This is a genomic window from Streptomyces sp. NPDC002276, assembly GCF_053891435.1.
The window spans coordinates 230686-692058 of sequence record NZ_JBSFCQ010000003.1 but is presented as its reverse complement, the minus strand read 5'-3'; the positions used below and the strand labels follow the sequence as shown (position 1 = coordinate 692058).

Genomic DNA, 461373 nt, shown 5'->3' with positions numbered 1-461373 from the left:
ACTCGGCGACGGATTAGCATTACCTTTCAGTTTTTAGATTGGCTAGATCGACGAGGTCGTCTCTTTGAGGAGGTCAGCCAGGAAGGCGTCGACCGCTGGCTCGCAGAAGGTTCGACTATGCAATATCAGGTTCGATACTTTATTGGTTGGGCTGTGAGTCGGCATTTGATTGATCCGGTATTCGTGCCATGCCGCACGCAAGCGAATCCTGAAGTTGTCCTTGACGAGTATGACCACATCCGGCAGATTCACCGATGCGTAAATGATGGTGAAATTCCGCTGGATGTTCGGGTGGCCGGAGCGTTGGTTCTTGTCTTCGGGGCCACTCTCGCTCGGATTGTTTGCTTGACTGTCGGTGACCTAATTCATGAGGATGGGGAGAGCTACGTTTCTCTCGGTAGGAAGCCGCTGCTCCTACCTCCACAGCTTGCGTGCCTTGCGATGGAACTCGCTGACTCTCCCCGGAGCTTGTCGGTCATTGGGGCGGCAGCGGGGGCATCGCATTGGCTGTTCCCGGGAAGAAGGGCTGGCATGCATCTTGCCGCTGGAACCCTTGCTCAGAGGCTGAGGAGATTCGGAATCATGCCCCCGGGCGCTCGTAACGCTGCTCGAATGTCTCTCGCGACTGACCTGCCGGCACCTGTGATTGCCGAACTCTTCGGCATGCATATCAACACGGCAGTTCGGTGGGTTCGCTTCGCAAAGCGTGACTGGGGAGGGTACGTGGCGGCTCGTGCAGAGGATTCGGAGAGCCCGCGGCACTTCCACGCTGGACGACCTGCGGTTCAAGATCAGGAGCGAGCTCCACGAGAAGGCCCGGGCCTCCGGTGAGACGCTCGACAGCGAGAAACTGCTGCGACGGCAGCTTGTGAAGACCAAGGAGTTCCGGGGCCATGCTCTTGAGGAGCCCGAGCAGCTCAAGGCTGACCACGAGGCACTGGTCGGCCCACTGCAACAGGTCGTCCTGGAGAACCGCCAGCGCCGGCTTCATCTGACCGAGTGGCCGAACAACCTCCACGTCCTGCCAAGGCAGCAGAGGCCACCAGCAAGGTGAGGGCACCGGGAGACAAACGATGAGGGACTGTCAGTAGGGGGCGTTACCCTCAGATCTAGCTCAAATGAGGACCCCGGCGGCGTCGAGGTCGACGGGCACACCGGGGTCACTCCTGATTGGCGTCTGGAACATACCTCGAACACAACACCGAAGGCACCCAGTGTCACGCTGTTGTGATCATTGCCTCTCGACACGGCACGCCGGGACTCCTCCCAGGAAAGCGAGGAAGGACCCCCAGGCAAAGTGCAACTCGTCAGAGCTCACATCACCGACTACCGGTCCGTCGAGGACTCCGACATATTTGATGTCGAGAAGGACGTCACCTGCCTTGTCGGCAAGAACGAGTCGGGCAAGACGACCCTTCTCCAGGCGCTCTTCCGGGTCAACCCCGTGGAGTCCGCCTCCTTCGACGAGGTGGTCGACTTCCCCGCCCGCAAGACCCGCGACCGTAAGCGGCTCCCGGTCGGCAAGAAGATCCCCGTGGTCCGGGCGACCTTCCGCTTCGACGACACCGAGATGAAGGCCATCGAGGAGGAGCTCGGCTCGAAGGCTATGAGGAGCCCCGAGTTCGAGGTCGTCATCGGCTACCGGGACAACTCCAAGACCTTCAACTTCTCCTACAACGAGGCCGCGGTCGTCGACCACCTGCGCTCCGCCCTGGACCTCCCGGCCGCGGCCGGGAGGTCCATCGGCGGCGCAAAGACCATCACGGACCTCCTCGACGCCCTCGACGGGCTGGAAGAGCCGCCGTCCGGTGCGACCGAGCTGGCTGATCGCATCCGCGCCTGGCGCAACAGCAGCCTCGGGTGTTACCTGATCGACCAGCACGCCAAGCCGTTCATGCCGAAGTTCGTCTACTTCGCGGACTACGACACGATGCCGGGCAAGGTCGCGCTGCCCGACCTGATCCGGCGCCGAGCGTCGGGAGAGATCCCCCGCGGCCAGCGGGCGCTGCTGAGCTTGCTGGACATCGCCGGGGTCTCACCGGAGGAGTTCCAGGACTCCGACCAGCACGAACGGCTGATCCGTGAGCTGGAGAACTCGGGCAACGTCATCTCGGACGAGGTCTTCGAGTATTGGTCCCAGAACACCGAGCTGGAAGTACGCCTGGAGGTTCTGTCTCCCGAGCCGGGGGCCCAGCCGCCCCTCGATGAGGGACCGATCCTTCAGATCCGGGTCTTCAACCGTCGGCACCGCGCGTCGGTGCCCTTCGACGACCGGTCCCGCGGGTTCGTCTGGTTCTTCAGCTTCCTTGCGTACTTCAACGAGGTGGAGGCGGCGGGCACCACGAACCTGATCCTCCTCCTGGACGAGCCGGGCCTGTCCCTCCACGGCCGCGCCCAGGAAGACCTGCTCCGGCTGATCGACGACCGCTTGGCTCCCAAGCATCAGGTCCTCTACACCACCCACTCGCCGTTCATGGTCGACCCCGACCACCTCCAGAGGGTCCGGACAGTCGTCGATATGGAGCGCGGCGGCGCTAAGGTCTCCTCGGAGATCTTCAAAGCCGACGAGGACACCGCCTTCCCGCTGCTGACCGCGATGGGCGTCGAGATGACCCAGACCTTGTTCGTGGGCGAGCACACCTTGCTCCTCGAAGGCCCCAGCGACCTGATCTACCTCGACGTCCTCACGGACATCGCCGAGACGAACGGCTCCATTGGACTCGACCCGCGCTGGGTCAAGACTCCCATCGGTGGCTCCGGGAAGCTGTCCACCTTCGTGACCCTCCTGGGCGCGAACAAGCTGAACGTCGCTGTTCTCGTCGACTCCAGCACCAAAGACGTCGGGGCTGTTCAGCGCCTCCGGGACAACAACCAGCTCGCCAGGAACGGGCTCGTCGAGATCAGTGAGTTCACTGGCACGGCCGACGCAGACGTCGAGGACCTGTTCGACAGGGACTTCTACATCGAACTCGTCAACCGCGCCTACGCCTCCGAGCTCACCAAGCCGATCAGCGCCTCCGAGCTCAACGCCAAGGACCCTCGCGTCGTCCGGCAGATCGAGGCGGTGTTCAAGAAGCGGAAGATCGCCACACGCTTCAACCACTACAAGCCGGCCGCGGTTCTGCTCGGCGAGCAGGTGTCACTCGTTCCTCAGATCAGCAACACCACCATCGCCCGCGCCGACCAGCTGTTCACTCGGCTCAACTCCTTGTTGCCGCGTCGCTGACCGACGGCGCGTTTACATGCTGCTGGCCGATTCCGTGGCTCTGGGACTCGGGCTGAGGGCCTTCCAGAGCGATGGGTCGGAAGCTGGGGAATAGCGCACGTCAGGAATAAGTGCTCTCCACCAGTATCAAGGCAACTGCCTGAAGTGAGTTGGCCGTTCAGGGCGGTGGAGCCGGATTCTCGGCTCCACCGCCTTCGGCACGCATCGGATTGACGCGTTAATGGCTTGTTGTCACCTCGGCCGCCGTGCCATGCTCTCGGCCATGATCAAGAGAATCGAGTCCACCGTCTCCCGGTGAGCGAGACGACCGGGACAGCACTGCCCGGATCACCGACGACCCTGTACGAGCACGCGCTCCGGCTGCATCGACTGGCCCCGGAGAAGCCGCTTCCACGCGACGGGGAACCCTATCCGGACGACGGGTCGCATCGTGGTCGACGACACCCCGAGGCACCTGAGGACCGGCACTCGGTCGGCAAGGACGCGGCGCTCGTCCTGGACGCGCATTTCGCCCGCTCCTCCGCCCGGCCCGCCGAATTGGCCGATGCCTTCCACCACGTCCACATCCCGATTCACCAGAACGAGCACATCGCCGCCGCGGCCGAACGGGCGGACAGCGAACGCGCTCGCCGAACAGGCCGCTGGCTGGTCCGCCACGGGACCGATCGATGCTCGGTCACCGTCGGGCTCGCCCTGCTCGCCGCCGTGGGAACCGCCGACGACATCCCGCTGATCCAGACGATCGGGCTGCTCTCCGACCACTTCGGGCCGCTGGCGGCACACGCCTTCGAGACTCGGTTCGGAGGCGTCGAGGCCCTTCTCTGGCTCGCCGAGCGAGTCACCGGCTGGGGACGCGTCTACGTCGTCGAAGCGCTCTGTAGGCTCGACGACCCGACCGCCCGACCCTGGCTGCTCCGCCGAGCCTGCGACGGCGACTTCCTCAACGGATACTTCGCCGGCCGGGTCGCGACAGTCACCAGGCTCCATGAAGAGATCGCCGACCTCGGCACCGACACCGAGATGGTCGATCACATCGGTCGGCTGCTCCATCAGATGAGCGACTGCGAGGGGATGGGAATCACCCTCGCTCACTACCCTCACTCGGCAGCGGTTCTGGAAGCTCATGCCCGCCATGCCGGTTCGCCCGCCCCGACCGTCCGGCGCTACTTCAGCATCGCGTTGCTCGCCCAGCACCTGACGACGAAGCCTCCCGAGGCCTCGGGGTGCACCGCCGCGCAGCGGGAGGCACTTCGGACGGCCTACCTGGAGGTGCTCGACCGCGAGGCGTGGACCCGGATCGCACGCGCCGGATTCGCCGCGGACGACCGCCGGATGCGATGGCTCGCCGACCACAGGGCGCCCGAGTTGAGGCTGCGCGCGTTCCCGGACCGAGAGCCTGGCGCCGAGGAATGACAGGCGTCAGGAATCCGGTTTCCCAGCAGAACGATCAGCAGTTAATCTCCCTCAGCGCGCATAGCGTGCGCACAGGGGAGGGTGGGGGACATGGCCGACGATTTCGTCGAGCCCGAAAAGGGTATGCGGGCGGGGGCCCAGGCAGTCGCGGCGGTAGTGGTGGTCGGCGGCGTCGTGGGTGGTATGTGGGGACTCGGGGGAGTCCTGCCGAAGACGACACAGGACACCAAGCCGGCAGTCTGCTCGGCGAGTACGGACAACACCCTGCCGGCGAAGTACGTCTCGCCGAAGGCGCTCTGCACCGCGCTGAACCGCGCTGACCTTCCGGTGCTCCTGGGGACCCCGGACGAACACGCGCAGTCCGCCTCGGGCAGCGCGGGCTGGATGACGCTGGCCGGCGGCACCAAGATCGCCAGCCCTGAGGCGGACGTCGACCTGAGGACCTACTCCGTAAGGCTGTCGGCGTCCTACGACGACATTCCCGTAGCCCAGGCGGCCCGCTATGTGGACTCCACCTCGCAGGTGAAGAAGGTGCTGGGGCATCCGGCCGTCCTCTACTCGGACCGGACGGTAGCCATCAGCTTCAGCCTCGGCGGCGGTGACGCCAGTACGGGCCCCGGGGGCATCGCCCGCAGCCTGCTGGTCTCCACGAGCGCCAAGGACGGCGGCGACTCCTTCGAGATATCCATCTGGCGCCAGGACGACGTGCCGCCCGACGACGAGGCGCTGTTCCGCATCGCCGAGGCGGTGCTGCCGACGGTCCCGGGCTGGACCGCCGGCTGACACCTTGCCCGGGGCAGGGCTCAGGACTGCCGAGCCCTGCCCATCGTCCTGATGAAGGTCGCCGGGTCGTCGTCGAAGCCCTGGATGCCGGGATGGAAGTCCCAGCTTCCGGACTCGTCCCGGGTGAACTCCCCGACCGTCACCGCCGTCGCCCCGAGGACGTCACCGAAGTCCTCCTCGGTGAGGACGGTGTACCCCTCGCGGATCCGTAGCTTCGGGTTGAGGACGTTGACGAACGTGCGGTGGGCGACCCGCTGCTGGATGACGACACCGACCACCACGCGCGCGTACCGGTCGGCGAGCCTGTCGAGCTCCAGCGTCATGACCTCGTCCCAGCCGAAGCCCTTGCCGTCCTTGCTGTCCCGGTTGAGATAGATGGTGCCGTCGGGGGACCGGCTGTCGAAGTACACCGCGTACGCGGGAGTGCCGTAGAGATCACCCGCCACATACGTGGTGGCAACGATGTCCAGATCGACAGGCGGTTGCCCGGTGGGACTCGGATCCCACTGGAGCCCGACTTCCGCCTTGCGGATCCCCTTGTTGAGGCCGTTCACCACAGTTCCCCTTCCCCGTGCACCTCGATCGCGCGCCCCAACTGCCGGGCGATCAGCGTTCGTTGTCCATCGTGCCACGCGCGCGGGGGCGTATGCGCGGACGATCTCCGCCGGAGCGTGACCGGCGCCACGCTCAGTGGCCTTACGATGGCGCGGTGCTGGTCAAGTGGATTCGCTGCACCGTGATGGACCGCCGCGGCTTCGAGCGCGGGCAGCGAAAGTGGGCGGGGCTTCTGGGGGAGCCGGGATTTCGGGGACAGGGGGGAGGCTGGAGCAGAGCGCGGCCAGGAGTGGCACACATTTTCGCGTTCTGGGAAAGCCGTGCCTTCTACGACTCCTTCATGGCCCGATCCCACGACCGGCTGGCGTCGACCCAGATGGGCACCTTCAAGGACGCGCAGGTCAAGCTGTTCGACCATCGCTTCGATGTGAAGACCGGCTTCGAACCGCGCTTCACCGACGCCGACCTGGTGCGGGTGGCCCTGTGCCGGGTCCATGAGGAGCGCGCCGAGCACTTCACGCTGATGCAGGAGAAGGTGTGGAACCCGGCGATGGCCGGTTCGCCCGGCATGCTCCGAGGGATGTTCGGCGAGGCCCCGGGACACGAGTTCATGGTGCTCTCGATGTGGCACTCGCCCGCCGAACACGGCAAATATCGCACCGAGCGAGTGGAACGGCTCGCCCTGAGGGCCCAGATCGAGGCGGACGTCGCGTCCCTCACGGGGGACATCGTGCAACTGGAACCGGGCTGGACGGTTTGAATTCCGGACTGACGGGGCCGCCGTCACCGACGTCCCGGTGTGTGAATCGTGCGCCCCTATGTGGCCCATCGGGCACAATTCGTGTGACCTACGCCGTATGGAGCCCGTACGAGTGCTCGATATGCCACCACTGGATCTAGGGTTTTGGCATGGCACGACCACGGCGCATCGTCCTTGTCCGGCACGGCGAGTCAACGGGCAATGTTGATGACACCGTGTACGAGCGTGAACCCGACCATGCCCTGGCGCTGACCGACCAGGGATGGCGCCAGGCCGAGGAGACCGGCAAGCGGCTGCGGGAGGTGTTCGGCCGCGAGCGCATCAGCGTGTACGTCTCCCCGTACCGCCGCACCCACGAGACCTTCCGGGCCTTCCACCTCGACCCCGACCTCGTACGCGTACGCGAGGAGCCCCGGCTCCGTGAGCAGGACTGGGGGAACTGGCAGGACCGGGACGACGTACGCCTCCAGAAGGCCTACCGGGACGCCTACGGACACTTCTTCTACCGCTTCGCCCAGGGCGAGTCCGGCGCCGACGTCTACGACCGGGTCGGCGGCTTCCTGGAGAGCCTGTACCGCAGCTTCGAGGCCCCGGACCACCCGCCCAACGTGCTCCTCGTGACGCACGGGCTGGCGATGCGACTCTTCTGCATGCGCTGGTTCCACTGGACGGTCGCCGAGTTCGAGTCGCTGTCCAATCCGGGGAACGCCGAGATGCGGATGCTCGTTCTGGGAGACGACGGCCGGTACGCGCTGGACCGGCCGTTCGACAGCTGGCGGGACCCGGAGCCGTACGGGATCAGTGGGTAGGGTGACGGACCGATGACTGCCGACTCCTCTGCCCATCCTTCCGACCCTTCCGGCTTTTCTGATTCTCCTGACTCTCCCGGCGGGCGCCTGGGCCGCGCCTTGGCCAGCCTGCACGGGCTCGCCGTGGGGGACGCACTGGGCTCCCAGTTCTTCGTCCCCGTGAACTACCCGCTCCTCAAGCGCCGCGAGCTGCCCCCGGCGCCCTGGCAGTGGACGGACGACACGGAGATGGCCTGCTCCGTGGTCGCGGTCCTCGCCGCCCACCACCGCGTCGACCAGGACGCCCTGGCCCACTCCTTCGCCGAGCACCACGACTTCGACCGCGGCTACGGCCCCGCCGTCAACCGGTTGCTGCGCCTGGTCCGCGAAGGCGGCGACTGGCGTGAACTGTCCGCCGCCCTCTTCAACGGGCAGGGTTCATGGGGCAACGGCGCGGCGATGCGAATCGCACCCCTGGGCGCCTGGTACGCGGACGACCCCGAGCAGGCGACCCACCAGGCCGAGATCTCGGCCTACCCCACGCATCAGCACCGTGAGGGTGTCGTCGGCGCCATGGCCGTCGCCGCGGCAGCCGCACTGGCCGCCGCCCCCGGTGGCCCGCCCAGCGCCGAGGCGCTCCTCGACGGCGTCATCGCCCTCGTCCCCAAGAGCGCGGTCGGTACGGGACTGCGGCGCGCCCGCGACATGCTCGACTACGCCGATGCCGGTACCGTCGCCGCGGTACTGGGCTGCGGGCGTCGTACGACAGCGCACGACACGGTCCCCTTCGCGCTCTGGTCGGCCGCTCGTGGCCTCGGCGACTACGCGCAGGCGTTCTGGACCACCGCGCAGGTCGGCGGGGACGTGGACACCACTTGCGCCATCGTGGGCGGCGTGATCGCCGGCGGGAAGGCCGGGACGCCACCCGCCGAGTGGGTGGAGCGGACGGAGGCGCTGCCGGGCTGGGCGCCGAAGGCCGTCTGACGCTTCCGTCTTCCTTCCTTCCTTCCTTCCTTCCTGCCTGCCTGCCTGCCTGCTTCCTGCCTGGCCGCGCCAACCGCGTGCGGTGGGAACTCTCTGTGCTTGCAGGGAACTCTGCGTGACCGCCTGGCCGTTGTCCTGGCAGCTGCTGTGTGACACATGGGTCCACACAGGACAGACAGGGCACGGGAGTTGTGGGGGTGGTCATGAGGTTTTCGCCGATGTTGAGGCCGGTGCTGTTGCCGTTCGGTCGGGCCCGGGCGGGGCCCGACCGGTCAGCCGATCCCCGGACCTGCCGTGCCCGCAAGGGCGTCGAGGTCGCTCTTGCGAACCCTGATCACCAACCAGGCGGTGATCAGGGCGAGTACGGCCATCGCGGCGGCCGGAATGAAGGCCGTCGAGATGCCGTGCGCGAGCACCTCGTGCCCCCAAGTCGCGGGAAGCTGGTGCGACTTGGCGAACTCCTGCTTCTGCTCCGCCGATCCATCGGCCAGGAACTTCGGCAGCTGCTTCTTCGCCTCGTCCCTGCTGGCCGAGCCGAACACCGTGGTCAGGATGGACAGACCGAGCGAACCGCCCACCTGTTGCATGGCGTTCAGCAACGCGGACGCGGCGCCCGCCTCGTGCGGGGCGACACCGGAGACGGCGGTGATCGTCAGGGTCACGAAGTTCAGGCCCATCCCGAAGCCGAACACCAGCATGGGGCCGAGCACTCCGTCGACGTACGAACTGTCCGAGCTGATGAGGGTCTGCCAGGCCAGCCCGATCACCGCGAGGGCCGAGCCGACGAGCATGAACGGCCGTGGTCCGAACCGCGGCAGGAACTGCTGGGACAGTCCCGCGCCGGCCGCGATCACGACCGTCACCGGCAGGAAGGCCAGACCTGCCCGGATCGGGCTGTACCCCAGCACGTTCTGCACGAAGAGCACGATGTAGAAGAACATGCCGAACATCGCGGCGGCCAGGCTCAGCATGATCACGTATGTGCCCGAGCGGTTGCGGTCGGCGAACATCCTGAGCGGGGTGATCGGTTCCTTGGCCCGGGTTTCGATGATCACGAAGGCCACCAGCAGGACGACCGCCGCCGCGAAGGACCCGATGGTCAGGCTGTCGCGCCACCCCTTGTCCGCCGCGCGGATGAAGCCGTAGACGAGGGACGCCATGCCCGCCGTCGAGGTCAGCGCGCCCGCGATGTCGAACCGGCCGGTGTGCCGTTCGGAGTCGCTGATGTACAGGGGTGTGAGTACGGCGATCAGCAGACCGATCGGCACGTTGACGAAGAGCACCCAGCGCCAGTCGAGCCACTCGGTGAGCATGCCGCCCGCGAGCAGGCCGATCGCGCCGCCGCCCGCCGAGACCGCGGCGAAGACTCCGAACGCCCTGTTGCGTTCCGGGCCTTCGGGGAACGTGGTGGTGATGAGTGCCAGCGAGGTGGGCGACGCGATCGCGCCACCCACGCCCTGGAGGACGCGTGCGGCCAGCAACTGCCATGGTTCCTGGGCGAGTCCGCCGAGCAGCGACGCGAAGGTGAAGAGCAGGATGCCGGTGATGAACACCCGGCGCCGGCCGAGGATGTCGCCCGCCCGGCCGCCGAGAAGCAACAGGCCGCCGAAGGTGAGGGTGTAGGCGCTGACGACCCATGTGAGGTCGGTGGTGCTGAAACTGAGTGCGGCTTGAATGTGCGGGAGAGCGATGTTCACAATCGTCGCGTCGAGTACCACCATGAGTTGGCAGGCCGCGATGACCGCGAGCGCGATGCCGGGATGTCCCTCCCGGCGGGCCGCTCCTGGTTTTGGTTTCTGGGTCAACTGAGAGGTTGTCACTATGGGTCCCCCACAAGTGAGTTAGTGAACGCCCGCGTTCACTGCCGCGTCAACGGTAGTGAGTCCCCGACAGTGAACGCAAGCGTTCACTTAACTCGCCCGCGCATGACGCGTCCCCCGTCGCTGCCGCGCGATGTGTCCCCGATCCCCGGAATCCCCCATTCCACTGCTCGTTGGAGAGACTCAGATGGTTACTTCGGGCTGGACGGCCGCCCCCGCTCGGGCGGCCTCCCTCCGCCGTCGCGGCGCCGTGCTCGAACGCGCGATCCTGGACGCCGCACTGGAACAACTCAGTACGGTCGGATGGAACGCCCTCACGATGGAAGGCGTCGCCGCCGGTGCCCAGACGGGCAAGGCCGCGGTCTACCGCCGTTGGTCCTCGAAGGAAGACCTCGTCGCGGACGCGTTGCAGGCTGGACTGCCGCGTCTGGAAGAACTGCCCGACCTCGGCGATGTGCGCGCGGATCTGCTGGCGCTGTGCACGCGGGCGCGCGACGCGATGTTCTCGCGCCCCGGATCCGCCCTGCGTGCGGTGATTCACGAATGCGACATGGCGCAGGCGGAGCGCTTCCACGGCGTGATCGTCGAAGGGGTCGTGGAACCGACCCTCCGACTGATCCGCGACGCTGTCGACCGCGGAATCGAGCGAGGTCAGGTTCGCCCCGACGCGTCCAACAGCTATGTCTTCGACGCCATCCCGGCGATGATGATGTACAGATCAAAGGTGTGCGGCAGTGAATGGAACGACCAGGAAATCGAGGAAATGCTCGACCAGTTGATGCTTCCGCTGCTCCGGCCGAGCGGTGCGTGAAGCCGGACCGGGACGGTCTTGAGGGCGATCGGGGAAGCCGGGGTGTCGCAGCGGGTCCCGGGCGGCGTACCCTGAGGTCGCCATGCCGTACGAACCACCTACTCACACCGTCGAGCGCTCACTTCGCGCCACGACCGGAGCCAAGGTCATCGCAGGCGTCGACGAGGTGGGGCGCGGCGCGTGGGCCGGCCCCGTCACTGTCTGCGCGGCGGTCACCGGACTGCGCCGACCCCCCGAAGGCCTCACCGACTCCAAGCTCATCGCGGTCAAGCGGCGTACCCGACTCGCCGAAGAACTCCGCGAGTGGGTCACGGCGTACGCCCTGGGGCACGCCTCCCCGGAGGAGATCGACGACCTGGGGATGACGGCCGCGCTGCGGCTCGCCGCGGTGCGTGCCCTTGAGGCCTTGCCGGTTCGCCCGGACGCGGTCATCCTCGACGGGAAGCACGATTACCTCGGGGCCCCTTGGCGGGTTCGTACGGTGATCAAGGGCGACCAGTCGTGCGTGGCGGTGGCCGCCGCTTCGGTGATCGCCAAGGTTCAGCGCGACAAAATGATGGCCGAACTGGGCATCGACCATGCAGACTTCGCTTTTGCGGCCAACGCCGGGTATCCGTCGCCCGTGCACAAAGCCGCACTGGAGGAGCGGGGCCCCACCCCGTACCACCGGTTGTCGTGGGCGTATCTTGATGCGCTGCCCCAGTGGCGGCACCTCAAGAAGGCCCGCAGCTGGGCGGAGGGAAACGTTCCGGAGATCGAGGGGCAGCTCGGCTTCGACTTCTGACCGTTCCGCTCGCACTGATGTGCCACCCGCCGACGCGATCCGCGCCAACGTTTGATAAAAATCAGCTCATGCCTCTCATTCCCGAGGAGCCTCAGATTCACGAGAGTGCCCAGGGTCCCCGCGCCACTCCGGCCAGTGGCCGCGTCGCGCCGACCCCCCGTCCCGTACCCGGCCCCCGCCCCGCGGCGCCGTCGCGTCCCGGTCGCCCCGGCCCTCTGCGGCCCACGGCGCCGGTGCAACGCACGCCGCGTGACGTGGCCGCTGTAAAGCCCGGACCCTCGGGTCCGGCTGCCCCCGCCGCCTCCGACACCGCTGTGGCGACCCCGCAGATCCAGCTCGTCCCGGCCTCGGCCGAGGGCGCGCTGGACGCCGCCGAGGAAGCCGTCGACCTGCTTCTGGAGTCGGGCCGTACCCCTGGTGACGTGCTGGTGATCACCACCGGCGAACCGCACCCGTGGGCCGCCCATGAACTGTCCTTCGGTGAAACGTCCTACTGGGCGCAGCACGACGCGCGCGACGACGTCTTCTACGCGGACGCCGCCGTCGTGGGCCGGGCGGCGTCCCGACCCGTCGTCGTGGTCGCGGTCAACGGAGGTCCCGACACCGTTGCCGCCACCACACTGCCTCTGGCCCTCGGCCGGGCCGGCACCCTGCTGATCGTCTGCGGCGACCCGCAGCAGATCAACTCGGTGCTGGGCGCGGGCGTCTGAGAGCCGTCTCCGGAACGTTCGGAGGGCTCTCAGAGGCCGACGGCGACCCACTCGGGCGCCGTCGCGGCGGTCTGTGCACGGTGAGCGCTTTGCCGTGCCCGGAAGCCCGGGCACGGTCCATGAAGGGTGCCTTCCGCAGGGGTTCCGTCCCGTGCGGGATGAACCGGCCCGTGCGTGATGAACCGGCCAGGAGTCCCTGTCCGGGGGCACCGGGGGCGGCCCGGCGCCGTACGGGCTCGCCGTGGCGGTCTCGTACAGCCGTACGGTCCGGGCGCGGAGCCCGGACCGGTGTTTCAGCGGGCCGCGGCGCGGCGCAGTACTTCCGAGGCGGCGCCGCCGCCGGTGCGGGGCAGCAGGGGCGCTACCTCGGACATGGCGAAAGGTTCCGGCGTCGAGTCCGCGCTGGGGCGTCGGCCGCCACGCCCCTCGCCGAGCACCTGCCAGCCGTCACGGGTCAGCGTGATGTACGCCCCGCAGCGCAGCCCGTGCAGTGTGCAGGCGTCACGCAGCCCCCACATCCACGCCCCGTCCTCCTCCGTCCAACGCGCGTCGCCCTCACGGCAGTAGAGCAGCACGGCGGTGCGCACCGGGGTGCGGCGGCGCAGGTCGTGCGGGATGACGCGGCGGAGCTGCGCGAGCAGCGCGTTGCGGAACATCCAGCCGTCGGCCGGGGCCGACCGGCGGACGAACGAGGCGCTCGCGAGCAGCCGTTCGTCCGGGTCGAGGACAGCCACGATCGCGGTCGCCGGTCTCGGGCGGTGCCGGGAGTGCAGCCCGCTGACGACCTCACGGGGATTGCGCAGCAGGGGGATTCCGGCGGCGGCCCACTCGGAGGGTTCGAGCATACGGGCCAGAGGGTTGGCGGAAGCGGCGGACAGGTCGGCTGACGTCGACGTGGATGCCGCGGAGGACGGAGCGAATCCGAAGGTCACGGTCCTCCCTTCGGCTACGCGCCCACACTGCGGGCGAGGTCGGATTCGGGGGAGCGCACACCGCAGCAGAGCCCTACCGGATCACGGACGAACCGTGCGGGGAGCGGACTCCAATTCTTGCTGTCGAACTGGGATGCGGCAACGAGCAAATGGGGCCACAGCCCCTTATCTGATGGTCTGTGGCTTATATCCCTACCCAATGCGTCGTCCGACGACGCCTGGGACGATCGAGCACGACACTTTCGTACGCCATTGAGGTGCGGAAGGTCTAGAGGGAGCAGGTCGGCCCCGGTGCGCGGGGCGCCCGGGACGGGCGGTCAGGACGGCCGGAAGCGCCTCTTCCCCACGGCGGGGGATTGGGCCGTTGTCAGTGGCGTGAGGTTGCATGGGGGCATGAGCAACCAGGAGCTGCGTGCCGAAGCCGACGCCATCCTCGCCGAGCTGGTCGGTGATCCGAGTGGCACGGCGCGGCTGCGCGAGGACCAGTGGCAGGCGGTGGCCGCCCTCGTGGAGGAGCGCCGGCGCGCGCTGGTCGTGCAGCGCACCGGCTGGGGCAAGTCGGCGGTGTACTTCGTCGCCACCGCCCTGCTGCGCCGACGCGGCTCCGGGCCTACGGTGATCATCTCGCCGCTGCTGGCCCTGATGCGCAACCAGGTCGAGTCGGCGGCACGGGCCGGCATCCGGGCGCACACGATCAACTCGGCCAACCCGGAGGAGTGGGACAGCATCTACGGAGAGGTCGAAAAGGGCGAGACCGACGTCCTCCTCGTCAGCCCGGAGCGGCTCAACTCCGTGGATTTCCGCGACCAGGTGCTGCCCAGACTCGCGGCTACGACCGGCCTCCTGGTGGTCGACGAGGCCCACTGCATCTCCGACTGGGGACACGACTTCCGCCCGGACTACCGCCGGTTGCGGGCGATGCTGGCCGAACTGCCCACCGGCGTACCGGTACTGGCCACCACGGCGACCGCCAACGCGCGCGTGACCGCCGACGTGGCCGAGCAGTTGGGCACCGGCGCCGGTGAGGCCCTGGTGCTGCGCGGCCCGCTGGAGCGGGAGAGCCTGCGGCTCGGTGTGGTCCAACTCCCGGACGCGGCACACCGCCTGGCCTGGCTCGCCGAGCACCTCGACGAGTTGGCGGGCTCGGGAATCATCTACACGCTCACCGTGGCCGCCGCCGAGGAAGCCACCGCCTTCCTGCGGCAGCGCGGCTTCAAGGTGGCCTCGTACACCGGGAAGACGGAGAACGCCGACCGGTTGCAGGCCGAGATCGACCTCCAGGAGAACCGGGTCAAGGCACTGGTCGCCACATCGGCCCTGGGCATGGGCTACGACAAGCCGGACCTGGGCTTCGTGGTCCACCTCGGTTCGCCCTCCTCGCCGATCGCCTACTACCAGCAGGTGGGCCGTGCGGGGCGCGGTGTGGCCCACGCCGATGTGCTCCTCCTGCCGGGCAGGGAGGACGAGGCGATCTGGCGCTACTTCGCCGATACGGCCTTCCCGCCCGAGACCCAGGTCCGCCAGACCCTCTCGGCGCTCGCCGACGCGGGACGGCCGCTGTCCGTACCGGCCCTGGAGACGGCGGTGGATCTCCGGCGCAGCCGCCTGGAGACGATGCTGAAGGTCCTGGACGTCGACGGAGCGGTCAAGCGCGTGAAGGGCGGCTGGGCGGCCACGGGAGCCGACTGGGTGTACGACGCCGAGCGGTACGCCTGGGTGGCCAAGCAGCGCGCGGCCGAGCAGCAGGCCATGCGCGACTACGTGAGTACGGCCCAGTGCCGGATGGAGTTCCTGCGCCAACAACTCGACGACGAAGGGGCGGTGCCCTGCGGCCGTTGCGACAACTGCGCGGGCGCCTGGATCGACTCCTCCGTCTCGACGGAGACGCTGACAGGGGCGACGAAGGAACTGGACCGCCCGGGCACGGAGATCGAGCCGCGCCGGATGTGGCCGACCGGGATGGCCGCGCTGGGCGTCGACCTCAAGGGGCGCATCCCGGCGAAGGACCAGTGCTCCACGGGACGTGCCCTGGGGCGGCTCTCGGACATCGGCTGGGGCAACCGGCTGCGCCCTCTGCTGGCCGAGAACGCACCGGACGGCCCGGTCCCCGACGACGTCCTGAAGGCCGCGGTGGCGGTCCTCGCCGACTGGGCGCGGTCTCCGGGTGGTTGGGCACCGAACGTCACCGACGCCTCCGCCCGTCCCGTGGGAATCGTGGCCGTATCGTCCCTGGCCCGTCCGCAACTGGTCGGTTCCCTCGCCCAGGGCATCGCGACCATCGGCCGCCTCCCGCTCCTGGGCACCCTGACGCACACCGGCCCGGACGGTACACACGCGGCCCGCCGCAGCAACTCCGCCCAACGCCTCAGGGCCCTGTCCGACGCCTTCGACGTCTCCGAGGAACTGGCCGCCGCCCTGGCCGCCCATCCCGGCCCCGTCCTGCTCGTGGACGACTACACCGACTCGGGCTGGACCCTGGCGGTCGCCGCCCGCCTGCTCCGCCGTGCAGGGAGTGAACAGGTCCTCCCGCTGGTCCTCGCTGCGGCGGGCTGAGCTTCCGTACTGGGATCCGCGCTACCGGGCGGCCGAGCGTGCGATTCCGGTTCGCATGTCCCGCTCGCACAGGCCGACTTGGCCGCCCCGATCCCCACATGACGTGCCCCTGACCGGACTTATCCACAGGCTCAAGCGGGATGGGGAGATTCGCGAGATCGTCAACGCATGACGAATCACAGCGAAACGACCGGATCCGCCGAAAACGGCGACATCGAGCCCACCGCGTACGACCGCCACGGCGCCGACCACCAAGTCACCCTGCGCACCCCGGCCGAACTCGCCGACGCCCTGCCCTACCTCCTCGGGTACCGCCCCGAGGACAGCATCGTCCTCGTCGCCCTGCACGATCGCGGCGGCCGGGGCCGCTTCGGCGGCCGAGCGCGGCTCGGCATTCCCGCCGGCGCGGACGACTGGGCGTCCGTGGCACGGCAGTTGGCCCACGGCCTGGTGACCGGCAGCGAGCGCAGGGGCACCAGGCCCGAGCAGATGATCGCCTACGTCTGCCAGGAACCGGCACCCGGCGAGACGGGGCGCCAGGTCATGGAGCGGCTACGTCCGCTGGTGCAGAACCTGCGCACCGAGTGCGGCCGGCTCGACGTGACGGTCATCGAGGCGCTCTGCATCTCGGACGGCCGCTTCTGGTCCTACTGCTGCCCGATCGAGGGGTGTTGCCCGGTCGACGGGTCCCCGATGGGCCTGCCCGGCACCTCCGTGCTGGCCGCCGCGGCGACCTACGCGGGGCTCCAAGTGCGCGGCACACTGCGCGAGTTGCGCAGCAGGCTGCTGCCGTGGGAGACGGCCGCCGCGCTGGAGCAGGAAGCCGCCCTGGACGCCGCCGGTTCGGCCCTGGTACCCCGCATTCTCGACGACGCCTACCGCGCGGACGTGGCGTACGAGACGCTGGACCTCGCCCGGTTGATCCTCGACCGGTTCGCCGCGGCACCACCCGTGTCCGGCGCACTCCACTCGGACCTGCGCGACGACGCACTGCTCGCCCACGACGAAGCGGCCACACTGATCCTCGGCCTTCAGGACCGCTCGACCCGCGACCGCGCGGCCGAATGGATGGAAGGCGACGAGGCGGTTCCGGCCCTGCGCCTCTGGCGCGCGCTGGCCCGCCGCTGCGTCGGGCCCTACGGCGAACACGCCGCGGCTCCGCTCACCCTCGCGGGCTGGGTCGCCTGGTCGACCGGCGACGACCTGGAGGCCCGGGAGGCGCTGGCCATGGCCCTGGGCGCCGACTCCGACTACCTGTTCGCCCGCCTCCTGCACCAGGCCTGCAACGAGGGCCTGGACCCCGAGTCGATCCGCCGCTGCCTGCGCGCGGAACGGAAGGACCGTGCGGGGGCGGAGGCCGGTGGGGTGGGCGACGCGGAGGTCGCCGACGGTTCCGTACCGCAGGGTGCGAGCGGTCCCGGCGACGCCCTGGCACCGGCATCGCCCACGGCTTCCCGTCGTCGGCGCCGTACGCGTACCGCCGACGGAGCCGAGGGCCGTCCGCGTTCCGCGGAACCGGACGGCTCCCGTCCTCGCACACCGGCGCAGGGCACCGCACGCCCCGGCGGCACACGGGCACGCACCTCCGGGAGGAGCGGTTCGCGGCGTCATGACACCTGCGCGGAGCGGCCCGTGCGGGGGAGCAACGGCATTGAGGGGGACGGATGATCAAGGGTCGGGGGAGCGGTGGTCAGCCACGTCGGTCAGGCGGACGGTTCGGTGTCTTCGGTGTCTTCGGTGTCTTCGGTCTGTTCGGAGTCGTGGTCCGCCGGGTCGTCGAGTTCGGGGCGATGACCCCACACACGGTGAGTGTCGGCGGCGGCCGAGGCCGTGGAACCGGTGCCGCGCGTCTGCCTTCTCCGCTCCGCCGCCATTCGGTCGGCTTCCCGGGCCGCGGGCGTGACCAGGAGGAGTCCGGCTCCGTTCACCTGAGTGGCGGAACGCCTGATCGGGTCGTGTCGCCGTACAGCCCTTGTCCTCTCGGGACTCTCCATCCGGCGCCGAACACGTCCGAGGCGCACAGAGCGCAGAAGAAGCCGCCCATGCATCAGCCGACGCCGCCCTCCGACGCCGACGACAGCCCTGACTCCGGTGCCCCCGCGCCACTCTCGGACCAGGACCGGCGCCTCGCTTCCCTCACCGGCCAAGGCGGACGCTCGTCGCAGCCGTCGCAGCCGTCGCAGCGGCCGGTGGAGGGCTCGGAGCCCGGTCGCATCCGCCGTCCACCACCACCCCCCTCCCGGTCTCCGTCCCCGCTCCGGTCTTCGTCCCTCTCCCCGCCGCAGAGCCCCGTGCCGCGCACGCCTCGCCCGACGCCACGCCGTTCCGTCGAACTGCCGCCCACCCACAACACGCTGATCTGCGTCGCCCTCCCGGGGCTCGCCGTATCCACCGAGCAGGGCCAGTTGAACGGCCGGGGCCTGGAGGGGTTCTACCGCGCGGGCCGGCGAGTGCTCTCCCGCTGTCAGCTGCGGGTGGCCGGACGTGAACCGCTGGCGGTGCAGGCCAGGATGACAGCGGCAGACCGCGCGCGTTTCGTGGGGACCGTACGGGTGGCCCCCGACTGCGGCCCGGACCCCGACCTCGTGGTCGAGCGGACCCGGCACGCCGACGGTACGGAGCGCATCACTCTGCGCAGCGTGTCCTGGCGCCCGCTGCGCCTGCCGGTCGAGGTGGCGCTCGGCACCGACCTGGCGGACCTCGGCGCGATCGCCGCGGGCAGCGCGGGACCCGAACTGCCCGCCAGCGTGCACGACTCCGGGCTGCGCTGGTCCGGTGCCACCGGGAACTCGACGGTCACCGCCGACCCGCCACCCTCCGACGCGCTGGCCTCCGCAGGACTACTGCGCTGGGAGTTCGAACTGCCACCGGGCGGTACGGCGAGTGTGGAACTGCGAGTACGGCCGGACGGCGCGGGACCGGTCCGGGCCGTGGGCCACGGGGCCACCAGCCCACTGGCCTCCGCACGGGCGGCCGGTGACGACCCGAGAGCCCAGGCCCTTCTGCGAACCAGTGTCGAGGATCTCCAGGCACTGCTGCTGCGCGACCCGGCACATCCCGCCGACACACATCTCGCCGCCGGTGCGCCCTGGCGGTGCGGTCTGGCCCCTGCGGAGTCGCTCACGGCGGCCCGTATGACGCTGCCCCTCGGTACACGGCTCGCCGCGGGCACGCTGAGGACCCTGGCCCGGACCCAACTCCCGCGCCCAGGAGCACAGTTCGGAATGATCCCGGGACCGCGCCGCGATGCCGGCGCTCATCTACCGCCGGGCTGCACGGGCACGGAGGCGACCCTGCTCTTCCCGGCGCTGCTCGCGGAGGCCCGCCGCTGGGGGCTCCCGGAGCAGGAGACACAGGAGTTGTTGCCGGCCGCCGAGCGCTGTCTGACCTGGCTGCGGACCACCGTGGGCGACGGTACCTATCTGCGTGACCCACACCCCGGCGGACCCGTCCGCTGCGAGACACAGGCCCACGCTCACCGTGCAGCGGTGCTCGGTGCCGATCTGCTGGACGCGTTCGGCAGACCCGGCGGTACGGAACTCCGGCAATGGGCCCAGGAGTTGCGCACCGCATTCCGCGCGGACTTCTGGATCGAAGACCTGGGCGGCGGTCGCCCGGCGGCGGCCCGGCTTCCGGACGGACGCCTCGTGCCGCACTTCGGCGCGACCGCGGCCCATCTCCTCGATACCGGACTGCTGGGCGGCGGCGAGTACGCACCCGGCCTGCTCGACAAGGCGCGGGCCGAACAACTCGCCCGACTGCTCGGAAGCCCGGCGATGGACTCGGGCTGGGGGTTGCGCGGACTGGGCGCGAAGGAACCGGGATTCAGCCCGTTCGGCCACCGGAGCGGCGCCGTGCGGGTGCAGGAGACGGCGATCGCCGTCGCGGGCCTGGCCGCCGGCGGCTACGAGAAGGAGGCCATCTCACTGTTGCGGGGCGTGCTCGCGGCGGCCGAGGCGTTCGGACACCGGCTCCCCGAGATGTACGCGGGGGAGCAGCGGGCGGAGGGGAGCGCTCCCGTTCCTCACCCGGCGGCCTGCCGTCCGGCGGCCACGGCAGCCGCCGCCGGAGTACTGCTGCTGACCACCCTCGCGGGCATCCGCCCCGACGCCCCCGCCCGGACGGTCACCCTCCGCCCGGTCCGCAGCGCGCCCCTGGGCGAACTCGGCCTGACGGGACTGCGGATCGCGGGCGCCCCCTTCTCCGTACGGGTCGGTCGACTCGGTGTCGCCATGGTCGAGGAGGCGGCCGAAGGACTGCAATTGGGGGCGTGACCTCGTACGAGTCCCGGTCGGCCGACGGCCGGAAACGGAGGATCAACCACGTATCGCACCGAAGTGGATCAGTCACGGCGGTACCGACGAAGGGAGTGTTTATCGTCAGGCAGACGACTATGATCGCCGCATGTCCTACGACCCGTCAGCGTATCCGCCCTTCGCCGTCACCGTGGACCTGGTCGTGCTGACCGTGCGCCGCCATGCTCTGTGCGGGCTGGCGGTACGCAGGGGCGAGCCGCCCTTTCAGGGGCGCTGGGCGCTACCCGGCGGTTTCGTGCGGGCCGACGAGGATCTGGCCCAGGCCGCCGCCCGCGAACTGGCCGAGGAGACGGGACTGCGCGCCCACGACCCGGCGGTCCCCGTCCAGGACAACGGAGCGCACCTGGAGCAGCTCGCGACCTACGGCGACCCCAAGCGCGACCCGCGGATGCGCGTCGTCAGCGTCGCCCACCTCGCACTCGCCCCCGACCTGCCCGCCCCCCGCGCGGGCGGCGATGCCAGCAACGCGCGCTGGGCGCCCGTCGAGGAGTTGCTGCAACAGGGCGGGTTCGGGCGCGACGGCGATCCGGTGGCGCCGCTCGCCTTCGATCACGCGCAGATCCTGTCCGACGGGGTGGAGCGCGCCCGCTCGAAGATCGAGTACTCGTCCCTGGCCACGGCGTTCTGCCCCACCGAATTCACCGTCGGTGAACTGCGCCGCGTCTACGAGGCGGTGTGGGGGGTGGCGCTCGACCCGCGCAACTTCCACCGCAAGGTGACCGGCACTCCCGGTTTCCTCGTCCCGACCGGCGGCACGACGACCCGTCAGGGAGGGCGCCCGGCGCAGCTGTTCCGGGCCGGCGGGGCCACGCTGCTCAACCCGCCGATGCTGCGCCCCGAGGTGTGACGCGGTAGCACCTCGCCCGGGGCGTTCAAGCGTTGCGGTGCGGGCCGTTCGGTGCCCGAAAAAACGGACATAGCGCGCTATCTTGCTGTGGGTGATCCAGGCCTTCGGACTGACCAGCAACGCCCGCAAGGAGCATCCCCCCGCCATCGACGACGTCTCCTTCGAGGCCCGTGCGGGCAGTGTCACCGCACTCCTCGGAGCACCTGGCGCGGGGAAGACGACCGCGCTCAGGCTCATGCTAGAGCTGCAACAGGGGCGTGGAATCAGCTACTTCAGGGGCCGCCCCCTGCATCGCATCGCCCACCCGTCGCGCGAGGTCGGCGTGCTCCTGGGCGACGTGCCGGGACATCCGGCCCGCTCGGTCCGCGGCCACCTGCGGATGCTGTGCGCCGCGGCGGGTGTTCCGGCCCGGCGGGCCGACGAGGTCCTCGAAGTGGTCGGCCTCGTCAGCCTGCGCGACGAACGTCTCGGCAGCCTCGCCCGCGGCATGGACCGCCGCCTGGGCCTCGCCTGCGCCCTGTTGTCCGACCCGCACACGCTGGTGCTGGACGAACCCGCGGACGCGCTCTCCGCCCGCGAGAGCCGCTGGCTGTACGGCATGCTGCGCGCGCACGCCGCCCAGGGCGGCACGGTCCTGTTCAGCACGGCCGAACCCAAGGAGGCCGCCCGCAGCGCCGACCGGGTCGTCACCCTCGAACAGGGCAGACTCGTCGCCGACCAGGAGGCGGGAGACTTCGCCCGCACCCGGCTGCGCCCCCGCGTCGCCGTCCGCACCCCGCACGCCGCCCGCCTCGCCGCCCTCCTCACCAAGGAGGCCCGCACCGCCCACCGCTCGGTCGAGGTCGTACGGGAGGACGGCAACCGCCTTTCCGTGTACGGCAGTACGTGCGCCGACGTCGGCGAGACGGCGTTCCGGCACGACATCCTCGTACACCAACTCGCCGACGAGATCGGCGACATGGGGCCCGGAGCCGGAACGTCCCTCCAGGGCGAGCCGGAAACCGGAGGCGAGCCGCGCGTGCCCGCCCCCTCGGGGGAGCGCTCGGAGGTCGCCGAAGAACCGGAACCTGTCGCACAACCCCACCCGCCGTACGAGACTCAGGCAACTGTCGTCAGTCCCCTGCGGGACACCGCCGTTGACCCCGAGGCTCAGCCGACCACCACAAGCCCCCCTGCGACACGCAGTCCGCGCGCACCCAGTCCCGTCCCCTCCCGGTTGGTGCCTCTCATCGACCCCGAAGAGGCGACCGGCACCCTTCCCCGCGCGCGTGCCTCGCGCCCTTCGCGAGCCGCCACCCTCGACACCCTGTCCCCGCTGCCGCCCCCCATCTCCGTCCGCTCCGCCCCCAGTCCGCTGCGTCCGCTCCGCTACGAGCTGCGCCGGGCCACTGGCATCGGCACCGGGTTCCTGACCGGGGCCGCCGTACTCGTCGTGTCCGCTCTCACCGCACTGCTGTTGGCCCGCATCGGGCACACCCCGCAGGGGCGCCTGCTGGCCGCCTGGCCACGGGAACTGCCGCTGCCGCCCGCGGCGCTCGGCGCGGGACTGCTCGGGGCGTTCGCCTTCGGCGACGAGTTCCGGCACCCTGCCCTGGCGGCGGACCGCGGCACCGTGCCCCGGCGGATGGGGCTGCTCCTCGCGAAGCTCCTCGTCTCCGCGGCCACCGCGCTGCTGCTGGGCTTCCTCACGGTGGGCTGCGACGCCGAAGTGCTCTATCTCGTATACGGACGGGAGCTCGCGCAGGTTCCCGCCGACTGGCTTTCGACGAGCGCGAGTTGGGTCGGCCTCGTCGTCGGGTGCGCCTGGGCCGGAGTGCTGGCCGCGGGCATCTTCCGGTCCACCACGGCCGGGCTCGCCGCGGTGGTCGCCGTACCGATTCTCGTCGTACCCCTCGTGCACAAGGCGCTGGAGGGGACCGCCGTGCGGGCCGCGGCAGGCTTTCCCCTTCGGTTGCGGAAGGTGTTCCTGCTGCAGTGGCCCTTCGGGGGTGAGCGGTATCTGTCCGCTGCGGCGCGCGGGGTCGTCCAACCCGTGGGCGGGGCACTGGCGTTGTCGCTGACCGCGCTGCTCTGCGCGTATCTGCTCACGACCCTGCGTAGCAGGGTCCGATGACGACCGTGCGCACCCTTCGGGTCCCGCTCTGCGCACAACTCCCCGGAGAAAGCCCATTTCTTTCCGATAAGGCGTCAATTGCGACGGGGTGAGCGATCACCCTTTCGTGTGCTTTTCACCAAAGACCTCAAGGGAGTTGGAGCCAGCGCCGACAAAGGATCCGTGAGTACCCTTGCGCACACCATGATGACCGCCGCCCGCTCCGCAGACTCCGGTCTCGCCGGCCCGGGCGAACTCGACCGCTACCCCTATACCGAGGCGCCCGTCACCGAGCGCCTCGGAGCCCCTTCCTGGGACGGTTCCGACCCCGAGCTGGGCCGCGTGGGCCGTCGTGCCACAGGCAGCCGCGGACGCGGACTGCACGGCCAACTCGTCCAGCAGCTGGGCCAGATGATCGTTTCCGGCGACCTGGGCGCCGACCGCCCGCTGGTGCCCGAGGAGATCGGCCAGCGTTTCGAGGTCTCCCGCACCGTCGTCCGTGAGTCGCTGCGCGTCCTGGAGGCCAAGGGCCTGGTCAGCGCCCGCCCGAACGTCGGCACGCGCGTGCGTCCCGTCAGTGACTGGAACCTCCTCGACCCGGACATCATCGAGTGGCGCGCCTTCGGCCCGCAGCGCGACAACCAGCGCCGCGAGCTGAGCGAGCTGCGCTGGACGATCGAGCCGCTCGCCGCGCGCCTCGCCGCCGGGCACGGGCGCGAGGATGTCCAGCAGCGCCTCTCCGACATGGTCGAGATCATGGGGCACGCCATGGCGCAGGGCGACGCCCTGACCTTCTCCCGCGCGGACGCCGAGTTCCACTCGCTGCTCATCCAGGTCGCGGGCAACCGCATGCTGGAGCACCTTTCCGGGATCGTCTCCTCGGCCCTCCAGGTCTCCGGCGGCCCGGTCACGGGCTGTGACCGCCCGACCGAGGCGTCCCTGGCGCACCACGCCCGGATCGTCGACGCCCTCGCCGCGGGCGACGGTGCGGCGGCCGAGGCGGCCATGCGGCAGCTGCTCATCGTGCACCCCGAGGTGGAGCGCGTGGTGCCCGCCCCGCGCGAACACTGACGCGCGCGTGCTGGTCGGCGCGGCCGAGGTGCGCCGCGCTCCCGTGGCGAAGCCCGACCCGGTCGCCGTCTCCCGCCGGACCCCGCAGGATCCTCCAGGGAACCGGCGGGGTCCGGCGGTGCGACGGGGGCCGTATCTCCTTGAGTTCTCCTTGAGAAGTGCCTCTCCCGGCCCTGGGTGACCTCCTCTGCCCGTGTCTGACCGTTTTTGAACGCTTACGGGGTGTGACTCGGGCCACGCAGATTGGGCGTAACGCTCGCGGGAACTGCGCGATGACCTAAGAGGTGACAGCCGCGGAAGGGAATACGGACGCCGTTCAAGGCGCTGTGATTCTTCCCGGCCCCAGCCCGCGCCGTCGGCCCATCCCCAAGTCGGCGGTCGTCGGCTCCTGTCCGTACCGGACGGGGCCGGAAGCCGTTTTCCATCGTTCCGAGAGGTTGTTCGTGTCGGCCAGCACATCCCGTACGCTCCCGCCGGAGATCGCCGAGTCCGTCTCTGTCATGGCGCTCATCGAGCGGGGAAAGGCTGAGGGGCAGATCGCCGGCGATGACGTGCGTCGGGCCTTCGAAGCTGACCAGATTCCGGCCACTCAGTGGAAGAACGTACTGCGCAGCCTCAATCAGATCCTTGAGGAAGAGGGTGTGACGCTGATGGTCAGTGCCGCGGAGCCCAAGCGCACCCGAAAGAGCGTCGCAGCGAAGAGTCCGGCCAAGCGCACCGCCACCAAGACGGTCGCCGCGAAGACGGTGACCGCCAAGAAGGCCACCGCCACCGCGACTCCGGCGGCGCCCCTCGCCGACGCTCCCGCCGAGGACGACGCCCAGCGGGCCGCTGCCAAGAAGGCGGCGCCCGCCAAGAAGGCGGTCGCCAAGAAGGTCGCCGCCAAGAAGACGACTGCCGCGGCGGCCAAGAAGACCAGCGCCAAGAAGGACGACGCCGAGCTCGTCGACGACGAGGCAGCCGAGGAGACCCCCGGCAAGACCGGGGACGAGCCCGAGGGCGCCGAGAGCGCCGGCTTCGTACTCTCCGACGAGGACGAGGACGACGCGCCCGCGCAGCAGGTCGCCGCTGCCGGTGCCACCGCCGACCCAGTCAAGGACTACCTCAAGCAGATCGGCAAGGTCCCCCTCCTCAACGCCGAGCAGGAGGTCGAGCTCGCCAAGCGCATTGAGGCAGGTCTGTTCGCCGAGGACAAGCTGGCCAACGCGGACAAGCTCGCCCCCAAGCTCAAGCGCGAGCTGGAGATCATCGCCGAGGACGGCCGCCGCGCCAAGAACCACCTCCTGGAGGCCAACCTCCGTCTGGTGGTCTCCCTGGCCAAGCGCTACACCGGCCGCGGCATGCTCTTCCTGGACCTCATCCAGGAGGGCAACCTCGGTCTCATCCGCGCGGTCGAGAAGTTCGACTACACCAAGGGCTACAAGTTCTCCACGTACGCCACCTGGTGGATCCGTCAGGCGATCACCCGCGCGATGGCCGACCAGGCCCGCACCATCCGTATCCCGGTGCACATGGTCGAGGTCATCAACAAGCTCGCGCGCGTGCAGCGCCAGATGCTCCAGGACCTGGGCCGCGAGCCCACCCCGGAGGAGCTGGCCAAGGAACTCGACATGACCCCGGAGAAGGTCATCGAGGTCCAGAAGTACGGCCGCGAGCCCATCTCCCTGCACACCCCCCTGGGCGAGGACGGCGACAGCGAGTTCGGTGACCTCATCGAGGACTCCGAGGCCGTCGTCCCGGCCGACGCGGTCAGCTTCACGCTCCTCCAGGAGCAGCTGCACTCCGTCCTGGACACCCTGTCCGAGCGCGAGGCCGGTGTGGTCTCGATGCGCTTCGGTCTCACCGACGGTCAGCCGAAGACACTCGACGAGATCGGCAAGGTGTACGGGGTCACCCGTGAGCGCATCCGCCAGATCGAGTCCAAGACCATGTCGAAGCTGCGCCACCCGTCGCGTTCGCAGGTGCTCCGCGACTACCTCGACTAGGCCGTAGTCGTACGACACGGAAGGCCCGGTCTCCCCTCGGGGAGCCGGGCCTTCGTGCTGGGCCGCGGGTGCGCCGCGCGGCACGCTGGATCACTCTGGGTCTCCGATGACCATCCCAGAGTGAGGAACGTGCATGCGTCGTCCCTTTGCCCGGGCGCTGACCCGGCCGCTGCTCCTGGCGGCTGCCGCGTCCGCCATACCGCTGGTCTCCGCGGCCCCTGTGGCCGCCGACAGCATCGTCGTCGGCGGGTTCCCGGTCGATGTCTCCGAGAGCCCGTGGACGGTGGCGCTGTCCAGTCGTGACCGGTTCGGGGGTACCCGGGCGGGGCAGTTCTGCGGAGGCGTCGCCGTGAGCCGGACCACCGTGCTGACCGCGGCCCACTGCATGGGCGACGACGTCCTCGGTGCGCCGCCGAACCGCGCGGGCGACCTCAAGGTCCTCGCGGGCCGTACGGACCTGCTCTCGGGCAGCGGCCAGGCGATCGCCGTACGGGACGTGTGGGTCAACCCGGCCTACGACACCACCAGCAATGCCGGCGACTTCGCCGTGCTCACCCTCGCCGAACCGCTGCCCCAGAGCTCGGTCGTCGGGATGGCGGCGGCGGGTGACAGCGCCTACCGGCCGGGCACGGCCGCCACGGTCTACGGCTGGGGCGATCTCAGCGGCGGCGGCGACTACGCGGGCAGCCTGCACGCCGCGCGCGTGCACGTGCTGCCCGACGCCCGCTGCGAGGAGGCGTACCCGGGCGGTGCCGACGGCACCTACCTCCCCGGGTCCATGCTGTGCGCCGGAGAGCCTCAGGGAGGCCGTGACGCCTGTCAGGGGGACAGCGGGGGGCCGTTGGTCGCGCAGGGCCGGCTGATCGGGCTGGTGTCCTGGGGGAGCGGGTGCGGGCGGGCCGGGAGCCCCGGCGTCTACACACGGGTGTCCGACGTCCTGCGGACACTCGGCCGCCACCGCGGCGCACCGGGGCCGCACAAGGGCGTCTGACGGCCCCTGAGGGGCCTCCGCGGATACGAGGACGGGCGGCCCCGCTCCTGTGGTTCAGGAGCGGGGCCGCCCGTCGCCGGCCTGTGCCGGTGCTGGCTCGTCGTGGACGCGAAGTGTCAGCGCTCTTCTTCAGGAGTGCTTGCTGCGGGAGCGGCGGTCAGTCGCTCCGACTCGTCCTGTATCTCAGCGGCGATCTTCTTGAGTTCCGGCTCGAACTTGCGGCCGTGGTGGGCGCAGAAGAGCAGTTCTCCGCCGCTGAGCAGGACGACGCGCAGGTATGCCTGGGCGCCGCAGCGGTCGCAGCGATCGGCGGCCGTCAGCGGGCTCGCGGGGGTCAGAACAGTAGTCACGTCGCCTCTTCTCTAGCTCGACGAGCTGTCGTACCAGGGTCAACATCCAACCAGCCCGAAAACGTTCCCGCTCTGGGCTTTTCCTCGAAAAATTCTTCCGGGGCTGCTGTCTGCTGCCGGTTGGCGGCGAATGTGCCGTATTGCGTGTCTATGTGTCTGTACGGGTTCGCGCTGTGGGTCAGGGGTCTGTCCTCCCGGCTGGGTTGCCGGTTGTTCATGAGGACGTGCCCGGAGCCTAAATGGTTCATGCCCCGAAGGGAACGTGATATGTACTTCACTCCATCGAGGGATCGAACAGGTATACGACCCTGGACTAGTGTGAGGAGGAGACGAGGGTGGCGTTACAACGGCTCTACCAGGCCTCGGTACCCTCTGAGCGGCAACCGAAGCCGAGCCCTTACCCAAAAGGGCCTCATCTGAAATTCAGCGAGGAGCGAACCGCGTGACCGCCGAAACGTCCGTGCCGTCGACAGCGCTGCTGGCAGGAGCAGACCGGGACGGTTCCAACTACACCGCGCGGCACCTGCTCGTCCTTGAGGGGCTAGAGGCCGTACGCAAGCGCCCGGGCATGTACATCGGGTCGACCGACAGCCGTGGCCTGATGCACTGCCTGTGGGAGATCATCGACAACTCCGTGGACGAGGCCCTGGGGGGCTACTGCGACCACATCGAGGTGATCCTGCACGACGACGCCTCGGTGGAGGTCCGGGACAACGGCCGGGGCATCCCGGTCGACGTCGAGCCCAAGACCGGCCTCTCCGGTGTCGAGGTCGTCATGACCAAGCTGCACGCCGGCGGCAAGTTCGGCGGCGGCTCGTACGCCGCCTCCGGTGGTCTGCACGGCGTGGGCGCCTCCGTGGTGAACGCGCTGTCCGCGCGGCTCGACGTCGAGGTGGACCGCAATAGCAGCGTCCACGCCATCAGCTTCCGGCGCGGTGTGCCCGGCTCCTTCGCCACCGCCGGTCCCGACGGGGCCTTCGAGCCCGGTGGCATGCGCAAGACCAAGCGGATCCCCAAGACCCGCACCGGCACGCGCGTGCGCTACTGGGCCGATCGCCAGATCTTCCTCAAGGACGCCAAGCTCTCCCTGGAGAACCTGCACCAGCGGGCCCGCCAGACCGCGTTCCTGGTGCCCGGGCTGACCATCGTCGTCCGCGACGAGTACGGCCTCGGCGAGGGCGGCAGCAAGGGCGAGGAGTCCTTCCGCTTCGACGGCGGCATCAGCGAGTTCTGCGAGTACCTGGCGAGCGACAAGCCGGTCTGCGACGTCCTCCGCCTGTCGGGTCAGGGCATCTTCAAGGAGACGGTGCCCGTCCTGGACGACCACGGCCAGATGACACCCACCGAGGTCACCCGCGAACTCGGCGTCGACATCGCGCTGCGCTGGGGAACCGGCTACGACACGAACCTCAAGTCGTTCGTCAACATCATCGCGACCCCCAAGGGCGGCACCCACGTCGCCGGCTTCGAGCAGGCCATCGTCAAGACGATGAACGAGGTGGCGCGGGCCAAGAAGCTGCTGCGCGTCGCCGAGGACGACGTCGTCAAGGACGACGCCCTGGAGGGCCTCACCGCGGTCGTCACCGTCCGGCTCGCCGAACCCCAGTTCGAGGGCCAGACCAAGGAGGTGCTCGGTACGTCGGCGGCCCGCCGCATCGTCACCAACGTGGTCACCAAGGAGTTCAAGGACTTCCTGACCTCGACGAAGCGCGACGCGGCGGCCCAGGCCCGCGTGGTCATGGAGAAGGCCGTCGCCGCGGCCCGTACGCGTATCGCGGCCCGGCAGCACAAGGACGCTCAGCGCCGCAAGACGGCCCTGGAGACCTCCTCGCTGCCCGCCAAGCTCGCCGACTGCCGCAGCGACGACGTCGAGCGCAGCGAGCTGTTCATCGTCGAGGGAGACTCCGCGCTCGGTACCGCCAAGCTCGCCCGGAACTCCGAGTTCCAGGCGCTGCTGCCGATCCGAGGCAAGATCCTCAACGTCCAGAAGTCGTCGGTCACCGACATGCTGAAGAACGTCGAGTGCGGCGCCATCATCCAGGTCATAGGAGCGGGATCGGGCCGAACCTTCGACCTCGACGCGGCCCGCTACGGCAAGATCATCATGATGACCGACGCCGATGTGGACGGCTCCCACATCCGCTGTCTGCTCCTGACCCTGTTCCAGCGCTACATGCGGCCCATGGTCGAGGCCGGCCGGGTGTTCGCCGCGGTGCCGCCGCTGCATCGCGTCGAGCTCGTCCAGCCCAAGAAGGGCCAGGACAAGTACGTCTACACGTACTCGGACCGCGAGCTGCGCGAAAAGCTCCTGGAGTTCCAGAGCAAGGGCGTCCGGTACAAGGACTCCATCCAGCGCTACAAGGGTCTCGGTGAGATGGACGCCGACCAGCTGGCCGAGACGACGATGGACCCCCGCCACCGCACCCTGCGCCGGATCAACCTCTCCGACCTGGACGCGGCCGAGCAGGTCTTCGATCTGCTGATGGGCAACGACGTGGCACCGCGCAAGGAGTTCATCTCCAGCTCGGCCGCGACACTGGACCGGTCGCGGATCGACGCGTGACCGCAGACGTCTGACGGCGGACGTCTGATCGCAGACGCGTAGCCGCTGACGCGTGACCGACGGCGCCGGGCATCGGCTCCGGTCCCGCTCCGCGCCCGTTCCGGGCCCGGAACCGAGGCACCGGCCGATGCCCGGCGCCGTCGGTCCGCTCCACCCGTGGGTGGAGGTCGGCGCGGTCGCCGGATCCACCCACGATCCACCCTGGCGCCGATCTGCCGACCGACGGATTTCCGTAGCTTCGAAGACGTCGGTAGCGCTCGCCGCCGACATCCCCTTCCGCTCACGGAGGCTCTGATGTCCGGGCTCGTCAACGCGTTGGTGATCGTGGCCGTCGCCGCCCTGGTGATCGTGCGACAGTTCAGCGCTCGCCAGATCGGCACCGACCGGCGCTGGTGGCTCCTCCCCGCGATCCTCGCCGTCGTCGCCCTCCGCGAGCCCGACGTACTCGACGCGCACCACCACACCGAGTCGGCCCTCCTGCTCGGCGTCGAACTGCTCGTCGCGCTGGCCACCGGAGCAGGCTGGGCCTGGACCACACGCCTGTGGACCGAGACGGACGGTTCCGTGTGGAGCAAGAGCACCAAGGCGAGCGGGGGCGTCTGGATCGTCGGCATAGCCCTGCGAGTCGGCCTCATCGCCCTGGGCGCGCTGATCGGCGTGCACCCGAACACCTCCGCCGCCCTCATGCTCGGTCTCGCGGCGACGCTGCTGGTCCGCGCCGGCGTCATGACCTGGCGGGCCCAGTCCTTCACCGGGACGGCCGGATCCGCCCCGGCGTACGGTTCGGGCATGGCGCAGCCCGCCCGGAAGGAGCGCGCGTGACGGAGAACGCGTGGACGCGCTGGCCCTCGCGGGAGGCGCTGAGCCGAGCGGGAGTCTCACGGCCCCGGCGCCTGCTCGCCTGGGCCGTCCGGCTGCTGGTGATCGGCGTGCTCCTGTGGGGCGCCTACACCGGCCACCACCCCCACGGTTGGGCCCTCGCCGGCGGCATCGCCGGAATCCTCGTGACCGCAGCCCTCGCCTGGGGCTTCTGGCGCACCACCCTCGCCCACAGACTCTGGCCGTCGCTGGCACTCATCGCCGCGCTCCTCGGGATCGCCATAGCGGGACAGGCGGCCGACTTCACGGTCCCGGCCCTCGTCGTCTGGTGCGGCTGCGCGGTCAGCTCGCTGGAGCGGCTGCCCATCGCGGTCGCCCTGCCCGTGACATCGGTCTCCCTCGCGATCTTCGCCGCGGTCAACAACGACGTATGGCTGACCACTGCGGTCACGACGGCCGGACTGGGCCTCGCCGGCTACACACTCCGCCTCGACGCCGAGGCCCGGGGCAACGCCCAGCGACTGCTCACCCAGGAACGCATGGCCCGCGCGGCCGAGGCGGAGACCGCCGCGCTGGCGGAGCGGGCTCGCATAGCCCGGGAGATCCACGACGTGCTGGCCCACAGCCTGTCCGCCCAACTCGTGCACCTGGAAGCGGCCCGGCTGCTGATCGAGCGGGGCGCCGACCGGGAGACGATTCTCGAACGGGTCGTGGCGGCCCGGGGCATGGCCCGCGAAGGCCTCGCCGAGACCCGGCAGGCCCTGTCCGCGCTGCGCGGCGAGATGACCCCGCTGGAGGACTTCCTGACGGAGATCGTCGCTACGACCGCCGGTGCGGAGGTCACCGTTACGGGTGACCGGCGGCAGCTCTCGGCCGAGGCCTCGCAGGCCGTGCGCAGGGTCGCCCAGGAGGCTCTGACGAACGTCCGCAAGCATGCCCCGGGCGCCAAGGTGCGGCTTCGGCTGGAGTACGGCGAGCACGAAGTGCGGTTGGACGTACGAGACTCGGGCGGTTCGCCCGGTGAACTGACCGGTGCGGGAGGTGGGTACGGTCTGCTGGGCATGCGGGAACGCGCCGAGTTGCTGGGCGGTTCGCTGCGGGCCGAGCCGGAGGAGGAGGGATTCGTGGTGACGCTGAAGGTGCCCGCATGACGGAGGACGCCGCGAGGAAGCCCGCGCGGGTCGTGGTCGCGGACGACCAGACCGTCGTACGGGAAGGCATCGTCATGCTGCTGGGACTGCTGCCCGGGATCGAGGTCGTCGGCGCCGCGGCCGACGGGGACGAGGCCGTGCAACTCGTCGCCGAACTCGCCCCGGACGTGGTCCTGATGGACCTGCGCATGCCCCGCTGCGACGGTGTCGAGGCGACCCGGCGGATCCGTGCCGAGCATCCCGGAACGCAGGTCGTGGTGCTCACGACCTTCGCGGACGACGCCTCACTCTTCCCGGCGCTGCGCGCGGGGGCACGCGGCTACCTCACCAAGGACGCGGGCGGCGACGAGATCGTACGGGCCGTGGAGAGCGTACTCTCCGGGGACGCGGGCCTGTCGCCGAGCATCCAACGGCGGCTGCTGGAACGCCTGTCGGACCCCGAGCCGCAGCCGTCACCGGGTCCCGCCGAGCCGCCGGACGGGCTCACCGCGCGAGAGGCCGAGGTACTGGTGCTGATCGCCGAGGGCCTGACCAACCAGGAGATCGCCCGCACACTGCATGTCTCCACGGCGACCGTGAAGACCCACATCAACAACCTGTTCGCCAAGACGGGACTCAAGGACCGTGCGCAGGCGGTGCGTTACGCCTACGGGAAGGGACTGGTGCGGCCACCAGCGGGTTGAGTCACCTGATGGGGTGAAGACCCCGGAGAAGAAGAGTCGGGGATCTTCCCGTTCTGTCCATCCTTGGGCATGCAGTCAAGCAACGGTCGTCCCCGCGGTGGTGCGAGTGGTCACGAGGGGCCGGCCGAGAACCACGAAGGTCATGACCCGACCCCCGCCGAGGCATCCGGAAAGGTGAGGTACCACGACCCGTGGTACGACGCACTCGCGTCCGGCTGGGGCGAGTTGGATGGTACGGGGGTACCCACCTCCGAGGTGCCGGCCGCACGCAGGGAGGGCGAGGAACCGGCGCTGCGGGCCGGGGACGTGTATCTCGAAGTGCAGCGCAGTGCGGCCTTCCAGGAGGTGCGCAGCCGGTATCTGAGGTTCGTGGTGCCGGGCATGATCGTCTTCTTCGCCTGGTATGTGGCGTACGTGGTGGCCGCGACGACCGCGCCCGGACTGATGGCCCGGCCCGTGGCGGGCGCCGTGAACGTGGGGATGGTCGCGGGGCTCGGGCAGTTCGTCACCACGTTCCTGCTGACCTGGGCGTACGCCCGCCACGCGCGGCTGCGCAGGGACCGGGCCGCGCTCGAACTCCGGTGGGACACCCAGGAACTGACGCGTGGTGTACGAGGCGGTGTTTTGTGACCGGCAATCATCAGACGCTGGCGTTGCTGCTGTTCAGCGGGTTCGTCGCCGTCACCCTGGGGATCACGACCTGGGTGAGTCGCAACCGGCACGGTTCGGCGGAGGAGTTCTACGCGGGCGGTCGGCTCTTCTCCCCGATGGAGAATGGTTTTGCCATCGCGGGTGACTACATGTCGGCCGCCTCCTTCCTCGGCGTCACCGGGCTGATCGCGCTGTACGGCTACGACGGCATGCTCTACGTGGTGGGGTTCTTCGTCGCCTGGCTCGTGGTGCTGTTCCTGGTCGCCGAACTGGTGCGCAACTGCGGGCGGTTCACGCTCGCCGACGTGATCGCCGCGCGGATGAACGAGCGGCCCGTGCGGATCGCGGCGGGAACTTCCTCGGTCACCGTGTCCGTTCTGTATCTGGTGGCACAGATGGTGGGCGCGGGCAGCCTGGTGTCGCTGCTGCTGGGCGGGACCAGCCCGGCCGCGCGGGCGTGGACCGTCATCGGCGTCGGCGCGCTCATGGTGATCTATGTGTCGTTGGGAGGGATGCGGGCCACCACCTGGATCCAGATCGTCAAGGCGGTCCTGCTGCTGTGCAGCACCGTCGCGCTGACGGTGCTGGTGCTACTGCGCTTCCATGGAAACGTCGACCAGTTGCTGCTCAGCGCGGCCGACCGCAGCGGTCACGGCCTGGCGTTCCTGGCGCCGGGGCTCAAGTACGGCGGGGACTGGACCGCGCGGTTCGACTTCATCAGCCTCGGCCTGGCGCTCGTGCTGGGGACGGCCGGACTGCCGCACATCCTGTCCCGCTTCTACACCGTGCCGACCGCGCGGGCCGCTCGTCGTTCGGTGATCTGGTCGATCGGGCTCGTCGGCGGCTTCTACCTGATGATGATCGTGCTCGGCTTCGCCGCGGCCGCCGTCGTCGGACCGGAGGCCCTCAAGAAGTCGAACGCGGCGGGGAACACCGCCGTCCCGCTGTTGGCGCTGGACCTGGGCGGCGGCGCCAACTCCACAGGCGGCACAGTCCTGTTCGCGATCGTCGCCGCCGTGGCCTTCGCCACCATCCTCGCGGTGGTGGCCGGGATCACGCTGGCCTCCTCGGCTTCCGTGGCCCACGACCTCTACGCGTCGCTGCGACGCAGACGCGCCAAGCCGTACAGCGAGGTCGCGGTGGCGCGGACGGCGGCCGTCGGCATCGGTGTGATCGCGATCGCGCTGGGCCTGCTCGCCAGGGATCTCAACGTCGCCTTCCTGGTGGGCCTCGCCTTCGCCGTCGCCGCCTCCGCGAACCTCCCGGTGCTGCTCTACTCCCTCTTCTGGCGCGGCTTCACCACACGCGGCGCCGTCTGGGCCGTATACGGCGGGCTGATCCCCGCGCTGGCGCTCGTCCTGCTCTCGCCGGTCGTGTCGGGCAGCCCCGAATCACTGTTCCCGGGCATCGACTTCCAGTTCTTCCCGCTCCAGAACCCCGGCCTCGTCTCGATCCCGCTGGGCTTCCTGGCCGGCTGGCTCGGCACGGTCACCTCGCCGGAGGTCCCGGACGAGGCCAAACACGCGGAGACCGAGGTACGGGCACTGACGGGGGCGGGGGCCGTGTAGCCGGGGCGCCCGTCGCCGTCGTACGGACGCGGCTGCCGACCCCACGCCGCTACGGCGCCACCCAGGCGTAGCGGTGTTCGGGGCGGCCCGTGTCGCCGTACTTGAGGGAGAGGCGGAGGCGGCCGGCCTGTTCCAGGTGGCGGAGGTAGCGCTGCGCCGTGGAGCGGCTCAGGCCGGTTTCGGCGGCGACCTCGTGGGCCGAGAGCGGATGGCCGGCGCGGTGCAGCACGCCGCAGATCAGGTCGGTGGTCGGTTCCGACTGGCCGCTCGGCAGGCCGGGGGAGGCCGGTGCGGTGGTCGTGCGCAGGGCGCCGAAGATGCGGTCGACCTGCTCCTGGCCGGCGATCCCGCGCCCGCCGACGCGGTCGACGGTGCGGCGCAGGGCGGCGTACGAGTCCAGGCGGGTGCGCAGAGCGGCGAAGGTGAACGGCTTGACCAGGTAGTGCAGGGCGCCCAGGCGCATCGCCCGCTGCACGGTGGTCACATCACTGGCCGCCGTGATCATGATGACGTCGGTCGTGTGGCCCTGTTGCCGCATGCGGTGGACGAGTTCGAGACCCGTCTGGTCGGGCAGGTAGTGGTCGAGCAGCACCAGGTCGATGGTCCCGCGTTCCACGGTGGCCAGCGCCTGCGCAGCGCTGTGTGCGCGGGCGGCGACCCGGAAACCGGGAACCTTTCCCACGTACTTGGCGTTGATCTCGGCGACGCGGAAGTCGTCGTCCACGACCATGACGTCAATCATTGGGCCTCTTTCCTCAAGGCCAGGCGAGCGTTAAGCCCGTGTTTCGGCTCCGCAGTTGTAGCGCGAGCAAAACGAGCACAACAGGCTCTTGCGAGCAAAAGAACGGCTTGCGCCCAGAAGACTCCTGTTGTGGTCCGGGCCACATCTACGGTCCCGGCCATGAGCGCAGACACCAGCCCCGCCATCGAGCTGCGGGGCGCGAGCAAGACCTTCAGGACCCCGTCGGGGGGTCTGCACACGGCCGTACGGGGGCTTGATCTCACCGTAGGGCGTGGCGAGTTCGTGGCGGTCGTCGGCCCCACGGGCTGCGGCAAGTCGACCACGCTGACCCTCGTCAGCGGGCTGGAAGAGCCCTCCGAGGGCGATGTGCTGGTGGCCGGGGAGCCCGTCTCCGGCGTCGGCGACAAGGTCGGTTTCGTCTTCCAGCAGGACGCCACCTTCCCCTGGCGCACGGTCCTCTCCAACGTCATGGCGGGCCCGCGCTTCCGGGGCGTACCGAAGGCGGAGGCCAGGGCGAAGGCGCGTGAGTGGCTGGCCCGGGTCGGGCTCTCCGCCTTCGAGGACCGCTATCCGCACCAGCTCTCCGGCGGTATGCGCAAGCGGGTCGCGCTCGCCGCGACCTTCGTCAACGACCCCGAGATCCTGCTGATGGACGAGCCGTTCTCGGCGCTCGACGTGCAGACCAGGGCGCTGATGTCGGACGAGCTCCTGGAGCTGTGGGAGGGCACCGGCGCCTCTGTCGTCTTCGTCACCCACGACCTGGAGGAGTCCATCGCGCTGGCCGACAGGGTCGTCGTGATGACCGCCGGGCCGGCCACCGTGAAGCAGGTCTTCGACATCGACCTGCCGCGGCCCCGCAAGGTCGAATCGGTGCGCCTGGAGCCGCGGTTCATCGAGATCTACCGCGAGATCTGGGAGTCCCTCGGCGAAGAGGTCCGCATCACGCGCGAGAGGGGTGCGGCCAATGTCGCCTGAGGTCATGCCCGAGGACCGGGTCGTGCCGACCGCGGTCGAGCCCGGCGGCAAGACGGACCGCGCCCATTCACGCGCGCGTGCCGCCCGTAAACGCAAGCTCGGTGTCGGGGCGGCGAGAGCGCTGCTCCTGGTCGCCGTTCTCGGTCTGTGGGAGGTGCTCGCCCGGGCCAAGGTCATCGATCCGTTCAACTTCTCGATGCCGTCGAAGATCTGGGACCAGATCTACACCTGGGTGATGCACGGGACCGCGCTCGGCTCCCTGGGGGAGCAGATCTGGTTCACGCTCCAGGAGGCGTTGCTGGGCTGGATCATCGGTGTCATCGCCGGTGTGGTGTTCGGTATCGCTCTGGGGCGGATCACCTTGCTCGCCGACATCCTTGGTCCATACATCAAGGTGCTCAACTCCATACCCAGGATCGTCCTCGCCCCGATCTTCGTGATCTGGTTCGGGCTCGGACCGGCCTCCAAGGTCGCGTCGGCTGTCGTGCTTGTCTTCTTCCCGGTGTTCTTCAACGCCTTCCAGGGCGCCCGCGAGGTCGACCGCAACCTGGTCGCCAACGCCCGCATCCTCGGCGCCAGCGACCGCAGGGTGACCCTCCAGGTGGTCATCCCGTCCGCGACCTCCTGGATCTTCACCAGCCTCCACGTCAGCTTCGGCTTCGCCCTCATCGGCGCCATCGTCGGCGAGTACATCGGCGCGACCAAGGGCATCGGCCTGCTCGTCGCGCAGTCCCAGGGCACCTTCAACGCGGCCGGTGTGTACGCCGCGATGGTGATCCTCGCGGTCGTCGCCCTCGTCGCCGAGGGGCTGCTCACCTTCGCCGAGAACCGCATCTTCCGCTGGAAGCCGTCGGGCTCCGACAGCTGAACTGCCCCTCCCGGGGCCCCTGTTGAAGCGCCCCCTTCCCTCCCCGCAACACACCCTCACAAGGACGTGAACCGCCATGCGCAAGACCGCCAGATACGCCGCCCTGGCCGCCTCGGGCCTGCTCGCCCTCTCCACGCTCACCGCCTGCGCCAACGACGCGGCCAGCACCGCCTCCTCCGGCTCCGGCGCCAAGGGCGACGGCAAGGGCGAGAAGGTCAAGATCATGGTCGGGGGCCTGGACAAGGTCATCTACCTGCCCGCGATGCTCACCCAGAGGCTCGGCTACTTCGACGCCGAGGGCCTCGACGTCGAACTGCTGAGCGAACCGGCCGGCGTCCAGGCCGAGACCGCGCTCGTCTCCGGCCAGGTCCAGGGAGCCGTCGGCTTCTACGACCACACGCTCGACCTCCAGGTCAAGGGAAAGTCGGTCGAGTCCGTGGTGCAGTTCTCGCAGGCGCCCGGCGAGGTGGAGGTCGTGTCCACCAAGGCGGCCGGGAAGGTCAAGTCGGCCAAGGACTTCAAGGGCAAGAAACTCGGAGTGACGGGCCTCGGCTCCTCCACCGACTTCCTCACCAAGTACCTCGCCGTCAAGAACGGCGTCAATGTCAGCGAGTTCACCCCGGTCGCCGTGGGCGCGGGACCGACCTTCGTCGCCGCGCTCCAACAGGGCTCCATCGACGCGGGCATGACGACCGACCCGACCGTCGCGACGATCCTCGACAAGAAGGCCGGCACGATCCTCGTCGACATGCGGACGCCCGAGGGATCGCAGGCGGCGCTCGGTGGGCCGTACCCGTCGTCAAGTCTGTACATGCAGACGGACTGGGTGAACAGCCACAAGTCAACTGTGCAGAAGATGGTCAATGCATTTGTCAAGACGCTCAAGTGGATGTCCACCCACAGCGCCACCGAGATCGCCGACAAGATGCCCGCCGACTACTCCCAGGGCAACAAGACCCTCTACGCCACCGCGATCAAGAGCACGCTGCCGATGTTCACCAAGGACGGCGTGATGCCGGCCAACGGTCCGGAGACCGTAGAGAAGGTCCTCAAGGCGTTCAACCCCACCATCAAGAACGCCGACGTCGACCTCGACAAGACGTACACGACCGAGTTCGTGAAGAACGCGACCGACTGACCGGCCGCGCCCTCAGACGCGGGTCGCCCACACGTAACGGTGTTCCGGGCGGCCCGCGTCGCCGTATTTGAGCGTCAGCCTGGCCCGTCCGGTGCGTTCCAGGAGCTTCAGATAGCGCTGGGCGGTCTGCCGGCTCACCCCGGTGCGGTCGGCGATCTCCTGGGCGGACAGGGGGCCTTCGGCGTTCATCAGGGACTGGCGCACGAGTTCCGCGGTGGTGGGGGAGTGCCCTTTCGGCAGCCCGGGCTCCGACGGCGTGGACAGGGCGCCGAAGATACGGTCCACCTCGGCCTGTTCGGCCTCGCCACCGCCGTCGAGGGTGCGGCGCAGTTCCGCGTACGCCTCCAGCTTGGCCCGCAGACCCGCGAAGGCGAACGGCTTCACCAGGTACTGCAACGCGCCCTGCCGCATCGCCGCCTGTACGGTCGTCACGTCCCGGGCCGCCGTCACCATGATCACGTCGGTCTGGTGGCCGCGTCGGCGCATCTCCTGAACGACCGCGAGCCCCGTGTCGTCGGGCAGATAGTGGTCCAGCAGCACCAGGTCGAGGCGGGGCAGCGTCTCCAACTGGCGCAGTGCGTCGGCCGCGTTGTGGGCCTCGCCGGCCACGCGGAAGCCGGGCACCTTCTCGACGTAGGCGGCGTTGACCTGTGCGACCCGGGTGTCGTCGTCGACGACCAGGACCTCGATCATCGGGAGTCCTCCTCGGTGACGGTCTCCCCGGGGACGGTGAGAGCCGGTTCCAGGTCCGGTTCGGCCAGCGCCTCGGGCAGCACGACCACGAACTCCGCGCCCCCGCCGAACGCCTCCGTCACCACCGCGCTGCCGCCCTGCCGTTCGGCGAGCCGACGCACCAGGGAGAGGCCGATTCCGCGTTTGCCGTGGGCCGGGGGTTTCTTCGTGGACCACCCCTCCGTGAAGATCAACTCCCGTTGTTCCACCGGGATTCCGGGCCCCGTGTCCCGCACCCGGAGCACCGCCGTCCGCCCTTCCGTCCGCAATTCGACCTCCACGCGCGCGTGCGGTGTGCCTCCTACGGCGTCGAGCGCGTTGTCCACCAGGTTGCCGACCACCGTGACCAGCCCGCGCGGGTCGATCAGGCGGTCGGGCAGCCAGGTCCGGTCGGAGATCCACAGGGCGACGGCCCGCTCGGCCGCGACGGTCGCTTTGCCCACCAACAGGGCGGCGAGCAGGGGGTCCTGGATTTTCTCGGTGACCTGTTCGGCGGTGGCCCGGTGATCGCCGACCACCTCCCCTACGAAGTCCACGGCGTCGTCGTACATCTCCAGTTCGAGCAGCCCCAGGAGGGTGTGCATCCGGTTGGCGTGCTCGTGGTCCTGGGCGCGCAGGGCGTCGATCAGGCCGTGCGTCGAGTCCAACTCCCGCCCGAGCTGCTCCAGTTCGGTGCGGTCGCGCAGGGTGGCGACGGCGCCCCCGTCGTCGGTGGGCATCCGGTTGGTGACCAGGACCCGCTGGCCCCGGACGGCGAGCAGGTCGGTGCCGGTGACCCGGCCGGCCAGGACGTCGGTCGTACGGCCCTCGCCGAGCGCCTCGTCCAGGGACCGGCCGACCGCCTCGTCACCGATGCCCAGCAGCCGCCGCGCCTCGTCGTTCAGGAGCCGTATGCGGCCCGTACGGTCCAGGGCGACGACGCCCTCCCGGATGCCGTGCAGCATCGCCTCGCGCTCCGAGAGCAGCGCCGAGATGTCCGAGAAGGCAAGATCCCGGGTCTGCCGCTGGACCCTCCGGGAGATCAGCCAGGCCGCCAGCGCGCCGACGGCGAGAGCGCCCCCGGCGTACGCCAGCAGCCCGGGGATCGCGCCGATCAACTGTGCGCGCACGCCGTCGTACTTGATGCCCACGGAGACGGCTCCGATGATCGTGCCGTCGGCGTCGCGCATGGGCACCTTGCCGCGGGCCGAGCGGCCCAGGGTGCCCTTGTCGATCTCCTTGACCTCCTGACCGGCCAGCGGCTGACCGGGAGAGGTCGAGACGAACCGGCCGATCTCGCTCGGAGTCGTGTGCGACCAGCGCACGCCCCGCCAGTCCATCACCACCACGTACTCGGCCTTGGTGGCCTTCCGGATCCGCTCCGCCTCCTTCTGCACGGGCCCGTCCGCGCGCGGAGGGGTGTTCTGGAGGTCCTTGATGATCTGCGGCTGCTGCGCGGTGGTCTCGGCGATGGCCAGGGCGCGGTTCATCGCCTCCTGGTCCAGCTGCTTGCTCAGCGGTGCGAGGAACAGCCCGGTCGCCAGGACCGCGACTCCCGCGGCGATCGCCAGCTGCATCAGCAGCACCTGCGAGAACGCCCGCCGCGGCAGCCCGAGGCGACGGCGGCGTGCGAGAGGGGTGGGGCTCATACCCACGAAGGTACGTGCCGGGACAGGGCCCGCCCCAGGGGTGTGGTGCGGATCTCTTGACCAATCCTTGGGGAAAGCGGCCTACAGGAGAGGACGATTTCGCCAGGAAGCGGGTCAGATGCCGGGCGAGTCAGCCCGCCAGGGCCGTCGTCAGCTCACGCACCGCCACCACGTCCATCCGCGCCGGCGCACCGAGGACCGACGCCCCGCAGCTTTCCGGCCGGGGCGGCAGCGAGGCACCCTGGGCGACGATCACGCGCCAGTGGCGTCCGTCCCTGTGCGCGACCGTCACCTCCCAGCGGGGTGCGCCGCCGTCCGTCCGTACGACGTTCAGCGCGTCCGTCGCGTACTCGCGCGTCGCCGTCCGCACGGCCAGCTCCGCCGCCTGTCCAGGCCGCTCCCAGGCCGAACCACCCCGGCAGCCCTCGACGACCACGCGGCCCTCCTGGACCCCCTGGAGGATCTCCTTGACGGTGTGGGCCCCGACGCGCCCGTACGCGTAGCCGTACGGCAGGACGAGCACCGTGGGCGAGAAGCGATGGCCGCCCAGATGGGTGACCTCCCAGGCGCCCTCGACCCCAGAGGCGGCGAGTTCGGCGGCCAGCGGACGGCCCAGGAGCGCGCAGCAGCGGTCGCGCTTGCCGTTGGTGCAGACGAGCGCGAGCGGATCACCGGTGTGGGCCCGCCCGCCGAGCGCCGAGCCGAACGAGTGCGGGTCACCCGCACCGAGGGCCGCGAAGTCGAGGCCGAGCAGCTGCCGCGGGTCGGTCGTCGTGGCGCTCCGCAGCCACGCGTTTCCGGGAACGGTGTGGGCCGCGTACACCTGGCGTACCCGTGAGGACGCCGGGTCGGCGTGCCGCCCGGGACGCCGGATGAGCGCGATCCGTACGCCCGTGTCCGCGGCCGCCGTTTCCAGGGCACGCCCGAGCGCGGGGTCCAGGTGGCTCGAAGTGAGCGCTTTGGCACCCCAAGGACCGGGCTGTTCCAGCAGCAGCCACGTCGTCGCCGTGGCCGCGGTTCCGGAAATGGGCTCGTCGAGGTCCCGAGAGACGGTCGCGCACGTACTCACAGAGGTGAGCCTAACCTGACTTGGCCCGGGGCGACTTCCGGCCGCGCTCGTGTCCTACTCCGGTAGTGGTTGAGGCGGTTTCGGGCCGACGTAGTGACCGCTGGGCCGCATCCGCAGCGGGCGCTCGCCGTACTCCTCCAGGGCGTGCGCGATCCAGCCCGCGGTCCGGGCGACCGCGAAGATCGTCTCGCCCGCCGTGGAGGGCATCCCGGAGGAGACGGTGAGGACGGCGAGCGCCAGGTCGACATTGGCGTGCAGCGGGGTATGGCGGGCCGTGGTGGCGACGATGTCACGGGCCGCGGCGAGGGCGGGCCCGGCGTCGGGAACGTCCTTCAGGAGGGCGAACAGGGCACGCGCGCGTGGGTCCTCGCCCGGGTAGAGCCGGTGGCCGAGTCCGGGGATACGGCGGCCCGCCCGCAGTTCGTCGGCGACCACGGGGGCGGCGCTGCCCTGGTCGAGGACGTCGAGCAGCATCCGGTGCGCCAGACCGCTGGCCGCTCCGTGCAGGGGGCCTTCGAGGACGCCCAGGCCGGAGGAGACGGCCGCGTAGGCGTGCGCGCGGGCCGAGGCGGCGACCCGCACCGCGAGGGTGGACGCGGCCAGGTCGTGGTCGACGAGCAGGCCAAGTGCCGTGTCCAGGACGCGCAGTGACGCCTCGTCAGCGGACTGTCCGCTCAGCCGCGCCCACAGGCGGTGGGCGAGCGGACCCTCGTCGCGATGGGCGCGCCGCATCGGCGGCAGGGCGGCGACGAGGGTGGGGATGAGGGTGCGTGCCGTGCCGAGCACGGCGTCCTCGGACAGGTCGAAGCGCAGCGGGTCCGCGGTCGCCGCCGCGATGGCCGCGACCCGCAACCGGTCGGTGGGGCCCGCGTGTTCGGGCAGCGCGTCGACGGCGCGGCGGGCGACGGCGACGCTCGCCCTGGGCGCGGTGAACGTGATCCCAGGACGCAACTCGCCGGTCCACAGCCACTCGGCGATCTCTTCGTAGGAGTGGCGCGCGGCCAGCCGGGTCGCGTCGACGCCCCTGAAAAAGTACCGGTCCTTCTCGATGAGCGTGATCCGGGTCCGTACGGACAACTCGCCCCCTGAACCCGAACTCCCGCTGCTCTCCCGCCTGTTGCGCAGGGCGAGCGCCTCCACCTCCTTGGCGTCGAAGGTGCTGCCCCGGCCGCCGGGCTCGCGTCTGCTGCCCAGCTGTCCGCGACTCACGTACGCGTACACGGTCTCGGGCTTCACGCCGAGCAGCTCGGCGGTCTCCTTGGTGCTCAGCCGTCGCTCGGGGTGACCGGGAGCGGGTTCTTGATCGCGCATGGAGGTCACCGTATCCACTTCTCATTACATTGATTCAATCAATATTGACAGAGATTGAGTCAACCATGGACATTGAAATCAAGTCCAGGGAGGAAACATGTCCATCAACAGGGCCGCTGCCACTCGTATCGAGGTTCCGCGAGGACTCGCGGGCGTCGTCGTCACCGACACCCGAATCGGTGACGTCCGGGGGACCGAGGGCTTCTACCACTACCGCCATTACTCCGCCGTCGAGCTCGCGCGGACCCGCGGCTTCGAGGACGTCTGGCATCTCCTGGCCAACGGCGAACTGCCGGACGCCGAACAGAGCGCCGCCTTCGCCGCCGAGACCGCGGCGCTGCGCAGGCTGCCCGACGAGGTGCGGGCCGCACTGCCCGCCGTGGCGGCGGCGAGCGGAACGTCCGGGCCGCTGTCCGGCATGCGTACGGCGCTGTCGCTGCTCGGTGCCGCGAAGGGCTTCCAGCCGGTGTACGACATCGACGCCGACGCGCGGCGCGCGGACGCCCTCGTGGCCTCCGCCGCCGTACCGACGCTGCTGACCGCGTTGTACCGGCTGGGCCGGGGTCTCGACCCCGTGGAGCCGCGTGAGGACCTCTCCTACGCGGCCAACTACCTCTACATGTTGACGGGTTCGGAGCCGGACAAGCAGCAGGCGAGGGCGATCGAGCAATACTTGATCTCAACCATTGACCACGGATTCAATGCGTCAACCTTCACCGCGCGGGTCATCGCGTCGACCGGGGCCGATGTGGCGGCCTGCCTGGTCGGAGCCGTGGGGGCGCTCTCGGGCCCGCTGCACGGCGGTGCGCCCAGTCGCGCCCTGGACACCCTGGACGCGATCGGCACCCCGGACCGTATCGACCCCTGGATCCGTGAACGCGTCCTCGCCGGCGACCGCATCATGGGCTTCGGCCACGCGATCTACCGCACGGAGGACCCGCGCTCCCGGATGCTGCGCGAGGTCGCCCAGCAGTTCGGCGGACCTCGGGTCGAGTTCGCGGTCGAGGTCGAACGCCAGGTGGAGGCGATCCTCGCCGAACTCAAGCCGGGCCGCGAACTCCACACGAACGTCGAGTTCTACGCGGGGCTGGTGATGGAACTCTGCGGTCTGCCACGGGAGATGTTCACGCCCACGTTCGCTGCCGCGCGGGTGGTGGGGTGGGGCGCGAACGTGGTGGAGCAGGCGGAGGACTCGAAGATCATCCGGCCGGTGGCACGGTACGTGGGGCTGGAGGCGCCGGTGGCAGTGCCGTCACTGGGGTGACAGAGCCTCACGGGGCGGGCGGTGGAGGCGCGCCAGGCCGGTGTGCCTCCTGGATCGTCGCCTCGAAGATCCGGTACAGCCGCCCCTCGTCGCTGTCCGGCGGCAGTACTTCCTTCGCGCCGCGCGACGCCTCCCAGTAGCGCGCGAACGCGGGGCTTCGTGCCGGCGAACGATCCGTGCGATCAACTCCTCCTCGCTGATGCCTCCCCGCTTGAAGACCAGCAAGTAGTGACTGAAGGCCAGATTGGTGAACAGGTTCTGCCGGAGTCTCCGCGGGGACTCACCGGGAAAGTCGTTTCAGACCTCGGCCGGGGCGGGATCGTCCATCGCCATCTGCGTCAGTTGCACGTGAAGGCCGCGCAGGTCGACTTCCGCGCTCCGGCGCAACTGCTCGCGGGAGGCCTCACCCCGCCGAAGCAGCCGCTCACCACGACGGAGACGGCGCCGACCAGGACGGCACCGCTGAGCGTGAGGGCGCCCCACGCGCCTCCCCCGAGTCTGCGGAGTTCTTCCCGGGGCCCACCGGAGGAAACGGCACCGCAAGCCGCGGCATGACGAATGCCCCCACCGGATCTCCGGTGGGGGCATTCGCCGGTCAGCTGTCGGGAATCTGGGGCCTGGCGCGGATCGGGGTCCCGCGGTCGACGACCACGACGATCTCCGACGGGGTCGGTCTCCGCATCTCCGGATGGTCCCTTCGGATCTCCGCGGTCCGCTCTGTGCCGATCACCGCGTAGTGGCCGTCACGAAGTTCGAAGACGTCAGGACAGTTCGCGCCGCACGTGCTGCCCCGAGCCTGCGGCGGCACGCCGATGCGTCGACTTATGCGGAGGTGCGGGTCGGACCATCGGCAGGCGGTCTTGCGGCCGAGGTGGACGGTCATCCTGCTTCCCTTCGGTTGGTGTCGAGTCAACAGGGAACGATGGGAAGGGAATCGCAGGCGATCACGCCTCCGGGATGTCGCCCTTGGCCTTGACGAGTGTGTCCCGGGTGATGACGACGATTCGTTCATAGGGGGCTCGCGATGCGTCGGCGGGGAGCTGACTGTCGAGCTTGTCCGTCTCGTCCCTGCCGATCACCGCGAAGTTTCCGTCGGCCAATTCGAAGATGTCAGGGCAGTTGCCCCCGCCCCCGCTCCCTCGGGCGCTGGGAGGTACACCGATCCGACGGATGATCTGACTCACTGTTGGTTCCTTCTGGTCTCACGTCTGAAGAGTCTGCGCACAACGACTGCGGGGTGAAGGCGGTGCCCTGTGGGGTGCGCGCGTCATCCGGCGGCGTGAGCGACGTCTTGTGGAGTCGTTCAACGCGATCGAGCGTGAGTCAACCCCAGCGACGTCTGGGACAACTGGGGACTTGATCCGTTCGTTATGGCCCGAGGGTGTGATTCGCGGGCGAGCGCCGTCCGGAAAGCCAGTGCTCCTCAGTCGCCGGGCGGATCCCCCACGACCCACCAGTCGTCGTTGTCGGCCTCTTCCAGCTGTCGCAGAAGTTCGTCGACCATCCGTCCGAGTTCGGCCTCGTCGGAGCCCTCGGCGAGGGTCGCTCGCTGTCCTTGAGTCGCGTTCCAGTACTCCCTGACCACGGGATTCTGCACAAGGCCACGAACGAAGCCGAAGAACTCGTCACGGCTGATGTTCCCGATGCGGTAGGAGAGCAGCAGGTTGGTGTACAGCGCGTTGGCGAAGAGGTATTGACGCCGTTTCTGCTGGGACGTCGGCACTTCGAAGATGTCCAGCACCTCGGCCAGTTCCGGGCTGTCTATCGCCTTGCTCAGCAGTTCCCAGTGCAGACGCTGCTGGGTGGCGAGATTGGCGTTGCGATGGCCGTTGGCGACCTGTTCCTCCAGCCGGTCGAGGCGGGTGCGCAGTGCGCGGAGCGTGCGGTGTTGCGCGGCCAGGACGGTGACAGCTCCTGTCACCAGGCCGAGGCCGGCTGCCAGAGGTGTCGCGAACCCCCGCATGCCGCGCTTCCGTGTGGCCATGTCAACCCCCGAATCAGGCGGCCGTCCGCCGGTTCGTCGGGTGCGGGTTGATGAAGACGGGGACCGGCGAGCGATGGGCGGCGCTTGCCGTCTCCCAGAGTGCCGAGCGGCTCTGATCGGCAGGGAGGCGGAGAGGAGGCGCACGGAGGGAAGCGAGGGTCGCACGAACCGGCGCCTTCTCCAACGTGTGCCCCGCGAGGAGTGCTAACAATCGTTCACTCCGCGGCGATTCCTCCGGCTCGTATCCTGGGGCGGCATTCAACCTCCGTACGTGCGCCCGACCGCGATCCGGTGCACGCGTCGGCGTGAAAGAGGTCGCACGTTGAGCCCGCAGAACCCGAGCGCACACCCGAGCCCGAGCGAGAGCGGGGCGCCGGTTCCAAGTCCCCCGCAGATCCCCGTCGTCGTACTCGCCGGATTCCTCGGCTCCGGCAAGACCACCCTGCTCAACCACCTCCTGCACCGCAGCGGAGGCAGCCGTATCGGCGCCATCGTCAACGACTTCGGGGCGATCGAGATCGACGCGCTGGCCGTGGCCGGGGCTCTCGGCGACTCGACCGTCTCGCTCGGCAACGGGTGCCTGTGCTGTGCCGTCGACGCCAGTGAACTCGACGTCTACCTGGAGCGGCTCGCCCGCCCCGCCACCGGCATCGACGTCATCGTCATCGAGGCCAGCGGACTCGCCGAACCGGAGGAACTGGTGCGCATGCTGCTCGCCAGCGAACACCCGGGGATCGTCTACGGCGGACTCGTCGAGGTCGTCGACGCCGCCGAGTTCGACGACACGCGCACGAAGCACCCCGAGATCGACAGGCATCTCTCCCTCGCCGACCTGGTCGTCGTCAACAAGCTCGACCGCGCGGTCGACGCCCCGCGCGTCCTCGGACTCGTCCGCTCCCTCACCGACCGGGCCGCCGTGGTACCCGCCACCTACGGCCGTGTCGACCCGGAGTTCCTCTTCGACTGCAGGCCCAGCGAGGAGCGCGTCGGGCAGCTGACCTTCGACGACCTGCACGAGCACACCGCCGACGAGCACGGGCACGCGGACCATCTGCACAGCGCCTACGACAGCCTCTCCTTCGCCTCCGACGTGCCCATGGACCCACGCGCGCTGATGACGTTCCTGGACAGCAGGCCCGAGGGGCTCTACCGCATCAAGGGGTACGTCGACTTCGGCGCCCACGATCCCCGCAACCGGTACGCCGTGCACGCCGTAGGACGGTTCCTGCGGTTCTATCCCGAGCCCTGGGCGAACGGGGACGCCCGGCTGACGCAGCTCGTGCTGATCGGCAGCGGTCTCGAACCAACCGCGCTCGGCAAGGAGTTGGAGGCGTGCAAGGACGGCGACGCCCCACACGCCGACGAGCACGGCATGTGGGGCGTCCTGCGCTACGTACAAGAACCGGACCAGGAACCGGAGTTCGAGCCGGAGCCGCAAGCCTGACGGGGCTACACCGGGCCCGCGACCACCGACACCGTCTTCGGCAGGGACACGCCCGAGCCGTCGCGGCGCGGGTCCATCTCCGGGAGTTCGGCCGGGGTGCCGTCCCGCTGGGCGGCCTTCGCCGGTACGGCGCCCGCCCAGGCCAGGGACAGACAGTCCTCGCCCCTCAGGAAGCGCTGGCAGCGGACGCCGCCGGTGGCACGGCCCTTGCGGGGGTACTGGTCGAACGGGGTCAGCTTGGCCGTCGTCTGGACCGAGTCGTCCAGGGTGCCGCGTGAGCCCGCGATCGTGAACACTGCGGCGTCCACGGCGGGGTCGACGGCGGTGAAGGAGATGACCTTCGCGCCCTCGGTGAGTTTGATGCCCGCCATGCCGCCGGCCGGGCGGCCCTGGGGACGCACCTGGGAGGCCTGATAGCGCAGGAGTTGGGCGTCGTCCGTGATGAAGACGAGGTCCTCCTCCCCGGTGCGCAGCTCGATCGCGCCGACGATCCGGTCGCCGTCCTTGAGCGCGATGACCTCCAACTCCTCCTTGTTCGTGGGGTAGTCGGGGACCACGCGCTTGACGACACCCTGCTCCGTGCCGATGGCCAGACCCGGGGAGGACTCGTCGAGGGTCGTCAGGCAGATGACCGTCTCGCCCTCCTCCAGGGAGACGAACTCGGTGACCGCCGCGCCGCCGGAGAGATTCGGCGCGGACGCCGTCTCCGGGAGCTGCGGGAGGTCGACGACGTTGATGCGCAGCAGCCGGCCGGCCGAGGTGACCGCGCCCAACTCGCCGCGGGCGGTGGCCGGGACCGCCGAGACGATCACGTCGTGCTTGACGCGCCGGGCCTCGGTGTCCTCCGGGAAGGGCTCGCCGTTCGCCGTACGGGCCAGCAGGCCCGTCGAGGAGAGCAGCACCCGGCACGGGTCGTCGGCGACCTGGAGCGGCACGGTGGCGGCGGGGGCGCCCGCCGACTCCAGCAGGACCGTACGCCGGTCGGTGCCGAACTTCTTGGCCACCGCGGCCAGTTCGGTCGAGACCAGCTTGCGCAACTCGGTGTCCGAGTCCAGGATGCGCGTCAGCTCGGCGATCTCCGCGCTGAGGCGCTCCATCTCCGACTCCAGCTCGATCCGGTCGAACCGGGTGAGGCGGCGCAGCGGTGTGTCCAGGATGTACTGCGTCTGGATGTCCGACAGCGAGAAGCGCTCCATCAGGCTCTGCTTCGCCTGTGCGGAGTTGTCGCTGGAGCGGATGATCCGGATGACCTCGTCGATGTCGACGAGCGCGGTGAGCAGGCCCTCCACGAGGTGGAGGCGGTCGCGCCGCTTGGTGCGGCGGAACTCGCTGCGTCGCCGTACGACGTTGAACCGGTGGTCGAGATAGACCTCCAGGAGTTCCTTGAGGCCCAGCGTGAGGGGCTGGCCGTCGACCAGGGCGACGTTGTTGATGCCGAAGGACTCCTCCATCGGCGTCAGCTTGAAGAGCTGCTCCAGGACCGCTTCCGGGACGAAGCCGTTCTTGATCTCGATGACCAGGCGCAGGCCGTGCGCGCGGTCGGTGAGGTCCTTGACGTCGGCGATGCCTTGCAGCTTCTTCGCGCCGACCAGGTCCTTGATCTTGGCGATCACCTTCTCCGGGCCGACGGTGAAGGGCAGTTCGGTGACGACCAGGCCCTTGCGGCGCGGCGTGACGTCGTCCACCGTCACCGTGGCGCGGATCTTGAAGGTGCCGCGGCCCGTCTCGTACGCGTCCCGGATGCCGCTGAGGCCGACGATCCGGCCGCCCGTGGGCAGGTCGGGGCCCGGGACATGGCGCATCAGGGTGTCGAGGTCCGCGTTCGGATAGCGGATCAAGTGGCGGGCCGCCGCGATGACTTCGCCCAGGTTGTGCGGCGGCATGTTGGTGGCCATGCCGACGGCGATGCCCGACGAGCCGTTCACCAGCAGGTTCGGGAAGGCGGCGGGCAGGGCCACCGGCTCCCGCTCCTGGCCGTCGTAGTTCGGGGCGAAGTCGACCGTGTCCTCGTCGATCGACTCGGTCATCAGGTTCGCGGCCTCGGACGGCCGGCACTCGGTGTACCGCATGGCGGCGGGCGGGTCGTCGTTGCCCAGCGAGCCGAAGTTGCCGTGGCCGTCGGCCAGGGGGACGCGCATGGAGAAGGGCTGCGCCATGCGCACCAGGGCGTCGTAGATCGACGCGTCGCCGTGCGGGTGCAGCTTGCCCATGACGTCGCCGACGACACGCGCGCACTTCACATAGCCGCGGTCGGGGCGCAGGCCCATCTCGTCCATCTGGTAGACGATCCGTCGGTGGACCGGCTTCAGGCCGTCCCGGGCGTCCGGCAGGGCGCGGGAGTAGATGACCGAGTACGCGTACTCAAGGTAGGAGCCCTGCATCTCGTCGACGACGTCGATGTCGAGGATCCGCTCCTCGAACGAGTCGTCGGGCGGCGGGGTCTTCGTGCTGCGGCGGGCCATCGCTGCCGGCTCCTCTTTTCTGGTCGCTCGCCTGGGGGTCGCTCCCCTTCGGCTCACTCTTGCTGAAGCGTGAACGGGGTCTTGACGTGAACCATTGTGGACCGCGGCACTGACAACGCGGACCAGGACCCGGCGTTGGCCGCTCGGCTCCGTCACCGACGGCTGCCGCGTGGGTCCACGTGTGCGACTGCCCGCAGGCTACGCGATCTCGCTCTCGGCGTACGTCCGCCGGGAACTTCGCCGACCGTCCGCACGCTTGCATACAGTGGCGGGACGAGCAGGATTTCTGCGGTTCCAGCCAGATAATCCGCGATCGAAGGGACGTACATGCCCATGGGTCACACGGCCACCGCCGAGGCAGGGTCCGGCGGTCTGACAGCGACCGAACACCGTTTGGCCAACGGTCTGCGCGTGGTGCTCTCCGAGGACCACCTGACCCCGGTCGCGGCGGTGTGCCTCTGGTACGACGTCGGTTCCCGCCACGAGGTCAAGGGGCGTACCGGCCTGGCTCACCTCTTCGAGCACCTGATGTTCCAGGGCTCCGGACAGGTGAAGGGCAACGGCCACTTCGAACTGGTGCAGGGCGCGGGCGGTTCGCTCAACGGCACCACCAGTTTCGAGCGCACCAACTACTTCGAGACCATGCCCACCCACCAGTTGGAGCTCGCCCTCTGGCTCGAAGCCGACCGCATGGGCTCCCTGTTGGCCGCTCTTGACGAAGAGTCCATGGAGAACCAGCGGGACGTCGTCAAGAACGAACGCCGCCAGCGCTACGACAACGTGCCCTACGGGACAGCGTTCGAGAAGCTGACCGCCCTCGCCTACCCGGAGGGCCACCCCTACCACCACACGCCCATCGGCTCGATGGCGGACCTGGACGCGGCCACCCTGGAGGACGCGCGCGCGTTCTTCCGCACCTACTACGCGCCCAACAACGCGGTCCTGTCCGTGGTCGGCGACATCGACCCCGAGCAGACGCTCGCCTGGATCGAGAAGTACTTCGGGTCCATCGCCTCGCACGACGGCAAGCCCGCACCCCGTGACGGCGCACTGCCCGACACGATGGGCGCCGAGCTGCGCGAGATCGTCGAGGAAGAGGTCCCGGCGCGCGCCCTGATGTGCGCCTACCGGCTCCCGGAGGACGGCACGCGCGCGTCCGACGCGGCCGACCTCGCCCTCACCATCCTCGGCGGCGGCGAGTCCTCGCTCCTCTACAACCGCCTCGTACGACGCGACCGTACGGCCGTCGCGGCCGGCTTCGGGCTGCTGCGGCTGGCCGGAGCGCCCTCCCTGGGATGGCTGGACGTCAAGACGTCCGGTGACGTCGAGGTGCCCGTCATCGAGGCCGCCATCGACGAGGAGCTCGCCCGGTTCGCCGCGGAGGGCCCCACGGCCGAGGAAATGGAGCGCGCCCAGGCCCAGTTGGAGCGCGAGTGGCTGGACCGGCTGGGCACGGTCGCGGGCCGCGCGGACGAACTGTGCCGCTACGCCGTCCTGTTCGGCGACCCGCAGCTCGCCCTGACCGCCGTACAGCGCGTCCTGGACGTGACGGCGGAGGAGGTCCAGGAGGTCGCCAAGGCGCGACTGCGGCCCGACAACCGCGCGGTGCTCGTCTACGAGCCGATCGCGGACGAGGACGCCGACGAAGCAGCGGCCGAGGCCGGCGACGAGAACGAGGAGGCGGCCAAGTGACCGAGCTCGCCACGATGGAGTTCCACCCGCAGCCCCAGGCCGGCGAGGCCAGGCCGTGGGCCTTCCCGGCGCCCGAGCGTGGCACGCTCGGCAACGGCCTGACCGTCCTGCGCTGCCACCGCCCCGGCCAGCAGGTTGTCGCCGTCGAGGTGCTCCTCGACGCGCCCCTGGAGGCCGAACCGGCAGGCCTGGACGGCGTCGCCACGATCACCGCGCGGGCCTTCTCCGAAGGCACCGACAAGCACTCAGCGGAGGAGTTCGCCGCCGAGCTGGAGCGCTCCGGCGCCACCCTCGACGCGCACGCCGACCACCCGGGGCTGCGCCTGAGCCTGGAGGTCCCCGCCTCGCGCCTGGCCAAGGGCCTCGGCCTGCTGTCGGACGCCCTCAGGGCGCCCGCCTTCGCGGACAGCGAGGTCGAGCGGCTGGTCCGCAACCGCCTCGACGAGATCCCGCACGAGACGGCCAACCCGTCCCGCCGCGCGGCCAAGGAGCTCTCCAAGGAGCTGTTCCCGGCGAGCTCGCGCATGTCGCGCCCCCGCCAGGGCACCGAGGAGACGGTCCAGAAGATCGACTCCACGGCCGTACGCGCCTTCTACGACCGGCATGTCCGCCCCGCGACCGCCACCGCCGTGGTCGTCGGCGACCTCACCGGCATCGACCTGGACGCGCTGCTCGCCGACACCCTGGGCTCGTGGACCGGTTCCACCGCGCAGCCGCGCCCCGTGCCGCCGGTGACCGCCGACGACACCGGGCGGGTCGTGATCGTGCACCGGCCCGGCGCCGTCCAGACGCAGCTGCTCATCGGCCGCGTCGGAGCCGACCGGCACGACCGCGTGTGGCCCGCGCAGGTGCTCGGCACGTACTGCCTCGGCGGCACCCTCACCTCCCGCCTGGACCGCGTCCTGCGCGAGGAGAAGGGCTACACCTACGGTGTGCGCGCGTTCGGCCAGGTGCTGCGTTCGGCACCCGACGGCACGGGCGTGTCGATGCTCGCGATCAGCGGCTCCGTGGACACCCCGAACACGGGTCCCGCACTCGACGACCTGTGGACGGTGCTCCGCAAGCTCGCCGAGGGCGGACTCACCGACGCCGAGCGGGACATCGCCGTACAGAACCTCGTCGGCGTGGCGCCGCTCAAGTACGAGACCGCGGCGGCCGTGGCGAGCACGCTGGCCGACCAGGTCGAGCAGCACCTGCCCGACGACTACCAGGCGACGCTGTACCGGCAGCTCGCCGCGACCGGCACCGTGGAGGCGACCGCGGCGGTCGTGAACGCCTTCCCGGTGGACCGTCTGGTGACGATCCTCGTCGGCGACGCGGAGCAGATCAAGGAGCCCGTCGAGGCCCTCGGCATCGGCGAAGTGACCGTCGTTCCGGCGGAGTAGACGCGACAGCGGCACGCGCGCGTGGGGGAGCCCTGGTGACGGAAGCGCCACCAGGGCTCCCTATTGTCCGAATTGGGGGAGAGGTTGCCTGTCTGCCCTGTGGCGTGCGCTACAAAAACCGTGATCCGTTTGGGGATTGAAAGTGGCCCCCCTTAGCGTCGGTCCGGCTGTCCGTCAGGCACCGCGCCGCACTCGCGGCACCGGACAGTCATCGCCGAGTCCCCGTACGGCGCGAGCCAGGGGAGCCGGGGACCCACATGAGTCCCTGGGGTGAATCGGACGCCCGCGCGTGTGGCGGGAGTCCGTAGGAGACCTTCCTGCTCCGAACCCGTCAGCTAACCCGGTAGGCGAGAAGGAAGGAAAGGACCAGCCACTTCATGGCGTTCACCCGCGCCACCGGGAAGCACCGTCGCCCGAGCCGGACCCACCGCACCACCGTTCGCGCCGCGAGTGTCGCCGCGTTCGCCGCCACCGGAGTCGTCGGCACCCTGGCGAGCGCCCCCGCGTTCGCCGCCGAGCCCGCCCCCGAGCAGACCGGCCTCACCCCGGTCGTCGCCATGGGCGATGCCGTGGCCGAGAAGATCGACGCCCAGGCCGTCGCCCAGCGGCAGGCCGCCGCCGAGACGCTCGCCGAGGAGACCGCCCGCGCCAAGGCCGCCGCCCAGGCCGAGGCGGCCCGTGAGGCCCAGGCGCGCGCCGCCCGCGAGGCCGAGCGCAAGCGGCTCAACACCTTCGTCGCGCCGGTCGCCAACTCCTATGTGTCCACCGGCTACAAGACCGGCGGCTCCCTGTGGTCCTCCGGCGCCCACACGGGCATCGACTTCCACGCCTCGACCGGCACCAGCGTCCACGCGGTGGGCTCCGGCACCGTCGTCGAGGCCGGCTGGGGCGGCTCGTACGGCAACGAGGTCGTGATCAAGATGGCCGACGGCATGTACACCATGTACGGCCACCTGTCGTCCATCGGTGTCTCGGTCGGCCAGCAGGTCACCCCGGGCCAGCAGATCGGCCTCTCCGGGGCGACCGGCAACGTCACCGGACCGCACCTCCACTTCGAGGCCCGTACGACCGCCGAGTACGGCTCCGACGTCGACCCCGTCGCCTACCTCCGCAAGCACGGCGTCAACGTCTGACGACGCACCACCGCACTTCCTGGAGCCCCGGCCGTCCGCCGGGGCTTTCGGCGTTTCCGGACCCCTCCTGTCCAAAAAATATCCATGGATTCCGGTCCGCCATCGGAAATTCCCGCTGATTGCAATAGAGTCACGGAACACACGTCAATCGTCGACGTTTCACGGGGATTAAGGCGGAGGTCGGACATGCGTATTCCGGCGCACTCGGTATGCACGGCGATCCGGGACGACATCGTCGCCGGTGTCTACGAGCGCGGCGGCCGGCTCACGGAGGAACTCCTCGCGCGCCGGTACGGCGTCTCGCGCGTGCCCGTGCGCGAGGCCCTGCGCACGCTGGAGGCGGAGGGGTTCGTGGTGACCCGGCGGCACGCGGGCGCGTGCGTCGCGGAACCGACCGAGCAGGAGGCCGCCGACCTGCTGGAGATGCGGATGCTGCTGGAGCCGCTCGGCGCCTCGCGGGCCGCCCAGCGGCGCACCGAGGCCCACCTCAAGGTGCTGCGAGGCCTCGTCCGGCTGGGCCAGGAGCGCGCCAGGAGGGGCAACAGCGAGGATCTGCGCTCCCTGGGCAGCTGGTTCCACGAGACGCTGGCCCAGGCCTCCGGGAGCCCCGCGCTGACCTCGATGCTGACCCAGCTGCGGCACAAGATCGCCTGGATGTACGCGGTGGAGGCACCGGCCAACCCCGTGGAGTCCTGGGCGGAGCACGGGGCCATCGTGGACGCCGTGGCGCGCGGCGACGGCGAGCGCGCGCGGGCGATCACGGCCCTGCACACCGAGCGCGCGGGCACCGCGCACCGGCTGCGCTTTCCCGGCGGCGCGAACGGCACGGACCGTGTGAGGACTTCGCAACCTCCCGTAAACATGTCGGGTCTCCGGCATTAACACGGGCGCCGTATACAAAGAGGGGATAATTCGCGGGGGATTATTTCTGCTGCCCGCAAGTGGAATTGCGAAGGGCTCGCCCGGTAATTCGGGCGAGCCCTTCGAGGTTGCGGCACATCGGTTTTGCGGCGAAATCACCGCAACCATCAATTGCGGGTAACTCAGACGGTCTCGGGGAGTTCCTCAAGACCCTCCGCGACCAGCTTCGCCAGCCGGTCGAGGGCCGCGTCCGCGCCCTCGGCGTCCGACGCGAGGACGATCTCCTCGCCGCCCTGGGCGCCCAGGCCCAGGACCGCGAGCATGGAGGCCGCGTTGACGGGGTTGCCGTCGGCCTTGGCGATCGTCACGGGGATACCTGCGGCCGTGGTGGCCCGGACGAAGATGGAGGCGGGGCGGGCGTGAAGGCCCTCCGCCCAGCCGACGTTGACGCGGCGCTCAGCCATGTGATGCTGCCCTTCAGAGTCTCAGGGTTGTCTAGACCAGTTTCCCACACGTGAAGCGAGCCCGGAGCGGCCCCGCGGACCGTCCGGAGAGGGGTGTCGGACCGCGGCCTCGGCCCCACTTCCCTCGCTGCTTTCACCCACAGACTGCCTCGCGCCGTTGTCGGACGCGAGCCGTACGCTGGGCCCCATGCAGCAGACCTCGTCGGACCGGCACGAGTACCCCGCCCACTGGGAAGCCGACGTGGTGCTGCGCGACGGCGGTACCGCGCGCGTCAGGCCCATCACCGTCGACGACGCCGATCGCCTGGTCAGCTTCTACGAGCAGGTCTCCGACGAGTCGAAGTACTACCGCTTCTTCGCGCCGTATCCTCGCCTGTCCGCCAAGGACGTCCACCGCTTCACGCACCACGACTTTGTGGACCGGGTGGGACTCGCGGCCACCGTCGGCGGCGAGTTCATCGCCACCGTACGCTATGACCGCATTAGTGCCGACGGGCGTCCCGCGTCCGCCCCCGCCGACGAGGCCGAGGTCGCCTTCCTGGTGCAGGACGCGCACCAGGGCAGAGGTGTCGCCTCCGCCCTCCTGGAGCACATCGCTGCTGTCGCCCGCGAGCGCGGCATCCGCCGGTTCGCCGCCGAGGTGCTGCCCGCCAACAACAAGATGATCAAGGTGTTCACGGACGCCGGCTACACCCAGAAGCGCAGCTTCGAGGACGGCGTCGTACGCCTGGAGTTTGACCTCGAACCCACGGACCGGTCCCTCGCCGTGCAGCGCGCGCGGGAGCAGCGCGCCGAAGCACGGTCCGTACGACGGCTGTTGGTGCCCGGCTCGGTCGCCGTCGTCGGCGTCGGCCGCACCCCCGGAGGGGTGGGCCGCAGCGTTCTCGGCAACATCAGGGACGCCGGTTTCACCGGCGACCTGTACGCCGTCAACAAGGCCTTCCCCGAAGGGCAGAAGGAACTCGACGGGGTACCGGCCCACCGCTCGGTGCGCGACATCGAAGGCCCCGTGGACCTCGCGGTCGTCGCCGTCCCCGTCGAACACGTCCCCCAGGTCGTCACCGAGTGCGGCGAACACGGGGTGCAGGGGCTCGTCGTGGTCACCGCCGGCTATGCCGAGAGTGGCCCCGAGGGACGCGAGCGCCAGCGCGAACTCGTCCGGCACGCGCGCACGTACGGCATGCGGATCATCGGGCCGAACGCCTTCGGGGTCATCAACACCGCCGCCGACGTACGGCTGAACGCGTCCCTCGCCCCCGAGATGCCCCGCCCCGGACGCATCGGACTGTTCGCCCAGTCCGGCGCCATCGGCATCGCCCTGCTGTCCCGGCTGCACCGACGCGGCGGCGGCGTCACCGGAGTCACCGGCGTCTCCACCTTCGTGTCGTCCGGCAACCGCGCGGACGTGTCCGGAAACGACGTCCTCCAGTACTGGTACGACGATCCCGACACCGACGTCGCCCTCATGTACCTGGAGTCCATCGGCAACCCCCGCAAGTTCACCCGCCTCGCCCGGCGCACCGCTGCGGCGAAGCCCCTGGTCGTGGTTCAGGGCGCCGGATCCGCCCCCCAGGGGCACGCCGTACGCGCGACACGTCTGCCGCACGCGACGGTGTCCGCGCTGCTGCGACAGGCCGGCGTGATCCGCGTCCAGACCATCACCGAACTCGTCGACACCGGGCTGCTGCTCGCGCGCCAGCCGCTGCCCGGCGGGGCACGGGTGGCGATCCTCGGGAACTCCGAGTCACTGGGACTGCTGACGTACGACGCGTGCCTCTCCGAGGGGCTGCGGCCGACGCCGCCGGTGGATCTGACGACGGCGGCGACGGCGACGGACTTCCACCGGGCGCTGTCCGGAGCGCTGGCCGACGACTCCTGCGACGCGGTGGTCGTGACCGCGATACCCGCCGTGGGGGAGGGCCCGGCGGAGGACGCGGCACTGGCAGAGGCCCTGCGGTCGGCGGCGGAGACCGTCCCCGGGAAGCCCGTGCTGGTGGTGCACGTGGAGCTCGGGGGGCTCGCGGCGGCGCTGTCGGCCGCGACCAGTACGGCACCGCGGGCCGTTTCGAAGCGGGAGGACTCGCAGCGCTCCGAGGAGCGACCGCCCAGCGCGGTGCAGGCCCCCGAAGGCGTCGGACTCATCCCCGCCTACCCCGCCGCCGAACGCGCGGTCCGCGCCCTCGCCGAAGCCGTGAAGTACGCCCAGTGGCGGCGCGAGGCCGTCGACCCCGGCCGGGTGCCCGAGTACGAGGACATCGACGAGAAGGGGGCCGCCGAACTGATCGGCGGGCTCCTCGCGCGCGGACAGGGCCTCACGCTCGGCGTCGACGAGACCTGCGAACTGCTCGGCATGTACGGGATCGACGTGCACCGCGCGCTGCCCGCGCCCACCCCCGATGCCGCCGCCGAGGCCGCCCGCACCCTCGGCTACCCGGTCGCCCTCAAGGCCACCGCCCCGCACCTGCGCCACCGCGCCGACCTGGGCGGCGTACGCCTGGATCTCGCGGACGAGGACCAACTGCGGCGGGCGTACGCCGAGTTGGGCGAGCTGTTCGGCAGGCCGGAGGAGCTGCGGCCGGTGGTGCAGCGGATGGCACCGCGCGGGGTCGACACCGTCGTACGGGCCGTCATCGATCCGGCGGCGGGCGCCGTGCTGTCGTTCGGGCTCGCCGGAGCCGCGTCGCAGCTGCTCGGGGACACCGCGCACCGGCTGGTTCCGGTCACGGACCGGGAGGCCGCTTCGCTGATCCGGTCGATCCGGACGGCACCCCTCCTGTTCGGCTGGCGCGGCTCGACGCCCGTCGACACGCCTGCCCTGGAGGAGTTGCTGCTACGGGTGTCGCGGCTGGTCGACGACCATCCCGAGGTGGTCGCGGTCAACCTGGAGCCGGTCGTCGTCGCGGCGCACGGACTGAGCGTGCTCGGCGCCTCCGTGCGCCTGGCCCCGCCGCCGGTCCGCGACGACCTCGGCCCGAGGACGCTTCCGGTGTACTGACGGACCTCCCCGCGCGCGGGGAGCCGCTTCCGGGTGCTGGTCCCGGGTACTGAGACGGCTGTGACAAGACCGTGCTCGGCGGTGCCTCGCAGTCAGTGGGCCACCGTAGGATGGACGTCATGGCCAAGACCAGTACGACGACCCAGGGGCTGCGTGCGGCGATCGAGCGCAGCGGCTACTACCCGGCCCTCGTGGCCGAGGCGGTGGAGGCCGCCGTGGGCGGCGAGCCGATCCGGTCGTTCCTGGTCCACCAGGAGACCACGTTCGACCAGAACGAGGTGCGCCGGCATGTGACCGTGCTCGTCCTCACCGGCAACCGCTTCATCGTCAGCCACACCGACGAGCAGGCCGCCGACAGCACCTCCCCGACGCCGTACGCCACGACGTCCACGGAGTCTGTGAAGATCGGCCGGATCTCGTCGGTGGTGCTCAGCCGCGTGGTGGCCAACCCGGAGTCGTACAAGCCGGGCACACCGCCCCGCGAGGTCGTGCTGACCATCGGCTGGGGTGCCGTCTCCCGGATCGACCTGGAGCCGGCCGCCTGCGGCGACCCCAACTGCGAGGCCGACCACGGCTACACGGGCAACTCGACGGCGGACGACCTGAGCCTGCGCGTCAGCGAGGCCGGGGACGGACCCGAGACGGTGCAGCAGACCCTCGCCTTCGCACAGGCGCTGTCCGAGGCGACCGCGGACGTTCCGCGATAATGGCGCAGCCCGCAACCTGGGACCACCCCGAACCCCTCGCCGTAGCCTCCGCGCCCGTCCCCGAGTACGGCTCCGGCTCCCTCGCCGACCTGCTGCCCACGCTGGCCGCCGGCATGGGCGTGCCCGGTACGACCGCGGCGATCCCGGAACTGACCCCGGCCGACCGCAACTGTGTCTTCCTGGTCGACGGCCTCGGCTGGGAGCAGATCAAGGACCACGCCGACGAGGCGCCGTACCTGCACGCGCTTCTCGGCAGCTCGCGCGGCGGCACGGGGCGCCCGCTGACCGCCGGTTACCCGGCGACTACCGCGACCTCGCTGGCCTCCGTCGGCACCGGCCTGCCGCCCGGCGCGCACGGCCTGCCCGGCTACACCGTGCGCAATCCGGCCACCGGCGAACTGATGAACCAGCTGCGCTGGCAGCCGTGGACCTCGCCGAAGCCCTGGCAGCCGTACCCCACGATCTTCCAACTCGCCCAGGACGCGGGCGTGCACGCCGCCCAGGTGTCGTCCCCCACCTTCCAGAACACCCCGCTGACGAAGGTCGCGCTCAGTGGCGGAACGTTCCTCGGGCGGTTGACCGGCGAGGAGCGCATGGACCTCGCGGCCGAGCAACTGGCCGCCGGGGACCGCTCCTTGGTGTACACGTACTACGCCGAACTCGACGGCGCGGGCCACCGCCACGGCGTCGCCTCCGACACCTGGCGCGGTCAACTCATGTACGTCGACCGGCTCGTCCAGCGCCTCGCCGAGCAACTGCCGCCGCGCAGCACGCTGTACGTCACCGCCGACCACGGCATGATCGACGTGCCCTTCGACGAGGAGCACCGCATCGACTTCGACGCGGACTGGGAGTTGCGCGCCGGAGTCGCCCTCCTCGGCGGCGAGGGCCGCGCCCGCCACGTCTACGCGGTACGGGGCGCCGAGAACGACGTACTGACCTGCTGGCGCGAGGTGCTCGGCGAACAGTTCTGGGTGGCGTCGCGGGGCGAGGCGATCGCGGCGGGCTGGTTCGGCCCGACGATCGACGAGCGTGTCCACGACCGCCTCGGCGACGTGATCGTGGCGGCCCGGGACGACGTCCTGGTCATCGCGTCCGAGCGGGAACCGAAGGAGTCGGCGATGGTCGGCAACCACGGTTCCATGACCCCTGCCGAACAGCTGGTCCCCCTGCTCGAAGTACGCTCCTGAAGCCCCACCGTCCTCCTGTTTGCCGAAAGGTGCTCAACTCCCCATGCCCGAGCTGGTGTTCTTCTCCGGAACGATGGACTGCGGGAAGTCGACCCTGGCGCTCCAGATCGAGCACAACCGCTCGGCGCGCGGCCTGGCAGGAGTGATCTTCACGCGCGACGACCGCGCGGGCGAGGGAAAGCTTTCCTCACGCCTCGGCCTGGTCACCGACGCGGTGGAGGTCGAGGACGAGCAGGACCTGTACGCGTATCTCGTCGACCACCTCTCCCAGGGCGGTCGCGCGGACTACGTCATCGCCGACGAGGCACAGTTCCTGGCGCCCGTACAGATCGACCAACTCGCGCGCGTGGTCGACGACCTGGGCCTCGACGTGTACGCCTTCGGTATCACGACCGACTTCCGCTCCAAGCTCTTCCCCGGCTCCCAGCGCCTGGTCGAACTCGCCGACCGCGTCGAGGTCCTCCAGGTCGAGGCCCTCTGCTGGTGCGGCGCCCGCGCCACCCACAACGCCCGCACGATAGGCGGCGAGATGGTCGTCGAGGGCGCCCAGGTCGTCGTCGGCGACGTCAACCAGGCGGACGCGATCGGCTACGAGGTCCTGTGCCGCCGCCACCACCGCCGCCGCATGACGTCGGCCACGGCGCGGGCGGCGGCGCTCTCCCCGGACGTACTCCCTATGACGTCGGCCTAGGGCTCACCTCTGGGCTGCCCTCGAAGGGCTAGTGCGGCCCCTGGATCACCGAGAACATCGCGCCCTCGGGGTCGGCGACCGTGGCCACGCGGCCGTGGGGGCTGTCGTGAGGTGGTTCGAGGGTGTGGCCGCCGAGGTCGGTGACGCGGCGCAGGGCCTCGTCCGTGTCGGCGACCTCGAAGTACGTCATCCAGTGCGGGCCCCGGTCACGGGGCAGGGCGGTGCCGATGCCGTGGATGCCGGCGACCGGGGTGCCGTCCAGGTGCAGGGTGACGTAGTCGAGGTCGGCGGAGTCGACCGGCACCTCCTCGTAGCCGAAGACCGCCTCGTAGAACTTGGCGACGCTCGCGGTCTCGAAGGTCAGCAGCTCGTTCCAGGCGGGTGTGCCGGGGACGCCCGTGATGGACGTACCGAGGTGTTCCGCGACCTGCCAGATGCCGAACACCGCCCCCGACGGGTCGGAGCCGATGGCCAGACGGCCGGCCTCGGCCGCGTCCAGGGGGCCCACCCCTACCGTGCCGCCGCACATCCGTACCGTCTCGGCCGTCTGGTCCACGTCGTCCGAGGCGAGATACGGCGTCCAGGCGATGGGCAGATGCCGGTCCGGCGGCAGTTGGCCGATGCCCGCCACCTCCTGCCCGTCGAGCAGGGCCCGCGCGTAGGGGCCGAGCTGATGGGGACCGGGTTGGAATTCCCAACCGAACAGCTCTCCGTAGAACTCCTGAGTCGTGGTCATGCCGTGCACCATCAGACTCACCCAGCAGGGTGTGCCCTGCGTACGCCGAGTGTGCGTGTCGCCGTTCAGGCCGGCCGACCCCCGTGCCTCGGTCATCGTCACCTTCTCCTCGGCCCCTCGCGGTGGCCGTGTCTTCCGCACTGCGGATCCGCGTGCCGCAGCCGCGGCACGCCCCGAGCCGATGCTCGCACCCCCGGTGGCGCCGCGCGCCCCGGCCGCGCCGCCGACGGGCGGCTCACGTACGGAGGATGCCCGGTCTGTGGCTCCTCGTCCGTTTCCGGTTGATTGCCGTGGGGTGTCCATCGGTTGTACACCATGTGCTCGATCCAGTACGCCTCGTGATCGAGACTGCCCGGCGGGCACAGTAGTCGGACCCGGCCGTGTCGGCCACCCCTTGCGCGAGGATGGTGGCCATGAACGCCATCATCTCCGCATCCGAACTGGCGAGCGATCTGGCCGGGACGAACCCGCCGGTCCTCCTCGACATCCGCTGGCAGCTCAGCGTCGCCAAGGCCGCAGGTGAACCGCCCTTCGACGGACGCGCCGAGTACACGGCCGGGCACATCCCGGGCGCCGTCTACGTAGACCTCGACCAGGAACTGGCCTCCGCCCCCGGAGCCCGCGGTCGACACCCCCTCCCCGACACCGCGCGCTTCGGCGCCGCGATGCGCCGAGCGGGTGTATCGGCCCACCGCGCGGTCGTCGTGTACGACGGCGGCCAGGGCTGGGCGGCGGCCCGCGCGTGGTGGCTGCTGCGCTGGTCGGGTCACCCGGACGTGCGGGTCCTCGACGGCGGCCTTCCCTCTTGGGAGGGTCCTTTGGAGACCGATACGCCGACGCCGGCCGAGGGCGACTTCACGCCGGAGCCGGGGGCCGTGCAACTCCTGGACGCGGATGGTGCCGCCGCACTGGCCCGCAGCGGGGTCCTGTTCGACGCCCGCGCGGGGGAGCGTTACCGGGGTGAGGTGGAACCGATCGACCGGGTCGGCGGCCACATCCCGGGCGCCGTGTCCGCCCCGACCAACGAGAACGTCGGCACCGACGGCCGCTTCCTCCCGGCGGAGGAACTGGCCGCCCGCTTCAAGTCGTTGGGTGCCACGGAGGGGACGGGCGTCGGCGTGTACTGCGGCTCCGGCGTCTCGGGCGCCCACGAGGTGCTGGCCCTGGCGGTGGCGGGTATTCCGGCCGGCCTGTACGTCGGCTCCTGGTCGGAGTGGTCCGCGGACCCGGAGCGACCGGTCGCCGTCGGCCCCGACCCGCAGTAGCGGCCGTAGAGCGACGAAGAGGGCCCGCGCCGAAACCGGCGCGGGCCCTTCCCGTCGTAGCCGAACTCCCTTACGGGGAACTGCTCGTAGGGCTGACTACTCCTGCTTCTTCCTTCGGGTGCCGAAGACGATCTCGTCCCAGCTCGGGACGGCCGCTCTGCGACCGGGACGGACGCCGTCCGCCTCGGCCTGGCGGTCGGTGGAGCCGATGAGCCGGTCGCGGTGGGCACCGACGGAGCGGGGCATGAGCACGTCCGCGTAGGCCGAACCGGCCGAGGCCGCGGGCGCCGGGGGCTCCTCCGCCTCCGGTTCCTCGACGGGCTCCTCCGGGGTCTCCGAGGGACGCTCGGGGACCACCATGTCGCCGCGGAAGCTCGGTACCGCCTCCAGGAGGCTGGTCAGCGAGTCGCGCTCGCTCTCCTCGGCCACCACCTCGGGCGACGGCAGCGCGGGACGCTCCGGGCGCTCCAGGGCGCGGTCCAGCGGGCGGTCGCGGGGCAGCCGGGCGATCCGTGGGACGAACGGGAAGCTGGGCTCGGGGGTGGCGGAGAGGTCGTCGGACTCGCCGATCAGCGAGCGTGCCTCGTCGTCGACGGCCTGGACGAGCCGCCGGGGCGGGTCGTACGTCCAGCTCGCCGAGTGCGGTTCGCCCGCGACCCGGTAGACCAGCAGGACCTCCCAGGTGCCGTCGTCGCGGCGCCAGGAATCCCACTGGACGGTGTCCTTCTCGGCACCGCGCAGCGTCAGCCGTTCCTGGACGGCCTCGCCGAGCTGGGGTCCGGCGTTCTCACCGGGGCGGCGGACAGGGGTCTTCCGCGCACGCTCGGCCATGAAGGCACGCTCGGCGAGTACGGGACCCTCGAAGCGGCGCACCCGGTCGACGGGGATGCCGGCGAGTTGCGCGACCTCCTCCGCGGAGGCGCCGGCACGTATACGTGCCTGGATGTCTCGGGGGCGGAGATGACTCTCCACCTCGATCTCGATCTGGCCGAGGCGGGGACGGTCGCCGCGTACGGCGGCGCGCAGACGCTCATCAATCGGAAGCGTGTACTCCGTGCTGTCCGCAGCCTTCAACACCAGCCGTGTGCCGTCGTTAGAGACGGCCACGACACGCAGTTCGGGCATGGGGACCTCCCGGGTGGTGCCTGCCGACGTCACGTGCGTCGCTGCTTCCGCTAGTCGAGTGTGGCCTGCCCGGGTGCAGCCTGCCACAACCTTGCCGAGTTGCCCGGCGTGTCGGGCACGGGCCCGAACTCGCCGTTATGGCACGGTTACCTATTCGCAACGCTAAGTGACCAACTACGTCACCCTGTGCAACTGGCCCCTTTGGGGCGGTCCAAAAGGCCGCGGACGCCCTGGCAGGAGACCGCACCCAGGGCTCGCAACAGTACTCCATTTGGACCACGTGCGTGGATTGGCACGCTGCCCAACTTCTTGTGGGGGGCGGGACTTGGCGGTCCGGGGCGGGGTTCGCGCGATCTTGAAAGTGGCGTACTTCACGTAATAGCCGGAATCGGAACTACCGGTTTCGGTCGTAAGTCCCTTTGTCGTATGGGCAGTTGATCAGATGCGGGAAAGTAGGACTGGGCCTGGAATGCGTACAAGGCCCGATGTCGGCAGGGAGCGGACCGATCTGAGCGTTCCTCACGTCGTCGTCCCCGAAGTCCGGTGACAGCGGTGGGGAACCGGGTCCGTCCGATTCCCCGTCCGGCTCCCCTGCCCGGCTCCCCGAACGGCCCGTCGGTCGCGCGGAGGCACCATCCGGCGGCAACGGCGGTGCTACGGCGCCCGGTCCGACGCCGACGCCGAGCGCTTCGGGGGACGGTGCTACGCCGCCCCCCGGCCGAGCGCGTCGGCTACTGACCCAGCACCCTCCGCAAGTAGTCGTTCTGGAACCGCCGATCAGGATCCAGCCGGTCCCGCAGCGCCGTGAACTCGCCGAAGCGCGGATAGACCCCGGCGAAGTACTCGGCGTCCCGGGTGTGCACCTTGCCCCAGTGCGGCCGGCCCTCGTGCGCGGTGAGGATGCGCTCGGCCGCGGTGAAGTACGCCTGGTACGGAGTGCCCTTGTACATGTGCACTGCTATGTAGGCGCTGTCCCGGCCGGAGGCGGTGGACAGGGCGATGTCGTCCGCCGGCGCGGTGCGGACCTCGACCGGGTAGCTGACCCTGAAGTCGGAACGGTCGACCATCGCCTTGAGTTCCCGCAGCGTGTCCACCAGGGCCGCGCGCGGGACGGCGTACTCCATCTCGACGAACCGCACCCGGCGGGGCGAGGTGTACACCTTGTAGGGGATGTCCGTGTAAGTCCGTGTGGACCAGGCCCGGGTGGAGATCTGTGCGATGGTCGGGATGCTCGCGGGCGCCGCGCGGCCGACCCAGTTGGCCACCTGCCAGAGGCCGTTGGAGACGAACTCGTCCTCGATCCAGCCGGCCACCTTGCCCACCGGCTGCTCCGGGCCCGCGCTGCGGTTGTTGCGCTTGGTGTTGGTGCTCGCGGTGTGCGGGAACCAGTAGAACTCGAAGTGCTCGTTCTCGGCCCAGAGTTCGTCGAAGCGTCCGGTGACCTCGTCGAAGGTCATCGGCTCCTCGCGGGCCGTGAGCAGGAAGACTGGCTCCACGGCGAAGGTGATCGCGGTGACGACACCCAGGGCGCCGAGGCCGATCCGGGCCGCCGCGAAGACGTCCGGGTTCTCCTTCGCGGAGCAGGTGAGCACCGAGCCGTCCGCCGTCACCAGCTCAAGTCCCCTGATCTGGGCGGCTATGGAGGCCGACTCGCGTCCGGTGCCGTGGGTGCCGGTGCTGGTCGCCCCGGAAACCGTCTGCTCCATGATGTCGCCCATGTTCGTGAGCGACAGACCCTCGCGCGCGAGAGCCATGTTGAGTCTCTTGAGCGGGGTGCCCGCCTCGACCGTGACCGTCAATGCATCGCGATCAATGTTGCGGATGCCGGTCAACAGTTGAGGACGGATCAACACACCGTCCGTGGCGGCGATCGACGTGAAGGAGTGCCCACTGCCGACGGCCTTCACCGTCAGACCGTCCTCACCGGCCCTGCGGATGGCCGCGGCCAGTTCCTCGACGGAGGCGGGCGTGACCTCCCGCGCGGGCCGGGACGCGACCGTCCCGCCCCAGTTACGCCACGTGCCGTTCTTCGCGCTCGCTGTGGTGCCCAACAACGGTGCCTCCCCGACCCGGTGCCGGTCTGCTGAGCCGGCGGTACCCGAGGAAACCCACCGCGACCGCGACGGCTCCGGCGACCACCGGAACCCCGTACCCGGCCCGCGCGCCGGCTGCGTCGATCACCCAGCCGGCGACGGAGGAGCCGAGCGCGATCCCGACCGCCAGGCCGGTGCTCACCCAGGTCATGCCTTCGGTGAGCTTCGCGCGAGGTACGTGCTCTTCTATGAGGGACATCGTCGTGATCATCGTGGGTGCGATGGACAGTCCCGCAAGGAACAGCGCCACGGCCAGAAGCGGCAAGTTTCCGACCAGTAGGAGGGGGATCATACTCACGGCCATCGTGCATATGCCCAGCAGCCACCGACGTTCCGGCGCTCCCCGGAAGCGCAGCAGCCCGAACACGACTCCGGCCACACAGGACCCCGCCGCGTAGAGGGCGAGCACCACGCTGGCGCCGCCCTTGTGACCCCGCTCGTCGGCGAACGCCACGGTGACCACGTCGACCGCCCCGAAGATCGCCCCGGTCGCCACGAAGGTGGCCACCAGGACCTGGAGACCGGCCGCCCGCAGCGCCGATCCGCCGCCCTCGGCACCCTTCACGCGCGGGTGCGGAGCGGGCTCGGTGGCGCGCTGAGCCGTCAGCCAGAAGACACCGACCGCCAGGAAGCAGGCGGCCAGCAGGGGACCCGCCTCGGGGAACCACACCGTGGACAGTCCGATCGAGATGATCGGCCCGAAGATGAAGCACATCTCGTCCACCACGGACTCGAAGGAGTACGCGGTGTGCAGCTGCGGGGTGCCCCGGTAGACGGCCGCCCAGCGCGCGCGGACCATCGCGCCAAGACTCGGCACCGAGCCGATACCGGCGGCGCACACGAACAGCATCCAGTCCGGCCACCCGAAGCGGGCGGCCAGCAGCAGTCCGGCCGCCGCGGCCAGCGCGACGAGCGTCGCCGGACGCAGCACCCGCTGCTGCCCGTACTGGTCGACCCAGCGCGAGATCCGCGGCCCGATCGCGGCGGCGGCCAGCGCGATGGTGGCCGACAGCGCGCCCGCGAGCCCGTAGCGCCCGTTGATCTGGGAGATCATCGTGACCACGCCGATGCCCATCATCGACAGGGGCATCCGCCCGAGGAACCCCGCGGCGGAGAAGCCCTTGGAGCCGGGGGCGGCGAACAGGGCGCGATAGGGGCTGGGCACGGGTGACTCCGGTCGAAAGGGCGCGGTGGCGGCTCGGCGGTGCGGGGTGGCGATGTGATGACGGCTCAGTAAGGTGCGAATGCGGCTGATACAGCTTACGAGCAGGTGGGGCCCGTTGCACCCGCCCGTGCTGCTCGCCCGTGCCGCGCCCGATGCACCCGACCCTGATGGCCCCGACGCGCCCGTCCGCGCCGCCCCGGCGCACCTTCCCGGAAGCCCCGGGTTCGCGGCCCGGTACCCCTCCGTTTCCCGGCTGTCAGTGGCGGGTGGCAGGATCGGAGACATGCCAGACGTGCTCGATGCGACTCCCTACGACGCCCTGCTCCTGCTCTCGTTCGGCGGCCCCGAGGGCCCGGACGAGGTGGTTCCGTTCCTGGAGAACGTGACGCGCGGGCGAGGCATCCCCAAGGAACGCCTCAAGGAAGTGGGCCGGCACTACTTCCTGTTCGGCGGGATCAGCCCCATCAACGACCAGAACCGCGCCCTCCTGGACGCCCTCCGCAAGGACTTCGCGGACCACGGTCTCGACCTGCCGGTCTACTGGGGCAACCGCAACTGGGCCCCGTACCTGACGGACACCCTGCGCGAGATGGCCGCCGCCGGCCGCCGCCGCATCCTCGTCCTGGCCACCAGCGCCTACGCCTCCTACTCGGGCTGCCGCCAGTACCGGGAGAACCTCGCCGACTCCCTGGCCACGCTCCAGGAGGAGGGCCTCGACCTCCCGAAGGTCGACAAGCTGCGCCACTACTTCAACCACCCCGGCTTCCTGGAACCGATGATCGACGGGGTGCTCGAATCCCTCGCCGACCTCCCCGAGGACGTCCGGGACGGCGCCCACCTCGCCTTCTCGACCCACTCCATCCCGACCGCCGCCGCCGACACCTCCGGCCCGGCCGAGGCCCACGGAGACGGCGGGGCTTACGTCGAGGAACACCTGGACGTGGCCCGGCTGATCGCCGACGCCGTCCGCGAACGCACCGGGATCGACCACCCCTGGCGGCTCGTCTACCAGTCCCGCTCCGGAGCCCCGCACATCCCCTGGCTGGAGCCCGACATCTGCGACCACCTGGAGGAGCGCCACAAGGCCGGCGTCCCCGCCGTCGTCATGGCACCCATCGGCTTCGTCTCCGACCACATGGAGGTCCTCTACGACCTCGACACGGAGGCCACGGCCAAGGCCGAGGAACTCGGCCTGCCCGTACGCCGGTCCGCCACCGTGGGCGCCGACCCGCGCTTCGCCGCCGCCGTCCGCGAACTCGTCCTGGAACGCGCCGCCGTCGAGAGCGGCCGGCAGGTCACGCCCTGCGCCCTGGGCGCCCTCGGCGCCGGCCACAACCTCTGTCCGGTGGGCTGCTGCCCGGCCCGCGCCCCGCGTCCCGCCGCCGCAGGCGCCGACAGCCCCTACGTATGAGGAGCGCCGTGACCGACCCCCTGCACCAGGAACTGCTGGCACTCGCCCAGGAGGCCGCCCACAAGGCCGGCGCGCTGCTACGGGACGGCCGCCCGGCCGACCTCGCGGTCGCCGCCACCAAATCCAGTCCCATCGACGTCGTCACCGAGATGGACATCGCTGCCGAGAAGCTGATCACCGACCTGATCTCCGAACAGCGGCCCGACGACGGGTTCCTGGGCGAGGAGGGCGCCTCCGTCACCGGCACGAGCGGCGTCCGCTGGGTCATCGACCCGCTCGACGGCACGGTCAACTACCTCTACGGGCTGCCCACTTGGTCCGTCTCCATCGCCGCCGAGCTGAACGGCGACACCGTCGCCGGGGTCGTCGCGGTCCCGATGCGCGGCGAGACGTTCCACGCGGTGCTCGGCGGCGGGGCGTGGGCCACGGGCGCGTGGGAGGGCGAACGCAGGCTCGCGTGCAGGCCCGCGCCGCCCCTGGAACAGGCGTTGGTGTCGACCGGCTTCAACTACGTCACCGAGGTCCGTGTCCATCAGGCCGATGTGGCACAGAAGTTGATCCCGCTGCTGCGGGACATCCGCCGGGGCGGCTCGGCGGCCGTGGATCTGTGCGATGTGGCCGCGGGGCGACTGGACGGCTTCTACGAGCGGGGGTTGAACCCGTGGGACCTCGGTGCGGGGGACCTGATCGCCCGTGAGGCGGGCGCCATGAGCGGTGGACGGCCCGGAGAGCGACCGGGGCGGGATCTGGCTGTCGTGGGGAGTCCGGGAGTCTTCGAACCCCTCCAGCGCCTCCTGGAGGACTTCGGCGCCTGGCACGACTGACGCTCACAAGACCAACGGCGAAAGCAGAAGCCAACGGCGCGGGCCCACCCACTCTCACTGTCCCCACGCGCCGGCCGAGAGGGAGCCGTAGGGGCGCGCCGGTGTCGAGAGCCCCAGCGCGCGGAGGCCCGAAGGGCTGAGCACGGTGGGGCTCTCGACACCGGCTTGAGGCGCCCCGAAGGCGACCGAACCAAAAGAGGTGCGCGAAAAGCAGCAGGGCCCCGGCGCTGGATTCGCCGGGGTCCTGCTTTTCTGCTGTTTGCGCTGATCAGACGCTTGTCGCGCTGACCTCCACACCGTGGTCGGCGGCCAGGCGGCGCAGGTCGTCGAGCTCGGCCTGTTCCACCTCGACGAGGAAGTCGTCGCCTTCGTCGCGAGCCCGCGTCAGGTCGGTCTCGGTCGCCCTTATGCGCTGCAGAAGTCCTGCGGTGAATGCGTCCATGCTGCGCCCCCTCGTCCTGGGTCGTGGGTCGGGTGGCACGGGGGTGTGCCGTTCGGAAGGGGCGATCACGTCTGCGGATGCGAGTGCCCAGCGCTGCCCTGGCTGGGCGGCGACGGTGCCGGACACCCACGCCCGCTCTGCGGAAGCGTTGGACGTACCACAAGGTGGCTTGCCACATGCAGAGCGTGATCGCGGGGTGTAAATCCGTCCTCCCCGCGCTCCCTTCGGTGGAAACCTCAACCCATCGAGAAAATCCCGCATTCCCGGGCCTCATACCTGACCTTCATCTCGCGCCCGGCCGCCTTACAGCCGACTTATGGCCGAAAAGGGCAGGATGGAGGTCACACAGCCACGAAGACCCTGCCCGCGTGCGCCGAGACGCGCTACGCGGGTGGACAGAGGAAGGACAAGCGACGTGCGCGTACTCGTCGTCGAGGACGAGCAGCTGCTCGCCGATGCGGTGGCCACCGGACTGCGCCGGGAGGCCATGGCCGTCGACGTCGTGTACGACGGTGCGGCCGCCCTGGAGCGCATCGGCGTCAACGACTATGACGTGGTCGTCCTCGACCGCGACCTCCCGCTCGTGCACGGGGACGACGTCTGCCGCAAGATCGTCGAGCTCGGCATGCCCACCCGCGTGCTGATGCTCACGGCGTCCGGCGACGTCAGCGACCGCGTCGAGGGCCTGGAGATCGGCGCCGACGACTATCTGCCCAAGCCCTTCGCGTTCAGCGAGCTGACGGCACGCGTGCGTGCCCTCGGCCGACGGACGAGCGTGCCGCTGCCGCCCGTCCTGGAGCGCGCCGGCATCAAGCTCGACCCGAACCGCCGCGAGGTGTTCCGCGACGGCAAGGAAGTCCAGCTGGCGCCCAAGGAGTTCGCCGTCCTGGAGGTGCTGCTGCGCAGCGAGGGCGCCGTCGTCTCCGCGGAACAGCTCCTGGAGAAGGCGTGGGACGAGAACACGGACCCGTTCACCAACGTCGTGCGGGTGACGGTCATGACGCTGCGCCGCAAGCTCGGCGAGCCCCCGGTCATCGTCACCGTGCCCGGCTCCGGCTACCGGATCTGAGTCCACCGTGGCGACGACCCCCGCGCCTCCCCAGGCGCCCCCGAAGCCCACGTGGGACCCCAGAAGGCCCGAACCGCCGTTCCCCTGGCTGCGCCCCACCATCCGCATAAGGCTCACGCTGCTGTACGGCGGGATGTTCCTGATCGCCGGGATACTGCTGCTGTCGATCATCTACCTGCTCGCCGCGCACGCGCTGAACGTGGGCAGTGAGCTGCCCTTCAAGGTCATCTCCGGCTCGGTCGGCAGCGGCACCTGCAACTTCCCGTCCGAGCCGTCGGCGACCACGCTCAACAACGCGATGAACCAGTGCGTCAACGAACAGCGCCAGCACGCGCTGGACGACCTGCTCAGCCGCTCCCTGCTGACCCTGCTCGGTCTCGCGATCATCGCCTTCGCCTTCGGGTACGCGATGGCGGGCCGGGTGCTGTCCCCGCTGGGCCGGATCACCCGGACCGCCCGCGCGGTGGCCGGCTCGGACCTGTCCCGCCGGATCGAGCTGGACGGCCCGGACGACGAGCTCAAGGAACTCGCGGACACCTTCGACGAGATGCTGGACCGGTTGCAGCGGGCCTTCACCGCCCAGCAGCGTTTCGTGGGGAACGCCTCGCACGAGCTGCGCACCCCGCTGGCGATCAACCGCACGCTCCTGGAAGTGCACCTGTCGGACCCCGGGGCCCCTGTCGAGCTGCAACAGCTCGGCAAGACGCTGCTCGCCACCAACGAGCGCAGCGAGCAGCTCGTCGAAGGCCTGCTGCTGCTGGCCCGCAGCGACAACCAGATCGTCGAGCGCAAGCCCGTGGACCTCGCGGAGGTCGCCGAGCAGGCCGTCGACCAGGTGCACGGGGAGGCGAGCGCGAAGAACGTGGTCATCCGGGGCGAGCGCAAGCCCGTCGTCGTCCAGGGCAATGGCGTCCTGCTGGAGCGGATCGCCCTGAACCTCGTGCAGAACGCGGTGCGGTACAACGTGCCGGAGGACGGCTGGGTCGAGGTCACCACCGAGGTCCAGCACGGTCATGCGGTGCTGATCGTCTCGAACACGGGTCCGGTGGTCCCGGCGTACGAGGTCGACAACCTCTTCGAGCCCTTCAGACGGCTGCGTACGGAGCGAACGGGCAGCGACAAGGGTGTGGGCCTGGGTCTGTCGATCGCGCGCTCTGTGGCGCGGGCGCACGGTGGCCATATCTCGGCCCAGCCTCGCGAGGGGGGTGGGCTCGTGATGCGAGTCACCCTGCCCATCTGAGATCATGTCGCCGACACACGAGGATGTTCGCTTTGCGCGGAATTTTCTGGCCGCATCTCCGGCACTCTTGTGTGTGATCGATCACAAGCACGATTTTCGGGGCATCTACTCTCCGTGATCATGCACCCTGTCGGAAAGCCGGGAAAATCCGGGTTTTCAGGGGTCTTGATCACGGGAAGTACACGGTGAGGTGCCTTTGAAGAGCGGCATGAGGACCGTGTACGGTCCCCTTCGCCATCCAAGCCGATCACTCTTGAGGGGTCCGGTTGGGTGTCGATTGAGTAACAGACCTTGATGTGAGGCAAAATCTCCGCCTCAGGTCGGGCACAAGTCCGGCCTCTCACGCGTTACGTGCGCTGGAGACACCGCAGACACCCAGAGGGGGAGAGCGCGACATGGCAACGGATTACGACACCCCACGCAAGACCGACGACGACGTCGACTCGGACAGCCTTGAAGAGCTCAAGGCGCGTAGGAACGACAAGTCGACTTCCGCAGTGGACGTCGACGAATTCGAGGCGGCCGAGGGCCTCGAACTGCCCGGAGCGGACCTCTCGAACGAAGAGCTGGCCGTCCGGGTGCTGCCCAAGCAGCAGGACGAGTTCACTTGCATGAGCTGCTTCCTGGTGCACCACCGCAGCCAGCTGGCCCGCGAGAAGAACGGCCAGCCGATCTGCCGCGACTGCGACTGAGGAGGGGTCGGCCGTGACTGGCTCGACCCCACCCTGGAAGCGCCGCTCCCGCCCGTCGGGAGCGGACGAAGGGCCGACAGACGGTCCTCATGGCGCGCGTGACGACGAGCGGGGCTCATCCGAACAGGGATCAGCCTCGCTCGAACCGGCGGCCGACCGGGCTGACCTCCTGGTGCCCGCCGACGTTCCCGCAGCCGCCCCCGTCGCCAAACGACGGGTGGCGGTGATCCGGGACAAGGCCAAGGAAGGCGTCCGTAAGGGCGGCAGCCGGGCCAGGGCCGGTCTGGCGTACCTCGCCGACCGAATCATCGACATCGCCCCGAGGATCCCCGTACGGGACCTTGAGGCGCTTCGGCGGCAGTTCCCGGGTCTCGGCCCCGAGCAGCTCGCCGACAAGCTGGTGGCGGGCGCGGCGAACGCGACGTCGACCGTCGGCGCCGGAATCGGTGCCGCGGCGATGCTGCCCGTGCCACCCGCCATGCCCACCGAACTGGCCGCCGAGATCACCGGTGTCGCCGCGATCGAGCTGAAGTTGATCGCCGAGCTGTACGAGGTCTACGGCGTCCGTCCGCCCGGCGACCTGAGACAGCGCAGCACCGCGTATCTGAACTCCTGGTCCGGGGAGCGCGGTATCGACGTGACCAAGCCGTCGACCATGAGCGCCGCGCTGAACGGCCACATGAAGCGCGAACTGCGCCAGCAGATCATGAAACGCATGGTCCGCGACCTGCCGAACCTGATGCCCTTCATGGTCGGCGCCGCCGTCGGAGCGGTCATGAACCGCCGGGACACCAAGAAGCTCGCCGAACGCATCCGCAAGGACCTGCGCAAGGCCCAGGTGCCCTGGGACGCGCTGCCCGAACTCCCGCCCCTGGAGACCCCGCCGGACCCGCTCAGAATGGGCGAGATCCCCAAGGAACTCGGCCGCTAGAGGACCGGAGGGGGCTGGTCCTAGACGGCTGCCGCCCGTGCCGCCTTCAGAGCCTCCGCCAGCCGCTCCGGCTCACGCGTCGACAGGTACAGGTACGGTGTCGGGTCGGCCGGGTCGGTGACCTCCACGCGCAGTGCCGTGGGGATGTAGGAGCGCAGCAGCAGGAAGGCACGGGTGTCGGCCTTGTAGGTGCGCCAGGCGCGGGCCTCCTCCGGGTCCAGGATCTCCGCCTCGCCCAGGGCCGTCACCGGGATCTTCGCCTCGCCGGCGATCAGCGAGTCGCCCACGATCCGGATGCGGAGCGAGCCGTAGGAGCTGGCCATGACCGCGGCGAACGCGGTGCCGCCGACCAGGCCGCCGAGCAGCGGCAGGGTGCCGAAGGGCAGCAGGATCAGGGCGAAGGAGACGCCGACCAGGAACGAGATGAACCACCACGAACGGGGGGCGGTGAGGCGCTCGTCGTAGGGGGAGGCGGAAAGCTGCATGAAGCCAAGCTTGGCACGGTGTCCGGAACCTACCGACGCGCGGGTAAGGTCTGCGGCTGTGAGTGGTACTTCTCCAGCTCTTAAGCCTCCGTCCGACGCCGTGAAACCGGTGCGGCACCCTGACGCGCCCGCGCCCGGTGAGTTGCTGGGTGCCCACTACGAACAGTGTTTCGGGTGTGGCGGCGACCAGCCGCACGGGCTGCATCTGGCGGCGCGGGCCGGCGAGGGCGTGACCATCACCGCCGAGTTCACCGTGCGGGCCGCCCACCAGGGCGCCCCGGGCCTCGCGCACGGCGGAGTGCTCGCCAGCGCGCTGGACGAGACCCTCGGCTCGCTGAACTGGCTGCTGCGGACGATCGCGGTGACCGGCCGCCTGGAGACCGACTTCGTGCGGCCGGTGCCCGTGGACACCGTGCTGTACCTGGAGGCCGAGGTGACGGCGGTGGCCGGGCGGAAGATCTACTCGACCGCCACCGGACGCATCGGCGCCCCCGACGGGCCGGTCGCCGTCCGCGCGGACGCGCTTTTCATCGAGGTGAAGGTCGACCACTTCATCGACAACGGCCGCCCGCAGGAGATCCGGGCCGCCATGGACGACCCGGACCAGGTCCGGCGTACCCGTGCCTTCGAGGTGAACCCGTGAGCAGTGGCCGTAGTCCCCTGGACGTACTGATCCGGCGCGTCGACCCCGACGTACCGCTTCCGTCGTACGAGCACCCCGGTGACGCGGGCGCCGATCTGCGGACCACCGAGAGCCGGGAACTGAAGCCGGGTGAACGGGCCGTACTGCCCACGGGGGTGTCTGTCGCGCTCCCGGAGGGGTACGCGGCCTTCGTGCACCCTCGTTCGGGGCTCGCCGCCCGCTGCGGTGTCGCCCTAGTGAATGCCCCGGGGACGGTTGATGCCGGGTACCGTGGGGAGATCAAGGTGATCGTGGTGAATCTCGACCCGTACGAGTCGGTACGGTTCGAGCGCTTCGACCGGATCGCCCAGCTGGTCGTCCAGCAGGTCGAGAGGGTCCGCTTCCAGGAGGTCGCGGAACTTCCCGATTCGGCGCGGGCCGAGGGGGGCTTCGGGTCCACCGGCGGTCACGCCGCCGTGGGCGCCACCACGGGTGGGAATCGATACGCTTCGGTCGTATCCGACCGGGAAGGACAGTGACGTGTTCGGACGTCGCAAGAAGGGCACTGCCGCCGAGGACGCGGCGAGCGAGGCCGAGCAGGTCGTCGACGACGTCGACACTGAGGCGGACGCGGTGGAGCGCGTGAGGCTCGAACCGGAGCCCCGCCCCGACGGACCCTGGGACGACTCGGAGGTCGGCGATCCCGCCGAGGGCCGGGTGGACCTGGGCGGTCTGTTCGTGCCGGGAGTCGACGGCATGGAGTTGCGGGTGGAGGTCGCGGGTGACGCGATCGTCGCCGCCACCGTGGTCCTCAAGGACAGCGCCATCCAGTTGCAGGCCTTCGCCGCCCCCAAGCGCGAGGGCATCTGGGGCGAGGTCCGCGAGGAGATCGCCAGCGGCATCACCCAGCAGGGCGGCATCGTCGACGAGGTCGAGGGGCCGCTGGGCTGGGAGCTGCGCGCGCAGGTTCCGGTGCAGTTGCCGGACGGCACGGGCGGTTTCCAGGTGGTGCGGTTCGTCGGTGTGGACGGTTCGCGCTGGTTCCTGCGCGGGGTGATCTCCGGGCAGGGCGCGGTGCAGCCGCAGGCGGCCGGTCTGCTGGAGCAGATCTTCCGGGACACCGTCGTCGTGCGCGGCGAGGGCCCGATGGCGCCCCGCGACCCGATCGTCCTGAAGCTGCCGAACGACGCCCAGATGGTTCCCGAGGGCGTCCAGCAGGAGGAGGCGGGTTCCCGCTTCTCCGGCGGCATGGGCCAGTTGCAGCGCGGACCGGAGATCACCGAGGTCCGCTAGCAGGTCAGCAGGAACAGACAGACACGAAAGGGTCGTACCCCTCCCGGGGGTGCGGCCCTTCGTCGTGCGCGCACTCTTGACGGCGTATTGGTCTGTACCTATGGTCTCGGCTCAACGCCCAGGTTCATCAGGGTGCTCTTTGTTCACATACAAGAACGGAGTCACCGTGCGCCGCGCTGCCCTGCTCTCCGTCGTCACCGCGCTGGTCCTGGGCTTCTTCGCCCAGCCCGGCGCCACCGTCACCGCCCAGGCCGCCCCCACCACCTTCGTCCATCCCGGAGTCGACGTCTCCAGGAGCCAACTGGACTTCGCCCGCACCGAGGCCCTCGCCGACGCCCAGCCCTGGAAGGGCGCCTACGACCAGATGATGGCCAGCTCCTACGCCAGCCTCAGCCGGACCCCGAAGCCCAGAGCCGTCGTCGAGTGCGGCTCGTACTCCAACCCCAACTACGGCTGCACCGACGAACGCGAGGACGCGATAGCGGCCTACACCGACGCGCTCGCCTGGTACATCACCAAGGACGCGCGCTACGCCCAGAAGTCCATCGAGATCATGGACGCCTGGTCGGCCACGATCACCAGCCACACCAACAGCAACGCGCCCCTCCAGACCGGCTGGGCCGGAGCCTCCTGGCCCAAGGCCGCCGAGATCATCAAGTACACGTACACCGGGACATGGACCAACTCGGCCCGCTTCTCGACCATGCTCCGCAACGTCTACCTCCCCGAGATCATCAACGGCTCCAATTCCAACGGGAACTGGGAGTTGACGATGATGGACGCCGCGATCGGCATCGCCGTCTTCCTTGAGGACAGGACGTCGTACGACAAGGCCATGGCGCTCTTCCGGACGCGGACGGCCGCGTACATCTACCTGGCCTCGGACGGCAGCGTGCCGAAGACCGTGCCGAGCCAGAACCTCGACACCACGGCGAAGATCGTCAGTTACTGGCAGGGCCAGTCGACCTTCGTCACCGGGCTCACCCAGGAGACCTGCCGCGACTTCACGCACACCGGGTACGGCCTCTCCTCGATCTCGCACGTCGCCGAGACCAGCCGGATCCAGGGCACCGACCTCTACGGCACCGACGTGGGCGAGCGGCTGCGGCAGGCGCTCGGGTTCCAGGCCAAGTACCAGCTGGGGACGGCCGTGCCGAGCTGGCTGTGCGGCGGGTCGCTGACCCTCGGGCTCGGGCCCGTCACCGAGGTCGGCTACAACGCCCTGCACAACCGCCTGGGCATCGCCATGACCAACACCCAGACGCTCACGCTCAACAACCGCCCGGCCGGTACCAACAACCTCTTCGTGGCCTGGGAGACCCTCACCCACGGCGACAACCCCAACTGAGCACCGCCACGCCCTGATGTCCGTACGGGTGCCATACGGGTGCCGTACGGGCATCAGGGATGTGTCAAAGACGTCCCGGACCAGGCTCGCCACTCCTTTTGTCGGACTTATTGGCCGTAAAGTCGACGCTGCGTACACGGGTGTGACGGGAAGACAATGGGGCCATGGGACGCGGCAAGCTTCGGATCTACCTCGGTGCGGCACCGGGCGTCGGCAAGACGTACGCCATGCTGTCCGAGGCCCACCGCAGGGTGGAGCGGGGCACCGACTGCGTGGTCGCCTTCGTGGAGCACCACGGCCGGGCCCGCACCGAGGTGATGCTGCACGGCCTGGAGCAGGTCCCGCGCGCGGAGCTGGCCTACCGGGGCACCGTCTTCACCGAGATGGACGTCGACGCCGTACTGCGCCGGGCCCCCGCCGTCGCCCTGGTGGACGAACTCGCCCACACCAACATCCCGGGCTCCCGCAACACCAAGCGCTGGCAGGACATCGAGGAACTCCTCGCCGCCGGCATCGACGTGGTGTCGACCGTCAACATCCAGCACCTGGAGTCCCTCGGCGACGTCGTCGAGTCGATCACCGGAGTGCGCCAGCAGGAGACCGTGCCGGACGAGGTCGTCCGCCGGGCCGACCAGATCGAGCTGGTCGACATGTCGCCACAGGCGCTGCGGCGACGGATGGCCCACGGCAACATCTACAAACCGGACAAGGTCGACGCGGCCCTCTCGAACTACTTCCGCCCCGGAAACCTCACCGCCCTGCGCGAGTTGGCCCTCCTGTGGGTGGCCGACCGGGTGGACGAATACCTCCAGGAGTACCGCAGCGAACACCAGGTCTCGGCGATCTGGGGCTCGCGCGAGCGGATCGTCGTAGGGCTGACCGGCGGTCCCGAAGGGCGGACGCTGATCCGGCGGGCCGCGCGGCTCGCCGAGAAGGGGGCCGGCGGGGAGGTGCTCGCCGTCTACATCTCCCGCAGCGACGGCCTGACATCGGCCTCCCCGAAGGAACTGGCCCAACAGCGCACCCTGATCGAGGATCTCGGCGGCACCTTCCACCACGTAGTGGGCGACGACATCCCGGCCGCGCTGCTCGACTTCGCGCGCGGGGTGAACGCCACCCAGATCGTCCTCGGCTCCTCGCGCCGCAAGACCTGGCAGTACGTCTTCGGGCCCGGCGTCGGCACCACGGTCGCCCGCGAGTCCGGTCCCGACCTGGACGTCCACATCGTCACCCACGAAGAGGTCGCCAAGGGGCGCGGACTGCCGGTGGCCCGGGGCGCGCGACTCGGCCGGGCCCGGATCGTCTCGGGCTGGCTCGTCGGTGTCGTCGGACCGGTGGGCCTCGCGCTCCTGCTGAACGCGATCCACCTCGGGCTCGCCAACGACATGCTGCTGTTCCTGTCCCTGACCGTCGCGGCGGCGCTGCTCGGCGGACTGCTGCCGGCACTGGTCTCGGCGGCCCTCGGGTCGTTCCTGCTGAACTACTACTACACGCCCCCGCTGCACCGGCTGACCATCGCGGACCCCAAGAACATCGTCGCCATCGCGATCTTCGTCGGCGTCGCCGTGTCCGTGGCCTCCGTCGTCGACCTCGCCGCGCGGCGCACCGAGCAGGCCGCCAGGCTGCGCGCCGAGTCCGAGATCCTGTCCTTCCTCGCGGGCAGCGTGCTGCGCGGCGAGACCAGCCTCGAAGCGCTCCTGGAGCGGGTCCGGGAGACCTTCGGCATGGAGTCGGTGGCACTGCTGGAGCGCAAGAGCGACGTCGACCCCTGGACCTGCGCGGGCCGGGTCGGCGTCGGGGTGCCGCTTGAGCGGCCCGAGGACGGCGATGTGGACATGCCGGTCGGCGACCACATGGCCCTCGCGCTGACCGGCCGCGTACTGCCCGCCTCCGACCGCCGGGTGCTGGCCGCCTTCGCCGCCCAGGCCGCCGTCGTACTGGACCGCAGACGCCTCCGCGAGGAGGCCGACCAGGCCCGGGCCCTCGCCGAGGGCAACCGCATCCGTACGGCCCTCCTGGCGGCCGTGAGCCACGATCTGCGGACGCCCCTCGCCGGCATCAAGGCGGCCGTTTCGAGTCTGCGCACCGACGACGTGGCCTGGTCCGAGGAGGACCGGGCCGAACTGCTGGAGGGCATCGAGGCGGGCGCCGACCGGCTCGACCACCTCGTGGGCAACCTCCTCGACATGTCCCGCCTCCAGACCGGCACGGTGACCCCGATCGTCCGGGAGATCGACCTCGACGAGGTGGTGCCCATGGCGCTGGTCGGGGTCCCCGAGGGCAGCGCGGAACTCGACATCCCGGAGACGCTGCCCATGGTCGCCGTCGACCCCGGGCTGCTGGAGCGGGCGGTGGCCAACCTGGTCGAGAACGCGGTCAAGTACAGCCCGTCCGACCGACCCGTCCTGGTGTCCGCCAGCGCCATCGCGGACCGCGTGGAGGTCCGGGTGGTCGACCGCGGCCCCGGAGTCCCGGACGAGGCCAAGGACCGCATCTTCGAGCCCTTCCAGCGCTACGGCGACGCCCCGCGCGGTGCCGGAGTCGGGCTCGGCCTCGCCGTGGCGCGTGGCTTCACCGAGGCCATGAACGGCACCCTGAACGCCGAGGACACACCCGGCGGCGGCCTCACCATGGTCCTCACGCTCCGCGCGGCGAAACCATTGGAGCTCGCGCCGGAGGACAGTGCCGTAGAAGACGGGCATGACGTGAAAGACGTACAACCGGAAAGGCAGGTCTCATGACCAGGGTCCTCGTGGTCGAGGATGAGCCGCAGATCGTGCGGGCCCTCGTGATCAACCTCAAGGCGCGGAAGTACGAGGTCGACGCGGCGGCCGACGGGAAGACCGCGCTCGATCTCGCCGCCTCCCGCCACCCCGACGTGGTCGTCCTCGACCTGGGGCTGCCCGACATGGACGGCGTCGAGGTGATCAAGGGGCTGCGGGGCTGGACCCGGGTGCCGATCCTGGTGCTGTCCGCCCGGCACTCCTCCGACGAGAAGGTCGAGGCACTGGACGCGGGCGCCGACGACTACGTCACCAAGCCCTTCGGCATGGACGAACTGCTGGCCCGGCTGCGGGCCGCCGTGCGCCGGGCCGAGCCCACCGGGGGCGGCGAGGACGACGTCCTGGTCGAGACCGAGGAGTTCACCGTCGACCTGGCCGCCAAGAAGGTCCAGCGCGACGGCCGGGACGTACGGCTGACCCCCACGGAGTGGCATCTGCTGGAGGTGCTGGTGCGCAACACCGGGCGGCTGGTCAGCCAGAAACAGCTGTTGCAGGAGGTGTGGGGGCCGTCCTACGGGACCGAGACGAACTACCTCCGCGTCTACATGGCACAGCTTCGGCGCAAGCTGGAGACGGACCCCGCGCACCCGAAGCACTTCATCACGGAGCCCGGGATGGGCTACCGGTTCGAGCGCTGACGACGTGGGTACGTCGCTGTCGGTGGACCCCGGTACGCTTCAGATATGAGCGCTGTCTCCCGTTCCGAAAAGCCGGCCGGCCGGTTCCGGCGCATGCTCGACCGGCTGTCCTCCTCGCAGGAGGACCTGGAGTCCGAGGAGCTGCGTGAGGACACCGAGACCGAGGGCTGTGTCCGGATCGGCGACTGCCACGACCGACAGATCGTGACGGTTACTGGTACCTTGCGCACGGTCACGCTGCGCCCGCGGGCCGGAGTCCCGGCCCTGGAGGCCGAGTTGTTCGACGGCTCCGCCGCCCTGGACGTGGTGTGGCTCGGCAGGCGTTCCATCGTGGGCATAGAACCGGGACGCAAGCTGATCGCGTCCGGCCGGATCTCCATGAGCAGAGGCCGCCGGGTGCTCTTCAACCCGAAATACGAACTGAGACCCCTCGGACGGGAGTAGCCGGTGACGTCGCTCGACAAGCCGACCACAGAGACCGTGGACGCCGAAGACACCGAGCAGGACGTCCGGGCGGTGACCGAGGCGGCCCTCTTCGAGGCGTTCGGCGGGCTCCGCGGCATGATCGAAACGGTCCTGCCCGGCCTCCTCTTCGTCACCATCTTCACGATCAACAAGGACCTGCACTGGTCGGCGATCGCCGCCCTCGCCGTGTCCCTGGTGCTGGTCGTGGTCCGCCTGGTGACGCGCGACACCGTCAAGCACGCCTTCAGCGGTGTCTTCGGCGTCGCCTTCGGTGTCGTCTTCGCGATGATGACCGGCAACGCGAAGAACTTCTACCTCCCCGGCATGCTCTACACGCTGGGCCTGGCGCTGGCCTACATCATCACGACCCTCGCGGGCGTCCCCCTGATCGGCCTGATCCTCGGCCCGGTCTTCAAGGAGAACCTCTCCTGGCGCACCCGCAACCCCGGCCGCAAGACGGCCTACGCCAAGGCCAGTTGGGCCTGGGGCCTGATCCTGCTCGCCAAGTGCGCGATCCTGTTCCCCCTCTACTGGTGGGCCAACACGGCTCAACTCGGCTGGGTCCTGGTCGCGTTGAAGATCCCGCCCTTCCTGCTGGCCGTCTGGCTGACGTGGGTCTTCCTCGCGAAGGCACCCGCCCCCATCGACGTGTTCGCGGAGATGGAGGCGGAGGAACAGGCCGAGAAGGAACGCAAGGCGGCGGCCGAGGCCTCGGGCGAGGACCAGGACGTCACGTCGGGACGGCACCGTCGCGACGCGTAGCGTGCGCTTCTTTGGCTACGACGATCTACGCCGATCCACGACGAGGAGGGGCGCCCTGAGATCTCAGGGCGCCCCTCCTCGTCGTAGACGACTGCCGGACTAGCTCGCCGCGTCGTCCCGGCGTACCGACAACAAGTCCTCCAACTGCTCCTCGCGCGCCTGGGCCGCCACGAACAGCAGTTCGTCGCCCGCCTCCAGGGAGTCCTCGCGGGTCGGGGTCAGGACGCGGGTACCTCGGATGATCGTGACCAGGGAGGTGTCCTCGGGCCATTCCACGTCGCCGACCTGGGTGCCCGCGAGGGCGGACTCCTCGGGGAGGGTCAGTTCGACGAGGTTCGCGTCGCCGTGGCTGAAGCGGAGGAGGCGGACCAGGTCGCCGACGCTCACCGCCTCCTCGACCAGGGCGGACATCAGACGGGGCGTCGAAACGGCCACATCCACACCCCAGGACTCGTTGAAGAGCCACTCGTTCTTGGGGTTGTTGACACGGGCGACGACGCGCGGGACGCCGTACTCCGTCTTGGCGAGAAGGGAGACGACGAGGTTGACCTTGTCGTCGCCGGTCGCGGCGATCACCACGTTGCAGCGCTGGAGCGCCGCCTCGTCCAGGGACGTGATCTCGCAGGCGTCGGCCAGCAGCCACTCCGCCTGCGGGACCCGCTCGACCGAGATCGCGGTCGGGGCCTTGTCGATGAGAAGGATCTCGTGACCGTTCTCCAGCAGCTCACCGGCGATCGAACGTCCGACCGCTCCGGCTCCGGCAATGGCGACCCTCATCAGTGACCGCCCTCCTCTTCGGGACCCTTGGCGAACGCCGCCTCGACCTTGTCGACCTCGTCCGTGCGCATCATCACGTGCACGAGGTCGCCCTCCTGCAACACGGTCTGCGAAGAGGGCAGCATCGCCTCGCCGAGACGGGTGAGGAACGCCACGCGGACGCCCGTCTCCTCCTGCAACCTGCTGATCTTGTGCCCGACCCAGGCGGCCGAGGCGTGCACCTCGGCGAGCTGGACGCCGCCGGTGGGGTCCCGCCACAGCGGCTCCGCGCCCGAGGGCAGCAGCCGGCGCAGCATCTGGTCGGCGGTCCAGCGGACCGTGGCGACGGTGGGGATGCCCAGGCGCTGGTAGACCTCGGCACGGCGGGGGTCGTAGATACGGGCCGCGACGTTCTCGACGCCGAACATCTCGCGGGCCACCCGCGCGGAGATGATGTTCGAGTTGTCACCGCTGGAGACGGCCGCGAACGCGCCCGCCTCCTCGATGCCCGCTTCGCGCAGCGTGTCCTGGTCGAAGCCGACCCCGGTGACCCGGCGACCGCCGAATCCCGGGCCCAGCCGACGGAAGGCGGTGGGGTCCTGGTCGATCACGGCGACCGTGTGCCCCTGTTGCTCCAGGGTCTGGGCGAGAGCGGAACCCACTCTGCCGCAGCCCATGATGACGATGTGCACGACCGTCCTTCCGGTGTCCTGAAATCAATGCTCAGCCCCATCAGGGTCTCAGACCGAGGCCAAAGTACACACGTCCGGCCCTTCCGGGGCACCCCTGTGCGTCAGCGGCGCCCGATGCTGCGCACACTGGCCAGGGTGAGGATTCCGAGGCCGACCAGGGCGGCGACGGCGCCGATCAGCTCTGCGGTCGAGGGCATGGAACCTCCAGGGGGCGGGCGGGAGCGGGGTTTTGTCATATAGACACGGAGTCGCCACTCCCGACGGAATCCGCAACTCCACTCGTCACCGATTTCACCCGTGAGGCAGATGAGAGGCAGATGACATGGCTCAGGCAGGTGGCGAGTAGAGGATCGCCTGTTCGAAGGCCTACGATCCTCTGTTGTGTCCAAACTGACCGACGTGCCCAAGCGCATCCTCATCGGGCGCGCACTGCGCAGCGACCGGTTGGGCGAAACGCTCCTGCCGAAGCGCATCGCACTCCCCGTCTTCGCTTCCGACCCGCTGTCCTCCGTCGCGTACGCGCCCGGCGAGGTGCTGCTGGTCCTCTCCATCGCGGGCGTGTCGGCCTACCACTTCAGCCCCTGGATCGCGCTCGCGGTCGTGGTGCTGATGTTCACCGTGGTCGCCTCCTACCGGCAGAACGTCCACGCCTACCCCAGCGGCGGCGGCGACTACGAGGTGGCCACCACCAACCTCGGCCCCAAGGCCGGCCTCACCGTCGCCAGCGCCCTGCTGGTCGACTACGTCCTCACCGTCGCCGTCTCGATCGCCTCCGGCATCGAGAACCTCGGCTCGGCGATCCCGTTCGTGGTCGAGCACAAGGTGATCTGCGCGGTCGCCGTAGTGGTGCTGTTGACCCTGATGAACCTGCGCGGGGTCAAGGAGTCCGGCTCGCTGTTCGCGATCCCGACCTACGTCTTCGTCGCGGGCGTCTTCGTCATGATCGCGTGGGGCGCCTTCCGCGGACTGGTCCTCGGCGACACCATGCGCGCGCCGACCGCGAGTTACCACATCAAGGCCGAGCACCAGGGCCTCGCGGGTTTCGCGCTCGTCTTCCTGATGCTGCGCGCCTTCTCCTCCGGCTGCGCGGCCCTCACCGGCGTCGAGGCGATCTCCAACGGCGTCCCGGCCTTCCGCAAGCCCAAGTCGAAGAACGCGGCGACCACCCTCGCCGCGATGGGCATCCTGGCCGTGACGATGTTCTGCGGGATCATCGCCCTCGCCATGACGACCAAGGTCCGCATGGCCGAGAACCCCGCCACCGACCTCCTCCACAACGGCGTCGCGATCGGCTCGGGCTATGTCCAGAACCCGGTGATCTCCCAGGTCGCCGAGGCGGTGTTCGGCAAGGGCAGCTTCCTGTTCGTGGTCCTAGCCGCGGCCACCGCGCTGGTCCTGTTCCTGGCCGCCAACACGGCGTACAACGGCTTCCCCCTCCTCGGCTCGATCCTCGCCCAGGACCGCTACCTCCCACGCCAGCTGCACACCCGCGGCGACCGCCTGGCCTTCTCCAACGGCATCGTGCTGCTCGCCGGCACCGCCACCCTGCTGATCGCGATCTACGGCGCCGACTCGACCCGCCTGATCCAGCTGTACATCGTGGGCGTGTTCGTCTCCTTCACCCTCAGCCAGACCGGCATGGTCCGGCACTGGAACCGCCACCTCGCCACCGAGAAGGACCCCGCCAAGCGCCGCCACATGGTCCGCTCGCGCGCGATCAACACGTTCGGCGCGTTCTTCACGGGTCTCGTCCTGGTCGTCGTCCTGGTCACGAAGTTCACGCACGGCGCCTGGGTGGCGCTGCTCGGCATGTGCATCTTCTACGCCACGATGACCGCGATCCGTAAGCACTACGACCGGGTCGCCGAGGAGATCGCGGCCCCCGAGGGCCCCAGCGACGACAGCCTCCGCCCGTCCCGTGTCCACTCGGTCGTCCTGATCTCCAAGATCCACCGCCCGGCGCTACGGGCCCTGGCCTACGCCAAGTTGATGCGCTCGGACACCCTGGAGGCGCTCAGCGTCAACGTGGACCCGGCCGAGACCAAGGCGCTGCGCGAGGAGTGGGAGCGGCGCGGGATCGACGTACCGCTGAAGGTCCTCGACTCTCCGTACCGCGAGATCACCCGCCCGATCATCGAGTACGTGAAGGGCCTGCGGAAGGAGTCGCCGCGGGACGCCGTCTCCGTGATCATCCCCGAGTACGTCGTCGGCCATTGGTACGAGCACCTGCTGCACAACCAGAGCGCGCTCCGCCTGAAGGGCCGGCTGCTGTTCACGCCGGGCGTGATGGTGACGTCGGTGCCGTACCAGCTGGAGTCCTCGGAGGCGGCGAAGAACCGCGCGCGCAAGCGGCAGGAGTGGAGCGCGCCGGGTGCGGTGCGGCGAGGTCCCGCGGAGGAGCGGCACAGCGAGTCGACGAAGTCGAAGCTCTAGCCGGGACGGCTTTGTGGTGAGCGGTCGGGCAGGGCCCACGTAGACTGGTGGGCTGTTGTCCGGCCGTTCCCCCTTTGACGTTGTGGAGTCACCCCGCCATGCAGGCAGAACCGAAGAAATCGCTGGTGGGGGAGGAGTACGAGGTCGAGGTGGGCCCCGTCGCCCATGGCGGGCACTGCATCGCCCGTACGGACGAGGGCCAGGTGCTGTTCGTCCGGCACACGCTGCCCGGTGAGCGAGTGGTCGCCCGGGTCACCGACGGCGAGGAGGGCGCGCGGTTCCTGCGCGCCGACGCCGTGACGATCCTGGAGGAGTCCAAGGACCGCGTCGAGGCGCCCTGTCCCTACGCGGGCCCTGGCCGCTGCGGCGGCTGCGACTGGCAGCACGCCAAGCCCGGCGCCCAGCGCCGCCTCAAGGGCGAGGTCATCGCCGAGCAGTTGCAGCGGCTCGCGGGGCTCACGCCCGAGGAGGCCGGCTGGGACGGCACGGTGATGCCGGCCGAGGGCGACAAGCTGCCCGCGGGGCAGGTCCCGCAGTGGCGCACGCGCGTGCAGTACGCGGTGGACGTCGACGGCAACGCCGGTCTGCGCAAGCACCGTTCGCACGAGGTCGAGCCCGTCGAGCACTGCATGATCGCGGCGCCGGGCATCAGCGAACTGGGCATCGAGGAGCGCGACTGGTCCGGCATGGCATCGGTCGACGCGATCGCGGCGACGGGCTCCCAGGACCGCATGGTGATCCTGGAGCCCCGCCCTGGAGCCCGCCTCCCCCTGGTCGAACTCGAACGCCCCGTCTCCGTCATGCGCGTCGAGGAGCACGACGGAGGCATCCACCGCGTCCACGGCCGCGCGTTCGTCCGCGAGCGGGCCGACGGCCGTACGTACCGCGTCGGCAGCGGCGGCTTCTGGCAGGTCCACCCGATGGCCGCGGACACCCTCGTCAAGGCCGTCATGCAGGGCCTGCTGCCGCGCAAGGGCGACATGGCGCTCGACCTGTACTGCGGCGTAGGCCTTTTCGCCGGTGCGTTGGCCGACCGCCTCGGCGACAAGGGCGCGGTCCTCGGCATCGAGTCCGGCAAGCGGGCCGTCGAGGACGCGCGGCACAACCTCGCCGGGTTCGAACGGGTACGGATCGAACAGGGCAAGGTCGAGAGCGTGCTCCCGAAGACGGGGATCAGCGAGGTCGACCTGATCGTCCTCGACCCGCCGCGCTCCGGGGCCGGCAAGAAGACGGTGGAGCACTTGTCGTCACTGGGGGCGCGGAAGATCGCGTACGTGGCGTGCGATCCGGCGGCGCTGGCTCGGGACCTGGGGTACTTCCGGGACGGGGGGTATCGGGTGCGGACTTTGCGGGCGTTCGATCTGTTTCCGATGACTCATCATGTGGAGTGTGTGGCTGTGTTGGAGCCGGTGGCGAAGAGCTCCTGACCGACAAGGCCGGGTGAGGCTTCGTCCGCCGCGTCGGGTGGCACAGGCTGGGTCCCTGGCATGATGCGCGGTCATGGGGACGAGAGACGACAGCGACGAGGCGTACGTCATTGACCTGTGCAACGAAGTGCTGGGGGAGACCGCGCAGACGCAGCACAAGTTCGACTGGCTTCAGGGAGATGTCGGTACGGCGGGCCGACGGGTCAAACTACCCGTCGATGCCTACTGGCCGGAGCATCAACTGGTGGTCGAGTACAGAGAGCTGCAGCATGACCGGCCTGTGCCGCATTTCGACAAGCCGGACAGGCTGACGGTCAGCGGTGTCCATCGAGGTGCGCAGCGGGCCCTGTACGACGCGCGACGTGACGTTGAGATCCCCGCGCACGGGCTCCGGCTGCTGGTCGTCCGCCCCGCCGACCTCGACGCGGACAGCCGTGGGCGTCTGCGCCGAAACGCGGAGGCCGACATCGCCGTATTGAGGAGGATCCTTGCGCGTGGCAGTGACGAGGACCGGGTCACGGATGCCTTCCGGGCCTGGCTGCTGACCGAAGGCTGGACACCGGTGACTCCGGCAGACCGTTGGACGGACATCGAAGCGGTACGCCAGAGTGAGCGTCTGGTCGGCGAAGTCAAGGGACGAACCAGTGAGAAGGGTGTCGACGTCGACATCGCCTATGGCCAGCTCCTGCGCCGTATGACCGGTGACCAACCGGACACGCGATACGCGCTGGTTCTCCCCACCGCGTCGGTCAAGGCCGCCGAGCGCGTTCCGCTGCACATACGACGACTACTGCGCGTCGACCTCTACGAGGTGACTGACGACAATCACGTGCGACGACTACATTCCGTGTAGCCGTTGCCTCTTGCGGCGACTCTCAGGTCACCGCCTCAGTGGAGAAGCGCTTCGGCTCCAGGAGCGCAGCGCGTGCACCGTCGAAGTCGGCGAGTCTCATCGACAACGTGGCCACGGCCAGCCGTTGTGGAAGCGCTGCCGAGAACTTGAGTCCACGTACTGCTCGGCGGTCGACGTCAGGGAGGACAAGCGCCGGGTCGGCCTGGACGGCGTCGATCGCGCTGCGCCACATGCTTGGGTTCAGATCCTCCCGTAGACGCAAGTAGCAGTCCGTCGGCCGCTGTACCGGGTCGGCGATCGACGCCAGCGTTGCGGACAGCGTCGCGTTGGCGCGGTATCCCGCCCACGTCCACCAGCGCACGTCGTTACCTTGCCGAGCCACCAGCGTTCCACCGGGGTGAACCACATGTGGCGCATCCTCATCGCGCCATTCCTGGAGGCAGACTTCGGCACGCCGGGTGAGCGAGACAGGAGGGTCTGCGCCCAGGAGGACATCCCGCATGGCGCGCGTCAGCGCATACGACAGGCCGGCGATTGTTCCTCCCGACCACTTGGCGACTCCGCCGCTCTCGACCGGTTCGACGAAGACACGTTTCCGGCCCCAGTCGATGAACGTCACTTGCCAGTTGCGGCCGGCCAGCAACAGTCGCCGTGGGCCCGGGCGTTCTTCGGTGAGCACGGAGGGATCCATCCGGCCGATCTCGGTACGTCCTGACAGCACGGTGAACTGAGGTGGCGCGGTGAAGGAGGCGGTCAGCTCGATGAAGTGCCGTCGCCCGAAACGGTGTTCGGCCTCAGGCCCGATGAACAGCATGCCGCCGTCGGTGTCCAGGAAACCCTGCTCGGTCAGGTGACGCAGGATGGGAGCGGCCGAACGGTCGAAGGGAGCGAGGCCGTTCCATTGGTCGGGCCAGAGCTGGTCGCCCAGCTTGTGTTCCTGGAGTGTGGTGGCGAGCAACTGCTGGGCGACGAGATGGCGCGGCTCGGGTGGCGGGACGACCGGTTCGACCCAGCCGCGGCTCCAGAGGAGAAGGAGACCGGCAGCCTGCAGCAGGGAGTCCTTGCGGGTGGCCAGGAACAGACAGTTTCGGGTGCTCCCCGCACGGCGCCCGGTGCGGCCGATGCGCTGGAGGAACGAGGCTACGGAGCCAGGTGAGTCGATTTGGACGACGCGGTCCAGGTCGCCGACATCGATGCCCAGTTCCAGGGTGGAGGTGGCGACGATGACGCAGTCGCGCGCCTCGGCGAAAGCCTGCTCGGACCGGGCCCGTTCGTCCGCCGAGAGCGAAGCGTGGGACAGGAACACCGTGACATCGCGCGCTCGGAGCGCGGCGCCCAGTTCCTCGACCTGTCGGCGGGAGTCACAGAACACCAGTCGTTTCTCGCCCTTGTGTAGGACTGAGAGAACCTTGGCCGCGTTGGAAAGGGAACCCACGTAGTCGAGTTCGATGTCGCCCGGAGGCGGCCCGGCCATGCCACTCCCGGTGCCCCCGTCGGACGCGTGGCTTGTGACGTCCGGGGCGACGACCCGTCCCGGACGTCGGCCGGCTCCTGACCCTTGCAGCCAGGCGAGCAGTTCCTTCGGATTCCCGACCGTCGCCGACAGTCCGATCCGCTGGATCGGACGCCCCGCGACCCGTTGCAGACGTTCGAGCACCGCCAGCAGGTGCCAGCCGCGGTCGTCGCCGGCGAACGCATGCACCTCGTCCACGACGACGACCCGGATCCCGCCCAGTAGGTGCGCGTGGTCGGTTTTCACCCCGATCAGCATCGCCTCCAGCGACTCGGGCGTCGTCAGGAGGATGTCGGGTCTCTCGGTACGGATGCGCTGGCGCTGGGACTCCTTCGTGTCCCCGTGCCACAGGGCCGCGCTGCGTCCGAGCCACTGCGCGTACGCGTCGACCCGGGTGACCAGGTTGTTGAGGAGCGCCTTGAGCGGGCAGAGGTAGAGGACCGAAGTGCCAGTCCAGCCTTGGGCGGACATGGCAGAGAGCACCGGCAGGCAGGCGGCCTCGGTCTTGCCGCCGGCCGTGGGCGCGAGCAGCACGGCGTCTTCACCGTCCATCACCGGATCGATCGAGGCCCGTTGCAGGGGCCGCAGGTCCGGCCAGCCCAGCGTGTTGACCACGTGATGCAGGATGACGGGGTCGAGCCGTTCGACGGGGTCCGCGGCCGATGTCATCACAACTCCAGGTCGATGTCGTCGGCTGCCGACGACGCGGCCAAGTTCCGCTCGACGTCGGTAAGTTCGCTGCTGCCCACCGTGAGCCGGTAGTGCTGCCGTGGGTCGAAATCCGGGAACTGGTCGATTCGGTCGAGGACGTCGCCGACCAGTTTCTTGAGGAAGAGCCGGGGTGCGACGCCCACTTTGCCGCCGAGGGCTCCGCCCACCGCGCGGGCGAGATCGGAGATGTAGGTGTCGTCCGCCAACGCTTTGATCCGGTCGGGAGAGTCCGCCCCGGACGCGTAGAGATCGCGAATGGTCACCCCGAGGCCGGTCAGCGACTCCAGGGTGAACCCCGACAGGCGCAACTGGACGGCGCGTGGGTTGTCGAATCGGGGATCGGTCGTGAAGTCCGTGGCGATCCGCTGGGCGAGCGGTGGGAGCCGCTGCACACCCTGTTGACCGTCGTAGAAGGCGGGTGTGCCGGTGATGACCAGATACAGGCCGGGGAACCGCCCGGAGTGGACTTCGTCGATCAGTTGCCGCAGCGAGTTGAGCGCCTTGTCGCGGGCGTCCGACCGCACTCTCTGCAGAGTCTCCACCTCGTCCAGCACGACGAACAGCCCCCGGTGGCCGGAGTCCCGCAGAACGGTGAGCAGCCCTTGCAGGAAGCCCAGTGCGCCGAAGTGGTCAAGGTCGCCGCGCACTCCTGCCGACCGGCGGGCCGCCGCCGCTACGTGGGGCTGCCCGCCGAGCCAGGCGAGGACGGCCGCCGCCGTCGACTCGTCGCCCTCGGCGAGCGCGGACCGGTATCCGCGCAGCGCGGCAGCGAAGGACGGGGCGTGCCGGGACACCTCGGTCAGCCGGGCGGTCAACAACTCCTCGACCGCGCCGCCCAGATCGTCCTCGTCCGCTCCCGCGGCGAGGGCGTCCTCCTCCAGGGCGTAGAACCAGGCGTCCACGACAGGACGGAGTGCGCTCGGCGGGAAGCTCGGGGTGGACAGTCGCTCGGTGAGGCGCCGGTAGACGGTCTCCAGCTTGTGCAGCGGGGTCTCCGTCTCCGAGATCTGGATCTCGGAGACAGCGAAGTTGCGTTGCTTGGCGCGCTCCCCGAGCCAGCGGGTGAAGAACGTCTTGCCGGAACCGTACTCACCCCGAACGGCCTTGAAGACCGAGGCACCGGAGGCGACCGCGTCGAGTTCCGCGTCCAGCGCGGACTCGAAACGGCCGAGGCCGGTGGCCAGGAGATCCAGGCCGCTCTCGGGCACCGCACCGCGTCGGAGCGCGTCGAGGGCGGTGCGCCGCCGGGCGGCGGAGACGGGAGAAGGGCGAGGGCCGGTCACCCGCTCATTGTCCCATCCGCGCTGCCCGGCTGACCGTGCTCAGAGATCACCTGCGACGGAGACTGCCGTATCCGAGGTTGCTCGTGAGGAAGGTGACGAAGTCGCTGCTCTTCGCGGTCTTGTCGGGCCCAGACCGGCTCTCTCGCTGGAATGCGTTGAATTGCTCCTGGAGCGACGTCCACAGCGATTCGAGGCGCGTGGACGTCGGGAAGACGCCCTCCCGGGCAGCGTTGTTCAGGGTTTCCGGCTTGCTGAACACACGGCCCACGAGGTCCACGGCGCCGAGCATGGCGAGATGGAAGCGGAGGTTGGTGTGCAGGGAACGGACGGCGGGATCCGATACCGACTGCAGATACTCGTCTACCTGGCGTTGCACTCTGGCCAGCCACAGGTAGACAGGGAGTTCCGTCTTCTCGGAGAAGACGCGGCGGTAGTCCGAGTCCGATTTCAGCAGGCTCGACGGGCGGGCGCGCGCGTAGTCGGGTTGTCCCAGAGCCATGGCCATCACGGACTGTGCGAGCAGCGGGATGCTGACGATACGGTTGGTCGACTTGCCCTGGTTCCGGTAGAAGTTCTTGCGCCGGTCGTAGAACCAGTCGTGTTCGAGGAAGTACGACTCGATCTGCCGCTGGATGTCGTCCGTGGCCCGGAGTGAGGCGACCGGCACGCTGGTCTGCCGGTTGGTGGCGCGGATGACGGAGTCACGGGCCGCCTGATCCACGGTGACGAGAATGCGCACCTGTACGAGCCGGTCGAAGACGGCGTCGGTGGGATCGGCGGCATAGAGGTCGTGGAGTGTCTCGTGGAGCGTGTACGACGTCTGGAGACCGTTGACGATCTGCACGTCGGAGAGGCTGAGTCGTTTTCCGACCGAGGTCGCCTGCGAGCACACGATGGTGATGCCGTTGTTGAGCCACCAGAATTCGGGTGCTTCCGGGTTCTGGAGAGATGCTGTGATCTCCCGGTTCACCTCGACGTTTCCCTGGTAGTCACGGACGTTCCAGTCGAAGATGTGGGACTTGATCGCCCCGGTCTCGTCGCTGAGGAAGTCGATGTACTCGCCCAGCGAGACGAGGGCGATATGGCTCGTCCCGTGCGTGATGCTCTCCCGGTAGGGAAGCTCCAGGGTGTACGAGGGGAGGGTGCTGGCCCGCTTCCAGAGTTCCGCGGGGCCCAGGAACTCGACCTCGCCGGTGGAGACGGCGAAGGCGTTGGAGAACTGTGCCTCCAGGATCTTGGCCTTCGCCTGGACCTTGGGATGCACTTCGCTCGCGTCGCCGCGCGTCACGTACGAGAACTTGATCAGGACGGTCGGATGACGGCTGAGGAGCCGCAGCAGCGCTGTCCTGAACAATCTGAAGCGGACGAGCAGGTCTTCCGTGTAGAGGATCCCGACGGTGGCCTCGTCGACCTCCATGTCCAGGAGGTTCGTGCAGGTGGACGCCACCTTGTCGAGGGCCACCTCGGAAAAGCCGGGGCTCGTCTTGGCCTGGACGAGCCAGAGCGTCAGCTGGGTCCCCTGCTCCACGTTCGAGACGGCCGAGGTCTGCTGAAGGATCTCGCTGTCCTCGTGCAGGAGCCGACCACCGAGGAAGACGTACACCCCGTCGATGCCACCGTCGTTCGCCCCGCCGATCACACCGGCTTCGATCTCCTCCTCCGAGAGACCGAAGCCGTGCAGCGCGTGTTCGCTCGCAAACCTCTCGAAGGCCGCGTCGAACGAGAGGGGGACGGCGCGGGCGTTGCGACGCTCCTCGATCATCTGGTTGATTAACACACGGTCGTTGGCGCTCATGGCTCCCGGCTCATCGGTGGGCGACAGAACTGATGGAACGTCAGGTCAGGTCGAACTGCATGCGGAGCAGGGAGAGATCGAGGCGGACGGTCCGACCGTCCGGCAGGGTCTCCAGGACCTGCACTCCGTCGTAGTTGAGCAGTTGGCGCAGGATGGCCGCGAACCCGTCGGCCCGGGTGGTCGGGTAGGACACGCGCTGGGCGAGGGCCGTCACCGGGAGGGTGCCTCCGGCGTCGAGCAGGGCCCGGATGGCTCCTTCCACCTTGTCCATGGGCGGTTTGCGTGCGAGCAGCCCGATCTGCCCCTGGAACGCCTCCGAGGCGAAGAGGCCCGAGACGAGGGTGTCGTCGGGGTCGACGACGGTGGCCGTCACCAGCGTCTCCGCGTTGTCGGACGCTGGGACGACGGCGACATCGAACAACGAGTCGTGCGTACGCGCGAGTTGGACCTGGACCTTCGTCGGCTTCTGCCGCGCCGGCCGCTTCGCGGTGGACGCCGGGGCGGGTTGGACGCTGGCGGTGTACGACGCGGGCTCCTCCAACAGCCACCAGGTTGGTCGCGGATCCCCCAACTCCCGCCAGGCCGGAGGAGGGGGAGCCCCGAACGGCAGGAGAGCCAGGACCGGAATCGTGAACTCGGCGAGGGACGCCCCGCCGTGGTAGCCGGCCTTGCGAGCCGTGTACCGGGAGTCGGCGTCCCACAGGGCTACGATCGAGCCTCCCGGCTGCGGCGCGACCACCCGGGTGCCGCGCAGCGCGACCTCGGCGGGGCCCGTCTTGCCGTCCGGGGCGCGGTGCCGGGCGGACAGCGGTGAGCCGGTGTCCACCTTCAGCCCGTGCCGGTCGACGACATGCCCGTGGTCGCTCGTGATGACCACGGCCATCCCCTGCGAGGCGGCGAGCCTCAGCAGATCCGGCAGGCCCGGGATGTGCACGGCCCGCCAGGCCCCGTCACCCAGCTTCTGTTCCTTCGCGAGCCGGTCGTCGATCGCGTTGAGGACGACCGCGACATGCGTACGGCCGTCCATGAGCGCCTCGGTGAGCACGGGCCCGAACGTGTCGCCCGCGCTGTCGGCCCGCAGGTCGTCCTTGTGGAACACGGCTGCAGGCGCCCCGGCCCAGAGCGGGAGGGCGGGGAACAGTTGTGTCTCGTCGTTCTGCGATCCCTGCGTCAGCCTGCCCGCGAACAGTGAAGTACGGGACACGGCGGTGAGGGTGGGCAGAGCCGCGGCCATGGCACGGCGTCGCGGACGTTTCCCCTCCTCGGTCACCGGATCGAACTCGGCCCAGGAAGCGCGCAGTTCCTCACCCAGCTCGGTGGCGATGGCCGCGCTCATACCGTCCAGGACGATCAGCAGCACGCGCCGGTCGGTGCCTCGCACCACCGGTTTCACCACCCGCTCCAGGAATGTCTCCACCGTCAACATCCCGCCGGGATCGGTGCCTGCCGCGGTCCATGTAGCCAGAACGCCGACAAAGTCGCGGTCGATCGCGTGCCGGCGTTCCCGTACGCGCTCGGCCAGCGCATCGTAGGCGGCCTTCAGCCGGTCGTCGGGGTCCCCTCCGGCCTCGATGTGTTCCAGGGCCCGGTCGACCCACGCGGTCTCGTCGACATGGCGCTTTATGGCCGCACCGACATGGGACGCCTCCGTCGTCGGCTCGGTGGCCAACCACTGGACGAGCCGCTGCGCCATGCGGGTCCGCTCGATCCGCGACTGGATCTCCGTTCCTTGTGCGCGCCGGTGTTCGCTCAAGGAACGGACGGCGATGTCGAGCGGTCCGGGCTCACCAGCTGCGAGGGCGGTCCCGACAGCGGCGAACCTGGCGTCGAGGCCGGCCGGCAGGAGGGGGCTGTTCCTCGCGGCGGCTTCCGCGCCGAACTGACGGACCAGCGCCGAGGCACGCTCCAGCACCGTGTCGCCGGCCCGGCGGGCCTCGCGGGCTTCTTCCGGGCCTGCGACACCGGCCCTGGCGGCTGCGGCGAGAAGCGTGCCGACGTAGTCCTCCGAGGCCCGGCCGAAAGCGGCAGCCATGGCGTCGAGTTGCTCACCCCGCGCCGGGGGGCGCTCCCCGAACCAGCGCTCCGCGCGACCGCGTGCCGTGTAGACGGTCGCGTCCGGTTCGGCATGGCACCACAGCGCGGCGCAGACGAGCCCGAAGGCCACCGCGTCCGGTCCGTGCTCGGCCTCGACGAGGGCCAGGAGCGCCCGCCCCGCGAGTCCGGCCCGGTCGTCCTCACCGAGGAACTCCGCCAGGCCGCCGCGTTCGGGGCCACGCAGTGCCAGGAAGCGCTCCGGCCGACCCGGGAGCAGGGACCAGCCGAGCAGCGCATGGGTGTCCAGCCTGTCGGCGGACGTGGTGTGGTCCTGCCGGGCCGACTCGTCCTCGTAACTGCCCAGCCTCAGGCGGCGCAGCGCGAGCGCGGACAGGGCCGTGCCGCGAGACAGGATGCCGCCCCCCAGCCGGGGCCAGCCACCTCTCGGCGGTGCCGCGTCCAGCAGGGCTTCCGCGGCCCATTTGTCGTCCCTGAGCCGCTGGTCGACCTGGTGCGCGCCGAACGCGTCACGCACCACGTCCCAACTGTCCACCGTGTCGATGCGCTTCTTGTGGGCGCGGGCCAGGATGGCGGGGTCGAGTTCGTTCTGTTCGCGGTCGGTCAGGACGACAAGCAGGGTCGGGCCGGTCGCCGTGCCCGACAGGTGGCCGAGCAGCAGTTCGTGCACGGCGAGCGGGGAGGGCGCCGCGGCGATCCGGGCCGACAGCCCGTCGCCCCAGGCGTATTCGGCGGGTCCGTCCCACCGCGGCGACGAGCGCAGCAGCACGGCCCGCCGCTGGTCCTGGCCCGCGAGCGCGTCGGCCAGCGAACTCTGGGTCGACAGGTACTGGGTGATCGTCGCGAGGTTCAGCCGTACCGCCACCGTGCTGGTCGTCGCCGTGCTCATCCTTCGACGACCTGCCAGGTGAACGCGACCTGAGCACCGGGTTCGCGGGCCGCCAACTCGGCGATCTCCGCCTGCAGTTCGGCCACTGCCCTGGACGCGGTCGTCCGTCCGCCGCCGGAGCGTCTCACCCGCCCCGGGGTGGACGGGCCCGGGCTCGGTGTCTGATCGGGCACGGCCGGATGACTCGTCGCCGTGTCGAGCGGTACGTCACTGGGCCCCGGGGCTGGGGCCGGGGGAGCGGGCGGCGGAGTCGGCGTCGCACGGTTGCGCTTCAGCAGCGCCAGCACCTCGCGCTGCGTGCGAACCAGCGCCTCCTTCAGGTCGTTGGTCCGCTGGTCGCTCTGCGCGGCGTTGCGCAGGGACTCCAACAGCGCCTCGCCCTCGGGTCCCTCTGAGGTGGCCAGGTCGAGGGTGGTCCACGACGTCGAATCCAGCGCCTGCGCCACCGTGCGGGCCTGCTTGACCGAGGTCCCGAACCGGTCCGCGCCGACCTCCCCGAAGTCGAAGGCGGCCAGAGCCTCGACGGTCTTCCGGGCTCCGGCGGCACCCTGACCGGCGGAGCGTGTGAGTTCCTGGAGCAGTTCTACTGCCCGCCGCGCGAGGGCGAGGCGCCCGCCCTCGGCGGTCTCGTCGAGGTGGAGGAAGCCGACGTGCCGCTCCAGTTGGGTCACCAACTCGCGGGCAGCCTCCAGGTGGGCGCCTGCCTGCTGGGCGATCTGCCGGGCGAGCTGGTTGACCATACGGCCACGCCGCAGCGTGGGGGCCGGCTCGCCGAACACCGCCGTGAACCGCTGGCGGGCAGTCGACCAGTCCTCCTCGGACGGCAGCGGCTGGCTGCGCAGCGCGTCATGGTCCTTGATCTCGTTCAGGGCGGGCGCCGGGTCGAGGGGGGTACCCGCGCGCACCCACACCCGGTCGTCCATCTCGGCGAACGAGGCCACGACGAGCCGGGCGAGGAAACCGGGCAGGCCGCGAGGTGTCGGCCGGTCCGTCCAGTCGGTGAGGGTGATCAGGCTGAGGTCGCCGGTCACGCCCTGCCCGCTGGCGAGCTGCCGGAAGTGGTCCGTCCAGTACTGCGACAGCTCGAAGTAGGCCTCCTTCTGCTGTCCCAGCCGTAGCGGAGTGGCTACCCGGCGCATCAGATTCCGGTCGGGGGCGGGGACTTCGGCGCGCCCGTCGCGGGCCTCGGCGGCGGCCCGTACGTGTGTGAAGACCTTTCGGGCGTCGGCAGGCTTTACGACCGTGCCGGTGTTGTCGGGGTCGAGGTTCGGGTGGTCCGGGTACTGGCTCGCGAGCAACTTGTCGGCGATGTGCCGGATACCGTCCCGCATCGATTGGCCGATGGACAGGATCAACCCCTCGACCTCGCGCAGCGACTCCAGATGGTCGCCGAAGCCCAGCTCCACATCGGTGGCCTTCTTGTCCGCGAGGCCGTATGCCTGCTTGAAGGCCGCCTTCACGTTCTTGAGCAGTGACTCCCGCTGGGTCTCCAGAAGTCCCTTGGCGCGGGCCCGGTTGTCGGGGCTCAGATGGCCCGCGTACTGGCCGTCGAACCGCTGGCTGTCGGAGAGCGCCTTGTCGATGACGACGAGGCGGCGGAAGTCGGCGTACCGCTGGCTGGAGAGGTGGGTCGGCAGCCACGCGACGCTGCGGGACGGCTCGCCCTGCCGTTCACGCAGCCGCTGCATCCGGTTGGCGTCCTCGCGCGGCCCCCACTCGCTCTCGTCGAAGGGGAGGTCGATCACGATCCGCCAGTGCCCGTCCTGCTGGGGCATGAGGTCGTGGTCCGGCAGCGCGTCCTCGTCGGCGACATTGCCGAACACCACCTCGACGCTGCGGTCGGTGCCGCGCCACGCGAAGTGCAGCTCGTTGATCAACTGCGACTGGTCGATGCCGAGTTCCTCGACGAGGAGCCGTTTGGCGAGGGCCTCGCGGTTGCCCGGGTTGTCGTTGACGTTGGCGTTGGCGATCACCGAGTCGACGTCGACACCGGACAGTTCGAGCCGGACACCAGGGTTGGCCTCGGTGCCGGTCTCCTTGATCTCGGGGAAGCGGCCCGCCCACTCGGCGACCTTGTTCTTCAGGATGCCGTACTCGCGGCCGGGGATCGGGGCGACCACCGACCCGTAGTTGAGGGCGGACAGGCGGCGGATGGTCAGGTCGGACAGAGCGGGGACGCTCGGGGCTAGCGCCGACAACAGCAGCGTGCCGACGATCCGGTTGTCACCGACGAACTGCCTGATCCGGGCGCGCAGTTCGGGGTCGGTGACGCTGTCGGGCCGGTGGGCGTACTGCTCGATGTTCTCCTCCGTCACGTTGTGCGTGAGCAGGAGGTAAGGCCGCAGCTTGGTCCGGTACAACTTGTCGGCGGCTTCGAAGACCACCTTCAGGCTGTCGGTGAACGGCTTGTCGCCGCCCGCCGTGATCAGTGGGTACAAGTCGCCGACCGGGATCAGGTCACCCAGCCGCAGCTCGGCGCGGTGGGCGGCGAGCAACTGCCCCATCAGCTTCATACCGGTTCGGTTGCGCTGGAGCGCCGACGACACGTGGACGAGGGTGTCCATGAACGCCGGCGAGAAGGGGTACGTCAGCCGGAAGCTCTCCTCGTCGGCGCCGATGCCGTCGGCGCCACGGTCGGAGCCCAGGAGCGTGTCCCATACCTCCTGACGGATCCTGCGGGTCTTCTCGAACTCGGCGTCGACGAGTGCGGCGGACGCGTCGTCCTTGGGCTTGAGGAGGCGGGCGTGGGCGACCTGGGGGAGGTTGCGGTCCTCCAACGTGATCTTGTCGAACCGGCCCGAGGCCAGGTTGAGCGTGTCCTGGATGGACGCCTCGGCCGCACCCGACACCTCCTCGCCGACCAGCTCGCGCAGGTCGCGCTGACGGGCGATGAACGAGATCACCGGGACGGCCCGACGGGCGTCGCCGCCCTCCACGAAGTTGGTGATCTTGCCGGCTTCCTTGGCCACGAACTTCTGGTCGTGGATGAGGGTCGCGAGCCAGAGGATCAGCTCGTCCATGAACAGGATCAGCCCGTCGTAGCCAAGCGACTTGGCGTGCTCGGCGATCACGGACAGACCGGCGTCCAGCGAGACGAACCCGTGCTCGTCCTCGGCAGCGTTCTTCGCGAAGCCCGGCAGCAGGTGCGTGCTCGCGTCCTGCACCAGCCGCGCCCGCAGCTCGGCCGGCGTCGACGGGCTGACCAGGTTGAGTGCCTGGCCGCCCTCGTGGACCTCCTCGGCGGCGAGGGCCGTGTCGAGCAGCTCAGGTGTCCAGCCGAACGCCTCGCCCCACTCGTCCTCCTCGCCGTCCGAGCCGTCGCCGTCCGCCGAGGTGAGGCCGCCGATCACCGCCTGGTCGCCCATGCGGGACCGCATCGCCCGGATGTCGTCGAACAGCGCGTCCGTCCGGTACACCTGTGGCGTCGGAGCCTCCGGGTGCAGCTTCTTGACATGACTGACGTACCCGCCGAGGACCCGCTGCTCCAGGGCCTTCGCCCCGAGCATGTGGTACGGCACCAGCAGGAATCGCTTCCCCTCCGTGCCGAGCCACTCGTGCTTGGTGAGCACCGGGTCGAGGTCCGTCCGCGCGCGGGCCGCCGGGGCCCCGCTGAGCAGGGCGTGCAGCACCGCCATGAAGTGCGACTTACCGGAACCGAACGACCCGTGCAGGTAGGACGCCTTCGAGGTGTGCCCGTCGAGCGCGGACCGGATCAGCCCGAGCGCCTCGTCGAAGTTCTCCAACAGCCGTTCCGTGACCACGTAGTCCCGCAGCGCGCGCTCCGCACCTTCGGGAGTCGTGGCCTCCGAAAGCTGGAGGACGAAGTCCGAGGTGGAGATGGACTCCTTGATGTCGATGACATCGCGGAGGAGGGGCGGCTGCTGGGCCATGAACAATCACTCTCCGACGGGCGGCTGCGCGGGCTCATCCGATCGTATGGCGTACCACTGACAACGGATAACCACTTTTCGCACACGCGCGACTACACGAGGACGGGCGCCTCCACGCCGGTCGCCGGATGCACGAGCGAGCGCAGCTTGTCGCGCGTCTCCGGATCCGTCGAGTAGATGATCGTGCCGACCATGCCCCGCGTCAGCAGCACCTTGTATGTGTTGCGGATCAGCTGGTCGATCTCACTGTCCGGCGTCGCCTTCGTGAAGATCGGATCCTTCGAAGCCGTACGGTCCACGACCCACCGATCCGTACGCCACACCAGGTCGGGCCCGATGATCACGCCTGACCAGTCGTATTCGAAGCCCTGCGCGGTGTAGACGCAGCCGACCTGCCCGAAACCATCCGGGTCGGTGGCCCACAGGGGCGCGGGCGGAGCACCGAGTACGGACCGCTCGCCGTACACGTTCCAGGGCCGCGCCCACTGCCCGATGACGACGTCGGCGGGCAGCTCGGTCATGTCCGGGGTGACCTTGGTGGTCCACTTCCAGCAGTAGCCGGCCGACATCCGCGCGCCGTAACCGTCCGCCCGGCGCGCGACGAGGAAGTCCTCCAGCTCCTGCGGGCTCTCGGCGGTCCGCAAGTCCAACTTGCCGTCAGGCTCCCACGGGTTGGGCGTGCCGCCCTCCAGCCCGAGCAGGTCGACGACCCACTTCTCGTAGGCGTCACTGCCGCCGCACCGGAACTGCCCGTCCAGTTCGATGACCGTGCATTCGAGTCCCTGCGCGGCAGCGGCCCGCTTGATCTCAGCCTTCGTCCCCATCTCGCCGGGTCGCACCACCTGGTGCTGGTCGAGCAGGAACACCGGCACCCGGGCCGCGTCGATCAACTCCGCCACCTGCGGTCGGCCTGTGCGCAGTTCAGCCTTGGTGTAGCGATTGGCGGAGGTCTTGCGCAGGCGGTGGGCCTCGTCGCAGATCAGTACGTCGAGGTCGTTGGGCTCGGCGGCCATGAAGCTGTTGAAGTACATGAACAGCTTCTGCACAGCGGGCTTCCGGGCCCCGGCGACCTTGCGCATGGTCTTGGTGAACGACGCGGACCCGGTGGCGTGCAGAGCGGTCACGCCCTGCCGGTACAACTCACCGAGCAGCGACAGCGCGACCACGCTCTTGCCGGAACCGGGCCCGCCGGTCACGATGACAACCTGCTTGTGGTTGGACCGCTTCGCCTTGCGTACGGCGGACATGACGTGCTCGTAGGCGACCCGCTGTTCGGCGAGGAGGATGAACTGCTCGCGGTCGCGGATTTCGGCCGCAGCGACGGCCATCAGTTGCTTCGACGGCCGGATCTTGCCGGCGAGCAGCATGTCCGCCGCCTCCGCGCCGGGCTTCGCGGCGAGCCGTGAACGCAGGAAGTCCAGGAAGGCGCCGCGCTGTTCACCGGTGTACATCCGGCCGTGCTGGTCCTCCTTCACGCTCCGCAGACCCGCGATGCGGGATTCGGCGGCGTTGTGCAGGAACGCCACTCCGGCGAGGGCCTTCGGCATCCGTTCCAGGGCGCCGTTGAACGACAGCAGGTATTCGCAGTAGCCCCGGACCTGCTCGATCGGGTTGAGCACGGCGTCCGGGTACGCGTCGATGCGGCACAGCAGCGGCTCGTCCTCCTCCGGGTAGGCCGCGCTCCACTGCTTCAACTCGACGATGACGTACGACGGTTCGCCCGTGGTCGGGTGTACGCCCGCGAGTACGGCGTCGGCGCGCTTGCTGGTGAGCGGCAGGCTGTACTCGATGAGAACCTCGACGTCACCGAGCCCGGCGTCCATGAGGGCGTTGACGAGAGCCGGGAGGCTGCGTTCCCAGGACCTGATCTCCGACTGCCCGGCGCTCCTGCCGTGCAGGTGACGGAAGTTCTCGGTCAGATGCAGCGCCAGTGACCCTTCGAGGATACGGGTGGCCACGGACGCCGCGGACTCACGGAACAGCAAGGAAATGCCCCCAGGCAGCACGAAGAAGACTCGTGCGGGTGGGGGCATGTCCTTCGGTGTCCGCCGCGCGCCGCGGGGGCGGGGCGGATTAGGAAGCCCGTCGGGCCGCTGAGATTGGTTCTCGACATCCTAGGTGAGGGCGTTGATCACGGGGAGGCGATTAGTGCGGAGTCGGCCATGACGGGGTGGTGGGTGGGTGTCGGGGCGGTGCGGCTTCGGATGGGTCGGATGTGGAGTGGTGCCGTCATCTCGGCTGCCTGCTGCGGGAGTTGACGTCGGCGACGAGGTCGCTCAGCAACTCGGCCTGGGTGAGGGGGCGGAGGTCGGTTCCGCTGATTCCGAGACCCGGTTGTGCTGGGTGAATTACCCTGCGTAGTCCGGCTGTTACGAGAATGCGGCCGGAAGTGGGCAGCCGAGTTGTGGGCGGGGCGGTGGTTCCCCGTCGCGCTCAGGTGGTTCCACACGTTCCACCTCGCTCACGTGCATGTCCCGGAGGAAGTGGTATGCCGCAACGACGCGTCATCACCGGCCGCAGCCAGGAACCCCGTCAACGGTTCGCCGAGGAGTTGCGGAGGCTACGGGCTGCGAGCGGGCTGAGCTTGCGGGCGCTCGGTGAACGGCTGGGCTGGGACGCGTCGTTGTTCGGCAAGATGGAGAACGGCGAGACGCTCGGCAGCTCGGAGGTCGTTCAGGCCCTCGACACGCACTACGAGACGCCGGGGTTGTTGCTGGCGTTGTGGGAGTTGGCCGTCGGGGACCATACGCAGTTCCGCGAGCGGTACCGGCGGTACATGGCGTTGGAGGCGGAGGCGGTGAGCTTGTGGCACTTCGCAGTGAGCGTGCTGCCGGGGTTGTTGCAGACGCCGGGGTACGCGCGGGAGATGCTGACGGTGGGCGGGCTTGAGGGGAAGGAGCTTGAGCAGCAGGTCGAGGCGCGGATGGGGAGGCGGGAGTTGTTGGAGGGGAAGGGTGCGCCGCCGTTTCGGACGATCCTGTCCGAGGCAGTGTTGCGGACGCCCTTGAGGGATGTGGGGGAGTGGCGAGGGCAGTTGGAGTACGTGGTGGCCGTCGCGGAGCGTCCTAATGTGACGATGCAGGTGCTTCCCCTGAGCGCCGGGCTGCATGGCTTGATGAACGCCACCGTGATGTTCCTGCGGCTGGCGAACGGAAGTACGGTGGCTTACACGGAGAACGGCTACGAAGGCGATCTCATTGAGGAGAACGCTCCGGTTGAGCGTTTGCAGCGTGGGTACGATGCGATGCGCGATCTGGCGTTGTCTCCGGCTGACTCGTGGAAGTTCGTCTTGGCCACGTTGGAGGAAGTGCTGTGCGACCCATTGACCTGAGTGCCGCAGCTTGGCGCAAGAGCAGCTACAGCAATCAGGACGGAGGCGAGTGCGTCGAGGTTTCTGACGGCTTTGCTGCCGTTGTTCCGGTACGGGACAGCAAGGTTTCCCACGGGCCAGTGCTCATGTTCCCTGCTGGCGGGTGGACGTCCTTCGTTTCGGCAATCAGGAACGCGCAGTTGAGCGACTGATCAGGCAAGGCAACGGCCCCGCGATCTGTCCCGATCGCGGGGCCGTTGGCGTTACCGGCGGACTACTTCTTGGTGGTACGGCGTCCTCTGGTCGCGGCGGCCGGGCGCCAGTCGCGCAGGTCATCGTCGGTGAGGCCGTGCTTGCCCTGTTCCATCTGCCGGTCGCCCTCAAAGAACTTGGCGGGGGTGGGGGCGAAGAGCGGATCGGGCTCGTTGTGCCACTGGTTCAGCCAGGGCTGGAGTTCCAGCAGCCCGGCGAGGAGCGGGGTGACCTCTTCGGTGGTCAGGCCCTCGTGAGTGGCGATGTACGTGTCGAGCGCGATCGCCTGCTCACGGTGGTCCCAGCCGGCCCAGCCGTAGAGGTCGGGGGTGGGGACGTTGGTCCGCGCGTACGAGATGAACCGCTCCTTCGGCACGTCCAGCTTGCCGCGCGCTCGCCAGTACGAGCTGCGCAGGAAGTCGGCCGAGGTGTACTTCGGCGGCATGGGGATGGAGTCCCGGATCTTCCGCTTGGCCGGCTCGTCCGGAGCGGCGTCCTCCTGCCGCTGGAGGTCCCAGACGTTCTCCCAGTCGGCGCGCTTCTTGAGGGCAGCGGGCTTGTAGCGCAGGGCGGGGAGGAAGGGCACGTGCTCGTCGGTCATCAACTCGGCGACTACGGTGGGTAGTTCCTTGTGGGGTGCGTAGATCTTGGCTACGGAGACGAAGTCCTCGTCGCGGGAGAGGTTGTCGGTGAGGCGGGAGAGGGTGACGAGGGCGGGCATTCCGTTCTCGTCGAACCAGTGGGCACGGTCCTCGATCCGGTCGAGCAGCCAGCTCCGGAGTGCGTTCTCCTGGAGCGAGTCCCATCCTTCGGTGGCCCATCGCCGTTTGTATTCGGGTCGCTCGATCATGCCGATGGCGCGGGACGACTCGATGGCCTCGATGCGCCTCTGGACGACCTCGCGGTAGGCACCGGGCCAGTGGGCCGGGATCTCGGTGATGGGTGTGGACCCGTGCCGCTTGAACCACTCGTCACTGGCTTCGCCTGCGGCGACCCGACGTGCGAGCACGATCTCGAAGGCGCGCTCGCCAAGAGAGAGTTCGGGGATTTCGGGCGAGGTGGGGTCTTCGGAGGTGCGCAAGTCTTCGGGGTGCAGACCGTACAGCGAGTAGACCTGCCAGTCCAGTTCCTCCTGAAGCGCGATCATGCGGGCGCGGATGGAATGCAAAGTAGCGCGAGTATTGTTCAGGAAAGGAATGGCGGGGATGGTTTGACTTGCAAAAGCAGAGAGACTGGAGTCCGAGATTTGGTGAGTGAGACTGTCCAGAGTGATGGCGATAGAAGTTGGATAACTGGAGGGCAACGGAAAGTCCTGGAGTTTCGTGCCAGTGAACTCGTAAAATTGTTCCCAGAGCTCGGTCTTAATCCCAGACTGATGTCCCTCAGTTCCCTTGCTGTGGCTCACCATCTTGAGCCAGAATCCGGCTGTTGAGCTATTGAGCAGCCCGAGAAGCTGCAAGTGCTCCTCTTCGCTTGCCTCCCGGTGCAACTTGATCACAGGTGCGGTGCGAGTGCAGGCTGCTCTGTCCCGGTCGAGGCAGAAATGATTATGCGTTGCTACAAAGGAAAAATTGATCGACCATGTGTGGGCCTGGAGGTCCTTGGGGAGTTGATGCCATTCCCACCATGGGCGGTGATCGGTGAAGTACGTTCCGCCTGAAAAGGTTGCTCGACCTCCCAGTTCCGTCCGACAGGGCCAAATCCAGGAGGCGAGGCGTGGGAAGGCGCTCAGGTCTCGTAGATTCCGCTCGGCATCGTAAGGGTGGAAAATGTAGTCACCGTTGCTGTATGTAAAGTCTCGGACTTCGTCCCCGACAATTAGCCGCTTGGTGTATTCTTGCTCGGCGCGGACGCGCCGGAACGTTTCCCGAGGTGCTGTCATTGCATCATCTGCAGCCGGGATCCCGTAAAAGCCGATGCGCGATGCGTCACGCCTTAGGGTGGCTTTCTTAGATTCGTTGATTCGCTCAAGCATCTCAAGGCCGCCATCAGTCAAGACCCACGGCTGCTTGCCGAAGTAGCGTTCCCGTCTCAGGTCCCCCACCGAGACCCACTGACTGGCGGATCCGGGGTCATCGATCTGCTTCACGAGCGCGTTCCACACAAGTCCATCCTCGCCATTCTCTGGCACGGCAGGCTCACCTTGCACGCTACGCACCGTTCGAATTGATGTCGATCGTTGCGTTCCTCCGCGCCGCCTCCCGATTAGGATTACCGTAGGAGTTCCATGCCCCGGAACGTATGCTCCGGAAGTATCAATGACCTCGGTCAGCTCCACCTCATGCCCAAAGTACGTCTCAATCAGTCGTGTGCCGAACTCGCGCTTCATGAAGGAGTTGGCCGTAATCTGCCCGACCATCCCGTACCCAAGCCCGCTCTCTGCGTCCCCCGTCTTCGCTAGCTCGAAGAAACGCTGAGCAAACGGCACCGAAAGTGCATATTTTCCCGCACACGCGTCGTATAGTACCCGGTAGAGTTCGTTTAGCTTCTTATCTTTCACTGTGATGTACGGAGGGTTCCCCACCACCACGTGATACCGACCCGGCTTCAGGATCTCCGGGTACTCGTGGACATCCTCGGTCTCATATTTGAATTCGGTCAGCTCATCCACTCCCTCCTCCCCCAATTGATCGAACAGGTTTCCCTGTTTATGGCGGTGCTTGATCAGTGAGTCGCCCACCGCCAGGTGAATGGGCCACTCATAAAAAGCCGCTTCCCTCAGCGTGTGCACGCCACTGGCTGCCATAGCCGCGACGAGCAACCGGAACCGTGCAATAGCCACTGCGAATGGGTTCAAGTCCACTCCGTGGACTGAGTCCAGTGCCGCCCGCACCCTCGCGTGTCGGTCACCGCCGGGCTGGCCGTTCGCCCGGAGTCGCACCAATCGCCGGAAGGCGCCCAGCACGAAGTGTCCCGACCCGCATGTAGGGTCGATCATCTTTAGGCCTTCGTACCCGAACTCCCGCACTACCGGATCCATAGTCCGGTCGAGGATGAACTCCTCTACGAACTCTGGAGTCTGAAGCAGTGCATATGTCTTCCGAGCCGCCTCGCTCAGGTTCTGGTACAGGTCGCCCAGGAATCGTGTATCCCATCCGCGCGTCCCGTCGCCGTCCTCCTCCAGCGGGTCCGGGTCCGTGAAGTCGTGGACGAGAACGCCCCCCTCATCCCGCCCCCGCCAGAAGTCCACCAACTCCCGCGCACCGTCATGCGACAGCGGGATCTGGAACAACGGGTTGTGCCGCCGGTCAAACAGCAACCGCCCCGCCTGCCCCGCCCCCAGTTCCTCGAACGCCTGCTCAAGCCAACCTCGGTACGTTGGGTCGTCCGACCGCGCGACGTATTCCTCGAACCGAGCCAGTGCCAAGTCACGTCGATCGCCTTCCGGTGCCGTCAAGTACGGCTCCGGAATCAGCCCGTTGTCCTCGCAGAACCGTACGAACACAGTCCCCAGCACCCACGCCACCGCGACCTGCGTGACCCGCTCGTCCAGCCAGGAGTTCCAAGTGGACGCCGTACGGCCCAACTTGCGCGCGCGGTCGTACTCGGCGCGTAGCTTCTCGCCCTCGGCCACCACCTTGACCTGCTTGCCGAGGTCGGTCTCGACCGCCTTGACCTGGTGCTTCAGGTCTTCCAACAGGGCTTTGCGGTCGATCACTTGTCGTCTCCCTCGTTACCGTTCGCGTTCACATTCACGCCCACGACACTCACGTCCGTCACACCGGACAGGTAGTCCTTCTTCACCCACGAGTCCGGCAGGTCTATCCATTCGCCCAGGCCGGCCTGGTAGGCGACTGCCGTGTGGCCCAGCTTCGGTTCACGCCCCGGGTCCGCCTGCGGTACCAGCAGCCACAGTCCCCGCCCGCCCTGGCGAGCCGCCTCCGCGAGCCGGTCGAGGACGCCCATGCCGTCGTAGCGAGCGAACACGGTCACCTCGGTCAGCAGAACCGGGCCCGAACCGGTCCCTGGGGCGAGCAGTTCCCGTACCTGCGGCTCCACCGTGCCCCAGGCGGTCCGTGCGTATTCGGTGAACTTCAACGCGCCCCGCGAGCCCGGCTCCGCCACGTCCGCCTTCAGCAGCGTCTCCCATGTCGGCTTCGTGCCCGGAGGGACCAGGGCGTGCATCGACTCCAGGAAGAGTTCGGTCACGGACACCGTCTGCGCGCCGATGCGGTGGCCCGACAGCCTCCGTACCGCCTCGACCGTCCGATCGTGATGCACCGTCAGGACCCGGTAGCCGTCCCGCCGGGCCGAAGCCAGAAGCCGTTCGTCCGCGCGGACTCCGCTCGCCACGAACGGGTCGTCGGAGTAGCGGGTCGCCGCGCCGGCCTCCGTCGACTGACGCCAGTTCCCGCCCGTCAGATAGGTGGACGCGCTGTCCATCCGCGTCGGCAGATAGCGGAGCGTCCGCGTGTCCTCGCGCGTCGACAGAGTCAGATCGAAGCCCGCATCGCGCAGCGCCTTGGTCAGCGGGCCGCCGGTCGGGAGGCCGTGTGCGTTCGCGCCTCGGGCGTTCCTGATGACCAGCTCGGGGAAGCGTGCCCGTACCCGCTCGTGGACGTCCTCGCCGGTCAGGCCCGGCTGCCGCGCCTCCGGTACGCCCGGAATCAGCCGCACCAGGCCGGCCTGGGTGAGGCGTAGGGCCCGTACCAGGGGCAGGTTGCGCGGGTAGATCTCCAGGCGGGGTGTGGCCGCCGCGTTGACGGATGCAGCGGCGGCCAGTTCGACCAGGCGCCGTTCGTCCCAGTCCACGACGCCGGGCGGAGGGGTGAGCGCGCCCAGCTCGCTCAGGACCGTCGTGGCCGTCGGGAGGCTTTCGAGACGGGTCAGGCGGTCTGCCGTCTTGCCCAGTCGGGTGGCGTAGTCCAGCAGACCCGGAGCCGTCGGGGTGTCCGGGGCGTCGACCTCCCGTACGTCCAGCGCGAGCAGGCCCGCCGCCAGCACGTCCTCTGTTGCCTTGCGGTTGGCCTGGTGCTGGAACTCCGCCTCCTCCGGCTGGAGTTGCTCGACCTCCACGACCGCTCGTACCGCCGCCAGAGCCAGCGCGCGCCGCTGTTCGCGTCCCGCCAGTTGCGTACCGCGTCGTACGGCTAGGGCGTCGGCGATCTCCACTGCCGAGGCGACCCGGCCGAGGCCCACCAGCAGGCCCACGATCTCGTCCCGCAGTGCCTGGACCGCAGGATGCTTCTTCCAGCGCTTGCGCTCCTCCTTCAGCATCTGCGGGATGCGCCCGGCCGACAGGCCGAGGGCTTCGGCCACGTCCTTCTGTTTGGGCCAGACTCCGATACCGGGCAGCTCACCGTGCTCGTCCGGGAGGCGCAGCAACAGCCGTACCATCTCGACCTTGTTGTTGTTCGAGCGGTTGTTGTTCAGCTCCGGGACGAAGAGCGTGGCGAGCAGGTCGAGGCTCAGCGAGCGCAGTGCGGACTCGCTCAGGCCCGCCGCTCCCTCGCCCACGGCCAGGGCTCCGGCGACCGCAGACTCGGTGGCGGTGAGCTGGGCCAGTTCCTCCTTCGCCTCCGCTCGGCCCTTCGGGGTGAGCGGGGAGAGCGGTGCCTCGCGCAGCAACTTGCCCCACTGGCGTTGGCGGCGCTGCACTTCGGTGCGCGTCTTGGTGCCGAGACCCGGGGCGTTGAGGAGCTTGCTGCGGCTGTAGTCGAGGAGGCCGCCGACGGTGGTGATCTCAAGGCCGTAGAGGAAGGACTCGGCGGCCGGGGTGAGGCCGGCGGCCGACAGGTGCGTCTCGCGGGTGACCGCCGCCGCCAGGCGTTCGCGCTGCTCGTCGGCGGTGAGCGGTTCGGCGTCCGCGATCGTCGCCGCGCGCTCACCTGCGACGGCCTCCTGCGGGGCCGGCTCGGGGTGGCGGGAGCGGTGGCTAGACGGCACCGTCTGCGAGGCGTCGAGGAAGATCTTCCTCCAGGCGTCCCGCATCGGCTTCAGCTCGGGGAAGCGCTTCGCCGCGTCCCGGTGCAGGGCCTTGCGGAAGAAGGCGACCAGACCGTCCCGTACGGCCGGTTCGAAGGCGTCGGCCTGGACGGTCGGGTACGGGAACTCCTTCGGGTCCGTCATCCGGGGCGGGACCGAACCGTCGCCCCACCTGGGCAGCTCGCGCGAGGCCATCTGGTGCAGGGTGACGGCGATGGCGTACCGCTCGGCGTGCGAGTCGTACGCGGTGCGGGTCAGGGTGCCGATGAACGGGTCCAAGTAGCCGTCGGTGCCTGCCTCGTAGTCCTTCGCCGAGTAGCCGGCCAGAGAGAAGTCGATGAGGACCAGCTCGCGGGTGCGGTTCGGGCGGATGCGGATGGCGATGTTGTCCGGCTTGATGTCGCGGTGCCAGACGCTCTCGCCCTCCAGGAAGTCCACGGCCCCGAACAGGTAGTCGCCGTACGCCTCCAACTGGTCCATCTTCAGCCGACCGTGCTCGCGCAACTGGCGCGCGACCGTCTCCTCACGGCGGCGGGTGCGTGTGCCGGTGCCGGAGTCGGCGGTCTCGGTGCCCTGCTCGGTGGCCTCGCGCTCGTCGCCCACGTACTCCAGGGCGAGGACCGTACGGGACCCGATGCGCAGGGGTTCCGGCTCGACGAGCCGGATCACCCGCGAGTCGGGGCGCAGCCGGTTCATCACCTCGGCCTCGTGGACCAGTACTTGGCCCCGGCTGTCCGAAAGGGCCACTTTCAGGACGGCGAGCGGCCTGGTCTTGCGCGCTTCGGCCTGGAGGTCGCGGACGAGGAAGGCCCGGCTGGTGGAGCCGGTGCCGAGGCGGCGGCGGACCTCCCAGCGACCGCCGAGGACGTCGCCGGCCACCGCCTCCAGCGGGTCCTTCTCGGGGTCCTCGGCCGGTTCGGGGTCGGGTGGCGAGGTCGGGGCGGTCAACGTGTCCTCGACGATTTCCAGCATCTCCAGGAACTCGTCCACCGAGGAGAGCCGCTGTCCGGGCCGGTAGGCGGTCGCTGCCTGGACGAGGAAGTCGATGTCCTCGGAGAGGTCGTCGACGAGTGAGCTGGGGCGCAGCCCCTCGCCCGCCTCAAGACGTGCCAGCAGCTCCGCCTGGCTCGCGGCCGGTGCCTTGCCGGTGACCAGGAGATACGTGAGGACGCCGAGGCCGTACACATCGAGGTAGACCGGGTCGGCCTTGAGAGCGGTCAACTCCGGGGCGAAGTACGGGTCGGAGCCCTCCGCCAGGTGCATCGCCGAGAGCGCGGTCGGTGCGAAGCGGGTCATGCCCTGTCCGCTGTCGCCGTCCGTGCCGGAGGCGCGCTGGGTGGCGATCTGCCAGTCCGAGATCTCCAGGCGCGGGGTGAGCCAGGCGGCGTCCTCACCGACCGTCTGCCCGCGCCGGCCCCGGTCGCGGGGGATCACGTGCACGGCACGGGCGGCCAACGCCCGGTGGTGGATGCGGGCGGAGTGCGCGGAACGCATCGTCTCGGCGAGCTGGCGGACCAGCGCCATCCGGCCGAGGATGTCGAGGCTCTTGCCGTACTGGAGCAGGTACTCGTCGAGGCGGAGCGTGCGTGGGTCGTAGTCGAAGATCAGGGCCGGACCTGCCGTGTGCCCGGACGGGTAGTACTGCTTGAGCTGGACCGCACCCGGGTGCTTGAACCGCTGGAGGACAGCCGCCTCACGACGGGCCGCGTTCTCCACCGACCGCCGGATCGACGCGTCCGATCCGCGCTCGCTGAGGTAGACGCGGACGCGGGCGACCTCGGGCAGCTCGCTGTGGCTCGCCTTGTAGTCCGCCCAGGTCGGACCCGAGTCGAAGGACTTGCGGTCCAACTGGTACGGGCCGACCTTGTACTCGGCGTCACTGCGCCGGATGCCGATCCGTTCCAGCGCGGTCCTGATCTCGCGGGACTCGACGGCCGTGATGCGGCGCCGCTCGTCGCGCGGCGGCTCCTTCAGCATGGTGACCAGCTCGTCCACGGTGTGGACGCCGTTCTGGTCGTGGGCGGGCAGACGGACACGCAGACCGCCGTCGGTGAAGCAGACGGCCTCGCCGACCCACACCCGCCTGCCGTTCTGGCCGAGCAGGCCGGCCAGCTCCTTCGCCTTCTTGTTGACCAGGTGGAGCGGATTGCCGTGCGGGCGGCGATGGCCACCGGGGGTGGTCTGCACCCAGGTGCCGTTCTCGCTCGTCACGGAGCCGTGCCAGTCCTTGAGCTCGATCATGTAGACGCCGCTGGGGGCGACGACCAGGAGGTCGACCTCGCGGACGTGACCGGTGTGGGCGGTGAACGTGAAGTTCGACCAGGCCCGCCAGGGATCGGCGTCCGGCAGCTTCTCCCGGATGGCTTCCAGGCCACGGTGTTCATGGTCGAACTCGGACTCGGTGACCGTGGTCCACCGGCCTTGCCGCATGCGTTGTCCCCGCCTCTTGGTTCCGTCCCCAGTCACAGTCCGATCGTGGCGTTGCGTGCCGTTTCCGCCACGTCACGAACCTGCTGAATCCTAGCCGCGGCTTATGACAGTGGGTAAGCCGTGCGTCAGGCCGCAGCCGTCGGCCGGGGGCGCACAACGAGGGACGCACGGGGAAGGAACGGTGGTCAGCGCTCCAACGCGCCACCCAATCGGCTGGTTCGGCTGAAGAAGCACTGGCAGGGACGAAGGCTTTCCCGCTACTCATGGAGGCTTGGGTCGGGGAACGGGGGGATCCGATGCTGCTCGTCGTGGCGTTACTGGTGATCGGCGGTACCGCGCTGGTGTCGCGTTGCGGGGGCCCGACGGTCTACCACCGGCCATGTCGCCGCAGACGCAAAGGGCTGTTCGCGCGCTGCCGGGACCACACCTTCACCTTGATCACGATCACCGACCTGGCTGGTCTCGCGCTGTTCGGGCTGGCCTGGGGTGTGTGGGCGCTCTTCGGCACGGTTGCCTGATGCGGCGCAGACGGAGTCAAGGAGGGTGGGCGGCAGTTCCATGGTGGGCATGGGTCATCGGCGCCTTCGTCGGGGTCAGCGGCCTGTGGCGGGCGGCCGAGCAGTGGCCGGTGTGGGCGGCCGTCACGCTGACTGCCGTGGCGGTGGGACTGGGCTTGAAGCCGGGGCGGTCGGCTCTGCGGAGATGGACCGACCGTTCCGCGCTCGCCGCCGGGCCCGTTCGGTATTCGCTGGCGCATCTCGATGCCCTCGACCCCCGTGCGTTCGAGCTGGCGGTCTGTGCCCTGCTGCGCCGCGACGGACTGACCGCGCAGCACGTGGGCAGAGCCGGGGACAAGGGCGCCGACGTACTCGTCACCGACCGTTCGCGACGACGGGTCGTCGTGCAGTGCAAGCGGCTGAGACCGGACCGAAGGGTCGGGGACCAGGACGTGCAGCGGGTCAACGGCACGTACCGTCACGACCACGGCGCCCACTTCGCGGTGATCGTCACCACCGGTGGCTTTACGGCAGCGGCGCGAGCCAGCGGCCCACGCTATGGGATACGTCTGGTGGACCGGGATGCGCTGGAGCGGTGGGCGGACCTGGGCGAGCCGCTCTACACAATCCTGCGGGTTCCGGACGAGGGTGCACGACCAGGACGCCGGGCGCCCGGAGTGTGGCGCCGGACCAGACACTAGGGTGACGGTGCATCAGCAACGCCCCAACCCTGTTACAGAGCAGTCCAGTTGACGGTACGAGGGGGAACATGTCCGACGAGACCGGGTCCGTGCGGATCCAGGTGTTCGGCGCCGACCCGCGGCATGCGGAGCTCGAAGCGCGCGAACTCCGTGATGTGCTGCGGAGGTTGGACGGCACGCAGGTGCGCTTCGCTCCGTCCGAAGCGCCGCACGTCACGGAGGACGGCGCGAAAGGGTCGGAACTGCTGACCCCGGAGGTCGTGCTCGTGCTCACCACGGGCACCCTCGCGCTGGCGAGGACTGCCATCAAGGCGTGGGTCGAGGTGCGCAAGAGCCGCAAGGTGCGCGTGGTGGCCGCCGACGGATCGGTCACGGAGTTCCAGGGCGGAGTGTCCGGGCGCGAGGTGAAGGCGCTGCTGGACGGCCGGCCTGACAGGCCGGGCGCCGGATCGGTGGATGAGCGATGAGCCGCAACCATGCCTTACTCGTGGGCACCGCCGTCTATGACGATGTCGCCTTCCCGGCCCTGCCTTCCGTGCGTGCGGACGTTCACTACCTGAGCCAAGTGCTGGAGATGCCGGCGGTCGGCCGGTACGAGGAGTGTGTTCGGGTCGAGGACTCGTCGAAGACGGCGATCAAGCAGGCCGTCGAACGGTTTCTCGGGGACCGCGAGCCGGACGAGCTGGTCGTGCTCTATCTCAGCGGCCATGGCGCGTACGACCGTGAGGACGGTCAGCTCTACTACGTCACCACGGACACAGAGGCGGACCGGCTCCAGCAGACCGCGCTCGAAGCCTCCTACGTGACCGACCAGTTGGAGAAGTGCGCCGCTCGGCGCAAAGTCCTGCTGCTCGACTGCTGTTTCAGCGGCAGCGCGGTGCAGGGCTTCCGCAGCAAGGGGGTCTCGCACTCGGACACCTCACCTGTGGTCGAGGCCAGCGGCGTGTACGTCATCACGGCGTCGCAGCACTGGGAGCAGGCCTTCACCACCGATGCGGACCAGCCCTCGCAGTTCACCAGAGCCGTCGTCGAAGGCCTGCACTCGGGACAGGCCGACCTGGACGGTGACGGGCACGTCTCGGCGAACGATCTGTTCCGGTACATCAGCCTTGACTTGCGGAAAGCACCTGACGGACGCCGACAGACACCGACACAGTCCAGTCTTCAGGTGACCGGCGACATCTTTCTCGCCGATGCCTCCGCCGGCCGTCAGATCCCCGCCCTCAAGCCGCTGCCCGCCGGGCTCACCGCGGTCACCGACGGCGTCGGAGGGGCGACACCGGCACGGGCCAAGGCCACCCCGGCGAGGTACGACGACTCCGCCTTCACCGACACCGACTGCGCGGGGCTGCTGACGTACTACCAGCACTGTCTTGAGGCGGAGAACTCCACCGACGAACTGCTGCCGTTGGTGGGCAGCGATCCGCCCCGTGTGGTCTGGCCGGCAGGAGAGGAGGTCCTGCTTTCTGGCACGGAAGCCACGGTACAAGCGCCGGAACGCGTCGCGGATCTCGCCGAGCGTGCCCACAAAGATGGCACCGACCTCTGGTACGGATACCCCGTCGCCGTCCTCTACGACGGCAAGCGACAGGTGTGCGCCCCGCTCGCCATGCGTCAGATCGAGGTCGAACGCGATCCACAGGGACACAGTGTGGTGACGCCCACCGGGCCGATCGTCCTGCATCCCAAACTCGTCCTCGACCGGTTGGGCAAGGACGAAGGCAATGAACTGCTCGCCGCATACCAGCCCAACTGGCGGCCGGGCTTCCGCGCGGACATGGTCCGCGATCTGCGCAGCCTGCTGCAGGAGTTGGGGCTCCCCGACACGGAGCATCTCGATCCCGGATCGCTCGGCGACGGCAGTTCCCTGTACGCCGCGCACGAAGGCGCCCGCAATGTGGCGATCGTCTTCGCCGCACGGTCGGACTCGGCGGCCACCGCACAGCTGATGAAGGACTACAAGACGCTGCAGATGAGCATCGGACAGTTCGCCGGTACCGCGCTCGGGGCGCTCACCGGGCAGGCAGATCCGGCAGCGGACGAGAGTGCCGAGCAGGAGGTGCAGGTCGTCGCCCCGCTGGAACTGAACGAAGGGCAAGAGGCAGTCATCCGGGCCGCTATGGTCCGCACGCTCACCGTTGCCACCGGACCGCCCGGCACCGGGAAGAGCCAGCTCATCGTCAACGCGGTCGCCACCGCCAGAGCGGCCGGTCAGACGGTGCTCGTCGCATCGACCAACAACAAGGCGGTGGACGAGGTCTGGGAGCGCTGCGAAGCCGTCGCCCCAGGGCTTCTCGTCCGTACGGGCAACCAGGCCGCAGTGGAGGAAGAGCTGCGGACACTGGAGCGACTGGCCCGCAGCGTCCGGCCCAACCGGTCTTCCCAGACACACCGGGGCGAACTCAGGAACCAGCTGCGGGAGCAGGCGGCAGTGCGTCGTCAACTCGCGGATGTCGCCCGTAGGGAGCGGCAACTGGCAGACCTCGGCCGTCTGCGTTTCTCCTACGCCGAACAACATCATGCTGACGCGCAGAGGCTTGGTACGGCCTTCGGTGACGATGTGTCCCTCGCCCGCTGGCTGCGCCGGGCTCGCACGGCGGTGCGCTTCGGGATCTTCGGAGGGTGGCTGCGAAACCGATGCCTGCGCGGTCTCGCCCCGTTGGCCGTGCAGGCCGCAGGCCGCCCGGAGTTCGCCGGACTGGTGTCCTTCGCGGAGGCCGAGGCCGCCTGGCGGCAGAAAGGCGTCGAAGCCGATGCGACACCGGACGACCGTGCATTGTCGACGAGGCTTCGGGAGACCGATCAAAGAGTCCGGGAGACAGCGGCAGCACTGCTGCAGGCCGCGGTGACTGAGCAGGCAGCGACCGCGCGTGCGGCCATCCACGACCGCATCGAAGCCGTGAAGTCACGGTCACCACGACAGTGGTCGTCCTTGGAGCGTATCCTGCCGCAGGTGTCCGGCTGGGCCGTCACCGCAAGGTCCCCACGGCGGTTCCGGGACCGGGCAGCCCTCTTCGACCTGGTCATCGTCGACGAGGCGAGCCAGTGCTCCACGGCGGACGTGCTACCCCTGCTCTTCCGCGCGCGGCGGGCCCTCGTCATCGGCGACCCCATGCAGTTGCAGCACATCACCACACTTCAGCCTCGGCAGGAGGCCGAGGCATACAAGGGGGCGGGACTACGGGCGAGCTGGCTCGACGAACACCGGCTCGATCACCGTCGTTACTCCTCGTTCCACGCGGCAGCCCACGCGGGAGGAAAGACGCTGCTGCTCGACGAGCACTTCCGTTGCCATCCCGACATCGTCGGCATCTCCAACCGGTACTGCTACGGCGGCCGGTTGACCGTCCTCACCCAGCCCCGGTCGCTGCGACGCCTCGAAGGAGTCGATGCGGTGCAGTGGCTCGATGTGACAGGAACGGCGCGCAGAGGCGCCAATGGTTCGTGGGTGAACGAGCAAGAAGCGGATCGCGTCCACGTATCGGTCGAGCGGTTGTTGAAACGGCTGCCCGAAGGGTCGACGGTCGGCGTGGTCACCCCCTTTCGAGCCCAGAAAGACCTGATCGCCAAGCACTGGCAGTACGAGTCGCGTGTACGGGTCGGTACAGTCCACACCTTTCAGGGAGGCCAGCAGGACGTGATCCTGTTGTCGCTCGTCGCTGGCCCGAGGATGCGCCCCAGCGCGGTCAACTGGCTCTGCCGCGAGGTCAACCTGTGGAACGTGGCCATCACACGCGCTCGTTCGCATCTCATCGTGTTCGGCGACCACGACTTCTGGTCGGCCCGTGCGGGGATGCCACACGCATTGCTGGACGCGGCCGAGGCCAAGGCCGAGCTGTCCTCGTCCGGTACGGGCTCCGGACAGCACGATGAGCTGGTCGGTGACCGGCTTCAACTCCTCCTGACGGACAAGATCTCAGGCGTCCTGCTCGACCGGGACGCCACGGCCGACGGATACCCCTGTGACTTCGACGTCCGCCGGGGTACGGACGCGGCCCAGATCCAGCTGGATCACGGGGCGTCCGCAGGCATGGAGGAAGCTCGTCATCTGAGGCTCGCCCTCAGCCATGCCGCCCTGTTGCCGAACGGTCTGCGACTGCCTGCCTGGCAGGTGTGGGCAGGTCGAACGGAACGAGTGACGTCGAGGCTCAGCGGCCAGTGACCGTGAAGCGCAGATAGCGGAGCAAGGACAGTGCGCGCGCCGACCGCCTGGCCGTTGCGATCTCGGCCTCGACAGCGGCCAACCTGCCGTGTGCGTCGCCGAGTTGTCGGGCTCGCTGAGCGAACTGCTGACGCTGCTGGGCAGCGTGGTTGGCGGCGACCTGGTCTTCGCCGGCGAGTCTGGCGAGGCCTGACCGAAGCTTTTTCCCCGCGTCTTCGCGCACTGTTCGGGCCGTGGTCTCCGTCGCCAGTCGCCGGCGGCCCAGATCCGCCTCGCGTCGTGCGAAGTCGGCTTCGATGGACTGGCGTCTGGCCGCGGGCAGGCTCGATGGTGCGCGTGAGGAGACGCGGGCGTACTGCCGTACTCGCCACGCCTCCAATGTGTTGGCGCGGTTCTCACCGATTCCCTTGATGTCGAGTCGGCGCCCGTCTGCCGTGTTGATCAGCCCTGTGACGTTGTTGTACCGACCACCTGCCGCGACCAACGTGATGCCGGTGAAGTCCGCCGCAGTCCGGACTCCTTGCGCGGCGAGGGCTTGGACGAGGGACCGTCCGATGCCAGTCAGCTCTTTCTCGTCGAGGCGGACCTTGCGTAGCCCACCGTCGATGAACTCCTTGCGGTGACTCACCAGAGCTTGGTCCAGAGCCGCCCGGCGCTGCCCTGTGAGGGCGGCGATGTTTCTGTCGACGGCTTGCTGGTCCTGGACCTTCTTCTTCTCCGCCGTCTTGATCGCCTTGTCGTGGGCGCGCTCCAGTTTTGACTGAGCGGCTGTGAGCTGGCTCTTCCGGGCGGTCTCTGAAGTGTCGAACTCCTGCCGCTCCCTTTGGAGTTGGTCAGCGGCCCGTACTGGGCCGAGGGCGGCTCGGCGCTTCTCCCGGAGTTGACTCAGGTGGGCCCGCAGAGCCTTGGTCTCCGGACGCGTACCACGCGTCGTGCGGGTGGTGAGCGCTGTGACGCCCATGGTTCCGCCGTACGACAGTGCCGCGACGAGCGGGGAGATCAGCTGGGCGAGAGCGAGTGAACTCGGCGCCAGCACAGCCAGCGGCAGCAGGAGCCCCAGCAGTACATCCGCCGTACGGCGGTGGGTGTACTTGACCGGAAGTGACCCCGCGGGCGTTGCGGATACGCCCGCCCCTGTCGCGGCAACGGTGGCGGCGACGTGACCGTCAAGCCAGTCGGGCCGTCGGCCCGCACCTGTCCTGGGGCCGGGAATGCGAGAAGCGGACGTGGGAACGACCGCCACCGAGAGGCGAGGGACGTGCGGTAACGGTTGCCAGGCCAGTATTTTGATCTGTTCTGCCAGGTCGCGCACGGTGCTGTCGGCGTGATTGAGCAGAGTGGGGAGACGCACGGATCCGGCGGGATCCTTGAAGTCGTCCTCAGCCAGCAGGAGGTACTCGCCGTCCGGTTCGTGCAGGCGTGTCCACAAGGACGGATCTGCCGCGACGGCGTGCAGGGCGAGATAGATGACCCAGTTCGAGAAGTGGTCAAGTTTGCTGTCGAAGTCGTCGTCTCGCGCCGGGGACTGGTAGTTGCGGTGTCCGCGTTCCGTGCTGTGACGTCCCTTCAGCGCCGGTACGAACATGCCGTCGTAGTCGACCAGCCGGAAGGTACCGTCCTGGGCGACCAGGAGGTTTCCGTGCTGCAGATCGCCGTGTGCGATGTCGTGCGCGGCCAGATCCGTGGTGAGTTGAGCGAACCGCTCGGCGAGTTTCCGCACTGCCGTGCTGTCCATGTAGTGATGGTCGAGCCAGTTGGAGAGGGTCACGGCCTCCACCCAGTCCATCTTCAGGACCGGAAAGCGTGACCCGTTGACGAGAATACCGTCCGGCACATAGTCGAAGCCGATGCGCCAGGGTTGTGATAGCGAGTTTGGATCGATGCCGGACAGCTTGTCGCTGATCGCCTCATAGCGGTCCTGCTGATCGCGTACGTAAGAGGTGAAGCACTTCAGGGCATAACGGCGGCCTGAGGTGGACGTCAGGGAGAAAACGCTCGCGAACTGCCCGGAGATGGGGCGAGGAAGGCCGAGCTTGTTGACCTGCGGCCGGGCTCCACTGAGTTCACGGTCCCGAAAGCACACCGACGTGTTCTGCAGTGCTTCCTGGTACTCCCGGCCCGAAGGAAAGGCCGGCGGCCCTTGTATGCCCATGCCTCACTGCCCTTCGACATCAATGCGCACGACGGCCACATCGTCGTTGTGGAGTGCGCCCTCCGCGCGAAGCTCCTGGAGCCAGTCGGAAAAGCGAGGACCGTCGTGAGGACCCGAGAACTCTGACAGTTCGCCCAGGACCCGCGCGTGATCCGCGGCCGAAAGGAACCAGTGGGCGAGTGCGTCGGTCATGAGGAGCAGGCGGTCGCCGGCTTCGCAGACGCCTTCGGTGAACAGCGTCCGGGCCGCGATCAACGCGCTGTCGCGATTCAGGCTGTTGAAAAGACTTGGAGTGACGCCGAACTCTTCAGCTTCCTCTACCGGGAAGGATCTGAGTACCTTCCCGTCGCGCATGTGAAAGAGACAGCTGTCACCCAATGCGGCGCATCGCCAACGCCAGGCGCCTTCCGGTACCGGGTCCATGCGCAACATCAACAGGGTGGCAGACGCTCCGGCTGTCAGTTTCGCCTGCTCGTACCACTTCAAGGGATTCCCCTGTGCGGCGCGTGCGGCAGTGTACTTGTCGAGCCACGGTCCCCAGAGCGAGACAGCGGCTTGGGCGAACGACTCAAAAGAAGGTCCACCGAGAAAGACCCGTTCGTCCTCCCAGGCGTGCTGGGCGGCGGACCCCGCCAACAGATGTGCCCAGTCCCTGGCCAGGACACTCTCCGTCGCTCCGTCGGACATGCCTACGGTCAGCGGGGCCTCGACCAGCTCATCGAACAGTGGAGTGGGCACGATGTGGGCGGCATCTTCACACTCGGCTTCTGTACTTCCGTTCTTTGGCGCGAGAAGCCGGGTGAGGTAAAGGCCGCTCGAAGTCACCGGAGTTCGGTGGCGCGGGTGCCGATGTCAAGGAATTGGACCACGGACGTGACGTCGGCGTTATAGACGAAGCCGCGGGTGCTCTCGCTCACGCGCTGCCCTTGGGAAGCGGCGTAGGAGCGCATGTGGGTGGGCAAAAGGCTCGACATGGCGAACAGTGCGCGAGCGTAGTCGTCGGGCAGGTCGGCATCCGAATCGGGGAACGTGCTGGGAGCGCCACCGGCCGCGGAGACATGCAGGTTGAACAGGAGCACCGGACCGTCAGCCGTCGCGTGCGCAGTGATCGCGGCCGCTGACGTGGCGGGATCACCGTCGGTCGACTCTCCGTCGGTCAGATTGAGAACGATGGGCGGAAAACTACCGGGATAGCGCTCGGTCCAGGCCGCCACGAGGGTTTCGGCGTACTTGAGCGCGCGATTCATGGGAGTTCCACCCTGCGCGACAGGATCCATCCAGAGCGGGAATTGCACCGTGGTCTCGACCAGCCCGCCGGCACCGTCCGATACTTTCTTCGCCCGGGTCTCGATTCTCGCGGGTGCGTCGGCGACCTCGCTCAGAGGAACCAAGTCGCGCCCAGCGAGCTCTCCTTGGAAGGCGGATCCCACAGCGCTTCCGTAACCGATCACCGCGATATGGAAATAGTCGCGTACGCCTTCCTCTTTGGCGCACTTGACCGACAGTTCGGTCAGGAGCCGGTTGATGGCATCGGCCACTACGTCGGCTTTCCTCGTGGGGTCCTCACCACCGATCGGATCGGTCATGGAAGTGGACTGGTCGACCAGAAAAATGAAGCAGGTCGGACTTGTGCGGCTGATCTCGGCTGTGTAGGGCATGCCGGCGCGGGACCCTTCCCCCGTTGACGTGAAGGACTTCTCCGGGTGTTGTTGAGCGACTCACCGGACCTGTCCTTCCTGACCAGTTGCAGACTATCGGCCCTGGTGCGGGCATCGCAGGGGAACAGAGTTGCCGATCTGCGCACTCAACGGTCACTTGTGCGCTTTCGCCGACGATTTCCGGCCATCCCGCACAGGTGCGGGCGCGGATCCGGAACAACGGGTCGACGACGAGATGTGCGGGGAACTCCGGGCGGTCGCGCTGCAAGGCATCGTCACAACCGGACCACCACCAAGACCAACGGCATGCTCTCCCGCACCACTTACTGGGACGTCGACAACCCGCTGCCCCAGATCGCCGACGAGACCAACGGCTCCGGCACCCTGATCGGCGACTACCGCTACGACCACCTGGGCGAGGCCCAGACCCTGCGTACCGGCGCCGGCACCTACTACGACCACCATGACCTGTCCCGCTCCGTCACCGACCTCACCAGCTCGGCCGGGGTCGACCAGACCAGGTACAGCTACGACGCGTACGGCACCACCATGGCCACCACCCTCGTCGCCGGCGCACCGGCGCACCGGCCAACCCCTTCGCCTACACCGGCCAGTACCAGGACCCCGCGGGCACCGCCCTCGGCTACCAACTGCGGGCCCGCACCTACGACCCGGGCACCGGCCGCTTCATCAGCACCGACCCCGCACCGAGCGCCGTCGCCGCCCCCGCCACGTCCTTGTACGCCTACACCGACGACGACCCGACCACCCTCACCGACCCCTCCGGCGCCTGCCCCGAATGTGTCGGCGCCGCGATCGGCGGTATCGTCGGCGGAGTCAGCTACTCCCTCAGTCAGCCCCACGACTTCAGCTGGAGCGGCTTCGGCACCGCCGCGTGCAAGGGCGTGCTGTACGGCTTCGGCGCCGGACTCCTCATGCCCGCGGCCGGCGCGGGAGCCGTGGACCTCCTCGGCCTGGAAGAGGGCGGCACCGCCGCCACGGTCAACGCGGGCGTGGGCGCGGCCTACACCTGGGCCTTCGACAGTGCCCTGTGCGAACCCACCACCCCCGGCGACCTGCTCCTCGGAGCACTCGGCGGCGCGTTCTCCGGCCTGCGCCCCGGCGAATCGCCCACGTCGCTCTCGGCGGTCGAGGACGGCGGCACACCGCCGGGTACCTGGTGGCCCGACCACGTCACAGTCGGCCCCGGTGAGATCAGGACCGGCGACGTGTTCGGCGACGTCGTCGTCCGGGGCGGAACCCTTGTGGGGCACGTGCGCGGTGGCACAACGGTCATCACGGGAGGCGGGACCGTCATCGGCAACGTCCACAACGTGATTCCGCTCGGCCACCACAACGTCATCGGTGAGCTGGGTCCGGAGGGTGCGAACTCCCTCATCGGTGATATTTCCGGCTTCGTAGTCCAGGGCCGCCGCATCCTCGGAGAGATCAACATCCACGGCCGCAGGATGGGACCGTTCGACCGGGCGCAGAGCCCCGAACCCGGATCCGCTCGGTCGACCGAAGGAAGGGTGCCCGCCCGGGCGAAGACCTGCCGGGCACCCTCCCCCCCGTCACGAACCGCCTACCCCCTCATCGCGACGTAAGACCGCTGATCCGCCACAGCCCGTCGTTCGCGGTGTACGCGTCGCCGGATGCCGCCAGGGAGAAGCTGAAGGCGTTGATCCCGAGGAGGTTGGTGACGTGGGACTGGACCCCGGTGGTGGGGTTCACGCGCTTCACCTCGTCGCCGACGTAGAAGTAGACCAGGCCGTCGCCGCCGACCGAGATCGACGTGGGTTCGTAGGCCTCGCTCGCCAGTACTCGGGTCGCGCCGGTGGTCACGTTCGTCTGGAGGACGCGGCCCTGGCCCATGTCCGCGGTGTAGGCGAGGCCAGCCTTGTCGAAGGCGAGGCCGTAGGAGAAGCCTAGGCCCGTGGCGACTACGCGGGCTGTTCCGCCGTCCGGGACGGCGATGAGTTCGCCGTTGGTGTCGGTGGCGTAGGTGGTGGTGCCGAAGCGGGCCACCCCGAAGAGTGAGGGCAGGCCGGCGGCCAGGGTGCGGTGGCTGCCGGTGGCGAGGGAGACCTGCTGGAGCGCGCCGTCGAAGTTGGTGATGTACGCGTTGCCGCCGTCGACGGCCACTCCGCGGAGGTTGCCCAGACCGGTCGTGACCGTGCTGAGCGCTCCACTGGCCAGGTCGAGCTTGAGCAGGTCGCCGCCCGAGTACGCCAGGTACACCGAGCCGGCGTTGTCGGGGGCGATGGCGACAGGGGAGCCGGCCGCCGGTGCGATCCGCACGCAGTCCGTGGACGGGCACTTGACGTCTCCCGTCGCGGCAACTGCCGGAGCGGCGAGGGTCATTGTCGCTCCCGACGCCAGCAACGCGCCGAGGGCCAGCGCCACGCCCAGCGCGCGGCCACGGCTGGTGAGCGAGCGGGACGAGTGGGGCGAGCGGGGCGAGTGGGTGGGACGGTCGAGCGGGGGTCGGGTCGCGGTCGTAGATCTCGTCATTGAGTCATCCGTTCCTGTCCGTCGACGATCGGTGGGCCCGCGGGATCGCCGCGAGCACTGCACCGGACACGTGGCCGGGGTACGGGGAGGTTCACCGAGACGGCTGGATCGGCCGGATCGGCCGGATCGGCTGGATTGACCGGATCGGCTGGATCGGCCGGATCCCGATTCAGGGGCGGGTCGCTCGTGCGGATTCCAGGATCTCGGCCAGTCTGAGGGTGTCGGCGAGGTAGCGGTCGTAGGGGAAGTCCTGTTCCCGCAGGCCGCGTTGGAGGGTTTCGGCGAGGGGTTTTCCGTTGGCGTGGTAGGCCTCGCGGCCGGTGGTGGTGAGTTCGACGAGGCGGCGTCGCGCGTGCTGCGGGTCGGGGGTGACGCGGACCAGGCCGTCCTCCTCCAGGGGGCGCAGGGCGCGGCTGATCGCCGGGTCGGAGACTCCGAGGGCCTGTGCGAGCCGGTGTTGGGTGGCCGGTTCCACATCTTCGAGCGCGCCCAGCAGTCTGATCTGGCTGTAGCTGAGGCCGCCGTCGGGGTCGGTGTTCCGGCGGGCGAGATCGCCCAGCAGGGAGACCACGCGGTGCAGCAGGTCTGAGAGTCCGTCGTCCATTCGTGCAGCGTACCTCAATGTTGCCAAGTTAATATTAACCATGCAAGACTCGATGCATGGACACCTTCTCGTACCTCGCGAAGACCGCACTCCCCATGCTCTGGCTGCTGATCGCGGCCACCGGCGCACTGATCCGCACCCGCCACAGCCCCTCCCCGCGGGCCAGGCTGGAGACCTGGCAGCGGTGGTGGGCGATCGGCGCACTGGCCTGCGGAAGCCTGTGGATGACCTTCTCGTTCCTCGCGATCCCTGACACCATGGCCACCGCGATCGGTTTCCGGCGGACGCCGTTCGAGTTCGAGATCGCCTTCGCCAACCTCGGGCTCGCCGTCATGGGCCTGCGCGCCGCCTCGTCGTCGGCCACCGCCCGGGAACGCGTCACCATCGGTCTGGGGGCCGGAATGTTCCTCTGGGGCGCGGTGATCGGCCACCTCTACCAGTGGTTCGCCCGCGGCGACCACGCCCCGGGCAACACCGGGGGAGTCCTGGTCTACGACGCGCTCATCCCGGCCGTCATGATCGTCCTCGCCCGGCGCGAGCAGCGGCTCTCCGCGACCGAGCGGGCGGCCGTACCGGCCCTCGTCTGAACGGCAGCACGGCAGCACACCCACCACCGCCCGTCCCCTGGAAGGATCTCGTCGCCTTGACGTCCAAGACCGCCCTGGTGACCGGAGCCGGCCGCGCCGCCGGACTCGGGTTCGCCGTGGCCCGCCGCCTCGCCGAACTCGACCACCACGTCGTGCTCACCGCACGCGACCTCGCCGCCGTGGAGCCACTGGCCGAACGCCTGCGCCAGGACGGTCGCGCGGCCACCGCCCTACGGCTGGACCTGTCCGACCGGGCCGGCATGGAGGCGGTGGCCGACCACCTCACCCGGACCTTCGGCCACCTCGACGTGCTGATCAACAACGCAAGTGCCATGCCCGACTTCAGGACCCTCTCCGCGCTCGACGCCGACATGGACGCGGTGCGCTCCGCACTGGACGTCTCCGTCGTCGGACCGTGGGCCCTGACCCAGGCGATGCTGCCGCTGCTGACCGCCGCGCCCGCGGCCCGGATCGTGAACGTCTCCAGCCTGGCCGCCCAGCAGATCGCCACCGGACTCGACCTGGGCGCCCCCCTGCGCTCTCCGGCCTACTCGATGGCCAAGTACCTGCTCAACGCGTTGACCGGGGTCCTGGCCCGCGCCCTCGCGGACACACCGATCCTGGTCAACGCCGTCGACCCCGGCAACACCGCCACCCACCCCGAACGCGCCGACGCCGACGCCGATGACGCGGACGACCGCCCCGCGGCCGAGAGCGCCCACGACATCGTCCGCGCCGCCACCCTGGGCGCCGACGGGCCGACCGGACAGCTCTTCAGCCGGGAACACCCCCTGCCCTGAGCGGGACGAGCCCCCGGCCGGTATCCCGACTTCGCGGCGCCCTGTACGAGAACGGCCTCACGCGCCACCCGCGAAGTGACAAGCGGCCCGCTGCCCCGCCGCCGTCACCGTGAGTTGGGGATCGCTCTCCACGCAGATCGTCCGCTCCGGGTGGGTGAGCGGGCCGATCGGGCACCGGGTGCGGAAGCGGCAGCCGGAGGGCGGGTTCGCCGGGCTCGGCAGGTCGCCGCGCAGGATGATGCGCTCCCGCTCGGGCGCCGCCGCGCTCGCCACCGGCGACGACGACAACAGCGCGGTGGTGTACGGGTGTTGGGGGTTGCCGTAGACGTCCGCGACCTCGCCGTACTCGACGATCCGGCCGAGGTACATCACCGCGACCGTGTCACTGAGGTGGCGGACCACGGAGAGGTCGTGGGCGATGAACAGGTAGCCCAGGCCGAGTTCGTTCTGGAGTTTCTGGAGCAGGTTGATGATCTGCGCCTGGACCGACATGTCCAGCGCGGAGACCGGTTCGTCGAGGACGAGGGTGCGGGGGCGGCGGGCCAACGCCCTTGCGATGCCGATGCGTTGGCGCTGGCCGCCGGAGAACGCGTGCGGGTAGCGGTCGAGGAGTTCGGGGCGCAGCCCCACCTGCTCCATCAACTCCCGTGCCTCCGCTTCGAGTTCACTGCCCCCGATGCCCCGGATGCCGAGCGCCTCGGTGAGGGACTGGCGGATCGTGCGCCGGGGGTTGAGGGAGGCGTAGGGGTCCTGGAACACGTACTGGACGGACGACCGGACCCGTTTGAGGTCCTCCTCACGCATCGCGCTGACATCGGTCCCGTCGACGCGGACCGTGCCGCCGGCGATCCGGTTGATACCGACCACGGCCCGCGACAGCGTCGACTTGCCGCAGCCGCTCTCCCCGACGAGCCCGACGGTACGGCCCGCCCGCACGGACAGGCTCACCGAGTCGACGGCGTAGACGGGCGGTTCACGGTGGAACAGGCCGCGTCGGCGCGAACCGACGTCGACCCGCAAGTCCTGGATCTCCAGGACGAGTTCGTCCGTGGCGGGCTCGGGGCGCGGCGGCGCGGGAGTCGTCACCTCCGTGCGTGCCGGGGACACGTCGACTCCGCGTTGTGCCACGAAGCAGGCCGCCGTCTGGCCGCTGTCCCCGATCTCCAGTAGCTCAGGCGGCGCCTGCGCGCACGCCTCCTCGGCGAACGGGCAGCGGGGTTCGAAGGCGCAGCCGGGCGGCAGCGCGGCCGGGTCGGGCGGGGTGCCCGGGATCGCCGGGAGCGGGCGGCCGGTGAGGTCGTCGTCGAGGCGGGGCATGGCGTCGAGAAGCGCCGCCGTGTAGGGGTGGCGCGGGTGGTTGAAGACCTGCTCGACGGTGCCCTTCTCGACCGTACGGCCGCTGTACATCACGACGACGTCCGTGCAGAGTTCGGCGACCACGCCCATGTCGTGGGTGATGATCGCGACGGCGATGCCGAGTTCGGTGCGGAGCCTCGCGAGCAGGCGCAGGATCTGGGCCTGGATCGTCACGTCGAGGGCCGTGGTGGGCTCGTCAGCGATGAGCAGGGCCGGGTCGTTGGCCAGCGCGATCGCGATGACGACGCGCTGGCGCATACCGCCGGAGAACTGGTGCGGGTACTGGTCGATCTTCGTCGTTACGTCGGGAATGCCGACCTGGTCGAGGAGTTCGGCCGCCCGCCTGCGCGCGGTCTTCCTGTCGACGCCGTGGACCGTCATCGCCTCGACGATCTGGTCGCCGACCTTCATGACCGGATTCAGCGCGGCCTGCGGGTCCTGGAAGACCATCGCGACCTTGCTGCCCCGGCGCCGCCGCATCTCGCGTTCGGGGAGCGCGAGCAGGTCCTCGCCCTCGAACTCGACGCTGCCCGCGACGACTTGGCCCGGCGGGCGCAGCATCCGCATGATCGAGCGCGCGGTGACGGACTTGCCCGAGCCGGACTCGCCGACGATGCCGAGGACGTCACCGGGATAGATGTCGAAGCTGACACCGTCGACGGCTTTGACGGCGCCGCTCCTGAGCTTGAACTCCGTGCCCAGGCCTGCGACGCGCAGCAACGGTACGGCCCTGTCCGTGACGGCCTCCGGGGGTGGTTGGGTCATGGGGGAGTCGGTCGTCGGGGTCATCGGCGATTCACCGCCTCGTTGAGTGCGTCCGACATCAGGCTGACGCCCACCGCGAGCAGCAGGAGCAGCGCGGCCGGGCCGATGATGTAGGTGGGTGACTGGACCACGAAGCGCAGACCGTTGTTGAGCAGCACGCCGAGCGAGGGCGTGGGCGGCTGCACGCCGAGGCCGACGATGGACAGGCCCGCCTCGATGTAGACGCCGACGACCATCCAGACGGCGCCGTTCACGACGATGGCGTCCATGGCGTTCGGCAGCACGTGCCGGACGAGGAGTTGGCGGCGCGAGACCCCCAACACCCGTGCGGCGAGGACGTATTCACGGTCCTGCTGGCTGAGCCAGGCGCCGCGGGCCAGGCGGCCCGCGCTGGGTAGGCCGCCGATCAGGATGGTGAGGAACAGCGCGAACCAGCCGGCGCCCAGGACGGCCACCAGACAGACCCCGAGGATCAGCCCGGGGAAGCCGATGATCACGTCCAGCAGGCGTTGCACGCCCGCGCCGAGCCAGCCGTAGAGCGCGCCGGAGAGGCCGAGGAGGGTGCCGATCGCCATGCTCAGGGGCACCGCCGTGAGGATGAGGCTGAGGTCGACGCGCAGGCCGTAGACGCTGCGGACGAAGATGTCGCGGCCGAACTCGTCGGTGCCGAAGAGGTGTTGGGCCGAGGGGCCCGCGAAGGTGGTCGTGCCCTGGTGGTCGTAGCCGCCGGGGAAGAGGACGGGGGCCAGCAGCGCGGCGAGGACCATCAGCACGAGGATCGAGAGGCCGATGACACCGCGCGGGGTGCGGAACGCCGACAGATAGCGGGCCAGGGTCGGGTTCAGGCGGCGGCGCGCGGGCACCGGCAGGGACAGGGGTACGTCCGTCATCACTGGTCTCCCAACCTGATCTTGGGGTCGAGCGCGGCCAGGATCAGCTCGGTGACGATCTGGCAGAGCACCGCCACGCAGACCACACCGAGGATCAGCACCTGGAGCACGGTGAAGTCGCGGGTCGTCACGCTGGAGACGGCGAGCTGGCCGAGGCCGTTGCGGTTGAAGATCGACTCCATGACCACGGCACCGGCGAGCAGGGTGCCGATCTCCAGACCGATCGCTACGACCGCGCTCCCGAAGCTGTTGCGCAGCACATGGCGGAGCGTGATCCGCTTCGGCGAGGCCCCCTTGGACAGCGCCAGGTCGACGTAGTCCTCGTTGCGGACCCGGGTCATCTCCGTCTGGAGGAGCCGGGCCACGCCCCCGGCCGGTGAGAGCGCGAGGGCGACCGCGGGGAGGACCAGGTACTGGATGCCGATCGCCGGGTCGTGCACCATGCTCACCTCGCCGCTCACCGGCAGCCAGCGGTGGTAGACGCCGAACACGAGGATGAGCGCGAGCGCGACGAGGAACGACGGTACGGCGACCAGGACGCTGTTGCCGAGGTCGAGCGCGGTCCGGGCCCACCAGCGGCGGGTCGAGCCCGCCAGCACACCGAGCGCCGTACCGAGGACGACCACCAACAGGGTCGCGAACACGGCCAGTTCGACGGTGCTCTCCAGCCGGTCGCCGATCAGGCTGGCGACACTGCGGTGCAGCAGGTAGGACTGGCCGAGGTCGCCGTGGAAGAGGCCGGAGATCCAGTCCCAGTACTGCACGACCGGCGACCGGTCCAGGCCCAGCTCCTTGCGGATGGCGGCGATGTTCGCGGCGGTCGGGTCCGAACCGGCCAGGGTGACGGCGACGTCACCCGGGGCCAGCCGGGGCAGGGCGAAGGCGACGACGGAACTCGCGAAGAGCACGAACACCACCGACGGCACCTTGCGCAGCAGATACCCGATCATTTCGACAACCAGGCCGTTCCGAGGTCGATGAAGCCCGCCTGGGTGGACTTGATACCGCCCACCGTCTGCGTCCGCACGGTCAGCGTGGGGCGGGTGATCAGCGGGACCGTGAAGGCCTGGTCGAGGAGGTACGCGTTGTAGTCGTGCACCGCGCTCTTCTGCTCCTCGGTCGACGTGGCGGCGGTGACCTTCTGGACCAGCGCGGTGTACTGCGCGCTCTTGAACTTCAGCAGGTTGTCGCTCGCCATGTACTCGGGCCGGCTGACGACCTGGGACGCGGGCGAGAGGGCGTTGCTGCCCATGATCAGGACCGCGGGCGCGCCCATGTCCCGCTTGGCGATCCGCTCGTCGTAGTCGGTCGGGGCGAGCGGCACCGCCTTGGCGGTGATGCCGACGGCGGCGAGGTTGTTCTTGACGATCTGGAAGATGCCGGTGGACTCGGGGCTGTTGAGGGTGACGACATCGAGCGACACGTTCTTCACGCCCGCCTGCGCGAGCATCTTCTTCGCCTTGTCCGGCTGGTACGTGTACTGCTTCGCCTGGGTCGCGTCGTACCCGACGGTCGAGGTCCGCCACGGCAGGTCGGTCGCGGTCGCCTGGCCGCCCTCCACCTGCTGGTTGATGCGGTTGCGGTCGATCGCGTACTGGATCGCCTGCCGCACGGTCTTGTTGTCGAACGGCGCCTTCGTCACGTCGAACGCGAGGGAGAGGGCCGATCCGCCCGAGGTCACCAGGGCGTAGCCGGACTGCTGGGCCAGGCTGCGCGAGTCGAGGGCGGCGATACCGGTGCCGTACTGGACGCGACCGCTGCGGATGGCCGACACGATGGCGGTCGGGTCGTTGATGACGTTGATCTCGATCTTGTCGAGATGGGTGTCCTTGGCGTCCCGGTACTTGGCGTACTTGGTGAGGACGATCTTCCCGCCGGGCGTCCAGGACGTCCAGGAGAAGCGGCCGGTGCCGTCGACGACCTTGCCGGACGCGTTGCCCGCGTAGGTCGCCGGGTTGACGATCGGCATCGTCTCGAAGAGGTCGAAGACGTTCGGCGTCGGCTTGGCGAAGGTGAGCTTCAGCTCGTGGTCGCCCTCGGCCTTCATCGACGTGATCTGCGCGGCGATCGGCTGGTTGGCCGCGCCCGCCGCCGGGTCCTGGGCCTTCTTCAGGGTGAACAGGACGTCGGCCGCGGTCAGTTTGCTTCCGCTGTGGAACGTGACGTCGTCGCGGAGCGTGATGTCGATGCTCTTGGCGTCCGGCGCGAGTGTCCAGGACTTGGCGAGGACACCGGTGGGCTTGCCGGTCTTGGAGTCGATCAGCGTGAGGGTCTCGAAGACCTGGTACTCGGTGAGGATGTTGCCGACCGAGGTCTTCAGGAAGCCTCCGGGGTCTACGTCACTGGTCTGGGCGACGACGAGGGTGCCTCCGTCGCGCACCGCCCCGGTGGACGCGGAACTCTGGGCGGCGGGCTGGGTGGCGGCGCTGCACGCGGCCGAGGTGAGCAGGGCGGTGCCCACGGCGACGCCCGCGGTCAGTCTGCGGTACCGGCTTTGCTTGGTGAGTGACATCGGAACTCCTTGTGCTGCGAGGGTGGTGGGAAGGAGCTTGGGTGAGGGGCCGGTCGCACCGTCGGCGACCGGTCGGCGCAGGTCAGCGGTCGCCACACAGGTCGAGGGCCACCTTGCCCCAGGGATGGCCGGACTCGACGGCACGCAGCGCGGCAGCCGCGTTCTCGAACCGGAAGACGGAACGGACCATCGGATCGAGCCGTCCGTCCGCCACCCGCCGGGCCAGTCCGGCGAGCGATTCCGTCGTGCTCTCGCGCGACAACGGGCGGGCCCCGAACCGGGCCGCCGTCTCGGCGTCGGCCACCGTGAGGATCCGGCAGCCGAGTGACATCACCGGCACGACGCTCCGCAGCGCGTCCCCACCCACGAGATCGAGGATCACGTCGGCCCCGTCCGGCAGGGTCTTGCGGAGTCGGGTGCTGAAGTCGTTGCCGTCGTAGGGGATGGCGGTGGCGCCCAGTGATTCGACGAACTCGCGTTCGGCCGTGGCGGCCGTGCCGGTGACGAACGCCCTGGCGTCCTGGGCGAGTTGCGTGGTGTCGGTCATGTCTCCGCTCCCGGGGATCGGGTCGGCCCCGTCCGGCAGGGTCTTGCGGAGTCGGGTGCTGAAGTCGTTGCCGTCGTAGGGGATGGCGGTGACGCCCAGTGATTCGACGAACTCGCGCTTGGCCGTGGCGGCCGTGCCCGAGACCAACACCCCGGCTTGCCGGGCGAGTTGCGCGGCCACGACACCGACTCCGCCGCCGACGCCGAGTATCAGCAGGCTCTCGCCGGGCTTCGGTGCGAGCTGTTCGATCGCGTCGTGGGCGGTGCCGGCGGCCACCGGGAGGACCGCCGCGTCGGTCCAGGAGATGTCGGCGGGCTTCGGTGCCGTTCGGCGCGCGGTGAGCAGCGCGTGGTGCGCGTAGCCGCCGCAGCCCCGGTCGGTGGAGCCGAACACCGGGTCGCCGACCGCGAACTCGTCGACGCCCGGGCCCAGTTGTACGACCGTGCCCGCGGCCTCCCGTCCGAGCACGGCCGGCAGGTCGAGGTGCAGGAAGGTGCGGTGCATCCCCGAACGCACCTTCCAGTCCACCGGGTTGACCCCGGCGGCCCGCACCTCGACGAGGAGTTCGCCGGGCCCCGGCACGGGCGTGGGCAGATCCAGGAACCGCTGCACCTGCGGTCCGCCGTATGCGGTGAATCCGTACGCTGCGGGCACGTCGAGCCTCCAACTCCGGGTGCCGGAACGGTCAGTGCTGCTGTCGGGCCCACTCGCCGCAGAGCCGCACGCTCTCCTCGGGGGTGGGCTGGGCGCCCTTGTCGACCTCGATGACCAGCCAGCCGTCGAAGCTGTCGGGCAGTGCGGCGAGCGTGGCGGGAATGTCGACGGAGGCGTGGCCGGGTTCCGCCCACAGACCGGCGAGGACGGTCTGCTGGTAGGTCCAGCCCTCGGCCCGGCCGCGCGCGGCGATGTCGGCGTGGAAGTCCTTGACGTGCATCGCGGCGACCCGGTCCCCGTACTCGCGGATCAGGCCGATGACGTCGGCGCCCGCCCAGCCGAGGTGGCCGATGTCGGGGCCGAAGGACAGGACGTCCGCGGGGATGGTGTCGAGGATGAAGCGGGTCTCCTCCTCGGTCTCCGCCCAGGTCCCGATGTGCGGGTGGAAGGCGGCGGTGATGCCGTTGGCCTTCGTCGTCTCGCCCATCCGCGCGAACACGTCCCGCACCCGCTCCAGCCGTTCAGGAGTGGCGTCGGCGCCCACCGCGGGGCGGTGCACGCGGGGCGCCTGCTTGTTCATGCCGGTGGCCACGAAGACGGTGGGCAGGCCGAGTTCGGCCATCTGCGTGCTGATCCGGTCGGTCTTCTCCAGATGTGCCCGCAGGCTCTCCTCGTCCAGGGGCAGCGGGCCCGAGATGTAGCCGGGGGCGGGCAACAGGCCGTGATCCGCGAGGAGTTGACCGTACTCGGCGGTGCTGAGGTCCGCCGGTACCTCCGCGTGCACGGAGTTGATCCCCGACTCCTTGATGACCTTGAGGCGTTCTGGCAGCGGCGGGGCGATGGTGGGGTCGATCCAGCCGTCGTCGGTGGCGATCCACTGCAACGGGTTGATCGCGATCTTCTCGGGGCTGATGGTCACGGGAGGCCTTTCGCAGAAGGTGATCGGGGGCTGAACTGTCAGGCGGAGTAACGGGGTTCGGGGCGTTCGCAGCTGCTCTCCAGCCGCACGGTGCGGCCCGAGCGCGAGGAGTCCTCCACCGCGCAGAGCGCTTCGAGGACGTGGAAGGCGAAGGACGCGTTGGCGCGGTGCGGCCCGCCCTCGACCGCCGTCGCCAAGTCCCGTACGCCCAGGCCGCGTCGGGCCTGTTCGCGGGTGCCGACGGCGCCGAACAGCTCGACGGCCGGCTCCAGCACCGTCCACTCGGCGTCGCCGTGCCGGCGCAGCCGTACGTCGCCGTCGAAGTGGTTCGGGTTGGGCAGCGAGAGGGTGCCCTCGGTGCCGTAGATCTCCATGGCGGGCAGGTCGGTGTCCCAGACGTCGAAGCTCATCTGGGTGGTGCCGATGACCCCGGACGCGAAGGTGAGGACGGCGGCGGCGTGGGTGGGGACGGTGACCTCGACGGAGTCGACGGTCCGCTCGGGCGAGGTGACGGTCCGGATCGGGGCGCCGATGCGGGTGCTCGCGCCGACCGACCGCACCGGGCCGAGGGCGTTCACGAGGATCGCGAAGTAGTACGGGCCCATGTCCATCACGGGGCCGCCGCCCTCCTGGAACAGGAAGGCCGGGTTCGGGTGCCAGGTCTCGGCCTTGCTGTGGCCGATGAACGCGGAGGCGCCGATCGGGGTGCCGATCGCCCCCGAGTCGATCGCCTTGCGCAGCGTCTGGCTCGCGCTGCCCAGGAAGGTGTCCGGCGCCGCCCCGAGGATCCGCCCGCTGCTTGCCGCCGCGGCCAGCACGGTTCGGCCCTCCTCGACGGTGGTGGCGAGGGGCTTCTCGACGTAGACGTGCTTGCCGGCCTCCAGGGCGGCGACGACGGTACGGGCGTGGTGCACGGGCGGGGTGAGGTTGACGAGGATGTCCACCGTGTCGTCGGCGTAGAGCTCCGCGTCGTCGCCCCAGGCCGCGATGTCGTGCTCGGCCGCGGCCTGTTTGGCGCGGGCCGTGTCGATGTCGCCGACGCGGACGATCCGCAGTTCCGGCCAGCGGGCCAGGCCGGTCACATACCGGCCGAAGATGTTGCCGCTGCCCAGGATGCCGATGCGGTGCGGGTGCTTGACCATGCCGTGGGTTCCTCCGGGGAGAGAGCGGAACGAGCGAGCGGGTCCGGGGTCGGGGGTCGCGGAAGTGACCGGTTCCGGCCGGGTTGTTCGGCATTTAAGGGCCGTGCCGCCGAGTGGCACGAGAGCCGCGGTCCGGTGAGCGGACCATCGAGGGCTCGGTTATCGAATCGTGATGAATCGAGTTGACGGGGTGTCAGACGCCCGTGCGGGGCAGGGGTAACCGGTCGTGCGGGCGCGGCCGGTCGACGTGCGGGAAGAGGGAAACACGCAGCTCAGACGTGATGCCCGACTTGCCGGGAAGTCGGCGGGAGCGCGCGGACGACGTGCCGAAGTGCCGCCCGGGGAGGGCGGATTCGCACCTGGACAGGACCTTGATCGCCAGTGCGTGGTCCGTCGAGTGATCCGATCTCATTGCCTCGGATTCCTCTTCTGGCTAAAATCCCGAACTTTTTCGAGCCGCCCGGGAGCCTTCGTGCCGCTGTCGTCCGATCGGCCACGGCGTGAACACCGGGTTGCCCCACACCATCGTTTGGTTCGTATGTGAGGGACAAGATGCCGTTTTTAGTTTTTGTGACGCACTAAAGATGGCGGAATGCCCTGACCGCGGCGGTCCGAATGTCCTGGTTGACGGGCTCGCACCCCAGGCCGGATGGTGAGAGGGCTCAGGGAGGCGGAATTAAGATCGTGACGTTTCATAAAGACGGGATCCATCCGACCGCGCCGGTGCTGCTGCCCGCGGTCCCCGTGGGTCTGCGCCGGGTCCTGGATCTCGTCGTCTCGGGCGAGGCCACCAGCCGTGCCGACATCGCGCGGCGCAGCGGACTCGCCCGCTCGACGGTCGGCCAGCAGGTCGCCCATCTCGTCGCGCACGGCATCCTGGAGGAGATCGAACCCAGCGAGTCGGTGCGCGGCCGCCCGCCCCGGGTGCTGACGCTCTCCCCGCGCGCGGGCACCATCGCCGTCGCCGATGTCGACACCCTGGCCTCCCGCGTCGCGATCGCCGACCTCACCGGACGGCTGCTCGCCGAGGACACCGTGCACGTCCGCCTCGACTCCGGGCCGGAAACGGTGCTGGAGCGGATCTCCGAGCGGCTGCTGGGCCTGCTGGAGAAGGCCGGGCGCGACCCCCGCCGGGTCCGGCACGTGGTGATGGGGCTGCCCGGGCCCGTCGACTTCCAGCACGGCTGCGCCGTACGCCCCACCGGTATGCCGGGCTGGGACGCCTACCCGGCCGCCGAGGCGCTCGGCGCGCGCTTCGGCGCCCCCGCCCTGGTGGACAACGACGCCAACCTCATGGCGCTCGGCGAGGCGGTCCAGGACGAGATCGACACCCCGGTCCTCTGCCTCAAGATCGCGGCCGGCATCGGGGCCGGACTCGTCACCCACTCCGGCGAGATCTACCGGGGGGCCGACGGCGCCGAGGGCGATGTCGGCCACATCCGGGCCGCCGACGGCGGCGACTCCCTGTGCACCTGCGGCAACGTCGGCTGCGTCAGAGGCGTCGCCTCGCACCGGGCCGTCCTGCGCACCCTGGGCATCCCCGAGACCACCGACGACGATCCCCGGCACGGCGAACGCGAACTCGCCGAGCGCATCGCCGACAACGACCCCTCCGCCGTGCACGCGCTGCGCCAGGCCGCCGCCGCGATCGGCGAACTCGCGGCCATGCTCGTCCTCATGTACAACCCCCGCACCCTGGTCCTCGGCGGCCCGCTGAGCGACCTGCGCGACGACCTCCTGTCCGGGGTGCGCGCCGTGGTCTACCAGCGCGCCCTGCCCCTGACCACCCGCAAGCTGACCATCACCACGACCCGCCCCGACGGCACCTCCGCGCTCCACGGCGGCATCGCCCTCGCCCTGCGGGAGGTGTTCAGCGACCAGGGGGTCGCTCGGCTGCTGGTGGAGGACCGGGAGGACCGACCCGCCCGCTAGTCCTGTCCGCTAGTCCTGTCCGGCCGAAGGCTTTGGCCAGCTGTCGAGGAGCTGGTCGTCGGTCATGGCCGTCGGGTGCGGGTGCGGGGCCGGTGACGGGTCGAGGCCGAAGCCGACCATCAGGGCCTCCGCGTAGCGGCGCCAGGCGTCCGGGGCCACGTCGTTCGTGCGGTCGGCCACGGCGCCGATCATGTACAGGAAGGCGTACACGTCGGCGCTGGCGAAGTCCTCGCGGACCGCGCCCGCCGCCACCGCCCTGGCCACCAAGCCGTCCACGAGCCGGCCGAGCTGGTCACGCGTCCGGGCGGTCGTCCCCTTGGTGAAGTCGGCGTTGGCCAGGACGACTTCGAGGGCGCGGTCCTCGGCCCGCATCCGTGCCGCCTCCAGCAGATAGTGCCGTAGCGCACCGGCCGGGTCCCGCTGTTCGGCGGCCGTGGTCGCGAGGTGCAGGAACACCGCGAACCGCTCGGTGAACAGGGCGTCGATCAGCGCCTGGAGGTCCGGAAAGCGCCGGTACACCGTGCCGACGCCGAGGCCCGCCTCGCGGGCGATCTCGTTGAGGGGGACGGCGGCCCCGCGTCGGGCGAACAGGCGGTCGGCCGTCGTCATGATGAGGCGGCGGTTCCGTTCCGCGTCCGCGCGCAGCGGGCGTTGTGTTTCGGGGCTCACGCCGGGACATTCTCCGGCATCCTCACCTCGACCGGTCGGCGCGGGTGCCGTACCAGGACGCAGACGCCGGTGACGGCGCTCCACAGCAGCCACGAGTAGACCCCGCCCCGCTCGAAGATTCCGGCCGTGCTCGTGGAGGCGCCCACGAACGCCTCGCTCAGCAGCCCCAGGGCGCCGACCGCGATGCTGAACACCCGGTAGGCGCGCGGCAGTTGGAGGCTGCGCAGGGAGCCCGCGAGGATCACGATCGTGTTCGCGCACAGGATGGCGACCGCCGCGCCCCCGACGTGCAGCCCCAGGCTGTAGCCCGGGCCGTCCGGCGAGCCGTGGAACAGGCCGACCAGCAGGAAGCCCACCGCGTGCGCCGCGGCGAGGGCGATGACGACCCGGCGCGCGCGGCCGGTGAGCAGGGTGAGCGCCAGCAGGATCGCGCCGGTCGCGAACAGGACGCCCTGCACGATGAACGACGTGTTCATCAGCGCGTGATCGGGCGAGCAGATGGTGCGGCCCTGGTAGTGCGTGCCGCAGTCGGGGACGCCCAGGTCGCTGATGTAGTTCGTGGCGTAGCTGTACGGCGGTGAGGTCCAGGCGGCCGCGGCGACCGCCTCGGACACCACCCACTGCACCGCGTTCAGCAGCAGGACGACGGCCGCCAGCGGCAGCCGGTTCTTGCGTGACATCAGAACTCCTCTCGACAGGTCATGCGCACCACCCTACATTAAGTGGATAGATCTATCCGGTTAGGGCCCGGCAGCTGCGTGACGAGCGTCACAAAGCGAGGTTCGAACTTCGAGGGCCGCCGCGCATCTAGTCGGCGTCCACTGCACTCCACCGAGGAACAATCAATGTTGGCTTATCTGCCCGGATTCGCCCCCTGGATCGTCGCCGGCGTCCTGACGTCCTTCGACTGGCGCTGGGGCGCGCTCGGCGGTCTCGTCACGGGGCTGCTGATGATGCTCAACGACCGTCGCCGCGGGGTCGGCTTCGACGCCCTGGTCCTGGAGATCAGCACCCTCGCCTACTTCGTGGTGATCGGCGCGATCGCCGTCGCCAGGCCGGACTCGTCGCTGGCCGACCACACCGACGTCATCTCCTTCGTCTGGCTGGGCGGCACGGCCTGGGGAAGCCTGGTGGTCTGGAGCCCCTTCACGCTGGGGATCGCCAAGCGGCAGACCCCCCGCGAGTACTGGGACACGCCGGGGTTCCTCCAGGTCAACAACTACATCACCAGCGCCTGGGGAGCAGGCTTCACCTTCATCGCCGTCAGCCTGGCCGTCGCCGGCGCGGTGGACGCCCCGGCGTGGGTGGGCATCACCGCGCATGTCGTCGGGCTCGTCGGCCCCGCGGTCTTCACGAAGGTCTATCCCGCCCGCGTCCAGGCCCGGCTCATGGCCCTGGCGCAGGCCCAACCGCCGGTGCGGGCCGTTCAGTGACCCCGCGGACCAGCACCGAAGCACTCACCCACAAAGGAGTTGACGCATTGTGAGCATCGCGAAGAACATCGTCCTCGTGCACGGCGGATTCGTCGACGGATCCGGCTGGCGGGGCGTCTACGACGCACTCCGCGCCGACGGCTACCGCGTGAGCGTCGTCCAGAACCCGACCCTGTCCCTCGAAGACGACGTCGCCGTGACCAAGCGGGTCCTCGACGCCCAGGACGGCCCGACGGTACTCGTCGGACACTCCTACGGCGGCGCCGTGATCTCCGAGGCAGGGAACCACGAGAACGTGTCGGCGCTCGTCTACATCGCGGCCTTCGCGCCCGACAAGGGCGAGTCCGTGAACACCCTCATCGCCGACCCGCCGCCCGGGGCCCCGGTCCCGCCGATCCTGCCGCCCGTCGACGGGTTCCTCTTCCTCGACCGGGAGAAGTTCGCCGCGTCCTTCGCCGGGGACCTGCCCGCCGCCGACGCCGAGTTCCTCGCCGACTCCCAAGTGCCGTGGGGACTGGAGGCGTTGGGCGGTGCGGTCACCCTGCCCGCCTGGCGCGCCAAGCCGAGCTTCTACCTCGTCGCCACGGACGACCGCATGATCCCGCCGCCCGCCCAGCGGGCCATGGCCGAGCGCGCCGGTGCCACGGTCGCCGAGACCGGCGGCAGCCACGCCGTGTACGTGTCCAAGCCCGCCGAGGTCGCCGCGTTCATCGGGAAGGCGGCGACCGGCACCACCGCGTGAGGCCTCCGCGCAGGCAGTCGTGGCGGCCGCGGTGCTCAGCGCGGCCGTCGCACCGCGGCGGCGGATGCCCGGCGGGTGTCCGCCGCCGCGGCCAACTCCCGCCCGGACCAAGGCGGTTCGGGTGCACGGCTCGACAAGGAAAGCACCGATGACCGACGAGACAACCGTTCCGCTGTACCTCCGGGGCCGCTTCGCCCCGGTCCCCGAGGAGCACACCGCCGCGCGGCTCACCGTGCGCGGCACCCTGCCGCCCGAACTGGACGGCCGCTATCTGCGCAACGGCCCCAACCCGCTGCCCGGCGAGGACAAGGGCCACTGGTTCACCGGCCCCGGCATGCTGCACGGCATCCGGCTGCGCGACGGCGGCGCCGAGTGGTACCGCAACAGGTGGGTCCGCACCAGGGAGTTGGAGGGCCACCCCTTCGTCCGCGAGGACTTCAGCATCGACCTGGCCGCGACACCGGCCAACACCCATGTCATCCGGCACGCCGACACCGTGCTCGCGCTGTGCGAGGTCGGCCTGCCCTACTGGGTCACCCCGGAGCTGGACACCATCGGGCCGTACGACTTCGGAGGGAAACTCACCACCGCGATGACCGCGCACCCCAAGGAGGACCCGGTCACCGGTGAACTCCACCTGTTCGGGACCGGGTTCGCGCCGCCCTACCTCACCTACCACCGGGTCACCCCGGAGGGCGAACTGCTCGACAGCCGGCCGATCGACGTGCCGGGCCCGACGATGATGCACGACTTCGCGATCACCGAGCACCACATCGTGTGGATGGACCTGCCCGTGGTCTTCGACGCCGAACTGGCGGGACGCGGTGGCATGCCCTACCGGTGGGCCGAGGCCTACGGAGCCCGGATCGGGATCATGTCGCGCGAGCCCGGCGTCACCGAGGTGCGCTGGTTCGACGTCGACCCCTGCTACGTCTTCCACGTGGGCAACGCCTACGAGGACGCGCAGGGGCGGGTGGTGCTGGACGCGGTGCGCTACGACGACGCCGGGTTCCGGAAGGTCTGGGGCGACATCGGCGGACCCGGCGGTTCAGGTGCCCCCGGCGTGCCGACCGGCCAGGTCGGAGTGCGGGAACCGGGTCACACCCAGGCGCCGTCCGTGCTGTACCGGTGGATCCTCGACCCGGCGGCCGGCAAGGTTGCCGAGTCCCAACTCGACGACCGCGAGGCCGAGTTCCCCACCCACAACGAGACCCTCACCGGGCGCCCGAACCGCTACCTCTACACGGTCAACGGCGACGGCATCGCCAAGCACGACCTCGCGCGCGGGACCGACGACGTCCACAAGACGCCCGGCAGCCGCTACTCCGGCGAGGCCGTCTTTGTACCGGCGGCCGACGGCACCGCCGAGGACGAGGGCTGGCTCCTGTCGCTCCTCTCGGACGACGACGGCGCGGCGGGCGAACTCCTCGTCCTCGACGCCGCGGACCTCTCGGTGCAGGCGGTCGTCGAACTGCCGTACCCGGTCCCGTCCGGCTTCCACGGCAGCTGGCTGCCCGAGACCGGCACCCGGTCCGAGGAGTGAGAACGCCCTTGCCGAGGAGCCGCTCCGGCGTATCTTCCTCGGCAGGGGCCCCTCGACCCGATGCACGAGGCCCTGGCAGCACACCGTTCGCGATGCGTCGTCATGGAGGCTTCGGACTCATGGTGCCCCTCAACCACCCCACGGACGAGGAACTCACCCGCAGGGCCCAGGCGGGCGACACCGGCGCCCTGGGACTTCTGCTGACACGCCATCAGGCGCCCATGCGCGCGGTCGCGTTGAGCCTGCTCGGCTACGGCCCCGACGCCGAGGACGCCGTACAGGACGCCGCGTTGACCGCGCTGCGGCGCATCGGGGACGTGCGGGAGCCCGCTGCCGTGGGGGCGTGGCTGCGGGCGATCGTACGGAACTCCGCGCGGATGCGGCTGCGGGCCAACCGGGAGTTTCCCGGGCTCGACGGGCTGGAGCAGTCGCGGTCGCGGGACGACGGGCCCTCGCACCCGGAGCGGCTGATCGAGCAGCACGCGATGCGGGACTGGATCTGGGACGCGGTGGAGGAACTGCCGCAGCAGCAGCGGCTGGTGCTGATGCTGCGGCACTTCAGCGGGATCACCTCGTACCAGGAGATCGCCGAGGCCTGCGAGGTGCCGGTCGGCACCGTGCGCAGCCGGCTCAACCAGGCCAGGGCGAAGATGGCCAAGGTGCTGCTGTCCACCCGGACGCAGGGCCACGAGGACGCCGCCGCGATCACCGAGGACAGCCGACAGGAGGCCGAGGTCACGCTGGACGGCGCGATGCGCGGTCAACTACCCGGCGAGATCCTGGAGTTGTGGCCGGCCGAGACCGAACTGGTCGGTGTCCTCAACAAGGAGGGCGGACGCGTCCATCCCTTCCCGGCCATGCGGGAGACCCGCACCAAGGGCGTGACCCAGCATCTGCGCCATGTCGTGGCCAGCCGTGACATCGCCATCTGGGAGATGGAGGCCGTCAACCCCGCCGGGATCTCCAACCCCTGCCCGCCCAGCCTCGCCTGGCTGATGTTCCGGCAGGACGGGCGGGTGCGGAAGCTCCGGGTGGTCTTCCCGGGGAAGCCGTCAGGCGGCGGCCAGCAGCCCTCGTAGCGCCGCCGTGTCGATGACCCGGGCGCGGGACGGGAACACCTTCTCGACCAGCAGCCGGTGGGTCTCGGCGTCGGGGTCGGCGACGCCGTCGGACAGGACGAGGACGCGGTAGTCGCGGTCGGCGGCGTCCATGACGGTGGACAGGACGACACCGCTGGTGCTGATCCCGGCGAGCACCAGGGTGTCGATGCCCCGCTCGCCCAACTGCTCGTGGAGATCGGTCGTCGAGCCGGAGCCGTAGCGGATCTTGCGGACGACGACGTCGCCGTCCTCGGGGGCGAGGCGCTCGTCGATCTGCGTCGAGGCGTCCTCGTGGTGCAGCATCTTCGCCCCGGCGACGCCGCCGAAGGTCGGGTTGTGCTCGGGGACGGCCGCCCAGTCGTCCTCGGTGAAGGCGACGCGGACGTACCCGATGGTGCCACCGGCCGCGCGGACGTCGGCGATGGAGTCCTTGACCCGCTCGACGAGGGCGTCGGAGTCGGGCGCGGCGGGGACGATCCCGTTCTGGAAGTCCATGACCAGCAGCGCGGTCCGCGCGGGGTCGATCGTGGGGAGGGGGGTGGTGCTCACGAGGGGTTCTCCTTGATTGCGTACTTCATAGGGGGTCAGGTGGTCGTGCCGCGGCCCATCAGCCGGCGGTCCAGCACGGTCAGCAGCAGGACCACGACGCCCGCCCCGACCAGGACGAGGCCGAGGATGTGCAGGCCGTGGTCGCTCGCGCCGTCGCGGAAGACGATCCCGCCGATCACGGCGGACGTGATGGTGCCGAGGTAGCCGAAGGTCCGGAACAGCCCGGAGGCGGTGCCGATCTGGTCGGGCGGCGCGGCGAGGTAGAGGGCGGTCTGGTTGCCCACGGTGGTGGCGGCCGAGGTGACGCCGAAGACCAGCGAGACCAGCACGAGCGCGATGGCCGGGCTGTCCGAGGTGAGCAGCATGATCCCGGCCGAGCCGATCAGCATGGTCACCGCCGAGGCGATCAGCGGGCCGCGCACCAGGTTGCGGCTGGCCAGCGGGCGCGAGAGCAGCGCGGAGACGGCGCCCATCGGCAGCAGCAGAAGTCCCGCGGTGACGGTGGAGTACCCGTGCGCGGCCTCCATCCACTGCGTCATGCCGTACATCACCGAGTAGGTGCCGAGCAGGGTGAGTCCCTGGCGCAGATAGGTGCGGGTGAGGGCGCCGTTGGCGGCGAGGCCGCGGAAGTCGAAGAACGGCGCGGTCCTGCGCAGCTCCCACCGGACGGTGGGTACGGCGGCCAGCGCGAAGACGGCGAGGGCGATCCAGTCCAGCCGGGGGAGGTCCATCAGGAAGATGACCAGCGCGCTCATCGTCACGGCGAAACCGAGGATGCCGAGCAGGTCGATCCGGTCGGCGACCCTGCGGAACCGCCGGTCCGCGCGGTCGAGCGCCGGGTCCTTGGGCAGCCAGCGCACCGCCATCACCATCGCCATCGCGGTGACCGGGATGTTGATGAGGAACGCCCAGCGCCAGCCGCCCGCGCCGACCAGCAGCCCACCGATCGGCGGCCCGACGGCGGCGGTGGCCATACCCGCGATCGCGATCCCGCCGAGCACCCCGCCCGGCGGCCCGTCGAGCCCGGCGTCCTCGGCGCGGCGCCGGATCAGCACCATCGCGCAGGGGAACGCGGCCGAGGTCCCGATCCCGACCAGCACGCGGGCGACGGTCAGCATCGCCAGGTTCTGGCCGAGCCCCCCGACGACACCGCCGAGCAGCACCAGCACGATCCCGGCCAGGAAGATCCGGCGCGCCCCGAGCACCTCCGCCAGCTTGCCGGCGGTGGGCTGCGCGATGGCGCTGGCCAGGTACAGCGAGGAGACCAGTACGGCGGTGCTGCCGACCGAGACATGCAGCTCGGTGGCGATCGGCACCAGCGCGGTCGCGATGATGGAGCTGTTGACGGGATTGAGGCTCGCGCCCACATACAGCGGGGTCGTGAAGGTCCAGGCGAACGGCTTGCGCGCGAGGTCGCGCGCGGCGGCCACGGCTTTGGCGGCGTCGGCGCTCATATGCGGCCGTTGTCCAGCTCGGCCCCGGCGAGGCGCTCCAGCAGCTCGATGGCCTTGTCGACGTCCTCGCGCTCCTCCGGGGCGACCAGCTGGTCGATGGCCCGCGCCAGGAAAGTGGCACGGCCCTTGAGCAGCGTGTCGATCAGCTCGGTGGCGGAGGGGTCGGGGCTCATCAGCTTCTTGCGGCCGTCCCGCGCGTCGGGCTCGCTGTGCACCAGCCCGGCGGCCTTCAGCACGGCCAGACTCTGCGCGATGGACTGCGCGCTGACCCGCTCCAGCGCGGCCAGCCGCGCCGCCGTGACGGGCCCTTCCCGTACGACGCTCCCCAGCACGGCGAGCTGCGTGGGCGTGAGACCGGTCGCGTGCTGCCCCGACTCGGTGCGCAGCCGCGCCCGCAGCCGGATGATCGCGTCGCTGAGCCGCTGCGCGGTGGCGACGGTCGGCGGCCGCTCGGGGTTCGTGTTCATGACCCCACCGTAAAACTGCACAAGCAACTTTGCCAAGTTACTTGTGCAGTTTTGGCTGTCTACCGGATCACACCCCCAGGTGGGCGCCGAAGAAGCCGCTCAGCTTCTCGACGGCGGGCGTGACGTACTCGTCCCGGTCATAGAGATCCACGTGCGAAGCGCCCTCGATCCACGCCAACTCCTTGACCCCATAAGCCTTTTGATACGCCTCCACACTCATCCAGGAGGTCACGGCGGCCCGCCCGGCGATAAACAGCACAGGACGCGGCGCGATCAGGCCGAGGGACGAGAACGCGTCGAAACCGGCGATACGGTCGACGCTCGACCAGGTCAGGGACTTCGCCGAGCGGGGGTGCTGTGCGCGCGGAGTGCAGTAGTACTCCCAGCCCTCGTAGGCATGCGGGCCGCCCGCGCGAGCCTCCTCCTCGGTGGCCGGGAAGAGCGGGAAGCGCTCGACGTCCGCACCACGCGCCTCCGCCGCCGCGGCCAGCAGACCCTGTACGACGGCCGGGTCCTGACCGCCGTCCGCACCGAGCCGGAACTGCCGTGAGATGTCGACGGCGCTCACCGTGGCCACCGCCCGGACACGCGGGTCGGTCGCGGTGGCCGCCAGCGCGTACCCACCGGAGGCACAGATGCCCAGCACCCCGACGCGCTCGGGGTCGACCCCGTCGAGAGCGCCGAGGTAGGAGACCGCGGCCTTCAGGTCCTCCACCCGCTGCCCGGGGTCCTCCAAGCCGCGCGGCTCACCCTCGCTCTCCCCCTGGTACGCGGCGTCGAAGGCCAGCGTGACGAACCCCCGCTCGGCCAACAGGCGTGCATACAGGCCGGAGGCCTGTTCCTTCACCCCGGTCCCGGGATGCCCGACCACGATCGCGGCCCGCGGAATCCCATCCGGGCGGTACAGGTGACCGGCGAGCTTCAGGCCGGCACTGGGAAAGACGACGTCACTACGCATGGGGGAGCACTCCAGTGGGAGAGAGGGGAAGCCGTTCTACGGCCATGCCCCCACCGTCGGCCCGCCCGCCCCCGCGCCACCAGGGACGGCTCTGCCTATGCGGTTCTGTACCAGGCACACGCGCGCGGCCCCGACGACACTGGAGGCATGACAGACCCCGACGCATCCCTCTCCGGCAACGAACTGGGCGACTTCCTGCGCGCCCGCCGCGCGGAACGCGACCCGAACGAGGCGGGCTTCCCCGACGACGGCCGACTGCGCCGCGTACCCGGGCTGCGCAGGGAGGAACTCGCCCACCTCGCGCACGTGAGCGTCGACTACGTGGTCCGCCTGGAACAGGGCCGCACCCGCCGTGGCTCCCGCGCAGTTCTGGACGCGCTCGCCGACGCGCTGCACCTCGCACCGGACGAGCGCGCCTACCTCTTCACCCTGGCCGAGGTCGCCCCCGGCCCGGCCGCCCGACCGGCCGGACGGCCCGAAGTGGCGCCCCGGCTACGGCAGTTGCTCGACACGATGCACGACGTCCCGGCGATGGTGCTGCACCGGGGCATGGACGTACTCGCCTGGAACCGCGCGGCCTCGGCACTCCTCACCGACTTCGGCGCGCTGCCCCCGGCCGAGCGCAACCTGATCCGGCTCACCTTCCTCGACGCCGACTTCCGCGCCCTGTACGCCGACTGGCCCCGGGCCGCCCGCGAGTGTGTCGCCGTCCTGCGCATGGAGGCGGGCCGCACCCCGCACGACCCCGCGCTGACCGCCCTGGTCGCCGAACTCGGCGCCCGCGACCCGGACTTCCGTACCTGGTGGGCCGGCCACCAGGTACGGGGACCGCGGCAGCTCACCAAGACGTACGTCCATCCGGTCGCCGGTGAACTCACCCTCGACGTCCAGCAGTTCACCGTCGACACCCACCCCGAGCAACTGCTCGTGGCCTACACCGCGCCGCCGGACTCGCCCTCGCAGGAGGCACTGCGGTTCCTGTTGCAGTGGGTCGACGGACTCACCGGCGTTCAGGCGTGGGGGAGTTGAGCGGAGACGCTCAGCCGCCGACCGGTGTGCCCGGAAGGGGCGTACGCGCGGGCCGTTCGGCCAGCACGTCGAGGATGTTGTCCACCGCCAGGTCGACCATCGCGGCCCGGGTCGCCTCGGTGGCCGACCCGATGTGGGGGAGTGCGATCACGTTGGGCTCGGCGACCAGCGGGGACAACTCCCGTCCCATCGGCTCGCGTTCGAAGACGTCGAGCCCGGCCGAGTGCAGGCGGCCCTCGCGGACCGCGTCGAGCAGGGCCGCCTCGTCCACGACTCCGCCGCGCGAGGTGCTGACCAGCGTGGCCGTCGGCTTCATCGCGGCCAGTTCGCGGGCCGAGATCAGATGGCGGGTCTCCTCGGTGAGCGGCACGTGCAGCGACACCACATCGGCGTCGGCCAGCAGCGCGGCCAGGCCGACCGAGGTCGAGAGGTCGTCGTCGGGGGCGTACGGGTCGTGGTGGATCACCCGCATCCCGAAACCGTGCGCCCGGCGGGCCACCGCGCGGCCGATCTGGCCGTAGCCGATCAGCCCGAGGGTGGCGCCGTGGACGTCCAGGCCGAGGTAGTCGTGCATCCGGAACAGCCCCCAGGAGCCCTCCGCGAGGCTCGCCCCGGCCGCGCCGAGCCTGCGGCGGGCGGCGAGGATCAGCGCGAAGGTGAGGTCGGCGGTGGTCTCCGCGAGGACGCGGGGCGTGTGCGTGACGACGACCCCGCGTTCCTCGGCGGCGGCCCGGTCGACGTTGTCGAAGCCCATGCTGGCGAGGGCGACGACGCGCAGGGAGGGGCCCGCCGCGTCCATCAGGGCCGCGTCCACCGGGTCGTTGCCGAGGGCCAGAACACCGCTCACCCCTGGGGCGAGGGCCGCGAGGTCGACGGGGCCGGGCTTGCCGGTACCGGGCCAGGCCACCAGTTCCGCGCTCTCGGAGAGGCGGTCCAGGCCTCGGCCGGGCAGGTTCTCACGGGTGGCGAGGACACGCTTCTTCATGTGTTTCTCCAGTGACGAGCCGCGTATTACCGACCGGGCGAACGATTTCGAAGTGGTTGCCAAGAGGTTTCGAAAAAAGCTAGCCCCGGCGGTCACCGGAAACAAATAGCGGATTTGTGTGACGCTATTGCGCTTCCTTATCCTTGTCGGCGTCGATATCCTCGTCGGTGTCGATCAGTTCCAGGAACAAGTCGTGCACGGCCAGCGCGGGTTCCGAGAGCGGCTGATTGTCCGAGGTGACCACGGACAGTTTCACCGTGGTGACGGGTTCCACGATCCGCCGTACGGACAGGGCCCGGACATCGAGAATGGCGCGCGCCGCCGACCACGGCAGGACCGTCGCGCCGAGGCCCGCGTCCACCGCGTTGACCAGGGTCAGCGCCGACTCCACCTCGCCCACCACGTTCAGCCGCAGCGACGCCTGCTGGAAGGCCGCGTCCACCACCTGCCGGATCGTGTGGATCCGGCTGGGCAGCAGCAGCGGCAGGTCCGCCAGTTCCGTGAGCCGCACCTCGCCCCGCCCCTGCGGCGCAGTGTCGCCGGGCGCCTCGATCAGGAGGAGGTCCTCGGTACGCACCGGCTCGAACTGCACACCCCGCAGCGGCCCGGCGCCGTAGATGAACGCCATGTCCATCCGGCCCGTCATGATCGCCTCGCTGATCACCCCGCCGAAGTTCTCGTTGATGTGCAGCAGGATGTCCGGGTAGCTCTTGAGCAGCGGCAGCGCGAGGGCGGCGCCCAGGCTGTACGGCGCGAGGCCCACCGACACGCCGCCCGCGGGGGCCCGGCCGGAGACGTCCACGGCGGCCTGCGCGAGGTCCACCTGCCGCAGGATGAGCTGGGCGTGCCGGTACAGCGCCCGGCCCGCCTCGGTCGGGGCGACCCCGCGCTTGCTGCGGATCAGCAGCTGCTGCCCGAACTGCGCCTCCAGGGCGGACAGTTGCTGGCTCAGCGCCGGCTGGGCGATGTGCAGGATGTCGGCCGCGCGCGTGATGCTCCCCGCGTCGATGATCTTGATGAACGAGTAGAGACGTCTGGTGTCCATGCGCGGGGCCTTCCGGGTGGAGCGAAGCCTCATCGTAGGGAGGGATCATCCCGAAGCACAGCCCCGGCGAGCGGCGGGTGTGAGGGGAGTCATAGCGGTTCGCGATAACGCCAGACCGAACGGATATTGGCGATCACGCGACGGGCGCAATAAGTTGTGCGGAACATCCAGGGCATCCCCCTACCGGAATTACCCTCCCACAGAATTCCCTTTCTCGGAGTTCCCCGTTCCCGCATTCTCTCCCGGAGGACGTCATGACCCCCATGGTTGATCTCGTCGCCGATCTCGGCGAGGGATTCGGCGCCTACACAATGGGCGACGACGCGGCCCTTCTGGAGATGCTCACCTCCGCCAATGTGGCCTGCGGATTCCACGCCGGCGATCCCCGCATCATGGACGCGACCGTGCGGACCTGCGTGGAGAAGCGGGTCGCCGTCGGCGCCCACCCCAGCTTCCCCGACCTGGTCGGCTTCGGCCGCCGCGCGATGGACCTCACCCCCGACGAGGTCCGCACCGACGTGCTCTACCAGATCGGCGCCCTCCAGGCCTTCGCCGTCGCCCACGGCACCCGGGTGCACCACATCGCCCCGCACGGCCGCCTCGGCAACCTGGTCGCCGTACGCGCCGACTACGCCCGCGCCGTCGTGGACGCCGTGGCCGCTCTCGACGAGTCGCTGATCGTCCTCGCGCAGGACGGCGAACTCGCCGACGCGGCCCGCGCCCGCGGCCTGCGGGTCGGCATCGTGGGCATCGCCGACCGCGCCTACCGCGCCGACGGCACCCTTGTCCCGCGCTCCGAACCAGGCGCGGTGATCCACGACCCCGACGAGGTCGCCCACCGCACCCTGCGCATGGTCACCGAGGGCGTCATCCGCAGCGCCGACGGCACGGACGTCCAAGTCTCCTGCGACACCGTCCTGTTGCACGGCGACAGCCCCGGCGCGATCGCCCTGGCCGGCCGTATCCGGGAGCAACTCCGCACCGCGGGCGTCGAGATCACCTCGCTGGACAAGGTCCTGACCGGCAAGGGCGCCTGACATGAACGGCAATGTGGCGATCACCGACTGCGGCGACTCCGCCCTCGTCGCCAAGACCGTCGGCCTGGACGCCGAACCCGCCTGGCGGCTCGTCCACGCCCTCGCCGACGCCCTGAACGCCGTACAACTCACCGGTGTCCACGACGTGGTGGCCACCTACGACGCCCTGCTCGTCGAGTTCGACTGCGCCACCACCGACCACGCCACCGTCCGCCGCGTCCTGGCCCACGAGGCGACCCGCCTCGGCCCGCACCCCGCCCCGACGACACCCCCACGCCGCTTCGTCGTCCCCGTCGTCTACGGCGGCGAGTACGGACCGGACCTGCCGGAGGTCGCCGCCCAACTCGGCCTGTCCGAGGGCGAGATCATCGCCCTGCACTCAGGAACCGACCTCACCGTCCGCTGCCTCGGCGCACCCGCCGGAGCCCCCATGACGGACGGCCCGCCCTTCCCGAAACCGGTACCGCGCCTCGCCTCGCCCCGCACCCGCGTCGACGCCGGTTCGGTCGCGGTCGCCGGACGACAGGCGGTCATCTGCCCGATGCCGTCACCCGGCGGCTGGCCCCTCCTGGGCCGCACCCCGGTACGCGTCCTCGACCCGCACAGCGACCCGATCACCGCGTACCGCCCCGGCGACACCTTCCGCTTCAGGCCCATCGAGCCCCAACAGTGGGACGAACACGCCGACTTGAGCCTGGCGGACTGCCATGGCTGACACCCTCACCATCCGCACCGCAGGTCTCGTCACCGTGCAGGACCTCGGCCGCGTCGGCCGCTCCCGCTACGGCCTGCCCGCCAACGGTGCCGCCGACCAGCACTCGGCGCGCGTCGCCAACGTCCTGTGCGGCAACGACGACCGCGCCCCGCTGCTGGAGATCACCGCCCTCGACTTCGCGTGCGTCCCGTCCGGCGACATCCTCGTCGCGGTGACGGGCGCCCCCGCGGACGTCACCGTCGAAGGTGTCGTACGACCGCAGTGGGAACCGCTCCCGGTCCGGGCCGGCGAAACCATCCGCGTCACCGGCATCCATCGCGGCCTCCGCGTCTACCTGGCCGTACTCGGCTCGTTCAACGCGGACTACCTCCAGGGCAGTTGCGCCCCCGACACGATCCTGGGCTTCGGCCCGCCCCTCCGCGCAGGCGACGAACTCGCCCTGCGCACGGCCTGCCCGCCCATAGATCACCCCTTCTCGCGGATACCGCTCTTCCGCCTGAACGCACCCGTCCCCCCGTTCCCCACCACCTGGACCATCGACGTCACCGACGGCCCCGACCGGGCCGAGTTCGGCGACACGGCCCGCCGCCTCTTCGAGTCCCCCTTCACGGTCACCCCGCGAAGCAACCACATCGGCCTGCGCCTCCAGGGCGACCGAGTACCCCGCCGTGTCACCAAGGGCGAGGTCCTCTCCCGAGGCGTCCCCATCGGCGCCGTAGAGGTACCGGCCGGTGACGAACTCCTCGTCCTCCACCGAGGCCGCGGCGTCACGGCCGGTTACCCCGTCCTGGCCGTAGTCACCGCCACCGGCCTGTCCGCCCTCGGCCAGGTCCGCCCCGGCCAGACGATCAACTTCCGCCACCGCACCCGGGACCAGGCGGTCACGGCCCACCGCGCACAACGCCAGGCGATCGACGCCCTGAGATCCAGGGTCCGCACGGCTTTCGAGGCTCTACGCATCCGCGCCCCCGCACCTTCTTGACACCGGCCCGCCCTCAAGGGGCGCGGGGCTGTGACATATGCGGCTCCGCCGCGTGGGCGCACCTAGCCCCCACCGACCCGCACCACATACCAACCCCCCAAAAAGAAACACCCGCACGGAGCCGCAACACCCCTCATCCCCCGCCTGCTGCATAGATCAGGAGACGCCATGAGTACCGTGGCCGCTCAACCCGTCCCCAACACGGTCGACCCCAGAACCGCCCGCAAGGTCACCCTCGCGGGCTGCGTAGGAATCTTCGCCGAGCTCTACGACAACGGCATCTTCGGCTTCATGGCCGGATCGCTCGCCGCCGTCTTCTTCCCCGGCTCCGACAACGCCGTCCAGCTCGTCTTCCTCGGCTACGCCGTCTCCTTCTTCTTTCGCCCGCTCGGCGCGGTCATCTGCGGCCACCTCGGCGACCGCATCGGCCGCCAGCGCATGCTGGTCTTCGTCATCCTCCTCATCAGCGCCGCGACCGCGGCCATCGGCGTGCTCCCCAGCTACGCCAGCATCGGCGTAGCCGCCCCCGCCCTGCTGATCCTGCTCCGCGTGGCGCAGGGCTTCTCCGTCGGCGGCGAGGCCTCCGGCGCGATGAGCTTCCTCGCCGAGCACGCCCCCGAGGGCAAGCGCGGGCTCTACACCAGCTACGCGCAGATCGCCTCGTTCCTGGCCCTGCTCACCGGCACCCTCGTCGCCGCCGCGATGACCAGCGGACTCGGCAACGACCGTATGGAGTCCTGGGGTTGGCGCATCCCGTTCCTGCTCGCCGTGCCGCTCGGGATCGCCGGCATCTACATCCGCAAGCGCATCAGCGACACCCCGAACTTCACCCGCCTGAAAGAAGAGGACGGCCTCTCCAAGAACCCGCTCAAAGAGGCGTTCGCGTCCGCCGAGCACCGCCGCGCGATGCTGCTCGCCCTGTTCATCCCCCTGATGAACGGCTCCGGTTACTACGTCCTGTTCAGCTACATGCCCACCTTCATGAGCAGCGAGCTGGACTTCACCAAGGTGCAGGGCCTCCTCGTCACCGCCTCCAGCCTGGTCGCGATCTGTATCGCCATCCCCTACATGGGCCGCCTCTCCGACCGCGTCGGCCGCAAGAAGGTCCTCGCCGGAGCCGCCGTCGGGATGGCGATCGTCGGCATCCCCTGTTACCTGCTGATCGGCACCGGCAACGTGGCCCTCGCGGTGATCGGCGCCTGTGTCATGGCAGTTGTGTTCGCCGGCCACACGGGCGTCATCCACATCCTCCTGGTCGAACTCTTCCCGACCCGTGTGCGCTACTCCGCCTACGGCCTCGGCTACAACGTCTCCTCCGCCCTCTTCGGCGGCACCGCCCCCCTCCTGATGACGTACCTCATCGACCGCACGGGCAACGTCAACATGCCGGCCTTCTACGCCGTGATCACGGCCCTGGGCACCCTCCTCGCGGTGTCCAAGGTGAAGGACCGCGCGCACCTGCCCCTGCGCGACGCCTGACAGCCCCAACCCCACGAACTCCCGGCACCCGCACGCCCGTTGCACCCCCCACCCCGCACAGCAAGGAGCACCTCAGCATGCCCATCTCCGACTACAGGACGGCCCTCGTCACCGGAGCGTCGACCGGCATCGGAGCCGTGGTCGTCGAACGGCTCGCCAAGCGCGGCCTCGAAGTACACGCCGTGGCCCGCAACGCCGACCGGCTCAACACCCTTGCCGACGAGACCGGTTGCGTCCCCCACGCCGTCGACATCACCGACACCGAGGCGCTCACCGCCGTCCTCGACGGCCTTCAGATCGACGTCCTCGTCAACAACGCGGGCGTCTCCCGCACCGGCAACATCCTCACCGCCGACGAGTTCGCCGTCGACGAGCAGATCGCCGTCAACATCCAGGCCGTCCTGCACCTGGTCCGCCTGCTGATGCCCGGCATGGTCGAGCGCGACCTCGGCCACATCGTCAACATCAGCTCCATCGCCGGGGTCTACAACTTCGGCGGCAACACGATCTACCACGCCACCAAGGCCGCCGTGCACACCCTCTCCCGCCAGCTCCGCGTCGACGGCTACGGCCGCCGCGTCCGCGTCAGCGAGATCTGCCCCGGCCGGGTGGAGACGGAGATCTTCGGTCGCCTCCTCGGCGACATGGAGGCCGCCCAGCGCGAGTTCTACGACGGCTACGAGTCCCTGAAGCCCGAGGACATCGCCGACGCCATCGAGTTCGCCGTCGACGCGCCCCGGCACGTCAACATCGGCCACATCGAGATCCTGCCCACCTTCCAGGTGCCCGGCGGCCTCAACTTCGAGCGCAGGGAGGGCTGATCACATGAAGACGGCAGAACGACTCGGCCGCATCAAGCCCTCGCCCAGCACGGCGGCGGCCCAGCGCGTCCGCGAACTGAAGGCCCAAGGCCTCACCATCCTCGACCTCACCGTGGGCGAGCCCGACTTCGACACCCCCGACCACGTCAAGGCCGCCGCGATCCGCGCCATCGAGGCGGGCGAGACCAAGTACACGCCGGTGAACGGCACTTCGGCCCTGCGCACCGCGATCGCGGGAAAGCTGCGCGAGCGTCACGGACTCGACGTCCCCGACTCCCGCATCACCGTCGGCGGCGGCGCGAAGCAGGTCATCTTCCTCGCCCTGATGGCGACTCTGGACGAGGGCGACGAAGTGATCGTCCCCGCCCCGTACTGGGTGTCGTACCCGGACATGGTCCGCGCCAACGACGGCACCCCGGTCATCGTCGACTGCCCGGAGTCGGACGGCTTCAAGCTCACGCCCGAGCGGCTCACGGCGGCGATCACCGAACGCACCCGCTGGCTCGTCCTCAACACCCCGGGAAACCCCACCGGATCCGCCTACACCACCGCCGAACTCCGCGCCCTCGCCCAGGTGTTGCTGGCCCACCCGCACGTCGGCGTCCTCACCGACGAGATCTACGACGAGATCTGGTACGGCGACCAGGGCGCCCCGTCGCTCGCGGCCGTCGAACCGGGCCTGGCCGACCGGGTGTTCCTCACCAACGGTGTCTCCAAGACGTACGCGATGACGGGCTGGCGCATCGGCTACGGCATCGGCCCGGCGGACTTGATCACCGCGATCAACACCCTCCAGTCCCAGACCTCTTCGTGCCCCTCCTCGGTGAGCCAGGCCGCCGCTGCCGCCGCGCTCACCGGACCGCGGGACTTCGTCCAGGACACCGTGCGCGTCTACCGCGCCCGCCGCGACGAGACCGTGAAGCTCGTCAACGACATACCGCGGCTCAGCTGCACGGTCCCGGACGGCGGCTTCTACGTCCTCGTCAACTGCCGAGCGGCGATCGGGCAGTTCACCCCCTCCGGCACCCGGATCGAGAACGACCAGGACTTCGCCCTGCACCTCCTCGACAGCCAACAGGTGGCGGTGATCCACGGAGCCGCGTACGGCGCGCTCGGCTACTTCCGTATCTCCTTCGCCACTTCGACGGACGTCCTCACCGAGGCCTGCGAGCGCATCGCGACGGCCTGCGCCGCACTGACCGACGCCCCCTCCGCCTGAAAGCCCGCCCGAAAGGTCGTCATGATCCGCGTCAGCACGAAGTTCGACCGGCCGGAGCCCGATCTGGTCAAGCAGCTCAGCGCCTTCTCCTCGGCCACCGTCCACGAGGCACAGGGCCGCCTCGGCGCACTGGACTCGGCCATCAAGCCGGTCGACCGCACGATGTCGCTCTGCGGCCCCGCCTTCACGGTCCAGTGCGCCCCGCGCGACAACCTCATGCTCCAGACCGCCATCGCCTACGCCCGCCCCGGCGACGTCGTGGTCGTCTCCGCCGGCGACTACGAGGAGGCGGGCTCCTTCGGCGACGTCCTCGCCAACGCCTGCCAGTCCAAGGGCCTCGCCGGTCTGATCACCGACACCGGCGTCCGTGACACCGAGGACCTGCGTGCGCTCGGCTTCCCGGTCTTCTCCCGCAGCGTCTCCATCAAGGGCACGGTCAAGGAGACCGTCGGCCCGATGTGCGAGCCGGTCACCGTCGGCGGTGTCCTCGTCCGCCCCGGCGACATCATGCGCGCCGACGCGGACGGCGTGGTCGTCGTCCGCCGCGAGGACGCGGCCGAGGCGGTCGCCGCCTCGCGGGAACGGGTCGACGCCGAGGCGGGTTTCATCGCCGCGTACCGGGCGGGCAGGACGGTGATCGAGATGTGCGGCCTCGCCCCGGTATTGGCGGCGAAGGGCCTTGTGATCGAGGAGTAGGACCGGCTGAGTACCGCGCCTGTACATTCCGTACCCACGGCTGAGACCCAGGTTCGGATGCCAGGATGAGGCGCCATGACGGCAGGGTGGGGTGCGCGCACGGTACGGTCCGCGGTGTTCGCGGCCGTCTGTGTGGTGCTCGCCGCCCTGGGACACGTCCTGATGTCCGGCCGCCATGTCCCCGCATGGGCGCTGGCCGCCGGACTGGCCGTGACCGCGGGCGCCGCCTGGTCCCTGGCGGGCCGTGAACGCGGCCTCCCACTGATCGTGACCCTCGTGGTCGCCACCCAGGCCGCGCTCCACTCGGCGTTCTCCCTGGCACAGCCCGCGACACAGCGGACGGCCATGGACATGGGGTCCACAGACATGGGCTCCATGCATATGAGTGCAGCCGACTCCATGGATATGGGCCATATGTCGGCGACCTCCACCACCAGCGCCACCTCCTCGCCCGGCATGCTCACCGCCCACCTTCTCGCCGCCCTGCTCTGCGGCCTGTGGCTGGCGTACGGCGAACGCGCCGCGTTCCGCCTGCTGCGAGCCGCAGCCACCCGCCTCGCGGCTCCGCTACGACTGCTGCTGGCGCTGCCCGTCCCGCCGCACCGCCCGCGGCTGCGTCCGCGCCGCCCCCGTTCCGACCGGGCGCCGCGGCTTCTCCTTCTCGGCCACGCGATCACCTCTCGGGGCCCGCCCCTGGGGACGGCTGTCGTCTGACGACAGCTGGCACCCCGAGGCCGCTCCCGCGCGCCTCGGGCCCCGGCCGTACCCCCGCGCCCTTTCCCGGCGCCGCGGGACGGCCGGTTCCCCTTTCGCGGATGATCGAGAAGGACTCCAGGTGATCACTCCTGCCCTGCCCGCCGCGCCCGATTCGATGGAGTCGAGCGACGAGTCGGTGACCAACTGGGCGCTCGCCGCCCGGCACGGCGATCCCGTCGCCGTCGAACATCTCGTGCGCGCCCTGCACCGCGACGTCCTGCGCTATGTCGCCCATCTGGGTGCCGATCCGCAGGCGGTGGACGACCTCGCGCAGGACACGTTCCTGCGGGCGCTCGGCAGCCTGCGCCACTTCGAGGGCCGGTCCTCGGCCCGCACCTGGCTGCTGGCGATAGCGCGCCGCGCGGTGATCGACAGCTACCGCCGCGCCGCCACCCGCCCCCGCCTGTCCGACGTACAGGACTGGCAACTGGCCGTCGAACTCGCCCAGCCCCAGGGCCTGCCCGGCTTCGACGACGGGGTGGCGCTGCTCGATCTGCTGGACCTGCTGCCGGACGACCGCCGTGAGGCGTTCCTCCTCACCCAACTCCTCGGTCTGCCCTACGCGGAGGCGGCGGAAATCAGCAACTGCCCTGTGGGTACGGTCCGTTCGCGGGTCGCCCGGGCGCGGGCCACCCTCCTTGACCTGCTGACCGACGAGGGCGCCTCATGCCGAAGCCGATGAGCCCTGCGGGTCGGCGGCCAGATCCGGCAACAGGGCGCACATCGCCTCGCGTTGGGCCGGTCCGACGAACTGGGTGAGGGCCCGCTTGACCGTCTCGGAGAGGGTCTCCGACGCCTCCGTCAGCAGGCGTCGGGCCTTCTCCGTGAGGGCGACCTCGACCCCGCGCTTGTCCCCGCAGACCGACTTGCGGGTGACCAGGCCCGCGTGCTGGAGACAGGCGATCTGATACGTCAGCCGTGTCTTCGGGCGGCCGAGCAGCTCGGCGATCCGGGTCATGCGCAGCCCCTCGGGCTGCTCGGCCAGGAGGCACAGCACCAGGAACTCGTCGTGCGAGACGTCGAGGTTCCCCTTCACGACCGAGCGCAGCTCCTGCTCCACCGCGCCGGTTGCCGCCAGCAGCAGCATCCAGGCCCGCAGCTCGGGCGGGAGCAGCCCGCCGCCCTGCGAGGAGGGGCATCCGGGCTGGTCGGCAGGGTGCTCAACAGGGTCGGCCATGGTTCCGAGTCTACCTGTTATCCAAATTTGGAGGAGATGGTTGTCCACTTTTGGATAATGGGCTAGCGTGAGGCTCATTCAAATTTGGACTACTGGAACCAGTGGGAGAGATCATGACCGTCGCCGTCGAAACCGGGGTGTGGCAGCTCGACCAGGCCGCCTCCACCGTGGGCATCAGCCACAAGACGATGTGGGGCCTGGTCAATGTGAAGGGCACCTTCGGCACCGTCACCGGTCAGGGCGAGGTCCGGCCCGACGGGTCCGCGATCGGCACGCTGACCCTGGCCGCCGCCTCCCTGGACACCAAGAACGCCAAGCGCGACAAGCACCTGCGCTCCGCCGACCTGTTCGACGTCGAGAAGTTCCCGGAGATCACCTTCGCGGTGCGCAGCGCGGAACTGACCGGCGACACCGTGCACGTCGTAGGTCAGCTGACCGTCCACGGCATCAGCCGCCCGCAGTCCTTCACCGCCCGGCTCAAGGACGCGAGCGCCGAGGCGCTCACCCTGGACGCCGAATTCACCGTGGACCGCGACCAGTTCGGCCTGGGCTGGAACCAGATGGGCATGCTGCGCGGCCTGACCACGGTGACGACCACGCTGCGTTTCCTGCGCACCGCCGCCTGACGGACCGTCAACCCGCGGGCTGCAACTGGACGTCCGAGCTGGACAGCGTCTGCGGGGTCGCGGTGAACGCGCGCACCCGGATCCGGACCGTCTTGTGGGGGAGGGTGAACTTCCCCCCGGGCGCCCGGAGTTCGATGCGCCGCGTGCTGTGCGCGGGCAGTGTCGTCGGTCCCTCCACCTGGGACCAGAACCTGCTCATGCCCTGACCCGTGGTGAGCATGTAGTGCGGCGAGAGGGCGCCGTCGGACGAGTTGGTGACCTGGATGCTGAGCCGGGTCACGACGGCGGGCCCCGCGCGCCGCACCCCGGTGAGCTTCATGCTCATCGGCGGCGCGCCCGTCGCCGCCACGGCGGCGCTCGCCAGCGCGGGCGTGAGCAGCAGCACGGCCGCCACGACCCTGACCCGGCGGCGGTGCGGGCCGGACAGCGCCCGGGGGCGCGGCTGCCACGCGTCGCGGAACTCGGAGAGCGGTGTGGTGACCGCCGCCGCCAGCCACAGCGGGGTCATCATCAGGTAGTAGCCGTCCTGCGAACGGGTCGCCAGATAGAAGGCGCACCAGGGCAGCACGGTCGCGGCCGGGCCGAGCCGCCGTACGAACAGCATGAACACGGCGAGCAGTCCCGCCGCCAGCAGCATGCTCGCGTGGGAGTACCAGTCGAGCCGGTCGCTGCCGTTCGTGAAGTACAGCGAGATGTCCACCAGGCCCTGGCCGTGCACCACCGCGCCCTGGGTCAGCGGCAGCGCGATGCCCGCGATCCAGGTGCCCGGCTCGTGCGCGATGAAGTACGTGTTGATCAGCAGCCATACGGTGAGCGCGACGGCGATGATCCGCAGCAGCACCGACGTCGCCTGCCTGGCGCCCAGTTCGCCGCGCCGCACGGCGTAGATCCCGGCGAGCAGGAACGGCGTGAGGAACCAGGGGAGTTGCTGCGCCGCGCAGGCCGCTCCCAGACATGCGGCCTGGGCGATCCCGGCCGCGCCGAGCCGGCCGCCCCTGCCGATCCGGGGCCAGCGGATCACCACCGGGATCAGCAACGCCATGGCCAGGACGGCGGGATAGCCCTGCCGGCCGTAGGTCGGCAGCAGGCCGAGGCCCAGGCACGCGATGGTGGCCGCCGAGCGCCACTGGGTGGGCAGCAGCCGCCACATGAGGACCGCGCCCGCGATGAGCGCGGCGGTGGCGACGGCCGTCGCGGGGGCGCCGCCGTGTCCGATCCACAGCAGGGGCGCCGTCAACAGCGTTTCCAGCGGCGGATATCCGTACGTGTAGTCGTAGCCGCCGGTCACGGTCGGGGTCAGGGCGACCCCCTGGCCGGAGTGGAAGAGCCACGGCCAGGGCTGTCCGTAGATCGGGTGCCCGGCGACCAGTTCCTTGGCGGCCTGGGTGGTGAGGACCGCCTCGTCGCCGCCGTTGTGGAACACGGACCACGCGGACAGCGTCAGCAGCACCGCCGTCACCAGGACGACGAGATCCACCCGGGCCAGCGACCGCGACCGGCGCACCACCAGGGCCAGCACCCCGCACACCAGGATCGAGACGTAGCACAGCGAGACGACCGCCGCCACGACGAGCCGGTGGCTGGCGGCCTGCGTCCACACCGGGCGGACACCGATGAACAGACTGATGTCGGCGAGCAGGGTGAGGATGCGATGCCACTGCGCGGGAGGTTCCGGGGCGGACACCGCCGACTGTGTCCGCCGACCGGGTGTCACCTGAGGTGTTTCTGCCAAGTGCACGACATAGGAGGCTATTCGGCCCTGGTGAGCGGGGTGGCGTGCATCGTGAAGAGTCGGGTGTGAGGGCGGTAAGAAGTCCGGTTTTGTGGCGGGAAAGCAGCAAAAGCGAACGACATTGTTCAACTGACCGAAGCCATCAGTTCATTCAGTAAACATCGCGCACATACCGTTTCGCCGCCGCCAGTTGCTTCACGTACGAGGCCGCCTCGGCCTCGTCGAGACCGCCGTGCGCGACCGCGATGTCACGCAGCGCACGGTCCACGTCCTTCGCCATCCGCGAGGCGTCACCGCACACATAGAAGTGGGCGCCCTGCTGCAACCAGTGCCACAACTCCGGCCCGTGCTCACGCATCCGGTCCTGCACATACACCTTGGCCCGCTGGTCCCGCGAGAAGGCGGTGTCGAGCCGGGCGAGCGTGCCCTCGTCGAGCAACTCCGCGAGTTCCTCCTCGTAGTAGAAGTCCGTCGCGCGGTGCTGCTCGCCGAAGAACAGCCAGTTCGGCGCCGGGTGCCCGAGTGCGCGCCGCTCCTGGAGGAACCCGACGAACGGCGCGACACCGGTGCCGGGTCCGACCATCACCATCGGTGTCGCGGGATCGGCGGGCGGCCGGAAGTGCGGTGCGGGTTGCACGAACACGGGCACCTCCGTGCCTGCCTCGGCGTCGGCGTCGGCGAGGAACGGTGAGCAAACCCCGCCGCGCGGACGGCCGTTGAGATTGTCGTAACGCACCACCGACACCGTCAGCGAGACGCTGTGCGGGTCGACGAGCGGGCTGGACGAGATCGAGTACAGGCGCGGCTGAAGCTTCTTGAGGACTCCGGCCCAGTCCTCCGCGCCCGCCTTCACCGGGTACTCGGCGAGCACGTCCACCGCCTGCCGCCCCCAACTCCACTGCGCCAGCCGGTCCTTGTTGTCGGGCCGCAGCAGCCTGCGCAACTCCCGGTCGTCCCGGGCCCGTTCGGCCACGAAGCGCAGCAGGTCCGGGGTGATGCGGGTGATGTCCAGCTGCCGGTGCAGCGCTTCGGCGAAAGGGAGTTCTCCCATGCCTTCCAGTTCTACGACCGCCTCGGCATCGGTGCCGGTGGCGGCGAGCCACTCGTCCACCAGGGAGGGGGAGTTGACCGGCCGCACGCCGAGGGCGTCACCGGTCTCGTACGTCAGGTCGGTGCCGCTGGTGTCGAAGGTGAACCGGCGGACCTCCTTGCCCGCGCCGGGTCGGCTGAGCAGCCGGTTGCCGACGAGTCGGGCGAGCACGGGGGCGGGCTTGGGGGCGCGGGCGGGTGGTTTCGCGACGGTCGTCTCGCTGCCGAGCGCCGTGATCACCTGGCCCAGCCACGCGTCCGCCGACGGCTCGAAGTCCGGCTCGCAGTCCGTGCGCGGGGTCAGCCGCACCCCGCCCAACTCGTCGAGCCGCGCGTCCAGTCGGCGCCCGTGCCCGCAGAAGTCGTCGTACGACGAGTCGCCCAGGGCCAGCACCGCGAACCGCACTCCGTCCAGCCGGGGCGCCTGCTCGCCGGAGAGCGTGTCCCAGAAGCCGGAGCCGTTGTCGGGGGCGTCGCCGTCGCCGAACGTGCTGGTGATGAAGAGGAGATCGGCGTCGGCCGGAAGCGTGCCGACGTCCGCCTGATCCATGCCGAGCAGGCTCGCCCGGTGTCCGGCCGAGCCGAGACGCTCGGCGGTGGCCGCCGCCAACTCCTCGGCGTTGCCGGTCTGCGAGGCCCACAGGACGACGATCTGCCGCCCCGCTTGCGGCTGTTGTGCGGGCGCGGCTGCCGACCTCGAATACATCCCGGCGAGAACACCGTTGACCCACAGGGCGTGTTCGGTGCTGAACGGCGCGTCCGGCGGGAGTGTCGGCACACCCGGGGCGCCGGACTCGATGCCCGCGAGGAAGCCCGTGAGATAGACGCGTTCCTGCGCGGTGAGCACGGGCGGCGGGGCGGGGTCGAGCCCGAAGGGATTCGCGCCCGGGGTCACGGAGGTCGGCTCAAGTGCCTTTGGCCGATCGTCCGTCGGCGCGCTCGCCACCTTCGCCAGCGACACCGCGCACACCTTGAACTCCGGCTGGAACGACACCGGATCGACCGCGTCGCTCGTCACCGCGTTGACGCTCAGGTACTCGCCGAAGAGGTCGTTCCAGTGGAACGGCGCGAAACAGTTCCCGGGCCGTACCCGGTCGGTCACCACGGCAGGCAGGACCGCCCGTCCCCGCCGCGATGCGACCTCCACCGAGTCGCCCTCCGCGATCCCCAACTCCCGCGCGTCCTGCGGATGCAGCTCGACGAAGGGCCCGGGGTTCAGCTTGTTGAGCTTGGCGACCTTCCCCGTCTTCGTGAGCGTGTGCCACTGGTGCTGAAGGCGTCCCGTGTTGAACACGAACGGGTAGTCGTCGTCGGGCAGTTCGGCGGCCGGCGTGTGCGGCCGGGCGTGAAACACCGCCCGCCCACTGGGAGTTGGGAACCGCAGCTCACCGCCGCCCACATACCGGATGGGGTTGCGGTCCGGCCCGCCCTCCGCCGCCGGCCACTGCACCGGCGTGGTCCGCAGCCGCTCGTAGGTCACCCCGCGCAGGTCCCACCCGGTCACCGGGTTGAAGAACCGCCGGATCTCGTCGAAGACTTCCTCCGCGCTGTCGTAGGAGAAGCCCTTCTCGTAGCCCATCGCGCGCGCCACGGCGGCGATGAGCCGCCAGTCGGACATCGCCTCGCCGGGCGGGTCGACGACCGGGCGGGCGAGGGTGAGGGTGCGTTCGCTGTTGACGAGGACGCCCTCCGACTCGGTCCACAGGGTGCCCGGGAGGACGACGTCGGCGTACGCGTTGGTCTCGGTGTCGGTGAAGACGTCCTGGGTGACGACGAACTCGGCTGCCTCCAGGCCCTCGATGACGGTCCGTCGGTTGGCGACGGAGGCGACCGGGTTGGTGCAGATGATCCAGCAGGCCTTGATGTCGCCGTCGGCCATCTTCCGGAACATCTCGACGGTGCCCCGGCCGACGCCGTCCGCGCGGAGGGTGCCCGGCGGCAGGCCCCACACCTCCTCGGTGAACTCCCGTTCCGTGTCGACCAGTACGGACCGCTGACCCGGCAACCCCGGTCCCATGTAGCCCATTTCACGGCCGCCCATCGCGTTCGGCTGGCCGGTGAGGGAGAAAGGCCCGCTGCCGGGGCGGCAGATGGCGCCGGTCGCTAGATGCAGGTTGACCAGGGCGTTGGTGTTCCAGGTGCCGTGCGTGGACTGGTTGAGCCCCATCGTCCAGCAGCTCATCCACTCGCCCGCCTCGCCGATCAGCCGGGCCGCCGTACGGATGTCGTCCTCGGCGAGACCGGTGAGGGCGGCGACCGCGTCCGGCGCGTAGTCCGCGAGGAACTCGGGCAGCGCCTCCCAGCCCTCGGTGTGCGCGGCGATGAACTCCGGGTCGGTGTGCCCGTTCTCGTGCAGCAGCCGCAACAGGCCGTTGAGCAGGGCGAGATCGGTGCCCGGCGCGATCTGGAGGAACAGGTCCGCCTTCGCCGCCGTGGCGGTGCGGCGCGGGTCGACGACGATCAACTTGGCGCCCGCCTTGACCCGTTCCATCATCCGAAGGAAGAGGATCGGATGGCAGTCGGCCATGTTCGAGCCGATGACCAGGAACGCGTCCGCCCGCTCGAAGTCCTCGTACGAGCCCGGCGGACCGTCCGCGCCCAGCGACGACTTGTATCCGGCGCCCGCACTCGCCATGCACAGCCGGGAGTTGGACTCGATCTGGTTCGTCCGCACGAACCCCTTGGCCAGCTTGTTCGCCAAGTACTGGGCCTCCAGGCTCATTTGCCCGGAGACGTAGAAGGCGACCGCGTCCGGCCCGTGCTCGTCGACGATCCTCCGCAGCCTGCGGGCGGTCTCGGCGACGGCGTCCGCGACGGGCGCGGGCGTCGGCTCCGCGCCCCGGTCGTCCCGGACCAGCGCGCCGGTCAGCCGACCCGGCGCGGCGAGCATCTCGGCCGTGGTCGCGCCCTTGGTGCAGAGCCGCCCCGCGTTCGCCGGGTGCGCCTTGTCGCCGGACGCCTTGAGGACCGTACGCCTGCCGTCGGGACCCGCCCCGACGTCGAGCAGCATGCCGCAGCCCACACCGCAGTACGAGCAGACCGTTCGTACCTGCTGTGTCCGGAGGCTCGTCGTCATGCCGTAGACCGTACGAATTGCCCGTTACGCCGATGTCACGCGGCTCGATCATGAGGGGTTACGCGCGCTGCACAACCGGCCGGGGGCCGGTGTGAGATGCGGCCGATCTTGTCGCGGAGTGTGTCGCTGTTGGGCCGAACGGGTGACAGTGCGCAACAATTGCCGGATGCAGACTGCCAGCGCGACCCAGGACGGAGCATGCCGGTGAACAGCCACGATGTCACCGACGAACAGTGGGAGGGGCTCGCGCAGGTAGTGCCGCTGCGAGGCCGGGACGCCTGGCCGTCCGCCGTGAGCCACCGGGCCGTGCCCGAGGCCGAGACCGAGCCGCGCCGCCGCTTCGTCGTCCTCCGGGTGAACGTGTTCGGGGACGCCCGCGAGGTCGCGGAGACCCTGATGGCGGGCATACCGGTGCTCCTCGACCTGACCGGCGCGGAGACGGACGTCGCCAAGCGGGTGCTCGACTTCAGCACGGGTGTCGTCTTCGGCCTGTCGAGCGGGATGACCCGCGTCGACCGGAACGTGTTCCTGCTCACACCTCCGGGGACCGAAGTGCGGGGGCTGATGGAGGGGGCGGGGGTTCCGGGCGTGTGAGCCGCGCGAGGGCGGTGGGGGCGGTCCCTCGATCGTAGGAAGGTCCCCGCGAGGGAACGGTTCGCCTCACGGCGGAGGCCTACGGTCCGGATATGGCCGTGTCCCCGCAGTCCCCCCAGTCTCCGCAGTCCGCTCCGCCGTATGAGCCCCGCGTGCCGCCGCAGGCCGCGGCACCCCGGCCGGCGCCTTCCGTATCCCCGGAGTCCTCCCCCGACCGGCCACACCTCACCGAGCTGCGCCTGTCGGCGTTCGCCACACACCGAGGCGCCGGGTTCCCGCTCGGGCCGCTCACCCTCTTCGCCGGGCCCAGCGGCTGCGGCAAGACCAGCGCGCTGCGCGCCTACGAGGCACTCGCGCGGCTCGGCGGCGGGAGCGAGGTGGGGGAGGTGTTCCCGGACCCGGTCGCCTGCGTCCCGGACCGGGCCCGGCCCGACGCCCAGCGTCGGCGCGGCTTCCGCATCGGCTGTACGGCGGACGGGCCCGAGGGTCCGGTACGGCTCGACGTCGCCGTCCAGGCCGAGCCCGAACTGCGCATCGTGGGCGAGCGGTTGACGTCCGGCGGCCTGGTCCTCCTGGAGACCGCCCTGCGCGATCCCACCCGCCGCTCGGTACAGGCCGCCTGGCACACGGCTGGTTCGTCACCGGTCACCCGCGCCCCGCTGCCCGACGACCGGCTCGGCACCGCCCTGCTGCCGTTGCGGGTCGCGGGCAAGACGGACGGACAGCGTCAAGTCCTCGCCGCCGCCGAGCAGATGGTGGTCGCCCTGCGTTCCGTCTTCGCCTGCGACCCGGCGCCCGGGCGGATGCGCGCACCCGTGCCGCTCGGCGACGGGCGGCTGCTGCGGGACTGCGCCAACCTCGCCGACGTGCTGTGGCGCACCCGGAGCGAGTGCGGGCGGCGCCACGCCCAACTCGTCGCGGCCGTCCGCACCGGCTGCGCCGGAACCGTCGCGGACGTGCTCGCGGAACCGCTGGGCGACGGCCTGGTCAGGGCCGTGCTCGACCGGGGCGACCGCGGGCGCACCGGCTTCGGACGGCTCGGCGACGGTGAACTCCGTTACGCCGCCCTCGCGTTGGTGCTCCTCACCGGCCCCGGTGTCCTGGAGGTGGACCCGCCGGGAGAGGTCCCGGCCGCGATGCAGACCCTCACCGTCCTCGCCGACGGCCTCGACCGCGCACTGGACCTACGGCAACGCGCCGAACTGCTGCGGCTCGCCGCCCGGATGTGCGAGCGCGGACACATCCGGCTGGTCGGCGCGGTGAGCGACGCGTCCTGGGCCGACCGGATCGAGGGGGTCACGGTGGTACACCTGGAGCCGTGACAGAACATCTCGACGTGGCGAAACTACAGCGCAGACTGGCCGAGTTCGCCGCCGCCAGGAACTGGCAGCCCTACCACACCCCCAAGAACCTCGCCTCCGCGCTCAGCGTGGAGGCCTCCGAACTGGTCGAGATCTTCCAGTGGTTGACCCCCGAGGAGTCCGCCCGGGTCATGGACGACCCGGACAGCGCGCACCGGGTGCGGGACGAAGTCGCCGACGTGCTCGCCTACTTGCTGCAACTGTGCGAGGTACTCGGCATCGACCCGCTCGCCGCGCTGGAGGCGAAGATCGACCGGAACGAGGACAGGTTCCCCCGGCCGTGACGGCCGTAATGGACAAGTTGGGGGAGCCGACGCGTCCATTTTCACTCTCCGGAGTCATTCATCTGTCCGCAACCGATTTGTTGTCCACAGATTTCCGCCTTCCTCTGGCTTTTCGCCTCAGGGACTCTCACTCTGGGTAGTGGACAAGGGAGTTCGGGTGGACGTGCGACCGGCACGTCGGGATATGACGGGGGCAGTGCATGGACGCGATGCGGCTCATCGTGACGAGCAGGCGCGCCCTGGCCGGAAGCGGGGACGTGCCGGGGACCATGACGGAGGTGTGGCAGGCGCAGGCCCTCGCCCAGGCGATCGGCAGCCGCCTCGCGGTCTTCGGTCCGCCCGAACTGCGCGGCGAGGCACTGGGGTTGACGGAACTGGCGGGCCGGGGCTGCGGCGTCCTCGACACCCCGGTGCTCGCCGTCGAGGACCTGCGGGCGGCGCAGCTCACGGAGTTGGGCGACGCGCGCCTCGCGCTCCTGTGCCTCGGCGGCCTGCTCGGCGAGGTCGGTATCGCCCTGGTCGGCATCGCCTGCGCGGCGGACGACGAGGGCACGTACTGGCAGTGCATGGAGGCGATCGACGCGGCGGACGAGTCGCGGGACCGGGTCCTGGAGATGCTGCGAAGACTGGCGGACCGGGAGCGGGCGGAGATACCGGAGCGGGAGGCGGGGTGAGAGAGACGTCCGCCTCCGGCGCCGCAGAAGCGTCAGACGGTCGCGCCGCCCTCCTCGGCGGACACCGACCCCGTGCTTCCGGCGGACTGAAGGTCCGCGTCGAGGGCGGACAGGTCGGCGTTCAGTGACGCCATCAGCTCCTCCATCTGCTGCAACAACCCCTTCGGTTGCGCAGGCCCGCCCTGCTGCGGCACGGCTTCTTCGGACATGACGGCCTCCTCGGCCCGTGGCCTCCGAGAGCGGAGGCCGATGCGGGTGACGCCCCGACGTCGCCTCGCCGGTGCGGGAATCCGGGCGGTCCGGCTCCGCCCGAGCCAACGATCATCAACGGGGCCGGTCACTGGCACGGGCAGTCCCCGTGCGCACGGTTGACGCAATTTCACCCGACCGGGCAGGAGTGGGGCCGCAGGGACCGGTGGGGTTGACCGGCAGCCCGGCGTGCAGGATGGAGGCATGGATCTCCGCATCTTCACCGAGCCCCAGCAGGGGGCCACCTACGACACCTTGCTCGCCGTGGCCAAGGCCACCGAGGACCTCGGCTTCGACGCCTTTTTCCGGTCCGATCACTTCCTGAGCATGGGCTCCGGCGACGGCCTGCCCGGCCCCACCGACGCCTGGCTCACCCTGGCCGGCCTCGCCCGCGAGACCAAGCGGATACGCCTCGGCACCCTGATGACGGCCGGCACCTTCCGCCTCCCCGGCGTCCTCGCCATCCAGGTCGCACAGGTCGACCAGATGTCGGGCGGCCGGGTCGAACTCGGCCTGGGCGCGGGCTGGTTCGAGCAGGAGCACAAGGCGTACGGCATCCCCTTCCCCAAGGAGAAGTTCGCCCGCCTGGAGGAGCAACTGGCCATCGTCACCGGCCTGTGGGCGACCAAGCCCGGCGACACCTTCGACTTCCACGGCACGTACTACGACCTGACCGACTCGCCCGCGCTGCCCAAGCCCGCGCAGACCAGGATCCCCGTGCTGATCGGCGGCCACGGCGCGAGCCGTACCCCGAGGCTGACCGCGCGGTACGCCGACGAGTTCAACATGCCGTTCGCCTCGATCGAGGACAGCGAGCGGCAGTTCGGCCGGGTCCGCGCCGCCGCCGAGGCGGCCGGTCGCAAGGCCGACGACCTGATCTACTCCAACGCCCTCGTCGTCTGCGTCGGCAAGGACGACCAGGAGGTCGCCCGCCGCGCAGCCGTGATCGGCCGCGAGGTCGACGAACTCAAGGCCAACGGCCTGGCGGGCTCCCCGTCCGAGGTAGTCGACAGGATCGGCCGCTACGCCGAGACCGGCTCCCGGCGCATCTACCTCCAGGTCCTCGACCTCCACGACCTGGACCACCTGGAGCTGATCTCGTCCCAGGTGCAGTCGCAGCTGTCGTAGCACCGCGCGGGCGGGGGTGGGGGTGGGGGTGGGGGTGGGGTACCCCCTCCAAAAAAGTGTGTCACTTTCAGGGGAAAGTGACACACTTTTTCAGAACCCCTACCCCACCCCCGCCTCGGCGGGGGCCGTCGCCGACACCCCCGCACCGACGGTCGGCCGTCGGCCCGGGAGGAACGCGGCCAGCGCCAGGGCCGCCAGGGCCGCCGCCGAACCGATACCCATGATCACGCGGAAACCGTTGTGGGAGGGGACCGTCAGCGAGCCGAACGTCGTCGTCATGTGCGCCAGTACGACTCCGGCGACGGCGCTGGAGGCGGACGTACCGATGGACCGCATCAGGCTGTTGAGACTGTTCGCGGCGGCCGTCTCGGACAACGGCACGGCCCCCATGATCAGCGCGGGCATCGCGCCGTACGCGAAACCGACCCCGGCGGAGATGACGCAACACACCACGACGACCTGCCAGACCGCGGCCAGCATGACGACGCCGAGGCCGTAGCCGGCGGCCACGACGAACGCGCCCAGCATGAGGGTGACCTTGGGACCGGCCGCCGCCGAGATCCGGGCGGACAGCGGCGCCGTGGCCATCATCACCAGGCCCGAGGGGCCGAGCGTGAGGCCCGCCGCGAGCACGGTCTGGCCGAGGCCGTAGCCGGTGAGCGTGGGCAGTTGGAGCAGTTGCGGCACGGCCAGCGACATCGCGAACATGGCGAAGCCGAACACCACGGACGCGAGGTTGGTCAGCAGCACCTGACGCCGCGCGCTGGTCCGCAGATCGACCAGCGGCCGGTCGGTGCGCAGCTCCCACCAGCCCCACACCAGCAGCACGGCGAGGGCCACGGTGAGCAGACCCGTCGTCGTCCCGCTGCCCCAGCCCCAGTCCGCGCCCTTGGAGACGGCGAGCAGCAGACACACCAGACCGATCGACATCCCGACGCCGCCCACGACGTCGAACCGGCCTCCGCTGCGCACCGCCGACTCCGGTACGAGGGCCACGACGAGCGCGGTCACGACGGCACCGAGCACCGCCGCCGTCCAGAACAGCACATGCCAGTCCGTCTTTTCGGCGATGAACGCGGCTGTCGGCAGCCCCAGCGCACCGCCCACCCCGAGCGAGGCGCTCATCAGCGCGGTCGCCGATCCCAGCCGCTCCGGCGGGAGTTCGTCGCGCATGATGCTGATGCCGAGCGGGATCACCGCCATCGAGAAGCCCTGGAGCGCCCGCCCGACGATCATCGGCGCGAGCGAGTCGCTGAGCGCGCCGACCACCGAACCCACTATCAGCAGAACGAGGTTGAGCAGCAGCATCCGCCGCTTGCCGTACATGTCCCCGAGCCGCCCCACCACCGGGTTGGCGACGGCACCGGCGAGCAGGGTCGCGGTGATCGCCCAAGTGGCGTCGGACGGCGAGGAGTTCAGCAGCTTCGGCAGTTCGGGAACGATCGGGATGATCAGCGTCTGCATCAGCGAGACGGTGATCCCACCGAGGGCCAGGACCCAGACGACGGCGCCGGAGCGCGAGGACCCGGACCCCTCGACGGGCGGGGTGGGGACGGCGGACGCGGACATGGCGAAGCCTCCGGCTGATGCGTGCGACAGGGGGCCGAACGAAATGAGTCTGGCATGTTTTTCGTACGCCATACGCAAAATAAGGGGAGCCCGGCCCGGAAAGTGCCGGAGCGGTAGCCTTCCCCTGTCCGGGCACGGCTGTCGCGGACGGAGAGGTGCGGCGGATGACGCAGGTGGCGACGGGTTCCGGCCGCCGGGGCAGGGGGCGCCCGCCCCGGCTGTCACGGGAGCGGATCGTCGAGGGCGCGGTCGAGGTACTGCTCGCCGAACCGGCCGTGTCCCTCACCATCAAGCGGGTCGCCGACGTCGTCGGCGCCGCCCCCATGGCCCTCTACCGCTACTTCCCGGACCGCGACGCCCTCCTCCAGGCCGCCGCCGACCACGTCCTGGAGGCCATGCGGCGCGACCCCATCCCCGAGGGCCCCTGGCCCGACCGGCTCCGCGCCTGGATGCGCGCCGGGCGGGCCAACCTCCGCCCCTACCCCCAGCTCATGCCGTACATGACGACGACCCGGCACCCCGCCTGGACCCCCGGCCTGACCCGGCTGCGCGAGATCCTCCTCCCGGCCGGCCTCTCCGCCGAGGACCTGGCCCTCGCCGCCACCCTCATCTCCTCGACGCTGCTCGGCAACGCCGTCTACGAGGGCTACCGCAGACCCGACGACGAGATGACCGCCCTCCTCGACGACGCCCCCGCCCCCGACCCCGCGACGGACGCCCTGCGCCCCCTCCTCACCGGCCTCCCCGCCGCCCACGCCCGCCTCTTCGACACGATCCTCGACCAGACGGTCACGACGGTGGAACGGCTGGCCGGGAACCCCGCGCGATAACCGAAGGCGCAGCTCGCCCGCCCTGTGCGAAGGTGGGACGGTCGTCCTGCCGAGCCCCCGGTGTCACCGACCCCGGGGGCTTCCGCACGTACGGCACCGCACTCATCCACCCGTCGGAGAGGTCCTCCGCATGTTCCTGACGATCAGTACCACCGGCACCCCCGAACTCCCCGCCACCGACCTCGGGTTCCTGCTGCACAAGCATCCCGAGAAGGCGCAGGCGTTCTCCACGTCCTACGGCAAGGCACACGTCCTCTACCCAGAGGCGGATGCCGGGCGCTGCACGGCGGCGCTCTTGCTGGAGGTCGACGCGGTGGCGCTGGTCCGGCGCGGCAAGGGCAAGGGACGCGGCGGAGCGCCCGACGCGGCGCTCGCACAGTACGTCAACGACCGCCCGTACGCGGCCTCTTCACTCCTCGCCGTCGCACTCAGCGCGGTCTTCTCCAGCGCCATGCGCGGCGTGTGCGACGCCCGCCCCGAGCGCGCGGCCCGGCCACTGCCCCTGCGCGTCGAGGTACCCGCACTGCCCGCCAGAGGCGGAACCGACCTCGTACAGAAGCTCTTCGCACCCCTCGGCTGGACGGTCACCGCCCAACCGGTCGCACTGGACGCCGAGTTCCCCGACTGGGGCGACTCGCGGTACGTGAGCCTCGTACTGGAGTCGGAGACGCTGACCCTCGCCGAGGCGCTGCGCCACCTGTACGTCCTGCTACCGGTCCTCGACGACGCCAAGCACTACTGGGTGGCCCCCGACGAGGTCGACAAACTGCTGCGGGCCGGCGAGGGCTGGCTGCCCGCGCACCCGGAGCAGAAGCTCATCACCAGCCGCTATCTGTCCCGCCGTTGGTCGCTGACCCGGGAGGCGATGGAGCGACTGGAACTGGTACGGCTCGCCGAGGCCGACGACAGCGAAGTCGAGGAGATCGACAACGCCGTCGAGCCGGAGACGGAGACGGAGGAGAAGCCGACACCGCTCGCCGTGCGGCGCCGGGACGCGATCGTCGAGGCGCTCAAGGCGTCCGGCGCCGCCCGTGTGCTCGATCTCGGCTGCGGACAGGGCCAGTTGGTGCAGGCGCTCCTCAAGGACACCCGGTTCACGGAGATCGTCGGCGTCGACGTGTCGATGCGCGCGCTCACCATCGCCGCCCGCCGCCTCAAGCTCGACCGCATGGGGGAGCGGCAGTCCTCGCGCGTCCAGCTCTTCCAGAGCTCGCTCGCCTACACCGACAACCGCCTCAAGGGCTACGACGCCGCCGTGCTCAGCGAGGTCGTCGAGCACCTCGACCTGCCCCGGCTGCCGGCGCTGGAGTACGCGGTGTTCGGCGCCGCCCGCCCGAGGACGGTCCTCGTGACGACCCCGAACGTCGAGTACAACGTCCGCTGGGAGACCCTCCCCGCCGGACACGTCCGGCACAGCGACCACCGCTTCGAGTGGACGCGCGCGGAGTTCGCGGAGTGGACGGCGAAGGTCGCCGGGCGGCACGGCTACGAGGTCGAGTTCGTACCGGTCGGACCCGACGACCCCGAGGTGGGCCCGCCCACCCAGATGGCGATCTTCAAGCAACTGACCACGAAGGAGGCGAAGGCGGCATGACCGAGACACAGCACAAGGGGCGAGTCCTGCCCGTCACCGACCTCTCCCTCGTCGTCCTGATCGGCGCCTCCGGCTCCGGCAAGTCCACCTTCGCGCACCACCACTTCAAGCCGACCGAGATCATCTCCTCGGACTTCTGCCGGGGCCTTGTCTCCGACGACCAGAACGACCAGAGCGCCACCCCGGACGCCTTCGACGTCCTGCACTACATCGCGGGCAAGCGCCTCGCCGCCGGCCGCCGCACGGTCGTCGACGCGACCAGCGTGCAGCAGGACAGCCGACGCCAACTGATCGACCTGGCAAAGCAGTACGACGTCCTGCCCATCGCCATCGTGCTCGACGTACCGGAGGAGGTGTGCGCCGAGCGCAACGCCACGCGCTCCGACCGCGCCGACATGCCGCGCCGCGTCATCACCCGCCACACCCGCGAACTCCGGCGCTCCCTGCGGGGCTTGGAGCGCGAGGGCTTCCGCAAGGTGCACATCCTGCGCGGCGTCGAGGACATCGAGAACGCCACGATCGTCACCGAGAAGCGCTTCAACGACCTGACCCACCTCACCGGCCCCTTCGACATCATCGGCGACATCCACGGCTGCGCCGCCGAACTGGAGACCCTGCTCGGCAAGTTGGGCTACGACGACGGCGTCCACCCGGCGGGCCGCACGGCCGTCTTCGTCGGCGACCTCGTCGACCGCGGCCCCGACTCGCCCGGCGTGCTGCGCCGCGTGATGTCCATGGTCGGGTCGGGCGACGCGCTGTGCGTACCGGGCAACCACGAGAACAAGTACGGCCGTTACCTGAAGGGCCGCAAGGTCCAGCACACCCACGGCCTCGCCGAGACCATCGAGCAGATGGAGGAGGAGACCGAGGAATTCCGCGCCCGGGTGAGGGAGTTCATCGACGGACTCGTCAGCCACTACGTCCTCGACGGCGGCCGACTGGTCGTCTGCCACGCGGGCCTGCCCGAGAAGTACCACGGCCGCACCTCCGGCCGGGTCCGCTCACACGCGCTGTACGGCGACACGACCGGCGAGACCGACGAGTTCGGCCTGCCCGTGCGCTACCCGTGGGCCGAGGACTACCGGGGCCGCGCGGCGGTCGTCTACGGCCACACCCCGGTCCCGGAGGCCACCTGGCTCAACAACACCATCTGCCTGGACACGGGCGCGGTCTTCGGCGGAAAGCTGACCGCGCTGCGCTGGCCGGAGCGGGAGCTGGTCGACGTACCGGCCGAGCAGGTCTGGTACGAGCCGACCCGTCCGCTGCTCACCGAGGCACCCGGCGGCCACGACGGCCGCCCGCTCGACCTGGCGGACGTGCACGGCCGACGGGTGGTGGAGACCCGGCACGCGGGCCGGGTGTCGGTCCGTGAGGAGAACGCGGCGGCGGCCCTGGAGGTCATGAGCCGCTTCGCGGTCGACCCGCGCCTGCTGCCGTACCTCCCGCCGACGATGGCGCCGACGGCGACCTCGCGGGTGGACGGCTACCTGGAGCACCCGGCGGAGGCGTTCGCGCAGTACGCCGAGGACGGGGTCGCGCGGGTCGTGTGCGAGGAGAAGCACATGGGCTCGCGGGCGGTGGTGCTGGTGTGCCGGGACGCGGAGACGACGGCCAAGCGGTTCGGTGTCGAGGGTGGCCCGACGGGCTCGCTCTACACCCGCACCGGCCGTCCCTTCTTCGACGACCAGACGGTCACGGAGGAGATCCTCGGCCGCCTGCGCACGGCGCTGGACGCGGCAGACCTCTGGGCGGCTCTCGACACCGACTGGGTGTTGCTGGACGCGGAGTTGATGCCGTGGTCGCTGAAGGCGTCCGGGCTGCTGCGCGGTCAGTACGCGGCGGTCGGCGCGGCGGCCGGGGCGGTGTTCCCGGGCGCGCTGGCCGCGCTGGAAGGCGCTGCCGGACGGGGCGTGGACGTGACGGACCTCCTCTCCCGGCAGCGCGAACGGGCCGCCGACGCCTCGGCGTTCACGGACGCGTACCGCCGCTACTGCTGGCCGACGGACGGCCTCGACGGTGTCCGCCTGGCCCCGTTCCAGCTCCTCGCGGTCCAGGGCCGCAGCCTCGCCGCACTCCCGCACGACGAACAACTCGCCCTGCTGGACCGGCTGGTGGAGCACGACAGCACCGGCCTCCTCCAGACCACCCGCCGCCTGTACGTCGACACCGGCGACCCGGAGTCGATCCGGGCGGGCGTCGACTGGTGGCTGGAGATGACCGGCCGGGGCGGCGAGGGCATGGTCGTCAAGCCGGTGGGCGCGGTGGTGCGCGGCGAGACGGGCCGACTGGTCCAGCCGGGCATCAAGTGCCGTGGCCGCGAGTACCTGCGGATCATCTACGGCCCCGAGTACACGCGCCCCGACAACCTCACCCGCCTGCGCGGCCGTTTCCTGAACCACAAGCGCTCGCTCGCGCTGCGGGAGTACGCGCTGGGTCTGGAGGCCCTCGACAGGCTGGCCGAGGGGGAGCCACTGTGGCGAGTCCACGAGGCGGTGTTCGGGGTCCTGGCCCTGGAGTCGGAACCGGTGGACCCACGTCTGTGATGGTGCGGGTGGGAAAGGTTTTTCAGCCCACCAACCGCAACCGTTCCCCACAAACCCCCACCCTCACCACCTGCCCCCACGTCAACTCCACCGCATCCCCCTCCATCCCATCCCCGAACACAACCAACTGCTCGGACTCGACAGTGAGTCGCAACCCCGCCGAACCGTTCAACTCACCAGCGACCAACGACGTACCGGTGACCGGCGAAGGCCAAGCCTCCCGTACGAACCACACCAACCGGCCCTCCGAGGGGTGTGGCAGGGCGAGCGCACTGCCCCGCTCCTGCCACACCGACCGGAGCCAGCCGGAGGCCCCGGTGCCCGTTCCCACGAGCACCCCGGAGGACGCCTGGGCCTCGACGACACCCCCGTCGCCCTCCAGACCCAGGCGGTATCTGGCCGTCTGATGACCGACGGCGCCCAGATAGATCTCGTTCAAGGCCACCAACCGCTGCGTGTCGTCGGCGACGGCCTCGACCATGGTGAGTTCGTCCACACCGGTGCCCGCCGCGAGGGCGGACGCCAGCAGGACGCCGGCGTCCGACGGCCGGTGCCGTACCAGGACACCCGGGTTGCGACCCGGATCCGTGTCGAAGCCCAACACCGGTTGCCCGGCGAGGTACTTGGCGACGTTCGCGACCAGTCCGTCCTGCCCGACCACGACCACCACGTCCTCCGGCGCGAACAGGAACCGGTCCAAGTCGGCCCGTTCGACCTGCGTCTGACGCCACGTCAGCGGTACCGCCGAGGAGACCTCGGCCAGCGCCCGCCTGGTCCGGCGGTGCCGTTCGGCGACCTCTTCGATGTCCCGGCCGCGCGACCGCAGGAAGTACGCGGCCTGGCCGTGCGTCCCGTGCCGGGCCACCAACTCCTCGTACTCCGTGGTCCGGTGGACGAGGACGACCCGCGGTGCGAGACTCACGCGCCGGCCCCGCCGCCACCGCTACCGCCACTGGCGCCGAGCCTGGCGAGCAGCCCCGTCAGCACGTCCGGCGAGATCGTGACGCTGTCGATGTTCGGCAGGTTCTCCGCGAGCCGCGTCCCGGTGAGCGCGTTCAGCGTGGCGACGTCGACATCGGCGTGCACCCGCAGCCAGGCCGCCTGGGCATACGCCCGCGCGTCACCCACCTCGCGCGAACCCTCGGCCTCGGCACGGGCCAGCCGTACGGAACGCGCCGCCTCGGCGTCGGCGAGCCGTACCGTGCGGGTGGCCTCGGCCTCCGCGCGGACCCCGTCGGCCGCCGCGTGCTCCTCGGCCTCGCGGCGGGCGTTCGTACCGCGCTGGTCGACCAACTGCTCCTCGCGGCGGGCGAGTTCGATCTGGCTGTCCAGTTCGTTCTCGGCGATCGCCCGTTCGCGCTCGACGGCCACCGCCCGCCGCTCGTAGGTGGCCTTGTCCGCCTCCTGCTGGATCTGCTCGCGGGCCGGGGTGCGCAGCGCCCGCTCCACCTCGGGCTCGGGCCGCAGCGCCATCACGCGGACGGCGACCACCTCGATGCCGGTGGCGGGGAGGCGGGGTTCGGCGCCGAGTCCCGCCGCGATCCGCTCCCGTACCGCCGTCACCCCGTCGACCAGCGCGGACGAGAGGGTCGTCCGGGCGAGCACGGCCAGCGCGTGCTGCTGGGCCGTCTCGGTCAGCAGGGTGCCGAGCTGTTCGAGGGGCGCGCCCCGCCACACACCCGTGTCCGGGTCGACGGAGAAGTCGAGCCGCGCGGAGGCGAGGGCCGGGTCGCTGATCCGGTACGTGACGGTCGCCTGGACCGCCACGTCCTGGAAGTCGGACGTACGGGCATGGAAGGTCATGGCCAACTCCCGGTCGTCGACCGGTACTTCGGAGAGCGCGGCGGTCAACGCGCGGAACCAGAAGCTGAGTCCGGGCCCGTCGTGCAGCAACTTGCCCGAGCGGTGGTGGCGGATGTGCGCCGTCGGAGCCCCGCGCAGGTGGCGCCAGCCCAGGCGCCGGGTGATGTCGGCCATCAGAGTCCCTCAGATCCGGTCAGCAGATCCCGTGGGATCCCGCATCGATCTCGTCAGTAAGACGATAATCGCCAGGCGCACTTGTCGTCAAGAGGACGAGAACAAGTGGCGGTACGACAAGCGGTGCGACAAGCGGTGCGACAAGCGGTACGACAAGTAGGGGGTGAACTCGGTCGGAGATGGTCAGGATGGAGACATGGCACTCCATGTCGACTCCGAGACCGGGCGGCTGCGCCGCGTCATCCTGCACCGGCCGGATCTTGAGCTCAAAAGGCTCACCCCCAGCAATAAGGACGCCCTCCTCTTCGACGACGTGCTCTGGGTGCGCCGGGCGCGCGCCGAGCACGACGGCTTCGCGGACGTGCTGCGCGACCGCGGCGTCGCGGTCCATCTGTTCGGCGACCTGCTCGCCGAGGCCCTGGCGATCCCGGCGGCCCGGTCACTGGTCCTGGACCGCGTCTTCGACGAGAAGGAGTACGGCCCCCTCGCCACCGACCACCTCCGCGCCGCCTTCGAGGCGCTGCCCGCCCCCGAACTGGCCGAGGCGCTGGTCGGCGGCATGACCAAACGCGAGTTCCTGGAGGCCCACGCGGAACCGACCTCCGTCCGCTTCCACGTCATGGACCTCGACGACTTCCTCCTCGCCCCCCTCCCCAACCACCTCTTCACCCGCGACACCTCCGCCTGGATCTACGACGGCGTCGCCGTCAACGCCATGCGCTGGCCGGCCCGGCAGCGCGAGACCGTCCACTTCGAGGCGATCTACCGGCACCACCCGCTCTTCCGCACCGAGAAGTTCCACGTCTGGTCCGAGGGGCAGGCCGACTACCCGTCCACCATCGAGGGCGGGGACGTACTCGTCATCGGCAACGGCGCCGTCCTCATCGGCATGAGTGAGCGCACCACCCCGCAGGCCGTCGAGATGCTCGCGCACAAGCTGTTCGCCGAGGGCTCCGCGCGGACGATCGTGGCGCTCGACATCCCCAAGCAGCGCGCCTTCATGCACCTCGACACGGTGATGACGATGGTCGACGGCGACACCTTCACCCAGTACGCGGGGCTCGGCATGCTGCGGTCGTACACCATCGAACCGGGCGTCGGCGACAAGGAGTTGAAGGTCACCGACCATCCGCCGGAGCACATGCACCGCGCGATCGCCGCCGCCCTCGGGCTGGACGGGATCCGTGTCCTGACCGCCACCCAGGACGTGCACGCCGCCGCGCGCGAGCAGTGGGACGACGGCTGCAACGTCCTCGCCGTCGAGCCGGGCGTCGTCGTCGCCTATGAGCGGAACGCCACCACCAACACGTTTCTGCGCAAGCAGGGCATCGAGGTGATCGAGATCCCGGGCAGCGAACTGGGCCGGGGCCGGGGCGGACCGCGCTGCATGAGCTGCCCGGTCGAACGGGACGCCGTATAGCCGGACCGGGGACGGGTCGCCGTATAGAAATGCTGGAAGTCGTATAGAATTCCAAAAGTCCTTGTACCTGCACCGTTGGAGCGCCCTCATGGCGACAGTCCCGACCGCCCTCGCCGGCCGCCACTTCCTCAAGGAGCTGGACTTCTCCGAGGAGGAGTTCCGCGGCCTGATCGAGCTGGCCGCCGAGCTGAAGGCCGCCAAGAAGGCCGGGGGCGAGACGCGGTACCTGTCGGGGAAGAACATCGCGCTGATCTTCGAGAAGACCTCGACGCGCACCCGCTGCGCGTTCGAGGTCGCCGCGGCCGACCAGGGCGCCTCGACGACCTACCTCGACCCCTCGGGCTCGCAGATCGGGCACAAGGAGTCCGTGAAGGACACCGCGCGCGTGCTCGGCCGGATGTTTGACGCCATCGAGTACCGGGGGGACAGCCAGGCCGCCGTGGAGGAGCTGGGCGCCTACGCGGGCGTCCCCGTCTACAACGGGCTCACCGACGACTGGCACCCCACCCAGATGCTCGCCGACGTGCTCACCATGACCGAGCACAGCGACCGGCCGCTCAAGGAGATCGCCTTCGCGTACCTCGGCGACGCCCGCTTCAACATGGGCAACTCCTACCTGGTCACCGGCGCGCTGCTCGGCATGGACGTACGGATCGTCGCCCCGAAGTCGTACTGGCCGGCGGAGGAGATCGTCACCGCCGCCCGCGCGCTCGCCGAGCGGAGCGGCGCGCGCATCACCCTCACCGAGGGGATCGAGGACGGTGTGACCGGCGCCGACTTCGTCCTCACCGACGTGTGGGTCTCCATGGGCGAGCCCAAGCAGGTCTGGGACGAGCGGATCGCGGCCCTCGCGCCGTACGCCGTGACCATGGACGTCCTGCGGGCCACCGGCAACCCGGACGTCAGGTTCCTGCACTGTCTGCCGGCCTTCCACGACCTCGGCACCAAGGTCGGCCGCGAGATATACGAGACCCACGGCCTCGACTCGCTGGAGGTCACGGACGAGGTCTTCGAGTCGGCCCACTCGGTCGTCTTCGACCAGGCCGAGAACCGACTGCACACGATCAAGGCCGTACTGGTCGCGACCCTTGCCTGAGCAATTAGCCCGCCGGACGCCACTGCGCCGGTACGACGGGCAGCCGGAACCACACCGCCTTGCCCGACTCGGTGGGGCGGTGGCCGCACGACGAGCTGAGCGCGCGGATCAGCAGCAGACCGCGCCCGTGCTCCTGCCAGGGGTCGGGCTCCTCCTCGGCGGGCTCGGTCAGGGTCGCGGGCGGCTCCGGGTCGGGGTCGTGCACCTCGACCCGGCAGCCGGAGGGCAGCAGCTCGACCACGAGCTCTATGGGGGCGTCACCGGCGGTGTGCTCCACCGCGTTCGCGACCAGCTCCGCCGTCAGCAGCTCCGCGGTGTCGCTGTCGGCAGTGTGCTTCACCTCGGACAGAGCCGTACGGACCAGTGCGCGGGCCACCGGCACGGCCGCGGCGGTGTGCGGCAGTGCGATGCGCCAGGAGGCGGAGGCGGAGGGGCGTTCTTGCAAGGCGGGTCCGTTCATGGAGCAGGCTGTCCTGCTTTCAACTATATGAATGGTACGGCGCCCTTTGTCAGAGTCTCTCGGCGGGCTCCGTGCGGGACCTTCGTCCCGGTACCGAGCGGCATACCCGGTTCGACGCCCTCTCTCGCACGACAGCTCCCCTTGTTACCGCGCTATTGACATCTCGTGACAAGAACGCCCTCGGGCCCCCGTTTCGCAGGGGGGCCCGAGGGCGTCGCGGAGTGAGTTGATCAGGCCAGATCCGCCATCCCCGCCGTGAGTGTGGCGCCGTCCGCCGGGTCGATCACCAGGAACGCGCCCGTGCGACGCGAGACCGCGTAGTCGTCGAGCGCGAGCGGCTCGGCGGTGCGCAGGGCGATCCGGCCCAGATCGTTCGCGGTCAGCTCGGCGGCACCGCCGAGATCCCGTACGACGGCCTTCACCGTCCGGGTCGTGTGGCGCAGCAGCACGCGGTCGCCGACCCGCAGCGGCCGGTCGGCCAGATGGCAGACGGCGGCCCGGACGTCCTGGGTGAGCACGGGCGCGTCGACCCCGGCGGTGATCATGTCGCCGCGCGACACGTCCCGCTGGTCGGCGAGCCGCAGACTCACCGACTGGGGCGCGTACGCCGCCCCGGCCTCGGTGCCGAGCACAGAGATCCCGGCGATCTCGGAGGTCTCACCGGACGGATGCACCGTCACCCGGTCCCCGACCCGCAGCGAACCGGACACCAACTGCCCCGCGTACCAACGGACTTCGCCGTCCCGGATGACGTACTGCACGGGGAAACGGGCCGGCGCGTCGGACGGATCGGCGCCCACCGGGACGTTCTCCAGGAACTCCAGCAGGGCAGGACCCTCGTACCAGTCCATGTGCGCCGAACGGTCCACCACGTTGTCGCCGACCAGCGCCGAGACCGGGATCGGGGTGAAGAACGGCAGCCCCAACTCGGCCGCGTGGCCCGCGAATTCCTCGACGATCCGCTCGAACACCGCCTGCTCGTACCCGACCAGGTCCATCTTGTTGACGGCCAGCACCACATGCGGCACCCGCAGCAGCGCGGCCACGGCGGCATGCCGCAGCGTCTGCTCCACGACACCGTTGCGCGCGTCGATCAGGACGATCGCCAACTCGGCGGTGGAGGCACCCGTCACCATGTTGCGGGTGTACTGCACGTGCCCCGGGGTGTCGGCGAGGATGAACCGGCGCCGGGGGGTGGCGAAGTAGCGGTACGCCACGTCGATCGTGATGCCCTGCTCGCGCTCGGCGCGCAGTCCGTCGGTGAGCAGCGCGAGGTCGGGCGCGTCCTGCCCGCGATCGGCCGACACCCGCCGCACCGCCTCCAGTTGGTCGGTGAGGACCGACTTGGAGTCGTGCAACAGCCGTCCTACGAGCGTGGACTTGCCGTCGTCGACCGAACCGGCCGTCGCGAACCGCAGCGTGTCGATGGTGGTCGTGCTCATGGTTAGAAGTACCCCTCGCGCTTGCGGTCTTCCATCGCGGCCTCGGACAGCTTGTCGTCGGCACGCGTCGCGCCCCGCTCGGTCAGCCGCGAGGCCGCGATCTCGGCGATCACGTCGTCGAGCGTGGCGGCTTCGGAGTCGACGGCGCCAGTGCAGGACATGTCACCGACGGTCCGGTACCGGACCTGCCGCTTCTCCACGGTCTCGTCCGCCTTCGGCCCGCCCCACTCGCCGGCGGTCAGCCACATTCCGCCCCGATCGAAGACCTCGCGGTAATGCGCGAAGTAGATGTCGGGCAGTTCGATGCCCTCGCGGGCGATGTACTGCCAGACGTCCAGCTCGGTCCAGTTGGACAGCGGGAACACGCGCACGTGCTCGCCGGGTGCGTGCCGCCCGTTGTAGAGGTTCCACAGCTCGGGCCGCTGGCGCCGGGGGTCCCACTGCGAGAACTCGTCCCGCAGCGAGAACACCCGCTCCTTCGCCCGCGCCTTCTCCTCGTCCCTACGGCCGCCACCGAAGACCGCGTCGAAGCGCTCGCTCTGGATCTTCTCCGTCAACGGGAGCGTCTGGAGCGGATTACGGGTCCCGTCGGGCCGTTCACGCAGCACACCGCGGTCGATGTAGTCCTGTACGGAGGCCACATGGAGGCGCAGCCCATGTGCGGCGACCACACGGTCGCGGTACTCAAGGACCTCGGGGAAGTTGTGTCCCGTGTCCACATGCAGCAGCGAGAACGGCACCGGCGCGGGCGCGAACGCCTTCAGCGCCAGGTGGAGCATGACGATCGAGTCCTTGCCGCCGGAGAACAGAATCACCGGCCGCTCGAACTCACCCGCCACCTCGCGGAAGATGTGCACCGCCTCGGACTCCAGAGCATCCAGATGCGAGAGCGAGAAGGTCACAGCAGCCCCCGCTCGGCGAGCACCGCGTACACCGCGTCCGCCGACTCCCGCGGGCTCTCCGTCTGCGTCGCCAGTGTGAGCGCCGGGTCCGTGGGCGGTTCGTACGGGTCGTCGACGCCGGTCAGACCGGTCAGCGCGCCTGCGGCCTGACGGGCGTAGAGGCCCTTCACATCACGCTCGCTGCACACCTCCACCGGGGTCGCGACATGCACCTCGATGTACGGCGTCCCGCTGGCCTCGTGCCGTTTGCGGACGGCCTCGCGGCTGTCGGCGTAGGGGGCGATGACCGGGACGACGGAGAGCACGCCGTTGCGGGCGAGGACCTCGGAGACGAGGCCGATGCGCTGCACATTGGTGTTGCGGTCCTCGCGGGAGAAGCCGAGGCCGGCCGAGAGGAAGCGGCGCACCTCGTCGCCGTCGAGGACCTCCACGCGATGCCCTTCGGCTCTCAGACGGTCGCTCAGGTGTTGGGCGATCGTCGTCTTGCCCGCACTCGGCAGTCCGGTGAGCCAGACGGTGGCTCCCTGAGCCCTTGCCGTGGTGGTCATGCGCAACAGTCCTCTTTCTTACCCGACGAGCGACGTCGTCGAAGGTTAGGTAAGAACTCTGAGAGGACCTGTTAAAGAGGCTGAGGTTTAGCTGAGTGACCGGTGGTGCGCAAGAGGTCACAGGGGTTCGTCATGAACTGTTCATGATGCCCGCGAACTCCGCCCCCGCGTCCCGCAGTCGTGCGTGCAGTCCCCGGAACACCTCGGCCGAGCGGGCGCCCGGCCAGTCCCGGGGGAGCAGGCGGGCGGGGAGGCCGGGGTCGACGTAGGGGAGGTGGCGCCAGGAGTCCAGGGCGAGGAGGTAGTCGCGGTAGGCGTCCTCGGGCGGGGTGTCCGCGCGCCGCTCCCAGTCCGCCAGCACGCGCGCGTGGCGGTCGAGGAACGCCTCGTGCTCCTTGGCGATCGCGGTCAGGTCCCACCAGCGGGCCACGGCGTCGGCGGTCGCCGCGAAGCCGAGGTGCTCACCGCGGAAGAAGTCCACGTACGGGTCGAGCCGCAGCCGCCCGAGGATGTGCCGGGTCTCCTCGTACAGGCGGGCGGGCGCGATCCACACGCCCGGCGCCGCGGTGCCGAAGCCGAGGCCGGACAGCCGGGAGCGCAGGATGTGCCGCTTCTGCCGTTCGGACTCGGGGACGGAGAACACCGCGAGCACCCAGCCCTCGTCGTCCGAGGGGCTGGCCGCGTAGATGCGCCGGTCGCCGTCGTCGAGCAACTGCCGTGCCTCGGGCGAGAGTTCGTAACCGGCGGCGCCCTGGGCGGTGCGGGCGGGCAGCAGCAGCCCGCGCCGTTTGAGCCGGGACACCGACGAGCGCACCGAAGGCGCGTCGACGCCGGTGGCGGCCAGGAGCCGGATCAGTTCCGCGACCGGAACCGGGCCGGGCACGAAGCGGCCGTACGCGCCGTAGAGCGTGACGATGAGAGACCGTGGAGCATGCTGGTCGGACACGTTGATCATCTTAGGTCGTCAGCATCGCTGCTGGTCACCTGGGGTACGCAAGCTCGACCTTCACGGTTCGAAGATCACCGTGGGCGGCGCGTCCATGAAGACGATCACGCGGGAATGATCACGCGGGAATGATGAGGTGGAACGGTCAGGCGGCGACGGCGAGTTGGCCGGCCGGTACCCGGTGCGGGGCGACGATCCGGCCGTCGGGCAGCAGCAGGCCGCTGTCGTCGAAGACGATCGCGCCGTCGCACAGCAGCGTCCAGCCCTGCTCGGGGTGGGCGGAGACGACGTGCGCGGTGTCGGTGTCGGTCACGGGGCACGAGGACTGGTGGGAACACATGGCGTACCTCCACGTCGGATGCGATCCGTTCCGGCGGCTCCTTCGCCGCCCGCATCGCATATACAGACCATCCTCCCGTCGCGAACTCATCGGAACAGGCTGCTGTGAAGCGTGACAACACGCGGACAACACTCGGACGGTTCCACGACGCTCGGTGCGGACTCGCCACCGAAGGAGTGACGATCACGGGAGTTGGGGCGCTGGACCGGTACCAGTGGAGACCTCTGCTTCGGATGCTTCAGGAGGTATTCCCCATGTCCCTTCGTACCGCCCTCGGTTCGGCCGCCGGTGCCGCGCTGCTGCTGGTCTCCGCCGCCCCCGCCGCGACCGCGTCCGCCGGTTCCTACGAGACGGTGACGGTCGACCCCACGGGAAGCATCGCCCCGGACGGCACCGTCACCCTTTCCGGTACCTACCGCTGCCTCGGCAACTCGGGCCCGGTCTTCGTCAGTTCCTCCGTCTCCCAGGGCGACTCCGCGGTCCGGCACGGCATCGGCGGCACCCGGGCGGTCTGCGACGGCACGGAGCACAGCTGGGAGAACTCGGGCAAGCCGTCCTCCGACCCGTTGAACCCGGGCCCGGCCCAGGTCGAGGCCACGGTGATGGAGTTGTCCCCCCAGGGTGGTCTGCCCCTGCCCCGCTTCCACGCGGCGCAGCACCAGGACATCACCCTGACCGAGAGCTGAGTTCCACGCCTGCGGCCCGCCGACCTCAAGGTCGGCGGGCCGCAGGGGAGTTCGGATCGCTCAGTGCTGGGTGTTGCTGGCCCAGATCGGGGTCGACCCCGAGTAGATCACCATGTTGCCGTCGCCCTGGAGCCTGAGGTAGGCGCCGTTGTGGCCGGGGGTCTGGCTGGCCCAGACGGGCTGGTTGCTCGATGTGTAGACGACGAGGTTGCCGTCCGCCTGGAACACCGCGTGGTAGTTCGAGCCGAAGGTCATGGTGGCCCAACGGGCCTTGTTGTTCTCGTCGTACAGCACGAAGTTGCCGTCGGTCTGCATGCGCAGCCGTGCCTTCTTCGCGTTGATCGACTGGCCCGCGCTCAGCACCCGGGTGGCCGTGACGAGGACGTCCGACGGATAGTTCGACGTCGTGGTGGAACCCGAAGTCCCCGACTTCGTCCCGGACTTGGTGCTCCCGGACTTGGTCGTGGTGGACTTCTTCGTCGGTTTCGCCGCCGCGGTCGGCTTCTTCGTCTTCACGGTCGTCGGCTGGCTCACCGGCTGCGCGACGCTCGTCTTCCCCGGCGAGGTCTTGTGCGGGGCTGCGGTCTTCGGGGTGGCGTGCCGCGCGGGAGTGGACGGGCCGGACGAGGCGTACGCCCCGGTGCCCTGCGTCGCGCCGTCGCCGAGAATGGTGCCCGCCTGGTCGGCGACCACCCGGTCATGGCTCTCCGGGGTACGATCCCGGCTCATCAGCAGCCCCGGTACGGCGATCAGCAGCGCGCCGAGCACCGCCGCACCGGCCAGCAGCGGGCGGCCCGGGCGGCCGACGGACGCGGCGGCCGTGTCGCCGGGGACGGGTCCGTCCCCCTCGGGGGCGCTCGCGGCCACCGCCATGGCGGGTGCCTCGGGCTCGGCGGCCGCCTGCCGCGCCGGTTCGGCGGCGCCGGGCTCCGGGCCGGCCGGCCCGTCGGGTTCCGCCGGGCCGCGGCCGGTACCGGCGAGCGCTTCGGTCTCCGCGGCCGAGGTCGCGGGACCGCTCAGCGCCGCCGCGACGGACTCCGCGGAGCCGGTCCCGGCCGAACCGGCAGCCCCTGAACGGGACTTGGGTGTCGCACTCGCCGTGCTCGCCGCCGCGGACTCCTCGATCGCCGAGGTCTCCGAGGTCTCCGAGGTTTCCGAGTTCGCGGAGGTCTCCGACATCGACGCGGTGGCCGCTGCCGAAGTCTCAGCCGAGTTCTCAGCCGAAGTCTCTGCCGCTGTCTTCCTCGCGGTCGGTCCGGTTCGGTCTGTCATCCGCCCTGTCCGCCCCAATCGCCCAGCAGTTCGTCATACACCTGTATGGACAATCCTTTCACGCGCATACACGCACGGGTGCCAACGACGGTTCCTTTCCCGGGAGTTAACAATCGCCACGCGCAAGCTCAGGCGCTGGTACGGCTGTTGTCCGACGGCACATAATTTGCCGTACGGCATGATGGGGTTGGCCGCAACCGACAGGTGCCGACACGAGGAGGTCAGCTGAGTGCGCCAGGTACTGACGGTCTGTCCGGAGGGCACCGGGGACGCCCGGACGATCGGAGAGGCCCTGGCCAGGGCGCGCGGAGGCGCGGTCCTGAGCGTGCGCCCGGGGACGTACGAGGAGAATCTCGTCGTCACCACCCGGGTGACCATCGTCGCCGAACAGGCGCGCGGCACCGTCCGGTTGGCACCGCGCAAGGGCATCGTGATCTCGCTGCGCGTGGACGCGGTGATGCTGACCGACCTGGTGGTCCAGGGCCATGACGAGGAACAGCCCGCAGTGGACGCCTCGCACGGGCAGGTCGCGATGCAGGGCTGCGATCTGTCCGGCGCCTCGTGGACGACCGTACTGGCCCGCAACTCCGGGTCGTTGGCGATGCGCGAGTGCCGGGTCTCCAACCGCACCGGCGCCGGGGTCGTCGTCACCTCGCCGACCGAGAGCTCGCTGGAGTCCTGCACCCTCGAACACCTCGGCACCAGCGGTGTGGTGATCGGCGAGCGCGGCCGGGCCACCCTGCGCGGCTGCACGATCCGGGACGCGCGCGGCAACGGCTTGCTCGCCAACGGCGACGCGCAGGGCTCGGTCGAGGACTGCGACCTCGCCTCGACGGACAAGCCCTCACTGGCACTTGAGGAGCGCAGCGCGATCCGGGTGCTGCGGACCGTGATCCGCGACACCTCCATCGGTGTGCATGTGACCAGCTCCGCCCGCTGCGAGCTGGAGGAGGTGCGGGTCACCGGCTCCAGCGGCCCCGGCATCATCGTCTCGCACGGCAGCGACCCGGTGCTGCGCCGCTGCCGCACCGCCCGCACCACGGGCAACGGCCTTCTGGTGACGGACCGTTCACGCGGCACGTACGAGGACTGCTGGCTGACCGGCGCCCAGATGGCGGCGCTGCGGGTGGCCGGTGCCTCCTCGCCCACGCTGACCTCGCTGACCGTCCGGGACGGCGAATCGGACGGCGTCCTCCTCGAAGAGGACGCGGCGGCCGAGCTGGAGCGCGTGGAGATCATCGACGTCAAGGGCACCGGTGTGGTGATCCGCGGCAACGCCAACCCCCTGGTGCGGCGCGCCCGGATCACCGGCGCGGGCGGCTCCGGCGTCTCCGTGCGCGACGGCGGACGCGGCCGGGTGGAGGACTGCACGGTGGAGGCACCGGGCGGCGCTGGCGCGGAGATCGCGGCGGGCGGCAACGTCTATCTCGCGGGATTCCGGGTCAACAGCCCCGGCGGCGCCGGTCTGGAGATCGGCGGCGAGGGCACGGCCGCGCTCCGCGACGGCGAGCTGGTCTCGGCCGGTGGCTGCGGTGTACTCGTGGACACCGGCGGCGAGTTGACGGCGAACCGGGTACGGACCGCCGCCTCCGCCGAACACGGCTTCCTGGTCCGCGACGGCGGCCGAGCCTCCCTGAACGGCTGCGAGGCGGCCGGCAACGACCGCGACGGCATCCGCGTCGAGTCGGAGGCCCCGGTCTCGGTCGTGGGCTGCACGGTCCGCGACAACAAGGGCGGCGGCCTCGTCCAGGCCAAGGCCGGCGGCCGGTTGGCGGTGGAGAACCTCACCAGCACCGGCAACGAGTCCCGCGACGCCTGGGGCTTCGGCGAGGCCGAGGGCACCGACCCGGCGGGCACCGTACCGGAGTCGGAGGGGCCCGGCCGCCCCGACGGACCGATGGCCGCGCTGGAGGGCCTCATCGGCCTCGACAACGTCAAGGAACAGGTCCGCACCCTCGTCAACCTCACCCAGCTGGCCGCGCGCCGCGCCCAACTCGGCATGTCCGCACCGCCGATGAGCCGCCACCTGGTCTTCGCGGGCCCGCCCGGCACCGGCAAGACCACCGTGGCCCGCCTCTACGGCACGATCCTCGCCGAACTGGGCGCCCTGCGCTCCGGGCATCTGGTCGAGGTCTCCCGCGCCGACCTGGTCGCCCAGGTCATCGGCGGTACGGCCATCAAGACCACCGAGGCCTTCGAACGGGCCCTGGGCGGCGTCCTGTTCGTCGACGAGGCGTACACCCTCACCTCCGACTCCCGTGGTTCCGGCGCCGACTTCGGGCGCGAGGCCGTCGACACCCTGCTGAAGCTGATGGAGGACCACCGCGAGGACGTGGTCGTCGTCGCGGCGGGCTACTCCGACGAGATGCGCAGCTTCCTCGGCTCCAACCCCGGTCTGGCGTCCCGCTTCTCACGGACCGTCGAGTTCGAGAACTACTCGGTGCCCGAGCTGGTGGAGATCATGGAGAGCATGTGCGTACGCCACCAGTACGCGCTCGCCGACGAGACCCGGCACGCGCTCGCGGTCCACTTCGAGCGCATACCGAAGGACGCCGGCTTCGGCAACGGCCGTGCCGCACGGCAGGTGTTCGAGGAGATGGTGGACCGCCAGGCCGTACGGCTGTCCGCGCTCACCGACGTCACCGAGCAGGACCTCTCGCTGCTGCTGCCGCAGGACATCAGTGAGGAGGCGGCCCGTACCGCCGCCGACGGACCCAACGCCGTCGACCCCGGCGACGACGCGCTCAGCAGGCTGGACGCGCTGGTCGGACTCCACGCCGTGAAGCGGGACGTCACCGACCTCGTCAACCTGGTGTCGACCGCCAAGCAGCGCGAGGCCGCCGGACTCCCGGTGCCCCGCCTCAGCCACCACCTCGTCTTCACCGGCCCGCCCGGCACCGGCAAGACCACCGTGGCCCGCCTCTACGGCGAACTCCTCGCCTCCCTGGGCGTGTTGCCGCGCGGCCAGCTCGTCGAGGTGTCCCGCGCCGACCTCGTCGGCCGATACGTGGGCCACACCGCGCAGTTGACCCGGGAGGTCTTCGAACGGGCCCTGGGCGGCGTCCTGTTCGTCGACGAGGCGTACACCCTCACCCCGCGCGAGGCGTCCGGTTCCGACTTCGGGCGGGAGGCCGTGGACACGCTGCTGAAGCTGATGGAGGACCACCGGGACAAGGTGGTCGTCATCGTCGCGGGCTACACCCAGGAGATGGAGACGTTCCTCGCCTCCAACCCGGGTCTGTCCTCCCGGTTCTCGCGCCGGGTCGAGTTCGCCGACTACTCCTCGGACGAGCTGGTCACCATCGTCCGCGAGCACGCCGTACAGCTCGGGTACGAGTGCGCGGCCGGACTTGGACCGGTCCTGCGGCAGTACTTCGACGGCCTGCCCCGCGACCGGTCCTTCGGCAACGCGCGCACCGCCCGCCAGATCCTGGAGCGGATGATGACCCGACAGGCGGGCCGGCTCAGCAGACTGGCCGTCCCCAGCCTCGACGACCTGCGCCTGCTCCTCCCGGAGGACCTCGCCGACCCGACGGCCACCTCTCCCTCATCCAGCGGGGTGGCACGGGCATGACGACGACACACGGCAAGGTCTCCGCCGCCGTTCTGGCGCTGCTGCTGACCGCCTCCGCGAGCGCGCTCGGCGCCGGGTCCGCCACGGCGGCCGGGAACACGGTCCAACTACCCGTCCTTTCCACGCGGTTGGACGCCGACGCCGCGTGCGCGGCGGGCTCGTCGGTCCTCGCCACCGACCTGCCGTGGGAGCAGGTCTCGCTGCAACTCACCCGGACCTGGCCGTTCGCCTCGGGCGCCGGGGTGACCGTCGGCGTCGTCGACACCGGGGTCTCGGCCTCCGCACCCGCGCTCAAGGGCCGGGTCACGGCGGTCGGCGACGCCGGGACCGACTGTGTGGGACACGGCACGTTCGTGGCCGGGCTGATCGGCGCCGCCGTAGCGGACGGGGTGCGGTTCGCGGGGGTGGCGCAGCAGGCGCGCATCCTCGCGGTGCGCGGCAGCGACGCGCGCGGCGCGGTCACCGCCGAGCGGGTCGCCGACGGCATCCGGGCCGCCGTGAACGGCGGGGCGAAGGTGGTGACGGTGTCGGCGGCGCTCGCGGCCAACACTCCCACGCTGCGCGCGGCCGTCGCGCTGGCCGCGAAGAAGGACGTCCTGCTGATCGCCGCCGCCGTACCGGACACCCCGGCGACGGCGACCTCGGCGACGGACAGCCCGCCCGCCCGCGACTACTACCCGGCCGCCGACGACGGGGTGCTCTCCGTCCTCGACGTCGACGTGGACGGCAAGCGGCCGACCGGCGCGTACACGACGTCCAGTGCCTCAATTGCCGCGCCCGGTGACGGAGTTGTCGGCATCGGCCCGAAGAAGACCGGCCACTACATCGGCTCGGGCGCGTCACTGGCCGCCGGTTTCGTGGCCGGGGCGGCGGCGCTGGTGCGCTCCGTCCACCCGGAGTTGACGGCCGCCCAGACCGCGAGGTTGCTGCGTACGTCCGCGTACCCGGCCGACGTACCGCGCCTCGACCCGTACGCGGCCGTCACGTCGGTCCTGACCGGCGCCACCACACCCCCACGGGGTGACTCCGCCTCCCCGGTCCACCTCCCGGCCGACAAGGCCGCCGGACCGCTCCGCCGCGCCCTGTGGCCCGCGTCGGCGGGCCTCGCCGTGATCATCGCGGTGGTGTGGCTGGGGCTGGTGCTGCCCCGGGGCAGGCGCCTGGGCTGGCGGCCGTCCAGGCCGTCCCGGCCCTCGCCGCCTGAAGGTACGGCGGAGAGTGCGGAGAGTTCGGTTCCCGCCGGCGTCGGTGCCCAAGGGACCACGGAGAGCTGACGACCGAGGGGCGGGAGCCGGTCGGCTCCCGCCCCTCGATCGACGTGCCTCGTCCGCCCGTTACTCCTCCGCGCCCGCCGCCAGCGCCGTCTGGATCAGCGACGGCTTGCGGCGGACGATGTGGAGGGCTCGGCCCGGCGGGAGGACCCGGGGCTTGACGTTGCCGAAGACGTAGCCCTCGGACGGGGAACAGGACATCAGGACGCCCGGGGTGTTGACCTCGTCCAGGCGGCGCAGGAGCTGGTCGTTCAGGCCGCGGCCCGCGCCCGTCGCCGAGCGGGCGACCACCACGTGCAGGCCCAACTCGTGGCCCAGCGCGAGGTGTTCGAAGAGCGGGGCGAAGGGGTGGTCCATGACCGTGCCGCCGCCGACCATGTCGTAGTCGTCGACGAGGACGAACAGACGCGGGCCCGTCCACCAGTCGGCCTGCCGCATGCGGGCCGGGGTGATCTCCTGGCCCGGGACGCGGGTGCGCAGGGCCTTCGCGGAGCCGCCGACCAGTTGTTTGAGGGCCTCCAGGGCCACCGCGTGGCCGAGGCGGTACTCCTCGGGGACCGCGTCGACCAGGCCGCGGCGGTAGTCCACGACCAGGATGCGCGCCTCGGCCGGGGTGTAGCGGGCGACGACGGAGTCCGCGACCAGCCGGAGCAGGTTGGTCTTGCCGCTCTCCGTGTCGCCGACGGCGACCAGGTGCGGGGTGCGGGAGAAGTCGTGCCAGACGGTGCCCAGGGTCTCCTCGTCCTGGCCGAGCGCCAGCTTGAGGCTCTGGCCGTCGCCGAGTTCGGGTTCGGCGAGTTCGGCCGCGGGCAGCCGGTGCGGGAGCATCCGGACCTGGGGGGCGCGCGGTCCGTGCCAGGCCGAGGCGATCCGGTCGACCAGGTCCGCGACGCCCTCGCTGAGGGTCTCGGGGTCGGTCGAGCCGTCGCCTCGGGGGAGTGCCGACAGGAAGTGGAGTTTGGTCTCCACGGTGAGACCCCGGCCCGGGATCTGCGGCACCGCGCTCGCCTTGCGGATGTCCACGACGGAGTCCATCGTGTCGCCGAGCCGCAGCTCCAGCCGGGTCGCGGACTGGTCGCGGACGGGGGCGGTGAGCTCCAGCCAGCGGGCGGTCGCGACGATGAGGTGGATGCCGTAGTTGAGGCCGCTGGTGGCGATCTGGTTGAACGTGGGGATGTACTGGTCGAAGTTCTGCCGGACCGCCGACCAGCCGTCGATCACCAGGAAGATGTCGCCGTGCGGTTCGTCGGGGAACTCCCCGGCGGCGCGGCGGCGCCGGTAGGTGGACATCGAGTCGATGCCGTTGTCCAGGAAGAACTGCTCGCGCTGGGTGAGGACCGCGGTGACCTCGGCGACCGTACGGCTGATCCGCTCGGTGTCGAGGCGGGCCGCGACCCCGCCGACGTGCGGAAGACCGGTCAGCTGGGAGAGCGTGCCGCCGCCGAAGTCCAGGCAGTAGAACTGGACTTCGCGCGGGGTGTGGGTGAGCGCGAGCGCCATGATGAGGCTGCGCAGCACCGTCGACTTGCCGCTCTGTGAACCACCCGCGACGGCGACATGGCCGCCCGCCGCGGCGAGGTCCACGACGAGCGGGTCACGGCGCTGGTCGAACGGCTTGTCCACCAGGCCGACCGGGACGCGGAGCTTCCCGGCGCCGTTCCAGCGGTGTGCCGTCAGTCCGCGGTCCGGGTCCTCGGCGAGACCGCCGAGCAGCACGTCGAGCGGGGACGCGGTGTCCAGCGGCGGCAGCCACACGCGGTGCGCGGGCGGCCCGGAGTCGCGCAGCCGGTCCAGGGCCACCGCGAGCAGGCTCTCGGCGTTCTCCTCCGCCTCGGGCTCCGGGGCCGCGATCGCGGCCGGTGCCGGAGCGCGCGGCACGATGTACCCGGTCGACCAGGGCACCACCTGCGTGGCGACCCGGGCCTGCGCGACGGCACCGCCGCGCCTGCGGTACGGGCCGGAGACGTAGGCCGCGCGGAAGCGGGTCAGGGCCTCGATGCCGCTCTTCAGGTAGCCGCTGCCCGGCTGCGACGGCAGTTCGTACGCGTCGGGGACCCCGAGGACACCCCGCGACTCCATCGCGGAGAACGTGCGCAGACCGATCCGGTACGACAGGTGCGACTCCAACTGGTGCATACGGCCCTCGTCCAGGCGCTGCGAGGCCAGCAGCAGATGCACGCCGAGCGACCGGCCGAGACGGCCGATCATCACGAACAGCTCCATGAACTCCCGGTGCGAGGCGAGGAGTTCGCTGAACTCGTCGACGACCACGAACAGGCTGGGCAGCGGGGCGAGATCGGCGCCGCCTGCCCGCGCCTTCTCGTACTCCAGCGCCGACGTGTAGTTGCCCGCGGACCTCAACAGCTCCTGGCGGCGGATGAGTTCACCGTGCAGCGCGTCCTGCATGCGCTCCACCAGAGCGGCCTCGTCGGCCAGGTTGGTGATGACGGCGGAGGTGTGCGGGAGTTCGTCCAGACCGAGGAAGGTCGCACCGCCCTTGAAGTCCACCAGGACGAAGTTGAGTGTTTCGGAAGAGTTCGTGAGCGCGAGACCGAGGACCAGGGTGCGCAGCAGCTCGGACTTGCCGGAACCGGTCGCGCCGATCAGCATGCCGTGCGGGCCCATGCCGCCCTGCGCGGACTCCTTGATGTCCAGCTCCACGGGCCGCCCGTCCGCGCCGACCGCGACCGGGACGCGCAGCCGGGCGGAGCCGGTGTGCCGCCGCCAGATCGTGTCGGGGTCGAGTCGGTGCAGGTCGGCGATGCCGAGCAGGGTCGTCAACTCGGTGTCGTTGGAGAGCGGTTCGACCGCGTCGGAGGAGAGACTCATCCGGTACGGGGCGATCAGCCGGGCCAGTGACTCGGCGGCCACCGGACCCACCCGGTCGGGGCGGCCCAGGACCGTGGTCTGTTCCTTGCGGCTGCGGTCGGTGCGCACCAGCGCGACCGCGTCCGGGGACACGTCCAGGCGCAGCGTGGTGCGGCCGGGCCGCCAGGTGAGGGAGTCGGAGAGGTCGAGGACGATCGCGTTGCGGTAGCCGGGCCCGTCGAAACGGTGGCCGGACGGGATGCCCGCGCCGTCCACCACGACCACCACCAGCGGTTCGTCACGGCCGGGTACGGCGTCGGGGTCGAACGCGGGGCGCTCGGAGAACTCGCTGCCGAGCTGGTCCTCCAGATCGGCGAAGGCGGAGGCCACCATGCGCAACGGCCCCGCGCCGTCCGTCTCCTGGGGATGGTGATTGTGCGGCAGCCACTTCACCCACTCCCACTCCGCGCGCACCTCGTCGGCGGCGCAGACCGCGATCCACAGCTCCTCCGGCGGGTGGAACAGGGCCAGTTGGGCCAGCGCGGCCCGCAGCATCCCACGGGACGCGTCGCGGTCACCGCGGACCAACACCCTTGACCAGGACCGCAGATACAGCGCGATGGGCTGGCCCGGGACGGTGCTGTAGGCGCGGATGAAGCGCCGCAGGGCGTGCGCGCACAGCGGTTCCAGGTCCTCAACGGGCTTGCTGGAGACGGGAGTCAGCCGCATGGCGAGCTGCTGGTCGCCGACCGCGATCCGCACCTCGCCGAAGTCCTCGTCCTTCACCCGGCGTTCCCACAGCCGCGTGGTGCGGACCATGGTGCGCAGCACCCGGGGCTCGGGATGCCGCCAGGCGAGAGCGAGCTGCTGCTCGACCACGGCCCGCTGCACGGTACGTCGGCTCTGCGCCAAGTAGCGCAGATAGTCCCGGCGTTCACCGCGCAGCCGCTGCTTGCGGTCACCGGCCTTGCGCATCACCTGACCGACCATCATCGCGCCGGCGGCCATCACCATCATGCCGAGCGCGAGGTACATGAAGATGCCGCTGGACTGGCCGCCCGACCGCATGAACATCATCATCATCGAGACCGACATCATCGCCATCGGCAGATACGTCCACACCGCGGAGGTGTCCGGGACGATCTCCATGAGAGTCGGCGGCTCCTGGAGGACCAACTCGCCGGCGGGCATGTCGGGTCCGCGACGGCGGGCCGGACGACGGAACAGGACCACGCTCAACGCTTGGGGCTCCTAACGGACTTCGCGCACCTCGGCGGTACGTGGGGGGGCGTGCACCGGATCAGGCCTCGGCAATGCACGGTGGAGGACGCTGCCAACGTCGTTCATGGGGGCTTCGGTTGACACGCGTCGTAGGGAGTGTCAGTAGTGTGCACCCCGTCAACTCTGTACGTCCATGTCACCCCCCGCTTCACCAGCACCGTGTTTCCCGCAGTTCCCCCCACCTCGCACGCCGCGCCGCGTGCCCCCGTTTCGATGTCCAGGAGACGTGAGCCCCGGTATGACCGACACTTCCGTGACCGGCCTGTGCCATCTGACCGTGCGGGCACCGGCCCGCACCATCGACCTCGCCGTACCGTCCGACGTGCCCGTGGCCGACCTGCTGCCCACGGTGCTGCGGTACGCGGGCGAGGAGGCCGAGGAGACCGGTCTCGAACACGACGGCTGGATACTCCAGCGCCTCGGCGGCCGGCCGCTCGACGAGGAGGCGACCCTCGCCTCCCTCGAACTGACCGACGGCGAGGCGCTCCATCTCCGCCCGCGCACCGAGGCGTTGCCCGAAGTCCGCCTCGACGACCTGGTCGACGGCATCGCCGCCGTCACCCGGGACCGGCTGCACGGCTGGAGCCCGGAGGCGGCCCGCCGCCTGCTGCGTGGCCTGCTCGCGCTGGCGGTGCTGACCGGTCTCGTCCTGCTGGCCCTGCCGGGCGCCCCGGCGTCCCTGCGCGCGGCCACCGCCGTGGGAACGGGCCTGTTGCTGCTGGCCGGGGCCGCGTCGGCGAGCCGGGCGGTCGACGATCCGGCGACCGGTGCGGTCCTGGGCCTGCTGGCGTCCCCGGCGCTCGCGCTCGCGGGCTGGCTGGTGCCGGGCGGTGAACTGAGCGGCCCGCAGGCCCACCAGGTGCTGGGGGCACGGCTGTTGGGGGCGGCGGCGGCCTGGGCGGGCGGCGCGGTCCTCGCCCTCGCGGCCTCCGCGACCCGCACCCCGCTGTTCCTCGCCTCGGCACTGGTCGCGCTCGCCGCGGCGACCGGCGGCGCCCTGATGACGGTGTTCGACGTACCTACGGCCGCCGCGGCAGGGGTGATCGCCGCGCTGACGGTGCTGCTCGGGGGCCTGGTGCCCTCGCTGTCGTTCAAGTTCGCCGGGATGCGGATGCCCCCGCTGCCGACCACCCCGGAACAGTTGCAGGAGGGCATCGAGCCCTACCGGGGCAACGACGTGACGGTCCGCACCGAACTCGCCGGCGAGTGGATGACCGCGCTCTACGGCGCGACGGGCGTGCTCTCGTCGGCCTGCCTGGTGGCCCTGGCCCGCCGCCCGAGCCTCCCCGCACTGCTGGTCGCCCTGGTGCTGTCGCTGCTGCTGCTCCTGCACGGCCGGGGCCTGGTCAACACGGCCCAGCGGCTGGTGCTCGTACTCCCGGGCGCGTGGGGCCTGTTGCTCCTCGCGTTCGGCTGGGGCCTGCGCCTGTCCGGCACCGAGCGGACCCTGCTGGTCGCCGGGCTGCTCGCGGTGGCGGCGGCGCTCACGGTCGCGGTGTGGACCGTACCGGGCCGCCGTCTGGTCCCGTACTGGGGCCGCGCGGCGGAGATCCTGCACTCCCTGCTGGCGATCGCCCTGCTGCCGCTGACGCTGTGGCTGCTGGGTGTCTTCGGCACCCTTCGCGGCATTTTCGGCTGACCGCCCGCGAGGGCCGAACCGACCAGAACCCGAACCTGAACGACCGAGCAGGAGGAAAACGTGCGGTCCAAGCGCGACCAGGTGCAAGCGCACACGTTCATGATGGGCCGCCTGACCTCGGGCATGCTGCTGGCCGACCCGGACGCACCGGAGAGCCCCCTGGGCCGGACCAGCAGAGGCGCGCTGGTCGGGCTGATCGTCGGTGTGCTGGTCTGCGGTGGCGCGCTGGTGTACGGGCTGCTCAGGCCGGGCGGCAACGACGCCTGGCGCAGCGGCGACACCCTGATCGTCAACAAGGACACCGGCGCCCGTTACCTGTACGCCGACGGCCGGCTGCGCCCGGTGCGCAACTACGCCTCGGCCGTGCTGATCGGCGGCGCCGACCTGAAGACCACGTCGGTCGGCTCGGCCTCGCTCGCGGGCACCCCGGTCGGCCGGCCGGTCGGCATCACCGGCGCCCCCGACTCCGTACCGTCGACAGGGGAGTTGGAGTCCTCGCCATGGGAGGTCTGCTCCACGGGCTCCGGCGCGCAGACGACCCTCGTGCCGGGCGCCCCGGTGGAGACGACCTCGGTCGGCGCGAAGTCGGCGCTGGTGGTGAAGGGCCCGGACAAGCACACCTACCTGGTGTGGCAGGGCAGCAGGCTGGAGCTGGACGAGGACTCGGGCGCGGCGGAGTCCCTCGGCTACGCGTCCGTGACCCCCCGCCCGGTCTCGGCCGCCTTCCTGGACGCCCTGGTGACCGGCCCCGACCTGGCCACCCCCAAGGTCGACGGCCGCGGCACGGCAGGGCCCGAACTCGGCGGCCGGGCAACCCGGATCGGGCAGGTCTTCCGCGTGGTCGCGGGCTCCGGGAACCAGGAGTACCTCCTCCAGAAGGACGGCCTGCACCCGGTGACGGACACCCAGTCGGCGCTGCTCCTCGGCGATCCGGACACCCGCACGGAGGCCTACGACGGCGGGGCCCCGAACGTCGTCACGATCGACGTCTCCGACCTGCGCGCGCACCAGGCGCCGGGGTCGGCCGGGACGGACCCCTCGGTCGCCGGCCTGCCGGACAGCCCGCCCAGCGCGCTGGCGCTCGCGGCGGGGGAGTCGGTGTGCGCCCAGGTCGACCCGGCCGACGGGCAGGTACGGGTGACCTCGGTACGGGTCGCCGAGTCCGCGCTGTCCCCGGCGGCGCAGGCCGACCCGACGGCGCTGACCTCGGCCTGCGTGCCGGTGGACCGGGTGGTGGCCAGGCCCGGACACGGCACGCTGGCAAGGGCGTTGGGCGCGGCCGGTGAGACGGTCGGCGACACCACGTTCCTGATCGGCGACGACGGAGTGAAGTACCGCATCCCGGACGCGAACGCGCTCGCCGCCCTCGGCTACGACGGAGCGACCCCGGTCAAGGTGCCGTCCACGCTGCTGGCGATGCTGCCGACCGGACCCGAGCTGAGCGCACGGGCCGCCGCCTCGGACTCGGGCGGGGCGGCACAGGCGCCGGGCACGGCGGCACAGTGCGGGACCGTCGGGTCCGGCGCCGTCGGGTCCGTCCCCGGTGGGACCGGCTCGGGTCCCGCCGCGATCGCCGGGCGGGCCCCGGCGGGCGGCACGGCCGGGACACCGCGGTCGGCCGTGAACCCCAACTCGCTCTCCGCGTCCGGGAACTGACGGATTCACGCCGATCGGGATCGTGTTCACGCCAATCTGGAACAGGTCCAGAACCGGAATGCGCGGAGTCTCGTGTTCCGGTCAAGTTGCCTAGCAGTAAAAGCATTTGACGGGAAGCCGGATGCAACCTCAGATCTTCCTCAGTTCGTTGCTGCCGTAACTTCCGTCGACCTAGGCTCAGTTGTCCTCGTACTGTAGATCGACTTGGGAAAGGTGGGACGATGGCTGGAGATGGCCAGCAGTCAAGCGAAGGCTCGACCCGGAACGGAATCCAGGCCCTGGAGAGCGCCTTCAGCGGCATCGTGAAGATCCGCCAGGACGTCGACAGCACCCGTTCCGCCCTGGGCAGCGGCTACCAGGGCAGCGACGGCGGCCAGTACGGCCAGCTCCTCGCGCAGTGGGACGGCCAGTGCAACGTCATCCTCAAGAACCTTGAGGACGTCATCGACCGGCTGAACCAGAGCCTCGTGGAACACAACAAGACCCAGGGCTCCTCGAACGACTCCATCAACCAGGCGTACAACGCGGCCCAGTCGGCCTTCGACCAGCTCGCCGGCTGACCTCCCCGTCACGTCCGGTCCCCCCATCGCGTAAGAGAGGCAAGCTGTGGCAGACAACCTGTCCGACGGTGTCATCTACGTCAGCTACAACCACATGTCCAACGCCGCGGACGACATGGTGGCGCAGACCAAGGCGATCGCGCAGACGCTGTCCAACCTCGAAGCCGAACTCGGCGAACTGTCCAAGACCTGGTACGGCAACGACGCCGACACCTACCGCCAGAAGCAGGCGGCCTGGGACGGCGCCGTACAGAACATGGAGACGCTGCTCACCTCGCACTCGCAGCTCCTCAACGAGATCTCCAACAGCTACAAGTACAGCGAGAACTCCCTCAGCCAGATGTGGTCCGAGGTCACCATCGGCCGCTGAGCCGGCCGCACCGCACCGACCGGTCTCCTCGCGGTCGGTGCGGGTCCAGGCTCCTTCCCCGTTCCGTCGCCGCGCCGTACGCCAGGCCCGGCGCGTTCCGCCCGCGGAGGCACCCATGGCTGATCTGACCCACCTCGACTCGACCGCGCTGAAGAACTTCAAGAACACCGACGTCGCCGACTTCATCAACGATCTGCTGGCCATCCGCAAGGACAACGCCGGCGTCCGGTCGCTGAAGAACCTGATCGCCGAGACCGGTGCCGGCTCCGCCCAGGGCCTCGCCAAGATCCTGCGCATCGGCCTGATGAACGGCGGCGACAGCTCGGACCCGGTCGGCGGGGGCACGCTCGTGGAGGCGCTCAAGACGCAGGCGACCGCGCTCGACAAGATCCTCACCGATCACAAGACGCTCTTCGACGACATCGACGACGCGCTGGACGAGACGATCACCAAGCTGCTGAAGACCCAGGGCGACAGCCTCGACTCCATCGACGGCGAGAAACTGCTCGACATCTTCGACACCGTCGACGGCGACATGGGCGGCAGCGGCTCGAAGACCTGAGGCCGGCGCGGGGCCCGCCGACCCCCGCCGATCCCCGGGCCCCGCACCCGCACCCCGCTCCCTCCCTGTCCTCGCCCCCACATTCCCAGCAGCGGAGTTCCGCCCCATGGCCGACAGCACTCCTTCCTCCGGGTCCCCCACCTACGACCCGGACGACTACTTCGCCCAGGCCGTCACCGACTTCACCGGCTACACGATCCCGACCCGGTCGAGCCTGTTCACCAAGCTCAGCAGCAAGAACGACGACACCTTCGCCAACCTCAAGCTGTTCCGGATGGAGATCTCCGGCATGGACATGAGGTCGGTGACCGCGGCCGACTACTCGGCGATCGGCGGCTGGCACGTCAACAGCGGCGAGGACTACGACCTGGCCTTCTACGACGCCGGCGGCGACGGCGCGCACAGCAGCGTGGACATGAAGAAGGCCCGGATCGTGATGATCGGCGTCACCGTCGACGAGAACGGCCGCGCCACGCTCTGGAACGGCGGGGACATCGTCGGCGGCGGCGCGTTCGAGGGCTCGTACACGCACACCCAGTGGGACTCGGGGCCGATGGCCCAGTACATCTCGGGCAGCAAGCTGGTCCTCGACCACATCCTGTCGTCGCCGTACTCGACCCAGGGCTTCTCCTACAGCGGGCTGTCGGTCGTCGACGCCAACGCCGTCGACATGCTCTCCTTCGAGACCACCGGACAGTCCTTCGACCGGGTGGTGCAGTTCTTCAAGGACCACTCGGACATCGTCAACCAGTGGATGACCTCGCTCGGCGAGGACCAGGCGGCCTGGAAGGGCAAGGCGGCCAGCCTCTTCTGGCATCTGCTGGACGAGCTGAAGACCAACTACGACGGCTACGTCTCCCAGTTGGGCGGCAGCGACTACACGGCGACCAACAGCACCCTCGGCGGCTACGTCCCGAAGTCGAAGCTGAGCGACGCGCTGGCCGCCGCGCAACTCGCGCTGAAGAACGCGATCACCACCCTCCAGGCCGCGTGGACCGACTGGGCGTCGGACGGCCAGCACGACCCGCACTACCACGTGAAGAAGATCCTCGACCAGATCAGTCAGTGGGTCATCAACAACAACATCAACCACGTGCTCTCGTCGGACTGGGTCAGCGGGGAAGCCAGTGGCACGAGTTACTCCACCGACGCCAACTTCAAGCAGACCGTCCCCGAGTACGGCGACCTCACCCAGGCGACCACCTGGTCGAAGGTCGCCGACGCCGCCGTCAAGAGCTGGTCGGACCACGCGGACTCCAAGCTCAAGCAGCCGTCCATCGACGCGCTCAGCAATGTGAAGAACGCCTGGGCCGACGTCGAGGACGCCTTCGCCCAGGAGGTCAAGAACAAGAACAACGAGACGCTCTCCGAGGTCCTCCAGAAGGAGGAGAACGAGATCGCCGAGGACAAGGCGAACGAGGCCAACGACAAGCTCAACGACAACCTGGACAACCTCGGGAACAACCTCAACAACCTCGGCGACAACCTGAACAACCTCAACGACAACGTGAACGACAACCTCAACAACCTGGGGGACAACCTCAACAACCTCAACGACGGCCTGAACGACAACCTCAACGACATCGGCGACGGCCTCAACAACTTCGGCACGAACCTCAGCACCAACCTCAACGACGGCCTCAACAACATCGGCGACGGCCTGAATTCCAGCCTGAACAACCTGAACGACGACCTCGGCAACAGCCTGAACAACGTCGGCAGCGGGCTCGACGACCTCAACACCAACAGCCTTCTGAACGGCGACGGTTCGGGCGGCGGCAACGACCTGAGCAACCTCGCAAGCAGCCTGCTGAGCCCCTCGCTCCTGAACCCCAACGACACCACCAAGAACGGCTCGACCACGCTCAACTCCCCGACCGGGGGCACCACCCAGCTCAACGGCGACGGCAGCCTCACCACCACGTTCCCGGACGGCTCCACCCAGACCATCGACCCGTCGACCGGCCTGGTCACCACCACCAACCCGGACGGCACCACCTCGGTCTCCCAGCTCAACCCGGGCAGCACCATCACCAACCCGGACGGCTCGACCACCACCCTGAACGACGACGGCACCCTCACCACCAAGTTCCCCGACGGCACGAGCCAGACCCTCGACCCGACCACCGGCCAGGTCAGCACGCTCAACCCCGACGGCACCACCTCGCTGTCGCAGCTCAACCCGACCGCCGGCTCCTTCACCACCCCGGACGGCTCGACGGCCCAGCTCAACGCCGACGGTTCGCTGACCACGCACTTCCCGGACGGCTCCACCGAGACGCTCAACCCGGACACCGGTCAGGTCTCGGTCACCGACCCCTCGGGCCACGTCACCACCACGCACCTCAACCCGGGCGACACCTTCACCAACCCGGACGGCTCCACCACCACGCTCAACAACGACGGCACGCTCACCACGAAGTTCCCGGACGGCTCCGTCCAGACCCTCAACCCGGACACCGGCGCGCTCACCACCACCGACCCCTCGGGCCACACGACCACCACCGACATCGACGGCACCGGCCTCCCCTCGTCCTCGATCGACACCAGCGGCCTCAACGGCAGCAACATCGACACGAGCGGGCTGAACAACGGCAGCAGCCTCGACACCAGCGGCCTGAACACGACCACGACCGGCCTCAACGGCGGCGGACTCGGCGGCGGCAGCAGCCTCAACACGTCCGGCAGCGGCCTGGATTCGAGCCTCGACAGCGGCTACGACGACTACGACAGCACCCCCTACACCGGCGGCCCGCTGCGCTCCGACGCCCTCGACGCCAGCACCCTCGCCGCCGCCTCCACCGGCGAGCAGAGCGCGGCGTCCGGCGGCACCCCCCTCAACCCGATGGGGATGGGCGGCATGGGAGGCATGGGGGGCGGCGGAATGGGAGGCGGAGGCGGCGGACAGGGCGGCACCACCGAACGCACCCGGGCCGTCCTCACCGACCCGTCCAACACCTCCACCCGGCGCGGCCGGAACAACCGGGCCGCATCCGTGGACGAGGACGAGGACATCGTGCTGACCCGGCCCACCACGTCCAGCGCCCCCTACCCGGTGGGCGGTCCCGGCACCAACGGCGCCGGGCAGAACGGCCGCTCCACGGAGAGCGGCGACCGCGCCCGGGACGCGTGGCTCACCGAGGACGAGGACGTCTGGGGCACGGACGAGGGCGGTTCGCCGGCGGTGATCGGCAGATGAACACGGGACGTTCCGTCCGGGCCGGCGCGCGAGGTGCCGGATGAGCAGCGAGTCGATCGGGCAGAAGCTGGCCAAGGCGATGGCCGAACTGGAGGCCACCGAGGCCGCGGTGGCCCGCGCCGAGAGCGAACTCGCCCACGCCGAGAGCACGGTGCGCTCCGCGGACCGCGCCGTCGAGGTGACCGTCAGCGCGCAGGGCGACCTGCGCGCCGTGACCTTCCTGGGCGACAAGTACCGCACCATGCCCGCCGGTCAGCTCGCCGCGAGCGTGCTGGAGGCGGTGCAGGAGGCACGGGCCCGGATGGCCCGGCACGTCATGTCCACCTTCGAGCCGTTCACCCAGGCCAACCCCGAGGCGCCCGAGATCGCCGGCTTCGACGTGGACTGGAACAAGATCTTCGGGCCCGGTGTGCTGGAGGGCCCCAAGGGCGGCCGACGGCGCGGGGCCGGCCGGCTCCGCGACGAGATCAGCGAAGACCCGGAGGACTGAGAAGACGATGTCGAACGCCTACTCCGCCAGCCCGGCGGCGCTCATCGCCGGTACCCGGCAGATCGAGCAGATCAGCCGGCTGGCCAACGAGATGATCAGCGAGTTCATCACCGATGTGTCGTCCACCTCCGGCTGGCCCGGACACGACGACGACTTCGCCAAGCAGATGCGGCCGCAGGAGAAGGAACAGCGGGAGGGCTCCGTCACCACCGGCTCGTCCCTGTCCGAGGCCATCGTCAGCATCGGCGACGGCACCCTCACCAACCTCAAGAGCGTGCTGGGCACCCAGAACGGCGTACTGGACGCCATCCACGACTCCAGCACCGGCGACACCAACACCGGTTCGCACAACGGAAAGCACTGACGCGGCGGACCGCCCCTGATGACCATCCACGCGACGCCCCAGCTGAACAACCTGTTGTTCGTGCTCATCGGCGAGAAGTTCCTCCAGGCCGACGAGGACATGGCCTACGCCAACGGCAAGCCGTACGAGCGGCTGGGCCGGCGTATGCGTGACCTCTCGGACCTGATCGAGCAGACCGCCGGTGGGGTGGGGCGCGCGCTGCCGCCGCAGGTCGGGAACAACTATGTGCGGGCGATGCACATGTTCCTCGACAGCGACGGCGTCAACTACCTGAAGGAGTTCGCCGACCAGCTCGACGGCATCGGGCAGTCCCGCACCAAGTCCTCCATGGACATCATGGAGTCCAAGTGGCAGATCATTGCCGAACTGGTGCGGCTGCTCATCGAGTTGATGGTCATCGCGGTGCTCTCCGCCTTCACCGGCGGTTCCGCCTCCAGTCAGGCCGCGGTGGCGAAGGCCCGCAGCCGGGTCGCCATTCTCACGCTGATGGACTGGCTGCTGAAGAAGACGCATCTGCTGCCGAGCCTCACCGAGGCGATCGAGGAGGCGTTCACCACCTTCGCGGTACGGCTGGCCATGATGCTCGGCGCGCCCAAGGGCCGCCGCCCGCACGGCTTCGACTGGTCGCAGATCGTCCAGGACGGTGTCTTCGGCGCGTTCACCGGCCTGTTCCACGGCCTGCTCACGGACGTCGGCAAATACCTGAAGAAGAACCTCAAGAACATCTTCAACGGCCACAACCCGTTCAAGGACATCACGGGCAACGGGGCGAAGTTCAACAAGAAGTTCGACAACCCCGACATCAACACCAAGCCCAAACCGAAGCCGACCCCCACGCCGAACCCGAAGACCACGCCCACCCCGACCCCGCACCTCACGCCGACCCCGACGCCCACACCGAAGCCGAAGAGCTTCGGCGACAAGCTGAAGCACGAACTCGGCGAGGACTTCGAGCACTTCGTCACCGAGGGCGGCGCGGAGACCCTCGGCGAGATCGCCACGGCGTCCATCTACGGCTTCCCCATCGACTCCCTGAACACCTTCCTGGGCGGCGGGCTCAGCTCGATCAGCGAACGCCATCTCGGCCAGGGCGCGAGCGCGTTGGGCGGCAAGTTCAACTTCAACACCCCGACGCCGGTGAACACCCTGGGCACCGCGAACGTCCCGAACGAGTCCGCCCCCGACCCCGACACGGACACCGTCACCTCGAAGAACACCCCGTCCTCGAACTCGCCCACCACGACGGGCCCCGCCCCGGTCAACACGACCTCGAACAACGGCAGTTCCTCGACGATCAACACCCCCCAACGCACCTCCACGAACACCGCGCCGCCCCGCTCGACCGACCTCGACACGGACCTCACCGACATCGACACCGATTCCGACATCGACATCGATACCGGCACGCACTTCGACGAGGTGAAGGTCGGCGGGGGAGACCTGTCGAGCAATGTCCCGCACGGGACTACGAGCACGACTACGAGTACGAGCACGACTACGAGTACGTCGGGTGGGGGCGGTCAGCAGGGCGACACCTCGGACACCTCGACTCCGGTGTCCTCGCCGGACGTTCCGGTCGCGCCGGTCGCCAGTGGATCCAACACCGGTGTCGTACCGCCGAGTACGAACACGAACACGACCGGGTCCGGTGTTCCCACGCAGAGCGGTACCAACTCGGGTAACCCCGCGTCCAGTTCAAGTACGTCCTCGAACTCCGGGGGCAACCCCCGTACGACGACATCGGGGCGCCCGGAGAGCACGACGTCCGACGGTGACACCGTCAGCACGGACACCACACACGGCACCGACGCCGTTCCGAACTCCGATCCCGGCGTCGACAGCAACCGCAGCACCGATCCCGCCCCCCTCCCGAGCGACACCCACACCGGCACCGACCTCCCCACGCCGGTCACCACCACCTCCAGCAACAGCGCGCCGCCCACGACCAGTTCGGTGCCGGACAGTGATCCCGCGCCCGAGACGGTGCCGTCGTCCCACTCCAGCACCGTCACTCCGGCGCCGACGCCCGTGCACACCTCCTCGGAGGTCTCGTCCGATCCGGTGCCGGACAACACGCTCACGCCCACCCCTACCCCCGCCCCCGCACCCGTGGTTCTCACCCCCTCCGTGAACCCCAACACCGCCCCTGAGCCCGGCAGTTATGCGGACTCGCGGGCCGGGGCGACGCCCTCGGAGCGGAGTCATACCTGGGTCGACCCGGTGTCCCGGCCGCTCGGGGCGGACGGTGCGCGGACGCAGTACGTCGTGCGGGCCGGTTTCGCCGTGCGGCGGTTCAGTCACGACGGTGAGCCGGTCACCGATCTCACCGTCACCTACCAGCTCACCGGCGACCCGGGGCTGGGACCACAGGTCGACGGCGTCCAGCAGCGGCTGACGGACGGTGTGCAGCGGGTGTTCAACACCCCGGGCCACAGGCTGGGGGACGGGAGCCGACTGCACGTCACCGTCGTACCGGCCGCTCCCGGTGAGACGGCGCATCTCGACGTCACGCTCACCGACCCGGCGGACGGCGCTCCGGCCACCCACCACTCGTGGCCGGCCGACATCTCCGACTCCGACCTGGCCCACGAGGTCGGCCACCAGCTCGGACTGCGCGACGAGAGCGGCTTCGACTCGTCAGCCCCGCACCGCGGCGGTACGGCCAGCCTCATGGGCGACCCGACGCTGTTCACGCCCGCGGCGGACCCGTCGTACACCTCGGGCGGGCTGCGGCCCCGGCACCTCGCGCTGATCGGCACCCTGGTCGGCGACCCCGCCGACGACCACCTGGGGACCGGCGCCGGTCCGCGGGGACCGGTCAAGGGCGCGCTCGGCGCGGACCCGCCCGCCCCGGTCAAGCCGACCACCGACGCGACCGACACTGGACCGACCCCGGTGGCCACCACTTCCACGCACACGGACCCGACACACACCGCTCCGTCAGAGGCAGAGCCAGAAGTAGAGCCAGAAACAGAGCCAGAGGTCGAGACGGAGACCGAGCCCGTCCCGCTGGTCCTGCCGGTCCCGGAGATCACCCTGACTACCCCGGAGGGCGACCTCACCGCGCCCACCGAGCCGCCCGGCCGTCCCTCCTACCTGGGCGGCTACGGGCAGCGGCACGACGGCCAGGTGGGGCTGGTCATGATGGAGCCGTTCTCGCCGGACCTGGTCGACGGGCTGCACCGCCAGGTGCTCACCGCGCTCGGCAGGCCGAACCCGGGCCCGGACGACGCCGTGCACGCGCAACTCCGTGACGTGCTGTCGGAGCAGCAACTGACGCAGAACATGCCGTATCTGCGCAGTCTCGGCGGTCACCGGATCGTCGTGGACGTCGACGGCGTCCGCCGGGAGGTGGACGTACGGCTGGCGCTCGACAACAGGCGGCCGTCCGTACGGCAGGGCGCGCTCGACACGAGCGATCCCGACAAGCATGTGGAGCGGCGCGGACAGGGCACCCGGGAGATCGTCTCCGCGCAGCCGTCCGGCACGTTCTCGACGCTTCCGGTGCCGTGGACCCTCTCGGTGCCGGTCGGTGCGGCGGGCGTGGTCCGCGGGGTGGACATCGCGCTGTCCGCGACCATCACCCACAACCAGTTGGAAGGCTCGGCCACCGTCACCCAGGTCGTGCAGACCACCAGCGCCCAGCGCAGCAACGAGCCCTCCCGCGCCTACGACTTCACCGACAACTGGCAGGTGCGCGTGGACGCGCCGTCCGCGACCACCGACGTAACCGACGCAACTGACGCAACCGATACGGCAGTTGCGCACGACTGGAGTCCGGCCGAGCAGCACGGGTCGGTCACCGTCTGGTTCCCGCAGCACCTCGTGGACGCCGACCGGGAGCACGGCCAGGCACTGCCCGCGCCCGCCGAACTCCGGCAACTGCCCATCTACGGCGTGGACTCGGTGCTGAACCCGCGGCGGCTGTACGAGGGTGCCGCCGACAACTTCGCCGACGACCTGGACGCCACGTCATCGGCCCAACTCGCGGACTTCCTGAGCGAATCGATCCTGCGGGGCACGCTGCCGATGCAGGTCGACGGCGGGCTGTACTCGCCGGTGCTCACCGACGCGCACGGACGCGCGGTCGGCATGATGCGGCTGGACGCGCGGGTCACCGGCAACACCCCGGTGGCCAAGAGCCTCGACAAGAAGATCAACCTTGAGAGCCATGTCGTCAACGTGGTCAAGAACGACCAGAACACGACGTTCACCAGCGGGGTGACCCTGGCCGGGACCGTCGGCCCGACCTTCACGACCGACCACCGCGCGGGGCACCCGGACGCCTCCCACGGCATCGGCGGCACCGTCAACGCCAAGGGCACCGCCTCCCTCGCGGCGCAGAACGCGTTCGGCACCAGTTCCGTCGCGGGCACGATGCACGCGGTGCGCACCAACCGCAGCCATCTGCTGACCGAGGCCGACGTCGAGTACACCCTCACCCTGTTCCGGCCCGACGGCACCATCTCTGCCTATACGCCCGGGAGTTGGACCCACGCGCTCGATCTTCGGGTGCTCAGCGACGCGGATGCCAGGGGCCATGTGCCGACGCCGGACGAGGTCCGCGCGCTGCCGCACGAGCTGGCGACACTGGAGTCGATCGGGCAGTCCACCGCACCGCTCGGCGTGGACGGTACGGCCACGCTGTTCGCGGACGCGGAGACCTGGCTGCGGGACAACGGCTTCCTGCCCCCGGCGCCACCGGCGGAGGGGACCGCGCCGCAGCGGAGCCGACTGCCCGACGAGAAGCTCGTGCAGGCCCAGTTGAACAATCTGCGGCGGTTGCGGGAGCTGCGCTCCCCGCTCGGGCTGCGCGCGGCGACCGACTCCATGGTGGACGGCGGCCACTCGCTGTTCCTGGAGATCCCCGCGATCACCGGGCGCCGCCGGGTACGGCTCGAACTGGGCGCCCAGCACATCGCGGGCGAGCAGCCGACGCACCGCACGGTACTGCCCGACATCCAGGTCATGGGCCTGGCACAGGGCGGAGGCGGCGGCACCGCGCGGCTCGGCAACACCTACGGCGGCGGCCTCGGAGCCGGCGGCGGGCTCAACGGGCCCACCCCGCACGGGGGTTCATGGACCCTGAACGGAACCGGCGACTACCAGTACGTCGGCCAGGCCACGCTCGGCAACACCACCGGCAGCACCCTCGGCCACGACCAGTTCTTCATCGCCAGCGGGCAGGACACCCACGAGTTCGCGATTCCGGCCCGCATCACACTCGACCTGTACGAGGGCCCGGGCCAGGAACCGGTGACCCGGTTCGGCGACGCGCTGCCCGGGCCAGGCCCCGCGGACGACGCGGAGGCCGCCCGCACGCCGGGTGTCGCGGGCACGGTCCGGCTCGCCGTACCGCACGGGCGGACCGTGGACGCCCCGGAGCCCGCGCCGGCCGCCGTGCCGTACACCGTGCGGCAGGTCCAGCCGCTGGACACCGCGCGGCTGGCCATGACGGTCACGGGCGACGACGGGCAGCCGCATCCGCACCCGGACGTGGTCCGCGTCCCGGACGACGCGCTGATCGACGTGGTGCGCGGTTCGGCGGCGCTCCAGGACGCCTTCCGCCAGATAGTCACCGGAGCGCATGCCAATGCCAATGCCAATGCCAATGCCAACGCCGGTGACGGCAACGGCGCCGCCCCCGCCCCCGCCGGTCCGCCCGGGCGGATCTCCCGGCTGGTCGGAGGTGTCACCGACTTCCTGAGCAGCTCGCTGGTCGGCAGCCCGTTCGCCGACACCACCACCGTGAGCGCCGAGTCCCGCACCACCGCGCTCTCGCCCGGCGCGCTGGTCGGCCGCGGACACCAGATCTTCAGCGGCACCTACGTGGTCGAGGGACTGACGCTGCCCGGGCTCGGCGCCGACGGCCAGCTCGCGATCGAGATCGAGGCCGTCGCCCACACACCCCGCCACACACAGAGCCTGAACCAGTACCTGGAGACCGGCATCTCCGCCGCCGACACGGCGCAGCAGAGCAAGGGCCTCAGCAAGTCCCACCAGTTCGGCCTCGGCGGCTCGGCCACCCAGAACAACCCGCCGGCTCCCGCCCCCGTGGAGGGGCAGCCCGCCACCCCGGCACCCACGCCGTCCCGCTTCAACCCGTCGGGCCGCTACCAGTACGACCGCAAGATCGACAGGCCCGACACCCTCACCAGCACCACCGCCACCAACCGGACCCCCACCCAGTCCGGCCTCCAGCACCGGATCACGGCCGACGTCACCTACGTGATCACCGTACGGTCCGGACACCGCAACGTGTTCGCCAACTCCCTCGGGTTCGGGCCCGGAGAGACCGTCAAGCTCGCCGTGGACGTGCCGCGCGGGCTCCAGTTCCTGATGACGGAGAGTCAACTCCGGCGCGACGCACGGTGGATGGACGCCGTCACCCCCCAACTGCCCGTCCCGTCCACGCTCGGACAGACGAGCCCGTCACTGCCCGAGCGCTACGTCCGCGACGGCACCCTCGGCCTGGCCACGGTCAACTCGGTCACCGAACTCTCCGACCGGGGAACGGGCCCGACGCCGACCCCGCAGACCGAGCAGCGCTCCCGACTCCAGAACGACGTACGGCAGTTGGTGGACCGCTACGCCCCCGGCGTGACCACCCCCGGCCACGCCTCCTACCTGCCCGGCGTCGCCGCGCTGATCGCCGACAACACCGGGGTCGCCGGGAAGCGGGCGCTGATCGGACGCGGCGGCGGACAGGCCAGGTTCAGTTTCCGCCACCACCGGTTCGGCGGCTCGGCCCTCGTCGAGGTGACGTTCTCGGCACGCGCCACGACCAACTCCGCGAACCGGGGCGGCATACGGGGCACCGCGGTGCCGGGCGACAAGTCCGGTATCGAGCAGTGGGGTTCGCACACGGCGGACGGCCGCTCGCTCTCCTCCTCGGGCAGTCGGCAGCACCGCTTCACCTTCAACCCGACGGCCCGTTTCACCCGCCCCGACGCCGACGACCGCACGGACCGCCTCGGCCCCTCCGCGAGCCTGGCCACCACCTCCGGCAAGGTCGCCAAGCAGGGCCGCACCGCCGAGGACCGCTACTGGCTGCGCACCGACAGCGCCGCCGACTTCGACGACCTGGACTACGAGTTGGTCGCCACGGTCCGCTCCACGATGGTCGTCGACTGGCCGCCCAACGTGCTGGGCGCGCTGGTGCAGCGCGGGGTCATCGCCTGGGACGCCGCCGACGCGCCGACCCGCTCCTGGCTCAGCCGCACCCTCTCCGGCGAACTCGGCGACCAGGTACGGGTACCGGCCCGGGTGAGCCTGCGCTTCACCGGCAGCGAGACGAACGGCCCACCCGCGCTGCCCGCACCCCCGCCGCCCACGCTGTCCCGCGTCGACCCCCGCCAACTGACCGACAGCACACCCGCGTTGCGCGACGCGGACCTGTTCCACCCCACCGGCAACGTCCCGGTCTACGGCTTCGACGCCTGGAGCCAGCTGTACACCGCCCTCGACGAGGTGGCCCCGGCCACCGGCAGCGGCTGGCGCTCCCTGCCGGCCTCGACCTCCGACGAGAACGCGTCCGTACGGCTCGGCGAACTCATCCAGGCCGGCACGCTCTCGCTGGACACGCCCCGTCAGGTCGGCGGCATGCTGCCGACGATGCCGGGCGCGTTCCCGTTCCGCGACGCCCCGGACCAACGGCCCACCCTCACCGTCTCGTTGTACCGGCCCCGGGCGGTCACCGACGGCGGCGACGTGACCCTCGACCGGCTGCGGATCAGCTCGGAGAACAGCGGCACGGTCTCCGGCGGCGACACCACCAGCGGGCTGGCGCTGCCGTTCGTCCTGAGCGCCGACGACCCCGACCGCAACCTCCTCGGCGTGACCCCGCCACTGCTCCAACGGCCCCTGCACGCAAGCAACTTCGGCAGCACCGTCTCCGGCGGGCGTCGCGACTGGCTCAAGACCGGCAGCACCAGCCTGCCCGCCGACGGCCGAGGCACCCGCAGCTACGAGGTCCGCGCCGACGTACACATCGAGGTCTCCGGCCCCGACGGCGTCCGCCATGTCACCGGCACGGCCACGATCCGCGTCGAGGAACGCGACGCCCTCGGCCACGGCATCACCGACCCCCGTCCGGTGCCCCGCGTCTACGACCTCCCGGCCCTGCTCACCGCGGGCACCGGCATCGCGCCGGAGAACTGGGCGACGACACCGCTGCGGGACGTGACGCGCATCCTGGCCAAGGGCGTCGAGCCCAAGGACAAGGGATACCAACTCTGGGTGGCCACCGGCCCCGACCCGGACGGCTCCCGCCTGACCCTCGCCCTCTACGGCGCCTCCCGGGTGGCCCGGGCCCAGGGCCACCCGGTGGAACTGGTCACCCGGGGCCCCGAGGGCCTGCGCATCTGGCCCTTCGACCCGGATGGCACGCTCACCGGACCGACGGCGGACCGGACAGGGACAGGGACGGGTACGGGTACGGGGACTGTCGCTCCGGGCTCCACCGGAGTCGCGGCCCTGGACCGGGCATGGACCGCCTTCGAGAACGCCGCCGAGGTGTTCGACCAGGCCGAGCACGACCACGCCGCGGCGCTCCACGACGAGGACGTGCAGCGGGGGCTGCGGGGCGACGCGCAGGCCGCCCTGGACGCGGCAGCCGCCGAACTGAGGGACGCGGCCACCGACGCCGATCTGACCGACACGGCCGCGACCACCGCCGAGCAACTGGCGGACCAGGCCGAACAGCACCTCCACGACCTCAACACCCGCATCGGCACCCTGGTCGGCGAGATCTCCGACGCCCGCCTCACCACCGGCCCGCTTCGCGACGCGGTCGCCGAGGGCGAGCGCGGCGAGATCCGTCTCGCCGCCCAGCTCAATACCGCCCGCCGCAACCTGACGGACCTCACCGAACGCGCCGCCGCGGCGGCGGCCCAGACACCGACGGCCCCCACCCCCGCCGTAGACCCCCGTCTCGCGCAGCAGATCGGCGAAGTCACCGCTGAGGTCGGCAAGTTGAACGCCGATCACGCGGCGGTGCGGGCCGGGCTGACACGGGACCGGGCCACGCTCCAGGACACCGAGGCCCGACTGCGGCGCGACGAGGACGCCCTGCGTGAGGCGCGGGCACAGCTCCCGGGCGTCCGGAGCACGGCCGACACCCTGCGCGCGAACGCGGACACGGCTCGCGGACACGCACAGGACGCGGCCCGGGTCCACGAGGACACCCGCGAGACCCACGACCAGGCGGAGCAGGTGCTCCGCGAGATCGACGACCGGATCGGCAACGCCCTCGGCAGGCGCGACGACGCCGCGGCCCGCCGGGTGTCGGCGGAGACGGCGCTGCCCAGGGCGACCGGCCCGGTGCTGGCCGCCGCCCCCTCGACGCTCCCCACCTCACACTCGACGCTGGCCTCCGTCGCCCCTCGTTGGCCGGGCTCGGGCCGCCCCCGTACAGCGGGCCCGTCCACCGGCAACACACCGCACGCCGGCGACATGGCACCCGCCGGCGACACGCGTCCCGCCGGTGACGGGGACATCGCCGCCACCGGAAACGAGAACCCGGGCGGCGACGCGCTCTCGGCCGAGACCACCACCGATCCCACCACCGACCCGATCATCACCGACCCGATCACCGACCCGATCACCGACCCGGTCATCACCGATCCGATCGTCACCGATCCGATCATCGCCACCACCTCCGAACAGGACAGCGCGTTCGACGCCCTGGTCGGCGGCAACTCGGGCCAGGGCAGCGGCAGTACGTCCGCCGACCCGCACACCGCGCCGACAGGCGACACGGACCACGCGTCGCACCGCCGTATCGCGTCCCGGCCCCCGGCCTTCCAAAGGCGGCGGGCCCGAGGGAACGCGGTCGACACCCGCGGCGACGGCCGTTGCATGCTCTACACGTTCATCGGCACCGACCCGCAGCGGGTCCGCGACACCTTGCCCAGACTGCGCGAAGAGGCCCCGGAGACCTACGCCTGGCTCAGCCGGCCCAGTCAAGTCCGCGCCGGACTGCACGAGTTCACCCACTGGGATGCCGAGACCTCCCCGATGCCCCGGGCCGGCCACCATCTGATGGCCGCGGCGGACCGGCTGCGCAACCTCGCCGATCAGCGACTGCTGGAGGCCCACGTCACGCGCCCGTTGCCGCCCGAGGTGGTGGGCCAGGTACGGCAGGCGCTCGTGAGCTGGTTCTCGAATCGCACCGAGGACATGGACCGAGCCGAACTCCTCAACACCCTCGGCGAGTACGGCATCGAAGGGGTGACGGAGCCGGAGCAGCTGAACGATCTCGACACGCGCTACATCGAGGCGTTGACCGCGGACAACGGGACCGGCCCGGCGACGCCCGGCGCCCCGGCCATGTTCGACTATCTGCGCGACACCGGCCGACTGCCCACGCTGAACGACCTCTCCGACGACCAGCTCCGCACGCTGCTCGGGCAGGGCTACACCGTGAGCGAGGCACAGTTCACCGATGCCGAACTGGCCCACGTGGTGGACGCCGTCGACAAGTGGGCCGAGAGATACGAGAACGACGAGGCAGAGGTGTTCCTCCCCCTGCTCGCGGACACCCTGAACCTGGCCGTGGAGGTACTCCGGCCGGGCCCGACGGCCACCACGTCCACGGTGACCCTCATGGGACCGGCCACCGCAACCCGGGTCATCGAGGTCCACTACACCAACCTCAACCACTACAGCGCGACCGACGCCGAGATCCTGGTCATCGACCCGGCGACCATCACCCCGCCGAGCGCGCCCCGGGGTCCCGAGGACGCCAACAGCGTTCAGCCGGGCGGTCGTTACCGTCCCGCGCCCACTCGTGACGCCGCTGACGACGTGCCCGCGTCTCGTGTCGCCGACCCCGCGTCCAAGGACGACTGGTTCGGGCTGCGTGCGTATGCCCGTCCGGCTGTGCACAGTACGGAGCGTTTCGATCCGCACGCGGACCAGTCCAGCCCGCCGCGTCCAGGAGTTCTCAGCGGTGCAACGACCCTCGTCCGTACGAGCATTCGCCGTATCCAGGCACCCAACGGCCAGTGGGTCCGGGACTACACGCTCAACCTCCCGGTCGCCACCAACGACCCTTCCCTCACCCAGCAGTTCAAGGACCGCATCACCGGTCTCCTGGACGCACACCTCAACTCCGGCCTGGAGCTGCCCAGTTCAGGCGATCAGCTGCACATCACCCTCAACCTGATCGACGACCCGTCCCACCCCGAGGCGATCACCCTCACCGACACCACCGACCCGGCCCGCGCCGACCAACTCCACCTGGACCTGGGCCACTCGGACGCGGACCTGCTCCACGAAGCCCTGCACTACCTGGGCCTGCCCGACGAGCAGCGCGACAACGACTTCCTCCTCCGCAACCACCCCAACAGCATGACGGTCCGCACCACGGGCCTGATGGCCGACACCCAGAGCCCCGTCCACATCCCCGGCCGCTACCTCCGCACCATCGAGAACGTCACGGCATCCGGTCCTCAACTCCACGACCACGCGGGCCAGTTGGCGAATGGTCCCGTCCAGGACCCCGACACCACCCCCATCCCCGCGGACGGCAATCTCACCTGGCCCACCTCCCAGGCTCCTACCGTCCCGCCGCCCGCGCGGGTCCAACTCCCGTCGACGTACGTGGCGTCGTACGGTGCGCTGCCGGACGGGACGGTCGGGTTGGTGTACGCGGAGCCGTTCTCCGACGAGGTGATCGCAGGGTTGCACGGGCAGGTCTACGAGGCGCTCGGGCTGGATGCCGACAACCCGCCCGAGGCGGTGCGTGATCAGGTGCGGGACGTCCTGAGCCGCGAGAGCCTCGCGCTCCAACTGCCGTATCTGCGCTCGAACGGCGGGTATCGCGTCACGGTCCGGGTCGACGGGCGTGATCGCACCGTCGACGTACAGCTGACGTTGTCCGATGCCCGGAGGTCGTTGCGGCAGGGGCGTTACGACGCGCGGGACGCGGACAAGCATGTCGAGCGGCGTGGGTTCGGTACGCGGGAGAACTTCTCCAGTCAGCCGTCGGGGACGTATCGAACGGTGCAGGTGCCGTGGACCGGTTCGTGGCCGATCACGGCGCCGATCGCGGTGCGGGCGGTGGACGGATCGGTGACGGTCTCCCTTACCCACAACCAGGCCAGTGACGCGACGACCGTCACGCAGGCTGTTCAGACGACCTCGGCCCAGCGTTCCAACGAGCCTTCTGATCCAGTGGAGTTCACCACCCGGTGGCGGGTGCGCGTCGATGCCCCGGCGGCAGACGGGTGGAGCGCGCCGGTGTCGCACGGCTCGACCACGATCTGGTTTCCCCGGCACCTCACCACCGACGACCCCGCGCCGGGTTCGCTGCCGGCGCCCGCCGATCCGGCCGGACTCCCGCTCTACGGCGTCGACTCGGTGATCGACCCCAGGGCTCTGTACGAGCATGTCCATCAGACCTTCCACGCGGATCTCGACGACACGGCGGCGGGGCAGGTCGCGGACTTCCTCTCCGAGCAGGTGCTGCGCGGCACGTTGCCGATGCAGATCCATGGCGGGATCTACTCGCCCGTGATCACCGACGCCGACGGCAACGCGGTCGGCATGCTGCGTCTGATCACCCGGCCGGGGACCAGTACCCCGCTGCGGCAGAGCACCGCGGGTCAGATCAACCTGGAGAGCCATCTGGTCAACACCGCGAAGATGGACCTCTCCTCGAAGTACACCAGCGGCATCGGGATCACCGCCAACGCCGCCGCCGCCCTCACCGGCGACCACAGTCAGGGGCACCCGCACACGTCGAGCGTCGTCGGTGGCAGCCTGGGCCTGCGCGGGCAGGTCCAGGCGACCGTCACCAACACGTACAGCGCGAGCAGTTCCGCGGGCACGATGCACGCCATCCGCACCAACCAGAGTCATCTGCTCGCCCAGACCGCCGTCACCTACCAGGTCACCCTGATCCGGCCGGACGGCACCGAGACACGCGCACCGGACCTGGCCCTGACGCACGGCATGGATCTACGGCTCCTGAGCCGGACCGTCGCCGACGGGGAGACTCCTGACCCCGACGAGAGGCGTGAACTCCCGGACTCGCTGGAGCGGTTGGACGGCATCGGGCTCAGCGCGGCCCCGCTCGACGTCACCGGCGCCGACGGTCTGTTCAACCGGGCCGAGGCGTGGCTGCGCCGCGAGGGCTTCCTGCCGTCCGCTGCCACCGGTATGGGCGTGCTGCGCAATCACGAGCCCGAGCACCAGATCCGGCTGCACGCTCAGCTCAACAACCTGCGCCGGTTGCGTGAGGCGCGCTCCCGCACCGGGTTGCGTGCCGCCACCGACTCGATGGTGGACGGCGGTCACGCGCTGCACTTCGAGGTGCCCGACAGGACCGACACGGGCGTCCGTCGGGTCCGGCTGCTGCTCACCGCCGTCCGCGACACCACGCGGCCCAGCGTCCACGACCTGGTCCTGCCGGGCATCCAGGTCATGGGCCTTGCCCAGATGGCGGGCAGCGACGCCGAGCAGCGCGGCGAGTCGTACAGCGGGGCGCTCGGGCTGCTGGCCAGCGTCAGTGGGCCGGTGGGGCCTTGGGGGTCCTTCGGGGGCGGGCTCGACTACCAAGGCGGTCCCCAAGTGACCCACGGCGACACCGTGGGCGGCGCCACCGGGCACGACCAGTTCTTCATCGCCACCAACCAGAACAGCCACGCGTTCGACGTGCCGGTGCAGTTGGCCCTCGATCTGTACGCGGACGACGCGGACGACGCGGATGGCACTGACGGCACGGACGAGCCGAGCGTGCGGTTCGGGGAGGACATCAATCGGGCTGCCACGGCCCCGGCTCCGGCCGTCGTCGTGGCCCCAACTGTCCCCGGTGCGGCGCCCGTTGCTCCCGCGCCGCCCGTCGCGCCGTCGCCTACGGTCGCCGGTACGCTGCGGCTGGCGGTGCCGAACGGCCGTACCCGCGCGCTGTCGGCGACCGCCGCACCGCGCCCGGCACGGGCCGACGAGGCCCCGCGTCCGGTACGGGCCGCCGACCGGGAGCGGCTCGAAGGCACCGACGCCCACGGCGTCCCGCGGCAGGGTCTGGTGCGGATTCCGGACGACGCGCTGATCGATACCGTGCGCGGCTCCGCGGCCATCGAGTCGGTCTTCCGGCGGGCCGCCGCGGATATCCGCCACCAGGCCCAGCAGGCGCAGCAGGCGCAGCAGGCGACGCCCGCCGTCCCGGCCGTCGGACCGATCCTCCCGGTCGCCGCCCCTGCCCCGGCCGTCGCCGCGCCCGTGCCCGCGCCCGTGCCCGCACGCGACGGCGTCTCCCCGCTCGCTGGACACGGGCTGACGGACAGCAGGACGCGCGCCGCAGAGACCCGGCATGCCGCGATCACGCCGGGGAGTCTGGTCGCCCACGGCCACGAACTGTTCAAGAACTCCTACGTAGTTGAGGGCTTGAGCCTGCCGGGGACGTTCGCCGATGGGCAGTACTCGTTGGAGATCCAGGCCGTCGCGCACCGGCCGCGGTTGTTGGACACCACTCGGCAGTACCTGGAGACCGGCGTCTCGGCCACCGACAGCGCCCAGCAGCTCAAGTCCCTCGGAAAGTCACGCCAGTTGGGCGTGAACGCCGTGGCCACCCAGAACCCGTCCACGCCTGCGGGACAGGGCAACACCGGTCCGGAGTCGGACGGTTCGGTCTCCACCAGCCAGACCAGCGGCCGGCCGAACAAGATCCAGCTCAACCCGTCGGTACGGCTCAACAAGGTGTCCCGGACCGATATCTCCGACACTCTTTCCGCCGCTACGGGCGTCAACCGCACCCCGACCGAGAGCGGCGATCTGCACCGGGTGGTCGCCGACGTCACCTATGTGGTCACGGTCCGCGCCGGTTCCCGCGCCCTGCTCAGCGGGGTCCGTGACCTCGGCACGATCGCCCCCGTCACCTTCGCGGTGAACGTCCCGGACGGCCTCCAGTTCCTGATGACCCAGGGCCAACTCAACCGTGACGCACGGTGGATGGGCTCGGTGCAGGGACTCACCCCCACGCCCGTCCAGGGCCAGGCCCCGCTGCCGGCGGCGTACATGCGGAACCGGCAACTGGGTCTCGGCGGCGTCCTCTCGGTCACCGAGTACGAGCGAGCCCCCGCCCCCGCGGCCGTCGCCGGTCAGATCCCGATGGTGCCGGTCAACGTCAGGGAGCGGCGCGGCCAGGTCGGGCGCGAGCTGCTGAACCTGGTCGAGACCGAGGCACCCGGCGTGATCACCCCCGGGCACGCCGGTTACCAGCAGGGCGTGCACAGCCGGATCGCGCAGCTCACCTCGACGGCCGGACTGCGCTCGCTGCCCGGCCGCGGCCCGGAGGGCACCCAGCAGCCGGCCACCACCCGCTTCCACTTCCGCCACCACGCCTACGGCGGTGAGCGGCTGGTCGAGGTCACGCTCAGGGCGGTACCCCGGGGGACCCAGAACCTGGCCGCCATCGGGGGCACCACGACGCCCGGCTCGGGTCTCGAACAGTGGCAGTCGCACACCGCGGCGGGCCGCGCCGTCACCCGCGCCTCGGTCGGGCAGGTACAGCTCCCGGTCACGATCACCAACCGCTATCTCCGCCCGAACCAGGGCCCCGATCACTCCAGGACGGACCGCTCGGCGCCCGTCTTCACCCCGCAGTCGGCCAGCAGCATCTCCGCGCGCCGGGCGACCACCGCCGACAACCGGTTCTGGCTGCGCACCGACCACGGCGCCGACTTCGACGGCCTGCGATACGACTACGAGCTGTCGGTGCGCTCCGCGCTGGTCGTCGACTGGCCGCCCAATGTCATCGGCGGTCTCATCCAGAACGGTGTCATCGCCTGGGCCGACGCGGACGGCGACGTACGCCGGTGGATCGACGCGATGCTGGAGGGGGGCAACTCCCGTACCAGCACCGTCCCGGTCCGGTTGGCGCTGCGGTTCACCGGCACCGAGGCCACCGCAGCACCCGGTGGCCCGGCCCGCGTGAACGCCCCGTCCGTACTCTCCGACGTCGACCCGCGCAACACCGTGCGGCCGGCCGGTCCCGCGGCGGGCGCGTATCTCACCGACGTGCAGATGTTCCACCCGGTGGGGCCGACCCCGGCGTTCCACTTCGACGGCTGGACGCATCTGGAGACGGCGCTGAACCAGGTGGCGCCGCGTCGCGGGCGGAGTTGGCACGCGCAGATCACGTCCGTGTCGGTCGAGGGACAGGCGGTCCGGCTGGGCCAGTTGATCCAGGCCGGGCGGGTCGCGCTCGACCGCCCCCGGCGGGTCGCCGACCTCACCTCCGAGATGCCCGGCACCGCGCCCTTCGAAGGGGCGCCGGAACACCCCCCGACGATCGCGGTGACGCTGTACAACCCGCGCCGTTCCACCAACGCCGACGACGTCACGCTCGACCAACTCCACAACACCACCGACACGGTGAGCACCGCGGCCGGTGCCGACCACTCCTTTGCCACCTCGTTCACGCAACTCCTCAGCGGCGACGACGACAACCACGAGATCGGCGGAATCAGCCTCCCGCTCGCCCAGCGGCAGACCCAGCCCTCCGCGTTCGGCGGCACCACCACCGGCAGCCGCCGTGACTGGCTGAAGTCCGGCAGCACCTCCGCACCCGCCAACGGCGCGCGTGGCACGCGGAGTTACGTCGTCGACGCCGATGCCCACCTCCTCGTCGAGGGACCGCAGGGCGCCCGCCACGTCACCGGTACGGTCACCCTTCGCATCGAGGAGCGCGACCTCCTCGGCCACGGCCTGCTCACCCCGGCCGAGTCGCCGCCGAACGTCCACGACCTGCCCGCGCTCGTCCCCGACTGGGCCACCGCCCAGCCGCACACTCTGCCCGAACGCCTCAACGCGGCGATTCCGGCGGGCAGCCACGGCGTGCAGTTCTGGGTGGCCCTGGGCGCCGACCCGCAGGGCGCCCGCCTCGGCCAAGCGCTCTACATGGCTTCCCGTACGGCGGTGCTCGGCAACCGGCCACTGGAGCTGATGACCCGTGACCAACAGGGCGTCCGCCGTTGGGAGTTCACCGCCGAGGGCGCCCTCGTCACGGCCGATCCGGACCTGTCCACCGCGTGGAACGCCTTCGACGCGCAGGCCGAACTGCTGCACACCGCCACCGACACCCTCGCCGACACCCCACGGCAGCTGAACCTCCGCTTCGCCGCCCGCCGACAGGCCAACGGGGTGTACACGGCCGCGTCGACCAGCCACGAGGAGGCGCGGGCCGCGGTCACGGCCGCGCGGTCCGACCACACCCAGGCGAGGACGACGGCCGCCGACTCCGTCGAGGCAGCGCGCGCGGCCGAGGCGCTGGTGGCACGGCTGAAGCGGGAGTTGACGGAGGCCCAGAGGGCCGTCGCCACCCTGCCGTCGGTGATCGAACGGCATGCGCGGGACGAGATCCAGGGCCACCGCGACCTCCAGACGGCCCTGGCCGCGCTGACGCGGGCCGAGAACGCCGTACGCACCGAACAGGCCGCGAGGAACGGGCAGTCGAGTACGGCCACCGCCCCCGCACCGGCCACCGCCCCCGCACCGGCTCCCGCCGCGTCCGGCGCCACGCGCTCCCACGCCCCCGCGGCCGATGTCGCCGCCGACCCCCGGGTGCAGGCCGTGCTCCCGGCGATCACCACCGCCGAGAACGCGATCCAGCAGTCCACCACCGCGCTCACCACCGCCCGGTCGGCGCTGACAGCGGCGGAGGCGACCGTCACCGACCGGCCGGGCGCGATCCGCAAGGCCGAGAGGGACCACGGGACGGCCGTGGCGAAGGCGGCGCGGGACGCGGAGGCCGAGGTCGTCGCGGCCGACAGCCTCCGGATCGCCACGCAGAACGAGAACGACGCCCAGAACCAGGTGACCGCGGCCGCGGCCGACGTCACCCTCCGCGAAGGGGAGGTCGTCGCCACCGTCACCAGGCAGATACAGGCCGCCGCCGACCAGGTGTCGGCCACCGCCGCGCTGCCGGGCCTGTCCACCGCCGTCCACGACAGTGCCCCGACCCCCGAACAGTCCCTGCGCACCACCTTCGCCACGACCCCGCCCCGCTGGCCCACCCCCGACGGCCGCACCGCCCCCCTCCCGGCGGGCGGCCAGACCCACACCCCGGCGCCCGCCACCGCCACGGCCGCATCCACCTCCACGTCCACACCGACCCCGGCGAAACAGCAGCCGAAGAAGAGCGGACCGGCCAAGAAGCCGGTCACCGGCAAGGCCGGCAAGAACAAGAAACCGGCCCCCGGCACTACCACCACGACCACCACGACCACCACCACTCCGACCGCCCCGCTGTCTCCCTACGTAGCCTCCACGGGCAGAGCCGTCCTGACCCCCGGCGACGGCAACTGCCTCCTTTACGCCGTCATCGGCAGCGCACCGCACCTGGTCCGCACCCACCTCCAGCAGGCCAACCCGGCCATCGCCGCGACCACCGCCGCGTGGCTCGCCCGGCCCGACGAGGTACGGCAGGCCCTCAGGACGATGGCGGGGAACTCGCAGAGCACGCACCGGGGAGTAGGCCATCTGCGGGCCGCGCAGCAGGGGTTGCAGGACCTGGTGCTGGCCCGGCTGGCGGCGGCGCGCAACGGCACCCGGCCGCTCCCGCCCCAGGTGCTCGGCCAGCTCCGGGGCGTCCTCGCCGACGGGTTCGCCGAGACGGTGCAGGGCGTGTCCGACGCCGATGTCGACGTCCAACTGGGCGTGTACGGCATCCAGGGCATGACCCACGCCGAGGACCTGGACCCGGCCGACCTCCAGACCCGCTACGCGCTGGCCGTCTCGGCGGCGAACGCACCGCCCGCACCGGCCGGCAACCCACCGAGCAACCGGCGGATGTTCGCCTATCTCCAGGCGGTGCACGCGCTGCCGACACTCACGGCGATGACACCGGCCGAGCGCCGGTCGCTGCTGATCGCCGGGTACCACCGGAGCACCGCCCCCCTCACCGACGACGAGGCGGACGCGCTCGATCAAGCGGTGGACAACTGGTCGGCCGTGTGGGCACACCCGATCGGCGACACCTTCCTGCCCCTGCTCGCCGACACCCTCGGCGCCCCCATCCACGTCTTCGAGCCGGTGGCCAACACACCCACCGGTCCCCGGGGCATCGTGCTGCGCTACGGCCCGACGGCCACCGGCACGCCCGCGCTTGAGGTCCACTACACGGGCCTGAACCACTACAGCGCCAGTGACGTGCACCAGCCGGCCATCACCCCCTCGAACGCGCCCCGGGGTCCGGAGGACGCCAACAGCGTTCAGTCGGGCGGTCGTTACCGTCCCGCGCCGACTCGTGACGCCGCTGACGACGTGCCCGCGTCCCGTGTCGCCGACCCTGCGTCCAAGGACTCCTGGTTCGGGTTGCGTGCGTATGCGCGTCCGGCTGTGCACAGTACGGAGCGTTTCGATCCGCACGCGGACCAGAGCAACTCGCCGCGTCCGGGGGTTCTCAGCGGTGCGACGACTCTTGTCCGTACGAGTGTCCGTCGTATCCAGGCGCCCAACGGTCAGTGGGTCCGGGACTACACGCTCAACCTTCCGGTCGCCACCAACGACCCCGCGCTGACTGGGCAGTTCAAGGAGCGCATCACGGGTCTCTTGGACGCTCACCTCAACTCCGGTCTGGAGCTGCCCAGTTCAGGGGACCAGCTGCACGTCACCCTCAATCTGATCGACGACCCGTCCCACCCCGAGGCGATCGCCCTCACCGACACCTCCGACCCGGCCCGCGCCGACCAACTCCACCTGGACGTCAACCACTCCGACGCGGATCTCCTGCACGAGGTCCTGCACTACCTCGGTCTGCCGGACGAGCAGCGCGACAATGACTTCCTGTTGCGCAACCACCCGAACAGCACGACGGTCCGCACCACGGGCCTGATGGCCGACACGCAGAGCCCGGTCCACATTCCCGGCCGTTACCTCCGCACGATCGAGAACGTCACGGCATCCGGTCCTCAACTCCACGACCACGCGGGCCAGTTGGCGAATGGTCCCGTCCAGGACCCCGACACCACCCCCATCCCCGCAGACGGCAACCTCACCTGGCCCACCTCCCAGGCTCCTACCGTCCCGCCGCCCGCGCGAGTCCAACTCCCGTCGACGTACGTGGCGTCGTACGGTGCGCTGCCGGACGGGACGGTCGGGTTGGTGTACGCGGAGCCGTTCTCGGACGAGGTGATCGCGGGGTTGCACGGGCAGGTCTACGAGGCGCTCGGGCTGGACGCCGACAACCCGCCCGAGGCGGTGCGTGATCAGGTGCGGGACGCGTTGAGCCGCGAGAGCCTCGCGCTTCAACTGCCCTATGTGCGCTCGAACGGCGGGTATCGCGTCACGGTCCGGGTCGACGGGCGTGATCGCACCGTCGACGTACAGCTGACGTTGTCCGATGCTCGTAGGTCGTTGCGGCAGGGGCGTTACGACGCGCGGGACGCGGACAAGCATGTCGAGCGGCGTGGGTTCGGTACGCGGGAGAACTTCTCCAGTCAGCCGTCGGGGACGTATCGAACCTTCCAGGTGCCGTGGACCGGGTCCTGGCCGATTACCGCGCCGACCGCGGTGCGGGCGATCGACGGATCGCTGACGGCGGCCATCACGCACAACCAGGCCAGTGACGCGACGACCGTCACGCAGGCTGTTCAGACGACCTCGGCCCAGCGTTCCAACGAGCCTTCTGATCCAGTGGAGTTCACCACCCGGTGGCGGGTGCGCGTCGATGCTCCGGCGGTCACCGCGCCTGCCACCGCCACCGCAACTGCCCCGGCGGCGGACGGTTGGAGTGCGCCGGTGTCGCACGGCTCGACCACGATCTGGTTCCCCCGGCATCTCACCATCGATGACCCCGCGCCGGGTTCGCTGCCCGTGCCCGCCGATCCGGCTGATCTCCCGCTGTACGGCGTCGACTCGGTGATCGACCCCCGGGCCTTGTACGAGCATGTCCACCAGACCTTCCACGCGGATCTTGACGACACGGCGGCGGGGCAGGTCGCGGACTTCCTCTCCGAGCAGGTGCTGCGCGGCACGTTGCCCATGCAGATCGACGGCGGGATCTACTCGCCCGTGATCACCGACGCCGACGGCAACGCGGTCGGCATGCTGCACCTGGTGACCGTGCCCACCGTCGGGACCCCGTTGCGGCAGAGCACCCCGGGTCAGATCAACCTGGAAAGCCATCTGGTCAACACCGCGAAGGTCGACCTCTCCTCGAAGTACACCAGCGGTCTCGGGGTCAGCGGCAGCGGTGCCGCCGCGCTCACCGGTGACCAGAGCCAGGGCCATCCGGACGCGTCGAGCGTCATCGGCGGCAGCCTGGGCCTGCGTGGACAGACCCAGGCGACCGTCACCAACACGTACAGCGCGGGCAGTTCGGCCGGCACGATGCACGCCATCCGCACCAACCGGGGCCATCTGCTCACCCCCTCCGGCGTCACCTACCGCGTCACCCTGATCAGGCCCGATGGCACCCAGACGGCGGCACCGGCGCTCACTCAGGCGCACGGCATGGACCTACGGGTCCTGAGCAGGACGGACGCCACGGGGCACGCTCCCGCCCCCGACGAGAGGCGTGAACTCCCGGACTCGCTGGAGCGGTTGGACGGCATCGGGCTGAGCGCGGCCCCGCTCGACGTGACCGGTACGGACGGTCTGTTCGACGAGGCAGAGGCGTGGCTGCGCCGCGAGGGTTTCCTGCCGTCCGCTCCCACGGGTATCGGCGTGCTGCGCAATCACGAGCCCGAGCATCAGATCCGGCTGCACGCCCAGCTCAACAACCTGCGCCGGTTGCGTGAGGCCCGTTCCCGCACCGGGCTGCGTGCCGCCACCGACTCGATGGTGGACGGCGGTCACGCCCTGCACTTCGAGGTGCCCAACAGCACCGACACCGGCGTTCGCCGGGTCCGGCTGCTGCTCACCGCCGTCCGTGACACCACGCGGCCCAGTGTCCACGACCTGGTCCTGCCGGGCATCCAGGTCATGGGCCTGGCCCAGATGGCGGGCAGCGACGCCGAGCAGCGCGGCGAGTCCTACGGCGGTGCGCTCGGGCCGATGGCCAGCGTCAGCGGACCGACGGGACCCTGGGGGTCGATCGGGTTCGGGGGCGACTACCAGTACGGTCGGCAGATCACGCACGGCGACACCGTGGGCGGGGCCACCGGGCACGACCAGTTCTTCATCGCCACCAACCAGGACAGCCACGAGTTCGCGGTGCCGGTGCGGCTGGCCCTTGACCTGTACGCGGACGACGGTGACGAGCCCAGCGAGCGGTTCGGGCGGAACGTGAACCGGCAGGCCGCCCCGGCCCCGGCGCCCGCTGTCGCTCCGGCCCCCGCTGTCCCCGCGCCTCCCGTCGTCCACGCGCCGACCGTCACCGGCACGCTGCGGCTCGCGGTGCCGAACGGCCGTACCCGCGCCCCTTCGGCGGCCCCTGCGGCGACCGCCGCAACACCTCCTGCGGCCCCAGCGACGACCTCCGCGACACCCCCTGCGGCGACCGCAGTCACGCGCCCCGCCCGTGTCGACGGGGCGCCGCGCCCGGCCAACCCCGTGGACATGGCCCGGTTCGACGGCACCGACGCCCACGGCGTCCCGCGCCCGGACCTGGTGCGGATTCCGGACGACGCGCTGATCGACACCGTGCGCGGTGCCGCCGCGATCGAGTCGGTGTTCCGGCGGGCCGCCGCGGACATCCGCCGCCAGGCGCAGCAGGCGACGCCCGCCACCACGGGCACCGGCACCGGTCCGATCCTTCCGGTCGTCGCCCCTGCCCCGACCGGCCCCGCGCCCGTGCCCGTGCCCGCGCGCGATGGTGTCTCCCCGCTTGCCGGACACGGGCTGACGGACAGCAGGACGCGTGCCGCCGAGACCCGGCACGCGGCGATCACGCCGGGGAGTCTGGTCGCCCACGGCCACGAACTCTTCAAGAACTCCTACGTAGTTGAGGGTCTGAGCCTGCCGGGGACGCTCGCCGACGGCCAGTACTCGCTGGAGATCCAGGCCGTCGCGCACCGGCCCCGGTTGCTGGACACCACGCGGCAGTACCTGGAGACCGGAGTCTCCGCCACCGACAGCGCCCAGCAGCTCAAGTCCCTCGGAAAGTCGCACCAGTTCGGCGGCAGCGGGGTCCTCACTCAGAACCCGCCCAAGCAGCCCGCGAATCCGGTGAACGCGGCCGGGCAGGGCAACACCGGTCCGGAGTCGGACGGTTCGGTCTCCACCAGCCAGACCAGCGGCAAGTCGTACAAGGGCCTCTTCAACCCGTCGGCACGGCTCGGCCATGTCTCCCGTACCGACACCGCCGACACGCTCGCCGCCAGTACGGGCGTCAACCGCACCCCCACCGAGAGCGGCGACCTGCACCGGGTGGTCGCCGACGTCACCTATCTGGTCACGGTCCGCGCGGGCTCCCGCACGCTGCTCAACGGCGTCGGCGAGCCCGGCACGGTCGCCCCCGTCACCTTCGCGGTCGACGTCCCGGACGGCCTCCAGTTCCTCATGACCCAGGGCCAACTCGCCCGAGACGCACGGTGGATGGGCTCGGTGCAGGGACTCACCCCCGCGCCCGCCCCGACCCTGACGGCGCCCCTCCCGGCGTCGTACACGCAGAACCGGCAACTGGGCCTCGGCGGCGTCCTCTCGGTCATCGAGTACGACCGGCCCGTCGCCGCCCCCGTCCCCACGACCGGGCCCAACGCCGGCCAGATCCCGCTGGGGCCGGTCGCCCTGCGGGAGCGGCGCGGGCGGATCAGGCGTGAACTGCTCGCGCTGGTCGAGGCCGAGGCTCCCGGAGCGTTCACCCCGGGGCACCCCGGTTACCAGCAGGGTGTGCACGGTCGGGTCGCGCAGCTCACCTCGCCCGCCGGGCTGCGCTCGCTGCCGGGCCGCGGTCCGGACGGCACCCCGCGCCGGGCCACCACCCGCTTCCACTTCCGCCACCACGGCTTCGGCGGCGAGCGGTTGGTCGAGGTGACGCTGACGGCGGTGCCCCGACGGACCCAGAACCTGGCCGCCGTGCTGGGTTCCTCGACCCCCGGCTCGGGCCTGGAGCAGTCGCAGTCGCACACGGCGGCGGGCCGTGCCGTCACCCGTGGCACGGTCGAGCAGACGCAGCTCCCGGTTACCCTGACCACGCGCTATCCCCGCCCGAACCAGGGCCCCGACCTCAGCAGGACGGACCGCTCGGCGCCTGTGTTCACCCCGCAGTCGGCCAGCAGCGTCTCCGCCCGTCGGGCGACCACCGCAGACAACCGCTTCTGGCTGCGCACGGACAACGGCGCCGACTTCGACGGCCTGGAGTACGACTACGTTCTGTCCGTCCGCTCCGCGCTGGTCGTCGACTGGCCGCCCAATGTCATCGGCGGTCTCATCCAGAACGGTGTCATCGCCTGGGCCGACGCGGACGGCGACGTACGCCGGTTGACGGAGGCCCTGCTCGCCCGCGGCATCCCGCGCACCAGCACCGTCCCGACCCGGCTGGCGCTGCGATTCACCGGCACCGAGACCACCGCACCCGGCGGCCCGGCCCGGGTGAACGCCCCGTCCGTCGTCTCCGGCGTCGACCCGCGCAACACCGTGCGGCCGGCCGGTCCCGCCGCCGGCCCGTATCTCACCGACGCGCAGATGTTCCATCCGGTGGGGCCGACCCCGGCGTTCCACTTCGACGGCTGGGCGCATCTGGAGACGGCCCTGAACGACGTGGCACCGCGCGGTGGACGCGGCTGGCACGCGCAGATCACCTCCGTCTCGGTGGAGGGACAGGCCGTCCGGCTCGGCCAGTTGATCCAGGCCGGGCAGGTCTCCCTCGACCGCCCCCGGCTGGCCGCCGACCTCACCCGGAAGATGCCCGGCACCGCGCCCTTCGAAGGCGCACCGGCACAGCCCCCGACCATCGCGGTGTCGCTCTACAACCCGCGCCGTTCCACCCACGCGGACGACGTCACCCTCGACCAGCTCCACAACACCACGGACACGGTGAGCACCGCCGCAGGCGCCGACCACTCGCTCGCGACCTCGTTCACGCAACTCCTCAGCGGCGACGACGACAACCACGAGATCGCCGGGATCGGCGTGCCGCTCGCCCAGCGGCAGACCCAGCCGTCGACCTTCGGCGGCACCACCACCGGCAGCCGCCGCGACTGGCTGAAGTCCGGCAGCACCTCCGCACCCGCCAACGGGGCGCGCGGCACGCGCAGTTACGTCGTCGACGCCGATGCCCACCTCCTCGTCGAAGGTCCCGAGGGCACCCGCCATGTCACCGGCACCGTCACCCTGCGCGTCGAGGAACGCGACCTTCTCGGCCACGGCCTCCTCACCCCGGCCGAGTCGCCGCCGAACGTCCACGACCTGCCCGCGCTCGTCCCCGACTGGGCCACCGCCCAGCCGCACACCCTGCCCGAGCGTCTGCATGCCGCGATCCCGGCCGGCAGCCGTGGCGTGCAGTTCTGGGTAGCTCTCGGCGACGACCAGCAGGGCACCCGCCTCGGCCAGGCCCTCTACGCCGCCTCGCGCACCGCCGTGCTTGGCCACCGTCCGGTGGAACTGATGACCCGTGACCAACAGGGCGTCCGGCGCTGGGAGTTCACCGCCGAGGGCGCCCTCGTCACCGCCGATCCCGACCTGAGCACCGCGTGGAACGCCTTCGACGCCCAGGCCGAGATCCTGCACAACGCCACCAACACCCTCGCCGACACCCCGCAGCAGTTGAACCGCCTCACCGCCGCCCTCCAGCAGGCCAACCGGGCGCACGCCACCGCCGTAGAGACGCATCGGAAGGCGCAGCTCGCGGTCACGGACGCGATCGAGGTCCACCGGCAGGCGACGGAGACGGCCGCCGACTCCGCGGAGGAGGCGCGCGAGGCCGAGGAGCTGGTGGCACGGCTGAAGCGGGACCTCTCGGAGGCCCGGAGCACCGTCACCACCCTGCCGTCGGTGATCCAGCAGCATGTGCGGGACGAGGCCAGGGGGCGCCACGATCTCCAGACGGCCCTGGCCCGGCTGACGCAGACCGAGAACGCCGTGCGCGCCGCGCGCGTCGCCGCCGAACAGGCCGCGCAGGGCGGGCAGTCGAGTGCCGCTCCCGCCCCTGCCCCCGTACCGGCTCCGCCCACCCCCGCCGTGACCGGCGCCCCGCGCTCCCACGAACCGGCGGCCGATGTCGCCGACGACCCCCGGGTGCGGGCCGTGCTCCCGGTGATCGCCGACGCGAACGACGCGATCCGGCAGGCCGCCTCCCAACTCGCCGCCGAACGGCTCCGGTTGGACAGGGCGAAGCACATCGTCGAGGTGGGCCCGACCCGTATTCGCGCGGAGGAGCGGAAGCACGAGGAGGCCGTGGAGGAGGCCCGGCAGGACGCGGCGGACGTGGTTCTCCAGGAACGCAACCTACGGGACGCCAGGCGGCAGGAGACCCTCGCCCAGGGCCGGGTGACCGAGGCCGAGAAGGAGGTCACGCGGCGCAACGGGCTGGTCGTCGCCGCCGTCACCGCGCAGATACAGGCCGCGGCCGACCAGGTGGCGGCCACCGCCGCGCTGCCGGGGCTGTCCAGTGACGTCCAGGACAGTGCCCCGACTCCGGAACAGTCCCTGCGCACCACCTTCGCCACCACCCCGCCCCGCTGGCCGACCCCGGACGGCCGGCCGACCCCTCTCCCGGCCGGCGGCCAGACCCACACCCCGGTGCCCGTCACGACCACGGCCACCACCGGCACCACCGGCACCACCGGTACGACGCCGAACGCCGGGACCACGTCCACATCGACCCCGGTCCCGCCGAAACAGCAGCCGAAGAAGAGCGGGCCGCCCAAGTCCGGTACGAGCAGCGGCAAGACGGACTCCAAGACGGCAAAGACTGACTCCAAGACGAGCGGCAAGACCGCCAAGGCCGACACGACCAAGAAGTCGGCCCCCGGCAAGAACACGAGCACCGGCACGACCACCACCACGACAGCCCCGGTCGCCCCGCCCTCTCCGTACGTGGCCCCCACGGGCAACGCCGTCCTGACCCCCGGCGACGGCAACTGCCTCCTCTACGCCGTCATCGGCAGCGCGCCACACCTGGTCCGCACCCGCCTGCAACAGGCCGACCCGGCCTTCGCCCCGGGCGCCGCCGCCTGGCTCGCCCGGCCCGGCGACGTACGCCAGACCCTCAGGACGGTGGCGGGGAACCCGCAGACGACGCACCGGGGAGCGAACCATCTGCGCGCCGCGCGGCAGGGGTTGCAGGACCTGGTGCTGGCCCGGCTGGCGGCGGCGGGTGATGGCACCCGACCGCTCCCGGCCCAGGTGCTCGGCCAGCTCAGGGGCGTCCTCGTCGGCAACTTCACGCGGGCGGTGCAGGGCATGAACGCCGCCCAGATCGACAACGAGCTGGTCCAGTACGGCATTCAGGGCGTGACCCACGCCGAGGACCTGGACCCGGTCGACCTCCAGACCCGCTATCTGCAAGCCGTCTCGTTGCCGGGCGCCCCGCCCCCGCCGGCCGGTGCCGCGCCGAGCAACCGGCGGATGTTCGCCTATCTGCGTGCGGTGGACCAGCTGCCGACGCTCGCCACCATGACCCTGGACGAGCGTCGCTCGCTGCTGATCGCCGGGTACCACCGGAGCACCGCCCCGCTCACCGACGACGAGGAGGCCGTACTCGACCACGCGGTACGCAACTGGTCGGCCGCGTGGGCACACCCGGTCGGCGACACCTTCCTGCCGCTGCTCGCCGACACCCTCGGCGCTCCCATCCACGTCTTCCAGCCGATGCCCGCCGCTCTCGCCGGCACCACCGCGACCGGCGGCCCCCGGGGCATCGTGCTGCGCTACGGCCCGACGGCCACCGGCACGCCCGCGCTGGAGGTCCACTACACGGGCCTGAACCACTACAGCGCCAGTGACGTGCATCAGCCCGCCATCACTCCCTCGAACGCGCCCCGGGGTCCGGAGGACGCCAACAGCGTTCAGTCGGGCGGTCGTTACCGTCCCGCGCCGACTCGTGACGCCGCTGACGACGTGCCCGCGTCCCGTGTCGCCGACCCTGCGTCCAAGGACTCCTGGTTCGGGTTGCGTGCGTATGCGCGTCCGGCTGTGCACAGTACGGAGCGTTTCGATCCGCACGCGGACCAGAGCAACTCGCCCCGGCCGGGGGTTCTCAGCGGTGCGACGACTCTTGTCCGTACGAGTGTCCGTCGTATCCAGGCGCCCAACGGTCAGTGGGTCCGGGACTACACGCTCAACCTTCCGGTCACCACCAACGACCCCGCGCTGACTGGGCAGTTCAAGGAGCGCATCACGGGTCTCTTGGACGCTCACCTCAACTCCGGTCTGGAGCTGCCCAGTTCAGGGGACCAGCTGCACGTCACCCTCAATCTGATCGACGACCCGTCCCACCCCGAGGCGATCACCCTCACCGACACCTCCGACCCGGCCCGCGCCGACCAACTCCACCTGGACGTCAACCACTCCGACGCGGATCTCCTGCACGAGGTCCTGCACTACCTTGGTCTGCCGGATGAGCAGCGCGACAATGACTTCCTGTTGCGCAACCACCCGAACAGCACGACGGTCCGCACCACCGGCCTGATGGCCGACACCCAGAGCCCCGTCCACATCCCCGGCCGATACCTCCGGACCATCGAGAACGTCACCGCGGCGGGCCCCCAACTCCACGACCACACCGGACAGTTGGCGAACGGCCCCACCGAGGACCCCGACACCACACCCATCCCGGCGGACAGCACCCCCACCTGGCCCACCTCCAACGCCCCGGTCGCACCGCCCTCTTCGGCGTTCGTCCTCGGCTACGGGTCCCAACTGGACGGCAACGTAGGCCTGGTGCATCTCGAACCGCTGTCCGCGGAGGTCGTGAACGGGCTGCATCAGCAGGTGATGGCGGCGCTCGGGCTGGCGCGTGCGGCGGACACGCATCCGGTGCGGGAGCAGTTGCGGACGGTGGCGAGTGCCGAGACGCTGGTGATCAACCTGCCGTATCTGCGCGGCAGTCTGGGCTTCCGGATCGCGCTGACCGTGGACGGCCGGGAGCGGACGGTGGACCTGCGACTGCGGCTCGCGGACCCGGTCGCCTCGGCCCGGTACGGCCAGGCCGAGGGTGCCGAGCGGGACGTACGGGTGGAGCGGCGCGGCATCGGTTCCCAGGAGTCGGTGTCGTCGGAGGCGTCCGGCAACATCCGTACCCTGCTGCTGCCTTGGACCGCGCTGTTCCCGGTGAGTACGGCGATCCCGGTGCGCGGTGTCGACGCGGCGCTGACCCTCGCGCTGACCCTGAACCAGCTCTCGTCGAGCGCGTCGGTGACCACGGTGGTGCAGTCGACGACCGCACAGCGCAGCAACGAGCCTTCGGAGCCGTACGACTTCACCGCCCTGTGGGACGTACGGCTGGACACTCCGACGCTGGCCGCGCCCGTCACCTGGGGGACGCCGCAGTCGCACGGGCCGGTGACCTTCTGGTTCCCGCAGCATCTGGCGCGGGACGGGGAAGGGGAGTTGCCCGCGGCGGCGGGTCTGGACGTCCTGCCGATCTGGGGCGTGGACACGGTCGCGGAGCCGGGGCGGCTGCTCGCGGAGGCGCTCCAGCACTTCCGGAGGCAGTTGGAGGGGCTGGACAAGGACTCCCTGGGGGAGTTGGAGACGTTCCTGTCGGAGCCGTTGCTGCGGGGCACGCTGCCGATGCAGCGGGAGGGCGGGGTCTTCTCGCCGGTGCTCGTCGACACGTCGGGGCGCGCGCTCGGCATGTTCCAGTTGCTGACCGAGGTGGAGGTGGGGGAGCCGCTGCGGCGGAGCGTCGCCGGGAAGGTCAACCTGGAGGCCCATCTGACGCAGGTGGTGAAGATCGAGGCCCAGTCGAAGTTCAGCAGTGGTGTGTCCCTGTCGGGGAGCGTCGGTCCGGCGCTCACCGGCGACCACGCCGAGGGGCACCCGGACGCCACCCGGCGGGTGGGTGGCGGTGTGCTGGGGCGGGCCGCGGTCCAGGCGGGGACGAGTGACGCGCTCGGCCAGAGTGCCAGTGCGGCGCTGACGCACACGGTGCGCATCAGCAGCAGTCACCTGCTGGCGCCGGCCACGGTCCGGCACACGCTGGTGCTGCATCTGCCGGGCGGCGGGCGGGAGATCTTCGAGCCCGGCGACTGGGCGCGCGGGATGCATCTGCGGCTGATGACCGCCGAGGACGCCGAGGGGCATCCCCCGGAGGACGGTGAACGGCGGCGCCTCCCGGCGGAGTTGGAGCATCTGCGGTCGATCGGCGCGAGCGTGACACCGCTCGCCGTGACGGGTGCCGAACCGCTCTTCGTGGAGGCCGAGAACTGGCTGCGCCGCGAGGGCTTCATTCCCGGCGACGCCAACGCGCGCAACCGGGTGCTGCCCGACGAGGCGCTGGTGCAGGCCCAGTTGAACAATCTGCGCCGGTTCGAGCAGACCCGGTCCGCGATCGGGCTGCGGGCCGCGACGGACTCCATGCTGGACGGCGGTCACTCGCTCTTCCTGGAGCTTCCGACGCTGACCGGCGGTACCCGCCGGGTGCGGCTGGTGCTCAGCGCGGTGCGCGGTACGGGCCTGAGCACGCACACCACCGTGCTGCCCGAAGTGCAGGGCGTCGGCCTGGCGTCGCTTTCGCTGGCCGGGAGCGACCAGAACGGCTCGCAGTACGGGGTGTCGTACGGCGCCGGCGGTTCCTTCGGGCTGCCGGTGCGGGGTGGCGCGTGGACCTTGGGCGGCACCGCCGACCATGTGCGCGGCCACCAGGTGCAGCACGAGAACAGTGTGCAGTTGTCCGTCGGGCACGACCAGCAGGTCGTCGGCAGCGGCGCCGGACAGCGCAGCGAGGTGTTCGAGGTGCCGGCCGCGCTGGCGCTCGACCTGTACGAGGGGCCGGGGGACGCGCCCCAGGTGCGGTTCGCGCACGGGACGGTCCAGCAGCCGTACGTCCCGCACGGCGCCCCGCAGGGCCCGCCCGCGCCTCCGCCGCCGGACCGGATCCCGGGGGTCGTGCGGCTGTCCGTGCCGACGCTCCGTACGCTGCCCGACGCCGAGCCCGTCCCGGCGGCACCGGCCGCGCCCACCGTGCGGGCGGCCACCGCCGCCGACGCCGCGCTGCTCGAACTCGCGGATGAGCAGGGCCCGTTGCCGGATGCGGTGCCGCTGCCGGACGACTCGCTGGTGGAGGTGTTCCGGGCGTCGGCCGCGCTGGACGAGGCCTTCCGGGCGGTGCTCGGCAACACCTATCAGGGGCACCCGGCGCGCGGTCTGCTGGACGGGATGCGGGACTCGGTCGCGGAGTACACCCCGCAGTCGGTGGCGCGTGCCGGGCGGGCCGTGGGCGAGTCGCTGGCCGGCGCCGACGCCACCGACCCGACCACGGTGGCGGCCGAGTTGCTGTCCGCCGCCCGCAGCCCCGCCGCGCTACTGACCCGCGGCCACCAGGTGTTCAAGGGCGCCTATGTGATCGAGGGACTCACCCTGCCCGGGCTCGCCGCGGACGAGGTGCTCTCCGTGGAGATCCGGGGCGCCCTGCGCCGGCCGCGGGCACTGGACGCCCTGACCCAGCAGTTTGAGTCCGGCCTCAACTCCGTTGACGGCGCCGGGCAGCAGCGGGGTGTGGCCCGCACCTCGCAGTGGGCGGCCGGCGTCACCTCGGTCCGCAACGTCTCGTCCTCCGCGACCCCGGGCGCCGACCAGGCCGCGGGCAACGACGGCGACGCCGGCGGCCTCGACAGCGGCACGCTGCTCCGCCGCGCCGACGAGCCGGAGCAGCAACAGGGCGGCGACACAACGGGATCCACGCCCCGGCCGACAGTTCTCAACCCCTCGGCCCGCTACACCCGCACCACCCGGACCGACCAGGCGCGCGGCCTCGGCTCCTCAACGGTCGTCCACCGCACCGCCATTGAGAACAGCCCCCAGCACCGCATCGCCGCCGACGCGACCCTGCTGGTGACGTTCCGCCGGGGCCGCCGCAACGTCGTCGGCAACGCGCTCGGGCAGGGCGAGGGCCGGGCCGTGACCGTGGTGGTCGAAGTGCCGGACGCCGTACGGTTCCTGGCCACACCGGCCCAACTCCGGCGCCACGCCGCCTGGTTCACACCGGTGGCCGGTCTCACCGTGCCCGCTGAGACACCGGGCTCCGTGCCGCTGCCGCGCCGGTTCACGGCCTCCGGTGAGCTGGGCCTCGGCAGCGTCAAGGCGATGGACCAGTTCACCGACGCCACCCGGAGGGTGCGCCGCCGCGACGCGCTGCGCCACCAACTCCTCACCCTGATCGAGGACGAGGCACCCGGCACCACCCGGCCCGGCCACGCCTCGTACCTCCCGGGCGTGGCCACCCGCATCGCGGACCTCACCTCCACGGCGGGCCTGCGCACCCTGCCCGGCCGCGGCCCCGGCCACGTCCAGCGCTTCCGCTTCCGACACGTCGGCTACGGCGGCGCCCGCCTCGTCGAGGTCACCCTCACGGCCCGCCCGGACGCCGACGACCACGCGCTACGACAACTGCGCGGCCACCCCGCGGCCAAGGCCTCCGGCATGGAGAACTACCTGGGCCACACCCCGTCCTCGGTCACCGACCGGACCGGCCGCAGCACCCGGCACGCGGGGTTCGTCCAGCTCCAGACCCGGATCCCGAGGCCCACCGGCGGCCCCCGCACCGACCGCGCGGGCGCCCTGCTCAGCGCCGACACCGTGCGCGGCAACTCGGCACGCGTCAGCCGGACCGCCGAGGACCGGCACTGGCTGCGCACCGACAACGTCGCCGACTTCGACGGCGTCCCGTACCGGATCACCGCCACCGTACGGTCCACGGCCACCGCCGACTGGCTGCTGGATCTGCCGGGCAGCGTGTTCCAGCACGGCGTGCTCAGCCTGACCGACGCGAACACCCCGCTCGCCAACCGCGTCGCCCATCTCTTCCTCGGCCGCCCGACGCGTACCACCACCGTGCACGCCACCGCCGCGCTGCGCTTCACCGGCAGCGAGACCGCCGAACCCGCCCCGGCCGAGCGGCAGTTGACGGCGGGCCGTGCGGAGCGCCGACCGACCGCGACCGGGCACCGTTTCACCCCGGGCGGCCCCGCGCCGGTCTTCGGCTTCGACGCGGGCACCCAACTCGCCGCCGCGCTCGGCGAGGTGGCCCCGGCGCTGACCAACTCCTGGCAGTCGCTGGCCGCTTCCGACTCCGCGGACACCACCGCCGTACGGATCGGCGAACTCCTCCAGGCGGGCACCATCTCGCTGGACCACCCGCGCGGCCCCGGCGGTCTCACCACCACGATGCCGGGCGCCCGCCCCTTCCAGGGCGCCCCCGGCACCCCGCCCCGGCTCACCGTGGAGCTGTACCGGCCGCGCCCGGTGACCGACACCGGCGATGTGACGGTGGACCGGGTGCGGCTGAGCACATTCAGCGCGGGCTCCTCCTCGCACGCGGGCCTCACCGGCGCCCTCTCGGCACAAGGCGGCTTCAGCGCCCACGACTCCAACCGCCAGGTCCTCGGCTTCACCATGCCGGTGCTGGCCCGCCAGGCGCAGGACCCCGGCTCGGGCGCGGGCGTCGCCGGCACCCGCCGCGAGTGGTTCAAGCACGGCGACACCAAGATCCCGGCGGGCACGCGCGGCACCCGCAGCCACGAGATCGTCGCCGACGCGCTGCTCACCGTCCACGGCCCGAACGGCACCCGGTACGTGTCCGGCACGGTCCGGCTGCGCCCCCTGGAACGCGACCTCCTCGGCCACGGCGTCACCACCCCGCGCACCGACCCGGGCGTGTACGACGGCGCGTCCCTGACCCGCGCGGCGGCCGACGCCCAGGCTCCGGACGGCCGCGCCCCCGACGCCCTGCGCGACTGGCGCACGGTACCGCTCCGCGACCTCCCGACCCTCCTGTCCCAGGGCATCGACGCGGCCCAGGACCCCACACCCGACACCGCCGCCATACTCCAACTCTGGCTGGCCACGGACGGCAGCGCGGCCCAGACGGCCCGCGCCCTGTACGCCGCTTCGGGTACGGCCGTACGGCTGGGGCGCCCCGTCGAACTCGCCCTGCGCGACGGCGAGGGCGTGCGCTTCCGACGGTTCGACGTGAACGGGGACCCGGAGGTGGCGCCAGGGGTTGAGGAGCGCGACGCTGGGCTGGGCGACGAGGAGCCGGAAGACCGGGGTCCGAGCAGCGCGGGCCCGAGCACTGGGGCCCGGGGCGGTGCGCCGCGGGCTGTCCGGGGCGGCGACGGCGCGAGTCAGGGCGACGCCGCGCACGACGCCGGCTGGCGGGCCGTACGCGATCAGATGCGGACGTTGGAGACGGCCGGGCAGGCGGAGGACGACGCGCGGGGGCGGGAGGCCCGGCTCCAGGAAGGGATGCCGGAGGCCCTCCGCGTGCGGGACGAGGCGCGGCAGTCGGTGGAGCAGGCGGAACAGGACGTGACAGACGCCCGGGCCGCCGCGGACACCGCGGCCGATGAACTCGTCGCCGCCGAGCGGGCCGTAGCGGACGCCGCCGAGGTCGATCGTGAACGGCGGGCCCGCGTAACGGAGTTGACCACGGACCTTGAGGGTCACGCCCAGCGAGTGGCGACCGCGACCCGGACGGCGGGGGAGTTCCACGACGCGGTCCGCACGGCTGAGGGAGAACTCGGGGCGGCGCGGGAGGCCGTACAGGAGGCGGCGGAGGCCGCGCGCGAAGCGGCCGAACGGGCCGCCCGGCAACCTGCCGACTCGGCGGTGCAGGGCGGGAGTTCGGCTCATGGTGAGGGCAACTCCGGCTCGGACGGCCCTGGTTCCCTCGCCCGGAGCGAGTCGCGCCGGAACCGGGCACAGCGTGCGCTGGACCAGGCGCGGACGGCGGCCGAGGGAGCCGACCGCGCCGTCGAGACCGCTCGGCACGCCGTCGACGACACCAGGGGGCGGCTCGGTCTGGCCCAGGGCGCGGCCAGTTCCGCAGCCGACGCCCTGAACCGGGCCCGGACGCTCGCCGCGACGGCGACCGCGACGGAGCGCACGGCCCGCGCGGCGCTCACCGCCGCCACCGCGCTCCACGACCAGACGGTCACCGAGCGGGACGCGGCCCAGGAGGCGTTGGACGCTCTCGGCCTCGCCATCACCGGCGCGCTCGCCGAGCAGGCCCGGGAGGCGGCCCGGCAGCGCCACGCGCAGCGGGACCTCGGCGATGTCGTGGCCCTCCTGGAAGCACAGCGAGCGGCGGCGGGAGACGGCACGGCACGCCTGACGACCGGTTCCCTGGCCGCCACCCCGGCCGCCTGGCCCGGCCGTACGCCCCGCCCGACACCGGCCCGCAGCGGTGCCCGTCCGACACCGGTTCGGAACGGGGCCCGCCCGTCGGCCGAACTGACGGAGGAGCCGGGGCGCGAGCCTGAGGCCGAGCCCCAAGCAGCGCCCCAGGAAGCGGAGTTGCGGCCGGGCGGAGCCGGGCACGAGGCCGACGAGGAACCCGGAGGGGTCCGGCACCGCCCCGCCGTGTCGCGGGCGCGGGGCCCGGAGACGTTCGCCCGTTCACTGGCCCAGTTGCTCACCGCCCTCGGCACCACTGCCCCCGGCACCACCGCTTCCGACACCGCCCCCACCTGGCCCCGCACCGACGACCCCCACACCGCGCTCCTCACGTGGGCCCAGGCCGACGTAGCGGCTCACGGCGCCCCCGACGACGCGGGGCTCCCGGCGCCGGACACCTCGGTGCAGACCGGCGCGCTGGACGAAATCGGCGCCCTCACCGAGGAGTTGCGCGCCCAGTCGATCCTCCAGAACGGCATGGTGACCGTGGCGGACGCCGGACTGGACGACATCGCGCGCCTCGCTCTGGTGCTGGCCCGCCCCGACGACACCCTCGGCTACACATCCACCCTGGCGGCCCTGGTCGCACGGGACACCGGCCGACCGGTCCAACTGCTCGGCCCCGACGGCCGCACCGACCGGTTCGGCCCGGCCGATGGCACCCCGCTGACCCTCTACTTCGACGGCAACCGGTTCTCGGTCAACCCGCCCGCCCCGGACGACAACTGACCGGTCGTCACCCGATCATCCTTCTGGAAGGAAACAGCATGTCCGGCAAGAACAGCCCGCAGCACCAGGCAGCGACGGGCGGGACGGAGCCCGCCCCGGCCCCGGACACCACCACGGGCGTCGCCCCCGAGACCGGAACGGCACTCCCGCCGACCAGTGGCGAGACGACGGCCGGGGCGTCGGCGACCTCGGAGACCGCGGAAGCGGCACTCACGGCACCGGCTCAACTCCCGTCCTCCGGCGCGGGCGTGACCCGGGAAGCCGGTGCCGGCGCCGACGAAGCCGCACCCGCGGCAGCAGCAGCGGCACCGGAACCCGACAACCCCGCCGCCCCCGCCCCCGCCCCCGCCTCGGCCTCCGCAGCCGACTCCGACCCGGACCCCGACGCCCTGGCCGCCACCGCGACCGGAGCCTCGTCGGAATCCGGTGCCGGTGCCGGTTCCGGCGCCGACGAGGGGGCCGCCGCGGCCCCCGCCTTCGGCCGCCCCTCCCGAGGGCTCCTCGCCGGTGCCGCGATAGCCGGCGCGCTGCTGATCGGCGTGCCGTTCCTGGTGTCCGGCCTGCGTGGCGGGTCGAGTTCGGACGGGAAGCCGTCGGAGCAAGTGGCCGACGCCGGAACCGTGTTGAACGGCGCGACGGCGAACATCGGTGCCGGAGCCTACGGTTCGGCCAGCCCGGACCCGGCCTCGCCGAAACCGACCCCCGCGAAGACGGTGGACGGCGGCAAGAAGAACACGGTGAAGAGCGGTGGGGGAGCCGCGGCCGCCGGTGCCGGTTCGGGTGCCGGAGTGATCGCGGGCAGTTCCGCCGAGGCCCCCAAGAAGGCGTCCTCCGGCGGGAGTTCGAAGAAGTCCACCACCAAGGTCACGGCCACCAAGACGGTGACCACCGCGCCCGGCACCACCATCTACAGCCACGCCTCCAACAAGTGCATAGAGATGGTGGGTCACAAGGGCGCCGACGGTTCGCCGTTGCAGATCAACAGCTGTACCGGCAAGAACTGGCAGAAGTGGGACTTCCGTTCGGACGGCACGATCCGTTCCATGGGCCTGTGCATGGACGTCGCCTGGGGCTCGTCGGCGAACGGCGCGGTGATCCAGATCGCGGTGTGCAGCGGCAACCCGGCCCAGCAGTTCCGCCTCAACTCCAGCAACGACCTGGTCAATCCGCAGGCCAACAAGTGCGTGGACGTCAAGGACCAGAAGACCGGCAACGGCACCCGGCTCCAACTCTGGGACTGCAACGGCCAGGACAACCAGAAGTGGAGCACCCGCTGACGGCGGCGACGCCATCTCGCCGTTCTCGTCCGCCCCGGACACGTACCCTGCTCCAGGAGAAACAGGGGGAGACGATGACCGACGACCGCAGGACGACCGTACCCGTGTGGACGCTGGCGACCGCCGAGGTGAAGGCCCCGGGGTTGCCCGCGGGCGAGTCGATGACGGGTGAGCGCCTGGCCGAACTGCGCGGAGTGCTGGCCGTCATGGCCGACGAGCCGATCGTCACGCTGGAGGCGCATCCGCTTCCCGAAAAGATCGACCGCGGCCGTGGTATCCCGCTCGACGCCGCGAGTCCCTTGGCACAGCACCTGTCGCAGTTCATCACGCAGTCGACGCGGACGTCCCTCACGGCGGCCAGGGCGACCGCCTCCGGGGAGTGTCTGTACCGGATTGTGATTCCGGCGAAGGTCGCGTCCCAGTACGGGCAGGGCACCGTTGGCTTGATGGGGTCGACGAGGGTAACCGGTGGCGTCCTGAGTGCGCTCGTCGGGCCGTCGGGCAAGATTGTCGACCAGGCGGTGTTCGTGCCGGTCGGTGGAGCGGCCGCGGTGGGCACGGTCGGTGGGGCCGGTGCCACCGCGGGTGCCGTTGCCGCCGGCGGTACGGCGCTCACCGTGGCCGCCCCGCTCGTGCTGATGGCCGTCGCGGTGGGAGTGAGCGCGCACGCCGACCAGCAGCGCCGCCAGGCCATCGAACACATCACGGAACTCCTGGAGCAGCTCCAGGAGGACAAGCTGGACGACGAGCGCAGCGCGCTCGGCGGCTGTCGTGCCGCCATCGACAAGGCCACGGCCATCCTGCTCGATCAGGGCAGGCTCGGTGTCTCGCTGGGACTCGACTCGGCGGTGCACACCATCGACACGGCCCTGAGCAAGGTCGAGATCCGCCTGGGGCGTTGGCGGAGCGCGCTCGACGGGATCCCCGAGGACGAGGCCGTCGAACTCGCCACGCTGACCAAGGCGTTCCCCGGCATCGACGACCAGGGCGGCGCATTCCGCGTCCACCTCGAACTCGCCGCCCTGGCCGTCGCGTTGAAGCGGCGGGTCGTCGTCCTCCAGGCCGTCGAGCACGCCCAGAGCGATCCCGGCAACCCGTTCGAGAACTTCACCCGGCAGCTCAAGCGCGATCAACAGTGGCTCGACGAAATGGAGTTGGGCGTCGCCGGTGTCCTGGTACGCCTGTCGGCCCTGAAGCTGGCCCGCCCGAGCGGTATGCGACCCGTCTTCACGCCGAGCGAGGTCGACCGCCTCATGAACGCGGCACACCGGATCCACCAACTGGGCGTCGGCGTCACGGTCGACGGTCGTCCGGCGGACGTGGCGATCGAGATCGCCCGCGACAAGGACGGCTCGGTGACGGTGTTCCCCGCACTGCCCGTGTAGCCGGAGCGGCCCCTGTAGTCGAAGCGGTCCGTGCAGTCGAAGCCGCCGGTGGCCGTTGAGCGAGAGTTGCCTGTTCGCGCGAGGCCGGGGACGGCGACGTGTCGTCGCGCGACGCTTCGCCCCTACACTGGGTGGGCGCGTGAGTATCGGCTGTGACGTGGGCACGACGGAGAGAGCGGACTGTGGCGGAGAAGGCCGGTGGTCACGGGGATCCGTCCGCCGAGGTTCTGGGGGAGGCGGCCGCGGCGTTCGGGCTGCTCGCTTCGGAGGCCAGGCTGCACATCATGTGGGCCCTGTCCCAGGGGGAATGCGATGTCACGCACCTCGCCGACCGGGTGGGCGGCGCGCTGCCGGCGGTCAGTCAGCACCTGTCGAAGCTGAAGCTCGCCGGCCTCGTCCGCTCCCGCCGTGAGGGCCGCCACCAGGTCTACTACGTCGACGATCCCGACATCGTGACGGTCGTGCGGGTGATGGTCGGGCAGTTGACCGCCCGCTCGCATCAGGCCGTCGCGCCGGTACGCCGGCTGCACGGGGTCGGTGGCTGAGACCACGGCGGCCCCGGGACCCCGGGACAGGCGGGCCCTGACGGCCAACGCCCGCAGCGGCTCACTAGGCTCCCCCTGTGAACAACATACGGTGCACCCAGTGCGGTGCGGTGGGACTGGAACCAGGCTTCGTCGAGGACTCCGGCCAAGGCGCCCGCGGGTTCGCGCGATGGATCGCCGGCCCCCTTCAGCGAGGCCCGCTCGGCAACGCCAAGAGGATGGGTCGGCCACACTGGCAGATCGACGCCTACCGTTGCCCCACCTGCGCACACCTGGAACTGTTCGCCGCCCAGCCGGACTGAACGACTGCGCGCGGATGCCGCCGCACCCGTGAAAGGCACGACGGCACCCGCCCCGGCGACTCTCAGATGTCCCGGAAGATCTCGATCTGCGCCCCGATGGAGTTGAGCCGCTCCGCCAGATCCTCGTAACCCCGGTTGATGACATACACGTTGCGCAGCACGGACGTGCCCTCCGCCGCCATCATCGCCAGCAGCACGACGACCGCGGGCCGCAGCGCGGGCGGGCACATCATCTCGGCGGCCCGCCAGCGGGTCGGGCCCTCGACCAACACGCGGTGCGGGTCGAGGAGTTGGAGGCGTCCGCCGAGGCGATTGAGGTCGGTGAGGTAGATCGCGCGGTTGTCGTAGACCCAGTCGTGGATGAGGGTCTGACCCTGCGCGACCGCCGCGATCGCCGCGAAGAACGGGACGTTGTCGATGTTCAGGCCCGGGAACGGCATCGGGTGGATCTTGTCGATCGGCGCCTCCAGCTTGGAGGGCCGGACCGTGAGGTCCACCAGGCGCGTACGGCCGTTGTCCGCGACGTACTCGGGGGTGCGGTCGTGGTCGAGGCCCATCTCCTCCAGGACCGCGAGCTCGATCTCCAGGAACTCGATGGGCACCCGGCGGACCGTCAGCTCCGACTCGGTGACGACAGCGGCGGCCAGCAGGCTCATCGCCTCGACCGGGTCCTCGGAGGGCGAGTAGTCCACGTCGACGTCGATGGTCGGCACGCCGTGCACGGTGAGCGTGGTGGTGCCGATGCCCTCGACCCGTACGCCCAGCGCCTCCAGGAAGAAGCAGAGATCCTGGACCATGTAGTTGGAGGACGCGTTGCGGATGACCGTGGTGCCGTCGTGGCGGGCTGCGGCGAGCAGCGCGTTCTCGGTCACGGTGTCGCCGCGCTCGGTCAGCACGATCGGCCGGTCGAGGGTGACGGACCGGTCGACCCGGGCGTGGTACAGGCCCTCGGTCGCCGCGATGTCGAGGCCGAAGCGGCGCAGCGCGATCATGTGCGGCTCGATGGTGCGCGTGCCGAGGTCGCAGCCGCCCGCGTACGGCAGCTTGAAGCTGTCCATGCGGTGCAGCAGCGGGCCGAGGAACATGATGATCGAGCGGGTGCGGCGGGCCGCCTCGGCGTCGATCGACGCCATCTCCAGTTCGGCGGGCGGCACGATCTCCAGGTCGACGCCGTCGTTGATCCAGCGGGTGCGGACGCCGATCGAGCCGAGTACCTCCAGAAGGCGGTACACCTCCTCGATCCGCGCGACCCGGCGCAGCACTGTGCGCCCCTTGTTGAGGAGCGAGGCGCACAGCAGTGCCACGCACGCGTTCTTGCTGGTCTTCACGTCGATGGCACCGGAGAGCCGACGACCGCCGACGACCCGCAGATGCATCGGGCCGGCATAGCCCAGTGAGACGATTTCGCTGTCCAGCGCTTCACCGATTCGAGCGATCATCTCAAGGCTGATGTTCTGATTGCCGCGCTCGATGCGGTTGACGGCGCTCTGACTGGTGCCGAGTGCCTCGGCAAGCTGCGTCTGTGTCCAGCCCCGGTGCTGGCGGGCGTCACGGATGAGCTTGCCGATACGTACGAGGTAGTCGTCTGCCATGGGGCCGAGGTTATCTCAGATATGAGATTGCGCCTCTTGAGAGGGCCGTTCGGGTGACGCCCGGTCAGTCGTGCTTCTTGCTACGGGTCTTGCGCCACCCGAAAGGTCCGGGCAAATCCATCGATGTCGTACGACGTCCTGAGGTGCTCCGCGTGTAGTGCGGACCGTGCTTGCCTCCTGTCGTGAACGACATGGACCCCTTGTTGATGTTCAGCCGGAGCCAGGGGAGGATCCGGAAACTCTTGCGGAACGTGAGCGGCATTCCCGCCCCCTTTCGTCCCGCACCGGGTACCCCGAACTCCCGGGAATATGGCGTCAGTTCAGCGGAGCGGGCGCCGGGGTGCCGTAGAAGGTGAGCGACGGCCAGCCCTTGGAGGCGACGAAGTCGTTGAGCAGGTCGGCGATCTCCGTGGCGGTGATGTCGTTGGCCGCCGGTACCTCGATCGTGGCGACGCTGAACTTGATCGTGAGCCCCGGGAAAGAGTCGGGGATGTCCAGTTCGGCCGCCCCGGTGAAGAGTGTTCCCGCGGGGAAGTTGGCCGCCGTGGTGTCCGCGGCGGCCTCCGCGGCCTGGGCCGGCTGCGCCGCCGCCGCGCCGCCGACCATCGCGCCGACGGCGGTCGTTCCGGAGTGTGCGAGCAGAGACCGTCTTGAAATCCTGGACAAAATACCCCCTCGTTCGGGGCCGTACGGGTGTCTCCCGAGGCCTCGACGTGATCGTATGCACGTTCGATCAAGGTGGGGAGGCGAACGGGATCGTCCGGTTGTGAGGAGGTGAGGGGCGGCCGGGCATGACCAATCCGCCCCCGTGTACTAGAGTTATCTCGACATCGAGATATCTGCCGAGGTGCACCGCAGCCGCACACTCCGCCGATCCAGTAGTAAGGCTTACCTAACTTAGCCTGACCTTAGCGGATCGGCCAAGACGTTGTGGCGGCAGGATGCGGTGGGAACGCGCACATCAATGAAGGAGACTGTCGTGTCGGCGAACAGCTTCGACGCCCGCAGCACGTTGCGGGTGGGCGACGAGTCGTACGAGATCTTCCGCCTGGACAAGGTGGAGGGCTCGGCCCGGCTCCCCTACAGCCTTAAGGTCCTGCTGGAGAATCTGCTCCGCACCGAGGACGGCGCGAACATCACCGCCGACCACATCCGCGCCCTCGGCACCTGGGACTCGCAGGCCCAGCCGTCGCAGGAGATCCAGTTCACGCCGGCCCGTGTGATCATGCAGGACTTCACCGGCGTGCCCTGCGTGGTGGACCTCGCGACCATGCGTGAGGCCGTGAAGGAGCTGGGCGGCGACCCGGCGAAGATCAACCCCCTGGCGCCGGCCGAGCTGGTCATCGACCACTCCGTCATCGCGGACAAGTTCGGCACCCACGAGGCGTTCGCACAGAACGTCGAGCTGGAGTACGGCCGCAACCGCGAGCGCTACCAGTTCCTGCGCTGGGGCCAGACCGCGTTCGACGAGTTCAAGGTCGTCCCGCCGGGCACCGGCATCGTCCACCAGGTCAACATCGAGCACCTCGCCCGGACCGTCATGGTCCGCAACGGCCAGGCGTACCCCGACACCCTCGTCGGCACCGACTCCCACACCACCATGGTCAACGGCCTCGGTGTGCTGGGCTGGGGCGTCGGCGGCATCGAGGCCGAGGCCGCGATGCTCGGCCAGCCGGTCTCGATGCTCATCCCGCGCGTCGTCGGCTTCAAGCTGACCGGCGAGCTGACCCCGGGCACCACCGCCACGGACCTCGTGCTGACCATCACCGAGATGCTCCGCAAGCACGGCGTGGTCGGCAAGTTCGTCGAGTTCTACGGCGAGGGCGTCGCCGCCACCTCCCTCGCGAACCGCGCCACCATCGGCAACATGTCGCCGGAGTTCGGCTCCACCGCCGCGATCTTCCCGATCGACGGCGAGACGCTCAACTACCTGAAGCTGACCGGCCGTTCGGCGCAGCAGGTCGCGCTCGTCGAGGCGTACGCGAAGGAGCAGGGCCTCTGGCTCGACCCGGCCGCCGAGCCCGACTTCTCCGAGAAGCTGGAGCTGGACCTCGCCACGGTCGTTCCCTCGATCGCAGGTCCGAAGCGCCCGCAGGACCGCATCGTCCTCGCCAACGCCTCCGAGCAGTTCAAGAGCGACGTGCGCAACTACGTCGCCGACGACGACGAGGCGGGCAAGGAGTCCTTCCCGGCCTCCGACGCCCCGGCCGCCACCAACGGCGTCCCGAGCAACCCGGTCACCGTCACCGCCCCCGACGGCTCGACGTACGAGATCGACCACGGCGCGGTCACCGTCGCGGCCATCACCTCCTGCACCAACACCTCGAACCCGTACGTCATGGTCGCCGCCGCGCTGGTGGCCAAGAAGGCGGTCGAGAAGGGCCTGACCCGCAAGCCGTGGGTCAAGACCACCCTCGCCCCGGGCTCCAAGGTCGTCACCGACTACTTCGACAAGGCGGGGCTCACCCCCTACCTCGACAAGGTCGGCTTCAACCTCGTCGGCTACGGCTGCACCACCTGCATCGGCAACTCCGGCCCGCTGCCGGAAGAGGTCTCCAAGGCCGTCAACGACCATGACCTGGCCGTGACTTCGGTGCTCTCCGGCAACCGCAACTTCGAGGGCCGGATCAACCCCGACGTCAAGATGAACTACCTGGCGTCCCCGCCGCTGGTCGTCGCCTACGCCCTCGCGGGCTCCATGAAGGTGGACATCACCCGCGACGCGCTCGGCACCGACCAGGACGGCAAGCCGGTCTACCTCGAAGACATCTGGCCCACCGAGGCCGAGGTCAACGACGTCGTCGCCAACTCCATCGGCGAGGACATGTTCAACAAGTCCTACGCCGACGTCTTCGCGGGCGACGCCCAGTGGCAGGCGCTGCCCATCCCGGAGGGCAACACCTTCGAGTGGGACGCGCAGTCCACCTACGTCCGCAAGCCCCCGTACTTCGAGGGCATGACGATGGAGACCACCCCGGTCTCCGACATCGCCGGCGCCCGCGTGCTGGCCAAGCTCGGCGACTCGGTCACCACCGACCACATCTCGCCCGCCGGTGCCATCAAGGCGGACACCCCGGCCGGCAAGTACCTCACCGAGCACGGCATCGAGCGGCGTGACTTCAACTCCTACGGCTCGCGCCGAGGCAACCACGAGGTCATGATCCGCGGCACCTTCGCCAACATCCGCCTGCGCAACCAGGTCGCGCCGGGCACCGAGGGCGGCTTCACGCGTGACTTCACGCAGGCGGACGCCCCCGTCGCGTTCATCTACGACGCCTCGCGCAACTACATCGAGCAGGGCATCCCGCTGGTCATCCTGGCCGGCAAGGAGTACGGCTCCGGCTCGTCCCGCGACTGGGCCGCCAAGGGCACCGCGCTCCTCGGCGTCAAGGCCGTCATCGCCGAGTCCTACGAGCGCATCCACCGCTCGAACCTCATCGGCATGGGCGTCGTCCCGCTCCAGTACCCGGCGGGCCAGAACGCCGAGTCCCTCGGCCTCACCGGCGAGGAGTCCTTCTCCGTCACCGGCATCACCGAGCTGAACGACGGCACCACCCCGAGCACGGTCAAGGTCACCACCGACACCGGCGTGGAGTTCGACGCGGTCGTCCGCATCGACACCCCCGGCGAGGCCGACTACTACCGCAACGGCGGCATCCTCCAGTACGTGCTGCGCAACCTGATCCGCAACTAGCGGACCCGGCAGTGCAGTTGAGGGCCGCATCCCCGGCGACGGGGGTGCGGCCCTCCGCCGTTCGGCTACAGCCAGCCCCGCTGCGCCGCCCGCATCCCGAGCTGGAACCGGCTCGCCGCCCCCAGCCGTTCCTGAAGGTCGCTCACCCGCCGCCGCAACGTCCGCAGACTGATCCCCAGATGACGGGCCACCGCCTCGTCCTTCAGCCCGGCCGCCAGCAGCCGCGTCAACGCCTGCTCGTCCTCGGAGAGTTCACCGTTCCCGGCGGGCCGACCGAGCGGCGTCGCCTGCTGCCACGCCATCTCGAAGAGCTTCTGCAAGGCCTCGGTCACCGCCGAGTGCCATACGACGACGGCGCAGTAGCCGCCCGCCGCCGACGAGGTCAGTGGGAGCAGCGCCCGACGCCCGTCGACCACCAGCAGTTTGAGCGGCACGGACGGCAACACCCGGGCCTGCTCCCCGAGTTCGACCATGTTCCAGGCGCGGGACAGGGCGTTCGGATCCTCCAGCGCGGTCGCCGCGTAGATCCCGCGCGAGACGATCCCGCGCTTGAGGAGGTCGGCCTGGAGGTCCACCTGCGGTGCGGGCGGGGCGAGATAGGGCGGGGTGTCGAAGAGGCACACCTCGTGCTCCGCGCGGGCGTACATCTCCTCCAGGCGGGCCGCGATGGCGCCCTCGCCGGAGGCGACCTCGATCAGCCGGGACGGTTCCTCGCGCAGCAGTCCGGCCTCGTACGCGGTGGCCATCTCCTCGGCGGTGGCGGCGACCAGTTCGGACTCCGTCTCGCGCCGCCGGATCAGCGCACGGATCGCCACCCGCGGGTCGACCGCCCGTAACCCGCCCATGGAGTCCGGCGGTTGGAGCAGCCCGAGCGTGAGCAGCCGGTTGCAGGCCTCGCGCAGTTCGGCCGGTGTCTTGCCGGTCAGCAGCGCCCAGCCGCCCGCGCCCGCGTCGGGCTGCTGGAGAATCGCCCGGTACACCACCTCGTCGATGGCGGAGACCCCCACCGCTGCCCAAGGGCTCGCGGCAGGGGTCTGCCGTACAGGATCCTGTGCCGTGTTCACCATGGCTCGCCACGGTAGAGCGTATTTGTTAAGAATCCTTACCGCTGCTGGAGCCGTCCGCTCACTTCAGGCCGAAGGCCTCCAGTACGGTCTGGTCGATCGCGTCGCCGTCGCGGTCGGTGGCCCGCACGCGCAGCGAGACCGACGTGGCGCCCTTCGCGGGCCTGAACCGTGCCTCGCCCTTCTTCACACTCACCGCTTTCCAGGACGCGCCGTCGTCGTAGGAGACCCACGCCTTCAGACTGCTCGCCCGGACGCTCCCCGAAGGGTTCGCGACCGACAGTCCGACCGCCAACTCCCGCTTGGCGTCGGTCCGGTTGAGGAGGTCGAGGCCCTTCGGGGTGATGCCGACGGTGAGCAGCGGCAGTGCCGTCGCGGTGTCGGTGTGCGCCGAGGCGAAGGTCCACTCGGTGTGCGTGCTCGTGGAGTACTTCGCCCAGGCCGCCTTGCGCTGCGCGTCCAGGACGAAGCGGTACGAGGACGTGGCCGCCGGGACGTTGAAGACGCCGTACCCGCCGCGTGTCGAGGCGCCGACGAGCTGTCCGTCCGCGTAGAGATTGCCCTGCGCGGTGTTGTCGACGCCGTCGACGTAGCCGTAGTGGCCCGGTGTGGAGTCGTTCAACTCCGTTACGGCGAGAGTGAGTTTGTCGCCGGTGCGGGCCGAGAGGCCGTACTCCTCGCTGCTGCCCGGCCGGACGACCTGGCGCAGCCAGTCCTCGGTGGGTTCGGTGGCCGCCTTGGTGAAGGTGTGCAACGGGCTCCATTCGCCCCGGTACGCCTGCCAGTTGGGATAGACGACATGCCAGGTGCGGGTGTCCGGGTCGACGTAGTAGTACTCGTCGCGTTCCGTGCCCAGCTGTGTGGGCACGCTGTTGTCGACGCCGAAGAGCTGCCAGGGACGGAAGGTGTACAGGGTGTCCGAGCCCGTCTCGCCGGCCGTGCCGCCGTAGTAACGGGCTTTTCGTTTCACGGTGTTGGACTTGTCGAGGCGGTAGGTCTGGTTCGCCGTGATGGTGCCGCTCTGCGCGGCGAGCAGGTTGTAGACGTACGGGCTGACCGGTGTGCCGCTCAGCTTCAGCGTGACCTTCTTGCCGGTCTTCAGCAGGTCGGCCAGCGCGGCTCCCTGCTCGCCGGTGGCGATCATCAGCGGAACGGCGGTCGCCCGGTCCACGGCCTCGATCCAGAAGCCCGGTGTCTTGCGGTAGACGATGAGGTAACCCGCTCCGGCCTTGGTCGCGTTGTCGAGCGCGCTCTGCGCCCGGTCGGTGGCGCCGACGCCGACCACCGCCACCTTGCCCTTGACGTCGAGTCCCGCGAAGTCGGCCGCGGTACCGCCGCCCGCGTCCACCGCCTGCACCTTGTGGTCACCGCTGATCTTCAACGGGAAGCCGTTGTAGGTCTGGGAGTAGTAGAGCGACGACAGCGAGGTCTTCTGCGGGCTGGTGACGCTCGCCGTCAACTCCTTCGCGTACAGCCGGAATTTGGCGTTGAAGTCCAGGGTGCCCACGGTGACCGGCGGGGTCGGCGCCACGTAGACGTGATCGGTCCAGAAGCCCTGGCTGTAGGTGAGCCCCCAGGCGCTGCCCGGCCCCTCCCGGTGCCAACTGGTGCTGAATCCCCGGAACTCGGAGTCCTCCTTCGTCTGCGGCTTGATCTCCACGGCCTTGCGGGCGTCGAGCACCACCGCGGTGTCCGCGTCGACCTTGATCTCCGGGTTGCCGACGATCGAGGTGCCCACGGCGAGACCGGCCCCGTCCCGGTCCGGGATCCAGGTCGCGATGGAGTAGGTGCCGGCCGGTACCTGCCAGGTCGCGCCGGTGCCGAGGAAGCCGTACTCGTCGTCGTAGGCGCCGTTCAGCTCCTGGAGCGTGTAGAGCGAGGCCCCGGTCGACGGCCTGCCCTCGCGGTCCACGAGCGAGACCTTGAGGTTGTAGGTCTTCGGCGCCTTCTCGAAGCCGACGGCCGTGGTGACCTGGACTCCGCCGTCCGCGGTCGCCGTGACATGGCCCGTGTACCGGCCCTCGGTCTCCCGCGACGGGTCCACGCCGACGGAGACGGTCGCGGTGCCCCGCGCGGGCACGGTCAGGGTGTCCGCGCTCAGAGCGAGGTCGGTCAGCGACGACGAGAGCTTCAACTCCACCGGACTGTCAGTGGAGTTGGTGTACGTGATGTCCTTGTCGACGACACCGTTGTCACCGTCCTCGAACCTGCCGAAGCTCAGCGCCGAGGTCGCGAAGACGTCCTGCTCGACCGCCCGTACGGCGTCGACCCGGCCGTCGCCCTGCTCGAACACGGAGTTGACGGTGTTCGTCTTCGCGGTGCTGGCCAGCGCCTCCTTGATCTGCTCGCCGGTCCAGTCCGGATGGGCCTGCACCACCAGCGCCGCCGCGCCCGCGACATGCGGGGTGGCCATCGAAGTGCCGCTCGCCGTCGTGTAGTAGTCGTCGACCGGCGTACCACCGGGCATGGTGGTGCCGGCGGCGCGGGCCGCCGTGATGCTCACGCCCGGCGCGGTGATCTCCGGCTTGACCGCGGAGTCGCCGAGGCGCGGACCCCGGCTGGAGAACGAGGCCAACTTGTCCGACTTGTCGACCGCGCCCACCGTCAGCGCCGAGTCGGCGATGCCCGGCGTGCCCACGGTCTGCTCGCCCGGGCCCGCGTTGCCGGCCGCGATCACGAACAACGCGCCCGTGGACGCGGACAGTTCGTCGACGGTCTCACTCAGCACGTCGGAGGGACCGTACGCCGTACCGCCCAACGACATCGAGACGATCTTCGCGCCGGAGTGCGCCGCCCACTCCATGCCCGCGATGATCCAGGAGGCCTGACCGCTGCCCGTGTTGTCCAGCACCTTGCCGACCAGCAGCTTCGCGCCCGGCGCCACGCCCTTGTACCGGCCGCCCGAGGCCGCGCCCGAGCCGACGATCGTGGACGCCACATGGGTGCCGTGGCCGAAGCCGTCCTGCACCGTCTCGTCCGGTACGAAGCTCTCCGAGCCGGCGATCTTCCCGGCCAGGTCCGGGTGGCCGAGGTCCACGCCGGTGTCCAGGACCGCGACCTCGACGCCCGTGCCGTCGTAGCCCGCCTTCCACACCTCGGGCGCGCCGATCTGCGGCACGCTCACGTCGAGGGAGGCCTTCACCTTGGCGTCCAGCCAGATCTTGTCGATGCCGTCGCCGAGTTGCTTCGCGGCCTTCGCGGTGGGCGCGGTGCCGAGCGCCGGGGCGATGTCCGACCAGAAGGCCGTGGACTTCTTCGCGCTGAGCGCGGCGCCGTCGATCCCGGGCAGCGCCAGCGTCCGGCGCGTGCCCTCGGGGGTCTCGGCGGCCTTGTCGTACGTCGCGATGACCGGGGTGGAGCCCGTCTTCGCGTCGGTGTACCCCTGCTTGACGAGCTGGGTGACGTTGAACAGGGCCGGGTCGAGGCGGCCCGCCTTGATGAGCGGGACGGCGTCCGCCGGCAGGACGCTGATCTCGCCGTTCTTCTCGCTGGACAGGAAGGTGGCGGCCTCGCGGCCCTTGCCGCGCCGTACGTCGACGGCGTTCTTGCCGTCCGGTCCGACGGTGAGGGTCACGGTGTCGCCGGTGATGAGGGTGACGGTCTGCGGTGGGGCGGTGCTCGGGCCCGTGAGGTGGGTGGAGACCGTGGAACCGGCAGCGGCTGTCGCGGGCGTGATGGCACCCGTGAGCAGTCCGGCCACTCCGGCCACGGCCCACAGGGCGTGGAGTCTTCGCATGGGTGGACGTCCTCCCCTGAACGCGGAAACGCTTCCGCCCGGTGAGCGGAAGCCAGCCATCAGAGTGAGTGCCGGGGCCACGGCGGCTCAAGGGAATCACGTGGCCGGAGAGTGCCAACGCCCCCTTCGGCCAAGGCAGTTGGCGAAGGCGGCGGGCGACGGACCAGGGCCGTTGCCCCTCGCCCGACCGTTCCCGCACCCTGGAATCCGGCCCGCTCGCACGGCTGCGCCTCAGGTGGAACACAGGATTCCCTCAGCGGACCGGGACAGAATCCGGACATGACTGGCGCCACCGGATCCCGCAGCAGCCGCGTACGTGTGCTCATCGTCGACGACGAGCCCGCGCTCACCGAGCTGCTCTCCGTCGCCGTCACCGAGGCCGGCTGGCGGCCCTACCCCGCGCCGGACGGGCACAGCGCGCTGCGGCTCGCCCGCGGCTGCGCCCCGCACGCCGTCGTCCTCGACGGCATGCTGCCCGACCTCGACGGCGTCCAGGTGCTGCGCCGACTGCGCTACGAGAACCCGCGGCTGCCCGTCCTCATGCTCACCGCGCGCGACGCGATCGAGCACCGGCTCGACGGCCTGGAGGCGGGCGCCGACGACTACGTCACCAAGCCCTTCTCCCTGGAGGAGGTCGTCCTGCGGCTGCGCGGACTGCTGCGCCGGGCGGGCAGCGAACGGCTCCCGACCGACGACTCCGTACGGGTCCTCGGCGATCTCGTCCTCTCCGGCGAGACCCGCGAACTGCGCCGCGCCGGTGAGCCGATCCAGCTCACCGCCAAGGAGTTCGACCTGCTCACCCTGCTCCTCGACCATCCCCGCCAGGTGCTGAGCAAGGCACAGATCCTCGACCATGTGTGGAGCACCTCCTTCGACGGGGGCGGCAACCTCGTCGAGGTCTACATCTCCAGCCTCCGCCGCAAGATAGACCGGGGCCGCGCGCCGATGATCCACACCGTGCGGGGAATGGGATACGCCATACGGCCCGTGGAGGACGGCAGATGAACCTCCTGACCCGCAACCGAGGCCGCCTGCACGGCCGTTCACTCCGCACCCGCCTGCTGCTCTTCATCAGCGCCACCCTGGTGGTGGTCTGCGCCGCGATGTCCCTCACCACCGTCCTCGTCCAACGCGCCTACCTGCTCGGCGACTTGGACAACCGGGTCGGCGACGCGGCCCAGCGCAGCCTCGGCGGTGCCGAGCACCACCCGGGCTTCGAAGGGGACCTCGGGTTCCTCATGGAGAACGGCCACGCCGTCGGGACGCTTGCCGCACGCTTCGACGCCAAGGGCAGGATCATCGCCGCGGCCGTCGTCCGACAGGACGCCCCGCCCCAGAACCTCACCGCCGCCCAGCGCACGGCCCTCGCGGGCATCACCGCCGACCGCGCGAAGCACACCCGGTCCGTGCCCGGCCTCGGCACCTACCGGCTCACGGCCCTCGACACCGATGGCGTCCGGGTCCTCACCGGCCTCCCGATGGACGACGTACAGGAGATGATCAGCGGCCTGGTGGCGGTCGAGGCGGGCGTCGCCCTCGTCGGACTGACCGTCGCGGGCTGTCTGTGCGCCGTGGTCATACGACGGCAGCTACGGCCGCTCGGCCGGGTCGCCGCCACCGCCGTCGAGGTCTCCCGCTCACCGCTCGGCCACGGCGAGGTCACCGCGCTGACCCGGGTGCCCGAGCGGGACACCGACCCCGGCAGCGAGGCAGGACAGGTCGGCGCCGCGCTCAACCGCATGATCGACCACGTCGAGTCCTCGCTCGCCGAACGCCAGCGCAGCGAGGAGCAGATGCGCCGCAGCGAGGAACGCATGCGCCGCTTCCTCGCCGACGCCAGCCACGAACTCCGCACCCCGCTCGCCTCCATCGCGGGCTACGCCGAGCTGATGAACCGCGGCACCGACCGCATCGAACCCGGGCTCGCCTGGCGCCGGGTCACCGCCGAGTCGGCGCGGATGACGGGCCTGGTGGAGGACCTGCTGCTGCTCGCCCGGCTCGACGAGGGCCGCCCGCTCCAGTCCGCCGAGGTCGACCTCGCGGCCGTGCTCGCCGAGGCGGTCTGGGACGCGCGCGCGGCGGGCACCGGCCACGAGTGGCAGCTCCAACTCTCCCTGGACGCCCCCGCCCTGGTGATCGGCGACGAGGCCCGCCTGCACCAGGTGTTGGCCAACTTGTTGGCCAACGCGCGTATGCACACACCTGTTGGCACGACGGTCGCGGCCAGCGTCCAGGCCACGGCCGACCGCACCGTCGTCATCCGGGTGCGCGACGACGGCCCCGGCATCCCCCCGACCCTGCTCCCCACGGTCTTCGAACGCTTCACCCGCGCCGACGCCTCCCGCGCCCGCTCCGGCGGCAAGGAGGGCGGCTCCGGCCTCGGCCTCGCCATCGCGACGGCGATCACCGGAGCCCACGGCGGCCGCATCGACGTCACCAGCGTCCCCGGCCGCACCGAGTTCACCATCGAACTCCCGGCGGCCGAACTCCCGCCCGCCGAAACACAGATACGCGCCCGTACGGCGCCGGTCTAGCCGCCGCACGGGCGCGTATCCGCGACTGACTGCTACCGACCGCTAGGGAGTGGTCGTGAACGAGTCGAAGTCGGCCTCGCCCGTGGTGCCCGAGGCGTGCGAGGTCTGGGTCAGGCCGACGTCCTGGGTGGCCGCGGCGGTCGGGACGTCGATCGTGCCGACCAGGTTCCAGGTGACGTCGTCGGTGGAGTAGTAGCCGCTGTAGGTCGTGCCGTCGCGGACCAGCTTCAGCCACGACGGGTAGACGGCCGTACCGGTGGAGTCCTGCGAGTCCAACTTGCCGTCGCCGTCGCTGTCCCAGTCGAGCAGATAGCCGTTGCCCGGGGTCGCGACGAGGGCCAGATAGCCGGGGGAGGTGTTGGGCTGTGTGATGTCGTTCCGGACCATGATTCCGGCCTTGGCCCAGACGTCCGTGTCCGACTGGGAGTTGAGCTTCACGGTCGTCACCGAACCGTCGTGCTCGGCACCCGGCAGATAGACAGTCCCGTACTCGTTGGTGCCGTTGTAGAGGTCCGCGCCCTGGGCCCGGATGCCGAGTTGGGTCCCGGACTGGCTGAAGCTCGCCGTGGTGGAGGCGAACGTCTTGTAGGGGGCGGTCACTTGGTGGTTGACGGTGATCGTGTCACCGGCGGCAAGCCGGGTCCGCCCCACCGACTTGAAGCGGTAAGTGGCGCTCCCCTTGAAGTCGTTGGAGTCGAAGAGCTTCGCCGAGGACGGGATGGAGACGGCGTAGGTGACCTTCAGCGCGTGCCCGCCCCGGATCGTCCTGGCCCGCGTCGCCGAGTGCGTGGTGATCTTCGCGCCGGCCGGCCCGGTGAGGGTCAGAGCGGCGTCGGAGACTGACCGCGACCCGTTGTCGGACAACACGGCCGTCACCGTACGCGTGGTGCTGTAACTCGACGCGGGCGCCCAGTCGAGCCCGAACGACACATCCGGAGCCGCGCCGCTCACCACGTGCCGACTGCCATGCACCCGGTACAGGACCACACCGTGCGCCGGCACATTGGCGGCGATCCGGCCCGCGGACTCGGTCAGCCGCTTGCTCCACAGATCCCGCAGGGAGTAGTCGCCCGCCTTGGCCAGCCCCAGCGCGGACGCGGTCGTGGCCACCTCCCGCGGAGCCGACCCGGTGTTGAACAGCCCGACCACGACATCGCCGTTGGGCTCGGTCTTGGCGAACACCTGCGAATTCGCGTCCGAGGAGATCCGCTTGGCGTCGATGCCGTCCTGGTCGACCGCGAGCACATCGGCGTTCTTCAGCAACGCGAGGTCGGCCGGGTCGAGATGCGTGAGATCGGTGCCGAGGAAGAGCGGCGAGGCGGCGAGCGACCACAGACTCATCTGGGTCCGGCGCTCGTCGAGGGTGAGCCCGTTGTTCGCCCCGTTCCCGATCTCCAGGGAGTCGTAGTCGTTGTACCCGCCGGGCCCGCCGTACGGCGCCCAGGCCGCGACCTGGGCGAAGCGCGAGGCGACCGAGGCCCAGGTGGTCAGGGGGTAACTGCCGCCGTCCGGACCGCAGTAGCACTCGATGTCGCCGCCGGTGCGCCAGCCGTTGGAGAGCTTCTTCCAGGTGGCCGCGTTGTTGATGTCGAGGTTGTTCGACAGCTCCAGGTGGATCGGCCGGCCGGTGTGGTGCAGGGCGTCCGACCAGGCCTGGACGTCCTGTTGGTCCCAGGTGCCGACGCCGTCGATCTTGAGATAGTCGATGCCCCAGCCGGCGAACTGCCCCGCCCAGGAGTCGATGAACGCCTGCGCGCCGGGCTTGGTGTAGTCGATGCCCACCATGCCGCCGCAGTTGTAGTTGCTCTCCGTCGTCGTGGTCGCGATGTCCCGTGCGTGGTACGGCGTTCCCTCGATCGCCGTGTTCTCGGCGACCGCCTGCTGGGAGATGCCGGGCGTGACGTACAGCCCGAACTTCAGCCCCAGGGAGTGGACATGATCGGCCACCACCTGAATGCCGTTCTCACCACCCTTGGGCGGGAACTTGACGGGGTCGGTGACCCAGCGGCCGTACTGGTCGACGTCCGGCCCCTGGCTGTCCGGGCACTGGTACCAGAAGTCGTCGACGTTGGCGTAGACGAACCCGTTTTCGGCCAGCCCGCTGGTCTTGAGCGCCTTGGCCTGTGCCTCGATCGTCCGCGCGGTCGGATTGCGCCGGAGGAAGCTCCAACTGCTCCAGCCCAGCGCGGGTTTGACTCCGACAGCGTTGCCGACAGCGTTGTCATCGGCTCGCGCGGACTGCCCGCCCGTCGCGGTGACTCCCATGGTGAGCAGCAGCGCTCCGGTCAACGCGGCCAGCACACCGCGGATCTGTCTTCTCATGAGCTGTTCCTCCATCGCAACGCCCACATGACTCAGAAAACGTCAAGAACCAACCCCGTGAACGCGACAAGTGAACATGAGCAAACGCCAGTCACCACATAGCGCGCTTGACCAAAACTGCGTCAAGTCTGTGCCGATGGTTCGCCCGCGGCCGCGGCGAGGCTCTGCCGTAGGTGTGTGAGGCGTGCGATCTCCGTGTCCAGGGCCGCGAGGCGATCGGCCACGACATCGCTGAACTCGCCCGGAGGGTTGCCGCAGGACGGGCGCGGGGTCCGGGTGAGGAGGTCCAGGCCATGGGCTCGGCGGCGGAGGTCTTCCAAGGTGAGCCCCAGCGCGAGCAGGTCACGGATCACGCGGACACGGGCCACCTCGGCGGGGCCGTACTCCCGTTGGCCGGACGGGGTACGTGGCGGGGGCCGGAGCAGGCCACGCGCCTCGTACAGGCGCAGGGCGCGCGGTGTGGTGCCGGCCGCCGCCGCTGCCTCGCCGATGCGCATGCGGCTCCCCGTCCTACGGCTCCACGACGACCGCGCCGAAGGAACGGCCCGCGATCAACAGGGGCAACGCCTCCGGAGCGCGCTCGATTCCACGGAGCGTGGTGCGGGGAAAGTGGATGCGGCCCGTCCGTAGCCAGTCCCCGAAGCGGGCCTCCCACTCCGTCTCGACCTCGGGGTGGTCGGTGCCGTTGTAGCCGGCGATCGTGATGCCCCGGGTCAGCAGCCGATAGGTGTCGAGCACGGCCGGTGCGCTCCCGCCCGCCCGGTCCGGGGACAGCTGACCGTCCAGCGCGCCCACCAGGGCGAACCGGGCGCCCCGGTTCGCCGCCCGGACGGCGGCTGTCAACTGTTCGCCGCCCACGGTGTCCAGGACGACGTCGATGCCGTCCGGTGCCGCCTCGGCGAGCTGTCCTTCGATCGGTCCCGCTCCGCGCAGCACGGTGGCGTCGTAGCCGAGTTCCCCGCGCAGTCTCCGCGCCTTGTCCGGTGAGCCGGTGCTGCCGATCACCCGTGCGGCGCCCAGCAGTCGGGCGATCTGGCCCGCCAGGCTGCCCACGGCACCGGCGGCGCCGGTCACGAACACGGTGTCGCCCGCGCGGACTTGGGTGAGCCGGGTCAGCGCGCCGTACGCCGCGGAGCCCTGGGCGAGGTGCGCCACCGGGTCGGGCAGCGTGTCCTCCAACGGCCTGCACTCGGCGGCGGCCGGTGTCGCGTACTCCCGCCAGCCCTGAAGGTGCAGCACCAACTGCCCCTTGGCCAGCGGCCCTTCGACCACCTCGCCGATCGCGGGGCCGAACAGGGTGTCGCCGGGGTGCAGCGGCGGCAGCGGGACGTCGTGGGTCTCACCTCCGATGAGGGTGCGCAGGCCGGGGAAGACCAGGAAGTGGGTGTTGCGGACGAGTACTTGGCCGGCCTCGGGGCGGGGGAGGGGGACCCGCGCGAGGGTGAAGTCGTCCGTGGTGGGCAGTCCGGCGGGGCGGCGGACCAGGCGTACGAGACGGTGAGTCGCAGTCATGCCCGGACGCTAAGCCCTGACCCGTGGGTCAGGGGCAAGCCCCGGTTTCCGAACAGGCCTTCCCCGAAAGCCACTTGAAACCCCGCCCGCCGTTTACAGCCACCCCGGTCCGCGCTAACTTCACGGGCAGTGGGGTGGGAGCGCTCCCATCCGTCCGACGGTCCGGAACCCGCCGGGTGCGGCCGGGTCGCCCCACCCCACGCCTTCACCTCCGCAGGTTCCGCACGACCGTCGAGCGAAGGTAGATCTGTCATGCCTATGACAATCTTGAGAACCGACCCGCGATTACCGCGCCCCACCCCTCAACGAGCCCTTTTCCTCGTCCTGTTGGCCCTGCTCACCACCGTCCCCGCGCTGGCCCTGATCCTCGCCACCGGCGGCCGGGCCGAGGCCCACGGCACCCCCATGAAACCCGCCAGCCGCACCTTCCTCTGCTGGCAGGACGCGCTGACCACCACCGGCGAGATCAAGCCCATCAACCCGGCCTGCAAGGCGGCCCAACAGGTGAGCGGCACAACGCCGTTCTACAACTGGTTCTCCGTGCTGCGCTCCGACGGCGCCGGCCGCACCCGCGGCTTCGTGCCCGACGGACAGCTGTGCAGCGGCGGCAACCCCAACTTCACCGGCTTCAACCTCCCGCGCGACGACTGGCCGCTCACGCATCTCACCTCGGGCGCGACGGTCGACTTCTCGTACAACGCCTGGGCGGCGCACCCGGGTTGGTTCTACGTCTACGTCACCAAGGACGGCTTCGACCCGACGAAGACACTCACCTGGGACGACATGGAGGCCACCCCGTTCCTCACGGTCGACCACCCGCCGCTCAACGGCACTCCGGGCACGGTCGAGGCCAACTACTCCTGGACCGGGCAGCTTCCGGCGAACAAGTCGGGGCGGCACATCATCTACATGGTGTGGCAGCGCTCGGACAGCACCGAGACCTTCTACTCCTGCTCGGACGTCGTATTCGACGGCGGCAACGGTGAAGTGACGGGTATTCACGACCCGGGCAACCCCACCGACCCGGTTCCCGGGGTCTGTTCGGCCACCCGCCGCACGACGGGCAGTTGGCCCGGCGGCTACCAGTCCGAGGTGACCGTCACCAACTCCGGCGACGTCCCGATGCTCGGCTGGATGGTCAACTGGACGCTCCCCGGCGGGCAGTCGGTCGCCAGCCTCTGGAACGGCAACGCGACCTACACCGGCCAGGACGTGATGGTCCACAACGCCGACTGGAACGGCTCACTGAGTCCGGGACAGAGCACCACCTTCGGCTACGTCGTGAACGGCGACGGAGGTGACCCGGCAACTGCCCTTCCCTGCCAGGTCGGTTGAGCCTGCGCTCGGGGCGGACCCGGTGGTCGGGGGCCACCGGGTCCGCGAGCCGGGTGGGCAATGGGGGTGGGCCCACTCGGGTGGTACGTGGCTTGGGGCGACACTGCGATGCGACAACGTTGTCTTATGGTCTGCATACGACTCTACCGCGCCAACGGACAACGATGTCAAGCCAGTTGGCCTGCGGACGCCGTCCGAGTGGCCGCATCGCGCGCCCTCGCCGGTCCACGCGCTCTTCCGTGGTACGGGTGGCGCACGTTACTGTCCCTGCGGCTTGTGCGACCTGTGGTGCGCGACCCGTCCGAAGGAGGAGGGGCCGCGTCATGCGTTTCCGTCCCACGTCCCTGTTGCTCGCCGCCGCACTCGCGGTCGGCGGCGCCACCCCCGCCCTGGCGGCCACCACCGCCCCACCGCAACTCGTCAAGGACCCCAGCGCCTACGTCGATCCGCTGATCGGCACCAAGAACGGCGGCAACGTCTTCCCGGGCGCCGTCGTGCCCTTCGGCATGCTCTCCTGGAGCCCGGAGAACACCAGAGGCAGCGCGACGAGCACGGCCGCGCCAGGCGGCTACCAGTACGACGCCACCCGCATCCGCGGCTTCAGCCTCACCCACATGTCCGGCACGGGCTGCGCGGGCGGCAGCGGCGACATCCCGTTCTTCCCGTACGCCGGTGAGGTCATCTCCTCCCCGGCGAGCGACACCAAGGACGCCGTCTACGCCTCCGACTTCAGCCACACGGCCGAGACCGCCGAACCCGGCCACTTCAAGGTCGGCCTCGCCTCAGGTGTCACCGCCGACCTCACCGCGACCGCCCGCACCGGCTCCGGCCGCTTCACCTACCCGGCCGACAAGCCCGCCTCCCTCCTGATCCGCACCGCCAACTCCGAGGTGGGGTCGACCAATTCGTCGGTCACCATCGACCCGGCGACCCGCACGGTCTCCGGCTCGGTCACCTCCGGCAACTTCTGCGGCTACCTCGACCCCGAGGGCCAACGCGCCTACTACACCCTCTACTTCACCGCCACCTTCGACCGCGCCTTCAAGACCACGGGCACCTGGCAGGACGACAAACTCACCCCCGGATCGACCTCCGCGACCGGCGGCACGGGCGGCTTCACCAACGGCGGCCGTCCCGTCGCGGGCAAGGGCGCGGGCGGTTACGTCGAGTTTGAGCCCGGCACCGGGCCGGTCGGCGTCAAGGTCGGTATCTCGTACGTCAGTCAGGCCGGCGCCGAGGCCAACCTCGCGGCGGAGAACCCGCCCAAGCGCTCCTTCGACGCCGTCGAGGACGCGGCCCACCGCGCCTGGCGCGACCAGCTCGGCGCGATCAAGGTCGGCGGCGGCACCGACACCGAGCGCACCACCTTCTACACCGCGCTCTACCACTCCCTCCTGCACCCGAACGTCATCAGCGACGCCGACCGCAGATACACGGGCAGCGACGGCAAGGTGCACAAGGTCGGCAAGGGGCACGAGGCTCAGTACGGCACCTTCTCCGGCTGGGACATCTACCGGTCACAGGTCCAGCTCCTCACCCTCCTCAACCCCCGCACCGGCTCGGACATCGCGCAGTCCCTCTACGAACTCGCGCAGCAGAACGGCGGGGTCTGGGACCGCTGGCTGCACGGCGCGAGCGGCACCCACGTCATGAACGGCGACCCCTCACCCACCGCCCTGGCCGGCATCCGCGCCTTCGGCGGCACGGACTTCGACCTGAAGGGGGCCCTCGCGTCCCTCGTCCAGGCGGCGACCGTACCGACCGCCCAGGACCTGTCCTCGTCCGGCAAGCCGGTGCTGTCCGTCGGTCAACGCCCGTCCCTCGACAAGTACTTGAGCCTGCACTACATGCCGTCTGTCTCCAACGCCTGGGGCGGTGCCGCCGAGACGCTGGAGATGTCCACGGCCGACTTCGCACTCTCCCAACTCGCCACGGCGGCGGGGAAGAAGAGCACGGCGGCCGACTTCGCCAAGCGCGCCCAGTGGTGGCAGAACAACTTCAACATCGCCGCCGACCCCACGGGCGGTTACATCGCCAACCGCAAGGCGGACGGCAGTTGGGTCACCGGCTTCACCCCGGGCACCGGCAACGGCTTCGTGGAGGGCACGGCCGCCCAGTACACCTGGATGGTCCAGCACAACCCCGCCGGGCTGTTCGCGGCGATGGGCGGCACCGACAAGGCCCTCGCCCGCCTCGACTCCTTCTTCCATGAGGCGGACGGGAGTTGGTCCTTCACCGGCAGCGGCGGCGACAAGTCCGAGCTGGACAACGAGCCGTCCGTCAACGTCCCCTACCTCTACGACTACGCGGGCGCCCCCTACAAGACCCAGGAGACGGTCAGGGCGGCCATGAAGCAGCTCTGGACCACCGACCCGGCCGGCATCCCCGGCAACGACGACCTCGGCGAGATGTCGTCCTGGTACGTCTTCTCCGCCCTCGGCATGTACCCCCAGGTCCCCTCCCGCGCCGAACTCACCCTCGCCTCCCCGCTGTTCGAGCGCATCGAGATCAAGCGCCCGCACGGCAACGACATCTCCATCCACGCACAGGGCGCGGCGACCGACGCCCCGTACATCCAGTCCCTGAAGGTCAACGGCCGCAGCAGCGACCGCCCTTGGCTCTCCTCCTCGATCGTCAGGAACGGCGGCACCCTCGACTACACCCTCTCCACCACCCCGAACCGCACCTGGGGCAACGCCCCCGCCGACGCCCCGCCGTCCTTCCGTACCGGTGAACAGCCGTACCAGATCGGCGTCGGCCCGACCGCCGCGACCCTCGCGCCCGGCGACACCACCAAGGTCAACATCAAGGCCCTGGCGCTGAGCGGCGGCACCGGACCCGAGGTCCGCTACAGCGTCGAGACCCCCGCCGGAGTCACGGCAACTCCCGCCCAGGGAACGGTCGTCGACGGTTCCCAGGACATCGCCCTCACGGCCGCCGACGACGTCCGGCAGGGCTTCTACGACGTGAAGGTGACCGTCACCTCAGGCGACACCTCGTACGAGCAGCCGGTGGCCCTCACGGTCGCCGCGCCCGGCACTCTGCTCGCCGCCTACAACAACACCGGCGTCTCCGACGACAACGGTGAGCACGACGAGGCGGACTACGACGGAGGCGGCTGGAGTTACTCCCTCCAGGCGCTCGCGGCGGCCGGGCTGACCCCGGGTGGCACGGGCACGGTGGACGGGCTCGGCTTCACCTGGCCCAACTCGCCCAACGGGCGCCCGGACAACGTCTCGGCGGCCGGTCAGACCCTCCAACTCCCGCAGCCCGCCGCCGACTTGTCGTTCGTCGGCAGCGCGGTCAACGGCAACCAGCAGACCAAGGCGACCGTCACCTACACCGACGGCAGCACGGACGTGGTCGACCTGTCCTTCACGGACTGGACGGTCGGCGGGGGCGGCGGAACCGTGCAGTACGGCAACGAGATCGTCGCCAGGACCGCGTACCGCAATGTCGCCGGTGCGGACAAGGACCCGGTCGTCACCTATGTGTTCGCCACCAAGCCGTTCGCGGCACCCACGGGCAAGACCATCAAGAGCGTGACACTTCCGGACGACCCGGATCTCCATGTGTTCACCCTTGCGGTGAACTGACGTCCACTATGTGTGCCCTCGCCGGTTTCGGTGGCGGGGGCACATCGGCGCGTGCGAGCATCCGCAGATGGTGAAACGGCCGCAACTGCCCGACGAGTTCCGGGCCGAGGCGCGCACGGCCTTCGCGTTCCTGGTGGGGGACGAGGGCTTCGCGCCGCCCGAGGACATAGACGGCGGGCTGCGCTATCTGCGCGCCGACCTCATGGTGCGCGTCTGGTTCCTGGGCGGCGCCGAGTCGGAGGTCCTGACACGACTGATCCCCCTGGCGCCGGACGGCACCAGGGGGAACGGGGCTTGGCTGGACGATCTGTACAAGGCCGCCGCGTGCGGCCCGGCCCAGGACGTCCCCGTCTTCGCGTCGACCAGAAGAGGCGTGCTCAGACGGGTCCATCAGCACGCGGAGGCGTTGCGCAGGCTGCTGCCCCGCCTCCCCGTGCCGTGACCGTGCCTCAGGCCAGCAGCTCCACCTCCGCGAGCGTCGAGGAGCCGTCCAGAACGAGGCGGTAATGGGCGTACGAGCCAGGTGAGTTGACCGAGAACGCGCGGGTCTGCTTGGCCCAGGTGAAGGACTCGCCGGAGCGTTTGTCGAGCGTCTTCCACTTGGTGCCGTCGGCCGAGCCCTGGAGGGTCCAGCCGGTCGGCGCCGTCGTGCGGTCCGTCGACGACGTCAGCGTGTACTGGATGCCCTTGGTGGCCTTGGCGACAGGCAGGTCCACCGAGGTCACCGTGGCGGCCGTGGCCGACGTGTTGTCGAACAGGGCGCCGGTGGCGGCGAGTTGGTCGCTGCGGGGTGTCGGCACCTTGTCGTTGTTGGTGATCGACACCGGCGCCGCGCTCTTGCCGCTGCCCCACGTCGAGGGCTTGGAGCCCATGGAGAAGTCCAGCACTCCGCCCTTCTCCAGCAGCGGGTGGGGGAGCGAAGTCGACGTCCAGGCCTTGCCGTTGACCGTCAGGCTCTGGACGTAGACGTTCTTCGTGCTGTTCTTCGGCGCCTTGACGACCAGGTCCTTGCCGTTCTCCAGGTGGACGGTCGCCTTGGTGAACAGCGGGGAGCCGATGGTGTATTCGCCGCTGCCCATCACCAGCGGGTAGAAGCCGAGCGCGGAGAAGAGGTACCAGGCCGACTGCTCGCCGTTGTCCTCGTCGCCGTGGTAGCCCTGCCCGATCTCGCTGCCGGTGTAGAGGCGGGACAGCACCTCGCGCACGTCCTTCTGCGCCTTCCAGGGCTCGCCGGCCGCGTCGTACATGTACGTGACGTGGTGGGCGACCTGGTTGGAGTGCCCGTACTGGCCCATCCGTACGTCCCGCGCCTCCGTCATCTCGTGGATGACGCCGCCGTAGGAGCCGACGGTGGCGGACGAGGCCTTCTCCGGCGTGGCGAAGTACTCGTCGAGCTTGTCGCCGAGGGCCTTCTGGCCGCCGTAGAGGTTGGCGAGGCCGCGGCTGTCCTGCGGGGCGGTGAAGGCGTAGCCCCAGCCGTCGGTCTCCGTGTAGTCGTAACCCCAGATCTTCGGGTCGTAACTCGCCGACGCCACCCGCCAGTTGCCCTTGGCGTCCTTGCCCTGGAAGAACCCGGCCCCCTTGTCGAAGAGGTTCACGTAGTCCTGGGCGCGGTTGAGGAAGTACTCGGACTCCTCCTTGTAGCGCTTCTCGCCGGTCTTCTTGTAGAGGGCCAGGCCCATCTGCGCGATGCCGTAGTCGTTGTTGTAGCCCTCCATGGCCCAGGAGAAGCCCTCGCCCGTGTCCGTGCTCGTGTAGCCGAGGAAGGGCGAGGTGGTCATGCCCTTGCGGCCGACGCCCGAGGAGGGCGGGACGACGGTGGCGTTCTTGACGGCCGCGTCGTAGGCCGACTTGGCGTCGAACCGCACGCCCTTGACGTACGCGTCCGCGAACGCGACGTCCGAGGAGGTGCCGGTCATCAGGTCCGCGTAGCCGGGGGAGGACCAGCGCGAGGTCCAGCCGCCGTCCTTGTACTGCTGCACGAACCCGTCGACCATCTCACCCGCCTGACCGGGCGTCAGGAGCGAGTACGCGGGCCAGGTGGTCCGATAGGTGTCCCAGAAGCCGTTGTTGACGTACACCTTGCCGTCGACGATCTTCGCGCCGGTGTGCGTCGGGGTGTCCTGGCTCGGCATCGGGGAGAACGGCGAGGCGTACTGGTAGGTCGAACCGACCTTCTCGAAGCCGGAGTTGGGGTACAGGTACAGCCGGTACATGCTGGAGTAGAGCGTGGTCAGCTGGTCGGGGGTCGCGCCCTCCACCTCGACCTTGCCGAGCAGCTTGTCCCACACCTTCTGGGCCTGGTCCTTGACCGTGTCGAAGGAGGTGCCGTCCGGGATCTCCTGGCTCAGGTTGGCCTTCGCCTGGTCGACGCTGATCAGCGAGGTCGCGAGACGCAGGGTGACCGTGTGGTCGGCGCCCGCCTTGAACCGCAGATAGCCCTTGACGCCGCTGGAGGAGCCGTCCGTGACCGGCGCGTCGAACACGCCGTAGACGAAGAGCCGCGTAGCGCCGGTGGACAGACCGGACTTGACGTCCGAGTAGCCGGTGACGGTCCCGTTGGTCTTGTCGAGGGTCAGGCCCGCCTGCTCGGTGACGTTGTCGAAGATGACGCTCGCGTCGTCGCCGGGGTAGGTGAAGCGCAGCGAGGCCGCGTGGTCGGTCGGGGCCATCTCGGCCTTGAGACCGTTCTCGAACGTGACGCCGTAGTAGTACGGGCGCGCCGTCTCGTTCTCGTGCTTGAAGGCCAACTCCCGTGCGTTCGGGTCGGTGTTGGGGGTGCCCGAGGCCGCCGACGGCATCACCTGGAAGGTCTGCCGGTCGCCCATCCAGGGGCTCGGCTCATGGCTCAGGCTGAGCGCCTGGAGCGTCGGCAGGTTGGCGTCGTTGTTCGCCCGCGCGTAGTCGTAGAGCCAGCTCAGCGACGACGAATTCGTCACCGGGGTCCAGAAGTTGAAGCCGTGCGGCAGCGCGGTGGCGGGGAAGTTGTTGCCGCGCGAGAAGCTGCCGCTGGAGTTGGTGCCGCGGGTGGTGAGCGCGTAGTCGGACAGATGCGCCTTCGGCTTCTCGGGCGCGACCGACTTGATGCTCACGTCGTCGAGCCAGCCGCGGAACTTCGCCGGCCCGCTGGGGGAGTCGTAGGCGAGGAGGATGCGGTCGACGGTCTTCCCGGCCGCTACCGAGCCGATCCGCGAGAGGACGTTGTTCCACTGGTTGACGTAGAGGATCTTCGCCGCGCCCTGTCCCTGCGGGGTGAGCGCGAAGCCGTGCGAGTCGGTCGCGCCGAGGCCGCTGAGGTAGGTGCCGTCGGTGAAGGCGAGGTCGACGGAGACGTTCGTGGCGTCGTAGTCGAGGTCACCGTCGGCCATCTGCGGGAAGATCTTGTACGACAACTCGGTGTCCCGGCCGACGGCCACGTCCACGTCGAAGACCTTGTTGTACGAGTACGCCCGGCCCGTCGCCGTATGACGGCCCGCGTAGCGCAGTGCGCGCGTCCCGGTGAAGCCGGCGCCCGCCTTGGCCGTGGGGGAGCCGCTGGGGCCGTGGTCGACCAGCGAGAGCATGTCCTCGGGGATCGGTGCGGTGGAGCCGCCGGTGGAGAACTGGACGTCGGCGAGCTGAAGGATGTCGCCGCCGTTGTTCCTGCTCACGTCGAGCCGGAAGTGCTGGTACTCGGCGGGCTCGGCGAGGTCGTACGACGTGGTCTGGAACCGGGCGGAGAACGACTCGCCTGAGCGGGTGTCGACGGTCTTCCAGTCCTTGCCGTCGGTCGAGCCCTGGAGGGTCCAGTCCCGCGGGTCGCGCTCGTCGTGGTCGTTGGCTGAAGTCAGCGCGTACGTCACTATTTTGAGCGGTTTGTCGAGGTCGAACTCGACCCAGCCCGTGGGCGCGAAGGTGAGCCACTTGGTGCCGGACTCGCCGTCGACGAGGTTCTCCTTCACCTCGCCCGCACCGGTGTTCTCGCCGCTGGCCCGCAGGTCCGTGACATGGTCGTCGACATTGCCGGGGATACCGCTGGTGAATCCCCCGTCGACACCGGAGGCCCGCTTGGAGCCGTCCGGCGCGGTGTCCACGGTGTTGAGCCAGTCCGGCGCCGGATCACCCGCCTCGAACGAGGAGGCGAACGCCCCGGCCGGAGCGGGAGCCTTGCCGGGCAGCGCGACGGCCGCCCCCTGCGAGCCCGCCACCAGAGCGACGGCGGCCACTGAGACGGCCGCCGAACCCCACCATCTGTGATGCATACGAGGGCATCCTCCCGCCACATGAGACAACGTTGTCAGCTTTGCCGCGCAAGCAACAGTAGGGAGTCAAGTGGCTAGGGATGTCAAGGGTGTTGAGTGCGGCATTCGAGCGCAATAGCGGGGGTTTCTCCGGCATCGAACGCACAGGGCCTTCATATTTCCGCGAGGTCTCACTTCGGAAAAGACCGACAACCGACCCTGCATTCGATCTTGCTCTGTCGACCGGAAGTGGACTATACCTGTCGCGTTCGACACCGCTCTCACAGCAGCACGGACGAAGTACCTCTGCACGACCAAGCTCGAACTGACCGCGGTGCCGGGAGGATCCGGTTCACCGCCTGAGTCCTGTTGAAGGCGAGGACTTGAGCATGGGATCCACTTCCGCCGAGAACAACTTTTCCGGCAGCACCGGCGCACAGGGTGTCGGCCGCCGAGATCTGATCAAGAGGTCGGCCGCACTCGGCCTGATCTCCGTTCCGGCCATGAGCTTTCTGTCGGCCTGTGCGAGCAGCGACAGCGGCTCGGACAAGAAGGCCAAGTCGGGCACGAAGACCGCGAAGAACCCGCTGGCGGTGAACGACACCGCGCAGATGGAGTTCGTGCTCTTCGACGGCGGCTTCGGGAAGGAGTACGCCGAGGACGCCGTAAAGATCTACGAGACGAACTTCCCCAAGGCGAAGGTCAAGTTCTCCGCCACCCAGAAGATCCAGTCGACGCTTCAGCCCCGCTTCAACCAGGGCACCCCGCCGGACCTGATCGACAACTCCGGTGCCGAGCAGATGGACATGGGTGTCCTCGTCGGCAAGAAGCAGCTCAGCGACCTCACCCCGCTGCTGGACGCGCCCTCCTACGACGACCCGTCGAAGAAGGTCCGCGACACCCTGCGGCCCGGCATCGTCGAGATGGGCCAGTTCGACGGCGACCCCGTCTGGATCATGTACTACGCCTACACCGTGTACGGCGTCTGGTACTCGCAGAAGGCCCTGGACGCGCTCGACGAGAAGTACCCCGAGACCTGGGACCAGATGCTCGCGGTCTGCGAGAAGGCCAAGAAGAAGGGCATGGCGGGCTGGACGTACGCGGGCAAGTACCCGTACTACCTGCCGTTCTCGCTCTACCCGATGATCGGCAAGGTCGGCGGCCGCGAGGTCCTCGACGCGATCGACAACCTGGAGCCGAACGCCTGGAAGCACCCGGCCGTGAAGGCCTGCTTCGACGCCTACTACGAGTTGTTCAAGAAGGGCTACATCCTCAAGGGCACGCCCGGCATCGACCACATCCAGTCGCAGACCGCGTGGGCCGAGGGCAAGGCGCTGTTCATCCCGAACGGCTCCTGGGTGGAGAACGAGTCCGCCAACGTCATCCCCAAGGACTTCAACCTCGCCGTCTCCGCGCCGACCGGCATCGACAGCTCCGACAAGATGCCCTTCGGCACCATCTGGGCGTCCGGCGGTGAACCCTTCATCGTCCCGGCCAAGGCGGCCAACGCGGCGGGCGGCATGGAGCAGTTGCGCATCATGCTCAGCGAGGCCTCGTCGAAGAACTTCACCAGCAAGGTGAAGTCGCTGACCGCGTACAACGGCGGCACCGACGGGATCACCCTCACGCCGGGTCTCACCTCCGGTGTGGCGGCGCTGAAGCTGGCCGGCGACAACGTGCTCAACCCGCGCCTCCAGGACTGGTACGTGCAGTTGCAGAAGGAGCAGATCGGTGTGGCGGGTCTCGGCGAGATGATGGCCGGACGGGCCACCCCGGCCGAGACCATCAAGAAGATCCAGGGCTTCGCCGACGCGGCCGCCAAGGACACGTCGATCAAGCACTACAAGCACCAGTGAGGATCCGTCACCAGCGGCGGCGCCCGCCCAGAGAACGGGGTCGGTAGCAATGCAGCACGGCAAGTACCGGTTCATCGTGGGGTTCCTGACCGTTCCCCTCGGGCTGTACGTGCTTTTCGTCGTATGGCCCTTCATCCAGTCGATCTACTATTCGTTCACGGACTGGACGGGGCTGAGCCCGGAATTCAAAATGGTCGGCTTCGACAACTACAAGAGAATGTTCCACGACGAGATCTTCTGGAAATCGTTGCAGCACAGTCTCCTGTTCGCGTTGGTGCTGCCGCTGGTGACGATCAGTCTGGCGCTGTTCTTCGCTTTCATGATCAATGTGGGCGGACGGCGCCGGCCGGGCGGCCCGGTGGTCTCGGGCGTCCGCGGCTCCTCCTTCTACAAGATCGTCTATTTCTTCCCGCAGGTCCTCTCGATCGCGATCGTCGCCCTGTTGTTCGCCTTCGCGTACAACCCGGACAGCGGCGCGATCAACTCCTTTCTCCGCGGGATCGGACTCGGCAGCATCCAGCCGCTGTGGCTCGGCGATCCGAGCCTCGCCCTGTGGTGCGTGATGGCGGTCCTCGTCTGGTCCACGGTCGGCTTCTTCGTGGTCCTCTTCTCCGCCGGTATGGCGTCCATTCCGGCGGAGTTGTACGAGGCGGCGCTGCTCGACGGCGCCAACCGGATGACCACGTTCTTCCGCCTCACCCTGCCGCTGCTGTGGGACACCGTGATGTCCGGCTGGGTCTACATGGGCATCCTGGCGCTGGGCGCCGAGTCGTTCGCGGTCGTACAGATCATGACGACCGGACCGGGCGGTCCCGACTACTCGACCACCGTCATGGTCCTGTACGTGTACCAGAAGGCGTTCCGAGACGGACAGGCCGCCTACGCGACCACCATCGGCGTCGCCCTGCTCGTCGTCACGCTGGCCTTCGCGGCGATCGTGATGCGACTGGGCCGCCGTGAGCGGCTGGAGTTCTGATCACATGAAGACGACCGAGACCCCCGCCCCCGTGCCGGCCGAGCCCGGTGTCCCCGTCGCCAAGGTCGGCACATCCGCCGGAGACGCGCCGAAACGGAAGACGAAGAAAGAGGGCCGCGTCCTCAATGTCTTCTCGCACGGCATGCTCGTCCTGTGGGCGTTCATGGTCGTCCTGCCGCTTCTCTGGGCGGTGATGACGTCCTTCAAGAGCGACAGCGCGATCTTCAGCTCGCCCTGGGCACTGCCGGACAAACTGCACTTCGACAACTGGGCGCGCGCCTGGACCGACGCCAACATGAGCGACTACTTCTTCAACACCATTCTGGTGGTGGGTGGTTCACTCATCGGCACTCTCGTCCTCGGTTCGATGGCCGCGTACGTGCTCGCCCGGTTCGACTTCCCGGGCAACCGCTTCATCTACTTCCTGTTCATCGGCGGCATGAGCTTCCCGATCATGCTGGCCCTGGTCCCGCTGTTCTACGTCGTCAACAACCTGGGACTGCTCAACACGATCCACGGGCTGATCCTGGTCTACATCGCGTACTCGCTGCCGTTCACGGTCTTCTTCCTGACCGCGTTCTTCCGCACCCTGCCCACCTCGGTGGCGGAGGCGGCGTTCGTGGACGGGGCCTCGCACAGCCGGACGTTCTTCCAGATCATGCTGCCGATGGCCAAGCCGGGCCTGATCAGCGTGGGGATCTTCAACTTCCTGGGGCAGTGGAACCAGTACATGCTGCCGACGGTCCTGAACACCGACCCGGACAAACGGGTCCTCACCCAGGGCCTGGTGCAGCTCGCCGCCAGCCAGGGCTACAAGGGCGACTGGTCCGGCCTCTTCGCCGGTCTGGTCATGGCGATGCTTCCGGTACTTGCCGCATACATCATCTTCCAGCGTCAGGTGGTGCAGGGGCTGACGGCGGGGGCTCTCAAGTAGCGCCCCGGTAGGGGCTCGTGCGTGCCGCTCCAGGGCTCTGGGGCGGCCTGCACGCATGCGTGCAACTACCTCGATGCGGTTCAACCTCTTGACGGGAGGCGACCCTAACGGCTCAGCTTAGAGTTCACTAGTTGGACATAGACGGGGCCTCATCGATGCGGTCCCGCGCGCAGGAGGTCGTCGTGGAGACTCCGGGGTCGCAGTCGTCGCTGCACCGAGCGAATCTAGAGCGGGTCGTGCGAGCGGTGCGGCTGGCCGGGTCGCTCACGCAGGCGGAGATCGCGAGGACGACGGGTCTGTCCGCCGCGACGGTCTCCAACATCGTGCGCGAGCTCAAGGACGGCGGAACGGTCGAGGTCACACCCACTTCGGCCGGTGGCCGCAGGGCCCGCAGCGTCTCGCTGAGCGGGGACGCCGGCATTGTCATCGGCGTCGACTTCGGGCACACGCATTTGCGCGTCGCGGTCGGGAATCTCGCCCATCAGGTGCTGGCCGAGGAGTCCGAACCCGTCGACGTGGACGCCTCCTCCACACAGGGCTTCGACCGGGCGGAAGAGCTGGTCAACCGGCTGATCGCGGCGACCGGAGTGGACCGTTCCAAGATCGCCGGGGTGGGTCTCGGCGTACCCGGTCCGATCGACGTGGAATCGGGCACCCTGGGCTCCACCGCCATCCTCCCGGGGTGGACCGGCACCAGACCCGCCGAGGAGCTCGGCAGCCGTCTGGGCGTACCGGTGCACGTGGACAACGACGCCAACCTCGGCGCCCTCGGTGAGCTGGTCTGGGGCAGTGGCCGGGGGGTCAGGGACCTGGCGTACATCAAGGTCGCCAGCGGGGTCGGCGCGGGGCTGGTCATCAACGGCAAGATCTACCGGGGCCCGGGTGGCACAGCGGGAGAAATCGGGCATATTACTCTTGATGAGTCCGGCCCTGTCTGCCGTTGCGGAAACCGGGGCTGCCTGGAGACCTTCACGGCCGCGCGCTATGTGCTGCCGCTCCTCCAGTCCAGCCACGGCACCGACCTGACCATGGAGGGAGTCGTACGGCTGGCACGGGACGGAGACCCGGGCTGTCGTCGGGTGATCGCCGACGTCGGCCGACACATCGGCAGTGGAGTCGCCAATCTCTGCAATTTGCTGAACCCGAGCCGAGTGGTCCTCGGTGGCGATCTCGCCGAGGCCGGTGAGCTGGTGCTCGGGCCGATCAGGGAGTCTGTCGGCCGCTATGCGATCCCCAGTGCGGCGCGTCAACTTTCCGTTCTCCCGGGGGCACTTGGAGGCCGTGCGGAGGTGCTCGGAGCACTCGCTCTCGCGCTCAGCGAGATGGGCGATTCGACACTTTTGGACGGGTCGCTGACCGCAGCGACACCTGTCTTCACTTAGAGAACGCACGACGCCGTTGCCATCTCGTTAAGTATTTACTTCTTGACGTCGCACGCGTGGCCGAGTTGACTTCCAGCCACCTCGGCCGCAACGACGCGGCCTCGTCAGGGAGGTTTCTGAAGTGAACACGCGTATGCGTCGTGCCGCCGTTGCTGTCATCGCCACCACGATGGCCGTCGCGCTGGCCGCCTGTGGCAAGGCCGGCGACGACAAGAAGTCCGACAGCAGCTCCTCCAGCTCCTCGGGCGGTACCAACGCCAAGATCGGCCTGCTGCTGCCCGACAGCGTCACCACTCGGTACGAGAAGTTCGACAAGCCGTACTTCGAGGCCAAGGTCAAGGCGCTCTGTGCCGGCTGCTCGGTCGAGTACAACAACGCCAACGCCAGCGCGGCCACCCAGGCCCAGCAGGTGAGCAGCATGATCACCAAGGGCGTCAAGGTCATCGTGATCAGCGCCCAGGACTCCGCCGCGATCAAGTCCTCGATCCAGCAGGCGGTCGCCAAGGGCATCAAGGTCGTCGCGTACGACCGTCTGGCCCAGGGCCCGGTCTCCGCGTACGTCTCCTTCGACAACGTCGAGGTCGGCAAGCTCCAGGGTGAGGCCCTCCTCACCGCGCTCGGCTCGAAGGCCACCACGAAGTCGAAGATCGTCATGATCAACGGTGACGACGCCGACCCGAACGCCGCGATGTTCAAGAAGGGCGCCCACGAGGCCCTCGACGGCAAGGTCGACATCGCCTACGAGCAGTCCGGCCTGTGGAAGGACACCGTCGCCAACCAGAAGGTGACGGCGGCCATCACGCAGCTCGGCGCCAAGAACATCGCGGGCGTCTACTCCGCCAACGACGGCATGGCCGGTGGTATCGCCACCGCCCTCAAGGGTGCCAAGATCAGCGGCATCCCGCTGACGGGCCAGGACGCCGAGCTCGCCGGTATCCAGCGCATCGTCGCCGGTACCCAGTCCAGCACCGTCTACAAGGCCTTCAAGCCGGAGGCCGAGGCCGCCGCGACGCTCGCCGTCGACCTGGCGCAGGGCAAGAGCATCACCGGTCTCGCCACCACGACCCAGACCAGCGGCTCCGGCGACAAGGTGCCCTCGCAGCTGCTCGTCCCGGTGTCGGTCACCAAGGCCAACATCAAGGACACGGTCATCAAGGACGGTCTCTACACCGTCGCGCAGATCTGCACCGCCGACTACGCCGCGGCGTGCAAGACGGCCGGTCTGGAGTAACCACCGCCCAGCGGTGACAAAGCCCCTTCGGCGTCCGCCCCACCTTCAAACCCCGCTGTGGGGCGGGCGCCGATCGGAACCCGTGCGAACGCAGCCGTTGCCAACTGGCACCGGCCGCGCGCATGTTCATCTTGTAAATCTGTGCCTAGGCACAACCCTCCGCGCCTTTTGACAAGCGCGGCATCCCCGCCGGTCAGGCGGCGAAGGAGATGGTTCACGTGTCCGCTACGCCCGTGCTGGCGTTGCGCGGAGTCTCCAAGCGATTCGGTGCGGTGCAGGCCCTCACCGACGTAGAGCTGGAGGTTCACGCCGGAGAAGTGGTCGCACTGGTCGGCGACAACGGCGCAGGAAAGTCCACCCTGGTGAAGACGATCGCCGGAGTGCACCCCATCGATGAAGGAGTCATCGAATGGGAGGGCAACCCGGTCAGCATCACCAAGCCGCACGACGCCCAGGGACTCGGCGTCGCGACGGTCTACCAGGACCTCGCGCTGTGCGACAACCTCGACGTCGTCGGCAATCTGTACCTCGGGCGTGAGCTGCTTCGCCGCGGCATCATCGACGAGGTCACGATGGAGAAGAACTCCCGCGAACTGCTGAGCACCCTCTCCATCCGCATCCCGAGCGTGCGCATCCCGATCGCCAGCCTCTCCGGTGGCCAGCGGCAGGTCGTCGCCATCGCCCGCGCGCTGATCGGTGACCCGAAGGTCGTCATCCTCGACGAGCCGACCGCCGCCCTCGGTGTCGAGCAGACCGCGCAGGTCCTCGACCTGGTCGAGCGGCTGCGCGAGCGCAACCTCGGTGTCATCCTCATCAGCCACAACATGGCCGACGTCAAGGCGGTCGCGGACACCGTCAACGTGCTGCGGCTGGGCAAGAACAACGGTTCCTTCCCGGTGAAGGACACCAGTCAGGAAACGATCATCGCCGCGATCACCGGTGCCACGGACAACGCCGTGACCCGTCGTGCGGTGCGCAGCACGGAGGCGGCAAAGTGAGCGACACGTCAGGCACCGTGAAGAAGGACGCGGTCGAACCGACCGCCGCGGCCCCGGCCGACGACCCCACGGCGGCGAGCGCCGCCGCCACCGTCGTCGACCCGCGGCTACTGGTCCGCGAAGAGGGCTTCAAGGGCTACATCACCGAGTTCAAGCGCAAGGTCAAGGGCGGTGAGCTCGGCTCGCTGCCGGTCGTCGCCGGCCTGATCGTCATCGGCATCATCTTCCAGTCGCAGAACAGCCGGTTCCTGAGCGCCGACAACCTGTCCAACATCAGTTACTACCTGTCGGCCACCGGCATGCTCGCCATCGGCCTGGTCTTCGTGCTGCTGCTCGGCGAGATCGACCTGTCCGTCGGCTCGGTCAGCGGTCTGGCGTCCACCCTGTTCGCCGTCTTCGCGGTCAACCACGGGATGAACGGCTGGCTGGCGCTGCTCCTGACGATCATCACGGGTGTCGGTATCGGCGCGCTGCACGGCTTCTTCTTCGCGAGGATCGGCGTACCGGCGTTCGTCGTCACACTGGCCGGCTTCCTCGGCTGGAACGGTCTGATGCTGTGGCTGCTCGGTTCGAGCGGCACCATCAACATCCCGGACTCGGGTCCGGTGCACCTGCTCAGCCAGAGCTCGTTCTTCATGGACCAGTCGATCGCGGGCGCCTACATCCTGGCCGCCCTCGGTGTCGCCTCCCTGCTCTACGGCTCGCTCGTCGACCAGCGCCGCCGCAAGGCCGCCGGAGTGCCCTTCCGGCCCACCAGCGAGATCCTGCTGCGGGTCGGCCTGCTCGCCGTGGCCGCGTTCGTCACCGCGGCCGTGCTGAACTCGGCGTCCGGTGTCTCCAACTCGCTGGTGATCTTCCTCGCCTCCCTGGTGATCGTCGACTTCGTGCTGCGTCGTACCCCGTACGGCCGCAAGGTCTTCGCGGTCGGCGGCGGCATCGAGGCCGCGCGCCGTGCCGGTATCAACGTGTCCATGATCCGCATCACCGTGTTCGCCATCTCCGGCGGCTTCGCGGCGGTCGGCGGTATGTTCTTCGCCGGTCAGACCCAGAGCGCCACGCTCAACGCCGGCGGCGGCAACACCCTGATGCTGGCCATCGCGGCGGCCGTCATCGGCGGTACGAGCCTCTTCGGTGGCCGCGGCACCGTCTGGTCCGCCCTCCTGGGCATGCTCGTCATCCAGTCGATCCAGACCGGCCTCGACCTGCTCAACATGAACACGTCGATCCAGTACATGATCACGGGTGGCGTTCTGCTCGGCGCGGTTGTCATCGACTCGGTGTCCCGCAAGAGCCAGAAGGCGTCCGGTCGCGGCTGACCTGCCTTCTTCCCGACCAGTGCCCGGTACCGATCGCGGTACCGGGCACCGTCATGTCGTAGCAGAACCGCGGGAAGGTCGTAGGAAAGGCTGTTCGTGGGTACAGCCGATCGCGTGACGTATGACGCACAGCCCGGGCGCGGTCCGCAAAGGCGGAACATTAGACTCGACAAGCCCGGCAACAGCTCGATCAGCTCTACTCGCAAGGAGGCACGGGTGCCGCTGCTGACCCGCATCAGGGGACCGCGCGATCTGGACCGGCTCAGCCTGGAGCAGCTGGACCAGCTGGCCGAGGAGATCCGGACCTTCCTCGTCGACGCCGTCTCCAAGACCGGCGGCCACCTCGGCCCGAACCTCGGTGTGGTCGAGCTGACCATCGCCCTGCACCGCGTCTTCGAGTCGCCGAAGGACCGGGTGCTGTGGGACACCGGCCACCAGTCCTACGTCCACAAGCTGCTCACCGGCCGCCAGGACTTCTCCAGGCTGAAGATGAAGGGCGGCCTCTCCGGCTACCCCTCGCAGGCCGAGTCCGAGCACGACGTCATCGAGAACTCGCACGCCTCGACGGTCCTCGGCTGGGCCGACGGCCTCGCCAAGGCCAACCAGGTGCTGAAACGCGACGACCACGTGGTCGCGGTGATCGGTGACGGCGCGCTGACCGGCGGTATGGCCTGGGAGGCGCTGAACAACATCGCCGACGCCAAGGACCGCCCCCTCGTCATCGTCGTCAACGACAACGAGCGGTCCTACGCACCGACCATCGGTGGCCTCGCGAACCACCTGGCGACCCTGCGGACCACCGACGGCTACGAGCGCTTCCTGGCCCGCGGCAAGGACCTCCTGGGGCGCACTCCGGTCGTCGGCAAGCCCCTCTACGAGACGCTGCACGGCGCGAAGAAGGGCCTGAAGGACTTCATCGCCCCGCAGGGCATGTTCGAGGACCTCGGCCTCAAGTACGTCGGCCCCATCGACGGCCACGACATCGAGGCGATGGAGTCCGCGCTCGCCCGCGCCAAGCGCTTCGGCGGCCCGGTCATCGTGCACGTCCTCACCGAGAAGGGCCGCGGCTACCAGCCCGCCCTCCAGGACGAGGCCGACCGCTTCCACGGCATCGGCCCCATCCACCCCGACACCGGACTGCCGGTCAAGGCGTCCGGCGCCGACTGGACCTCCGTCTTCGGCGACGAGATGGTCGCGCTCGGGCAGGAGCGCGAGGACATCGTCGCGATCACCGCCGCGATGCTCCAGCCGGTCGGCCTCAAGAAGTTCGCCGACGCCTTCCCGAACCGGATCTACGACGTCGGCATCGCCGAGCAGCACGGCGCGGTCTCCGCGGCGGGCCTCGCCACGGGCGGTCTGCATCCGGTGTTCGCGGTGTACGCCACATTCCTGAATCGTGCCTTCGACCAGGTCCTCATGGATGTCGCCCTCCACAAGTGCGGTGTGACCTTCGTACTGGACCGGGCCGGTGTCACCGGCACCGACGGCGCCTCCCACAACGGCATGTGGGACATGTCGATCCTCCAGGTCGTCCCTGGCCTGCGCCTGGCCGCCCCGCGCGACGCCGACCAGGTCCGCGCCCAGCTCCGCGAGGCCGTCCAGGTCAAGGACGCGCCGACGGTGGTCCGCTTCTCCAAGGGCGCGGTCGGCCCGGCCGTACCCGCCGTGGGCCGGATCGGCGGCATGGACGTGCTGCGCGCGCCCGGCACCGACGCACCCGACGTCCTGCTGGTCTCCGTCGGCGCGCTGGCGCCCATGTGCCTGGAGATCGCCACCCTGCTCGACAAGCAGGGCATCTCCACCACGGTCGTCGACCCGCGCTGGGTCAAGCCCGTCGACGAGGCCATGGCCCCGCTCGCGGAACAGCACCGGGTGGTCGTCACCGTCGAGGACAACTCCCGTGTCGGCGGCGTCGGTTCGTCGATCGCACAGGCCCTGCGCGACGCCGGTGTGGATGTTCCGCTCCGCGACTTCGGCATCCCGCCGCGCTTCCTCGACCACGCCTCGCGCGCCGAGGTGATGACGGAGATCGGCCTCACCGCCCCCGACATCGCCCGCCAGGTCACCGGCCTGGTCTCGAAGCTGGACGGCCGCTTCGACCGGCCCACGGCGGAGGTCGACTCGGTGGAGTCCGCACGCGACTGAGGCACGGCCGCACCGCCGAACGGGCCGCTTCCACCACTCTTTGCAGTGGTGAAAGCGGCCCGTTCGCGTGAATCCGCTCGCGCCGGGGCATACGGAGTACGCCCCCTCTCGATCATGTCGAGGACGCCAAGCGTGGGAGGTACACCCGTGAGCAGCACCCTCTTCCGGACGAAGAGAGTCGAACAGTCCATCCAGGACACCGAGGAACCGGAGCACGCGCTCAGAAAGTCCCTCTCGGCCCTGGATCTGACGGTGTTCGGCGTCGGCGTGGTCATCGGCACCGGCATCTTCGTCCTCACCGGTACCGCCGCCAAGAACAACGCCGGCCCGGCGGTCTCCCTGTCCTTCGTCGTGGCCGGCGTCGTCTGTGCCCTCGCGGCGCTCTGCTACGCCGAGTTCGCGTCCACGGTCCCGGTCGCGGGCTCCGCGTACACCTTCTCGTACGCCTCGCTCGGCGAACTACCCGCCTGGACCATCGGCTGGGACCTGGTCCTCGAACTCGCCCTCGGTACGGCGGTGGTGGCCGTCGGCTGGTCCGGGTACATCCACTCGCTGCTGGACAACGCGGGCTGGCATCTGCCCGAGGCGCTCAGCGGCCGGGACGGCGCCCACGGCTTCGGCTTCGACATCCTCGCCGCCGCGCTCGTCCTGGTCCTCACCACGATCCTCGTCCTCGGCATGAAGCTCTCCGCGCGGGTCACCTCCGTCGTCGTCGCCATCAAGGTCGCCGTCGTCCTCGTGGTGATCGTCGCGGGCGCCTTCTTCATCAAGGGCGACAACTACAAGCCGTTCATCCCCAAGGCACAGTCCGTGGAGGCGGGCGGCAACCTCAAGGCCCCGCTCATCCAGCTGATGTTCGGCTGGGCGCCCTCCAACTTCGGCGTCATGGGCATCTTCACGGCCGCCTCCGTGGTCTTCTTCGCCTTCATCGGCTTCGACGTCGTCGCCACCGCCGCCGAGGAGACCCGCAACCCGCAGCGCGACGTACCGCGAGGCATCCTCGGTTCACTGATCATCTGCACCACGCTGTACGTCGCCGTGTCGATCGTCGTCACGGGCATGCAGAAGTACAGCTCGCTGTCGATCGACGCCCCCCTCGCGGACGCGTTCAAGGCCACCGGACACCCGTGGTTCGCGGGCCTGATCAGCTTCGGCGCCGCGATCGGCCTGACGACGGTGTGCATGATCCTGTTGCTCGGCCAGGCCCGCGTGTTCTTCGCGATGAGCCGCGACGGACTCCTGCCCCGCTTCTTCTCGCACGTCCACCCGCGCTTCCGCACCCCCTACCGCCCGACCATCCTCCTGGGCGTGGTCATCGCGATCGTCTCGGGCTTCACGAGCCTCAGCGAACTCGCCGAACTGGTCAACATCGGCACCTTGTTCGCCTTCATCGTGGTCGCGATCGGCGTGGTCATCCTCCGCAACAAGCGCCCCGACCTGCCCCGCTCCTTCCGCACCCCCCTGGTCCCGGCCCTCCCCATCGTCTCGGTCCTGGCCTCCCTCTGGCTGATGCTCAACCTCCCCGCCGAGACCTGGCTCCGCTTCGCCATCTGGATGGCGATCGGCTTCGTCGTCTACTTCTTCTACGGCCGCACCCACAGCCGACTCGGACAGCAACAGGCGGCGGAGGCGCGCGGTTCCACCACACCGCCGGGCGGAAACGCCCCGTAGGCACACCGGTTGACCGTCGGCCCGGTAAGTCCCGCTCAGCGCGCGGGAGTTGCCGGGCCGCGTGCCGTCTAGGTCAACCCCGCACGTCACGAAGGACGTTCAGCCCCGCACGCTGCGCGGCCCGGTGACCTCCGCGCCCAACTCGGTGACCCGGCGCCGCAGTTCGCGATCGGCGGTGACCACCAGGCACGGCCGGCCGGCGGCCTCGGCGACCAGTTCGACCATCCGGTCGTCGCCGCTGCCGGGGGCCGAGTCCACCCGTACGCCCGGGACGGACGCCACACCACGGGCCGCGCCCTCCACGACGAGGACCAGCTCCACGGGGTCCGTGCGGCCCGGCAGACCCTCGCTCGCGAGCCGGTCGCGGAGGCGCTCGGCGGCACCCCTGCGGTCGCGCCACCAGCCGTCGGGCACCGACCCGACGACATTGGCGCCGTCGACGATCACCAGCAGGGGAGTGTCCTCGTCCATGGGGCAAGGGTCCCACGCGGGCGGGGGGTGCCCCGTGCGCGAACGACCGCCCCAATTACAGTGAACAGGTGAACGGCGACTGGCTCCTCCGCGGCCGTGACGGCCGGCTCAGTGTCTATCTGCCCTCGGGCGACGCCGTCCTGTGCCGGGCGGAACGTGGCCCCGACGGCCTCTGGGGCGCCCCGCGCACGGTGGGCGGCGACCAGAAGCTGCACCCCGGGCTGCTCGGCATCGGACAGGGCGCGGACGGCTACGCCCACCTGGTGTCCTGGCGGCCCACCCTGCCCGGCGAATCCGGGCTGGTCCACTCCACGCACTTCCGGCCCCGGCTCACCGCCCTCGACTGGAACCCGGTCGGACACCCGGACAAGAAGGGCGACCGCACCGGCGTCCCGGCGGTCGCGGTCGACGCGGAGGGGCGGGCCCATCTCTTCGTGCGCAACAAGGCGGGCGGGGTCAGCATGCTGGCCCAGCGGGAGAAGGGCGGCTGGGACCCGTGGCGCGACCTCAAGGGCACCGACGTCCACGAGGACCTGGCCGCCGTGACGGGGGAGTCCGGCACGGTCGAGCTGTACGCGGCGGTGCCCGGCGCGATCCTGCACTGGCGCCAGCTGGAGCCGGGCGGGCAGCCGGTCCTGGAGGAGGCGATGGAGGCCGCGATCAGACCGGGCACGCTCCGCGCGCTGGCCACCTCCCCGGAGACGACCACCCTCTACTACACGGACGACTCCGGCGACCTCTGCGCCTGGCGTCCCGGCGCCAAGCCGCTCACCCTGCTGGCCTCCGCGGGCCCGGGTCCGGTCTCCGTCGTCCGCTGTGAACTCGACGGCCACGACTGCACATTGCTCGCCCAGCGCTCCGCCAGCGGCCGGGTCGCGTTCGCCGCGTATCCCACCGAGCAGGAGGCGGCGGGCGCCTGGTGGACCGAGTCGGGCCCCCAACTCCCGGCGGACGCCGAGGTCTCGCTCGCCCTGGACGAGAACGACCGGGTGGCCGCCGCGACGTTGTCCCCGTCCACCGGTCAACTCCTCGTCACCCGGCGGAAGGACGAGCCGGGCCTGGCCCTGGAGGCCTGGCGCGAGGTGTGAATGCGCCATGATGACCACCGTGGACACCGAATCACTCATCGCCGTGTGGCGGCGAATCCTCGACGGCTCCGAGAAGCCGTGGGTCCTGTTCGAGCACGGCACCTGTGTGCTGCTTGAGGAGCCCGAAGGCGATCCCGCCGAACAGGCCACCGGGATCCTGCGCGAGTTCGGCCCCGTACAGGTGGCGACATCGGCGGGCGACTTCCGGGTGCTCGAACTCAAGGACGGCGAGGGCTGGTTGGTGACGAGCCATCACCGGGACGTCGTCACCTTCGTCGGCACGGACGAGCCCGACGATCCCTCGCATCTGGCCGTCGGCATGCACGGCCGGTCCAAGCGCGACCAGGACGGCACCGCACTGCGTGTCGTCCACGTCGAGGACGTCCCCTGACATGCCGGTGCCCGGTACATCGGCCGATGTACCGGGCACCGTACGAAGGGACTAGGCCGGAACGCTCGCCAGACCCGGCGCCAGGAACGGCTTGCCGTTCACCCGCTCCGAGACACCCTCGCGGTCCAGGTACGGCGTGATGCCGCCCAGGTGGAAGGGCCAGCCCGCGCCCGTGATCAGGCACAGGTCGATGTCCTGCGCCTCGGCGACGACACCCTCGTCGAGCATGAGCCCGATCTCCTGCGCCACCGCGTCCAGGACCCGGTCCCGCACCTGCTCCTCGGTCAGCACGGAGTCGCCCTGCTTGAGCAACGCGGCGACCTCGGGGTCGAGTTCGGGCTTGAAGCCGTTCTCGGCGTTGTAGACGTAGAAGCCGCGCTTGCCCGCCTTGACGACGGCCGCGAGGTTCGGGGAGACCGTGAAGCGGTCCGGGAAGGCCCGGTTGAGGGTCTCCGAGACATGCAGCCCGATGGCCGGACCGACCAACTCAAGCAGCACCAGCGGGGACATGGGCAGACCGAGCGGCTCTACGGCCTTCTCGGCGACCGCGACCGGGGTGCCCTCGTCGATGACGTTCTGGATCTCGCCCATGAAGCGGGTGAGGATGCGGTTGACGACGAACGCCGGGGCGTCCTTCACCAACACCGCTGTCTTCTTCAGCTTCTTGGCCACCGCGAACGCGGTCGCGAGCGAGGCGTCGTCCGTCTGCTCACCGCGCACGATCTCCAACAGGGGCAGAATCGCAACGGGGTTGAAGAAGTGGAAGCCGACGACCCGCTCGGGGTTCTTCAGCTTCGACGCCATCTCGGAGACGGACAGCGAGGAGGTGTTGGTGGCGAGGATCGCGTGCGCCGGGGCGACCGCCTCGACCTCCGCGAACACCTGCTGCTTGACGCCGATCTCCTCGAAGACGGCCTCGATGATGAAGTCGGCGTCGGAGAAGCCCTCGGCCTTGTCCAGCACACCGGTGACCAGGGCCGTGAGCCGGTTGGCCTTGTCCTGGTTGATACGGCCCTTGCCGAGCAGCTTCTCGATCTCGGCGTGGACGTAGCCCACACCCTTGTCGACGCGCTCCTGGTCGATGTCCGTGAGGACGACCGGCACTTCGAGGCGACGGAGGAAGAGCAGGGCGAGCTGCGAGGCCATCAGACCGGCGCCGACCACACCCACCTTGGTGACCGGACGGGCCAGCGACTTGTCGGGCGCACCCGCCGGACGCTTGCCGCGCTTCTGCACGAGGTTGAACGCGTAGATGCCGGCGCGGAGTTCGCCACCCATGATCAGGTCGGCGAGGGCCAAGTCCTCGGCGTCGTAGCCCTGTTGGAGGTCGCCGTTCTTCGAGGCCTCGATGATGTCGAGCGCGCGGTAGGCGGCCGGGGCCGCGCCGTGCACCTTGGAGTCCGCGACGAAACGGCCCTTGGCGACGGCCTGGTCCCAGGCCTCGCCGCGGTCGATCGCCGGACGCTCGACCTTGATCTCGCCCTTGAGGACGTTCGCCGTCCAGATCAGCGACTGCTCCAGGAAGTCGGCGCCCTCGAAGAGCGCGTCGGCGATCCCGAGGTCGAAGACCTGCTGGCCCTTGAGCTGCTTGTTCTGGTTGAGGCTGTTCTCGATGATCACCGAGACGGCCTTCTCGGCGCCGATCAGGTTCGGCAGCAGCGTGCAGCCGCCCCAGCCCGGGACCAGACCGAGGAAGACCTCGGGCAGGGAGAAGGCCGCGATGTGCTTCGAGACCGTGCGGTACTCGCAGTGCAGACCGACCTCGACGCCACCGCCCATGGCCGCGCCGTTGTAGTACGTGAAGGTCGGTACCGCGATGTCCGCGAGGCGCTTGAAGACCTCGTGGCCGCCCTTGCCGATGGCGAGCGCGTCGTCGTGGTTCTTCAGCAGCTCGACGCCCTTGAGGTCCGCGCCGACGGCGAAGACGAACGGCTTGCCGGTGATGCCGACACCGACGATCTCGCCGGCCGCCGCCTCCTTCTCGACCTGGTCGATGGCGGTGTTCAGATTCGCCAGCGAGGCCGGACCGAAGGTGGTCGGCTTGGTGTGGTCGAAGCCGTTGTCCAGCGTGATGAGCGCGAACCGCCCGGCGCTGTACGGCAGTTCGAGGTGGCGGACGTGCGCGGACGTCACGACCTCGTCCGGGAACAGCTCGGCCGCACCCTTCAGAAGCTCGGTGGTGGTGCTCACTTGTCCCCCTCGAAGTGCGGGTTCTCCCAGATGACCGTGGCGCCCATGCCGAAGCCGACGCACATCGTCGTCAGGCCGTAGCGGACGTTCGGCTGCTCCTCGAACTGGCGGGCCAGCTGCGTCATCAGGCGGACGCCCGACGAGGCCAGCGGGTGGCCGAAGGCGATCGCGCCGCCGTACTGGTTGACGCGCTCGTCGTCGTCCGCGATGCCGTAGTGGTCGAGGAAGGCCAACACCTGTACGGCGAAAGCCTCGTTGACCTCGAAGAGGCCGATGTCACCGATGCCGAGGCCCGCCTTGGCGAGCGCCTTCTCGGTCGCGGGGATCGGGCCGTAGCCCATGACCTCCGGCTCGACGCCCGCGAAGGCGTACGACACGAGACGCATCTTGACCGGCAGGTTGTGCTCGCGCGCGAAGTCCTCGCTCGCGATGATCGACGCGGTGGCACCGTCGTTGAGCCCGGCCGCGTTGCCCGCGGTGACCCGCCCGTGCACACGGAACGGAGTCTTCAGCCCGGCGAGGTTCTCCAGGGTGGTCCCCGGGCGCATCGGCTCGTCGGCGGTGACAAGACCCCAACCGGTCTCGCCCACCTGCTCGTTGGTGTTGCGCACCGAGATCGGCACCAGGTCCTGCTGGATCTTGCCGTTGGCGTACGCCTTGGCGGCCTTCTCCTGCGAGCGCACCGCGTACTCGTCGGCGCGCAGCTTGGTGATGTGCGGGTAGCGGTCGTGCAGGTTCTCCGCCGTCATGCCCATGAACAGCGCGGAGTCGTCGACCAGCTTCTCGCTCACGAACCGCGGGTTCGGGTCCACGCCCTCGCCCATCGGGTGGCGGCCCATGTGCTCGACACCACCGGCGATGACGGCGTCGTAGGCACCGAAGGCGATGGAGCCCGCGGTGGTCGTGACGGCGGTCAGCGCGCCCGCGCACATGCGGTCGATGGAGTAGCCCGGCACGGACTGCGGCAGCCCGGCGAGAATGCCCGCGGTCCGCCCCAGGGTCAGCCCCTGGTCACCGATCTGCGTGGTCGCGGCGATCGCGACCTCGTCGATCTTCGCGGGGTCCAGACCGGGGTTGCGGCGCAGCAGCTCCCGGATCGCCTTCACGACGAGGTCGTCGGCCCGGGTCTCGTGGTAGATGCCCTTCGGGCCCGCCTTGCCGAACGGGGTACGGACGCCGTCTACGAAGACGACGTCCCTGACGGTACGAGGCACGATTGGCTCTCCTCCAGGGTGCGGGATCTGCACTGCTGCGATGCGCTGAGCGCGCGCTCAGGAACCATGCTACTTGTGAGTAACCAGGCTGCCCAGTCCCGGAGCTCCAAGCGGCGAACGTCACACCCCGGAACCCTCGCGATCATGTTCCGGGCGGTCCGGTCGACCCCCGAGGGGTCAGCACCGGAGCGGGTACGGGATGCGAACCGGGACCGTCCCCGGTGATCACCCCGAACAGCGTCCGTGCCGCGTCCGCGCCGAATCCGTGCACATCATGGCTCATCGCGGAGAGCGTCGGATGCGTGAGCCGGCACAACGGGGAGTCGTCCCAGGCCAGCAGCGAGACATCTGCCGGTACGGCGAGCCCCAGCTCGGCTGCGACCGAGAGCCCTGCCATCGCCATGATGTCGTTGTCGTACACGATGGCCGTCGGCCGCTCCGCCGGCGCATCCGCCAACAGTGACCGCGTGGCCCGCGCCCCCTCCTCGCCCGAGTGGTCGGTGGCCAGCTGTCGGACCCCGGGCAGCCCCAGCGCGCGTGCCGCCGCGTCGAAGGCGGTGGCCCGCATCGCGGTCTGCCCGAGGGACCTCGACCCGCCGACCCGCGCGATCCGCCGATGCCCGAGCCCGGCCAGATACCGCACCGCCGCGGTCACGGCCCCGGCATCGTCGCTCCACACCGAGGTGAGCCCGCCGGTCAACGACGGATGCCCCACGGCCACCACAGGCAACCCCAGCCGCCGCACCACGCCGACCCGCGGATCATCGGCCCGGAAATCCACCAGAATCGACCCGCCGACCTGCCGCGCCCGCCACCACGACTCCTGTAGCCCGACCTCTTCCTCCGCACTCCCCACGAGCCGCAACAGCAGCGCACAGGAATGCTCGACCAGCACGCTCTCCACCCCGGATATGAACTCCATGTAGAACGGTTCGAGCCCGAGCAACCGCGCCGGCCGACAGACCGCCAGCCCTACGACGTCCACCCGCGCCCCGGCCAGCGACCGCGCGGTGAGATGGGGCGCCCAGCCCAACTCCCGCGCGGCCTCGAAGATCCGCTCCCGCGTCGCGTCGGAGAGCCCCGGCTTGTGATTGAAGGCAAGCGACACCGCCCCCTTGGACACACCGGCACGAGCGGCAACGTCCTTGATGGTGACGCGAGTTGTGCTCATCGAGGGGGAGTCTTGCAGCACCTTCCGCCGCGTGCGACCCGTTCGCGGAGTTCAAAGATCTTGGCGCGATCTAGACCCCAGCTTTACGAGCAGCGTGACTCTCCAGGGGCGCGGGGAACTGCGCGACAAGCCACAACGCACCCGCACCCGCCACTCAACCGGAACCCCTACAGCGCTTTCGCGGACAAAGCCCCCACCAGAACAGGCGCCACCTGCTCCACCTGCCACGGCCGAGCCCCGTACCCGGCCAGTGCGGCCCCCACGGACTCCACATCCACATTCTTCGGCGGCTCCCAGCAAACCCGCCGGACCGTGTCCGGAGTGATCAGATTCTCCTGAGGCATGTTGAGCCCCTCGGCAACCGCGGAAACCGCGGCGCGCGCCGCGGACAACCGGGCCGCGGCCTCGGGATCCTTGTCCGCCCAGGCGCGGGGCGGGGGCGGCCCGGTGACCGGCTGCCCGGGCTGCGGCAACGCCGAGTCGGGCAGGGCCTTGGCCCGATCGACGGCCGCCTGCCACTGCTCCAGCTGCCGCCGCCCCATCCGATGCCCGAACCCGTTCAACGCCGCGAGCGCCTGCACGTCCAGCGGCAGCGCGAGCGAGGCCTCCACGATCGCCGCGTCGGACAGCACCTTGCCCGGCGACACGTCCCGCCGCTGCGCGATCCGGTCCCGGGTCTGCCACAACTCCCGTACGACACCGAGCTGTCGGCGCCGCCGTACCTTGTGCATCCCGGACGTACGACGCCACGGATCCTTGCGGGGTTCGGCGGGCGGTGCCGCCGCGATCGCATCGAACTCCTGGCGGGCCCAGTCCAGCTTGCCCTGCCGGTCGAGTTCCTTCTCCAGGGCGTCCCGCAGGTCGACGAGGAGTTCCACGTCCAGGGCCGCGTACCGCAGCCACGGTTCGGGCAGCGGGCGGGTGGACCAGTCGACGGCGGAGTGTCCCTTCTCCAGGACGAAACCTAGGACGTTCTCGACCATCGCACCCAGGCCGACCCGCGGGAATCCGGCGAGCCGACCCGCCAGCTCGGTGTCGAAGAGCCGCGTCGGCACCATGCCTATCTCCCGCAGGCACGGCAGGTCCTGGGTGGCGGCGTGCAGCACCCACTCGACGCCGGAGACGGCCTCGCCGAGGCCCGAGAGGTCGGGGCAGGCGACGGGGTCGATCAGTGCGGTGCCCGCGCCCTCACGGCGCAGTTGCACCAGATAGGCGCGCTGTCCGTAGCGGTAGCCGGACGCGCGCTCGGCGTCGACGGCGAGGGGGCCCGTGCCGGCGGCGAAGGCCGCGATCGCCTCGGCGAGGGCGTCCTCGTCGGCGATCACGGGCGGAATGCCCTCCCGGGGCTCAAGCAAGGGGATCGGCGCCGTTTCGACGTCGTCCGGAGGGGCGCCTCCGGTGGTTCGCAGTGAGCTGTCTGCTGCGGTTTCTTGGGCGTCGGTCACGTGTCAAGGGTATCCGTGTATGGACAACGCCCGCCGACGGAACGTTCCGTCGACGGGCGTCTGGGGGTCGTAAACCAGTCAGGTAAGTGAAAGATCCGGTTCACGGCTCGGCGGGGGAGTGGAGGACGTGGTTCCAGGACAGGGTCAGTGGATGATTCCGGTGCGCAGGGCCACCGCGACCATCCCGGCGCGGTCACCCGTGCCGAGCTTGCGGGCGATGCGGGCGAGGTGGCTCTTGACGGTCAGTGCGGACAGGCCCATGGAGACGCCGATCGCCTTGTTCGACTGGCCCTCCGCGACCAGGCGGAGCACCTCGACCTCACGGCCGGACAGTTCGCGGTAGCCGCCCGGGTGGCTCGGGGCACCCGGGGGGCGGCGGTGCATACGGGCGGCGGCGGAGCCGATGGGGGCGGCGCCGGGTCGGGTGGGGAGCCCGACGTTCGTACGGGTGCCGGTGACGACGTAGCCCTTGACTCCGCCCGCGAGGGCGTTGCGCACGGCACCGATGTCGTCGGCGGCGGACAGGGCCAGGCCGTTGGGCCAGCCTGCGGCTCGGGTCTCGGAGAGCAGGGTGAGTCCGGAGCCGTCGGGAAGGTGGACGTCTGCCACACAGATGTCGCGGGGGTTGCCGATGCGGGGACGAGCCTCCGCGACGGACGAGGCCTCGATGACGTCGCGCACACCGAGCGCCCACAGGTGGCGGGTGACGGTGGAGCGGACGCGCGGGTCGGCCACGACCACCATGGCGGTCGGCTTGTTCGGGCGGTAGGCGACCAGGCTTGCGGGCTGCTCAAGAAGAACGGACACCAGGCCTCCTGGGGTGCGGGACGACTTTCAAGGTCACAGTCGTCTTCGGCACCAAACCCGCGGTCCTTTAGAGAAAGATCACGATTTAGTGAGTAGCAATCAGTGCAATTCGGACACGCTGTCGATCGTTCGGTGAACGAAACGGTTCGTTCGAGGGGTCACTCGTGATTGAAAGTGGCCGTATCGACAAAGACACCGCAAGCGACGGGTAAGACCTCGGTGTGCCTCGGGTAAGGCTCAGCGTGACTGCGGACCCCGGCGCTGCGGCAGCGTGACGATGGACGCGTCGCCGGGACCCGCCGGCGGCAGGCCCGCGACCTGGGCCAGCAGATCGCACCAGGAGGCCAGATGCGCGGCCGAGTCCGGTACGCCGCCGAGCCCCTCGCGGGGCGTCCACGAGGCACGGATCTCGATCTGGGAGGCCGACGGACGCTCGGAGAGCCCGCCGAAGTAGTGGGAGCTGGCCCGGGTGACCGTGCCGCTCGGCTCGCCGTAGGTCAGTCCGCGGGTCTGGAGCGCGCCGGTCAGCCATGACCAGCACACGTCGGGCAGCAGCGGATCCGCCGCCATCTCCGGCTCCAGCTCCGCGCGCACCAGCGTCACCAGCCGGAACGTGCCGTGCCAGGCGTCGTGCCCGGCCGGGTCGTGCAGCAGCACCAGCCGGCCGTCGGCCAGGTCCTGGTCGCCGTCGACGACCGCGGCCTCCAGCGCGTACGCGTAGGGGGCCAGGCGCTGTGGCGCCGGCGTCGGGTCGATCTCGATCTGCGGTCGCAGCCGACTGTTCCGCAGGGCCTGGACCGCGGCCTGGAAAGCCGGCGGTGCCGTACCGCCCCCATCCCGGTCCCCCTCCTTGGAGTCGTCCATTCCGTCAGCGCCGTCCGACAGTCGTCCCTGAGCCGCAGCCATGCGGGAAGATTAAGGGGAACGGAGGCATCGTGCGGGACTAGACACCCGCTCTTGCCTTCAGCACCCCGTGTAATCGCCTTCTGCCACCGTGCGAGACTTGCCCCGTGAGTGCCAACCAGAGCCCCACGGGCCAGCAGCCGACCGCCACTTACGACTCCGCCTTCATGAAGGCGTGCAGGCGCGAGCCCGTACCGCACACACCCGTGTGGTTCATGCGGCAGGCCGGGCGGTCGCTGCCGGAGTACCGCAAGGTGCGCGAGGGCATCGCGATGCTCGACTCCTGCACGCGCCCCGAGCTGGTCGCCGAGATCACCCTCCAGCCCGTGCGCAGGCACGGCGTGGACGCGGCGGTCTACTACAGCGACATCGTCGTCCCGCTCAAGGCCATCGGCATCGACCTCGACATCAAGCCCGGCGTCGGCCCGGTCGTGGAGAAGCCGATCCGCACCCGCGCCGACCTGGCCCGGCTCCGCGACCTCACCCCCGACGACGTCTCCTACGTCACCGAGGCCATCGGCCTGCTGACCGCCGAGCTCGGCTCCACCCCCCTCATCGGCTTCGCCGGCGCCCCGTTCACCCTCGCGAGCTACCTCGTCGAGGGCGGCCCGTCCCGCACGTACGAGAACGCCAAGGCGATCATGTACGGCGACCCCGAGCTGTGGGCCGACCTCCTCGACCGTCTCGCCGACATCACGGCCGCCTTCCTCAAGGTCCAGATCGAGGCGGGCGCCAGCGCCGTCCAGCTCTTCGACTCCTGGGCCGGCGCCCTCTCCCCCGCCGACTACCGCCGCTCGGTCCTCCCCGCCTCCGCGAAGGTGCTCAAGGCGGTCGAGGGCTACGGCGTCCCCCGCATCCACTTCGGCGTCGGCACCGGCGAACTGCTGCAACTCATGGGCGAGGCCGGCGCGGACGTCGTCGGCGTCGACTACCGCGTGGCGCTGGACGAGGCCGCCCGCCGGGTCGGCCCCGGCAAGGCCCTCCAGGGCAACCTCGACCCGACCGTCCTCTTCGCCCCCACGGAGGCCGTCGAGGCGAAGACCGACGAGGTCCTCGAAGCGGCGAAGGACCTTGAGGGCCACATCTTCAACCTCGGGCACGGCGTGATGCCGACCACCGACCCGGACTCGCTCACCCGCCTCACCGAGTACGTCCACACCCGGACGGCCCGTTAGCCGCGCTCACCACGTGTGCCGGGGCCGCGCCCGCCTGCCGAACAGCAGGCCGCGCGGTTCCGGCGGCGGGGGAGTGCCCGCCTTGAGCGGCCAGGCCAGCACCATGCCCACGAGGAACCCGACGACATGCGCCGAGTACGCGACGGTGCCCGCCTCGGAGACGCCCTCGCCGGACGAGTAGAACGCCTGGAGCACGAACCAGAAGCCCAGCACCAGCCAGGCCGGCAGGCGCAGCGGCAGGAAGAACAGGAACGGCACCAGGACCCACACCCTGGCCTTCGCGTACAGCACCAGATAGGCGCCCAGGACACCGGCGATCGCCCCGGAGGCACCGATCAGCGGATCGCCCGAGTCGGCGTTGAGAAGCGCGAAGCCGTAGCCCGCCGCGTAACCGCACACCACGTAGAAGAGCGTGAAGCGGATGTGGCCCATACGGTCCTCGACGTTGTTGCCGAAGATCATCAGGAACAGCATGTTGCCCAGCAGGTGGATCCAGCTGCCGTGCAGGAACATCGCGGTGAACACGCTCAGGGGCGCCGACTTGTCGTAGCCCGGCGGCGCGACCGCGCAACCGGCGCCGCCAGGCCCGTTCTGCACGGCACCGGTCGGGACCAGCTGCGGCATCTGATGGTGGATCAACTCCCTTGGTACGGCCGCGTAGTGGTCCAGGAACGCCTGGAGATGGCACAGCTGCGAGAGGTCGCTGCCACCCGCCACGGAACCCGCCATTCCGGGCGTGGTCAGGAAGACGAGCACGTTCGCGGCGATGAGCGCGTACGTCACCCAGGGGGTGCGGCGCACCGGGTTCACGTCATGGACGGGGATGACCACAAGGGATTAGTGCCCCCGATCCGCGCGGCGAACCGGTGAACACCGCCGTCCGCCTGTGCGTATGACTCCTCAACCGCCCGCGGTGCGGGGAAGGCGTGTCGCGGGGACGACGTGAGGAACAGGCGATGAACGACCGGATTTCCCCTCAGATGACCGCCACGCCCGACGGCGAGGCCGAGATCTCCCTGGTGGTGCGCCTCCCCTGGGAGGACGTCGCCAGGCTCGGCCAGGAAGCGGGACGCCTGGCCGCGCAGATGCAGCGGCCGGTGACCCTGGACGAGGCGGTGAGCAACCGGCTGCGGACCAACGCGCTGGGCGCCCACGCCAAGCCCGCGGCGGCGGCGCAGCCCGCCGCGATGATGCCGCCGAGCGCGTCGGTGTCCTCGCTGCCCGCCAGGCCGCCGGCCGAGCAGGCACGGCAGGCCATAGACCGCATCAACGGCACGGCGTAAACGCTTTACCGCGGGCCCGCCTGGACCTTGGCGGCCGCCTTTCGGGCCGCCACCAGGACCGGGTCCCACACGGGGGAGAACGGCGGCGCGTACCCCAGGTCCAGGGCCGTCATCTGTTCCACCGTCATACGTGCCGTGAGGGCGACCGCCGCGATGTCGACACGCTTCGCGGCGCCCTCCCGGCCGACGATCTGCACGCCCAGGAGACGCCCGGTACGGCGCTCGGCGAGCATCTTCACCGTCATGAGGGAGGCCTCGGGGTAGTAACCCGCGCGGCTGGTCGACTCGATGGTGACCGCCTCGAAACGCAGCCCCGCGCGGTGGGCGTCCTTCTCCCGCAGCCCGGTGCGCGCGATCTCCAGATCGCACACCTTGCTCACGGCCGTACCGACCACCCCCGGGAAGGTCGCGTAACCGCCGCCCACGTTCGTCCCGATGACCTGCCCGTGCTTGTTGGCGTGCGTCCCCAGGGCGATGTGCCGCTCCTGCCCGGAGACCAGGTCGAGCACCTCCACGCAGTCGCCCCCGGCCCAGATGTTCTCGTGCCCGCGCACCCGCATCGCCATGTCGGTGAGCAGCCCGTGGTGCTGTCCCAGGGGCAGCCCGGCCGCCTCGGCGAGGGTCGTCTCGGGCCGCACCCCGATCCCCAGCACCACCACGTCCGCCGGATACTCCGCGTCCTCCGTGACCACGGCCCGCACCCGCCCGTCGTCCCCGGTACGCAGCTCGGTCACCCGGGCGTCGTTGACCATGGTGATGCCCAGGCCCTCCATCGCCTTGTGCACCAGACGCCCCATGTCCGGGTCGAGCGTCGCCATCGGCTCCTTGCCCCTGTTGACGACGGTCACGTCATACCCGCGGTTGACGAACGCCTCCGCCATCTCGACCCCGATGTACCCGGCCCCGATCACCACGGCACGACGCCCACGCGTGCGTGCCAGCGAGTCGAGCAGCGCCTGCCCGTCGTCGAGCGTCTGCACCCCGTGCACTCCGGGGGCGTCGACCCCGGGCAGACCCGGCCGGACCGGCCGCGCCCCGGTCCCGATCACGAGCTTGTCGTACGACGTCCAGGACTCGGCCCCGGAATCGACGTCACGCGCGCGTACCCGTCCGCCCGCGACGTCCAGCTCCACGACCTCGGTCCGCATCCGCAGGTCGATGTCACGCGCCCGGTGCTCCTCCGGAGTACGGGCGATCAGTTCTTCCGGAGCGGACACGTCACCGCCCACCCAGTACGGGATCCCGCACGCCGAGTACGACGTGAAGTGGCCCCGCTCGAAGGCCACGATCTCCAGCTCGTCCGGCCCCTTGAGGCGACGCGCCTGCGACGCCGCGGACATGCCCGCGGCGTCACCGCCGATGACGACCAGTCGTTCCCGGGTACCCCTCGCACGGCTCATGTCCATGCGAACACGCTACGGGGACCGATGATTTCAGTCCTGTCCGCCCTGCTCCTCCTCGCGCACCGGCGGGGCGGCCGGCAGCGGACCCACCGCAGTGGCCACGGGAACGGTTGCCGCCCGACGCGGCCGTACGAGACGCAGCCACACGACGACCAGCAGCGCCGCCACCGCCGCGAACGGCAGCACCGCGCCCAGCGCCAGGGCGATCCAGCGCAGCATCGTGACGAAGACGTGCCAGCCGCCCGCCACCGCGTCCACGAAGCCGGGGGAGTCGTCCTTGGCGGCTGCCTTCGCCACCGGGGTCTGCGACAGGGACAGCGTGATGGTGGCCAGGCTGGTGCGGTCCTTCAGGGAGGACTGCTGGGCGAGCAGCGCCTCCAGGTCGGACTCGCGGGTGCTCAACTCGCCCTCCAACTCCACCACGTCGCTCAACTTGGTGGCCCGGTCCATCAGTTCACGCACGCGTGCCACGCTGGCCCGCTGCGAGGTGATCCGGCTCTCCACGTCCACGACCTGGTCGGTGACGTCCTGCGCCTTCGCGGTCCGGTCGAGCAGCTTGCCCGCGCCCTCCAGATCGGCGAGGACCTCGTCGTACTTGTCGGTGGGCACCCGAAGGACGACCCGGGTGCGCTCGTGACCCTGCCCGTCGCGGGTGGTCGTCTCGTTGCCCACGAACCCGCCCGCGTTCTCCGTCGTGGTGCGGGCCTCGTCGAGCGCCTTGGGCACGTCCTTGACCCGCACGGACAGCGAGGCCGTACGGATGATGCTGCTCGCGGTGAGCTTGGGGAGGGCCTTGGTGTTCCTGGCGTTGCCGCTGCCGGACGCGCCCTCCTGCTGGGCGGCCTCCGGGGCGAGGGCCTTGGCACCCGCGCCGGAGTCGCTGGCGCTCTTCTCGCTCGCGCCGCCGCTGCACCCGGTCAGCGCGAGGGCCGAGGCCAACAGGAGCCCGGCCAGGGCCTGGACGGGCCGTACGGAGTGTCGTGTGCGCATGGGTCGGTACCCCCGAGGTTCGTCGTGACGACTGACGCACCTTCGACGCCGGGACCGGCCGGGACGTTGGCCGGAAACGGTTCCGATGAGGTCACGGTCGGGACTCGTGCCGGGCACCGGGCCGAGGAAGGACTGGAGGACGGACTGTCAGTGGGGTCTGAGAGGCTGGGGGCATGCGCGAAGTGGAGACTCGTACGGGTACAGGGCATGTCGTCGTCATCGGCGCCGGGATCGGCGGGCTGGCCGCCGCACACCGCCTGCTGGACAGAGGCGTGCGCGTGACGCTCGTCGAGGCCTCGGACCGGGTCGGCGGCAAGCTGCTGCCCGGCGAGATCGCGGGCGCCTGCGTGGACCTCGGCGCCGAGTCGATGCTGGCCCGCCGCCCCGAGGCCGTCGCCCTGGCCCGCGAGGTCGGCCTCACCGACCGCCTCCAGTCGCCCGCCACGGCCACCGCCTCGCTCTGGACCCGGGGTGCCCTGCGCCCGATGCCCAAGGGCCACGTCATGGGCGTCCCCGGCACCGCATCGGCCCTCTCCGGGGTCCTCTCGGACGAGGGCCTGCACCGCATCGAGCGCGACGCCGACCTGCCCCGCACGGAGGTCGGCGAGGATGTGGCGGTCGGGGAGTACGTGGCGGCACGCCTCGGCCGAGAGGTCGTCGACCGCCTTGTCGAACCCCTCCTGGGCGGGGTCTACGCGGGCGACGCCTACCGTATCTCGATGCGCTCGGCCGTCCCCCAGCTCTTCCAGGCCGTGAAGACCCACGACTCCCTCACCGAGGCCGTCCGGGACATCCAGGAACGCGCCGCCGCCACGCAGCAGACCGGCCCGGTCTTCATGGGCATCGAGGGCGGGGTGGGCCAACTCCCGCTCGCCGTCGCGGAGTCCGTCCGCGCGCGGGGCGCCGAGATCCTCACCGGGACACCGGTGACGGAGCTGCGCCGGAGCGGAGCGGCGGGCTGGCGGGTCGTCGCCGGAGACCGGGTGCTGGACGCCGACGGAGTGATCGTCGCCGTACCCGCACCGGTGGCCGCCGAGCTGCTACGCCCCGAAGCACCCGGTGCCGCCGCCGAGTTGACCGCCGTCGAGTACGCCTCGATGGCCCTGGTCACCCTCGCCTACCGCCGCGCGGACGTCGAACTCCCGGAAGGCAGCGGCTTCTTGGTGCCGCCCGTCGACGGCCGCACGATCAAGGCATCCACCTTCGCCTCCCAGAAGTGGGGCTGGATCGCCGACGAGAACCCGGACGTACTGGTCCTGCGCACCTCGGTGGGCCGCCACGGCGAGACGGCGATCCTGGACCGCGAGGACACCGACCTGGTCGCCGTCTCGCGCCACGACCTGCGCGAGGCCACCGGCCTGGCCGCCACCCCCCTCGACACCCGCGTCACCCGCTGGACCGACGGCCTGCCCCAGTATCCGGTCGGCCACCACGCGCGCGTGGCCCGCGTCCGCGAACACGTCGCCAAGCTGCCCGGCCTCGCCGTGTGCGGCGCGGCCTACGACGGAGTCGGCATCCCGGCGACCATCGCGAGCGCCTACGCGGCCGTCGAGCGGCTGACCGGTGACCCGGTGCCGAGCGCGTCCGGCGGAGCGGGAGAATAGCCCCATGAGCGACGACGCCCCCACCACCGAGTCCGGCCGTGTCCCGAACAAGGGCAAGCTGGCCAAGGACCTCAACGAGGTCATCCGCTACACCCTGTGGTCCGTCTTCAAGCTGAAGGACGTGCTGCCGGAGGACCGCGCCGGATACGCCGACGAGGTCCAGGAGCTGTTCGACCAGCTCGCCGCGAAGGACGTCACGGTCCGCGGCACGTACGACGTGTCGGGCCTGCGTGCCGACGCCGACCTCATGATCTGGTGGCACGCCGAGACCGCCGACCAGCTCCAGGAGGCGTACAACCTCTTCCGCCGCACCAAGCTGGGCCGCGCCCTGGAGCCGGTCTGGTCGAACATGGCGCTGCACCGCCCCGCCGAGTTCAACCGCTCGCACGTCCCGGCCTTCCTGGCCGACGAGACCCCGCGCGACTACGTCAGCGTGTACCCGTTCGTGCGCTCCTACGACTGGTACCTGCTCCCCGACGAGGACCGCCGCCGCATGCTTGCCGACCACGGCAAGATGGCCCGCGGCTACCCGGACGTCCGCGCCAACACGGTCGCCTCCTTCTCGCTGGGCGACTACGAATGGCTCCTGGCCTTCGAGGCCGACGAGCTCTACCGAATCGTCGACCTCATGCGCCACCTGCGCGCATCGGAGGCCCGCATGCACGTCCGCGAGGAGGTCCCCTTCTACACGGGTCGCCGCAAGGACATCGGGGACTTGGTAGCCGGCCTGGCGTAGCTGCCTTGTCTTTTGGCTCTTAGGGGCGCGGGGCTGTGTCGACGTGCGGCTCCGCCGCGTGGGCGCGACCAGCCCCCACCGGCCCGCAGGCTAATCACGGCCCGGTCGCGCAGCCTTCGGCGCGGCATGCGGAGCACACGCAGCATGCCGCTCAGGCAACTGCCCCTCCAACAAGTAAGCGTCGAGATACCCGTTGACGCACTTGTTGGCCCCACCCGCGATCCCATGCGTCCCCGCGTCCCGCTCGGTCACCAACACCGAGTCGGACAACCGCCGTTGCAACTCCAGCGCCCCGTCATAAGGCGTAGCCGCATCCCGCTCGGCGGCCAGGATCAGCACCGGCGGGAGTTCCCCGGGCCCGGTCCGCACATCGAGGGCCTGTTGACGCGGCGCGGGCCAATACGCGCAGGGCAGGTTCATCCACACGTTGTCCCACGTCTCGAACGGCGCCACCCGCGCCAGCCGCGTGTTGTCCCGGTCCCACACAGTCCACTCGGTGGGCCAGGCCGCGTCGTTGCACTCGACGGCCGTGTACACCGCGTTGCCGTTCTCCGCCTCGACGGCCGCCTGAGGCGTCGGCCCGGCCTGCTGCACCAGCAGCTTGGGGTCGCCCTTCAGGTAGGCCGACAGCGCCGCCGCGGTGTGCGGCCAGTAGTCGTCGTAGTACCCGGCGGACAGGAACGCGCCCTGCAACTGCGCGGGCCCGACCTTGCCGCCCGCGGGCTTCTCGGCGAGCCGCGCCGAGGCCTTCTCGTAGCTGCGCAGCACCTTCGCGGCCGTGTCGCCGAGCCCGTACACGTCGTCGTGCTTGGCGATCCACTCCCGGTAGTCCGCCCAGCGGCCCTCGAACGCGGCCGATTGGTCGAGGTTGTTGCGGTACCAGACCTGCTCGGGGTCCGGGTTCACCGCCGAGTCGAACACCATCCGCCGTACGTGCGAGGGGAACAGCGTCGCGTACAGCGCCCCGAAGTAGGTTCCGTAGGACGCGCCCATGAACGTCAGTCTGTCCTCGCCGAGGGCGGCGCGCAGGACGTCCAGGTCGCGGGCGTTGTTGAGGGAGTTGTAGAACCGCAGCTTGCTGCCGGAGCGCTTGGCGCAGCCGCGCGCATAGGCCTTGGCCTCCGCGACGCGCTCCTTCTTGTACGACTCCGAGGGGTAAGTGGGCGACTGCGAGGGCGCCTTGAAGAAGTGCTTGGGGTCCTCGCAGGACAGGGGTGCCGACTTGTCGACCCCGCGCGGGGCGTAGCCGACGAGGTCGTAGGCCGACGCGATGCGCTTCCACTCGGGGAGCATGCCGATCAGCGGGAAGTAGAGGCCGGAGGCGCCGGGGCCGCCCGGGTTGTAGACCAGGGAGCCCTGACGGGGGACTCTGCGCTTGCTGTTGTGCGGGTCCTTGTGGGTGGCGCGGGCGCGGCCGACGGTCAGTTTGATCTGCTTGCCGTCGGGGTGCGCGTAGTCGAGCGGGACGGAGACCGTGCCGCACTCCATGGTGCCGGGCATGTCCTCCGCGTCCGGGCACTTCCCGAAGTCGATGCCCCGCGCGCGGGCGTGCGCTGCGGCGAGCGCGGTGCCGGCCGATTCGACGGCGTCCGGGGCTCCGGTGGCCGGGGCGGCGGCGAGGGTGGTCAGGAGCAAGGACCCGGCGGCCGAGTACAGGGCGGCGGCTCGCATGGTGGCGTATCCCTTCGGAGCACGGCTGCAACAAAAGGGATGTTTCGTTCGCTTGTCGGCGAAGGCAAGCACCGTCGGGCCGGTGTCGGCCCCAATGACCCCTGTGCGCCCCCTGTCGCGCGCTCACGCCGAAACGGGCGCCGCCATACGCAGGTCGTCACCGCCATACGCAGGTCAGCGCCGCCACACGTCGAACTGCTCGCGGTACTGCTCGCGGTGCGCGAAGGCCGCCCGCAGATCCGGTTCGCCGACCGCGCGGATGCCCCGCACGGCCACCGACGTCAGATACGTACGGTCGTCGGCGCCGCCGCCCGCGTACCGGGTCAGGGTGCCGAGCAGTTGCTGACCGGCGGGGGAGGCCCAGTGCGAGTACGGGTGCACCTCGACCCGGGCGATGGCCAGACAGCTCAGCGTGAGGGCGAGCGGCAGCGCGAACCAGAGCGCGACCAGCCCGCGCGGCATCTCGGCCCCCGGCGTCAGCAGCGCGGTCGCGCCCAGCACCAGCACGACGAGCGCGGCGGCCCGCACCTGCCGTACCCCGGAGGCGACCGTCGTACGGGTGCCGTCCGGTACGGCGAGACCCGCGTCGACGAGCCGGTCCGCCACGTCGCGCACCGCGTCCGTGGCCGCCGCGGTGGCCCGCACCGGGGCGATCCGGGACTGTCCCTCGGGCCCGATGGCGCCTATCACCGACCGCTCGATGGGGTCCCGGCCGCGCGGGTCGACGACGGTCGCCCAGCCGGTGTGGGCGAGCAGCAACCGGTGCTGGCGCGCCATGGAGACCAGCGTCAGATCGGCGACCCGCGCGGGACCGCCGGACAGGAACGCCGCCTCGTAGAGCGTCAGATCGTGTCCCTTGCCCGCGTCGTCCGTGTCGACGGCCGCCGCTCTGACGGCGGCCAGGCACAGCCGAGTGCACGCCGTGCCGGCGACGGCCCAGGCCATGAGCAGGAGAAGGACCCAGAACATGCCAAGTTTCTATGCCAAAGGCTCAGGATGACGCCATGCCTTGTTCACAATCCGGACGGAGCGTTGTCTGCATGTGACGTTCCACTTGTCCGGAAACAGACCACGGCCGAAACAGCGCTACGGCTACGGCTGTGCCGACGGCGGCGGGCTGGAGGCGGGCGGCGGCAGCGCGTAGGTGGGGGAGAGCGACGGGGCCAGCGGGACGACCTGACCCGGGTCGGCCACGGCGGAAACGCTGGGCGCGGGCGTGCTGCTCGCCGCCATGTCCCGGGCCAGCGCGCCGAAGTCGACGTATCCGGTGGCCTCCAGGACCTTGATGTGATCCAGGACAGTCGTGTTGGCGTCGTCGGCGAGGGCGCGGACCAGGGAGTTCTGCGTGGTGGCGCGGACCTGCGCGACCACCGTGAACACCTTGCCGTGCGCGAGCCGCAGGATGTTGGCGAACTCGCGGTCGAAGTCCACGCCCGATGCCGCGTCGAGGGTGGCGAGCCACTGCTGTTGCTGCGCGTTGGGCTGGTTCGGCAGCGGCAGCCCGAGCTTGGCGGCCACGTCCCGCACCCGCTCGTCCAGGAACGTGTGGCCGTCGATCAGATGCTGCCCCGCCGTCCGTACGGCCGCGGTGGTGCCCTTCTCCTCGGCCTGCTGCCCGGCCGGCAGCTCCCACAGCCCGGCCAGCCGCACCCGCGTGACGAAGTCCCGGTCCAGCGCGGACAACGGCCCGTACTGAGTCACCACGGTCTGGTCGCTGAGCACGTTGGCGGCGGTCGTCCCGGACCGGTCGGCGTAGGACCAGACCGGGAAGACGAGCGCCGCCAGGGTCGCGGTCAGGCCCACGACGATGACGCCGGTGCCACTGAATATGCCTCGGCCCTGTACGGGGGGTCGCGGTCGCATGGGGTGCCTCCTGTGACGGCACCGCACGTAAGTGCGCTTCTCGTGCGGAACCGCAATATTACTGTGGAGTCACTGTCACCTTCCAAGGCCCCTCCCGGCCCTTCCGCGCCCCGTCAACGGCGCAGCAGGACCCGCCTGGTGGCCCGGGCGAGCCGGACCGCGGGCCGCGTCGAACGCGGGACCGGCCCCGAGCGCTCCAGCCACCAGGCCCGCAACTCCCGCCCGGCCTCGGCGTTCTCGGGCCCGCCCGAGAGCAGCAGCTGCCCGGCGAAGTCCAGCGCGTCGCGGCGGTAGCCGCCGCTCATCGGGTGGGTGTGCGCGTACGCGAGGAAGGCGGGCCGGTACGCCTCCCCGAGGATCTCCGGCAGCTCGGGAGCCACCTTCGCCACGACGTCGGCCCGCTTCGCCCCGAGCGCCCGCGCCTGCACACCGAGCCGCACCCGGTCGAACCCCTCGGGCACCGGAGTACCGGCGACCAGCGCGGAGAGCAGGGCGGCCTGGGCGAGGGCGAGCCGCTGACGGGCGGGGGCGGGGGCGGTCGGTGCGGGGGCTGGAGATGTCGGGGCCTGCGGTGCGGTCGTCGGAGCCACGACATGCGCCCGCCCCCGCCCCAAGTCCAGCGCCCCGCGAATCGACGTCAACTCCCGCTCCAGTTCTGCCGCTTCGGGGAAGTTGTCGTCGCGCTCCAGCAGCACCCCCGGAGGGGAGACGCGGGACGCCAGGTCGGTGAGGATGTCGAGGACCGGTGCGGGGACGGGGTGGGCGTGGCTGTCGTGCCAGACGCCGTCGCGTTCGACGCCGCCCGCGACATGGACGTAGGCGATGGCCTCGACGGGGAGTTCGGCGAGGGCCTTGGCCGGGTCCTCGCCGCGGTTGACGTGGTTCGTGTGCAGGTTGGCGACGTCGATGAGGAGGCGTACGCCGGTGCGGTCGGCCAGTTCGTACAGGAACTGGCCCTCGGTCATCTCCTCGCCGGGCCAGGCGAGCAGCGCGGCGATGTTCTCGACCGCGAGCGGTACGGGCAGTGCGTCCTGGGCGATGCGGATGTTCTCGCAGAGCACGTCGAGGGCGTCCCGGGTGCGCGGCACGGGCAGCAGATGGCCGGCTTCGAGGAGCGGGGAGGCGGTCAGCGGGCCGCCCGCGCGGACGAACGCGATGTGCTCGGTGACCAGCGGCGAGCCGAGCGCCTCGGCCCGCTCGGCGAGGGCCGTCAGCCGGTCCGCGTCGGGCCGGTCGGCGCCGCCGAGGCCGAGGGAGACGCCGTGCGGGATCACGGTCACGCCGCGCTGGCGCAGCCGTAGCAGCGAGTCGGGGAGGTGGCCGGGGCAGAGGTTCTCGGCCACGGCCTCGACCCAGTCGATGCCCGGCAGGTGTTCCACGGCGTCCGCTATCTCCGGCCGCCATCCGATGCCCGTCCCCAGTCGTTCCATCGCCCGTCACCGTCCCGCTCTCGTCCTCGATGTCCTCGCCGAAATCCGCTCACTCCACAAGACCGCTGTTCGGTGTGACGGAGGTATCGCCCCGGGGCCGGGCCCCGAACCCCGGCCGTGTCACCTTCAGAGCAACATTTGAGGTTCGGGGCGGTGCCGCGGTCGCCTACCCCAGCACCCCATTCGAGTCGACCGGATCCGGTCGCCCGGTGTTGACCGTTCCGGGCGCGCCCGGGGACGGCCGTGAGGTGGTCCCGATGTTCGGGCTCGCCTCGGCGACCGGTGCTGAGGGCGCCACTTGGCCGGGCAGGGGCGCCGCGGGACCGGTCGGGCTGGCGGTGGAGGCGTTCGCGACCCCGTTGGCGATGGCGTCGAAGTCGACCCGCCCGGTCTTCTCCAGCACGGTGATGTGGTCCAGCACGGTCTGGTTGGTGTCCGAGGCCAGCTGTCGCACGAGGGTGTTGCGCGTGCTGTTCCGTACGGCGCCGATGGCCGGGAAGATCTTGCCGTGCGCGGCGCGGAGCAGGTTGACGAACTTGTACTCGTACTCCGCGCCGGTCGCCGCGCTCATCTCATTCAGCCAGCCCTGCTGTTGCTCGTTCGGCACGTTCGGCAACGCCACATTGAGTTGGGCCGCGACGATCCGCACCCGCTTGTCGAGGTCGGTGTGGCCGACGATGAGATGGTCCCCGGCCTCCTTGATCGCCTGGCTGGGCGCCCGCTCGATCGCCTGCTGTCCGGCGGGCAGTTCCCACAGCCCGGCCAGCCGCACCCGCACGATGAGATCCCGGTCGGAGGCCGTCAACGGCCCCCACTGGGTGTTGACCGTGCCCGCCGCCACGTTCGCCTGACCGGTACCCGAACGGTCGGCGTACGACCACACGGGGAAGACGAGGGCGCCAGTGGTGGCGACGACGGCCGCGATGAGCACAGCCGTACCGTTGATACGACGCAAGGGAACCTCCCGGGGACACCAACTGGTCGTTGGAGAAGTTGACGCGTGGCCAGTGCCTGGAGGTACGCGCGGGACGGACAGCTTGTTCAAAGGAAGGGCAGTGTTGCCCAAAGGGCAGGCAAAGAGGGCGGGTTGGGTAGCTTGGTTCGGGTGGTCCGGCGCAGGCAACACGGGGGAAACGGGACTTTCCTAGGATGCGGCGGGTGCACCTGACCGTCCTTGACGCCCCCACCGAGTGGAGCCGCTTCGCCGAGGGTTCCGTCGAACGCCGCATGCTGCTCGCGCTCGGCGACCTGATCGGTACTCCACTGCGCCCCAAGCCGCTGATGCTGCCCGACGGCAGCCGCGTCGAGGTCGAGGGCATCGACCCCGCCTGCCGCGTCCTCGTCCAACTCGTCGGCAACCAGGGTGCGTACAAGCCCGCCTACCGCAACAAGGTCATGGCGGACATGTTCAAACTGCTCTGGCTGCGCGAGTCCGTACCCACCGCCGAACGCGCGATTCTGCTGGTCAGCGAGCTGATCGTGCAAGCCCTCGGTGGCTGGGTGGCGCGCGCCGCGGCGGACCTCGGGATCGAGATCCACGTGTACGACGGCACCGCGGTGGCCCCGCTGCGGTCTCTGTCGCGGCCAGACGTAAAACGCCCGTAACAGTCAACTGCGCCGTACCGAAACACAATCTTCCTACGGTCGGGGGCACCTAAGCGGATTTCCGCGTGGCAGTCAGTCGCACTCGCTACGCACGCTCTCCGACTTCCAGGATCGGGCACTTGTGCCCGCGACATGGATGGGAGCGTGAAGGTGACTGGTACGCCAGCACTCCAACTGCGGTCCGTACGACGGGTCTACGGCTTCGGGTCCGCCGCGACCACCGCCCTCGACGACGTCCACCTGACCGTGCCGTCGGGCCGTTTCGTCAGTCTCATCGGCCCCAGCGGCTGCGGAAAGTCGACCCTGCTGCGGCTCGTCGCCGGGCTCGAACAGCCGGACAGCGGCGAGGTGTTGGTCCACGGAGTGACACCGGCACAGGCCTGCGCGGCCAAACTGATCGGACTCGTACCGCAGAGCCCCGCGCTGCTCCCCTGGCTGTCCGTCCTGCGCAACGTCACGCTGCCCCAGAAGATCAACCGGGGCGCGGCCGGACGCCGGGAACGCATCGCCGACTTCGCCGAGCGCCGAACGGCCCCCGACATGACGGAACTTCTCGTCAAGGCAGGCCTCGGCGACGCCCTGCACAAACTCCCGGCCCAGCTCTCCGGCGGCATGCGCCAACGCGCCGCGATCGTCCGGGCGTTCGGCCTGCAACCCGACGTGCTCGTCATGGACGAACCCTTCTCGGCGCTCGACGAGTTCACCCGCGAAAGCCTTCAGGACCAACTCCTCGACCTCTGGGAGGAGTTGCGGACAACGGTCCTCTTCGTCACCCACTCGGTGTCCGAGGCCGTACGACTCTCCGACACCGTCGTCGTCATGGCGCCGAACCCCGGCCGCATCGTCGAGAGCATCGACGTCGACCTGCCCCGGCCGCGCGGTGAACGACTCTTCGGGGAACGGCGGTTCCACGAGTACGAGGACCTGGTGAGAGAGCGGCTGCGCCGCGCCTGGCACAGCGAAGCCGCGTGAGTGGGGGCGTGAAGGACATGACCGTAGCCGACGAACGCACCACCGCCCCGGCACCGGCCGGGACCCGGCCTCCTACCGAACCGTCCCGCTTCAGCCTCAAGCACCCGCGGTCCCGGATCGCCTGGATCCGTCCCGCCGTCTGGCTGCCCCTCGTCGTGATGCTGGCGATCCTCGCCGGGCTGTGGCAGTGGGGTGCGCGTCAACTTCCGTATCTGCTCCCACCGTTGTCCGAGGTCGGCAGCTCGCTCTCCGGGAACTTCGGCTACTACGTCCACAACGCCCTTGTCACCCTCGGCGAGGCGACGGCCGGGCTGGGGATGGGGTTCGTCGGGGCGTTCGTTCTGGCCGTGCTGACCAGTGAACTTCCTTTGGTGCGGCGGGCGGTGATGCCGGTCGCTGTCGTCCTCAACGTCACCCCACTGGTGGCGGTCGCTCCGGCTCTGGTCGTCGCCTTCGGGTTCGGGCCCATGCCCAAGCTGATCATCACCGGGCTGATCTGCTTCTTTCCGATCCTCATCAACACGGCCACGGGGCTGCGGTCCGTGCCGCAGCAGGTGTTGCAGGTCTACCGGACGATGGACGCGAGCCGGGTCGAGCTGTTGTGGCACGTGCGTGTCCCCAATGCGCTGCCCTATCTCTTCGCCGCGCTGCGGATCGTGTTTCCGCTGTCGATCATCGGGGCGGTCGTCGCCGAGATGTCGGCATCCGGATCTACTGGGGGATTGGGTACCGCGATCAGTGTGGCCTCCTCGATGAATCAACTCCCCGTTGTTTACGCCTCGATTCTCGTCCTCGCGGTGATGGGTGTGCTGTTGCTGCTCGCCGTGACGGTCGTCGAGCGACGCGTTCTGCATTGGCACGACAGCGCGAACTGAGACTCCTTTCCCGGGGCGTTCCGCACCGGACATTCATCAACTCACCGGCCATACAGCCAGTTTGGAGTTCCCCCATGCCTCAACGTCACCTCACCAGAACGGCCTTCGTCGCCGCGGTGCTGATGCTCGGAGTCGCCGGGTGCGGGTCCGGCTCCGACGACAGCACCTCCGCCGGTGCCGCCGGTTCCGCGATTTCCGCGAAGCGTTGTGCCGAGAACAAGGCCGCCGGGAAGATCACGTATCTCTCCGGGTACCAGTTCCAGTCCTCCGTCTCGATCCTTGAGTACATCGCCGCCGCCAAGTTGGGCTATTTCAAGGACCTTTGCCTCACCGTCGATCTCAAGCCCGGCAGTGGTGACACCGCGCAGAACACCAAGCTGCTCGCCGGTGGACAGGCCACCGTGTCGGCGATCTCGGAGCAGGACCTCATCCAGGCGCAGGCCAACGGCATCGACATCAAAGGCATTTCCTCGTACTCGAACGCCGGGCTCGACATCCTGATGACCAACAAGGACATCACCGATCTGACCCAGCTCGACGGCAAGGTCGTCGGACACAAGGGGTATGTGCCCGCCGCCGTCGAGGCGATGCTCGTCAAGGCCGGCGTCAAGTGGGACTCGCTCAAGCTGGTCAAGGAGGGCTACGACCCCTCCGTACTGCCCCGCAAGCAGGGCGGCCTCGAAGCGCTCACCGGGTTCGTCTCCAACGAGCCCAACCAGCTCAAGGCGGCCGGCAAGGACGTCACCGTGTGGAAGCCGGTCGACTACAAGATCCCCAGCTCCATCGGCGCGATGGCGGTCAACCCGGCGTTCGCCAAGGCACATCCGCACGCCGTAGAAGACATCCTGCGCGCCGCCCTGCACGCGTACGCGTACTGCTCCTCCAGCGAGGCGCACATCACCGAATGCGTCGGCTACGCGGCCAAGTTGTCCGGCCCGACCTACGACAAGAAGCTCAACGCGACGATCTGGAAGACCGAGACACAGGTCGTCAAGGAGAACCCGACGCCCGGACAGCCGCTCGGCGGCATCGACACCGACAACGTCACCCAACTCGTCGCCATGCTGCACCAGTTCAAGATCGTGCCGAGCAGTGTCACCGCCGCCAAGGCCGAGGCGTGGTTCGACACCTCGTTCGTCAAGGACATCTACAGCGGCGACAAGCTCGTCTGGCCCGCGCCGTAAGAACGCAAGAAACCCGCAGAGCCGTAGAAAGGCCCGTGACGTGCCCGCGAAAGAGTACGGAATCTTCCTTCCCATCGGGAACGGCGGCTGGATGCTGTCCACCACCGCGCCGCACCCCGAGGCGACCTACGCGTACAACAGGCGTGCCGCCCTGCACGCGGAGAACATCGGTCTCGACTTCGTGATGTCGATGGCCAAGTGGCGTGGTTTCGGCGGGAGTACGGACCACTGGGGCCGCTCGCTGGAGTCGATGACGATGATGGCCGCGCTCGCCGAGGCGACCACCCGGGTCAGGATCTGGGCGACCCTGCACGCCAACATCCACAACCCCGCCGTCGCGGCGAAGATGCTCACCACCCTCCAGGACATCTCCGGCGGCCGGGCCGGGATGAACATCGTGAACGGCTCGTACGCGGGGGAGTTCGAGCAATTCGGCGACTGGGACCCGGAGTTGAGCCACGCGGACCGCTACCGGATGACGGAGCTCTGGACGGAGGCCGTCACCCGGCTGTGGGCCGAGGACTCGGTCACCATGCGCACCCCGTACTTCGACCTCGCCGACTGCGAGTCGCGCCCGCACCCGGCGACCCGGCCGACCCTCATCAGCGCGGGCCGTTCCGAGGACGCGCGCCGCTTCCAGGCCAAGTACGCCGACGGCGCCTTCCTCGCGGCCGACAGCCTTGACGACATGCGGTCGCTCTCCGCCGACGTGCACGCCCGCGCGAAGGCCAACGGCCGTGTCTGCAAGACCTATTCGATGCTCACCGTCGTCCAGGACGACACCGACGAACTGGCCGTCAAGAAGGTCAAGGAGTGGGGCGCGGGCGTCGACCGCGAGGCCCTCGCCCATATGCGGCACACCTGGGGCGTTCCCGAGGACCAGGCCCGCGCCTGGGCCGCCGGCGCCGACGGGGAGGCCGCCTTCCAGACGCCGTACGTCGCTGGTTCGGCCCGGACCGTCACCGAGCACATCGAGTACATCGTCCGCGAGGCCGACCTCGACGGACTCATGCTGATCTTCCCGGAGTACGACGAGGACATGCTGCTCTTCGGCGACACTGTGCTGCCCGCGCTGCGCGCCCGCGACGAGGTGACGGCCTGATGTCCGACCTCCGCGACAGACAACTCGCCCGCCTCGCAAGGCCGGAGAGCAGGCCCGCGCTCGTCGTGGTCGACGTGCAACGGGACTTCGCCGACCCGGACCGACTCGGGGCGTACGGCCTCACAGACGAGGCGCTGGCGGCGCTGGGCCGGACGGTCACCCGGATCGCCGAACTCGTCGACGCCGCCCGCGCCGCCCAAGTACCCGTCGTGTGGGTCGAGTTGGGCAGCGACCCGGCACGGCCGTGGCGGTCGAGCAACTGGCTGCGCGAGGGCGACTACGACGCACCCATGAGCCCGGACGAGCCGTGCCGGATCGGGACACCAGGCGCCGAGTGGTTCCAAATGGTGCCCGAGGCAGGGGAGTTGCGGGTGGTCAAGCGCGGCTACAGCGGCTTCCTCGGCACCGATCTCGACGCACGGCTGCACGCGGCCGGCTGCGACTGGCTCACCGTCGTCGGTCTGACGAGCGAGTGCTGTGTGTACGCGACCGCCCAGGACGCCGTCCAACTCGACTGGCCCGTCGTGGTACCGCAGGACGCTACGGCCGCCTACGACCACCACGTCAACGCCGCCGCCCTGTTCCAACTCGGCCTGAACGTGGCTGTGTTGAGCGACGCCGACGAGGTCGTCGAGCTGTGGAAGAAGGCCGCGCGATGACCGGAATGCACATCGGCTACGACCTCTCCTTCACCCACACCGAGGGCGCCTGGGCACGCCAGGGCTCCTGGATCGGGCGGGACTTCCCCGACGTCCGCATGTTCATGGAACTCGCGCAGACCGCCGAACGCGCGGGCGTCGGCCTGCTGTTCTTCGGCGACGGCAGCGGCATCCCCAGCACCTGGCGCGGCAGCATCGCACCCGCCGTCGAGTGGGGCATCCAGTGGCCGCGCCACGACATGGCACCGGTCATCGCCGCGATGTCCACGGTGACGGAGAAGGTCGGCTTCGGCCTGACGTACTCGTCCACCTTCATGCATCCCTTCTACGTCGCCCGGCTGTTGAACTCGCTCGACCATGTGACCGGCGGCCGTATCGCCTTCAACGTGGTCGCCTCCACGCGCGGCGCCGACGCGGCCAACTACGGGTTCACCGAACTGATGGACCACGACCTGCGCTACGAGCGGATGGAGGAATTCGTCGACGTCTGCCGGGCGTTGTGGGACTCCGTCGCACCGGACGCCATCGTCCGCGACCGGAGCACGGGCCGGTTCGCCGATCCCGAGAAGGTGCACCCCATCGATCACGAGGGGCGCTTCTTCACCGTCAAGGGACCGCTCGCGTCCGTACCCGGTCCGCAGTACCACCCGCTCATCGTCCAGGCGGGCAACTCGCCCCGGGGCATTGCCGCTTCGGCCCGCTTCGCCGACCTGGTCTTCGGGTTCGGCGGCAATCTCGCGGGCCAGCAGCGCCATCGCAAGCTGCTCGACGAGGCGTTGCTCGCCGAGGGGCGGGACCCGGAACACGTGGGCATCCTCTGGGCCACCCAGGTGATCGTCGGCCGTACGAAGGCCGAGGCGCTGGCGCGCTGCGAGGCGGTGCACGAGTTCTGGAACGAGGAGGCGGTCGCCACCTACCTCTCGCACAACGCCGGCTACGACTTCTCGACGCTGCCCGCCTCCTTCCAACTGAGCGAACTTCGCGACGAGTTGGCGGCCGCCAACGCGAGTCCGGCGGGGCTCGTCGGCTCGCTCGTCGCGGAGTTCGGCGCGGACCACACCATGAGCCGTGGCGAGTTCTTCGCGCACGGCCGGGGACGGGCCACGGGCCTGGACCACAGCCTCGTCGGCGATCCGGCCGCCGTGGCCGACGCGTTGGAGGAGAACTTCGCCGCCACCGGAGCACGCGGCGGCTTCATGTTCTCCAGCCCACTGGCCATGCCCGCCGGCTTCGCCGCGATCAGCGAACTGCTGCTGCCCGAACTCCGCCGCCGCGGCGCGCTCGCACCGGCCTACCCCGGCCCAACTCTCCGCGAGAACCTGGCAGTCTGAGGTGAGGGCGGTGAGTGTGCGTGCTCGGCGCGACTGGTTCGCCCTCGGGAGTCTGTGCACCGGGTTCTTCATGCTGCTGCTGGACAGCACGATCACTTCGGTCGCGCTGCCGTCACTGATCAGCGGGCTGCACGCCGGTGAGACCGCCGCGATGTGGGTCAACAGCGGCTATCTCATCGCGTACGCGGTGCCGTTGGTCGTCGCGGGACGGCTCGGCGACCGCTACGGCCATCGACGCGTCCACCTGGTCGGACTGGCCGCGTTCACGCTCGGGTCACTGCTGTGCGCGACGGCCGCCACCATCACGGCACTTGTCGCCTGGCGGGTGGCACAGGGCATCGGCGCCGCGCTGATGACCCCGCAGTGCCTGACCCTCATCAAGGCGCTGTTCCGGCCGCCGCGTCTCGCCGTCGCGCTCGGGGTGTGGGGCGCGGTCGGCGGAGCGGCGGTGGCCGTCGGGCCGCTGCTGGGCGGATTCCTTGTGGCGGCCGGGGGTTGGCCCGCGGTGTTCTGGGTCAACGTGCCGGTCGGCCTCGCGGCGATGGTCGCCGTGGCGGTGTTCGTGCCGGTCCTGCCACGGCAGTCGGCGCGCATCCCGGTGTGGGCGATCTGCGCGAACGCGGCCGGGCTGGGTGCGTTGGTGATCGGTATCCAGGGCACGGACGGCACGAGTGCCGAAGTGCTGGGCGTACCGCGGTGGTTGCTCGCCGGGGTGGGCGTGCTGGTCGTGGTGGCTGTGGTCTGGCTACAGCGCCGGGACGGTCAACGCGCCCTCGTGCCGATGGAGTTGCTGCGCAGCCGTGGGTTCGTCGTCGCGGCCTGGGCGGGTGCGGCCGCCGCCTTCTGCTCCGGGTCGGCCATGATCCCGCTGATGCTGTACCTCCAGCGGGAGCGCGGTCTCGACGCGGGCGCGGCCGCCCTCACCCTCGTACCGATGGGCGTGGTCTGCCTGTTGGGGGCACCGGTGTCGGCCCGGCTCAACAACGGCATCGGCTCCCGCGCGGTCGCCGTCATCGGCTCCGGCGCGCTCGTCCTGTCCATCGGCACATCGGCGGTACTCGTCGCGACCGACGCCCCGATCCCCGCGCTGACCGCCACGTTCGCGGTGTACGGGGTCGCCAACTCCTTTGTCTGGTCGCCCCTTTCGATCGCGGCGGTCACCTCGGTCGGCCCGGCCGAGGTCGGGGCGGCCTCCGGAACCTTCAACGCGATGAAGCAACTCGGCGCGGTACTGGGCAGCGCGGTCTGCGCCGTTCTGCTGGCCGGCCACGGCTACGCGGTCACGCTCGGCGGGCTCGCGGCGGCCGGACTGCTCTGCCTCCTCGCCTGCGCGCTCCTGCGAACAGAGCCTCCCGGCAGGGGACTTGTACCGGTGCCCGCCGCGCCACACCTACCCACGGATACCCACGGGAGTCGCCTGATGAAGCCTGACGTGGCCTCATGAAGCCGTACACGGACGGGGGTTGCACGATGACGGCAATGGAAGGCCTGGAGAACCTGGACGGCATCACCTCGGATCCCGGGGAGATGACGAGAGCGTTCTCCGGTTTCCCCGCGGGGGTCGCGGCCCTCTCCGCGCGCGTCCACGGCGAACCGACCGTCATGATCGTCTCGTCGTTCGCGGTCGGCGTCTCCCACAACCCGCCCATGGTCTCCTTCGCCGCCCAGCACACCTCCACCACCTGGCCGGTACTGTCCCGCGCGCGGGCGATCGGGATCTCCGTCCTGGGAGAGGGCCACAGCGACAAGGCTCGTCAACTCTCCTCCCGCAGCAAGGAGTCACGGTTCGCCGGCCTGCGCACGGCGGAGGCGGAATCCGGTGCGATCTTCCTCGACGGCGCGCCGGTCTGGCTGGAGTGCACCGTCGAGCACAGCTATCCGGCAGGCGACCACGACATCATCGTGCTGCGCGTGCTGGCGATGAGGTCGGACGACGAGCGGAGTCCGCTGGTGTGGCACCGGCGGACGTTGAAGATGCTGGGCAGTTGAGTGCGCGGGTATCCCGCCGACCACGGTCCCCACCCCGTCAGCCGATGGGTCCTCGCTCCTCACCGCGCAGCTCGCCGACCCGGTCGTGCCCCTCGACCGCGACGGTCAGCCCGGGAGCGATCTCGGTGAAGCCCGCGTCCCGGACCAACGGCCGCTCGCCGCTGGTGAGTTCGGCCCACTGGGCGGGGACGGCCGTGCGGACGGAGAGCGGGAACCCGGCCTGACGCCAGGCGGTCCGCTCCTCCTCCGACAGCTCCCACCAGGCGAGTTGGGCGCCGTGACCGGTCTGGGCCATCGTCTTGCCGGCGGACATGTCGAGGTCGGGGTTCAACCAGAGCACCGGTGCCGTGGGGTCGGCGTCAGCCGGCGGTTCGGGGTCGTCGAGGTCGGTGCCGGACACCTGGAGCCGGGCCAGGTCCTTGGGCCAGCCGTCGAGCGGGACGGGCGGGAAGACCCGTACCTCCGCCGACTTCCCGGTCACCGTGATGCCCGGCAGCGCCTCGGCCCGCCGCCACTCGGCCCCACGCGCCCGCCGCACCACCTTCCGGATCCGCGCGTCCTGCCAGTCCCGCACGGCCTGTGCCCACTCCCCGTCACCGAGGGCCCGCTCGTCACTCAGGATCGTCAGCACGGCCCGGGCCGCCGTCTCCAACGCGTCCGTCCGAGCCGGCGGAGCATCCCGCTCGATCCGCACGACCAAGGGCAACACAAACTGCGGAGCCTCGTCACGCACGGTGGGCTCGTTGAGAAAGGGATCGGCACTATCACTGGTCACAGCGTCCAGTCTGCCAGGGGGAAGGGCGGCCCTTGAAAACCCCGTTGAGTGAACCCACCCAGGGGCGCGGGGCTATGACATTGTGCGGCTCCGCCGCGTGGGCGCGCCCAGCCCCAACGCACCGGCACCCGCCAAACGACCTACTCCCCATGACGCTCTCGCGAGAAGATGCCGCGGTGTGAACCTGACCTTGACACCGAACAGCCTCACCCGAGTAGAGGGAACCAACGGCACCGGCAAATCCACGCCCCTCCGACACCGTCCCCGCCTGTCTGCTGGTCGCGCTCAGCACTGCGGCGGCGCTCGGCACGGCGGTCAGCGGTCTGGTCAGCGGCTCGCGGTCCGGCACGGTCCCGGTCCCGCCGCTGCCCCTGGCCGGGGCGGCTCTGGTCACGGCGGCGGTGACCGTCGTGACCTGCGCCCTCATATCCCGCCGCTCACCCTGAACAGGCGGTCCGCTGCGCTTCCTGCCACTCGCACACGGGGCACAGCGTGATCCCCTTGTACGACTCCGGGTACTCGGTGGGCTCCCGGCACAGCACGCACTCCGCGTACGCCGACGCCGGTTCTTCGTCACTCATGAGACCAGCGTACGAGGAGCGCGGAAACCTCAGTGGTGCCGGTCCGCCGCCCCGATCAGCTCGGAGACCTTCACGAACCGGTACCCCTTCTTCCGCAGCTCGGGCACGATCATGCGGACCGCCTTCTCGGTCGCCGGGGCGGCGCTGCGGGTGCAGTGCATGACGACCACCGAGCCGGGCCGCACACCCTCCAGCACCTGCTGGGCCACGGCGTCCGAGTCCGTCGCGAAGGCGTCGCCGCTCACCACGTCCCACTGCACCGCCGTGACACCGACCGCGCTCAGCGTCTTCAGCGCCTGCCGGTCGTAACACCCGCCGGGGAAGCGGAAGTACGGCATCGCGTTCGGCACGCCCGCCTTCTTGAACGCCGTGTACGCCCGCTCCACATCGGCCTTCATCCGGTCCCGGGAGACGGTCGGCAGGCCGTAGCAGTCGCCGGTGAAGGCGTAGTGGCTGTAGGAGTGGTTGGCGATCTCAAACTGCGGGTCCCGCCCGATGTCGCGGGCCTCGGCCGGGTACTCGTCGGCCCATCGGCCGGTCATGAACACGGTCGCCGGTACCTTCAGCGCCCGCAGCGTCGCGATGAGCGGCGGATTGTCGAAGTGCTCGCCCGCCGCGGCGCGCGGTCCCTGATCGGCGGTCATGTCGGCGTCGAAGGTCAGCGCGACGGTCTTGCCGTCCACCCGCGGACCGTTCTTGAACACGGGGGTCAGTCCGGCGGGACCGGGCGCGAGGGTGGGCGGCCGAGAAGGCGCGGCGGGGGACGCGGTGGGCGCCGGACGGCTGGCGTGGGGCGCGGAAGGGGCCCCGCAGGCGGTGAGCGCGGCGCCGAGCGCACAGGCGGCGGCGACTCGTCGTACTCGAATGGTCACCGTAAGAACATATGTGAGTAAAAGAGGCTAATCGGCCATCGACACGGAATGGGCCGTCAGTCGGAGTCGAGCAGCCGCTTCCGGCATGCCGCCACATCGAAGTCCGCCTCCGGATACCGCGGATCCAGGGCCGTCAGGTGGTCCAGGAGCAGGCGGCTGATGGCCCAGTTGCGGTACCACTTGCGGTCGGCGGGGACCAGGTACCAGGGGGCCTCCGGGGTGGAGCAGCGGGCGAGGGCGGTCTCGTAGGCCTGTTGGTACGCGGGCCACAGGGCGCGTTCCTCGATGTCGCCGGGGTTGAACTTCCAGTGCTTGTCCGGGTTGTCGAGGCGTTCCAGCAGGCGGCGGCGCTGTTGGTCGTAGGAGATGTGGAGGAAGCACTTGACGATCGTCACGCCGTCGTCGGTCAGGGACTTCTCGAAGCGGTTGATGCGGCCGTAGCGGTCGTTGATCTCGCGGTCCGGGGCGAGTTCGCGGACGCGGGCGATGAGGACGTCCTCGTAGTGGGAGCGGTCGAAGATGCCGATCTCGCCGGGCTCGGGGAGGGCGCGTTTGATGCGCCAGAGGAAGTCGTGCTTCCGCTCCTCGGTGGTGGGCGCCTTGAAGGCTCGGATGCGGCAGCCGGAGGGGTTGAACAGGCCGATGACGTGCTTGACCGTGCCGCCCTTGCCGCTGGTGTCCATGCCCTGGAGGACCAGGAGGAGGCGGCGCCGGTCGCCGCCCGTGCTTGCCGCCCAGAGGCGTTCTTGCAGGTCGGCCAGGTGTTCGCCCATCCGGGCGGTGTCCTTGAGGCCCGCCGCCTTGTCCGCGGGGCCGCCGGGGGTGGCCGTAGCGTCGCAGGAGGAGAGGTCGACCGGTCGGTCGGCGGGGACGCGCAGCAGGTCGGTGAGGGCCTGCTGTCCGTTCTCGCGCTTCGTGCCCTTCTTGGCCATGGGGACCCCTTCCGGTCGGCTCCCTCGATCCTGCGCGGCGAGGGCGGGGGCCGCCAGTCAGTGGCCCGTACCGGCCGGTCGGCGTGGCCGGTGCGGGCGGGCGCGGGTGCGCTACTGCTCGACAGCGGGCGGAGGTGGGGGAGGGGTGGGCGGTTGCGGCTGTGCTCGTTCCAGGAAGCGCAGCAGTTCCACCGGGAAGGGGAGGACGAGGGTCGAGTTCTTCTCGGCCGCTACCGCGACCACCGTTTGCAGGAGCCGGAGTTGGAGGGCGGCCGGCTGCTCGGACATCTGCTCGGCGGCCTCGGCGAGTTTCTTGGAGGCCTGCAACTCGGCGTCGGCGTTGATGATCCGGGCCCGGCGCTCGCGGTCGGCCTCGGCCTGACGGGCCATGGAACGCTTCATGGTCTCGGGGAGGGACACGTCCTTGATCTCGACGCGGTCGATCTGCACGCCCCAGCCGATGGAGGGGCTGTCGATCATCAACTCCAGTCCCTGGTTGAGCTTTTCGCGGTTGGAGAGCAGGTCGTCCAGGTCGCTCTTGCCGATGATCGAGCGCAGTGACGTCTGGGCCATCTGCGAGACCGCGAAGCGGTAGTCCTCGACCTTGATGATCGCGTCGGTCGCGTCGACGACCTTGAAGTACACGACCGCGTCCACGCGCACTGTCACGTTGTCGCGAGTGATGCCCTCCTGCGCGGGGACGGGCATCGTCACGATCTGCATGTTGACCTTGCGGAGCTTGTCCACGAACGGGACGACCGTGGTGAAGCCGGGCCCCCGCTCCGCGCCGGCCACCCGCCCGAGGCGGAAGACCACCCCGCGCTCGTACTGCTTGACGACCCTGGCCGCCGCGGCGACATACACCGCGCACGCGGAACCGGCCGCCACGCCCGCCACCAGCAGTTCCTGGAGCATTCCGACCCCCTTGCCGAGAGGCCCTTTTGTCTGCTCCTGCAAGGGTATGCCCGGTGCCTGCCCCGGGGCCACGATCACCCCGGGGCAGGCACCGGCCCGCCTACGCGGCGGTGACCTTCACCGGCTCGGTACCGGCCGCGCTGTGCCGCTCGGCCCAGTTCTCCAGGGCCGTACGGCAGGCGTGGTCCAGGTGGTGCAGGCCGGAGAGGTGCAGTTCGACCGGCCGGTCCTGGGGGAGCGCCTCCAGGCTGTCGAGGATCTTCGGCAGCCGCAGAAAGGTCGCGTTGCCCGACAGGTACGCCTGCACCGGGCCCGAGCCCTTGTCGACGACCTCCAGCTTTATGTGCGAGGCCTCCCACGCCGTCTTCGCGACGGCCAGTGCCAGCCCGATGAGCACACCCTCGAACATGCTGACCGCGACGATCGACAGCGCCGTGACCACCAGGATCAGCGCCTCGCCCCGGTGCTCGCGCCACAGCGACACGATCTCCCGGACGGGGATCAGCTTGGCGCCCGCGTGCACCAGGATGCCCGCCAGGGCCGGGATCGGGATGTACGCGAGGACGTCCGGCAGCAGCGCCGCGAACAGCAGCAGCCAGACGCCGTGCATCACCCGGGACGCCTTCGTCCGCGCGCCCGCCTGCACGTTCGCCGCGCTGCGCACGATCACCGCGGTCATCGGCAGCGCGCCGAGCAGCCCGCAGATCGCGTTGCCCGCGCCCTGCGCGACCAGCTCCTTGTCGTACGCGGTACGCGGCCCGGAGTGCAGCCGGTCCACCGCCGCCGCGCTGAACAGCGACTCCGCGGACGCGATCAGCGTGAACGCGACGATCGTGCCCAGGAGCCCGACGTGCGCCACTTCACCGAACTCGCTGAGGGGCGGCGGCTGGAGCGAGCCGAGCAGCCCCTGCACCTCGACGGTCGCCACCGGCAGCCCGAAGGCGAGCGCGGCGAGGGTCGCCAGTCCTACGGCGGCCAGCGGGCCCGGGACCGTACGGACCTTGGCGGGCAGTCGCTTCCACAGCACCAGTACGGCGATGGTGGCGGCGCCGAGCGCGAGCGAGGCCAGCGCCTTCGTGTTCCCGGCGGCGTCGACGAGCGTGCCGGGCAGCTCGGCTATCTTGTCGAGACCCGAGGCGGGGGCCTTCGCCCCCGCCACCGAGTACAACTGCCCGGCGATCAGCACCAGTCCGATACCGGCGAGCATGCCTTCGACGACCGAGACCGAGATGGCCCGGAAGTAGCGCCCCAACTTCAGGACGCCCATGAGGACTTGGAGCACGCCGGTCGCGAGCACGATCACTCCGAGGGCGGGCAGTCCGTACTCCCGCACCGCCTCGAAGACCAGCACGGTCAGACCGGCGGCGGGCCCGGACACCTGGAGGCTGCTGCCCCGCATGAGTCCGGTGACGATCCCGCCCACGATGCCGGTGACCAGGCCGAGTTCGGCCGGCACACCGGAGGCGACGGCCACGCCCACGCAGAGCGGGAGCGCGACCAGGAACACGACGAGGGAGGCGGCGAAGTCCTGCCGCAGATAAGGGAATTTGGTCAACATCGGCGCGCTCACAGGGCCTTGAAGGCGTCGACGGCGGGGTCATGCACCTGGACCGCGCCGGTGTGGACCTCGTAGAACCAGGCGTGCAGGGCGAGTTGACGGTCCTTCAGTTTCTTCTCGATGTACGGGTACGAGCGCAGCCTCAGCAGTTGCGTGAGGACGTGGCTCTGTACGCCTTCGGAGACGGCCGGGTCGTCGACCGTCCCCTCCGGCCTGGGAGTCGCGTGCGTGAGCCAGTCGCGCACGGCGGGTACGGCGGTCAGGTCGTCGCCGCGCACCAGGGCGCCGACCGCGCCGCAGTGCGAGTGCCCGCAGACCACGATGTCGGAGACGCCGAGGACCTCCACGGCGTACTCGATGGTGCACGCCTCGCTCGTGGGGTGCTCGGAGGCGTACGGCGGGACGATGTTGCCGGCGGTGCGCAGTTCGAAGAGCTGGCCGGGGCGGGCGCCCGTGATCAGGGCCGGTACGACCCTGGAGTCGGAGCAGGTGATGAACAGCACCTGCGGGGACTGGCCTTCGGCGAGTTTGGCGAACTCCTCAGGGCGTTGTCCGAACGTACGGGCGTTGTCGATGAGGGGCTGCATGGCGTGAGTACTCCTCCTGGCGCGCCCTCTGGGCGCGTCGGGCTTGCATGACAGTGTGCGTGGGGGAACCGACTGCCTGCTCGACTCTCAGCAGCGGAAGACCTGAAGTGCCGCCGGAGAGTGCGCTGTCGAGGATCTCGCTGTGCGGTGGTGCGCCGCGCCGGGCGCCACCTCTGGGCGTGCGGCCGCCGGGTCCTGTGTCAGCAGGGGGCGTTCGGGCGTCTCGGGCCCGCAGTCGGCGGTGCGGAAACGGTCGCGCAGCCGCATCGGGACGGTGGGGGTCCCGGAGGCGCCGCAGTCGCGGAACGTGATCGTCTCGGCGCGCAGGGCCTTGCCGCTGAGCTTGAGCGCGGGCTGGGCCTTGGCCTCCGCGTGACGCGCTGTGTGCGCGGGTGCGAAGGGTTCCATGGGTGCGAAGAACGGAAGGGCAAGGAGGACGGCGGTGAGGAGCGTCACGACGGTCCGAGCCGCCTTACCTCGGAACATGCGCCCCCCTTCGGCCGGTTGATGTTCCTAGTACAGACCAAGGCCAGGTCAACGGCTGGTCAAGTGACACGGTATCCCGGTGAAGTTGTTTGCAGGGTTAACGGAGCGTTTCCGATCCAAGAGAGCGTGAAAAGCGTGCCTGGGCTGGCGTGAACTAGACGGTTTCGACGAGGCCCTTGGCGTCCCGGGCCAGCGCGGTGAGACGGGAGATCGCACGGAAGTACTTCTTGCGGTAGCCGCCGTTCAGCATCTCCTCGCTGAACAGCTGGTCGAAGGGCAACCCCGAGGCCAGGACGGGCACTTCACGGTCGTAGAGCCGGTCCGCGAGGACGACCAGTCGCAGGGCCGTCGACTGGTCCGGTATCGGCCGGACGTCGGTGAGGCAGACCGCTTTGAGGCCGTCGGTCAGGGCGCCGTAGCGGCTGGGGTGGACCTTGGCGAGGTGGGCGAGCAGGTGCGGGAAGTCGTCCAGGGAGGCGTCGGCGGTGGCGTACGCCGCCTTGGTGACCTGCTCGTCGGTGAACGGCTTCGGGGCCTCGGGAAGCCCGCGGTGGCGGTAGTCGTCGCCGTCGATGCGCAGCGAGCGGAAGTGCGCGGACAGGCCCTGGATCTCGCGCAGGAAGTCGACCGACGCGAACCGGCCCTCGCCGAGCTTGCCCGGCAGGGTGTTGGAGGTGGCGGCGAGCGCGACGCCCGCGTCGACCAGCTTGCCGAGCAGGGTCGACACCAGGACGGTGTCGCCCGGGTCGTCGAGCTCGAACTCGTCTATGCACAGCAGTCGGTGGCCCGACAGCGTCTGGACCGTCTTCTGGAAGCCGAGCGCGCCGACCAGGTTCGTCAGCTCGACGAAGGTGCCGAAGGCCTTGAGCGTGGGCTCGGCCGGGGTCGCGTGCCACAGGGAGGCCAGCAGGTGGGTCTTGCCGACGCCGTAGCCGCCGTCCAGGTAGACGCCACGGGGGCCCGCCGGGGTCTTGGGCGCCCTGCCCCTGCCGAAGCCGAGGAAGCCGCGCTTCGCGGTCGCCGCGTGCGCCCCGCCGAGCCCGGTGGCGAAGGTCTCCAGGACGCCGACGGCCTCGGTCTGGCTGGGCTGGTTCGGGTCCGGGATGTACGTGGCGAAGCGCACCGAGTCGAAGCGCGGCGGCGGCACCATCTCGGCGACCAGCCGGTCCGCGGGGACGTACGGCTCACGGGCGCACAGGGACAGCGGGGCCGCGTCTGCTATCGGGCTGATCCCGGAGGCGGCGGAGGAGGACGACACGGTTCACCACTCTAAAGGCCGTGCCACACTGCACGACATGCGACGCCTGTTCCCTGTGACCGACGAAACAGCAGCCCAGGCCTCGGACGGGGCCCCTGATGCGCGTGTGACGGACCGGGAGTGGGGGCTTCCGGAACTCGCGGCGGCGTACGCCTACCCCGTAGGGGAGGGCCCCTGGCTGCGCGCCAACATGGTGTCCACGCTCGACGGGGCCGGTCAGCACGAGGGCCGCTCGCAGCCCATCTCCGGTGACGCCGACATGCGGATCTTCGGCACACTGCGGGCGCTGGCGGATGTCGTGGTCGTCGGTGCGGAAACGGTACGCCAGGAGGGTTACCGGCCCGCACGCGCGCGTGCGGAGTTCGCGGCGGCGCGGGCGGCGGCCGGACAGGCGCCCGCCCCGGTGATCGCGGTCGTCACCGCGAGCCTCGACCTGGACTTTTCGCTTCCGCTTTTCGGCTCGCCCCTGGTGCCGACGCTGATCCTGACGGGCGCCGAGGCCGCCCCGGACCGGGTCGCGGCGGCCGAGAAGGCGGGCGCCCGGGTGGTGGTCGCCGGTGACGGCGCCGGCGTGGACCCCGCACGGGCCGTACAGGCGCTCGCGGACCTCGGGCACACCCGGCTGCTGGCCGAGGGCGGGCCGCGGCTGCTGGGGCAGTTCGTGGCCGCCGGGGTGCTCGACGAACTGTGCCTGACCCTCTCGCCGATGCTCGTGGCGGGGGAGGCGCAGCGGATCGCCGGAGGGCCGTCGGTTAAGGTTCCTCAGCGCTTCGAACTGGTGTCCCTGCTGGAAGAGGCCGGGTTCCTGTTCGGTCGCTACCGTCGGAGCTGAAAACGGGCGGAATGATCCGTTCCGTTTGTCTTTCGGCGGGCACACTAAATCCGGCAGTACCCGTGCGATCACGGGGCAGGATGGTTTCCGCAGGGCCTGGCAGGCCCACGGAGGAGAGAGGGCCCGAGGGTCCTCGAAGGAGAAGGGGCGCCTGGTGTTCACAAGCGTACTGATGATCGAGAAGGCCCTTACGTCCGCCGACGTGGAGTTCGTCACCACCTTGCACGGTGACGAGACCGTCTCCTTCCACGTGTTGCTCCAGCCCCGCGGCGACCAGGCGGACCGCCTGCTGCGGGCCATCGACGACGTCGCCCTCGGCGAACTCGACGAGGCGGCGCACGAGCGGGAGACCCCCGAGGGCAAGGACGCGGCGGAACTCGGCGCACAGGCCCTGTCGGTGTCCCTGGACGCCCTGCACGCGGCCGGCAGCGAGGCCGAGGGGCGGCTCATCGAGGACCACCCGCTGGACGCCCTCAAGACCCTGGTGGACGAGATCGGCGCCGACGAGGTCATCGTGCTGACCGACCCCCACTACGTGGAGGAGTTCTTCCACCGCGACTGGGCCTCCCGGGCCCGTCACAAGGTCGGCGTACCGGTGCTGAAGCTGTTCTCGCACAGCAAGGAGTAGCCGGCGAGGACTAGCGGGCGGGGAGCGGCGGGCGGGTGTCCGTGATTGTCGGTGGCACCGAATAGGCTGGCCGCCGAACGTCCGCCGTATCCGTACGAACCAGCACGCACAGGGAGACACACATGGCACCCGGCCTTCCCACCGCCATGGACCGACCGCACTTCATCGGCATCGGCGGGGCCGGAATGTCGGGGATCGCCAAGATCCTGGCGCAGCGCGGCGCGAAGGTCGCGGGCAGCGACGCCAAGGACTCCGGGACCGCCGACGCGCTGCGCGCCCTGGGCGTCACCGTGCACGTCGGACACGCGGCGGAGCACCTCGCCGACGACGCCACCTGCGTGGTCGTGTCGTCGGCGATCCGCGAGGACAACCCCGAACTGGCCCGCGCGGCCGAACTGGGCATCCCCGTAGTCCACCGCTCGGACGCCCTGGCCCGCCTGATGGACGGCCTGCGCCCGATCGCCGTCGCGGGCACGCACGGCAAGACGACCACGACGTCGATGCTCGCGGTCTCGCTGACCGAGCTGGGTCTCGACCCGTCGTACGCGATCGGCGGCGACCTGGACGTCCCCGGTTCGAACGCGCTGCACGGCGACGGCGAGATCTTCGTCGCCGAGGCCGACGAATCCGACCGCAGCTTCCACAAGTACGCCCCCGAGGTCGCGATCGTCCTCAACGTGGAGCTGGACCACCACGCCAACTACGCGTCCATGGAAGAGATCTACGACTCCTTCCAGACCTTCGCCGACCGGATCGTGCCCGGCGGCACACTGGTGATCTCGGCGGACCACGAGGGTGCGCGGGAGCTTACGCGCCGGGTGTCAGAGTCCCCTTCGGCTTCCGCTTCCGCTTCGGCCTCCGTGAAGACGGTGACGTACGGCGAGGCGGAGGACGCCGACGTACGCATCCTCTCCGTGGTCGCGCAGGGACTGAAGAGCGAGGTGACGGTCGTCCTGGGCGGCGACGAACTCACCTTCACCGTCTCGGTCCCCGGCCGCCACTACGCGAGCAACGCGGTCGCCGCCCTCGCCGCGGGCGCCGCGCTCGGCATCCCGGCGGCGGAACTGGCGCCCGCGCTGGCCGCGTACACGGGCGTGAAGCGGCGCCTCCAGCTCAAGGGCGAGGCGGCCGGCGTCCAAGTGATCGACTCCTACGCCCACCACCCCACCGAGATGACCGCCGACCTGGAGGCGATGCGCGCGGCGGCCTCCACCGCGCGGCTGCTGGTGGTCTTCCAGCCCCACCTGTTCTCCCGCACCCAGGAACTCGGCAAGGAGATGGGCCAGTCCCTCGCCCTCGCGGACGCCTCGCTGGTCCTGGACATCTACCCGGCCCGCGAGGACCCGATCCCCGGCGTCACCAGCGACCTGATCATCGAGGCCGGGCGTGCGGCGGGCGCCGACGTGGCCCCGGTACACGACAAGGCGGGCGTCCCCGAGATCGTCGCGGGAATGGCGAAGCCCGGTGATCTGGTTCTCACCATGGGAGCGGGCGATGTGACAGACCTCGGCCCGCGGATCCTGGACCGTCTCGCGAAGTAAGGGGCTGAGCTGCATGTCGTACGACGTCGAAAAGCCGGACGAGGAATGGCGCGCGGAGCTGAACCCGGCCGAGTACGCGGTACTGCGGCAGGCCGGCACGGAGCCGGCCTTCGTCGGCGAGTACACCGACACCAAGACGAAGGGCGTCTACTCCTGTCGCGCCTGCGGCGCCGAACTCTTCACCTCCACCGAGAAGTTCGAGTCCCACTGCGGCTGGCCGAGCTTCTACGACCCGAAGGACACCGACGCGGTCGAACTGATCCAGGACCGCTCGCACGGGATGGTGCGCACCGAGGTGCGGTGCGCCCGGTGCGGGTCGCACCTCGGTCACGTGTTCGAGGGCGAGGGCTATGCGACGCCCACGGACCAGCGGTACTGCATCAACAGCATCTCGTTGCGCTTGACGCCTGACGAGGCCTGAGCCGGTCCGCGGGGGGAGCCGCGGACCACGCGACACTGGGTGGCCTGGCGGACGTGTCTCCGTCAGGCCGGGCCGGGTTCCCTCGGCGGAGGAGAGCCGCGCGCTCAGCGCGGAGGCCGGGAAGACGGGACAGCGAGAGCCGCGCCAGCTCATCGTGTAGCGAGGTCAGACGCCCTTGCGCAGCATGCGGGTCAACGTCGCCCCGTGATCGGGCGTGAACCCGTCCGGGCACGCCAGTCCCAGCGCCTGGGCCAGGTCCCGCCCGTAGAGGTCCACCGCCGACTCCACCAGTTCGGCGAGGACGGCCGTCGCCGCTCTCCCGCGCTCCCAGGCCGTGCCCACGATCGCGCCCGCGATCACGGCGGCGGGCCACCACCACACCGCGAGCACCAGATACAGCACACCCCAGCCCGCCAACCGGCAGGTCGAGGCGAAGGCGGCTTGAGCGGTCGCGATCTCGGCACGCGACGCCTCCGGCATGCACAGCCACAGCCGCGGCCACGCCGCCGTCAGGTCAAGGTCGTACGCCTGGTGCACACGCTCACCGGCCGCCCGCATCCGGTCGGCCATCCACGTCGGCCGGTCCGGTTCGACCAGGCAGATCCGGTTGCGTACGACGAGAAGCCGAGCAGAGTCCGGCAGGGGGCCGGCGTCGCCCGCTTCACCCCATCCCTGCTGACGGCGGTACCGCTCCAACAGCACGCACCGGTAGGCCTGGTGGGCCCTCCGCCAGTTCCTCCGGCGTTGTTCGGTCAGCCGACGCCCCACGGGCCCGCGCCCCGCCGCGAGCCACAACCGGGCGACACCGCCGCCCACTGACTGTGCCACCAGGCCCACACCCGCGGATCCGAGCAACAGCGCCGCGCCGGTCGACACCACCTGCCCGATTCCCCGGCGACGCGCGGCGATCCGGTTCACATGATCGGCAAGCATTCCCAGGTCGTACCAGCCGCCGTGGCGCAGCACCATCGCCCCTGCGGCGACCGCCAGATAGAGCGCGCCCGGCAACACCAGCAGTGACAACCAGCGTTCGGCCACCTTCTTGCCCAGTTCGGCCAGGAAGGTGTTCAAGGCCTGGTCCTGACGCGGACGAGCGGTCGCTCATGGACGGTGCACACCGGGTCGGTGATCCGAGCGCCCCACTCGGGCAACTCCGCCCGCATGCACCGGTTCTCGCCCGGGCACGCGAGGACTTCCTCGAAGGGATGCTCGTCGGGTCCGCCCAGCGGTTGATACGTGTGGCCCGTCCCGGAGGCGGGAGGGGGCGAGGCGGTTCGGTAACGCCCGAGACCGGCCGCGTAGCCGGCCATTCTGAGCGCGTGGTCCAGCTCGCCCAGGAGCCGCACCACCTGTTCGGCGTCGGCGCCGTCGCGCACGGCCGCGACGGTTTCCTCGGCCTTGGCCCGGGCCGCCCCCTCGCTCAGTGGTGGGCCCGCGGCCTCCAAGAGGACACACATGCGCGCGAGTTCTTCCGCCGGCCACCTCATCAGCGGGTCCCTCCTCGTCGCACCGGACTTCCGCGGTCAGAGACTAGGCGGCCTATGCGACATGTCGGAAGATGGGCGGCGGGAAGTGCCTACGACGGCGGGGGTTCCGATGGCACCGGACGCGACAGCAGCGGAAGCCGTGCGTGACCGGTTGCGGCAGTACGAACTGACGCGGGATCCGGCCCTGGTGACCAGCGATCAGGCACGGCGGGATGCGGCGGAACTGCTGACCGGAACTCCGGGAGTCGAGGAGCATCTGCTCGCCGGACGGCTCGCCTGGTACCGGCACCTCGCTCTCGGCGACCGCCGCGACGTACGGGAACTGGCGGACGTCCTGGGACTGTTCGCGCCGGTGTACGCGGACTCTCCGGACCGCCTCCCGTCCCCGCTCCGCGTGGTGTTCGACGCGGCGCGGCCCGACACCCCGCTCCTCGACCCGCGACGACTCGCCGACGCCGCCGTCGAGTTGCTCGACGCACCGGAGCCGGACACCGCCCTGGCCGTCGCCCTCCAGCGGTTGGCCATCGCGCACGGCGAGGACGATCCGCTCCGCCCGGAACTGCTCGCCGGTCTTGGCGAAGCCCTGGAACGGCGGTTCGCGGAATCCCTGGATCCCGGCCTGCTGCGCGAATCCGTCACCGTACGCCGCCATGCCGTGGCGTCGGGTGGAAGCGGTGACCCCGCCACACCTTCCATGTTGAGCGGCCTCGCGCATGGACTCCACCTCCTCTTCGTGGTCCTCGGGGACTCCGCCGACCTGACGGAGGCCGTGGCGGCTGCCCAGCGTGCGGTGGAACTCTCGCCGAGCGAGGATGCCGCGTTGCCCGACCGCTACGGCGATCTCAGCCAGATGTGGTTCGCGAAGTTCACGACGACGGGGCGTCTGGAGGACGCCGTCGAAGCCATGGGGGCCGCGTCAAGTGCTCTTTCGCACAGTGGGGAAACCCACCCCAGCAGGAATGAGTTCCAGGACCACCACGATCGTGCGTGGGAGGCGATTCAGCAGATCACCACAGTCAACCGTGGGGGCAAGGAACCTCCCAGGACGATGGTGGTCAACGTACGCCTGACGGAGATCGCCCTGCTCCGTGCGGAGTTGGAGGCCCAGCCGGAAGCCGACGCATCGGTCCGTGCGGGTCTTCTCCGATCGATGGCCGAGGTGCATCTCGACCGGTTCGAGGCCGTGGGTTCCCGTCCGGACCTCGAAGAGGGGATACGCGGGGCACAGGCTGCGGTGGACACGTCCCCGCCGACGGATCCCGACCACTTCCGGAACCTGCGCACCTTCGCGAGGGCCATGCTCGTCTCGTACCGTATGTCGAACGATCCGGACGCTCTTCGCGCGGCGGTCGACGCCCATCAGCAGGTCGTAAACCTCATTCCGCCGGGCTCCGAGGAACGAGCCGGGATTCTCACCGACATGGTCGGCCTGCTGCTGGAGCAGTACCAGTCCCTCGGCGAGACAAGCGCGTTGGAGAGCGCGATCAGCACCGCACATGCGGCTGTTGTGGCCGCGGACCCCGACAGCGACACACATGGCAGTGCGCTGGCCGCGCTGGGCGCCGCGCTCGTCCAGCGCGACCGCTCCGGCGCGGGCACCGAGTCGGATCTCGACGAGGGAATCGAGACGCAGCTCCTGGGACTCGCCCGACTTCCCGAGGATCACCCTGGCCGGGGCCCGGTGCTCGCGAACGTCGCAACAGGACTGCTCGTGCGATACACGCGGCTGCACCAGGACTCTGATCTCGACGAGGCCGTGGCCCGTGCCCGGGACGCTCTGAGCGCCTTCCAGTCCCGCCCCGATCAGTGGATGCGTGTCGCCGAGCCGAGCAGTTTCCTGACCGACGTCCTGGTCATCCGCTATCTGAGCCGCGGAGTGTTGTCGGATCTCGACGAAGCGATCACCGTTCTGAAAGGCGCCGTGATCGCCGCACCCCACGCGACAGCGTTCGTGGCTCGCTGCTGCGCGGAGATCGCCCTGAACTCGCTTATGCGGCTTGAGCACAGTGACGTGAAGGAGGATCTGGACCAGGCAACCGAATTCAGCCTCAAGGCGGTCGAGTTCGCACCGGACAGCGGGCTCGCGCTCGCCGCGCGGGCATTCGCTTTGTACGCACGGGCCAGTGACGACGAGGCGTTCGTGGACGAGGCGATCGCCGTGGCCTGGCAGGCGGTCGAGCGGACCGAGCAGACCAGCACCAGCTATCCCGGGCTGTTGCGCGCGCTTGCCTCCATGCTCACCGCCAAGGCCAACCGCATATGGGCGTCCGCGTGGGATCGACCCAGGTCGTGGCTACGACGCATAGGCGGCCGGCCAGGGGAGTTGCGGAAGGCCTATCAGATCGGGTTGCTGATCCTGGACGCGACGGAACTGCTGGAAGAGGCGATGGCGGCCGATCCCGACAACTATCCCGCTTACGCGGTCGAGTTGGGCGAGGTGCTCTTCCTGCGCGCAGCGCTCCAGCGAAGCCGGCGTGGCAAGGAGGAGGCGGCACGTTGCTTCGGCGCGACCGCCCTCAGCGAGACCACACGGCCGGGCCTCCGCCTGAGTGCGGCACACCGATGGGGGCGAGCACTGGGGGCCGCCGAGGACTGGAACGGCGCAACCGCCGCCTACGCGCTGGCCATTGACCTCCTCCCGCAGCTCGCACCGCGATCCCTGCGCCGCGTCGACCAGGAACACGGCCTGAGCGCGGTGAGCGGCCTGGCCGCCGACGCGGCCGCGTGTGCCGTACGAGCCGGACGGCCGGTGGACGCCGTCCGGCTGATCGAGGCCGGCCGGGGTGTGCTGTGGGCCCAGGAACTGGAGGAACGGGATGAATCGACCCGACTGCGTGAGCAGGCGCCGGAATTGGCGAACCGTTTCGAGACGCTGCGCGAACTGCTCGGTCAATCCAGCACCGATACGATGCCCGGCCCCACCACGACCGAGCCGTTCGGATGGCGGGCCGTCTCCGATCCGCCGACACCCGGCGCCGCCGCGGACGTACGGCGCCGGGTGACCGACGACTGGCATACGGTGCTCGCCGACATCAGGGCACTCCCGGACTTCGCCGACTTCCTCAACGGGCCGGAGCAAGGAGGCATGCCGCCCCACCCCGGCGTGGACGGCCCCATCGCCCTGCTGAGCGCGAGCGCACACGGCGGCAGCGCCCTCCTGTGGCACCCCGACGGCCACATCGATCCTCTGCCTCTCCCGCTCCTGACGGATCGAGCGACGACCGCGAAGGCCACGGAATTCCTCACCGCCCTCGACGTCCTTCACCAGCCGGACGTCTCTCTACGGGAACAGAAGACCGCCCAGGACACCGTTCGGGCAACGCTGACCTGGCTGTGGACGGCAGCGGTGGCTCCCGTGCTCGACCAACTCGGCTTCACCAGGGCGGCACCGACCCCATCGCTGCCACGCCTGTGGTGTTCGCCGAGTGGACCACTGGCCTGCTTTCCCCTCCACGCGGCGATGTCGGACAGCGGAGAACGGGCGCTGGATCGAGCGGTCTTCTCGTACACCTCGACCGCCCGCGCCCTGCGTCGCGCCCAGAGCCTCCCGCGAGCGCCCGAAACCGACGCCACCGTGCTCGTCGTCGCCATGCCCGAAACGCCGGGTGAGGTGCCGCTGCCGGCCGCCCTCGACGAGGCCCGATGGCTGGTCCGCTCCGCGGGCGCGACCGAACTGATCGGGTCGGCCGCCACCGCTGACGCCGTTCGGTCGGCGCTCCCGTCCTACGAGGTCGTTCACTTCGCCTGCCACGGGCGCTACGACTCGGCGCACCTCACGGAAAGCCGACTGCTCCTGCACGACCACCAGACGCGGCCGTTCACCGTACGGGACGTTTCGAGGCTGGACCTGCCCCGCGCCCGGCTGGCCTATCTGTCGGCATGTTCCACGGCATCGTTCAGCGGCGTGCTCGTGGACGAAGCGATCCATCTCTCGGCGGCATTCCAGTCCGCCGGGTTTCCTCAGGTGATCGGGACGTTGTGGCCAGTGGCCGACACTGTCGCGGCGGAGGTGTGCGAAGCCACGTACTCGCGTCTGCGTACGGGCACCGACGGGGCCCTGGAGATCGGACGGACGGCGCACGCACTTCATGGAGCGATTCGAGAACTGAGCGACAAGTACCCGGCCACACCGAGCCTTTGGGCGGCTTACCTGCACGTAGGACCGTGAATGACTTTCGGGCTTCGCGTAAGAGCACGGATTCACCGCGAGTGGCACCACGCTGGCCGCCTCCACGAGTTACGACCGTGAACATGCACGCCTGCTGGTACAGCCCGGGCACGGGCGGATTCAACTCGGTCGACACCGTCGACAACACGCCCGTGGGCGACAGCGTCAACGCCAATCGACCTCCCGTGGACGTGGACGTGGCCGTGGCCGTGGCCGTGGATCGTCATCCGGCTCCTCGAACGGGTCCCGTTCCTACCGCGGCTCGAACACGACCACGCAACGCGAGTCCGCCGAGCAGGCGGCCGAAGAACGCGCCGCCGCCGTGCGGCAGTCAGAGCCCATGCCGAGAAGAACACGTACAGCATCGGCCGCAGCTCCCTGACCATCCGCTCCGGCACCGGATCCGTCGCCGTCGCGCCAACGGCCGGGATCAACAACAGCAACTGCTCGAAGGGCAGCGGCATCGGCAATCAGATTCCGAGAGCGCTTGACGACACCGGACGCGCCACGGGGATGTTTGCCTGCGTCACTACTTGGAGACGTGCCGGCGCGGCGCCCGCCGGCCCGCTGGCACGTCTCACTTCGCTGGTTACCCCGCCGGCCGCAGGAGGCGACATCCTGGACTGGAACAGTCCGTCCGAGCGGTATCCGCGTGGATTCCCCGACGACTACAAGGAGTTCATGCGCGTCTATGGGGCGGGCCTCTTCGATGATCGGCTGGGGCTCGACCGTCGAGGCGGACCTGCTCTGCTGGCGGGCGGATTCGCCGGACTCCAACAAGTGGGGGACCGTGATCTGGCGCCGTCACTGGGCGATGCCCGAGTGCTGGTCGCACTTCGACTGCGGCATGGTCGAGTTGCTGTGCCGCTTCGCGGCCCGGGAGATCAGTGAGGACTGGGCCTTCGACGACCTCCGTTACACCGGGTCACGGTTCCTGCACGACCGCGACGACCGCAGGTATACGCGCCTGGGAATCGAATGACCATTTCCGAAAAGAAGGGCGATAGCGGAAATTTGGCACAATAACTAAGAACTGTCACGATTGCTCGGGAAGTCGACTCGTCCGGACAGTAGGGCGGCGATCGCCAGCACCTACGGCGACGTCGTCATCCGCGAATATCTGCTCCTTTGTGGAGGTTGTAGTCTTCGGCGGTAGGGACGGTGTCGGCGCCAAGGCGCGGCTGGGCAGGCTGGTACGACACGGGCACGCGCATCGGATCGGATCGGATCGGTACGAGGGTGCGATGTGCTGGGCTGTGGGTGAAATGCGACGCGCGATGCAGTCGCCCGTGGACGGCGGCGACGAGGTGATGGCAATGTTTGTGGAGATCCAAGCCCTGTTGGGTGAGCCCGGATTCAACTGGACGGATCCGGCGCCATGGATTGAAACGGAGCGGGAGTTCGGAATCGAATTCCCGGCGGACTTCCGTGAGATCGTGGATGCCTACGGTTCGGTCCAAATCAACAATCAACTGTATCTGAAGCACCCCGCTGACCATCTTCTGCATAACCTGAGAGAATCCATCAGGGGAGATCTCGACCTTTTCCGCGAGGCAGACATGATGGAGTACCTGCCGAGTCCGGCAGGGGCGAACCCCGGTGAGTTGATGCCGGTGGCGTTGGCCACAACGGGGGAATGGGTTTTCCTCCGCGTTCCCGACAGCTCCTCGGGCCCATGGCGCGTCCTCGTCCAAGAGCTTGACAGTCCTGCTTGGGTGCTCCACGAAATGACATTCGGTGAGTGGTTGCTGGCTTACCTCAGGGGTGAGGACGTGACGGTGTGTTCTCGCAACTTCGCGCCTGGTCGCCCGTTCTTCGAACCGCTGAGCTGAAGCGTGGCGCTACCGCTTCGACCAGCTGTTCGTCGTCGTGACCAGCGGATCCGAACGATACGAGGACACCATGCACTGGGCTGTGGCGGAACTGATCCGCGTCATGCGGCCACCCGCTGAAGGCGGCGACACGGTCGACTGGGGCGCGCTGCGCGCCGACACCGGGTGGGAACTCCCCGCTGATTACCGCGACTTCGTCGCGCTCTACGGGTTGGGTTCGATCGGCGACTCGCTCGGCATCCGCACGCCGCGCTTCGAGGGTTACCCGTACGAGGACCATCTGCTGTTCCGCGCTCAGTGGCCGCCGGCGGACGGGACGCTGACCTGGGGGTCGAACGAGGCCGGTGACGACTTCCTGTGGCGGTGCGTCGGCGGGCCGGACGAGTGGCGGGTCGTATTCCGGCCCGGGGACCGTCGTCGGGATTATGAACGGGATTATGAATACGACATGGGGATGGCCGAGTTCCTGCTGCGCCTGACGGGCGGCGACATCCGTCCGCCGCTGGGTGCCGAGTTGGAGCTGCCGGCCACGTTCGAATCGTGGCGTGAGGAAGAAGGACGCCTGCGCGACGCGGACGGCGATCTTGAGGGTTTCTGATGGGGGCCACCGCCCGACTCGCGGGCGGTGGTGGGTCGTTCGCTGCGCGGGCGTTGTGGCACTTCTCGCCATGGTTGGTGCCGTAGCGCTGCTCCTGCGCCCGGATGCGGGCGACGGGGCGACGCCGCCCGTCCCGGTCTCGCACGTCGACACCGTCACCCGGGCCTGTCTCCTGACGTCCACGGACTCGGACACGACGGGCACCTGGGCGGCGATGCGGGAGATGGCGGGCACGCACGGCTCGAATGTCGTCGTCCAGCGCTACTGCCTGCCCGCCGGGGCGGACCCCGCCGCCTACGTCAACACCCTCGTTCAACTGCGCTGTGCCACGGTCGTCACCACCGGAACCGCGGCACGCTCCGCCGTGGCCGCCCGACTCGCAGCGGGCCGGATCGCGCGCGTCCGCTTCGTGGTCGTCGCCGACCGGCCGGTGTCCGGCGCAACGCGACTGAGCCCGGACGCGGTGAGTGCGCGGACCCTGGCCAGGGCGGCGACCGGGTGATCGACGGGACTGTCCGAGACGCCCGCTCCGGCTCCGCTCGACCGCCGTGGCCGCCATCGCCGCCAGGTTTCCCTCACCCGGGTGAGGGAACAGGAGGTACACGTATGACCGATGGCCACTTGTGCGGACGCGGCGGGGGAGCGGACGAGCGGATGAGCGGGCAGTGGGGTCGCCCTGTCCCGGGTGTCCGGTGAGCCGTAGGCGCAGCGAGGCGAACGAAGGTCGGGGAGTCGCGTACGACGCCTTCATCTCGTACAGCCATGCCTGGGACAAGGACATCGCGAACGCCTTCCAGAGCGCGCTTCAGGGCTTCGACCGCCCCTGGTACCGGCCGAGAAGCCTGAAGCTGTTCCGTGACGAGACCAACCTCGCGGCGAGTCCTCATCTGTGGCAGGAGATCGAGCGGGGGCTGACCGGGTCCCGGTGGCTCGTGGTGATGGCGTGCCCCGCGGCCGCCGGGTCTCCGTGGGTCAGGCAGGAGATCCGCTGGTGGCTCACCCACCGGTCGGCGGACACGCTGCTCATCGGGTGGACCGACGGCACGCTGGTCTGGGACTCCGACCGGGCGTCGTTCGACTGGTCGCGGACCGACGCCCTGCCGCACGAGGAGTTGGCCCGGGCCTTCGGCGGCGAGCCTCGCTGGGTCGACCTGCGCTGGCTGCGCAGCCCGGAGCAGGCCAGTTCGGACCCACGTCTGATCGAGTGCATGGCGGAGTTCGTCGCGCCCCTGACCGGCAGGTCGAAGGACGAGCTGATCGGCGACCATGTGCGCCAGCGTCGGCGGACCCGCCACTGGGTGCAGGCCACGCTCACCCTGCTCACGACGCTCCTCCTGCTCGCCGTGGCCGGCGGAATCGTCGCCTACGACCAGCGCAACACCGCCCGCGCCCAGACCTTGGTCGCGCAGTCCCGGCAACTCGTCGCCGAGGCGTCGTCGATCAGGGACAGCCAGCCCGATCTGGCCCGCCAACTGATGGTGCAGGCCTACCGGCTCGCGCCCACGGCCGAAGCGATCGGGGCGCTCGTCGAGAGCTACTCGATGCCCCGGGTCATCCACGGGCGCGGCGACTTACAGGCGGCCGCGTACAGCAGCCGAGGTCTGCTGGCCGTGGCCGACGACGACATCCGCCTGTTCGACCCCGCCCGCGGGACACGCCCGGTCTCCGTGGACTCCACGAAGCGCCCGGCCACCGCGGTCGCCTTCAGCGCGGACGGCAGGCTGCTCGCTCTGGGAGGCGCCGACGGCGAGGTCCGGCTGCTGGACGTGACTGACGGCAACCACCCCAAGGCCCTGGGAAAGCCGACCGTGGTGGCCGACCGCACGAAGGTCCTCGGTCTCGCCTTCACCTCCGGCGGACGCCTGGTCGCGATGACGGAGGAGGGCGGCGCCGTCCTCGACATCCAGGACCCCGCGCGTCCGAGGTCCCTCGGCTCCCTGCCCGCGGGTACGTTCGCGGCGAGCCCGCGGGGCGATCTGATCGCCACGGAGGAGTCGCTCGGGCAAGGAGAGCAAGGACAACCGGAAGAACAAGGAGCACGTCTGCGTCTGTGGACCGTGTCCGGTTCGGCTCGGCCGCGCCTGGTCGCCACGCTCGACTCGGCACCCGGCGACTCCAGCGCACCGCAGCACGTGGCGTTCAGCCCGAACGGCCAGGCACTCGCCGTCGCGGGCGAAGACGGCCGGGTGCTTCTGTGGGACATCGCGGACCCCACGAAGCCGGTCGCTCGACCGGATCTGTACACGCAGAGCCGCTTCGGCCTCCGTTCCGTGGCGTTCTCCCCGAACGCGACCACCCTGGCCGCCGGGGACAGCGACGGCACGGTCACGCTGTGGGACGTGTCCGACCCCCTTCGCCCCCGTTCCGGCGCCCGGTTGAGCGGCCATACGACGTCGGTGGGCGGCCTGGCCTTCAGCCCGGACGGGAACACCGTGGCCTCCGTCGGCGTAGCGAACTTCACCGACATCGGCGCGGACAAGGGCACCGTACGGCTGTGGGCCGTATCGGGAAGCGAGCGGACCTCCGCGATCGCCACACTGCCGACCGAGGGAACCTTTCCGCCCTCCTTCAGCGCCGACAGCCGCCTGTTGGCCGCGGGCGGCCAACCCACCACGGTGTGGCGGGTGGACGGCAGCCGACCGCCGAGCCTTCTGGCCGATCTGGAGCCGTTCAACACCGATGGCCAGGCCGCGGCCTTCGGCACCGGAGGGCACACCCTGTTCTCCGGCCTGCCGATGCGGGCATGGGAGTTGACCGACCCGGCACGCCCTCGCGAACTCGCCCCGGGGACGACCGGTACGGGCGGAGCCGACAACATGAGTGTGAACCCGGTCCTTCCCCTGGCGGCCGCGGGCGCGGGACCCGGCGAGGCGGTGCAGCTGTGGGACATCAGCGACAGGACGCGGCCCACCCTGCTGGGCACCCTCGTCGGATCCGACACCGAAGCCCAGGCCCTCGCCTTCAGCGCGGACGGCGCGCTGCTCGCGGCACCGACCCGAAAGGGCGGCGTACGGCTCTGGCGGGTCGCGCGGCACGCCCGGCCCACGCCTGTCGGGGACATCCCGGATTCAGGAGGGAAGGCCACCGCACTGGCCTTCAGCCCGCACGACCGCACGCTGCTCATCGGCGACGGGACCGGGACGATCACCACGTGGGACGTCTCGCGTCCCGACCGGCCGGTGCGAAGGGGTACCTCCACCCGGTACAGCGGATCCATCACCGGAACCGCCTTCCATCCGGGCGGAGAGCTGGTGGCCACCGCCGGCCTGGACGGCCGCGTCCACCTGTGGAACGTCGCCATCCCGGCCCGCCCCGTCGAGCTGAACTCGCTGAGCGCCGGCGACCTCTACCCCGGTGCGACCGTGACCTTCAGCCCGGACGGGCGCCTGCTGGCGGTCAGCGACGACAGAGGTCTGCAGCTGTGGACCGTGGATCGCGTCGGCATCCTCCGGCGTCTGTGCGCGGAGTCCCCCCGCATCACCCGCGACCAGTGGAGGCAGTACCTCCCGGACCGGCCCTACGACCCACCCTGCGCCTGACGCGGGAGACGGAGGACACCGTGACAACCGGCTTGCAGCGCATCACCACGTTCACCGCGTTTCTGACGATTCTGCTGACCACCGGCGCGTGCGACACACCGAGCCCCGCGCCCGCCGTCAAACCCTCGGCTCAAGGGACCGTCGCCACCGACGCCGAGTCCTCGGACGCGTCCGCCGCCACGTCGTCGGCCGACCCCGAGACCGTCGGGCGGGCGCCGGCGGATCTGCACGACGTGGACTGGACGAACACCCCCGCCCCGGGCGAGTTCTGTGACGTCCCTGGTCTCGTGCGCTTCGACGCCAAGGGCGAAGCCCGGGCCAAATCCACTGTGTGGGGCCCGGTTCGGATCATCCGAGGGGCACAGGTCCTCTACGGCGACCTCGACGGCGACGGCCGTGACGAGGCCGCCGTCTACGTCGGCTGCGACGACGACGGCGCCACTCAGAACGCCCAACTCGTCGCCGGCTATGTGGTGTACGGACACGCGGGGAAGAACCTCGTCGTCATCGGTTCGATCACTCCACGGCAGAAGGGCGGGACGTACTCCACGGCACTCGTGGGCGCTGAGTTCGCGCCGGGCCGGATCATCGTGCACGAGAAGTGGTACCGCCCCAACGACCCGCACTGCTGCCCCACCGGTGACGCCACCACGGTCTGGACCCGTGAAGGCGATCGGCTGATCCCCGGCGCCCCCCGCATCACCTCGTGAGCCCGCCGGCTGCGAATGCCGCTACGACGTCCTCATGCCGCCTCCGGACTATGGACAGAGCGGCCGGAGAGCGGGGCCCGAAGGTACGTAAGTGCGCCACCGGTCGGCATTGAACGCACCCTTCGCCCACTCGCACAGCGAGCGCACCGGGTCCACTGTCGCGTCGACGTCCCAGAGCCGCACCGTATTGTCTCTGCTCCAACTGACGATCGTCCTGCCGGCGGGACCGAATCCCACGCCGGTGACGTCAGCGGTGTGCCCTTCGAGCGGCTCGCCTATCTGTTGCCGGGTGGTGACGTCCCAGAGTCGGACCGTGCGATCCATGCTGCCGGTGACCAGAGTTTTCCCGTCGGGACTGAATACGACGGACGTCACGCCGCTTTGATGGCCGGTCAGTGGTTCACCGATCTGTTTACGCGTGGCCACGTTCCAGAGCCGGACGGTATTGTCGCGGCTCGCGGTCGCCATCATCGTGCCGTCGGCGCTGAATACGATCGCGTTGATCTGTGCGGTGTGACTGGGTGGCGTCTCGCCGATACGGCGATGTGTGGCGGAATCCCAGATCACCACGGTGTCGTTGTCGGAGGTGGTGGCGATCGTACGGCCGTCGGGGCTGAATGTGACGTTGACTGCTCTGATATCGAGTGCCTTGCCTGTCTGGCGGCGCGTTGTCAGATTCCATATGCGCACGGAGTCGTCGTCGGAAATGGCCAGGTTCCTGCCGTCGGGACTGAAAGCTACGGCGAGTATGGAGCGGGTGCGGCTGGGCAGTGACTTGCCGATCTGGCGGTGCGTTGTGACGTCCCAGAGTTTCACCCTTTCCGTTGTTCCGAAGGAGGCGGTGGCAAGTACGGTGCCATCGGGACTCAAGGAAAGCGCGGAGGTGAAATCCACGTCACTGGAGACCAGTGGATCGCCGATCCGGCGACGGGTGGCAACGTTCCAGAAGCGGACGGCGGAGCCTGCCCCCGCGACGGCCAGGATCTGACCATGGGGGCTGAGTACCGCCTTGCGCTGGGTCCGGCTGTCGACCCATGTGTCGATCTGTCGTAGCGTGCGGACATCCCACAGCCGGACCGTGGTGTCGTCACTCGAACTGGCCAGGGTCGATCCGTCCGGGCTGAAGGCCACAGCCCAGACCCTGCTCGTATGGCCGGTGAACGGCGCTCCCATCGGGATGTGCCGCGCGATGTCCCAGAGTCGCACGCTGCCGTCGTCGTACGCGGCGGCGAACATCGTGCCGTCGGGGCTGAAGGCCACCGAATCGACGCCGGTGCTCGCGGTGAACGGCTTCCCGATCGGGGCTCGGGTGGTGGTGTCCCAGAGCCGGACGCCGCCGTCGGCATCGGCGGCGGCGATGATCCTGCCGTCCCCGCTGAAGGAGACCGACGAGATTCCGTAGCCGGCTGTCGTCAGTGCCTTGCCGATCGGCGCATGGGACCTGGCGTCCCAGAGCCGTAGATCCTCGGCTCCGGTGGCGAAGGTTCTGCCGTCGGGGCTGAAGGCCACTGAGGCGTCGTAGGCCCGACCTCCGAGTGGCGTGCCGATCTGGTGATGTGTCGCCACGTCCCACAGCCGTACGGTTCCGGAGTCGCCGCTGCCGCCGGCGATGAGAGTCCTGCCGTCAGGGCTGTAGGCGACCGAATGGATTGCTCCGGCATGGGCTTGGAGCGCGTCACCGATCTGTTTGTGGTCGGTGATGTTCCAGAGTCGAACAGTGCCGTCGGAACTTGAGCTGGCCAGAGTCCTGCCGCCGGGTCCGAAGGCTACCGACGTGACGCCTTGGTTGTGCCCGATGAGCGGGGCACCGATCTTCCGCTGCGTTGTCGCATCCCAGAGTTGCACAATGCCGTCCTGGCTACCGGAGGCAATGGTCTTGCCGTCCGGGCTGAAAGCCACCGATCTCACGGGCCATGAATGAGAGAGCAAGCCGGACTCCGGGGAAACGGCGGCGTCGAGAACCGCGAGACGGGATTCCGGAGTGGGGTCGATCCGCCATGCAGCCAACGCTTTCAGTCGGGCACCGAACGGGTCACGGGTCGCGAGAGAGGAACTCTGACTGATCAACTGCTGTGCGACCGCGTGGTCCCGCTGGCGGGTGGCCTCGGCGCGTGCGACCAGCGCGATCACGGACACCGTGGTCGTGATCAGGAGGAGCAGGCTCAGTACGGCCGCGGTGATTCTGGCAGTCCGCAGGTTGCGCCGGGTGTCGCGGATTCCTTCCGACTTCAGGTCGTCCTCTGGAAGGCCGCGTACGACGGACGCGATACCGAGCGCGATGCTGTCGACGTCCGGCCCGAGATCGGTACCGTTGTCGAGGCGACGGAGGACCGCGGATTTCCAGACCGGTTGCTGCTTGAACCGTCCTAGCAGACGGGTGGGTAGCGCCGTTGAGAGTTCTAGATCCCAGTTGGCCCGTTGCTCGTCCCAGACCAGTTGTCCCGCGGTCACGATGAGCAGGATCGAGTCGAACCCCTTGTGCTCCAGCCACCACTCGATTTCTCGGTCGACCCACGCCGACGCCTTTGACTCCGGCGACGCCATGACCACGAGCCAGTCGGAGCGGGCTAGGCCGGATTCGATCTTCGCCCAGAGCTGCGGACCGATCGACACACCGCTCTCATCGAGGAATACCCTGATCCGAGGCGGCTTGTACCAGGGGCGGGACTGCTTTTCGATCACTCGCTGAAGGTGCGGCAACCATCGTCGGTCGCGATCCCCGCTGTAGGAGAGAAAGACGCCGTATCCGAGTTCGGTTCTTATTCGTCGGTGGCGGGCTATGCGTGACCGCAGCCGAGGGAATACCGGACCTGACTTCCGGAGCTGACGGGGAAAGCGTCTCATCCTCATGCGGCCGGCAGGTATTCTTTGCCGTTCCAGTGCAGAGTGACATGTGCGATCGAGCCGTCGGCGCAGCTGGGATTGCACGAGTTCTCGGACTGCGTGATCGTATAACGGCCGTCTCCGCCGGGGCCGTCGAGCCGCGCGTCGTAATAGGCAAGCCGCCCACCGCTGTAGTGGTCCCCCGGTTCGCTCCAGCCGATGTCCTCGAACCCGTCTCTGTCCGGTACGAGCACCAGCACCCCGTCATAGCGTCCGGGGTTGTAGATCACGAAGGTGTTCTTGGTGGTGTCGGATGCGGGAGCGGCGAAGTGCAGCTCCTTTTCATAGATGTCCACGTCGATGGATGCCAGCGCGCGACCGCTGTCGGTGACGGGCGCGACGCATCCACTGGAACTTTGGGAATCGGTCCGTCGGACCAGGAATACGCGGACCACTCCGAGGTATGGGTGTTTGATGTCCCGATGATCGAGTACCGTACCCCGGCACCGCGCGGTGACCGGCGGGCTGGACGGAAATGAGGCGGGCGAGGGCGCTGCCGAATGGGTCGATCCGCTCGAACTCGGTGAGCACCCGCCGACGAACACCATTGCCAGGGCCGGAACCAGCACGGCGATCCGAACGCGTACCGGGCAGGGTATGCACCGCAAGAGGTGAAGGCGTAAATCCTGGGAAGCGCTGGGAGACATGGAATTCCCCTGTGTCCGAAGGAGACCGATTCGCCGAGCAGGAAATCCGAATTCTATCCGGGTGGATGTGTCGTGCGGGAGAGCCTCTACGAAATCCGCCCATCTGGTGCTCGTCGGCATACGCGTGTGCCGGAGGACCGTCATCCGTGCCAAGGCCTTGCCGACCTGTTCCGCCGTCGTCGCCCGACGACGCCCCGTGCCCGGGCAACCCCTCGCCGTGAAGTTCGTGTGGACTCTATGCTCGTCGCGGCCGAGTGCCCCGAGGACCGGGCGGACCGGCCGCACATGTCGTCACAGTCGGCACAGGGGGTTCGGTGCGTACACGCTTCGCCGTACTCGGACCGGTCAGGGCCTGGCGCGGCGACACGGAACTGGCGCTGGGACCACCCAAGCAGCGTGCCCTGCTCGCGCTGCTGCTGACCGAGGCGGGGCATCCCGTCGCCGTCCACGAGATCGTCGACGCCCTGTGGGGACAGGACCCGCCGGACAGCGCCGTCAACGTCGTCCAGCGGCACGTCGGAGCACTGCGGCGGCTGCTCGAACCCGAACTCCCGGCCGGGGACCGGTCACGGTGGCTGGTGCGCGGCTCGGGCGGCTACCGCCTCGACGTCGGCCCCGACGATCTCGACCTGCTGCGCTTCCGGGCCCTGCGGCAGCGGGCCGCGCGGGACGGTCAACCGCCCACCGCCACCGGGCTGTTGATCGAGGCACTGGCCCTCTGGCGGGGTCCGGCCGCCTCCGGGATCGCGCCCGAGGTGCGGTCCCACCCGGCCTTCGCCGCCCTCGACGGCGAACACCTGGCCGCCGTCAAGGAGGCCGCCGAACTCGCCCTGGAAGCCGGACCGGGCCTGGGCGCACGGGTGTTGGTGACGCTCCGGCAGGCCGCGGCCCAACACCCGCTGGACGAAGGGCTACAGGCCAGACTGATCCTGGTGCTCGCGGCAACCGGCCATCAGGCGGAGGCCCTTGACGTCCACCGGGCCGTACGCACCCGGCTCGCCGACGAGTTGGGCGTACAGCCGGGCCCCGAACTTCAGGCAGCCCTGCAACGGGTCCTCGGGCGCACCCGCACCCCGGGTCCCGTCACGACCGCCCGAGGAACGCGGTCGGCCGAACCCGGCGAGGACGCGGAAGAGGAGTCGGAGCCGGACGCCGTCGCCACGATCCGCCCCGCCCAACTCCCCGTGGATCTGCCCGCCTTCACCGGTCGGCGCAGTGAACTCGCCCATGTCAGGGAGCTGTTGCCCGGGTCCGACGCGTCGACGCCGACCGTGGTGATCAGCGCCATCGGCGGCATGGCCGGCGTCGGCAAGACGACCCTGGCGGTGCACTGGGCGCACAGCGTCGCCGACCGCTTCCCCGATGGGCAGCTCTACGTCAATCTGCGCGGCTTCCACCCCAGCGGCTCCATCATGAGCGCGGCCGAGGCCATCCGATCGTTCCTCGACGCGTTCGGCGTCTCCGGGCAGCGCATCCCCGCCGGGCTCGACGCACAGGCCGCGCTGTACCGCAGCCTCCTCGCCGACCGGCGCGTCCTCATCGTGCTGGACAACGCCCGGGACACCGAGCACGTCCGCCCCCTGCTGCCCGGCGCCCCCGGCTGCCTGGTCGTCGTCACCAGCCGCAGCCAGCTCTACGGCCTGGTCGCGGGCGAGGGCGCGCACTCGCTGACGCTGGACGTGCTCACCGAGGAGGAGACACGGGAGTTCCTGTCCCGTCGGCTCGGTGCCGAACGCGTCGCGGCCGAACCCGACGCCGTCGCGGAGATCATCACCCTGTGCGGCCGCCTCCCCCTGGCGCTGGCCGTCGTCAGCGCCCGCGCGGTCGTGAACCCGGCCTTCCCGCTCGCCTCCATCGCCGCCGAACTCTCCGACAGCGAGGACAGTCTCGACGCGTTCGCCGGAGAGGCGCCCGCCGCCGACGCCCGCAGCGCGTTCTCCTGGTCGTACCAACTCCTCAGCCCCGCCGCCGCCCGGGTGTTCCGGCTGTTCGCCCTGCACCCGGGACCCGACTGCTCGCTCGCCGCCGTCGCGAGCCTCGCCGGACAGCGGGTCGGCCAAGTCCGGCCGGTCATGGCCGAGTTGGCCCGGGCCCATCTCATCTCCGAGCCCCTGCCGGGCCGTTACGGCTGCCACGAACTGCTGCGCGCCTACGCCGCCGAACTGGCCCGGGCCCACGACACCGCACAGGACCTGGACACGGCCCGGCGCCGGATGCTCGACCACTATCTGCACAGCGCGCACGCGGCCGACAGCCTGCTGATGCCCAGCCGCGACCGCGTCCAACTCCGGCCCCACACAACCGGGGTGACCGTCCCGAAGCTGCCCGACCGGGCGGCGGCCGTCGACTGGCTGGCGGCCAACCGCTCCGCCGTGCTCGCCGCGATCAAGGAGGACGCCCGGCACGGCGGCGGCGAGCACAGCTGGCAACTCGCCTCGGTCCTGGAGCTGTACCTGGACCGGAACGGCCGCTGGCCCGAGCAACTCGACGCGCAGACAACGGCAGTCGAGACGGCCCAGCGCCTGGGCGACATCCGCGGCCAGGCGTTCGCCCACCTCGCGCTCGGGTTCGTCAGCGGCCGCCTCGACCGGCCGGACGAGGCCGACGCCCATCTGGCGCGCGCCCTGGAGCTGTTCGCCGAGACCGGCGACCGGCCGGGCCGGAGCAAGACTTTCCGCAGGCTCGCCTTCCTGGCCAACGGGCGCGGACGGCACGAAGCGGCCCTCGACCACTACGCCGAGGCGAGCGCCCTGTGCCGTGCGGTCGGGCGGCGCAACGACGAGGGCGGCATCGCCAACGAGATCGGCTGGACGTACATCCTGATGGGCAAGTACGAGGACGCCCTGACCGAATGCGAAGCGGCGATCGCGATCCACCGGGAGACGGGCGACCGCAACGGCGAGGCCGCCGCCCTGGACAGCCTCGGTTACGCCTACCACCATCTGCGCGACCACGACCGGGCGCTCGACCGCTACGAGCAGGCGCTGAGCCTGTACCGGGAGACCCGGGACCGCTATCTGGAGGCCGACACCCTGGTGCACATCGGCGACACCCACCGCGCCGCCCACCAGGACACGCGGGCCGCGCTCGCCTGGCGCGAGGCACTCCGCATCCTCGACGAGATCGGCCACCCGGAAGCCGAGCAGATCCGCCACCGGCTCGGCGACCGCACCGAACCGGAACAGCCGCCTCGACAGTAAAACGTCAGCGTCCCGAAAGCGGACCCTGCCTACGCTCCCCGCTCCGCTCCACCCGGAGCCGGAAGCGCGTACGGCATTCCCCTTCAGGACTGGAAAATGACCCCCACGACTTCCGCGGACCTCCCCACCACCGCGCACCGCAACCAACTGCTGCGCACGATGATGTCCGAGCACGCGAAGGCACTGCTCGCCTACGCCGACAAGCTGCTGAACGACCGTCACATGGCGGAGGACATCGTCCAGGAAACCCTCATCCGTGCCTGGCCGCACGCGGAACGCCTCTACAGCACCCAGGGATCGGTACGCGGCTGGCTCCTCACCGTGACCCGCAACCTCGTCGTCGACCGGATGCGCAGCGCCGTCGCCCGCCACGAGACCGTCGGCGCCGAGGACAAGGACGTGCCCCTGCCCGACCACACCGGCGCCGTACTGGCCTCCGTGGTCGCCACCGGCCTGCTGCGGCGGCTGTCACACGAGCACCGGGAGGTCCTGCTGCACACCTATCTGTGCGGCCGGACCGTCCAGGAGACCGCGCGCGTCCTCGGCATACCCGCGGGCACCGTCAAGTCCCGACGCCACTACGCCCTCAACATCCTGCGCGCCGAGGCCGGCGAGAACGGTCGACGCGAAGTCGCCTGAACCTTGCGGAACTTGACGAGTACGGGGGAGACGAACTCGGTTGAACCCTTTATGACACCGACCCGTGTACCTGGCGACCACACGCCACAGGCAGCGCACCGGGGGATCGCAATGGCACGTCGGCACTCCGCACCCGAGGAGCAGGCGGTCTCGTACGAGGAGGCCCTCGCCCTGCACACCCGGGGCGGGCCGATGCGCCCGCTGGTCGCCGTGGGCGGTGACGTCCCCACCTCGCTCGGCCCCGACCTGACGGACGTACCGGCCTTCGTGATCGCCGGACCGCCGCGCACCGGACGCAGCACCGCCCTGCTCGTCGCGGCGGAGTCACTGCTGGCAACGGGCTCCGGCCTCGTCGTCCTCGCGCCCCGGCGCTCGCCGCTGCGCCGACTGCGCGGACGGCCCGGCGTGGCCGCCCTCATCACCGACGCCGCGGTGACGGTCGACGAGTTCCGGCAGATCCTGGGCAGCGTGCCCGAGGAGCACGGCGTGATCGTCGTGGACGACGCCGAACTGTTCATGGGCGCCGAGATCGACTCCGACCTCGCCCGGCTCGCCCGCGACGGCTCCGGAACCGGCTGGGGCGTCCTCGCGGCCGGCAACACGGAGTCCCTGACGTCGGGTCGGGCGGGCTGGATGGGCCAGGTGAAGCGCAACCGCACCGGCATGCTGCTCTCCCCGCAGCCGGGCCGGGGCCTGCTGCGCCTGGGCGACGGCACGCTGCGGCCGGTCCAGGTTCCGCTGCTGGAGGCGGAACTCTAGAAGCGGGAGGTGCACCCCCGAGTCCCCCCTTCGGGGTGCACCTCCTCCCCGCCCGCAGCCCAGGACCTGCGCGGCGGGACAGCGAAGGGCGGCCGGACCGAAGTGGTCCGGCCGCCCTTCGGCCTGCCGTACGGCACGTAACTCAGGCGGCGACCCCCTCGGCACCGTCGGGGGAGACCTGGACACCGTCGTCCGTCACGAAGCGGAACGTGCACGTGATGGCGTCGAAGAGGTCGTACACCTCGTGCTTCAGCGGCAGGTTGGGGCTGGCGAGGGTCACCACGAGGAAGTCCTCCGTGCTGCCCGGCACCGGCATCATCGTGTGCATCGTCAGCAGCTTGACGTCGACGTCCCCGGTCAGCCGGGTCACCTCGGTGCCGGTGACCCGGCTGACCGTGCCGACGTGGGGCACCTTCGCCGACGTGATGACCCGGTCCTTGGGCGCCACCCCGTTCGCCGAGGAGACACCGAGCCGCGCGGACAGCACGGGGAGGGTGAGCTCCTCGCCCGTGGGCGTGCTGACGGCGAAGACCATGCCGTAGGCCATGAAGAGGCCCTCGGTGTACATCGTCGCCGTGCCCGCGGCCAGCAGCGCCCCGTGGCCGTGGGCCGACCTCGTCACCTCCCGCCCCTGCCGGAACATGTCCTCGATGCGGGCCTTCTCGAAGGGGTCGTCGGTCGAGGCCAGGGCCTGAGCCCGAGTCCTGGCCAGTTCCTCGCCGCTCAGGTCGACCGGCTCCCAGGAGTCCGGGATGTCCAGCAGAAAGCGCCGTGCGGTGTTCATCGGTCAGCTTCCACCTTTTCCGCTGTCCAACGTGTGGTGTCCGCCCTGAACACGAGGTCGGAGCCCCGAAACGTTCACCGGCCTACGTCCCGGTCGTCCCGAAGGTGATCCGGTAGTAACAGGCCCCCTTGCACGGCATCGTCGCCCCGTCGTCGAAGGCGTACGAATACGCGTAGGGGGCCGCCCGCTTGAAGACCTGGGTGTAGTCGACCGGCCACTTCGACGGGACGCAGTTCTCGCGGCCCGCCCAGGCGCCGCGACAGCAGTACGTGTCCCCGCCGAAGGCCGCGCAGGGCGGCTCGCAGCCGACGACCTGCCCGCCCGACACCGCCCGCATCGCGGTGGGGCAGTTCACGTCCGAGGTGCAGACGCCCTTGTAGCAGCCGCCGGAGCTGACCGGGTCGACGGTCGTGGTGTGCGAGATGTTGATCCACATCGGCAGGTTCGAACCGTCGACCATGCTCACGTCGTAGAAGTCCATCCCCGCGTACGCGTCGAACGTGAACTCACCCAGTGTGGTGGGCGGGTTGGCGCCCTCGCACACGCTGGTGCAGTCGCCGGTCGCACAGTGACCGGCGGCCGTCGAGGTGCACCCTGTCCGACCCCAGATCCGGCCGCCCCAGTTGTTCGCCACGGTCACCGACAGGCTCTGGCCCGGGGCGAGTTCGCGGCCCTTCGGATAGATGGCGGTGTTGGTGACGATCGCCCAGACCGTCTTCGGGGTGCGGTTGACGACCGTGATCAGGCGCTTGCCCGCGGGTGCGGTGGAGGCGTGAGGCGTCGTTTCGGCCGCCTTGGCGGTGGGCTTGCTCGTGCTCTTCTTCGAGACGGTGGCCTTGGGAGAGGGGGAGGGCGAGGCGCTGTGACTCGGGGGAGGTGACGGCGACGGCGAGAGCGAAGAATCGCGGGAAGCGGCCGGGCGCGCGGCCGTGTCCTGGTGGGCCGTCGTGCGCGTGCCGCCCGTTCCGGACGACGGCGTCCACACGCTGTAGGCGATCAGCACGGTGGCGGCCGTGGCGACGGCGGCTGCCGCCGCGTACCACCAGCGTCGGCCGTCCCGCCGTGGGCTCGTACTGTGTCTTCTGCGTCCTCGTGCCATCGTCCTCGGGCCTTCCTGATGCTCTTCGGATGCGGTGCAGGCGCGGTCCAGATGAGGTCCTGCCTATCGGTGACCTGTTCGACGACGTCTCGACAACATAAATTCGGACCCGACCGGCTGATTTCTGTAGTCCTTGCGTGCGTCGGCGGTCTCCGAAGCAGAGAGATGCCACGGCCGGACCACACGCGGAGGAACGAACCCAGATGCGCAAGAAGCCCAGGAGTGGCCCCGACGCGGGCGTGGTGACGGCCGCGTGCGCGGGCGACCGGCAGGCCCTGGATCACCTGCTGACGCAGTGCCTGCCGCTGGTCTACAACATCGTCGGCCGGGCCCTGAACGGTCACGCCGACGTCGATGACGTCGTACAGGAGACGCTGTTGCGCATGGTGCGGGGGCTGCCGAAGCTGCGGGATCCCTCCGCGTTCCGGTCCTGGCTGGTCGCCATCACGATCAGACAGGTACGGGACCGTGAGCAGGCGCGGGCCGCGGACCGCGACCGCAGGGCGCATCTGGAGGACGCGGAGGCGATCACCGACCCCGCCCTCGACTTCGCCGGACTCACCATCCTGCGGCTGGGGTTGACCGAACAGCGCCGTGAGGTCGTCGAGGCCACCCGCTGGCTCGATCCGGACGATCAGGAACTGCTGTCCCTGTGGTGGCTGGAGGAGACCGGCGAACTCGAACGGGCCGATCTGGCCGGTGCGTTGGGCCTCTCCGACCGGCACGCCTCCGTCCGCGTGCAGCGCATGAAGAAGCAGATGGAGGTCTCGCGAGTCGTGGTGCGCGCGCTGGTGGCCGCGCCGCGCTGCGCGGAACTGGACGAGACTGCCTCGACGTGGGACGGCACGCCAAGTGCCTTGTGGCGCAAGCGGTTTGCCCGGCACATCCGCGGCTGCGGGGTGTGCCAGGGGCTGGACGAGGGTCTCCTCCCGATGGACCGGCTGCTCAGCGGGCTGCCGCTGCTGGCCGTACCGGACCATTTCGACGTGTCCCGACTGCTGGACGCGGCCCCAACTCCCGCTTCCTCGGGGCACGGTGGAACACACCGGCGACTTGGGAGCCGCTCCGCCCGTATCGGCGGCAAGCAGCTCGTGGGCGGTTCGGCGGCGGTCGCCGTCGCCGTGGTGGCCGCACTGGTCGCACCCCGGCTGACGGGCGGTTCCTCCCCTACGACGGCGGTGGCGTCGCCGTCGCCCAGTCCCGTGCTCAGTGTCACGCCGAGCCCCACGCCCTCGGCGACTCCCAGCAAGTCCCCTTCCCCTTCACCGAAGGCCAAGCCGAAGCCCTCGCCCTCGAAGCACACGCCCGCCGCTCCCGTGCACATAGCCTCCGGCGCCAAGAAGGGCGTCGGGGTCTGGTCGTTCGGCGGGGTGAGCCAGGCGCTCGCCGCGAGCGGGGCGAGCTGGTACTACACCTGGAACACCCAGCACTCCGGCGTCACGACACCCTCCTCGGGCTCCTTCGTGCCCATGATCTGGGGCGCGAAGTCCTTCACCGACTCCTCGCTCGCCCAGGCCCGGTCGTACGGCCCGTATCTGCTGGGGTTCAACGAACCGGACATGGCGCAGCAGTCGAACATGACGGTCGAGCAGGCGCTGGCGCTGTGGCCCAAGCTCATGGCGGCGGGCAAGATCCTGGGCAGTCCCGCGGTCGCCTACGGCGGGGACACGGCGGGCGGCTGGCTGGACCGCTTCATGTCCGGGGCCAAGGCGAAGGGCTACCGCGTCGACTTCATCACCCTGCACTGGTACGGCGGCGACTTCCGCACCCCGCAGGCCGTGCAGCAGCTGACGTCCTACCTGGCGGCCGTGTACGCGCGCTACCACAAGCCGATCTGGCTCACCGAGTACGCGCTGATCGACTTCTCCCAGGGCACCCGCTTCCCGTCCGCGCAGCAGCAGGCGGACTTCGTCACCGCGTCCACCAAGGCGCTCGACGGCCTGTCCTACGTGCAGCGCTACGCGTGGTTCGGGCTGGGCGCGGACCCGTCGAAGCCGAGCAGCGGGCTCTTCACGAACGGCACGACGACGACCCCGGCGGGCCGGGCCTTCCAGTCCGCGGACTGACCGGCCCGGCCGTTAGTACGGTCACGGTCACGGTCAGGGGCTCACTCCCCAGGTGATGCGGTACCCGCACTCTCCCGAGCAGGTGAGGACGCTGGTCGCGTCGTCGTTGACGTAGGAGTAGGCGAAGGGCTCGGCCTTCTTGAACACGGCGGCCGAGTCGACCGGCCACGACGAGGGAACGCACTGGGGGCGGGCCGCGTAGGCGCCCGTGCAGCAGGTCCTGTCGGTCTTGAAGACCAGGCAGGCGCTGAGGCACGCGACGACGCGACCGCCCCTGATCCGCTGCAACTTGGCGGGGCAGGTCGCGTTGGCGTCCCGGGTGCACCCGGCGGCGGAGCAGCCGTTCGCGTCGATCCTGTCCTTGGACGAGCCGCCGTAACTGTTGATCCACATCGGCAGGTTGTTGCCCTCGACCAGGCTGACGTCGTAGAAGTCCATGCCGTTCCAGGCGTTGAGGTTGAACTCGGCCAGTGTGGAAGGGAATTCACCCCAGGTCGAACCGCACTGGAAGTGGCCGCAGTCCCCGGTCGTGCAGTGGCCGTTTCCGGCCGTGTCGAAGGAGCAGCCGGTGCGTGCCCACACCCGGACGTCCCAGTGGTCGGGGACGGCGAAGCTGAGGCTGGCCCCGGGCTTCAGCACCCAACCCGTCGCCTCCACAGGGTGGTTGGGGTCCGCCGCGATCGCGGGCCAGATCGTCCGGTCGAGCCGGTTGACCAGCGTGACGGTCCGCTTGCCGACGGCCTTCGGCGGTACGGCGGTCGTACGGGACGGCGAGGCGGTGACGCGGGGGGACTTGCGCGGGTGGGGAGTGGGAGAGGGCGAGGACGTGGTCCGCGGTGACGGCGTCGTCGTAGGCGAAGTACGGGGAACGGACGGGGAGTCGGCGGTCGCCGTGGCGTGCGTGGACGACGGGTCCGCTACGGTACGGCCTCCCGACGACGGCCCGGTCTGCGCGCGGGCCAGCAGTACGCCGGTCACCACCGCGAGGCAGGTGAGGACCGCGGCGGCGATCATGGCGGCCTGTCTACGAGGCATCTCTCAACACTCCTGTCCGTACCCACGTCTCCGCCGTGCGGCGACGCGGCCGGCGGAGCTTCCGTAGAGGAGACCGGCGGCCGTCGTGCCGGACAACGGAAAACGGGACGGCGATACCTGTTTCGGACGCATGCGCCGTGGGTGAGCAGTGCTGGCCACAAGTCGATCAGAAGTTGGCAACCTGGCCGCGATTGATCCGCCGTACATTGCGTCAGCGGGGCCGAAGATCATCTGATCGGCCCGGAAGTCCGGATACCCGCGACCTTGTCGCAGGAATCGCGACCATGTTCAGAAAGTGCTCTGGAGACTCACCGATGAAGATCGCCAAACGTCTCGTCCTCACCACCGTGGCCCTCACCGCCGTAGCCGGTGCCACGCTCGCCACCGCGACCGTCGGACAGGCCGCCACCCCGAAGCCGCCCGTCCGCCTCGGTGTCACCGTGCCCGACGCGCTGAAGGTCCCCGAAGGCAACAAGCTCACCGGCGTCTTCTCCGCCGCCGGCGTCCAGACCTACACCTGCACCAACAGCGCGTGGACCCTCCTGGAGCCCGCCGCCACCCTGTGGGCCAAGAACGACCGCACGCACCGCTCCGTGGCCCTCCACTCCCGTGGCCCGGTCTGGGTGTCCACCGTGGACGGCAGCGCCGTCAACGGCTCCGCGATCGCCAACTCGCCCAAGACCGGCACCATTCCGGAGCTGCTGCTGAAGGCCACCGCCACACGCGGCACCGGCGTCTTCGGCGGCGTCTCCTACGTCCAGCGCCTGGGCACGGACGGCGGCGTCGCCCCGGCCGGTGCCTGCACGGGCACGGACCAGGTCAGCGTCCAGTACACGGCCACGTACGCGTTCTACAAGCCCGCCGCGTAACACGGCAGTTGGTACGAGGGCGGGGGCAGCGGCTCTCCGGGCGACCGGGGCCGCTGCCCCCGCCTGCGGGCGCGGAAAGCCCCTCAACTCCCTTGCGGCGGCTCCTGTTCGGCCCTGATCCGGCCGTGCACCTCCCAGTCCCACACCGTCTCGCGCACCTCGTCCAGCGCGCGGGCCAGATGTCTGCGATAGGTGCTGAACGCCAGGTTCAGCTTCCGCGCCACCGCCTCCTGCGTCGACGTCGAGTGGTACGTCGCCGTCAGCACCTCGTACAGATGCCGGGTCCGGGGATGGGCGTTCAGCCGCTGTACGGCCTTGCGGATCAGGTCGCGCAGCGCGGTCACCGGGTCGCCCTCGCTGAGGTCCTCCACCAGCCGGCTGCGCAGCAGCGGGTTGTCGGCGAGCCCGCCCGGGTCGAGCCAGCCGCGCAGCGCCTCGCGGACCGCGGCGTCCGACTCCTCCCGACTCAGCGACGTCAGACGGGACTTGGGCTTTCCGGCGGCCACCGCCGGTGCGCCGCCGAGCAGGCGGGCATCGATCCCCTCGGCCCACTCCTCCACCCGCGCCGCCCGCCAGTCGTGGCAGAACAGCCCGTACCCGCGATCGGCGTGGACGGCCTGGCGGGGCGGCTGGAACATGCCCATGTAGGTCATCAGCGGCGCCCAGAACTTCGGTTCGGCACTGACGAAGCAGGACCAGGCGCAGTGCTTGGCGCGCAGCAGCTCGAACACGATCCGCATGCGCACCAGATCCCACGACCGCGAGGGCCGGTGATGGTTCTCCTCGTGCACCATGAACCGGGCCACACCGAGGTGTTCGCCCTGGCGCGGGGGTGTCATCGCCGACACCAGGTCCCAGGCCTCGGCCGTCACGGGGTCGGCCGCCCGGGTCTCGTCGTCCAGCTCGTCGATCCTCAACCAGGCCATGAATCCCAGCAGTTGGCCCGTGGCGCAGTCGCGGTGGACGTGGAACGCCTCGGGCTGGCGCGCCAACCAGTGGGCGACGACACGGGAGTTGTGCTCGCCCTCGACCTTCCGGGTCAGCTCGATCAGCGCCGGGGCGTCCTCCGGCCGCGACGGCTGCTCATGGACGGCCGCCTCGTCCCGGCCGCCCTGGAACTCGCGCAGCCACTGGGCCCTGGAGACGATGTGGTTGAACTCCCGGGCGGCCCGCAGCGCTTCCTTCTCCGGCGCCTCGCGGACCCGCTCCACCAGATGACGGCGCACCCTGCGGTGCATGGCCTTGTAGCGTTCCGGGTCGCGCCAGCGGAAGTCGCTGTCGAGGGCGTCCCGGACCACGTCGTAGGGGCACACCCCGAAGGGTCCCGACTTCATGAACGACAACTGCCGCAGCCAGGCGAAGAGTTCGGTGGCGTCCTCGCCGGGGAGTGCCACCCGCAGCAACTCCTCGGTGGTGTCGCCGACATGGCCGCACACCTCCAGCGCCCGCCGGTGCGCGGACGACGGCGGCCTGCCGACCAGATGCGTCAGCAGCCGGTCGACGACCGTGCGCAGCGGCGCCCAGAAGACCTCGTCCGTCGACGTGTTGTCGTGCGCCGCCGCCTCCGCGGCCAGTCGCAGGGCGAGCGGATGGCCCGCGGCGAACCGGAGCAGCGCCGCGTGCGAGGACGGGTCGACACCCTGAGAGGTGAGCAGGGCCGCCGAGTCCGTGGGCCCCAACTCCCTCAGCGGTACGACCTGGAGCAGCTCGCTCCATCCGAGGTCCGCCTTCCAGAGCGGGTCGGGGGCCAGCCGTCCGGCGACGACGACCAGGGCACCGGCCGGTAACCGGGGGAGGAAGCGGTCGCGTATCCACTCCTCCATGTCCCGGTAGCGCTCGAAGTCGTCGACCAGCAGGACAGCGTTGTCGTGGACGAAGACCTCGGCGGTCGCCGCCTCGAAGGCCGACGGGGAGCGGTCGATCGTACGGGCGTCGACGCTCACGACCGGTCGGCCTGTCGCGCGTGCCTCCGCGGCGAACCGCTGGAGCAGGGCGCTCTTGCCGATGCCGCCGGGTCCGTGCAGCACGACGACCGTCGGGGCGCCCGGCTCCCCGGCCGCCGCGCGGCGGAAGAGGGCCAGTTCGCGCTGCCTGCCGACGAAGTACTGCAACCGGGCGGACGCCAGTCTGTCGGCCAGCACGGCGGAGTCCTCCTTCGCCATGGCGTTCCTTTCCCCGGAGCCGACCTCTTCGGGCCGCTGCGAAACCTACCGGGTCGGGCCGGACGACGGGGCACGGCCGGACCTTACGTAGGTCTTACGGAGACGCCCCCGACCGGGGAGTGGTTCGTCCGTGGAAACGGTAAGAGACCCGCTTCTCTGTCCTATTCGCGCTCGTTGAGGAACGCGAAGGGGTCCGTAGCCCTCCTTCTGTGTGAAGGAACGAGCACAGGCAAGGAACCGGGGACTGAGTGGCATGGGTTTGACCAGCGAGACTACCGTTTATGTGATGGCGGCCGTCGCCGTCGTCTGCGTGGCGCTGCTTGTCTGGCTGTGGCCGCGGCTCGCCAAGCCCGGGGTGCGGCAGGTGCTCGGGCGGCTGACGGCCATCGGAGTGACACAGGTCACGATCATCGCCGCATTCGCGTGCTGGCTGAACTCCTCGTACCAGTTCTTCGGATCGTGGGACGAGCTCTTCGGCAACACCGACACCGCGCCCGTCGGCGTGACCCAGGCGGCCGACCACAACGGCGCCGCGACCGGCGTCTCCGTGAAGGGCGCGCTGGTGCAGCCCGCCTCCGACGAGCAGCTGAACCGGGTCAGCGGACTGCCCACCGGCAATCCCGCGGTCAACGGCAAGGTGGAGTCCGTGAAGGTCATCGGCCGCCGCACCGGCGTCGTCGACCCGGCCTTCGTCTACCTGCCCCCGCAGTACTTCCAGAAGGCGTACGCCCGCCAGCGCTTCCCCGTCGTCGTCGCGCTCAGCGGCTACCCCGGCAGCATCTTCAACCTCGCCCAGTACCTGCGGGTCTCCCAGACCGCCGGACAGTTGCAGAAGAACAACCAGATGCAGCCGACCATCATGGTCATGATCCGGCCCACCATCGCCCCGCCGCGCGACACCGAGTGCGTGAACGTCCCCGGCGGACCGCAGACCGAGACCTTCCTCGCCAAGGACCTCCCGCAGGCCCTCAAGTCCGCCTACCGGGTCGGCCACGACGCCAGCGCCTGGGGAGTCATGGGCTACTCCTCCGGCGGCAGTTGCGCTTTGCAGCTGACGATGCGCAACCCGCACGTCTACACCACGGCCGCCGCGCTCTCGCCCGACTACCGCGTCAAGGACGACCCCACCACCGGCAACCTCTTCGGCAGCGGCCTCGGCCGCGTCAACCGGGTCAACGGACACGACCTGATGTGGCGGCTGAAGCACCTGCCCGCACCCCAGGTCTCCGTCCTGGTCGCCGAGAGCAAGCACGGCGAGCGCGGTTATCCGCAGACCCTCGCCTTCATCAAGGCCGTCAAGGCGCCCATGCGCGTCGTGTCCATCCTTCCCGAGTCGGGCAGCCACAACTTCCCCACCTGGGTACGGGAGATGCCCGCCGCCCTGAAGTGGATGAACCAGCAACTCACCTTCCCCCAGGACGTCGTGCCCCGGCACATCGCCCCGAAGAAGGGCCACAGCACCGTGCGAGCGGAGGGCACCGAGCCGACCCCGACCGCCCGCACCCACAAGTAGCTTCCGCCTCAAGGGCGTTGGCCCCGCCCCAGCGTCCGGGGCAGCTGGCCCCGCCGCTGGATGCCCAACTTCCGGTAGGAACTGGTGAGATGGGTCTCCACCGTGCGGCGGGCCAGGTGCAGCAGATCGGCGATCTCGGTGTTCGTACGGCCGTCCGCCGCCAGTTCAGCGATCCGGCGCTCACTGTTGGTGAGCGACCCCGAACCGGTGCGGGCCGGGGCCGTGCGCCGGGCCCCGCTCTCGCCCAACGCCCCCTCCGCCAGGGCCCGTAGCCGGGTCGCGCCCAGCCGCTCGGCACGCTCCGCGGCCTCCCGAAGACACCCGCGGGCCCGCCGCCGGTCCCCGGCCGCGGTCAGCGCCCGGCCCTGCGCGATCAGCGCCGGGACCAACTCGGTCTCCGTCCCCTCCGGCGCCTCCCGCAACAGCCCCACGGCCTCCTGAGCCAGCTCCAGACCACGCCGTCCACCCGTCGCCGCGGCCAGCACCCGCAGCGAACGGCCCACCGTGCGGGGCGTGTTCCAGACCCGCGCCAGCCGCAGCTCCTCCTCCGCCAGGGCGATCGCCTCCCGGGGACGGCCCAGGTCGATCCGGCACTCGGCGGCGGCCGAACGCCACGGCGTGACGACCGGACTGACCACCTCACGGGCCGACTGCCGCCGCCCGCACTCCAGGAAGTCGTGCAGTGCGCCCGCCGGATCACCGCCCGCCGCGCGCAGCACACCCCGCGCGTACAGGAAACGGTTCAACTCCCAGGAGTCGGGCGCCGATCGGAGGTCGAATCCGTCCGCGAGTCGCAGCGCCCGTGCCTCCTGCCCGGTCGCCAGCAGCGCCAGCAGGATGTGGGCGTGCCCGTTCGACGGCGTGCTCCGCGCCCAGTCCCGCGCCCACGCCTCCGTCAGCAGCCGCCCGTGCTCGCCCCGCGCGGACAGGATGTCGGCCCGTACGTTGGTCAGCGCGTCGTGCATCGGATGCAGCAGGTCGGGACGCTGCCCGACCAGCCCGCGCTCCACCAGCCGCTCCGCCTCCGGGAGTTCGTCGGCCCACTGGGCCACGGCGGCGGCCGTGCCGAGCAGGAACGGCTCGGTCAGCGGGTCGGCGGGCTGGGCCAGCAGACCGCGCAGCCGCCGCATCGCCTCCGCCGCAGAGATCAGCCCGGCCGTCGCCGCATGCCGCACGACCAGCGCCTGACCGGCCGTGCCGACCAGCTCCGGCGAGTCCACCGCGGCATCGCGCAGCCATCGGTACACGTCCTGCCGCACCGACTGGTCCTGCTCGGCCAGCAGCACCGAAGCGGTCTGGAGGGTACGCACCAGCAGCGGACGGTCCGTCAACTCGTCCTCCACCGTGCGCAGTACGTCCACGGCGGCCACGGTCCTGCCCCGGCCGGCCAGCGCCGTGCCCAGGGCGACGGCCGCGCGCATCGTGTCCTGCGGCGCCCCCGACAGCCGTAGCGCCTCGCTCAGCCGGGGGATCCCGGCCGAGGAGGTCCGCGTGTACTCCAGGGAGCCCAGCTCGGTCAGCAGCCGCTGTCTGCGGCCGTCCGGCAACGGCTCCTCCAGGACCCGGCGCAGGAAGGCAACGGCGTCGTCCGCGCGCCCGTCCCGCAGCGCCAGCGAGGCCGCCTCCTGGAGCACGGCAGACGTCCAGGGCGCGCCCACCGGATCGGCGAGCAGCAACTGCCGGGCCACCGTGTCGGGGGAACCGCCGTGCCGCTGCATCGTCTCGGCCGCCGCCGCGTGCGCGGCCCGCCGCCTGGCCGCGGGTACGCCGGTCAGCACGGCGTCGCGCAGGAGTGGATGCGCGTAGCGCGGGCGCCCGTCGGGGTCCGGGCGCAACACCCCGAGCCCGGTCATCGCGGTGAGCCAACCGGCCACCCGCGCCGGATCGGCACCCGCCAACTCGGCGATCAGGGCGGCCAGTTCGTCGACAGGGGCGGGGGCGGTGCGATCGGCGGGCAGGGCCGCGGGAGAGTCCCCGGACCAGCCCTCGTCCAGCGCGGCCAGGATCCGCGCGACCTCCCCGGTGGCCGGGCCCGCGCTGTCCAGCCACCAGGACACGGCCGCCGGATACGCCCCCGGGTACAGCGCGGCGGCCGTCTCCGGCACCTTCGGATGCCGGCCGGCGCCGAGGTCGTCGAGCAGGGCGCGCAGCAACAGGGGGTTCCCGGCCCCGGCCCGGACGCAGTCGTCCACCCAGGGCCCCGGCGCGTCGGCGCGCACCGAACGCACCAGCCCGGCCGCCGACTCGGCGGTCAGCGGGGACAGGGTGTGGGTGCGGACCAGCGCGGGCGACAGGGTGTGGGTCAGCCCCGGTTCGGCCGGCTCGATGTCGTACTGGCTGCGCTCGGTGACCACCAGCAGCATCCTTAATCGGTCCACGTGCCGCGCCGACTCCACCAGCCACCGGTGCGAGGCGGCGTCGGCGAGATGGACGTCGTCCACGGCGATCAGCAGCGGTACCCGGTCGGCGTACGAGCGCAGCACCCGCCCCAGCCGGGCGGCGCTCGCCCGCTCGTCCCCGTCGACCGCGGGATCCGCGAACTCCGGTACCGGACCGAGCAGTTGCTGTACGGCGGCGTACGGGACCGCCTGGTCGCGAGGCGAACAGCGGGCCCGCAGCACCCGCATGCCGTGCGCCGCCGCGTCCTCGGCGGCGGCCTCCAGCACGGTGGTACGGCCCGTCCCGGTGGCCCCGCGCAGCAGCACGAGGCGCCCCGAACCGGCCCGGGCATGCGCGGCCTCCGCCGCCAACAGCCGCGCCGCGTCCCGGTGTTCGCGGGGCATCACGGACTCTCCGGCGTCAGGTGCGGTCCCCGTCATCGCGGCCTCCTCGTATCCGTCGTGGTCCGTCGGTCGTCCGATCTCGTGGTGCTGCTCGTGGTGCTCCACGATTGCGCGCGTCCCACCCGCCCCACGAGGGTGAGGAGTACACGGCCGCCACCAGCACAACCGGGGTGGCACGTATGTGGATTCGAGGGAGAACGTTGCTCAACTCATCGCGGACCGCACATCCCGGTACGGCCGACCCCGGCGACCGGATACCCGTGGCGGTCCACGCCCCGGACCCGATCTCGCGCGAAGGAGCCCTCAGCCAGCTGCGCAGATACCCGGAGATCGACCTCCGCGAGGAGAACGACACCGGCCCCGGCAGGGTGGCCCTGTTCATCGCGGACACGCTCGACGAAGCCGCGCTGACCAAGCTGCGCAGACTCGTGCGCAGCGAGGGCGGGCGCGCCGTACTCGTCGTCGGGGCCCTGCGCGAGGCGGAGTTGCTCGATGTGATCGAGTGCGGGGTCGGCGCCATCGTCTGGCGCCAGGAGGCGACCGCGCAGCGCCTGGTGCAGGCCGTGATCGCGGCGGCCCGCGGCGACGGCGACCTGCCGGCCGATCTGATCGGCAGACTCGTCGAACAGGTCGGGACGCTGCACCGCAGCGCGGCGGGCCGCTCCGGAGTCCAGACGGCGGGGCTCGTGCCGCGTGAGGTGGACGTCCTGCGGCTGGTCGCCGAGGGACTCGACACCGGAGAGATCGCCAGCAAGCTGTCCTATTCCGAACGCACCGTCAAAAACGTGATGCACGGGCTCACCACCCGCCTCCATCTGCGCAATCGGGCACACGCCGTGGCCCATGCCCTCCGGGAAGGCTACATCTGACCGAACGGGCACTCGAAGTCGGACACGCGGGCAACCTGCCCTGCCCTTCCTACGTCCCCAACGTGCTTGCGGGCATGGCCGGTTGGAACGGCACGATCGGAGTACGGCCGACAGGGGCGTATCGGGCGCCGACGCGGACGGCGGGGCACGACAGCACGGCAGGGCGGGAGTACGGCGGTGATCCACGAGGTGGACGAGGTCCTCAAGGACCTGATCGGCGGCGGCGCACTGGCCGGTTCGGGCATCGAGGTCTCCTTCGACGCACCGACCCGCGACTGGGCGGCCCGCCGCAACACCCCCACGATCAACACCTACTTGTACGACATCAGGGAGGACGTGCACCGCCGTCAGCGCGGGCATGTCGCCGTGCGCGACGAACGGGACGTGATCGTCAAACGCCGCCAGCCGCCGCGCTGGTTCCGGCTGTCGTACCTGGTGACGGCGTGGACGAAACGGCCGCAGGACGAACACCGGCTGCTGTCCGCCGTGTTGGCCACCCTGATCCCGCGCGAACTTCTCGCCCCCACCGAACTCCCCGGTTCCCTTGGCCAGTTGGGCCTGTCGGTGCCGATTTCGGTGGCCGGCATCCAGACCGAGTCACGCTCCCTCGCGGAGATCTGGTCCGCCCTCGGCGGCGAACTCAAGCCCTCCCTCGACCTCGTCGTCACCGCGCCCTTCCCGGCCTACCCCGAGTACGACGCGGGCCCACCGGTCACCGAGGGCGCCGCGGTCCGCGTCCACGGCCTCGACGGCACCTCACCGGGCCCGGAGGAACGCGCCCACCGCCCGCGCCAGGTGGCGGCGGCACGGGAGGCCCGCGAAGTGGCGCGGCGCAGGAGGACGTCGGGGACGGGGACGTGACGGTCGGGGATGTCGGCGTGGCCGTCGGGGACATGACCGGAGTGACTCCTGCCGCCGGGCCGGAGGCCGACGCTCTCCTCGCCCGGCTCGGCCGCCTCCGCGAGCGCGTCGCCCTGCTCGTCGCGGAGCGCTCCGCGACCGACCCCACGGCCACCGACCCGCTGCGCGGCCTCTACCTCTCCGGGGAGGCGGTGGAGTACCTGCTCCTGCGGTCATCCGAACCGGCGCCGCCCGTAAGGGAGTCGGTACCCGACCGCCTCACCGCCCTCCGCCTCCCCGACCTCGACACCGCCCTCCTCCTCATCGCCCTCGCCCCTGACCTGGACCGCACCTTCGAGCCCCTCTACGGCTACCTCAACGACGACGTCAGCCGCCGCCGGGCCACCGTGGGACTGGCCCTCGACCTGTGCGGCGTCCCCGCCCACGAGGCGGCGGGACGGGCCCGCTTCCAGCCCACGGCCCCGCTGTCCGCCCTCGGCCTGCTCACCGTGGAGGAACCCGAACGCCCCTTCCTCAGCCGCTCGTTGCGGGTACCGGACCGCGTCGTGGCCCATCTGCTCGGCGACGACACCCCGGACGCGGCCCTCGCCGGGCACCTCCACCCACTGCCGACGCCGAGAACGCTGTACGACGGTCAACACCCGGACGGGGACGACGAGTTCGCCCACTTCGTGGACCGGCTGGCCGTGCTGCTCGCCGGTGGGCCGCCGCTCGCCGTGTATCTGAGGGAGCGTCACGAGGGCGACGGGCTCGTGTGCGTGTCGGCCGCGCTGGCCGCGGCGGGGGTGCCCGCGATCCGCTTCTCCGGCCCGGTCGAGCGGGTGCCCGAGCTGCTGCGCGAGGCGCGTCTCGGCGGCCGTACGGTCGTCGTGAGCGGCCTGCCCGACCAACCCGGGCCGCTCGTAAGGGAGTTGACTGCGGCCTTGGATGTCTCCGTGGTGTTCGCCGGGGGCCGTCCGTACGACCCGCAGTGGTGCGAGAGCGACCCGCTGATCCTGGAGGCGCCCCGGCGACGAGCCGCCGCGGTGCGTGCCTGGACGGAGGCCGTCGGCGCGGACAGCGGCTTCGACGTACGGGCCACCGTCGCGCCGTACCACCTCGGCGCCGACCGCATCGCGCGCGCCGCCCGTGCCGCGCGGGGGCTCGCCGGGTTCGACGGGACCCCGCTGACCGCCGCCCATCTGCGGCTCGCCGCCCGCCAGCAGTCGGCGTCGGGGCTCGAACAGCATGCCCGCCGCATCCAACCGGCGGTGGATTGGCGGGACTTGGTTCTGCCCGACCGTTCACTCACCCAGCTCCACGAACTCGCCCTGCGCGCCCGGCACCGGGACCGAGTGCTCGGTGACTGGCGGCTGAGCGCGGGCGGCGGCCGGGGGCGGGGCGTGCTCGGGCTGTTCGCGGGGGAGTCCGGTACCGGCAAGACACTGTCGGCGGAGGTCGTCGCGGCCGAACTCGGCCTGGATCTCTATGTGGTTCAGCTGTCGTCGGTCGTCGACAAGTACATCGGCGAGACCGAGAAGAACCTCGAACGGATCTTCACCGAGGCGGACCGTACCGATGCCGTGCTCCTCTTCGACGAGGCCGACGCGGTCTTCGGCAAGCGGTCCGAGGTCAAGGACTCGCACGACCGCTACGCCAACATGGAGAGCGCCTATCTGCTCCAACGCCTGGAGTCCTTCGACGGGATCGCGCTGCTCACCACCAACCTGCGCGCCAACATCGACGAGGCGTTCACCCGGCGGCTCGACCTGGTCGTCGACTTCCCGTTCCCCGGTCCGGAGCAACGGCTCGCCCTGTGGCGGCACGGCCTGACCCATGTACCGAGCGCACCGGACCTCGAACTCACGCCACTGGCAAAGGAGTTCGAGCTGGCGGGCGGCTCGATCCGCAGCGCGGTCGTCACCGCCGCCTACCTCGCCGCCGGACGCGGAGACACGGTCGGTGCGGCGGACCTCCTGGAGGGGGCCCGCCGCGAGTACCGCAAGGCGGGACGGCTGGTGCCGGGAGAGGGCACCTGGTAGCGCCCCGCCGGTCACCGGATCACGCCGTCAGCTTGCCGGCACGGTCATCCTGAGGGCCACCAGTTGGGGGGTGTTGTCGACGGTGCCGGGGAAACCGAGCGCGGGCCGCGGATCGGTGCAGGTCAGAGGGCCCCAGTTCCAGCCGGTGTTGCGGGAGAACCAACAGAGCTTGCCGCTGCCGATGTTGATCGCGAAACCCGTCATGTACGGAGCGTCCGACTTCACGCTCCCGATGTAGTTGTCCTTGCCGTCGGCGATGACGTCCGTCCACCCCGAGGGCTGGTACTGGCCCTTTCCGTCGGTCGACGCGGGGTTGTGGAGGAAGGCGTTGGCCCCCGAACCGCCGGTGCCGGTGACCGCGATGTTCACGGAAAGGATCTTCTCGTCGGTGATCGTGCCGGCCGTGGCGCCGTCGCACTCCGGGGACTGCCAGCCGTCGCCCTCGGCGTAGACCCGGTAGCAGATGTGGCGTCCGGAGTCCCGCGCGGCCAGCTTGTTCACCGCGGTCGCCGCCGTCGCCGGCTTCGGCTTGGCGGACGGCTTGGAGTCTCCCGAGCCGCCGCCCGACCCACCATTCGCGGCGGCGGTCGATGTCTCGGCCGCCGGGGGCGCACTCGTCGCGGCGGCGGCCGACGGCGGGGGAGCGACGCTCAGGGTGGGGCTGGGCGCGAGCGTGCTGACGCTCGCGTCCTTGAGCTGTTCAGTGGCGGTCGTCCGCACCTGCGGCTTGTACGCGATCCACAGCATCAGGAAGGTGAGCGAGAGCGCGAGGACGGCCCCGAGGAAGGTGGCCAACCAGCGCGGCAAGAACCCGCGCTGGAGGTAAGTCCCCTCCACGGGAAGGGGGTTGGCGCCGGACCGCAGCACGTTCAGCGTGTACGGCCGCTGCTCCTTCGGCCCGAACCAGATGATCTTCCGGGGCTTCAGCGACGCCTTCACGAACGCCGCCCGACCGGGCTCGATCTGCACATTGCCCGGATGGATGTCGTACGACAGCTGGTCGCCGTTGTCGCTGCCGCTGATCGACGCCGTCAGCTTGGTGTTGCCGAGGTTGTCCACGGCCAGCCGGGGGCGGCCCCGGAACCGGCCCTTGACGGTCGGCGGCACCAACTCCGCCCGCACCTCCGTGAACGGGGTGATCGTCAGATTGCCCTCGGGGACGGTGACCGCCTCCGGGTGCTCGGTCGGCGTGATCCGTACCGCGTAGGGATTCGGGCCGGCCGTCGCGTCCGGGGTGCGGGGCGGCGCGAACGTCAGGTCGACCGTGCCCGTCGTACCCGGGTAGAGCCGCAGCGTCTGCGGCTCCACGGTGGTCCAGGGCGCGATGCCCCCGACCGGCTCGAAGCGGTACTCGTCCACGACGTCGCCGGTGTTGCGCAGCCGCAGCCGCACTCGGGTACTGCCACCGGGATCGACGGTCGCGGACGCGGGCTCCAGGGAGGTCCACAGACTCATGCGCCGACGCTACGACGGATGGTGAGGGAACGTCAGGAGCCGCCGGGGCAAGGGGGATTGCCCAAAGGGGCGCCGTCGTAAACGCGGTTGCCGCCCGAGCGGCGAGGACATCCGTCGTGACGGCCCGGAAGGGCAGCGCGGGGCGGGTCGCGGCTGTCGCGCGGACTGCCCCTGAGGGCACGGAAGTTGCCCCGAGACAGGCACCCGAGGACGTTTCGGCGGCCGGGGGACGCGAGTGACGCTTAAGAGCGTCTTATCTCGTACCCCGAGGAGAGCAGAGCATGCCGTCCTACCTGTCGCCCGGCGTCTACGTCGAGGAGGTGGCCAGCGGCTCGCGCCCCATCGAGGGAGTGGGCACCTCGGTGGCGGCCTTCGTGGGTCTGGCCCCGACCGGTCCGCTGAACGAGCCGACCCTGGTGACCAACTGGACGCAGTACGTGGCTGCCTTCGGTGAGTTCACCGACGGGTACTTCCTCGCCCACTCCGTCTACGGCTTCTTCAACAACGGCGGTTCGGCCGCCTACGTCGTCCGTGTCGGCGGCACCTCCGAGGGCACCGGCGCCGAGGCCAAGTCCCCGTCCGCCGTGGGAGGTTCGGCCGCGCCGGCCGCGCTGACGGCGGGCGAGCCGACCCAGCTGGGCACCTTCGCCGTGACCGCCGTGGCACCCGGCGACCTGACCGTCGAGGTGGCCGACGCCGAGGGCGAGGGACCCGCCGAGCGGTTCCGGCTGATCGTCAAGGACGCCGGCCGGGACGTGGAAACCTTCGACGTGACCGCCAAGAAGGGCGGCCGCAACTACGTCGTCACCCAGGTCAAGGAGCGCTCCAAGCTCATCGCCGTGGCGGAGGCCGCGCCCGCCGCGCAGCTGGCCCGCCCGGACAACCAGACGGTCGCGCTCAGGGCGCCCGCCGCCGCCCCGGCCGCACCCGCCGTACCCGGCAAGGGAAGTGACACGGCGTCACATCCCGGCCCCGCCACCTACCTCGGCGACTCCGCCGACCGCACCGGCTTCGGCGGCCTGGAGGCCGTGGACGAGATCTCCATGGTCGCGGTCCCCGACCTGATGGCCGCCTACCAGCGCGGCGCGATCGACCTGGAGGCCGTCAAGGCAGTCCAGTTGGGCCTGATCGCGCACTGCGAGCTGATGGGCGACCGCGTCGCCGTCATCGACCCGCCGCCGAGCCTGAACGCCCGTCAGATCCGCGTCTGGCGCCAGGAGACCGCGGGCTACGACTCCAAGTACGCGGCCCTGTACTACCCGTGGATCAAGACCTTCGACCCGTCCAGCGGACAGTCCCGGCTGATCCCGCCCAGCGGCCACATCGCCGGCATCTGGGCCCGCAACGACTCCGAGCGCGGAGTGCACAAGGCGCCCGCCAACGAGGTCGTACGCGGCGCGGTCGACCTCGAAACACAGATCACCCGAGGCGAGCAGGACCTCCTGAACCCCATCGGCGTCAACTGCATCCGCGCCTTCCCCGGCCGCGGCATCCGCGTCTGGGGCGCCCGCACGATGTCCTCCGACCCGGCCTGGCGCTACCTCAACATCCGCCGGTACTTCAACTACCTGGAGGAGTCGATCCTCATCGGCACCCAGTGGGTGGTGTTCGAGCCGAACGACCACGCCCTGTGGGCGCGCATCCGGCGCAACATCTCGGCCTTCCTGGTCAACGAGTGGCGCAGCGGCGCCCTGTTCGGGCAGCGGCCCGAAGAGGCCTACTACGTCAAGTGCGACGAGGAGACCAACCCGCCGGAGTCGGTCGACGTCGGCCGGGTCGTCTGCGAGATCGGCATCGCACCGGTCAAGCCGGCCGAGTTCGTGATCTTCCGACTGGCCCAATTCTCCAGCGGCAGCGGGGAGTTGGAGGAGTAGGCGAGCCCCCCGTCAGCAAGCAGTCAGCCGCCGTAACGCCATAAGGACAGCGAATTCATGAGTCTCCAGCCGGGTGACGCCCTCACCTCACACAATTTCGGCCTACAGATCGACGGCGTGATGGTCGAGTACCTCGCCGAGGTCAGCGGCCTCAGCATCGAGCAGGACGTCATCACCTACCAGCAGAACACCCCCAACGGCCAGAACGTGGTCAAGAACCTGCCGGGCGTGAAGAAGAACGGCACCTGCACCGTGATCCGGGGCATGACCCAGTCGGCGTCGTTCACGCAGTGGATCAACGAGTCGATCTCCGGCCAGATGACCACCGCGCGCAAGAACGCGTCGATCATCATGATGGACTTCCAGAACAACCCCGTGAAGCGCTATCACCTGCGCAACGCCTGGTGCAGCAAGATCGACGCGAGCACGGTGAAGGCGGGCGAGGCCGCGGCGCTCACCGAGTCCGTGACCATCGTGTTCGAAGAACTGGTCATCGAATAATGCGGCGTTCGGGGGCGGGGGCGGGGGCTGCGCCGGCTGCGGTTGCGGCGATGCCGGGTGCGGAGTCTCCGGCCGGGGTGGGAGCGGGCCCGGTACAGCCCCCGGCTCCGGCCGTACGGCAGACGCTGCGGACCGAGTTCCCCTTCCAGCTGCCGCGCGGCTACGTCGACGAGTCCGGCACGGTCCACCAGGACGGTGTGATGCGACTGGCCACCGCGCGCGACGAGTTGGTGCCGCTGCGGGACGTCCGGGTGCAGGAGAACCCGGCGTACCTGTCCGTGGTGCTGCTCGGCCGGGTGATCACCCGGCTGGGGTCGGTCCCCATGGTCCACGACGGGATCGTGGAGAACATGTTCGCCTCCGACCTGGCCTTCCTCCAGGACTTCTACCGCCAGATCAACGCGGAGGGCCACACCCGCGCGGCAGTTCAGTGCCCGCACTGCGCGGAACCCTTCGAGGTGGAGCTCGGCGGGAGCCGCCTGGGGGAATCGTGACGTACGCGACCGACCGGCTGCACGAGGAGATCGCGTACGTCGCCTACCACTTCCACTGGAGCCTGGAGGACATCCTGGACCTCGAACACCACGACCGCCGCCGCTACACCGGCGAGATCGCGTCCCTGGTGACGCGAGCCGGGGCGGAGGGCTGAGCGGTGGGGTTCTTGGACCGGTTGCGGGGGCGACAGGCCGGAGGGCCGGACTCTGGCTCTGACACCGACTCTGGCTCCGTAGGTTCTACGGGTTCTACGGGTTCTACGGGACCGGTTGTGACGGTGGCCGCCTGGCTGGGGCTGGCGCCGATCCAGCGGGCATCGGCGGCGGGCGGTACCGGGGTGGCCGACGCCGAGTTCGGCGCACGCCTGCCCACGTGGCAGAACCCGTCCTTCACCGGCACGGGGTTCCGCGCGGTGCTGGACGCGGAGCGCAGCGCCTCGATCGCGGGTTCCTCGTCCACGGCGGCGGCTACGGCACGGGCGGTGCCGAGTCTGGGCCTGCCCGCGGGGGAGTTGCCGGTGGCCGGTCGAGCCGCGGGGGCGCCGGCGGAGCGGGTTCCGGCGGTGCCGCTGCGGGCCAGTGCGAGTGTGCGTGCGAGTGCCCTTGCGGGGCGTGCGGTGCCTCTTGCGCGGGGCGGTTCCTCCGGTTCCGGTGTGCGGCCGGAGGCGGTGCGGAGGAGTGGCCCGGAGCCTGTGGCCGCCGCGGTGCGTCCGCCTTCGGGTGTACGGGTCACTCCGGTGCCGTCGGAGCCTCGTCGGCCGGGGTCGTTGACGCGGGCCGGGGCCGGGGCCGCTGCGGCTGCGGTGCAGCGGCGGCTCGCCGCCCGGCCGAACTCGGCTGCGGCCGGGGACGGTTCGGGACACGGCTCGGACGACGACCAGGACGGGGGAGCGGGGGAGGCTGCCGCGCGCGACGAATCGTCCGTCCCACTCGCGGCTCCGGAGGCTCCGGCGACTCTTGAGACTTCGGGTGGTCTGGGCGGTTCGGTTGGTTCGGGTGATCGGAGTAGGACGGTGGCTGCGGGCCCCGGTGCGGCGAAGCCTGCTGTGCAACGCCGAGCGGCGGCCAACTCGGTTGTGCGGCAAGGTTCTTCGGCTCGCTCCGTGACTCCGCAGGTGCGTCCGGCGGGGGGTGGCGACGAGCCGGTCGCCGACCCTGGCGTGGGGCGTGGCGCGGCTCCGACATCCGGGAATGGCCACGGGACGAACAGCGTGCAGCGGGTGATCACGGCACCGGACGCGACGGTCGCGGCCTCGACTCCACCGACGGCACCGGCCAGTCTGCAGGCTTCGCCGCCCGTGCAACGCGCCGCGCTGCCCGCTTCCGCCCCGCGCGACGGCGGCTCCGCCGAGCCCCGCTCCCACGCCCCGGCGGAATCGGGAAACACTCCAACCCCTGGTCCTACGACCCCTCGCGCGCCCCGCGTACCCCTCGGCGCCCCGCTCACCACACGCCCGAACGAGACACGGCAGCCAATGCCACGTCCGGCCGGGACAACCAACGCCCATGCGACGCAAGGCAGTTCGGCCACGACTCCGGTCCCGACGTCGGGTTCGGCAACACCCGCCCGGCGCCGCTCACCGCTCGGCGCCCCCGTCCCCACGACCCCCGCGGACGCCAAGCCCCTCACCGGCTCACCGATACCGCCGACGAGCACGGGGCGCCGTACGGAGGCGGGCCCGAGGCCGACATCGGCCCAAGGGCGAGACCAGAGCCAGGGACAGGGCGAGGGCCAGGGCCAGGGACAGGGGCAGGCGATTCAACGCAGCGCGGCCCCGAGCAGGCCTGCACCACCTCCGCAAGCACCCTCGGTCACGACCACGTTCCCGACCACGGCAAACCCGCCCGGCACACGCACCCCGGCGACACCAGTTCCAGAACCGGTGCTTCAGCCAAGTGAGCTTCCCGGTACGCCTGTTGTGCCCGCTCCGCAGGTTCTGTCGGCCACCGCGCGTCAGGGTGCTGTGCCCCCGACCACCACAGACCGACTCACCGCCGTCTCGGCCGACGCGGCAGCCACACCCACTCTGGGGCAGGGACTGACGGTCCAGCGAAGCGTGGCCCCAAGCACGCCTGTACCGGCCCAGCACGCCCCTTCGGCCACAGCCTTCGCGCGCCCAACCGCCCCACTCCGGCCGACCACAGCCCCGGAGGCTACCCCGCCCCTGGCTCCGCTTCCGTCGCCGAACGTGACCCCGTCCCCGGCCCTGTCTCCCTCCAAGGCCGCGCCTCAGCCCCTGGACGTGGCTCCGCCCTCGGTAGAGAACCCGCCCTCGACCGTGAGCCCATCCCCGGTCGGACCCCGACTCTCGGCCCTGACTTCGCCCCGGGCCACAACTCCACCCTCAGCTGAGACTCCGCCTGAGGCCGCGACGGCGTCCTCAGCTGGCCCCGAGCCCGCAGCCTCTGCCGTGCCCGCACCCTCGGCCATACCCCCGCGCTCAACCACGATCCAGCGCCACGCCACCCAGCCGACTCAGCCCGGCCCGGCCACACCCGACCTCACGCTTTCCCACGCGCCCTCTCTCCCCGTACCTCCGCTCCCCGCACCCCACCCCACCCCCCAGGCACCCGCGACCCACTCACCCACCACACCGGCACTCCCCGCCGGTTCGCCCCGCACCCCACCCTCCGCACAGCGCCTCGCAGCCCCGTCGCCCCTCACTCCCGTACCCGTACAACGTCACCGCCGTACAACCCCCGACAGGCCCGCCGCACCCCTCAGGCACGTCACACCCCTCGGACGTACCGCACCACCCGTCGCACCCGCACCCGCACCCGCACTACCCGCAGTACCTGGAATTCCCGTACCCCCCAACACCCCCGGAACCCCGGTCACCCCCGTAGTACCCAGGACCCCCGGACTCTCCACACCCCCCGGACTCTCCGCCACCCCCACAAGGCCCCGCACCCCCGCCACACCCGTAGTACCCCTACACGCAGCCACCCCCGCCCCCCACACTCCCCACACCCCCCTCCCCCTCTCCCTCCCCACGCCCACCCCCGCCATCCCGACCCCCACCGCCCCGACCCACGCCCTCCCGGTCCAGCGCAGCTTCTCCTCCGCCACCAGCGCACTCGGCGCAAGGGTCTCCTCCAGCCTCAACCGAGTCCGCCCCACCTTCGAGAAGACCCCCACCGCACCGGCCGCCGTCGCCGCGCCCGCCCGCACCACCGCCTCACCCCCCTCTTCGCCCCCGCCTCCCCCTTACTCCCCGCCCCCGTCCACAGCCGCGTCAGCCCCACCGACACCCCCACCCTCACCCCCACCCCCCACCTACGAAGCCATCCCCGCCGGTCAGTTCGACCCCCGGGAGCTCACCGACTTTCAGCTCGACGAACTCGTGCACCGGATCATCGGCCGCATCACCCGCCTGATCCGCACGGAACTCCGTCTGGACCGCGAACGCATCGGCAAGCTCCGCGACCCCCGCCACTGACCGCCACGGCAAGACACAGCCCCGCACCGCAACGACAGAAAGGCCCACCCCCGATGTCCCGCCTCGACCCGGGCTCCACCATCTGGTTCACCCTCAGCATCGACGGCGAGAGCCTCGGCTACTTCAACGGGTGCGAAGGGCTGTCGTCGCAGGTGGAGATCGAGCACCGGCAGGAGGGCGGCAACAACGGCTTCGTATGGCAACTGCCCACTCGCGTCACCTTCTCCACCATCCGGCTGACCCGCCCGCTCACCCCGGACACCTCCAAGGTCGCCAAGTGGATCTCCTCCGTGCAGACCGGGATCAGGCGCCCCACCGGGCAGATCGCGGCGCTGCGCGCGGACGGCTCGGAGGTCGCGCACTGGGGGCTGATCGACGTGCTGCCGGTGAGCTGGCAGGGGCCGTCCCTCGACCCGGCCGGGCCCGCCGTCGCCACCGAGGTGCTGGAGATCGCCCACCACGGGTTCACGGACTAGGCGGCGGGGCGGGAGACACACCATGGCCACCAGCAAAGGCGCGGGCAAGAGCCTCGTCCGGGCGAGTCTTGCCATTCACGAGCCGCCTGTCGGCGGGAGTACCACCCCGGGCGGGCTCATCAAGACCTTCGCCTTCGACTTCAACCCGGCGCAGCTGTCGCTGACCCGCCGCGCCCAGTGGAAGACGACTCCGGCACAGATCGAACGGGACGGCTCACTACCGGAGTTCATGGGTTCGGAGCCGCGCGAGATGAGCGTCGAGATCTTCCTCGACTCCTCCGACGAACCGTCGAGCAACTCCGTGCTGAAGAAGGTCGAGTCGCTGCTCGCCTGCTGCGATGTGACCACCAAGTCCATTGCCGCCAAACAGCCTTCACCGCCGTGGGTGGTGTTCCAGTGGGGGTCCTTCTCCACCGCCCGCTTCACCGCCTACGTCTCCTCCGTCGAGGCCGCCTACTCGCTCTTCGGGACGACCGGCGTGCCCATCCGCGCCACCTGCCGGCTCCAACTGCACGAGATCCCGAGCAACACCAAGGGCCAGAACCCGACTTCGGGCGCGCTCACCGCCCGCCGCGTGCACCGGGTCGTAGCCGGAGACTCGTTGCAGTCGCTGGCCTGGCGGGAGTACGGCGACTCCGCCGCCTGGCGGGCCATCGCCGAGGCCAACGGGATCGACGACCCGACACGGCTCGCGAACGGTGTCGAACTCGTGCTGCCCGCCGCCGAGGAGGTGCGTTCCTGATGGTGAAGGCCGCGTTCTCCAACGTCGTCGAGGTGAGCATCGGAGGGGCCAAACTCCCTTCCGAGTACGCCCGTTGCCTTGTCGACAGCTACGTCGACCAGGGCGTCGGAGTGCCTGCCGCGTTCCGGCTCACCTTCCGGGATCCGTACCGGCTGATCCTCGGGAAGCTCGGCGTCACCTTCGGAACGAAGGTCGTCATCGCGCCGGTCGCCGACGGACAGGGCGCCTCCGATCCGCTGCTCACCGGTGAGGTCACCGGACTTGAGGCCGACTACGACGGCACCGGCACCTTCACCGTCGTGCGCGGCTACGACTTCGGCCACCGGCTGCTGCGGCAGCGCCGCGTCGCCGCCTACCGCAACCAGAGCGCCTCCGACATCGCCCGCAAACTCGCCGCCCAGGACGGGGTTCCGATCGGGCGGATCACCTCCACGCGCACGGTCTACGAGTTCATCTCCCAGTCCAACGTGACCGATTGGGACTTCCTGGCCCGGCTCGCCGACGAGAACGAGATGGTCATGTCGGTCGACGCCGACGGCAAGTTCCAGTTCGTGGAGCCCAAGCCGTCGTCCGGTGCGCCGTCCCCCGAAACCGACGGCGATAAGAGCCCGTTCGTGCTCCAGGCCGGGCACGACATCCTGCGGCTGCGGGCCGCCGTGACCGCCGCCGACCAGGTCGGCAGCGTAGAGGCGCGCGGGTGGGACGTCACCACCAAGAAGAAGCTCACCGCGACCGCGCCCGGCACCTCCAACCCGGCCATCGGCATCGGCACCACCCCGGGCGCGGCGGCCGGCAAGTTCAAGACGGCCAAGCTGGTCGAGACGGGCACGCCCTACGACAAGCAGAACGAGGTGAAGTTCGCCGCCGACGCCCTCGCCGACGACGTCACCTCCTCCTTCGCCGAGCTGGAAGTCGTCGCGCGCGGAAATCCCAAGCTGCGCCCGGGAGTTCCGGTCGCGCTGGCCGACGTGGGCACGCCCTTCGAGGGCAAGTACACCGTCACCTCCGTACGACATGTCTTCGGCGACGGCAAGCACTACGAGACCTGGGTGACGGTCAGCGGACGGCAGTGGCGCTCGCTGTACGGGCTCGCCTCGGGCGGCTCGGAGACCGCGCCCCGACTGCCCGGTGTCGCCAACGCCCTTGTCACGGACGTCAATGACCCGCTCAAACAGGGGCGGGTCAAGCTTCAGTTCCCGTGGCTCGACGACACGTACGTCAGTGACTGGACGCGGACCGTGCAGCTGGGCGGGCTCGATGGCGGCGGGGTGTTCCCGATGGACGTCAACGACGAGGTGCTGGTCGCCTTCGACCGGGGGGCGCTGGACCATCCCTTCGTGATCGGCGGGCTCTACAACGGCAAGGACAAGCCGACCGTCGTGAGCGATGTGCCGTTGCACGACGCCGTACGCAAGAAGGCGAGCCGGCACACCGTCTCCGACCGGGACGGCAACCGGCTGGACCTGCTGAGCCAGAAGACCGGTGGCCGCAAGCAGGGCGTCCGACTGGCCTCCGGGGACGAGAAGTTGACCATCAACCTGGACCGTACGAACACCGAGATCGTGGTCGACAGCAAGGGCACGGTCACCATCAAGGGCAGCCGGTCGGTGTCGGTCGAGGCCGGTACCGACCTCACCCTCAGTGCCCGGCGCAGTCTCACCATCAAGAGCGGTGGGCCGCTGAGCATCGAGGGACGCGGGCTGGTCAACGTCAAGTCGACCACGGGAGCAGTCACGTTGGACGCGATGGGCGCCCTCAACATGAAGGCGATCGGCAACGCGATGCTCACCGCCGGCGCGAGCGTGCAGATCAACTCCATTGCCAACGTGGGCATTCGGGCCGTCACCGTGCCGATCATGGGCGTGGTCACTCTCAACGGCCTGGTACCGGTGGTGCTTCCGGCATGAGCGGCCCAACGGACAGAGACAGAGCGGGTGTTGCGTGATGGCCGAACAGTTCGTCGGGTCCGGATGGTCCTTCCCGCTGCGCATCGGGCCGACCGGCGGTATCGCGCTGGTCAGCGGGGAGCGCGAGGTCGAGGAGGCGATCCGGCTCGTGCTGTCCACCGCGCCGGGCGAGCGCCCGATGCGGCCCGACTTCGGCTGCGCGATCCACGACCTGGTGTTCGCGCCGGTCAACGAGCAGACCGCGGGCCGTATCCAGCACGAGGTGCACGTCAGCCTCGACCGCTGGGAGCCGCGCATCGAGGTCGAGGACGTCGAGGTCACCGCGGGCACCGAGCAGAGCGTGCTCTACATCGACGTCCGCTACTCGATCCGGGGCACCAACAACCCGCGCAGCCTCGTCTTCCCCTTCTACGTCATCCCGTCCCACGACGAGCCGGACGACACCCCCGGTACGCCCGGCACGGCTGCTGAAAGCGACTACTGACCGATGGCTCTGCCCTCCCCGAACCTGGACGACCGCCGCTTCCAGCAGTTCGTCGACGACGCCAAGCGCTACATCCAGCAGCGCGCCCCGGAGTGGACCGACCACAACGTGTCCGACCCCGGCGTCACCCTCGTCGAGACGGTCGCGCACATGGCCGACCAGATCGTCTACCGCCTCAACCGGGTACCGGACAAGAACCACTTGGCGTTCCTGGACCTGGTCGGCATCACGCTCTTCCCGCCGTCCGCGGCCCGCACCGACGTCACGTTCTGGCTGTCGGCGCCCCAGGAGGAACCGGTACAGGTGCCGCTGGGCACCGAGGTGGCGACGATGCGCACCGAGGGCGAGGAGGCGGTCGTCTTCGCCACCGAGCGCGAACTCGCCGTCGTACCAACGACGTTGCGCCATCTCGTCGTACAGCACCGGGGCAAGCAGGTCGTCGACCGGACGCACGACCTGGCCGAGGGCAACCACGTGATGTGCTTCGCCGAGTCGCCCGACCCCGGCGACTCCATGCTGTTCGGACTGACCGCCGCCGTCCCGCACTGCGCCCTCGCCCTCGAACTCGACAGCCGCGTCGACGGAGTTGGCGTCGATCCCCGTCAACCGCCCCTCGTGTGGGAGGCCTGGACCGCCGACGGCTGGCAGGCCTGCGAGGTGGACCGTGACGGGACCGGCGGGCTCAACCGCCCCGGCGCGGTCGTCCTGCACGTCCCTGGCGGCCACACCCTGTCCCGCAACGGCGGCCAGGAAGCAGGGTGGTTGCGCTGCCGCGTCACCGAACCCCACCCCGACCAGCCCTTCTACACCACCTCGCCGACCGTCCGCTCCGCCGAGGCCTTCACCATCGGCGGCACCACCACCGTCGTCCACGCCGACACGGTCTACGACGAGGCGCTCGGCGAGTCCACCGGCCTGCCCGGGCAACGGCTGCGGCTCGCCCACACACCGGTCGTCGGCGACAATCCGCCGCTCCTCCTCCAGACCGCCGAGCACGAGGGCTGGACGGACTGGCAGGTCGTCCCGCACTTCGCCGCCTCCGGCCCGCAGGACCGCCACATCACCCTCGACGCGGCCACCGGCGAACTCGCCTTCGGCCCCGCCGTCCGCGAACCCGACGGCACCCTGCGCCAGTACGGCATGGTCGCCCCCAAGGGCTCGGTGATCCGCGCCCGCCGTTACCGCACCGGCGGCGGCCGGTCCGGCAACGTGGCGCGCGGCGCCGTGCAGATCCTGCGCAGCTCCATCCCGTACGTCTCCGAGGTGATCAACCGCGAGGCGGCGCGCGGGGGAGTGGACGGCGAGACCGTCCAGGAGGCCAAGACCCGCGCCCCGATCACCCTGCGCGCCCAGGAGCGGGCGGTCACCCTCCGCGACTATGAGGAACTGTCCCGCCGGGCCGCCCCCGAGACCGCCCGCATCACCTGCCTGGAGGGCGACGAGGGCGAGCACGGGGCCTATGCCGTACGGGTGTTGGTCGTGCCGCAGGCCGTGCCCGACCCCGGCGGACGGCTCCGCTTCGAGCAACTAGTCCCCGGCGACGCCCTGTTGGAGCGCATCACTCGGCATCTCGACGAACGGCGGCTGATCGGGACCCGGTTGGCGGTCGGCCCGCCCTTCTACCAGGGCGTCACCGTGGTCGCCACGGTGCACGCCTTCCGGGGCGTCGACACCGACCGGGTGCGCCGCCAGACCCACGACGCGCTTTACCGTCACCTCGACCCGCTCACCGGCGGATCGGACGGAAGGGGCTGGCCGTTCGGGCGTCCGGTGCAGTCCGGCGAGGTCTTCGCGGTGCTCCAGCGGGTGCCCGGCGTCGAGCTGGTCGACGAGGTCGTCCTGCACCCCGCCGACCCGCTCACCGGCAAGCGCGGCGACCCCACCGACCGCATCGACCTGGAACGGCCGTCCCTGGTGTTCTCCTTCGACCACCGCGTCCGCGTGATCGGAGACGGCGCGTGAACATCGTCAACTCCTGCTCAGGAGGCGCGCGTTGAGAGGATCAGTGGACGGACTCGGCTCGTCCGCGCCGATCGGTGCGATGCTGCCCGCCGTGTTCGCCGACGACGACCTCGCCCAGCGTTTCGTCGCCGGTCTCGACGAGGTCGTAGCACCGATTCTGAGTGTGCTGGACTGCCTGGACACGTACTTCCGGCCGTCGCTCGCGCCGCTCGACTTCGTTCAGTGGCTGGGGAGTTGGGTCGGAGCGGAGACCGACGGCAGCGAACCGGAGGCGCGGCTGCGGGCCGCCGTGGCCGCCGCCACGTATCTGCACCGCATCCGCGGCACCCGGCGCGGCCTGGCCGAGGCCGTCCGGCTCGCCTTCGGGGTCGAACCCGAGATCACCGAGAGCGGCGCCGCCGACTGGAGTGCCCGGCCGCTCGGCCCGGTACCCGGCGAACGCAGCCCCCGGCTGCACGTACACCTGCGCCTGCCCGCGCCCACCACCCTGGACGTCCACCGCCTCGACGCCCTCGTGGCGGCGGCCCGCCCCGCCCATATGCCGTACACGGTCCAGGTCACCACCACCGTGCCCGCCGAAAGGAACCCCGAGAGATGACGACCACCCAGAGCTGCGCCGAATGCGGAACCCGCGCGGAACCGGGCCAGTCGTTCTGCGACTCCTGTGGCGCCGTCCTGAGCTGGACGGACCGCGCGGGCGCCCGCGCCGGTGCGGCGGCCGAGCGCGGTGCAGGCAACAGGGTTCCGGGGCAACGGAGTTCGGCCGACGACGACCCGGCGGCCCGACTCGATGCCTTGTCCCTGCGGCTGGACGCGATGGCCGCCGACTCGTACGACTCCCTCGGCGCGGGCAGCGTGGAGGAACCGGCGAACGGCGACGCCTCGCACCCCGCGACCCGTCTGGACGCGGACCCGGCGGTCGCCCCGGCCCAGACCTCGGGCCCGGCCCAGACCCCGTACCCCCACCCCTCCCCGACCCTCGCGCCCCACCTTCCCCACGACGGGACCGTTCCAACTCAGCCGGTGCCCGCCGCCCCGCCGGAGTCGGAGGCCGAGCGGGCCCGGCGGCTGCTCGTTCCGGTCGACGACCCCGAGCCCCGGCAGGCGCCCTCCGTGGCGCCGGTGCTGCCCGGCCGCCCGGTGGCCGCGCGTCCGCAGTCCGTGCGGGCACCCGGTGTCGAACCCGGAGCGGTGGGCGGAGTGCCCTGCCCCTGGTGCGCGACGGCGAACCGGCCGGACCGGCACTACTGCGCCCGGTGCGCGATGCCCATGGCCGGCGACGAGCAGGTCGCCGGCCGGCTGCCCTGGTGGCGGCGGCTGCTCACGTACCGCAGCGGAGAGATCCCGTGGGCGGGGGACCGGCCCCGGCTGCGCCGTACCTTCGACCGGGTGCTGACCTGGATCGGTGCCGCGATCGTCCTGACCCTGCTGATCGTGCTTGCCGTCAACATCCCGCGCGGTGTCCAGGCCGCGAAGGACCACTTCGCCAAACGCGCCCCCGTCTCCCCGGACCGCGTCACCGCCTCCCGCTCCTTCCCGGGCCACAAGCCGGAGTTGGCCTTCGACAAGCTGAACAACACCTGGTGGGGGCCGGGTGTGTCGCAGTCCGGCGAGGGACAGTGGCTGGAGGCCAAGTTCGACGAGCCGACGCGGCTGCTGGACGTGCTGATCACCCCCGGTGTCTCCACCCGCGCCGACCAGCTCAGCCAGTCGGCGCTTCCGCACCGGATCGAGGCCAGGATCACCACGGCCGACGGAAAGACCACCACCCGTGAAATCAACCTCGACCAGGGGGCCGGAGCCCAGCGCCGGGCCTTCCGGGTCGGCGAGGTCACGTCGGTGCGCTTCACCATCGAATCGGCCTACGGAACCTCGGGAAAGAAGCAAGTGTCCATCGCCGAGATCGAGTTCTTCGGCCCGTCGAACTCGGGCGGCTCCTGAGGCACGTCGGTCGACTCAGGCGTAGTCGGTCGCGGGGACCGTGGCGTAGTGGCTCATCATCTCGATCGTCGACTCGGTGTTGAACTCCCGGCCGTCGGCGATCATGTCCCGCAGGTCACGGAAGTACTGCACGAACAGGTCGGGCGTGAAGGTGTTGATCATCACGGCGGGTTCGTCGCCGGGGTTGGCGAAGGTGTGCGGGGCGCCGGGCGGGATCATCGCGAGGGTGCCGGCCGGGGCGACGTGGACGGTCTCGCCGATGGTGAAGTGCACGGTGCCGGAGACGACGTAGAAGCCCTCGTCGTGCTGTCCGTGGCGGTGCTGCGGCGGGCCCTGGGTGTGCGGGGCGAGGGTGATCTCGCCGATGCCCAGGCGGTGGCCGGTGGTGCTGCCGTCCTCAAGGATGCGCATCGTGACCGGGCCCAGGCGGATTCTCTCGCCGTCGTCCGGACCGACCACGGAAACCTCGTTCATCTCGAACTCCCTTGTGTTCGCCGTGCGTTGTGCGTCTTCAGGTGAGTAGGACAGTAGGCTGGCAACTCTTGTCGTGCAAGTACACTCTCACGATGAGAGTTGGTCGTGATAAAGTGCGGAAGGGACGGACGGCAGCGACGAGCGAAGACGGGGATGTGACGAACCGATGGCGACAACCCAGACGGACACGGGCCGCAGCAATCAGAAGAAGCGCACCCGTACGGCGATCGTCGAGGCGGCCCGGGTGCTGATCGGCGCGGGCAGCGATGTGACCATGCCCGAGATCGCCCGCGCCGCCCTGGTCTCCGAGGCCACCGCCTACCGCTACTTCCCCGACCTTCCGTCCCTGATCGGCGAGGCCCTGGCCGGTGTCTGGCCCGACCCGGCCGAGGCGCTCCGGCCGGTCGCCGACTCCCGCGATCCCGTCGAACGGGTCGCCTACGCCTGCGAGTTCCTGCTCCGCGGCATCCTGGCCCGCCAGGGCGGGGTGCGCGCCATGATGGCCGCGACCATCGTCCGCCCCGACCCGGAGAGCATGCGGCCCGGGATCCGTTTCGGCCTCATCGACCACGCCCTCGCCCCCCTGGAGGGCACCCTGGGAGTGTCGGACCCGGAGGCGTTCACCCAGCTCAAGCGGGGTCTCGCGGTGGTCGTCGGCGCGGACGCCCTGTTCACCCTCACCGACCAGTTGGGGCTGACCCCCGACGAGGCCGTCGCCAGCGCCGTACGCACCGCGACCACCCTGACGGAGGCGGCGGTGCGCACGGCGGCCGTGGGCTAGGACCGGGTCCGAGAACTCTCAACCCTCCTGCGGGGCAACGGCAGTTGGATCACTCGCCAGCCAGTGGCCGTCCGTGGTCCAGCCGAGCAGTCGGCGGGCCCGGCCGCCGTCCGCCGTACCGTCCGGGCCGAAGCCGCCGCCGTCCGCGACCAGCCGCAGCCCCGCCAGGGCGGGCGCGAGGCGGGCGGCGACATGGAGCGGGTGACGGCCCGTCTCCTCGTCCAGGCCGCCGAGCACGCGCCGCTGCTCGGCGGGCGGGCAGAGCGACAGATGGAACACCAACTGCCGCCAGGCGTAGGCCGCGTCCTTGATCGTGGCGTACGGCCGCGGGTTGCCGTGCACCCGGCCCGTCAGCCGGCAGACGGTCACGAAACAGCGCCGCGCCAGCTCGGCCCAGCCCGGGTCGGGGGCGATGCCCACCCGGTGGACCAGCGTGGCCAGGTTGTGCGTGGTCAGGATCTGTGACTGCTCGATCACCTTGCCGTTGCCCGCCACCCAGGACCCCTGCGAGCCACCGGACTTCGTCCCGGCCGGTGCCGAGGACGCCACCTTGGCCCGCTCCGCGCACAGCCGCGCGAACCCCGGAGAGGTCCGGGGCTTGAGCGTGCGGCGCGCCGCCTCGCTCGCTTCGGCGATCGCCAGCCGACGGATCGCCTCGTAGTCGATGCCGTAGTACCGCTCGTACAGCGAACCGCCGAGCAACTCGCCCGCGATCCGGGCCGCCACGAGGAACTTCGGCCCGAAGGTGTTCATGAAGATGTCGGCGGCCAGCTCCTCCACCAGCGGGGCGCCCAGCTCCGACTGGCGGACGAGTACGCCGAGTTCGCGTACGAGCGGGTTGGGCAGGATCGTCCCCGGGAATCCCCGTACCGCCAGCTCGCTCAACTGCCGTAGCACCAGGGCCGCTTCGGCCGAGCCGTCGCCCCGCTGCGGGGCCACCGCCCGTACCCAGGGCAGTTCCTCGATCCGGACCTGCCGCTCCAGGTTGAGCAGGAGCAGCGAACGGCGGTTGCGGAACGCGCGGTAGTCCGCGGCCATCAGCGCCCGCAGCGCGTCGTCGTCGTAGGCCCGCGCGCTGGTGACGGCGACCAACTGCGGTACCAGCTCGGCCAGTACCTCGGCCGAGGGGACGACTCCCCGTTCCACCAGGACGTCGACCGGTGCGCTCAGCGCGCCTTCGACCACTCGGCTTATTACAGGCGGGAGTCGGGCGCCCGCGGGGACGCCGGTCTCCCGCTCCTCCGGTCCGGACACCGGGGCCAGCACAGGCGCGACATCGGCGATGCCCGACTCCTGGGGCAGCACGGCGAGTCGGCCCAACACCACCTGTGCCAGGGCGTGATGGGAGGGCAGAGCGGCCTGGACCCGCTGCGCGCGCCGCAGTTCGGTGTGCGCCGGAGATCCCGGCAGCCCGCGCCGCCGCACCATCGACGCGACGGCGTGCCGCAACAGCCCGAGCCGACGCGCGTCCAACTCCCGCCCGGCGACGGTCTCCTCCAGCGCGCCGCGCAGAATGCCCAGGTTCCCCTTCGAGCTGCGGTGCTTCCCGCAGCGGGTGTGCTCCTCGGCCAGCGACTGGTAGCGGCTCAGCAACTCGCCACCCCGCGCCAACCAGGCTTCGTCCGGGGCGAGTTCGAGCACTCGCCCGTCGGCCCCGCCCACCGTCTCCAGCCAGTGCGCGAGCAACTCGTCGCCGAACGGCTGCCATACGGCGAGTGCCTCGCGCTCAGTCTCCACGGCCGCGTTCGGACGGCGCCGGACCAGCCTGTTCACGGTGTCGTCGACGGTACGGCGGTGCAGCGCGTCGGTGCCGTCCGGCGCGGGCCGGTCGGTCGACGGGCGCGGCAGGAACCGGAGTTGATCCGCGAACGGCTCCAACTCCGCGACCAGGTCCAGCGCGGCGGCCGTCTCCCCGTGCCGCACCAGCCACGCCATGGTGAGCAGCGCGCCCTCCTCCGGCACGGTCACCTCGTACCGCCCACTGTTCAACCGCCCCCACAGCCAGGTGAGTCCGCCGTCGGTGAGACAGTGCGCGAACAGCGCCCGCCGGTCCGCGGGCACACCGAACCGCTCCGCGAGCGCGATCTCGTACGGCTGGAGCGGGCCGCCCGCGCCCGGGCCGCCCGCGCCCGGGGCGCCCGTGGCGAAGCCGCCGCGCACCACCTCGGGAGTGACCCAGGCCGGGAACCCGGCCACCGGGGTGCGCGAACCGATCGTCAGCCACCCACCCGCCATTCCCGTGAGCACGGCACGCCAGCGCCGCGTGCGGCCCTCCGCGCGACGGCGGGTGTCGGCGTCCTCGTGGGTCCGCGCGGTCGTGAAGGCCTTGGCCAACTGGCCCAGGGCGTAGCCGGGGCCCGCGGTGAGGTGCTGCTGCTCAGCGTCGTCATCCATAAGCCGACGTGGCGGGTACCGCCCCCGCGCCCTCCGGGTCCAGAGCCCGGTGCTCTCCTGACTGAGCTACACGTCGATGAGCAGCGACGTTAGGGGTGGTACAGGTGGCCGTGCAAGTGGATTTCGGTCACAGCACCTTCCGGTGGACCAGCGCCGACAGCATCAACGCCCCTGGCAGCAACGGCACCCACACCGTCAGGACGCGGTAGCCGATGACGCTCGCCGTGGCCAGATCCATGGGGGCGCCGAACGCCACCATCGTGAACACCGTCGCCGCGTCCACGGGACCGATTCCGCCGGGTGCGGGCACGGCGCCGACCGCGGTGCTGGCGGCGAGGAACGCGAGGACCACCTGCGCCCAGGACAGCGGCATGCCGAGCGAGGCTCCGACGGCGAAGATCACCGTCGCCTGGAGCACGGGGGCGGCGGCGGCCCCGCCCCACAGGGCGAGGATCCGGCTGGGCATGGTGTGCAGCTGCCGTACGTCGGTCAGGGCGGTGCGGACGCAGCGGAGGACGGGGCTGCGCAGCCGTCGTACGGCGCACAGCAGGACGGTGACCGTGGTGAGAACGGTCGCCAGACCGCCGACGGCGAGGAGCAACGACCAGCCTCTGGGGGCGAGTTGGCCGAAGCGCAGCATCTCGGGGAAGGAGATCAGGAAGACCAGCAGCACGAGCGTCTTGGCGATCGGCCTGACGAGTGAGTAGAGGGCGAGCGAGGCGGTGGCGCGGGGGAGGGGGATGCCCTGGCCCTGGAGGAAGCGCAGGGTGACGGCGTGGGCGCCGATGCTGGCCGGCAGGGCGTGGTTCGCCGCGCCGGCCGCGAACTGGGAGGCGATCAGCAGACCGGTCGGCAGCCGGTCCGGCACGGCACCCTGGCGGACCAGGGCGGCGGTGCCCCAGCCGAGGCAGGTGAAGAAGAACGCGGCCAGCAGCCACCAGGGGTCGGCGGAGGCGAGCCGGGCGGTGCCCTCGTACATGGCACGCCAGTCGACCGCCGCCCACACCACGATCAGCAGCAGGGGCAGCAGGGTCAGGACCTTGGTGGCGAGGCGCGCGGCGGAGGGGAGTCGGAAGGGGACGGGGGCGGGCGTGGGGCCGGTGGTGGAGGCGGGGAGCGGCCCGGGGATCTCTTCGAGCGGAAGCAGGGACACGAGGCGAAACGTTCCCATCCGGTATGACGCAGTGGTGTCGGGAAGCGGAAGGGGCGCGGGCGGCTGGGCGAAGCGGACGGCACGGATGGAGCGGGGCGGACGCCACGGCAGCGGCCGGGCGGACGGCACCGAAGGACCGAAGCGGACGCCCTGGTTGAAGCGTAACCGTGTCGAATTCATTGCCTGAATCAACAATCCATCGGTTTGTTGACTTTAGGTTGAGCGAGCCATTTGAATTCCAGTATGACCCACGCCGAGCGTTCGTCCGCCGCCCTCGCCCTCCCCGTCGACCTCGACGAGGCGGCCCACCGCTGTCTGGTCGCGGGCTTCGACGGTGTGACGACCGTGCCGGACCCGCTCAAGCGCCTCATCGACCGCGGCCTCGGCGGGGTCATCCTCTTCACCCGCAACATCCGGGACGCCGGGCAGGTGCGCCGGCTCACCGACGAACTCCGCGCCCTGCGCCCCGACCTGCTCGTGGCCATCGACAACGAGGGCGGCGGCATCGGCCACCTGGTGCACGCCGACGCCCCGGACGCCCCCGGCTCCTACGCCCTCGGGGTCGTCGACGACCCGGCCCTGACCGCCCGCTGCGCCGACGCCCTCGCCGGCCACCTCGCCACCCTCGGCATCACCGCCTCGTACGCCCCCGTCGCCGACCTCCAGCACCAGCCGCGCAACCCGATCGTGCGCACCCGCTCCTTCGGCGCCGACCCCGAACTGGCCGCCCGCCATCTGCGCGCCTGGATCACCGCCACCGACATACGCGGCATCGCCTCCTGCGCCAAACACTTCCCCGGCCACGGCGGCACCATCACCGACAGCCACCACGGCCTCGCGATCGACCCGCGGCCCTACGACGAACTCCTCGTCGACCTCGAACCGTTCCGCGCCGCCGTCGCCGCGGGCGTGCCCATGCTGATGAGCGCCCATGTCGTCTTCCCGGCCCTCGACGCCAACCGCCCCGCCACCCTCAGCCGCCGCATCCTCGGCGACCTGCTCCGCCTCGACCTCGGCTTCGACGGCGTCCTCGTCAGCGACGCGCTGGAGATGAAGGCGATCGCCGACGAGTACGGCGAAGCGGCCGGCGCCCGCATCGCGCTCGCCGCCGGAGCGGACCAAGTCATCGTCGCCGTACCGGACTTGGCGGTCACCCTGGCCTGCCGCGACGCCGTCCTCGACGCACTGCACGCCCGCATGCTCGCCGAGGAGCGGGTCTGGGAGGCAGCCGGCCGGGTACGTCGCCTCGCCGAGCGGTACGCCACGCCCCGCAGGACAGTCACCGCCTGGGACGCGAACGCCGGTCTTGAAGCCGCCCGGCGCGCCGTACGCACCCGGCCGCTGCCGCCGCCCGTGCGCGGCGCCCATGTCGTCGACCTGTTCCCGGCCCCGCACCCCGCCCTGAACTGGGGCGGCGAGGACCTCCTCACCGAACTCCGCGCCATCGACCCCACGGCCACCGGCACCGCACTCACCGAGGAACCGGCCGACCCCGCCGCCCTCGTCGACGCGATCGGGGGCCGCGCCGCACCGCTGGTCATCGCCACGTCCGACGCCGCCCTGCACCCCTGGCAGGCCCGACTGCGCGACACCCTGGTGGCCCGACGGCCCGGCGCGATACTCGTCGACACCGGCCTGCCGGAGGGCGGCACCCTCTGCTCCTACGGCCGTGGCCGGGCCAACCTGCGGGCGGTCGCGGAGGTACTGGCCGACGCGTGAGCATCACGGCAGGTGTACGACTTCCCTGATGCCGCGTGCCGCCAAGTACCCCTGGTCAGCGGCCCGTTCGGCCAGGACGACCGCCGGACGCAGGCCCTCCGTGCGCAGCCGCATCCACTCCTCGAAGTACGCGCCGCCGGGACCGGACACCGACCGCGTGCCCGGGGTGCAGTCCAACACCAGGGCGGTGTCCCGGAGTTGGACGGTGTGCGGCTCGGCGATCGCGGCGGCGAAGGCCTCGGCGATCGGCTTGGCACGGCCCGCCGAGTCGAACAGGCCCAGCGTGTATTCGAGTTCGGGATAGTCGGCGAGCGAACGGTCCACGTCGTGCGAGCACCACCACGTCACACCCCACAGCCCGTCGCACTCGGCCGCGTTGCGCACGGTCGCGCGCGCGAACTCCGGGGCGTCGGCCGCCGGGATGTGCGGCTCCGGCGCACCCGTCTCCTGGACCCAGACCGGCCGGGCCGGGTCGACGGCGTACGCCTTCGCCAACTCCGTGCCGTACTCAGCGAGATGGAGCACCTGCGGGGAACGCGGACCGTAACGGCGGGCGCAGTCGCCCGAGAACACCCACGGATGCACGGTGGTCAGATCACCCTTGCGGGCCGAGGCCTCCGGGGTGAACGGGTGGTCGTCGCCGTACCAGGCGGCGTCGTACGCGGAGTGCGTGACCAGCCGGTCCGACGGCAGTCGCTCGCGGGCGGCGGCCAGCAGCGTGTCGAGATAGTGGTCCACCTCGTCCGCCGTCACCGGGTTGTGCTCGACCAAGTTGTTGAGCTCGTTGCCGAGTTGGAGACCGATCAGGTTCGGGCGGTCCGCGAGGGCGCTGCCCAGAGTCCGCAACAGCTCCGCCTGGGCCGTGATCGCGTCCGGGTCGGTGAACACATTGCGGTGGTGCCAACTACGGGTCCACTCCGGGTAGAAGTCGAAGCTGGAGAGATGCCCCTGCACGCCGTCCACAAGGACGTCGAGGCCCGCCTCGCCCGCCAGGTCGACCAGGCGCACCAGTTGATCCACCGCGCTCCTGCGGATCAGCGTGCGATTGGGCTGGAGCAGCGGCCAGAGATGGAAGATCCGCACGTGGTCCAGGCCGAGCCCCGCTATCTGCGCCAGGTCCTCACGGGCGTGCGCCGGGTCGAAGTCGTGCCAGGAGTGGAACCAGCCGCGGCGCGGCGTGTAGTTGACGCCGAAGCGAAGCGTAGGAATGGGATCCTCCCCGGGTCCGGTCTTGCCCTCCGTGAATGTATCAACCACCATAGTCAGTAATGAGCAATGATTTGAACCAGGAATTCATCGGTGATCTCGGTGATCTCGTCGTCGGCCTCGATGCCGGCGGCACCCGCACCCGCGCCGTCCTCGCCACCGCCGAGGACGGCCGCCCCCTCGGCGAGGGCGCCGCCGGGCCCGGCAACGCCCTGACCGTCCCGGTCCCGCGCATCACCGATCACCTGGTCGAGGCGATCCGGCAGGCCGTACCGGAGCGTGCCCGCGCCCAAGTGGTCGCCGTGGCCGGCGGCTTCGCGGGCGCCACCGCGGCCTCCACCGAGGAACCGGGCCACGTCAACGCCCGCACCGCCCTCACGGCAGCGCTGCGCCACCTGGACATCCCGGCCGAGCGGATCCGCGTCTGTAGCGACATCGAGGCGGCCTTCGCCTCCGCCCCCGGCACCCCAGCCGACGGCCTCGCCCTGGTCGCAGGCACCGGCGCGGTCGCCCTGCGCATCACCGACCGCCGCTCCACCGCCACCGTGGACGGCGACGGCTGGCTCCTCGGCGACGACGGCAGCGGCTTCTGGATCGGCCGCAGCGCGGTACGGGCGGCACTGCGGATGGCGGACGGACGCGGACCTACGACCATCCTGGCCGGGTCCGTCGGACAGGCACTCGGAGTGCCGGCCGAGGCGCTGCCCGGCATCGCCGACTGGTCCCGCGCCCACCGCGAGGCCTACCGCATGCACGTCCTCCCCGCCGTCATGGCCGAACTCCCCATCCACCTCGCCCGCTTCGCCCCCCTGGTGGTCGAGGCGGCGGCGGAGAAGGACACCGTGGCGGAAGGGATCCTCGACCAGGCGGCGGACCAACTGACCGACACGGTAAGGGCGTTGAATCCGGCCCACGGTGAACGGATCGTCGCCACCGGCGGACTGCTCGGCCCCGAAGGCCCCTTGACGGCCCTCCTCACCGCCCGCCTCCACACCCTCGGCCTGACCCTCGACTGGGTACCGGACGGCTGCCGCGGCGCGGTCGCCCTCGCCCGACTCGCCTACGACGGTGACGACCGATGACCGACACCACCACGCCCCGCTACCGGGACCCCAACGCCCCTGTCGACAACCGGGTTTCCGACCTCCTCGCCCGGATGACCCTGCGCGAGAAGGTCGGCCAGCTCAACCAGCGGATGTACGGCTGGGACGCCTACCGCCGCACGCCTGAGGGGTTCCACCTCACGGACGCCCTACGCGCAGAGACCGCCCGCTTCGCCGGACTCGGCGCGCTCTACGGCCTGTTCCGCGCCGACGCCTGGTCCGGCGTCGACCACACCAACGGCCCCGGGGCCCAAGACAGCGCAGCCCTCGCCGAGTTGGTGCAACGCCATGTGATCGACAGCAGCCGCCTCGGCATCCCGGCCCTGCTCGTCGAGGAGGTGCCGCACGGCCACATGGCCCTGGACGGCACGGTCCTCCCGGTCAACCTGGCCGTCGGCGCCACCTGGGACCCCGACCTGTACGAACGCGCCGCCGCGCACGCCGCCGCCGAACTCCGCGCCCGTGGCGCCCACTTGGCCCTCGTCTCGGCCCTGGACATCGCCCGCGACCCGCGCTGGGGCCGCACGGAGGAGTGCTTCGGCGAGGACCCGCACCTCGCCGCCCGCCTCACCGAGGCGCTCGTCCGAGGCATGCAGGGCGACACGACAGCCGGGTTCGCCCCCGACAAGGCCCCCGTCGTCCTCAAGCACTTCGCCGGACAGGGCGCCACGGTCGGCGGCCGCAACTCCGCCGAGTCCGAACTCGGCCTCCGCGAACTCCACGACATCCACCTCCCCGCCGCCCGCGCCGGAGTCCGCGCCGGGGCCGCCGCCCTCATGTCCGCCTACAACGAGGTCGACGGCCTCCCCTGCTCCGGCAACCGCGCCCTGCTCCACCAACTCCTGCGCGAGGACTGGGGTTTCGAGGGCCTGGTCATGGCCGACGGCCTCGCCGTGGACCGACTGGCCCGCATCACCGGCGACACGGTCTCGGCAGGCGCCCTCGCACTCAACGCCGGTGTGGACCTGAGCCTCTGGGACGAGGGCTTCACACATCTGGAGGAGGCGGTCGAGCGGGGCCTGGTGAGCGAGGCCGCCGTCGACGCGGCCGTGGCGCGCGTACTCCGTCTGAAGTTCCGCCTGGGCCTCTTCGAACGGCCGTACAGCACAAGCGAGTTGCCCCCTGCCACACAGGGCAGGGAACTGAGCACCGCACTGGCGCGCGGCGCGGTGACGCTGCTGCACAACAACGGCGGAATCCTGCCCATCCCGCCGACCGTCTCCCGCATCGCGGTCATCGGACCCCAATCAGCCACCTACGCACACCAGTCGGGCGACTACACGGCACCACAACGCTCCGGTGTCAGCGTCCTGGACGGCCTACGGCGACTCGCCCCGCCCGGCACCGACATCCGCCACACCCCCGGCTGCGCCCTCACCGGCGACGACCTCTCCGGCATCCCCGAGGCGGTCGCCGCTGCCGCCGCCTCCGACCTGGCCGTCCTGGTGCTGGGCGGCAGCAGCGCCCGTACCCCCGACACGGAGTTCGACGCCAACGGAGCGGCACGGAACGCCGTTTCGGAGATGACCTGCGGTGAGGGCGCCGACCTCGCGGGCCTGCGCCTCGGCCACGCCCAGCACGCCCTCCTCGACGCGGTCACCGCGACCGGCACCCCCACCGCCGTCGTCCTGATCCAGGGCCGCCCGCACGTCGTCCCCGAACGGGCGGGCGCGCTTCTCACCGCCTGGTACCCCGGCCCGTGGGGTGGCGAGGCCATCGCCGAGGTCCTGCTCGGCCGCACCGAACCGACCGGCCGCCTGCCCGTCTCCGTCCCCCGCTCGGTGGCCCAACTCCCCGTCTACTACAACCACAAGGACATCGAGTACGGCGGCTACGTGGACGCCGACGCCGAGCCGCTCTACTCCTTCGGGCACGGGCTGTCGTACACGAGCTTCGCGTACGGTCCGCCGCGACTCGCGGGGGACGGGATCGAGGTCGAGGTCACCAACACCGGGAAGCGGCACGGGCGTTCGGTCGTCCAGGTGTATGTCCGGCGACTGCTGACTCCCGTCTGGCCGCGCACCCTCGAACTGCACGCCTTCCAGGACGTGGACCTCGCACCGGGCGAACACCGCACAGTCGCCGTCCCCTTCGGCACCGACCGGTTCGACCAGGTCGGTGCCGTCGAGATCCGCGTCGCCCAGTCCTCCCGGGCCGCACTCGCCGTAGAACCCCTCGTCGTACGCCTCAGAGCTTGACCGCTCCCGCCGACACGCCCTTGTAGAACCAGCGTTGGGTGATGACGAACAGCACCAGAACCGGGATCACGGAGATCACCGAACCGGCCATCACCACCCGCTGGTCGTAGCCGAACGACGAACTCTGCAACCGTGACAGGCCCAGCGTCAGTGTCATGTGGTCCTCGGAACGCAGCACGATCAGGGGCCAGAGGAAGTCGTCCCAGGCGCTGATGAAGGTGTTGATGGTGACCACCAGGATCGCGCCCCACGCGGACGGGAGATAGAGGTAGCGGAAGCGCTGCCACTCGCTCGCGCCGTCCAGCATCCCGGAGTCCTCGATCTCGCGCGGTACGGCGAGGAACGCGCCGCGCATCAGCAGGACGTTGATCGCGCCGACGAAGCCGGGCAGCCAGACGCCCACCACGTTGTCGACCAGGCCGAGGTCGCGGATGCTCAGGAACAGCGAGACCATGATCGACTCGAAGGGGAACATCATCGAGGCGACCAGGAGGATCCAGACCGCCCGGCGGCCCTTCCAGGCGGGCTTGGAGAGCATGTAGCCGGCCGTCGTGGAGAACAACAACTGGCTTGCCACCGACAGGAGTACGACGATCAGGCTGTTCCTGATGTACGTCGCCACCGGGACCTGGCTGAAGACCTCGCGGTAGGCGTGCAGGGTGGGGTGGTGGGGCAGCAGGGAGGCGTTCGCGCCGAAGACGTCCTCGCCCGTGCCCTTGAGCGAGGCCAGGAACTGCCAGATCAGCGGGCCGACGGTGAGGCCGAGCACGAGGAGCAACAGCAGGTAGCGGAGGAGGAGTTCGCGGGGGCGGCCGTAGTCCCGCCAACGCGGGGTCAGGCGCCGGGACTTGGGCCGCACGGCGGTCGCCGTCATGACTCGTCCTCCTTCGTGAGGCGCTGTGCCAGCAGGGTCAGGCCCAGGGTGAGAACGAACAGCGCCACACTCACCGCCGAGCCGTAACCGGCGTTTCCGGTGATGGGGTCGAGGCCGACGTCCCGGATGTAGAAGGGCAGCGTGCGGTCCGCGCCGCCGGGGCCGCCGGTGGAACTGCCGAGCATGTAGATCTCGGTGAACACGCGCAGCGAGCCGATCCCGGTGAGGGTGCCGACCAGCATCATCGCCTGCCGTACGCCGGGCACGGTGATGTGCCAGAAGCGGCGGGCGGCTCCGGCGCCGTCCATGGAGGCGGCCTCGTGCAGTTCCTTTGGAACGTTCCCGAGGGCGGCCAGGTAGAAGACCATGTACCAGCCGAGGCCCTTCCACAGGGTCAGGCCCATCGCGGAGAGCAGGATCAGCCACGAGTCGGACAGGAACGGGATGGCCGACCGGATCAAGTGGGCCTTCTCCAGCCAGGTGTTGACCAGTCCGTCGTCCGCGAGCAGCCACTGCCAGCTCAGACCGACGACCACGCTGGAGGCGAGCACCGGCGTGTAGAAGGCCGAGCGGAAGAAGCCGATGCCGGGGAGGTTCTTCTCCACCAGGACGGCGAGCAGCAGCGGCAGCAGCACCATCAGCGGGACGACGATCACCGCGTACAGCACGCTGTTGCGGGTCGCCAGCCAGAAGTCCGAATCGTCCAGCATCCGGGTGTAGTTGGAGAGCCCGACGAAGTTCGCGGCACCGCCGAGCGGCTTGGCGTTCGTGAAGGACAGCAGCACGGTGTTGAGGAACGGGAACACCCCGAACACCGCCGCGCAGACGATCGCTGGAGCGGTCCAAAGCCAGGGCAGCCACCAACGGCGGTACAGGGCCGCCCCGTTGGCGCCGGGGGCCGGGCCGGGAAGGACGGCCCGGGCGAGTCGGCGTATGCGGGACGTGCCCGGTGCGGAGACGACGGCCTCCGCACCGGGCACGGTCACCGGCTTCGCGGTCTGCGTCGCCACCATCAACCAGCCTGCTTCAGCAGCTCGTTGGCCTTCGCCTGGGCGTCCTTCACGGCCTGCGCCGGGCTCTTCTTGCCCTGCATCGCCAACTGCACCTGGGACACGATCGCGTTCTGCACGGCCGGCGAGAGGTTGGTCTGGTAGGCCGTGGTCGTCTTGAGCTGGTCGGCGACGAGCTTGCGGGCCTGCGCGAACTGGTCGCTGCCGCTGACGTTCTGGAAGAACGGGTCGTCGAGCGAGGTGGTCGTGGTCGGGAAGATCACCACGTCCGGGTCCTTGGCCCAGGCCGTCTGGTTCTCGGCGTTGGTGAGGAACTCCGCGAACGCCAGCGCCACGGGGGCGTGCTTGCTGGTCGCGGCGACCGAGACGTACTGCGGGGCGCCTGTGGTGTGGCCGAGCGCGTCGAACGGCTGCTGCCCGACACCAGTCTTGGCGTAGATCGAGGGGCTGTTCTGCTTCACGAACCGCACATAGCTCGGGTTGGTCGAACCGTAGGCGACCTTGCCCTGCGTGTACGGCGTGGACGGGTCGTTGCTGGAGGACAGCGAGTCCTTCGGCATCGCGCCCTCCTTGTACAGCTTCGCCATCCACGCGACCCACTGCGTGGTGCGCGGATCGTCCGCGAACACGGCCGACTTGCCGTCGCTGGAGAGGGTCTTGATGTTCATCTGGTCGAAGTCCGCCGGGATGCGCCAGATCGGATTCGCCATCGTCGCGTAGTACTTGCCCTTGGCCGACTTGGCGATCTTCTCGTAGTCGGCGAACAGCCCGAAGATCGTCGTCGGCGGCTTCGCCGGGTCGATGCCGGCCTTCTTCAACAGGTCGGTGTTGTACGTCAGGACGATGCCGCCGGTGTACCAGGGCAGCACGGTGTGCAGTGCGGAGCCCGAACTGTCCTTGAACGTACTGGACTTCCAGAACGCGGGGACGAACGGCTTCCCGGCGTCCGGGTCTTTGACGCCGAGGTTGAGCAGATACCCCGCCTTCGTGAGAGCCGTCGCTGTCTCCGCGTTGAGGTTGATGACGTCCGGCAGCGTGCAGGCCTGGGCGTCGGCCACGTTGCGCTGGGTGAAGGTGCTGTCGCCGGGATCGTCGATCCACTTCACCGACGTACCGGGGTGGGCCTTCTCGAAGGACTTGATGACCCCGTTGAAGAACGTTCCAAAGTCTTTCTTCAGGTTGGTGGTCTGGAAGGTGATGCCGCCCTTCACCTCGCCGGTCAGCTTCCCGGACCCCACATTGCCCTTGTCGACCTTGCAACCGCCCGCGGTGGAGTCGCTGTCGCCCGAGCTGCCGGACAGCCCGCAGCCGGCGGCCGTCAGGGTCAGGACGATGATCCCCACCATCGATCCGGTCAGTCTTCCTGTGCGCATCGCTGCCCTCCTGAGCATCAGCCAACAGCTGGTTCAATTAACCAACTTCGACTCCGATTGATGAAAAGGTGGACCAGAATTCATCGGAGGTCAATGGTTCTCGTGTTGCTTTTAGGTTCCGACGGAGATCAGTGCCGGTGTTCGTGGTCCGGGTGCGCCGGATCGCCGGGGTGCTCATGCCCGGCGGTATACACAACTCCGGCCTTGGCCTGGTCCAACCAGCCGAAGAAGGCCCGCCGCCCCGCCGCCCGCCGCAACTCCCGCGCGACCCCCTCGCGTGCCTCCTCGTACGGCACGAAGTCCTCCGATGACACCCCGCCGAACGGGTCCACCCCTCGCCGCAGCGCCTCCGCCGTGAGGAAACGGTCCCGGTTGCGGTCGTAGTAGTCCCGTACGGCAGCCTCCGCGACCTCCTGCTCGCCCTCCAGCTCGGCCAGCAGCAACCGGGCGGCCGGGGAGTGCGCGAGGGCCGCCGCGACGATGCTGCCGAGATCCGCGACATCGGTCTCGGCGACGGCGAGCACCCGGTCCGGCGCCACTTCGGCAGGGGGTTTCAACCCCCGTTCCGCGCACGCCCGTTGGGCCAGTTCGTCGATGACGACGACCTGGGTGGCCCACCGCCGTCGCTGCCGCTCGGCCCGCGCGAGCGCCTCGGGCCGGGTGGCGTCAGGATCCCGGGCCGGTACGGCCGCAAGCAGCGCGTCCACCCGCCTCTTTGGAACGGTCCTGCCGCGCACCACGGCCGCGTGCTCCGTCACGGCGTCACCTCCAGCTCGACGGCCTCCGTATAGGCGACACAGCCGTGCCAGGCGACCTTCGCGAGCAGCCAGTACGACCCGGGCGGCACCGCCGAACCGTCCACTTCGATGACGCATTCCTGCTCCGCGCCCCCGGCCACCGTGAACCCTTGGCAGCCGGGTGTGACTCCGGCCCAGGTGCCCCACGAGGAGACGGCCCAGAGGGTGCCGTGGACCGGTCCACGGGTGGTGTTGCGGAGGGTGACGGGCACGCGGGCGCGCTCACCGTGGCGCACGCTGACCCGTTCACCTCCCAGAGCGGACACAAGCGTTGGACCGTGGTGTCCGTCCGGCACATCCAGTGCCACAGTGTCCTCGTACGTCTGCCCGCCGTACGCCAACCGGGCCGCGAGCCAGTGTCGGCCGGGCACTGGCTCCGGCGGCGGAGTCACGGTCACCTCGGCCAGCGTGAACCCGCCGGGGCCCAACGCGTAAGGCAGTTCGGCGGGTTCGGCGGTCCACCCGTCCGGCACCTCGAAGGTCACAGTCCCCGACACCGGCGCGTCGGTGAGTTCCGAGCCGACCCGGACGGTCGCGGTCACTGGTCCGGCGGCGGTGAGTGTGCCGGGGGAGAGGTACACCGACACCGGCATGTTGCCGCGCGGTGCGGGGCCGGAGTTGTGCAGCCAGTAGCGGGTGTGGATCGGCTGCGCAGGCTCATGTGTCGCGATTCCAGGCCCCGTTGGGGACTCGACAGTCGTGGTCGCCAGCACCGTCGCGACCTCGAAGCCGGTCAGGTCGACGACGAGCCCGCCGTCCCGCTCCGGTGCCAACTCCTCGCCGGGCGACTCCAGTACGTCGGCCCGGGCACCCTCGGTCCAGTCCTGCGGCCCGCGGAACCGGGCCCGCACCGGCCGCCCGTTCACCTCGTGCACCCTTACGACGACTCCGCGCCCCGGGTCGACCGGTACCGCGCTGCCCCGGGCGAGCGGCGAGCCGAGCGGCTTGAGGGCGTCGAGGACCACCTCGCCCGCCGGTTCCAGGGCGAGCAGGGCGAACTTCCTTGGCAGGGTGCCCTGTTGAGCGGAGGTCCGCAGGCGGGCCGTCAGCGGGTGGTTGAACTCATGTCCGGCCTGGGGGAGCCGGACGTCCCGCCAGTCGCCCGCGCCCGCGACCACCGCGTACTCGAACTCATGGCGCCAGCGCTGGAGTTGGAAGGCGGAGCCGTCGGGGGCCGTGCGGCGGGGCGGGTCGACCCAGATGCCGGACGGCCAGCCGGTGCAGGAGCGCATGAGGGACATGTAGAGGTCGCCGGAGGTGGTGACGACACAGCCCGGTGTGCCCCGGTTGAGGACGGCGAAGCTGCGGCCGTCCCAGGCGTCGCCCGGCGGCAGGGCCTCGCAACCACCCGCCGCCGTGGCCGTGATGACCGCGTCGTCGAGGTCGGCGATCAGCGCGTCGACCGCCTTGGCGTCGTCCTCGGGGCGGGCGCCCGCCACCACGAGCAGCGGCAGCCGCTCCAGGTCGCGCAGGTCGGCCCCTGGCACCCACTCCTCACGCAGCCCGGCACGCGGCGCGACCCACACCGCCGCCACACCCCGCTCGGCCAACTGCCGACGCAACTCGCGCCCGGCGGCCGGGTCCCAGCCGAGGGCCTCCGCGACCACCGAGTTGCGCTCAGGCGTGCCCACCGCGATCCGGAAGTCCGGGAGATTGGAGTCGACTTCGAGGTCTCCGTAGCGCGGACCGCCGGCGATCGTCGAGGTCGCGGTCACCCCGACCCGGACGAGGGCCGCCGCGAGCGGGGAACCGAGTTCACCGGCCAAGTCCCAATCGGAGTAGATGAGTTCGGCGACACCGATCGACCGATGCCCGAGCAGCCGCCCCGACTCGTCGTGCACCGCGACCCGTGCGGTGGAGCCGAGCCCGAACCAGGTGTTCGCCGGGTTGTCGAGCGTCCACGGGAACTCCTCGCTGTCCACCTCGACGAACCCGAACCCGCGCCCGATCACCGCGTCCGCCACCTCGTGCACCGGCAGTCCGCCGGTCACATCGGACGGCCAGCGCACCCGGATCAGCCGGTCGGCGCCGTCGTACCCGTCGATCGTGGTGGTCACGTCCAGGCGCGGGACTCCCGCCCACAGCGTCAACCGCTGCGTGTACCGGAACAGCCCGAGGTCGGCGCTGACGGTGATCCGCGAACCGGCGGGGGAGTGCTGGACATCGATGTCGGCGGTGACGTCCCGGCTGCGGGCGGCGGTGGTCCCGGTCGGGGTGAGATGCCAGGGGCCCTCGCCGAAGCGCGGGTGCCTCGCGTACTCCTCCTGTACGACGAGTTCGTTGCCGATGTCACCGTCGCGCAGCAACTCCCGTTCGTCCTCGCCGAGTTCACGCAGGCTGTTGACGCCGCCGCCGCGCGCGGGGTCGACCGTCACCTCGTAGAACTCGTTGCGGATGGTCAGGCCCTCGCCGGGCGTCCACTCGGGTACCGAACCCTCGGCGAGCGGGAGGGCCTTGAGGCCCATGCCGGGTACTTCCGGTACGACGACACGGAGTTGGTCGCCCTCGCGTACGGCGGGGAGGGGCAGGCCGGTGTCGTCGAGGGGGACCAGGCCGGGATCCGGGACCGTGAGGACATCCCGGCGCTCCCAGGTCGCCGAGTTGAACACCACCAAGTCGTCAGTCGCACCCGGGAGTTGGGCGACCTTCCCGGCGATGGCTTCCGTCGCGTCGGCGTGCACCGCTTCCACCAGGTCGTACAGCTCGCGCCAGCCGGTCATCAGGTCGATGTACACCTGGTCCGACTCGGAGCCGGTGATCGCGTCGTGGTGGGCGCCGTAGATGAGCTGTCGCCAGGCCTTGTCCAACGCGGCGTCCGGGTAAGGGTGTTGGGCTACCAGCGAGGCCAGGGTCGCCCAGGCCTCGGCGTCGGCGAGGAGCGTCTCGCCGTACCGCTGGGCCTGCTTGGTGTCGATGTACGAGACGTCCTTGCCGGTGTAGATCGGGTTCATGTCCCGGGTCTGCGGCGACGCCTTGCGGCCCTCGGCCGCCAATTCGGCGCGGACGGCGGCGAAGAAGTCCCGTGGGATGCCGCTGACGAAGCGCGGCCAGACGTAACGGGCTTTCCAGTCGCGGTGGATGTCCATCACCCAGCGGCACGGCGGCGCGTAGTCACCGCCGACCGGGAGCAGGACGTTGCGGGTGAGCGCGACCTTCTTCAGACCCCGGAACAGCTTCAGTGCCGCCGCTTCGGCCTCGGGGAGCGTGGGCGCGTTGTCGATGGCCCAGCCGGCGCCGTAGTGGTTGACCATGTAGGCGGTGAGCAGCCCGCGCCCGGAGGGGGCGATCCAGCTGAACTCGGCCGGGAACTGCATGCGTTGGGGATCGCGCGGTTCCTCGCCGAAGACCGAGAGCGTCGGCCCCCACTGGTGGAACGGTCCACGCGCCCACGAGCTGGAGGAGACTCCCGCGTCCGCCATCAGTCCGGGGAACTGCGGGTCGTGCCCGAACGCGTCGAGCTGCCAGGCGGTTTCGGGCGAGGCGCCCAGGATGCCGCGCTGGAATCCGTCCCCGTACAGGGCGTTGCGTACGGTCGCCTCGGCGCCGGTGAGGTTGGTGTTCGGCTCGTTGTACGTGCCGCCCATGATCTCGACGCGGCCGGTGCGGATCAACTCCCGTAGAAAGGCGCGCTCTTCCGGGAAGGCGTCCCAGTACGGCTTGAGGTAGTCGACCTCGGCGAGGACGAAGGTGTACGCCGGGTCGCGGCGGGCCAGGTCGCAGTGGGCGCGGACCAGACTCATGCCGGACTGGCCACGGGAGTCGAAGGTGCGGGCGGGGAGACCGGTGGTGGCCGGGTCGTCGGCGACGTCCCAGGTCTCGGTGTAGGCGCCCTGGGTGTTCCACCAGACGGGGTCGTAGTGGAAGTGGCTGACCATGAACATGGTCCAGCCGGGTTCGGCGGCCGTGAACTCGGTGGTGAGGGCGGCCAGTTGATCACCGTCGGCCGCCGTTGTCTCCATCGCGCACCGCTCGCCGGGCGCGAGTTCCGACGTCACGGGTATCTCGACGTGCGCGGTGCCGTCCTCGCCCACGACCGTCTCCGCGCTGCCGCGTACGCCCGGACCCTCGACCGTGAGGTGGACCGTCCGGCCGGGGACATGGGCGAGGTCGACGGCCACCACCTGGAGCGGATGCTCGGCGGTGCCGACGAACAGCTCGGTCGACAGGGCAGCGGTCACGCGCATGGGTCTCCTACCAGAGGCTCGGCGGAGCGCCCATCCTGACACCGTGAAGATGATTCAAACAACCATCCCCGCGTAACTTCGGTGGTTCATCCATGCAGACTCGGCCGAGATCACGGCCGGCCCGGGTTCAGATCACCGGCCCCTGCGGGACTTCACCGTGTGCTCCCCGGCGATGTGGTCGGTGAGGGCCAGCGAGGCGCTCGCGCGCTGGTAGGAGAGCTGCGCGATACGGACGTAGAGGCAGTCGATGAGGACCAGCACCGAGTGGCGGGCGCCGATGATGCCGGTGGGGAAACTGGTCGCCGAGGACGAGGAGATGAGCCGGATGTCGGCGGCGCGGGCGAGCGCGGAGCGCGGGTCGGAGGTGAGGGCGATCGTGGTGGCGCCGCGTTCCTTGGCCAACTCGAACGGTTCGATGGTCTCGCGCGTCGAACCCGAGTGGGAGATGCCGATGGCGACGTCCGCCGGGGTGAGCAGGGCGGCGGAGGTCGAGGCGGCGTGCACCTCGGTCCAGCCGCGCACCGCGCAGCCGATGCGGAACAGCCGGGTCTCGGTCTCCTGGGCGACCGCCCCGCTGCCGCCGATGCCGTAGACGTCGATGCGCCGGGCGCGGGCGGCGGCGGTGGCCGCGCGCTCCACCGCGTCGAGGTCGATGCGGTCGATCGTCTGTTGGACCGCTCTAAGGTCGGCGCTGCCCACGACCTGCACGACCCGTTCCAGATCGTCGTCCGGAGAGATGTCTGGACCGATCTCGGCGGTGCCCCAGTCGGACACCTCGCCGCGCCCGCGCTCCTGGGCCAGTTCGATCAGCAGATGCTGGTACGAGTCGAGCCCCACCGCGCGGCAGAACCGGGTCACGGTCGCCTGCGAGGTGCCGGTGCGGCGGCCCAGTTCGGCGGCCGAGCAGTGGGTGACGGCGGCCGGATCCTCCAGGATCAGCTCGCCGACCTTCCGCAACGAGCCCGCCAGCCGGGGCAGCTCCGTGCGGATGAGGGTCGTGACGTCTGTCGGGGGCATGTGGAGAAGGTATCAGCCACCCCAGAGGCCATCGATTGAATACCAGGACCGTGTGTGATTTATTGATTCATTGATCGGGAAAGAACAGGTGGTTTGATCCACCGGTGGGGAGTATCGTGTGTCCGCCGAGTCCGTGAGTGCCGAGATCTTCGCGCGCGAGAGCCTGGCCGTTCTCCAGCACATCACCGAATCCAGCCGCGAGACCGTGTCCCGCGCCGCCGCGCTGATCGCGGACTGCGTCCGCACCGACGGCGTCATCCAGGCCTTCGGCACCGGCCACTCCCAGGCCATGGTCCTCGAACTCGCGGGCCGCGCCGGGGGTTTGGTGCCCACCAACCGCCTGAGCATCGCCGACCTCGTCCTCTACGGCGGCGCCGCCCCGAGCGTGCTCGACGACCCGCTGCTGGAGCGGCGGGCCGGAGTCGCCGACCGGCTCTACGAGTTGGCCGCGCCCCACCCGCAGGACCTCTTCGTCATCGTCTCCAACTCCGGTGTCAACAAGGTGATCGTGGAAATGGCCCTGCGGGTGAAGGAGCGCGGCCACCGCCTCCTCGCCATCACCTCGCTCGCCCACACCCATGCCGTCCCCGCGGGTCACCCCAGCGGCAAGAAGCTCGTCGACCTCGCGGACGTCGTCCTCGACAACGCGGCCCCGCGCGGCGACGCCCTCCTCGAACTCCCGGGCGGAGGTGCCGTTTGCGCCCTGTCCACGCTCACCGGCGCGATGCTCGTGCAGTTGACGGTCGCGGAGACGGCGGCCCAGCTCCTCGCCTCGGGGGACCGGCCGCCCGTGTACGTCTCGGCCAATGTGCCGGGCGGCTTCGAGGGCAACCTGGAACTGGAGAAGCGGTACGCGGGCCGAATTCGCCGTACCGCGAGCTGAGTTGTGAGGGGTGGACGAGCGGCCGGAGCCCCCGGAACCGGGCCGCGACCGCTCGTCGTCACCTGCGCTCCGCTCGTCGGGAGGCACACGGGAATTGCTGGAATCACCAGGTGATGCTAGGCGCGGTGAATGCTTCATTCAATGGGGGGCAGCCGGTAGTCCGCCCGTGCGGAGCACCGTCGGGCCCTCCTCCGCGATGCGGTCGAGCACGGCCGACGGCAGACCCTCGTCGGTCACCACGGTGTCGAGCCGGTCCAGCGTGGTCACGTTGAACCGTTCCACAGTGCCCCACTTGGTGCTGTCGGCGAGCAGCGCGACCGATCCGGCCGCCGCCATCACCGCCTGCTTGAGCAGCACCTTGTCCGTCGAGAAACTTGTCACGCCGTGGGACAGGTCCCAGGATCCGGCGCTCAGGAAGGCGAGGTCGAGATTGATCGCGCCGACCGTCCTGGCGGCCAGGGGTCCGCTGCTCGAACCGCTCGACACATCGACCTCGCCACCGGTGTGGACCGTGTGCACGGACGGCAGTTCGCAGAGCGCCAGCACCGCGTGGAAGTCGTTGGTGACGACGGTGAGGTCCTTGCGGCCGACCAGGAACGGTACGACCGACTGACAGGTCGTCCCCGCGTCGAGGAAGACGACCATCCCGTCCTCGACGAGTTCCGCGGCCCGCCCCGCGATGGCCTGCTTCCGGGGCATCTCCAGCGCCGCGCGCGACGCCCGCTCGCGCGGCGGCGCGTGACCGGTCCAATCGGCGAGCCTGACCCCGCCCTGCACCGAGACCACCTGCCCGCTCTTCTCCAGCGCGGTGATGTCCCGGCGCACCGTCATGTGCGAGACGTTCAGCGCCGCCGTCAGGTCGTGGATGCTCAGCACCCCGCTGCTCCTCAGCAGGCGCAACAGCTCCTGATGGCGTTGCTCGGGGATCAGGGGTGCCCTGCTCAATGCGTCTCCTCGAAGCCGGGGTGGAGCGGTGGGTGGAGCGGCGGCTCGCCGGGGTCAGCCTAACTTCGTGTGACAAGGGGCGTGACAGGATGTGAATTCATGTTCTAGCGTGTGCTTCCATGGTAACAAAGTTTAACGCCCTGGAATCAATCACCCATACGGGCGCCCTGCTCATCGTCCGCCTCGAAAGCGCCGAAGAGGCCCTCGCCGTCTCCGAGGCGGCCATCGAGGGCGGCATCCGGGCCCTGGAGATCACCCTCTCCGTACCGGGTGCGCTGGACGTCATCACAAAGCTCTCCGAGCGCTACGGCGACGACGGCATCCTCGTCGGCGCGGGCACCGTCCTGGACGAGCACTCCGCGTACGAATGCATCTCGGCCGGCGCCCGTCTCCTGGTCAGCCCCAACCTCAACCCGGCCATGCTGACCACCGCCAACCGCTACCAGGCCGTCACGGTCAGCGGCGCCTACACCCCGACCGAGATCGTCGACACCATGCAGGCCGGCGCCGACATCGTGAAGCTCTTCCCCGCGGAGTTCGTCGGCCCCGAGTACGTCCGCACGGTCCGCGCCCCGCTCCCGCAGGCACCGCTCATGCCCGCCGGTGGCGTCACCGCCGACAACGTCAAGGAATGGTTCGACGCCGGAGTCGTCGCGGTCGGCGTCGGCAGCTTCGTCACCAAGGCCGCCCGCGCGGACGGCGATTACCGCCACGTCACCGAGGCCGCCGCCACGATGCTGCGCGCCATCGAAGGCGCCAGGGCCTGACAACCCGTCAGGGAGCGGCACCCGCCTTCGCCCCCTCGTCCCCAACTCCCCATCACCCGCACGGTGGTTCCCCGAGGAGCTCTCCATGGCTCAGCAGTCCCTCACCTCCGCTTCCCCCGAATCCCTCGACCCGGGCGACACCGCCCGCCGGACCTCGCTCCGCATCCGCTGGGTCCTGGTCGCCCTCCTGGTGATCGGCGGGGTCGTCAACTACTTGGACCGTGCCACACTCAGCGTCGCCAACACGACCGTCGCCGGTGAATTCGGCCTGAACGCCACCGAGATGGGACTGCTGCTCGCCGCCTTCTCCTGGCCGTACGCCATCGCCAACCTCCCCGCCGGCTACCTCGTCGACCGCTTCGGCCCCAAGCGCATGTACGCCTGGGCCGCCGGACTCTGGTCCCTGATGACGATGGTCACCGCCGCCGCCCACTCCTTCGGCCTGCTCTACGCCGCCCGGGTCGCCCTCGGCGTCGCCGAGTCCCCGTTCTTCACGGCCAGCCTCAAGGTCAACGAACGCTGGTTCAACAAGGACGAACGCGCGCTGCCCATCTCGATCGTCAACACCGGCTCGCAGATCGCCAACGCCATCGCCCCGCCGATCCTCACCGGCCTTCTCCTGACGGTCGGTTGGCGCGGCATGTTCGTCGCCGTGGGCGCGCTCGGCATCGTCGTCATGCTGGTGTGGCTGCGCGTCTACCGGGACCCGACCCTGCGCGAGCAGGCGCTCATCAGGGGCGAGGAGTTGGCCGCGGCCCGCGCCAACGAGCAGGCGAAGCCCGCGAGTTGGGGCGCACTGTTCAAGCAGCGCAACACCTACTTCATGATCCTCGGCGCCTTCGGGATCTTCTACACTGTCTGGGTCTACCTGACCTGGCTGCCCAGCTACCTCCAGACCTCCCGCGGCCTCAGCCTCTCCGAGACCGGCTGGCTCTCCTCGCTGCCCTACCTCTGCGGCATCCTCGGCGTCCTCTTCGGTGGCTGGCTCTCCGGCCGGCTGATCCGCCGGGGCTTCCCCGCCGTCGTCTCCCGCAAGGTCCCCATCGTCGGCGGCGCCGTGCTCGCCGCAGCCGCGGTCCTGCCCGTGGCGTACGTCCACAGCACCCCGCTCGCGCTCACCCTGCTGTCCCTCGGCTACTTCGCCGCCCAGGTCCCGATGGGCTGCCTGTGGACGCTGGCCTCGGACATCGCCGAGTCCCACCAGGTGGCCTCGCTTGGAGCGATCCAAAACTTCGGCGGCTTCCTCGGCGCGGCCATGGCGCCCATCGTCACCGGTGCGATCCTGGACGCGACCGGCAACAACTACACGGACGTCTTCCTCGTCGGCGGAGCACTGCTGCTGCTCGGCGGGATGTCGTACCTGTTCTTCGTGAAGGACCGCCGCGCATGACCCTCGCTCCACGGGTGTACTTCGTGATCGGCCCGGCCGGGTCGGGCAAGACCGGCGTGGCCCGGCTGATCGCCGAGCTGAGCGGTGCCGCGTACATCGACAAGGACACCGCCTGCACCCGCCTCACCGAAGCGCTCCTCGAACTCGCCGGCACGGACCCGTCGGAGCGGGACCTCAACCCGTACTACCAGTCGGTGGTGATGGACCTCGAATACGCGACCATCCTCGACCTGGCCGCCGACAACCTGAGGGTGGGCCGCCCCGTCGTACTGGACGCGCCGTTCGGCCGCTATTTCTCCCGGCCGGACTACCTCGCCGAGGTGACATACCGTCATGACTGGCCCGCCGACGTCGAGTTGGTCGTCGTCCAGGTACAGGTGGACTCGGACACGGCCCGCGAACGCGTGCGCGCCCGCGGCTGCGCCCGGGACCGGTCCAAGCTCGCCGACTGGGACACGTTCTGGAAGGCGGCCGAGGCCAACGAGTGCCGCTGGAGCGACGGCCGTCGGCTGGTCTTCGACAACCGGGCCGACGGCATCACGGCGCACGAGGTCGCCCGCGCGCTGGCGGGCCTGTCCTGACCTGACCGCACTCAGTCCCGTTGGGCGACGAGCCGGTACGCGTTCGACACCCCCAGCCGGTGCGACATCCGCTTCACCACGAACCGGTCCAGCAGGGTGCCCAGGATCAGGGCCGGGATCCCCGCGATCAGGACCGCCGCGCGGCCCGTACGGGCCAGGCCGGACGGCGGCTTCGGCAGCCACGGGAGGTTGTCGCGGGGCGCGGCCGTGTCCAGCGCCAGCCAGGTGCCGGCCAGGAGGTCGACCGGGTCGTGCGGCTCCGCGTGCTGTTCCGCCACGACCGTGAAGCCGAGGTCCGTGAGCCGGGCCCGCAGGTTCTCCACCGGGATGAAGTGCAGGTGCTGGGGCTGGAGCCACGGCAGCCACCAGCGCCCGAGCAGCCGGGAGTAGCGGCTGTCGGGGTCCGGGACCTCGATCAGCAGATGCCCGCCGGGACGAACGGCCGCGTACGCGGCGGCCAGTTCACGCTCGGGCTCGGTGCTGTGCTCCAGGTAGTGGAACATGCTGACGACGTCGTAGTGGCCCGCGAGATTCGGGGCCAGTTCAGGGAAGCTGCCGCGATAACCGCGCTCCACCCGCCCTGCCTGCTCGGCGAGTTCGGCGCCGTCCGTGAAGTCGAGGCCGTCGAAGGTCGTGTCCGGGTACACCGTGCGCGCCGACTCACAGAAGTGACCGTGACCGGTGCCGACGTCCAGCCAGTTCTTGGGAGTCGGCGAGTGCGGCAGCAGTGACTCCGCACGCTGCTCGTACATCTTGGTACGGGCCGCGAACGTGTTGCCCAACTGCTTCTCGCCCAGGCCGTCGTAGAAGTCCCGGTAGTAGAACTCCAGCCCCGCCGGGCTCAGTCGGGGATTCTGGAACGTGTGCCGGCAGTCCTCGCACCGGTCCAGGACGAACGTGCCCGGCTTGTGCTGGATCAGATCCCTCGTGCGCAGCCGGGTCTTGAGCCGCGACGAGTCGCACCAAGGGCAGGTCTCGCGCCGGGGCTCGAAGAAGCGGTCCAGGCCGTCGGCCAGGTCGGTCTGGTAGACGGGGCGTAGCGCCGCCACCTGGTCGTTGCGGCTCGGGGCCTTGGGTTCGTCCTCGGTGCTCACGGGGTCTCCTTCGGGGACGCGCCGGTGGCCAGCAGTTCCAGGTGGGTGGCCGCCGCGCGGCTGCCTCCGGCCGCGCGGAACGCCGTACGGACGCGGTCGGCGGCGACGCGGTGGTCGGGTTCGTGGAGTACGGCGTCGATCGCCGCGCCCAACTTCGGTGCGGTGACCCGGCCGAAACGGACCCGGATGCCCGCGCCCGCGCCGGTGACCTGCCCGGCGATCACCGGCTGGTCGTCGCGGATGGGCGCCACGACGAGCGGGACGCCGTGCCACAGCGCCTCGCACACCGTGTTGTGCCCGGCGTGTGAGACCACCGCGTCCGCCCTTTCGAGGAGGGGGAGTTGGGGGATGGAGGGCAGGACCAGGAGGTCCTTGTCCTCTTCGTCGGACCGGTCCAATGCGCCGCCCGGGTCGGCGATCACCGCCTGGACGCGGTCCGTTCGCGCCCGCAGGGCCGTGACGCACTCGGTGAGGAAACGGGCCCCCACATCGGTGTTGGCGGTGCCGAGGCTGACCAGGACCAGGGAGCGGGACCGGTCCAGCCAGTCCCAGGGGAAGTCCGGCGCGGCCGGGCGGGGCGCGATCGACGGGCCCACCCAGCGGATCTGCTCGCCCTGCCGTGCCTCGGGACCGACGAGTTCCGGGGTGCTGAACGCGAGCACCAGATGCGGCGAGAAGCGCGGATCGCCGGTGGCGGACGGGTCGCCGAGTTCGGTGCGCAGCCGGTGCAGCAACTCGTCCAACCAGAGGCCGACTTTGGGGATGCCCGCGAACACGTCGGTGAACTCGGCCGAGGTGGTGGCCGAGGTCGCCCACGGCACCCCGAGGCGTTCCGCCACCAGGCCACCGGCCAGGGCCTGTTGGTCGGCGACGACCACGTCCGGCCGGAACTCCTCGACGGAGGCGGTGACCCCGGGCGCCATCTGCTCGGCGAGTGGCGCGAGGAACGCCTCCCACAGGAACTTCAGCGCCTCCGGCCCACGGATGTCCGGCGGCCGTACGCCCTCGCCCGTGCCCGGGACCGGTCCTGCGCACGGGAACACCCGCGCCGACTCGCCCGCGAGCCGCCGTACAAGATCGGGGTCGGCGCAGGCCCACGCCAACTCATGGCCGCGTGAAGCGAGTTCGGCGGCCACGCCGGTCGCCGGGTTGATGTGGCCGACCAGCGGCGGTACGACGAAGAGGAAGCGGCTCACCTGACGGCCACCTCGGTCGCGCTCGCCTCCTGGATCAGGGAGAGGATGTGGCCGCCGACCGTGCCCGCCGCCTCCACCAGCACCGAGTGCTCGTGGCCGGGGACGACGACGGTCCGGCAGTCCGGCAGCACGGACTCCAACCAGGGGGCGAGCAGGGCGAGATCGGAGTCGCCGCCGTAGACGCCGAGCACCGGGCAGCGCACCGCGCCGATCTGATCCTCCGTCAACACCCTGCTGGCCGGGATGTCCTGGGAGAGGGAGGTGTCCCGGGCGAGCTTGGCCGCGCCCCTCGCGAGGCGGGCGGTGTTGTGGCCGCGGTTCGCGCTGATCCAGGCGATCGCGTCGTCCTCGTTGTGGGCCAGCTCGTGCAGCACACGGTCCAGGATGTTGCCGAGCTTCGGCGCCCAGGCGTCGGTGGCCGGTTCCGACTCGATGAGGGAGACACTGGCGGCCCGCTCCGGATGGCGGGCCGCGTAGCCGAACGCGACCGTCCCGCCGTAGGAGTTGCCGACCAGATGGACCGGTCCAGTCACCTCCAGGAGGTCGAGGAGCGCCTCCAGGTCGTCGATGTTGTCGTCGAGGGTGTAGCCGGTCGCCGGGCGTCCGCTGCGGCCGTGGCCGCGCAGGTCGTACATGACGACGTCGACGCCGGCCAGCGCGAACGGCGGGGCGAGCGTGAAGTAGTAGCTGGCGAGGCTGTCGGTGAGCAGACCGTGCACGAGCACCGCCGTGGCGGTCACCGGGCGACCGTCGGGTGGGCTCATTCGCTGTACGTGCAACCGGAGTTGACCGGTGTCGACCATCGCCATGGCTCAGCCCGCCTCGGCTGCCTTGAGGCTCTGCACGACATACTCGACGAGTCGGCCGACGGTGAGTTCGATGATCTCGTCGAACTCCATCCCGGCCAGGAACTCGGCGAAGTTGACCTTCGTGCCGTAGTGCTCCTGGAGCAGCCCGGCCAGGGTCACCAGGTCGATGCTCTCCAGCTCCAGGTCGCGGTTGAAGGTCGTCGTCATCGTGATCTCGACGTCGTCGACGCCGTACTCGTCCTCCAGGAGCGCGGTCAGCATGCCGGTGAGGTCGGCGAGGACGGTGTCCTCGGTGGTGGGGGTCATCGGTCGTACTCCTCTTCGTGCGCGGGTCCCGTCGTCCAGGCCACGACATAGGTCCTGTCCGGCAGATTGGGGGGATTGCCGGCCGGCTCGCAGTGCACGGTGTAGGCGCGTTCCAGTCGCCCGGACACCAACAGCCGTGATCCGGAGACCACTTGGAAGACGGCGAAGTCGCGCGGTCGGCCACCGAAGCCGGTGCCCTCCGCCTTGGCGACCGCCTCCTTCGCCGCCCAGAAGCGGGTGAACCACAGCGCCTCCGACTCACCGGACGCGACCAACTGCGCTCGCAGCAGCGCGAGTTCCTCCTCGCCGAGAGCGGTGGCGAGGGTGGCGGGGTCGCGTTCGGCGACTTCCTCGATGTCGATTCCGGGCCCGGGTTCGGGGGAGTGCGGCCGTACGATCGCGACGGCGGCCTCGGCGGCGTGGGCCAGCGAGACGTCCAGCGGAGGCAGGACGCGGCCGTGCAGGCCGGTGACGTACGGGCGGCCCGACTCGTCGTTGTGGACCCGGATCTCGGCCGGGAACACGGGCCCCTCGCCGTGCCCCCACAGCCACTGCCGTACCGCGTCCTTCAACGCGATCCGGCCCAGCAGCCACTGCCGACGCCCGCGCGGCGGATGCTCCGCGTACTGCGAACGCTCCACGCCGCTCAGGGAGTTGCGCATGATGAGGTCGCGGGAGGCGAGGTCGGGCCAGCGCTCGTGCAGCAGGGTCCGGCCGCCGGGGCGGGCCTCGGAGAGCGTGTTGCGTTCCGGGAAGCGCTCGACCGGCCTGGTCTGCGGATCGTTGTCGAAACGCCGGTCCTGCCAGCCGGTCAGCTCCGCCCACACCGTGCCGTCGACCGTGAGCTGTACGTCGCATTCGAGTGCGGTGTCGGTGAGCGAGGTGATCCGCACCAGACACCCAACTTCCGTGCCGGGGCGCGGATGTGGGCCGTAGAAGCGCATCTCGCGCATGCCGACCGGGAAGACGACGGTGCGTTCGGTGCGGGTCGACATGATCCAGTAACCCAGGATCTGGCCGACGTTGTCGAGCAGGGAGCCCGGGGCGGGCGGGGTGGTGATCACGCCGCGTACGTGGCGGTCGCCGATCGCGGTGAGTTCGGTGACGCCCTGGAACGCCGGGCCGTGGAACATCCAGCGCTCGTCGTAGAGAATGGACGCGGTGTGGTCGGGGACGCGCTCCGTGCTGGGGTCCGGGAGGGGGCGGGGCGGGGGCGACGGGGCGTGGGCCGGGGCCAGTTCGACCACACCGCGGGCGTGCGGGCCGAAGGAGACGGCGAGCCGGCCGGAGGCCTCGGTGACCACCCGCACCGGTACGTCGACCGACGGCGTCGCCGTCAGCCAGCGGTCGAACCGCGCGTCGTGCACGGCGACCGCCCGCATGCCGGGCGCGGTCCGCTCGGCCGCCTCGATGATGTGCTGCACGATCGTGGTGGCCGGGACCACCGGCCAACGGTCCGCCACATCCGGCCAGTTGGGGCGCTGCGGGAAGAAGCAGTGATCCATGAGGTAGGGCATGGACTCGGGGGAGACATGGACCGTCGTCCGCCATTCCCTGGGCGGAGCGGGAGGCTGCTGCCGGGGTGGCGCGGGGATGGTCGCCACGGTACGGCGGCTGCCCGCGGTGAGGAGTTGGGCGGCCGTGTCGGCGGTCTCCCGCATCAGGGCGTGCAGTTCGGCGGCCGCCGGGAAGCGGTCGGTGAGCGCGTCCAGGGGGGAAACGGCGGCGCTCGTCGGGAGCGGTGTGCGCAGTTCCGCCCGGAGTTTCACCAGGCTCGGGGCGTCCAGCGACACGAGTGCGCCGTCCATGTCGAGCCGTATCGGAGGCCGTTCCTGTCGCCGAGCCGGTTGCTGCGGGGTCAGCGTCAACGGATCCACCGTCGCGCCCGCCGCCCACAACGCGACTGCCACGCGCCGGAGTTGGGCCAGGCCTGAGCGGTGGGGCGAGTTGGCGGCCACGACCAGGTGATCGCGTCCGCTGAGCGTCGCGTCGATGAGAGAACCGAGTTGGCCGGTGCCGACCTGGACGAACGCGCGGTGACCGGCGTCGTACATGGCCTCGACGAGCTGCCGGAAACGCACGGGCTCCAGCAGATGCCGGATGAAGAGTTCGCGGACCGCCGTCTCGTCCGTGGGGAACGGAGAGGCGGTCGTCCCCGACCACAGGGGGACCGTCGGCGGATGCAGGCGGAAGCGGTTCGTGGCCTCCTCGATCGGCGCGAGGTAGGGCCTCAACATCGGTGTGTGGAAGCCGGATTGGAACGGCAGCACCTGGCTCAGGACGCCCTGCGCGCGGAACGACCGCACGAACGAGTCCACCGCCTGCTCCGGCCCGCACACCATCGACTGGCCCGGCGCGTTGTCGTGGGAGAGGACGATCCCGGAGTCCGGCCACTCGGCGGCGAGGGCCGACAGCACACGTTCGGCGGGAGCACCGATCGCGCCGAAGGCGAGCCCCGGTACGGTCACCGAGTCCGGGTCGAACGACTCCATGAAGTCGCTCACCTCGTCCGGCGAGTACACCCCGGCGGCCGTCATCGCCGTCCACTCGCCGACACTGTGCCCGGCGACCGCGTCCGGAACTACGCCCATCCGGCGCAGTGCGGAGTCCAACAGCCGCCCGACACCGACCACATCGAAGCCGTGGCGGCCGACATCGCCCACCTGGGCGGGAGTTGAGGACTTGTTCTCGCGCAGTCCGAAGTGCGCGGCCACGTCCTCGACCCGGGGCGTGAAGTCGCCCTCCAGACCCGGGAAGACGAACGCCAGCTTGCCTCCGCCGGGCCCGAGCAGCGGGCTCGGCGTGAACCACACGTCGCTGCGGCCCTGCCACGCCCGCCCCTTGGCGACCGCGCGCCGGGCGAGCGCCAGCCGCTTGGCGTCCGGGGCGACGATGCCGAGGCGGGAGCGGCCGGTGAGGGAGTTGGTTGTGGCTGCTGCCAGTAGTGCGGAGTCGTCCGCGTCCAGCAGCGCGGCCAGCGCCTCGGGGCTGTCGGCGGCGAGCGTCAGCACGCGTTCCGGCTCGTCGACGACCACCGTCGCCGCACGAGACGCACGAGCCCCCGGCGCCTCCTCCAGCACGACATGCGCGTTGATGCCGCCGAACCCGAAGGCGTTCACCGCCGCCCGCCGCACCGGCTGTTCGGGCGTCGTATCCCAGGGCGCCGCCTTCTCCAGAGGACGGAACCGGGTGGCCGCGAGCGCCGGATGCGGGTCGTCGCAGTGCAGGGTCGGCAGCAGCGTCCCGTGGTGCACGGCGAGGGCGGCCTTGACCAGACCGGCCACTCCGGCGGCGGGCATCGTGTGGCCGATCATCGACTTCACGGAGCCGATGACCGCATCACCGTCGGGGCCGAACACCTCGGCCAGCGTGGCGAGTTCGGCCCCGTCACCGGCGGGCGTCGCCGTGCCGTGCGCCTCCAGCAGGCCGATCGAATGGGGCAGCGCCGGGTCCAACCCCGCCGCCGCCCAGGCCTGCCGTACGGCGTGGGTCTGGCCGTTCGAGTCCGGGTTGACGAGACTCGCGGCGCGGCCGTCGCTGGACACACCGGTGCCCCGGATCACGGCGTAGATCCGGTCGCCGTCGCGTTCGGCGTCGGCGAGGCGCTTGAGGACGACGACCCCCGTGCCCTCGCCGATCAGGATGCCGTCGGCGTCCCGGTGGAAGGGGCGGATCTGCTGGCTCGGGGAGAGCGCGCGGAGTTGGGAGAACACGCTCCACAGCGTGATGTCGTGGCAGTGGTGGACACCTCCGGCGAGCATCAAGTCGCAGCGCCCGGCGGCGAGTTCGGTCACCGCCTGGTCGACGGCGATCAGCGAGGACGCGCAGGCCGCGTCCACCGTGTACGCCGGTCCGCGCAGGTCGAGACGGTTGGCGACCCGGGACGCCGCGAGGTTCGGCACCAGGCCGATGACCGACTCGGGGCTGTCGGGACCGAGGCTGTCGGTGAACGCCGTGCGGATCCGGTCGAGTTGACCGGTGTCCAGGTCGGGCAGCAACTCGCCCAGGGTGCGGACGAGTTGGCCCGCCGTACGGACCCGCTGGTCGAGGCGGACCAGGCCGGGGGTGAGATAGCCGCCCCGGCCGAGCACCACACCGACGCGATGCCGGTCGGGCAGCCGGGACTCGCCGCCCGCGTCGGCGAGGGCGGCGGCGGCCACGTGCAGGGCGATGAGCTGGTCGGGTTCGGTGCCGGGCACCGAGTTCGGCATGATGCCGAATTGGGTGACCTCGACCTCGGCCAGCTCGTCGACGAACCCGCCGCGCCGGCAGTACACCTGGTCGGCCACGGCCGGACCGCTCGCGGAGTCCGGCCGGTAGTAGTCCGCGTCCCAACGCCCGTCCGGTACCTCGCTGATGGCATCGGTGCCCGCGAGCAGATTCCGCCAGTACGCGTCGAGGTCGGCGGCGCCGGGCAGCAGCACCGCCATTCCCACGATCGCGACCGGCACTTGACGGTCGGTCATGTCACCAGCCCGAAGCGGTGTAGACGACGGCTCCGGCCGACTCGTCGCCGAAGGCGAGTTCGCGCAGCAGGGCCGCGGTGCCCTCTTCGGGATCGATCAGCGAGATACCGCGCCGCGCGTACTCGCGTCCCAACTCCGGTGTGACCATGCCGTGATGGCCGCCGGTGGGCGCCCACGGACCCCAGTGCACGGTCAGCGCCCGGTGCCCGGTGCGCGCCGACCAGGCGGTGCCGAGGCTCTCCAGGGCGTCGTTGGCCGCCGCGTAGTCGACCTGCCCGCGGTTGCCGAGCACGGCCGAGATGGAGCCGAACAGGACGGCGAAAGCAGGGCCGTTGGGCAGTTCCTCCAGCGCGGACAGCAGTGTCTCGGCGCCGTGTGTCTTGGTGCCGTAGACCCGCTGGAAGGACTCGGTGGTCTTCTCCGCGATCAGCCGGTCCTCGATGACCCCGGCCGCGTAGACGACACCGTCGAGGCGGCCGTGCTCGGCGTGGATCTCCTTGACCGCCTGGAGTGCCGCGTCCGGTTCGCGGAAGTCGACGGAGTGGTAGCGGGCCTCGCTGCCGAGGGCCGCGAGTTCGTCCAGGGTCGCGGTGATCTCCCGCTGGGCGAGCAGGAGTTCGGCGGCGCGGTTGATCTCGGCCGGGGTGCGTCCGCCCTGTCCGGCGAGGGCCGTGCGCAGTTCGGCCGGGGTGCGGGCACCCGCGGTCGCCGGGTCTTCGGGTCCGGCCGGTGCGGCCGTCCTGCCGAGGAGTTCGATACGGCACCGGGAGGCAGCGGCGAGCGCGACCGCGAACTTCGCGGTGATGCCCCGCGCGCCACCCACCAGCAGCACCACCGCGTCACGGTCGAGACCGATCGCGGCGGCCTCGGCGACCCCGTCACCGGCAGGACCGGCACCGTTGGTCGCGAGCGCGCCGAGCGGAATCTCGGTCAGCTCAAGTCCGTGCCGTCCGGCGGCAGTTCGCAGTACGACCGGCTCATCGCCGGGCGCCAGCAGTTCGGCGAGCAGCGCGTCGGCGACGGCGGCCGGTGCGGGGTCCGCCACCTCGACGAGGCGGGCGACGGTGTCCGGGTACTCGCGCGCCACCGTACGGAACAGCCCGTGCAGGCCGGCCGATCCGCCCTCCGCCCCTTGTACGGCGATGAGTTGACGCGGCGCGCGGCTCAGGGCGGCCTGGAACACGGGGAACGCCTCGGGCAGCACCGGCGCCGACGCGGTGAGCGGCGCGAGATACAGGACGCCGTCCACCTGGCCGTCCGCTGCGGTGAGTTGGTGCTCGGGAGCGACGGTCACCGTGTCGGCTCCGTATGAGGAGAGGCGCGCGGCGACCGCCTCCGGGACGTCGCCGTCGCCGTAGAGGACGAACCGTCGGCCGCTGAGGACGGACGTCGGGTCCGCCGGGTTGTCGCTGTCCTGGTGCGGCAGCAGTACCGGTCGCAATTGGAGGCGCTTGGGCGCGGAGCCCATGACCTCGTCCTGTGGGGAGGCTTCGGGTGCTGGGGTAGCTTCGGCTGTCGGGGCGGCGGGCCCGGTCAAACGCGCCGACAGCCAGCCCGTGACCGAGGCCGCCGTACGGGCCTTCGCCAGGTCCTCCAGCTCGGCGTCGTCCAGCGAGGCGATGTCCGCGCCGCCGCCGATGCCCAGCCGCTGCGCCAACTCACCCGCGATCTCGGCCCGTTTGATGGAGTCGATGCTCAGGTCCGCCTCCAGGTCGAGGTCGGGCTCGATCATGTCGACGGGATAGCCGGTGCGTTCGCTGATGATCTCCAGCACGACCCGCAGCACGTCGTCCTCGGTGACGGCCTCGGGCGCCGACTCCGGCTGCGCGGTGGGCTGTTGGGCGACCGGAGTCTCGACGGCGGCGGGCAGGGCGGGCAGCTGTGGGAGCGCCTCGACCACGGCGGGTGCCGGTGCGGGAATCCAGGTTCCCTGCGGCACCGTCGCCTGCGTCGCGCCGAAGTAGGTCAGCAGGACGTCCCGTTGCGCGGCCACCATCTCCCGGCTGGTGCGCAGGAATTCGGAGATGAGCGCGTCCCTGTTCGCCTCGACGGGGGCGCCGCCCTGAGGGTTCGTCGTCACAGTCGTCTCCACAACGCGTCGGGCCGGTGTGAGGGCACCGGGGAGAAGGTCTCCGGCGGCGGTGCGGACGAGCTGTCCGTCGACCGTCCAGCCGGGCCGCTTGGGCACAGGAGTCCGGGCCGCGTCGACGGCGTCGCGCCCGTTGAACAGCCATCCGGTACGCACCGGCAGCCCCGCGACGGCCAGTTGGGCCAGCGCGTCGAGCCAGCCGCGCAGCCCGCTGTCCTGCCGGGGCTCGCACGCGACCGTGCGGTGCGGACGCTCCCCGAGGATCTGGGCGACCAGCCGGGTCAGCACCGAACCGGGACCGGCCTCGACGAAGACCCGCGCCCCCGCCTCGTACATCGCCTCGATCTGTGCGACGAAGCCGACCGGTGCCCCGATCTGCGCGGCGAGTTCGGCCCGGACCGCGTCGGCGCCCTCGCCGTACGGGGCCGCCGTGCGGTTGGACCACACGGGGAACTCGGGTGTGAGCACGGCCTGTTGGGCGAGGGTCTGGGCGAACCGTTCGCCCGCCCCCGCCACCAGCGGACTGTGGAAGGCGCACGCGACGGGGATGCGCTTGGCGCCGAGACCGGCCTCGCGCAGCAGCCGCACGGCTTCCGCGACCGCAGCCGTCGGGCCCGAAATCACCGTCTGGCGGGGTGAGTTGTGGTTGGCGACGACGACCGAGTCCGGTGCGCCCGCCGTCTTCAGGGCCTGCTCGACCTCCTCGGCCCCGGCCGCGACCGCGGCCATGGTGCCAGGGTCGTCGGTGCCGGTGGCTTCGAGGATCGCCGCCGCGCGTTCGGCGCTCAACCGCAGCAGCGCCTCCGGGGCGATGGCTCCGGCCGCGCACAGGGCGACCAGCTCGCCGTAGCTGTGTCCGGCCGCCATGTCGGGCCGTACGCCCGCCTCGGTGAGCAGCGCGTGGGCGGCGAGCCCGGCGATGCCCAGCGCGGGCTGCGCGACCCGGGTGTCCGTCAGACCGGCCTGCTGGCGGTCGCGGGCGGCGTCGTCGAAGGCGGTCGGCGGATAGAGCGCGTCGGCGTGGTCGCGGCCGAGGTGCAGATAGTGCTGCAACTCGGGGAAGGCGATGAACACGTCGGCGAGCATCCCGGGCCGCTGACTGCCCTGACCGGGGAAGAGGAAGGCGACCTGGCCGGCGTCCTCCTGGAGGTCGGCCGCGTGGATGCCCGCGCCGGGATCGTGCTCGTCGGCCAGTGCCCGCCGCAACTGCCCGGCCAGTCCCTCGACATCCTCGGCTACGACGGCCACTTGGACCGGTTCGTGCCGGGCGTCGGAGCGGCGGGACGCGCTGAGGGCGAGGTCGCGCAGCTTCCACGAGCCCGTCTCGGCGAGCTTGAGGGTCTCCTCGATGCCGCGCCGTGCCGCCGCCCGGTCCGCTCCCCGGAAGGTGAACAGCTCGGCGGGCCACGCGTCCAGGCCGTGCGCGGGCGGTACGGCGTCGCCGTAGGCCTGGATCACCGTGTGGAAGTTGGTGCCGCCGAAGCCGAACGCGCTGAGTCCCGCGACGCGTTCCTCGGCGGGGGCGGCCCAGGGCCGGGGCCTGGCGTGGAAGACGAAGGGGCTGTCGTCCTGCTTCCAGGCCGAGTTGGGCTGCTTCATGTGCAGGGTGGGCGGCTTGACCCCGGTGTAGAGGGACAGCACGGTCTTGATCAGTCCGGCCAGTCCGGCCGCGCATTTCGTGTGCCCGATCTGCGACTTGACCGAGCCGAGCGCACAACTGCCCGTCTCCGCACCGGACTCGGTGAACACCTCGCTGAGGATGGAGAGTTCGGTGCGGTCGCCGACGACCGTGCCGGTGCCGTGCGCCTCGACCAGACCGACCGAGGCGGGGGAGACGCCCGCGTTGCGGTACGCCCGCTCCAACGCGGCCCGCTGACCCTCGGGCCGGGGTGCCGTCAGGCCCAGTGAGCGGCCGTCGCTGGAGCTGCCGACTCCCTTGATGACGCCGTAGATCCGGTCGCCGTCCCGCTCCGCGTCCGCGAGCCGCTTGAGGACCACGCAGGCGACGCCCTCGCCGAGTGCGATGCCGTCCGCCGAGTTGTCGAAGGCGCGGGAGCGGCCGGTCGGGGACAGGGCGTGCACGGACGAGAAGAGGACGTAGTCGTTGATGCCGTTGTGGAGGTCGGCGCCCCCGCACAGCACGACATCGCTGGTGCCGCCCACGAGTTCCTTGCAGGCGACGTCGACGGCGGCCAGCGAGGACGCGCAGGCCGCGTCGACCGTGAAGTTGGCGCCGCCGAGGTCGAGCCGGTTGGCGATCCGGCCCGAGATGACGTTGGAGAGCATCCCGGGGAAGGAGTCCTCGGTGAGCGTGGGGAGTTGCTCCTCGATGCCCTGCGGGATCTTCCCGTAGTAGGAGGGGAGTACGGCGCGCAGTGTGGTCGCGTTGGAGAGGTCGCTGCCCGCCTCCGCGCCGAACACCACGGAGGTGCGCGCGCGGTCGAACTCCCGCCCCCGGTCGCCGTATCCGGCGTCCTCCAGGGAGCGCCGGGCGGCTTCGAGGGCCAGCAGTTGGACCGGTTCGATGCTGCCCAGCGAGGTCGGCGGGATGCCGTAGCGCAGCGGGTCGAAGGGGATCCGGGGCAGGAAGCCGCCCCACTTCGACGGGGTGGCACCGCTCTTGTCGTCCGCGTAGTGCACGGCGGGGTCCCAGCGGTCGGACGGGACCTCGGTCACCGCGTCGCGTCCGCCGAGGATGTTCGCCCAGAAGGTGGGCAGGTCGGGGGCCTGCGGGAACATGCAGGCCATACCGATGACAGCGATGTCCAGCGGGGCGGGCGGCTCCGGTTCGGCCTGTTCCTCGACTCCCAGGAGGGCACGGGCGGTTCGCGCGCCGGCGGCCAGGAAGTCGGCGGCGCCTTCGGTCACCGAGCGGTGCAGGGCATCGATCGTGGTGGTCGCCGAACGCAGCACGGCGACCTCGCCGGCCATGAACATCCCCTCGGCGAGCTGGCGTTCCTCGTCCACGGAGGTCAGCGCACCGGCCGCGTCCCGCTCCACGCCCTTGCTGGCGATGCGGAGCCGACCGACGTTGAGCCGTTCCAACTTCTCCCAGATCTGCCGGTCCGGGACGCCCTGCTCGCGCAACTCGGCTTCGAAGAGCAGGTAGTTGTCGCTGAACGGGCTGGGTACGCAGCGGGTGGCGTGACCGGGCGCGGTCTCCAGCAACGCGGTCCGCGTGGCCCGGACCACCTGCTCCTGGAAGAGGGGTTGGACCGCTCCACGCGTCACCGCCTCCTCCGTGAAGAGGTAGGCGGTTCCCATCAGCACGCCGACGGCGGCGCCGCGCGCGGTGAGCGGTGCGGCGAGCGCGGCGACCATCGCGGCCGAGCGCTCGTCGTGGACGCCGCCCGCGAAGAAGACCTCGACGTGTTCGGCCGTGCCCGCTGCCGCGGTCGCCAAGAAGTCGTCCAGAACGGCGAGTTGGGCCTCCCACAGCGGGAAGCTGCCGCGCGGTCCGACATGGCCGCCGCACTCGGAGCCCTCGAACACGAACCTGCGGACACCGGCGTCCAGGAACTGCCGCAGCAGTCCCGGCGAGGGCACGTGGAGGAAGGTGGCGATCCCGGACCGTTCCAACGCCTCGGCCTGGGAGGGGCGGCCGCCCGCGACGATCGCGTGGGTGGGCCTCAGCTCCCGTACCGCTTCGAGCTGGGCGTTGCGCATCTCCTCGGGCGCGAAGCCGAGCACCCCGACACCCCAGGGCCGGTCGCCCACGGCGGCGCGGCTCTCGGCAAGGATCGTCCGCGACTGCTCGCCGCTGGCCAGCGCCAGCGCGACGAACGGCAGGGCACCGCCACCGGCGACGGCCGCGGCGAACTCCGCCTGGTCGCTGACACGGGTCATCGGGCCCTGGGCGATGGGGAGTTGGGTACCCAGCCGTCGGCTCATCGCCGAGCCGGCGCGCAGTGCCCCGGCCGGTGCCTCGTCGCGTATCGACTCCCGTACGGCGGCGGTCAGTTCGCGCACGGTCCGGCCCACATCGCCCCAGCGCTCGGCGAACCGTGCGGCGAGGAAGCCGTCCTGGCCGACCGGCAGCAGCTGGGTGCGCGGGTCGCGGGCGCCGAGCAGTTCGGAGACCCGCTCGGCGGGTACCTGGGGGGCGTCCGGGCCGCGGCGCAGCAGCACCCGGTGACCGGCGATCACCGTGGTCTCGGAGCCGTCCATCGAGCGCAGTGCCGCTGCCGCCGTCTCGGGCAGCGCCGACTCGGCGAGCAGCGCCAACTGGCTGTCCAGCACGACCCCGGCCGCGCCACCGGCCACCGCCGCGGCGGCCGTACGCGGGCCGATGCCGCCGCAGGCCCAGACCGGGACGGTCACACCGGGCTCGGCGAGCAGCCGTTGGAGTAACACGAACGTGCTCAACTCGCCTATGCGGCCGCCGCTTTCGGCACCCCGGGCGATGAGCCCGTGCGCACCGGCGCCGATAGCCGACAGGGCCTGGTCGGGATCGGTGACCTCGACCAGCACCCGGAACGAGTCGGCGACCTCCTCGACCCGCCATGGCGCGTCCACGGCGAGGACGACGGTGCCCGGGCCGCCGTCGGTGGCCGTGGCGAGTTCCGCGGGGGCGATCCGGCAGTGGGCGCCGATCCGTACCCCGAAAGGGCCAGGGGACCAGCGCCGGATTCGCGCCAGGGCCTCTCTGGATCTTCGGTCGCCAATTCCCAGATCCAGTACACCGAGCCCGCCGGCGCGGCTCACTGCCGCCGCGAGTCGGGCATCCGGTTCATGGAACGGCGTGATTCCAATGATCATTTCTGCGGCGCGCGCGACAGACGTCATGATTCTCCGAATAAACGGTGAAACTGCACGGTGGGGGGTTTCGGCCTGTAGGCGCCGAACGGAATCGCAGAGACGCGAGATGGCTGGTTGAAAGCTAGCGTCACTGTTACTCGGCGGTCAACAACGGAAAGGTAAGCGCCCGGTGCAGGGAAATGATCCGGCCAGCGTGAACGAGCCCCCAAACAACCGGAAACCCCGCCAATTTCCTTCAGAGGGCACGCCATTCGGACCGCAGTGGCGCAAGCGGTCCAAAAGCCCCTGGTATTCATCCGAGGCTCATGGTCCCGAAACATGGCCGACTGCGGAACGGAATTATGTAAACGTTGGGTGTCGCTGCCTCCTCGCACGAGCCGCGCTAAGTTGGCACCCATGAGCACACCCCGGGACCTGCTGATCATCGCCATGGACGTCGACCCCGACCGCCCCGTCGAGTCGGGTGATCTCTCGCTCGCGCTCGCGGGCGCCGAGGTGATCGACCTCCTCGCCGCCGAAGCCGTCGCGCTGGACGGCGACCTGATCGTGCCGAACCTCCAAGTCCCCCTGCCGGACGGCCTGTTGGACGAGGCCGCGACCGCCGTCGTACGGGAGACGCCGTACGAGTCGGTCGAGGACTGGCTGTGGCGGCGGGGGCGGGGTCTGTCCTCGGCCTATCTCGCCGCGCTGGAGAACGAGGGCCTGGTCGCCCGGCAGCGCGGTCGCTGGATCCCGGTCCGCAGCGGCAAGGCGGCCCTGGTCGACTCCCCGGCCCGCACCCGGGCGGCGGACCGCTGGGCCACGGGCGAACCCGTCCTCGCCCAGCTCGCCGCGGCCGTCGGCATCCGCGAGGTGTCGGACGAGGACTCCGCGAAGGTCACCGACGAGGCCCTGGACACCGTCCTCGCCACCGTCCACGACGCGGTGACGGAACTGGAGGCCGTCCGACAGCGCAAGAGTGTCGAGGACGCGGCCTATGACAACGTGTGGCGCGGTATGTGACGGTCGCTCAGTTGCCGCTCGGTGCGGCAACTGCCGAAAAGGCAGAGCCAGTTGATGGTCCTGAGCCCCAAGTGACGCCACGTCACCCATGGTAGTCACAAGGCGTGCGCCGAGCCTAGGACGCGGTCGCCCCCAGCGGAATCGTCACCGTGAACACCGTCGCCCCGGGCTCCGACGTCAGCTCGACCGTGCCGCCGTGGGCCATCGCCAGCGAGCGAGCCACCGCGAGGCCGAGGCCGCTGCCGCCGCGGTCCCGGCTGCGGGCCTTGTCGACGCGGTAGAAGCGGTCGAAGACCTGGGCCCAGTCGGCGTCCGGGATACCGGGACCCGCGTCGGCGATCCGTACCGAAGCCGTGCCAGCGGCGACCGTCACCGTCACCGACACCCGCGTACCGGGCGGGGTGTGCACGGCCGCGTTGGTCAGCAGGTTGTCCAGCACCTGCCGGATCCGGACCGGGTCGACCCGCAGCCGCACCGGGGCCGGCGGAACCGCCACCGTCAGCGGACGGTCCGGATGCCCGGCCCGGAACGCGTCCGCCGCCTGCGCCACCAGCTCCACCAGCTCCGCGTCCTGAAGCCGTATCGGGGTCTCCACGTCCGCCGCGTCCAGGCGGGCCAGCAGAAGCAGGTCGTCGAGGAGGATGCCCATACGGGCCGCCTCGGCGCGCAGCCGGGCCAGGTGCTTGTCCCGCTCCTCGGGCACGTTCGCCGCCGCGTACTGGAACAGGTCCGCGTAACCGCGCACCGACATGAGCGGCGTCCGCAGCTCGTGCGAGGCGTCCGCGACGAACCGGCGCAACCGCTGCTCCGCCTCCGCGCGCACCGCGAGGGAGTCGTCGATGTGCTCCAGCATCGTGTTGAACGCGGTGCGCAGCTCCTCGACCTCAGGGCCGCCGCCCCGCTCGTCCGCGCGCAACGGCAGCCTCGCCGCCGACTCGGACAGGTCGTGCGAGGCGATGCCGTGCGCGGTGTGCGCCATGTCGCTCAGCGGCTGCAACCCGCGCCGCAACAGCCTGCGGCCGAGCACCACCAGCGCCAGCAGCGCGAGCCCGAAGGCGACCACCTGGATGATCACCAGCTGTCGTACCGTGTCGTCGATCGCGTCCATCGGCGCGCCGCTGACCAGCACCACACCGGGTTCGACCTCGCAGCCGCGCAGCCGGTACTCGCCCTCGCCGCTGAGGTCGCTGGTGCGCAGGACCTCGGTGCCCTTGGCGATCTGCGCCCGGGCCACGGCGGTGAGGTCACCGATGTCCGACGGCAGATCCGAGCTCTCCTCGGGCTTGCGGAGCACCGGAGTGCCGTCCGTGACGTCGTACACGGCGTAGTACCAGCGGTAGTACTTCTTGCCCTGGAGGGTGCCGTTGGCCACGATCGACTTGGACTGGGCGCTCTGGGCCAGCCCGAGCTGGTCGTCGAGCTGGGCCGACAGATAGTCCCGCATGTACGTCGTCAGCGCCGTGCCGACGACGGCGAACACCACCAGGGCCAGCGCCCCGAGCCCCAGCGCCAGCCGGGTGCCGAGCCGCAGCCGCCGGTACGTCCGCCGCAGCCGCGCGATCACTCGGCGGCCTGCCGGATCACATAGCCGAAGCCGCGCACGGTGTGGATCAGCGGATCGTGCCCCTCGTCGAGCTTCCGGCGCAACCGGCTGACCACCAGTTCCACCACGTTGGAGCGGCCACCGAAGCCGTACTCCCACACATGGTCGAGGATCTGCGCCTTGGTGAGCACGGTCGGCGACTTGCGCAGCAGATAGCGCAGCACCTCGTACTCGGTGGGGGTGAGCGTGATCAGATGCTCGCCGCGCCGCACCTCCCGGGTGTCCTCGTCCATCGTCAGATCCGCGACCCGCAGCACGGAACGCGGAAAACCGGGCCCCGCGCTGCGCCGCAGCACCGTCCGCAGCCGGGCCATCAACTCCTCCACCGCGAACGGCTTGACCAGGTAGTCGTCACCCCCGCGCGTCAGCCCCGCGACCCGGTCGGCCACCGCGTCCCGCGCGGTGAGGAACACCACGGGCACCATCGTCCCCGAGTGCCGCAGCCGGTCCAGCACACCGAAGCCGTCCAGGCCGGGCAGCATCAGGTCGAGCACCACGATGTCGGGCTGGAACTCGGCGGCGACGGTCAGCGCCTCCTCACCGGAGTACGCGCACGCGGCCTCCCAGCCCTCGTAGCGGGCGACCGTCGCGACAAGGTCGGCGATCGGCGGGTCGTCGTCCACGACGAGGAGTCGTACTTTTTCCACCTGCTCATAGTGCTTCACGCGCCGATCGGCGCCAGACCCGCGGCACCGCCGCACCCACATCGATAAGTACTTGAAAGTTGTTCGACAGGAAAACGACAGCGACCCGAGGTCAAGCTCGTCTCCCAGGACCCGATCAAGGAGCTGCCGTCCGTGACGACCGTCCAATCACCCCCTGCGCCCCCCACGGCGATACGCCCCAGGGTGGTGGCCCGCACCGGCCTGTACGCCGTGCTGGCCGCGAACGTCGCCGTGGTGACCGTCTTCTTCGCCCAGGCCGGATTCGCCTCCAACTCGCTGATCGTCATCGGCCGCCTCCTCGGCCTCTACGGCGCGCTCGTGATGGCCTTCCAACTGCTGCTCGTGGCCCGCCTGCCCTGGCTCGACCGCCGCATCGGCATGGACCGCATGACCTCCTGGCACCGCTGGACGGGCTTCGCCCTGCTCTGGACGCTGCTCGGGCACCTCGTCTTCATCGCCTTCGGCTACGCGGAGGGCACCGACACCGGGCCCGTCGGCGAGGTCGTCGACCTGGCCGAGACCACCGAGGGCATCCTGCGCGCGCTCGTCGCCTTCGCCCTGATCCTCGTCATCGGCGCGACCTCCGCCCGCTACGCCCGCCGCCGCCTCGCCTACGAGACCTGGCACTTCATCCACCTCTACACCTACGTCGCGGTGGTCCTCGCCTTCACCCACCAGGTCGCGGTCGGTACGACGTTCACCGCGTCCTCCGCCGCCACGACGTACTGGTACACGGTCTGGGGCGTGGCCCTCGGCTCGGTCGCCCTGGGCCGCCTGGTGCTCCCTCTCTGGCGCAACTTCCGCCACCAGTTCCGGGTCTCCGCGGTCGTCCCCGAGTCCGACAACGTCGTCTCGATCTACATCACAGGCCGCGACCTCGACCGCCTCCCCGCCCAGGCCGGTCAGTTCTTCCTCTGGCGCTTCCTCACTAAGGACCGCTGGTGGCAGGCCAACCCCTTCTCCCTCTCGGCCGCCCCAGACGGCACCGGCCTCCGCCTCACCGCCAAGACGGCCGGCGCCGGCACGGCCGCCCTGCGCCACCTCAAGGTCGGCACCCGCGTCTTCGCCGAGGGCCCGTACGGCGCCTTCACCACCCTGCACCGCAGGAAGCCGGACTCCCTCCTCATCGCGGGTGGCGTCGGCGTCACCCCGATCCGCGCCCTGCTGGAGGACCTGGAGGGCCACGCGGTGGTCGTCTACCGCGTCTCCGCCGAACGCGACGCGGTCCTCTACGGCGAACTCGCCGAACTGGCCCGGGCCAAGGGCGCCGAACTCCACCTGCTCACCGGCCCGCCCGTCCCCGACAAGCTGTCCTCGCGTGAACTCGCCCGCCTGGTACCGGACATCGCCGAGCGTGACGTCTTCCTCTGCGGACCCCCGCCGATGATGAACGCGGTACTGCGCACCCTCGGTGACATGGGCGTACCCAAGCAGCAGATCCACTTCGAACGCTTCAGCCTGGCGGGATGAGAGAGAAATCGTGAAGCGAGTCATACCTGTCCTGGTGCTGTCCGTCGCGGGATTGATCCCCGTGTGGCGCTACGAGCCGTCCATCGGGACGACGACGAGTTCGACGAGTACGACGAGTACGACGAGTACGACGACCCCGGAGGCGGCGTCGACACCCACCCCGTCGGCTTCCTCCTCGGCCTCCGGCTCCACGTCGACCGGTTCCACCAAGAAGGTCGTCCAGGGCACCGCGATCAACACCGACAAGGGCACCGTGCAGGTACAGGTGACCTTCGGGGGCGACAAGATCAGCGCCGTGAGCATGCTCCAGCAGCCGAACCACCCGCAGACCACCGCGGCCGTCCCGGTGCTGATCGAGGAGACCCTCAAGGCGCAGAGCTCGAAGATCGACACGGTCTCCGGCGCCACGATCACCAGCGACGCCTACGTCCAGTCCCTCCAGGCCGCCATCGACGCCAAGGGCGCCTGAAATGAACCGCGTTGAGCATGTGATGGGGTTCCCGGTGTCGTTGCGGATCGACGACGAGGGCATCGGGTCCGGGATTGTCGAGGAGGCGGCGGACGCACTGTTCGCCTGGCTGCGCGAGGTCGACGCCCGCTTCAGCCCGTTCCGGGCGGACAGCGAGGTCTGCCGCTACGACCGGGGCGAGCTCCAACTCCCTGACCTCAGCGCTGACTTGACTGAGGTCCTCGACCTCTGCGAGCAGTACCGGGTGGCGACCGGCGGTGCCTTCGACGTCCGGCTGCCCGGTCGGCCCCTCGACCCCTGCGCGGTCGTCAAGGGCTGGTCGGTGCAGCGGGCGGCGGAACTGCTCACCGCCGCCGGGGCCCGGCGCTTCATCCTCAACGCCGGCGGCGACGTGGTCGTGTCCGGCGGTCCGTGGCGAGTGGGCGTACGGCACCCCGAGCACGCCGACCAGCTGTGCACGGTAGTGGAGTTGACCGACGGGGCGGTGGCGACCTCCGCGCGCTACGAGCGCGGGGACCACATCGTCGACGGCCGCACGGGGCGCCCCGCGACCGGACTGCTCAGCCTCTCCGTCGTCGCCGACTCGCTCACGGAGGCGGACGCCACGGCCACCGCGGCCTTCGCGATGGGCCCGGAGGGCGTCGACTGGGCCGCCGCCAGGCCCGGCTGCGAGGTCTTCGCGGTCGACGCGGAGCGCCGGGTACGCCGTACGCCGGGGTTCCCGGTCGCGACGGTGGCGGCCTGACAGCTGTCCCCTCACATACGACAAGCGGAAGGGCCGCCGGGGTCACCGGCGGCCCTTCCTGTCGGGAAATGTGGCTGGGGGAGTGGGTCTAGCTGACGTCGGAGGCGTCCAGGCGGTACAGGCCGCTGCTGGTCGAGGTCGACGAACTGCTGCTGTACGCCGAGGACTTGACCGCCGTGCCGTGTGCCTTGACCCAGGTCGCGATCTCGGAGTTGGTGCCCTGGCCGCCGTCGCTGCTGACGATGATGTAGTGCAACTTGCCCGACTTCACCAGGGACTTGAGCTTGGCGAGGGTCATCGCGTTGTCGCTGCCGGACCAGCCGCCCATGGAGATCACGGGCTGTCCCGACTCCAGGATGATCGAGGACGCCGTCTGGTCGGTGGACACCGCCAGCAGCCAAGTCGCCCCGTCCTGGTGCTTCTTGAGGTACGTGATCATCGCGGACGACACCTGGGTGCCGCCGCCCATACCGCCACCGCCGGTGGACTGCGTACCGGACTCGGAGGAGGACGAAGACGCCGAACCGCTGCCCGAGGGCATGGTGCCGGACGGGGCCGAACCGCTGGGCTTCGTACCCGAGGGGGCCGAACCACTGGGCTTCGTACCGGACTTGGCGCCACTCGGCGCACCGCCGCCCATACCTCCACCACCGCCACCACCCATGCCGCCACCCGTACTGGGCCCGGCCGTCGGGTTGGTGCCGTTGGTCGAGGAGGTCGCCGCCGAGACCGAGTAGGCCGCGGGACCGGCGAGCAAAGCGACGACCGCGGCCAGCGCCGCGAAGCCCATCAGGCGGTGGCGGTGCGTGAACCGGCCGACCAGCAGGCCGAGTACGGAGGCGGCGCCCGCCACCGCGACCACGATCTCCGCGACCGTGTAGACCGTGCCGGAGCCGGAGACCCGCTGGAGCAGGACGACCGCCCAGACCGTGCTGGCCGCGATCGCGACCGGCAGCACCCAGGCCCACTTCGCCACCGCGCCCTCACGGAAGGCGCGGTACAGCAGCACCCCGCCCGCACCGGCCAGGGCCGCGATACCGGGGGCCATGGCGGTGACGTAGTACGGGTGGAAGGTGCCCTCGGCGAGCGAGAAGGTCAGGAAGTGGAGGACGAACCAGCCGCCCCAGAGCATCAGCGCCGCGCGCTTGGGGTCGGTGCGGGGAGCGCGGCCGCGCAGTACCAGACCGGCGACGAGCGCGATCGCCGCGAAGGGGATCAGCCAGGAGATCTGGCCGCCCATGATCTCGTTGAACATCCGGTACAGGCCCGAACTGCCGCCGAACGAGGCTCCGTTGCCCTGCGAACCGACCGAGGAGCTGGCGCCGAAGATGCGGCCGAAGCCGTTGTAGCCGATGACCAGGTCCCACACCGTGTTGTCGGTGGAGCCGCCGATGTAGGGGCGGGAGGAGGCCGGGATCAGGTCGACGATCACCATCCACCAGGCGCTGGAGACGACCAGCGCGACGGTGGCGACAGCGAGGTTGCGGATGCGCTTGCCGAGGGAGACGTTGGTGGCCCAGAGGTAGACGAGGAAGAACGCGGGCAGGACGACGTACGCCTGCATCATCTTGGTGTTGAACGCGAAGCCGATCGCGACCGCCGACCACACCAGCGGCATCAACTTGCCGTTGCGGACGGCCTTCAGGAGGGCGACTGCGCCGAGCATCATCAGCAGGACGAGGATCGGGTCCGGGTTGGTGTCACGGGTGATGGCCACCGTGATGGGGGTCAGGGTGAGGACCAGTGCCGAGATCGTGCCCGCCACGGCGCCGAAGTCCCGCTTGACGCTGCGGTACAGAATGGCCACCGAGCCGGTGCCGGCCGCGACCATCGGGAGCATCAACTGCCAGGTGCCGTAACCGAATACGCGGGCGGAGAGGCCCATCACCCAGAGGGCGAACGGTGGTTTGTCGACCGTGATGAAGCTGCCGGAGTCGAGCGCGCCGAAGAAGAACGCCTTCCAGCTCTTGGTGCCGCTGTAGACGGCGGCGTCGTAGAAGGTGTTGCCGGTGATCGAGGTCAGGTTCCAGGCGTAGAGGGCCGTGGCCAGCAGCAGGATCGCCCAGAGGGCCGGGCGGGCCCAGCGCGGGTCGTCCTCCGGGCCCGTGAAGAGCCTTCTGGCACGGGAGTTGAGGCCGCCGTCGGCGGGCGGGCCCGCGCGGTGCGAGCGACGGGCGGTCTCCTGACCGGGGGGCGGGGCGAGGGTCGTCATGACGCGTACTCCAGGTGTTCCGCGGAAGTGGCGGGCGCCCCGACGGGCAGGACAGGGGTGGTGGTGCGGGTGCGGTGGGGTACGGCGGCGATGCGGGCGCGGCCGGTGATCGTCTGCTTGAACATGCGGCGCATGCCCTTGAGGTCGTCGAGGGCGGTGCGGACGATGTCGACGCGGCTGTCGGGGTCGTCGATCCAGTCGACCGGGACCTCGTGGATACGGAGCTTGTTGCGCTGGGCGAGGACGAGGAGTTCGGTGTCGAAGAACCAGGCGGTGTCCTCGATGTGCGGGGCGAGCGCCCGGAACACCTCGGTGCGCACGGCTTTGAAGCCGCACTGCGCGTCCGAGAAGCGGGCCGCGAGGCCTGCCTTCAACAAGAGGTTGTAGGAGCGGGAGATGAACTCCCGCTTGGCGCCCCGCTGTACGGCCGACTGCCGGTGCAGGCGGCTGCCGATCGCCACATCGCTGTGGCCGGAAAGGAGCGGAGCGACCAGGGGGAGGAAGCCTTCGAGGCCGGTGGACAGGTCGACGTCCATGTACGCGACCACGTCCGCCTCGGAGCGGCTCCACACGTGCTTCAGCGCGCGGCCCCGGCCCTTGGCGTCGAGGTGCACGGCGTGCACGTGCGGCAGCCGCTGGGTCAGGTCGAGCGCCGCCTGCCAGGTGGCGTCGGTGCTCGCGTTGTCCGCCACGGTGATCGTGAACGGGAACGGGAAGGACGATTCGAGGTATGCGTGGAGACGGCCGACACTGCCGGCGAGGACGTGCGCCTCGTTGTAGACCGGCACCACGATCTCGACCGAGCGCTGCCGGGCGCCTCCCGCGTTCTGTTCGTTCATGACGGTGACGATCCGGGCGGTGTCTAGGGCGTTGCTGTGCCTTCGCTGAACGGTCGATGAGAATCAGCGGACTCACAGGAAGGGCACAGTCGATCCGCGTCGAACCCCCAGGAAGCGGCACCCAAAACCCCTCAGGTGCCCGCCAAGTTCCCGCAACACAAGCCGTCTAGACTCTCCCCTCAACGGCCTGAGACAGCGGCCAGGAACGGGCAGTTTCTGCCACATCCGAAGGGTATTCGGCGCTTTGATACGGATAGATTCAGTCACCAAGCGGTACCCGGACGGCACGGTGGCGGTCGACCGGTTGTCCTTGGACATACCGGACCGCGCGATCACCGTCCTCGTCGGCCCCTCGGGCTGTGGCAAGACGACGACCCTGCGCATGATCAACCGGATGGTCGACCTCAGCGAGGGCACGATCTCCCTGGACGGCGCGGACATCACCAAGCAGCCGGTCAACACCCTGCGCCGGTCCATGGGTTACGTCATCCAGAACGCCGGACTCTTCCAGCACCGCACGATCGTCGACAACATCGCCACCGTGCCCCGCATGCTCGGCTGGGGCAAGGACAAGGCCAGGGCGCGGGCCACCGAACTCATGGAGCGGGTGGGCCTCGACGCCGCCCTCGCCAAGCGGTACCCGTACCAGCTCTCCGGCGGCCAGCAGCAGCGCGTCGGGGTCGCCCGCGCACTCGCCGCCGACCCGCCGGTACTGCTGATGGACGAGCCGTTCTCGGCCGTCGACCCCGTGGTCCGCAAGGGACTCCAGGACGAACTCCTGCGCCTCCAGGACGAGTTGGGCAAGACGATCGTCTTCGTCACCCACGACATCGACGAGGCCATCAAGCTCGGCACGATGGTCGCGGTGCTGCGCACCGGCGGCAAGCTCGCCCAGTTCGCGCCGCCCGCCGAGCTGTTGTCCGACCCGGCGGACGACTTCGTCGAGGACTTCCTCGGCGCCGACCGCGGCATCCGGCGCCTGTCCTTCTTCTCCTCGTCCGGCCTCGACCTCAAGACGTCCCCGATCGTCGCCGTCGACTCCACCGCCGAGCAGATCGCCGAACGCACCACGCCCGGTGTGCCGTACCTCCTCGTCACCGACCTGGACGGCAGGCCGCTCGGCTGGAGCGAGCCCGGCGCGCTCACCGCCGGAGCCGTCGACACCGCTCAACTCCTCGCGTACGGGCGCCCGTTCGCGGCCGGCAAGGACTCGCTGCGCGCCGCGCTCGACGGCTCCGTGCTGTCGCCCACCGGCTGGGCGGTCGGCGTGGACGACACCGGCCGGGTGGTGGGCGTCGTATCGCAGCAGGCCGTGGGCGAGGCGATCCGCAGTGCGCACGCGGCGCTGCGGCCCGACACGAAGGCCGTCGGATGAACGACTGGTTCCGTATCCCCAGCGACCTCCAGAACAGCTACTTCGGCCTGATCGGGCTGCATCTGCGCGAGGCCGTGATCCCGGTCCTCGTCGGCCTGGTGGTCGCGCTGCCCATCGCCCAACTCTGCGTGCGGCTGCGCTGGTTGTACCCGCCGGTGCTGTGGGTGACCACCGTGCTGTACGCGATCCCCTCGCTGGCCTTCTTCGTCGTCCTCATCGACTACACCGGGCAGACCGAGACCACCGTGATGATCCCGCTCGGCGTCTACAGCCTCGTGGTGTTCGTCCCGGCGATCGTCGACGGCGTCCGCTCGGTGCCGCAGGAGACCCTGGACGCGGCCACCGCGATGGGCCTCGGGCCCGTACGCCGGTATCTCCAGGTGCAGTTGCCGATCGCGGTGCCCGCGATCATCGCCGGGCTGCGGGTCGCGACCGTGTCCAGCATCTCCCTCGTCAGCGTCGGCATGCTGATCGGCAACCAGGGCGCGCTGGGCAACCTGCTCAACGACGGCCAGATCTACCACCAGCCGCGGCTGATCTGGCTCTCCGTGATCACCACCGCCGTCCTCGCCATCGTCGTGGACGCCGTCCTGGTCGCCGTACGCCTGCTCCTCACGCCCTGGATGCCGCGCGGCACCCGCAAGGCCCGGCCCGCACCGGCCGAACCCGCAACGGAGGACGCAGCCCGGTGAACGTACTCCACTACATCAACCTGTTCTTCAGCGACAGCACCCACTGGCACGGCTACGACGGCATCCCCACCCGGCTGCGCGAGCACGTCCAGTACTCGCTGCTCGCGCTCGCCATCGCCGCCGCCATCGGCCTCCCCGTCGGTCTGCTCACCGGCCACACCGGACGCGGCGGCAACGCCCTCTCGCTCATCGCCACCGCCGCCCGCGCACTGCCCAGCTTCGGTCTGCTGGTGCTGATGTTCGTGCTGATCGGCTTCGGCCTGGTGCCGGTGATGATCCCGCTGGTCGTCCTCGCCGTACCGCCGATCCTGGTCACCACGTACGAGGCGATGCGCTCCGTCGACCCGTCCCCGGTCGACGCGGCACGCGGCATGGGCATGAACGAGACGAACATCCTCTTCCAGGTGGAACTGCCGGTCGCGCTCCCGCTGATCCTCAGCGGCCTGCGCTCGGCCGCCATCCAGATCGTCTCCACCGCCACCATCGCGGCCTACGTCAGCCTCGGCGGCCTCGGCCGGTACATCATCGACGGCCTCTACCAGAAGAACTACGAGAAGGTCGTCGGCGGCGCCACCCTGGTCGCCGGGATGGCCCTCGTGACGCTGGCCGTCTTCTGGGGCATCGCACGGCTCGCGGTGTCGCCGGGGGTGCGCCGGAGCAACTGAGCGCCATAGCAAGCGAGAAGGGGGGAGGGCCCGAGCCCTCCCCCCTTCTCCGCTGTGTCCGTCAGCCTTGGGAGCGCGCGAGCGCCAGCTCCAGGACGACCAGCAGCGCGTCCCGCACCGAGCCGCGCTCCCGCGCGTCGAAGGCGATCACCGGGACGCGTTCGTTGACGTCGAGCGCCCAGCGGACCTCGTCGAGGGAGTGCTCGATCTTGCCGTCGAAGGCGTTCAGGGCGACCGCGAACGGGATCTGCTTGTGCTCGAAGTAGTCGACGGCCGCGTAGCAGTCGTCGAGGCGGCGGGTGTCGACGATGACGAGACCGCCGACCGCGCCCTCCACGATGTCGTCCCACATGAAGCCGAACCGGTCCTGCCCGGGTGTACCGAACAGATACAGCTTCAGGGTCGGGTCGATGGTGATGCACCCGAAGTCCATCGCCACCGTGGTGGTGGTCTTGCGCGGGGTGTGGGACAGGTCGTCCACGCCCGCCGCGACCTCGGTGATCGCGGCCTCGGTGGTCAGCGGCTCGATCTCGGAGATCGCGCCCACGGTGGTGGTCTTGCCCACGCCGAAGCCGCCCGCGACGACCATCTTGACCGGGAGCGGCGGTCGTACGACGGTCTGCGCAGCCGCACCGCGGGCGACCGGTTCAGTCGGTGTCACGGAGTACTCCCCGGGAGTTGGGGATGGCGCGGAGGCCATCGATGACCCTTCGCAGGACGGTTGCGTCATGGGTGATGTCGGTGTTCGGCACATGCACCGTCAGCTGTCCCGCGGCCCGCAGGTCCTCGGCGAGGACCCGCACCACGTTCAGGTGCAGCCGCAGCCGGGCCGCGATCTCCGCGAGGGACTGCGGCTGCCGGCAGGCGGCGACGATGTCGTGCTGCTCGAAGGAGAGCCGGTCGAGCACGTCGAGCCCGGCGGCCGTCGCCACCACCTGGGTCTCGACCGGTATCGGCCGTCCGGAGTCGGCCGCACCCGCGCCCGCCACCCGCCCGGCGGTCACCAGGAACGGCCGTACGGCGGAGGGGGCGCGCACCGGATCGCGACCCGGGGGCGTGTCCCCGTCCGCGCCGGCACCGCTCGGAGTGCGGCCGTCGGGCATGTGTGGCTGTTCCTCTCTCGACCGGTCGGGGACCGGTCACCGAGCCGAAATGACGCCGACGCTGTTCTTCAGCTGGAGCACCAGCTGGGGGTTGAGCGCGGAACCGGCACGGTTGGCGAACAGCGTCATCTCGTAGGCGATGTTGCCGAGTTTGGCCTCCTTGTCGGCGACGACACCGAGGACGGCGCCGCTGCCGATCGCGGAGACGAGGACGTGGCCGCCCTCCAGGTCGATGATGACCTTGTTCAGGGCGCCGAGACCGTAGTTGCCCGAGGCTCCGGCGGCCAGGCTGGTGATGCCGGAGACGATGGCCGCGAGCCGCTCGGAGTGGGCCTTCTCGCGCAGTTCCGCCACGGCGATCAGCAGACCGTCGGAGGACACCGCGATGGCGTCGACGACACCAGCGGTCTCCGTCGCGAAACGGGTGAGCAGCCAGTTGAAATCGGCCGCGGCTGCCTGCAGTTCGGCCGGCGTGGTGCCTCCCCTGGGAGTTTCACCTGTCGACGTACTCACTGCTCCGCTCCTTTCGGGAGATGGTTCCGGTCGTGCGGGTGGTCCGCGTCCGAGGGGCGCAGGCCCGTGAGGGTGTCGCTGTCACGGTTGGCCTGCTCCACGGCTGCCTCGAACTCTTCGAGGGCCGAGCGGACGGCGTCCGCGTCGGCGGGCCGGGGGGCCTGCCTGGCGGCTTGCTGGGCGGCGTCGTCGGCGCCCGTACGAAGGGTGGCGCCCTTGACCCGTCGGCGCAGGGGGCGGGAGCCTCCGGGGCCGGTGTCGAAGGCGGCGGAGTCGTCCGCCGGGGCGTGGTGAGTGAGGGGCGGGAGGGCCGGAGCGGCCGTCGGCGCCGTCTCGTACCGGGAGACCCGGCGGGGCAGCGGGACGGGCTCGTCCTCGGGGCGCACGTGCTCGGACACGGCCGGCTCGGGTCTGCTCAGGGTGATCGAGGGGCGCGGTCCGGAGTCCGAGGCGGCCCAGGAGGGAGCCGGACGGCGTTGCCCCTCCCCGGAGTTGAGCCCTGACCCGGCGGGTGCGAGCGCCTTGTCGGGCCCCGTGTGTCCTTCCGCCGAACCGCCGGAGGCCAGCGCGCTCATGCGCAGCAGCAGCGTCGCCGGGATGGTCACCTCGGCCGTCACACCGCCGCCCGGCGTGCGGGCCAGCGTGACGTCGATGTCCCAGCGGCGGGCCAGCGTACCGACCACGAACAGACCGAGCACCTTCGTCGGCACCAGGTCGAGGCGCTCACGCCGGATCAGCCGGGCGTTCTCCTCGGCGATGCGGTCGGCGCTCATCCCGAGACCGTGGTCGGCGACCACGATCAGCGCGTCGTCGCCGTCGGTGCGGACGACCACCTCGACGGGGCTGCCCGCGGGGGAGAACGACACCGCGTTCTCCAGGAGTTCGGCCACCATCAGCGTGAGGTCGCCGATGATGTCGGGCTCCACCATGATCTCGGTGTCGGCGCGCAGCCCGACCCGCTGGAAGCCCTCGATCTGGCCGAGCGCGGCCCGTACGACGTTGGTGAGTTCGGTGGGTCCGCCGTCGAGCACGGTCTCGCGGATGCCGGCGAGCAGCATCAGACTGTCCGCGTTGCGGCGCAGGCGTACGGCGATGTGGTCGATGGAGTAGAGGCGTTCGAGGAGTGCCGGGTCGGTCTCGCCGCGCTCCACCGCGTCGATCAGGGCGAGTTGACGGGTCGTCAGGTTGCTGACGCGGCGGCCGACGTTGCCGAACATCTCGGCGACGTTGCGGCGGCTGACGACCTGGCGGGCCAGCAGCGCGGCGGCCGTGGTCTGCACATGGTTGAAGGCCTCGGCGAGGTCGCCGATCTCGTCCTTCGCGGTGACCGGCATGTCCCGCAGCATCGGCGGGCCGTCGTCCTCGGCGTCGTCGTCGGCCACGCGGGCCAGTTCACGGCCCGCGACCTCGGCGACCTGCTTGGCGGCGCCGGTCAGGGCCTGCACCGGGCGGACCACCGAGCGGCGCACGATCACCACGAAGGCGAGCCACAGCACGAAGCCGAGCAGCGAGAGGCTCAGCAGCAGTCCGGCGCGCCAGAAGGCGGAGCTGGACGCGTCGTCGGCGCGGGTGGCGATCTGGCCGATCAGCGAACTGGTGATCTTCAGCCGGGCCTCGGCCTGCTGCGGGTAGTTGGGGTAGTCGCTCATGGCGTCCGCGAACGCCTTGCGGACCGCGCCGGGCGACTCGGCCTGGAGCCCACTGGGGTCGATCTGAAGCTCGGCGTAGGCCTCGGCGATCTCCCGCTGCGGGGTGGTGTGCTCGATGCCGGACAGCTCGTCGGCCTGGGTCTCGGTGGCGAACCGGGCGAAGCGGGAGGCCTGGTAGGTGTACACGTCGTAGGAGCCGACGGCGTTGGTGAACTCGATGAGCGCGTTGCTGTCACCGGTCGTCGCCGAGAACACGCTGGTCTCGAACGAGCTGTGGGCGGCATCGGCCCGCAGCACGGAGTCCAGCAGGTTGCCGGTGAAGGTGGTGGCGAGGTTCGCGTTGTGCTCCAGGTCGAGCCCGTCGATCAGCCCGTCCGAGGCGCTGGTGTACGCGGGGTCGATGTTGTCGGCGGGCAGATAGCTCTGCTCGACCGTGTTGCGCAGCGTCTCCAGGCCGTTGATCTCCCGCAGCGCCTGCGCCTCGCCGGCCGGCAGCCGGTCGCCGAAGGTGTCCCGCACCTTCTCGACCTGCTTGTCCACGGCCAGCTGGGCCTTGCGATAGGCGCTCTGCGAGGGCGTGCCGCCGTCGTTGGTGGCCTCGAAACGGACGGAGAGCAGGATGGCCTGCTGGTGCTCCGCCTCCACGAGGTTCACCAGCTCGGCGACCTGGCCGCTGTCCCGCACCAGCTGGGCCGCGTCGCTCGCGTCCGTCGACTGCCCGACCTCATCGGCGATGAGGTACGCCAGCAGCACCGCGACCACCGCGAGCGGTACGCCGACGAGCAGATTGAGCTTGCGCCTGAAGGGCCAACGGTCTGCGAAGCCCCGTATGGACACCAGGCCTCCTTCGTGGGGTGTTGTCACGGTACGCGCAGCGACACACGTGACTGTTTTTGATCGAAGCGGCCCCCGCACACCGCTGTGACCGACGCCAACTCCGGGGAGACTACCGCCTCTTCGATCGATCAAGTACGTCGCCCTACGTCAAGAATCAATTACAAAGGGCCCGTGTTCGTGACCGGTCTGTTTACGTTGCCTTCACAACTGGGCACTCATTGAGGCCAATCGGTGACCATAGTTCTCTTGACCGACCAAGAACCGGCTGGATTGGATCAGCGGAGTGCGGCATTCACGCCTCGCGCGTGGACGCCACAGCCATGCCTGCACGCCTGTGCCAACATCCAACCCCGGAACGGGAATTGTGACTTCTAAAGCGAAGAACAGCTGGTCCAGCACTAGGTACCCCGGCGCGGCGGCCATCGCCCTCGCCGCCACGGCTGCGCTTGTCACGGGATGTGGGTCGTCCTCCGACAGCAAGTCCGACAACCCCCTCTCGGGCGGCAAGGCCAGTGGCGACACCGTCGTCGTCGGCTCGAACAACTTCGCCGAGAGCATCCTGATCGCCGACATCTACGGCGAGGCCCTCAAGGCCAAGGGCGTCAAGGTCACTTACAAGCCGAACATCGGCAGCCGCGAGACGACGTACGGCCTGCTCAAGAACGGCTCCATCACGGTGCTGCCCGAGTACAACGGCGCCCTGCTGGCCTATCTCGACCCGAAGGCCGCCCCGGCGACCCTCGCCGCGACCACGGCCGCGATCAACGCCAAGCTGGACTCCAAGCTGACGCTGCTGGACCCGGCCGCCGCCGAGGACAAGGACACGGTCACCCTCAACGCGGAGACCGCGAAGAAGTACAACCTCACGTCCGAGTCCAGCATCGCGGACCTCAAGTCCATCGCGAAGGACCTGGTCATCGGCGCCTCGCCGGAGTTCCAGACCCGGCAGCAGGGCCTGGTGGGCCTGAAGTCCGTCTACGGCCTGGAGTTCAAGTCCTTCAAGGCGCTGGACGCGGGCGGTCCGCTGACGGCCGCCGCGCTGAAGAAGAACACCGTGCAGGCGGCGGACCTCTTCAGCACGGACCCGACCATCACCAAGGAGAAGCACGTCACGCTCCAGGACCCGAAGCGCCTCTTCGGTTTCGAGAACGTGCAGCCCCTGGTCTACAAGAGCGGCCTCTCCGCCGCCGGTGTGGCCGCCCTCAACGCGGTCTCCGCGAAGCTCGACACGGCGACCCTGCTGGACCTCGACACCCAGGTGGGCTCGCAGAACAAGGACCCGCTGGACGTGGCGAAGGCCTGGCTGAAGACGGCCGGCCTGAGCTGACCCGTTCTGCCGCCGACGCGGGTGCCTCCGTTCTCCGGGAGGCACCCGCGTCGCCGTGCCCGTCGTACCCGGGGGCTCAGTACCCGACGTAGAACGTCGCGTCCTGCCGGTCCGTCGCCGAAGAGATCGGGTCGATGCGCAGCACGTAGTTGGAGTGCCGGATGTAGCGGGTCGGGTTGTTGTACGACCGGAAGGACGCCCAGCCGGAGTCCGCGAGGCCGGCCGTCCGGTAGAACGTGGCGTCCCCGGCGAACGTCGACGTGCCGTCGTTCACGTCGAGTTGGAGCGCGTAGTTGTAGTGCCGCAGATACCGGGTCGGGTAGTTGACCGACTGGAAGGACACTCCCGCGCTGTCCGCGAGGCCCGGCACCAGGGTCCACTGCGAGTCGGTGTACGGGTCGAAGGCGTACTCGTCGATCCGCCCGACGAAGTTGGAGTGCCGGACGTAACGCGCCGGATAGTTGTAGGACTTGAGCCGGTTCCAGGCGGGCGTGCCCCACTTGGCGACCAGGTTGGTGTACTCGGCCGCGGTGATCGGCTGGATGCCGCAGTGCTTGGAGTTGAGCGGCTGCGTGTAGAGCTTCTGGTCCACGGCCGTCCAGGTGCCGGCGGCCAGACTGCTGGTCTGCCAGGCGTAGAAGACGCCGTTGGGGTCCCAGGTGTCCCCCCACAGGTACCAAGTGGAGCTGGAAGCAAGGGACTTGACCAAGGTCGGGGCCTCGGTGCCGTTGTGCGAGACTGCCGTGCTGAACTCGGTGAAGCTGCCCGGGTCCAGTGACGTGGACTTCGCGCCGACCAGCGTCGAATTCTTCTTGAAGTAGAGGTAGTTGACCCCGTTCACGCCCACGGCGAGATCACCGTCGATGACGTCGTACCCGGGGTCGAAGAACACCTGCGGATCCCCGGCGGTCACGAAGTCGCTCGTGTAGTTGACCATGATGACGTTGTGGCCGCTGTCGTTGACGGCCGAGTAGATCACCCCGTACTGCCCGCGCCCCGCGTCCCAGTACGACTCCGGCGCCCACGCGTGCGTGTCCAGGTCGTGCACCTTCATCCGCCGGTAGCCGGTGAAGGTACGCAGATCGGCGGAGTCCCAGACATGGATGTACTGGCTGACGTACGACCAGTCGGTGCCGTTGAGGTCGGTCGCGAGGACCACGAACGTGCCGTCCTGCTTGCGCAGGATGAAGGGGTCGCGCAGACCGAGGGAGCCCGCGGTCGGGGTGGCGACGGGCGCGTTCTGGTTCAGCGGGGTCCACTGCAATCCGTCGAGGCTGACGGCGAGGTGCAGACCGTAGTTGGCGCCCAGGAACGTCGGCGACTCGGTGAAGTAGCACATGACATAAGCCGAGTCGGTCGCCGCCGCCGCGCTGCCGGCGCCGAGCGTGAGCGCGCCGGTGGCCGCGAGGGGGAGGGTCGCGGCCATGCCGAGGAAGAGGCGGCGGGAGGGGTGGGGGAGAGGAGGGACGGCCATGTGTTCTCCAGGGGGTGCGAGTGGGGTGCGAGTGGGGTGCGAGCGGCCCGTCGTTCTGAAGGAGGTTCAATAGAGGTTCGATATTCCGAACGAGGTTCGGTAAGTCGATCAGAAGGTAGAGATGGGGCGCGTGCGCGTCAATCACACGGTCGTGCTTGGCCGGTTCTAGTCGTTCACGTAGGTGTCCGCTACGAGCCCCCTGTGTGGATCAGCAGTTCCGCCCGCGCCCGGGCCGCCGCCCCGACCGCCACCGCGTCACCGCCCAGCCGGGCCGGCAGCACCCGCACCGGGTGCCCGCTCACCGGCGGCTCCAGCGCCAGCGTCTCCCGCACGGCCGCCCCGACCAGCTCCCACGAACGGCTGACACCCCCGCCGATCACACACGTCGTGACATCCAGCAGCCCCGCCGTGATCAGCAGCGCACGGGCCACACCCTGACCCGCGTCCCGGTACACGGCGAGCGCGTCCGGATCACCGCCGAGAGCCGCCCCGGAGACCTCACGGGCGGTACGGTCCACCCCCGTCCGCTCCCGGTACCGCGCCGCGATCGACCGCCCCGACGCCAGCGTCTCCAGATGCCCCCGCCCACCACACGTGCACGGCAGCTCGCCGAACCCCGGCACATGACCGATCTCGCCCGCAGCCCCGCGCGGCCCGTCGTAAAGGGCGCCATTCAGCCACAGTGCGCCACCCACTCCGGTGCCGAGCGTCATCGCGAGCACGTTCTGCTCACCCACGACGGCTCCCTTCGCGACCTCCCCGCGCAGAAACGCGTTGACGTCGTTGTCGAGGAACGCCGGTACACCCAGGGCCTGTTGGACAGTCGCCGTCACCTCGAACCCAGCCCAGTCACGGAACGAGTCGCTCGCCACGAGGATCCGCCCGGCCCGCACATCCACCAGCCCGGCCGCACCGACCCCGACCCCGAGCAACCGGGCGGGCGTACGGCCCAGCAGCAGCCGTAGCGCGGACAGCGCGGCGCCGACCATCGCCGCCCCGCCCTCGCTGGCCGGAGTCGGCACCTCCACCCGGTCCAGGACGTCGAGCCGTTCCGTGCACAACACGACCTGAGTGGTGGTCCCGCCGATGTCGACACCGGCGATCACCTGGTGAGCCCCGCTCACGCGCCGGCCTCCGTCCCCGACGCCACCCGGCGTTCTCTGCGCTCCCGTTGGACCACCGGATCGGGCACGGGCACGGCGGCGATGAGCCGACGCGTGTACGCGGTCTCCGGGTGCAGCAAGGTGCTCATGGTCGCCCCCTGTTCCTCGACCCGCCCACCCCGCATGACCACGACCCGCCCGGCGAACCGCTGCACCACGGCGAGATCGTGCGACACGAAGAGACACGCGAACCCGAGTTCCCTCTGCAACTCGGCGATCACCTCCAACACGGTTTGCTGCACACTCACGTCCAGCGCGCTCGTGGGTTCGTCCGCCACCAGCAGTCGCGGCGCGAGCACGAGGGCCCGGGCAAGGCTCACGCGCTGCCGCTGCCCACCGGACAGTTCACGCGGTCCGCGCCGCGCCAACTCCCTTGGCAGCCGCACCAGTTCGAGCACCTCGGCAACCCGCTCGCGCCGCTCGACGGCTCCCATGCCACGCCGGTGCACCCGCAACGGCTCGGCGACACACTCCGCGACACTCATCCGCGCGTCCAGCGAGGCCACCGGATCCTGTAGCACCACACCGACCCCGGCCAGCAGGGCCCGCCGCGCCCGCCCCCGCGCCCTGCGCAGATCGGCCCCGAAGAGCGAGACGCCCCCGGACTCCGGCGCCACCAGTCCAAGGGCCACGCGTGCCGCAGTCGACTTCCCCGACCCGGACTCACCGACGAGCCCAACGGTCTCCCCGGCCCGCACGGTCAGCGACACCTCGTCCAGCGCCCGCACGGCACGCGGCCCTCGCCCGAACCGCACGCCCACACCCCGGAGTTCGACGACGGGCGTCCCCTCGCTCCGCCGGCGTACGGCACCCACCGGCTCACTCACGGCAAGCCGGGGCACGGCCGCCAACAACTTCCGCGTGTACTCGTGCGTGGGCCGCAACAGCACGTCCTCCACCGCCCCCGTCTCCACGATCTCCCCCTCCAGCATCACGGCGACCCGGTCGGCGAAGTCGGCGACGACCCCCATGTTGTGCGTGACCAGCAGCACGCCCGTCCCCGAGTCGATGGCCAACGCCCGCAGCAGATCGAGGATTTCGGCCTGCACGGTGACGTCGAGCGCGGTGGTCGGCTCGTCCGCGACCAGCAGCCCGGGCGAGTTGGCGATGGCCATGGCGATGACAACTCGCTGCCGCTGCCCACCGGACAACTGGAACGGAAACGCGGAAGCCCGCCGCTCGGGATCAGGAATACCGACCCTGCGCAACAACGCGACGGCCTCGGCAGCCGCCTCCCGCCGCGACACGTCCCGGTGATTCCGCACGACTTCCGCTATCTGCCTGCCGATTCGGGTCAGCGGATCGAGCGCGGTGGCAGGCTCCTGGAACACCATCGAGGCCGTACGGCCACGCAGCCGCGCGAGTTCGCCCTCACCGGCCCCCACCACATCCGTACCACCGACCGAAACACCCCCGGACGCACGGGCGTTGCCCGGCAACAGCCCGAGGACGGCGAGCGCCACGGTCGACTTCCCCGACCCCGACTCACCCACCAGGGCCAGCGTCTCGCCGGGCGCGACCCGCAACGAAACCCCGCGCACGGCAGGCACGTCACCGCTCTCCGTCGAGAAGGTGACGCCCAGATTCTCCATCTCCAGGATGTTGTTCATCCGCGTCCCTTTACGTCGAAGGCGTCCCGCAGTCCGTCACCGATCGCGTTGAACGCGCACACGACGAGGATGATCGCGAGCCCCGGCGGCACGATCAGCCACCAGCGTCCCGAGTAGGCGGCCGTCAGCCCGGCCGAGAGCATGCCGCCCCAGTCGGTCGCCGGCGGCTGAACTCCCAGCCCCAGATAGGACACATAGGCGACGAGCAGGATCGCGTCGGCGACCTGGAAGGTGGCCGCGACCACGATCGTCGACACCGAGTTGGGCAGGATGTGCCGGGCGATGGCCCGCCCGTGGGTACCGCCGATGGCCCGCAGGGTCAGCACATAGTCGCGCCGCTTCAAGGTCAGCGTCTCGGCGCGCACGAGCCGCGAGGGCACGAGCCAGGACACCAGCCCCAGAATGAGGATCAGCTCCGGTACGCCGGGCGTGGTGATGGCGGACACGACCAGCAGGATGAACAGCGCGGGGATCGCGATCCCGGCATCCACGACCCGCATCATGACGGCGTCGACCCACCCACCGGCATACCCGGCGACGGACCCCCAGAGCGTCCCGATGACGGTGGCAAGCACTCCGGCGGCAAGCCCGACAAGCAACGACACCTTCCCGCCGTACATGAGCCGCCCCAGCTCGTCATGCCCAACGGCGTCTGTGCCGAGCCAATGGGAGCCGCTGGGGCCGAGGTTGACCTGAGTGAGATCGGTATGGGTCTGGTCGGTGGAGTAGAGAAGCGGCCCGATGAAGCAGAACAGAAAGAAGAGAGCAACTACTAGGAGCCCGGCGACGGCCAGCTTGTTGCGCGCGAAGCGCGCTCTCAGGGGCGCGGGGAACTGCGCGATCAACCCCCACCGGCCTGCACTCTGAACACTCACGCCAGACCCCCTTTAACGCGAGGATCCACAACCCGCTGAACAACATCCGCAAGCAGCGTCCCCACCACAGTCGCCACAGAGATCACCAAGACGCACCCCAGCAACACCGGATAGTCGGAAGACTGAGCCGCGCTCCAGAACAACAGCCCCATCCCGGGGTAGTTGAAGAGCTGCTCAACAACCAACGCGCCCCCGAACAACACCGGCACGTAGTACCCGAGCATCGCGATCACCGGCGTCAAAGAGTTCCGGAACACATGCTTGAAGAGAATCGCCCCCTGCCGCGAACCCCCCGCCCGAGCGGTCCGCACATAGTCCTCGGACAAGTTCTCCAGCGTCGCCGCCCTCATATACCGGCTGAACACGGCGACCATCGAGGCCGCTCCGGTCACCACAGGCAGCACCAACGCAACGGGATCCGCGAAGACTTGACCCACCGTGTCCCCCTGAGGCGCCTGCGAAGGAAACCACCGCAGCACCTGCGTGAAGACCATCACCAGTACAAGTCCCAGGAAATACACGGGAGTCGAGTACGCGACGAAGCTCAACGTCGTGATGACGTAGTCGGCGGGCTTGTTCCGCCGCACCGCCTGCCACATGCCCAGTGGAAGAGCGAGCAGCAGTCCCACGACCGCCGACAACACGGTCAACACCAGTGTCTTCGGCAGCCGTTGCTCGATGAGCTGGGACACCGCCTCGTTGAGGGTGTACGAAGTGCCGAGGTCGCCGTGCAGCAACTGCCGCAGGTAGTACAGGTACTGCACGGGCAGCGGCCGGTCGAGGCCCTGGTCGTGGTTGAAGAGCGTGATCTGCTGGGGCGTGGCCTGCGGCCCGAGGATCCCGCGTGCGGGACCCCCGGGCAGCGCGTGCAGCAGACCGAAGACCACGACCGTCACGATGAGGATGACGACCAGCGCCTGGGCGATCCGCCGGGTGAGATACAGGAGGGTGTCCATGCCTCAGCTGGTCCACTTCCACTGTGCGGGGTGGAAGTTGGCGAGCGGGTCCTGCGAGAAGCCGCCGAGACCGTTCTTGACGACGGAGATCTGGTAGTCGGGCTCCGGCAGCCAGATCACCGGCAGGTCCTTGGCGAGGGCCGCGCTGTAGTCCTGGACCGCCTGCGCCGAACTCGACGTCGTGGACGCGGAGATGAGCTTGTCGACGTCGGCGTTGGAGTAGTTCCCGAAGTTCGCGCCGCCCTTCGTCTGGAAGAGCGAGTCACCCGTCGGGAAGGCCGGGAAGTACCAGCTGCCCGCCGTACCGAAGTAGGACAGCTGCCACTTGCAGATCGACTGCGAGGCGGTGCACTGCGGGGTCTGCGACAGCACGGAGTTGACCGGCGCGGTCTTGATGGAGAACTTGATGCCGGTCTTCGCGAGCGAGGACTGGATCGCGCTCATCATGTTGTCGGTCACCGTCGAACCGGACTGCGACAGCACCTGCATCTGGAACTTCGTCCCCTTGGCGACCCCCGCACCGCACTGGGCGGTGCCGGTACCGGGGCTCGTACAGGTCATGACCCCGCCCTGCTCGCTCCAACCGTGGCTGCCGAGCAGGGACTTGGCGGCCGAGGTCGAGAACGGATACGGGTCGCTCTTCTGCGTGGCCGACAGGAACGACGAGGTCTGCGCCTGCGGGACCGGCCCGTACCCGGGCACCGCCGTCCCGTTGAAGATGACCTTCGCCAGACTGCTCTGGTCGATCGACCGCTGCACGGCCTGCCGGGCGTAGAGCTGCTTGAACACGGCGCCCATGGCAGGGTTGTTGAAGTTGTACGGCATGTAGGTGATCGCCCAGCCCGACCACGGCTTCACGGTGTAACCCCGCGCGGTGAAGCTGTCCTTCTGGTCGAGGTCGGTGGCCTCGATGTAGCCGTAGTCGACGCTCCCCGAGCGCAGCGCGTTCTTCTCGGCGTCCGCCGTCGTGAAGGGGAGGAGGTTCACGGTGGGGATGCCGGCCTTCTCACCGCCGTCGTACTTCGGGTTGGCGGCCAGGACGACCTTGCCGGCCGTGGAGAAGGACTTCACGGTGTACGGGCCGCTGACCGTCTTCCAAAGGGCGTTGGTGGCATACCCGTTGATGTTCTTCGCCGCGCTGTTGAGGTACGTCCAGTCCTTCTTGGCGTCCCCGGCCTTGTCCCACACGTGCTGGGGGAGCGGGTTGATGGAACTCAGTTCGTTGGCCAGCATCCACTGCGGGTTGTAGGCCTTGTCGAAGGTGATCGTGAAGTGGCGGGCGTCCACGGTCTTGAAGGACGTCCAGTTGTCCGGCGCCTTGCCCGGGTTGTAGCCCGCCCACTGCGCCTTGTTCGCCTTGATGAGGTCGAACCAGAACTTCACGTCGGCGGAGGTGATCGGCTTCCCGTCGCTCCACTGCCGTTCGCCGAGGGTGATCGTGACGCTCTTGTTGTCGGCCGCGAAGTCCGCCGCGGTCGCCACCGAGCCCTTCTTGTTCCAGCCCATGGTCCCGGTCGAGCCGTCGTAGGCGATCAGCGGCTCCCACAGCGCGTTCGCGATGGAGATGTTGTTGGTGTTGAGGTGGGCCGCGGTGCCGATCGGGAGGATCCAGTTCGGAGTGAAGTTCGCGGGCAGCGCGTAGTTGATGGTGTCGTGCGAACCGGAGGACGACGTACCGCTCGACCCGGAACAGCCCGCGAGCAGCAGCGAGGCCGTGGTCAGGGAGGCACCGGCGAGGAGTCTCTTGCGGACAGGGGACATGGTTCTCCTCGGAAAAAGAGGGGCGGAGGCGGGAGTGAGGACAGTCAACGACCCCCGTGGGCGAAGAAACAGGCGTGCCGCTGTAAAAAGCCTGTTACTGCCGTTCTGGAAAAACCGCACAGGGCGTGTGGGTGACTTACGCTCGTCGCCTCGATCGCCGATTCGGAAGTAACTTCCTTCATGCCTGAAAAAAGTGCGCATCGCCGGAAGGGCACCTCGGGAGTCTCCTCACTGGCCGAGCACGTCCTCGAACTCCTCGCCTCCGGGCAGGCCGCCACCCGCACCGACCTCGCCGAACTGCTCGGCGCCGCGCCCTCGACGATCTCCCTGGCGGTGGGCCAACTGGTGTCCCTGGGCCTGGTCGCCGAGCACGGCACGCGCTCCTCGACCGGCGGTCGCCCGCGCAAGGTGCTCCGGCTGGGCGGCAGCGACGGCTTCGCGGTCGCGGCCGAACTGGGCGGCAAGCACGCGCACGTGGGGGTCGTCCTGCCCGGCGGCGGGCTCACCGACGTATCGACGGTGCCCTTCCCCACGGCGGACGGCCCGGAGGCCGCGCTACCGGGCCTCGCCGACACCCTCCAGGGCCTCGCGGAGCGGCGCGGGCCGGAGCTGCTGCGCGGGGTCGGACTCTCGCTGCCGGGCCCGGTCGACATCGCGGGCGGTGTCGTGACCCTCCCGTCCCGGATGCCCGGCTGGAACCGCTTCCCGGTCCGGGCCTGGCTGGAGGACCGGTTCGGCGTCCCGGCCGCCATCGAGAACGACGCCAACTGCATGGCCGTGGGCGAGCACACCGTGCAGCCCGCCGAACGCCGCCAGTCGATCATGGTCAAGACGGGCACCGCGATCGGCGCAGGCGTCATCGCCGACGGCCGCCTCTACCGCGGCGGCACCGGCGCGGCGGGCGAGATCACCCACGTCCGCGTCGAGGCCGCCCACGACATCCCCTGCTCCTGCGGCAACACCGGCTGCCTGGAGACCGTCGCCTCGGGCGCCGCCCTCGTCCGCATCCTGCGCGGCCACGGCCTCGACGTGACGACCACGGAGGACGTCGTACGCCTCGCCACCGACTCCCACCCCGAGGCGACCCGAGCGGTCCGCCAGGCCGGCCGCTACCTGGGCCAAGTCCTCGCGGCCAACGTCAACTTCTTCAACCCCGACGCCGTGTACCTGGGCGGCATCCTCTCCACCCTGGAACCCTTCGTGGCGGCAGTCCGCAGCCAACTCTACGAAGGCTGCCACCCGTTGGTGACGGAACACCTGGTGATCGACCGCGCCAGCCTGGGCGCGGACGCGGGCTTGGTGGGAGCAGGCCAGTTCGCGCTGCAACGGGCGTTGGCGCAGGCGCTCCAGACGGTCACTGATAAACCCCGGTAGGCCTTTCAGGGGCGCGGGGAACTGCGCGACCAGCCACAACGGACCGGCACACGACACACAACCTGGAGCCCCCGTGCCTTCATCCCGTCCCACCATCGCCATCGCAGGCCTCGGCATCGAATCCTCGACCTTCTCCCCAGCCCGCACGGAGGCCCCGGCCTTCCATCCCCAGCGCGGCGCCGACGTGTTGACCCGCTACCCCTTCCTCACCCCCGGCACCCCCCTGAGGGAAGCCGCGGACTGGCGCGGCGCCCTGGTCGGCAAGGCCCTCCCCGGCGGCACCGTAACGTCCGCCGCCTTCACCACCCTCTCCGACGAACTCATCGACCGCCTACGGGAGTTGGGCCCCCTCGACGGCCTCTGGTACGACATCCACGGCGCGATGACAGTAGAGGGCGTGGACGACGCCGAGGCCCAACTCCTCACCCGCATACGGGAAACCATCGGCCCGCACACCCTCGTGTCGACCTCGATGGACCTGCACGGCAACGTCTCCCGAGAACTGGTCCACGCCACCGACCTGATCACCTGCTACCGCATGGCCCCGCACGAGGACGCCATGGACACCAAGGAACGCGCCGCCCGCAACCTGGTCGACCTCCTGGTGAGCGGCGCCCCCCGCCCGGTCAAGGCCTGGATCCCGGTCCCCGTACTCCTCGCGGGCGAGCAGACCTCGACCCGTATCGAACCGGCGCGGAGCGTCTACGCGGCCGTAGCGGACGTCGAGGCGAAGGACGGTGTCACGGACGCGGCGATCTGGGTCGGCTACGCGTGGGCGGACGAACCCCGCAACCGCGCCGCGGTGGTTGTCACCGGCCAGTCCGCGCCCCAAGTCACCGCGGGCGCCGAGCAGTTGGCGCACGGTTTCTGGGAGGCCCGGCACGACTTCGAGTTCGTGGCGCCCACCGGCACCCTGGACGAATGTCTCGACGAGGCCCTCGCCTCCACCGCCCGCCCGTACTTCATCAGCGACACCGGCGACAACCCGACCGCCGGCGGCGCGGGCGATGTCACCTGGGGCCTCCAACAGGTCCTGGAACGCCCGGAGTTCAAGGACGGGACCGGTCCTACGGTCATCTACGCCTCGCTGCCCGGACCGGCCGCCGTAGCCACAGCGGAGCGTGCCGGAGTCGGCGCCACCGTAACCGTCACGGCGGGCGCGGAGGTCGACGACCGTCACGCGCCCCCGCTGACCCTCACCGGTGTCGTGCACTCGGTCCGGCACGGTGACCGGGACGCGGAGACCGAGGTGGTGCTGCGGGTCGGCAGCGTGTACGTGATCCTGACCCGGCTGCGGAAGCCGTACCACCACGAACACGACTTCACCGACCTGGAGTTGGAGCCGCGCTCCGCCGACCTCGTGCTCGTCAAGATCGGCTATCTCGAACCCGAACTCTTCGCCATGGCCGCCGACTGGAAGATGGCCCTCACCCCCGGCGGGGTCGACCAGGATCTGGTCCGGCTCGGTCATCACCGGATCCGGCGGCCGATGTTCCCCTTCGACCGGGACACGCGCGACCCGGACCTCACGGCCCGGGTCATCAACCCCTCGGACGAGCCGCTCAGCGGGGCGGACGAGTGAGCCTGCCGCCCCCGCCGTCCTCGATGGCCGCGGCGATCAACTGGTCGAGCAGCGCGATCAGTACGTTCCGGCACGAGTCGCGGTCCCGCGCGTCGCACAGCAGCACCCGGACGCCCTCCGGGAGCGCCAGCGCGTCGCGGACCGCCTCCGCCGGATACGGATGCTCGCCGTAGAAGCCGTTCACGCCCACCACGAACGGGATGCCCCGGCGTTCGAAGAAGTCGACGGCCGCGAAGCTGGACTTCGGGCGGCGCACGTCGATCAGGACCACCGCGCCCAGGGCGCCGAGCGCCAGGTCGTTCCACATGAACCAGAAGCGCTGCTGGCCCGGGGTGCCGAACAGGTACAGCACCAGGTCCTGGCCTATGGTGATGCGCCCGAAGTCCAGGGCCACGGTGGTGGCCCGTTTCTCCTCGATGCCGTCGAGGTCGTCGACGGCGAGGCCCGCCGAGGTGAGCGGTTCCTCGGTGCGCAGCGGGGCGATCTCGCTCACCGAACCGACCATGGTGGTCTTGCCGACGCCGAAGCCCCCCGCGATCAGGATCTTGACCGTCTCGGGCGGCGCGGGTGCCGGAGCGATGGTGTCAGAGCCGGCCAAGGCCCTCCCTCACTTTCTGCAGCAGGTCCATGTCCGGGCTGGTACGGGAGACCGGGTGCGGCGGACGGGCCGTGATCAGGCCCGCCTCCAGCAGGTCGCAGAGCATGATCACTACCACGCTCACCGGAAGGTCGACAAGGGCCGCGACCTCCGCCACCGCCAGCGGCTCCGCGCACAGCCGCAGGATGCGGGACTGCTCCGGCTGCGGCCGGGGCGCCCGCGCGGGCGCCGGGTCGACCGCGGTCACCGTGGTGATGAGGGTGAAATCGGCGCGGCTGGGCCGGGTCCTGCCACCGGTCAGCGTGAACGGTCGTACCAGCCGTCCCGCCGCGTCGCCACCGCTCACCTCACTCGCCGGAGCCGGCCGCGGGGCCGACGTTGGCCCGCGGCGCGGCGCTGAGATGCTCGCCTATCTTCTTCACCAGCATGTTCATCTGGTACGCCACGACCCCGACGTCCGCGCCCGGACCGGTCAGCACGACCAGATGGGCGCCGGGGCCCGCCGAGGTGAGGATCAGATAGCTGTTCGCCATCTCGATCAGCGCCTGGCGCACCGGACCGCCCCGGAAGTCCATGCTGACCCCCTTGCTGAGGCTCATCAGCCCGGAAGCGGTGGCCGCGAGCCGCTCGGCGTCGTCGCGCAGGAACCCGGTGGACTTGCTGACGACGAGGCCGTCCTCGGACAGCACGACGGCCTGGTTCACCTCGGCCACCCGGTCCACGAGTCCGGTGAGCAACTGGTCGAGTTGGGTGTGCGTGGCGGGCACGGGACGTGTCATGGCGGAGTCCTTCATGAGCGGTCGGCGGGCGGATTCGAGGAGGCGGCTGCTTCCTCCCGGTCGTACTGCGACGGCGCGTCGTCGTCGATGGAGTCGCGCGCCTGGAACGTGCCGCGCTGGAACCCGGCCAGCGAGGAAGCCGCACGTTCCGCGGTGAAGTCTTCCAGTTCACCGTCCTCCTCGGCCGGTCCTGCCTCCTCCCGCAACTCACTTGCCAGACTGGTCTGCGGCACCCGCCGTGGCAACGGGGCCAACCCACCGAGATCGGCGGTCACCGGGGGCTCGGCAGACCGGGCCGGGGGAATGGCGGGCAGCGCCCTGGGCGTGGGGCCCGCTATCTCGGCCGCCTTCTCGGCAGGGACCCGCTCCACCGTGACGGCCTCGTCGGCGCGCTTCGCGGCGACCGGCGCCGGATCGTCCAACGGCTCGGGTACGACGATCTCGTGCGGGATCAGCACGATCGCGGTGGTGCCGCCGTACGGCGAGGAGCGCAGCGTCACCGCGATGCCGTGCCGGGTGGCGAGCCGGGCGATCACGAACATGCCCAGCCGCAGGTCGTCGGCGAGCGCGACCACGTCGAACTGCGGGGGGACCGCGAGCTGTTGGTTGAGCGAGGCGTAGTCGTCCTCGGACATGCCGAGGCCGCGGTCCTCGACCTCGATCACCAGACCCCTGGCGACCATCGCGGCCCGCACACCGACCGGGCTGGGCGCGGGGGAGTACACCGTCGCGTTGTCGATCAGCTCGGCCAGCAGGTGGATCACGTCGGCGACCGCGGGCGGCGCGAGGCACACCTCCTCCTCGGTGTGCACCTCCACCCGCTGGTACTCGGCGACTTCACCGACGGCACTGCGCAGGATGTCGATCAGCGCGACCGGCTCGGTCCAGCTGCGGCGCGGCTGCTCACCGCTGATGACGACGAGGTTCTCCTCGTAGCGGCGCAACTGGCTTGCCGTGGAGTCCAGTTCGTACAGGCCGCGCAGCACCTCGGGGTCGTCGTGCCGGCGTTCCAGCTGGTCGAGCTTGGTGAGCTGGAGGTTGACCAGGTTCTGGCTCTGCCGGGCGATGCCGAGGATGACCTTCTGGAACCCCCGCCGGGTGTCGGCGAGTTCGATCGCGGTGTGCACGGCGGTGCGCTGCGCGGCGTTGAACGCCTGTGCCACCTGGCCGAGTTCGTCGCCGCCGTAGTCCAGCGACGGGGTCGCCGACTCCACGTCGATCTTCTCGCCCCGGTTCAACCGGGCGACCACGTCCGGCAGTCGGTCCTCCGCCAGGCTCAGCGTGGCCATCTTCAGACCGCGCAGCCGCCGGGACAGCGAGCGGGTGATCCGCCAGGACATGCCGACGCACAGCAGCAGGGCGGCGAGTCCGCCCGCGCTCAGCACCGCGGCGGTGACGAGCAGGCTGTGCGCCTTGTCGTAACTGCGGTCGAGGAGCCCGGCCGTCTGCTGCCTGATCATGACCGTGTACTGGTCGCCGACCTCCGTCAGCGCGGCGTTCCACTCCTTCTGCAGGTTCGGCAGGGCGACCAGGCCGTCCGGGCCGCCGCTCGTGGTGCCGGCCGCGAGCACCTTGTTCTCGACCGTCTCCAGGGTCTTCCACTGCGAACTCAGCAGGACCCGCTCGACCTGTGTCTTCGCGCTGCCGGTGAACATGCCGACGATCTGGTTCTCGACCAGCCAGCGCCGGGCGTGCACCTGCTCCGCGAACGCCTCCCACGTGTTGTCGTCGAGATGTCCGGAGGGCCAGGCCAGCGTCAGCTGCGCGTCCTCCACGGAGACCATCTCGGCGCCGCGCTCCAGCGTGATGAGCGGTCCGGCCTGCGAGGTGAGGTCGCCGTCGTCGACCTGGGACAGTGCCTGGAACGCCTGCATCTGGTCGTTGATGATCGAGGTGTAGTGGTCCAGGACCTGCTGGGCCGTGATGTCGGAGGGCTTGTCCACCTGGTCGCGGTAGTACTCCAGGCTGTCCACCGACGCGACGACCGAGTACATCCGGTCCCTGATGCGGGTCGGCGCCTTCTTGATCGCGCCGGACTGGCCCACGAGCTCGGCCACCGCCTTGTCCGTCTTGACCCGCTGCGCGTCCAGCGCGGCCCGGGAGCCGTGCGGCGAGGCCAGCCAGGCCGCCGACAGACTGCGCTCCTGCTGAAGCGCGAGCGCGGCCTCGGTGCCCATGGCGCCGGTCGACATGCTCAACTCGGTCTGCGAGCGCAGCCGTAGCCCCTCCGCGAACATCTGGGTCGTCGTCACGCCCCACATCGCGGCCAGCGTGACGCTGGGGACCAGGGCGAGCAGGATCAGGGAAAGACGTATGGAACCGACGCGGCGCCGGGCACCTGTCCGTGGAGACATCGTGGTCGTCCTCGCTACATCCTCGTACGAAGTGTCCGGTCAGCGCGTTCCGTTGGCCGCGAACTTCGCGACCGCGCCGACGTTCGTCTTCGTCACGAACGCCGGGCCGGTGAGCACGGGAGCCACCCCGCCGCCACTGATGTTGCCGTTGGTCTTGTACAGCCACAACGAGTCCACGGCCAGATAGCCCTGTAGATACGGTTGTTGATCGACCGCGAACTGTACGGCCCCGCTCCGCACGGCCTTGACCAGGTCCTGGTTGAGGTCGAAGGTCGCGACCTTGGCCTTACTGCCCGCCGCCTTCACGGACTTGACCGCCGACAGCGCGAAGTCGGCGCCCAGCATGACCACTTCGTCGATGCTGGGGTCCTGCTTGAGCCGTTCCGTGACACCCGCGGACACGGCGTTCATGTCGGTGCCGTCCACATACAGCATGTCGGTCTCGCCGGTGAACGCCTTCTTCACGCCCGCGCAGCGCGCCTCCAGGGCGACATTGCCCCGCTCGTGGATCACGCACAGGGCGTGCTTGGCCTGGAGGGAGTCCAGCTTCTCGCCGATGGCGCGGCCCGCGACGCTCTCGTCCTGCCCGAAGAACTCCAGCACACCGTCCGACTGCCAGGAGTCGATACCGGAGTTGAGGCCGACCACGGGAATGTCCGAGGCCTTGGCCTGGGCGATCGGCGCCTTCATCGCGTCCGGCTTGGCGAGCGTCAGCGCGATGCCGTCGACCCCGTCCCGGATCGCGTCCCGCACCAACTCGGCCTGCCCGGTGGCGTCCGGGTCGCTCGTGTACGTCAGCTCGACGCCGTCCTTGGCGGCGGCCGCCTCGGCCCCCTTCTTCACCAGCACCCAGAAGGCGTCGCCCTTGCTCGCGTGGGTGACCATGGCGATCTTGAGGTGGCCGGTGCCCGCGGCACCGGCCGCGCCCGTGCCCGAACCGGACCCGGAACCACCGGTCCCGGAGCAGCCGGCGAGCAGCAGACAGACGGCGACGGCGCCGGTCAGCGCCGTGCCGTGAATGCGACGGAAGGGGGCGTGAGGTGAGGGAGGAGTGGTCATGGGGGGTGCGGCACCTCGCTGTGCGGCCGAGCTCGGGGACGGGGAGAGTGCGCCCGGAGCCGTATGAGGTGCGCCGACCGGGTGACTCCCGCTGGGCCGGAGCCAATCGTGTGTGACCGCTGGTAGTCAAGTGAGCGGCGACCCGTAGTGAGTTGTTGCTGCCGCATTGTGATCATCTCGACGTCGTAAGGGGGTTGGGGAGGTTACGTATGGAGAGACGGTCGGTTTCGTCGGCAACTCGGGCTGCTGGTGCGGGACTTCGCCGTTCTGGAGGCCACCGGGGGCGAGTTTCCCGGGGACGCGTCCGGCCGGGGTACCAAGGCGTGGCTGCCTCGGTACCCCGGCCGGTTCCCGGTCATGTCCCCCTGACGTCGGTCAGAGGTCGAACTCGTGCGGCGGCAGGTCCAGGGTGAAGCAGGCCTCGCGAACCACGGCCTGCTCGGTCTTGTCGAAGTCGCCGTCCGCGCCGCCGATCACGATGCCGATCTGGATCACGGCCCGCGCCTCGGCGGGCTTCTTCTTCGCCTTGGCGATCTCCTGCAACACGCTGACCTTGCCGAAGGCGAAGTCGGCCGTCAGCTTGTCCAGGTTGGCGTCGAAACGGCGCTGGAGGTCCATCGCGTCGAAGTTCTGCAACACCTCGTTGCTCGCGATGAGCTGGGCGACGCGCTGCCGCTCCGAGGGATCGACGGTCCCGTCGGCAGCCGCCACGAGCGCGCACATCGCCATGCTCGCGTCGCGGAACGCCCCGCTCTTCAGGTCGTTCTTCTTCGCCACGAGCTGGGTCTGCATCGTCGACGCGGACTCCTTGAAACGGTCCCACAGGGCCATGCGCACTCCATGTGTGTAGTCAGGCGTATACAAATCCGTGTCTGCGACACCGTGGAAACTCCCCGGATCGGGGAGAAGTTCCGGCCCCCTAGACTGGGGCGGTTCGTACGAAAGCAACGGCCAGGGCGGGAGGCGACGACGGTGCAGACAGCCGGCCGCGGCTTCGAGGACCCGTCCGCCGACGTGCTCGCGGAGGCCGCCGCGGCCTTCGGCCTCCTGGCCTCGCCCGCGCGGCTGCACATCGTGTGGGCGCTGTCCCAGGGCGAGAGCGATGTCACCGGGCTCGCGGAGCGGGTCGGCGGCGCGCTGCCCGCCGTCAGCCAGCACCTCACCAAACTGAAACTCGCCGGCCTGGTCCGCTCCCGCCGCGAGGGCCGCCGCCAGGTGTACTTCGTCGACGACCCGGACGTGGTCGACGTGGTCCGGCTCGCCCTCGCCCGCCGCACCGACCGCACCGACCGCGATGTGCCCGCCCCCCGACTCCGTGGCCTCTGAAGCCGCCGCGCACCGGCACACCCCGCTCCAGGCGCTACGGCACCTCGACACCGGCCCGCGCGGACTGACCGACCCGGAGGCCGCCGCCCGGCTCGCGGCGACCGGCGAGAACACCCTCCCTGAACGCCGTACGACACCCTGGCACCGCCTGTTCCTGCGCGGCCTGCGCGACCCCTTCACCGCCGTCCTGCTCTGCCTCGGCCTGGTCTCCGCGCTCGTCGCGTCCTGGGGCACCGCCGCCGTGATCCTCGCGCTCGTCGCGGTCAGCTGTGTGCTGCGGGCCGGCGGCGAGCACCGGGCCGACCGCTCCCTGCACGACCTGCGCGAACTGGTCGCCTCGACCGCCTGCGTGCTGCGCCGCGCGGACGCCGGGGCGCCGGTGCGGGCCCGGGAGATACCGGTCGCCGAACTGGTCCCCGGCGACGTGGTCCGGCTCGGCCCCGGCGACCTCGTCCCGGCGGATCTACGACTCCTGCGCGCGAGCGGGCTGACCGTGCACCAGGCCGCGCTCACCGGGGAGTCCGCGCCGGTCGCCAAGGCCGCCGTCGAACTGCCCGGCGCGGCCGACGAGGGGCCGTTCGCCCAGCCGCACCTGTGTTTCCAGGGCAGCGGGGTCGTCTCGGGCAGTGCCACGGCGGTCGTCCTGGAGACGGGCGCGCGGACCCGGTTCGCCGCCGCGCACGAAGAGCCGGTGCGACGCGGGCCGAGCGCCTTCGACCGCTCCGTGCACGGCGTCTCCTGGGTGCTGATCCGGTTCATGCTGCTGACGCCCCCGCTGGTCCTGATGGCCAACGCGGCGCTGCGCGGCCGAGGTCTGGAGACGCTGCCGTTCGCCGTCGCGGTGGCCGTCGGACTGACCCCCGAGATGCTTCCGGTGATCGTGACGACCTGCCTCGCGCGCGGGGCCGCGCTGCTCGCCCGTACGCACGGCGTCGTCGTCAGACGGCTCCCCGCCCTGCACGACCTGGGCGCCGTGGACGTGCTCTGCCTCGACAAGACCGGCACCCTCACCCAGGACCGCCCGGTCGTGGAACGCGCCCTCGGCCCGGACGGCCGCGACGACCCGGACGTCCTGAACCGGGCCGCCACCGCCGCCTGGTGGACCCTCCAACTCGCCGACGCACCCGTCCCGGACGCCCTCGACGAGGCACTGCTGGCGGCGGCCGGGCCGGTGGGGGAGGAGCACGACGGGATCGCGGCCGTGCCCTTCGACCCGGTGCGGCGGCTCGCCTCGGCGGTGGTGCGCGGCGACGCCCTCGGCACCCACACCCTCATCGTCAAGGGCGCGGTCGAGGACGTCGTCGAACGGTGTCTCCTGGAGGACGGCGAACGGGACCGGCTGCTCGCCCTCGCCACCCGCGAGGCCGAGTCCGGGCTGCGGCTGCTGGCGGTCGCCACCGCCGAACTCCCGGCCCGCACGCGCGCGTACACCCCCGCCGACGAACGGGGCCTGACCTTCCGGGGCCTGATCACCTTCCACGACGCCATCGACCCGGCCGCACCGGAGGCCCTGCGCGCCCTGGCCGACCTGGGCATCGGCGTGCGCATCCTCACCGGCGACCATCCCGCTACGGCGGCCCGGGTGTGCCGGGAACTGGGCCTCGACCCCGGGCAGGTGCGGGTCTCCGCCCGCTGCACCCCTCAGGACAAGGCCCGCGCGGTCGCCGCCCTCCGCGCGGCCGGACACACCGTCGGCTTCCTCGGCGACGGCCTCAACGACGTGCCCGCGCTGCGCGCCGCCGACGTGGGGATCGCGCCCCGGGCCGCCGTCGACGTGGCCCGCGAGGCCGCCGACGTGGTGCTCGCCGGGAAGGACCTCACCGCGATCCGGCACGCGGTCACGGCCGGGCGGCACAGCAGCGCGAACATCGCCTCGTATCTGCGGGTCACGTTCTCCTCGAACCTCGGCAACGTCATCGCGATGCTCGCCGCCGGTCTGCTGCTGCCGTTCCTGCCGATGCTCCCGGCCCAGGTGCTCGCCCAGAACCTCTGCTTCGACCTGGCCCAACTCGCCTTCGCCCACGACCGGCCGGGCGCCGCCGCGCTGCGCCGGCCCACCGAGCTGCGGCCCCGGGCGTTCCTGCGGTTCATCACCGGGTTCGGGGTGCTCAACGCGGTCGCCGACCTCGCCACCTTCGCGGTGCTCGCGCTCGCGCTGCGCGGCCCCGACGCCGTGGACGACGAGGTGCTGTTCCACTCGGCCTGGTTCACCGAGAACCTGCTCACCCAGGCCCTGGTGATGCTGCTCCTGCGGACCGGCCGGAGCCTCGCGGAGGGCGGCGGACCGGGGCCGGTGGGGCGGGCCGCGGCCGTCCTGGCCGCCGTGGGACTGCTGCTGCCGCCGACTCCGCTGGGCGCGGCGCTCGGCATGACGGGGCTCGCGCTGCCCTACTACCTGCTGCTCGCGGCCGTGCTCGGTCTGTACGCCCTGGCCCTGAGGGGTCTGCGATCCACTCGTGGGTTGTACAGTTGCGCAACATAGCAACTGTTGTCAGGGAAGAGAGGGCGCGCTCATGCTTCGCAACGGACTGGAACCGTGGCACCTGCTGGTCGTGGCGATCATGGTCATCCTGCTGTTCGGCTCGAAGAAGCTGCCGGAGGCCGCGCGGGGGCTGGGCAAGTCCATGCGCATCCTCAAGAGCGAGGCGAAGGCCATGAAGGAGGAGAGCAACGTGGCGGAGTCGGTCCCCGTGGAACCGACCGCCGTGCACACCTCCACCGAGTCCCCGGCGGCCACCAGCACCGAGCCGCCCGCGACCGCGCACTGACGGCACGGCGGACATGCGTCGAGCCCCGGCGGTGGTGATTGCCGGGGCGTGACGCCTTCAGGGCCTTGAGGTTCAGGCCTGGTGCTGGAGTTCCGTCTTCGTGGCCGCCTTCGCCTCGCGCTTGCGGCGCCTGCGCTCCGACCGCGGTTCCTGGTCCGGCAGCCAGCCGAACGTCATGCAGCTGCCCGCGATGCCCAGCAGCAGCCCGATGAAGAAGCCGCCGAGGTTCGAGGTGAGCCAGCTGCCCAGGGTGCACAGGATCCCGACGATCGAGTAGAACAGTCGCTGGCCCGGGCTGAAGAGGATCAGCAGTCCGCACAGGAGCATCACCACGGGGAGCAGGTAGCCGGTGACGCCCTGCATCCCGAAGTGCATCGCGACCTTCAGCGACACCTTCTCCGTGAGCAGGATCTCCGCCCCGCCCAGGGCGAGCAACAGCCCGCCCCAGAACGGACGACGGGCCCGCCAACTTCTGAAGGCGGGCCGCGTCCCCTGCCGTGACAGGTTGTCGGACATCAGCAACCCGAGTCGCTGAAGCTGAGCTTGAGGCCCGGCAGCTTGAACACACCCGCTGTGGTGGAGTAGTTGGTCTGCCGCAGGTTGTCGATGTGCACGGTGTCGGACTGCTGGCTGAAGACGCCCTTGTTGCCCTGGACGCCCGCCTTGGTGAGCGTGCTGGCGTCGTTGCCGATCTCGATGTTGCCGAAGGACGCGTCACCCGACAGCTCGGTCGAGTCGGTCGTCAGGTTGGTCGCCGTCACCTTCGTCGAGCCGCTGCCCGCCTTGATCAGCAGGTTGATCCCGCCCAGGTCGACGCTCTGGCACAGGCTGTCGAGCGTGGCGTTCTTGATGGCGGAGGTCATGACCAGCACCTGGCCGCCGGTGTCTCCCGCGTTCGGGCTGTCCGGGATCATGTTGTCGAGGCCGCCGAACTGCTCGAAGCCGGTGCCGTCGAGCGACTTGGCGGTGACCGTGAACGGCATGCCCGAGATGGAGAACTGCACCCCCAGGGCGCCCTGGGCGGTGAGTATCCCGAGGGCCGCGAAGGCCAGGGTGGCCGGCACCGCCATCACCGCGGCGCGACGCAGTCGGACCTGACCGCGTCTTTCGGGAACCTCGGCGGTCTCAGGTGCGGAACCGGTTTCCGGGTTCTCGGGGGTGTTGCCTGCGGACGAGTTGGCGTCCGAGGGTGAAGCCATGTCTGCTCCCATGTGCTGCTCTAGTCAACGCGAGTCGGTATGCAATGTGGCGCGTTGTCCTGGCGCGGACAGCGAGTGCGGCGCAGCCGTCCTCACAACTCCCGGTGGGTGCAAGGGCTTTCAGGTTACGCAGCAGTAGCCGTCGAGGAAGTTACCGGGGGTTACATTCGAGGGTCAAGGGAGTTGTGGAAAAAGAGTGTTGATGATGTGCCACCTGTGAGGCAAGGCCTGCCAGCGATCTCGTGGAGCCCGGCACCGCACGCCCAACAACGCACCAACTTGACTTGCATGTCTTGACGTTGACGGACACTCAGGTCTACAACTCTCCCTTGTTTGCCGGATCCGTGGCGCCGGATCCGGCACGTGGCAGGAGCCGCGTTCCCGGACTTCCCTTTCCACAGGGGCACTTCACTGCCCCAGAGTCCGCACCCCCGCGGCCCGGCACGGCCGCTTCCCCCCTGGTCCGTGCCGTCCGCCCCACCGCCCGGCCCGGCCGGAAGCCTTCAACCCCCGTGGGCCTCCGGCCGGTCCCCGGCCGGCCGCCGTCGCCGGCCCGTTGCGTACGGAGAAGGCGTCACGGACCGGCGACGGCCAACTCGCGCGCCCCAAGCCCCAGTTGCCAACCCTCGGAAGACCCCCCAGTTCCCCCACCCCCCAAAGAACCCCCCGGTTCGACCCTCCATCTCGAAGAAGAGGTACACCCGCATGCGCACTCGCACCGTCCTCACCCTCGTTGGCTCCGTCGCCGCGCTCACCCTCCCCTTCACCGTCCCCGCCTCGGCGGCCGACACCCCCGTGCTCACCACCGGCAGCCTCGGCGGTACGGCCGTCGCCGTCGGCGATGTGCTGACCGCGCCCCTGGCCTCCGGCACCAGCGCCACCCTGTACTCCAGCGCGACCGGTACCAGCGGCATCAAGTGCACCTCGTCGCAGTTCACCGCGACCGTCACCGACAACCCGACCGCGCCGGGCACCGCCACCGAGTCCGTCTCCGGGCAGACCTTCAGCAGCAGCAGCTGCACGAGCAACGTCCTGGGCGTCCTCGGCGTCTCCAGCATCACCGTCGACAACCTGCCGTACAGCACCGCGGCCGTCTCGGACGGCACCCTGACCGTCACCCCGGCCAGCGGCTCCACCATCCAGACCACGGTCAAGCTGACCACCCTGCTGGGCAGCATCACCTGTGTCTACCAGGCCCCCAGCCTGAGCGGCACGGCGAGCAACACCGACACCAGCATCAACTTCACCAGCCAGGCCTTCACCAAGACCTCCGGCTCGTCCCTGTGCTTCAGCGCGGGCTACTTCACCGCGAAGTACGCCCCGGTGACGGACAACGGCGCGGCGGTCTACACCAACTAGTAAGTAAACAGGGCCTGTTCGCGCCGAGTTCAGCGTCGGCGCAGTCGCAGGGCCAGGGCGGCGCCCCCGGTGAGCACCAGCACCGCGGCGGCGCCGCCCGCCAGCATGGGCGCCGAAGGGCCGCCCGAAGAGGCGTCGACGTCGGACGCCACCGGACTGCTGCCCGGCGCGGTGGTCTCCTCGGCGGGGGAGGCCTTCTGCGCCGCGGCGGACGCCGTGGCCTCGGCCGAAGTACGCGCTGCCGTAGGGGACTTGGACGCGGACGCCGACGGAGTCGCCGTCTTGTCCTTCGAACCGGCCGTCCCCGTAGTGGACTTCGGCGAAGGAGTGGCACCCCCGGGGAACACCACGTCCGAGCACGAGTAGTACGTGTCCTCGGTGCTGCTGTTCTGCCAGATCGTGTAGATCAGTTGGCGCCCCGTCCGGCCCGTCGGCAGCGTCGCCTTGATGCGGTACGCGCCACCCGTCAGCGGCGGGTCCTTCACCTCGGCGAACGGCTGCGTCGGCAGCTCGGACCAGGTGAGCGGCTTCGACGGGTCGTAACCGGCCTTCGTCAGATACAACTTGAACGTGCCGGTGTGCGCGATCGTCGACGCGTACGTCATCGTCAGCTTCGCGCCCGGGGTCAGCCGCGTCGACGGAAAGTCGCTACGGGCGAGGTCGAGCCCCTTGTAGTCGGACAGGCCGCCGCTGCACAGCTTCCCGTCGGGGATCAGCTGCCGGTCCCGCCCGTTGACGTCCGGGACCCGGATGTTGTCCCAGAAGGTGAAGGGCTGTCCGTTCGCGGCCACGGCCGCCTTGCAGGCCGCCGTCCGGGCCGCGCTGCCGCCGTCCGGCGAGCAGGCGTACACCCGGCTGACCGGATACGTCGGCGCCCCGTGCGCCTGCGCCGGACCCGCCGCCCAGACGGTGAGCAGCAGCGGGGCCAGGGCGGCGCCCGCCATGGCGGTGCGATGTGCGGTCATCCGGGACATCCGGAACGTCTCCTCGGCCGGGGCGGGAACGGTCTGTCCGTGTCATACGGCCCTCGGACCCCCCGCGTTCAGCCCGCCCCTACGGCCCTCCCGCCCACGCGCTCGGTCCGCCCCACCGCCGTGAACCGGGGCACATCGGTCAACCGGCCGATGTCGAGGGCGGTTTCCGGACCGATCGAGGGTTTCCCCCGTATCCGCATGACCTTCTCTTTGCCTATCGTTTGGCCACAGCTGACCCACAGGCAACCCCTGGTGAGGCGGCTGCCCGCGTCCGGCGCTCTTCGGATCGACCCCCCGCCGCTTCGACGACGAAGCGAATCGACCGTGGCTCCGCCCTGCGCGGAGTCCGGCCACGAAAGGCAAGCCCTTGCGCACTCCCACGGCATTTCCCGCCGGACGGACCCTGATATCCGTCGCCGCGGTCTCCGCGGCCCTCCTCGCCACGGTGGCCACCTCGGCCGCCGTCGCCCAGGAACCCACCGCCCAGGCCGCCGCGCCTGCCCTGCCGGGCCAGACCGAGGCCGCCCCCGGCGCCCTCGCCCAGCGCCTCATCGTCGGCTACAAGTCCGGTGCCGAGGAGGCGAGTTCGAACCGGGCCGCCGAAGCCGACGCCACCGCCAAGGGCGAGGAGACCGGCGAGGACGTCGACTTCCAGCGCCGCCTCGGCACCGGCGCCGCCCTCGTCGGCCTCGGCGACGCCAAGAGCACCACCGAAGTCGCCGACGTCATCGCCGAGTTCAAGTCCGACCCGCAGGTCGCCTACGTCGTACCGGACCGGCTGAACACCCCGCAGGCCGACCCGAACGACACCGAGTACGGCAAGCAGTGGGACCTCTTCGAGTCCACCGCCGGCATGAACGTCCCCGCCGCGTGGCCGACTTCGACCGGCAGCGGGGTCACCGTCGCCGTCATCGACACCGGCTACGTCACCCACTCCGACCTCGCCGCGAACATCGTCGCCGGCTACGACTTCATCACCGACACCGCCGTATCGGTCGACGGCGACGGCCGCGACAGCAACCCGGCCGACCCCGGCGACTACTACGCGGCCAACGAGTGCGGCACGGGCATCGGGGCGAGCAACTCCTCCTGGCACGGCACCCATGTGGCCGGCACCATCGCCGCCGTCACCAACAACAACAAGGGCATCGCGGGCATCGCCTACGGCGCGAAGATCTCCCCGCTGCGCGTCCTCGGCAAGTGCGGCGGCTACGACTCCGACATCATCGACGCCATCACCTGGGCCTCCGGCGGCACCGTCTCCGGCGTCCCCGCCAACGGCAATGTCGCCAAGGTCATCAACATGAGCCTGGGTGGCGACGGCGCCTGCACCTCGGCCACCCAGAGCGCGATCACCGCCGCCGTGAACCGCGGCACCACGGTCGTCGTGGCGGCGGGCAACGACAACGACAACGTCGCCAACCACTCGCCCGGCAACTGCGCGAACGTCATCTCGGTGGCCGCCACCAACCGTGCGGGTGCCAAGGCCTCCTACTCCAACTACGGCTCCGGCGTGGACATTTCGGCCCCCGGCGGCCAGACCAGCACCGGCACCGCCAACGGCATCTACTCCACGCTGAACTCCGGCACCAAGACGCCGTCCACCGAGTCGTACGCCTACTACCAGGGCACGAGCATGGCCACCCCGCACATCGCGGGCCTGGTCGCGCTCATGAAGTCGGCGAACTCCGCGCTCACCCCGGCCCAGATCGAGTCGGCCATCAAGACCAACGCCCGTGCCCTGCCCGGCAGTTGCTCCGGCGGCTGCGGTGCGGGACTCGCCGACGCGGCCAAGACCGTGCAGGCCGTGAGCGGCGACGGCGGTACGACGACGGGGACCACGTTCTCCAGCACCACCGCCGTCGCGATCCCCGACGCGGGCTCGGCCGTCGAGTCCCCGATCGCCGTCAACGGCCGTACCGGCAACGCGCCTTCGGCCCTCCAGGTCGGCGTCGACATCACCCACACCTACCGCGGCGACCTCGTCCTCGACCTGGTCGCACCGGACGGCTCGACGTACCGCCTGAAGTCCGCGAGCACCTCGGACTCCGCCGACGACGTCAAGACCACCTACACCGTGGACGCCTCCGGCGAGACCGCCAACGGCACCTGGAAACTGCGGGTCCAGGACACCGCCGCCCAGGACACCGGAACCCTCAACAGTTGGCGGCTCACCTTCTGATTCCACAGCTCACGCACAGAAACCGACCGGCCGACCCGTAAGGAGAGGCGCGCCCCCGCGGGCGCCTCCCCGGGGCGGCCGGTCGTCCGTATGGCCGAGAACGGTCGCTGACACGTGCCACAGATACCGAAAGTGGTCAAGAGTCGGGGTGTGGGTGACAGAGAGGCGCAAGTGATGGGAATGTAAGGGGTGTTGGTGGTCTCCGAGGGCAAGGTCCATGACGTCGGACGGTGAGATACTGTGTGCAGAGGGTAAGAAAAAACGGCACGAGCCGTTGTTTTTTCCTTCACGGGAGTGTTTCAGTCGATGGTGAGGCAGCTACGGGCCGAACAGACCCGCACAACGATCATCACGGCCGCCGCCGAGCTGTTCGACCGGCGGGGCTATGAGTCCACCAGCCTCAGCGACATCGTCGACCACGCCCAAGTCACCAAGGGCGCCCTGTACTTCCACTTCCCGGCCAAGGAAGACCTCGCGCACACCATCCTGGAGATGCAGGTCAGGGCCTCGCGCCAGATGACCAAGGACATGGACAGCCGGGGCTACTCCTCACTGGAGACACTGATACGTGTCACTTTCGGCATGACCCGGCTGGCCGTCGAGGGCCCCATCCCACGGGCCGGACTCCGGCTCGCCGCAGGGGAGATCGAGGTACGGCCCCCGATGCCGCACCCCTTCACGGAGTGGCTCGACATCGCCGCCCGCAAACTCGCCGGAGCGGTCGCGGAGGCCGACGCGCACCCCGACATCGACGTGGACGCCGTCGCCCGCACCCTCATCGGCCTCTTCGTCGGTATCCGCGTCATCGGGCGCGCCCTGGAACCGGTTGCGCTCCAGCCCCGCAGAACCGCCGAGATGTGGCACCTGGTGATCCGCGGCGTGGTCCCCGTCCCGCGCCGCGCCCGCTATCTCGGCCTCGCCGCGCGACTGGAGCGGGAGATCGGCGCCGGCTGACCCGCCCGGTACGGTGAGCCGCATGCCCGAAACCCCCGCCGCGCCCGTGATCCTCGGCAACGAGCCCGGCTCGTTCCCCCACAGTGTGCTGGCCGAACGGCACCCCGCGATCATCCAGCAGGTACGCGACGCCTTCCCCTACGGCCCCGCACAGCACCGCGCCCTCGACGCCCTGCTGAAGAACTGCGCCGAGGGCATGGTCCAGCCCCTCCCCGCCGACGCCCCCGACCACGCCCAGTGGGCCGCCTGGGGCACCGACGAGTACGCCGGACAGTCCTGGTACGACGTCCCCTGGCTCTGGTCCGAGAGCTACTTCTACCGCCAACTCCTGGGCGCCGTCGGCTACTTCGGCCCCGGCGCCTGGCAGGGCATCGACCCGTTCCGCCCCTTCAAACGCGCCGAACTCGACGCTCCCGAGACGGACCAGGAACTCGCCGCCCTCGACGCGCTGGAGGACAAGTCGCCGACGGAGCGCGGGCAGGCGCTGCTGCACGGCTCCCTCTGGGGCAACCGCGCGGACCTCGGCTTCCGCCTCTCCGCCGCCGGAGCGGAATCGGCCTCGCGGGCCCCCGTCCCGGCCCTGGTCGCCGACGACAGCGACCGGTTGTGGTCGCTCCTCTCCGGCACCCTGTGCCTCGTCGCCGACAACGCTGGCCGCGAACTCATCCCCGACCTGCTGCTGATCGCCCACCTCCTCGACCAGGGGCGCGTCGAACGGGCGGTCCTGCACATCAAGCCGCACCCGTACTACGTCTCCGACGCCACCACCGCCGACGTGGTCGACGCCGTGCACCGGCTGACCCGTGCCCCGGGCGCGGCGGCGACATACGGCCGCCGCCTCTGGTCGGCCATGGCGGACGGCCGCCTCACCGTGCGCGCCCACGCCTTCTCCTGCGCCCCGTTGCCGTACGCCGAGATGCCCGCCGACCTCCGCGCCGAGTTCGCCGCGGCCACCCTGACGATCGTGAAGGGCGAC

341 protein-coding genes, 1 tRNA gene, 2 pseudogenes and 1 riboswitch (1 of these 345 only partly in view) are annotated in these 461373 nt (G+C 70.3%); of the genes and pseudogenes, 192 read left to right on the top strand and 152 right to left on the bottom strand.

What is annotated here, in order from left to right; all coding sequences use genetic code 11:
• Positions 1 to 733: 733 nt before the first annotated feature.
• The 4 genes from ACWIHT_RS11840 (at position 734) to ACWIHT_RS11825 (ending at position 5422) form a co-directional block, all read left to right on the top strand.
• Positions 734 to 1054, top strand: coding sequence for a hypothetical protein (locus ACWIHT_RS11840; protein WP_456166991.1), 321 nt, complete (start codon positions 734 to 736; stop codon positions 1052 to 1054).
• Between the two features lie 243 nt (positions 1055 to 1297).
• On the top strand, positions 1298 to 3226 hold the full coding sequence (locus ACWIHT_RS11835; RefSeq protein WP_456166989.1) for an AAA family ATPase: 1929 nt from the start codon (positions 1298 to 1300) through the stop codon (positions 3224 to 3226).
• Positions 3227 to 3520: 294 nt separating this feature from the next.
• On the top strand, positions 3521 to 4639 hold the full coding sequence (locus tag ACWIHT_RS11830) for a hypothetical protein (RefSeq protein ID WP_456166987.1): 1119 nt from the start codon (positions 3521 to 3523) through the stop codon (positions 4637 to 4639).
• 90 nt (positions 4640 to 4729) lie between these two features.
• Positions 4730 to 5422 (top strand): DUF6215 domain-containing protein, encoded by a 693-nt coding sequence (locus ACWIHT_RS11825; RefSeq protein ID WP_456166985.1) that lies wholly within the window; start codon positions 4730 to 4732, stop codon positions 5420 to 5422.
• A 20-nt stretch (positions 5423 to 5442) separates the two neighbouring features.
• Here ACWIHT_RS11825 and ACWIHT_RS11820 read toward each other — a convergent pair whose 3' ends face one another.
• Positions 5443 to 5976, bottom strand: coding sequence for a TerD family protein (locus ACWIHT_RS11820; RefSeq protein WP_456166983.1), 534 nt, complete (start codon positions 5974 to 5976; stop codon positions 5443 to 5445).
• A gap of 155 nt (positions 5977 to 6131) precedes the next feature.
• Between ACWIHT_RS11820 and ACWIHT_RS11815 the strand changes: the two genes are divergently transcribed.
• The 3 genes from ACWIHT_RS11815 (at position 6132) to ACWIHT_RS11805 (ending at position 8509) form a co-directional block, all read left to right on the top strand.
• Entirely contained in the window at positions 6132 to 6737 is a 606-nt protein-coding gene (locus ACWIHT_RS11815; protein WP_456166981.1) for a YdbC family protein, read from the top strand.
• 149 nt (positions 6738 to 6886) lie between these two features.
• Positions 6887 to 7546 (top strand): histidine phosphatase family protein, encoded by a 660-nt coding sequence (locus ACWIHT_RS11810; RefSeq protein WP_026179190.1) that lies wholly within the window; start codon positions 6887 to 6889, stop codon positions 7544 to 7546.
• Between the two features lie 12 nt (positions 7547 to 7558).
• Positions 7559 to 8509: an ADP-ribosylglycohydrolase family protein gene (locus tag ACWIHT_RS11805; protein ID WP_456166979.1), complete on the top strand. Its 951-nt coding sequence runs from the start codon at positions 7559 to 7561 to the stop codon at positions 8507 to 8509.
• A 272-nt stretch (positions 8510 to 8781) separates the two neighbouring features.
• Here the strand turns inward: ACWIHT_RS11805 and ACWIHT_RS11800 are convergent, their stop codons facing one another.
• Positions 8782 to 10329, bottom strand: a complete 1548-nt coding sequence (locus ACWIHT_RS11800; RefSeq protein ID WP_456166977.1) for an MFS transporter — start codon at positions 10327 to 10329, stop codon at positions 8782 to 8784.
• A 187-nt stretch (positions 10330 to 10516) separates the two neighbouring features.
• Between ACWIHT_RS11800 and ACWIHT_RS11795 the strand changes: the two genes are divergently transcribed.
• The 3 genes from ACWIHT_RS11795 (at position 10517) to ACWIHT_RS11785 (ending at position 12634) form a co-directional block, all read left to right on the top strand.
• Complete coding sequence (locus ACWIHT_RS11795; protein WP_456166975.1) at positions 10517 to 11140, top strand: TetR/AcrR family transcriptional regulator; 624 nt, start codon at positions 10517 to 10519, stop codon at positions 11138 to 11140.
• 82 nt (positions 11141 to 11222) lie between these two features.
• Complete coding sequence (locus tag ACWIHT_RS11790; protein ID WP_456166973.1) at positions 11223 to 11924, top strand: ribonuclease HII; 702 nt, start codon at positions 11223 to 11225, stop codon at positions 11922 to 11924.
• Between the two features lie 68 nt (positions 11925 to 11992).
• On the top strand, positions 11993 to 12634 hold the full coding sequence (locus ACWIHT_RS11785; RefSeq protein WP_456166971.1) for a hypothetical protein: 642 nt from the start codon (positions 11993 to 11995) through the stop codon (positions 12632 to 12634).
• Between the two features lie 293 nt (positions 12635 to 12927).
• Here the strand turns inward: ACWIHT_RS11785 and ACWIHT_RS11780 are convergent, their stop codons facing one another.
• Positions 12928 to 13566 carry a hypothetical protein gene (locus ACWIHT_RS11780; RefSeq protein WP_456166969.1) on the bottom strand — a complete coding sequence of 213 codons (639 nt, stop codon included), beginning with the start codon at positions 13564 to 13566 and terminating at the stop codon, positions 12928 to 12930.
• Positions 13567 to 13959: 393 nt separating this feature from the next.
• Between ACWIHT_RS11780 and ACWIHT_RS11775 the strand changes: the two genes are divergently transcribed.
• Positions 13960 to 16119: a RecQ family ATP-dependent DNA helicase gene (locus ACWIHT_RS11775; RefSeq protein ID WP_456166967.1), complete on the top strand. Its 2160-nt coding sequence runs from the start codon at positions 13960 to 13962 to the stop codon at positions 16117 to 16119.
• Between the two features lie 168 nt (positions 16120 to 16287).
• Positions 16288 to 17787, top strand: a complete 1500-nt coding sequence (locus ACWIHT_RS11770; RefSeq protein WP_456166965.1) for a DUF4192 domain-containing protein — start codon at positions 16288 to 16290, stop codon at positions 17785 to 17787.
• A 35-nt stretch (positions 17788 to 17822) separates the two neighbouring features.
• Here the strand turns inward: ACWIHT_RS11770 and ACWIHT_RS11765 are convergent, their stop codons facing one another.
• Positions 17823 to 18047, bottom strand: a complete 225-nt coding sequence (locus ACWIHT_RS11765; RefSeq protein ID WP_456166963.1) for a hypothetical protein — start codon at positions 18045 to 18047, stop codon at positions 17823 to 17825.
• 363 nt (positions 18048 to 18410) lie between these two features.
• On the opposite strand from ACWIHT_RS11765, the gene ACWIHT_RS11760 reads away from it, so the two are divergent.
• The 6 genes from ACWIHT_RS11760 to ACWIHT_RS11735 all read left to right on the top strand — a co-directional run bounded on the left by ACWIHT_RS11760 (position 18411) and on the right by ACWIHT_RS11735 (position 27421).
• Complete coding sequence (locus ACWIHT_RS11760; protein ID WP_456166961.1) at positions 18411 to 20393, top strand: glycogen debranching N-terminal domain-containing protein; 1983 nt, start codon at positions 18411 to 18413, stop codon at positions 20391 to 20393.
• Between the two features lie 130 nt (positions 20394 to 20523).
• Entirely contained in the window at positions 20524 to 21282 is a 759-nt protein-coding gene (locus tag ACWIHT_RS11755) for an NUDIX hydrolase (RefSeq protein ID WP_200716443.1), read from the top strand.
• Between the two features lie 91 nt (positions 21283 to 21373).
• Positions 21374 to 23395, top strand: a complete 2022-nt coding sequence (locus ACWIHT_RS11750) for an ATP-binding cassette domain-containing protein (RefSeq protein WP_456166959.1) — start codon at positions 21374 to 21376, stop codon at positions 23393 to 23395.
• Positions 23396 to 23557: 162 nt separating this feature from the next.
• Positions 23558 to 24445 (top strand): FadR/GntR family transcriptional regulator, encoded by an 888-nt coding sequence (locus ACWIHT_RS11745; RefSeq protein ID WP_456166957.1) that lies wholly within the window; start codon positions 23558 to 23560, stop codon positions 24443 to 24445.
• 443 nt (positions 24446 to 24888) lie between these two features.
• Entirely contained in the window at positions 24889 to 26430 is a 1542-nt protein-coding gene (locus ACWIHT_RS11740; protein ID WP_200709968.1) for an RNA polymerase sigma factor, read from the top strand.
• Between the two features lie 133 nt (positions 26431 to 26563).
• Entirely contained in the window at positions 26564 to 27421 is an 858-nt protein-coding gene (locus ACWIHT_RS11735; RefSeq protein ID WP_456166955.1) for a serine protease, read from the top strand.
• Positions 27422 to 27537: 116 nt separating this feature from the next.
• Here the strand turns inward: ACWIHT_RS11735 and ACWIHT_RS11730 are convergent, their stop codons facing one another.
• On the bottom strand, positions 27538 to 27771 hold the full coding sequence (locus tag ACWIHT_RS11730; protein ID WP_019072919.1) for a DUF7455 domain-containing protein: 234 nt from the start codon (positions 27769 to 27771) through the stop codon (positions 27538 to 27540).
• Positions 27772 to 28213: 442 nt separating this feature from the next.
• On the opposite strand from ACWIHT_RS11730, the gene ACWIHT_RS11725 reads away from it, so the two are divergent.
• The 6 genes from ACWIHT_RS11725 to ACWIHT_RS11700 all read left to right on the top strand — a co-directional run bounded on the left by ACWIHT_RS11725 (position 28214) and on the right by ACWIHT_RS11700 (position 35206).
• Positions 28214 to 30334, top strand: a complete 2121-nt coding sequence (locus tag ACWIHT_RS11725) for a DNA gyrase/topoisomerase IV subunit B (RefSeq protein ID WP_456166953.1) — start codon at positions 28214 to 28216, stop codon at positions 30332 to 30334.
• Between the two features lie 294 nt (positions 30335 to 30628).
• Entirely contained in the window at positions 30629 to 31156 is a 528-nt protein-coding gene (locus ACWIHT_RS11720) for a DUF1453 domain-containing protein (protein ID WP_456166951.1), read from the top strand.
• Entirely contained in the window at positions 31153 to 32304 is a 1152-nt protein-coding gene (locus ACWIHT_RS11715; protein ID WP_456166949.1) for a histidine kinase, read from the top strand. The genes ACWIHT_RS11720 and ACWIHT_RS11715 overlap by 4 nt, the downstream gene beginning before the upstream one ends.
• Entirely contained in the window at positions 32301 to 32987 is a 687-nt protein-coding gene (locus ACWIHT_RS11710; protein ID WP_456166947.1) for a response regulator transcription factor, read from the top strand. Before ACWIHT_RS11715 ends, ACWIHT_RS11710 begins: the two co-directional genes overlap by 4 nt.
• Before the next feature lie 69 nt (positions 32988 to 33056).
• Entirely contained in the window at positions 33057 to 33617 is a 561-nt protein-coding gene (locus ACWIHT_RS11705; RefSeq protein WP_456166945.1) for a DUF485 domain-containing protein, read from the top strand.
• The gene (locus ACWIHT_RS11700; RefSeq protein WP_456166943.1) at positions 33614 to 35206 is read left to right on the top strand and encodes a solute symporter family protein; all 1593 of its coding nucleotides are present in this window, start codon (positions 33614 to 33616) and stop codon (positions 35204 to 35206) included. Before ACWIHT_RS11705 ends, ACWIHT_RS11700 begins: the two co-directional genes overlap by 4 nt.
• A gap of 49 nt (positions 35207 to 35255) precedes the next feature.
• Here the strand turns inward: ACWIHT_RS11700 and ACWIHT_RS11695 are convergent, their stop codons facing one another.
• Positions 35256 to 35948, bottom strand: coding sequence for a response regulator (locus ACWIHT_RS11695; RefSeq protein ID WP_456166941.1), 693 nt, complete (start codon positions 35946 to 35948; stop codon positions 35256 to 35258).
• A gap of 159 nt (positions 35949 to 36107) precedes the next feature.
• Here ACWIHT_RS11695 and ACWIHT_RS11690 point away from each other — a divergent pair, with 159 nt between their 5' ends.
• The 3 genes from ACWIHT_RS11690 (at position 36108) to ACWIHT_RS11680 (ending at position 38929) form a co-directional block, all read left to right on the top strand.
• A complete protein-coding gene (locus ACWIHT_RS11690; RefSeq protein WP_456166939.1) occupies positions 36108 to 36923 on the top strand; it encodes an ABC transporter ATP-binding protein in 816 nt (271 codons plus the stop codon).
• Positions 36913 to 37791 (top strand): ABC transporter permease, encoded by an 879-nt coding sequence (locus ACWIHT_RS11685; RefSeq protein ID WP_456166937.1) that lies wholly within the window; start codon positions 36913 to 36915, stop codon positions 37789 to 37791. Before ACWIHT_RS11690 ends, ACWIHT_RS11685 begins: the two co-directional genes overlap by 11 nt.
• Positions 37792 to 37867: 76 nt before the next feature.
• Positions 37868 to 38929, top strand: a complete 1062-nt coding sequence (locus tag ACWIHT_RS11680; protein WP_456166935.1) for an ABC transporter substrate-binding protein — start codon at positions 37868 to 37870, stop codon at positions 38927 to 38929.
• Positions 38930 to 38941: 12 nt separating this feature from the next.
• Here ACWIHT_RS11680 and ACWIHT_RS11675 read toward each other — a convergent pair whose 3' ends face one another.
• The 4 genes from ACWIHT_RS11675 to ACWIHT_RS11660 all read right to left on the bottom strand — a co-directional run bounded on the left by ACWIHT_RS11675 (position 38942) and on the right by ACWIHT_RS11660 (position 43669).
• Complete coding sequence (locus ACWIHT_RS11675) at positions 38942 to 39622, bottom strand: response regulator (RefSeq protein WP_456166933.1); 681 nt, start codon at positions 39620 to 39622, stop codon at positions 38942 to 38944.
• The gene (locus ACWIHT_RS11670; protein WP_456166931.1) at positions 39619 to 41289 is read right to left on the bottom strand and encodes an ATP-binding protein; all 1671 of its coding nucleotides are present in this window, start codon (positions 41287 to 41289) and stop codon (positions 39619 to 39621) included. Before ACWIHT_RS11670 ends, ACWIHT_RS11675 begins: the two co-directional genes overlap by 4 nt.
• Before the next feature lie 130 nt (positions 41290 to 41419).
• Positions 41420 to 42358, bottom strand: a complete 939-nt coding sequence (locus ACWIHT_RS11665) for a sucrase ferredoxin (RefSeq protein ID WP_456166929.1) — start codon at positions 42356 to 42358, stop codon at positions 41420 to 41422.
• Between the two features lie 54 nt (positions 42359 to 42412).
• Positions 42413 to 43669: a citrate/2-methylcitrate synthase gene (locus ACWIHT_RS11660; RefSeq protein ID WP_456166927.1), complete on the bottom strand. Its 1257-nt coding sequence runs from the start codon at positions 43667 to 43669 to the stop codon at positions 42413 to 42415.
• Between the two features lie 97 nt (positions 43670 to 43766).
• Between ACWIHT_RS11660 and ACWIHT_RS11655 the strand changes: the two genes are divergently transcribed.
• Entirely contained in the window at positions 43767 to 44933 is a 1167-nt protein-coding gene (locus ACWIHT_RS11655; protein ID WP_456166925.1) for a citrate synthase/methylcitrate synthase, read from the top strand.
• A gap of 7 nt (positions 44934 to 44940) precedes the next feature.
• Here ACWIHT_RS11655 and ACWIHT_RS11650 read toward each other — a convergent pair.
• From ACWIHT_RS11650 to ACWIHT_RS11635, 4 genes and pseudogenes are all read right to left on the bottom strand, one after another.
• Positions 44941 to 45153, bottom strand: a pseudogene (locus ACWIHT_RS11650) (DUF6082 family protein); the annotation flags it as partial.
• A 375-nt stretch (positions 45154 to 45528) separates the two neighbouring features.
• On the bottom strand, positions 45529 to 45816 hold the full coding sequence (locus tag ACWIHT_RS11645; RefSeq protein WP_456166923.1) for a hypothetical protein: 288 nt from the start codon (positions 45814 to 45816) through the stop codon (positions 45529 to 45531).
• Between the two features lie 61 nt (positions 45817 to 45877).
• Positions 45878 to 46117: a hypothetical protein gene (locus ACWIHT_RS11640; protein WP_456166921.1), complete on the bottom strand. Its 240-nt coding sequence runs from the start codon at positions 46115 to 46117 to the stop codon at positions 45878 to 45880.
• Positions 46118 to 46356: 239 nt separating this feature from the next.
• On the bottom strand, positions 46357 to 46917 hold the full coding sequence (locus ACWIHT_RS11635; RefSeq protein ID WP_456166919.1) for a DUF6082 family protein: 561 nt from the start codon (positions 46915 to 46917) through the stop codon (positions 46357 to 46359).
• A gap of 322 nt (positions 46918 to 47239) precedes the next feature.
• Between ACWIHT_RS11635 and ACWIHT_RS11630 the strand changes: the two genes are divergently transcribed.
• Positions 47240 to 48361 carry a CobW family GTP-binding protein gene (locus ACWIHT_RS11630; protein ID WP_456166917.1) on the top strand — a complete coding sequence of 374 codons (1122 nt, stop codon included), beginning with the start codon at positions 47240 to 47242 and terminating at the stop codon, positions 48359 to 48361.
• A gap of 5 nt (positions 48362 to 48366) precedes the next feature.
• Here the strand turns inward: ACWIHT_RS11630 and ACWIHT_RS11625 are convergent, their stop codons facing one another.
• Positions 48367 to 50823 (bottom strand): DNA gyrase/topoisomerase IV subunit A, encoded by a 2457-nt coding sequence (locus tag ACWIHT_RS11625; protein ID WP_456166915.1) that lies wholly within the window; start codon positions 50821 to 50823, stop codon positions 48367 to 48369.
• Between the two features lie 333 nt (positions 50824 to 51156).
• Here ACWIHT_RS11625 and ACWIHT_RS11620 point away from each other — a divergent pair, with 333 nt between their 5' ends.
• The 4 genes from ACWIHT_RS11620 (at position 51157) to ACWIHT_RS11605 (ending at position 55915) form a co-directional block, all read left to right on the top strand.
• Positions 51157 to 52515 carry a M16 family metallopeptidase gene (locus tag ACWIHT_RS11620; RefSeq protein ID WP_456167115.1) on the top strand — a complete coding sequence of 453 codons (1359 nt, stop codon included), beginning with the start codon at positions 51157 to 51159 and terminating at the stop codon, positions 52513 to 52515.
• The gene (locus tag ACWIHT_RS11615) at positions 52512 to 53900 is read left to right on the top strand and encodes a M16 family metallopeptidase (protein WP_456166913.1); all 1389 of its coding nucleotides are present in this window, start codon (positions 52512 to 52514) and stop codon (positions 53898 to 53900) included. Before ACWIHT_RS11620 ends, ACWIHT_RS11615 begins: the two co-directional genes overlap by 4 nt.
• A 202-nt stretch (positions 53901 to 54102) precedes the next feature.
• A riboswitch (cyclic di-AMP (ydaO/yuaA leader) is annotated at positions 54103 to 54264 on the top strand.
• A gap of 13 nt (positions 54265 to 54277) precedes the next feature.
• Positions 54278 to 55033: a M23 family metallopeptidase gene (locus ACWIHT_RS11610; RefSeq protein WP_456166911.1), complete on the top strand. Its 756-nt coding sequence runs from the start codon at positions 54278 to 54280 to the stop codon at positions 55031 to 55033.
• A gap of 186 nt (positions 55034 to 55219) precedes the next feature.
• Positions 55220 to 55915: a GntR family transcriptional regulator gene (locus tag ACWIHT_RS11605; protein WP_359610037.1), complete on the top strand. Its 696-nt coding sequence runs from the start codon at positions 55220 to 55222 to the stop codon at positions 55913 to 55915.
• A gap of 161 nt (positions 55916 to 56076) precedes the next feature.
• Here the strand turns inward: ACWIHT_RS11605 and ACWIHT_RS11600 are convergent, their stop codons facing one another.
• Positions 56077 to 56358 carry an HPr family phosphocarrier protein gene (locus ACWIHT_RS11600; protein ID WP_019072943.1) on the bottom strand — a complete coding sequence of 94 codons (282 nt, stop codon included), beginning with the start codon at positions 56356 to 56358 and terminating at the stop codon, positions 56077 to 56079.
• Positions 56359 to 56545: 187 nt separating this feature from the next.
• On the opposite strand from ACWIHT_RS11600, the gene ACWIHT_RS11595 reads away from it, so the two are divergent.
• The 4 genes from ACWIHT_RS11595 to ACWIHT_RS11580 all read left to right on the top strand — a co-directional run bounded on the left by ACWIHT_RS11595 (position 56546) and on the right by ACWIHT_RS11580 (position 61941).
• Complete coding sequence (locus tag ACWIHT_RS11595; protein WP_456166908.1) at positions 56546 to 59353, top strand: bifunctional acetate--CoA ligase family protein/GNAT family N-acetyltransferase; 2808 nt, start codon at positions 56546 to 56548, stop codon at positions 59351 to 59353.
• 119 nt (positions 59354 to 59472) lie between these two features.
• Complete coding sequence (locus ACWIHT_RS11590; protein ID WP_403659943.1) at positions 59473 to 60060, top strand: DUF5998 family protein; 588 nt, start codon at positions 59473 to 59475, stop codon at positions 60058 to 60060.
• Positions 60060 to 61250, top strand: coding sequence for an alkaline phosphatase family protein (locus ACWIHT_RS11585; RefSeq protein WP_456166906.1), 1191 nt, complete (start codon positions 60060 to 60062; stop codon positions 61248 to 61250). Before ACWIHT_RS11590 ends, ACWIHT_RS11585 begins: the two co-directional genes overlap by 1 nt.
• Positions 61251 to 61293: 43 nt before the next feature.
• Positions 61294 to 61941 carry a thymidine kinase gene (locus ACWIHT_RS11580; RefSeq protein ID WP_456166904.1) on the top strand — a complete coding sequence of 216 codons (648 nt, stop codon included), beginning with the start codon at positions 61294 to 61296 and terminating at the stop codon, positions 61939 to 61941.
• Positions 61942 to 61969: 28 nt separating this feature from the next.
• On the opposite strand, the gene ACWIHT_RS11575 is transcribed toward ACWIHT_RS11580, so the two are convergent.
• Complete coding sequence (locus ACWIHT_RS11575) at positions 61970 to 62773, bottom strand: VOC family protein (RefSeq protein ID WP_456166902.1); 804 nt, start codon at positions 62771 to 62773, stop codon at positions 61970 to 61972.
• Between the two features lie 317 nt (positions 62774 to 63090).
• Between ACWIHT_RS11575 and ACWIHT_RS11570 the strand changes: the two genes are divergently transcribed.
• Positions 63091 to 63942 (top strand): sulfurtransferase, encoded by an 852-nt coding sequence (locus ACWIHT_RS11570; RefSeq protein ID WP_456166900.1) that lies wholly within the window; start codon positions 63091 to 63093, stop codon positions 63940 to 63942.
• A gap of 96 nt (positions 63943 to 64038) precedes the next feature.
• On the opposite strand, the gene sepH is transcribed toward ACWIHT_RS11570, so the two are convergent.
• The 3 genes from sepH to ACWIHT_RS11555 all read right to left on the bottom strand — a co-directional run bounded on the left by sepH (position 64039) and on the right by ACWIHT_RS11555 (position 68325).
• Complete coding sequence (sepH, locus tag ACWIHT_RS11565) at positions 64039 to 65067, bottom strand: septation protein SepH (protein ID WP_456166898.1); 1029 nt, start codon at positions 65065 to 65067, stop codon at positions 64039 to 64041.
• A gap of 731 nt (positions 65068 to 65798) precedes the next feature.
• Positions 65799 to 67118, bottom strand: coding sequence for a D-arabinono-1,4-lactone oxidase (locus tag ACWIHT_RS11560; RefSeq protein WP_456166896.1), 1320 nt, complete (start codon positions 67116 to 67118; stop codon positions 65799 to 65801).
• Positions 67078 to 68325, bottom strand: coding sequence for an MFS transporter (locus ACWIHT_RS11555; protein WP_456166894.1), 1248 nt, complete (start codon positions 68323 to 68325; stop codon positions 67078 to 67080). Before ACWIHT_RS11555 ends, ACWIHT_RS11560 begins: the two co-directional genes overlap by 41 nt.
• A gap of 283 nt (positions 68326 to 68608) precedes the next feature.
• On the opposite strand from ACWIHT_RS11555, the gene ACWIHT_RS11550 reads away from it, so the two are divergent.
• Positions 68609 to 69736 carry a ferrochelatase gene (locus ACWIHT_RS11550; protein ID WP_456166892.1) on the top strand — a complete coding sequence of 376 codons (1128 nt, stop codon included), beginning with the start codon at positions 68609 to 68611 and terminating at the stop codon, positions 69734 to 69736.
• A gap of 8 nt (positions 69737 to 69744) precedes the next feature.
• Positions 69745 to 70560 carry an inositol monophosphatase family protein gene (locus tag ACWIHT_RS11545; RefSeq protein WP_456166890.1) on the top strand — a complete coding sequence of 272 codons (816 nt, stop codon included), beginning with the start codon at positions 69745 to 69747 and terminating at the stop codon, positions 70558 to 70560.
• 268 nt (positions 70561 to 70828) lie between these two features.
• On the opposite strand, the gene ACWIHT_RS11540 is transcribed toward ACWIHT_RS11545, so the two are convergent.
• Entirely contained in the window at positions 70829 to 71002 is a 174-nt protein-coding gene (locus ACWIHT_RS11540; protein ID WP_019072956.1) for a hypothetical protein, read from the bottom strand.
• Between the two features lie 415 nt (positions 71003 to 71417).
• Here ACWIHT_RS11540 and ACWIHT_RS11535 point away from each other — a divergent pair, with 415 nt between their 5' ends.
• The 4 genes from ACWIHT_RS11535 to ACWIHT_RS11520 all read left to right on the top strand — a co-directional run bounded on the left by ACWIHT_RS11535 (position 71418) and on the right by ACWIHT_RS11520 (position 74934).
• On the top strand, positions 71418 to 72071 hold the full coding sequence (locus ACWIHT_RS11535) for a response regulator transcription factor (RefSeq protein ID WP_010983842.1): 654 nt from the start codon (positions 71418 to 71420) through the stop codon (positions 72069 to 72071).
• A 7-nt stretch (positions 72072 to 72078) separates the two neighbouring features.
• A complete protein-coding gene (locus ACWIHT_RS11530) occupies positions 72079 to 73311 on the top strand; it encodes a sensor histidine kinase (RefSeq protein WP_456166887.1) in 1233 nt (410 codons plus the stop codon).
• 395 nt (positions 73312 to 73706) lie between these two features.
• Complete coding sequence (locus ACWIHT_RS11525; protein WP_005481602.1) at positions 73707 to 74003, top strand: DUF4193 domain-containing protein; 297 nt, start codon at positions 73707 to 73709, stop codon at positions 74001 to 74003.
• 13 nt (positions 74004 to 74016) lie between these two features.
• Positions 74017 to 74934 carry a hypothetical protein gene (locus tag ACWIHT_RS11520; protein WP_456166885.1) on the top strand — a complete coding sequence of 306 codons (918 nt, stop codon included), beginning with the start codon at positions 74017 to 74019 and terminating at the stop codon, positions 74932 to 74934.
• A 20-nt stretch (positions 74935 to 74954) separates the two neighbouring features.
• On the opposite strand, the gene ACWIHT_RS11515 is transcribed toward ACWIHT_RS11520, so the two are convergent.
• Entirely contained in the window at positions 74955 to 75419 is a 465-nt protein-coding gene (locus tag ACWIHT_RS11515; RefSeq protein WP_456166883.1) for a DUF3093 domain-containing protein, read from the bottom strand.
• Between the two features lie 58 nt (positions 75420 to 75477).
• Here ACWIHT_RS11515 and ACWIHT_RS11510 point away from each other — a divergent pair, with 58 nt between their 5' ends.
• From ACWIHT_RS11510 to ACWIHT_RS11475, 8 genes are all read left to right on the top strand, one after another.
• A complete protein-coding gene (locus ACWIHT_RS11510) occupies positions 75478 to 76062 on the top strand; it encodes a PaaI family thioesterase (protein ID WP_200716258.1) in 585 nt (194 codons plus the stop codon).
• Positions 76059 to 76580: a dUTP diphosphatase gene (gene dut, locus ACWIHT_RS11505; protein WP_456166881.1), complete on the top strand. Its 522-nt coding sequence runs from the start codon at positions 76059 to 76061 to the stop codon at positions 76578 to 76580. Before ACWIHT_RS11510 ends, dut begins: the two co-directional genes overlap by 4 nt.
• Before the next feature lies 1 nt (position 76581).
• Positions 76582 to 77334, top strand: a complete 753-nt coding sequence (locus tag ACWIHT_RS11500) for a DUF3710 domain-containing protein (protein WP_019072963.1) — start codon at positions 76582 to 76584, stop codon at positions 77332 to 77334.
• A 166-nt stretch (positions 77335 to 77500) separates the two neighbouring features.
• Positions 77501 to 78682, top strand: a complete 1182-nt coding sequence (locus ACWIHT_RS11495; protein WP_456166878.1) for an alginate lyase family protein — start codon at positions 77501 to 77503, stop codon at positions 78680 to 78682.
• A gap of 164 nt (positions 78683 to 78846) precedes the next feature.
• Positions 78847 to 81423: an ATP-binding protein gene (locus ACWIHT_RS11490; RefSeq protein WP_456166876.1), complete on the top strand. Its 2577-nt coding sequence runs from the start codon at positions 78847 to 78849 to the stop codon at positions 81421 to 81423.
• Positions 81420 to 82103, top strand: a complete 684-nt coding sequence (locus ACWIHT_RS11485) for a response regulator (RefSeq protein ID WP_019072966.1) — start codon at positions 81420 to 81422, stop codon at positions 82101 to 82103. The genes ACWIHT_RS11490 and ACWIHT_RS11485 overlap by 4 nt, the downstream gene beginning before the upstream one ends.
• Positions 82104 to 82148: 45 nt before the next feature.
• Positions 82149 to 82547 carry an OB-fold nucleic acid binding domain-containing protein gene (locus ACWIHT_RS11480; RefSeq protein ID WP_359610063.1) on the top strand — a complete coding sequence of 133 codons (399 nt, stop codon included), beginning with the start codon at positions 82149 to 82151 and terminating at the stop codon, positions 82545 to 82547.
• Positions 82548 to 82550: 3 nt separating this feature from the next.
• On the top strand, positions 82551 to 83330 hold the full coding sequence (locus tag ACWIHT_RS11475; RefSeq protein ID WP_456166874.1) for a DUF3159 domain-containing protein: 780 nt from the start codon (positions 82551 to 82553) through the stop codon (positions 83328 to 83330).
• Positions 83331 to 83429: 99 nt separating this feature from the next.
• Here ACWIHT_RS11475 and ACWIHT_RS11470 read toward each other — a convergent pair whose 3' ends face one another.
• Together ACWIHT_RS11470 and ACWIHT_RS11465 are read right to left on the bottom strand one after the other, a co-directional pair.
• Positions 83430 to 84107 (bottom strand): potassium channel family protein, encoded by a 678-nt coding sequence (locus ACWIHT_RS11470; RefSeq protein WP_456166872.1) that lies wholly within the window; start codon positions 84105 to 84107, stop codon positions 83430 to 83432.
• Entirely contained in the window at positions 84107 to 84778 is a 672-nt protein-coding gene (locus ACWIHT_RS11465) for a potassium channel family protein (RefSeq protein ID WP_456166870.1), read from the bottom strand. The genes ACWIHT_RS11470 and ACWIHT_RS11465 overlap by 1 nt, the downstream gene beginning before the upstream one ends.
• Before the next feature lie 381 nt (positions 84779 to 85159).
• On the opposite strand from ACWIHT_RS11465, the gene ACWIHT_RS11460 reads away from it, so the two are divergent.
• The 3 genes from ACWIHT_RS11460 to ACWIHT_RS11450 all read left to right on the top strand — a co-directional run bounded on the left by ACWIHT_RS11460 (position 85160) and on the right by ACWIHT_RS11450 (position 89491).
• On the top strand, positions 85160 to 87211 hold the full coding sequence (locus ACWIHT_RS11460) for an APC family permease (protein ID WP_456166868.1): 2052 nt from the start codon (positions 85160 to 85162) through the stop codon (positions 87209 to 87211).
• Positions 87212 to 87309: 98 nt separating this feature from the next.
• Positions 87310 to 88638, top strand: a complete 1329-nt coding sequence (locus ACWIHT_RS11455; protein ID WP_456166866.1) for a class I SAM-dependent RNA methyltransferase — start codon at positions 87310 to 87312, stop codon at positions 88636 to 88638.
• 73 nt (positions 88639 to 88711) lie between these two features.
• On the top strand, positions 88712 to 89491 hold the full coding sequence (locus ACWIHT_RS11450; RefSeq protein ID WP_456166864.1) for a hypothetical protein: 780 nt from the start codon (positions 88712 to 88714) through the stop codon (positions 89489 to 89491).
• Positions 89492 to 89513: 22 nt separating this feature from the next.
• Here ACWIHT_RS11450 and ACWIHT_RS11445 read toward each other — a convergent pair whose 3' ends face one another.
• The 6 genes from ACWIHT_RS11445 to ACWIHT_RS11420 form a co-directional block, all read right to left on the bottom strand.
• Positions 89514 to 91673 (bottom strand): DEAD/DEAH box helicase, encoded by a 2160-nt coding sequence (locus ACWIHT_RS11445; RefSeq protein WP_456166862.1) that lies wholly within the window; start codon positions 91671 to 91673, stop codon positions 89514 to 89516.
• Positions 91673 to 92998 (bottom strand): BREX system ATP-binding protein BrxD, encoded by a 1326-nt coding sequence (gene brxD, locus ACWIHT_RS11440; protein WP_456166860.1) that lies wholly within the window; start codon positions 92996 to 92998, stop codon positions 91673 to 91675. Before brxD ends, ACWIHT_RS11445 begins: the two co-directional genes overlap by 1 nt.
• Positions 92999 to 93044: 46 nt before the next feature.
• A complete protein-coding gene (locus ACWIHT_RS11435; protein WP_456166858.1) occupies positions 93045 to 94793 on the bottom strand; it encodes an AIPR family protein in 1749 nt (582 codons plus the stop codon).
• Positions 94794 to 94833: 40 nt separating this feature from the next.
• Positions 94834 to 97734 carry a BREX-2 system phosphatase PglZ gene (gene pglZ, locus ACWIHT_RS11430; protein ID WP_456166856.1) on the bottom strand — a complete coding sequence of 967 codons (2901 nt, stop codon included), beginning with the start codon at positions 97732 to 97734 and terminating at the stop codon, positions 94834 to 94836.
• Positions 97731 to 101624 (bottom strand): BREX-2 system ATPase PglY, encoded by a 3894-nt coding sequence (pglY, locus tag ACWIHT_RS11425; RefSeq protein WP_456166854.1) that lies wholly within the window; start codon positions 101622 to 101624, stop codon positions 97731 to 97733. The genes pglZ and pglY overlap by 4 nt, the downstream gene beginning before the upstream one ends.
• 92 nt (positions 101625 to 101716) lie before the next feature.
• Positions 101717 to 103657 (bottom strand): DNA/RNA helicase domain-containing protein, encoded by a 1941-nt coding sequence (locus ACWIHT_RS11420; RefSeq protein ID WP_456166852.1) that lies wholly within the window; start codon positions 103655 to 103657, stop codon positions 101717 to 101719.
• Between the two features lie 455 nt (positions 103658 to 104112).
• On the opposite strand from ACWIHT_RS11420, the gene ACWIHT_RS11415 reads away from it, so the two are divergent.
• Entirely contained in the window at positions 104113 to 104955 is an 843-nt protein-coding gene (locus ACWIHT_RS11415) for a helix-turn-helix domain-containing protein (RefSeq protein ID WP_456166850.1), read from the top strand.
• Positions 104937 to 105146, top strand: a complete 210-nt coding sequence (locus ACWIHT_RS11410; RefSeq protein ID WP_456166848.1) for a DUF397 domain-containing protein — start codon at positions 104937 to 104939, stop codon at positions 105144 to 105146. Before ACWIHT_RS11415 ends, ACWIHT_RS11410 begins: the two co-directional genes overlap by 19 nt.
• A 62-nt stretch (positions 105147 to 105208) precedes the next feature.
• Here ACWIHT_RS11410 and pglX read toward each other — a convergent pair whose 3' ends face one another.
• On the bottom strand, positions 105209 to 108844 hold the full coding sequence (gene pglX / locus ACWIHT_RS11405) for a BREX-2 system adenine-specific DNA-methyltransferase PglX (protein ID WP_456166846.1): 3636 nt from the start codon (positions 108842 to 108844) through the stop codon (positions 105209 to 105211).
• Positions 108841 to 113541 (bottom strand): BREX system serine/threonine kinase PglW, encoded by a 4701-nt coding sequence (gene pglW, locus ACWIHT_RS11400; RefSeq protein ID WP_456166844.1) that lies wholly within the window; start codon positions 113539 to 113541, stop codon positions 108841 to 108843. Before pglW ends, pglX begins: the two co-directional genes overlap by 4 nt.
• 296 nt (positions 113542 to 113837) lie before the next feature.
• On the opposite strand from pglW, the gene ACWIHT_RS11395 reads away from it, so the two are divergent.
• The 4 genes from ACWIHT_RS11395 to ACWIHT_RS11380 all read left to right on the top strand — a co-directional run bounded on the left by ACWIHT_RS11395 (position 113838) and on the right by ACWIHT_RS11380 (position 118901).
• Positions 113838 to 114059 (top strand): hypothetical protein, encoded by a 222-nt coding sequence (locus ACWIHT_RS11395; RefSeq protein WP_456166842.1) that lies wholly within the window; start codon positions 113838 to 113840, stop codon positions 114057 to 114059.
• A complete protein-coding gene (locus tag ACWIHT_RS11390; protein ID WP_456166840.1) occupies positions 114059 to 114739 on the top strand; it encodes a restriction endonuclease in 681 nt (226 codons plus the stop codon). The genes ACWIHT_RS11395 and ACWIHT_RS11390 overlap by 1 nt, the downstream gene beginning before the upstream one ends.
• A gap of 68 nt (positions 114740 to 114807) precedes the next feature.
• Entirely contained in the window at positions 114808 to 115206 is a 399-nt protein-coding gene (locus ACWIHT_RS11385) for a hypothetical protein (protein WP_456166838.1), read from the top strand.
• A complete protein-coding gene (locus tag ACWIHT_RS11380; RefSeq protein WP_456166836.1) occupies positions 115203 to 118901 on the top strand; it encodes a caspase, EACC1-associated type in 3699 nt (1232 codons plus the stop codon). Before ACWIHT_RS11385 ends, ACWIHT_RS11380 begins: the two co-directional genes overlap by 4 nt.
• Here ACWIHT_RS11380 and ACWIHT_RS11375 read toward each other — a convergent pair.
• From ACWIHT_RS11375 to ACWIHT_RS11365, 3 genes are read right to left on the bottom strand one after another with little or no spacing between them, the layout of a single operon-like run.
• Entirely contained in the window at positions 118888 to 121053 is a 2166-nt protein-coding gene (locus ACWIHT_RS11375) for a hypothetical protein (protein ID WP_456166834.1), read from the bottom strand. The two genes, ACWIHT_RS11380 and ACWIHT_RS11375, sit on opposite strands and share 14 nt — an antisense overlap.
• A 3-nt stretch (positions 121054 to 121056) precedes the next feature.
• Positions 121057 to 121878 (bottom strand): hypothetical protein, encoded by an 822-nt coding sequence (locus ACWIHT_RS11370; RefSeq protein ID WP_456166833.1) that lies wholly within the window; start codon positions 121876 to 121878, stop codon positions 121057 to 121059.
• A complete protein-coding gene (locus ACWIHT_RS11365) occupies positions 121875 to 122711 on the bottom strand; it encodes a vWA domain-containing protein (protein ID WP_456166831.1) in 837 nt (278 codons plus the stop codon). Before ACWIHT_RS11365 ends, ACWIHT_RS11370 begins: the two co-directional genes overlap by 4 nt.
• Positions 122712 to 123301: 590 nt before the next feature.
• On the opposite strand from ACWIHT_RS11365, the pseudogene ACWIHT_RS11360 reads away from it, so the two are divergent.
• Positions 123302 to 124318 (top strand): annotated as a pseudogene (locus tag ACWIHT_RS11360) (RHS repeat-associated core domain-containing protein); the annotation flags it as partial.
• On the opposite strand, the gene ACWIHT_RS11355 reads toward ACWIHT_RS11360, so the two are convergent.
• Positions 124305 to 125225, bottom strand: coding sequence for a hypothetical protein (locus tag ACWIHT_RS11355; RefSeq protein WP_456166829.1), 921 nt, complete (start codon positions 125223 to 125225; stop codon positions 124305 to 124307). The pseudogene ACWIHT_RS11360 and the gene ACWIHT_RS11355 sit on opposite strands and share 14 nt — an antisense overlap.
• Positions 125226 to 125394: 169 nt before the next feature.
• Positions 125395 to 125829: a MarR family winged helix-turn-helix transcriptional regulator gene (locus ACWIHT_RS11350; protein WP_456166827.1), complete on the bottom strand. Its 435-nt coding sequence runs from the start codon at positions 125827 to 125829 to the stop codon at positions 125395 to 125397.
• Positions 125830 to 125885: 56 nt separating this feature from the next.
• Here ACWIHT_RS11350 and ACWIHT_RS11345 point away from each other — a divergent pair, with 56 nt between their 5' ends.
• Both ACWIHT_RS11345 and ACWIHT_RS11340 read left to right on the top strand, forming a co-directional pair.
• Positions 125886 to 126416, top strand: coding sequence for a DUF6790 family protein (locus ACWIHT_RS11345; RefSeq protein ID WP_456166825.1), 531 nt, complete (start codon positions 125886 to 125888; stop codon positions 126414 to 126416).
• A gap of 56 nt (positions 126417 to 126472) precedes the next feature.
• The gene (locus ACWIHT_RS11340; protein ID WP_456166823.1) at positions 126473 to 127216 is read left to right on the top strand and encodes an SDR family NAD(P)-dependent oxidoreductase; all 744 of its coding nucleotides are present in this window, start codon (positions 126473 to 126475) and stop codon (positions 127214 to 127216) included.
• Positions 127217 to 127273: 57 nt separating this feature from the next.
• Here ACWIHT_RS11340 and ACWIHT_RS11335 read toward each other — a convergent pair whose 3' ends face one another.
• From ACWIHT_RS11335 to ACWIHT_RS11300, 8 genes are all read right to left on the bottom strand, one after another.
• Positions 127274 to 129361 (bottom strand): ABC transporter ATP-binding protein, encoded by a 2088-nt coding sequence (locus ACWIHT_RS11335; RefSeq protein WP_456166821.1) that lies wholly within the window; start codon positions 129359 to 129361, stop codon positions 127274 to 127276.
• Positions 129358 to 130227: an ABC transporter permease gene (locus ACWIHT_RS11330; RefSeq protein WP_456166819.1), complete on the bottom strand. Its 870-nt coding sequence runs from the start codon at positions 130225 to 130227 to the stop codon at positions 129358 to 129360. Before ACWIHT_RS11330 ends, ACWIHT_RS11335 begins: the two co-directional genes overlap by 4 nt.
• Positions 130227 to 131177 (bottom strand): ABC transporter permease, encoded by a 951-nt coding sequence (locus ACWIHT_RS11325; protein ID WP_456166817.1) that lies wholly within the window; start codon positions 131175 to 131177, stop codon positions 130227 to 130229. The genes ACWIHT_RS11330 and ACWIHT_RS11325 overlap by 1 nt, the downstream gene beginning before the upstream one ends.
• The gene (locus ACWIHT_RS11320; protein ID WP_456166815.1) at positions 131174 to 132739 is read right to left on the bottom strand and encodes an ABC transporter substrate-binding protein; all 1566 of its coding nucleotides are present in this window, start codon (positions 132737 to 132739) and stop codon (positions 131174 to 131176) included. Before ACWIHT_RS11320 ends, ACWIHT_RS11325 begins: the two co-directional genes overlap by 4 nt.
• Before the next feature lie 82 nt (positions 132740 to 132821).
• The gene (locus ACWIHT_RS11315) at positions 132822 to 133940 is read right to left on the bottom strand and encodes an NADP-dependent oxidoreductase (protein WP_456166813.1); all 1119 of its coding nucleotides are present in this window, start codon (positions 133938 to 133940) and stop codon (positions 132822 to 132824) included.
• Positions 133941 to 133971: 31 nt separating this feature from the next.
• Positions 133972 to 134859 carry a sugar phosphate isomerase/epimerase family protein gene (locus tag ACWIHT_RS11310; RefSeq protein WP_456166811.1) on the bottom strand — a complete coding sequence of 296 codons (888 nt, stop codon included), beginning with the start codon at positions 134857 to 134859 and terminating at the stop codon, positions 133972 to 133974.
• Positions 134860 to 134897: 38 nt separating this feature from the next.
• Complete coding sequence (locus tag ACWIHT_RS11305) at positions 134898 to 136001, bottom strand: Gfo/Idh/MocA family protein (protein WP_456166809.1); 1104 nt, start codon at positions 135999 to 136001, stop codon at positions 134898 to 134900.
• A gap of 193 nt (positions 136002 to 136194) precedes the next feature.
• The gene (locus tag ACWIHT_RS11300) at positions 136195 to 136413 is read right to left on the bottom strand and encodes a hypothetical protein (protein ID WP_456166807.1); all 219 of its coding nucleotides are present in this window, start codon (positions 136411 to 136413) and stop codon (positions 136195 to 136197) included.
• 272 nt (positions 136414 to 136685) lie between these two features.
• Here ACWIHT_RS11300 and ACWIHT_RS11295 point away from each other — a divergent pair, with 272 nt between their 5' ends.
• Positions 136686 to 137933 (top strand): ROK family protein, encoded by a 1248-nt coding sequence (locus ACWIHT_RS11295; RefSeq protein ID WP_456166805.1) that lies wholly within the window; start codon positions 136686 to 136688, stop codon positions 137931 to 137933.
• 9 nt (positions 137934 to 137942) lie between these two features.
• Here the strand turns inward: ACWIHT_RS11295 and ACWIHT_RS11290 are convergent, their stop codons facing one another.
• Both ACWIHT_RS11290 and ACWIHT_RS11285 read right to left on the bottom strand, forming a co-directional pair.
• Positions 137943 to 138602, bottom strand: coding sequence for a TetR/AcrR family transcriptional regulator (locus ACWIHT_RS11290; protein ID WP_456166803.1), 660 nt, complete (start codon positions 138600 to 138602; stop codon positions 137943 to 137945).
• Entirely contained in the window at positions 138599 to 139282 is a 684-nt protein-coding gene (locus ACWIHT_RS11285; protein WP_456166801.1) for a DUF998 domain-containing protein, read from the bottom strand. Before ACWIHT_RS11285 ends, ACWIHT_RS11290 begins: the two co-directional genes overlap by 4 nt.
• Positions 139283 to 139447: 165 nt before the next feature.
• On the opposite strand from ACWIHT_RS11285, the gene ACWIHT_RS11280 reads away from it, so the two are divergent.
• The 4 genes from ACWIHT_RS11280 (at position 139448) to ACWIHT_RS11265 (ending at position 143399) form a co-directional block, all read left to right on the top strand.
• Positions 139448 to 140035 (top strand): hypothetical protein, encoded by a 588-nt coding sequence (locus ACWIHT_RS11280; protein ID WP_456166799.1) that lies wholly within the window; start codon positions 139448 to 139450, stop codon positions 140033 to 140035.
• 49 nt (positions 140036 to 140084) lie between these two features.
• The gene (locus ACWIHT_RS11275) at positions 140085 to 140777 is read left to right on the top strand and encodes an alpha/beta fold hydrolase (protein ID WP_456166797.1); all 693 of its coding nucleotides are present in this window, start codon (positions 140085 to 140087) and stop codon (positions 140775 to 140777) included.
• A 148-nt stretch (positions 140778 to 140925) separates the two neighbouring features.
• Positions 140926 to 142320 carry a carotenoid oxygenase family protein gene (locus tag ACWIHT_RS11270; protein ID WP_456166795.1) on the top strand — a complete coding sequence of 465 codons (1395 nt, stop codon included), beginning with the start codon at positions 140926 to 140928 and terminating at the stop codon, positions 142318 to 142320.
• A gap of 119 nt (positions 142321 to 142439) precedes the next feature.
• Complete coding sequence (locus ACWIHT_RS11265; RefSeq protein WP_456166793.1) at positions 142440 to 143399, top strand: RNA polymerase sigma factor; 960 nt, start codon at positions 142440 to 142442, stop codon at positions 143397 to 143399.
• Here the strand turns inward: ACWIHT_RS11265 and ACWIHT_RS11260 are convergent.
• From ACWIHT_RS11260 to ACWIHT_RS11245, 4 genes are all read right to left on the bottom strand, one after another.
• Positions 143373 to 143969, bottom strand: coding sequence for a cysteine hydrolase family protein (locus tag ACWIHT_RS11260; RefSeq protein WP_456166791.1), 597 nt, complete (start codon positions 143967 to 143969; stop codon positions 143373 to 143375). The two genes, ACWIHT_RS11265 and ACWIHT_RS11260, sit on opposite strands and share 27 nt — an antisense overlap.
• A 35-nt stretch (positions 143970 to 144004) precedes the next feature.
• Positions 144005 to 145423, bottom strand: a complete 1419-nt coding sequence (locus ACWIHT_RS11255) for an MFS transporter (RefSeq protein WP_456166789.1) — start codon at positions 145421 to 145423, stop codon at positions 144005 to 144007.
• Positions 145420 to 145890, bottom strand: a complete 471-nt coding sequence (locus ACWIHT_RS11250; protein ID WP_456166787.1) for a MarR family winged helix-turn-helix transcriptional regulator — start codon at positions 145888 to 145890, stop codon at positions 145420 to 145422. Before ACWIHT_RS11250 ends, ACWIHT_RS11255 begins: the two co-directional genes overlap by 4 nt.
• 67 nt (positions 145891 to 145957) lie before the next feature.
• A complete protein-coding gene (locus ACWIHT_RS11245; RefSeq protein ID WP_456166785.1) occupies positions 145958 to 146848 on the bottom strand; it encodes an alpha/beta hydrolase in 891 nt (296 codons plus the stop codon).
• A 147-nt stretch (positions 146849 to 146995) separates the two neighbouring features.
• Here ACWIHT_RS11245 and ACWIHT_RS11240 point away from each other — a divergent pair, with 147 nt between their 5' ends.
• Positions 146996 to 147877 carry a helix-turn-helix transcriptional regulator gene (locus ACWIHT_RS11240; protein ID WP_456166783.1) on the top strand — a complete coding sequence of 294 codons (882 nt, stop codon included), beginning with the start codon at positions 146996 to 146998 and terminating at the stop codon, positions 147875 to 147877.
• A 10-nt stretch (positions 147878 to 147887) separates the two neighbouring features.
• On the opposite strand, the gene ACWIHT_RS11235 is transcribed toward ACWIHT_RS11240, so the two are convergent.
• Positions 147888 to 148862: a 2-hydroxyacid dehydrogenase gene (locus tag ACWIHT_RS11235; RefSeq protein WP_456166781.1), complete on the bottom strand. Its 975-nt coding sequence runs from the start codon at positions 148860 to 148862 to the stop codon at positions 147888 to 147890.
• Positions 148863 to 148986: 124 nt separating this feature from the next.
• Complete coding sequence (nac, locus tag ACWIHT_RS11230) at positions 148987 to 149907, bottom strand: nitrogen assimilation transcriptional regulator NAC (RefSeq protein WP_456166779.1); 921 nt, start codon at positions 149905 to 149907, stop codon at positions 148987 to 148989.
• A gap of 254 nt (positions 149908 to 150161) precedes the next feature.
• On the opposite strand from nac, the gene ACWIHT_RS11225 reads away from it, so the two are divergent.
• The 9 genes from ACWIHT_RS11225 (at position 150162) to ACWIHT_RS11185 (ending at position 158294) form a co-directional block, all read left to right on the top strand.
• Positions 150162 to 150944 carry a LamB/YcsF family protein gene (locus tag ACWIHT_RS11225; RefSeq protein ID WP_456166777.1) on the top strand — a complete coding sequence of 261 codons (783 nt, stop codon included), beginning with the start codon at positions 150162 to 150164 and terminating at the stop codon, positions 150942 to 150944.
• 1 nt (position 150945) lies between these two features.
• A complete protein-coding gene (locus ACWIHT_RS11220) occupies positions 150946 to 151659 on the top strand; it encodes a 5-oxoprolinase subunit B family protein (RefSeq protein WP_456166775.1) in 714 nt (237 codons plus the stop codon).
• Positions 151652 to 152641, top strand: a complete 990-nt coding sequence (locus tag ACWIHT_RS11215) for a 5-oxoprolinase subunit C family protein (protein ID WP_456166773.1) — start codon at positions 151652 to 151654, stop codon at positions 152639 to 152641. Before ACWIHT_RS11220 ends, ACWIHT_RS11215 begins: the two co-directional genes overlap by 8 nt.
• Before the next feature lie 168 nt (positions 152642 to 152809).
• On the top strand, positions 152810 to 154120 hold the full coding sequence (locus ACWIHT_RS11210) for an MFS transporter (protein WP_456166771.1): 1311 nt from the start codon (positions 152810 to 152812) through the stop codon (positions 154118 to 154120).
• 77 nt (positions 154121 to 154197) lie between these two features.
• Entirely contained in the window at positions 154198 to 154941 is a 744-nt protein-coding gene (locus tag ACWIHT_RS11205) for an SDR family oxidoreductase (protein WP_456166769.1), read from the top strand.
• Positions 154942 to 154945: 4 nt separating this feature from the next.
• On the top strand, positions 154946 to 156160 hold the full coding sequence (locus ACWIHT_RS11200) for an aspartate transaminase (protein WP_456166767.1): 1215 nt from the start codon (positions 154946 to 154948) through the stop codon (positions 156158 to 156160).
• A gap of 21 nt (positions 156161 to 156181) precedes the next feature.
• Positions 156182 to 156856 (top strand): 4-carboxy-4-hydroxy-2-oxoadipate aldolase/oxaloacetate decarboxylase, encoded by a 675-nt coding sequence (locus ACWIHT_RS11195; RefSeq protein WP_456166765.1) that lies wholly within the window; start codon positions 156182 to 156184, stop codon positions 156854 to 156856.
• A gap of 75 nt (positions 156857 to 156931) precedes the next feature.
• Positions 156932 to 157570, top strand: coding sequence for a hypothetical protein (locus ACWIHT_RS11190; RefSeq protein WP_456166763.1), 639 nt, complete (start codon positions 156932 to 156934; stop codon positions 157568 to 157570).
• Between the two features lie 121 nt (positions 157571 to 157691).
• Positions 157692 to 158294 carry a sigma-70 family RNA polymerase sigma factor gene (locus tag ACWIHT_RS11185; RefSeq protein ID WP_456166761.1) on the top strand — a complete coding sequence of 201 codons (603 nt, stop codon included), beginning with the start codon at positions 157692 to 157694 and terminating at the stop codon, positions 158292 to 158294.
• Here the strand turns inward: ACWIHT_RS11185 and ACWIHT_RS11180 are convergent.
• Positions 158277 to 158789: a MarR family winged helix-turn-helix transcriptional regulator gene (locus tag ACWIHT_RS11180; RefSeq protein ID WP_456166759.1), complete on the bottom strand. Its 513-nt coding sequence runs from the start codon at positions 158787 to 158789 to the stop codon at positions 158277 to 158279. The genes ACWIHT_RS11185 and ACWIHT_RS11180 overlap by 18 nt on opposite strands.
• Before the next feature lie 113 nt (positions 158790 to 158902).
• Here ACWIHT_RS11180 and ACWIHT_RS11175 point away from each other — a divergent pair, with 113 nt between their 5' ends.
• Positions 158903 to 159415, top strand: a complete 513-nt coding sequence (locus ACWIHT_RS11175; RefSeq protein WP_456166757.1) for a YceI family protein — start codon at positions 158903 to 158905, stop codon at positions 159413 to 159415.
• A 7-nt stretch (positions 159416 to 159422) separates the two neighbouring features.
• Here ACWIHT_RS11175 and ACWIHT_RS11170 read toward each other — a convergent pair whose 3' ends face one another.
• Complete coding sequence (locus tag ACWIHT_RS11170) at positions 159423 to 161099, bottom strand: hypothetical protein (RefSeq protein WP_456166755.1); 1677 nt, start codon at positions 161097 to 161099, stop codon at positions 159423 to 159425.
• A 199-nt stretch (positions 161100 to 161298) separates the two neighbouring features.
• Positions 161299 to 165312 carry a molybdopterin-dependent oxidoreductase gene (locus ACWIHT_RS11165; RefSeq protein WP_456166753.1) on the bottom strand — a complete coding sequence of 1338 codons (4014 nt, stop codon included), beginning with the start codon at positions 165310 to 165312 and terminating at the stop codon, positions 161299 to 161301.
• Positions 165313 to 165510: 198 nt separating this feature from the next.
• Between ACWIHT_RS11165 and ACWIHT_RS11160 the strand changes: the two genes are divergently transcribed.
• From ACWIHT_RS11160 to ACWIHT_RS11145, 4 genes are all read left to right on the top strand, one after another.
• On the top strand, positions 165511 to 165906 hold the full coding sequence (locus ACWIHT_RS11160) for a cell division protein SepF (protein WP_456166751.1): 396 nt from the start codon (positions 165511 to 165513) through the stop codon (positions 165904 to 165906).
• Positions 165907 to 165998: 92 nt separating this feature from the next.
• Positions 165999 to 167228, top strand: a complete 1230-nt coding sequence (locus tag ACWIHT_RS11155; protein WP_456166749.1) for an AAA family ATPase — start codon at positions 165999 to 166001, stop codon at positions 167226 to 167228.
• Positions 167225 to 167551, top strand: coding sequence for a nucleotide pyrophosphohydrolase (locus ACWIHT_RS11150; RefSeq protein ID WP_359610118.1), 327 nt, complete (start codon positions 167225 to 167227; stop codon positions 167549 to 167551). The genes ACWIHT_RS11155 and ACWIHT_RS11150 overlap by 4 nt, the downstream gene beginning before the upstream one ends.
• Before the next feature lie 200 nt (positions 167552 to 167751).
• The gene (locus ACWIHT_RS11145) at positions 167752 to 168225 is read left to right on the top strand and encodes a DUF6099 family protein (protein WP_200713654.1); all 474 of its coding nucleotides are present in this window, start codon (positions 167752 to 167754) and stop codon (positions 168223 to 168225) included.
• Between the two features lie 32 nt (positions 168226 to 168257).
• Here ACWIHT_RS11145 and ACWIHT_RS11140 read toward each other — a convergent pair whose 3' ends face one another.
• Positions 168258 to 168434 (bottom strand): hypothetical protein, encoded by a 177-nt coding sequence (locus tag ACWIHT_RS11140; RefSeq protein WP_200812174.1) that lies wholly within the window; start codon positions 168432 to 168434, stop codon positions 168258 to 168260.
• A 244-nt stretch (positions 168435 to 168678) separates the two neighbouring features.
• Here ACWIHT_RS11140 and ACWIHT_RS11135 point away from each other — a divergent pair, with 244 nt between their 5' ends.
• Entirely contained in the window at positions 168679 to 169602 is a 924-nt protein-coding gene (locus ACWIHT_RS11135) for an LLM class F420-dependent oxidoreductase (protein WP_456166746.1), read from the top strand.
• Positions 169603 to 169701: 99 nt separating this feature from the next.
• Here the strand turns inward: ACWIHT_RS11135 and ACWIHT_RS11130 are convergent, their stop codons facing one another.
• The gene (locus ACWIHT_RS11130; protein WP_456166744.1) at positions 169702 to 171171 is read right to left on the bottom strand and encodes an MFS transporter; all 1470 of its coding nucleotides are present in this window, start codon (positions 171169 to 171171) and stop codon (positions 169702 to 169704) included.
• A 164-nt stretch (positions 171172 to 171335) separates the two neighbouring features.
• Between ACWIHT_RS11130 and ACWIHT_RS11125 the strand changes: the two genes are divergently transcribed.
• From ACWIHT_RS11125 to ACWIHT_RS11115, 3 genes are all read left to right on the top strand, one after another.
• Positions 171336 to 172001, top strand: coding sequence for a TetR/AcrR family transcriptional regulator (locus tag ACWIHT_RS11125; protein ID WP_456166742.1), 666 nt, complete (start codon positions 171336 to 171338; stop codon positions 171999 to 172001).
• Between the two features lie 130 nt (positions 172002 to 172131).
• Entirely contained in the window at positions 172132 to 173595 is a 1464-nt protein-coding gene (locus ACWIHT_RS11120) for a 3' terminal RNA ribose 2'-O-methyltransferase Hen1 (RefSeq protein ID WP_456166740.1), read from the top strand.
• Positions 173592 to 176138: a polynucleotide kinase-phosphatase gene (locus ACWIHT_RS11115; protein ID WP_456166738.1), complete on the top strand. Its 2547-nt coding sequence runs from the start codon at positions 173592 to 173594 to the stop codon at positions 176136 to 176138. The genes ACWIHT_RS11120 and ACWIHT_RS11115 overlap by 4 nt, the downstream gene beginning before the upstream one ends.
• A 22-nt stretch (positions 176139 to 176160) precedes the next feature.
• Here the strand turns inward: ACWIHT_RS11115 and ACWIHT_RS11110 are convergent, their stop codons facing one another.
• On the bottom strand, positions 176161 to 177060 hold the full coding sequence (locus tag ACWIHT_RS11110) for a hypothetical protein (RefSeq protein WP_456166736.1): 900 nt from the start codon (positions 177058 to 177060) through the stop codon (positions 176161 to 176163).
• Positions 177057 to 178115 carry an SPFH domain-containing protein gene (locus tag ACWIHT_RS11105; RefSeq protein ID WP_456166734.1) on the bottom strand — a complete coding sequence of 353 codons (1059 nt, stop codon included), beginning with the start codon at positions 178113 to 178115 and terminating at the stop codon, positions 177057 to 177059. Before ACWIHT_RS11105 ends, ACWIHT_RS11110 begins: the two co-directional genes overlap by 4 nt.
• Positions 178116 to 178311: 196 nt before the next feature.
• On the opposite strand from ACWIHT_RS11105, the gene ACWIHT_RS11100 reads away from it, so the two are divergent.
• Together ACWIHT_RS11100 and argF are read left to right on the top strand one after the other, a co-directional pair.
• Positions 178312 to 179535 carry an arginine deiminase gene (locus ACWIHT_RS11100; RefSeq protein WP_456166732.1) on the top strand — a complete coding sequence of 408 codons (1224 nt, stop codon included), beginning with the start codon at positions 178312 to 178314 and terminating at the stop codon, positions 179533 to 179535.
• Positions 179536 to 179623: 88 nt separating this feature from the next.
• Positions 179624 to 180631 carry an ornithine carbamoyltransferase gene (argF, locus tag ACWIHT_RS11095; protein WP_456166730.1) on the top strand — a complete coding sequence of 336 codons (1008 nt, stop codon included), beginning with the start codon at positions 179624 to 179626 and terminating at the stop codon, positions 180629 to 180631.
• A gap of 4 nt (positions 180632 to 180635) precedes the next feature.
• On the opposite strand, the gene ACWIHT_RS11090 is transcribed toward argF, so the two are convergent.
• The 6 genes from ACWIHT_RS11090 to ACWIHT_RS11065 form a co-directional block, all read right to left on the bottom strand.
• Positions 180636 to 181091, bottom strand: a complete 456-nt coding sequence (locus tag ACWIHT_RS11090) for an ATP-binding protein (protein WP_456166728.1) — start codon at positions 181089 to 181091, stop codon at positions 180636 to 180638.
• Positions 181092 to 181321: 230 nt separating this feature from the next.
• Positions 181322 to 182533 carry a sulfate adenylyltransferase subunit 1 gene (locus tag ACWIHT_RS11085; protein WP_456166726.1) on the bottom strand — a complete coding sequence of 404 codons (1212 nt, stop codon included), beginning with the start codon at positions 182531 to 182533 and terminating at the stop codon, positions 181322 to 181324.
• A 2-nt stretch (positions 182534 to 182535) separates the two neighbouring features.
• On the bottom strand, positions 182536 to 183435 hold the full coding sequence (cysD, locus tag ACWIHT_RS11080) for a sulfate adenylyltransferase subunit CysD (RefSeq protein ID WP_456166724.1): 900 nt from the start codon (positions 183433 to 183435) through the stop codon (positions 182536 to 182538).
• Positions 183432 to 183983 carry an adenylyl-sulfate kinase gene (cysC, locus tag ACWIHT_RS11075; protein ID WP_456166722.1) on the bottom strand — a complete coding sequence of 184 codons (552 nt, stop codon included), beginning with the start codon at positions 183981 to 183983 and terminating at the stop codon, positions 183432 to 183434. The genes cysD and cysC overlap by 4 nt, the downstream gene beginning before the upstream one ends.
• A 130-nt stretch (positions 183984 to 184113) precedes the next feature.
• A complete protein-coding gene (locus ACWIHT_RS11070) occupies positions 184114 to 184938 on the bottom strand; it encodes a PaaX family transcriptional regulator (RefSeq protein ID WP_456166720.1) in 825 nt (274 codons plus the stop codon).
• Between the two features lie 136 nt (positions 184939 to 185074).
• Positions 185075 to 185269 (bottom strand): DUF5999 family protein, encoded by a 195-nt coding sequence (locus tag ACWIHT_RS11065; protein ID WP_456166718.1) that lies wholly within the window; start codon positions 185267 to 185269, stop codon positions 185075 to 185077.
• 254 nt (positions 185270 to 185523) lie between these two features.
• On the opposite strand from ACWIHT_RS11065, the gene ACWIHT_RS11060 reads away from it, so the two are divergent.
• Complete coding sequence (locus ACWIHT_RS11060) at positions 185524 to 185955, top strand: DUF6299 family protein (protein ID WP_456166716.1); 432 nt, start codon at positions 185524 to 185526, stop codon at positions 185953 to 185955.
• 60 nt (positions 185956 to 186015) lie between these two features.
• On the opposite strand, the gene ACWIHT_RS11055 is transcribed toward ACWIHT_RS11060, so the two are convergent.
• Positions 186016 to 187134: a hypothetical protein gene (locus ACWIHT_RS11055; RefSeq protein WP_456166714.1), complete on the bottom strand. Its 1119-nt coding sequence runs from the start codon at positions 187132 to 187134 to the stop codon at positions 186016 to 186018.
• A 322-nt stretch (positions 187135 to 187456) separates the two neighbouring features.
• Here ACWIHT_RS11055 and ACWIHT_RS11050 point away from each other — a divergent pair, with 322 nt between their 5' ends.
• Both ACWIHT_RS11050 and ACWIHT_RS11045 read left to right on the top strand, forming a co-directional pair.
• Positions 187457 to 190801, top strand: coding sequence for a right-handed parallel beta-helix repeat-containing protein (locus ACWIHT_RS11050; RefSeq protein ID WP_456166712.1), 3345 nt, complete (start codon positions 187457 to 187459; stop codon positions 190799 to 190801).
• Positions 190798 to 192075, top strand: coding sequence for a S8 family serine peptidase (locus ACWIHT_RS11045; protein WP_456166710.1), 1278 nt, complete (start codon positions 190798 to 190800; stop codon positions 192073 to 192075). Before ACWIHT_RS11050 ends, ACWIHT_RS11045 begins: the two co-directional genes overlap by 4 nt.
• 60 nt (positions 192076 to 192135) lie before the next feature.
• Here the strand turns inward: ACWIHT_RS11045 and eccCa are convergent, their stop codons facing one another.
• Positions 192136 to 196071: a type VII secretion protein EccCa gene (gene eccCa / locus ACWIHT_RS11040; RefSeq protein WP_456167113.1), complete on the bottom strand. Its 3936-nt coding sequence runs from the start codon at positions 196069 to 196071 to the stop codon at positions 192136 to 192138.
• 328 nt (positions 196072 to 196399) lie between these two features.
• On the opposite strand from eccCa, the gene eccD reads away from it, so the two are divergent.
• From eccD to ACWIHT_RS10975, 13 genes are all read left to right on the top strand, one after another.
• The gene (gene eccD / locus ACWIHT_RS11035; protein ID WP_456166708.1) at positions 196400 to 197800 is read left to right on the top strand and encodes a type VII secretion integral membrane protein EccD; all 1401 of its coding nucleotides are present in this window, start codon (positions 196400 to 196402) and stop codon (positions 197798 to 197800) included.
• Positions 197801 to 197860: 60 nt separating this feature from the next.
• Complete coding sequence (gene eccB / locus ACWIHT_RS11030) at positions 197861 to 199456, top strand: type VII secretion protein EccB (protein WP_456166706.1); 1596 nt, start codon at positions 197861 to 197863, stop codon at positions 199454 to 199456.
• A 221-nt stretch (positions 199457 to 199677) separates the two neighbouring features.
• Positions 199678 to 200016: a hypothetical protein gene (locus ACWIHT_RS11025; RefSeq protein WP_200717421.1), complete on the top strand. Its 339-nt coding sequence runs from the start codon at positions 199678 to 199680 to the stop codon at positions 200014 to 200016.
• 46 nt (positions 200017 to 200062) lie between these two features.
• Positions 200063 to 200386, top strand: a complete 324-nt coding sequence (locus ACWIHT_RS11020; RefSeq protein WP_019075403.1) for a WXG100 family type VII secretion target — start codon at positions 200063 to 200065, stop codon at positions 200384 to 200386.
• 115 nt (positions 200387 to 200501) lie between these two features.
• Positions 200502 to 200948: a type VII secretion system-associated protein gene (locus tag ACWIHT_RS11015; protein WP_456166703.1), complete on the top strand. Its 447-nt coding sequence runs from the start codon at positions 200502 to 200504 to the stop codon at positions 200946 to 200948.
• A gap of 106 nt (positions 200949 to 201054) precedes the next feature.
• On the top strand, positions 201055 to 204147 hold the full coding sequence (locus ACWIHT_RS11010) for an AAWKG family protein (RefSeq protein ID WP_456166701.1): 3093 nt from the start codon (positions 201055 to 201057) through the stop codon (positions 204145 to 204147).
• A 40-nt stretch (positions 204148 to 204187) separates the two neighbouring features.
• Positions 204188 to 204637 carry a YbaB/EbfC family nucleoid-associated protein gene (locus tag ACWIHT_RS11005; protein ID WP_456166699.1) on the top strand — a complete coding sequence of 150 codons (450 nt, stop codon included), beginning with the start codon at positions 204188 to 204190 and terminating at the stop codon, positions 204635 to 204637.
• A 7-nt stretch (positions 204638 to 204644) separates the two neighbouring features.
• Positions 204645 to 205001 (top strand): hypothetical protein, encoded by a 357-nt coding sequence (locus ACWIHT_RS11000; protein WP_200717344.1) that lies wholly within the window; start codon positions 204645 to 204647, stop codon positions 204999 to 205001.
• Positions 205002 to 205019: 18 nt separating this feature from the next.
• On the top strand, positions 205020 to 240956 hold the full coding sequence (locus ACWIHT_RS10995; protein ID WP_456166697.1) for a hypothetical protein: 35937 nt from the start codon (positions 205020 to 205022) through the stop codon (positions 240954 to 240956).
• A 38-nt stretch (positions 240957 to 240994) separates the two neighbouring features.
• Positions 240995 to 242233: a ricin-type beta-trefoil lectin domain protein gene (locus ACWIHT_RS10990; RefSeq protein WP_456166695.1), complete on the top strand. Its 1239-nt coding sequence runs from the start codon at positions 240995 to 240997 to the stop codon at positions 242231 to 242233.
• A 74-nt stretch (positions 242234 to 242307) separates the two neighbouring features.
• Entirely contained in the window at positions 242308 to 243618 is a 1311-nt protein-coding gene (locus tag ACWIHT_RS10985) for a hypothetical protein (protein ID WP_456166693.1), read from the top strand.
• Positions 243619 to 243800: 182 nt separating this feature from the next.
• Entirely contained in the window at positions 243801 to 244163 is a 363-nt protein-coding gene (locus tag ACWIHT_RS10980) for an ArsR/SmtB family transcription factor (protein ID WP_456166691.1), read from the top strand.
• Positions 244164 to 244273: 110 nt separating this feature from the next.
• Positions 244274 to 244465 (top strand): hypothetical protein, encoded by a 192-nt coding sequence (locus ACWIHT_RS10975; protein WP_398854581.1) that lies wholly within the window; start codon positions 244274 to 244276, stop codon positions 244463 to 244465.
• 62 nt (positions 244466 to 244527) lie between these two features.
• Here the strand turns inward: ACWIHT_RS10975 and ACWIHT_RS10970 are convergent, their stop codons facing one another.
• From ACWIHT_RS10970 to ACWIHT_RS10960, 3 genes are all read right to left on the bottom strand, one after another.
• Entirely contained in the window at positions 244528 to 246057 is a 1530-nt protein-coding gene (locus ACWIHT_RS10970; RefSeq protein ID WP_456166689.1) for a helix-turn-helix domain-containing protein, read from the bottom strand.
• 64 nt (positions 246058 to 246121) lie between these two features.
• A complete protein-coding gene (locus tag ACWIHT_RS10965; RefSeq protein ID WP_456166687.1) occupies positions 246122 to 246319 on the bottom strand; it encodes a DUF4236 domain-containing protein in 198 nt (65 codons plus the stop codon).
• 53 nt (positions 246320 to 246372) lie between these two features.
• A complete protein-coding gene (locus ACWIHT_RS10960; RefSeq protein ID WP_456166685.1) occupies positions 246373 to 246723 on the bottom strand; it encodes a hypothetical protein in 351 nt (116 codons plus the stop codon).
• Between the two features lie 313 nt (positions 246724 to 247036).
• On the opposite strand from ACWIHT_RS10960, the gene acnA reads away from it, so the two are divergent.
• Positions 247037 to 249751, top strand: a complete 2715-nt coding sequence (gene acnA / locus ACWIHT_RS10955) for an aconitate hydratase AcnA (RefSeq protein WP_456166683.1) — start codon at positions 247037 to 247039, stop codon at positions 249749 to 249751.
• A 65-nt stretch (positions 249752 to 249816) separates the two neighbouring features.
• Here acnA and ACWIHT_RS10950 read toward each other — a convergent pair whose 3' ends face one another.
• Positions 249817 to 250818, bottom strand: coding sequence for a helix-turn-helix transcriptional regulator (locus ACWIHT_RS10950; protein ID WP_456166682.1), 1002 nt, complete (start codon positions 250816 to 250818; stop codon positions 249817 to 249819).
• 58 nt (positions 250819 to 250876) lie between these two features.
• Positions 250877 to 254551: a S8 family serine peptidase gene (locus ACWIHT_RS10945; RefSeq protein WP_456166681.1), complete on the bottom strand. Its 3675-nt coding sequence runs from the start codon at positions 254549 to 254551 to the stop codon at positions 250877 to 250879.
• Between the two features lie 279 nt (positions 254552 to 254830).
• Here ACWIHT_RS10945 and ACWIHT_RS10940 point away from each other — a divergent pair, with 279 nt between their 5' ends.
• Together ACWIHT_RS10940 and ACWIHT_RS10935 are read left to right on the top strand one after the other, a co-directional pair.
• Complete coding sequence (locus ACWIHT_RS10940; RefSeq protein WP_456166679.1) at positions 254831 to 255556, top strand: response regulator transcription factor; 726 nt, start codon at positions 254831 to 254833, stop codon at positions 255554 to 255556.
• On the top strand, positions 255553 to 257085 hold the full coding sequence (locus tag ACWIHT_RS10935; RefSeq protein ID WP_456166677.1) for a sensor histidine kinase: 1533 nt from the start codon (positions 255553 to 255555) through the stop codon (positions 257083 to 257085). The genes ACWIHT_RS10940 and ACWIHT_RS10935 overlap by 4 nt, the downstream gene beginning before the upstream one ends.
• Positions 257086 to 257127: 42 nt before the next feature.
• Here ACWIHT_RS10935 and ACWIHT_RS10930 read toward each other — a convergent pair whose 3' ends face one another.
• From ACWIHT_RS10930 to ACWIHT_RS10920, 3 genes are all read right to left on the bottom strand, one after another.
• Positions 257128 to 259407, bottom strand: a complete 2280-nt coding sequence (locus ACWIHT_RS10930) for an NEW3 domain-containing protein (RefSeq protein WP_456166675.1) — start codon at positions 259405 to 259407, stop codon at positions 257128 to 257130.
• A gap of 122 nt (positions 259408 to 259529) precedes the next feature.
• Positions 259530 to 259904, bottom strand: a complete 375-nt coding sequence (locus tag ACWIHT_RS10925; RefSeq protein WP_456166673.1) for a MerR family transcriptional regulator — start codon at positions 259902 to 259904, stop codon at positions 259530 to 259532.
• 13 nt (positions 259905 to 259917) lie between these two features.
• The gene (locus ACWIHT_RS10920; protein ID WP_456166671.1) at positions 259918 to 260919 is read right to left on the bottom strand and encodes an MDR family NADP-dependent oxidoreductase; all 1002 of its coding nucleotides are present in this window, start codon (positions 260917 to 260919) and stop codon (positions 259918 to 259920) included.
• A 252-nt stretch (positions 260920 to 261171) separates the two neighbouring features.
• Between ACWIHT_RS10920 and ACWIHT_RS10915 the strand changes: the two genes are divergently transcribed.
• The 3 genes from ACWIHT_RS10915 (at position 261172) to ACWIHT_RS10905 (ending at position 266292) form a co-directional block, all read left to right on the top strand.
• Positions 261172 to 262254 carry a lytic polysaccharide monooxygenase auxiliary activity family 9 protein gene (locus ACWIHT_RS10915; protein WP_456166669.1) on the top strand — a complete coding sequence of 361 codons (1083 nt, stop codon included), beginning with the start codon at positions 261172 to 261174 and terminating at the stop codon, positions 262252 to 262254.
• A 323-nt stretch (positions 262255 to 262577) separates the two neighbouring features.
• Positions 262578 to 265850 carry a GH92 family glycosyl hydrolase gene (locus ACWIHT_RS10910; protein ID WP_456166667.1) on the top strand — a complete coding sequence of 1091 codons (3273 nt, stop codon included), beginning with the start codon at positions 262578 to 262580 and terminating at the stop codon, positions 265848 to 265850.
• A gap of 67 nt (positions 265851 to 265917) precedes the next feature.
• Complete coding sequence (locus ACWIHT_RS10905; RefSeq protein WP_456166665.1) at positions 265918 to 266292, top strand: hypothetical protein; 375 nt, start codon at positions 265918 to 265920, stop codon at positions 266290 to 266292.
• 7 nt (positions 266293 to 266299) lie between these two features.
• Here the strand turns inward: ACWIHT_RS10905 and ACWIHT_RS10900 are convergent, their stop codons facing one another.
• The gene (locus ACWIHT_RS10900; RefSeq protein WP_456166663.1) at positions 266300 to 270091 is read right to left on the bottom strand and encodes a GH92 family glycosyl hydrolase; all 3792 of its coding nucleotides are present in this window, start codon (positions 270089 to 270091) and stop codon (positions 266300 to 266302) included.
• Between the two features lie 368 nt (positions 270092 to 270459).
• Here ACWIHT_RS10900 and ngcE point away from each other — a divergent pair, with 368 nt between their 5' ends.
• From ngcE to ACWIHT_RS10855, 9 genes are all read left to right on the top strand, one after another.
• Entirely contained in the window at positions 270460 to 271926 is a 1467-nt protein-coding gene (gene ngcE / locus ACWIHT_RS10895; RefSeq protein WP_456166661.1) for an N-acetylglucosamine/diacetylchitobiose ABC transporter substrate-binding protein, read from the top strand.
• A 49-nt stretch (positions 271927 to 271975) separates the two neighbouring features.
• The gene (locus ACWIHT_RS10890) at positions 271976 to 272902 is read left to right on the top strand and encodes a carbohydrate ABC transporter permease (RefSeq protein ID WP_456166659.1); all 927 of its coding nucleotides are present in this window, start codon (positions 271976 to 271978) and stop codon (positions 272900 to 272902) included.
• A gap of 4 nt (positions 272903 to 272906) precedes the next feature.
• Positions 272907 to 273836: a carbohydrate ABC transporter permease gene (locus tag ACWIHT_RS10885; RefSeq protein WP_456166657.1), complete on the top strand. Its 930-nt coding sequence runs from the start codon at positions 272907 to 272909 to the stop codon at positions 273834 to 273836.
• A gap of 182 nt (positions 273837 to 274018) precedes the next feature.
• A complete protein-coding gene (locus tag ACWIHT_RS10880) occupies positions 274019 to 275218 on the top strand; it encodes an ROK family transcriptional regulator (RefSeq protein ID WP_026179345.1) in 1200 nt (399 codons plus the stop codon).
• A gap of 133 nt (positions 275219 to 275351) precedes the next feature.
• A complete protein-coding gene (locus ACWIHT_RS10875; RefSeq protein ID WP_456167111.1) occupies positions 275352 to 276449 on the top strand; it encodes a sugar ABC transporter substrate-binding protein in 1098 nt (365 codons plus the stop codon).
• 209 nt (positions 276450 to 276658) lie between these two features.
• On the top strand, positions 276659 to 277447 hold the full coding sequence (locus ACWIHT_RS10870; RefSeq protein WP_456166654.1) for an ATP-binding cassette domain-containing protein: 789 nt from the start codon (positions 276659 to 276661) through the stop codon (positions 277445 to 277447).
• Positions 277444 to 278763: a sugar ABC transporter permease gene (locus tag ACWIHT_RS10865; RefSeq protein ID WP_456166652.1), complete on the top strand. Its 1320-nt coding sequence runs from the start codon at positions 277444 to 277446 to the stop codon at positions 278761 to 278763. Before ACWIHT_RS10870 ends, ACWIHT_RS10865 begins: the two co-directional genes overlap by 4 nt.
• 216 nt (positions 278764 to 278979) lie before the next feature.
• Positions 278980 to 280908 (top strand): 1-deoxy-D-xylulose-5-phosphate synthase, encoded by a 1929-nt coding sequence (gene dxs, locus ACWIHT_RS10860; protein WP_456166650.1) that lies wholly within the window; start codon positions 278980 to 278982, stop codon positions 280906 to 280908.
• A gap of 147 nt (positions 280909 to 281055) precedes the next feature.
• Entirely contained in the window at positions 281056 to 282579 is a 1524-nt protein-coding gene (locus ACWIHT_RS10855) for an amino acid permease (RefSeq protein ID WP_456166648.1), read from the top strand.
• A gap of 99 nt (positions 282580 to 282678) precedes the next feature.
• On the opposite strand, the gene ACWIHT_RS10850 is transcribed toward ACWIHT_RS10855, so the two are convergent.
• Positions 282679 to 283050, bottom strand: coding sequence for an NTP pyrophosphohydrolase (locus tag ACWIHT_RS10850; RefSeq protein WP_456166646.1), 372 nt, complete (start codon positions 283048 to 283050; stop codon positions 282679 to 282681).
• A 68-nt stretch (positions 283051 to 283118) separates the two neighbouring features.
• Between ACWIHT_RS10850 and ACWIHT_RS10845 the strand changes: the two genes are divergently transcribed.
• Both ACWIHT_RS10845 and ACWIHT_RS10840 read left to right on the top strand, forming a co-directional pair.
• Positions 283119 to 284138 carry a hypothetical protein gene (locus ACWIHT_RS10845; RefSeq protein WP_456166644.1) on the top strand — a complete coding sequence of 340 codons (1020 nt, stop codon included), beginning with the start codon at positions 283119 to 283121 and terminating at the stop codon, positions 284136 to 284138.
• A gap of 10 nt (positions 284139 to 284148) precedes the next feature.
• Positions 284149 to 284529 (top strand): hypothetical protein, encoded by a 381-nt coding sequence (locus tag ACWIHT_RS10840; RefSeq protein WP_456167109.1) that lies wholly within the window; start codon positions 284149 to 284151, stop codon positions 284527 to 284529.
• 51 nt (positions 284530 to 284580) lie between these two features.
• On the opposite strand, the gene ACWIHT_RS10835 is transcribed toward ACWIHT_RS10840, so the two are convergent.
• From ACWIHT_RS10835 to ACWIHT_RS10810, 6 genes are all read right to left on the bottom strand, one after another.
• Positions 284581 to 286719, bottom strand: a complete 2139-nt coding sequence (locus tag ACWIHT_RS10835; RefSeq protein ID WP_456166642.1) for a 3-hydroxyacyl-CoA dehydrogenase NAD-binding domain-containing protein — start codon at positions 286717 to 286719, stop codon at positions 284581 to 284583.
• Entirely contained in the window at positions 286716 to 287933 is a 1218-nt protein-coding gene (locus tag ACWIHT_RS10830) for a thiolase family protein (RefSeq protein ID WP_200716639.1), read from the bottom strand. The genes ACWIHT_RS10835 and ACWIHT_RS10830 overlap by 4 nt, the downstream gene beginning before the upstream one ends.
• A gap of 142 nt (positions 287934 to 288075) precedes the next feature.
• Positions 288076 to 289104 carry a LacI family DNA-binding transcriptional regulator gene (locus ACWIHT_RS10825; protein ID WP_456166640.1) on the bottom strand — a complete coding sequence of 343 codons (1029 nt, stop codon included), beginning with the start codon at positions 289102 to 289104 and terminating at the stop codon, positions 288076 to 288078.
• Between the two features lie 167 nt (positions 289105 to 289271).
• Complete coding sequence (locus ACWIHT_RS10820; RefSeq protein WP_456166638.1) at positions 289272 to 290549, bottom strand: HRDC domain-containing protein; 1278 nt, start codon at positions 290547 to 290549, stop codon at positions 289272 to 289274.
• 144 nt (positions 290550 to 290693) lie between these two features.
• Positions 290694 to 291356, bottom strand: coding sequence for a response regulator transcription factor (locus tag ACWIHT_RS10815; protein WP_019073943.1), 663 nt, complete (start codon positions 291354 to 291356; stop codon positions 290694 to 290696).
• A gap of 237 nt (positions 291357 to 291593) precedes the next feature.
• Complete coding sequence (locus tag ACWIHT_RS10810) at positions 291594 to 292262, bottom strand: DUF3000 domain-containing protein (protein ID WP_456166635.1); 669 nt, start codon at positions 292260 to 292262, stop codon at positions 291594 to 291596.
• 104 nt (positions 292263 to 292366) lie between these two features.
• On the opposite strand from ACWIHT_RS10810, the gene hemE reads away from it, so the two are divergent.
• The gene (hemE, locus tag ACWIHT_RS10805; RefSeq protein WP_456166633.1) at positions 292367 to 293434 is read left to right on the top strand and encodes a uroporphyrinogen decarboxylase; all 1068 of its coding nucleotides are present in this window, start codon (positions 292367 to 292369) and stop codon (positions 293432 to 293434) included.
• 6 nt (positions 293435 to 293440) lie between these two features.
• Here hemE and ACWIHT_RS10800 read toward each other — a convergent pair whose 3' ends face one another.
• Positions 293441 to 294265: a rhomboid family intramembrane serine protease gene (locus tag ACWIHT_RS10800; RefSeq protein ID WP_456166631.1), complete on the bottom strand. Its 825-nt coding sequence runs from the start codon at positions 294263 to 294265 to the stop codon at positions 293441 to 293443.
• Positions 294266 to 294390: 125 nt separating this feature from the next.
• Here ACWIHT_RS10800 and ACWIHT_RS10795 point away from each other — a divergent pair, with 125 nt between their 5' ends.
• Entirely contained in the window at positions 294391 to 294717 is a 327-nt protein-coding gene (locus ACWIHT_RS10795; RefSeq protein WP_019073947.1) for a hypothetical protein, read from the top strand.
• 5 nt (positions 294718 to 294722) lie between these two features.
• Here the strand turns inward: ACWIHT_RS10795 and ACWIHT_RS10790 are convergent, their stop codons facing one another.
• Together ACWIHT_RS10790 and ACWIHT_RS10785 are read right to left on the bottom strand one after the other, a co-directional pair.
• On the bottom strand, positions 294723 to 296123 hold the full coding sequence (locus tag ACWIHT_RS10790) for an FAD-dependent oxidoreductase (RefSeq protein ID WP_456166628.1): 1401 nt from the start codon (positions 296121 to 296123) through the stop codon (positions 294723 to 294725).
• Between the two features lie 27 nt (positions 296124 to 296150).
• The gene (locus tag ACWIHT_RS10785; protein ID WP_456166626.1) at positions 296151 to 297110 is read right to left on the bottom strand and encodes a DUF4349 domain-containing protein; all 960 of its coding nucleotides are present in this window, start codon (positions 297108 to 297110) and stop codon (positions 296151 to 296153) included.
• A gap of 173 nt (positions 297111 to 297283) precedes the next feature.
• On the opposite strand from ACWIHT_RS10785, the gene hemG reads away from it, so the two are divergent.
• Together hemG and hemQ are read left to right on the top strand one after the other, a co-directional pair.
• Positions 297284 to 298714: a protoporphyrinogen oxidase gene (gene hemG / locus ACWIHT_RS10780; RefSeq protein ID WP_456166624.1), complete on the top strand. Its 1431-nt coding sequence runs from the start codon at positions 297284 to 297286 to the stop codon at positions 298712 to 298714.
• Between the two features lie 4 nt (positions 298715 to 298718).
• Positions 298719 to 299450, top strand: coding sequence for a hydrogen peroxide-dependent heme synthase (hemQ, locus tag ACWIHT_RS10775; RefSeq protein ID WP_456166622.1), 732 nt, complete (start codon positions 298719 to 298721; stop codon positions 299448 to 299450).
• Positions 299451 to 299540: 90 nt separating this feature from the next.
• On the opposite strand, the gene ACWIHT_RS10770 is transcribed toward hemQ, so the two are convergent.
• From ACWIHT_RS10770 to ACWIHT_RS10750, 5 genes are all read right to left on the bottom strand, one after another.
• Positions 299541 to 301121 (bottom strand): alpha/beta hydrolase, encoded by a 1581-nt coding sequence (locus ACWIHT_RS10770; RefSeq protein WP_456166620.1) that lies wholly within the window; start codon positions 301119 to 301121, stop codon positions 299541 to 299543.
• A 174-nt stretch (positions 301122 to 301295) separates the two neighbouring features.
• Positions 301296 to 302090, bottom strand: coding sequence for a TIGR04222 domain-containing membrane protein (locus ACWIHT_RS10765; RefSeq protein ID WP_399122438.1), 795 nt, complete (start codon positions 302088 to 302090; stop codon positions 301296 to 301298).
• Positions 302091 to 302213: 123 nt separating this feature from the next.
• Positions 302214 to 302984, bottom strand: a complete 771-nt coding sequence (locus tag ACWIHT_RS10760; protein ID WP_456166618.1) for a DUF4142 domain-containing protein — start codon at positions 302982 to 302984, stop codon at positions 302214 to 302216.
• 113 nt (positions 302985 to 303097) lie between these two features.
• A complete protein-coding gene (locus ACWIHT_RS10755) occupies positions 303098 to 304414 on the bottom strand; it encodes a DUF692 domain-containing protein (protein ID WP_456166616.1) in 1317 nt (438 codons plus the stop codon).
• 166 nt (positions 304415 to 304580) lie between these two features.
• The gene (locus ACWIHT_RS10750; protein ID WP_456166614.1) at positions 304581 to 305369 is read right to left on the bottom strand and encodes a DUF4142 domain-containing protein; all 789 of its coding nucleotides are present in this window, start codon (positions 305367 to 305369) and stop codon (positions 304581 to 304583) included.
• Positions 305370 to 305563: 194 nt separating this feature from the next.
• Here ACWIHT_RS10750 and ACWIHT_RS10745 point away from each other — a divergent pair, with 194 nt between their 5' ends.
• From ACWIHT_RS10745 to ACWIHT_RS10705, 9 genes are all read left to right on the top strand, one after another.
• Positions 305564 to 306019 carry a hypothetical protein gene (locus ACWIHT_RS10745; protein ID WP_456166612.1) on the top strand — a complete coding sequence of 152 codons (456 nt, stop codon included), beginning with the start codon at positions 305564 to 305566 and terminating at the stop codon, positions 306017 to 306019.
• Positions 306020 to 306169: 150 nt separating this feature from the next.
• Complete coding sequence (locus tag ACWIHT_RS10740; protein WP_456166610.1) at positions 306170 to 306991, top strand: ABC transporter ATP-binding protein; 822 nt, start codon at positions 306170 to 306172, stop codon at positions 306989 to 306991.
• 17 nt (positions 306992 to 307008) lie between these two features.
• Positions 307009 to 307866 (top strand): ABC transporter permease, encoded by an 858-nt coding sequence (locus ACWIHT_RS10735; RefSeq protein ID WP_456166608.1) that lies wholly within the window; start codon positions 307009 to 307011, stop codon positions 307864 to 307866.
• Between the two features lie 74 nt (positions 307867 to 307940).
• Complete coding sequence (locus tag ACWIHT_RS10730) at positions 307941 to 309050, top strand: ABC transporter substrate-binding protein (protein ID WP_456166606.1); 1110 nt, start codon at positions 307941 to 307943, stop codon at positions 309048 to 309050.
• A gap of 40 nt (positions 309051 to 309090) precedes the next feature.
• Positions 309091 to 310152 (top strand): LLM class flavin-dependent oxidoreductase, encoded by a 1062-nt coding sequence (locus tag ACWIHT_RS10725; RefSeq protein WP_456166604.1) that lies wholly within the window; start codon positions 309091 to 309093, stop codon positions 310150 to 310152.
• Complete coding sequence (locus ACWIHT_RS10720) at positions 310152 to 310811, top strand: cysteine hydrolase family protein (protein ID WP_456166602.1); 660 nt, start codon at positions 310152 to 310154, stop codon at positions 310809 to 310811. The genes ACWIHT_RS10725 and ACWIHT_RS10720 overlap by 1 nt, the downstream gene beginning before the upstream one ends.
• Positions 310808 to 312142, top strand: coding sequence for an NtaA/DmoA family FMN-dependent monooxygenase (locus ACWIHT_RS10715; RefSeq protein ID WP_456166600.1), 1335 nt, complete (start codon positions 310808 to 310810; stop codon positions 312140 to 312142). Before ACWIHT_RS10720 ends, ACWIHT_RS10715 begins: the two co-directional genes overlap by 4 nt.
• 10 nt (positions 312143 to 312152) lie before the next feature.
• The gene (locus tag ACWIHT_RS10710) at positions 312153 to 313586 is read left to right on the top strand and encodes an MFS transporter (RefSeq protein ID WP_456166598.1); all 1434 of its coding nucleotides are present in this window, start codon (positions 312153 to 312155) and stop codon (positions 313584 to 313586) included.
• A gap of 26 nt (positions 313587 to 313612) precedes the next feature.
• Positions 313613 to 314131 (top strand): flavin reductase family protein, encoded by a 519-nt coding sequence (locus ACWIHT_RS10705; protein WP_456166596.1) that lies wholly within the window; start codon positions 313613 to 313615, stop codon positions 314129 to 314131.
• A 37-nt stretch (positions 314132 to 314168) separates the two neighbouring features.
• On the opposite strand, the gene ACWIHT_RS10700 is transcribed toward ACWIHT_RS10705, so the two are convergent.
• The 9 genes from ACWIHT_RS10700 to zapE form a co-directional block, all read right to left on the bottom strand.
• On the bottom strand, positions 314169 to 314864 hold the full coding sequence (locus tag ACWIHT_RS10700; RefSeq protein ID WP_456166594.1) for a peptidyl-tRNA hydrolase: 696 nt from the start codon (positions 314862 to 314864) through the stop codon (positions 314169 to 314171).
• A gap of 479 nt (positions 314865 to 315343) precedes the next feature.
• Entirely contained in the window at positions 315344 to 315487 is a 144-nt protein-coding gene (locus ACWIHT_RS10695) for a hypothetical protein (RefSeq protein WP_405990212.1), read from the bottom strand.
• A 29-nt stretch (positions 315488 to 315516) separates the two neighbouring features.
• Positions 315517 to 316359, bottom strand: a complete 843-nt coding sequence (locus ACWIHT_RS10690; RefSeq protein WP_456166592.1) for a polysaccharide deacetylase family protein — start codon at positions 316357 to 316359, stop codon at positions 315517 to 315519.
• 56 nt (positions 316360 to 316415) lie between these two features.
• The gene (locus tag ACWIHT_RS10685; RefSeq protein WP_456166590.1) at positions 316416 to 317291 is read right to left on the bottom strand and encodes a PPK2 family polyphosphate kinase; all 876 of its coding nucleotides are present in this window, start codon (positions 317289 to 317291) and stop codon (positions 316416 to 316418) included.
• A 111-nt stretch (positions 317292 to 317402) separates the two neighbouring features.
• Positions 317403 to 318206, bottom strand: a complete 804-nt coding sequence (locus ACWIHT_RS10680) for a slipin family protein (RefSeq protein WP_456166588.1) — start codon at positions 318204 to 318206, stop codon at positions 317403 to 317405.
• A gap of 100 nt (positions 318207 to 318306) precedes the next feature.
• Positions 318307 to 319764, bottom strand: coding sequence for a SulP family inorganic anion transporter (locus tag ACWIHT_RS10675; protein ID WP_456166586.1), 1458 nt, complete (start codon positions 319762 to 319764; stop codon positions 318307 to 318309).
• An 8-nt stretch (positions 319765 to 319772) separates the two neighbouring features.
• Positions 319773 to 320351 (bottom strand): carbonic anhydrase, encoded by a 579-nt coding sequence (locus ACWIHT_RS10670; protein ID WP_456166584.1) that lies wholly within the window; start codon positions 320349 to 320351, stop codon positions 319773 to 319775.
• 87 nt (positions 320352 to 320438) lie between these two features.
• On the bottom strand, positions 320439 to 320837 hold the full coding sequence (locus ACWIHT_RS10665; RefSeq protein WP_456166582.1) for a hypothetical protein: 399 nt from the start codon (positions 320835 to 320837) through the stop codon (positions 320439 to 320441).
• Positions 320838 to 320991: 154 nt separating this feature from the next.
• Entirely contained in the window at positions 320992 to 322095 is a 1104-nt protein-coding gene (gene zapE, locus ACWIHT_RS10660; RefSeq protein WP_456166580.1) for a cell division protein ZapE, read from the bottom strand.
• A gap of 37 nt (positions 322096 to 322132) precedes the next feature.
• Between zapE and ACWIHT_RS10655 the strand changes: the two genes are divergently transcribed.
• The 4 genes from ACWIHT_RS10655 to msrB all read left to right on the top strand — a co-directional run bounded on the left by ACWIHT_RS10655 (position 322133) and on the right by msrB (position 325517).
• Positions 322133 to 322927 carry a pyrimidine reductase family protein gene (locus ACWIHT_RS10655; RefSeq protein ID WP_456166578.1) on the top strand — a complete coding sequence of 265 codons (795 nt, stop codon included), beginning with the start codon at positions 322133 to 322135 and terminating at the stop codon, positions 322925 to 322927.
• A gap of 154 nt (positions 322928 to 323081) precedes the next feature.
• Positions 323082 to 323555: an indole-3-glycerol phosphate synthase gene (locus ACWIHT_RS10650; protein WP_200715996.1), complete on the top strand. Its 474-nt coding sequence runs from the start codon at positions 323082 to 323084 to the stop codon at positions 323553 to 323555.
• Between the two features lie 122 nt (positions 323556 to 323677).
• Positions 323678 to 325096, top strand: a complete 1419-nt coding sequence (murC, locus tag ACWIHT_RS10645) for a UDP-N-acetylmuramate--L-alanine ligase (RefSeq protein ID WP_456166576.1) — start codon at positions 323678 to 323680, stop codon at positions 325094 to 325096.
• A gap of 13 nt (positions 325097 to 325109) precedes the next feature.
• Positions 325110 to 325517, top strand: a complete 408-nt coding sequence (gene msrB / locus ACWIHT_RS10640) for a peptide-methionine (R)-S-oxide reductase MsrB (protein ID WP_456166574.1) — start codon at positions 325110 to 325112, stop codon at positions 325515 to 325517.
• Between the two features lie 165 nt (positions 325518 to 325682).
• Here msrB and ACWIHT_RS10635 read toward each other — a convergent pair whose 3' ends face one another.
• Together ACWIHT_RS10635 and ACWIHT_RS10630 are read right to left on the bottom strand one after the other, a co-directional pair.
• Positions 325683 to 326588, bottom strand: coding sequence for a hypothetical protein (locus ACWIHT_RS10635; protein ID WP_456166572.1), 906 nt, complete (start codon positions 326586 to 326588; stop codon positions 325683 to 325685).
• Positions 326585 to 327004, bottom strand: a complete 420-nt coding sequence (locus tag ACWIHT_RS10630; RefSeq protein ID WP_456166570.1) for a hypothetical protein — start codon at positions 327002 to 327004, stop codon at positions 326585 to 326587. The genes ACWIHT_RS10635 and ACWIHT_RS10630 overlap by 4 nt, the downstream gene beginning before the upstream one ends.
• Positions 327005 to 327113: 109 nt before the next feature.
• On the opposite strand from ACWIHT_RS10630, the gene ACWIHT_RS10625 reads away from it, so the two are divergent.
• The 7 genes from ACWIHT_RS10625 to ACWIHT_RS10595 all read left to right on the top strand — a co-directional run bounded on the left by ACWIHT_RS10625 (position 327114) and on the right by ACWIHT_RS10595 (position 337851).
• Positions 327114 to 331172, top strand: a complete 4059-nt coding sequence (locus ACWIHT_RS10625; protein ID WP_456166568.1) for a CHAT domain-containing protein — start codon at positions 327114 to 327116, stop codon at positions 331170 to 331172.
• Positions 331173 to 331863: 691 nt separating this feature from the next.
• Positions 331864 to 332154 carry a hypothetical protein gene (locus ACWIHT_RS10620; RefSeq protein WP_456166566.1) on the top strand — a complete coding sequence of 97 codons (291 nt, stop codon included), beginning with the start codon at positions 331864 to 331866 and terminating at the stop codon, positions 332152 to 332154.
• Between the two features lie 307 nt (positions 332155 to 332461).
• A complete protein-coding gene (locus tag ACWIHT_RS10615) occupies positions 332462 to 333004 on the top strand; it encodes an SMI1/KNR4 family protein (protein WP_456166564.1) in 543 nt (180 codons plus the stop codon).
• A 70-nt stretch (positions 333005 to 333074) separates the two neighbouring features.
• A complete protein-coding gene (locus ACWIHT_RS10610; RefSeq protein ID WP_456166562.1) occupies positions 333075 to 333602 on the top strand; it encodes a hypothetical protein in 528 nt (175 codons plus the stop codon).
• 70 nt (positions 333603 to 333672) lie between these two features.
• The gene (locus tag ACWIHT_RS10605) at positions 333673 to 334104 is read left to right on the top strand and encodes a hypothetical protein (RefSeq protein WP_456166560.1); all 432 of its coding nucleotides are present in this window, start codon (positions 333673 to 333675) and stop codon (positions 334102 to 334104) included.
• Between the two features lie 190 nt (positions 334105 to 334294).
• Positions 334295 to 337141: a TIR domain-containing protein gene (locus ACWIHT_RS10600; RefSeq protein WP_456166558.1), complete on the top strand. Its 2847-nt coding sequence runs from the start codon at positions 334295 to 334297 to the stop codon at positions 337139 to 337141.
• A gap of 20 nt (positions 337142 to 337161) precedes the next feature.
• The gene (locus ACWIHT_RS10595; RefSeq protein ID WP_456166556.1) at positions 337162 to 337851 is read left to right on the top strand and encodes a hypothetical protein; all 690 of its coding nucleotides are present in this window, start codon (positions 337162 to 337164) and stop codon (positions 337849 to 337851) included.
• 48 nt (positions 337852 to 337899) lie between these two features.
• Here the strand turns inward: ACWIHT_RS10595 and ACWIHT_RS10590 are convergent, their stop codons facing one another.
• Both ACWIHT_RS10590 and ACWIHT_RS10585 read right to left on the bottom strand, forming a co-directional pair.
• Positions 337900 to 340695, bottom strand: a complete 2796-nt coding sequence (locus ACWIHT_RS10590) for a toll/interleukin-1 receptor domain-containing protein (protein ID WP_456166554.1) — start codon at positions 340693 to 340695, stop codon at positions 337900 to 337902.
• Positions 340696 to 340697: 2 nt separating this feature from the next.
• Complete coding sequence (locus tag ACWIHT_RS10585; protein ID WP_456166552.1) at positions 340698 to 341030, bottom strand: hypothetical protein; 333 nt, start codon at positions 341028 to 341030, stop codon at positions 340698 to 340700.
• Between the two features lie 665 nt (positions 341031 to 341695).
• On the opposite strand from ACWIHT_RS10585, the gene ACWIHT_RS10580 reads away from it, so the two are divergent.
• From ACWIHT_RS10580 to ACWIHT_RS10570, 3 genes are all read left to right on the top strand, one after another.
• Positions 341696 to 344581: an AfsR/SARP family transcriptional regulator gene (locus ACWIHT_RS10580; protein WP_456166550.1), complete on the top strand. Its 2886-nt coding sequence runs from the start codon at positions 341696 to 341698 to the stop codon at positions 344579 to 344581.
• 96 nt (positions 344582 to 344677) lie between these two features.
• Complete coding sequence (locus tag ACWIHT_RS10575) at positions 344678 to 345220, top strand: sigma-70 family RNA polymerase sigma factor (protein ID WP_456166548.1); 543 nt, start codon at positions 344678 to 344680, stop codon at positions 345218 to 345220.
• 111 nt (positions 345221 to 345331) lie between these two features.
• A complete protein-coding gene (locus ACWIHT_RS10570) occupies positions 345332 to 345979 on the top strand; it encodes a hypothetical protein (protein WP_456166546.1) in 648 nt (215 codons plus the stop codon).
• Positions 345980 to 346121: 142 nt separating this feature from the next.
• Here the strand turns inward: ACWIHT_RS10570 and ACWIHT_RS10565 are convergent, their stop codons facing one another.
• Together ACWIHT_RS10565 and ACWIHT_RS10560 are read right to left on the bottom strand one after the other, a co-directional pair.
• Entirely contained in the window at positions 346122 to 346763 is a 642-nt protein-coding gene (locus ACWIHT_RS10565) for a hypothetical protein (RefSeq protein ID WP_456166544.1), read from the bottom strand.
• Positions 346764 to 346845: 82 nt separating this feature from the next.
• The gene (locus ACWIHT_RS10560) at positions 346846 to 347862 is read right to left on the bottom strand and encodes a thaumatin family protein (protein ID WP_456166542.1); all 1017 of its coding nucleotides are present in this window, start codon (positions 347860 to 347862) and stop codon (positions 346846 to 346848) included.
• Between the two features lie 203 nt (positions 347863 to 348065).
• Between ACWIHT_RS10560 and ACWIHT_RS10555 the strand changes: the two genes are divergently transcribed.
• On the top strand, positions 348066 to 349928 hold the full coding sequence (locus ACWIHT_RS10555) for a sigma-70 family RNA polymerase sigma factor (RefSeq protein ID WP_456166540.1): 1863 nt from the start codon (positions 348066 to 348068) through the stop codon (positions 349926 to 349928).
• A gap of 33 nt (positions 349929 to 349961) precedes the next feature.
• Here ACWIHT_RS10555 and ACWIHT_RS10550 read toward each other — a convergent pair whose 3' ends face one another.
• Complete coding sequence (locus tag ACWIHT_RS10550) at positions 349962 to 350963, bottom strand: thaumatin family protein (RefSeq protein WP_456166538.1); 1002 nt, start codon at positions 350961 to 350963, stop codon at positions 349962 to 349964.
• 314 nt (positions 350964 to 351277) lie between these two features.
• Between ACWIHT_RS10550 and ACWIHT_RS10545 the strand changes: the two genes are divergently transcribed.
• Positions 351278 to 351832: a DUF3455 domain-containing protein gene (locus ACWIHT_RS10545; protein ID WP_456166536.1), complete on the top strand. Its 555-nt coding sequence runs from the start codon at positions 351278 to 351280 to the stop codon at positions 351830 to 351832.
• A gap of 83 nt (positions 351833 to 351915) precedes the next feature.
• Here ACWIHT_RS10545 and ACWIHT_RS10540 read toward each other — a convergent pair whose 3' ends face one another.
• The gene (locus ACWIHT_RS10540; RefSeq protein WP_456166534.1) at positions 351916 to 353994 is read right to left on the bottom strand and encodes an ATP-binding protein; all 2079 of its coding nucleotides are present in this window, start codon (positions 353992 to 353994) and stop codon (positions 351916 to 351918) included.
• A 253-nt stretch (positions 353995 to 354247) separates the two neighbouring features.
• Between ACWIHT_RS10540 and ACWIHT_RS10535 the strand changes: the two genes are divergently transcribed.
• Positions 354248 to 355507, top strand: a complete 1260-nt coding sequence (locus tag ACWIHT_RS10535) for an alpha/beta hydrolase (protein WP_456166532.1) — start codon at positions 354248 to 354250, stop codon at positions 355505 to 355507.
• Positions 355508 to 355515: 8 nt separating this feature from the next.
• Here ACWIHT_RS10535 and ACWIHT_RS10530 read toward each other — a convergent pair whose 3' ends face one another.
• Positions 355516 to 358290 carry an AAA family ATPase gene (locus ACWIHT_RS10530; protein ID WP_456167107.1) on the bottom strand — a complete coding sequence of 925 codons (2775 nt, stop codon included), beginning with the start codon at positions 358288 to 358290 and terminating at the stop codon, positions 355516 to 355518.
• Between the two features lie 200 nt (positions 358291 to 358490).
• Here ACWIHT_RS10530 and ACWIHT_RS10525 point away from each other — a divergent pair, with 200 nt between their 5' ends.
• The 3 genes from ACWIHT_RS10525 to ACWIHT_RS10515 all read left to right on the top strand — a co-directional run bounded on the left by ACWIHT_RS10525 (position 358491) and on the right by ACWIHT_RS10515 (position 362041).
• Entirely contained in the window at positions 358491 to 359159 is a 669-nt protein-coding gene (locus ACWIHT_RS10525) for a helix-turn-helix transcriptional regulator (RefSeq protein ID WP_456166530.1), read from the top strand.
• A 177-nt stretch (positions 359160 to 359336) separates the two neighbouring features.
• Positions 359337 to 360020, top strand: coding sequence for a DUF4255 domain-containing protein (locus ACWIHT_RS10520; protein WP_456166528.1), 684 nt, complete (start codon positions 359337 to 359339; stop codon positions 360018 to 360020).
• Positions 360021 to 360052: 32 nt separating this feature from the next.
• Positions 360053 to 362041 carry an ATP-binding protein gene (locus ACWIHT_RS10515; protein WP_456167105.1) on the top strand — a complete coding sequence of 663 codons (1989 nt, stop codon included), beginning with the start codon at positions 360053 to 360055 and terminating at the stop codon, positions 362039 to 362041.
• 27 nt (positions 362042 to 362068) lie between these two features.
• Here ACWIHT_RS10515 and ACWIHT_RS10510 read toward each other — a convergent pair whose 3' ends face one another.
• The gene (locus ACWIHT_RS10510) at positions 362069 to 363496 is read right to left on the bottom strand and encodes a COG1470 family protein (RefSeq protein ID WP_456166526.1); all 1428 of its coding nucleotides are present in this window, start codon (positions 363494 to 363496) and stop codon (positions 362069 to 362071) included.
• Positions 363497 to 363777: 281 nt separating this feature from the next.
• Here ACWIHT_RS10510 and ACWIHT_RS10505 point away from each other — a divergent pair, with 281 nt between their 5' ends.
• The 11 genes from ACWIHT_RS10505 to ACWIHT_RS10455 all read left to right on the top strand — a co-directional run bounded on the left by ACWIHT_RS10505 (position 363778) and on the right by ACWIHT_RS10455 (position 377317).
• Complete coding sequence (locus ACWIHT_RS10505; RefSeq protein ID WP_456166524.1) at positions 363778 to 365370, top strand: phage tail sheath family protein; 1593 nt, start codon at positions 363778 to 363780, stop codon at positions 365368 to 365370.
• A gap of 57 nt (positions 365371 to 365427) precedes the next feature.
• Entirely contained in the window at positions 365428 to 365871 is a 444-nt protein-coding gene (locus ACWIHT_RS10500) for a phage tail protein (RefSeq protein WP_019063375.1), read from the top strand.
• Complete coding sequence (locus ACWIHT_RS10495; RefSeq protein WP_456166522.1) at positions 365871 to 366365, top strand: hypothetical protein; 495 nt, start codon at positions 365871 to 365873, stop codon at positions 366363 to 366365. The genes ACWIHT_RS10500 and ACWIHT_RS10495 overlap by 1 nt, the downstream gene beginning before the upstream one ends.
• Positions 366362 to 366520: a DUF6760 family protein gene (locus tag ACWIHT_RS10490; RefSeq protein ID WP_200716683.1), complete on the top strand. Its 159-nt coding sequence runs from the start codon at positions 366362 to 366364 to the stop codon at positions 366518 to 366520. The genes ACWIHT_RS10495 and ACWIHT_RS10490 overlap by 4 nt, the downstream gene beginning before the upstream one ends.
• A gap of 3338 nt (positions 366521 to 369858) precedes the next feature.
• Positions 369859 to 370281: a phage tail protein gene (locus ACWIHT_RS10485; RefSeq protein WP_019071368.1), complete on the top strand. Its 423-nt coding sequence runs from the start codon at positions 369859 to 369861 to the stop codon at positions 370279 to 370281.
• Between the two features lie 22 nt (positions 370282 to 370303).
• Positions 370304 to 371023: a CIS tube protein gene (locus ACWIHT_RS10480; RefSeq protein WP_200716866.1), complete on the top strand. Its 720-nt coding sequence runs from the start codon at positions 370304 to 370306 to the stop codon at positions 371021 to 371023.
• The gene (locus ACWIHT_RS10475) at positions 371023 to 372930 is read left to right on the top strand and encodes a VgrG-related protein (RefSeq protein WP_456166519.1); all 1908 of its coding nucleotides are present in this window, start codon (positions 371023 to 371025) and stop codon (positions 372928 to 372930) included. Before ACWIHT_RS10480 ends, ACWIHT_RS10475 begins: the two co-directional genes overlap by 1 nt.
• A gap of 37 nt (positions 372931 to 372967) precedes the next feature.
• Positions 372968 to 373414: a GPW/gp25 family protein gene (locus ACWIHT_RS10470; protein WP_362974273.1), complete on the top strand. Its 447-nt coding sequence runs from the start codon at positions 372968 to 372970 to the stop codon at positions 373412 to 373414.
• Between the two features lie 3 nt (positions 373415 to 373417).
• Positions 373418 to 375376, top strand: a complete 1959-nt coding sequence (locus ACWIHT_RS10465; protein ID WP_456166517.1) for a putative baseplate assembly protein — start codon at positions 373418 to 373420, stop codon at positions 375374 to 375376.
• A gap of 31 nt (positions 375377 to 375407) precedes the next feature.
• Positions 375408 to 375974, top strand: a complete 567-nt coding sequence (locus ACWIHT_RS10460; RefSeq protein WP_456166515.1) for a phage tail protein — start codon at positions 375408 to 375410, stop codon at positions 375972 to 375974.
• Complete coding sequence (locus ACWIHT_RS10455) at positions 375971 to 377317, top strand: NADase-type glycan-binding domain-containing protein (protein WP_456166513.1); 1347 nt, start codon at positions 375971 to 375973, stop codon at positions 377315 to 377317. The genes ACWIHT_RS10460 and ACWIHT_RS10455 overlap by 4 nt, the downstream gene beginning before the upstream one ends.
• Positions 377318 to 377332: 15 nt before the next feature.
• Here the strand turns inward: ACWIHT_RS10455 and ACWIHT_RS10450 are convergent, their stop codons facing one another.
• The gene (locus ACWIHT_RS10450) at positions 377333 to 377791 is read right to left on the bottom strand and encodes a cupin domain-containing protein (protein WP_456166511.1); all 459 of its coding nucleotides are present in this window, start codon (positions 377789 to 377791) and stop codon (positions 377333 to 377335) included.
• A gap of 166 nt (positions 377792 to 377957) precedes the next feature.
• Between ACWIHT_RS10450 and ACWIHT_RS10445 the strand changes: the two genes are divergently transcribed.
• Positions 377958 to 378572: a TetR/AcrR family transcriptional regulator gene (locus ACWIHT_RS10445; RefSeq protein ID WP_456166509.1), complete on the top strand. Its 615-nt coding sequence runs from the start codon at positions 377958 to 377960 to the stop codon at positions 378570 to 378572.
• Positions 378573 to 378590: 18 nt separating this feature from the next.
• On the opposite strand, the gene ACWIHT_RS10440 is transcribed toward ACWIHT_RS10445, so the two are convergent.
• The 3 genes from ACWIHT_RS10440 to ACWIHT_RS10430 form a co-directional block, all read right to left on the bottom strand.
• Positions 378591 to 380966, bottom strand: coding sequence for a hypothetical protein (locus ACWIHT_RS10440; RefSeq protein WP_456166507.1), 2376 nt, complete (start codon positions 380964 to 380966; stop codon positions 378591 to 378593).
• Between the two features lie 3 nt (positions 380967 to 380969).
• Positions 380970 to 381042 (bottom strand) — tRNA-Gln (locus ACWIHT_RS10435).
• Between the two features lie 51 nt (positions 381043 to 381093).
• Positions 381094 to 382119, bottom strand: coding sequence for a lysylphosphatidylglycerol synthase transmembrane domain-containing protein (locus ACWIHT_RS10430; RefSeq protein WP_456166505.1), 1026 nt, complete (start codon positions 382117 to 382119; stop codon positions 381094 to 381096).
• Positions 382120 to 382362: 243 nt separating this feature from the next.
• Between ACWIHT_RS10430 and ACWIHT_RS10425 the strand changes: the two genes are divergently transcribed.
• Positions 382363 to 383838, top strand: a complete 1476-nt coding sequence (locus tag ACWIHT_RS10425; RefSeq protein ID WP_456166503.1) for a glycoside hydrolase family 3 N-terminal domain-containing protein — start codon at positions 382363 to 382365, stop codon at positions 383836 to 383838.
• A gap of 3 nt (positions 383839 to 383841) precedes the next feature.
• Here ACWIHT_RS10425 and ACWIHT_RS10420 read toward each other — a convergent pair whose 3' ends face one another.
• Positions 383842 to 385098 carry a glycoside hydrolase 5 family protein gene (locus ACWIHT_RS10420; protein ID WP_456166501.1) on the bottom strand — a complete coding sequence of 419 codons (1257 nt, stop codon included), beginning with the start codon at positions 385096 to 385098 and terminating at the stop codon, positions 383842 to 383844.
• An 8-nt stretch (positions 385099 to 385106) separates the two neighbouring features.
• Between ACWIHT_RS10420 and ACWIHT_RS10415 the strand changes: the two genes are divergently transcribed.
• Both ACWIHT_RS10415 and ACWIHT_RS10410 read left to right on the top strand, forming a co-directional pair.
• Positions 385107 to 386126: an N-acetylglucosamine kinase gene (locus ACWIHT_RS10415; protein WP_456166499.1), complete on the top strand. Its 1020-nt coding sequence runs from the start codon at positions 385107 to 385109 to the stop codon at positions 386124 to 386126.
• Positions 386123 to 388345: a glycoside hydrolase family 3 N-terminal domain-containing protein gene (locus tag ACWIHT_RS10410; RefSeq protein WP_456166497.1), complete on the top strand. Its 2223-nt coding sequence runs from the start codon at positions 386123 to 386125 to the stop codon at positions 388343 to 388345. The genes ACWIHT_RS10415 and ACWIHT_RS10410 overlap by 4 nt, the downstream gene beginning before the upstream one ends.
• Here the strand turns inward: ACWIHT_RS10410 and ACWIHT_RS10405 are convergent.
• The 6 genes from ACWIHT_RS10405 to ACWIHT_RS10380 form a co-directional block, all read right to left on the bottom strand.
• Complete coding sequence (locus ACWIHT_RS10405) at positions 388335 to 389219, bottom strand: carbohydrate ABC transporter permease (protein ID WP_456166495.1); 885 nt, start codon at positions 389217 to 389219, stop codon at positions 388335 to 388337. The genes ACWIHT_RS10410 and ACWIHT_RS10405 overlap by 11 nt on opposite strands.
• Positions 389216 to 390232 carry a carbohydrate ABC transporter permease gene (locus ACWIHT_RS10400; RefSeq protein ID WP_019071384.1) on the bottom strand — a complete coding sequence of 339 codons (1017 nt, stop codon included), beginning with the start codon at positions 390230 to 390232 and terminating at the stop codon, positions 389216 to 389218. The genes ACWIHT_RS10405 and ACWIHT_RS10400 overlap by 4 nt, the downstream gene beginning before the upstream one ends.
• Positions 390232 to 391602 carry an extracellular solute-binding protein gene (locus ACWIHT_RS10395; RefSeq protein ID WP_456166493.1) on the bottom strand — a complete coding sequence of 457 codons (1371 nt, stop codon included), beginning with the start codon at positions 391600 to 391602 and terminating at the stop codon, positions 390232 to 390234. Before ACWIHT_RS10395 ends, ACWIHT_RS10400 begins: the two co-directional genes overlap by 1 nt.
• A gap of 128 nt (positions 391603 to 391730) precedes the next feature.
• Positions 391731 to 392360, bottom strand: a complete 630-nt coding sequence (locus tag ACWIHT_RS10390; protein WP_456166491.1) for a peptidyl-prolyl cis-trans isomerase — start codon at positions 392358 to 392360, stop codon at positions 391731 to 391733.
• Positions 392357 to 396583 (bottom strand): glycoside hydrolase family 38 N-terminal domain-containing protein, encoded by a 4227-nt coding sequence (locus ACWIHT_RS10385; RefSeq protein WP_456166489.1) that lies wholly within the window; start codon positions 396581 to 396583, stop codon positions 392357 to 392359. The genes ACWIHT_RS10390 and ACWIHT_RS10385 overlap by 4 nt, the downstream gene beginning before the upstream one ends.
• A 132-nt stretch (positions 396584 to 396715) precedes the next feature.
• Positions 396716 to 397600 (bottom strand): MurR/RpiR family transcriptional regulator, encoded by an 885-nt coding sequence (locus tag ACWIHT_RS10380; RefSeq protein ID WP_456166487.1) that lies wholly within the window; start codon positions 397598 to 397600, stop codon positions 396716 to 396718.
• 118 nt (positions 397601 to 397718) lie between these two features.
• Here ACWIHT_RS10380 and ACWIHT_RS10375 point away from each other — a divergent pair, with 118 nt between their 5' ends.
• Positions 397719 to 398483, top strand: a complete 765-nt coding sequence (locus tag ACWIHT_RS10375) for a sugar isomerase domain-containing protein (RefSeq protein ID WP_456166485.1) — start codon at positions 397719 to 397721, stop codon at positions 398481 to 398483.
• Between the two features lie 138 nt (positions 398484 to 398621).
• Here ACWIHT_RS10375 and ACWIHT_RS10370 read toward each other — a convergent pair whose 3' ends face one another.
• On the bottom strand, positions 398622 to 399428 hold the full coding sequence (locus ACWIHT_RS10370; RefSeq protein WP_456166483.1) for a DeoR/GlpR family DNA-binding transcription regulator: 807 nt from the start codon (positions 399426 to 399428) through the stop codon (positions 398622 to 398624).
• A 119-nt stretch (positions 399429 to 399547) separates the two neighbouring features.
• On the opposite strand from ACWIHT_RS10370, the gene ACWIHT_RS10365 reads away from it, so the two are divergent.
• From ACWIHT_RS10365 to ACWIHT_RS10355, 3 genes are all read left to right on the top strand, one after another.
• Complete coding sequence (locus ACWIHT_RS10365; RefSeq protein WP_456166481.1) at positions 399548 to 400195, top strand: bifunctional 4-hydroxy-2-oxoglutarate aldolase/2-dehydro-3-deoxy-phosphogluconate aldolase; 648 nt, start codon at positions 399548 to 399550, stop codon at positions 400193 to 400195.
• A gap of 85 nt (positions 400196 to 400280) precedes the next feature.
• Positions 400281 to 401585 (top strand): MFS transporter, encoded by a 1305-nt coding sequence (locus tag ACWIHT_RS10360; RefSeq protein WP_456166479.1) that lies wholly within the window; start codon positions 400281 to 400283, stop codon positions 401583 to 401585.
• Complete coding sequence (locus tag ACWIHT_RS10355; RefSeq protein ID WP_456166477.1) at positions 401582 to 402166, top strand: AAA family ATPase; 585 nt, start codon at positions 401582 to 401584, stop codon at positions 402164 to 402166. The genes ACWIHT_RS10360 and ACWIHT_RS10355 overlap by 4 nt, the downstream gene beginning before the upstream one ends.
• An 11-nt stretch (positions 402167 to 402177) precedes the next feature.
• Here the strand turns inward: ACWIHT_RS10355 and ACWIHT_RS10350 are convergent, their stop codons facing one another.
• From ACWIHT_RS10350 to ACWIHT_RS10325, 6 genes are read right to left on the bottom strand one after another with little or no spacing between them, the layout of a single operon-like run.
• A complete protein-coding gene (locus ACWIHT_RS10350; protein WP_456166475.1) occupies positions 402178 to 403260 on the bottom strand; it encodes a class I SAM-dependent methyltransferase in 1083 nt (360 codons plus the stop codon).
• Entirely contained in the window at positions 403257 to 404456 is a 1200-nt protein-coding gene (locus ACWIHT_RS10345) for a glycosyltransferase (protein WP_456166473.1), read from the bottom strand. Before ACWIHT_RS10345 ends, ACWIHT_RS10350 begins: the two co-directional genes overlap by 4 nt.
• Positions 404453 to 405265, bottom strand: coding sequence for an alpha/beta fold hydrolase (locus ACWIHT_RS10340; protein ID WP_456166471.1), 813 nt, complete (start codon positions 405263 to 405265; stop codon positions 404453 to 404455). Before ACWIHT_RS10340 ends, ACWIHT_RS10345 begins: the two co-directional genes overlap by 4 nt.
• Positions 405266 to 405268: 3 nt before the next feature.
• Positions 405269 to 405571 (bottom strand): acyl carrier protein, encoded by a 303-nt coding sequence (locus ACWIHT_RS10335; RefSeq protein WP_019071397.1) that lies wholly within the window; start codon positions 405569 to 405571, stop codon positions 405269 to 405271.
• Positions 405568 to 410037 (bottom strand): beta-ketoacyl synthase N-terminal-like domain-containing protein, encoded by a 4470-nt coding sequence (locus ACWIHT_RS10330; protein WP_456166469.1) that lies wholly within the window; start codon positions 410035 to 410037, stop codon positions 405568 to 405570. Before ACWIHT_RS10330 ends, ACWIHT_RS10335 begins: the two co-directional genes overlap by 4 nt.
• Position 410038: 1 nt before the next feature.
• Positions 410039 to 416911 (bottom strand): SDR family oxidoreductase, encoded by a 6873-nt coding sequence (locus ACWIHT_RS10325; RefSeq protein WP_456166467.1) that lies wholly within the window; start codon positions 416909 to 416911, stop codon positions 410039 to 410041.
• 369 nt (positions 416912 to 417280) lie between these two features.
• Here ACWIHT_RS10325 and ACWIHT_RS10320 point away from each other — a divergent pair, with 369 nt between their 5' ends.
• Positions 417281 to 417886: a GOLPH3/VPS74 family protein gene (locus tag ACWIHT_RS10320; RefSeq protein WP_456166465.1), complete on the top strand. Its 606-nt coding sequence runs from the start codon at positions 417281 to 417283 to the stop codon at positions 417884 to 417886.
• Between the two features lie 115 nt (positions 417887 to 418001).
• Here ACWIHT_RS10320 and ACWIHT_RS10315 read toward each other — a convergent pair whose 3' ends face one another.
• Together ACWIHT_RS10315 and ACWIHT_RS10310 are read right to left on the bottom strand one after the other, a co-directional pair.
• A complete protein-coding gene (locus ACWIHT_RS10315) occupies positions 418002 to 419450 on the bottom strand; it encodes a sensor histidine kinase (protein WP_456166463.1) in 1449 nt (482 codons plus the stop codon).
• Positions 419447 to 420136: a response regulator transcription factor gene (locus tag ACWIHT_RS10310; RefSeq protein WP_456166461.1), complete on the bottom strand. Its 690-nt coding sequence runs from the start codon at positions 420134 to 420136 to the stop codon at positions 419447 to 419449. Before ACWIHT_RS10310 ends, ACWIHT_RS10315 begins: the two co-directional genes overlap by 4 nt.
• 150 nt (positions 420137 to 420286) lie before the next feature.
• Between ACWIHT_RS10310 and ACWIHT_RS10305 the strand changes: the two genes are divergently transcribed.
• The 3 genes from ACWIHT_RS10305 to ACWIHT_RS10295 are packed head-to-tail and all read left to right on the top strand — an operon-like array spanning position 420287 to position 422838.
• Positions 420287 to 421624, top strand: coding sequence for a ferredoxin reductase family protein (locus tag ACWIHT_RS10305; protein ID WP_456166459.1), 1338 nt, complete (start codon positions 420287 to 420289; stop codon positions 421622 to 421624).
• A 10-nt stretch (positions 421625 to 421634) separates the two neighbouring features.
• Entirely contained in the window at positions 421635 to 422093 is a 459-nt protein-coding gene (locus ACWIHT_RS10300; protein WP_456166457.1) for an FMN-binding protein, read from the top strand.
• Position 422094: 1 nt separating this feature from the next.
• The gene (locus tag ACWIHT_RS10295; RefSeq protein WP_456166455.1) at positions 422095 to 422838 is read left to right on the top strand and encodes an FAD:protein FMN transferase; all 744 of its coding nucleotides are present in this window, start codon (positions 422095 to 422097) and stop codon (positions 422836 to 422838) included.
• A gap of 88 nt (positions 422839 to 422926) precedes the next feature.
• On the opposite strand, the gene ACWIHT_RS10290 is transcribed toward ACWIHT_RS10295, so the two are convergent.
• Entirely contained in the window at positions 422927 to 425050 is a 2124-nt protein-coding gene (locus ACWIHT_RS10290; RefSeq protein WP_456166453.1) for an ArnT family glycosyltransferase, read from the bottom strand.
• The gene (locus ACWIHT_RS10285; RefSeq protein WP_456166451.1) at positions 425047 to 425889 is read right to left on the bottom strand and encodes a dolichyl-phosphate beta-glucosyltransferase; all 843 of its coding nucleotides are present in this window, start codon (positions 425887 to 425889) and stop codon (positions 425047 to 425049) included. Before ACWIHT_RS10285 ends, ACWIHT_RS10290 begins: the two co-directional genes overlap by 4 nt.
• Positions 425890 to 426133: 244 nt before the next feature.
• Between ACWIHT_RS10285 and ACWIHT_RS10280 the strand changes: the two genes are divergently transcribed.
• From ACWIHT_RS10280 to ACWIHT_RS10270, 3 genes are read left to right on the top strand one after another with little or no spacing between them, the layout of a single operon-like run.
• On the top strand, positions 426134 to 427264 hold the full coding sequence (locus ACWIHT_RS10280; RefSeq protein WP_456166449.1) for an ABC transporter ATP-binding protein: 1131 nt from the start codon (positions 426134 to 426136) through the stop codon (positions 427262 to 427264).
• Positions 427261 to 427956, top strand: a complete 696-nt coding sequence (locus ACWIHT_RS10275) for an ABC transporter permease (RefSeq protein ID WP_456166447.1) — start codon at positions 427261 to 427263, stop codon at positions 427954 to 427956. The genes ACWIHT_RS10280 and ACWIHT_RS10275 overlap by 4 nt, the downstream gene beginning before the upstream one ends.
• The gene (locus ACWIHT_RS10270; protein ID WP_262062718.1) at positions 427953 to 428621 is read left to right on the top strand and encodes an ABC transporter permease; all 669 of its coding nucleotides are present in this window, start codon (positions 427953 to 427955) and stop codon (positions 428619 to 428621) included. The genes ACWIHT_RS10275 and ACWIHT_RS10270 overlap by 4 nt, the downstream gene beginning before the upstream one ends.
• A 61-nt stretch (positions 428622 to 428682) precedes the next feature.
• On the opposite strand, the gene ACWIHT_RS10265 is transcribed toward ACWIHT_RS10270, so the two are convergent.
• From ACWIHT_RS10265 to ACWIHT_RS10250, 4 genes are read right to left on the bottom strand one after another with little or no spacing between them, the layout of a single operon-like run.
• Positions 428683 to 429282 carry a GTP-binding protein gene (locus tag ACWIHT_RS10265; RefSeq protein WP_200715196.1) on the bottom strand — a complete coding sequence of 200 codons (600 nt, stop codon included), beginning with the start codon at positions 429280 to 429282 and terminating at the stop codon, positions 428683 to 428685.
• Complete coding sequence (locus ACWIHT_RS10260; RefSeq protein ID WP_019071412.1) at positions 429269 to 429724, bottom strand: DUF742 domain-containing protein; 456 nt, start codon at positions 429722 to 429724, stop codon at positions 429269 to 429271. The genes ACWIHT_RS10265 and ACWIHT_RS10260 overlap by 14 nt, the downstream gene beginning before the upstream one ends.
• Before the next feature lie 36 nt (positions 429725 to 429760).
• Positions 429761 to 430237, bottom strand: a complete 477-nt coding sequence (locus tag ACWIHT_RS10255; RefSeq protein WP_456166444.1) for a roadblock/LC7 domain-containing protein — start codon at positions 430235 to 430237, stop codon at positions 429761 to 429763.
• Entirely contained in the window at positions 430234 to 432723 is a 2490-nt protein-coding gene (locus ACWIHT_RS10250; protein WP_456166442.1) for a HAMP domain-containing sensor histidine kinase, read from the bottom strand. The genes ACWIHT_RS10255 and ACWIHT_RS10250 overlap by 4 nt, the downstream gene beginning before the upstream one ends.
• Positions 432724 to 433087: 364 nt before the next feature.
• Here ACWIHT_RS10250 and ACWIHT_RS10245 point away from each other — a divergent pair, with 364 nt between their 5' ends.
• Complete coding sequence (locus tag ACWIHT_RS10245; protein WP_456166440.1) at positions 433088 to 434050, top strand: ABC transporter substrate-binding protein; 963 nt, start codon at positions 433088 to 433090, stop codon at positions 434048 to 434050.
• Positions 434051 to 434126: 76 nt separating this feature from the next.
• Here ACWIHT_RS10245 and ACWIHT_RS10240 read toward each other — a convergent pair whose 3' ends face one another.
• The 6 genes from ACWIHT_RS10240 to ACWIHT_RS10215 form a co-directional block, all read right to left on the bottom strand.
• The gene (locus ACWIHT_RS10240; protein WP_456166438.1) at positions 434127 to 435524 is read right to left on the bottom strand and encodes a glycoside hydrolase family 43 protein; all 1398 of its coding nucleotides are present in this window, start codon (positions 435522 to 435524) and stop codon (positions 434127 to 434129) included.
• Between the two features lie 188 nt (positions 435525 to 435712).
• On the bottom strand, positions 435713 to 436648 hold the full coding sequence (locus ACWIHT_RS10235; protein WP_456166436.1) for an ROK family protein: 936 nt from the start codon (positions 436646 to 436648) through the stop codon (positions 435713 to 435715).
• Entirely contained in the window at positions 436645 to 438297 is a 1653-nt protein-coding gene (locus tag ACWIHT_RS10230; RefSeq protein WP_456166434.1) for a dipeptide ABC transporter ATP-binding protein, read from the bottom strand. Before ACWIHT_RS10230 ends, ACWIHT_RS10235 begins: the two co-directional genes overlap by 4 nt.
• The gene (locus ACWIHT_RS10225; protein ID WP_456167103.1) at positions 438294 to 439142 is read right to left on the bottom strand and encodes an ABC transporter permease; all 849 of its coding nucleotides are present in this window, start codon (positions 439140 to 439142) and stop codon (positions 438294 to 438296) included. Before ACWIHT_RS10225 ends, ACWIHT_RS10230 begins: the two co-directional genes overlap by 4 nt.
• A 26-nt stretch (positions 439143 to 439168) precedes the next feature.
• Positions 439169 to 440128, bottom strand: a complete 960-nt coding sequence (locus tag ACWIHT_RS10220) for an ABC transporter permease (protein ID WP_456166432.1) — start codon at positions 440126 to 440128, stop codon at positions 439169 to 439171.
• A gap of 3 nt (positions 440129 to 440131) precedes the next feature.
• Positions 440132 to 441889, bottom strand: coding sequence for a peptide ABC transporter substrate-binding protein (locus ACWIHT_RS10215; protein ID WP_456166430.1), 1758 nt, complete (start codon positions 441887 to 441889; stop codon positions 440132 to 440134).
• 180 nt (positions 441890 to 442069) lie between these two features.
• Here ACWIHT_RS10215 and ACWIHT_RS10210 point away from each other — a divergent pair, with 180 nt between their 5' ends.
• Together ACWIHT_RS10210 and ACWIHT_RS10205 are read left to right on the top strand one after the other, a co-directional pair.
• Positions 442070 to 443263, top strand: coding sequence for an ROK family protein (locus ACWIHT_RS10210; RefSeq protein ID WP_456166428.1), 1194 nt, complete (start codon positions 442070 to 442072; stop codon positions 443261 to 443263).
• A gap of 73 nt (positions 443264 to 443336) precedes the next feature.
• On the top strand, positions 443337 to 444845 hold the full coding sequence (locus ACWIHT_RS10205; RefSeq protein ID WP_456166426.1) for a M81 family metallopeptidase: 1509 nt from the start codon (positions 443337 to 443339) through the stop codon (positions 444843 to 444845).
• Here the strand turns inward: ACWIHT_RS10205 and ACWIHT_RS10200 are convergent.
• The 6 genes from ACWIHT_RS10200 to ACWIHT_RS10175 form a co-directional block, all read right to left on the bottom strand.
• Positions 444826 to 445443, bottom strand: coding sequence for a GTP-binding protein (locus ACWIHT_RS10200; RefSeq protein ID WP_456166423.1), 618 nt, complete (start codon positions 445441 to 445443; stop codon positions 444826 to 444828). The two genes, ACWIHT_RS10205 and ACWIHT_RS10200, sit on opposite strands and share 20 nt — an antisense overlap.
• Positions 445430 to 445789 (bottom strand): DUF742 domain-containing protein, encoded by a 360-nt coding sequence (locus tag ACWIHT_RS10195; protein ID WP_019071425.1) that lies wholly within the window; start codon positions 445787 to 445789, stop codon positions 445430 to 445432. The genes ACWIHT_RS10200 and ACWIHT_RS10195 overlap by 14 nt, the downstream gene beginning before the upstream one ends.
• A 1-nt stretch (position 445790) precedes the next feature.
• Positions 445791 to 446222 carry a roadblock/LC7 domain-containing protein gene (locus ACWIHT_RS10190; protein WP_019071426.1) on the bottom strand — a complete coding sequence of 144 codons (432 nt, stop codon included), beginning with the start codon at positions 446220 to 446222 and terminating at the stop codon, positions 445791 to 445793.
• A gap of 11 nt (positions 446223 to 446233) precedes the next feature.
• Positions 446234 to 448576, bottom strand: a complete 2343-nt coding sequence (locus tag ACWIHT_RS10185) for a sensor histidine kinase (RefSeq protein ID WP_456166420.1) — start codon at positions 448574 to 448576, stop codon at positions 446234 to 446236.
• Positions 448577 to 448615: 39 nt separating this feature from the next.
• Positions 448616 to 449635 carry a substrate-binding domain-containing protein gene (locus ACWIHT_RS10180; RefSeq protein ID WP_456166418.1) on the bottom strand — a complete coding sequence of 340 codons (1020 nt, stop codon included), beginning with the start codon at positions 449633 to 449635 and terminating at the stop codon, positions 448616 to 448618.
• Between the two features lie 375 nt (positions 449636 to 450010).
• Positions 450011 to 450466 carry a tellurite resistance TerB family protein gene (locus ACWIHT_RS10175; protein WP_019071429.1) on the bottom strand — a complete coding sequence of 152 codons (456 nt, stop codon included), beginning with the start codon at positions 450464 to 450466 and terminating at the stop codon, positions 450011 to 450013.
• Between the two features lie 141 nt (positions 450467 to 450607).
• Between ACWIHT_RS10175 and ACWIHT_RS10170 the strand changes: the two genes are divergently transcribed.
• Genes ACWIHT_RS10170 through tatA form a run of 3 tightly spaced genes read left to right on the top strand, consistent with a single transcriptional unit; the run spans position 450608 to position 453729 of the window.
• Entirely contained in the window at positions 450608 to 450961 is a 354-nt protein-coding gene (locus ACWIHT_RS10170; RefSeq protein WP_456166416.1) for an ArsR/SmtB family transcription factor, read from the top strand.
• Positions 450930 to 453443, top strand: a complete 2514-nt coding sequence (locus tag ACWIHT_RS10165; RefSeq protein ID WP_456166414.1) for an HAD-IC family P-type ATPase — start codon at positions 450930 to 450932, stop codon at positions 453441 to 453443. The genes ACWIHT_RS10170 and ACWIHT_RS10165 overlap by 32 nt, the downstream gene beginning before the upstream one ends.
• A gap of 31 nt (positions 453444 to 453474) precedes the next feature.
• Positions 453475 to 453729: a Sec-independent protein translocase subunit TatA gene (gene tatA / locus ACWIHT_RS10160; protein WP_362974375.1), complete on the top strand. Its 255-nt coding sequence runs from the start codon at positions 453475 to 453477 to the stop codon at positions 453727 to 453729.
• A gap of 72 nt (positions 453730 to 453801) precedes the next feature.
• Here the strand turns inward: tatA and ACWIHT_RS10155 are convergent, their stop codons facing one another.
• Both ACWIHT_RS10155 and ACWIHT_RS10150 read right to left on the bottom strand, forming a co-directional pair.
• A complete protein-coding gene (locus tag ACWIHT_RS10155) occupies positions 453802 to 454245 on the bottom strand; it encodes a DUF6114 domain-containing protein (protein WP_456166412.1) in 444 nt (147 codons plus the stop codon).
• Positions 454245 to 454928, bottom strand: a complete 684-nt coding sequence (locus ACWIHT_RS10150) for a DUF6230 family protein (protein ID WP_456166410.1) — start codon at positions 454926 to 454928, stop codon at positions 454245 to 454247. Before ACWIHT_RS10150 ends, ACWIHT_RS10155 begins: the two co-directional genes overlap by 1 nt.
• A 705-nt stretch (positions 454929 to 455633) precedes the next feature.
• Here ACWIHT_RS10150 and ACWIHT_RS10145 point away from each other — a divergent pair.
• Positions 455634 to 456287 carry a Tat pathway signal sequence domain protein gene (locus ACWIHT_RS10145; RefSeq protein WP_456166408.1) on the top strand — a complete coding sequence of 218 codons (654 nt, stop codon included), beginning with the start codon at positions 455634 to 455636 and terminating at the stop codon, positions 456285 to 456287.
• Positions 456288 to 456316: 29 nt separating this feature from the next.
• On the opposite strand, the gene ACWIHT_RS10140 is transcribed toward ACWIHT_RS10145, so the two are convergent.
• Positions 456317 to 457261 carry a lytic polysaccharide monooxygenase auxiliary activity family 9 protein gene (locus ACWIHT_RS10140; protein ID WP_456166406.1) on the bottom strand — a complete coding sequence of 315 codons (945 nt, stop codon included), beginning with the start codon at positions 457259 to 457261 and terminating at the stop codon, positions 456317 to 456319.
• A gap of 367 nt (positions 457262 to 457628) precedes the next feature.
• Here ACWIHT_RS10140 and ACWIHT_RS10135 point away from each other — a divergent pair, with 367 nt between their 5' ends.
• The 3 genes from ACWIHT_RS10135 to ACWIHT_RS10125 form a co-directional block, all read left to right on the top strand.
• Positions 457629 to 459443, top strand: coding sequence for a S8 family peptidase (locus ACWIHT_RS10135; protein WP_456166404.1), 1815 nt, complete (start codon positions 457629 to 457631; stop codon positions 459441 to 459443).
• 306 nt (positions 459444 to 459749) lie between these two features.
• Positions 459750 to 460397 carry a ScbR family autoregulator-binding transcription factor gene (locus tag ACWIHT_RS10130; protein ID WP_456166402.1) on the top strand — a complete coding sequence of 216 codons (648 nt, stop codon included), beginning with the start codon at positions 459750 to 459752 and terminating at the stop codon, positions 460395 to 460397.
• Positions 460398 to 460419: 22 nt separating this feature from the next.
• Positions 460420 to 461373, top strand: the 5' portion of a protein-coding gene (locus tag ACWIHT_RS10125; protein ID WP_456166400.1) for a damage-control phosphatase ARMT1 family protein. Its footprint extends 219 nt past the window's final position; the window shows 954 of its 1173 coding nt (coding positions 1-954); it begins with the start codon at positions 460420 to 460422; its stop codon lies off the right edge, out of view.

Coding starts and splice junctions, on each gene's coding strand:
- ACWIHT_RS11825 (WP_456166985.1), top strand. CDS start 4,730: ATGGCCGACGATTTCGTCGAGCCCGAAAAGGGTATGCGGGCGGGGGCC.
- ACWIHT_RS11810 (WP_026179190.1), top strand. CDS start 6,887: ATGGCACGACCACGGCGCATCGTCCTTGTCCGGCACGGCGAGTCAACG.
- ACWIHT_RS11805 (WP_456166979.1), top strand. CDS start 7,559: ATGACTGCCGACTCCTCTGCCCATCCTTCCGACCCTTCCGGCTTTTCT.
- ACWIHT_RS11795 (WP_456166975.1), top strand. CDS start 10,517: ATGGTTACTTCGGGCTGGACGGCCGCCCCCGCTCGGGCGGCCTCCCTC.
- ACWIHT_RS11790 (WP_456166973.1), top strand. CDS start 11,223: ATGCCGTACGAACCACCTACTCACACCGTCGAGCGCTCACTTCGCGCC.
- ACWIHT_RS11785 (WP_456166971.1), top strand. CDS start 11,993: ATGCCTCTCATTCCCGAGGAGCCTCAGATTCACGAGAGTGCCCAGGGT.
- ACWIHT_RS11775 (WP_456166967.1), top strand. CDS start 13,960: ATGAGCAACCAGGAGCTGCGTGCCGAAGCCGACGCCATCCTCGCCGAG.
- ACWIHT_RS11770 (WP_456166965.1), top strand. CDS start 16,288: ATGACGAATCACAGCGAAACGACCGGATCCGCCGAAAACGGCGACATC.
- ACWIHT_RS11755 (WP_200716443.1), top strand. CDS start 20,524: ATGTCCTACGACCCGTCAGCGTATCCGCCCTTCGCCGTCACCGTGGAC.
- ACWIHT_RS11735 (WP_456166955.1), top strand. CDS start 26,564: ATGCGTCGTCCCTTTGCCCGGGCGCTGACCCGGCCGCTGCTCCTGGCG.
- ACWIHT_RS11720 (WP_456166951.1), top strand. CDS start 30,629: ATGTCCGGGCTCGTCAACGCGTTGGTGATCGTGGCCGTCGCCGCCCTG.
- ACWIHT_RS11710 (WP_456166947.1), top strand. CDS start 32,301: ATGACGGAGGACGCCGCGAGGAAGCCCGCGCGGGTCGTGGTCGCGGAC.
- ACWIHT_RS11705 (WP_456166945.1), top strand. CDS start 33,057: ATGCAGTCAAGCAACGGTCGTCCCCGCGGTGGTGCGAGTGGTCACGAG.
- ACWIHT_RS11695 (WP_456166941.1), bottom strand. CDS start 35,948: ATGATTGACGTCATGGTCGTGGACGACGACTTCCGCGTCGCCGAGATC.
- ACWIHT_RS11690 (WP_456166939.1), top strand. CDS start 36,108: ATGAGCGCAGACACCAGCCCCGCCATCGAGCTGCGGGGCGCGAGCAAG.
- ACWIHT_RS11685 (WP_456166937.1), top strand. CDS start 36,913: ATGTCGCCTGAGGTCATGCCCGAGGACCGGGTCGTGCCGACCGCGGTC.
- ACWIHT_RS11680 (WP_456166935.1), top strand. CDS start 37,868: ATGCGCAAGACCGCCAGATACGCCGCCCTGGCCGCCTCGGGCCTGCTC.
- ACWIHT_RS11675 (WP_456166933.1), bottom strand. CDS start 39,622: ATGATCGAGGTCCTGGTCGTCGACGACGACACCCGGGTCGCACAGGTC.
- ACWIHT_RS11670 (WP_456166931.1), bottom strand. CDS start 41,289: ATGAGCCCCACCCCTCTCGCACGCCGCCGTCGCCTCGGGCTGCCGCGG.
- ACWIHT_RS11660 (WP_456166927.1), bottom strand. CDS start 43,669: ATGCGCGATCAAGAACCCGCTCCCGGTCACCCCGAGCGACGGCTGAGC.
- ACWIHT_RS11655 (WP_456166925.1), top strand. CDS start 43,767: ATGTCCATCAACAGGGCCGCTGCCACTCGTATCGAGGTTCCGCGAGGA.
- ACWIHT_RS11645 (WP_456166923.1), bottom strand. CDS start 45,816: ATGACCGTCCACCTCGGCCGCAAGACCGCCTGCCGATGGTCCGACCCG.
- ACWIHT_RS11635 (WP_456166919.1), bottom strand. CDS start 46,917: ATGGCCACACGGAAGCGCGGCATGCGGGGGTTCGCGACACCTCTGGCA.
- ACWIHT_RS11625 (WP_456166915.1), bottom strand. CDS start 50,823: ATGGCCCGCCGCAGCACGAAGACCCCGCCGCCCGACGACTCGTTCGAG.
- ACWIHT_RS11620 (WP_456167115.1), top strand. CDS start 51,157: ATGGGTCACACGGCCACCGCCGAGGCAGGGTCCGGCGGTCTGACAGCG.
- ACWIHT_RS11610 (WP_456166911.1), top strand. CDS start 54,278: ATGGCGTTCACCCGCGCCACCGGGAAGCACCGTCGCCCGAGCCGGACC.
- ACWIHT_RS11605 (WP_359610037.1), top strand. CDS start 55,220: ATGCGTATTCCGGCGCACTCGGTATGCACGGCGATCCGGGACGACATC.
- ACWIHT_RS11600 (WP_019072943.1), bottom strand. CDS start 56,358: ATGGCTGAGCGCCGCGTCAACGTCGGCTGGGCGGAGGGCCTTCACGCC.
- ACWIHT_RS11595 (WP_456166908.1), top strand. CDS start 56,546: ATGCAGCAGACCTCGTCGGACCGGCACGAGTACCCCGCCCACTGGGAA.
- ACWIHT_RS11590 (WP_403659943.1), top strand. CDS start 59,473: ATGGCCAAGACCAGTACGACGACCCAGGGGCTGCGTGCGGCGATCGAG.
- ACWIHT_RS11585 (WP_456166906.1), top strand. CDS start 60,060: ATGGCGCAGCCCGCAACCTGGGACCACCCCGAACCCCTCGCCGTAGCC.
- ACWIHT_RS11580 (WP_456166904.1), top strand. CDS start 61,294: ATGCCCGAGCTGGTGTTCTTCTCCGGAACGATGGACTGCGGGAAGTCG.
- ACWIHT_RS11575 (WP_456166902.1), bottom strand. CDS start 62,773: ATGACCGAGGCACGGGGGTCGGCCGGCCTGAACGGCGACACGCACACT.
- ACWIHT_RS11570 (WP_456166900.1), top strand. CDS start 63,091: ATGAACGCCATCATCTCCGCATCCGAACTGGCGAGCGATCTGGCCGGG.
- sepH (WP_456166898.1), bottom strand. CDS start 65,067: ATGCCCGAACTGCGTGTCGTGGCCGTCTCTAACGACGGCACACGGCTG.
- ACWIHT_RS11550 (WP_456166892.1), top strand. CDS start 68,609: ATGCCAGACGTGCTCGATGCGACTCCCTACGACGCCCTGCTCCTGCTC.
- ACWIHT_RS11540 (WP_019072956.1), bottom strand. CDS start 71,002: ATGGACGCATTCACCGCAGGACTTCTGCAGCGCATAAGGGCGACCGAG.
- ACWIHT_RS11525 (WP_005481602.1), top strand. CDS start 73,707: ATGGCAACGGATTACGACACCCCACGCAAGACCGACGACGACGTCGAC.
- ACWIHT_RS11515 (WP_456166883.1), bottom strand. CDS start 75,419: ATGCAGCTTTCCGCCTCCCCCTACGACGAGCGCCTCACCGCCCCCCGT.
- ACWIHT_RS11490 (WP_456166876.1), top strand. CDS start 78,847: ATGGGACGCGGCAAGCTTCGGATCTACCTCGGTGCGGCACCGGGCGTC.
- ACWIHT_RS11485 (WP_019072966.1), top strand. CDS start 81,420: ATGACCAGGGTCCTCGTGGTCGAGGATGAGCCGCAGATCGTGCGGGCC.
- ACWIHT_RS11480 (WP_359610063.1), top strand. CDS start 82,149: ATGAGCGCTGTCTCCCGTTCCGAAAAGCCGGCCGGCCGGTTCCGGCGC.
- ACWIHT_RS11470 (WP_456166872.1), bottom strand. CDS start 84,107: ATGAGGGTCGCCATTGCCGGAGCCGGAGCGGTCGGACGTTCGATCGCC.
- ACWIHT_RS11455 (WP_456166866.1), top strand. CDS start 87,310: ATGCAGGCAGAACCGAAGAAATCGCTGGTGGGGGAGGAGTACGAGGTC.
- ACWIHT_RS11450 (WP_456166864.1), top strand. CDS start 88,712: ATGGGGACGAGAGACGACAGCGACGAGGCGTACGTCATTGACCTGTGC.
- ACWIHT_RS11445 (WP_456166862.1), bottom strand. CDS start 91,673: ATGACATCGGCCGCGGACCCCGTCGAACGGCTCGACCCCGTCATCCTG.
- ACWIHT_RS11435 (WP_456166858.1), bottom strand. CDS start 94,793: ATGAGCGCCAACGACCGTGTGTTAATCAACCAGATGATCGAGGAGCGT.
- pglZ (WP_456166856.1), bottom strand. CDS start 97,734: ATGAGCACGGCGACGACCAGCACGGTGGCGGTACGGCTGAACCTCGCG.
- pglY (WP_456166854.1), bottom strand. CDS start 101,624: ATGGCCCAGCAGCCGCCCCTCCTCCGCGATGTCATCGACATCAAGGAG.
- ACWIHT_RS11420 (WP_456166852.1), bottom strand. CDS start 103,657: ATGCCCCCACCCGCACGAGTCTTCTTCGTGCTGCCTGGGGGCATTTCC.
- ACWIHT_RS11415 (WP_456166850.1), top strand. CDS start 104,113: ATGCCGCAACGACGCGTCATCACCGGCCGCAGCCAGGAACCCCGTCAA.
- pglW (WP_456166844.1), bottom strand. CDS start 113,541: ATGCGGCAAGGCCGGTGGACCACGGTCACCGAGTCCGAGTTCGACCAT.
- ACWIHT_RS11395 (WP_456166842.1), top strand. CDS start 113,838: ATGCTGCTCGTCGTGGCGTTACTGGTGATCGGCGGTACCGCGCTGGTG.
- ACWIHT_RS11390 (WP_456166840.1), top strand. CDS start 114,059: ATGCGGCGCAGACGGAGTCAAGGAGGGTGGGCGGCAGTTCCATGGTGG.
- ACWIHT_RS11385 (WP_456166838.1), top strand. CDS start 114,808: ATGTCCGACGAGACCGGGTCCGTGCGGATCCAGGTGTTCGGCGCCGAC.
- ACWIHT_RS11380 (WP_456166836.1), top strand. CDS start 115,203: ATGAGCCGCAACCATGCCTTACTCGTGGGCACCGCCGTCTATGACGAT.
- ACWIHT_RS11375 (WP_456166834.1), bottom strand. CDS start 121,053: ATGGGCATACAAGGGCCGCCGGCCTTTCCTTCGGGCCGGGAGTACCAG.
- ACWIHT_RS11365 (WP_456166831.1), bottom strand. CDS start 122,711: ATGCCCTACACAGCCGAGATCAGCCGCACAAGTCCGACCTGCTTCATT.
- ACWIHT_RS11355 (WP_456166829.1), bottom strand. CDS start 125,225: ATGACGAGATCTACGACCGCGACCCGACCCCCGCTCGACCGTCCCACC.
- ACWIHT_RS11350 (WP_456166827.1), bottom strand. CDS start 125,829: ATGGACGACGGACTCTCAGACCTGCTGCACCGCGTGGTCTCCCTGCTG.
- ACWIHT_RS11345 (WP_456166825.1), top strand. CDS start 125,886: ATGGACACCTTCTCGTACCTCGCGAAGACCGCACTCCCCATGCTCTGG.
- ACWIHT_RS11335 (WP_456166821.1), bottom strand. CDS start 129,361: ATGACCCCGACGACCGACTCCCCCATGACCCAACCACCCCCGGAGGCC.
- ACWIHT_RS11330 (WP_456166819.1), bottom strand. CDS start 130,227: ATGACGGACGTACCCCTGTCCCTGCCGGTGCCCGCGCGCCGCCGCCTG.
- ACWIHT_RS11325 (WP_456166817.1), bottom strand. CDS start 131,177: ATGATCGGGTATCTGCTGCGCAAGGTGCCGTCGGTGGTGTTCGTGCTC.
- ACWIHT_RS11320 (WP_456166815.1), bottom strand. CDS start 132,739: ATGTCACTCACCAAGCAAAGCCGGTACCGCAGACTGACCGCGGGCGTC.
- ACWIHT_RS11305 (WP_456166809.1), bottom strand. CDS start 136,001: ATGGTCAAGCACCCGCACCGCATCGGCATCCTGGGCAGCGGCAACATC.
- ACWIHT_RS11300 (WP_456166807.1), bottom strand. CDS start 136,413: ATGAGATCGGATCACTCGACGGACCACGCACTGGCGATCAAGGTCCTG.
- ACWIHT_RS11285 (WP_456166801.1), bottom strand. CDS start 139,282: ATGTCACGCAAGAACCGGCTGCCGCTGGCGGCCGTCGTCCTGCTGCTG.
- ACWIHT_RS11280 (WP_456166799.1), top strand. CDS start 139,448: ATGTTGGCTTATCTGCCCGGATTCGCCCCCTGGATCGTCGCCGGCGTC.
- ACWIHT_RS11270 (WP_456166795.1), top strand. CDS start 140,926: ATGACCGACGAGACAACCGTTCCGCTGTACCTCCGGGGCCGCTTCGCC.
- ACWIHT_RS11265 (WP_456166793.1), top strand. CDS start 142,440: ATGGTGCCCCTCAACCACCCCACGGACGAGGAACTCACCCGCAGGGCC.
- ACWIHT_RS11255 (WP_456166789.1), bottom strand. CDS start 145,423: ATGAGCGCCGACGCCGCCAAAGCCGTGGCCGCCGCGCGCGACCTCGCG.
- ACWIHT_RS11250 (WP_456166787.1), bottom strand. CDS start 145,890: ATGAACACGAACCCCGAGCGGCCGCCGACCGTCGCCACCGCGCAGCGG.
- ACWIHT_RS11245 (WP_456166785.1), bottom strand. CDS start 146,848: ATGCGTAGTGACGTCGTCTTTCCCAGTGCCGGCCTGAAGCTCGCCGGT.
- ACWIHT_RS11240 (WP_456166783.1), top strand. CDS start 146,996: ATGACAGACCCCGACGCATCCCTCTCCGGCAACGAACTGGGCGACTTC.
- ACWIHT_RS11235 (WP_456166781.1), bottom strand. CDS start 148,862: ATGAAGAAGCGTGTCCTCGCCACCCGTGAGAACCTGCCCGGCCGAGGC.
- nac (WP_456166779.1), bottom strand. CDS start 149,907: ATGGACACCAGACGTCTCTACTCGTTCATCAAGATCATCGACGCGGGG.
- ACWIHT_RS11225 (WP_456166777.1), top strand. CDS start 150,162: ATGACCCCCATGGTTGATCTCGTCGCCGATCTCGGCGAGGGATTCGGC.
- ACWIHT_RS11220 (WP_456166775.1), top strand. CDS start 150,946: ATGAACGGCAATGTGGCGATCACCGACTGCGGCGACTCCGCCCTCGTC.
- ACWIHT_RS11215 (WP_456166773.1), top strand. CDS start 151,652: ATGGCTGACACCCTCACCATCCGCACCGCAGGTCTCGTCACCGTGCAG.
- ACWIHT_RS11210 (WP_456166771.1), top strand. CDS start 152,810: ATGAGTACCGTGGCCGCTCAACCCGTCCCCAACACGGTCGACCCCAGA.
- ACWIHT_RS11205 (WP_456166769.1), top strand. CDS start 154,198: ATGCCCATCTCCGACTACAGGACGGCCCTCGTCACCGGAGCGTCGACC.
- ACWIHT_RS11200 (WP_456166767.1), top strand. CDS start 154,946: ATGAAGACGGCAGAACGACTCGGCCGCATCAAGCCCTCGCCCAGCACG.
- ACWIHT_RS11195 (WP_456166765.1), top strand. CDS start 156,182: ATGATCCGCGTCAGCACGAAGTTCGACCGGCCGGAGCCCGATCTGGTC.
- ACWIHT_RS11190 (WP_456166763.1), top strand. CDS start 156,932: ATGACGGCAGGGTGGGGTGCGCGCACGGTACGGTCCGCGGTGTTCGCG.
- ACWIHT_RS11180 (WP_456166759.1), bottom strand. CDS start 158,789: ATGGCCGACCCTGTTGAGCACCCTGCCGACCAGCCCGGATGCCCCTCC.
- ACWIHT_RS11175 (WP_456166757.1), top strand. CDS start 158,903: ATGACCGTCGCCGTCGAAACCGGGGTGTGGCAGCTCGACCAGGCCGCC.
- ACWIHT_RS11165 (WP_456166753.1), bottom strand. CDS start 165,312: ATGACGACGAGCCTCCGGACACAGCAGGTACGAACGGTCTGCTCGTAC.
- ACWIHT_RS11160 (WP_456166751.1), top strand. CDS start 165,511: ATGCCGGTGAACAGCCACGATGTCACCGACGAACAGTGGGAGGGGCTC.
- ACWIHT_RS11155 (WP_456166749.1), top strand. CDS start 165,999: ATGGCCGTGTCCCCGCAGTCCCCCCAGTCTCCGCAGTCCGCTCCGCCG.
- ACWIHT_RS11145 (WP_200713654.1), top strand. CDS start 167,752: ATGGACGCGATGCGGCTCATCGTGACGAGCAGGCGCGCCCTGGCCGGA.
- ACWIHT_RS11140 (WP_200812174.1), bottom strand. CDS start 168,434: ATGTCCGAAGAAGCCGTGCCGCAGCAGGGCGGGCCTGCGCAACCGAAG.
- ACWIHT_RS11135 (WP_456166746.1), top strand. CDS start 168,679: ATGGATCTCCGCATCTTCACCGAGCCCCAGCAGGGGGCCACCTACGAC.
- ACWIHT_RS11130 (WP_456166744.1), bottom strand. CDS start 171,171: ATGTCCGCGTCCGCCGTCCCCACCCCGCCCGTCGAGGGGTCCGGGTCC.
- ACWIHT_RS11125 (WP_456166742.1), top strand. CDS start 171,336: ATGACGCAGGTGGCGACGGGTTCCGGCCGCCGGGGCAGGGGGCGCCCG.
- ACWIHT_RS11120 (WP_456166740.1), top strand. CDS start 172,132: ATGTTCCTGACGATCAGTACCACCGGCACCCCCGAACTCCCCGCCACC.
- ACWIHT_RS11115 (WP_456166738.1), top strand. CDS start 173,592: ATGACCGAGACACAGCACAAGGGGCGAGTCCTGCCCGTCACCGACCTC.
- ACWIHT_RS11105 (WP_456166734.1), bottom strand. CDS start 178,115: ATGGCCGACATCACCCGGCGCCTGGGCTGGCGCCACCTGCGCGGGGCT.
- ACWIHT_RS11100 (WP_456166732.1), top strand. CDS start 178,312: ATGGCACTCCATGTCGACTCCGAGACCGGGCGGCTGCGCCGCGTCATC.
- argF (WP_456166730.1), top strand. CDS start 179,624: ATGGCGACAGTCCCGACCGCCCTCGCCGGCCGCCACTTCCTCAAGGAG.
- ACWIHT_RS11090 (WP_456166728.1), bottom strand. CDS start 181,091: ATGAACGGACCCGCCTTGCAAGAACGCCCCTCCGCCTCCGCCTCCTGG.
- ACWIHT_RS11085 (WP_456166726.1), bottom strand. CDS start 182,533: ATGAGCACGACCACCATCGACACGCTGCGGTTCGCGACGGCCGGTTCG.
- cysC (WP_456166722.1), bottom strand. CDS start 183,983: ATGACCACCACGGCAAGGGCTCAGGGAGCCACCGTCTGGCTCACCGGA.
- ACWIHT_RS11070 (WP_456166720.1), bottom strand. CDS start 184,938: ATGATCAACGTGTCCGACCAGCATGCTCCACGGTCTCTCATCGTCACG.
- ACWIHT_RS11065 (WP_456166718.1), bottom strand. CDS start 185,269: ATGTGTTCCCACCAGTCCTCGTGCCCCGTGACCGACACCGACACCGCG.
- ACWIHT_RS11060 (WP_456166716.1), top strand. CDS start 185,524: ATGTCCCTTCGTACCGCCCTCGGTTCGGCCGCCGGTGCCGCGCTGCTG.
- ACWIHT_RS11055 (WP_456166714.1), bottom strand. CDS start 187,134: ATGTCGGAGACCTCCGCGAACTCGGAAACCTCGGAGACCTCGGAGACC.
- ACWIHT_RS11045 (WP_456166710.1), top strand. CDS start 190,798: ATGACGACGACACACGGCAAGGTCTCCGCCGCCGTTCTGGCGCTGCTG.
- eccCa (WP_456167113.1), bottom strand. CDS start 196,071: ATGCCCGCCGGCGAGTTGGTCCTCCAGGAGCCGCCGACTCTCATGGAG.
- eccD (WP_456166708.1), top strand. CDS start 196,400: ATGACCGACACTTCCGTGACCGGCCTGTGCCATCTGACCGTGCGGGCA.
- ACWIHT_RS11025 (WP_200717421.1), top strand. CDS start 199,678: ATGGCTGGAGATGGCCAGCAGTCAAGCGAAGGCTCGACCCGGAACGGA.
- ACWIHT_RS11015 (WP_456166703.1), top strand. CDS start 200,502: ATGGCTGATCTGACCCACCTCGACTCGACCGCGCTGAAGAACTTCAAG.
- ACWIHT_RS11010 (WP_456166701.1), top strand. CDS start 201,055: ATGGCCGACAGCACTCCTTCCTCCGGGTCCCCCACCTACGACCCGGAC.
- ACWIHT_RS11005 (WP_456166699.1), top strand. CDS start 204,188: ATGAGCAGCGAGTCGATCGGGCAGAAGCTGGCCAAGGCGATGGCCGAA.
- ACWIHT_RS11000 (WP_200717344.1), top strand. CDS start 204,645: ATGTCGAACGCCTACTCCGCCAGCCCGGCGGCGCTCATCGCCGGTACC.
- ACWIHT_RS10995 (WP_456166697.1), top strand. CDS start 205,020: ATGACCATCCACGCGACGCCCCAGCTGAACAACCTGTTGTTCGTGCTC.
- ACWIHT_RS10990 (WP_456166695.1), top strand. CDS start 240,995: ATGTCCGGCAAGAACAGCCCGCAGCACCAGGCAGCGACGGGCGGGACG.
- ACWIHT_RS10985 (WP_456166693.1), top strand. CDS start 242,308: ATGACCGACGACCGCAGGACGACCGTACCCGTGTGGACGCTGGCGACC.
- ACWIHT_RS10970 (WP_456166689.1), bottom strand. CDS start 246,057: ATGGCAGACGACTACCTCGTACGTATCGGCAAGCTCATCCGTGACGCC.
- ACWIHT_RS10965 (WP_456166687.1), bottom strand. CDS start 246,319: ATGCCGCTCACGTTCCGCAAGAGTTTCCGGATCCTCCCCTGGCTCCGG.
- ACWIHT_RS10950 (WP_456166682.1), bottom strand. CDS start 250,818: ATGGTGAACACGGCACAGGATCCTGTACGGCAGACCCCTGCCGCGAGC.
- ACWIHT_RS10945 (WP_456166681.1), bottom strand. CDS start 254,551: ATGCGAAGACTCCACGCCCTGTGGGCCGTGGCCGGAGTGGCCGGACTG.
- ACWIHT_RS10940 (WP_456166679.1), top strand. CDS start 254,831: ATGACTGGCGCCACCGGATCCCGCAGCAGCCGCGTACGTGTGCTCATC.
- ACWIHT_RS10935 (WP_456166677.1), top strand. CDS start 255,553: ATGAACCTCCTGACCCGCAACCGAGGCCGCCTGCACGGCCGTTCACTC.
- ACWIHT_RS10930 (WP_456166675.1), bottom strand. CDS start 259,407: ATGAGAAGACAGATCCGCGGTGTGCTGGCCGCGTTGACCGGAGCGCTG.
- ACWIHT_RS10925 (WP_456166673.1), bottom strand. CDS start 259,904: ATGCGCATCGGCGAGGCAGCGGCGGCGGCCGGCACCACACCGCGCGCC.
- ACWIHT_RS10920 (WP_456166671.1), bottom strand. CDS start 260,919: ATGACTGCGACTCACCGTCTCGTACGCCTGGTCCGCCGCCCCGCCGGA.
- ACWIHT_RS10915 (WP_456166669.1), top strand. CDS start 261,172: ATGCCTATGACAATCTTGAGAACCGACCCGCGATTACCGCGCCCCACC.
- ACWIHT_RS10910 (WP_456166667.1), top strand. CDS start 262,578: ATGCGTTTCCGTCCCACGTCCCTGTTGCTCGCCGCCGCACTCGCGGTC.
- ACWIHT_RS10905 (WP_456166665.1), top strand. CDS start 265,918: ATGGTGAAACGGCCGCAACTGCCCGACGAGTTCCGGGCCGAGGCGCGC.
- ACWIHT_RS10900 (WP_456166663.1), bottom strand. CDS start 270,091: ATGCATCACAGATGGTGGGGTTCGGCGGCCGTCTCAGTGGCCGCCGTC.
- ngcE (WP_456166661.1), top strand. CDS start 270,460: ATGGGATCCACTTCCGCCGAGAACAACTTTTCCGGCAGCACCGGCGCA.
- ACWIHT_RS10890 (WP_456166659.1), top strand. CDS start 271,976: ATGCAGCACGGCAAGTACCGGTTCATCGTGGGGTTCCTGACCGTTCCC.
- ACWIHT_RS10885 (WP_456166657.1), top strand. CDS start 272,907: ATGAAGACGACCGAGACCCCCGCCCCCGTGCCGGCCGAGCCCGGTGTC.
- ACWIHT_RS10875 (WP_456167111.1), top strand. CDS start 275,352: ATGCGTCGTGCCGCCGTTGCTGTCATCGCCACCACGATGGCCGTCGCG.
- ACWIHT_RS10870 (WP_456166654.1), top strand. CDS start 276,659: ATGGTTCACGTGTCCGCTACGCCCGTGCTGGCGTTGCGCGGAGTCTCC.
- ACWIHT_RS10850 (WP_456166646.1), bottom strand. CDS start 283,050: ATGGACGAGGACACTCCCCTGCTGGTGATCGTCGACGGCGCCAATGTC.
- ACWIHT_RS10840 (WP_456167109.1), top strand. CDS start 284,149: ATGACCACCGTGGACACCGAATCACTCATCGCCGTGTGGCGGCGAATC.
- ACWIHT_RS10825 (WP_456166640.1), bottom strand. CDS start 289,104: ATGAGCACAACTCGCGTCACCATCAAGGACGTTGCCGCTCGTGCCGGT.
- ACWIHT_RS10810 (WP_456166635.1), bottom strand. CDS start 292,262: ATGGCTGCGGCTCAGGGACGACTGTCGGACGGCGCTGACGGAATGGAC.
- ACWIHT_RS10795 (WP_019073947.1), top strand. CDS start 294,391: ATGAACGACCGGATTTCCCCTCAGATGACCGCCACGCCCGACGGCGAG.
- ACWIHT_RS10790 (WP_456166628.1), bottom strand. CDS start 296,123: ATGGACATGAGCCGTGCGAGGGGTACCCGGGAACGACTGGTCGTCATC.
- ACWIHT_RS10785 (WP_456166626.1), bottom strand. CDS start 297,110: ATGCGCACACGACACTCCGTACGGCCCGTCCAGGCCCTGGCCGGGCTC.
- hemG (WP_456166624.1), top strand. CDS start 297,284: ATGCGCGAAGTGGAGACTCGTACGGGTACAGGGCATGTCGTCGTCATC.
- hemQ (WP_456166622.1), top strand. CDS start 298,719: ATGAGCGACGACGCCCCCACCACCGAGTCCGGCCGTGTCCCGAACAAG.
- ACWIHT_RS10770 (WP_456166620.1), bottom strand. CDS start 301,121: ATGCGAGCCGCCGCCCTGTACTCGGCCGCCGGGTCCTTGCTCCTGACC.
- ACWIHT_RS10765 (WP_399122438.1), bottom strand. CDS start 302,090: ATGTTCTGGGTCCTTCTCCTGCTCATGGCCTGGGCCGTCGCCGGCACG.
- ACWIHT_RS10760 (WP_456166618.1), bottom strand. CDS start 302,984: ATGCGACCGCGACCCCCCGTACAGGGCCGAGGCATATTCAGTGGCACC.
- ACWIHT_RS10755 (WP_456166616.1), bottom strand. CDS start 304,414: ATGGAACGACTGGGGACGGGCATCGGATGGCGGCCGGAGATAGCGGAC.
- ACWIHT_RS10745 (WP_456166612.1), top strand. CDS start 305,564: ATGCGGCGGGTGCACCTGACCGTCCTTGACGCCCCCACCGAGTGGAGC.
- ACWIHT_RS10735 (WP_456166608.1), top strand. CDS start 307,009: ATGACCGTAGCCGACGAACGCACCACCGCCCCGGCACCGGCCGGGACC.
- ACWIHT_RS10730 (WP_456166606.1), top strand. CDS start 307,941: ATGCCTCAACGTCACCTCACCAGAACGGCCTTCGTCGCCGCGGTGCTG.
- ACWIHT_RS10720 (WP_456166602.1), top strand. CDS start 310,152: ATGTCCGACCTCCGCGACAGACAACTCGCCCGCCTCGCAAGGCCGGAG.
- ACWIHT_RS10715 (WP_456166600.1), top strand. CDS start 310,808: ATGACCGGAATGCACATCGGCTACGACCTCTCCTTCACCCACACCGAG.
- ACWIHT_RS10705 (WP_456166596.1), top strand. CDS start 313,613: ATGACGGCAATGGAAGGCCTGGAGAACCTGGACGGCATCACCTCGGAT.
- ACWIHT_RS10695 (WP_405990212.1), bottom strand. CDS start 315,487: ATGAGTGACGAAGAACCGGCGTCGGCGTACGCGGAGTGCGTGCTGTGC.
- ACWIHT_RS10685 (WP_456166590.1), bottom strand. CDS start 317,291: ATGGCCAAGAAGGGCACGAAGCGCGAGAACGGACAGCAGGCCCTCACC.
- ACWIHT_RS10680 (WP_456166588.1), bottom strand. CDS start 318,206: ATGCTCCAGGAACTGCTGGTGGCGGGCGTGGCGGCCGGTTCCGCGTGC.
- ACWIHT_RS10675 (WP_456166586.1), bottom strand. CDS start 319,764: ATGTTGACCAAATTCCCTTATCTGCGGCAGGACTTCGCCGCCTCCCTC.
- ACWIHT_RS10670 (WP_456166584.1), bottom strand. CDS start 320,351: ATGCAGCCCCTCATCGACAACGCCCGTACGTTCGGACAACGCCCTGAG.
- ACWIHT_RS10665 (WP_456166582.1), bottom strand. CDS start 320,837: ATGTTCCGAGGTAAGGCGGCTCGGACCGTCGTGACGCTCCTCACCGCC.
- ACWIHT_RS10655 (WP_456166578.1), top strand. CDS start 322,133: ATGCGACGCCTGTTCCCTGTGACCGACGAAACAGCAGCCCAGGCCTCG.
- murC (WP_456166576.1), top strand. CDS start 323,678: ATGGCACCCGGCCTTCCCACCGCCATGGACCGACCGCACTTCATCGGC.
- msrB (WP_456166574.1), top strand. CDS start 325,110: ATGTCGTACGACGTCGAAAAGCCGGACGAGGAATGGCGCGCGGAGCTG.
- ACWIHT_RS10630 (WP_456166570.1), bottom strand. CDS start 327,004: ATGAGGTGGCCGGCGGAAGAACTCGCGCGCATGTGTGTCCTCTTGGAG.
- ACWIHT_RS10625 (WP_456166568.1), top strand. CDS start 327,114: ATGGCACCGGACGCGACAGCAGCGGAAGCCGTGCGTGACCGGTTGCGG.
- ACWIHT_RS10620 (WP_456166566.1), top strand. CDS start 331,864: ATGGGGCGGGCCTCTTCGATGATCGGCTGGGGCTCGACCGTCGAGGCG.
- ACWIHT_RS10610 (WP_456166562.1), top strand. CDS start 333,075: ATGCACTGGGCTGTGGCGGAACTGATCCGCGTCATGCGGCCACCCGCT.
- ACWIHT_RS10605 (WP_456166560.1), top strand. CDS start 333,673: ATGGTTGGTGCCGTAGCGCTGCTCCTGCGCCCGGATGCGGGCGACGGG.
- ACWIHT_RS10590 (WP_456166554.1), bottom strand. CDS start 340,695: ATGAGACGCTTTCCCCGTCAGCTCCGGAAGTCAGGTCCGGTATTCCCT.
- ACWIHT_RS10575 (WP_456166548.1), top strand. CDS start 344,678: ATGACCCCCACGACTTCCGCGGACCTCCCCACCACCGCGCACCGCAAC.
- ACWIHT_RS10570 (WP_456166546.1), top strand. CDS start 345,332: ATGGCACGTCGGCACTCCGCACCCGAGGAGCAGGCGGTCTCGTACGAG.
- ACWIHT_RS10565 (WP_456166544.1), bottom strand. CDS start 346,763: ATGAACACCGCACGGCGCTTTCTGCTGGACATCCCGGACTCCTGGGAG.
- ACWIHT_RS10560 (WP_456166542.1), bottom strand. CDS start 347,862: ATGGCACGAGGACGCAGAAGACACAGTACGAGCCCACGGCGGGACGGC.
- ACWIHT_RS10555 (WP_456166540.1), top strand. CDS start 348,066: ATGCGCAAGAAGCCCAGGAGTGGCCCCGACGCGGGCGTGGTGACGGCC.
- ACWIHT_RS10550 (WP_456166538.1), bottom strand. CDS start 350,963: ATGCCTCGTAGACAGGCCGCCATGATCGCCGCCGCGGTCCTCACCTGC.
- ACWIHT_RS10545 (WP_456166536.1), top strand. CDS start 351,278: ATGAAGATCGCCAAACGTCTCGTCCTCACCACCGTGGCCCTCACCGCC.
- ACWIHT_RS10540 (WP_456166534.1), bottom strand. CDS start 353,994: ATGGCGAAGGAGGACTCCGCCGTGCTGGCCGACAGACTGGCGTCCGCC.
- ACWIHT_RS10535 (WP_456166532.1), top strand. CDS start 354,248: ATGGGTTTGACCAGCGAGACTACCGTTTATGTGATGGCGGCCGTCGCC.
- ACWIHT_RS10530 (WP_456167107.1), bottom strand. CDS start 358,290: ATGCCCCGCGAACACCGGGACGCGGCGCGGCTGTTGGCGGCGGAGGCC.
- ACWIHT_RS10515 (WP_456167105.1), top strand. CDS start 360,053: ATGACCGGAGTGACTCCTGCCGCCGGGCCGGAGGCCGACGCTCTCCTC.
- ACWIHT_RS10510 (WP_456166526.1), bottom strand. CDS start 363,496: ATGAGTCTGTGGACCTCCCTGGAGCCCGCGTCCGCGACCGTCGATCCC.
- ACWIHT_RS10505 (WP_456166524.1), top strand. CDS start 363,778: ATGCCGTCCTACCTGTCGCCCGGCGTCTACGTCGAGGAGGTGGCCAGC.
- ACWIHT_RS10500 (WP_019063375.1), top strand. CDS start 365,428: ATGAGTCTCCAGCCGGGTGACGCCCTCACCTCACACAATTTCGGCCTA.
- ACWIHT_RS10495 (WP_456166522.1), top strand. CDS start 365,871: ATGCGGCGTTCGGGGGCGGGGGCGGGGGCTGCGCCGGCTGCGGTTGCG.
- ACWIHT_RS10485 (WP_019071368.1), top strand. CDS start 369,859: ATGTCCCGCCTCGACCCGGGCTCCACCATCTGGTTCACCCTCAGCATC.
- ACWIHT_RS10480 (WP_200716866.1), top strand. CDS start 370,304: ATGGCCACCAGCAAAGGCGCGGGCAAGAGCCTCGTCCGGGCGAGTCTT.
- ACWIHT_RS10475 (WP_456166519.1), top strand. CDS start 371,023: ATGGTGAAGGCCGCGTTCTCCAACGTCGTCGAGGTGAGCATCGGAGGG.
- ACWIHT_RS10470 (WP_362974273.1), top strand. CDS start 372,968: ATGGCCGAACAGTTCGTCGGGTCCGGATGGTCCTTCCCGCTGCGCATC.
- ACWIHT_RS10465 (WP_456166517.1), top strand. CDS start 373,418: ATGGCTCTGCCCTCCCCGAACCTGGACGACCGCCGCTTCCAGCAGTTC.
- ACWIHT_RS10455 (WP_456166513.1), top strand. CDS start 375,971: ATGACGACCACCCAGAGCTGCGCCGAATGCGGAACCCGCGCGGAACCG.
- ACWIHT_RS10450 (WP_456166511.1), bottom strand. CDS start 377,791: ATGAACGAGGTTTCCGTGGTCGGTCCGGACGACGGCGAGAGAATCCGC.
- ACWIHT_RS10445 (WP_456166509.1), top strand. CDS start 377,958: ATGGCGACAACCCAGACGGACACGGGCCGCAGCAATCAGAAGAAGCGC.
- ACWIHT_RS10440 (WP_456166507.1), bottom strand. CDS start 380,966: ATGGATGACGACGCTGAGCAGCAGCACCTCACCGCGGGCCCCGGCTAC.
- ACWIHT_RS10425 (WP_456166503.1), top strand. CDS start 382,363: ATGACCCACGCCGAGCGTTCGTCCGCCGCCCTCGCCCTCCCCGTCGAC.
- ACWIHT_RS10420 (WP_456166501.1), bottom strand. CDS start 385,098: ATGGTGGTTGATACATTCACGGAGGGCAAGACCGGACCCGGGGAGGAT.
- ACWIHT_RS10415 (WP_456166499.1), top strand. CDS start 385,107: ATGAGCAATGATTTGAACCAGGAATTCATCGGTGATCTCGGTGATCTC.
- ACWIHT_RS10410 (WP_456166497.1), top strand. CDS start 386,123: ATGACCGACACCACCACGCCCCGCTACCGGGACCCCAACGCCCCTGTC.
- ACWIHT_RS10405 (WP_456166495.1), bottom strand. CDS start 389,219: ATGACGGCGACCGCCGTGCGGCCCAAGTCCCGGCGCCTGACCCCGCGT.
- ACWIHT_RS10400 (WP_019071384.1), bottom strand. CDS start 390,232: ATGGTGGCGACGCAGACCGCGAAGCCGGTGACCGTGCCCGGTGCGGAG.
- ACWIHT_RS10395 (WP_456166493.1), bottom strand. CDS start 391,602: ATGCGCACAGGAAGACTGACCGGATCGATGGTGGGGATCATCGTCCTG.
- ACWIHT_RS10385 (WP_456166489.1), bottom strand. CDS start 396,583: ATGCGCGTGACCGCTGCCCTGTCGACCGAGCTGTTCGTCGGCACCGCC.
- ACWIHT_RS10380 (WP_456166487.1), bottom strand. CDS start 397,600: ATGCCCCCGACAGACGTCACGACCCTCATCCGCACGGAGCTGCCCCGG.
- ACWIHT_RS10365 (WP_456166481.1), top strand. CDS start 399,548: ATGGTAACAAAGTTTAACGCCCTGGAATCAATCACCCATACGGGCGCC.
- ACWIHT_RS10360 (WP_456166479.1), top strand. CDS start 400,281: ATGGCTCAGCAGTCCCTCACCTCCGCTTCCCCCGAATCCCTCGACCCG.
- ACWIHT_RS10355 (WP_456166477.1), top strand. CDS start 401,582: ATGACCCTCGCTCCACGGGTGTACTTCGTGATCGGCCCGGCCGGGTCG.
- ACWIHT_RS10340 (WP_456166471.1), bottom strand. CDS start 405,265: ATGGCGATGGTCGACACCGGTCAACTCCGGTTGCACGTACAGCGAATG.
- ACWIHT_RS10335 (WP_019071397.1), bottom strand. CDS start 405,571: ATGACCCCCACCACCGAGGACACCGTCCTCGCCGACCTCACCGGCATG.
- ACWIHT_RS10330 (WP_456166469.1), bottom strand. CDS start 410,037: ATGACCGACCGTCAAGTGCCGGTCGCGATCGTGGGAATGGCGGTGCTG.
- ACWIHT_RS10325 (WP_456166467.1), bottom strand. CDS start 416,911: ATGACGTCTGTCGCGCGCGCCGCAGAAATGATCATTGGAATCACGCCG.
- ACWIHT_RS10320 (WP_456166465.1), top strand. CDS start 417,281: ATGAGCACACCCCGGGACCTGCTGATCATCGCCATGGACGTCGACCCC.
- ACWIHT_RS10295 (WP_456166455.1), top strand. CDS start 422,095: ATGAACCGCGTTGAGCATGTGATGGGGTTCCCGGTGTCGTTGCGGATC.
- ACWIHT_RS10290 (WP_456166453.1), bottom strand. CDS start 425,050: ATGACGACCCTCGCCCCGCCCCCCGGTCAGGAGACCGCCCGTCGCTCG.
- ACWIHT_RS10285 (WP_456166451.1), bottom strand. CDS start 425,889: ATGAACGAACAGAACGCGGGAGGCGCCCGGCAGCGCTCGGTCGAGATC.
- ACWIHT_RS10275 (WP_456166447.1), top strand. CDS start 427,261: ATGAACGACTGGTTCCGTATCCCCAGCGACCTCCAGAACAGCTACTTC.
- ACWIHT_RS10260 (WP_019071412.1), bottom strand. CDS start 429,724: ATGCCCGACGGCCGCACTCCGAGCGGTGCCGGCGCGGACGGGGACACG.
- ACWIHT_RS10240 (WP_456166438.1), bottom strand. CDS start 435,524: ATGGCCGTCCCTCCTCTCCCCCACCCCTCCCGCCGCCTCTTCCTCGGC.
- ACWIHT_RS10230 (WP_456166434.1), bottom strand. CDS start 438,297: ATGAACAACATCCTGGAGATGGAGAATCTGGGCGTCACCTTCTCGACG.
- ACWIHT_RS10220 (WP_456166432.1), bottom strand. CDS start 440,128: ATGGACACCCTCCTGTATCTCACCCGGCGGATCGCCCAGGCGCTGGTC.
- ACWIHT_RS10215 (WP_456166430.1), bottom strand. CDS start 441,889: ATGTCCCCTGTCCGCAAGAGACTCCTCGCCGGTGCCTCCCTGACCACG.
- ACWIHT_RS10210 (WP_456166428.1), top strand. CDS start 442,070: ATGCCTGAAAAAAGTGCGCATCGCCGGAAGGGCACCTCGGGAGTCTCC.
- ACWIHT_RS10190 (WP_019071426.1), bottom strand. CDS start 446,222: ATGACACGTCCCGTGCCCGCCACGCACACCCAACTCGACCAGTTGCTC.
- ACWIHT_RS10185 (WP_456166420.1), bottom strand. CDS start 448,576: ATGTCTCCACGGACAGGTGCCCGGCGCCGCGTCGGTTCCATACGTCTT.
- ACWIHT_RS10180 (WP_456166418.1), bottom strand. CDS start 449,635: ATGACCACTCCTCCCTCACCTCACGCCCCCTTCCGTCGCATTCACGGC.
- ACWIHT_RS10175 (WP_019071429.1), bottom strand. CDS start 450,466: ATGGCCCTGTGGGACCGTTTCAAGGAGTCCGCGTCGACGATGCAGACC.
- ACWIHT_RS10165 (WP_456166414.1), top strand. CDS start 450,930: ATGTGCCCGCCCCCCGACTCCGTGGCCTCTGAAGCCGCCGCGCACCGG.
- tatA (WP_362974375.1), top strand. CDS start 453,475: ATGCTTCGCAACGGACTGGAACCGTGGCACCTGCTGGTCGTGGCGATC.
- ACWIHT_RS10155 (WP_456166412.1), bottom strand. CDS start 454,245: ATGTCCGACAACCTGTCACGGCAGGGGACGCGGCCCGCCTTCAGAAGT.
- ACWIHT_RS10150 (WP_456166410.1), bottom strand. CDS start 454,928: ATGGCTTCACCCTCGGACGCCAACTCGTCCGCAGGCAACACCCCCGAG.
- ACWIHT_RS10145 (WP_456166408.1), top strand. CDS start 455,634: ATGCGCACTCGCACCGTCCTCACCCTCGTTGGCTCCGTCGCCGCGCTC.
- ACWIHT_RS10140 (WP_456166406.1), bottom strand. CDS start 457,261: ATGTCCCGGATGACCGCACATCGCACCGCCATGGCGGGCGCCGCCCTG.
- ACWIHT_RS10130 (WP_456166402.1), top strand. CDS start 459,750: ATGGTGAGGCAGCTACGGGCCGAACAGACCCGCACAACGATCATCACG.